Here is a 459,805-nt window from a genome sequence, read left to right on the forward strand (position 1 = left end):
GGGTGTAGTCGGCGTACTGGACCGGCAGCGGCTCCCAGTCGGGTGCGCCGCCCCGGCGGCGGGCCCGGTAGGCGGCGGCCAGGTCGCGGACCAGCGGGCCGAGCGACCAGCCGTCGGTGGCGATGTGGTGCATCACCAGCAGCAGCACGTGCTGCCGCTCGGAGAGCCGGAAGAGGAACGGCCGGATCGGCAGGTCGGTGGTCAGGTCGAAGGCGAGGTTGCAGGCCGCGGCGAGCTCGGCGTCGAGGTCCTGTTCGGTGCTCGGGGTGACCGTCCAGACCGGGGCGACGTCCTCGATCGGCAGCACCTGCTGGTACGGCCGGCCGTCGGCCTCGCCGTAGGTGGTGCGCAGCGCCTCGTGCCGGTCGAGCACGTCGGTCAGGGCGAGGCGCAGCGCCTCGGGGTCCAACTCGCCGGTCAGGCGCAGCGCGTAAGGGAGGTTGTAGGCCGAGCTGGTACCCGCGATCTGCTCGTAGAACCAGAGCCGGGTCTGGGCGTAGGAGAGCGGGATCACGAGGAGACCTCCTTGGTGCGGGCCCGCAGGGCCGGCCGGGCCCGGGTGGCGGTGGTCAGCCGGCCGGCCAGGTCGGCGATGGTGGGTGCCTCGAAGACGGCCTTGATGGTGAGTTCGGCGCTCATCACCGAACGGACCCGGCTGATCAGGCGGGTGACCAGCAGCGAGTGACCGCCGAGGTCGAAGAAGTTGTCGTCGATGCCGACGGTCTCCAGGCAGAGGATCTCGGCGTACAGGCCGCAGAGCTTCTCCTCCCGCTCGTCCCGGGGGCCCCGGCCGACCGGGCGGCCGGTGTGGTCGGGGGCGGGCAGGGCGCGCCGGTCGAGCTTGCCGGTCGGGGTCATCGGCAGCGCGTCCAGCAGGACGACGGCCGAGGGCACCATGTACTCGGGCAGCAGCTCGGCGACGAAGGCGCGGACGGCGACCGGGTCGACCGGACGGTCCGTCACCACGTACGCGACCAGCCGCTTGTCGCCGGGCTGGTCCTCGCGGACCACCACCGCCGACTGGCTGATGCCGGGGAACTTCCCGACCGCGGTGCGGACTTCGCCGGGTTCGACGCGGAAGCCGCGGATTTTGACCTGGTCGTCGGCGCGGCCGAGGAATTCGAGGGTGCCGTCGGGGAGCCAGCGGACGAGGTCGCCGGTGCGGTACATGCGTTCGCCGGGGGTGGCGTGGGGGTTGGCGACGAAGCGTTCGGCGGTGAGGGCGGGTTGGGCGGTGTAGCCGTGGGCGAGGCCGAGGCCGGACATGTAGAGCTCGCCGGTGACGCCGGGGGCGACCAGGCCGAGGTGGGCGTCCAGGACCCAGAGTTGTTTGCCGTTGAGGGCGCGGCCGACCGGGATGCTGGTGCGGGCGGCGTCCCGGGGGGTGACGTGGTGGGCGACGGTGAAGATCATCGACTCGGCGGGCGAGTAGCCGTTCACCAGGCGGATCTTCGGGAAGTCGGTGACCAGGCGCATGACGTGCGGGATGGAGGCGGCTTCGCCGCCGGTCATCACCTGCTGGAGTCCGGTGAAGACCTGCGGGTACTCGTCGAGCAGGAAGTTGAGCAGACTTGCCGAGACGTGCAGCGTGGTGACGGCGTGTTCGCGGACCAGGGCGGCGATCACGGTGGGCTCGGGGCGCTGGCCCGGCTGGAGCACGCAGACCCCACCCGAGAGCAGTGGGCTGAAGAGTTCGAGGGCGAAGGCGTCCCAGGAGATCGGGGAGCACTGGAGCCAGACCTGGCCGGGGTCGAGGGTGGCGAAGTCCTGGCCGAGCAGGGTGCCGACGATGGCCCGGTGCGGGGAGACCACGCCCTTGGGGGTGCCGGTGGAGCCGGAGGTGAACATCAGGCAGGCGGCGTCCAGCGGGCCGGCGATCGGAGGAAGCGGAGTGCTGGGGAGGTCGGGCAGACGGTCGGTCAGCACCTCGGGTGCGTCGAGCTGTCCGGCCAGGGGGGAGCGGGTGACGACCAGTCGGGCCCTGGTGTGGGCCAGCACCGCGTTGATGCGTTCGACGGGGAATTCGGGGTCGAGCATGGTGTAGGTGCCGCCGGCTTTGAGGACGGCGAGGACGGCGGTGACGAGGTGGGTGGAGCGTTCGAGGTGGATTCCGGCGACGTCGCCGCGTCGGAGTCCTTCGGCGATCAGGTGGTGGGCGAGCTGGGTGGAGCGTTCGTCCAACTCCCGGTAGGTGACCCGCTCGTCGCCGAAGACCAGCGCGGTGGCGTCCGGGGCCAGGGCGGCCTGCTCGGCGAACAGCTCGTGCACCGTCCGCTCCACCGGGACCCGGGCGGGAGCGCCCGCCCAGTCCAGCGCCAGCGTCCGCCGCTCCGCCGCCGACAGCACGTCCACCAGGCCGACCGGCAGCTCGGGAGCGGCCAGCGCACCCTCCAGCAGACGGACCAGCCGGGCCGCCAACTCCTCGACCGTGTCCCGGTCGTAGAGGTCGGAGGCGTAGTCCACGTTGATCCGCAGTCCGGCCGGCGCGCCCTCCTCGCGGCGCTCGGTGACGGCCACCGTCAGGTCGAACTTCACCGTGTCCACCCCGGCCGGGACGATTTCGGCGGCCAGGCCGGGGATCACCAGCTCGGCGGCGCTGTTGTTCTGCACCACCAGCATGATCTGGAACAGCGGGTGCCTGGCCAGCGTACGGACCGGGTTGAGCTCCTCCACCAGCCGCTCGAACGGCACGTCCTGGTGGGCGTACGCGTCCAGGTCGGACTCCCGGACCCGGGCCACCAGCTCGCGGAAGCCGGGGTCGCCGGAGAGGTCGGTGCGCAGCAGCAGGGTGTTGACGAAGAAGCCCACCAGGTCGTCGGCGGCCTCGTCCACCCGGCCCGCGACCGGGGTGCCGAGGGGGATGTCGGTGCCGCCGCCGAGCCGGGAGAGCAGGGCGGCCAGGCCCGCCTGCAGCACCATGAACAGGGTCGCCTGGTTCTCCCGGGCGAAGCTGAGCAGTCGGCCGTGCAGCTCGGCGCCGACGGTGACGTTGACCGCGTCGCCGAGGTTGGTCGGGGCGGCCGGACGCGGGCGGTCCAGCGGGATGGTCAGCTCCTCCGGCAGCTCGGCCAGCGCCGAGCGCCAGAAGGCGAGTTGCTGGGCGATCAGGCTGCCCGGGTCGTCGGCCGCACCGAGCAGCTCCTGCTGCCAGACGGTGTAGTCGGCGTACTGCACGGGCAGTGGCTGCCAGTCGGGTGCCTCGCCGGTGGTGCTCCGGGCGGCGTACGCGGCGCCGAGGTCGCGGACCAGCGGGCCCATCGACCAGCCGTCACTGGCGATGTGGTGCATCACCAGGAGCAGCACGTGCTGCTCCTGGTCGAGCTCGAACAGGTGCACCCGCAGTGGCGGTTGGGTCGACAGGTCGAAGCCCTGGTTGGCGGCCGAAGCGATCAGTGCGGCCAACCCCGCCTCGTCGGTGGTCAGTTCGCTCCACGGGATGCCGGCCTGCTCGGGGGTCAGCACCCGCTGGTACGGCTCGCCGGCCCACTCCTGGAAGACGGTCCGCAGCACCTCGTGCCGGGTCACCACGTCCGAGACGGCGTCCCGCAGTGCCCGGGTGTCCAGCGCGCCGCGCAGGCGGATGGTGAGCGGGACGTTGTACGCCGAGCCCTGCTCCTCCAACTGGCCGAGGAACCAAAGCCGTTGCTGGGCGAAGGAGAGCGGGAGTCGCTCCGGCCTGACCACCGCGCGGAGCGCCGGGCGGGCGTGCTGGGCGCGGTCCACCCGCTTGCCGAGCCGGGCCACGGTCGGGGCCTGGAAGAGGTCGCGGATGCCGATCTCGACGCCGAGCACCGAGCGGAGCCGGCTGACCAGGCGGGTGACCAGCAGCGAGTGGCCGCCGAGGTCGAAGAAGTCGTCGTCGATGCCGACCGACTCCAGGCCGAGGATCTCGGCGAACAGGCCGCAGAGCAACTCCTCCTGGGCGTTGCGGGGTTCGCGGCCCTGCGGCCGGTGGGTGTGGTCGGGGGCGGGCAGCGCGCGCCGGTCGAGCTTGCCGGTCGGGGTGATCGGCAGCGCGTCCAGGAAGACCACCGCCGAGGGCACCATGTACTCGGGCAGCAGGCCGGCCACGTGGGCCCGCAGGGCGGCGGCGTCCACCGCCAGGGCCTCGGGCGAGCCGTCGGTGACCACGTAGGCGACCAGCCGCTTGTCACCGGGCCGGTCCTCGCGCACCAGTACGGCGGCCTGGCCGACCCCGGGGAAACCGGCCAGGGTGGCCCGCACCTCGCCCGGCTCGACCCGGAAGCCGCGGATCTTCACCTGGTCGTCGGCCCGGCCGAGGAACTCCAGGATGCCGTCGCCGCGCCAGCGCACCAGGTCGCCGGTGCGGTACATCCGCTCGCCCGGGCCGCCGTACGGGCAGGCCACGAACCGCTCGGCGGTCAGCGCCGCCTGGCCCGCGTAGCCGTGTGCCAGACCGACGCCGGACATGTAGAGCTCGCCGGTCACGCCGGGGGCGACCAGGCCGAGGCCCTCGTCCAGCACGTACAGTCGCTTGTTGCCGAGCGGGCGGCCGACCGGGATGGACGGGCGGGTGCCGTCGGCCGGGGTGATCTCGTGCGAGACGGTGAAGATCATCGACTCGGCGGGGGAGTAGCCGTTGACCAGGCGGAGCTTGGGGAAGCTGTGGACCAGGCGCATGACGTGCGGGATGGAGGCGGCTTCGCCGCCGGTCATCACCTGCTGGAGTCCGGTGAAGGTCTGGGGGTACTCGTCGAGCAGGAAGTTGAGCAGGCTCGCCGAGACGTGCAGGGAGGTGACCTGGTGGCGGCTCACCAGCTCGGCGATGACGGCCGGTTCGGGGCGCTGGCCGGGCTGCAGGACACAGATCCCGCCGGACATCAGCGGGCCGAACAGCTCCAGCGCGAAGGCGTCCCAGGAGACCGGGGCGCACTGCAGCCAGACCTGGGCCCGGTCGAAGTCCACGAAGCCCTGGCCGACCAGGGTGCCGACGATCGCGCGGTGCGGGGAGACCACGCCCTTGGGCACACCGGTGGAGCCGGAGGTGAACATCACGCAGGCGGCGTCGCCCGGGTCGGCCAGCCCCTGGAGGCCGGTGACGGGGTGTTGGGCGATCAGCCCGGCCTCGGTGTCCAGGGCCAGTTCGCGGTGCGGGCCGGGCAGCCGGCCGGACAACTCCTCGACGGTGAGCAGCAGTCGGGCGTCGGTGTGGGCCAGTACGGTGCCGATCCGCTCGACCGGGAACTCCGGGTCCAGCATGGTGTAGGTGCCGGCCGCCTTGAGCACGGCGAGCACCGCGACCACCAGCTCGACGCCGCGCTCCAGGTAGACCCCGGCGACGTCGCCGCGCCGGAAGCCGTCGGCGATCAGGTGGTGCGCGAGCTGGGTGGAGCGTTCGTTCAACTCGCGGTAGCTGATCCGCTGTTCGCCGAAGATCAGCGCGGTGGCGGCGGGCTGCCTGGCGGCCTGCTGCTCGAACAGCTCGTGCACGGTGAGCTCGGCCGGGAACTCCACGGTGGTGTCGTTCCAGTCCACCAGCAGGGCCTGCCGCTCGTCGCCGGAGAGGATCTCCAACCGGCCCACCGGGACGTCCGGTTCGGCGAGCTGACCCTCCAGCAGGCGGACCAGCCGACCGAGGATCACCTCCACCGAGGCCCGGTCGAACAGGTCGGTGGCGTACTCCGCCATCGCCCGGATACCGGCCGGCTCGCGGTCCGGGCCGAAGGTCTCGGTGAAGCCGAGGGTCAGGTCGAACTTGGCGGTGTCGGTGGTGACCGGCGCGATCTCGGTGTCCAGACCGGGCAGCCGGAGCTTGGCCTCGGCGTTGTTCTGCACCACCAGCATCACCTGGAACAGCGGGTGCCGGGAGAGCGTGCGGACCGGGTTGAGCTCCTCCACCAGGCGCTCGAAGGGCACGTCCTGGTGGGCGTAGGCGTCCAGGTCGGTCTCCTTGACCCTGGCCACCAGCTGACGGAAGGTCGGGTCGCCGGAGAGGTCGGTGCGCAGCACCAGGGTGTTGACGAAGAAGCCGACCAGCTCCTCCAGCGCGTCGTCGGTGCGGCCGGCCGTCGGGGTGCCGAGGGGGATGTCGGTGCCCGCGCCGAGCCGGGTGAGCAGCCCGGCCAGCGCCGCCTGCATCACCATGAAGAGGGTGGCGTTGTTCTCCCGGGCGAAGGCCAGCAGCTTGCGGTGCAGCCCCTCGCCGAGCCGGGCGGTGGTGACCTGGCCCTGGTTGGTCGGCAGCGCGGGGCGGCTGCGGTCGGCCGGGAGCGCGATCTCCTCCGGCAGGTCGGCCAGCGCCTGGCGCCAGAAGGCGAGCTGCTGGGAGAGCAGGCTGTCCGGGTCGTCCGCCGAGCCGAGCAGGTCCTGCTGCCAGAGCGTGTAGTCGACGTACTGCACCGGCAGCGGCTCCCAGTACGGGGCGGTGCCCTCGCAGCGGGCGCCGTACGCGGTGGCGAGGTCGCGCATCACCGGGCCGAGGGACCAGCCGTCGCTGGCGATGTGGTGCATCACCAGCAGCAGCACGTGCTCCTCCGGGCCGACCGCGAAGATGTGGGCGCGGATGGGGAGTTCGACCATCAGGTCGAAGGAGTGCCGGGAGGCCATGTCGAGTTCGAGCGGCAGCTCGTCCGGGTCGGTGTCCAGCACCGTCACCATCGGCCGGGCCACGCCGGGCGCCACCACCCGCTGGTACGGTTCGCCGTCCACCTCCAGGAAGACGGTGCGCAGCGCCTCGTGCCGGCCGACCACGTCGGACACCGCGCTGTGCAGCGCGTCCACGTCGAGGCGGCCGCGCAGCCGGATGGTGTGGGCCACGTTGTACGTGCTGTTCGGCCCCTCCAGCTTGTTCAGGAACCAGAGCCTGCGCTGCGCGTAGGACAGCGGGATCTCTTCGGGACGCTCCATGACGTAGGACCCCTTTCGCGCCCGGTGGGCGCCACGGATTCGCTCGGCGAGGCGCGACACGGTGGGCGCCTCGAACAGGTCTCGGACGGTCAGCTCGACGCCTGCGGCGGAGCGGATACGGGCGATCAGGCGGGCGGCCAGCAGGGAGTGGCCGCCGAGTTCGAAGAAGTCGTCCTCGATCCCGGCCCGGTCGAAGCCCAGGATCTCGGCGAACAGGTCACAGAGCTGGGCCTCCTGCGGAGTCCGGGGCGGGCGGCCGGTCTCGCGCGGGGTGTGGTCGGGGGCGGGCAGGGCGCGGCGGTCGAGCTTGCCGGTCGGGGTGAGCGGTAGCGCTTCCAGCGTGACCACGGCGGACGGGACCAGGTGCTCGGGCAGCCGGGCGGCGACGAAGGCGCGCAGCGCGGTCGGGTCGACCGGGTGGTCGGTGACCACGTAGGCGACCAGCCGCTTGTCGCCCGGGGTGTCCTCGCGGACCACGGCGGCGGCCTGCCGGACGCCCTGGTGGGCGGTCAACGCCGCCTGCACCTCGCCGGGTTCGACGCGGAAGCCGCGGATTTTGACCTGGTCGTCGGCGCGGCCGAGGAATTCGAGGGTGCCGTCGGGGAGCCAGCGGACGAGGTCGCCGGTGCGGTACATGCGTTCGCCGGGGGTGGCGTGGGGGTTGGCGACGAAGCGTTCGGCGGTGAGGGCGGGTTGGGCGGTGTAGCCGTGGGCGAGGCCGAGGCCGGACATGTAGAGCTCGCCGGTGACGCCGGGGGCGACCAGGCCGAGGTGGGCGTCCAGGACCCAGAGTTGTTTGCCGTTGAGGGCGCGGCCGACCGGGATGCTGGTGCGGGCGGCGTCCCGGGGGGTGACGTGGTGGGCGACGGTGAAGATCATCGATTCGGCGGGGGAGTAGCCGTTGACCAGGCGGAGCTTGGGGAAGGTGTGGACCAGGCGCATGACGTGGGGGATGGAGGCGGCTTCGCCGCCGGTCATCACCTGCTGGAGTCCGGTGAAGGTCTGGGGGTATTCGTCGAGCAGGAAGTTGAGCAGGCTGGCGGAGACGTGCAGGGAGGTGACCTGGTGGCGGGTCACCAGCTCGGCGACGGCGGCCGGTTCGGGGCGCTGGCCGGGCTGGAGGACGCAGGTGCCGCCGGAGAGCAGTGGGCTGAAGAGTTCGAGGGCGAAGGCGTCCCAGGAGATCGGGGAGCACTGGAGCCAGGTCTGCTGTGGGCCGAGGGTGGCGAAGTCCTGGCCGAGCAGGGTGCCGACGATGGCCCGGTGCGGGGAGACCACGCCCTTGGGGGTGCCGGTGGAGCCGGAGGTGAACATCAGGCAGGCGGCGTCCAGCGGCCCGGCGATCGGAGGAAGCGGCGTGGTGGGGTGCAGGGCGGCGGGCTCGATCAGGATCTCGTCGGCGGTGGCCAGGCGGCCGGCCAGTGCGGCACGGGTGACCACCAGTCGGGTGGTGGGCAGGAGGGAGTTGATGCGTTCGACGGGGAATTCGGGGTCGAGCATGGTGTAGGTGGCGCCGGCTTTGAGGACGCCGAGGACGGCGGTGACGAGGTGGGTGGAGCGTTCGAGGTGGATTCCGGCGACGTCGCCGCGTCGGAGTCCTTCGGCGATCAGGTGGTGGGCGAGCTGGGTGGAGCGTTCGTCCAACTCCCGGTAGGTGACCCGCTTGTCGCCGAAGACCAGCGCGGTGGCGTCCGGGGCCAGGGCGGCCTGCTCGGCGAACAGCTCGTGCACCGTCCGCTCCACCGGGACCCGGGCGGGGGCGCCCGCCCAGTCCAGCGCCAGCGTCCGCCGCTCCGCCGCCGACAGCACGTCCAACTGACCCACCGGCAGGTCCGGTTCGGTGAGCGCCGCCTCGATCAGCCGGAGCAGCCGGTCGGTCAGCGTGACCACCGACTCCCGGTCGAGCAGATCGGTCGCGTACTTCATCAGCAGGCTGATGCCCTCGCCCGCCGGGCTCTCCGCCAGCTCCACGATCAGGTCGAACTTCGCCACGTCCAGGTCGATGACCTCGGTCTCGACCGTCAGGCCGGGGAAGTCGGCCGCCGCCCCGGGGCTGTTCTGGAGCACCAGCATCACCTGGAACAGCGGGTGCCTGGCCAGGCTGCGGGTCGGGTTGAGCTCCTCCACCAGCCGCTCGAACGGCAGGTCCTGGTGGGCGTACGCGTCCAGGTCGGACTCCCGGACCCGGGCCAGCAGCTCGCGGAAGCTGGGTGCCCCCGACAGGTCGGTGCGCAGCACCAGGGTGTTGACGAAGAACCCGACCAGGTCCTCCAGTTCACGATCCGTCCGCCCCGCCACCGGCGTGCCGAGCGGCACGTCGGTGCTCCCGGTCAGCCGGGACAGCAGGGCGGCCAGTGCGGCCTGCACCACCATGAACAGGGTGGCCTCGCCGCTCCGGGCGAACTCGTTGATCCGGGACTGAAGTTCGGGCCCGATCCGGGTGGCCAGCACCTCGCCGTGGTAGGACGGCGAGCCGGGCCTGGCGCGGTCGGCCGGTACGGTCAGCTCCTCCGGCAGCTCGGCCAGCGCCGAGCGCCAGTAGGCGAGTTGCTGGGTGAGCAGGCTCTCCGGGGCGTCGGCCGAGCCGAGCAGGTCCTGCTGCCAGAGCGTGTAGTCGGAGTACTGCACCGGCAGTGGCTCCCACTCCGGGGCCGCCCCGCCGTGGCAGCGCGCCCGGTAGGCGGTCGCCAGGTCCCGCAGCAGCGGGTCCAGCGACCAGCCGTCGGCCGCGATGTGGTGCAGCACCAGCAGCAGCGTGTGGTCGGTCGGACCGGACTCGAACAGGTGGGCCCGCAGCGGAAGTTCGGTGGCCAGGTCGAAGCCGTGCGCGGCGGCGGTGCGGACCGCCGCCGCGCTGTGCCCGGCGACCGACCAGACCACCGAGGGCTGCTCCAGCACCTGCTGCCAGGGGCTGCCGTCCCGCTCCACGTACACGGTGCGCAGCGCCTCGTGCCGGTCGGTCAGGTCGGTGACGGCGGCCCGCAGCGCCTCCCGGTCGAGCGGGCCGCGCAGTCGGACGGTGAGCGGGACGTTGTAGGTCGGGCTCGGCCCCTCCACCTGGTTGAGGAACCAGAGGCGGGCCTGGGCAAAGGACAGCGGAATCATCGGGCCTCCCGGAGCCAGGGCATTCGACCTCACGCGGTCCCGCCCTCTAGCGGATGAATGACGGTCAGGAACTCTTGGCGAACGGGCTGTCCGCGATCAGGCTGGCGGGCCGCAGGTCGGTCCAGTGCTCCTCGATGTACGTCAGGCAGGCGGACCGGGAGGTGGCGTCCTGCACGGTGTTCCAGCCGGCCGGGACCTCGATGGTCGCGGGCCACAGGGAGTGCTGGTTCTCGTGGTTGACCAGGACCAGGAACTGCCCGTCCTCGTTCTCGAAGGGGTTGCTCATCTCGTCCTCCTGGGACTTGTCGAATGCGCTTACGGGGGAAAAGCTAGGGGGGTTCTCGAGCCGTTCGAGGAAGTGCCGCAGGGCAGTTGACCGGCAGTTCTGCCGCCGCCGGCCGGTGCGCTCTCAGCGCAGCGCGGGGGTCCGCCGGACGGCGCACGCCTCGGCCAGCCGGAGCGCCACCGGCAGCAGCCGGTCCAGCGTCGGCGGGCCGAACACGGAGAGGCCGACCGGGAGTTCACGGAAGTGGCCGACCGGCAGCGAGATGTTCGGGTAGCCGGCCAGTGCGGCGGGGGTGGAGCTGCCGGGGGTGCCGGGGTCGCCGAGCTCGTAGTCGATGACGGGCGCGGGTTCGTTGCTGGCCGCCAGCACGGCCTGGACGCCGTACCGGCGCATGGTGCGGTCGAGCAGCCTGCGGGCCTGTTCGCGCGAGCTGTGCCGGGCCAGCCCGGCCTTCGCGCGCTCCGGCTCACCGATCAACTGGGCCTGCTCGAACAGGTCTTGGTCGAAGAGCGAGAGCTCCACCGGGTCGGCCCGGTTGCCCTCGATCAGCTCGGCCAGGGTCTGCGGCCCGCCGGGACGGCTGCGCAGGTACGCCTCCAGCCCCGGGCGGAACTCCGCGTACATCGCCAGCAGTCCGTCCTCGACGGTCTGCCGGTCCAGTGCCAGGTCGATCGGCACCACCGCGACCCCGGCCGAACGCAGCGCCTGCACCGCGGAGTCGAGCACCGCGTCGACCGCGCCGGGCATCCGGGGCACCCGCCAGAGGCCGACCCGGAGCATCGCCGGGTCGGGTTCGGCGGGCGGCCGGCCGGTGAGCGCCGCGATCGCCAGGGCGGCGTCGCCGAGCCGGGCGGCCAGCACCCCGACGGTGTCCTGGACCGGTGAGATCGGCACGATGCCGTCCAGCGGCAGCAGCCCGGTCTCGGGCTTCACCCCGACCACCCCGCACAGCCCGGCCGGGCCGACGATCGACCCGTCGGTCTCGGTGCCCAGCGCCAGCGGCGCCATCCCGGTGGCGACCGCCACCGCCGAGCCCGCCGAGGAGCCACCCGGGCTGCGGTCCAGCCGGTACGGGTTGCGGGTCTGCCCACCGGTGCCGGACCAGCCCTCGGTGGCCTGGGTGGAGCGGAAGTTGGACCACTCGGAGAGGTTGGTCTTGCCGAGCACCACCGCGCCCGCCGCCCGGAGCCGGCTGACGATCCCGGCGTCCCGGCGGGGCGGGTTCCCGGCCAGCAGCCGGGAACCCGCCGTGCCCGCCAGCCCGGCGGTGTCGATGTTGTCCTTGACCAGTACCGGGATGCCGTCCAGTGGGCCGCGTTCGGCCCCGGCGGCGTACCTGCGGTCGGCCTGGGCGGCCTGCTCCAGGGCGCTGTCGTCCACCGCGAGCACCGCGTGCACCAGTGGGTCGACCAGCTCGATCCGGTCCAGGCAGCGCCGGGTGAGTGACACGCTGGTCAGCCGGCCCTCGCGCAACTGCCGGTGCAGATCCGGGAGTTCCGGGAAGGCTGCGGTGCTCCGGTCCAGGTGTCCGGTGTCAGTCAAGGCGGACACCCCGCAGGCTCGGGGTGCCGACCACGATCAGCGCGGCGGCGACCGCGAAGGCGGCGAAGACGGTCATCGCGGTGCTGAAGCCGAGCAGGGTCACCATGGTGCCGACCGCCACGTTGGCCAGCGGGGCGCAGGCGAAGATGGCCAGCGAGAGCACCGACATCACCCGGCCGCGCATCGCGGGCTCGGTCCAGCGCTGCGCCATCGAGACCAGCACCAGGCCGAACTGACCGGTCACCAGGCCGAGGACGCCGTACAGCAGCATGCCCAGCAGCAGCGAGTCGATGAAGGCCATCGCGGTCAGGCAGACCGCCGAGGCGGCGACCCCCAGGGTCAGCACCAGCCCGCCGCGCCGGCCGGGCGGCCAGGCCATGGTGAGCACCGAGCTGGCCACCGCGCCGACGGTGTAGCCGGTGAGCAGCAGACCGGCGCCGGTGGCGCCCGCGTCGAGCCGGTTGGAGAGCAGCACCAGGCCGATGTTGACCGGCGGGGCGCAGGCCAGCTCGGTCAGCGCGATCACCAGGATCACCAGCCGGATCCGGCGCTCCTTGCGGAGGTAGCGCAGCCCGTCCAGCAGCATCTCCTTGAACGGCGGCTTCGCGGGCGCGGGCGCCGCCGGGTCCGCCGGGGCGGGCGGGGCGACCGGCTCCCGGGTGTAGCGCACCCGGGCGGAGGCGAAGGCGGAGAGCAGGAAGCTGACCGCGTTGGCGACGGCGACCAGTGGGACCCCGCCGAGGGCGATCAGCCAGGCGCCGATCGGGCCGCCGGCCGCCTGCCCGCCCCGGATGCCGAAGACGAACAGCGCGTTGCCCCGGACCAGGTCCTTGTCGGCCAGGATCAGCGGCTTCACCGACCCCGAGGCGGGGATGAAGAAGGCGCTGATGAAGGCGAGCAGCAGCGCGGCCCCGAACAGGATCGGCACCGACGGGGTGCTCAGGCCGACCACCAGCGCGGCGGCCAGCATCACGGCGCCGCGCAGCACGTCGGTGATCACCATCACCCGGCGCGGACCGCTGCGGTCGGCGATCACGCCGCCGCCGAGCAGACCGATCAGCCGGGGCAGGCTGGCCAGCATCAGCACGGTGCCGGTCATCGCCGGGCTGACGTCCCGGATCAGTGTCCAGGTCAGCGCCACGTACCAGGCGGAGTCGCCGAGTTGGGACAGGCTCATGGCCCCGGTGAAGGACAGGTAGTTCAGGCCGAGCGGCCCGTCGGCGCGCTTGGGCACCGGTTCGTTCTCGGTACGGGGCAGGGTGTCAGCCATGGTGGAGCACCTCCGGGATTCGGTGGGCCGGAGCCCCGGCCGAGGGCACGGGGGTCGGCCAGACGTCCTCGGGACCGAGGGCGGCGGGGGCGTACTTGCCGAGCGAGCTGATCAGCAGCCGCAGTTCGAGGGCCAGGCACTCCACCAGCCTGGTCAGGCCCGCCTCCGGGTCCTCGTCGGTGGCCAGCAGGGCGGCCCGGCCGAGACCGGCGGCGGTGGCGCCCAGGGCCAGGCTCTTCACCACCCGGCTGCCCTCCCAGAACCGGCCCGAGGCGAGCAGGCAGTCACTCCGGGGGCCGATCCGGGCCAGGCACTCGCCGAGCGGCAGCCCGGAGTGCGCGAGGGTGGCGACCGGCGCCCAGCCGGTGCCGCCCTCGGCGCCGTCCACGGTGACCGAGTCGGCGCCGGCGGTCCAGGCGATGTCGGCGGCCAGTGCCACGTCCCGGCCGGGGTGCAGCTTCACCCAGACCTTGACCCGGGGGTAGTTGTTGCGCATCAGCCGGATCTGCTGACGCAGGATCTCCTCGGTGAAGGTGCCCGGGCTGCTGCACCGCAGCACCCGGTCGGCGTCCGGGCCGAACACCTCGTCCAGCGCGAACTGTTCGTCCACCCGGGCGGCGGCCGCCCGGTCCAGCACGGTCATCCCGCCCAGGCCGGGCTTGGCGCCCTGACCGACCTTCAGCTCGAAGGCGAGCCGGCCGCTCTCCAGCAGCGGCCGGGCGGCCGGGTCGCTGTAGACCAGGTTCCACACCTCGGCGTCGGCGTCCTCGGTGCTCTGCTGCACCGCCACCCCGCCCAGCCCGTCCGGTAGTTCGTCCAGGTAGGCGGCGATCCGGCCGAGCGCGGTGCGCCGGGTCTGCTCGCCGCCCCGGCCGTAGCCGCTCATCGGCACGATGTTCTCGCCGATCACCATCGGGATGCCGAGCCGTCCGGCCTGCCGGCCGGCGGCCAGCACCTGGTCGGTGCCGGCCGCCCGGGTGGAGCCGAAGGCGGAGAGGTAGAGCGGCAGGGCGGAGCGCAGGCCGCCGATCACGGTGTCCAGCGCGACGTCGGTGTGCAGCGGCTCGCGGCCCAGCTCGATCAGCTTCTCCAGCCGCTGCGGCATGAACACCGGCGGGGTGATCCGCAGTCGGTCGATCGGGTCGGTGGAGGTGCCGCCCTCCGCGCCGAACAGGGTGTGGCCGTAGTGGGCGTCGGCCGGGAAGGCGGCGGCCGCCCCGAGCCTGGCCCGCTCCCGGACCGCCTGCTCCGGGAAGCCCCGGGTGCGCAGGCCGGTCACGGCGACACCACACCGGGCAGCTTGGGGAAGGCGTTGGCCTGCCAGGCGCCGTCCAGCCCGGCCAGGTAGCGGGTGAACCGCTCGACCCCGATGCCGAAGCCGGCGCTGGCCGGGATGCCCTCGCGGACCAGTTTGAGGTACCAGCCGTACTTGGCCGGGTTCTCGCCGGTCTCGCGCATCCGGGTGACGATCCGGGCGTAGTCGTACTCCCGCTCGCTCCCGCTGCACAGCTCGCCGTAGCCCTCGGGCGCGAGCAGGTCGAAGTTCCGCAGCACGCCCGGGTCCTGGGCGCTCTCCCGGTCGTAGAAGCCGCGTGAGCCCTTCGGGTAGTCGGTGACGAAGAACGGCTGGGCGGAGCGGGCGGAGAGCAGCGCCTCGCCCTCCCAGTCGATCTCGGCGTCCGGGTTCTGCGGATGGCCCAGACCGATCAGCTCGGCCACCGCCTCGGCGTGCGTGCGGCGGCCGAACGCCTGGTCCAGCAGCGCGCCGAAGACCGAGGTGTCCCGGCCGAGCGCGGCGAACTCGGCGGGCAGGTCGGTGACCACCCGGGCGACGATGTGCCGGACCAACTCCTCCAGCACGGCGGTGATCTGGTCCCGGGAGGCGCCGGCCATCTCCACGTCGATCTGGTGGAACTCGGCCAGGTGGCGGCTGGTGTTGGCGGTCTCCAGCGGCTCCAGCCGGACGTTCGGCGCGATGCAGAAGATCTTCGGGAAGGCCAGCAGTGACGCCTGCTTGTAGAGGATCGCACTGGTCATCAGCTTGTACTTGTGGCCGTAGAAGTCGACGTCCACCTGCTTGGAGCCGCGCCCGCCCGGGTCGGTGACCGGGCCGATGATCGGCGGCAGCATCTCGGCGAACCCGGCGCCGGTGAGGTACTCCCGGGCCGCCGCCAGCATGTGCTGCTGGAGCCGGAGCACCGTACGGGTGGTCGGCGAGGTCAGGTGCTGCCGGGGGTCGGTCGGCGGGAGCAGCAGCTCCCCGGTGGTCGGGGCGTCGGCGGTGGTGGTCATCGGGCGTACTCCTTCTGCGGGGCGGGGGTGGTGAGTTGGCGGTGGCCTGCGGTCTCGACCGCGAGCCGGTCGAACCGCTGCTGGACGTAGGAGAGCGAGCCGAGCAGCCCGGACGAGGTCATCCGGCCGACGCCGCGCCCGGTGCCGCGCACCGGCATCGCGCCGGTGTCGGACCAGTGCAGCCGCCCGGCCGTGTCGAGGTAGCTGCGGGCCCGGCCGGCGTTGTCGGGGTGCAGGCAGTACGGGACGTCGAGCACGCCGAGCGCGAACGCCTTGGTGAGCGCCCGGCCGAGGTCCGGGTCCAGGTCGAGCACCGCCTGCACCAGGCCCAGCGCCTCCTGGTGGATGCCGGTGTCCTGGACGCTGGCGGTCGGCCTGACCTGCTCGGAGGCGCGGGCGGCGGCCTCCAGGGCGGTGACGTTCTCGGCGATGGTGGGGATCCGGTGCGCCTCGGCGGAGGTCTTCACGATCAGCCGGGCCGCCCCGGTCCGCACCGCCAGCCGGGCCGCCTCCTCCAGCAGCAGCCGGGCGCCGCCGGGGGTGCGCGGGTAGACGCCCATGTAGGCGTAGATGACGATGTGCCAGTCCAGGTCGCCGAGCAGGGCACCGGCGATCCGGCCGAGCGCGGTGACCGCCTCCTCGTCCTGGCCCGGGTGGGTCTGCTGGGCGTAGCTCAGCGAGACGCTGCGCAGGCCGTGCTGGCGGAAGAACAGCGCCTCCAGCACGCTGATCGCCACCAGGATTCCGGGCGGGGCGAGTTGGCCCATCATGCAGCCGCCGAAGGTCTCCAGGTGCGGCTCGGCGCCGTGCTCGCGCAGCCGGGCCAGGATGGCGCAGCTGGCCTCCCAGTTGGTCACCGACTGTGCGATCGGGGTCCGGCTGTAGGGCAGGCAGTAGGAGATCGGCCCGCCCTCACTGGCCGTCAGACCGGCTGCCACCACCGCCTCCAGGATGTCCTGCGGCGCGGCCGAGCCGTGCCGGACCTGGACCGGGAAACCGGTCCCGGCGATGCCCTCGGTGACCGCCCTGGTGGTGGCGGTGCTGTACGCCACGATCGGGTAGCCGTTCAGCGGCACGCCCTCGGCCAGGGCGCGGCGGGCCGCCTCGTGGTCGCCGACCCGGGTGTAGCTGTCCAGCGTGATGGTGCCGACGGTGCTGGCGTCGGCCCGCCGGGTGGCCAGCAGGCCCTCGCGCATCAGGTACGGGTCGCTCATCCCCATCCGGGGCTGCACCACCAGGTGGCCGGACCGGCGGGCGGCCTGCACGAAGCCGCCGAACGAGCCGGCCGGCAGCACGGGCGGGGTCATCGGGCACCCCCGGTGGGCAGTGCCCGCCGCCCGGCCGGCAGCGCCCGGACGAAGTCGTGGAAGCCGACGATGCCCGCGCTGTCCTCGAACACCGCGTCGAACCCGGCGTCCACCAACTCCCCGACGTGCGAGCCCTGTCCGGTGCCGGAGATGCCGAGCTTGCCGCCGATCACGATCGGCGTGCTGCGCAGCTCGGCGCAGTCCCTGAGCCGGCCGATCACCCGGCGGCCGTCGTTCAGGCCGTGCCCGTTGACGGTGGAGAGCACGATCAGGTCCGGGCGGCGGGTCCGGCACTCGTCGACCATCAGCTGGTCCGGTACGCAGGACCCGAGGTTGGTCACCCGGTGGCCGAGCTCCTCCAGCAACAGCTGGAGATAGATCAGGTTCCAGGTGTGCGCGTCCGAGGCCACGCTGGTGACCACGACGTCCAGGCCGGGGGCGTCCGGCCCGAGGGCGGGTGGGCAGGGGTGATTGTCCAGCTCCATGATCGACTCTCACAGGGGTGGTGGTGGACTCGCCGGGACGCGGGGTGCGGTGCGCGGGGTACGGGGGCACCGACCCGGTCGGCGGAGGCGCTCCGGTGGTGGCGCCAGCAGCAGACGTTAGGCAGCACGGGGGTCCGGGCCAGGCAGTTGGGACCGGCAGCAGAGCGGCGGTTCGGACTCTGCCGCTCGCACCTGCCAGGGCGGTGCGGCCCGGTGGCTCGCAGCGCGGCCGTCGGCCGGCGCGCGCGGGATCAGACCGCGGCGAGCAACCGGACGCCCGGCAGCGGGAGTTCGGCGAGCGCGCGGCGGACCAGGCGCGGCACGGCGAAGCACTCGCCGCCGCCCCCGGGGGTACTGCGGACCAGACCGCGGAGCAGCAGCGCGTGCACGCCCCTGGCCACCTCGGCGGCGGGACTGCCGACGTAGCCGACGATCTCCTCGAAGGTGCGCGGACGACCGCTGCCCGCCAGCAGCCGGAGCAACTGGCCCGGGCCGGGGCCGAGTTCCTCGGTGGCAGTGCGGACCGCGGTGCGCAGGTCGGGGCCGGTGCCGTCGGCGACCGGCGAGCAGGCCACCGCGAGCGGGTCCTCCCGGGCCCAGGCGAGCAGCCGGTGCGGCGGGTGGATCAGGCACCAGTCGGCGGCGTGCTCGATCGCGGCGGGCAGTCCGTCCAGCCGCGCGCACAGCTCGGCCACCACGGCCACCTCGCCGGCGGCGAGTTGGTAGCCGGGCCGGACCCGGCGGACGTGCGAGAGGAAGAGCTGCACGGCGTCCTGCCGGAGCAGCGCGGCCGGGTCGGCGCCGGGTGCGGGCCGGGGAGCGGCCAGCGGGGCCAGCGGCATCACCCGTTCCCCCGGCAGCCGGAGCGGTTCGGTGGCGGTCGCCAGCACCCGCAGACCCGGGTGCCTGCGCAGGAGTTCGGCGATGCCGGGGTCGCTCGGCGGTGCGCCGTCGAGCACCAGCAGGGCGTCGCCGGGGGCGGGCCGGCCGTTCGCGGTCCAGCAGATCTGCCAGCCGCCGGCCCGCAGCCGCTCGGCGACCTCGGTGGCCAGCCGGCTCTTGCCGACACCGGGGAGCCCGGTGAGCGAGATCAGCCGCTGCCCGCCGGAGCGCAGCAGTTCCAGCAGTGCGCGGACCTCGTCGGCCCGGCCGAGCAGGGTGAACGGGTTGCGCTGGGGAGGGGGTTCGGCGGGCTCGGCGGCCGCGGCGTCCTCGAAGGCCGCTCGTCGGGCGCCCTCCAGGCGCAGGGTGCTGACCAGCAGCCGGACGGTCTCCCGGCGTGGCCGGTGCACCCGGCCGGACTCCAGGTCGCGGACCGCCCGCACGCTCAGCGCGGAGAGGTCGGCCAGTTCCTGCTGGGTCAGTCCGGAGTTCCTGCGGAATTCCCGGAGCAGCCCGGAGAATCGGACGGAAATCATCATTTCGTCCACGGTTTCCGTTCACCACGTCTCTCTGTCCGGAATGATGTGTCCTGCGGGTCCGGCGGTAATGGCGAGGCGCTGGTGGTGGCCCGCTGCCGCCGCTCGGGCGGGGTGTCCCGAGCCGTGCTCCGCCGCCGGGGCCGCCCGGGTGGGGTGGCCGTCCGACGTGGTCCGACTCCGGTGCGGGTCAGCCCCAGCCCAGGTCAGCGGAGGTCGGGCTGGGCGAGGGCAGCGCGGTGACGGCGGGGGTCTGGGTGCCGCCGTCGGCGGTCGTGTCGGCGGCGGCCGAGCCCACCGTCAGGGTCGCGGCAAGGGCGGTGACGGTGGCGGCGACGAATACGGCGGCGGTGGTGAGAATCTTGCGGTCCATGGTTTTCCCCTCCAGAATCCGGGTGCTCTCCGGGTTTTCCCGACACCTTGAGTCTGCCGCGACCGGGAATGGCGGGTAAGGCCCCCCAAGGGGTCGTGAGTACGCCATGACGCAGACACGAGGGGTCCATACCTGACATAGTCGGACAGAGAGTGTCGGATGTGGTTGCAATGTGAAGGAATCGAGGGTGCGGTCAGGTGCTGGCGTGCCCGCCGGGCGATACGATTGCGGACGCTTTCCTCGCATGTACATTCGACCGGGATGGGACTGTGGTCTTGGGCTCCGTAGCGCCTGGCATCTCCTCGTTACTGGACCAACTCGGCCAGGAGGAGCTGGAGTTGTTCCAGTACGTGGTCGAGCGGCAGCAGGTGGACGGCGACGAGCTACGGGCCGGTCCGGCCGGCCCGGGCCGGGTCGACCGGCTGCTGGACCTCGGGCTGCTGAAGCGCTCGGCCACCCGTCCGGGGATGGTGGTGGCGGGCCTGCCGAAGGCGGTGGCGAGCGAGCTGCTGGCGCCGGCCCTGCTGGAGATCGAGGAGCGCCACCGCGCGGTCGAGGCGACCAGGGAGCGGCTGACGGTCTTTCAGAACATCTACGAGCAGGCCAGGTTCACCCCGGGCGACGCGGGCGGTGTGCAGCGGCTGACCGACCTGGACGTGGTGCGGGCGACCATCACCGAGCTGGCCGACCGGGCCGAGCACGAGATCCTCACCTCGCAGCCGGGCGGTGCCCGCCGGGACGACGTGCTCAAGGAGTCGCTGGAGAAGACCGAACGGGTGCTGAGACGCGGCGTGCGGATGCGCACGCTCTACCAACACACCGCCCAGTTCAGCACCGTGACGGTGGAGTACGTCGACCACGTGTCCCGGATCGGTGCCGAGATCCGCACCCTGGGCGACGGCTTCATGCGGATGCTGGCGTTCGACCAGTCGGCGGCCGTGATCGCGATGCGGGACAGCGACTCGGGCTGCCTGCTGCTCAGCGACCCGAGCCTGGTGGACTTCGCCATCGGCGCGTTCGAGCGGGCCTGGACCAGTGCCACGCCCTTCCCGGAGAACTACAGCCAGGAGCGGGTGCTGGCGATCTCCGAGGACATGAAGGTGTCCATCGTCCGGTTGCTGGTCCAGGGCCTGGAGGACCGGGCGATCGCCCGCCGGATGGGCATGTCGCTGCGCACCTGCCAGCGGCACGTCTCCGACATCATGGACAAGCTCGGAGCCCGCAGCAGACTGCACGCGGGCTTCCTGATCAGCGAGTTGGGCGTCGACCTGAACCCCACCGGTACGCTCGGCGCCCCGGTCCGCTCCACCGAGTGACCCGGCGCCGGGAGCCGGCACGACGCAGCCCCGCGGGCCGGTGACCGGCCCGCGGGGCTGTTGGACTGCTCTGCCGGTACCGCCCGTCAGTAGCGGGTGGTGACCGTGGTGCCGGTGAAGCCCTGCTGGGCGTACAGGCTGAAGTAGACCCAGCCGGCCGGCGGGTTGCTGATGGTCAGCGTCTCGCCGTTGCCGCCGTTGGTGGACTTCTGCAGGTACGAACCGGTGGTGGCCCAGCTGCCGCCGTTGTAGTAGAGGTCGGCGTTGCCGGTGCCGCCGGCGGTGGTGATGGTCAGGCTCTGCACCCCGGCGGGCAGGTACAGGAAGCTGTAACGGTAGTTGCCGGTGCCGGCGTTGACGTCGTCGCGGCGGCAGTTCTTGTCGAACTGCCGGATGTCGGCGCCGGTGCACAGCGGGGCCTGGACCGGCGGCAGGGCGCCGCAGTTGCCGGCGCCGCAGGCGGTCAGCCAGGTGGCGAAGTCGGCGTCGTAGCGGGTGCCGATGGTGGAGGTGAGCAGGGTGCGGGCGGCCGCCCAGTTGCCGGCCCGGTAGTGGCCGAGCAGGGCGGTGACGTCCTGGGGGTGCGACTGGAGCAGGTAACGGACCGCCAGGTAGCCCCAGTTGTAGATCCGGGTGGAGTCCGCGTTGTCGTAGGTGGTGTCGAACAGCTCGCTCAGCTTGTAGGTGTGCAGGGCGGCCTGGGCGATCGCGTCGTCGTAGCGGACGTTGCGGTAGCTGTAGGAGACGTACTCGGCGACACCCTCGACCCACATGATGGTGGGGGTGGCGACGCCCGCGTCGAAGTCGCCGAGCATGTTGTAGCGGCCGTCGAGGTAGTGGGTGTACTCGTGGTTCAGGTTCCAGATCGAGAACGTCGGACGCAGCCAGCTGGCCTCGTGGGCGATGAACCGGGCCTGGTTGCCGGCCTTGGCCGGGTCGCCCTCCAGGTACATGCCGCCGTTGTCGACCTCGATGTCGTAGATCGACCAGGCGTAGAGGCTGTAGTCGTAGTAGGCGTCGAAGACCACCACCTCGAGGGCGGTGTTGACGTCACCGGCGACCGGACCGTTGTCCTTGACCAGACCGTGGAAGAAGGCGTCCTGGTTGGCCAGGCTGGTGCAGGTGTCGGCCAGCTCGGTGGCGGTCATCTGCTGGGCGCGGATCCGCAGGCTCGGGCTGCAGGTGTGGTTGACCGTCAGGACCAGCGGGATCAGCCGGGTGGGCAGGTCGCAGAGGCCGTAGTAGGAGCAGTTGCCGGTGTCGCGCTTCTCGGCGAACCAGGCCAGGTTCATGGTGAGCGGGCCGGTCGCGCCGACCAGCGGGTAGCGGTTGACCAGGTCCTTGACCAACGGCCGGGCCTGCGCCTTGAGCTCGGGGACGGCGAGCAGGCCACCGAGCTGGATGCCGAGGTCGGTGGCCAGGTCGCCACCGTTGATCATAGAGCTGTTCCGGGTGACGAAGCCCGACATCGCGCCGGCGAAGCTGCTGTCGGCCGCCAGCGCGGCGACGAAGGCGGGCAGCTCGGTGCCGCGCTCGATCACCGTCTTGGTGTTGGCCACCGCGTCGTACATGGCGCCGGTCCAGCTGCTGGTGTAGGTGTTCAGCAGGCCCTTGACCACGCCGGTGTAGCGGGCGTTCTCCCGGGCGCTGTCGATCAGGGTGACGGCCTCGGCCAGCGTCTCGCCGTTGGCCTGGGTGACGTCCTTGGAGCGCGGGGCGGCGAAGAACGCGTCCAGACCGCCGCGGATCGCGCTCTGCAGCGGGGAGTTGTAGGTCCCGACGACGTCCGGGTACTTCCACTGCACGTAGTAGCCCGCGCGCAGGAAGACCACCAGCTGGCCGGCCGAGCCGGAGTTGGTGCCGTTGTAGGAGGCGGCGCTGTCCCGGAGGGCGTTGGCGACGGTCACCATCTGGGCCTCGCGGAAGGTGCCCTGGGCGGTGGTGCCGGTGAGGTCGAACAGCGAGTTCACGCAGTCCAGGCTCGCGGCCTTGACCTGCTGGACCAGGACGCTGCCGGTGCTGGTGGTGAAGTTGCAGGCGGCGGCGACCGGGTCGGCGGCGGCCGGGGCGGAACGCAGCTGCTTGGACTGCTTCGTCGCCACGGTGGGCAGGGTGGCGGCGGCCTTCGGCGCGTCGGTGGCCTCGGTCGCGGCGCCCGGGGTCGGGCGGCCGTCCTTCGGCACCTCGGCGGACTTGGGCACGGGGACGGCCCGGGTCGAGGGCTGGCCGGTGGGCGCGGCCGGGCCGTTGCCGGTGGCGGGGGCGCCGCTCGCGGCCCGGCTCTGCGGGGCGAAGAAACCGAGGGTGAGCAGGAACGCGAACGCGAGGGTGAGCAGACGGCCCAACTGGGCCAGGGGTATCCGGGAGGGTCGCACGGTGGGGCCTCCGGGCCGGTTCGGTGGTCGCGGGCTTGGGGGCGCGATCACTTGATGTGTGACATGTAAAATGGCACACATCACACTGCTCACGAAAGAGTCCGGCAGATATCAACTGCGCATCGGCCGGGCCAAGGTCCGGTGACGGCCCGTCAGGGGCTGGTGCTACGGTGCCAGCACCGTCGGCAGGCAGGGGGAGCGCGGGTGGAGTGGGGGACCTTGGTCGCGACGCTGGGCGGCGCCGTGATCGCGATATCCGGCACGGTGCTGGCCGACCGGATGCGGAACCGGCACGAGGTGGACCGGGGGCTCGACGCCCGGCGGCGGGAGGTGTACACCGCCTTCATCGCCGCCGCGGGCACCGCGCACACCCAGCTGGTGAAGCTCGCCCAGGCGGCCGCCGCCGATCCCGGCCCGGCCGGCCCGGCTGGCCTGGCCGAGTCGGCCAGCCGGGCCGCGCTGGTCGACTCCGGGGTCTACGACGCCCGCGAGCGGCTGTACATCGACGCCAGCGAGGCCGTGGCCGGTGCCGGGCAGCGGATGTTCCAGCAACTGCGGGCGCTGCGCCGGGTGGTGGGCGGCGGCGCGCCCCAGTCCTCGACCGCCTTCCACGAGGCGTACCACCCCTACATCGAGGCGGTCTGGGCCTACCGGATCGCGGTCCGGGCGGAGCTGGAGGGCGACGCACTCACCCCGGCGGTCTTCGGCTGGTCGGCCTGGGACGGCCGGGAGCGCTGCCCGGTCTGCCGCACCGCGCCCGTCCCGGTGGTCTGAGACCGGCCGCCTGAGCCCCGGCCGATTACCGGATCGCACCGGCGGTCCGGGAGGATGGGAGCATGACCGAGATTCGCACGCCCCGCCTGCTGCTGCGCCGCTGGACCGAGTACGACCTCGCGCCGATGGCCGAGATCAACGCGGACCCCGAGGTCATGCAGTGGATCGGCGACGGCTCCGTGCTCGACCTGGAGCAGACGGCGGAGGCGATCGAGCACTGGGAGGACGGCTGGGACGACGAGGGCTTCGGCCTGTTCGCCGTCGAGCTGCTCAGCTCGGGCGAGCTGGCGGGCTTCGCCGGGCTCTCGGTGCCGTACTTCCTGCCCGAGGTGCTCCCCGCCGTGGAGATCGGCTGGCGCCTCGGCCGCCAGTTCTGGGGCCAGGGGTACGCCTCCGAGGCCGCCCACGCCGCGCTCGAGTTCGCCCTCGAGGACCGCGGCCTGGACCGCGTCATCAGCATCGCCAGGACGGGCAACGACGCCTCCGAGAACGTGATGCGCAAGCTCGGCATGGAGCTCGACCACGAGACCACCGACCCGGCCACCGGCAACCGGCTGAGCGTCCACTCGATCGACCTGACCCAGTACGTCTGACCCCCGGTCGCCGGGGCCGGGGGAGACGTACCCGGTCAGGTGGTCCGGGCGGCCAGGGCGGTGGGAAGGTCGGCGAGGCGGTCCAGGACGTGGTGGGCCTCGCCGAGGGCGGGGGCCCGGTGGGTGGTGGTGAGCGCGACGACGAACATGCCGGCCCGGCGGCCGGCGGCGACACCGGCCGGGGCGTCCTCGATCACCACGCAGTCGGCGGGATCTGCCCCGAGGGCGCGGGCGGCGGCCAGGTAGCCCTCCGGATCCGGCTTTCCCTCGGCGACGTGGTCCGCCGCGACCAGGACGGCGGGCACCGGGAGACCGGCGCTGCGCAGTCGGCCGGTCATCAGCCGACTGGGGCCGGAGGTGACGGCGGCCCAGCGGTCCGCCGGGAGCGCGGCGAGCAGTTCGGTGGCGCCGGGGACCGGGCTGAGCAGGTCGCCGCCGGCCGCCTCCAGCACCTGGATCCGGGCCATGACGGCGGGGACGTCCGCTGCGGCGAAGAACATCGGCACGACCTCGGCGTCCCGGCGGCCGTGGCAGACCGCGAGGATGGCGTCCGCGTCGGCACCGAACTCGGCCGCCACCTGCCGCCAGACGTCGGTGATCAGCCGGCTCGAGTCGACCAGGGTGCCGTCGATGTCGAACAGCAGGTACGGGCCGGTCCCGACGGGCGCGGGCCGGGCCGTCATCGGGTGCCCGCCGCAGCCGTGGCCAGCGAGCGGAGCGCGGCCGCCACGCCGGCCGGGTCCCGGAACAGGGCCGAGGCGACCACCAGCCGGTCGGCGCCCGCCGCCCGCAGCTCGGCGGCGCGCTCGGCCGTCACCCCGCCGTCGGCGGCGATCCGGATGTGGTCGAGGCCGCGGGCGTCCAGCTCGGTGCGCAGCCGCCGGATCTTGTCCACGGTGTAGGGCAGGAAGTCGCTGGTGCCGGGATTGACCGCCATCACGACGACCTGTTCGACGAGGTGGGCCACCTCCTCGACGGCCGAGAGCGGGGTGCCGGGGTTGAGCGCCAGGCCCGCCGCGACGCCGGAGCGCTCCAGCTCGCGCAGCACCCGGCCGATGTGCGGGGTGCCCTCGACGTGCACGGTCACCAGGTCGACACCGGCTCCGGCCAGGCCCTCGACGTACACCTCGGGGCGGGCCACCTGGAGGTGCGCGTCGAGCCGGCCGGCGAAGGACTTGCGGATCGAGGCGACCGCCTTGAGGCCGAAGCTGATGTCCGGGACGAAGACGCCGTCCATCACGTCGAGATGGAGCAGCTCGGCGCCGGCCGCGGCGACGTCGGCGACGGCCTGGCCGTACTCCAGCGGGTCGGCGCCGAACAGGCCGGGGACGATGGTGGTCGGAGCGCTCATGGGATGGCCTCTCGGTGCTGGGGAAGGGGCGGGGCGGTGGTCAGGACCGGCCGACGACGGACAGCAGGGTGTCGGCCACCAGGTCGACGTCGGCGGGCGTCATCTCCGGACGCAGCGGCAGGCAGAGCGCGTTCTCCGCGAGGAAGTCGGCGTTCGGGTAGTCGGCGGGGTCGAAGTCGTGGGCGGCGAACGCGGGCTGACGGGCGATCGGCACCGGGTAGCGCACGACCGCGTCGACCCCCGCCGCCCGCAGCGCGGCCAGCGTGGCGTCCCGGTCGGGGACGATGACCTGGTACATGTGGAAGACGTGCCCGGGGCCGGCGTCGGGCACCCGGACGGCGCTGCCGGCCAGGGCCCGGGTGTAGCGCCCGGCGAGTTCGCGGCGGGCCAGGTTCCACGCGTCGAGGCGGGGCAGTTTGTGCTCCAGCACCAGCGCCTGGACGGAGTCCATCCGGCTGCTGTAGCCGGCCTCCAGGTGGTGGTTCTGTTCGAGCTGGCCGAGCCCGCGCAGCGAGCGCAGCCGGTCGGCCAGCCCCGGCCGGCCGGTCACCGCGGCACCCGCGTCGCCGGCCGCGCCCAGGGTCTTGGACGGGTGGAAGCTGAAGCAGCCGACGTCACCGAAGGTGCCGACCTGACGGCCCTGCCACCGGGCGCCGACCGCCTGGGCGCAGTCCTCGGCCAGGGCCAGGCCGTGCCGCTCGGTCAGCGCGGTGATCCGGTCCAGGTCCATCATGTAGTCGGTGTCCGTGCAGTCGACCAGCACCGGGACGGCGCCGACCCGGACGATCGCCAGCACGGTGGAGTGGAAGGTGTTGGCGACGGTGACGACCTCGTCGCCCGGTCCGATGCCCAGCGCGTGCAGGGCGAGCACCAGGGCGTCGGTGCCGGAGTTGAGGCCGATCGCGGTGTCGGCCCCGACCTGGGCGGCGAAGGAGCGCTCGAACCGCTCGACCGGCTTGCCGAGGATGTAGTCGCCGGAGAGCAGCAGTTCGGAGATCCGACCGGTCAGTGCGGCGAGGTCGTCGAACTGGGCCGGGTAGCCGTAGCGCGGGACCAGCCGGGTGTCCGAACGCGTTACCCACGAGGAGCTGCTCGCCCTGGACGGCACCTACGCCCGGCTCTTCCACCTCCAGGCGGCCCGCTTCGGCTCCACGGGAGGCGGCGGTGCCGCTCCCGACGACACCGCTCCCGACGACACCGCGCAGCCGACCCTGGAGTCCGCCCGATGAGCCTGGTCCTGCTCGCCGCCCGCCGGTTGGGCGGGCTGGCCCTCCGGCGCGGCGGGCGCCGCCTGGCGGTCGCGGCCGGCCTGCTGCTGCTCGGCCACCTCGCCACCCCCGGCATCGCGCTGGCCCTGCGCCGACTGACCGACGAGGCGCTGGCCGGTCACGGCGGAGCCGCGACCGTGGCCGCCGCCGTCGCGGCCGCGCTGCTGCTGGCCGAGCTGATGCTCGGTCACTTCGCCCACCTCTCCTACTTCGAGGTCGGCGAGGAGGTGGAGAGCCGGCTCCACCGCGAGCTGGCCGAGGTCTCCAACGGCGTGCCCGGGCTGGCCCACGCCGACCGGCCGCGGTTCGCCGACACGGTGACCCTGGTCCGGAACGAACTGGGCCGGGTCCGGGCCGCGCTGGAGGCGTTGCTCCAGTTCCTCGGCCTGGCCGTGCAGGCCGTGCTCACCACCGTGCTGCTCGGCTCGGTCAGCCCCTGGCTGGCGCTGCTGCCGCTGGCCGCCGTCGCCCCGGTGTGGCTGGGCCGCCGTGCCCAGGAACTGTCCGAGGCCGCCCGCGAGGCGACGGCCGAGCGCACCCGGTTCGGTCACCACCTGCTGGGCCTGGCCACCACCGCCCGGTCGGTGACGGAGCTGCGCCTGCTCGGTGGCGGCCCCGAGCTGATCCGGCAGTACACCGCCACCTGGCAGGCGGCCTCCGGAGCGCTGACCCGGGCCGAGGCCAAGGCGGCCGGCCTGCGGGCGCTCGGCCAGCTCTGCTTCGCCGCGGCCTATGGCGGCGCCGTCCTGCTGGTGGTCGCCCGGGCGGCCACCGGTGCCTCCGGTGTCGGCGACGTGGTGCTGGTGATCGCCCTCGCCGTGCAGGTGGCCGTACAGGTCTCCAGCGCGGTCGGCCAGTTCGGCGTGGTGCAGGGCGCGGGGCGGACGGCGGAACGGCTGGAGCAACTCCGTCGGTGGTCCCGCGCGGAACACGGCGAGCCCGCCGCCGCAGCGGACCCGGTGCCCGGCCGGCAGGCAGGCGCGGCGCCCGCCCGGCTCCGGCAGGGCATCCGGTTGGAGAACGTCGGCTTCCGCTACCCCGGCAGCGACCGGCCGGCCCTGAGCGGCGTCGACCTGCTGATCCCGGCGGGTGCCACCGTCGCCCTGGTGGGGGAGAACGGCGCGGGGAAGAGCACCCTGGTCAAGCTGCTCTGCGGTCTCTACCGGCCGACCGAGGGCCGCATCCTGGTGGACGGCACCGATCTGCGCGACCTCACCCCGGCCGCCTGGAGCGCCAAGGTCGCGCCGCTGTTCCAGGACTTCGCCCGGCTGGAGCTGCTGCTCCGGGAGAGCGTCGGGGTCGGCGCGGTCGACACCGTCGACGAGGACGCGCCGGTGCGGGTCGCCCTCGCGGCGGCCGGTGCCGAGTCGGTGCTCGCCTCCGTCCCGGACGGCCTGGCCGGGCTGCTCGGCCGGGGCTACGGCGACGGAGCCGAACTCTCCGGCGGGCAGTGGCAGTTGCTCGGCCTGGCACGCTGCCTGATCCGCCGCGACCCGCTGCTGCTGGTGCTGGACGAACCCGCCGCCGCGCTCGACGCGGCGGCCGAGCACGCGCTCTTCAACCGCTTCGACCGTACGGCGGGGGCGGCCGCCCGGGAGCACGGCGCCGTGGTGCTCTTCACCTCGCACCGCTTCTCGACGGTCCGGCAGGCCGAACTGATCGTGGTGCTGGAGCACGGCTCCGTCCGCGAGTGCGGCGGCCACGCCGAACTGATGGCGCAGGACGGCCCGTACCGCGAGCTGTACGAACTCCAGGCCCGCGCCTACAGCTGACCGCACCCGCCGTTCGGGCGGCTTCGCGGACCGACCCAGTACCGGAGAACCCATGCACAGCCGACTCGTCCTGCACACCGTCGAGTCCCACACCGAGGGCATGCCCACCCGGGTGGTGACGGGTGGCGTCCCCCCGATCCCCGGCGCCACCATGGCCGAACGCCGCCGTCACTTCCTGGCGCACCTCGACCACCTGCGCACCCTGCTGATGTACGAGCCGCGCGGGCACTCCGCGATGAGCGGGGCGATCCTGCAACCGCCGACGCGGCCGGACGCGGACTGGGGCGTGCTCTTCATCGAGGTCTCCGGCTGTCTGCCGATGTGCGGCCACGGCACCATCGGAGTGGCGACGGTGCTGGTCGAGACCGGCATGGTCACGGTCACCGAGCCCCGGACGGTGATCCGCCTGGACACCCCGGCCGGCCTGGTGGAGGCGGACGTCGAGGTCGCGGACGGCCGGGCGCGCAGCGTGACCCTGCGCAACGTGCCGTCCTTCGTGGACCGGCTGGACGCGGTGGTCGAGGTGCCCGGCCACGGCCCGCTCCGACTGGACCTGGCCTACGGCGGCAACTTCTACGCGATCCTCCCGATCGACCGGGTGGGCCTGCCGTTCGAGCGGAGCGAGGGAGCCCGGATCCTGAGCGCGGGCGCGGCGATCATGGACGCGGTCAACGAGCAACTCCGCCCGGTGCACCCGGAGTTCCCCGAGATCGCGGGCTGCCACCACGTCCAGTTCCTGGCCCCCGGCTCCACCGCCCGGCACTCCCGGCACGCGATGGCGATCCACCCCGGCTGGTTCGACCGCTCGCCCTGCGGCACCGGCACCAGCGCCCGACTCGCCCAACTGCACGCCCGGGGCGAGCTGACGGTCGGCGACACCCTGGTGAACGAGTCCTTCATCGGGAGCCGCTTCACCGCCACCGTCCTGGAACGGACCACGGTGGCCGGCCGTCCCGCGATCGTGCCCGCCGTCACCGGCCGGGCCTGGCTGACCGGCACCGCCCAGTTCTTCCTGGACCCCGAGGACCCGTTCCCGGCCGGCTTCCTGCTCCAGTAGCCCGCCGTCGCCCAGCCACGGCGACGCCGCCACCCGGTCTCGGAAGTGACCCGAGGTCAGATGACGGAGAATCGATCGAGCGCGAGCCTCAAGGCATCGGGCTCCACATGGATCCCCCCGCCGAAAGGGTGGTTCATGGCTGACAACAGGGTCAGCACGCCGGCCAACAGCAGTGCCAGCCCGCCGATGCCGACGATCCCCGGCCAGGTCAGCTCATGGATCTGGAGCGCGGCGGTGGCCACCAGCAGCACCGCGGACAGGATCAGCCCGATCCAGAGGTAGTTCGGAACCTCCTGGGAGACGGCGAGCATCCGCGCGCGCCGGGCGTCGCCCACTTCCCTGAGCGCCAGCAGCGAGTCCCGCGCGAAGGTCTGCTCCTGCTTGGACTCACCCGCCGTGTCCTGCAGTTTCCGCCGCAGCTCGTCGTACAACTGCTGGGCCCGAGGGCTGGATCGGCCCTTCGCCATCACGGGCCACTCGTCGTCGATCACCGTGACGGTGTACTCACGCGCCAGCTCACGGACCTCCGTGCGTGGCGTCTCCGACAGCGGGCGCGTCGCCCAGTAGAGGTTCACCAGGCTCGAACCCTCGTTGCTGACCTCGTCGCCGGCCTTGCTCAGGCTCGCACCGGCGGAGACGATCGAGAGAGCCAGAATGAAGCTGAACAACGTCCTGTTGAGGGCCGAGAAGTGTTCGATGCTGTCCTTCAGCGCGGACCCTTCGCGCCAGCGCTCCGGGACGTACCGCACCATCAGGACCAGGGTGAGAATTGACACGATGACACATGAGATCGCCAAGGCGATTGCAGATAAGCTCACGTGCGGAGTCAACTCCACCGGGGCGCCCCAGGTATGGTCCACAATTGAACTTCCACTCCATTGAGTTCACAGGAGCGGTCGGCGTTTACCGGTGCACCGTACGCGATGCATACGACGGTCGCCTGTCCGGATCTACGCCACGACCTCGCCGGTGCCGCTGCCGGTGCCGCCCGGTCGGCGGTGCGGCGGCGCGGCCGGGCGGGGGATCAGGTCGGTGTCGAAGGTGCCGTCGGCGATCTGGCGTGCCAGCAGGCCGAGTTGGTAGTGGTGGGAGCGCGCGAAGGCGCGGAACGCGGCGAACGCCTCGTCGACGCTCAGCTGCCACCGTTCGGCGAGCAGGCCCTTGACCTGCTCCAGCAGGACACGGCTGTTCAGGGCGGACTGGAGCTGGCCCCGTTCCAGTTCGCTGTGGGCCAGGGTGCGTTGTTGCAGGATGGCGATGGTCGCCAGGTCCGCCAGGGCCTGGGCGAGCGTGACGTCATCGGCACTGAGCGGGGCGGGATCGGTCTGGAACAGGCCGAGCACCCCGATGACCCGCCCGCGCAGCCGCATCGGGATCGCGTTGGTGGAGACGAAGCCGGTCTCCCTGGCGATGGCGGCGAACCGCGGCCAGGCCGAAGTGGTCAGCGGGTCGTGCAGGTTGATGGCGGTGCGCGGGGTGCCGGAGCGATAGCAGTCCACGCACGGGCCCTGGTCGTGCTGCAGGGCGAACAGTTCCAGGACCCGGGTGTGCTCGTCGGAGGCGGCCAGCACCTGCAGGTGGCCGTGCTGGTCGGCGAGCAGGACGCCGACGGCGGCCACCTCCAGGAGTTCCATGCAGCGTTCGGAGAGCTGCTGGAGGAAGTCGATGAGGTCGAAGTCGTCGATCAGGGAGTCGGCGACCTTCACGAAGACCTCGGTGAGCTGCTGTTCGCGGGTCATGGCGATCAGTCCTTGTCCGGGAGGGGCGGTGTCGGGCCCTCCCTGTTGAGGTGGCGATCCAGGCGAAGGCGCCGCTCCACCACGTCCTTGGCGGTGGCGACGATGGAACGGCCGCTGCTCCAGGCGTGGGCGCGCAGCCGGAGCAGGGCATCGGCGAGGGGGAGCGAGAGTTGGACGCTGAGCATGCCGGTGGCCTGGTGGACCACGGCGTGTTGCAACTCGCACAGCGGGTCGGTCGGGTCGGTCGTGCCCGGTGTCGGTTCGTCCTGGTTCAGGCAGCGTGCGGTGAGCGCGGAGGCCAGTACGAGGGCGTCGTCGGTCTGGTCGGGGGTGAGCGGGCCGGGGGTGCATCGGACCGCGGACAGCACGCCGACCCTGATCGCGCCGATCGCCATCGGGAAGCAGAACACCGCACGGGCGCTCAGCCCGACGGCCTCCACGGCCAGAACCGGCCAGCGCTCGGCACTGATCCGGGAGAGGTCCGGTACCCAGACCATGGCACCGGTCCGTACCGCCTCCGGCCCCGGGCCCTCGCCGAGCGTGAGCTGCAGGTCCTCGAACTCCCTGGCGCTGTCGTCGGTGCACCACACGAGCTCGGTGACGGTCAGGGCAGTCCCGGTCGACAGGGACAGGGCCAGGCCGTCCACGCCGAGGGCCTCGGCGGCGACGACGGCGATGTCCCTGGTCGCCCCGGGGCCGGCCCGGGCCTGGAGCAGCCCCAGGACCACGACCATCCGATCACTGATCACCGGTGCACGTCGCCCTGCGGCTGCGCGGGGAAAGGGGGGACCGCCGTCGTGGGCCGGCCGCGGGCGCCCCCGCTCCTCAGGACGGTCACCAGGTGGCGGGTTCCGGTCAGGGTGAGCAGGCGTTCCACCACCCGGGGCGGGTTCTCCAGGCGCAGCCGCCCCCCGGCGGCGAAGGCGCACCAGCTCGCGTCGATGAATCCGGTCAGACCCCGGAGATCGCAGAAGACCAGGCCGGTCAGGTCCAGGTCGATGACCCGCACGCCCTCGTGGAGGCACTCCCGGACCGCCCGGTCGAGCTGCGGAACGGTCTCGATGTCGAGCTCACCGCTCAGGGTGAGCGTCGTGCGGAGGATGCGGTCGCGCCGGTCGATGCCGAGGCCGCGACCCGCGGACGGGGGCATCCACACCGCTGTCGGGGCGGGTCCGGCCTGATGCGTGGGGATCACATGGACTCCTTGGCCGTCTCGTACGGGACGCGGCCGGGGTCCGGGGCAGCTGGGACGGCACCGCCGAAGCGGCCGGTCCGGTCATCCGGTGCACCGCATGGCGACTGCTCCGAGGCCGAACCGGGGGTTCCTCCGTCCTGCTCACAGTAGCGCGGTGAACGCCCACCGTGGTACCGGTGGCCGGATTTACCGGCCCGGGTGCCACCCGCACTGACCTTGTCGGTGGCTCTGATCAACTGCCTTTCTGATCAGTGGAGTTGAAGGAGCAATCGCGACCTCGGCGATCTCCACGCCAGGGCCCGGGCCGAATCGTCCAATACGCTGCCGGGGTCGGCCGGGACGGAAGTCCATCGGCTCCCGGCGCCCTGCAAGGACTCCCGGCGGCCGCTGCACGGGCAGATAGGGCGCGACCGCGCAAGCTGAAGGCCGTGCCTGCGCTGGTGGTCGAGGGGCAGGAGCACCAGGAGCCGGAGCCCGTCCCCGCACTGGAGTGGCAGCGCGGCGAACTCCGCGACGTGCCAGGGCAGCTGCGGACGGGCAAGGCCCGCACAATGTCCAGGGGGGCGGGAAGAACTCGGTCGGTCCGAGGGAGCCGGTCCCTGCCGGGATCACGTGCACCGGAGAGGGCCGGTACGAGCTGTACCGCCTCGACAATGGGGCGGCACTCCGGGAGTGCGCGCTGTCCGCGAAGCTCTGGTGGATGTCCTGCGAGCCGGAGGCGCTGGCTGCGGTGAGGACACGGAGCCGAAGGCCGAGCATGCGATGGCAGTGTCTGATCGGCCGGTGGTACTGACCGTGATGCGGGATGAGTCCGGGCCGGTGCCGCCGAACTTCCTCCTGATGACGGAGGAGGCCGACACGGAGGAGGCTCGGGCGTGGTGAGCCCGGAAGGTTGATCAGTGGGGGAAGCCCGAGGACCAGGCGGCGTGACCATACCCGCGAGAATGCCCCGTTGGCCCGCGCTCGCCTGAGCGCGGGCCACGGGTCGTACACGGGCGCTTGACTCTTGTCGTTGGCGTGGATGTGGGCTAACAGCCAGGGGGGACGCTGCCGAACACGTAGATCAGGTTGGCCTCGGAGATCCAGCCGTACCTGCCAGTACTGTTGTTGATGCCGTAGTCCCACCAGTTGCCGTAGCTGTTCTTCTTACGGCACTCCGTCGTGAAGCGCTGGCCCGGCGTGAAGGTGCCGACGTTCGCACAAGCGGTCGCGGGATACTGCTTCAGGTTGAAGGTCGAATCCACCTTCGAGGTCCAGGTGGTCCCGTTGTAAGTGGTCCTCTGCGGAACACAGTTCGGGTCCGCCGCCGCGCTGGCGCCCGACATGCCAACCAGGCTGAACGCGGCGAACGCGGTTGCGCTGACAGCGAGTGCGGCAGCCCTCTTCGCGGTGCCGGGGGTGATCAAAGTCTTCGTCTTCACAACACTCCTCCGTGGACAGTCAAGTCTTCATGCTGCTGTCGGCAGATTGCATAAACCTTGCAGCACGGGCGCCGACTCTGCTGAGGCCGGGCTTGGTCAGGATGTTGGAGACGTGTGTCTTGACCGAATTCTCGGAGAGGCCCCGGACAGAGAACAGCGAAAGGCCCCCTCCCCGGTTGGGGAGGGGGCTGAACTCGACCTACTTCGTGCGGCGCCACCCGTACGGGCTGTCAGGCAGCCCGGCGGCGGAGCATCACGTCAGACAGCACGTCCCAATAGGCGTCCGGGCCCGTGACGATGACGGTGAGCGCCCCACGAGTGACCTCCGCGCTTGTACACCCACCGTGACTCACGGCAGGCACATCCTGCGGTTGACCATCCAATACGACAGTGGCCCGAGTGGTTGCGAAGGCCGAGCCATCGACGGCACCGTGTCGAAGGATGCCTGCGTTGGTGAGGAAGACGGACAGTTCGCCCTCGGGGGTCAAGAAGCTCCCGCTGGTGGCCGCTGGCGGGGCCGGCCGCGATGTCTGTACGACCCCGCGCAGCTCCCGACCTTCGGCGTAGGTGACGCCCACGTGGCACAGGAAACCGTCGGCGCCCTGGCGGCCGAACAGCCGCTTCCACTCGCCCGGTGACGACCTCACCAGCGCGATGGGTTCCTCGAACTCTGCGGCGACTTCCTCCTCGGTCGGCAGGCGACCATCAAACGGCTGATCGTTACGGATCATCAGAACCACCTCTCAAGCGCCCACACTCAACCCGGCCCGCTCCGAGACTAGAGAACGGTGTAGGAGACTGTCACCGGATACGCGTTGCAGGTCGAAGCGTCACCCAGCACCGCATACGACCAAGGGGACGCGATCTGTGCCCAGGCGGGGCCACGGGTGAGGCCCGTGACCGTGCGATTTCCCTGCCACTCGTTCTGGTCGTTGAGTCCTGATTGCGGCCAGTCCTTGTAACTGGCGCCGCCGTTGTCGAACAGGTTGACCCGCCAGCGGTAGGCCCACGCTTCCTCGCCAGAATTCAGTTCGAAACCGGTTTCCAGCTTCAGGGATGCGTTACCGAGTGGCGTCACCCGGAGCCAGGCATTACCGCAGCTCGGGTCATAGTAGTTGTTGTAAACCTTGTCGATGGACTTGTTGTCGACCGTCTTGCCCTGGCGGGCGGCGGCTTTCTCCTGTGCGTCGGTGTCCTCCTCGGTGGTTGCCCCCTGCTTCACCGAGTACTGCAAGCCGAAGCTGTTCTTCTTGATCGCCAGACCCAGTGCTGCGGCAGCCTCGCGGTCGTAGCCTCCGAAGTGGAGGCCGACTTGCTGCTTGTCCGGTTGTGCCGACTCGATGGCCTGGGCCTGGGCCTGGGGCGCCAGGGCCAGCAGAGCCACGGAAGCGGCCACAGTCAGGGTAGTTGACGTGATCTTGTGTATCACTCTTGATCCCTCCCGATGTGCGCCGGCTGAATCACCGGCACGCGCACATTCTTATCAACTAGTTCTCGATTGAGGTCGGTTGGCCTGATCCCGGCTACGTACGAACAGTTCGAGCCACCGACGTATCCGGAAAGCTACCTTGATTGGTGAACGACCCAGTCTGTCCCCTATGGATCTCTCTGAGTGGCGGCTCCTGAATGTCTGAATGAAGCGCCTATCTGCGGTAAATGTAAAAAGCCCCCTTCTGTGAAAGCGTGAGGGGGAATTTTTTGCGTTCAGGGGTCAGTCGGTCAGCTCGAACTCCTGCTTGGTCAGCTCGGCCTGACGGGACAAGGGCTTCGACGCCAACGCCTTCCTCGTAGCCGTGGCCGACACCGGCTCCCAGTTCCTGGGCCGGCTCCGCGCCAACCGCCGCACCCCGGTCCTGACCCGCCTGCCGGACGGCTCCTACCTGTCCGCGCTCGGCACCGTCTCGTCGAAGCCCGAATCGCCGTGACCTGCAAGGACGGCACCTCGTTCACCGGCTCCTACCGGCTCGCCACGACCTTGACCTGCGCCTGCCGCTACCCGGCCCGAGCCCTGGTCGCCCCTCTATCACCAGCGGTGGGAGCACGAATCCGCGTACTTCGCGCTGCGGCACACTCTCCGGCGGGGCCGGGTGCTGCGATCGGGCGACCTGATCGGCGTCGAGCAGGAGTTGTGGGGCCTGCTTGCGCTCTGCCAGGACCTGCGAACAGTCATGGTGGAGGCCGCCGAGTCCCAGCCCGGCATCGGCCCGGACCGTTGCGGCTTCACCATCGCCCTGCACACCGCCCGGGACCTGGTCGTCCAGGCCGCCGGCATCACCAGCAGCGACACGACCGGCGTCATCGGCCGACGGGTCCTGGCCGGACTCCTCCCACCGAGGCGGCCCCGCATCAGCACCCGCAAGGTGAAGTCGCCGATCTCCCGCTGCAACGACGGCTGACCGGACACCAGTCACACCGTCACCGGCCTCGACATCACCATCCTCGACCCCGAACCAAGCCTTCCCACCACCTCGCACGACGACCGCCACACCCCGCCCGACGACCGGCGAAGGCAGCACGTCCTGGGGCTCCTCCACGCGTACCCCGAACGCCACTGGCACCCGCGCGACCTCGCCCGCCGCCTCGGCGACGTCACCCTGTCCACCATGCGCCGCCAACTCGACCGATGGGCCCACAACGGACCCATCCACAAAGCCGGACCCGCCACCTACACCAGCCAGGGCAACCCATAAACCCCCTGCCACCAGCGCGAATGCCTTAACCTCGGGCTTTCATGAGGCCAGCTGTCCGACGGGTGGTCAGGAAAGCAGAAAGGGCCTCTGACCAGCGAGAATGAGGATTGTCTAGGTCCCTGTTCCCGCCCCGGTCGGAGGCACTTTCCAGGTGAGTAAGCGTACCGGGTCGTACCCGCGTGTCCGCGTCGAGGGCGGTGGCCGCGGGGTGGTCTCGCAGTCCGGCGCCGTGCTGCTGGTCGAGACCGCCCGCAAGACAGGGTTGGACGCGGCGATATCGACGGCACTGGCGCCGTGGCGCAAGGCTCGGGCCGTCCATGACCCGGGCAAGGTCCTGCTGGACGTCGCGCTCGCGGTGGCCCTTGGCGGGGACTGCCTGGCTGATGTCGCGATGCTGCGGGCCGAGCCCGCCGTGTTCGGCCCGGTGGCCTCCGACCCGACCGTCTCGCGCCTGGTCGACACCCTCGCCGCGGCCGGGCCCCGTGCACTGGGGGCGATCCGGCGGGCGCGGGCCGAAGTCCGCGAGCGGGTCTGGCGGTTGGCCGGCGAGGCGGCCCCGCACGTGGGCGGCGAGGTGGTCGTGGACATCGACGGAGTGCTGGTCCTCGCGCACTCCGAAAAGCAGGACGCGGCCAAGACCTGGAAGAAGACGTTCGGGCACCACCCGCTGTTCGCGTTCGTCGACCACGGCCCAGGCGGCTCCGGGGAACCGGTCGCCGGGCTGCTGCGGCCGGGGAACGCCGGCAGCAACACGGCCGCAGACCACATCGAAGCGGCCCGGACGGCACTGGCCCAGCTACCGAAGAAGTACCGGCGCGGACGCCGAACCCTGATCCGCACCGACTCCGCCGGCGGCACCCACGACTTCCTGAACTGGCTCACCACACGCGGCCGGTGGCTGTCCTACTCGGTGGGGATGACCATCACCGGCGGCATCCACCAGGCCGTGCTGAAGATCCCGGCCTCTGCCTGGACCCCCGCAGTCGAACCCGGCGGAGAGATCCGCGACGGCGCCTGGGTTGCCGAGCTCGCCGGCGATGTCCTCAAAGGCTGGCCGAAGGGGATGCGGCTCATCGTCCGCAAGGAACGGCCCCACCCCGGAGCCCAGTTGCGCTTCACCGACGCCGACGGCATGCGCCTGACCTGCTTCGCCACCAACTCCACCGGCACCCCGATAGCCCGGCTGGAGCTGCGGCACCGCCAGCGGGCCCGCGCTGAGGACCGCATCCGCGCCGCCCGCGACACCGGACTGCGCAACCTGCCCCTCCACCAGGCCACCCAGAACCAGATCTGGCTGGAGATCGTCCAGCTCGCACTCGACCTGCTCGCCTGGATGCCCATGCTCGCCCTGACCGGCACCGCCCGCCGATGGGAACCCAAACGCATGCGGCTGCGGCTGTTCTCCGCCGCCGCCCAGCTCGTCACCACCGGCCGCCGCCGCTACCTCCGCCTGGCCCGCCACTGGCCCTGGACCGACACGATCACCAGTGCCTTCGAGCGCCTGCACGCCCTGCCGGACCCCGACTGACCAGCAACAACGCCCCACCCCAACGAACACCAGACAACATCCGGAACCGTGGAACCCGGCGCCCAACCGACGCGCCAGTCGGGCCCTCGGTATTTCTATAGGCAGAAGACCCAGCCCGGACAAGCAGAAACGGCCCGCCAGCCGAGCTGACGAGCCGTCATGCAAGATCGAGGTTAACTGCCCGGCCGTGGATCAAGCCCACTTGATCCACGTGTCGATCTCACCGGCACGCCTCAGGCCGCAGTCGCGTACCTCAATGCGGTACCCCAGGGGTATCACCTCATTTCTGCCGGGTTGGGCAGGTTAGGGAGCGCCGAGCCTCGATGTCTCTGGTTTGGCAACTCGGCCTGGCGAGAAGGGATTTGGAGACGCCATGCTGTGGCTCGCAGCTGTTACGGGGGATGGGCATGCCAGAGGTTCGAAGGGTTTCACTGTGGATCACTCTTGTGATCGCGCCGATTGTCGTACTGGGGGCGCTCTGGGCGATCAGTCTCCTTCCGCAGAATGATCGGGGGCTTGGGCCCTCGCTGGTGGGGGAAGAGACCGTAGCTCCCACCGGGACGGAAGACCCGGGGTGTGTGGCGGCCGAGCACGCCTACAAGCCCCGCCTGTATCTGTTCGACCTGCCCGGCAATACGAGCATGGTGGCGCAGACCAGGACCATGGCCGACGAGCTGGACCAGGCACGCAAGCTGGCCCAACACTTCGATGTGAGCAACAACATCGAAAGGTTGGCGGGACAGGCGCGGAGATACGCGGACGATCTCTTGGCCAGGCCGGAAGCTGCGAAGAGCAATTTGGTGATCAGCGGAGTGACCGCCTTGCAGGTTGTCTGCGAGGGTAAGACGTGGCCGGAAAGGCAAACCGGTCGGTAGGAGTTGTAGCGGGGGCGGAACGTCAGCTGGACGGACGGTTTCCCACTGCCCGCGACGACATCGACGCGGACGGCTGAGTGCCCAGGGGCCGGCTGAACAGCTGCGGGTTCGACGCGAGGACGGGATAATAATTTGTTCCGCATCGTCCTTGGCGCTCTTGTGGCCCGGACGGGTGTCGATCGTGAGAGTTCGTCCGGCCTCGATGACCGGCGCCTCGGACGGTAGTGCTGCGATGCCGAATGACTGGATTGCCCCACCTTCGCTGGTGGGGACGGTGCCGATGCTGAAGGACTTCACCGGGCCGGCGATCTTCCAGACGGGCCACGCCTCGACGTCCCCGCCGTTGTCCACGGGTAGGTCGGTGACGGACTCGATGCCCTCGCTGAGGCTCAGCGGCAGGAACGGGGAGCGCAGGAACGGGAATCCCCTGCCGAAGCCCCAGCTATGGGAGCGGACTTCGTCCGGGTTGAACCACGGGTCGTAGGCGACGAGCTTGATGCCGTACTTCACCCAGCGGAACCCGGCCCTGTCGTCGGACTCGTTCCCTCCATGCCGTCCTTGTAGTAGCCGTGGAGGTAGCGGGACTGACCATTGGACTCGGTGAACCGCAGTAGTGCGTAACCCCGCTTGGGGTTGAGCGCGGCCACCAGGCGCCGCTTCGTCTCCTTCAGCGTGCGCCGGTCGGGGCCGTGGATGTAGACGGGTAGTAGGACCTCACGCGCCACAGCGCGGTACCTCGGTAGATCCCGCCGTCGAGGTTCGGGCCGTCGTCGGAGTGCAGCTCGAAGGGCGGTGCGTCCAGGCCCAGTGCCCCGGCCTGTATCAGGATCGAGGGCCGGTCGGGGCCGGCGAACCTGGTGGGGGCGGTCTCCGCGCCTTGGCCGTTTGAGCCGGTGATGGTTACGTACGTGTGGTGCCAGTCGACCGCTTCCGGCGGACCGGGCGGAGGAACTGATGTCTCCTCCGGCCGGACCAGTACAACGGGAATGGGCATTCAGCCTCCAAGGGGTTGATGACGGGGGACCGGTGGCTGTGGCAACATCCGCTTGCCCGCAGATGCTCAAGTTCAGGGGGAGAACATGATCGGCAAGGTCACGGCCGGATCAGCAACGATCTCGAAGCGGGAGAGAACCCAGTGGAGGTGTCGGCGAATGCCCGGCACCACTGGCCCGGCTGCACGATGACGAAGTGCGGGCATCGGAGCAAGGCTGGCGCAGTGAAGTTGGCTGCTGGGAGTGCGCGGCGCATGGGTCCAACTGCGCCGATCTAGGCCAAGACCATTCCTGTGGGTCACACGGTGGGTCACGCGACCGCTGCACGGAGCCCGTAAAACAAGAAAACCCCACGTTAAGTGGGGTCTTTCCTGGTGTCCGAGGGGGGACTTGAACCCCCACGCCCGATAAAGGGCACTAGCACCTCAAGCTAGCGCGTCTGCCATTCCGCCACCCGGACTGGGTGTCGTCTTCGCGGCCTGTTGCCCGCGTCGACATGTGTAACTGTAGCAAGGAACGGCACCAGGACCCAAAACCGTCCCTGGCAGGGGCCCTGCGGCTTGGATCCGGGGGAATGGCCTTGGGGTGGGGCGGGTCCTGGGGGAGGATGGCGGGACCGTGCCCGCAGGGCTCCGGCGTTGGGTGCCGGAGTGGCGTGGAGGTGCGCCGGGTGGGCGAGACGACGAGGAGTGACCGTGAGCGAGTCGAAGGTGACGGCTGAGTCGGAGGTCGCCGAGATCTGTCGCGACCTGATCCGGATCGACACCAGTAACTACGGTGACGGTTCGGGTCCGGGGGAGCGGAAGGCGGCGGAGTACGTCGCCGAGCAACTGGCCGAGTTCGGGCTCGAGCCGAAGATCTACGAGTCGGCCAAGGGCCGGGCCTCGACCGTGGTGCGGATCGAGGGCGAGGACCGTTCGCGGCCCGGGCTGCTGATCCACGGCCACACCGACGTGGTGCCGGCCAACGCCGCGGACTGGACGTACGACCCGTTCGCCGGCGAGATCGCGGACGGCTGCGTCTGGGGCCGTGGCGCGGTGGACATGAAGGACATGGACGCGATGACGCTGGCGGTCGTCCGCGACCGGCTGCGGACCGGGCGGAAGCCCCCGCGCGACCTGGTGCTGGCCTTCGTGGCGGACGAGGAGGCGGGCGGCACCTACGGCGCGCGCTACCTGGTGGACAAGCACCCGGAGCTGTTCGAGGGCGTCACCGAGGGGATCGGTGAGGTCGGCGGCTTCTCCTTCACCGTCAACGACCAGGTGCGGCTGTACCTGGTGGAGACGGCGCAGAAGGGCATGCACTGGATGCGGCTCACCGTCGAGGGCCGGGCCGGCCACGGCTCGATGGAGAACGACGACAACGCGATCACCGAGCTGTGCGAGGCGGTGGCCCGGCTGGGGAGGCACACCTTCCCGCTGCGGGTGACCAAGACCGTGCAGGCGTTCCTGAACGAGCTGTCGGACGCGATCGGGGTGAAGCTCGACCCGAACGACATGGACGAGACGCTCCGGGTGCTCGGCGGCATCGCCAAGATGATCGGCACCACGCTGCGCAACACCGCCCAGCCGACCATGCTCGGTGCCGGGTACAAGGTGAACGTGATCCCCGGCCAGGCCACCGCGCACGTGGACGGCCGCTTCCTGCCCGGCTACGAGGAGGAGTTCCTGGCCGAGCTGGACAGCGTGCTCGGGCCCCGGGTGAAGCGGGAGAGCCTGCACTACGACAAGGCACTGGAGACCGACTTCGACGGTGCGCTGGTGGAGGCGATGCAGTCGGCGCTGCAGGCCGAGGACCCGATCGCCCGGGCGGTGCCGTACTGCCTGTCCGGCGGCACGGACGCGAAGTCCTTCCAGGACCTGGGCATCCGCTGCTTCGGCTTCGCACCGCTGCAGCTCCCGCCGGAGCTGGACTTCGCCGGGATGTTCCACGGTGTGGACGAGCGGGTGCCGGTGGACGGCCTGAAGTTCGGCGTGCGGGTGCTGGACCGGTTCATCGACGCCTGCTGAACCGCGACCAGCGCGGACGGCCCGCCCCGGGGATGCCCTGGAGGCGGGCCGTCCGCTTGTCGGAGCTAATGACGAGCGGCACGGCGAAACGCCGTGTGCAGAAAGGATTCCTCCAGTAGTCAACTGGGCGACTGTGTGTGCGAGTTGTCACCGCTACGGGTGATTGGGTGATCCACTCCGTACCCCGTTCGGCCCAGCGTCGTTCATCCATGTGCAGGCCGGAACGACGGCCTGTGGGACACAGGAATCGACCAGGAGGAATACCCATGAAGGTCAAGAAGATCGTCGCAATCGCCGCCGCCACCGGTGGTCTGGTGCTCGCGGGTGCGGGTGCCGCCGCCGCTCACGGTGGCGCGGCCGCGAACGGTTTCGCGACCAACTCGCCGGGTGTGCTGTCCGGTAACAACGTCCAGGTTCCGGTGCACGTGCCGGTCAACCTCTGCGGCAACACCGTCAGCGTGATCGGCCTGCTGAACCCGGCGTTCGGCAACAACTGCGCCAACTTCTAGCCGTCACCGGCCGTCCCGGCCGGATCGACCGCTGAGCGAGTGAGGCCGACGGACCCCCGGCAGCAGCCGGGGGTCCGTCGGTCCGTGCGGGTCCGGTCCGGGGTGCGGGGGCGGCGTGCGGCCGCTCCCGCCTCGTCACTCGATGGGGTGAAAGCCCTCGTTCGGCTCAACCGGCGAACCCGTCAGCTCGTTGTTCGGTGTACCGGGGAAGACCGTGTCAGGAATTCCGACAATCACAACTCATCAGGGGAGTACATGCGTCAGGTCGCAAAGAGGGGCATCCTCACCGCAGTCGCCACCGGCAGCGTGCTGGCCTCGGCGTCGGGCTACGCCTACGCGAGCTCGGACGCGCAGGGTGTGGCCGCCAACTCGCCCGGCGTCGGGTCCGGCAACAACATCCAGGCGCCGGTGGACATCCCCGTCAACGCCTGCGGCAACACGGTGAGTGTGGTCGGCCTGCTCAACCCCGCGATGGGCAACGACTGTGCCAACGGCCCGGGCCCGGGGAAGGGCGCCGAGCACCGGGGTTCCGAGCACCGGGGGGCGGATGCGCACGGCAGCGCCACCAACTCGCCGGGCGTCCTCTCCGGCAACAACATCCAGGCCCCGGTCTCGGTGCCGATCAACGCCTGCGGCAACTCGGCCAATGTGGTCGGCATCGGCAACCCCGCCTTCGGGAACGACTGCGGCAACGTCGCCACCCCGCCGCCGCCCGCCCAGGACGAGGACTGCCACCCCGGCACGCACAACCCGCCGCCGCCCGCGAGCACCCAGCCGCCCGGCACCACCCCGCCGGTGACCGAGGGCACCGGCTCCGGCCACGGCGCGGGCCGTGGTGGCCTGCCCGGTGCGGACGAGATCGGCACCCCGGCGACCGGGGCCCGCCCCGTCTCGTACACCGAGACCCCGCCGCCGGCCCCGGCCCAGGCGGCACCCGCCGCGGCGAGCCGCGCGCAGCTGGCGCAGACCGGCTCGGAGGGCCTGCAGCTGATCACCGTGGCCGGTGCGGCCCTGCTGCTCGGCGGCGGCGTGCTCTACCGCCGCTCCCGGGTCGGCGTCTGAGCAGTCGAAGCACCCGGAGCGGCCTGAGCACGCGACCGTGAGGAGGGGGTGGGCCCGCCGGGCCCGCCCCCTCAGCTCACCAGCTGCGGACCTGCCGGATGATCCGGCGGCGCAGGCGGACCGTCCGACGGCCGTCCGGGAAGAGTTTCAGCCTGTCCAACTCCCAGTGCCCGTACTCGGCGTGCTCGGTGAGCAGCTGCCGGGCCGCGTTGCGGCTGGTGCCGCGCGGGATGCTCAGCGACTGGTACTCGTACTCCGGCTGCCGAACCAGCTTCGGTGGGGTCAAGACTTTCCTCCTGCGGGACGCTTGCAGGCAAGGGTACGACCTGCCTGCGACAACCAGGGCTTGCCGGGACCGTCGGGCCCGCTTGCCGCGTCTGCCGAGCCTGAGGTGGGCGCGGCTGACAGTCAATCAGTTTTCGTACCACTGACGAGATACCCCGGCTCGGTGGCCGCGACGCGCCCGGTCGGGGGCGCGGATGCACCGGTCCGGGCCCGGTACAGATCCGTCCGGACCGGACATCCAGGCGGAAGTTGCGGTGAATTCCCGGAAGTAGACGACAACCCCTGTGCATGTTGTGCCCGGGGGGAGATAGCGTCAGCACCATGTCTGATGCCGCGCAGCACTCCATCATCGACGTACGGGCCGCCGCCGAGGCGGTCAAGTCCGCCATCGACCGCCACCTGGCAGCGGTCTCCGGCCCGACCACCGCGGATGATCCCGCCGTGGCCGGCGCCTACGAGGAGCTCGCTGCGGCGGCCATCGCCTACGACCAGATCCTGTACGAGGTCTACGACGAGGTCACCCCGTTCGAGGTGCCCGGCGACGAGGGCGCGGGTGGGTACGCGGGTCCGGACCAGCCGGAGGCGATCAGCGTGCTGATCCGCCGCGACTATCTGGTGACCGACCCGAAGCGGCTGCGCGAGCAGGCCGAGCGGGTGGACGACACGCTGACCCCGGGCGGCGACCCGGCGGGCGGCGCGGTGAACGCCGCGATCGGCGTGCTGTTCGGGGAGTACGAGCCGGACGAGATCGCGGCCCGCTGCGAGGAGTTCGGCCTGGAGGAGGGCGACTCGACGCTCTGGGTGGCGGCCACCGAGCCGGCCGACCCGGGCGAGTGGCTGGCGGAGCCGTTCGACGGGGCCGACCCGCAGCTGTTGATCTGCCGGTTCGACGTCAGCGAGGTCTACGACGACGACCTGGACGGGCTCGACGAGGAGTAGCCGACCGGCGCGACGCGAGCGGGGGCGGGGCCACAGTGGCTCCGCCCCCGCTCGCTTGCGCGCGGCCGGCTCAGTACGTCGGCTCAGTACGCCTGCTCGGCCTGCTCCGCGAGGATGGCCCGGAGCCGGGTGGTGCGCGGCTGCGCGGTGCGCTCGGCGACCGCCTGCGGCAGGGCCTGGCCCGCCGCGTGCACCACGGACAGGTGGCGCTCGGCCCGGCCGAAGGCGGTGTAGACCCACTGCCTGGTCAGCCCGGCCGCCGCGTCCTCCGGCAGCACGGCGACCACACCGGGCCAGCGTCGGCCGACCGCCTGGTGGCCGGTCAGCGCCCAGCCGTGCCGCAGGCCGGCGGCCTGGGCGGGGGACAGGGTGAGCCGGGAGCCGTCGGTCAGCTCCAGGTGCAGCCCGGCGGCGTCGCCGTCCAGCACCCGGCCGAGCCGGGTCACCCCGGGGGCGGGGGAGTGCACCACCCGGTCGCCCGGGTCGAAGCCGCCGAACCGGCCGGGGCCGGGGTTCAGCCTGGCCTTGGCCGCCGCGTTCAGCGCCCGGGTGCCCGCGCCGCCGCCGTGACCGGGGGTCAGCAGCACCACCTGCTCGGACGGGATGCCGAGCGCGCGCGGGATGGAGTCGGTGAGCAGCTGCACCGCGCGGTGCACCGCCTCGGCGCCGTCCTTGGCGGTGAGGATCACCACCTCCTTGTCCGGCGACTCGACCGGCTGCAGCTCGCCGACGCCGATGCCGGAGACCAGCTCGCCGATCGGGCCGAAGTCGGGCGTCCGGGAGGCGACGGCGGGGCAGACCTTGGCGGCCAGCAGGTCGGCGAAGAACCGGCCGGCGCCGGCCGACCAGAGTTGCCCCGGGTCGCCGCTGAGCACCAGGCGGGTGCCGTCGGCCAGCGACTCCAGCAGGGTGGCGGCGAGCTCGACGTCGAGCAGCGGGGCGTCCAGCACGATCAGCAGGTCGAGTGCCAGCGTGCCGTCGGGGGCCCGGCCCGGGCCCGCCGGAGCGGTGGCACCGGCCAGCAGGTCGGCCAGGACGGCGACTTCGGACGCGTCGGCGGCGGCCCGGAGGCCGTCCCGGCCCTCGGCCGTCCAGGTCGCGGCCCAGGCGCGGAGCCCGAGGGCGCGGGCGGCGGTGAGCAGCGCGGCGGGCTCCGCCCGGGCGGCCTCGCCGCCGGTGTGCAGCACCACGGCGCTCTCGGCCACCGCCCGGATCAGCGCGGTGGCGGAGGAGGACGGCGTGGCGGCGGCGGCCGCCTCCCAGGCGGCCGGTCCTGGCTGGACCGGCGGGTGGTCGACCGGGTCGGTGCCGCCCTCGCTCCCGTCCTCGGCGGCGTCATCCTGCTCGGAGCTCTCCTCGGCGTCGTCCTGCTCGGAGGTCTCCTCGTCCGTGCCGGGCACGAAGGTGGACATCACCCGGACCAGGCCGTCCGCGAGGCTCTCCTCCGCCAGCGCCAGGCGTTCGAGCGCGAGCAGCGTCCGCATCGGGGGCTCGTCCTCGTCGTCCTCCGCGGGGCGGTGGCCGGGGAGCTCCTCCTGAAAGGCCATCACCCGGCCGTCCACCACGACCTCCTGGAGCGCGGCGGCCGCGTCCGGCAGCCCGAGCTTCTCCAGCCCGGTCGCGACCTCGCCGATCTCCTGGGCGGAGTGCCCGCGCAGCGCGGCCTGCTCCAGCAGCCACGGCACCAGTGCCTGCGCCCGTCGCGGGTCGCCGGGGCCGGCCTCGGCGCCGAGCAGGCCGCGGGCGAAGCCGTCCGCCTGGTCGGGCCGGACGCCGGGCAGGGCGAGCACGGCCCACGGGTCCTCGCGGAGCGCGGCGGCCGCACCGTCACCGAGCAGGGCCACCGCGGCGGTGGCGAACTCGGCGGGCGCACCACCGGCGGTGAGCACCCCGGCGGTGTCGCGCAGCGCCTGCTCGCGCTGCGCGTCCAGGGCCTCCGCGCTGGGCGCGGCGGTGCCGACGGTGCGGATCGCCTCGGCCAACGCGGCCACCGCGTCCGGCGGTTGGACCGGCTGATCGGCCGGGGCGGTCGCGTCCTGAGCCGGAGTCACGACCTCCGGAGCGCCCTCGGCCACGTTCTGTACTTCCTCCACGTCGCCCATCACTTCGCTCCTACAGCTCCGTCCAGCCTTGGTCCGGGTAGCGGTGCACCGGGGCCGAGACGTCGTCCAGCGCACCGCGGATCTCATCCGGAAGCGTAAGCGCCTCCACCGACAGCGCCGACCGCAGCTGACCCGCCGTCCGGGCCCCGATCAGCGCGCTCGCCACCCCGGGCCGGTCCCGGACCCAGGACAGCGCGACCGCGAGCGGGCTGCTGGCCAGCCCGTCGGCGGCGGTGGCGAGCGCGTCCACGATCCGCCGGGACCGGTCGCCGAGGTAGGGCTGCACGAAGCCGGAGAGGTACGGCGAGGCGCCGCGCGACTCGGGCGGTACGGCGTGCCGGTACTTGCCGGTGAGCACACCCCGGCCGAGCGGCGAGGAGGCGATCAGGCCGACCCCGGCGTCCAGCGCGGCCGGCACCACCTCGCGCTCGATGCCGCGCTGGAGCAGCGAGTACTCCATCTGGGTGCCGGCCAGCGGCACCCGGCCGGGGTGCGCGCGCTGCCAGGCGGCGGCCTTGGCGAGCTGCCAGCCCGAGTAGTTGGAGACGCCGACGTACCGCGCCTTGCCACTGGCCACCGCCAGGTCGAGCGCGTACAGGGTCTCCTCGTCCGGGGTGGCCGGGTCGAAGGCGTGCACCTGCCAGAGGTCCACGTAGTCGGTGCCGAGCCGGCGCAGCGAACCGTCCAGGGCCGAGAGCAGACTGCCGCGCGAGGTGTCGAACCGGCGGTCGGAGTCCGGGACGCTGCCCGCCTTGGTGGCGATGACCAGTTCGGAGCGCGGGATCAGACTGTCCGTCAGGCGGGAGATCAGGTACTCCGCGCCGCCGTCGGCGTAGACGTCGGCGGTGTCCAGCAGGGTGCCGCCCGCGTCGACGAAGGTCTTGAGCTGTTCGGCGGCGTCGTGCTCGTCGGTGTCCCGCCCCCAGGTCATGGTGCCGAGGCCGAGTCTGGAGACCCGGAGCCCGGTCCGTCCCAGGTGACGCTTCTCCATCGGGCAGAACCTCCGTCGGCCGGCAGACACGCAGGTGAGGGAGGTCCCTCCCCCTGTCGGCAGAGCGTAGCGGCCCGGGCCCGGAGCGCCACGCCGACCCGCAGAGCGGTCCGCAGGGGTGCCCCGGTGGTGTGACGCGGCCCACACCTACCGGCCGGTAGCATGGCCGCGCGGCCACCGATACGCTCCCGAACGAGCGGTGACCACGCGTGCGACGACCTCCGTGCGGGGATCACCCCCACGGTGACCACGATCCGGAAGGCTTCCACATGCGACTCGGCATCAACCTCGGCTACTGGGGACTCGGCATGGACGCCGACAACGTCGCCGTCGCGCAGGAGGCGGACCGGCTCGGCTACTCGGTCTGCTGGGCCGCCGAGGCGTACGGCTCCGACGCCGCCACCGTGCTCGCGTACGTCGCCGCCAAGACCGAGCGGATCGACGTCGGTTCGGCCATCTTCCAGATCCCGGCCCGCACCCCGGCGATGACCGCGATGACCGCCGCCACCCTGGACACCCTCTCCGGCGGCCGGTTCCGGCTCGGCCTGGGCGTCTCCGGGCCGCAGGTCTCCGAGGGCTGGTACGGCGTCAAGTTCGACAAGCCGCTGGCCCGCACCCGCGAGTACGTGGAGATCATCCGCAAGGCGATGTCCCGCGAGCGGCTGGTGCACGAGGGCGAGCACTGGACCCTGCCGCTGCCCGGCGGCCCGGGCAAGCCGATCAAGCTGACGGTGCATCCGGTCCGCGAGCACATCCCGCTCTACATCGCCGCGATCGGCCCGAAGAACCTGGAGCAGACCGGCGAGATCGCCGACGGCTGGCTCGGCATCTTCTTCGCGCCCGAGCACGCCGCGCTCTCCATCGACCCGCTCCGGGCCGGCCGGGCCAAGGCCGGGCAGACCCTGGACGGCTTCGACCTCTGCCCGACCGTCACCATCTCGGTCGGCGACGACGTCAAGGCCGCCGCCGACACCCAGCGGTCGTACGCCGCGCTCTACATCGGCGGGATGGGCAGCAAGGAGAAGAACTTCTACAACCAGCTGGCCCGCCGGATGGGATACGAGCAGGCCGCCGACGAGATCCAGGAGAAGTACCTGGCCAGGGACTACGCGGGCGCCGCCGCCGCCGTCCCGCACGACCTGATCGACTCCACCGCACTGCTCGGCACCACCGAGCGGATCGCCGACCGGATGCAGGCGTACGCCGACGCGGGCGTCACCACCCTGACCCTCGCCCCGGCCGGGTTCACCCTGGACGAGCGGATCACCGCACTGCGCACCGGCGTCGCAGCCCTGGAGCGGGCGGGACTCGCCTGACCGACGGCAGGCGCGGCGGCCGGCCGGTTCAGAGCCAGCCGCTGCGCTTGAAGACCCGGTGCAGGACCAGGCAGAGCGTCGCCATCAGGCCGACCGCCGCCGGGTAGCCCCAGGGCTGGCGGAGCTCCCACATGTGCTCGAAGTTCATCCCGTACACGCCCGCGATCATCGTCGGCACGGCGGCCAGCGCCGCCCAGGCCGAGATCTTCCGCATGTCGTTGTTCTGCTGCACGCTCACCTGGGCGAGGTTGGCGTTCAGGATGTCCGAGAGCAGCCGGTCCAGCGCGTCCACCTGCTCGTTCACCCGGGCCAGGTGGTCGGCCACGTCCCGCAGGTAGGGGACGAGCTTCTCCGGCAGGGTCGGGACGGTGCCGGAGGCCAGCCGGAACAGCGGCTCCTGGAGCGGCCCGGTGCACTTGCGGACCGCCGTCACCTGCCGCTTGAAGGCGTAGATCCGCTCGGCCAGCCCGCGGGCCGGGCCGCCGGGGGCGAACACCTCCGCCTCCAGGTCGTCCAGGTCGGTCTGCAGCGCGGCGGCCACCTCCAGGTACTGGTCCACCACCAGGTCGGCGACCGCGTAGAGCACCGCGGCGGGGCCCTGGGCGAGCAGCTCCGGCTGCTCCTCCATCGCGGCCCGCACCCCGGCCAGCGGGCTCTCGCTGCCGTGCCGGATCGTCATCGCGTAGCTGTCGCCGAGGAAGAGCATCAGCTCGCCGGTGCTGACCGAGTGCCCGTCGGAGCGGTAGGCGAGGGTCTTGAGCACGACGAACAGCGAGTCGGGGTAGCGATCGACCTTGGGGCGCTGATGCGCCGTCACGGCGTCCTCGATCGCCAGCGGGTGCAGCCCGAACTCCTCGCTGACCAGGTCGAGCTCGTCGGCGGTCGGTTCGAGCACGCCGACCCAGACGAAGGCGTCGCCCTCCCGCCGGGCCACCGCGAGCGCGTCCGAGTAGTCCTCGGGGCCCTCGCTGCGATGGCCGCCACGGTAGATGGCGCTGTCGACGATCATGGGATCCATTCTGCTGCCCGGTGACCTGAAAGGGCACCATACCCAGCGGCCGCGCCGGGCGGAGGTCGTACGCTGACCTCATGCCGACCTTGCTGCTCGTCCGCCACGGCCGTTCCACCGCCAACACGGCGGGGGTGCTCGCCGGTTGGACACCGGACGTCCACCTCGACGACACCGGCCGGGCCCAGGCGGCCGGGCTGGCCGAACGGCTGGCGGGCATTCCGCTGGTGCAGGCGGTGAGCAGCCCGCTGGAGCGCTGCGCCGAGACGCTGGCGCCGCTGCTGGCGGCCCGCCCCGAGCTCGGCCCGGCCGCGCGCGACGAGCGGCTCGGCGAGTGCCACTACGGGGAGTGGACCGGCAGGCCGCTGGCCGAGCTGGCCACGGAGCCGCTCTGGCGGACCGTGCAGGACCACGCGGCGGCCGCCGCCTTCCCCGGCGGCGAGTCGCTGCGGGAGCTGAGCCACCGGACGGTCACCGCCGTCCGGGAGTGGAACGAGAAGATCGCGGTCGAGCACGGTCCCGACGCGGTCTGGGTGGCCTGCTCGCACGGCGACGTGATCAAGGCGGTGGTGGCCGACGCGCTCGGCCTGCACCTGGACCACTTCCAGCGGATCTCGGTCGAGCCCTGCTCGGTCACCGCGATCCGCTACACCCTGCACCGGCCGTTCGTGCTGCGGGTCGGCGACACCGGCAGCCTGGCCTCGCTGGCGCCCCGCCCGTCCCCGGCGGCGGCCGAGGGCGACGCGGTGGTCGGCGGCGACACCGGCACCCGGTGATCCGGGACGGCCGGTCCGGGGCGGGGTTCCCGCAGCCGGTCCCGGCCGTCCGAGCAGCAGGACCGACGCCCCAACTGGGCCGCACAGGCCGTAGGGTGGCCGGTGAGACGACGATCGACCAGAACCCGGAGCGAGAGAGTGCCCCGTCAGGTCCACTTCTATGACCAGCCCGAGCGGTTCGTCGCCGGCACCGTCGGCCAGCCCGGTGCCCGGGCGTTCTACCTGCAGGCCAGCGCACGCGGCCGGATCACCTCGGTGCTGCTGGAGAAGGCCCAGGTGGCGGCCCTCGCCGAGCGGGTCGAACAGGTGCTGGACGAGGCGCTGCGGCGCAGCGACGGCGAGGCGGACATCCCCGCCGCCGCCCCGGCCGAGCTGATCGACACCGCGCCGCTGGACCTCCCGCTGGAGGAGGAGTTCCGGGTCGGCACGATGGCGCTGGCCTGGGACGGCACCGACGAGCGGCTGGTGGTCGAGGCACAGGCGGTGACCGAGGCCGAGGAGGAGGGCGAGGATTCCACCGCCGCCTTCGAGGACGAGGAGAACGGGCCCGACCTGCTCCGGGTCAGGCTCAGCGGTGCGATGGCCCGGGTCTTCGCCAAGCGGGCCCTCGACCTGGTCGCGGCCGGCCGCAAGCCCTGCCCGTTCTGCAACCTGCCGCTCGACCCCGAGGGCCACCTCTGCCCCCGCGCGAACGGGTACCGACGCTGAACGCGGAGACCGTCCCGGTCGCGGACCCGGTGGCGAGCGCCGCGCTGGCCGCCGATCCGGCGACCGCGCTGGCCCTGCTGCGCACCGGCGAGCTCGCCGTGCACGGCCGGATCACCACGGCCTCCAACGGGGTGCTCTACTGCACCGTCACGCTGGACGGCCGGACGGCGCCGTGCGTCTACAAGCCGGTGGCCGGGGAGCGCCCGCTCTGGGACTACCCCGACGGCACGCTGGCCGGGCGCGAGGTCGCGGCGTACCTGGTCTCGGCCGCCACCGGCTGGGCGCTGATCCCGCCCACCGTGCTGCGGGACGGCCCGCACGGCCCCGGCATGGTGCAGCTCTGGGTGGAGCCGGACGAGGCCGCCGAGGACCTGATCGACCTGCAGGACCCGGCCGGCCCCGAGCCGGGCTGGCTGCCGATCGTCCTGGCCGACGTCGGTGGCGGCCGTACCGCGCTGCTGGTGCACCGGGACGACCCGCGGCTGCGCCGACTGGCGGTACTCGACGCGGTGCTGAACAACTCGGACCGCAAGGGCGGCCACTGGATCGCCGCCGCGGACGGCCGGCTGTACGGCATCGACCACGGCGTGACCTTCGCGGAGCCCGCCAAACTCCGTACGCTGCTCTGGGGTTGGGCCGGTGAACCGCTGCCGCCGGAGACTCCGGAGGTGCTTGCCGCGCTGGCCGAGAACCTCGGGGGCGCGCTGGGGGAGAGCCTGCGCCCCCATCTCACCTCCACCGAGCTGGCGGCCGTCCGGGCCCGGGTCGCCGAGCTCCGGGACACCGGCAGGCACCCGCTGCCCGCCCCTGACTGGCCGTCGATTCCCTGGCCGCCCGTCTGAGTGCCGCCACTCGGCCGAGGCGATCAGGAGTGGTCGGAAACTCATTCCAGCCGATCTCGGCTACTGGTTAGCCTTTCAAATGATCGCAAGGTTAGAGTCGGAGCCATGCATTCCTGGCCCGCCTCCGAGGTACCCGCCCTGCCTGGTCAGGGGCTTCCCCTCCGAATCCACGACACCGCCACGGGCAGCGTCCGGGAGGTCGTCCCGCAGGGCCCGACCGCCCGCCTGTACGTCTGCGGGATCACCCCCTACGACGCCACCCACCTGGGTCACGCCGCCACCTACAACACCTTCGACCTGGTGCAGCGGGTCTGGAAGGACGCCGGTCACGACGTCCTGTACGTCCAGAACGTGACCGACGTGGACGACCCGCTGCTCGAGCGCGCGGTCGCCACCGGCCAGGACTGGACGGTGCTGGCCGAGCGCGAGACCGCGCTGTTCCGGGAGGACATGACCGCGCTGCGGATGCTCCCCCCGGCGCACTACATCGGTGCCGTCGAGTCGATCCCGTGGATCGTCCCGCTGGTGAAGAAGCTGCTGGCCACCGGTGCCGCCTACGAGCTGGACGGCGACATCTACTTCTCGGTCGAGTCCGACCCGCACTTCGGCGAGGTCTCCGGGCTGACCCGGGAGGAGATGCTGCCGGTCTTCGGCGAGCGCGGCGGCGACCCGGACCGGCCCGGCAAGAAGCACCCGCTGGACGCCCTGCTCTGGCTGGCCGCCCGGCCGAACGAGCCCGCCTGGGACACCGAACTCGGCCACGGCCGGCCCGGCTGGCACATCGAGTGCGTGGCGATCGCGCTGGAGTACCTGGGGATGTCGTTCGACATCCAGGGCGGCGGCAGCGACCTGTCCTTCCCGCACCACGAGATGGGCGCCGCGCACGCCCAGGTGGCCGTCGGCGGCCACCCCTACGCCCGGGCCTACGTGCACGCCGGGATGGTCGCGCTGGACGGGCAGAAGATGTCCAAGTCGCGCGGCAACCTGGTCTTCGTCTCGGCGCTGCGCCGGGACGGCGTGGACCCGGCCGCGATCCGGCTCGCCCTGCTCGCGCACCACTACCGCAGCGACTGGGAGTGGACCAAGGACGACCTGGCGCTCGCGCTGGAGCGGCTGGACCGCTGGCGCGCGGCCGTCTCGCGGCCCGACGGCCCGTCGGCGGACACCCTGCTGACCGAGGTCCGGGCGGCGCTGGCGAACGACCTGGACGCCCCCGCCGCGCTCGCCGCGGTGGACCGTTGGGCCGAGCGGCAGGCCACCGAGGGCGGCACCGAGCTCGGTGCGCCCGGCCTGGTCTCGCGCACGGTCGACGCCCTGCTGGGTGTCGCACTGTAGACAGGCACCGAACGGGTGAGGGGGCATCAGCGACCGCTGATGCCCCCTCACCCGTTCCGGGTCACCGTCGTGCCCGGTGGCTAGCTCTCCGGCTCGTCCGGCGGGTTGTCCGTCCGCGGCTCCGGGTCGGCGGGGCGCTCGGCGGTGGCGTGGCCGGAGACCGGCTTCTCACCGGTCGGCCCCAGGTTGTCCCGGCGGCGCAGGTAGCGCTCGAACTCGCGGGCGATCGCGTCGCCGGAGGCCTCCGGCAGCTCGGCGGTGTCCTGGGCCTCCTCCAGCTGCTGGACGTACTCGGCGACCTCGCTGTCCTCGGCGGCCAGCTGGTCGACCCCGATCTGCCAGGCCCGGGCGTCCTCGGTCAGCTCGCCCGGCGGGATGCGCAGGTCGAGCAGGTCCTCCAGTTTGTTGATCAGCGCCAGCGAGGCCTTCGGGTTCGGTGGCTGGGCCACGTAGTGCGGCACGGCCGCCCAGAGCGTGACGGCCGGCACCCCGGCGTGCGCGCACGCCTCCTGGAGCACCCCGACGATCCCGGTGGGGCCCTCGTACCGGCTCTCCTCCAGGTCGAGCGTCCTGGCCAGGTCGGCGTCCGAGGTGACCCCGCTGACCGGCACCGGCCTGCTGTGCGGGGCGTCACCCAGCAGGGCGCCCAGGATGACCACCAACTCGACGCCCAACTCGTGCGCGAAACCGAGTAGTTCGTTGCAGTACGAGCGCCAGCGCATGCTCGGCTCGATGCCCCGGACCAGCACCAGGTCGCGCGGCTTCGGCTCGGTCACCCGGACCACCGACAGTCGGGTGGTCGGCCAGGTGATCCGGCGCACCCCTCCGTCCAGCCAGACCGTGGGCCGGTTGACCTGGAAGTCGTAGTAGTCCTCGGCGTCGAGGGCGGCGAACACCTTGCCGCCCCAGGTCTCGTCCAGATGTCCCACGGCCGCCGAGGCGGCGTCTCCCGCGTCGTTCCAGCCCTCGAACGCGCAGACCATCACCGGGTCGATCAACTCGGGAACATCTTCCAGCTCGATCACCCAGCGTCTCCCTCCGGACCTGACTCCGCATGGAACGGTCCGTTCCATGGTCCCTACCTGCCCAGCCTACGAGCTTTGATGCCTCGGCCGGGGAGGGTCGGGAAGCGTCGAGCCTATCCCGGCGGGGTGACCGAAACACAGTCGATTGTCGCAGCCTACTGGACAGGTGTCCATCAATGATGGACAGTTGTCCAGGAAGAGTCGAGGGCCCGTGCGGGCCGGTGCGAAGGAGCGAGACCCATGCAGATCGTCGCGAACGTCCTGGTCGGCCTGGTGGCCGCGTTGCACGCCTGGATCCTGGTGCTGGAGATGTTCCTCTGGGAGGGTGCGCCGGGGCGCAAGCTCTCCGGCTTCGACGCCGCGACGGCCAGGCTGACCGCGCCGCTGGCGGCCAACCAGGGCCTCTACAACGGGTTCCTGGCGGCCGGCCTGGTCTGGGGCCTGATCGCGGGTGACCCGACCGGCCACCGGGTGCAGGTGTTCTTCCTGAGCTGCGTGGTGGTCGCCGGGCTGTACGGGGCCGCCACCGCCAACCGGCGGATCCTGTTCGCCCAGGCACTGCCCGGGGCGCTCGCGCTGGCCGCGGTGCTGGTGGCCGGGTGACCGGCGGGGCCGACGCGGGTGGGGCCGGTGGCGTGGGCGGGACCGGCGCGGGCGGGACGGGTGTGGGTGGGACCGGCGCCGACCCGCGCGCCGAGCGCACCAGGGCGCGGCTGCGCGCCGCCCTGCTGGCCGAGTGCGCCGAGCGGCCGCTGGCCGAGCTCGGGGTCGCGGCGCTGACCCGGCGGGCCGAGGTCGGCCGGGCCACCTTCTACGTGCACTACCCCGACCTGCAGGCGCTCGCGGTGGACGCCTGCGCGGAGGTGGTCCGGGACGGGGTGGCGGCGCTGCACGCCTGGCGCGGGGTGCCCGACCCGGCCGTGCCGCCGCCCGCGCTGGCCGGGTTCCTCGCCGTGCTCGGCCGGCACGCGGCGCTCTACCGGGCGCTGCTGACCTCCGAGGGCGGGGGGCCGCTGGGCGAGCTGATGCACCGTGAACTGCGCGAGTACAGCCGACGGGAGCGCGAACTGGCCGGTGCGCCGCACGCCGCCCTGGTCGCCACGGCGGTGGCCGCCACCTTCACCGGGCTGCTCGCGGACTGGCTGCACGGCGGGATCACCGGGACGCCGGAGGAGCTGGCCGCCCGGAGCTGGCGGCTGCTGATCGCGCTGCACCGGACCCCGCTCGACCCGGCCTGACCAGGACCGGGAGACCCTGACAGATGTCAGGTACCGAGCGGTTCCGCCCGGTGGTTCGCTGAGTCTCGGCGCGGGAGAGCCCGCGCCGGGACCAGTTGGACCAGTTAGGAGAGCCCTCATGTTCGGTGTACGCAGGCTGGCCATGGCCGGTGCCGCGATCGCGCTCGGTGTCGCCTCCCTCGGGGCCACCGCCGCCAGCGCGGATGCGGCGAGCGGTTGCTACGGGATCGGCGGCGGCAAGTACAACTGCCACGTCTGGAAGACCGCCCCGACCTTCTGGGAGCACAACGTCCGGGCCGGCACGCTGAATGCCGGCACCAACTACTTCTACTGCCAGGCGGTCGGCACCACCATGTCCGACGGTCCGTACTACAACAAGTGGTACGCCAAGACCGACGACGACAGCGGTAACAAGGGCGTCTGGGTCAACGTCATCTACCTCTCCGGCGGCGGCAACGACGAGCCCGTGCCGGGGCTGCCCACCTGCTGACGCCCCGTCATCCGCCGTACTGCGCCAGGTAGCGCAGCACCAGGTCGACATGGGGTCGGACGCGCTCGGGGACACCCCCGGCGTCGGCCACCGTCTTGTCGCTGGTCCGGTAGCCGGCGGCGACCAGTGCCCGCAGGTCGCCGCCGGTGCCCCGGCGCTTGAGCTGCTGGTCCAGCCAGCAGACGTAGTTGCCCATGGTGACGATGGCGTCCGGGGCCGACATGTAGTCCTTCCGGCCGTCCCCGTCGCCGTCCTGCGCCCAGGCCTTGAAGACCGAGGGCGTCCACATCGCGATGCCGTACTCCTCGGTCGCCGGGCGGGCGGCGGTGGGGTCGAAGCCGCTCTCCGCCTTGAGCATGGCGGCGATCAGGGCCGGGCTGATCTCCGGTTCGGGGCAGGCCCGGGCGGCCCGGAGGATCGGCTCGCGCAGGGCGGCGGGCACGTCGGCGTCGGCCGGCAGGGCACCGGCCACCGGGGGAGGTGGTGGCAGCGGCGTCCGCCCGGGCAGGCCGGCCCAGCCCGCCGGGGCCGCGGCCAGCAGTGCCAGCAGGATCAGCCGGGCGATCCGGCGCCTTCGTCGAGGGGGTGGCGTGTGCAGAGCTCGCAGTCTGGCCGTCAGTCGGCCCGCGTCAGGCCGTACCGCCTGGTCCACCGCCAGGCAGTCGGCGATCAACGCCCGCCACCCGGGCGGCAGCCGTTCGTCCAGCCGCAAGGGCGTAACGCCGCGCGCGTACGCCTGCGCGGCCAGCCCCCGAGCCCGTGCGGTCGCGCCGAGGAAGGGGTGCAGGCCACCGCTGAGCACCTGGTGGGCCAGCACCCCGAAGGCCCAGACGTCGGCCCCCGGCCGGAGTTGCACGCCCCGGGGCCCCGAGCGCTGCGACCACCACTCCGGTGGCACGTGGTCCAGCGAGCCGAGCGGCGGGATGTAGGCGTGGGTGCCCTCCAGTTCGGTGGTCAGCCCGAAGTCCGCCAACCGGACGCTGCCGTCGGCCATCAGCAGCACGTTGCCCGGCTTCAGGTCGCCGTGCACCCAGCCCTTGGCGTGCATGTGGGCCAGCCCGGTGCACAGTTCGGTCAGCAGCGGCCCGGCCCGGGGGAGCGGGCGGCCGGGCTCGGCGTCCTGGAGCAGCTGGTGCAGGCTCTGCTCTGCGCGTTCCATCACCAGCGCGACGGCGCCGTCCAGCGCCTGCCGCTCCGGATCCCGGACGGTGACCACCGCCAGGGTCCGGATCAGCTGCGGGTGGTCGGCCCGGCGGCTGAAACGGATCTCACGCCGGGTCAGTTCCGCCAGGGTCCGGCGCTGCCCGGGGGCGAGCCGTCCGGGCAGCAGGAACTTCACCGCCACCGGGCTCCCGTCGGCCTCGCTGCGCGCCGCGTACACCCGGCCCCAGGCGCCCGCTCCGATCGGGCCGGTGATCCGGTAACCGGCCACCAGATAGCCGGTCGGCACGTCGGTCGGCTCCATCGGCACCGGGGCTCAGCACCCGCGCGGAGCCGGGGCGGGCGACGGCCTCGGCGCGACGACCGGCGCGGGCAGCAGTGCGGGCAGCAGCGCGAGGTGCTCCTCGCGGACCAGGTCGAAGCGCAGGGCCAGCGAGACCAGCTCCTCCCGCTTGCGGCCGGTCCGCCCGCCGTCCTCGCACTCCCGCAGCCGGAGCTTGGTGTCGGCCAGGTAGTCGATGTGGTAGTTGACGGCGGATCGGGTCAGCGTCCGGCAGCCCGGGAGCCGGCGCAACCGCTCCAGCACGTCGTTCACCCCCGGCACGGCGGCGGCCGAGGGGTCGCGCAGCCGGGGTTCGCAGAGCGCCAGCAGGACCAGGAAGTACTTGGCCGTCGGATCCAGCGCGAACGGGCTCACCGTGAGGTCACCGCCCTTGTGGTCCGGCAGCCCGTCCAGGTAGGCGTGCTGCGGCGCGAAGACCTTGAAGTCGCTCGGCCCGTCGACCGACGGCAGCACCACCCGGGCGAACTCGAACGGCACCGGTGCGCCCAGCCGCCCGGGGGCCACCTTGACGTGCTCGCCGGCCCCCTCCAGGTTCTCCACCACGTAGGTCGCGCTGGAGCTGAAGTTGGACAGCCGCCAGTAGTCCTCGGCCGCCGTCACCTCGCCCGCCCGGCGGGAGACCCCCTGGTCGGCCAGCTCGATGGCGACCGGACAGTCCGGCGCGCCCCGGCCGAAGTCCGCCTGCTCACCGGGCCCCATCCGGAGCAGCCGGGGCCGCTCACCGGGTGCCTCGCCCCGGCGCGGCGGCAGTTGGACGATGACGGTGTCCATCGGGGCTCCTCCGGCCGGCGGCGGTCGTGCGCGAACCATGCTAGACGCTCCGTCGTCGGCCGGTCACCATCCGTACGAGTGGCCGCCGTTCGGCCGAGCCGGGCCGGATCACCGCCGGTCGAAGTCACCCCGCCGCCACCGCCGCCACCACCGATGGCCCGGCCGGCCCCGGCGTCAGCTCCAACCGGCCCGGTAGGCCGCCCAGTCCGCCGGGGTCGCGGTGAAGTCGACGTACAGCGCCAGGCCGAAGTTCGGCCGCCCCGGCGCCGTCCGGTCGAGCCCGAGCCGGGCACCCCGGACGGCGGCGGCCACCGTCTCGGCCGAGCCCCGGTGCCCGAAGGTGTCGTCCTGGTAGGCGGGCAGCCCCATCAGCAGGTCCACCTGAGGCGGTGTCACCTCCAGCGCCAGCGTGGTCTGCTGCGCCACGTACCCGCCGTACAGCGACCGCACGGGCATCCCCGTGTCGTACGACATCACCGCCACCTGCTCGACCCGCCGGGCCACCTCGGCGAAGTACGCCTGCGACCACCACTTGCCGTGGTCGAAGACCGTGGCGGAGAGCGCGTGCAGGCCCGGCAGCGGGTCGATCTGCGGGGTCGCCACCGAGAGCGGCACGCCCCGCGCGGCGGTCAGCGCGTGCGCCTGGTCGAGCAGGGCCAGGAAGCCGGCCGAGCCGGAGCGGATCGGCTCCAGGTCGTAGTGCACCCCGTCGAAGCCGAGATCCAGCACCTGTCCGCTCGCCGCGGTGATCCGGTCGCGGACGGTGCGGTCCGCCAGCTCCAGGCCGTCCTTCTCCGGCCGCACCACGTCGCCGAGCCAGGCCTGCACCCGCAGCCCGGGCAGTTCCCGGTGCACCTCGGCGAGGAACTGACGGGCCCTCGGGTAGCGGTCCGTGGGCAGCGAGCCGTCGTGCTCCAGCGGCCCGGTGTGCACGTACAGGTCGCGCACGCCCGTCCCGGCCAGCAGCCGCGTCAACGCGGCGACGTCCGCCTCCCCCTTCCGTCCGTCCACCCAGGCGTGCCCCAGCCAGAGCGCGTCCCGGCCCCTGGTCCTGGCCTGGTCGGAGGGGTCGCCGGAGTACTGCCGGCCCAGCGCGAGGGCGGCCCCGGCCACCGGGAGCAGCGCCAGCAGCAGGGCGAACAGGCCGCTCACCCCGGCCCGCCGCCACCGCGACCAGCCCCGCCAGATCCGGCCGATCCGCTTGATCATCTGTCCTCCCTGTGGGCGGAAGACGCTCAGGATGCGAAACGGGTTCCCGACCTGGGCGTTCGGCCCGTTACCCTGACCGCGTGCGTCCCGTACACGGACGGGACGCATAGCCGACAGCCGTCGCACCCAGGGAGTAGCCCCATGGCCACAGCCGTCCCCGCATCCGCACTCACCATCGCCGCCGCGCAGGACCGCGCGAACGCGCTGCGCGAAGCCCTCGCCACCCGGGTGGTGGTGGCCGACGGCGCGATGGGCACCATGCTCCAGGCGCAGGACCCGTCGATGGAGGACTTCGAGCAGCTCGAGGGCTGCAACGAGGTGCTGAACCTGACCCGCCCGGACATCGTGCGCGCCGTGCACGACGCCTACTTCGCGGTCGGTGTGGACTGCGTGGAGACCAACACCTTCGGCGCCAACCACGCGGCACTGGCCGAGTACGACATCCCGGAGCGGGTGCACGAGCTCTCCGAGGCCGGTGCCCGGGTGGCCCGCGAGGCCGCCGACACCTTCACCGCGCAGGACGGTCGGATCCGCTGGGTGCTCGGCTCGATCGGCCCCGGCACCAAGCTGCCGACGCTCGGCCACGCCCCGTACGAGCTGCTCCGGGACGGCTTCCAGAAGAACGCCGCCGGTCTGATCGCGGGCGGCGCCGACGCGCTGCTGGTGGAGACCAGCCAGGACCTGCTGCAGACCAAGGCCGCCATCCTCGGCTCCAAGCGCGCGCTGGCCGAGGCCGGTCTCGACCTGCCGGTGCTGGTCCAGGTGACGGTGGAGACCACCGGCACCATGCTGCTCGGCTCGGAGATCGGCGCCGCGCTCACCGCGCTGGAGCCGCTCGGCGTCGACTACATCGGCCTGAACTGCGCGACCGGCCCGGCCGAGATGAGCGAGCACCTGCGCTACCTGGCCAAGAACGCGAAGATCGGCCTGTCCTGCATGCCGAACGCGGGCCTCCCGGTGCTCGCCAAGGACGGCGCGCACTACCCGCTCAGCCCGGTCGAGCTGGCCGACGCGCACGACACCTTCACCCGCGAGTACGGCCTGTCGCTGGTCGGCGGCTGCTGCGGCACCACCCCCGAGCACCTGCGCGCGGTGGTCGAGCGGGTGCAGGGCCGTCCGGTGACCGCCCGCGACCCGCGTCCGGAGCCGGCCGCCGCCTCGCTCTACCAGCCGGTGACGTTCCGTCAGGACACCTCCTACCTGGCGATCGGCGAGCGCACCAACGCCAACGGCTCGAAGAAGTTCCGCGACTCGATGCTGGCCGGCGACTGGCAGGCCTGCGTGGAGATCGCCCGGGAGCAGATCCGGGACGGCTCCCACCTGCTCGACCTGTGCGTGGACTACGTCGGCCGCGACGGCGTCGCGGACATGAAGGAGATCGCGGGCCGGCTGGCCACCGCCTCCACCCTGCCGATCGTGCTGGACTCCACCGAGCCGGAGGTGCTGCGGGCCGGCCTGGAGGCACTCGGCGGCCGCGCGGTGCTCAACTCGGTCAACTACGAGGACGGCGACGGCCCGGACACCCGGTTCGGCCGGATCGCGAGCCTGGCCCGGGAGCACGGCGCCGGCCTGATCGCGCTGACCATCGACGAGGAGGGCCAGGCCCGCACCGCCGACGCCAAGGTCGCCATCGCCGAGCGCCTGATCACCCAGCTCACCACCGAGTACGGGGTGGACGAGGGCTCGATCCTGGTGGACTGCCTGGCCTTCACCCTGGGCACCGGTCAGGAGGAGTCCCGCCGGGACGGCATCGAGACCATCGAGGCGATCCGGGAGCTGAAGCGCCGTCACCCCGACGTGCAGACCACCCTGGGCCTGTCCAACATCTCCTTCGGCCTCAGCCCGGCCGCCCGACAGGTCATCAACTCGGTGTTCCTGAACGAGTGCGTCGAGGCCGGTCTCGACTCGGCGATCGTGCACGCCTCCAAGATCCTCCCGATGGCCCGGATCCCGGACGAGCAGCGCGCGGTCGCGCTCGACCTGGTCTACGACCGCCGCCGCCCGGCCACCGACACCGAGGAGAGCTACGACCCGCTGCAGAAGCTGCTCCAGCTCTTCGAGGGCGTCAGCATGGCCAGCTCCGCCGCCTCCAAGGCCGAGGAGCTGGCGGCGCTGCCGCTGGAGGAGCGACTGCAGCGGCGGATCATCGACGGCGAGCGCAAGGGTCTGGAAGCCGACCTGGACGAGGCGCTGGCGGAGCGTCCGGCGCTGGAGATCGTCAACTCCACCCTGCTGGCGGGGATGAAGGTGGTCGGCGAGCTGTTCGGCTCCGGCCAGATGCAGCTGCCGTTCGTGCTGCAGTCCGCCGAGGTGATGAAGACCGCGGTGGCGCACCTGGAGCCGCACATGGAGAAGTCCGACGACGAGGGCAAGGGCACCATCGTGCTGGCCACCGTCAAGGGCGACGTCCACGACATCGGCAAGAACCTGGTCGACATCATCCTGTCCAACAACGGCTACACGGTCGTCAACCTCGGCATCAAGCAGCCGGTCTCGGCGATCCTGGACGCCGCCCAGGAGCACCGGGCCGACGTGATCGGGATGTCCGGCCTGCTGGTGAAGTCCACCGTGATCATGAAGGAGAACCTCCAGGAGCTGAACCAGCGTCAGCTCGCCGCCGACTACCCGGTCATCCTCGGTGGTGCCGCCCTCACCCGGGCCTACGTCGAGCAGGACCTGCACGAGATCTACGAGGGCGAGGTCCGCTACGCCCGGGACGCGTTCGAGGGCCTGCGCCTGATGGACGCGCTGATCGCGGTCAAGCGCGGCGTCCCCGGCGCGGTGCTGCCGGAGCTCAAGCAGCGCCGGCACGCCCGGGTCGAGGTGGAGGAGGTCGAGGAGGTCAACCTCGGGCAGATCCGCTCCGACGTCTCGGTGGACAACCGGGTGCCCGCGCCGCCGTTCTGGGGCGACCGGATCGTCAAGGGCATCCCGTTCGCCGACTACTCCTCCTGGCTGGACGAGGACGCGCTGTTCAAGGGTCAGTGGGGCCTGAAGGCGGCGCGCACCGGCGGTCCGTCCTACGAGGAGCTGGTGGAGACCGAGGGGCGCCCCCGGCTGCGGATGTGGTTGGACCGCCTGCAGACCGAGGGCTGGCTGGAGGCCGCCGTGGTCTACGGCTACTACCCGGCCGCCTCCAAGGGCGACGACCTGCTGGTCTACAACCAGGACGGCTCCGAGCGGACCAGGTTCACCTTCCCCCGCCAGCGCCGTGGCCGCCGCCTCTGCCTGGCCGACTTCTTCCGTCCGGAGGAGAGCGGCCAGAAGGACGTGCTCGGCCTGCAGGTGGTCACCATGGGCAACCGGATCTCCGAGGCGGCCAACGAGCTGTTCGCCGCCGACGCCTACCGGGACTACCTGGAGCTGCACGGCCTGTCGGTCCAACTCGCCGAGGCGCTGGCCGAGTTCTGGCACGCCCGGGTCCGGTTCGAGCTGGGCTTCGGCGACGAGGACCCGCAGGACGTCAAGGACATGTTCGCGCTGAAGTACCGCGGCGCCCGCTTCTCGCTCGGCTACGGCGCCTGCCCGGAGCTGGAGGACCGGGCCAAGATCGCCGAGCTGCTGCAGCCGGAGCGGATCGGCGTGGTGCTCTCCGAGGAGTTCCAGCTGCACCCGGAGCAGTCCACCGACGCGATCGTGATCCACCACCCCGAGGCGAAGTACTTCAACGCGCGCTGACGGCGCCGGGCGGGCGCCGGGGCCGGCCGCCAGGGTGGGCGGCCACCCCCGCGCCCGCCCCGGCCCGCCCGCGCCTCTTCAACAGCGGGTAACCGAAAGGCCGCGCTCCGTTCGCTCCGAACCAGGGAGCGGGGCGTATCCTGGATCACCCTGAACGGGCCGGTCCGCTCACCAGCGGGTCGGCCTGTGTCATCCCCGGGGACGGCCGGACGGAAGGACGCCCACCATGACCACCATCTCCACCGCCACCACCCAGAGGCTCGACCAGGTGGACGGCGACGGCCTCCAGGCCGTGCTGCTGGACATGGACGGCACCCTGGTCGACACCGAGGACTTCTGGTGGCAGTCGGAGGTCTCGCTCTTCGCCGAGCTGGGATACCAGCTGAACGAGGCGGACCGCGCGCACGTGGTCGGCGGCCCGATGAGCCGGGTGCTGGACTACCTGATCGCGACCACGGGCGTCGGGCTCAGCCAGGCCGAGCTGACGGTGCTGATCAACCAGCGCTTCGTCGACCTGCTGGCCGGTGGCGTCCCGCTGATGCCCGGGGCCGAGCGCCTGCTCAACACGCTTGCCGCACACGGCATCCCGGCCGCGCTGGTGTCCGCCTCGCACCGGCACATCATCGACATCGTGCTGGACAGCCTGGGGCGGCACCACTTCGCCTTCTCGGTCGCGGGCGACGAGGTGGCCCGCACCAAGCCGCACCCCGACCCGTACCTGGCCGCGGTGGCCCGGTTCGGCGCCGAGCCCGGCCGCTGCGTGGTGGTCGAGGACGCCCCGACCGGGGTGCAGGCGGGCCTGGCGGCCGGCTGCCCGGTGATCGCGGTGCCCTCGGTGGCCCCGATCGAGCCCGGCCCCGGCCGCACCGTGCTGCGCTCGCTGGAGCAGCTCGACCTGGAGCTGCTGCGCGCGGTGGTGGCCGCCCGGGTCTAAGACCGTTCCACCTCGGTCCGCCCGCACCGGAAGGTCACGATTCGGTGTGACCTTGCTCTCGCGACCGCTGCCCGCCGTCACCGACCGGAGACGGCGGGCAGCGGTCGGTTCGGGAGAAAACGGGCATTGACTGACAACTCGTCACCTTCACGGCTGCTGACGCTCCGTCACCACGGCGTGGGGCGTTTCGACCGGTGATATCCGCGTGTGTTCGATATGGCACGCTACATCCGATCAGATCCGACCACAGACGTCCGCCACACCCGCGCGGGCGCCCGACGGCAGCCACCGGTTCCACAGCCGGTCAGCCCGCAGAAGGAACGTGTTTGCGCATGACTTCAGCCAACCGACTGGCCGTGCTGGCATGCGCCACCCTGGTCGCCACCACCGCCGCGGGCTGCGCCTCGGCCAAGAAGGTGGTCACCGGCGGTGACGACAAGGGCGCCATCACGATGGGGACGTCCAACGTCACCAAGGTGCTGGATCCGGCCGGCGCGTACGACGCCGGTTCCTGGCTGGTCCTCAACAACACCTTCCAGTCGCTGCTGAAGTTCCCCGCCGGGGCCACCAGCCCGCTGCCCGACGCCGCCGAGTCCTGTGCCTTCACCGGGGCCGACGCCACGGTCTACAAGTGCGTCATGCGCGGTGGCCTGAAGTTCTCCAACGGTCACCCGCTGACCGCCGAGGACGTGGTCTTCTCGATCCAGCGGATGCAGAAGATCAACGACGAGAACGGCCCCTCCAACCTGCTGTCGACCGTCAAGTCGGTCGAGGCCAAGGGCAGCGAGGTGACCATCCAGCTGAACACCCCGGACGCGGTGCTGCCGGCCAAGCTCGCCTCGGCGGCCGGCTCGATCGTCGACCACCAGGTCTTCCCGGCCGACGCGCTGCTCGCCAACGACAAGCTGGTCGGCTCAGGCCCGTACAAGATCGACTCGATCGAGGCCAAGGGCGACGGCGCTCCGAGCAAGATCTCGCTCACCGCCAACGGCGAGTACCACGGCGACGCCAAGCTACAGAACAACAAGTTCGTGCTGCGCTACTTCGACGAGCCCGCCCAGCTCAAGAGCGCGCTGGAGCAGGGCGACATCGACCTGGCCGACAACGGTCTGGACCCGGACACCGCCGCCAAGCTGAAGGACGACCAGCTGGCCGGCACCGGCAAGATCAAGGTGGCCGAGGGGGAGAGCGCCGAGGCCCGCTACCTGGTGTTCAACACCAAGGACGCGCTGACCGGCAACCCGGCCGTCCGCCAGGCGGTGGCGCAGCTGGTGGACCGCAAGGTGCTGGCCCGCGACGTGTACGCGCGCACCGTGCAGCCGCTCTACTCGATCGTCCCGGCCGGGATCAACGGGCACAACACCGCCTACTTCGACCACTACGGCGAGCCGGACGTGGCCAAGGCGAAGAAGCTGCTCACCGCCGGCAAGGTGGCCACCCCGGTCAAGCTCAGCCTGACCTGGTCCCGGGCCCGCGCCGGTGAGGCGGAGGCCAAGGAGCTGAAGAAGCAGCTGGACGCCAGCGGGCTGTTCCAGGTGACGGTCCAGCAGGAGCCGGACTGGACCGCCTACCAGCAGGGCTGGACCGACGGCAAGTACCAGGCGTACGTGGTCGGTTGGACCCCGGACTACGCGGACGCGGACAACTTCGTCACCCCGCTGGTGGTCGACGGCGGCGCCTTCCACAGCGGTTGGGACGACCCGCGGATCAGCCAGAAGCTGGTGCCGGAGAGCATCAAGCAGACCGACCGCACCGCCGGTGGCGCGTACGCGCAGATGCAGAACATGGTGGCCGAGGCCGCCCCGCTGGTGCCGCTGTTCCAGAACAAGGCGTTCTACGCCTCGGGCACCGACATCACCGGGGTGGACGGCACGGTGGACACCACCGGCGTGTTCCGGTTCTGGGAGATCGGCCGCGCCGCCAAGAAGTGACGTTCCGTCACCACGCGCGAAAGGGCCCATCCCCTCGGGGATGGGCCCTTTCGCGCTGGTGCGGCTACTGCGCGCCCGGTCGGACCAGCCCGCTCTCGTACGCGTAGACCGCGGCCTGCACCCGGTCCCGCAGCTGGAGCTTGGTCAGCACGTGCCCGACGTGGGTCTTCACGGTGGTCTCGCTGACGTACAGCTCGCTCGCGACCTCCGCGTTGGAGAGCCCGCGGGCGACCAGCTTGAGCACCTCCAGCTCACGCTCCGTCAGCGCGGTGAGCGCCTGCGGCGGCGTCTCGTCGCCGGAGGGCAGCTTGGTGGCGTACATGTCCAGCAGCCGGCGGGTGATGGACGGGGCCAGCATCGCCGCGCCGTCCGCGACCACCCGGATCGCCTGCACCAGCTCCTCGGCCGGCACGTCCTTGAGCAGGAAGCCGCTGGCCCCGGCCCGGAGCGCCTCGACCACGTACTCGTCCAGGTCGAAGGTGGTCAGCACCAGCACCTTGGCCGGGCCGTCCCGGCCGGGCCCGGCGATCCGCCGGGTGGCCTCCACCCCGTCCATCCGGGGCATCCGGATGTCCATCAGCACCACGTCCGGCTGGAGCGCCCGGACCTGCTCAAGCGCCTGCTGCCCGTCCCCGGCCTCGCCGACCACCACCAGGTCGGCCTCGGCCTCCAGGATCATCCGGAAACCGGTACGCAGCAGCGGCTGGTCGTCGACCAGCAGCACTCGGATCGTCACTCGGACTCCTTGCCCGTCTGTCCCGTCACGGGACCGTCGTCTGCGCGTTCGTCGCCGCGCCCGTCTTCGTTCGGCTCGGCCGCCCGTTGCACCGGCAGCGGGTACGGCGGGGGAGTGCCCCCGAACTCGGGGCAGCTGCTCTGATGGTCGCACCAGTCGCAGAGCCGGTTCCGGGTGGCCGGGAAGTCGCCGGTGGCGACCGCCTGGCCGATGGTCTCCCAGAGCGCCGTGAGCTTCCGCTCCACCGCCAGCAGGTCGGCCTCGTCCGGGTCGTAGCTGACCACGTCCCCGCCGCCGCCCAGGTAGACCAGCTGGAGGCGCTTGGGCAGCACGCCCTTCCACCGCCAGACCACCAGGGCGTAGAACTTCATCTGGAACATCGCCTTGCCCTCGAAGTCGCGCGAGGGCGCCCGGCCGGTCTTGTAGTCGACCAGCCTGACCTCACCGCTCGGCGCGACGTCGACCCGGTCGATGTAGCCGCGCAGCAGCAGGCCCGAACCGAGCACCGTCTCCACGTAGAGCTCGCGCTCCACCGGGTGCAGCCTGGTCGGGTCCTCCAGCCGGAACCAACGGTCGATCAGCTTCTCCGCGTCACCCAGCCAGCGGGCCAGCGCCGCGCCGTCCGGGTCCTCGGGGAACAGGCCGGAGAGCTCGGGCCGCTCACCGAGCAGCCGCTCCCACTGCGGCCGGAGCAGGCCGAGGGCCCGCTCCGGGGTGCGCTCGGCGGCCGGGCTGTCGAAGAGCCGCTCGAGCACCGCGTGCACCACGGTGCCACGGGTCGCGGCCGCGCTCGGCGGCTCCGGCAGCCGGTCGATCACCCGCAGCCGGTAGAGCAGCGGGCAGGTCATGAAGTCGCCCGCCCGGCTCGGTGACAGCCCGGTCGGCGGCCGGGGGGTTCGGGGAGCAGGGACTCCCGCAGGGGCCTGCCCCCCGGCCTCGGCGTCGGTCGGGACAGCCTCGGCGGGGGCGCTGTCGGTCTGGTGCATACCCCCGACCCTATTGCCCCGCGCGGTCATCCCGCCGTCAGCCCACTGTCACGCCCGACACAGCCCGGGTCTCGCCTCGGCAACGACGGCACTCGCCCGAGCGTTGGACGGGTAGGGAACCACGGACGGGGCGGTCGGCCGATCCACGGGGAGATCACGTAGCGTGGCGGCCAGGGTCGCGGGACCGACCGCGACAGCGGTCGGACACGGCAGCAACGGACAAAGGGGCCACGGTGAGTGAGACCAGCGGGCGGCAGGAACGGCCCGGCGGGATCCTGATGGGGCGTCCGTTCGGCGTGCCCGTCTACGTCACACCCTCCTGGTTCGTCATCGCGGCGCTGATCACCTGGATCTTCGGCGGCCAGCTCACCGAGGTGCTGCCCGAGCTCGGCGGCACCCGCTACCTGGTCTCGCTCTCCTTCGCGGTGGCGTTCTACGCCTCGGTGCTGGTGCACGAGCTGGCGCACACCGTGGTGGCGCTGCGGCTCAAGCTCAACCCGCGCCGGATCCAGCTGCACTTCTTCGGCGGCGTCTCCGAGATCGAGAAGGAGGCCGACACCCCGGCCCGGGAGTTCTGGCTGGCCTTCGTCGGCCCGCTGCTCTCACTGGTCCTCGGCGGCGCCTTCTACCTGGCCTTCCAGGGTGTCGAGTCGTCCAGCGTGCCCGGCGTGCTGCTGGCCGGACTCTTCGTCAGCAACCTGGTGGTGGCCGCCTTCAACCTGCTGCCCGGCCTGCCGCTGGACGGCGGCCGGATCCTGCGCGCGCTGGTCTGGGCGGTCACCGGCCGCCCGATGACGGGCACCGTGGCCGCCGCCTGGATCGGCCGGGGGCTGGCCCTGGTGGTGCTGGTCGGACTGCCGATGTGGACCGCCTCCCGGGCCGGCCTGGACCGCTCCACCACGGACAGCCTGATCGACAGCGTGCTGGCCGCCGTGCTGGCCGTGATCATCTGGAACGGGGCCGGCGGCGCCCTGCGCAACGCCCGGCTCAAGGAGGCGCTGCCCGCCCTCCGGCTGACCGAACTGGCCCGGCGCAGCGTCTCGGTGACCGCCGACACCCCGCTCGGCGAGGCGCTCCGGCAGGCCAGGGAGGCGCAGGCCGGGGCCGTCGTGGTGGTGGACGGCAACGGCGAGCCGATCGGCCTGGTGAAGGAGGCGGCGGTGAACGCCGTCCCCGAGCAACGCCGCCCCTGGGTCGCGGTCGGCGGCCTGGCCCGGGACCTCGAGCCCGGGCTCCGGCTCGGCCTGGAGCTGACCGGGGAGCAGCTGCTGACCGCGATGCGCGGCACCCCGGCCACCGAGTACCTGGTGCTCCGCCCGGACGGCACGGTGTACGGCGTGCTGACCCTGACCGACCTGGAGCGGCGGCTGAACGCGGCGGTCCGCGGGCGCTGAGCGGCCCCCGGGTGCCGGTCGGAAGATCACTTGGTCGGCGGAGCGTTCCGTTTCCCTTAGGATTGTCCGCATGTCCGAACCGACCGGTGCCACCCGCCGACGCGGGCCCTTCCAGGTCGGGGACCAGGTCCAGCTGACCGACCCCAAGGGCCGCCACTACACGTTCACGCTCCAGGCCGGGAACCAGTTCCACACCCACAAGGGTGCGTTCCCGCACGACGAGCTGATCGGCGCCCCCGAGGGCACTGTCGTGCGCACCACGGGGAACGTCCCGTATCTCGCGCTGCGCCCCCTGCTCCCCGACTACGTCCTCTCGATGCCCCGCGGGGCCGCCGTGATCTACCCCAAGGACGCGGGGCAGATCCTGGCGATGGCCGACATCTTCGCGGGCGCCCGCGTGGTCGAGGCGGGCGTCGGCTCCGGCGCGCTCTCCACGTACCTGCTGCGCGCCGTCGGTGACACCGGCCTGCTCGCCTCGTACGAGCGCCGGCAGGACTTCGCCGACATCGCCAAGGCCAACGTCGAGCGCTACTTCGGCAGCCCGCACCCGGCCTGGAAGCTGACGGTCGGTGACCTCCAGGACAACCTGGTGGAGACCGACGTGGACCGGATGATCCTCGACATGCTGGCCCCCTGGGAGTGCCTGGACGTCGCGTCCAAGGCGCTCGTCCCCGGCGGTCTGCTCTGCTGCTACGTGGCCACCACCACGCAGCTCTCGCGCACCGTCGAGGCGCTCCGCGAGCACGGCACCTTCACCGAGCCGCAGTCCTGGGAGACCATGGTCCGCACCTGGCACGTCGAGGGTCTCGCCGTCCGCCCGGACCACCGCATGATCGGCCACACCGGCTTCCTGCTGACCAGCCGTCGGCTGGCCGACGGGGTCGAGCCGCCGCTGCGTCGTCGCCGCCCCGCCAAGGGCTCCTACGGCGAGGACTACGAGAGCGGCCCCGGTGCGGCGGAGAAGTCGCTCGCCGAGCGCGCGGCCGAGCGGGCCGCCGCGGCCGCGCACACGGCGGCCAAGGAAGCCGGGTAACACCCCCGACGGTCAGCAGGGGCGCGGAGCCGGAAGGATCCGCGCCCCTGCTTGGTCTCCCGGGCGCGGGGCGTGAAATGATGCACGCTCATGCCACCCCCACCCTGGGAGGGGACTGCCTGGTGGAACTCGCGGTCGAGACGGTGCAGATGACAGAGCAGCAGACCGGGGCCCCGGTCACCGGGGCGAGGACGAGAGTGCGGCACTGGGTGCTGGTGGCGGTGGCGACCGCCGCGGTGATCGCCGGAGCACTGGCGGTCGACCCGGCCCAGGGCGTGGCGCGGCCGACCAGGCCGGCCGCACCGAGCGCGCTGCCGGCCGCCGCGGCCCCCGATCCCGCCCGGGCCCTGCTGCCGCTCGACTGCGGCCCGTTCCCCACCACGGTGGCGCTGAGCTTCGGGGCGGTGCTGAACGGCCGCCCGAGCACCGTGGTCGCGGCGCACTGCGCGGCCGAGAACGGCACCCCGCCGGACGGCGTCTACCTGCTGACCCCGGGTCAGGACGGCCGCCCGCAGATCGCCGCGACGCTGGTGCTGCCGGCCGAGGGCCTGACCGTCACCGAGCTCAAGCTGCGCAGCGACGGCACCGTCACCGCCCGGGCCAAGGGCTACTCCAGCGACGACGTCCCGCGCTACGCCCCGGACCTGACGGTGCTGCTGTCCTGGCACCAGCAGGCCGGCGACTGGCTCCGCAGCAGGGCCACGGAGCCGGCCGGCACGGCGTGACGCCGGGTCAGTCCGCGTCCGGGCCGTAGACCTCGACCCGGTCGGCCACCCGGCGGACGTGGATGCAGTCGCCGGGGCACTCCTTGGCCGAGTCCACCACGTCCTGAAGCAGCGTCAGCGGCACCGGGGCGGTGTCGCCGGGCTGCTGGCGCAGCTCGTCGTCGTCGCCCTTGACGTAGGCCAGGCCGTCGATGTCCAACTCGAAGACCTCGGGCGCGTACTGCACGCAGATGCCGTCCCCCGTGCACAGGTCCTGGTCGATCCAGACCTCCAGTGCGTCGCCCGCCGTGGCCTCACCGGTCACCGACATGTCCCCTGCCGTTTCCTGCCCGGTCCGGTCTATCCCGTCCTGGGGCATTCCTGCCATTCGTACACTGATCCGACCGGCTCCCCCGGTCACGATCGGATATTGACCTGCCCGACGATACATCTGGTCTGCTTTGACCGGTGCGCGGTGGGTATCTCCCTTGCAGAGGGGAAGCATCCGAGGGCGAAGATCGGACACGCCCGTTCCAACTTTCTGATCTAGGGGTTTACACCCCCCTGGTCCCAGGTAGGTTTGGGTCGTCCAGCTCCCCCAGGAGGAGGTGAGGACCGTGGCATCCCACGATGACGACTACAACCGCAGCGCCGGCCGGCCCGTACGGGGTTCCGACGAGGCTGCTCAGGTCTCGTACCTTGAGCAGGAGGTCGCCGCCCTGCGCCGCAAGCTCGCCGACTCACCGCGCAGTTCTCGGATTCTCGAGGACCGCATCGTCGAGCTCCAGACCAACCTGGCCGGTGTCACCGCCCAGAACGAACGGCTCGCCTCCACGCTCCGAGAGGCCCGCGACCAGATCGTGGCCCTCAAGGAGGAAGTCGACCGGCTCGCCCAGCCCCCGGCCGGATTCGGCACCTTCCTCAGCCAGAACGAGGACGGCACCGCCGACATCTTCACCGGTGGCCGCAAGCTGCGGGTGAACGTCAGCCCGAGCATCGACCTCGACGAACTCCGCCGTGGCCAGGAGGTGATGCTCAACGAGGCGCTCAACGTCGTGGAAGCGATGGCCTACGAGAGCATCGGTGACATCGTCACCCTCAAGGAGGTGCTGGAGGACGGCGAACGCGCGCTGGTCACCGGTCACACCGACGAGGAGCGGGTGGTCCGGCTCGCCGAACCGCTGCACGGCGTCACGCTCCGCTCCGGGGACGCCCTGCTGCTGGAGCCCCGTTCGGGCTACGTCTACGAGGTGGTCCCCAAGTCGGAGGTCGAGGATCTGGTCCTCGAGGAGGTGCCGGACATCGACTACCGGCAGATCGGCGGTCTGGGCAACCAGATCGAGCAGATCCGCGACGCGGTCGAACTCCCGTACCTGCACGCCGACCTGTTCAAGGAGTACGAGCTGCGCCCGCCCAAGGGCGTGCTGCTCTACGGCCCGCCCGGCTGCGGCAAGACGCTGATCGCCAAGGCGGTGGCCAACTCGCTCGCGAAGAAGGTCGCCGAGGTCACCGGCCGGCCGCAGGGGAAGAGCTACTTCCTGAACATCAAGGGCCCGGAGCTGCTCAACAAGTACGTCGGCGAGACCGAGCGGCAGATCCGCCTGGTCTTCCAGCGTGCCCGGGAGAAGGCCAGCGAGGGCACTCCGGTCATCGTCTTCTTCGACGAGATGGAGTCGCTGTTCCGCACCCGTGGGTCGGGCGTCAGCTCGGACGTGGAGAACACCATCGTCCCCCAGCTGCTCGCCGAGATCGACGGTGTGGAGGGCCTGGAGAACGTCATCGTGATCGGCGCCTCGAACCGCGAGGACATGATCGACCCGGCGATCCTGCGGCCCGGCCGCCTGGACGTCAAGATCAAGATCGAGCGCCCCGACGCCGAGGCCGCGAAGGACATCTTCTCCAAGTACCTCAAGGACTCGCTGCCGTTCCACCCGGACGACCTCAAGGAGCACGACGGCTCGGTCGCCGCGACCGTGCTCGGCATGATCCAGGCCGTGGTCGAGCGGATGTACACCGAGACCGAGGAGAACCGCTTCCTGGAGGTCACCTACGCCAACGGTGACAAGGAGGTCCTGTACTTCAAGGACTTCAACTCCGGCGCGATGATCCAGAACATCGTCGACCGGGCGAAGAAGATGGCCATCAAGGCCTTCCTCGACACCGGCCAGCACGGTCTGCGGGTGGCCCACCTGCTGGCCGCCTGCGTGGACGAGTTCAAGGAGAACGAGGACCTGCCGAACACCACCAACCCGGACGACTGGGCCCGGATCTCGGGCAAGAAGGGCGAGCGGATCGTCTTCATCCGGACCTTGGTCACCGGCAAGCAGGGCGCCGAGTCCGGCCGGTCGATCGACACGGTGGCCAACACGGGGCAGTACCTGTAGCACCGCTCCACCTGAAGGACCGCTCAACTCACCGTCCGGCTGCGGCGCCCACCCGCCCCGCAGCCGGACGGCGCGTCTCGGGATATTCCAGAGGAGGGCCGCATGACCGTACGGCGCGTGATGGGGATCGAGACCGAGTACGGGATCTCCGTGCCGGGCCACCCGAACGCCAACGCCATGCTCACCTCGTCCCAGATCGTCAACGCCTACGCGGCCGCGATGCACCGGGCGCGGCGGGCTCGCTGGGACTTCGAGGAGGAGAACCCGCTGCGGGACGCGCGCGGCTTCGACCTGGCGCGCGACGTGGCCGACTCCAGCCAGCTGACCGACGAGGACATCGGTCTGGCCAACATCATCCTCACCAACGGCGCCCGGTTCTACGTCGACCACGCGCACCCCGAGTACAGCTCACCGGAGATCACCAACCCGCGGGACGCGGTGCTCTGGGACAAGGCCGGCGAGCGGATCATGGCCGAGGCGGCCGCCCGTGCGCTGGAGCTGCCGAACGGTCAGCGGATCAACCTGTACAAGAACAACACGGACAACAAGGGCGCCTCCTACGGCACCCACGAGAACTACCTGATGCAGCGGGCCACCCCGTTCGCCGACATCGTCCGCCACCTCACCCCGTTCTTCGTCTCCCGGCAGGTGATCACCGGCGCGGGCCGGGTCGGTCTCGGCCAGGAGGGCAACGCGGACGGCTTCCAGATCAGCCAGCGGGCCGACTACTTCGAGGTCGAGGTCGGTCTGGAGACCACCCTCAAACGGCCCATCATCAACACCCGGGACGAACCGCACGCGGACGCCGAGAAGTACCGCCGGCTGCACGTGATCATCGGGGACGCCAACCTCTCGGAGATCTCCACCTACCTCAAGCTGGGCACCACCGCGCTGGTCCTGACGATGATCGAGGACGGCTTCATCACCGCCGACCTCGCCGTCGACCAGCCGGTCCGGACTCTGCACCGGGTCTCCCACGACCCCTCGCTGAAGTACCTGATCCAGCTCCGCGGCGGCCGCAAGCTGACCGCCGTCCAGCTCCAGCTGGAGTACTACGAGCTGGCCCGCAAGTACGTCGAGGACCGCTACGGCCAGGACGCCGATGAGCAGACCCTGGACGTGCTGGCCCGCTGGGAGGACGTGCTCGGCCGGCTGGAGAACGACCCGATGAGCCTGTCCAGGCAGCTGGACTGGATCGCCAAGAAGGAGATCCTGGAGGGCTACCGCCAGCGCGACGGCCTGGACTGGGACAGCCCCAGGCTCCAGCTGGTCGACCTCCAGTACAGCGACGTCCGCCCCGACAAGGGCCTCTACAACCGCCTGGTGGCCCGTGGCCGGTTCGAGCGGCTGCTCACCGAGGAGGACATCCTGCGGGCGGTCGGCAAGCCCCCGGAGGACACCAGGGCGTACTTCCGCGGCCGCTGTCTGGAGCAGTACGCCGACCACGTGGCGGCGGCCTCCTGGGACTCGGTGATCTTCGACCTGCCGGGCCGGGACTCGCTCCAGCGGGTCCCCACCTTGGAGCCGCTGCGCGGCACCAAGGAGCACGTCGAGGCGCTGCTGGACCGCTGTCGGACGGCCGAGGACCTGGTCCGGGTGCTGTCCGGCGGGTAACTTTTCGATCACCAAGGGTGAACATCCCGCGACGGGGAATCATCCTGACGAACGACGAACGTTGTACAGGAACCGGACGCGGATGTCGTAGCCGGTCGATAGGGTCGGACCAACCGAGCGAGCGGGGTGAGGGAAATGGCCAGCAAGGACACCGGCGGTGGTCAGCAGCGGGCGAACCGTTCCTCCGAGGAGGTCGAGGAGCAGGCCGTAGAGGCACAGGCTTCGGACGACCTCAAGGAGCGCCAGGAAAAGCTCAACGACGACGTGGACGCGGTCCTGGACGAAATCGACGACGTGCTCGAGTCGAATGCGGAGGATTTCGTCCGGCAGTTCGTCCAGAAGGGCGGCCAGTAGCCGCTCGCCAGTTCTTCCGTCGCGCGCGGCAATCCCGTCAGAAATGCACGGGGTTGCCGCGCGCAAACTTCGGACGACCTGTCAGGTGGATCACGGCCCGCAAACGGGTAGTGTCCGGGGCAAGCGTCTAGTTGATCTACCTGGAAGGAATCGTGTGGAAGCCAACACTGGTGGCACCGGGCGTCTACCGGCTGCCTTCCTGACTCCGGGGTCCTCGTCGTTCTACGACTTCCTCGGCCAGCACTCGCCGGAGCTGCTGCCCGGCGGCCGCAAGCTGCCCGAGGGCCTGACGATCGAGGCGCCGCACGGCACCACCATCGTCGCCGCGGTCTTCGACGGCGGTGTGGTGATCGCCGGTGACCGCCGCGCCACGATGGGGAACGTGATCGCCCAGCGGGACATCGAGAAGGTGTTCCCGGCGGACGAGTACAGCGCTGTCGGCATCGCCGGCACGGCCGGCCTGGCGGTCGAGATGGTCCGGCTGTTCCAGCTGGAGCTGGAGCACTACGAGAAGATCGAGGGCACCGTGCTCTCGCTGGAGGGCAAGGCCAACCGGCTGACCACGATGATCCGGGGCAACCTCGGGATGGCCATGCAGGGCCTCGCCGTGGTGCCGCTGTTCGCCGGGTACGACCTCCGGCTGGGCCGTGGCCGGATCTTCACCTACGACGTCACCGGCGGCCGGTCCGAGGAGCGCGGCTTCGCGGCCACCGGCTCCGGCTCGGTGTTCGCCCGGGGCTCGCTGAAGAAGCTCTACCGCGCCGACCTGACGGCCGATCAGGCCGCCACCGTGGTGGTGCAGGCGCTGTACGACGCCGCCGACGACGACTCCGCCACCGGTGGCCCCGACATGGCCAGGAAGATCTTCCCGATCGTCTCGCTGATCACCGAGGACGGCTTCCGCCGGCTCACCGACGACGAGGTCTCCACGATCGCGCACTCGATCACCGACGGCCGCCTCGAGCACCCCAACGGCCCGCAGGCCCCACTCCTCTAGCCCGCCGGCTCCCAACCAGGAAGGGGACGATCGCCGGTGTCCACACCGTTCTACGTCTCGCCCCAGCAGGCCATGGCGGACCGCGCGGAGTACGCCCGCAAGGGCATCGCGCGCGGCCGCAGCGTGGTCGTGCTCACCTACGACGACGGCATCCTCTTCGTCGCCGAGAACACCTCCCGGGCGCTGCACAAGGTGTCCGAGATCTACGACCAGATCGCCTTCGCCGCGGTCGGCCGCTACAACGAGTTCGAGAACCTGCGGATCGGCGGCGTGCGCTACGCCGACCTGCGCGGGTACTCCTACGACCGGGCCGATGTGACGGCCCGTGGGCTGGCCAACGTGTACGCCCAGACGCTCGGCACGATCTTCTCCTCGGTCGGCGAGAAGCCGTACGAGGTGGAGCTGATCGTGGCCGAGGTCGGCGCCACCACCGAGGACGACCAGATCTACCGGCTCACCCCCGACGGCTCGGTGGTGGACGAGAAGAACGCGGTCGTGGTCGGCGGCAACGCCGACTCGATCGGCACCTACCTGGGCCAGCAGCACCGGTCCGGGCTGACCCTGGCCGGGGCGCTCCGGCTGGCCGTGGACGGCCTCGCCAGGGACCCGAGCGGCGGCAGCCCGCGCACCCTGACGCCGGATCAGCTGGAGGTCGCGGTGCTCGACCGCACCCGCTTCCAGCAGCGGAAGTTCAAGCGCATCCTGGGCGGCCAGCTCGGCCGTCTGCTGAGCGGCGACGAGTCCGCCGCCGCGGAGGAGCCGGACGCCTCCGAGTAGCCGGTAGCAGCGGGAGCCCGGGCCGGGCTCCCGCTCCACCGCGGTGAACCGATGCCCCGCCGGGTTCACCAAGGGTTTCGCAAGGCCTCGCGCAGAGAAGAGGAGCCTTATGGACCGCCGAATTTTCGGGATCGAGAACGAGTACGGCGTCACCTGTACGTTCCGCGGGCAGCGTCGGCTGTCCCCGGACGAGGTGGCCAGGTACCTCTTCCGCCGGGTTGTCTCCTGGGGCCGCAGTAGCAACGTCTTCCTGCGCAACGGGGCCCGGCTCTACCTGGACGTGGGCTCGCACCCCGAGTACGCCACCCCCGAGTGCGACGACGTCACCGAGCTGGTGACGCACGACAAGGCGGGCGAGCGGATCCTCGAGGGCCTGCTGGTGGACGCCGAGCGGCGGCTGCACGAGGAGGGCATCGCGGGCGACGTCTACCTGTTCAAGAACAACACCGACTCGGCCGGCAACTCCTACGGTTGCCACGAGAACTACCTGGTGGCCCGGCACGGCGAGTTCTCCCGGCTGGCCGACGTGCTGATCCCGTTCCTGGTGACCCGTCAGCTGATCTGCGGCGCTGGCAAGGTGCTGCAGACCCCGCGCGGCGCGGTCTACTGCGTCAGTCAGCGGGCCGAGCACATCTGGGAGGGCGTCAGCTCGGCGACCACCCGGTCCCGGCCGATCATCAACACCAGGGACGAGCCGCACGCGGACGCCGAGCGCTACCGCCGGCTGCACGTGATCGTCGGCGACTCCAACATGTCGGAGACCACCACCCTGCTCAAGGTCGGCGCCACCGACCTGGTGCTCCGGCTGATCGAGGCCGGCGTGGTGCTGCGCGACCTGACGCTGGAGAACCCGATCCGGGCGATCCGCGAGGTCAGCCACGACCTCACCGGCACCCACCAGGTGCGGCTCGCCAACGGGCGGGAGGCCAGCGCGCTGGACATCCAGGAGGAGTACTACTCCAAGGCGCTGGAGTTCGCCGACCGCAAGGGCATCAACACCGGCACCATCGCCCGGGTGCTCGACCTCTGGGGCCGCACCCTGGAGGCCGTCCGCACCGAGAACTTCGGCTCGGTCGCCACCGAGATCGACTGGATCATGAAGCACCAGCTGATCGAGCGGTACCGCGAGAAGCACCAGATGAGCATGTCCAACCCCCGGGTGGCCCAGATCGACCTGGCCTACCACGACATCCACCGTCGGCGCGGGCTGTTCTACCTGCTGCAGAACAAGGGCCAGGCGGCGCGGGTGACCACCGACCTGAAGACCTTCGAGGCCAAGTCGGTGCCCCCGCAGACCACCCGGGCCCGGCTGCGCGGCGACTTCATCCGCAAGGCGCAGGAGCAGCGCCGGGACTTCACCGTCGACTGGGTGCACCTCAAGCTCAACGACCAGGCGCAGCGCACGGTGCTCTGCAAGGACCCGTTCCGTTCGGTGGACGAGCGGGTGGAGAAGCTGATCGCCGGTATGTAGCACCGGGTCGTGGTGCCTCCGGGGCAGGGAGCGGATCGGGCCATACGCTGTCGGGCGAGCTTGTAGTACCTCGTACTTGACCGACAGTTAGGAATACCGTGCGTCGTATCGCCGGTCTGCTCGCCGTCCTGCCGCTCGTCCTGCTCCCCGCGTGCAGCAGCGACGGGTCGCCCTCCTCGGGGGCCTCCGCGACCTCCTCGGCCTCCGCCGCGGCGGTGCCGACCCCGGTGGCGTCGGCCTCGCCGATGCCCACCGTGGCGGGGAACTTCGGCAGCAAGGCCACCATCACCATCCCGGCCGAGCAGCCGAGCGGCCAGTTCGTGGTGAACACGGTGAGCGAGGGGGACGGCGCCACGGTCGCCAAGAACGACTGGGTCACCGTCAACTACACCGCCAAGGACTGGACCACCGGCAAGGACGTCACCAGCTCCTACGACTCCGGCAGCAAGCCGCAGCTGTACCAGGCAGGCAGCGGGCAGCTGGTGCCCGCCTTCGACCAGAGCGTGCTGGGCAGGAAGGTGGGCAGCCGGCTGCTCGTGGTGGCCCCGCCGGCCGCCGCCTTCGGCACCGAGGGCAAGGCGGACCTCGGGGTGGGGGCGGGGGACACCGTGGTCTTCGTGCTGGACGTGATGGAGAGCCTGTCGCCGGAGTCCACCATCGGCGGCGCGCTCACCCAGCCGCCGGCCGACATGCCGCAGGTCAAGGACAACGGCAAGGCCGCGCCGACCATCACGATCCCGGCCGGGCCGCCCGCGCCGCCGACCGAGCTGAAGACCTTCGTGCTGGTGAAGGGCGACGGCAAGCCGGTGCAGTCGGGGCAGACCCTGGTGGTCCAGTACACCGGGGTGCTGTGGGCCAACGGCCAGCAGTTCGACTCCTCCTGGAGCCACGGCGGGGCGCAGGCGCTGCAGGTCGGCACCGGCAGTCTGATCAAGGGCTGGGACCAGGGCCTGGTCGGCCAGACCGTGGGCAGCCGGGTCGAGCTGGTGGTCCCGCCGACCCTCGGTTACGGGGACAAGGCGCAGTCCGCCGTTCCGGCGAACTCGACCCTGGTCTTCGTGATCGACATCCTCGAGGCCGTCTGAGCCGTTCGGGCGTCCCGCCTCTTACCGCGCCCTCATCTACACCTGACATACTGTCGCGCACTGTGGCAGGTGTCCGTCAGGACCCGGTGAGGGCGCGGCGCGGCGAGATGGATGGGGAGTCATGACTGACAAGAGTGCCGGTGGCGCGAACGACGGAGCGGTGACGGACCCGGCGGCCGCCAGGCCCGGTGGGCCGCTGCCCGGCGACGGCGAGTCGATCGTCGTCCCGCCCGCCATTCTGAAGCAGTCGGCCGGCTGGGGTCAGGCCGAGGCCAGGCGGGTGGAGAGCGGCGAGTCCAAGGACGAGACCCCGCAGGTCTTCGCCTCCAACGTGCGCAAGAAGGACCTCTCGGAGGCCGGGTACGACGAGAACCCCGGCTCGGTGGGTCGGCTCGGCGTGATCCTCGGCACGGTGCTCGCGGTGCTGCTGGTCGGCAGTGGGGTGACGCTGTACGTGGTGAACAAGCCGGACAGCAAGAAGCCGGCGGCGGACGCCGCCCCGAGCAGCCCGGCGGCCCCGTCGCAGGCCGCGGTGCCGCCGATCAAGACGGACTCCAAGGTGCTGCCGACGGTCACCGGCGAGCTGGGCAAGAAGGCCACCATCGAGCTGCCCAAGGAGGCGGCCGACGGCAACTTCGTGGTCAAGACGCTGATCGAGGGCACCGGTCCGAAGGTCGACAAGGGCCACTGGGTCACCGCCGACTTCACCAGCAAGGACTGGACCACCGGCAAGGACCTGGCCAGCTCCTTCGACCAGAACAAGCCGCAGCTCTTCCAGGCCGGCGGCGGCAAGCTGATCCCGGCCCTGGACGACGCGGTGACCGGTCACAAGGCCGGCAGCCGGGTGCTGGTGATCGCCCCGCCGGCCGCCGCCTTCGGCCCGGAGGGCAACCAGCAGATGGGTGTCGGGGCCGCCGACAACCTGGTCTTCGTGATCGACATCAAGCAGACCACCGCGCCGGACGCCACCGTCAGCGGTGACGTGGCCGAGCCCGCCGAGGGCATGCCCAAGGTGAAGGACAACGGCAAGAAGCCGGCCACCATCACCCCGGTGGCCGGGGCCGCGGCGCCGACCGAGCTGAAGACCTCGGTGCTGGTCGCGGGCAAGGGCCGCAAGATCGAGTCCGGCGAGAAGGTCGTCGTCCAGTACACCGGCGCGCTGTACGCCGACGGAAAGCAGTTCGACTCCTCGCTGGAGCGCGGCCAGGCGTTCAGCTTCGTCACCGGTGGCGGCGGCGTCATCGAGGGCTGGGACAAGGCGGTCACCGGCCAGACCATCGGCAGCCGGATCGAGGTCGTCATCCCGCCGGCCCTCGGCTACGGCGACAAGGCCTCGGAGAAGATCCCGGCCAACTCGACCCTGGTCTTCGTGATCGACATTCTGGACGCGGGTGTGGGTGCGGCCGACTAGTCCCGGTCCGGTCGCGTAGCGTGTCCCTGTTACATCACCGAACGAGAAGAGCTTGTTGTGAGCCTTACGAAGCCGGAGATCGACTTCCCGGGCGGCGAGCCGCCGGCCGAGCTGCAGATCCGCGACATCGTGGTGGGTGACGGTGCCGAGGCCAAGGCCGGCGCCAACGTCCAGGTCCACTACGTGGGCGTGACGTTCTCCACCGGCGAGGAGTTCGACGCCTCCTGGAACCGCGGTCAGACGTTCAGCTTCCCGCTGGGCGGCGGCCGGGTCATCAAGGGGTGGGACGAGGGTGTCCAGGGCATGAAGGTCGGCGGTCGTCGCGAGCTGATCATCCCGCCGAACAAGGCGTACGGCGCCCAGTCGCCGAGCCCGCTGATCCCGCCGAACTCGACCCTGATCTTCGTGGTCGACCTGCTCGGCGTCTGACAGCTCGTCACCCTGGGCCGTACCCCGCGACTGCGGGGTACGGCCCTCGGCTTTCCCCGGCCGGGTCGCTACCGGTACGGTCGTCGGCGGATCAAGATGCACCCCAGTTACCGGAAAGGTCCGCGATGGCGATCGCCAAGGCAGAGCGGCTGATGAACCTCGCCCTGTGCCTGATGAACACCAGACGTCCGCTCTCCAAGAAGGAGCTCCGGGAGTCCGTCGAGGCGTACCGCGAGGCCTGGCAGCAGGGCAGCGAAGAGGCCTTCAACCGGATGTTCGAGCGGGACAAGGACGACCTGCGCGAGCTCGGCCTGGTCATCGACGTCGACGAGAACGCGCTGGACGGCGAGGTCGGCTACCTGGCCCGCCGGGACCGCAACCGGCTGCCGGAGATCGCCCTGGACGCCGAGGAGGCGGCCGCCCTGACGCTGGCCGCCCGGGTGTGGCAGCAGGCCAAGATGTCCGGCGCGGCCAGCGGGGCGCTGCAGAAGCTGCGGGCCGGCGGGATGCCGATCGCCGAGGACGGCGCGAACAGCGCGCTGGAGCCCCGGATCCCGGCCCGCGAGGCGGCCTTCGAGCCGCTGCTCACCGCCGCCCGGGACCGCCGTCCGGTCACCTTCGAGTACCGCAAGGCCGGTGCCTCCGCCGCCGAGCAGCGCGCGGTGGAGCCATGGGCGCTGGAGTGCTGGCGCGGCCACTGGTACCTGGCCGGCTGGGACCGCGACCGGGAGGCCGCCCGGGTGTTCCGGCTCAGCCGGATCACCGGCAAGGTGCGCTCCCGGGCCGGGCAGTTCACCGGCGCCGTGCCCGGGCACGTGGACGTCCGCGCGGTGGTGGCCCGGTTCGCCGGCGAGGGCGCGACCGCCAGCGCCACCGTCCGGCTGCGCCAGGGGGCGGGCTTCCCGCTCCGCACCAAGGCGCTGAAGGTCCGTGAACTGGCGGGCGGCTGGGACGAGCTGGAGATCCCGTACGGCAACGGCCTGGCCGCCGACCTGGCCGAGTTCGGCCCGGACCTGGTGGTGCTGGGGCCCGAGGAGCTGCGGGCAGACGTCATCGACCGGCTGCGCGCGGTGGCCGGCCTCGCACCGGAGGGGCAGCAGTGAGCAACGCGATCGACCAGACCCGGCGGATGCTCTCGCTGGTCACCTACCTGCGGGAGCGCCCCGGTGCCGAGGTGGCCGAGGTGGCCCGGGCGTTCGGGATCACCGAGCGGGAGCTGATCAACGACCTGAACGTGCTGCCGATGTGCGGCACCAGCTTCCGCGGCGGCGACCTGCTGGACATCGACACCGACGGCGAGCGGATCTGGTGGCACAACGTCGACGACGTGGCCCAGCCGCTGCGGCTGGCCGCCGACGAGGCGACCGCGCTGCTGGTGGCCGCCCGCGCGGTGGCCGGGCTGCCCGGACTGCGCGAGCGGGACCGGCAGGCGCTCACCCGGGCGGTCGCCAAGATCGAGGACGCGGCCGGTGACAGCGCCGAATCCAGCGCCCGGGTCGGGGTGACCTTCGAGGCCGAGGGCCAGGTCTTCGCCGACATCGACCGCGCGCTCAGCGAGGGCCGGCTGATCTGGCTGCGCTACTGGTCGCACGGGCGCGGCGGTATGACGGAGCGTCTGGTGGACCCGATCCGGCTGGTCACCGAGGGCCACACCTACCTGGAGGGCTGGTGCCGGACCTCCGAGGACCGGCGGGTCTTCCGGCTGGACCGGGTGGCCGAGATCAAGGTGCTGGACGAGCCCGCCGCGCCGCCCCGGCTGGAGCCGCGCGACCTGTCCGCCGGGCTGGTCTCGCCGGCCGCCGACGACCCCGAGGTGGTGGTCGAGGTCGGCGCCGGCGGTCGCTGGGTGGCCGAGTACTACACCCACGACGCGGCCGAGGAGCTCCCGGACGGCGGCCTGCGGATCACCCTGCGCAGCGCCGACCCGGCCGGGCTGCGCCCGCTGGCGCTGCGGCTGGGCCGGGACGGCCGGATCGTCTCGCCGGCCGAGCTGGCCGAGTCGGCCCGGGCCACCGCCCTGGCCGCGCTCGAGGGGTACCGGGACTGATCCGTGGCCGAGGGCACCAGATTCAAGGTCTACTGCTCGGACTGCCGGGCGAAGGTGGAGCTGGCGGCGGACGCCTTCCGGCTGGCGCTCGGCGCCACCCGGGAGCGGACCTTCTACAGCTTCAGCTGCCCGGCGTGCGGCGCCTCGGTGCGCAAGCCCGCGGGTGAGAACATCGTGGCGGCGCTGACCAGGGCCGGGGTCAGCACCATGCGCCTGCTGCCGGTCGAGGGATAAGGGAACAGGGGAGCCGACACCGTGCCGTGGACCATGACCGCCGCCGTCCTGCTGGCCACCGCCGGGCTGCTGGTGCTCGGCGCGCTGGCCTGCCGCCTCTGGCTGGACGTCAGATCGCTGGCCCGCGAGGTGGACGGCGCCGCCCGCGCGCTGGCCGAGGCGGCCGGCGAGTTGAAGCCTTCCTAGGACCTCGTTCCCGCTCGGTCACCCGCAGGGGCTACCATCGCCCGGAGTAGGGGAGTGCTGCCCCTGGGAGAAAGGCGGTCGCACATGCGGATCGGCACGATTCTGATCATCGTCGTCCTCGCCCTGCTGCTGTTCGGTGCGAAGCGACTGCCCGATCTGGCCCGCTCGCTCGGGAAGTCGGCGCGCATCCTCAAGGCCGAGACCAAGGCCCTGAAGGACGAGACGGTGGCCGCCGCCAAGGAGGGGGCCGCCGATCCGATCGAGGCCCCGCGGGTCATCAAGGCCGCCCCCGGCCAGACCGCACGAGTTGAGGACCGAGGTTGAGCAAGTCCGAGAAGGCCGTGAAGCCGGCCAAGGACCCCGAAGGCCGGATGGCGCTCGCCGACCACCTGCGGGAGCTCCGCAACCGGCTGGTGAAGTCGTTGGTGGGGATCATCGTGATCACCATCGTCGCGGTGATCTACCACCGGCAGATCACCGACTTCCTGATCGCGCCGCTGCCGACCTGTGGTCCGGACGGCAAGCCGATGCCGGGCGACGCCAACTGCGCGCTGGTCTCCAACATCGGTCTGATGAGCGCCTTCACGGTGGTGCTCAAGGTCGGTCTGACGACCGGTGTGGTGGTGTCGACCCCGGTCTGGCTCTACCAGCTGTGGAAGTTCGTCGCGCCCGGGCTGCACCGGAACGAGCGCCGCTACACGCTCTCCTTCCTCGGCCTCGGCACCCCGCTGTTCCTGGCGGGCGCCGCGCTGGCGTACCTGATCATGCCGATGACGGCGCAGATGCTGATCTCGCTGAGCGCCAGCGGGGTCACCTCGATCCTGCCGGTGGAGAACTACCTCGACATCATCACCAGGATGGTGCTGGTCTTCGGTCTCGGCTTCGAGTTCCCGCTGCTGCTGGTGATGCTCAACCTGGTCGGGGTGGTCTCCGGCAAGCGGCTGCTCGGCTGGTGGCGCGGGATGATCATGGCGATCACCGTCTTCGCCGCGTTCGCCACCCCGAGCGCGGACCCGCTCTCGATGCTGGGGCTGGCCGCGCCGATCATCGCGCTGTACTTCGTGGCGGTCGGGGTGTCCCTGCTGAACGACCGCCGTCGGGCCCGGCGCAACCCGGACACCGGGCTGGACGAGGACGAGGCGTCGCACCTGGACCTCTCGGTGGACCGGGTCGACTCGGTCGAGGGGATCGAGGCGTCGGCCGCCCCGGAGCTGCCGTCGGTCGTGCCGGCGGCGCGCCGCGAGCAGCTGGACGACATCACCTGACATTGTCGTCGTCGGCTTCCAGGGCCCCGGCCTGCTGGTCTTTCCAGTGGGCCGGGGCTTCTCTGTCGTGTCCACGGCCTTGGCAGCGCCACAACCATGTGACATATTACTGACGTGTCCAAGAGATCCCCCCACGATGTCCTGGTGATCGGCGCCGGTGTGGTCGGTGCCGCCTGCGCCTACTACGCCGCCCGGTCCGGCCTGACCGTCACAGTGGTCGACCGCGGCCCGGTGGCCGGCGGCACCACCGGTGCGGGCGAGGGGAACCTGCTGGTCTCCGACAAGGAGCCGGGCCCCGAGCTCGACCTCGCGCTGCTCTCCACCGGCCTCTGGCGGACCATCGCCGAGGAGCTGGGCGAGCGGCTCGAGTACGAGGCCAAGGGCGGCCTGGTGGTCGCCTCGGCCGAGGCCGGGATGACCGCGCTGCGGGCCTTCGCGGCCGAGCAGGCCAAGGCCGGGGTGGTCTCCGCCGAGATCCCCGGCGACCGGCTGGCCGAGCTGGAGCCGCACCTGGCCCCCGGCCTGGCCGGTGGCTTCCACTACGTCCAGGACGCCCAGGTCCAGCCCGCACTGGCAGCCGCTCACCTGCTGCGGGCTTCCGGGGCGTCGATCCGGCTCGGTGAGACCGTCACCGCGATCCGCACCGGTCCGTCCGGTGAGGTGCTCGGTGTCACCACCGACCGGGGCCGGATCGACGCCCCCGCCGTGATCAACGCGGCCGGCACCTGGGGCGGTGAACTCGCCGGGCTGGCCGGGGTGGCCCTGCCGGTGCTGCCCCGCCGGGGCTTCGTGCTGGTCACCGAACCGCTGCCGAGGATCGTCCGGCACAAGGTCTACGCCGCCGACTACGTGGCCGACGTGGCCAGCGGCTCGGCCGCCCTGCAGACCTCCGCCGTGGTGGAGGGCACCCCCGCCGGGCCGGTGCTGATCGGCGCCAGTCGGGAGCGGGTCGGCTTCGACCGGACGCTCTCGGTGGAGGTGCTCCACCGGTTGGCGGCCAACGCCGCCGCCCTCTTCCCGGTGCTGCGCACCGTCGCGGTGCAGCGCGCCTACCGGGGCTTCCGCCCCTATCTGCCGGACCACCTGCCCGCGATCGGCGCCGACCCCCGGGTGCCCGGCCTCTACCATGCCTGCGGCCACGAGGGCGCGGGCATCGGCCTGGCCCCCGCGACCGGCCTGCTGATCGCCCGTCAGCTCACCGGCGAGCGCCCCGAGCTCGACCTCACCCCGTTCCGCGCCGACCGCTTCGACGGAACCGCCGCGTGATCGTCAGGGGCCTGTCCGACGATTCCCGTCGGGTCCGGCCCGCCCGGCACGCACGCTCGCCGCACGGCCGAAACACCCAAGTAGCTCCGCTACGAGGGCGTCCCGGCCACACGCCGATCGCACGCACCGAACGACCCGGCCTGATCCGACGCGAATCGTCGGACAGGCCCCGACCCAGCAGAGGAAGCAGCATGCGCCGAACCCCCGCCGAACTGGTCGGCGCACGGCCCGAGCCCGGCCACACCATCGAGTTCGACGGCCGCCCGATCCCGGCGCTGCCCGGCCAGAGCATCGCCGCCGCGCTGTGGGCGGAGGGCATCCTGGCCTGGCGCACCACCCGGGTGAACAGCCGCCCGCGCGGCGCCTTCTGCGGGATCGGCGCCTGCTACGACTGCCTGGCCACCGTCGACGGCCGGGCCAACCAGCGCACCTGCCTGCTGCCCGCCGAGCCCGGCACCACCGTCACCACCCAGGAGGGCCACGGCCGTGCCGACCTCGCCGTCTGACGCCCCGACCCCGTACGACCTCGCGGTGATCGGGGCCGGCCCGGCCGGGCTGGCCGCCGCCGTCACCGCCGCCGAACTCGGCCTGCGCTGCGTCCTGCTGGACGCGGGCCCGCGCCCGGGCGGCCAGTACTACCGCCACCCCGCCCCCGGTCTGGGCGCCGCCCACCCGGAGCGGCTGCACCACGGCTGGTCCGCCTTCACCGGGCTGACCGCCCGGCTGGCCGCCGGTTCGGTCACCCATCTGACGGAGCACCACGTCTGGACCGCCGAACGGGGCGAGACCTGGCGGCTGCACGCCACCGTCGGCGCCGGGGCGACCGGCAGCGCGGTGGTCGAGGCGACGGCCGTGCTGCTGGCCACCGGTGCGTACGAGCGCCAACTGCCCTTCCCCGGCTGGACGCTGCCCGGGGTGGTGACCGCCGGCGGTGCGCAGGCGATGTTGAAGGCGGGCCTGGTGCTGCCCGGCCGCCGGATCGTGGTCGCGGGCAGCGGTCCGCTGCTGCTGGCCGCCGCCTCCTCGCTGGTCGCCGCCGGGGCGAGCGTCCCGGCGGTGGTCGAGGCTGGCAACTACCTCGGCTACGCCCGGGGGCTCGGTACGCTCGCCGCCAACCCCGGCAAGCTGGTCGAGGGGGCCGGGCACGGCGCGAACCTGCTGCGTGGCAAGGTGCGGTTGCGGCGCTCCAGCGCGGTGGTCGAGGCGCACGGCACCGACCGGGTGACCGGGGTGACGGTGGCCAGGCTGGACGCCGACTGGCGCCCGGTGCCCGGCACCGAGCGACGGATCGACTGCGACGCGGTGGCGGTCGGCCACGGCCTGCTGCCGCAGATCGAACTGGCCACCGAGCTGGGGGCGGAGACCGTGCTGACAGCCGACCGGACGGTCGCGCTGAAGGTCGACGCGGGGCTGCGCACCACACTGCCCGGGCTCTGGGCGGCGGGCGAGACCTGCGGCGTCGGCGGGGCCGACCTGGCCATCGCCGAGGGCGAGTTGGCGGCCCGGGTGATCGCCGGGGCACCGGTGCCGACCGCGCTGCGCCGCCGCCGGGACCGCCGTCGGGCGTTCGCCGGACTGATGGCCGCCGCGCACCGCCCCGGTCCGGGCTGGACGGACTGGCTCCGTCCGGACACCGACGTCTGCCGCTGCGAGGAAGTCCCGGTCTCCGCCGTCCGGGAGGCGGTCGAGGAGCTCGGCGCCGCCGACCCACGGACCGTCAAACTCCTCACCCGGGCCGGGATGGGCTGGTGTCAGGGCCGGATGTGCGGGCCCGCGGTCGCCTGCCTGTCCGGCAGCACCGAGCTGCGCCCGGACTCCCGGCCGCTCTCCTGCCCCGTCCCGCTGGCCCAGCTGGCCGACGGCTCCTAGTGCCACCCTGTCGGGGGAAGTCCTGACCCCGGGGGCGCGGCCCGTCCGCTGCGCCCCCTTGTGTCCGCTCTTCCCATCTAATAAAATGTCACACCTCACATCCCAAGGAGTAGTCCACGTGTCCGCAACGCACGAGCCCACCCGTCCCTGGCGCGGCATCATGGTCGCCACCACGCTCCCGCTGCGCGCCGACCTCTCCGTCGACTACGACGCGTACGGCGAGCACGTCCAGTGGCTGATCGCCAACGGCTGCGACGGCGTCGTCCCCAACGGCTCGCTCGGCGAGTACCAGACCCTCACCGCCGAGGAGCGGGCGCGGGTCGTCACCACCGCGGTCGAGGCCGCCGGTGACGGCTCCCGGGTGATGCCCGGCGTCGCGGCCTACGGCAGCGCCGAGTCCCGCCGCTGGACCGAGCAGGCCGCCGAGGCCGGCGCCGGCTCCGTCCTGCTGCTGCCGCCGAACGCCTACCGCGCCGACCACGCCGCCGTCCGCGCGCACTACGCCGACGTGGCCCAGGTCGGCCTGCCGATCGTCGCCTACAACAACCCGATCGACACCAAGGTCGACCTGGTCCCCGAGCTGCTCGCCCAGCTGCACGCCGACGGCTCGATCGTGGCCGTCAAGGAGTTCAGCGGCGACGTCCGCCGGGCGTACGAGATCGCCGAGCTGGCCCCCGGTCTCGACCTGCTGATCGGCGCCGACGACGTGCTGCTGGAGCTGGCCCTGGCCGGCGCGGTGGGCTGGATCGCCGGGTACCCGAACGCGCTCCCCGAGTCCAGCGCCAAGCTCTTCCACGCCGCCGTCTCCGGCGACCTGGAGACCGCGGTGCCGCTGTACCGGTCGCTGCACTCGCTGCTGCGCTGGGACTCCAAGACCGAGTTCGTCCAGGCCATCAAGCTCTCGATGGACATCGCCGGCCGCCCGGGCGGCCCGGTCCGCCCGCCGCGCTTCCCGCTCTCCCCGGAGATCGAGTCGGCCGTCCGGTCCGCGACCGAGAAGGCCATCGCCGACGGTCTGATCTGACCGCGCGTCACACCTGACACGCCAGTGGCCGGCTGCGGGGGCAGCCGGCCCTCCCACCGAGGGGACCGAATCCATGCGCAGCCGTCACGTCTTCCACGCCGTCGACTCGCACACCGAGGGCATGCCGACCCGGGTGATCACCGGCGGGTTCGGCGTCATTCCGGGCGCCACCATGGCCGAGCGCCGGGTGCACTTCCAGGAGCACCTGGACCACTTCCGCACCCTGCTGATGTACGAGCCGCGCGGCCACGCGGCGATGAGCGGCGCGATCCTCCAGCCGCCGACCCGGCCAGACGCCGACTTCGGCGTGCTCTACATCGAGGTCTCGGGACTGCTGCCGATGTGCGGCCACGGCACCATCGGGGTCGCCACCGTCCTGGTGGAGACCGGCATGGTCGACGTGGTGGAGCCGGTCACCACGGTCCGGCTGGACACCCCCGCCGGCCTGGTGATCGCCGACGTGCACGTCCAGGACGGCGCGGCCAAGGCCGTGACGATCCGCAACGTGCCCTCCTACTCGGTGGCGCTGGACCAGAAGATCGAGGTCCCCGGCTACGGCGCGGTGAGCTACGACCTGGCGTACGGCGGCAACTTCTACGCGATCCTGCCGCTGGCCGAGTTCGGGATCCCGTTCGAGCGGGAGCGCAAGCAGGAGATCCTGGACGCCGGGCTGGCCCTGATGGACGCCATCAACACGGCCGACCGACCGGTCCACCCGGAGGACCCGTCCATCCACAGCTGCCACCACGTGCAGCTGCTCGCCCCCGGCTCGACCGCCGCCCACTCCCGGCACGCGATGGCCATCCACCCCGGCTGGTTCGACCGCTCGCCGTGCGGCACCGGCACCTCGGCCCGGATGGCCCAGCTGCATGCCCGGGGCGAACTCCCGCTCCACCAGGACTTCCTGAACGAGTCCTTCATCGGCACCTCGTTCACCGGCCGCCTGGTCGAGGAGACCACCGTGGCCGGCCGTCCGGCGGTCGTCCCGACCGTCACCGGTCGCGCCTGGGTCACCGGCACGGCGCAGTACTTCCTCGACCCGTCCGACCCGTTCCCCGCAGGCTTCCTGCTTTAGGCGCATGCTGCGCCACCAGGGGCCCGGGGCTCTGCCGATGTGCGGCTCCGCCGCGTGGGCGGCGCCGACCTCAGGAGCGTCGCACCTGTGTGGGCGGGCAGGCACTTTCGCGGTGACCCCGCGCCAGATCTCCTCGCAGTTCCCCGAGCCCCTGGGTAGTGCAAGTACATGAAAGGTTTCCCAGTGAGCGTCAGCTCGTACAACCCCGCCGATCCCAGCGACCTCGTGATCGAGGTCGAAGCCGCCGGAGGGGCCGGGACCACGGCCGCCGTCGAGCGGGCCCGCGCCGCCCAGGCCGGGTGGCTGGCCCTCGGGGCCGGCGGCCGCTCCGCCGCGCTGGGCCGCGCCGCCGACGCAGTCGAGTCGCATGCCGACGAACTCGCCACCCTGATCGTCCGCGAGGTCGGCAAGCCGCACGCCGAGGCCCGCGGCGAGGTGGCCCGTACGGTGGCGATCTGGCGCTACTACGCGCAGGCGCCCTACGCCGCGTCAGGTGCCGTGCACGAGCCCGCCGCCGGGCCGGGCCTGCTGCTGACCCGCCGTCGCCCGTACGGGGTGGCCGGGCTGATCACGCCGTGGAACTTCCCGCTCGCCATCCCGACCTGGAAGGCCGCCCCGGCCCTCGCGGTCGGCAACACCGTGGTGCTCAAGCCGGCCCCCGAGGGCACCGCCTGCGCGCTCCGGCTGGCCGAGCTCGCGGGCCTGCCCGAGGGCGTGCTGACCGTGCTGCCGGGCGGCGGCGAGGAGGGGGCGGCGCTGGTCGCGGCCGCCGACGTGGTGTCGTTCACCGGCTCCACCGCCGTCGGCCGGGCCGTGGTCGCCGCGACCACCGAGCGCGGCATCCCGGTGCAGGCCGAGATGGGCGGTCTGAACGCCGCCATCGTGCTGCCGGACGCCGACATCGCCCAGGCCGCCGCCCACCTGGCCGCCGCGATCGCCGGCTACGCGGGGCAGAAGTGCACCGCCACCAGCCGGGTGATCGCCGTCGGCGACGCGTACGAGCCGCTGGCCGCCGCGCTCGCCAAGGCGCTGGCCGCGATCGCCGAGCCGACCGCGCTGACCGAGGTCTGCGGCCCGGTGATCAACGAGCCCGCGCTGGACCGCCTGACCGAGGCCGTGGACACCGCCGTCGCCGCCGGCGCCACCGCGCTCGCGGGCGGCAGCCGGATCGAGCGGGACGGCTGGTTCCTCGAACCGACCCTGCTGGAGGAGGTCCCGGCCGGACACCCGCTGCGCACCGAGGAGTTCTTCGGCCCGGTGGCCGTGCTGCTGCGCGCCGCCGACCTGGACGAGGCGATCGCGGTGGCCAACGACACCCGGCACAGCCTCTCCACCTCGGTGCACACCCGGGACCTGGACACCGCGCTGGCGGTGGCCGACCGGCTCGACGCGGGCATGGTCCGGGTGAACGCGCCGTCCAGCGGCGTGGACTTCCACGTCCCGTTCAGCGGTGCCAAGGGCGCCGGCTACGGGCCGCGCGAGCAGGGGCAGGCCGTGCTCGACTTCTACACCGCCGAGCGGACCGTCACCCTGCTGCCGGCCGGATCACCGCGATGAGTGCGCTGACGCCGGTCCACACGGTCGACTACCACACGGCCGGCGAGCCGTTCCGGATCGTCACCGCCGGGCTGCCGCCGATCCCCGGCGACACCGTCGCCGAGCGCCGCGCCATCGCGCTGGGCGCGGGCGGCACCGCGACCGCCCCGCGCCCCAGCGCGCTGGACGACATCCGCCGCCTGCTCACCCGCGAGCCGCGCGGGCACGCCGGGATGTACGGCGGCTTCGTGGTCCCGGCCGACGACAGCGAGGCGCACCTCGGGGTGCTGTTCTGGCACAAGGACGGCTACTCCACCGCCTGCGGTCACGGCACCATCGCGCTCGGCGCCTGGGCGGTCGACTCCGGCCTGGTGGCCGCCCCGGCGGACGGCACCGTACGGGTCCGGATCGACGTACCGTCAGGCCGGGTGAGCGCCGCCGTGCACCGCACCGGCGGCCGGACCACCGCGGTCACCTTCCGGAACGTGCCCACCGCCGTCACCGCCCGCAAGCTCGCGGTGGCCACCTCGCGCGGGACGGTCGCGGTCGACCTGGCGCACTCCGGCGCCTGCTACGCCTCGGTCCGGGCGGCCGACCTCGGGCTGACCGTCGACACCGCCTCGCTGCCCGAACTCACCGCCGTGGGGCGGGAGATCAGGGCCGCGCTGGCCGACGAGCCGGCCACCCGGCACCCGTCCGACCCGCTGCTCTCCGGCGTCTACGGGGTGATCCTCCACGAGGAGCTGCCGGACACCCCGGCGGGCCCGAACCAGCGCAACGTCACCGTCTTCGCGGACGGTCAGATCGACCGCTCGCCGTGCGGCTCCGGCAGCTCGGCCCGGCTGGCCCTGCTGGCCGACGAGGGCCGTCTGACGCCGGGTGAGGAACTGCGGCACGAGTCGGTCATCGGTAGCGTGTTCACCGGGCGGCTCGCCGCGGAGCACCGCGACGGATGGATCACCGAGGTCACCGGCACCGCCCACCGCACCGGCGAGCACCGCTTCCTGCTCGACCCGGCCGACTCTCTCGGGACGGGGTTCCTGCTCTGATGACCATCGCCCAGCTGCCGCTCACCCTCACCCCCGGTCAGGCCGTCGACGCGCTGGCCGCCGTGCTGCTCAAGGGTCTCGACCCGGAGGAGTGCCCGGCCCGCAGCAACATCCCCGTCCCGGCGGGCGAGCTGCTGCTGATGCCGGCCGCCGACACCGCGTACGCGGGGGTGAAGATCGCGGGGGTGGTCCCGGCCAACGCGGCCCGGGGCCTGCCCCGGATCACCGGCAGCTACCTGCTGCTGGACGGGCCGACCCTGCAGCCGCTCGCGCTGCTGGACGGCATCGCGCTCACCTCGCTGCGCACCCCGGCGGTCACCGCGCTGGCCCTGCGCCTGCTGGCGGTGCCGGACGCCGCGCACCTGGTGCTGTTCGGCTCGGGACCGCAGGCGTACGCGCACCTGGACGCGCTGCTGGCGATCCGTCCGCTGACCCGGGTCACCGTGGTCGGCCGGTCGCCCGAGCCGGTCGCCGCGCTGGTGGCGTACGCCCGGGGGCTCGGGCTCGACGCGGCGGCGGGTGGTGCCGGCGCGGTGGCCGAGGCCGACCTGGTGGTCTGCTGCACCACGGCGCGGGAGCCGCTGTTCGACGGCGCGCTGGTGCCGGACCACGCGGCGGTGGCGGCGGTCGGCTCGCACGAGCCGACCGCCCGTGAGGTGGACACGGCGCTGGTGGACCGGGCGGCGCTGTACGTGGAGGCGCGTTCGGTCGCACTCCGGGAGGCGGGCGACCTGCTGATCCCTGGTGTGGCCGGATCCAGGCTTGCTAACCTGTCAGAACTGGTCAACGGCAAGGCAGTTGTTCCCACGGATCGCCCGCGCTTCTTCAAGAGCGTCGGGATGGCCTGGCAGGACCTCGCGGTGGCGGCGGCACAGTACGAGTCGGGCAATGCTGCCTGAATTGTTTTACAAATCAACGTAACGTGACATTGTACAATGGTGTCCTGCTAAGCCACCCGGAGGAACACCATGGCGGACCTCAAGCCCCGCGCCCTCATCTCCGTCCAGGAGCGCCTGCGCGACCAGGTCGCCCACGCCCTGCGGGCCGCCCTGATCTCCGGCGAGCTCCGCCCCGGGGTCGTCTACTCGGCGCCCGCGCTGGCCGCCGACTTCGGCGTCTCCGCCACTCCCGTCCGGGAGGCGATGCTCGACCTGGCCCGTGAGGGCCTGGTCGAGGCGGTCCGCAACAAGGGCTTCCGGGTCACCGAGCTGACCGAGCGCGACCTCGACGACTACACCGAGATCCGCGCCCTGATCGAGGTCCCCACCATCGGCCGGGTCACCCGCACCGCCGACCGGGAGCAGCTCGAGGCGCTCCGCCCCGAGGCGCACGCCATCGTCGCGGCCGCCCGGAAGCACGACCTGATCGCCTACCTGGAGGCGGACCGTCAGTTCCACCTCTCGCTGCTCGGCCTGGCCGGCAACGCCCGCCTGGTCGAGGTGGTCGGCGACCTGCGCAAGCGCTCCCGCCTGTACGGCCTGAACCGCCTGGACCAGCGCGGCGAGCTGGTCTCCTCGGCCGAGGAGCACCTCACCCTGCTCGACCTGATGATCGCCGGCAACGCCGAGGCCGCCGAGACCTGCATGGCCGAACACCTCGGCCACGTCCGCTCGCTCTGGGCAGCCGGGGTGGAGGCCGCGGCGGCCGAGCAGCAGCCGGCACTGCGCCTCGGGGCGCGCTGACGGCCCGTCGGGCGCAACCGCCCGCCCCCCTGCAGCGTCTGCGCAGGTGATCATCGGCCGGATTCCCGGCCGGGGCCTGCAGGGGGACAGATGAACGAGATACAGGACGGCAGAGCCGGGCACACCCTGGAGCCCTGCCCGAGCTGCGGCCTGACGGACGAGGTCAAGGGCGTCCCAGCCGTCTACCTGGCCGGGCGCGACCGCATCCTGGTCCCGTACCGGGACAGTGAGGGCACGTCGACCACGGTGACCCGGACGGTCACCACGGCCGTCTCGGATGCGCTGGCGCCCGCGCCGGAGACCCCGGAGCCGAAGGCCACCGGGCCCGGCTGCCTCGGTGCCCTGGCCCTGCTGGTGGCCGTCGGTACGTTCATCGGCGGAGCCGCCGGCGGGCACTGGTTCTCCGACGACCCCACCCCGGCCACCGGCTTCGGCTACACCGGCCGGTCGGCTCCGGCGTCCGACTCCGACCTGGCATTCCTCGGCTGGATCTCCGGTTTTGCCCTGCTCGCGGCGGTGCTGCTGCTGGCCCTGGCCTGGCGCCAGAAGGCGGCCTTCCGCAACCGCCTGGCCGGCCGCCCCGTCGCCGAGGAGCTCTGGACCCGGGCCTGGTACTGCGCCCGCTGCGGCACGGCCCACTTCCCTGCCACCCCGGACGAACCCGCGCAAGCCCTCACCCTCCAGGAGTTCCGCCGCCGCATCTGGCAGACCGGCGGCTACGGCGAACTCGCCGCCGGCCACCCGGTGTCCTGACGCGTTTCCCGTTCGGGTGAATCGCCCGGCGCGAGGTCGCGTCGGGCGGCGGCGTTCTACGATGTTGCTCTCGACACCGGCCAGCCGGAGGAAACCGTGTCCGCAGCAGCAGCGGAGCAGCACCCGACGTTGCTCGAGGTCGCCGACAGGATGTCCGACGAGCTGATCGGTTACCGGGTCGAGATCATCGGGGGCCAGATCACCGCGACACCACCCGCTGACGGCCCGCACGGCGTCTCCCTGACGGATCTCGTACTCGCCCTCGGAGCCGCAGGGTTGCACGGGGAAGCGAGCAAGGTCATTCAGGCTGTCGGACTGTGGCTGCCGGACGGGCCCTCGGACTACGCCATTCCCGATCTGGCCGTTGTGGATGCCGACTACCTCGACCACGGAGTGGCGTTCCACTGCTACGACCCCGCGATCTTCCGGATGGTGCTCGAGGTGACCTCCAGCAACCTCAGCGACGACCTGAAGAGGAAGCCCGCCGCCTACGCCGGAGCGGGCATCCCGGTCTACGTCATGGTGGACCGCAAGAACGAGAAGGTCATGGTGCTCACCGACCCGTCCGACGGCGAGTACCGCGTGCACGCCGTCCACCACCGGGGCCAGAGCTTCACACTCCCCGAGTCGATCGGGGCGACGGTGACGCTCTCGGTGGACGGCGTGCTCGGGGAGAAGGGCTAGACCAGCCGTCCGTCGTGCATCTCCACCACCCGGTCGACCCGGGTCAGCAGGTCGCGGTCGTGGGTGACCATGACGGTGGCGGTGCCGTGGTCGCGGGTGATGGTGGCGAGCAGGTCGACGATCTGGGCGCCGCGTTCGTGGTCGAGGGCCGAGGTGGGCTCGTCGACCAGCAGGACGGAGGGTTCGCCGAAGAGGGCGCGGGCGATGTTGACCCGCTGGCGTTCGCCGCCGGAGAGCTGGTGCGGGCGGCGGCGCTGCTTCGAGGCGTCCAGGCCGACCGAGGCGAGCAGGGCCTCGGCCCGCTCGCGGGCGGCCCGGGGCCTGCCGCCGCGGACGGACTCCAGGACCAGCAGCTGTTCCACCGCGGTCAGCGAGGCGAGCAGGTTGGACTGCTGGAAGACGATGCCCAGCCGCTCCCGGCGCAGCGCCGAGCGGGCCTTCTCGCCCAGCGCGCCGACGTCCTGACCGTCGATCAGCACCGAGCCGCTGTCCGGCCGGAGCAGGGTGGCGGCCACCGCGAGCAGCGAGGACTTGCCGGATCCTGAGGGCCCGGCGACGGCGGTGAACTCGCCGGGGGCGACCGCGAGCGAGACCCGGTCGAGGGCGGTGAGGCGGGCTTCGCCGTCGGGGTAGGTGAGGGTCACGGTGTGCAGGGCGAGGCCGGTGCGGGTGGCACGGACGGTGGTGGTCATCGGTTGGCTCCCAGCGCGGCCAGCGGGTCGACGGAGGTGATGCGGCGGACGGCGAGCCCGGCGCCGAGCAGACCGAGCAGGACCATCACCGCGACCGGGACGCCCACACTCGCCACGCTGACGTCGAACGGGACGGCGGCGGCCGCCAGCAGCCCGCCCACCCCGCCGATCGCGCCGCCCAGCAGCGCCCCGCCCAGCAGCACGGCGGCGGCCTGCGCCAGCGCGTCCCGGACCAGGTAGCCGCTGCTCGCACCGACCGCCTTGAGCACCGCGATGTCCGGCTTGCGCTGGACCGTCCAGACCGTGAAGAAGGCCCCGACCACCAGCGCGCTGACCGCGAACAGGAAGCCCTGGATCAGCTGCAGGCTGCCCTGCTCGGCGGAGTACCCGTTGATCCCGGCCAGCGAGTCGTCGAGCGACACCGTCTCGGTGCCCTGCGCCGCGTCCAGCGCGCCGAGGTCCGCGTCCGAGCCGGTCAGCGCGAGCGCGGTCGGCCGGTTCTGGCCGCTGACCTGCTCCCAGGTGGCGAGCGTGGTCCACACCGTGGGGGCGTGCCCGTACGAGCGCTCGGCGGTCAGGCCGGAGACGGTGACGGTGCGCGGGCCGACCTTGACCTGCTCACCCACCGTCAGGTGGTACTCGGCGGCGGTGTCGGCCCCGACCGCGATCTGACCGTCCGTCGGGGCGGTGCCGGACTCCAGCGGGGGCAGCAGCCCGGCCGGGGCCCCGACCACGCTGACCGAGGCGGCCGAGTCGCTGGCGGTCAGCCGGGTCATCGAGATGCCCAGCGGCTGCACCGACTCCACCCCGGGGGCGGCGGCGAACGCGTCGGCCTGGGCGGGCGAGACGGTGCTGCTGCTGAACGAGACCGTCGGTGCGGCCCCGGCCGGGGCGCCGAACACGATCCGGTCGGCGGGCAGCTCGGCGACGGTGGAGGAGGCGGCGGAGGCGAGCCCGCCGGTCAGCCCGTAGAGGAAGACCACCAGGGTGGTTATCAAGGTGACCACCGCCCCCATCAGGGCGAACCGCCCCTTGGCGAAGCGGATGTCACGGAGCGCGACGAACACGGTGGCCTTCCCGGTACGAGAGTTCTGACGACTCCTCCACCCTGTCGGCGCGGCCGCCCCGTGCCATCAGGGAGAGGAGGGGGACTCCACTCGTGCGGGCGATGCAGTCCGGAATCCATCGAACGGTTGATGCCGTGCCGGGCGGAGCCGGGCCCCGCACCCCGTACTCTCGGAAGGCGTGACCAGTACCGAACCACCCGGCCATGCCGGCAACACGCCCGCGCTGCGGCTGATGAACCTCGCCCTGCACGGCCTGTTCCTGGCGCTGCTGGTGGTGCTGGTGGCCCGGGGCGTGGCCGACGGCGGGCTGGGGCCCGGTGCGCTGCTGACCGCGATACTGCTCGCGGCGGTCTATCTGAGCGGCGGGGCGTTCGCGCCGGTGCGCACCACCCGGCTGTGGGCCGGGCTCTGGCTGGGCGCGGTGCTGCTGCTCTGGATCGGTCTGACGCTCGCGCACCCCGAGTTCTGCTACCTCGCCTTCCCGCTGTACTTCGTCTGCCTGCACCTGATGCCGGTGCGCTGGGCCGTCCTCGCGGTGGGTGCGCTGACCGTGGTGGTGGTGGCCGCGCAGGCCGGCACCGAGGGCGGGCTGACCCTGGCGAAGGTGCTCGGCCCGGTGGCGGGCGCGGTGGTCGCGCTGCTCACCGCGTACGGGTACGCCGCGCTGTACCGGGAGAGCCGGGAGCGGCAGCGGCTGATCGACGACCTGGTCCGGGCCAGGGACGAGCTGGCCGCCACCCAGCGCGAGGCCGGCCGGCTGGCGGAGCGTCAGCGGCTGGCCCGGGAGATCCACGACACCCTGGCCCAGGGCCTGTCCAGCATCGTGCTGCTGGCCCGCTCGGCCGAGTCCGCGCTGCCGGCCGACCCGGGCGCGGCCCGGGAGCGGATCGCCGAGGTCGGGCGGACGGCTTCGGCGAATCTGGCGGAGGCCCGCCGGTTCGTCCAGGCGCTCACCCCGCCCGCGCTGGACGGGGTGACGCTGACCGTGGCGCTGCGGCGGCTGGCCGACGGGCAGGGCGCGGTGTTCCACCTGGACGGTGAGCCGTACCCGCTGCCGGTGGAGGCGGAGGTCGCGCTGCTCCGGCTGACCCAGGAGGCGCTGGCCAACGCGGCCCGGCACGCCCGGGCCGAGGCGGTGGCGGTGACGCTGACCTACCTGGACGACGAGGTGACGCTGGACGTCTTCGACGACGGGGTGGGCTTCGACCCGCAGGCGCTGCCCTCGGGCGAGGGGCGGCGGTTCGGCCTGCACGGGATGCGGGAGCGGATCGCGGCGCTGGGCGGCCGGCTGACGGTGGAGTCGGCGCCGGGCGAGGGCACGGTGGTGGCGGTCTCGCTGCCGCTGCGGACGATCGAGACGGCCGAGGCCGTGCTGACGGAGGCGGGTGCGCAGTGATCCGGGTGCTGTTGGTGGACGACCACCCGGTGGTGCGGCGCGGGCTGCGCGCGATGGTGGACGACCTGCCGGAGCTGACGGCGGTCGGCGAGGCGGCGGACGGCGCGGAGGCGCTGCGGGTGCTGGAGGGTCTCGAGCAGCGCCCGGACGTGGTGCTGATGGACCTTCAGATGGGTGCCGGGATGCACGGGGTGGAGGCCACCCGCCGGATCACCGCGCTGCCGGACCCGCCGGCGGTGCTGATCCTGACCACCTACAGCACCGACGCCGACATCCTGGCGGCGGTCGAGGCGGGCGCGACGGGCTACCTGCTCAAGGACGCCCCGCCGGAGGAGGTGGCGGCGGCGGTGCGGGCCGCCGCCCGGGGCGAGACGGTGCTGGCGCCGCCGGTGGCGGCCCGGCTGCTCGGGCGGGTGCGGGCCGGGCGGCCGACGCTGTCGCCGCGCGAGGCGGAGATCCTCCAGCTGCTGGCGCTCGGGCTGGCCAACAAGCAGATCTCCAAGCGGCTGTTCATCAGTGAGGCGACGGTCAAGACCCACCTGGTGCACATCTACGACAAGCTCGGTGTGGACAGCCGGACGGCCGCGATCGCCTCGGGCCTGACGAGCGGTCTGATCCGCCCGGCCTGACGCCCGGTCTGATGCGCCCGCTCCGGTGCGCCCGGCCCGTCGCCCGGGAAGGCCGTTCGTCCAGGGACGGACGGGGCGCCGGAGCGCTGTGCGATGATCATCGGGTGTCAGGTACCGCGTTCCCGAGGCCCCGGGTGGGGCGGCCGCGCGCCGCCGGGCCGTCGAACAGCGAACTGTCCGGCCGGGAACAGGTGTTGGCGGCAGCCGCCGCGCTGTTCACCCGGAACGGGTACGCCGCGACCACCACCAGGGCGGTGGCCGAGCTGGCGGGGCTGCGGCAGGCGTCGATGTACCACTACTTCGCCCACAAGGAGGACCTGCTCGCCACCCTGCTGGAGGGCACCGTCGAACCTTCGCTGGCGTTCGGCCGGAACCTGCTCGCCGCCGAGCCCGGGCCCGACCCGGCGGCCGCGCTCTGGGCGCTGGTCAGGTACGACTCCGAGCTGCTGTTCGGCGGCCTGTACAACCTGGTCGCGCTCTACCGGCTGCCCGAGGTGCGGGGCGACCGGTTCCTGGACTTCCGCCGGGCCAGGACGGAGCTGCGGGCGGTCTACGGCGTGCTGCTGACCCGGCTGGAGCAGCCGTCGGCGCCGGTGGCGGAGCTGGAGCTGCGCACCGACCTGCTGCTCGGCCTGGTCGAGGGCGGGGTGGCGGCCGCCCGGGAGCACCCGGACCGCACCGCCGCCGAGGTGGCCCCCGCGGTCGCCGACGCGGCCCTCCGGCTGGCGGGCTGCACCGCCGGACGGATCGCGCTGGCCCGTACCGCCGACCTGACCGGAGCACCACGATGAACCGGAGCACCCCGATGCAGCTGCCGCTGGTCGCCGCCGCGCCGATGGCCGGCGGCGGTACCACCCCCGCCCTGGTGGCGGCCGTGAACGAGGGCGGCGGGCTCGGCCTGCTGCCCGCGGGATACCTGAGTGCCGCCGGGCTGGCCGCCGCGATCGGCGTGACCGGGCGGCTGACGGACTGTCCGTTCGGGGTGAACCTGTTCGTCCCGGACGCGCCGGCCGATCCGGCGGCGGTGGCCGCCTACCGGGAGCGGCTGCGGCCGGAGGCCGCCTCGCACGGGGTCGAACTCCCCGAGTCGACCGGTCCGGACCGGGACGACTGGGAGGCCAAGCTGGAGCTGCTGCTGGCCGACCCGGTGCCGGTGGTCTCGTACACCTTCGGCCTGCCCTCGGCCGCCGAGGCCGCCGCGTTCCGGGCGGCGGGCAGCTACCAGATCGGCACCGTGACCACCCCGGCGGAGGCCAGGGCCGCCACCCTGCTGGGGATGGACGCGCTCTGCGTGCAGGGCCCGGAGGCGGGCGGCCACCGGGGCACCCACCGCCAGGCGGCGGTGCCGGACGCCCGGTCGCTGGCCGAACTGCTCGCCGCGGTACGGGAGGTGACCCCGCTGCCGCTGATCGCGGCCGGCGGGCTGATGGACGGCGCCGGGATCGCCGCCGCCCTGCGCGCGGGCGCGAGCGCCGCCCAGCTCGGCACGGCGTACCTGCGCACCGACGAGTCCGGGGCCGACCCCAACCACCGGGCGGCGCTGGTCGGCCACCGCGGCGGCACCACGGTGACCAGGGCCTTCACCGGGCGCCCGGCCAGGGGGCTGCGGAACGCCTTCATCGACCGGTACGAGCCCTACGCCCCGGTCGGCTACCCCGAGGTGCACCACCTGACCCGCCCGCTGCGCGCGGCCGCCACCCGTCGGGGCGACCTGACGGCGATGCACCTCTGGGCGGGTACCGGCCACCGGCGGGCCAGGACCGGTCCGGCCGCGGACCTGACCGCCGAACTGCTCGCTCAGGCCAACGCCGCGCGGTAGTAGGCGATCTTGTCCCGGATCACCTGCTGCCGCCGGCGCAGCGTGGCGATCTGCTCCTCCACCTGGTCGTCGTGCGCGGCCAGCAGCGTCAGCCGGTCGGCGAAGGTGCCGTCCCCGGACCGCACCAGCTGCGCGAAGTGCAGCATCTCCGAGATCGGCATGCCGGTGTCCCGCAGGCACCGCAGCACACCCAGCCAGGCCAGGTCCTCGGCGCTGAACCGCCGGTGCCCGCTGGCCGACCGCTGCACGTCGCCGAGCAGCCCGATCCTCTCGTAGTACCGCAGGGTGTCCAGGCTGAACCCGGACTCCTCGACCGCCTGAGCGGGCGTCAGATACGCAGCTGTGGTCATGCCGCCATCATCACCCGGGGCGGAACGGGCCGGACAGCCCCGTTCCGCCTGACGGACGGTCAGCCGAGGATGGTGCCCATCCACTCCTCGATGCCCGCGACGGTGCGGGGGAGCGCGCCGGACATCAGCCGGGCGCCGTCGGCGGTGATCACCAGGTCGTCCTCCACCCGGGCGCCGATGCCGCGGAGTTCGGCGGGGAGGGTCTCGTCGTCGGGCTGCAGGTAGAGGCCGGGCTCGACGGTGAGCACCTGGCCCTCCTCCAGGACGCCGTCGAGGTAGGTCTCGGCGCGGGCCTTGGCGCAGTCGTGCACGTCCAGGCCGAGCATGTGGCCGCTGGAGCAGAGGGTGTAGCGGCGGAACAGGCCGCTGTCCTCCTGGAGCGCCTCCTCGGCGGAGATCTTGAGGACGCCCCAGTCGGCCAGGCCCTCGGCGATCACCCGCATGCCGGCCCGGTGGAAGTCCCGGAAGCTGGCGCCGGGGCGCAGGGTGGCGATGCCCGCCTCCTGGGCGGCCAGGACGAGTTCGTAGACCTGCCGCTGGACGGGGGAGAAGGTGCCGCTGAGCGGGATGGTGCGGGTGATGTCCGCGGTGTAGAGCGAGTCGACCTCCACGCCCGCGTCCAGCAGCAGCAGCTTCGAGGGGTCCAGCGCGCCGTCGTTGCGGATCCAGTGCAGCACACAGGCGTGCGCGCCGGAGGCGACGATGGTCTCGTAGCCGGTGCCGTTGCCCTCGGCGCGGGCCCGCAGGTTGAAGGTGCCCTCCAGCCAGCGCTCGCCCCGGCCGTGCCGGAAGGCGGCGGGCAGCGCGCGGACCACGTCCTCGAAGCCGGCGGTGGTGGCGTCGACCGAGAGCTGGAGCTGCTCGACCTCCCAGGCGTCCTTGACCAGCCGCAGCTCGGAGAGGGTGGAGGCGAGCGCGGTGTCGACGGCGGTCGGCAACAGCGCCTCCAGCACCGGGTCGGCCCCGCCGAGCAGCCGGGTGACCGGCTGACTGCCGGTCAGCAGCTTCTCCAGGTCGTCCAGGTGGGCGGTCCGGATGCCGGTGAGCTGCTCGGCCTCGTCCAGGTCGGGGCGGCGGCCGACCCAGAACTCGCCGTAGCGGCGGTCCCGGAAGAACTCGGAGCCGTACGGGCTGCCGCCGCCGCGCGGCGAGCGCGGGCGCAGGTAGAGCACCGGCTCGCCGTTCGGCTCGACCACCAGCACGTGGCCGACCTGGTCCTCGCCGGTCAGGCCGGTGAGCCAGGCGTACGCGCTGTGCGGGCGGAACCGGTAGTCGCAGTCGTAGCTGCGCACCTTCAACTGCCCGGCCGGGACGATCAGCCGCTCGCCGGGGAAGGCGGCGGCGAGCCGGGCCCGGCGGCCGGGCATCACGGCGTAGCCGGGCACCCGGTCGCCGGCGGGCAGCGGGGTGGTGGCCCAGCCGGTCCCCATGAAGGCTTCCAGGGCGGCGGAGACGGGCAGGTCGTGGCTGCCGGTGTTCAGCGGGCGGGGGGCGGTGGTCACGTCTGCGACTCCTTCGGCGGGGTGGTCTGTCCGGATTCAGTGGTGTTGATGTCGTTGCGTGGGGCGGGAGTTGGAGCGGTTACCGGACACAGCTCGGTAACGAGCCGCCCGATCCCTTGCCAGTGCAATTTCACATTACTATGTTACGGGTCACACCTTGGAGCGGCTAGACCCCAGCGGTCGCCCTCTCGGTGGCCCCGGATCAGCCCCGGGGCGAACCAAGGCCGCAACTGTGGCCTCCCACTGCGGAGTTGCACTATGACCAGGCGTACCCATGCCGCCCTTGCAGCGGCGATCGCGGCAGCACTCACCCTCGGCCTCGGGGCGTGTACCAGCACCGGCGGAAGCAGCGACGACGGCAACCAGGGTGGTGTCACCACCGAGGGCAACGGCATCATCGGCGGGACGCCCGTCAAGGGCGGCACCCTGAACCTGCTGTCGAACGTCGACTTCGACCAGCTGGACCCGACCCGTAACTGGACCATGCCGGTGATGGACTTCGGCGTCCGCACCCTCTACCGCACCCTGACCACCTTCAAGGCGGCCCCGGGCGCCGAGGGTCTGAAGATCGAGCCCGACCTGGCCACCGACCTCGGCCAGTCGAGCGACGGCGGCAAGACCTGGACCTTCAAGCTGAAGGACGGCCTGAAGTACGAGGACGGCACGCCGATCGTCGCCGACGACATCAAGTACAACGTCGAGCGGTCCTACTCGCCCGAGCTGCCCGGTGGCCCGGACTACGCCCGGACCTACCTGGTCGCCCCGGCCGACTACAAGGGCCCGCTGGCCGGCCAGCGCCTGGGCAAGGAGTCGATGGAGGTCCCGGACGACAAGACCATCGTCTTCCACCTCCAGCGCCCGGTCGCGGAGTTCGGCTACACCGTCACGCTGCCGACCTTCTCGCCGGTGCCGAAGGCGAAGGAGGCCGGTGCCAACTACAGCAACCACCCGGTCTCCTCCGGCCCGTACAAGATCGAGTCGTACGACCGCGGCAAGCGCATGGTGCTGGTCCGCAACACCAACTGGGACCCGAAGAGCGACACGGTCCGCAAGGCGTACCCGGACAAGATCGTGGTGGACCAGACCCTCAAGGGCACCGGTGTGGCCGAGCGGCTGATCGCCGACCAGGGCGACGACCAGAGCGCGATCTCCTACGTCGACCTGGTGCCCTCCAAGATCAGCGAGGTGCTCACCAACCCGGAGATCAAGAAGCGGCTGATCTCGGAGAACGCGGGCTGCACCACGAAGCTCGACATGAACAACACCAAGGCGCCGTTCGACAACGCCAAGGTCCGCCTCGCGATGCAGTACGCGGTGGACAAGGAGGCCTTCGCGGCCGCGCAGGGCGGCCCGGCGTTCACCGACGTGGCCACCACCTACCTGCCGCCGGTGCTCACCCAGGGCGCGCCGGTCGACCACTTCCTGATCAAGCCGGGCGGCGACCCGGCGAAGGCCAAGGCGCTGCTGGCCGAGGCCGGTTTCGCGAACGGCTTCGCCACCGAGCTGGTCACCTCCACCGGTGGCAAGCAGCAGGCGGAGGCCATCCAGGCCGCGCTGAAGAAGGTCGGCGTCGAGATCACCATCACCACGGTCGACCCGACCGCGGTCAGCTCGATCACCGGTGACAAGACCAAGCAGCCCGGTCTCTCGATCGGCGGCTGGTGCCCCGACTACCCGTCGGCCGCCACCTTCCTGCCGATGATCTTCGACGGCCGCACCATCAAGGACAAGGGCAACCAGGGCAACGTCACCCGGTTCAACGACCCGGAGACCATCGCCGACCTGGACCGGATCGCCGCGATGAGCGACGTCCAGCAGGCCAACAAGGCGTGGCTGGAGCTGGACGCCAAGATCATGGACAAGTCGCCGGCCGTGCCGCTGGTCTGGGCCAAGAAGCCGCTGCTGGTCGGTTCCAACATCGCCGGCGCCTTCGCCCACCCGGTGTGGGCCGGTCAGCTCGACTTCGCCGTCATCGGCCTGAAGACCGCGAAGTAGTCGGGAGTTCCCCATGACCGCCCCGCTCTCTCCGGCCGCGGCCGAGGGAGCGGGGGCGGCGGCCAGTCCCGCTGCCCCCGTCTCCACCGCCGACCGTCATCAACAGCCCGCCTCTCCCTGGCGGTTGGCCTGGCACCGGCTGCGTCGCCAGAAGGCCGCACTCACCGGCCTCGGCATCATCGTCTTCTTCATCCTGGCCGCGTTGCTGGCCCCGGTGCTCACCGCGATCAGCGGCACGGGCCCGGCGGACACCGACAAGCGGGCCATCAACTCCTACCTCGGCGGCCTGCCCAAGGGCAGCTTCGGCGGGATGAGCCCCGAACACTGGCTCGGCGTCGAGCCGATGCTCGGCCGGGACATCTTCGCCCGGCTGCTCTACGGCGCCCAGATCAGTCTGCTGGTCGCCTTCGCCTCGGCGATCATGATCACCCTGATCGGGGTGACCCTGGGCATCCTGGCCGGCTACTTCGGCGGCCGGATCGACACCGCGATCTCCCGGTTCATGGACGTCATGATGTCCTTCCCCAGCCTGATCTTCATGATCGCGCTGCTCTCGGTGGCCCGGAACGTCAACCGGGTCATGCTGCTGATCATCGTGATGGGCGTCTTCAGCTGGCCGTACATCGCCCGGGTTATCCGGGCCCAGACCCTCTCGCTGAAGCACCGCGAGTACGTCGAGGCGGCCCGCGCCAGCGGCACCAGGAGCAGTCGCATCCTGCTCACCGAGATCCTGCCCAACCTGTCCGGCACGATCATCGTCTACATCACGCTGGCCATCCCGGGCCTGATCGGCACCGAGGCCGCGCTGACCTTCCTGGGCGTGGGCGTCCGTCCCCCGACGCCGTCCTGGGGGCAGATGATCGCCGACTCGGTGCTCTACTACAAGGTCGATCCGATGTTCTTCATCCTGCCGAGCGCCTGCCTGTTCCTGGTGGTGCTGGGGTTCACCCTGCTCGGTGACGCGCTGCGCGACGCCCTGGACCCGAAGGGCGGCAAGTCGTGATCGGATTCCTGATCCGCCGGCTGCTCGGCATCGCGGCCACCCTGGTGGTGATCTGCGCGCTGACCTTCGCGGTGTTCTACCTGTTCCCCGCCGACCCGGCGGCCCAGTTCTGCGGCAAGGACTGCTCGACCGACCGGATCGAGATGGTCCGTCAGCAGATGGGCCTGGACGACTCGTTGCCGGTCCAGTTCGGCCGCTACCTGATCGGCATCTTCGCCGGCCAGACGCTCGGCAGCGGCCAGTACGCGGTCCAGTGCAACTTCCCCTGCTTCGGCTACTCCTTCCAGAGTGCCCAGCCGGTCTGGGACCTGATGATGGACCGGTTCCCGGTCAGCGCCTCGCTCGCCCTCGGTGCGGCGGTCTGCTGGCTGGTGCTCGGCCTCTCGGCCGGCGTGGTCTCCGCGCTGAAGCGGAACACCTGGGTGGACCGCACCGTGATGATCGGCACCATCGGGATCGCCGCGCTGCCGGTCTACTTCACCGCGATGATCCTGCTCTACCTGGTGGTCACGGTGCTGGGCCTGATGCCGCTGCCCCGGTACATCGCCTTCGGCGAGGACCCGGTCGGCTGGGTGCGCAACCTGATCCTGCCGTGGATCACCCTGTCGCTGCTGTTCGCCGCGCTGTACGCCCGGATGACCCGCAACTCGGTGATCGAGACCATGGAGGAGCCGTTCGTCCGGACCGCCAGGGCCAAGGGTCTGCGCGAGCGCCGGGTGGTCACCAAGCACGGGCTGCGACCCGCGCTGACCCCGATCGCCACCATGCTCGGGATGGACCTCGGCGGCCTGCTCGCCGGAGCGCTGATCACCGAGTCGCTGTTCAGCCTGCCGGGCGTCGGCAAGCTGTTCGCGGACTCGCTGAACAAGTCCGACCAACCGGTGATCATGGGCGTCACGCTGCTGGCCTCCTTCTTCATCGTGACCTCCAACCTGGTGGTGGACCTGGTCTACGCCTGGATCGACCCGAGGGCGAGGCTGTCGTGACAACCCCCAGCAAGAGCGCACCACTGCTCGAAGTCACCGATCTCGAAGTCGAGTTCAACACCGCCGAAGGCGTGGTCAAGGCCGTCAAGGGCGTCGACTTCACGGTCGAGCGCGGGCGGACCCTGGGCATCGTCGGCGAGTCGGGCTCCGGCAAGTCCGTCACCTCGCTGGCCGTGATGGGCCTGCACCGGAGTGCCAAGGTGACCGGGTCGGTCAAGTTCGACGGCACCGAACTGCTCGGCGCCCCGGACGAGACCGTCCGCAAGCTGCGCGGCCGCCGGATGGCGATGGTCTTCCAGGACGCGCTGACCGCGCTGCATCCGTACTTCACCATCGGCGACCAGATCGCCGAGGCGTACCGGGAGCACCACGGCGGCACCCGCAAGGCCGCGCTGGCCCGGGCGGTCGAGGTGCTCGGCGACGTCGGCATCCCCGAGCCGGCCCGCCGGGCGGGCGAGCACCCGCACCAGTTCTCCGGCGGCATGCGCCAGCGGGCGATGATCGCCCTCGCGCTGTCCTGCGAGCCGGACCTGATCATCGCGGACGAGCCCACCACCGCACTGGACGTCACCGTCCAGGCCCAGGTGCTTGAGCTGCTGATGAAGCTCCAGCAGGACCGCGGCCTCGGCATCGTGATGATCACCCACGACCTCGGGGTGATCGCCCGGGTGGCCGACGAGGTGCTGGTGATGTACGGCGGCGCCGCCGCCGAACAGGCCTCCGCCGACGCGCTGTTCGCCACCCCCAGGCACCCGTACACCCGGGGGCTGCTGGACTCGCTGCCCCGGGTGGACGCGGTCGAGGGGGAGAGCCTGCGCTCGATCCCCGGCAGCCCGCCCTCGCTGCTCGCCCCGCCGGCCGGCTGCGCGTTCCACCCGCGCTGCCCGGTCTACGCCGCGAAGCCCAGTGAACTCTGCACCGCGGAGCGCCCGTTGCTCCGCCTGGTGGCGGAGGGGCACCGCAACGCCTGCCGATTCGACGGAGTGACGTCATGACCACCGAACCGCTGCTCACCGTCGAGGGCCTGGGGATGACCTTCCCCGGTCCGCGCTCCGGCCTCGGCCGCCGGGCCGGGATCAAGGCGGTCGACGACGTCAGCTTCGAGGTCCGCCCCGGCGAGACGCTCGGGCTGGTCGGCGAGTCCGGCTGCGGGAAGTCCACCACCGGGCGGATGCTGGTCCGGCTGCTCGACCCGACGGCCGGTCAGGTCGCCTTCCAGGGCAAGGACATCACCCGGACCACGCAGCGCGAACTGCGGCCGCTCCGCCGCAAGTTCCAGATGATCTTCCAGGACCCGTTCGCCTCGCTGAACCCGCGGCAGACCGTCCAGCAGATCATCGCCGCCCCGCTGCGCGCCCAGGACACCCCGGCCGCCGAGATCAACCGTGAGGTCCGCGACCTGGTCCAGCTGGTCGGCCTCGCCCCGGAGCACCTGGACCGCTACCCGCACCAGTTCTCCGGCGGCCAGGCCCAGCGGATCGGCATCGCCCGAGCGCTGGCCACCCGCCCCGAACTGGTGGTCGCGGACGAGCCGGTCTCCGCCCTGGACGTCTCCATCCAGGCCCAGATCGTCGGCCTGATGGAGCGGCTGCAACGCGAACTCGGCGTGGCCTACGTCTTCATCGCCCACGACCTGGCCGTGGTGAAGCACATCAGCCACCGGGTCGCGGTGATGTACCTGGGCCGGATCGTCGAGATCGGCGACCAGCGCGAGGTGTACGCCAACCCGGCGCACCCCTACACCAAGGCGCTGCTCTCGGCCGTCCCGCTGCCCGACCCGGCCGCCGAACGCTCCCGGGAACGGATCGTGCTGCTCGGCGACCCGCCGAGCCCGGCCAACCCGCCGAGCGGCTGCACCTTCCACCCGCGCTGCCCGAAGGCGCAGCAGATCTGCCGCACCGAGCGGCCGTTGCTCCAGATCACCCCGGCGGGTGGCAGCCGACAGGCCGCCTGCCACTTCCCCGAGGCCTGACGCTCCCCCGTCGGTCCTCCTCCGCGCCGCCGCCGCACACCCTCGTCCCACGCGGCGGCGGCGCGAGCTCCACGCACCGCCCCACTCGGTGCGCCCCCACCTCTCCACCCCACTCGGAGAAGAACCATGGCAACTTCCTTCACCACGCGCCGGGTCCTGCTCGCCGCCGTGCTGACCGCCACCCTGACGCTGCCCGCGATCCAGACCGGCCAGGCGCTCGCCCAGTCCCCGGTGGCCGCCCCGGCGGCCGCGACCGCGCCGGCACCCGTGGCACCGACCGGGTACGACGAGGTGGACCGGCTCGGCGACGCCACCGCCCGGACCGGCACCGCCGCGCCCGCCCCCGGTGGCGGTTCGCTCGGCAGCGGACCGGTCCCCGGGATGCTGCCCGACCGGGTCGGCGCCCCCGCCCCGACCGCCGCCGAACTCGTCGCGAGCGGCACCGCCGCGACCACCGCGGCCGGCGTGCCGTGCACCGTGGACGGGATGACCGGCCTGGGCCCGAACGCCCTGGCCGACTTCCTCACCGACCCGGCCGTCACGGTGGACGGCTGCCTGAAGAACTTCCTCTGGACCTGGGACGCCAGGTACACCACCACCATGGACGACGCCCACGTCCAGGCCGTCGCGCAGCGGATCGGCAAGCTCGCCGGCTCCGACGACGGCACCGGCGCGGCCCACCTCTACGAGCTGTGGACCTTCCTGCACGCCACGGTCTACTTCGACTTCAACCAGAACGGCATCGACGTCACCGACGCCGCCACGCTGGCCGCGGTCCAGCAGGCCGTCACGGCGTACGGGAACAGCCCGCACGCCTTCGACGACACCGAGCTGGCCGGTGCGACCATCCGTGAGATGACCACCACCGCAGGCTCGGTGGGGGTGCGTCAGAACAACCTCGGCCTGGCGAAGAAGGTGCTGGCCAAGTTCGCCCCCGGCACCAAGGTCGCCGACAGCTGGGCCTGGGGCACCGCCGGTCTGGCCGCGCTCAACCTCAGCTGGCTCGGCGTCTCCAACCAGGACCCGGCGTTCCTGCCGGTGGTCGCCGCCGACCCCTCCTTCCGGGCCGCCTTCCGGGCCTTCGCCGGGTACGGCCACCTCAAGGGCACCCAGAACGAGTGGCTGGCCCGGGACGCGGTCGGCGAGTACGGCCGGTTCGGCCAGATCGCCGCCCTGCGGGCCGGCACCACCGCCGAGATCGGCAGCCTGCTGGACCTCACCAAGGCCACCTTCGGCCAGTGGTCGGCGCCCTGGGTCAAGGTGGCGGGCTGGGCCAACTACTACGGGAACTGCGCCCAGTTCGGGGTCTGTACCAGCGACGTCGAGGCGAAGCTGTTCCCCTACACCTACAAGTACGACAACGGTGCCGTCTCGGTCCGCACCGCACTGGACCGGGCCACCGTGGACCAGATGTACTACGCCAGCAAGCAGGTGAAGACCCAGTTCTTCCGGGTGCTCGGCACCGACGTCCCGCTGGCCGGCGACCCGAACGCCACCCTCAACATCCAGCTGTACGCGACGCGTTCGGACTACGAGGTGTACCACCCGCTGCTGACCGGGATGGCCACCAACAACGGCGGCATCTACATCGAGCGCGGCGCCACCTTCTACACCTACCAGCGGACCACCGCGGAGTCGTACCTGACGCTGGAGGAGCTGTTCCGGCACGAGTACACCCACTACCTGAACGGCCGTTGGGCGGTGCCGGGTTACTTCGGTGACGCGCGCTGGTACGCCAAGGACCTGACCACCGCGATGGACGAGGGCACCGCCGAGTTCTTCGACGGCTCGACCCGGGACCAGGGCGTCAAGGTCCGCAAGTCGCTGGTGGCCAAGCTGGCCTCGGACGAGGCGGCCGGCATCCCGCGGCTCACCGTCGCCCAGGTGCTGCACGCGAGCTACGACGACACCCCGGCCTTCCACTTCTACAACTACGCCGGAACCTTCTACGAGTTCCTCTGGGCGAAGCACCCGGCCAAGCTCCGCGAGATGTACGGCTACCTGCGCGCCGACGACCCGGCCGGGTTCGACGCCTGGCGCACCAGGACCGGCGCCGACCGGGGCCTGCAGGCCGAGTACGACGCCTTCCTGGACGCCCAGATCGCGATCGCCCCGAGCCTGTACGTGCCGAACACCTCGTTCAGCGCCAACAGCGCGCTGAAGTACGCCTATGCCGCCGAGGTGCAGGCCGCGATCGCCGCCGCCACCCAGAACACCCCGTCCTGCAAGGACAACGGGGACTGGGCGAACAAGCCGATGCGGTTCGTCTGCACCGGTGCGATCACCGCCAACCTGGCCGACGCGAACAACCCCGACCGGGTCTTCAACGACATGTCCTACACGGTCGACTACTTCCTGCTGAGCCGGACCAAGGGCGTCGCCAACAACCTGGACGACATGAACTGCTACTTCGGTGCGGTCAACGTCTGGCCCGGCGGCAAGGCCGGCACCGCCGACTACACCTGCGAGGGCCCGCTCCGCAGGTGACCCGAACCCCTGGTCGGACGCGGCGGGGAACCGTAACGGCGGGCCGCGTCCGACCAGGCTCCACAACTCCCGTGCGGGGCAGCCGTTCGACCGCTTCCGCGGTTGCCCCGCACGGGTACCGGCACGCGGCTGTCCTCCCCGCAGCCACCCGCTCCCCATCAGGGCCCAGGCCCCGGTGGGGCTCTTTCACGTGAAAGGCCACACCTCGTGACCACCCAGACACCTCCCCCGCTCAGCTGGGACGGCAGCGCCCACCCCTCCGGCCGGACCGAGACCGCCTGCCCGGTGGAGACCGGCCTCGACCTCCCGGGCCTGCGGGTCAGAGCCACCGCCGTCGGTGCCGGGGAGCTCGCGGTGCGGGTCACCCCGCAGGACGTCCCCGGCGTGCTGCTGATCGACGTCACCCCGGGGCGGTCGACCGACGGTTCGCCGGTCCGGGCCCGGGTGGAGTGGCGGCTGCCGTGCACCCGCGCCACCGGTTACTGGACGCCCGGCACCGGCACCCGCTGGCTGCCGCCGTCCTGGGCGCTGCCCCGGGTCGCCGCGCTGCCCAAGGGGGCACCGGTCGGCAGCCTGGTCGGCACGGCGGACGCCGCGATCTGCACCTTCGCGGTCGGCGAGACGGTGCTGCCGGTCTCGATCGGCGAGGGCGCGGTGGAGGAGACCGGCGACTTCAGCTGGTGGGTCGAGCACGAGGGCCCGCTGCGGCTGCTGCTGGACCTGAGCGGACGTCACTTCGCCGACACCGTCCGGGGCGCGGCCGCCTGGTGGGGCACCGCGCTGCCGGCCCCGGTGGTGCCGGACGCCGCCTTCGAGCCGGTGTTCTGCACCTGGTACGCCCTGCACCTGGCGATGACCTCGGCCGACGTGGAGAAGCTGGCCGCGCTGGCCGCACCGCTCGGCTTCGGCTCGCTGATCGTCGACGACGGCTGGCAGACCGACGAGAACGGCCGCTCCTACGCCACCACCGGCGACTGGCAGCCCGCCCCGGGCGGCTTCCCCGACTTCGCCGGGCACGTCGCGCGGGTCCGCGCCCTGGGCCTCAACTACCTGCTCTGGTACGCCCTGCCGTTCGCCGGCGACCGCAGCGCCGCGATCGGCACGCTCGCCGGGCACACGCTGGCCCACCTGCCGACCCTGGAGACGTACGTCCTCGACCCGCGCAGCCCGCTGGTCCGGGCGCACCAGGTGGACCGGCTGGCGGCGGCGGTGGAGCGGTACGGGGTCGACGGTCTGAAGATCGACTTCGTCGACACCTTCCTGCGCGAGGCCACCTCCGCCTCCCCGGACCCGGACTGCACCGAGGTGGCCGAGGGCGTCCGCCGCCTGCTGGCCGAACTCGACGTCCGACTGCGGGCGGTCCGGCCGGAGGTGCTGGTCGAGTACCGGCAGCAGTACATGGGCCCCGGCCTGTGGCCGTACTCGACCATGGTCCGGGCCATCGACTGCCCGCACAACGCCACCGAGAACCGCGCCCGCACCGCCGACCTGCGGCTCACCGCAGGACCGTTGGCGGTGCACGCCGACCCGCTGACCTGGCACCCGGAGGAGGCGCCCGAGCAGATCGCGGTGCTGCTGCTCGCGGTGCTGTTCGCCACCCCGCAGGTCTCGGTGGACCTGGCGGTGCAGGGGCCCGGCCAGCTGGCCGCGCTGCGGTTCTGGCTCGCCGTCATGGCCGAGCACCGGGACCTGCTGCAGCGCTCCGAGTTCCGCCCGCACCGGCCCGAGCTCGGCTACCCGCTGATCGAGTCCCGGCGGGACGGCGCCCGGGCGTTCGGCCGGTACGCGCCGGTGCCGGTCGCGGTGCCGGGGGAGTGGGACCTGCTGCTGCTCGGCAACGCCGACCCCGACACGCTGGTCCGGCTGGTCTTCGACCGGGCCCCGGGCACGCTGGCGGTGCTGGTCCAGGACGCGATGGGGGGCACCGTCGCCGAGGTGACCGTGACGGTGGAGAGCCTCGAACTCGGCCTGCACGTGCCGCTGGGCGGCCTGCTGACGCTCCGTCGCTGACCCACCCGGCCCGCCCACCCGGCGGGGGCCCTGCGCCTCCGCCGGGTGGGCGTTTCCACGCCCGCTCGCCGGCGGGCCCGGACGGGCCGGAGCCCCGGTCCGCAAGGGTGTGCGGGCCGGGGCTCCGGGCTGTGCGGGTGGATCAGGAGGCGGGGCCGACCTTGATGGTGGTCAGCTTGCCGCCCTGGGTCTCCCGAACGACCTCGATCTTGGTGTTGGTGTTCGGGACGGCGACGCCCAGCTGCGGGATCGCCGGGTCGGAGTAGACCCCGGTCCGGTCGTTGAAGACCGGGATGCCGGGCTTCGCCGGGTACTTGGTGGCCACGCCCGCGCTGTGCAGGGTGAAGGCCGTGGTGGGGTTGCGCGAGAAGGTCGCGTCGTGGCTCTGCGCCCGGCCGTTGACCAGCACGCCGCCCTTGAACTTCATCGCCTGCGGCCGCGCGTCGATCGGCAGGATCAGGCCGCCGCCCAGGTGGTCCTTGGTGTTGTTGTCGAGGTAGCTGGTGTCCCAGAGCCAGATCAACACACCTTCCTGGTACGGGTAGTTGTCGATCACGCCGGCCTTGCCCTCGACACCGCTGTAGCCGAAGTTGTACGGCCCGGTCTGCAGGTAGGCGCCGTAGCCGACGTAGCGGCGGTTCTCCACCAGGTACGCCCGCGGGTGCTCGCTGACCGAGTCCTTGCCCTTGAGCGGGTTGAAGCCGTTCAGCACCCAGCCCTGGTTGCCGTTCTCCGCGCCGTCGTCGAGCAGGGTGGCACCGTCGGCGGTGATCTTCACGGCGTCGATCAGCACGCCCTTGCCGTGGGTGTTGTTGTCCGAGGTGACGTGGAAGCGCAGCTGCACGGTCTTGCCGAGGTAGGCGTCCAGCGGGATGTTCAGCTGCCGCCAGGCGTTCGAAGTGCCGCTCAGGCCAGGGGTGTTGGCGGTGGTGTTGCCGATCGGCGCACCGTCCACCGTGCCGCCCAGCGACTTCCAGGTCTTGCCGTTGTCGGCGCTGGCCTCGACCGAGAGGAAGTCGTAGTCCTGCTCGATGTCGTACCAGGTGGCCGCCGAGATCGCCGCCGAGCCGGTGCGACCGGTCAGGTCCACCGTCCGGGACAGCGAGTTGTCGATGGAGTCACCGGTGCCGCTGTACCACTGCGAGGCACCCTGGAACGGGTCGGCCAGCGTGGTGGTCTTGGTGGTCGGCGGCAGGTGCACCAGCACGGCCTGGGCCTGGTCGGTGTTGTAGCCGCTGACGCCGAGCGCGTGGCTGGACCGGGTCGCGGCCTGCGCCTCGTCGTAGTTGAGCCAGCCGAACTGCAGCTTGCTCCAGGCGTCCAGGTCACCGGGGTACTCGCCGGTGGTGTTCTTGCCGCGGCCCAGGTACGAGGCCGAGGACATCAGCGACCAGAAGCTGACGCTGTTGTCGCCGCCCGTGGTCGGGTAGAGGTCCGGCAGGCCAAGGTTGTGGCCGAACTCGTGGGCGAACAGGCCGACGCCGCTGTTCTCGCCGCCCTGCACGTAGTCGTAGGCGAAGATGCCGGTGTCGCCGACCGGCGCACCGCCGATCTTGTTGCCCTCCGGGCCGACCTGTCCCGTCGGGTCCGGCAGGGCCCAACTCCGGTGCGCCCACAGCGCGTCGGCGCCCTGGGCGCCACCGCCCCAGGTCTCGTCGACGCCCGCGTGCACCACGACCAGGTTGTCGATGTAGCCGTCCGGCTCGTCGAAGTTCCCGTCCTTGTCGAAGTCGTAGCGGTCGTGCACGTCGTACTGCTTGAGCTCGGCCTTGACGTCGGCGGCGGTCCGGCCCTTGGCCAGCTCGCCGTCGTACCAGGCCTTGGTGGCGTCCCGGATGAACTCCTGCGCCTGGGTCCAGGCGCCGTTGCCCTGCGGGCCCTTGTTGCTGCCGTAGCGCGCCTCGTTGTACGGCAGGGTCACCCAGTCGGTGACGGTGCCCTCGAGGTCGTACCGGCCGGAGGACTGGGTGCGGTAGAAGTTCCGCATCGAGTTGGCGCCGGCCTTGTCGTCGAAGAACATCTGCTGGTAGTAGGCACGACTGAAGTCGTTCTTCCAGAAGGTGTGGGTGTCGCTCTTGTCGGGCTGCGGTATCACGTTGTGGGCCGGCCCGGGAGTGCCCGCGTAGCGCGGAACGCCGTTGTACAGCGTCGAGTTGTCGACCTGGTCGCCGAACTGGGCAAGGATCACGAAGACCTTGTCCTTGCGCTCCTGGGCGAGCTGGACGTAATCGTTGCCGATCTTGACCTTCTTGGGCGCGGTGCCCGCCGAGGTCTTCGCCAGTGAACCCTTGTTGAGCTGCTCCAGCGCCTTGGTGCGGAGCGCCTGCCGGGTCTTCTCCTGCGGCGCCAGCGGCCCCTCGGGAGCCTCCTTGCCCTCCGGGCCCACCTGGGCCTCGGCCGGCGCGTCCTGGGACTGCAGGGTGGGGGAGGGCTTCGGGGCGGCGTAGGCGTTGCCACTCAACAGGGTGGCGGCTATCGCACTGGTGGTCAGCGCAGCCGTGACGGCTGCGGACAGTCTGCGCAACTGACCGGTCCTTTCCGGACGGGGGTGGTCGGGTGGGCGAGGGTAATATTTCACATGTCATCCATCACATGGAAGACCTGTGTGCCGGTGGATCTCGCCGTCGGACCTGCCGGCCGGTACCGCGACCGGCGGGCCCCATGTCGGGTGTCCGCCGGAGGAGTTGGCGGAGCGCCCGGACGGCCGGGGCGGGACGGGGCAGGAACGGGCCACGGCCCGGCGCCGGGGGCGGGCACCGGACCGTGGGGTGCTGGGGAGATCAGCCCAGCGAGCTGCGCAGGAAGGCGAGTTCGGCCTCGCTGATCTGCTCGTTGACGCCGTTCGGGGTCATGTGGCTGACCGCGGGGAGCGGGAGCACCGAGTGCGGCCGGCCCGCCCTGGTGAGGGCCTGCGAGAGCAGCAGGGTGTGCGAGGGGTGGACGTTGTCGTCGGCCAGGCCGTGGATCAGCAGCAGCGGCCGGGTGAGTGACGGGGCGTCCGGGATCAGGCAGTCCGCGGCGTAGCCCTCCGGGTTGTCCTGCGGGAGACCGAGGTAGCGCTCGGTGTAGGCGGTGTCGTAGAGCCGGAAGTCGGTGGGCGGGGCGCCCGCGCAGGCGGCGTGGAAGACGTCCGGGCGGCGGAGCACCGCGAGCGCGGCGAAGTACCCGCCGTACGACCAGCCCCGGACGCCGACCCGGGTCAGGTCGAGGTCGGGGTGGGTGCCGGCCAGCGCCTGCAGGGCGGCGATCTGGTCGTCCAGCGCGACGGCGGAGAACCGGCGGAAGATCGCCCGGCTGAACGAGGGCGAGACGAACGGGGTGCCCCGGTTGTCGGTGGTGACCACGGCGAAGCCCTGGTCGGCCCACCACTGGCGGGCCTGCCAGCGACGCGGTTCGCTGGCCACCGCCTGGTGACCCGGTCCGCCGTACACGTCCAGCAGGACCGGCAGCCGACGGCCGGTCGGGTGGTTGCGCGGGTAGACCACGGCGGTGGGCAGGCCGAGTTCGGTGACCCGGGCCAGCCGCGGGGTGACCACGTGCGGGAACGGCGTGGCGCGGTCCAGCAGGGCGATCTCCTCGCCCCGGAAGTGCAGTCGGCGCTCGATGCCGGTGGGCCGGGCCGAGGTGAGCAGCAGGGTCTCGCCGGCCGCCACCGCGGAGTGCACGCCCGGGCCCTCGCTGAGCCGGGTGAGCGCGCCGGTGTCCGGGGCGAGCAGGAAGACGTGCTGGTCGACCGGGTCGTCCTGGCCGGCCTCGACCAGGAGTTGGCCGCGCAGCCGGCCGACCACCCGGCGGACCTGGGTCCGCTCGTCGGTGAGGATCTTCCCGTCCAGGGCGACGCCCCGGGCGTCGCCGCTCGGGGTGTCGGCGGCGGTGAGCAGCCGGCCGTCGGCCAGCCGGGCCGGTGTGCCGGGCAGGTCGTCCACCCAGAACTCGTCCACGGTGCGGGAGAGTTCGCGGGTCCGGCCGGTGGCCGGATCGGCGCTGAGCAGCAGCACGGTCTGCTGGAGCCGGTCGGCGACGGTGAGCAGCAGCTCGCCGTCCCCCTCCCAGTCGGCCGCGCAGACGTACGGGAAGGCGGCGGTGTCCCAGTCCAGCCGGACCCGGCCGCCGTCCAGGCCGAGCACCCAGAGCTGGAGGTCCACGTTGGGGCCGCCGGCCTGCGGGTAGGCGAAGCTCTCGGCGGCCAGTTCGGGCCGGGCCGGGTCGGCGAACCAGCGCAGCGGCAGGGCGGACTCGTCGATCCGGGCGGCCAGCAGCGCACGGCCGTCCGGGGACCACCAGTGGCCCCGGGTGCGACCGAGCTCCTCGGCGGCGGCGAACTCGGCGACGCCCCAGGCCCCTCCGTCGGCCGGGCTGAGCGGCTCGGCCCGGTCGGTCAGGTGCAGCGCGCCGCCGGTGACGTACGCCACCAGGCTGCCGTCGGCGTTCGGCCGGGGGTCGAAGGCCGGTCCGGCGACCGGGAGTTCGGTGCTGGAGCCGGCGTCCACCGTGGTCCGGAACAGTCGGCCGTCGAGGGCGAAGACGGCCACCGCGAGGTCGGCGGTGGCGGCGAAGGAGCCGATGCCGGGGGCCCAGAGCCGGAGCCGCTCGCGCAGCCGGCGCTCCAGGGCGGGCAGGTCGGCCGGGTCGCCGGTGCGGTGCGGCGCCAGCACGGTGGGGTCGGCGACCAGGTGCTCCTGCCGGGTGGTCGGGTCGAACAGCCAGAGCCGCTCGACCGGGTCCTCGGGGCCGGTGGAGCGCAGGAAGAGCAGCCGGGAACCGTCGGCGGCGAGCGTCACGGCGCGCGGGGCGCCGTAGCTGAAGCGGCCGGTCCGGGCGCTCAGGGCGAGGAAGGGGTCGGTGTGGGTCACGGGCCGATGGTTGCCGTGAGCAGGGGATTTCGGCTAGAAGTATGCAGTGTGAAATGTCACACACCATTATGACTGCCGGGGAGCGGGAGACCAGGATGAGTATCGAACCACCACGCCAACTGTCGGGTGCGGGAGCCCTGTTCACGCTGGATCCGACGGTGGCCCACCTCAACCACGGCAGCTACGGCGCGGTGCCGCTGCCGGTGCAGCGGGTCCAGGCCAGGCTGCGGGCCGAGCAGGAGCAGGACCCGGACGGCTTCTTCCTGGAGCTCCCGGACCGGGTGGCCCGGGCCCGGGCCCGGGTCGCCACCGCGCTCGGCGCCCGCCCCGACCGGATCGCCCTGGTCACCAACGTCACCGAGGGGATCGCGGTGGTGCTGGACTCGCTGCCGCTCGGGGAGGGCGAGGAGATCCTGGTCACCGACCACGGCTACGGCGTGGTGACCAGGGCGGCCGAGCGGCGGGCGGCGGAGAGCGGGGCCCGGGTGCGGACCGTCCGGCTCTCGGTGCACACACCCGACCAGGAGGCGGTCCGGGCCCGGATCCTGGCGGCGGTGGACGAGCGGACCAAGGTCGCCGTGCTCGACCTGGTCAGCTCGCCGACCGCCCGGCAGATCGCCGACCCGGTGCTGCTGGCCGCGCTGGCCGAGCGCGGGGTGACCACGGTGGTGGACGCCGCGCACGCCCCCGGGATGCTGCCGGTGGACCTCGGCGAGCAGGCCGGCGGCGCCGACTTCTGGATCGGCAACCTGCACAAGTGGGCGTTCGCGCCGAGGGCCTCGGCGGTGCTCGCGGTGCACGCCGCCTGGCGCTCGCGGATCCGGCCGCTGATGTTCTCCTGGGAGCACGACCGGGGCTTCCCCGGCCGGGTGGAGTGGCGCGGTACCTGCGACTACACCCCCTGGCTGGCGGCCCCGGCCGGGTTCGGCCTGCTGGACCAGCTCGGCGCCGAGCGGGTCAGGGCGCACAACGAGGCGCTGGCGGTGTACGGGCAGCAGCAGCTGGTGGAGCGGGCCGGGCTGCGGGCGCTGCCCGCGATGCCGGGGCTGGCGATGCGGGCGGTCCGGCTGCCGCCGGGGTGCGGGGAGAGCGAGCACACCGCGAAGGCGCTGATGGTGGGAATCCGACGACGGCTGGCCACCCGGGTGGCGATCCGGCCGTGGTCCGGCGGCGGGGTGCTGCGGATCAGCGCGCAGGTCTACAACCGGCCGGAGGAGTACCGCGCGCTGGCCGCCGGGATCGGCGAGCTGCTGGACGGTCGCTGACCGCCCGTCAGCCGTACCGCCCGTCAGTTGCACCGCCCGTCGGGTGGACCGCCCGTCGGGTGCACCGCCCGTCCGCCGCGCCGGTCGGCGGTCAGTCGGCGGCGCGGAGCTCGGCCAGCAGCTCGCCCCGGTCGGCGATCAGCTCGGTGAGGATCCGCCGGGCGGCCCGCATCAGGTCGGCCACGTCGCCGCCGGCCAGCGCGTAGACCACGGTCGAGCCCTCGCGGGAGGCGGTGACCAGACCGGCCCGGCGGAGCTGGGCGAGCTGCTGGGACAGGCTGGACGGCTCGATGTCCAGCGCCACCACCAGGTCACGGACCGGCGTGGGCCCGGCCTGCAGCAGCTCCAGCACCCGGATCCGCACCGGGTGCCCGAGCATCCGGAACAGTTCGGCCTTCGCCTGGTACAGCTGGGGCACCGCAGCTCACCCCTCTCCCGGAGGCCCGTCCTCGGTCGGCGGCCGACCGCCGCTCAGAGCTCAAGGGTGGCCTCCAGCCGGCGGAGCTGGTGGCGGGCCATCGCCATGTTGGCCCGGGCCCGGTTGAGCGCGAGGTAGAGGAAGAGCCCGCGCCCGTTCGGCATGGTGAGCGGGCGGATCAGGTGGTACTGGGTGGTGAGGGTGATCAGCATGTCCTCGATCTCGTTGTCGTGCAGGTTGAGCATCTGCATGGTGCGCATCTTGGCCCGGACCAGGTCCGTGTTGCCCGCCGCCGCCACGTTGAGGTCGAGCTCGGTGTTGTCGCCGAGGGTGCCGAGCGCCATCCCGCTGTCGTAGTCGACCAGGGCGACGCCGATCGCGCCGTCGATGGTCATGGCTTCCTTGAGTGCGCTCTCCAGATTGGCCATCGGGATCCTCCAGTCGGCGAGGCCCGCATCGGAGGGCGGGCTCGGTGGGACGACTGTAGGAAGCGCGGCGGGTCCGCAGGCGATCTGCCCGGAGTTGGCCGAAGCGGAGCGGGAAGTGATCGTCTGTCAGCGAATTGAAGACTTCTGCAACTGAGAAGCTGACCCGATTCGCTACTCCGCGTGCACGGACGGCTGCGCCGGGTGGCCCGCCCGGCGGTGCGGCCCCGGTCGACGGAGCGCCAAAACGACAGGTCGACATCGGGCGACCCGCCCGGCCCGCAACCCGGGTGAAAACGGTGCTGTTGATGTCCGTCCAGACGGGTAATGTCTGGCTGAGATGCTCGATCACCACACCAACCACAGCCGCTGCGCCCCCTGGTCGGCCACCGCCGCCCGGGCCCCGCAGCCGCAGGCGTCGCCGTCTGCGCCCCCGTCCCGCCCGGCCGGTCCCCGGCCCGGCAGCCAGCAGTCCCACGGGAAGAAGAGGTGACGCCGATGAACAGCGCCATGCCCGAACACCCGGAGACCCCCGGCACCGAGGAGCTCGGCCCGGCCGAGGCCTACGCGGCCTTCCGCCGCCGGGCCAAGGAGCAGGCCACCATCCTCTACGGCTTCCAGCAGCTGTACGACTTCGAGCTGGACGAGTTCCAGCTCGAGGCGTGCCGCGCCCTGGAGGCCGGCGAGGGTGTGCTGGTCGCGGCCCCGACCGGCTCCGGCAAGACCATCGTCGGCGAGTTCGCCGTGCACCTGGCCCTGCAGTCCGGCCGGAAGTGCTTCTACACCACGCCGATCAAGGCGCTCTCGAACCAGAAGTTCGGCGACCTGGTGAAGCGCTACGGCGCCGACAAGGTCGGCCTGCTCACCGGTGACAACAGCGTCAACGGCGACGCCCCGGTGGTCGTGATGACCACCGAGGTGCTGCGCAACATGCTCTACGCGGGCTCCTCCGCGCTGAACGGCCTCGGCTACGTGGTGATGGACGAGGTGCACTACCTGGCCGACCGGTTCCGCGGCGCGGTCTGGGAAGAGGTGATCATCCACCTGCCCGAGTCGGTGGTGCTGGCCTCGCTGTCCGCCACCGTCTCCAACGCCGAGGAGTTCGGCGACTGGCTGGACACCGTGCGCGGCGGCACCAAGGTGATCGTCTCCGAGCACCGCCCGGTGCCGCTCTGGCAGCACGTGATGGCGGGCAACCGGATGTACGACCTGTTCGCCAACCCGGACGTGGACGGTCGCCCCAAGAACGCCCCGCGCAACCCGGCGAAGGCGGTCAACCCCGAGCTGGTCCGGCTGGCCCGCTCCGAGGGCGACCGCGGCTCGCGCAACGACAAGTTCGCCCGCGGCCGGGGCCGTTCGATGCCCACCGGCCGCCCGAACCGGGTCTGGACGCCCGGCCGGGTCGACGTGATCGAGCGCCTCGACGCCGAGGGCCTGCTGCCCGCGATCACCTTTATCTTCAGCCGGGCCGGCTGCGAGGCGGCCGTCCAGCAGTGCCTGACCTCCGGCCTGCGGCTGAACCGGGACAGCGACCGGGCCACCGTCCGGGCGATCGTCGAGGAGCGCTGCGCCGACATCCCCGACGAGGACCTGCACGTGCTCGGCTACTTCGAGTGGCTGGACGGGCTGGAGCGCGGCATCGCCGCCCACCACGCCGGGATGCTGCCCCGGTTCAAGGAGGTGGTCGAGGAGCTCTTCGTGAAGGGGCTGGTCAAGGCCGTCTTCGCGACCGAGACGCTGGCGCTGGGCATCAACATGCCCGCCCGCTCGGTGGTGATGGAGAAGCTGGTCAAGTGGAACGGCGAGACCCACGCCGACATCACCCCCGGCGAGTACACCCAGCTCACCGGCCGGGCCGGGCGACGCGGCATCGACATCGAGGGCCACGCCGTGGTGCTCTGGCAGCGCGGCATCGACCCGGAGGCGCTGGCCGGCCTGGCCGGCACCCGGACGTACCCGCTGCGCTCCTCGTTCCGCCCCTCGTACAACATGGCGGTCAACCTGGTCGGCCAGTTCGGGCGGCACCGCTCGCGCGAGCTGCTGGAGACCTCGTTCGCCCAGTTCCAGGCGGACCGCGCGGTGGTCGGCATCGCCCGCCAGGTGCAGAAGAACGAGGACGGGCTGGAGGGCTACCGCGAGTCGATGACCTGTCACCTCGGTGACTTCGACGAGTACATGAACCTCCGTCGGACGCTCAAGGAGCGGGAGAACGAGCTCGCCCGCGAGGGCACCGGCCAGCGCCGGGCCGCCGCGATCGAGGCGATCGAGGCGCTCAAGCCGGGCGACGTGATCCACGTGCCGACCGGCAAGTTCGCCGGGCTCGCGCTGGTGCTCGACCCCGGCCTGCCGCCGGTCAGCCGCTCGCCCCGGACGGTCCGTCACCCGGACTACCAGGACGGCCCGCGCCCGGTGGTGCTCACCGCCGAGCGGCAGGTCAAGCGGCTCGCGATGATCGACTTCCCGTACCCGGTGACGGCGGTCGACCGGGTGAAGATCCCCAAGTCCTTCAACCCGCGCAGCCCGCAGTCCCGGCGCGACCTGGCCTCGGCCCTGCGCACCAAGGCGGGCCACCTGGAGCCCGAGCGGTTCCGCAAGGGCCGGGCGGCCGCCGCCGACGACCCGGAGATCGCCCGGCTGCGCGCCGAGCTGCGACAGCACCCCTGCCACGGCTGCGACGAGCGCGAGGACCACGCCCGCTGGTCCGAGCGCTACCACCGCCTGCACCGGGACACCGAGCTGCTGGAGCGCCGGATGCGCTCCCGCACCCACACCATCGCCCGCACCTTCGACCGGGTCTGCGGCCTGCTCACCGACCTCGGCTACCTCAGCGGGGACACCGTCACCGAGGACGGCAAGCGCCTCGGTCGGCTCTACGGCGAGCTCGACCTGCTGGCCTCGGAGTGCATCCGCGAGGGCGTCTGGGCCGAGCTCAGCCCGCCCGAACTCGCGGCCTGCGCCTCGGCGTTGGTCTACGAGTCGCGGCAGTCCGACGACGCGGCGGCACCTCGGGTGCCGGAGGGCGCGAGCAAGGAGGCGCTCGGCCGGATGATCCGGATCTGGGGTCACCTGGACGCCCTGGAGGAGCAGCACAAGATCAACACGGCCGAGGGCGTCGGCCAGCGCGAACCCGACCTCGGCTTCGCCTGGGTCGCCTACCGCTGGGCGCTCGGCCACAACCTCGACCAGGTGCTCCGGGACGCCGACCTCCCGGCCGGCGACTTCGTCCGCTGGACCAAGCAGCTGATCGACGTGCTCGGCCAGATCCAGGACGCGGCGGGGGAGGACGCCAAGCTCCGCTCCACCGCCCGGAAGGCGGTGGACTCGCTCCGGCGCGGCATCATCGCCTACTCCTCGGTCGGCTGAGGCACACGGCACACCACCAGGGGCTCGGGGAACTGCGAGGAGGTCCGGCGTGCGGGTCACACCGCACGGTCGGCGTCGCAGTTCCCCGAGCCCCTGCGGGTCGCCGGGCGAAAGTGGTGAGCAGGTAAGAGGTCCGTTCATGCATGATGACCGGATGAACCGCAGTGACCAGCGCTTCCACGTCATCGTGCTGTCGAACTTCGCGAGGGGCTTCGACAAGTACGCCTTCGCCTATGGCAAGGCAGGGATTCCGGAGAGTACCCATCCCGACCGGTTCCACCTGCTGACCCGCGCGGAGTTGGGGATCGGCGTCGGCAAGGCCGGACGCCTGCTGGACCGGCTGGCCATTCCGGGCGACCGACTGCTGGTGCTGGAAACCACGGTGGACCCCGACGCCCTGCTCCCGAACACGTCGACCGGCCTCGGCGCGGAACTGCACGAGGCGAGCATCCGACTGTCGGCCGTGCACGAACTCGACCAAGCGGGCGACGAGTTCACGCTGCGCCCGACGACCGTCGAGGACGCGATGGCGGCCTCCCTGCAGCTGCACGGGTCGGCGCAGCGTCGCTACGCGGACCTGCGACCGCGCACCGTCTCGGTGCTGCCGGTCGCCTCCGCCTGCCAGGCCCGGTGCTCGTTCTGTTTCTCCGCGGCCTCGATCTCCAGCGACCAGGCGCCGGCCCGGGTCCCGTGGGACACGGTCGCCCACTGGCTGGAGCGCGCCCGCGAGGCGGGTGCCGAGCGGGCGGTGATCACCGGTGGCGGGGAGCCCACGCTCATACCGTTCGACCAGCAGCTGCGGCTGGTGTCCGCCTGCTCGGCGGCCTTTCCGAAGGTCGTCCTGATCACCAACGGGCACACCCTGGCGAAGGGCGGGCACGCCGACCGGGCCGACCGGTTGGCGGCCCTGGGCGCCGCCGGTCTGAGCGTGCTGGCGGTCTCCCGGCACCACCAGGACGAGGCGGTCAGCGAACGGCTGATGATGCTGCGCACACCGGTGGGCTCGCTGGTCGACAGCTGGCGGGAGGAACGTGACCGCTGGCCGGGGCTGCGGATGCGGCTGATCTGCGTACTCCAGCACGGCGGCGTGGCCGACGAGGCCGGGGTCGCCGACTACCTCTCGTGGGCCGCCGGTCTCGGCATCGAGGAGGTCTGCTTCAAGGAGCTCTACGTCTCCACCAGCACCGAGTCGCTCTACTTCGACCGCGCCGCCAACACCTGGAGCCGGGAGCGCCAGGTCTCGCTGTCCGTGGTCACCCGGTTCGCCGAGCAGCACGGCTTCGAACTGGCGAGCCGCCTGCCCTGGGGTGCCCCGGTCTACCACGGCAGTTGGGACGGCCGGCCGCTTCGGATCGCCGCCTACACCGAGCCCAGCCTGCTCTGGGAGCGGACCAACGGGATCGCCCGCAGCTGGAACGTGCTGGCCGACGGACGCTGCTACGCCTCCCTGGAGGACCGGGCCGGCGAGATCGTTCGGGAAGGGGCAGCGGTATGAGGTTCGACGAGTTCCAGGAGTTCCGGCAGCGGCAACTCGGCTCCGTCCCTTCCCTGTTGGACGTCGCCGAGACCAATGTGTACCGGGCGCTCGCTCCGCTGCGACCGGAGCCGCCGGCCGACCCGAGGACGGTGCACCGGTGCGATCTGGCCCGCGCCTGGCTGCGGCGGTTCGAGCTGCCGGAGGACTGGTCCCGCCGCACCATGGTCTGCCGAGGGGTCCGGCACGGGCTCGACGTGGTGTTCCACTGGCTGCGCGCCGGGCAGGCGCGGCTGTGGTTGCCCAGCGACGTCTACCCGGTCTACTTCGAGCTGGCCCGGGCCGCGGGCCTGGCGCCCGGGTCCTACCCGACGCTGCCGGCGCCGGTCCTCCCGACGTCTCCGGCGGACGGCCGGCCCGAGTACCTGCTGCTCGCCAACCCCAGCAAGCCGCTCGGCCGGTACCTCTCCGACGCCGAATGCGACGCGGCCGTCTCGTGGTTGGCGGAATCACCGCACCGTCACCTGCTGATCGACAGCGTCTACGACCTGGGCACCCCGTTCGCCGCCGGCACCCGGCGACTGCTGGGCACCGGCCGTGCGGTCCTGCTCCACTCGGTCACCAAGGGGTGGCTGTGGCCGCGCACCTTCGGCGTGGTCCTGCTGGGTCCGGCGCAGGCCGAACTGGCCGAGGCGTTCCGGGCGGATCCGCCGACGCAGGCCCAACTGAGGCTCGCCGACCTGCTGTTGACCGAGCACGCCGACCTGCCCCGGCAGGTCGCCGACGAACTGGCCGCCCGGGCCGAGCGGCTGTTCGGACGACTGCCGAGCGAGGTGCTCGGGGCGATTCCGGCGGCGAGCCGGACCTGCCCCGGCAACTACTTCTTCCCGGTGGACATCCCGGCGGAGACGCTCCAACGCGAGTACGGCGTCCTCGCCCTACCGGCCGGCGTGTTCGGGGAGGGCGACTGGCCCGGCTCCGTCCTGACCAGCCTCGCCGACGTCTTCGGCCCTACCTCGGGCCCGGCGCGCTGAGCGTGCTCGGCCCGGGTGCGGGCCGAGCACGTGGTGCTCAGCGGGTGGCCGCGAGGGCGTCGAGGAGGCGGGTGAGGGAGGTACCGAGGCCCCAGCGTTCCGACAGCGCTTCGAGGGTCATGGGGTCGAGCGGTTCGCGGGGGAGCGTCAGGTCGAGGTCGGGGACCGGGACGTCGGTGGCCACCCGGACGACGGTGGGGGCGACGTCGAGGTAGGCGGCGCCTTCGAGCAGGTTCCTGCGGCGGGCCGGGGTGAGCTTGGAGAGCGGGTCGGCGGCTGCGGCGCGGATGCCGGCCAGGTCGCCGTACTCGTGGATGAGCTGGGCGGCGGTCTTCTCGCCGATGCCCTTGACCCCGGGCAGCCCGTCGCTCGGGTCACCGCGCAGGGCGGCCATGTCGGCGTACTGGGAGCCGGTCACGCCGTACTTCTCGCGCAGCGCGGCCTCGTCGATCAGCTGGGCGTTGCCGACGCCCTTGACCGGGTAGAGCACGGTCACCCGCCGGGCGTCGTCGACCAGTTGGAACAGGTCCCGGTCACCGGTGACGATCTGCACCGGACCGCCCGCCCGGGTGGCCAGGGTGCCGATCACGTCGTCCGCCTCGTAGCCGGGTGAGCCGATCCGGGCCAGGCCGAGCGCGTCCAGCACCTGTTCGATCACCGGCACCTGGGGGGCCAGGGTGTCCGGGATCTCCTCCTCGCCCTCGACCGAGGGCTCCGCCGCCAGCCGGTGCGTCTTGTAGGTGGGGATCAGGTCCACCCGCCACTGCGGGCGCCAGTCGGCGTCCATGCAGGCGACCAGCTGGTCGGGGTGGTGGTCCTGGACCAGCCGGGTGATGAAGTCCAGCAGGCCGCGCACGGCGTTCACCGGCTGCCCGTCGGGGGACTTCAGGGAATCCGGTACGCCGAAGTAGGCCCGGAAGTAGAGACTCGCCGAGTCGAGCAGCATCAGCCTGGGTGCGGTCATGGCCTCGATCATGCCGCACCCGGCTGACGGAACCTCAGCGGCACGGCCCGGTCAGTGCCGGTGCGGGCCGCTCCGGTGCACCGGGCCGTGCGAGTCGCCGCAGTGGTCGTCCCCCGGGCCGGCGCCGCCCGCCTCCACCGCCGAACGCCCTATGGCCAGCAGTTCCTGGCCCAGCTCCTCGCCGACGTGGTCGACCTGGAGGGTGGCGTGGGTGATCCGGTACTCGTCCCGCAGGGTGCGCTGCAGATCGCGGCGGACGGCGTGGCAGTCACCGCCGGGGGCCACCAGGATGTGCGCGGAGAGCGCGGGCTGGCCGGAGGTGATCTCCCAGATGTGCAGGTCGTGGATCTCCTCCACCTGGGAGGAGTCGATCAGCCGGTCGGCCACCGTGTCCGGGTCGATCCCGGCGGGCGCGGCCTCCAGGAAGATCCGCCCGGAGTCCCGGACCAGCCCGATGCCCGCCTTCAGCATCAGTGCCACCACGATCAGCGAGGCGATCGAGTCCGCCCGGGTGAAGCCGGTGGTCACGATGAGCAGACCGGCCACGGCGGTGGCGATGAACGCGTACAGGTCGGTCAGTACGTGCTGGAAGGCGCCCTCGACGTTCAGCGAGCTGCGGTTGGCCTTCGACATGCACCAGGCCGCCCCGATGTTCACCACGACCCCGACCAGCGCGGTCACCAGCACCAGCGAACCGGTCACCTCCGGCGGGTCGAACAGCCGGCTGGCCGCCTCGTAGCCGAGCCAGGCGGCGAGCAGCAGCAGGGTGATCCCGTTCGCCTGCGCGGACAGGATCTCGGCGCGCTTCAGCCCGTACGTGTACCCGCCGCGCGCCGGGCGCTGGGAGAGCCGCATCGCGATCAGCGCCAGCACGATCGAGGCCGCGTCGGTCAGCATGTGCGCCGCGTCCGAGATCAGCGCGAGCGACCGGGCGGCGAAACCGACCACCACCTCGCCGGCCATGAAGACCACGATCAGGGTCAGCGCACTGAGCAGCCACTTGCGGTCCGCGTCGGCGGAGATGCCGTGCGAGTGGCCCGCGTGGCCGCCCGGTCCTCCGTGGTCGTGGTCGTGCTCGTGGTTCGCCATCGAGATCCTTCCCCGAACGCACTGGAGCCAGGGCGGAGCCGCCCCGCACCGGAAGTGAACCGCAGATCGGACGAAGATCCAAAGGCTGCACTGGTGACCGTTGTCGTTCCCGTCGGGCACCCTCCGCTACGCCTCCCCGGCCGTTCATCAACCGGTCGGCCGCCTCCGCTAGGGTCTGCCCGCCACTGGGCGAACAGGGGAGCGGACGTGTCGGAGCATCAGGAGCGGATCTCGCTGCCCACCATCGCCCGGGAGTGGGGCCGGATCGGCTGCACCGGCTTCGGCGGTCCGCCCGCGCACATCCTGCTGCTCCGCCGGCTCTGTGTGGAGCGGCACGGCTGGCTGAGCCCGGACGAGTTCGAGGACGGCATCGCGGCCACCAACCTGCTGCCCGGGCCGGCCTCCACCCAGCTGGCGATCTTCACGGCCTGGCGGCTGCGCGGCCCGGCCGGCGCCCTGGTCGGCGGCGCCTGCTTCATCCTCCCTGGCCTGGCCCTGATCCTGGCGCTGGCCGCACTCTTCCTGGCGGGCGACCCGCCGTCCTGGGTGCTCGGCGCCGCCGCCGGAGCGGGCGCGGCGGTACCGGCCGTGGCGGTGCAGGCCGCCGTCGCCCTGGCGCCCGGCAGCCTGGCCCGGGCCGGTACGACCCGGGCGGGCCGGGCCCGCTGGATCGGGTACGCGCTCAGCGGCGCTGCCGCCGCACTGCTCGCCGGCCCCTGGCTGGTGCTCGTCCTGCTGGCCGCGGGGCTGGCCGAAGTCACCTTCCGGGGACAGCGGCCGGCGCTGCCCCTGCTGCTCGGCGCCCTGCCCGCGACCGGCGGCCTCGGCGCCCTGGCCTGGGTCGCGCTCAAGGTGGGGGCGCTCTCGTACGGCGGGGGCTTCGTGATCATCCCGCTGATGCGGTACGACGCGGTCGAGCGCTACCACTGGATGACGGACGGTCAGTTCCTGAACGCCGTCGCCCTCGGCCAGGTCACCCCGGGCCCGGTCGTCCAGACCATCGCGGTGGTCGGCTACGCGGCGGCCGGGCCGGCGGGCGGCCTGCTGGCGGCCCTGGTGGCCTTCGCCCCGTCGTTCCTGTTCGTCCTGCTCGGCGCCGCCCACTTCGACCGCCTCCGCGCCGACCACCGGGTCCAGGACTTCCTCACCGGCGCGGGCCCCGCCGTCACCGGGGCCATCGCCGGCTCGGCCGTGCCGCTCGCCCTCGGTCTGCAACTCCCTTGGCAGTACGTGCTCCTGGGGCTCGCCCTGCTCTGGCTGCTGGCGGCCCGCCGCTCCGTCGTCCCCTGCCTGCTGCTGGCCGGCCTGGCCGGGGCGCTCCTCAGCTGAACCTCGCGGCTGCGCTGTAGGCAGGCGCCCAGCCGTCTATTACCCAGGGGCTCGGGGCTCTGCGAGGAGATCTGGCGTTCGGGTCACTGCGAAAGTGCCTGACCGCCCACGCGACGATCACCTTTTACGAGGCCGGCGTCGCAGTTCCCCGAGCCCCTGACCGTAGATCCGGAGCACCTGCCAAAAGGGTCGGCTGCGCTGCCTAGACCACCGCAGGTACCCGCGCCGCCTCCACCAGGGCCTGCATCACCCGGAGGTCGTCCCCCTGCTCCGGGTGCCACTGGACGCCGAGGACGAAGCCGGGGCCCTCGATCCCCTCGATGGTGCCGTCCTCGGCCAGGGCGTTGACCAGCAGCCCCTCGCCGAGCCGGTCGACCGCCTGGTGGTGCGAGGTCGGGACCTCGACCGCCGGCTCGGGGAGCAGCTCCGCGAGCCGGGTGCCGGCCAGCGGCCGGACCGGGTGGGAGCCGTAGCGGTTGGCGTCGGGGAGGTGGCGCTCGCCGCCCTCCAGGTGCTGCACCAAGGTGCCCCCGCAGACCACGTTGAGCAGCTGCATGCCCCGGCAGATACCGAGCAGCGGCAGGCCGGCGGCCAGGGCGGCCCGCAGCAGGGCGGCCTCCCAGAGGTCCCGCTCGGGTGCGGTGGCCCGGGTCCTCGGGTGCGGGCGGGCGCCGTAGAGGGCGGGGTTGACGTCGGGGCCGCCGGAGATGACCAGGCCGTCCAGCCGGGCCAGCAGGCCGGGTGCGGTCTCGGGGGAGTCGGGCGGCAACAGGACGGCGGTGCCACCGGCGCGCTGCACCAGCTGCGGGTACCGCTCGGGAAGCAGCACCGCCCGCTGGGCGTCCCAGGGGCCCCACGTCGCGTCGTTGACGTAGGTGCTGACTCCGATCAGGGGTCTGTTGGTCATGGCCCGGATTCTGCACCGTCGGGGTGGGTCGCGGTGGCCGATTCGCCGTCAGGTCGCCCGGTCGCCGGAGGTTCCGTCAGGTCGGCCGAGCGGGGCCGACAGCTTTCTTACCGGAATCTCATCGGAAAACGGCCGGAACAGGGGTCGAGTTGATACCGCGTTTATCTTCGGGCGCCTAGATTCGGTGCCGTGAGCGAGCAGATTCCCGCCGGGTGGTACCCGGACCCGCAGGACACCACGAGCGACCCCCGGCCGGAGCGCTGGTGGGACGGCCAGGGCTGGACGGCCGGCACCCGGCCCGCCCCGGCGGACAGCCCCGAGGGGCCGACGGTGCTGGAGGGCGAGGTGCTGGTGAGCGGGCCGACGGTCCGCTACCCGGAGCCGCCCCCGCTCGCGCCGGTCGACGGCGTGCCGTCGGCCCGACGGAAGCCGGCCAAGCCGGTGCTGGTGGCGGTCGCGGTGGCCGCGCTGGCGGGGCTGCTGGTCGGTTCCGGCGTCACGTACCTGGCGATGGACGGCCGGTCCGACCGGCAGGCGTCGCACAAGGTCCGCGAGGACGTCCGCCCCGGCGGCGGTGGCGGTGACAGCGCCGAGGGCGGCAACGGCACTCCGAAGGCGCCGGACAACCCCGGCGGCAGCGGCAAGGGCCGGAACTCCGGTCTGGCGGTGGACGCGGTCAACCGGATCAGCCTGTCGATCCCGAGCGGCTGGACCGGCGGCACCACCAAGGCCGGGTACGCGGGCCTGAGCATCGGCTCGTACACCTGCGCCTCCGGCACCGGCGAGTGCTCGCTGGGCGGGGTGTCGACCGGTCAGCTCAAGGGCACCGACGCCAAGCAGGCCGCCGAGCAGGACATCACCGCGGCGGCCGAGGACTCGTACGGCAAGATCAAGTCGCACGAGCAGCTGAAGTCCGAGCCGATCGCGGTCGACGGCCGGGACGGCTGGCTGGTCCGCTGGAAGGTGGACGCGCCCGAGGGCAACGACGGCTACGTGCAGACGGTGGTCTTCCCGACCGCCGACGGCAAGGCGCTCGCCTCGGTGCACCTGGGCTTCGACATCGACGACAAGGCTCCCCAACTGACCCAGATGGACAAGATCGTGGAGAGCATCAAGGCGTTCACCGGTCAGCTCGACGGCGGCGGTGGCACCAAGGCCTGACCGGCCGACAGTCCGGGCCCCCACCCCTCGGGGTGGGGGCCCGGGTGCGTCAGGGTGACGTGGGGCAGCCCGACCGGGACCGGGTCAGAGGAAGGTCCGTCCCTCGCCCCGGTACGTCGGCACGGTGTCCACCACCCGGTCGCCCTGGATCAGCTGCAACTCCGCGAAGCGCTCGCAGAGTTCGCCCGCCTTGGCGTGCCGGAACCAGACTCGGTCGCCGATCCGCAGGTCGTCCGCCGCCGAGCCGAGCAGCGGGGTCTGCACCTCGCCCGCGCCCTCCTGGGGGTCGTACTTCAGGCCCGGCGGCAGGTAGGGCACCGGCGAGCGGTCGGGACCGGCCGCGCCGGAGGCGGGGTAGCCGCCGCCGAGCACCGTGACCACGCCGAGCCCGGGCCGGCGGACCACCGGCTGGGCGAAGAGGGCGGCCGGACGCCCTTGGAACGAACGGTAGTTGTCGAAGAGCCGGGGCACGTACAGGCCGGACCCGGCGGCCACCTCGGTCACCGCGCGCTCGGCCACCGTGCTCTCCACGCTGCCCGTGCCACCGCCGTTCACGAACTCCAACTCGGCCACCTGGCGCAGCCGTCGCACCACGGCGGCCCGTCGCACGGCCAGCTCGCGCCGGGCCTTGGCCTGCATCGCCTGGATCACCCGGGAGCGCACCGGCCGGCCCGCGATCAGGTCGCCGACACCCGCGATGTGCCCCTCGTACGCCATCAGGCCGACCACCCGGAACCCCGGGCGCTGCTGCACCAGTTCGGCGAACGCGCCGAGCGCCTCGGGCGTCCGCAGCGGTGCCCGGCGGGCCCCCACCCGGAGCTTGCCGCCGAGCAGTTGGAGCGAGGTGTCCAGTTCCAGGCAGACCCGGACCTCCTCGCTGCCGGTCCGGGCGGCGTCGATCAGGTCCAGCTGCGCGGGGTCGTCCAGCAGCACCGTGACGGCGGCCGCCAGCTTGGGGTCGCCGGTCAGCTCGGCGAAGCCGGACCGGTCGGCCGACGGGTAGGCGAGCAGGATGTCCTCGAAACCCTCCCGGGCCAGCCAGATCGACTCGGCCAGGGTGAAGCTCATCACCCCGGCGAAGCCGTCCATCGCCAGCACCCGCTCCAGCAGCGCCCGGCAGCGCACCGACTTGCTGGCCACCCGGATCGGCTTGCCGTTCGCCCGGCGGACCAGATCGGCGGCGTTGGCGTCGAAGGCGTCCAGGTCCACGACCGCCAGCGGCGCGTCGAGGTGCGCGGTGGCCCGGTCGTAGCGGGCTCGGTCGGCGGCGAGGCCGGGAACGGCGTGGTTGACCATGCGCGCAGACTGCCACACGTCCGTACTGATGGGTAGGGGTGTCAGCCCGTCAGCTCGGTGGTCAGCGCGCCGGTGGCAGCCCCGGCCAGCGACTCCACGGTGTCGATCCCGCTCTGCTGGTCCGCCGAACCCTCGCTGAGCACCGCCACCAACAGTTCCCGCCCGTCGTGGGTGACCCGCCCGATGCTGTTCACCACCCAGAGCCCGGTGGCGGTGCGCGGCAGCCAACCGTTCTTCAGGGTGTAAGCGCCGTCCTGGTCGGCGGCCGAGACGCCCCAGTCCTGATCGGTGGCGACCTGGCCCATCAGGCCCTGGAGGTATGTCTGCCGGTCGGTGCTCAGCGGCGAGCCGGTGCCGAACACCACCTGGAGCAGCCGGAGTTGGTCGGTGGCGGTGGTCTCGGTCAGCCCCCAGTGGCCGTCCGGGCCGGCCGTGGTGGCGGTCAGCCCGAAGACCTGGTTCGCGGCGTCCAGCCCGGTCGCCTCGCCCACCGCCGTATAGAGGGTGTCGGCGGCGTCGTTGTCGCTCTGCTCGATCATCAGCGCCGCGGTCGCCTGCTCGGCGGCCGTCAACTCCCTTCCCGCCTGCTGCCGTTGCCAGAGCAGCGCGGCCAGGATGTCCGCCTTGACGATGCTCGCGGTGACGAACGACCCGGTCCCGTACGAGGCGCTCACCCCGCTCGCGGTGTCCAGCACCGCGACGGACACCGCGCCCTGCGCGGCCACCGCCGCTGCGGCGGCCCGGACGGCGGGGGCGGGGTCGGGGTCGGCGGGAGTGGGGGAGGCCGAGGCGACGGTGGACCGGACGTCCGCCACCGGGGTCGACCGGCTCGGCGGGGGCTGGAGGAGGTGGAGCGCCAGTGCGGCCAGGGCGAGCACCAGGGCAGCCGCCAGGGTGCGGAGGGTGCGTCGCTTCGGGGTCCGGTGAGTGCCTGCCATGCCGTCGAGGCTCGGCGCCGCCGATGGGGCCCGGCTGAGCCGGGGGTGAGCGGCGGCTGAGAATCCGCCGGCCCGGTTGGCATACGCTCAGCGGGTGGACCAGAAGAACATCCCGAACCCCGGATTCGCCGACGACGACGGCACCGCCGACCCGCGCCTGAGCGCCGCCCTGGCCGCCTGGGCGGCCGACCGGACCGGACCGGCCGCCGAGTCCGAGCTGCTGGCCGCCCTGACGGCCGGTCGGCTGATGGTCCCGATCGTGGCCCTGCTCGGCGAGGTGGAGACCGACGCCAACGGGCTCAAGCACGAGAAGACCAGTGACATGGCCGTCCCGCTGATCGAGGCCGCCGACGGACGCCGGGCGCTGCCCGCCTTCACCTCGCTGGAGACGCTGGCCCGCTGGCGCGCCGACGCCCGGCCGGCGCCGGTGGCCGGGCCGCAGGCCGCGATGGTCGCCTACTCCGAGCGGGCCGACACCCTGCTGATCGACCCGGCCGGGCCGGTGTCGTACCCCGTCGACGGGGCCCGGCTGCGGGCGCTGGCCGAGAACCGGCGCTACCTGCCGCCGGTCGAGGACCCGGAGGTGCAGGCCGCGGTCGCGGCGCTGGTCGCGGCCGAACCGGCCGTCCTGCGGTCGGAACTGCGTCCCGGCACCGAGACGGACGCGGTGCTCGCCCTCGCCCTCGCCGACGGCACCCCGGTCCAGGAGCTTGCCCAGCGCCTCGCCACCGCCCTCGCGGCCGACCCGGTCCTCCGGGTCCGTCTCAACCGGGGGCTGGACCTGGCGCTGCTGCGCTGAACCTCTTGCAGGCGCTCCGGGCTGCACTGTAGGCACGTGCTCGGCCATCTACGGTCAGGGGCTCGGGGCTCTGCCGATCTGCGGCTCCGCCGCGTGGGCGAGGAGATCTGGCGCCGGGGTCACTGCGAAAGTGCCTGACCGCCCCTGAACGGATCACCTTGCACGAGGCCGGCGTCGCAGTTCCCCGAGCTCCTGGTGGTTGCCCCTGGAGCGCCTGCCCAGCTCTTCCGAAGCGTGTGCCTCAGCTGTAGACCGGCCCGGTGAACTTCTCGCCCGGGCCGGAGCCGGGGGCGTCCGGGACGAGGGAGGCCTCGCGGAAGGCGAGCTGCAGGGAGCGCAGGCCGTCGCGGAGGGGGCCGGCGTGGAAGTTGCTGATCTCGGGGGCGCCGGCGGTGACCAGGCCGGCCAGGGCGGTGATCAGTTTGCGGGCCTCGTCGAGGTCCTTGTCCTTCTCGCCGCCCTCGGCGAGCCCGCACTTGACGGCGGCCGCGCTCATCAGGTGCACCGCCACGGTGGTGATCACCTCGACCGCGGGGACCTCGGCGATGTCGCGGGTGAGGTCGTCGAAGCCGATCTCGTCGTTGGGGGTGCTGTCGCTCACGGGGGCTCACTTCTCAGTGGAAACGGTTACACCTGGGAGCGTACAGAGGAGCGGCCCGCCCTCCGGCCACCGGCCCGGAGGCCCGGAATACCACCCTCGGCGGAAACGCTGTATGCTTCGAGACTGACCGGCCAGGACACCGCAAGGTGGCCCGGCCAGCAAGTGGAGGCTCCACTCACAGGAGGCCCGAGAGGGCAACCGCGAAAGTCTCCCACCCGATCGTCCTCGCGGTCGACGGGTCCGGTCCGCGACACCTGAGCCGCAAGGTTCCAGCGAGTCGCCGAGCAGCGCCCTTCGAAAGAAGGTGCCGCCCCCGGTTGTGTGGAGCCCCGCTTGTGTACCGAGCGGGGCTTTTTTCGTGTCGCGGTGCGTACGCCAGTGGGCAGCGCAGCACGAATGAAGCCCCGCCCAGTGGTCGAGTCCACTACCTGCGACCGCCGTCCGACGGCCGCAGCGCAGAAGGCGCAACCAAGGAGGCCCCATCAGCACCGAGCCCCGCATCAACGACCGGATTCGCGTCCCCGAGGTGCGACTCGTCGGTCCCAGCGGCGAGCAGGTCGGCATCGTGCCGCTTGCCAAGGCGCTGGAGCTCGCGCAGGAGTACGACCTCGACCTGGTCGAGGTCGCGGCGACCGCCCGGCCGCCGGTGTGCAAGCTCATGGACTACGGCAAGTTCAAGTACGAGTCGGCCATGAAGGCCCGTGAGGCGCGCAAGAACCAGGCGCACACGGTCATCAAGGAGATGAAGCTCCGGCCGAAGATTGACCCGCACGACTATGACACCAAGAAGGGTCACGTCGTTCGGTTCCTCAAGCAGGGTGACAAGGTCAAGATCACGATCATGTTCCGTGGTCGCGAGCAGTCCCGCCCCGAGCTGGGCTTCCGACTGCTGCAGCGACTGGCGAACGACGTCCAGGACCTGGGCTTCGTGGAGTCGTCGGCCAAGCAGGACGGCCGAAACATGATCATGGTTCTTGGCCCGCACAAGAAGAAGACCGAGGCGATGGCCGAGGCCCGTGCGATCGCGGACGCCCGCAAGGCGGAGCGTCAGGGTCGCACCGGTCTCCCGGACGACGCCCTGGACGACGCCGACGACGCCGCTCTCGAAGCCGAGAACGCGGCGCTCGAGGCGGAGGCGGACGAGGACGACGACACCGATGAGGTGGACGTCGACGAGACCGCCGAGGTCGAGGCCGAGGCCAGCGAGGTCGAGAAGCCGGCCGAGACCACTCAGGACGCCTGAGCGGTTCGGTCAACGAGGTAGTGGGGCGGCCCGCCCCACCCACCAGATCCATCCAGTCCCCGCCCGGGCGGTAACGCGCGGGCGGGGGCGGACCGACGAGGAGATACGGCGACATGCCGAAGCAAAAGACCCACAGCGGCGCCAGCAAGCGCTTCAAGATCAGCGGCTCCGGCAAGGTGCTGCGCGAGCGTGCCGGCCGTCGCCACCTGCTCGAGCACAAGCCGTCGACGCTGACCCGCAAGCTGGCCGGCACCGTCGTGGTTTCCCCCGCCGACGTGAAGAAGATCAAGAAGCTTCTCGGCAAGTGATCGCCTCCTGCGGCCGGTGGCCGCAGGACCCCGGCTGATCCTTTCCGACCCATTCGTTTACGGACCGCGTGAAGTAGTCCGTGGTCCAACCCAAGGAGTAATGAAGTGGCACGCGTCAAGCGGGCAGTAAACGCCCACAAGAAGCGCCGGGTCATCCTCGAGCGAGCGAAGGGTTACCGCGGCCAGCGGTCGCGCCTGTACCGCAAGGCCAAGGAGCAGGTCACCCACTCGCTCGTTTACAACTACAACGACCGCAAGAAGCGCAAGGGTGACTTCCGCCAGCTCTGGATCCAGCGCATCAACGCTGCGGCCCGTGCCAACGGCATCACGTACAACCGCTTCGTGCAGGGTCTGAAGATCGCGAACGTCGAGATCGACCGCAAGATGCTGGCCGAGCTGGCCGTCAACGACCCGGGCGCGTTCGCCACGCTCGTCGAGGTCGCCCAGAAGGCGCTGCCCGAGGACGTCAACGCCCCGCGCGTCGCCGCCTGACTCGATCCGGTTCCGGATCGGCAGCACAGCTGACACACCCAGACCCGCAGGTTCGCCTGCGGGTCTGCGTGTTTCCGGCCCCCTGACACACCGTCACCCCAGAGACGAGACCATGCAGAGCACCGAACCCCCCCTGCTCACCTCCCTGCGTTCGCCCCGCGTGATCGCCGCCCGCAAGCTGGCCAAGCGCAACCAGCGGAGCAAGGAGCGGCGCTTCCTGGCCGAGGGCCCGCAGGCGGTGCGGGAGGCGGTCGCGTACGGGCGGTTGGACTCGGGGGAGCACGCGGTGGTGGAGATCTACCTCACCCTGGAGGCGGCCGAGCGGCACGCCGAGATCGTGGACGCGGCGCTGGCCGAGGGCCTGCCGGTGCTCACCGCGACCGACGAGGTGATCGGTGAGATCTGTGACACCGTCACCCCGCAGGGCATCGTGGCGCTCTGCCGGTTCCTGGACACCCCGTTCGAGCAGGTGCTCGCGATGGAGCCGCAGCTGGTCGCCGTGCTGGCGCACGTGCGCGACCCCGGGAACGCGGGCACCGTGCTGCGGACCGCCGACGCGGCGGGGGCGGACGCGGTGATCCTCACCGACGCCTCGGTGGACCCGTACAACCCGAAGGCGGTCCGGGCCTCGGTGGGCAGCCTGTTCCACCTGCCGTTCGCGGTCGGGGTGCCGGTCGAGCAGGCGGTCGCCCGGCTGCGTGAGGCCGGTGTCCGGGTGCTGGCCGCCGACGGCGCGGGGGACCGCGACCTCGACCAGGAGCTGGACGAGGGCACCCTCGGCGCGCCCGGGGCCTGGGTCTTCGGCAACGAGGCCTGGGGCCTGCCCGAGGAGACCCGCGCACTCGCGGACGAGGTGGTGCGCGTGCCCATCCACGGACACGCCGAGAGCCTCAATCTCGCCACGGCCGCCGCCGTGTGCCTGTACGCCTCCGCGCGCGCCCAGCGGTCTCCCGGAGGGTGTCGCGCCAAGGGGTAGGGGCGCTAGGGTCGGACAGTGGGGGCACGTACACAGTGGGTAAGCGGGGAGGCAACCCATGGTCGGCACCGAACTGGACTTGGACGACCTGCCGGACGGGCTGGTGGTCGCCGACGCGTCCGGTGCGGTGGTCCGTTTCAACCGGGCCGCCGCCCGGCTGACCGGCGTCCGGCCCGAGGCGGTGCTCGGCGTGCCGTTGGAGCAGGCACTGCCGCTGGAGGACCTGGACGGCCGCCGCTGGTGGCCGCTGACCGACCCGTACGGCGGGCTGCCGATCCGGACCGGGCAGCCGGAGCGGAACCTGCTGCTGCCCGGCAGCCGGGAGGTGCTGGTCTCCGCCCGGTACGTCCGGGAGTCGCCGCGCGGGCCGGTCCGGCAGGTGGTGGTGGCGCTGCGCGGCACCGAGGCGCGCCGGCGGACGGAGCGCAGTCACGCCGAGCTGATCGCCACCGTGGCGCACGAGCTGCGCTCCCCGCTGACGAGCGTGAAGGGCTTCACCAAGACGCTGCTGGCGAAGTGGGAGCGCTTCACCGACGGCCAGAAGCGGGTGATGCTGGAGACCGTGGACGCGGACGCGGACCGGGTCACCCGGCTGATCGCCGAGCTGCTGGACATCTCCCGGATCGACGCCGGGCGGCTGGAGCTGCACAAGCAGGTGGTGGACCTGCCGGCCGCGGTCCGGCGGCACGTGGACGGCAAACTGGCGGCTGGCATCGCCGCCGACCGCTTCGACATCCGGATCGAGCAGCCGCTCACCCAGCTCTGGGCGGACCCGGACAAACTCGACCAGGTGCTGGCCAACCTGCTGGAAAATGCCGTGCGCCACGGTGAGGGGACTGTCACGATCGAGGTGGCGCCCGCCAAGGAAGTGGTGGAGAGCGCCGGTCGGGAACGAGTCCTGGAAGGGACGGCGGTGACGGTGAGCGACGAGGGCAGCGGGATTCCGGAGGAGTCCATGCCGCGCGTCTTCACCCGCTTCTGGCGCGGCTCCAAGCGCGGCGGCACCGGCCTCGGCCTCTACATCGTCAAGGGCATCGTGGAGGCCCACGGCGGCACCATCCGGATCAGCCGGGCGCCCTCCGGCGGCGCCTGCTTCCGATTTATCCTGCCCGCCGGAGTGCCCGACTTCATGCTCTGAGGAAGTCCGGCCCGGCGGGCGGTTCGCAGGCTGCGACTACACTCGACCTTTGCGTTGTGTGACGCCCTGCGCGGCTGTGCCGCGGACACCCCTCCTGATCGTCTCGGGACCGGCTGCCCGTGCCCCGGCCACGCAGTGCGTAGCGCAAGGGCGAGGCACCCCTTCACGAGCAGGAGCACGGGAAAGATAGAGATGTCGGCACCCAATAGTTCGTACGACCCGGTAGAGGTCGAGGCACTCAAGCCCGAAGAGGTCGAGCGCGCCCGGGACGAGGCCCTCGCGGCCTTCGCCGCGGCCGGCACCCTCGAGGAGCTCAAGCAGGCCAAGGTCGCGCACACCGGTGACCGCTCGGCCCTGTCGCTCGCCAACCGCGAGATCGGCGCGCTGCCCCCGCAGGCCAAGGCGGCGGCCGGCAAGCTGATCGGCCAGGCCCGCGGCGCGGTCAACCAGGCGCTGGCGAAGCGTCAGGTCGAGCTGGAGGCGGAGCGGGACGCCCGCGTGCTGGTCGAGGAGGCGGTGGACGTCACGCTGCCGTACGACCGCACCCCGCGCGGCGCCCGGCACCCGCTCACCACGCTGGCCGAGCGGATCGAGGACACCTTCGTGGCGATGGGCTACGAGGTGGCCTCGGGCCCCGAGGTCGAGGCCGAGTGGCTCAACTTCGACGCGCTCAACCTGCACGAGGACCACCCGGCCCGGTCGATGCAGGACACCTTCTTCGTGCAGGCCCCGGACGGTTCCGCCGACTCCGGCGTGGTGCTGCGTACCCAGACCTCGCCGGTGCAGATCCGCACCATGCTCGACCGCGAGCCGCCGCTGTACGCGGTGAGCCCCGGCCGGGTGTACCGGACGGACGAGCTGGACGCCACCCACACCCCGGTGTTCCGCCAGGTCGAGGCCATCGCGGTGGACGAGGGCATCACCTTCGCCGACCTCAAGGGCACCATCGAGCTGCTGGTCGAGAAGCTGATCGGCGGCGGCCTGGAGCTGCGCTGGCGGCCCTCGTACTTCCCGTTCACCGAGCCGAGCGCCGAGATCGACCTGCAGTGCTTCGTCTGCCGGGGCGAGAGCGTCGGCAACCCGGACCGCCCCTGCCGGACCTGCTCCTCCGAGGGCTGGATCGAGCTGGGCGGCTGCGGCGTGGTCAACCCGCGCGTGCTGGTCGCCTGCGGGGTGGACCCGCAGCGCTACAGCGGCTTCGCGTTCGGCCTGGGCCTGGAGCGCATTCTGATGAACCGCCACAACGTCGCCGACATGCGCGACATGGTCGAGGGTGACGTCCGTTTCACCCTCCCGTTCGGGATGGAGATCTGATGCGCGTCCCGCTTTCCTGGCTGCGCGAGTACGTCGACCTTCCGGCGGGTGAGTCCGGTCGTGACGTCGCGGCCCGCCTGGTCCGGGCCGGCCTGGAGGTCGAGACGGTCGAGCAGCTCGGCGCCGACCTCAAGGGTCCGCTGGTGGTCGGTCAGGTGCTCTCGATCGAGGAGCTGGCCGGCTTCAAGAAGCCGATCCGGCACTGCTTCGTGAACGTCGGCGACGCCAACGGCACCGGCGAGCCGCAGGAGATCGTCTGCGGCGCGACCAACTTCGCCGTCGGCGACAAGGTGGTCGTGGTGCTCCCGGGCGCCGTGCTGCCCGGCCCGTTCCCGATCGCCGCCCGGCAGACCTACGGCCACACCTCGGCCGGCATGATCTGCTCGGCCCGCGAGCTGGGCATGGGCGACGACCACAACGGCATCATCGTGCTCCCGCCGGAGTACGAGCCCGGCACCGACGCGATCGAGCTGCTCCAGCTGGTCGACGAGGTGCTGGACATCGCGGTCACCCCCGACCGCGGCTACTGCCTCTCGATGCGCGGCGTGGCCCGGGAGGCCGCCGCCGCGTACGGGCTGCCGCTGGCCGACCCGGCGCTGCTCGACGTGCCGCCGGCCAACTCCTACGGCTACCTGGTCAAGGTGGCCGACCCGGTCGGCTGCGACCGCTTCGTGGCCCGCACCGTCACCGGGGTGGACCCGGCCGCGCAGTCGCCGATCTGGCTCCAGCGCCGGCTGCAGAAGTCGGGCATCCGCCCGATCTCGCTGACCGTCGACATCACCAACTACGTGATGCTGGAGGTCGGTCAGCCGCTGCACGCCTACGACCGCAGCCGGGTGGACGGGCCGATCCAGGTCCGTCGCGCGGCCGAGGGCGAGACCCTCACCACGCTGGACGGCACCACCAGGAAGCTGTCCGCCGAGGACCTGCTGATCTGTGACAACTCGGGCCCGATCGGGCTCGCGGGTGTGATGGGCGGCGCCTCGACCGAGATCGTCGACCCGGTGACGGACCCGGAGACCGGTGTCACCACCGGTTCGACCGAGATCATCATCGAGGCGGCGCACTTCGAGCCGGTCACCATCGCCCGTTCGGCGAAGCGGCACAAGCTGCCCTCCGAGGCGTCCAAGCGCTTCGAGCGCGGCGTCGACCCGGAGGCCGCCCGGGCCGCCGCGCAGCGCGCGGTGGACCTGCTGGTGCTGATCGCCGGCGGCACCGCCGAGGCGGGCGTCACCGACATCGCGGCGTCCTTCCCGGTGCGCACCATCGCGATCGACGCGGACCTGCCGGACCGGGTCGCGGGCACCCAGTACGGCCGCGAGACCGTCACCCGGCGGCTGCAGGAGATCGGTGCCACCGTCGCGGGCGCCGACATCCTGGAGGTCACCCCGCCGAGCTGGCGGCCCGACCTGACCGACCCGTACGACCTGGCGGAGGAGGTCATCCGGCTCGAGGGGTACGACAACGTCCCCGCCCGGATGCCGATGGTGCCGCCGGGCCGCGGGCTGACCGAGGCCCAGCGCTTCCACCGCCGGACCGGCGTGGCGCTGGCCGCGGCCGGCTTCGTCGAGGTGAACAACTACCCGTTCATCGGCGAGGCCGCGCTGGACGCGCTCGGCCTGGACGCCGCCGACGCCCGTCGACGGACCGTCAAGCTGGTCAACCCGCTGAACGACGAGGAGCCCTCGCTCCGCACCTCGCTGCTGCCGGGCCTGCTCGGCGCGCTGCGGCGGAACGTCGGCCGGGGCAACACCGATCTGGCGATCTTCGAGCAGGGCACGGTCTTCCTGCCCAAGCCGGAGCTCAAGGTGGCGCCGCGACTGCCCGTCGACCGCCGTCCGACCACCGGGCAGCTGGCCGAGCTGGACGCGGCGCTGCCGCACCAGCCGCGCCGGGTCGCCGTCGCGCTGGCCGGTGAGCGGCTGCCGTCCGGCTGGTGGGGCAAGGGCGCCGGGGCCTCCTGGGCGGACGCCGTCGAGGCGGCCCGTACGGTGGCCCGCGCCGCCGGGGTCGAACTGACGGTCCGCCAGGCGCAGTACGCGCCCTGGCACCCGGGCCGGTGCGCCGAGCTCTCGGTGGCCGGCACCGTGGTCGGCCACGCCGGTGAGCTGCACCCGCGGGTCATCAAGGCGCTGCACCTGCCGGAGCGCACCTGCGCGATGGAGGTCGACCTGGACCTGCTGGGCGCCGACCTGTCCGGCCGGGTCTCCGGCCCGCCGGTCTCCGGCTACCCGGTGGCCACCCAGGACGTGGCGCTGATCGTCGACACCGCCGTCCCCGCCGCCGAGGTGGAGACCGCGCTGCGCGACGGGGCGGGCGAACTGCTGGAGTCCCTCCGGCTGTTCGACGTCTTCACCGGCGAGCAGGCGGGCGCGGGCAAGAAGTCGCTGGCGTACACGCTGCGGTTCCGCGCCCTCGACCGGACGCTGACGGCCGAGGAGGCCACGGCCGCCCGCGAGTCGGCGGTGGCGGCCGCCGCGGCCCGTACGGGCGCGGTGCTGCGCGGCGCCTGACGTTCAACCGCAGGTCAGCAGGGCTCCATCCCCGGTCTTCCGGAGGGTGGGGCCCTGTTTCGTTGCGCGCTCAACTGCCGGATTTTTGGTGCAAGTTGCCGCCGGACTCTTGCGGTCCGGGTGCCGGACGCGCTTCAATCCTCACCAGTTAGGAAAGTTTCCTAATCCCCCGGCTTACGGAGCGCCCCCATGTACGCGCTGAACCGTCGTACCGCCATCACCGGCCTGCTGGCCGCCACCGTCTCGCTGACCCTGCTCGGCGGCACCTCGCAGGCCGCCGGTGTCGGCCTGGACGACCCCGCGAAGAAGGAGATCGCGATGAAGCTGGTCTCCAGCGCGGAGAACTCCTCGCTGGACTGGAAGTCCCAGTACAAGTACATCGAGGACATCGGTGACGGCCGAGGTTACACCGCCGGCATCATCGGCTTCTGTTCCGGTACCGGAGACATGCTCGACCTGGTCGAGTACTACACCCAGGTCAAGCCCGGCAACATCCTGGCCAAGTACCTGCCCGCCCTGCGCAAGGTGGACGGCACCGAGTCGCACGCCGGCCTCGGTTCGGCCTTCGAGAAGGACTGGGCGACCGCCGCCAAGGACAGCACCTTCCAGCAGGCCCAGAACCACGAGCGCGACCGGGTCTACTTCAACCCGGCGGTCAGCCAGGGCAAGGCCGACGGCCTGCGCGCGCTGGGCCAGTTCGCGTACTACGACGCCATCGTGATGCACGGCAACGGCGGCGACTCCACCAGCTTCGGCAACATCCGCAAGCGGGCCCTGGCCAAGGCCAAGACCCCGGCCCAGGGCGGCGACGAGACCACCTACCTGAACGCCTTCCTGGACGCCCGGAAGTGGGCCATGCAGCAGGAGGAGGCGCACTCCGACACCAGCAGGGTGGACACCGCCCAGCGGGTCTTCCTGAAGGCGAAGAACTTCGACCTCAACCCGCCGCTCAAGTGGAAGGTCTACGGCGACAGCTTCAGCATCAACAGCTGACGGACAACGTTTGGAAATCCGGTCGGGAGCTGTGATCCGATGTCCGCTGCGATCCCGCCACCCGGTGGGCACCACAGACTGGACACCTCCGATCATGCACTCCGACGGCACCACCACCGCGCAGCCGCCCCAGCGGCAGGGCCCGCCAACCGCCCTGACGGCGTATCGGTCGCCGCGCGGCCTCGCGGTGGCGGCCTCGATCCTGGTCGGGGTGGTGGCGCTCACCGACCTGCTGGACGCCGCGATGGCCTTCGTGGTCCGCGGTGACTACCAGCGGCTCGTCGACGAGCCGGGGTTGTCCGAGGACGTCGCGGTCAACAACGCGGTGGTGTGGGCGGGAACGTCCATGCTGGAGGTCGTGGCGCTGGTGGCCGCCGGCGTGGTCTTCGCCTGCTGGTTCTTCCGGATCCGGAAGAACGCCGAGCTGCTGGCCCCGCAGGCCCCGCACCGTCGGGGTGCGGGCTGGGTGGTCTGGGGCTGGATCGTCCCGGTGGTCTCGTTCTGGTTCCCGTTCCAGATCGCCCGGGACTGCTGGCGGGCGAGCGCACCGAAGGGTGATCCGTGGGGCTCGGAGCTGGTGCTGCGCCTCTGGTGGGGGGCGTGGCTGCTGTCGCTGGCCGTCGGCCAGGCCGCGCAGCGGCTCATCGGCGCTGCGGAGACGCCGGAGGCGTACGTCACCGGCTTCGGGGTGACCGTGGTGGCCGACCTGGTGGACGTGGTCGCGGCGGTGCCGGCGATCCTGGTGCTGCGCCGGCTGACGGCGCTGCAGGACGCCACGGCGGTCCGGGCCGCGGCGGAGCACCGACCGGCGGCCTCCTGGCAGTGGCAGGCCTGACGGGCGGTCGATCGGGGGCGTGGGCTTGTGGGAGCCCGCGCCCCCGATCCCCTTCTCCTCAGCAGCCGTTGAGCACCGAGGTCAGGGCGGACTTCTCCGCGCTGTCCACGGTGAGGTGGTAGTAGTACTTCACCTGCACCCAGGCACGCACGTAGGTGCAGCGGTACGCGGTGCGCGGCGGCAGCCAGGTGGACGGGTCCTGGTCGCTCTTGCTCTGGTTGCTGTTGTCGGTGACCGCGATCAGCTGGGGCCGGGTCAGGTCGTTGGCGAAGGCCTGCCGCTGCGCGGTGGTCCAGGCCCAGGCGCCGGAGCGCCACGCCTCGGCGAGCGGGACCATGTGGTCGATGTCGATGTCGCTGGAGGCGGTCTCGGTGATGCCGTCGTACTGGCTGTACCAGGAGCCCGAGGTGGCGGCGCAGGTGGAGCTGGTGACCACGTTGACGCCGTCCCGCTTGAGCACGGTCTCGCGGGTGTCGCAGGAGCCGGAGACGGTGCTCCAGTGCGGGAAGAGCGCGCGGTCGTAGGTCGAGGCGTGCGAGTCGGCGGCGACGGTCAGCCCGGCCAGGTAGGTCCGGGCGGTGGCGGCCGACACCGGCGTCGGCAGGGCGGCCTGAGCAGGGGCGGCGATGCCGAACAGGGCGGCCGAGGCCAGGACGGCGGCACCGGCCGCAGCGGCGGCGCGACGAACTCGGGACATGGCGAACTCCATTACTCGACGGGGGAGTTGGACCACCCGACGGGTCGGGTGGTGGCGCCCCGCCATCATGGAGGGCCTCTGGTTTACGCGGGTAGACCCAGGAGGTAAATTTCTGACGGTGACCCTTCACCGAAGCTGCCTGCGGATGCGGCCGGCCGGGGCAGCGGTGATCCTTGGAGGGTCCGATCGCTGCACAGGAAGGACCGAGCCGTGTTCGAGAAGCTGAAGAGCATGATCAAGGGCCACGAGGACACCGTGCGGACGGGTGTCGACAAGGCGGGCGACGCCGTCGACGACAAGACCGGCGGCAAGTACAGCGGCCAGGTCGACACCGCCCAGCAGAAGCTCAACGAACAGCTCGGCACCCAGGAGCCGCCCGCACCGCAGTAGCCCGCACGCGCCGGGGCCCCGTACCGCGATCGGTACGGGGCCCCGGCGCGTGCGGGTGGGGTCAGGCGTTCACGGTGTAGTCGTAGAAGCCGCGGCCGGACTTGCGGCCGAGCAGGCGGGCGTCGACCATCCGGGAGAGCAGCGGGGGAGCGGCGTAGAGCTGCTCCTTGTACTCGTCGTACATGCTGTCGGCGATCGACAGGATGGTGTCCAGGCCGATCAGGTCGCAGAGCCGGAGCGGGCCCATCGGGTGGGCGCAGCCGGCCTCCATGCCCTTGTCGATGTCGGCGGCGGTGGCGACGCCCGACTCGAACATCCGGACGGCCGACAGCAGGTACGGCACCAGCAGGGCGTTGACCACGAAGCCGGCCCGGTCGCGGGCCCGGATCGGCTCCTTGCCGAGCACCTGGACGGCGAAGTTCTCGGTCCTGGCGGTGGTCTCGGCGGAGGTGGTGAGGGTCGGGATGACCTCGACCAGACGCTGGACCGGGGCGGGGTTGAAGAAGTGCAGGCCGATCACCTGCTCCGGGCGGGAGGTGGCGGCGGCCAGCTTCACGATCGGGATCGAGGAGGTGTTGGAGGCCAGGATGGCGTCCCGGCGCTCGACCACCTGGTCCAGGGTCTGGAAGATCTTGTTCTTGATCTCCTCCTGCTCCGCCACCGCCTCGACCACCAGGTCGCGGTCGGCGAAGTCGCCCAGGTCGGTGGTGAAGGCGATCCGGGAGAGGGTCTCGGCGCGCTGCTCCTCCGTCAGCTTCCCGCGCTGGACGGCGGTCTGGAGCGAGTTGGTGAGCCTGGTCCGGCCGAGCTCCAGGGCCTCCCCGGTGGCCTCCGAGACCAGCACGTCCAGGCCCGAGCGGGCGAAGACCTCAGCGATGCCCGACCCCATGAGGCCGCAGCCGACTACTCCGACGCGCGCGATGTCACTCACTCAGTTGCCCTCTTCACGGTGGAGCTGGGGGTGCCCAGCATGCGGTACGGCGGAGGCGCGCCGGTGTCGTGGCCGTACACGCCGCCCGGACGACGGTACTACCCGGCTACCGGTGAGTTCATCTCCGGTCCGGGATCTGGCGTCGGTCGGATGGTACGGGTACGAATGCTGAGCCGATCGGCTGACAAGTGGCCCGGTCGGCCCCGGTGGTCCGGTCCGGGCGGCCGGAAGGCCCGAAGAATACGGAGCAGTCGAGGAGGGAGCACGTCAGCATGCCTACGGGATCACTCGCAGGGCAGGTCGCGCTGGTCACCGGGGCGGGCCGCGGGATCGGGCGGGAGATCGCCATCGGACTGGCCGCCGAGGGAATGGCGGTGGGGCTGGTCGGCCGCAACCACGGGGTGCTGGTGGAGACCCTCAAGCAGTGCGTCCGGCACGGCGCACGCGGGGTCGCGGTGACGGCGGACGTGACCAGGCCGGGCGCCGTCCGGGAGGCGGTCCGGGCGGTCGAGCGCGACCTCGGGCCGGTCGACCTGCTGGTCAACAACGCCGGTCAGGTGGACCGGGACGAGGTGCCGCTCTGGGAGACCGACCCGGTCCAGTGGTGGCAGGTGGTGGAGACCAACCTGCGCGGTCCGTACAACCTGCTGCGCAGCGTGCTGCCGGGGATGGTCGAGCGGGGCCGGGGGCGGGTGGTGAACCTCAACTCCGGGTTCGCGCTGCGGCCGGACGGCCACTACACCGCGTACGCCACCTCGAAGGGCGCCCTGCTGCAGCTCTCCGACAACATCGCCGACTCGCTGGCCGCGCACCGGGTGGTGGTGCTGGACATCAGTCCGGGGGCGGTGGAGACCGAGATGACCGCCGGGATGCCGATGTTCAAGGACATGAAGGCGTGGGGGAGCATCCCGTACATGGTGGCGGTCACCGTGGACGCGGCCCGGGGGCGGTTCGACGCGCTGCACGGCCGGTTCATCCACGCGGGCCGGGACAACCTGGAGCTGCTGGTGGGCCGGGCCGAGGAGATCCGGGAAGCGGACGCCAGGACGCTGCGGCTGCGGGCCTACGGCGAGGAGGACCCGCTCGGCTGAGAAGTCGTTTTCGTCCTCTTGACGATAAGGGGGTCGGCGCCTTATCGTCATGGGGACGATTAAAGCTGTCCAGAGGGGGACCCCATGGCCGACATCACCAGGCGCTTCGGCTTCCGGCACCTGCGGGCCGCGCCGACCTCGCACGTCCGGCACCTGAGTGGCGGGAAGCTCGCCCACGACGGCACCGGGCTGGCGTTCTGGTTCCGGCCGCGTACCGCCGCGATCTCCGAAGTGCCCGCCGACGACCGTGAGCTGGCGATGCTGTTCCACGCCAGCACGGCCGACTTCCAGGACCTCACGGTGCAGGCCGCCGTGACCTACCGGATCGTGGACGCCGCGGTGGCCGCGACCCGGGTGGACTTCGGCATCGACCCCGACACCGGCCGCTGGCGGGCCGAGCCGCTCGACCAGCTCGGCACCCTGCTGACCGACATCGCCCAGCAGTACGCGCTGGAGCTGATCGCCCGCACCTCGCTCGCCGAGGCGCTGGCCGACGGCATCACCGCGCTGCGGCACCGGATCGCCGAGGGTCTGGCCGACGAGCAGCGGCTGTCCGAGACCGGCCTCTCGGTGGTCGCGGTGCGGATCACCGCGCTGCGGCCGGAGGCCGAGATGGAGCGCGCGCTGCGCACCCCGACCCGCGAGCAGGTCCAGCAGGACGCCGACCGGGCCACCTACGAGCGGCGCGCGGTGGCGGTCGAGCGGGAGCGCGCGATCGCCGAGAACGAGCTCGCCAGCCAGATCGAACTCGCCCGGCGGGAAGAGCAGTTGGTCGAGCAGCAGGGCGCCAACGCGCGCCGGCTGGCCGAGCAGAACGCGGCCGCCGACGGCATCAGGGCCGAGGCCGAGGCGGTCCGCCGCACCCGGCTCGCCGCCGCCGAGGCGGAGGCGGCCCGGATCCTGGCCAGTGCGCAGGCCGACTCCGACCGCGACCTCGGCGCCGCGGAGGCCGAGGCGGAGGCCGCCTGGCTGACGGCGCACCAGCAGGCCGGCCCCGAGGTGCTGCGCGCGCTCGCGCTGATCAGGCTGGCCGAGCACCTGCCGAACATCGACAGCATCACGCTCACCCCCGACGTGCTGACCGGTCTGCTGACCAGGCTCGGCACCGACCGGTGAGCCTGGCACCCCGGGTGGTGCTGGTGCACCGCCGCACCGAGTACGAGGAGTTGCTCGCCCGGCACGGCTCGCGCGGGCAGGCGTCGTTCTTCACCGGCTCGCGCGGCCGCTCGCTGGCCGAGGTGGAGGAGCGCCACCACCGCTCGCTGGCCGCGCTCGCCGAGGTGGCGGGCGCGGTGCCGCTTGACTGGCGGCGCAGCCGGGTCGAGCGGGCCGACCTGGACCGCTTCCTGTTCGGGCCCGAGGACCTGGTGGTCGTGGTCGGCCAGGACGGGCTGGTGGCCAACGCCGCCAAGTACCTCAGCGGCCAGCCGGTGATCGGCGTCGACACCGAGCCCGGACGCAACCCCGGCGTGCTGGTCCGGCACCGGCCCGACCAGGCCGGGCGGCTGCTCCGGGCCGCCGCCGGCCCGGGCGCGGAGCGGCAGTTGGAGGAGCGCACGATGGTGGAGGCGGTCGCCGACGACACCCAGCGGCTGCTCGCGCTGAACGAGGTCTACCTCGGCCAGAGCGGCCACCAGACCTCGCGCTACCGGCTCGCCGTCGGGGGCGGTCCCGAGGAGGCGCAGGCGTCCTCCGGGGTGCTGGTCGGCACCGGGACGGGGGCGACCGGCTGGTGCCGCTCGGCCGCACTGGAGCGGGCCGGCGCGCTGCCACCGCCCGGGCCGACCGCGCCCGCGCTGGCCTGGTTCGTCCGGGAGGCCTGGCCCTCGCCCACCACCGGCACCGCGCAGGTGCAGGGCCTGCTCGCCCCGGGCCAGGCACTGACCCTGACGGTCGAGTCGGACCGGCTGATCGCCTTCGGGGACGGTGTCGAGTCGGACGCGCTCCAGCTGAGCTGGGGTCAGACCGTCCGGGTGGGGGTGGCGGCGCAGCGGCTGCGGCTGTTCGTCTGACAGGCTGTCAGGGACCCGGTCCGGGGGCGGGGTTCAGCGCGGGCGCAGCCCGTCGAAGAGCACCTCGAAGATCCGCTCCCGGGCCGCCGGGTCCGCCCCGAGCTGCTCCATGGTCGCGCCGGTGCCGACCAGCAGGGCGATCAGCTCCGGCAGGCCCAGCTCCGGGCGGACCGCCCCGGCCCGCTGCGCCCCGGCCAGCAGCTCGGCCAGCCGGGCCTGGATCTCCGCACCCGACTCCCGCAGTGACGCGTGCGCGTCCACCCCGGCCGCGGCGAGCGCCCGGGCGAACTCGTTCTTGCCCGCGGACTGGTCGATCACCAGGCGGAAGCAGGCGAAGAACGCCTCGGCCGGCCCGGCCTCGGCGGCCAGCTGCGCCGTCCGGGCCGCGATCGACTCCAGCCTGCGCACCAGCACCGCCTCCAGCAGCGCCTCCTTGGTCGGGAAGTGCCGGAACAGTGTGCCGACCCCGACCCCGGCGGCCCGGGCGATCTCCTCGGTCGGCACACCGACGCCCCGGGTGGTGAACACCTCGGTGGCGACGTCCAGCAGCCTGGCCCGGTTGCGGGCCGCGTCCGCGCGCAGCGGGCGTTCCTGAGCGCCAGTCATCCCTCACTCCTCCGTGACCTCACGACCCGTGCCGACAGCGGCGCCCGTACTGGACAACCGGAGTGGCCAGTCCGTATCGTCGAACCGGAGTCTCCAGTCCGATTCTATCGACGGATACCGATGGGGGTTGATCATGTCCGAAACGCTGTCGCCACGCGAGGTCTTCCGGAAGCTGTCCGAGGGCATCACGGCCGGGCGGTACACGGAGCTGGCCGAGCTCTACGCCGAGGGCGCGGTGGTGGAGACGGTCTTCGCGCCGGTCGGTCCGCGCCGGTTCGAGGGGCGTGCGGTGCTCGCGGAGCGGTTCGCGCAGGTCGCCGCGGACTCGCCGGTGCGGTTGACCGCGACCAACGTGGTGGTCCGGGAGACCGAGGACCCGGAGGTGATCGTCGCCGAGTTCGACTACCTGGTGCACCACCGGGTGACCGGGCGGGACTTCTCGGCCGGCAACATCCAGGTGCTGCGGGTCCGCGACGGACTCATCGTCAGCAGCCGGGACTACCACGACCATCTGGCCCTCGCCGTGGCCGGCGGTGAGCTGTCGCAGCTGGTGGCGGCACTGGAAGGCAGGCCCTAGCCGGTGGCCTCCCCCGGGCCGCTCCGGGGGAAGGCCGGGGGCTGGGCGGGGCCGGGGCCCAGGGTGGTGGTGCCGGGGGCGGCGCGGTGGCCGAGGCCGGTGCGGTAGACGTCCAGGGCGAGGCCGGTCCGGCCGGTGCGGCGGTACAGGTCGCCGAGCAGACGGCAGAGGTCGGCCAGATCGCCCGCCGCGCCGGTCTGTTCGAGCAGCGAGAGGGCGCGGACGTAGTGCTCCTCGGCCTCCGGGGCGCCCTGCTCCTCGGCGATCAGGCCGAGCAGGCGGTGCGCCCCGGCGGCGTGCACGGCGCCCCGGTGCGGGCCGAGCCGGTCGAGCAGGGCGTGCAGCAGCAGGCCGGCCTCCTGGAGGCGGCCCCGGCGGCGGAGCACGTCGGCGAGCTCCACGTCCACCTGGTGGGTGAAGAGTTCGGCCTGCTGGACGGTCAACATCTCGCGGGCGGTCCGGAGTTCGTGCTCGGCCTGCGCCAACTGGCCCGCCTGGGCGTGCACGTAGCCGCGCATCCAGTGGCACTTGGCCAGGTCGGAGCTGAGCCGCAGCCGCTGGTAGAGCTGCTGGGCGCGGGCCAGCGAGGCGTCCGCCTCGGTGATCCGGCCTGCCGCGATCAGGGTCCGGGCGACGCTCCGGTGCAGCCCGGCGACCAGCGCCGGGTCGGTGGCGGTGGGGGCCAGTGCGAGGGCCAGTTCGGCGGCCTGGGCGGCCCGGGTGTGCGCGCCCATGTCCATGTACGGGCCGATCACCGCCGCGTAGAGCAGCAGCAGGGCGTCCGGATCGGGCAGCCCGGCGGCGTTCAGCTGGTCGATCGCGGTCTCCAGCAGGTAGCAGGAGTACCGGAGTTCACCGGAGAGCAGGTACGCCACCGCACGGCCCCGGACGGCGGCGGCGCGCTGCGGCAGCGGCTGGTCGGCGAGCAACTGCTCGGCCGCCTCGAAGTGTTCCCTGGCCTGCTCCAGCCGCCCGCTCTCCAGCGCGCACTCGCCGAGCCCGAGCAGGGCGGCGGGGCGGACGGCGGTGATCTCTTCACGCTCGGCCCGCTCCAGCACGGCGGCGAAGCCCTCGCCGGCCGGCCCCGGCCGCCCGGCCGCGAGCAGCGCCTGGGCCTCGGTCAGGGCGAGCCGCAGCTCGGTGGCCAGCTGGGCGGGTCGGCCGGTGGCCAGCTCGTCCTGGGTGACGCCGAGCCGCTCGGCCAGGTAGCGCAGGGCCGCCTCCGAGGGGCGGACCCGGCCGGCCTCCAGGGTGGAGACGTAGGCGGCGGTGTAGCCGTCGCCGGCCAGCGCCCGCTGGGTCAGTCCGCGTTCCCGGCGCAGCTGTTGCAGCCGCTGCCCGATCGCGGCGGCGTCGGTCCGCACCGTCATGCCCACGTCCTCCCAGGTCGGCCGCCATGGTGGCGACCCGTGCTGTCCGCCCCATTGTCGGGGTCCCGGCGGGTGGCCTACATTAACTCACCACTTAAGTCTGATTAACCATCAACTTATCTCCCTGGGGGACCCTCGTGCACCGCAGCAGAATCAGCACCCTCACGCTGGCCGGCGCGCTCGCCCTGGCCGCGCTCGGCAGCACCCCCGCCTCGGCGGCCCCGGCCCCGGTGGCCCGCCCCGGCCACCAGGTCGAGAGCTTCGCCGAGGACGGCACCATCTCCCGCGCCGTGGCCCCGGCCGGCTCCCCGGCCGCCGCCGCGCGCGGCCTGGCGGCGACCGCGGCGGCCGGGGTGACGCCGATCGTGCAGAACGGCAGCACCGCGACCCGGCTCGACATCGTGATGGTGGGCGACGGCTACACCGCCGACCAGCAGGCCAAGTTCCGGGCCGACGCCACCGCCAAGTGGCAGGAGATCTCGGCGGTCGAGCCCTACCGGACCTACCGGGGCCTGTTCAACGTCTGGGCCGTGGAGGCCGTCTCGGCCGAGTCCGGGGTGAGCGGCGACCCGGACAAGGCCACCGTGCGGCAGACCGCGCTCGGCTCGTACTTCTGGTGCGACGACGTCGAGCGGCTGCTCTGCGTCGACACCGACGCGGTGGAGCGGTACGCCGCCAAGGCCCCGCAGGCCGACCTGGTGGTCGTGGTGGCCAACAGCGCCAAGTACGGCGGCGCGGGCTACAACGACGTGGTCTCCTCGCTCGGTTACTCCGGCATCGCCACCGTGGCGGGCGGCAACGCGCTGTCCGGGCAGATAGCCGTGCACGAGACCGGGCACTCGCTCGGCCTGCTCGCCGACGAGTACTTCTACGAGGGCCAGGGCAGCTACCCGGGCAAGGAGCCGACCGAGGCCAACATCTCCCAGCAGACGGCGGCCCAGCTGCGCCGCAACCACACCAAGTGGTACCGCTGGCTCGGCCAGACCTCCCCGGACGGCGGCACCGTCGGCGCGTACCTGGGCGGTGGCTACTACCCGCAGGGGCTGTACCGGCCGACCGACAACTCGATCATGCGGTCGCTGGGCCGGGAGTTCAACCTCCCCGGCCGGGAGGCGATGATCGCCGGGTTCTACCGCTACGCCAGCACGCTGGGCAGCAGCACGCCGACCTCGGCCAAGCTCACCACCGCCGACCGGCTGAGCGTCGAACTGCCCGCGCCCGGCACCCGGTTGCGCTGGTACCTGGACGGCCGTGAGCTGACCGGACTGCGCGACCGCACCGCGCTCGCCCTCACCGAGCTCAGGCTGACCGGTCCCAAGAGCCGCCCGCACCAGCTCACCGCGGTGGCCACCGACCCGACCACGGCCGTCCGCGACCCCGAGCTGCGGGCCGGCCTGACCGACTCGCTCAGCTGGCAGGTCACCCGCTGACCGGCCCCGCCGCGACCGCCTGCTCGGCCGCCCGGATCAGGTGGGCGGCGTGCACCTTGCGCCACAGGCGGTCGCGGTCGGCCCGGGTGAGGTCGGCCAGGGTGAGGCCGAAGACGTCCGCGAGGGCGGCGAACCAGTCGGCGGGCTCCAGGAGTTCGCGCTCGCTGCGTCCGTCGGCGTCGGTGCGGACCAGCACCAGGCCACGCAGCCCGTCCGACCCGCCCGCGTCCCGGCGCAGCGCGCAGGCCACCCGGGCGAACGGGGAGTCCGGCGCGGTGGAGAGCCAGGTGTGCCGTTCCCGGAAGTCGGCCTGCCCGGCGGGTTCCGGCCGGAAGTCCATGCCGGGGAACACGCCCAGCGGGTCGTGCTCGAAGCGCCAGCCGCCCGGCTCGGCCACCGAGGGCACCAGGCCGAAGGTGAACGGACCCTGACGGTACGTCCCCTCGGCCAGCGGCAGCGGCTCGTGCAGCGCCTCGCCGAGCCCGGCGTCCGCGAACCAGAGCCGCTGCTCGCACTCCACCGTCAGCGCCAGGTGGTTGGCGTTCGCCCCGGCCGGGACGGTCGGATCGGTCTGCACCCCACCGACGTGCCAGGTCACCCGGTAGCCCAGCGCGGTCAGCAACGCCGCGAACGCCCCGTTCAGATGGAAGCAGTACCCGCCCCGCCCGGCCAGGATCCGCCGCACCGACTCGACCGGCTCGATCGTGGTCGGCCGGCCCAACTGGATCTCCAGCGTCTCGTACGGCACCCGCTCGACCTGGGCCCGGTGCAGGGCGAACAACCCCTCCACCGTGGGCCGTCCCGGCCGCGCCACCCCGAGCCGGCGCAGGTACCCGTCGACCATCTCGTCAGTCAGCATGCGGGCACACTAATCGGTATGACCATCAGCCGATCGACACTCCGAGAAGTCCCGCCCGGCCTCGAGGACCTGTACGTCGAACTGGCCGCCCCGCCCCGCCTGGTGGCGCACCTGCGGCTGGTGCACGACGTGGCGGTCCAGCTGCTGACCGGCTTCGCCGAGCGCTGGCCGGAGCTCGCCGTGGACGCCGAGGCGGTCCGGTTCGGCGCGGCCACCCACGACCTGGGCAAGGTCCGCCACCCGGAGGAGCTCAGCACGCCCGGCTCGCTGCACGAACCCGCCGGGGAGCGGCTCCTGGTGGAGCTCGGGTACCCGCCGTCGGCCGCCCGGTTCGCCGGATCGCACGGCTCCTGGACGCGCCCCGGCATCAGCACCGAGGAACTCCTGGTCAGCCTCGCCGACAAGGTCTGGAAGAACAGCCGGATCACCGGACTGGAGGACCTGGTCGGAGCCCGGATCACCGCCGCCACCGGGCAGCAGCCGTGGGAGGTCTTCCTGCACCTGGACGACCTGCTCGGCGCGACCGGGGCGGGCGCCGACCGGCGGCTCGCCCACCAGGCGGCGCACCCGTTGGCGGGGTGAGGGCCGGTCAGGTCAGTTCGTCGGCCAGCAGGTCCATCAGCAGTCCGTCGTGCCAGACCCCGTCCGAGCCGCGCTCGTAGGCCCGCAGCACGCCGACCGGGCGGAAGCCGACCTTGGCGTAGCAGCGGATCGCGGCGGCGTTGTCGGCGGCCGGGTCGATCACCAGGCGGTGGTAGTCGAGGGTGGTGGTGAGGTGGCGGGCCAGCACCCGGACGGCGTCGGTGCCCAGGCCCTGACCGTGCACGGCGGGGTCGAGGAAGATGTCGATGCCCGCGTGCCGGTAGTCCGGCTCGTTCTCCGCGTACCACTGGACGGCGCCGACCACCCGGCCCGCGTGCTCGATCGCGAACACCTCGGTCCCCGGGTCGGCCAGGTCCTCGGCCACCTCGGCGGGCAGGTCGCCCGTCCCCCGCCAGCGGGCGAACACCTCCGGGGTGGCCCGGATCGCGGCCAGCGGGACGACGTCCTCGGCGATGGCGGGGCGCAGCGTGACGGCGACGCCGTACAACGTGGTCGACATGGACCGGACGCTACCCGCCCGGGCCGGAACCGGCGCGCCCGTTTCTGACCTCCTGTCAGCCGTGGACACGGGGATCTGGCGGCGGGGGCGGTGGGTGGCGGGGACCGCCGTCCTGGCGACGGCGCTGCTGGCGCGGCCCGCCCGTACCGCGCGGTCGAGGGAACCGTCGGCCTCTGGTCCAGGTACCCGCTCACCGACGTCCGGCCGGTCGACCTCAAGCCCCGTGCCCTGACCGCCGACTGGCGCCGGGTGCTCCGGGCCACCCTGCACACCGGGGAGGGCGAGACGGCGGTGTACGTGGTCCATCTGCCCTCGGTCCGGCTCGGCCCCGGCGGCTACGGCGCCGACCGCCGGGACGAGAGCGCCCGACTGCCGGCCGCCGTGCTCGCGGCCGAACCGCTGGCCCGGGTGATCCTGCTCGGCGACCTCAACGGCACCCTGGACGACCGTGGCCTGGCCCCGGTCACCCGGCTGCTCGGGGAGAACGGCCGCCGGGAGTTCAGCCGGCCCCGGGGCTTCCCGCCGGCGCGGATCGACCACGTGCTGACCCGGGGCGCGACCGTGTACGGCAGCTGGACCCTGCCGCCCACCCCCAGCGACCATCTGCCGGTGGCGGCGCGGATCGATCTGGGGCCGCCCCGTCCGGGCCGCGCCGGGCCGGTGGCGGAGCCGAACGAGTCACAGCCGGGCTGATCCGGAAGGGGACGGCCCCGGCTCGGATAGCCTGGGCGGACGATGGAAAGTTTCACGACGTCATGGGGCGAGTTCGAGCTGAGCCGCTTCCCCGAGGACCAGCGCGACCGCCTCCGGGCCTGGGACGCCGCCGACGAGTACCTGCTCCGGCAGCTGCACGGCATCGACGGCGCACCGCCGGTGGACCTGAGCGGGCGGGTGGTGCTGCTCGGCGACCGCTGGGGCGCGCTGGCCACCGCGCTCGCCGCGCACCGGCCGACCCAGATCTCCGACTCCTGGCTCGGCCGCCGGGCCACCGCCGAGAACCTGGCCCGCAACGGCGCCGAGCCGGGCGCGGTCGAGCTGCTGACCACCCAGGACCCGCCGCCGGAGCAGATCGACGTGCTGCTGGTCCGGGTGCCGAAGAGCCTGGCGCTGCTGGAGGACCAGCTGCACCGGCTGGCGCCCGCCGTCCACCCCGGCACGGTGGTGCTCGGGGCCGGCATGGTGACCGAGATCCACACCTCCACGCTGCACCTGTTCGAGCGGATCCTCGGCCCGACCAGGACCTCACTGGCCGTCAGGAAGGCCCGGCTGATCCACTGCACGCCCGACCCGGCGCTGCCCAGGACCGCCAGCCCCTGGCCGATCAGCTACGCCCTCCCCGACGGCATCGGCCCGGTCTCCGGACGGACCGTCACCAACCACGCGGGCATCTTCTGCGCCGAGCGCCTCGACATCGGCACCCGCTTCCTGCTCGCCCACCTCCCGGCCACCACCGGGCCGAAGCGGATCGCCGACCTCGGCTGCGGCAACGGCGTGGTCGGCACCGCCGCCGCGCTGGCCAACCCCGAGGCCGAGCTGCTCTTCGTGGACGAGTCGTACCAGGCCGTCGCCTCCGCCGAGACGACCTTCCGGGCCGCGCTCGGCCCGGCGGCGAAGGCCGGGTTCACGGTCGGCGACGCGCTGGCCGACGCCGAGCCGGACTCGTTCGACCTGGTGCTCAACAACCCGCCGTTCCACACCCACCAGGCCACCACCGACGCCACCTCCTGGCGGATGTTCACCACCGCCAAGCGGGCGCTGCGCCCCGGCGGCGAGCTCTGGGTGATCGGCAACCGGCACCTGGGCTACCACGTCAAGCTGCGCCGGCTGTTCGGCAACTCCGAGGTGGTCAGCAGCGACCCGAAGTTCGTGCTGCTCCGGGCGGTCAAGGACTAGCGGCCGGGCTCGCCCGGAAGCCGGTCTCGGCTAGAGACCGGGCTCGACGCCGAAGTCGGCCGGGGCCGGGGCCTGTTCGGCCAGGGCCTCGCCGACGGCCAGCCGGGCCCGGAGCCGGAGCACCGAGCCGGTCGGCACCCCTACCAGCAGCTCCTGCCGGACGGCCAGGTCGAGGGACTCGCCGACCCGCTGCGAGAGCAGGTCGGCCCGCCCCTCGACCGGGGCGGCGGAGAGCACCTGCACGCTCGCCGCCTCCCACCCCGCCAGCCGGGGGTGCGGGGCGACCGCGAGCAGGCGGACCCGCAGGGCGGTGAGGTTCTCCACCGGGGCGACCATCGTTCATACCTCCAGGGCGGCCGGGGCTCCGGCCAACAGGTCGACGATCGCCGCGGCGATCGGCAGACCGGTGTGCGATTCGTAGTAGCTGTACGCGGGCATCGGGTTCACCTCGAAGCAGACCCAGTCTCCGTCCGGCCGCTCCCGCAGGTCGATCCCGGCCAGCGGCAGCCCGAGCTCCGCGGCCAGCGCGACCGCGCGCTTCTCGATCCCGGCGGGCAGCTCGTACGCGGTGAGCTCGGCGCGCAGCCCGTCCCGCTCGGCGTAGCGGTAGTCGACCGCCGGGCAGTCCACGGCCGCGGCGAAGGCCCGCTCGCCGACCACGTGCACCCGGACGTCCCGGCCGGGCACGTACGCCTGGAACTGGGTCGGCAGCCCGCGCACCAGGTGCAGCCGTGACTCGTCGTCGGCGGTGAACTCCCGGACGATCGAGCGGATGCCGCTGGTCGACTTGTAGACCAACCGACCGTGCTCGGCGTGGAACGCCCGCACCTCCGCCGGGTCGTCGGTGACCAGGGTCTCCGGCACCGGGAAGCCGGCCCGGGCGATCAGCTGTGCCTGGTACGGCTTGGACCCGTTGGACTCCATCGCCCGGGGACGGTTCACCACGAACGCCCGGGCCACGTCCAGCCAGTCGGTGAACCACCGGTGGAAGGCCGCCGTCCTGGCCCGGGCGGCGGCGTCGCCCCCGGGGGCCGGGGGTTCCAGCGGGCGGGCGTAGACGGCGGTGATCTCGTCCAGCGCGAGCCGGTGGCCCTCGGCCAGCAGGTACCCGGCCAGCCCGGCGCCGCCGACGAAGTCGTAACCTGCCAGCCGGGTCTGATCGACCACCAGGTGGCGCAGGCCCGCCGCCCGGGCGGCGTCGGCGGCCAGGGTGAGCGGCGGGTCGTCGGGGCAGCCGTAGAAGACGATCATGCACGGTTCCCGGACGGAGGGTGCGGACCGTGGGGCGGGGTCAACTGCCGCTCCGGGCCAGCGCGACCAGTTCGTCGGTGACGGCGGCCCGCTGCTCGGCGGTGGCCAGGACCGGGCAGGGGTCGACGTCGGTGACCGAGCCGCCCGGCCCGAGGCGCAGCTCGAACAGCCGGGTGCCGAGCAGCCCGGCCAGCCGGTGCAGCCGCGGTCCGTACCGGTCGGCGAGCCGGCCGACCGGGCGGGAGCCGCAGTACAGCAGCCGGTCGAGACCCGGCTCGGGCCGGATCTCGACCGGGACGGGCGCGTTCGCCCCGCCGGGCCAGGCCGGCCGGGGCAGCTCGAGCTCCCCGGCGGTGGCGGTGAGCAGCCCGCCCCTGGTCGCCCCGCCGCTGCGGGCGACCGGCAGACCGCAGCGCTCGGCGTGCACCAGGGCGGTGGTGGGGGAGAGCGGACCGTGCGCCGTGCCGTACGCGCTGACCAGGCCGAGCACCCGGGAGCCGAGGCCGAGCAGCCAGCCGGCGACCAGTGCGTGCAGCTCGGCCCGGGCGTAGTCGAGGTCCTTCGGGCTCGCCCGGCCGAGACCGAGCACCGGCAGTGCGGACAGGCGGTGCAGCACCGCCGTCGTACCGGCGTCGGTGAGCACCCGGCCGTCCGGAAAGGTCAGCCTGGTGGTGGCGACCCCGGCCGCGCTGACCCGGTGGCTCCACCGCGCCCGGGCCAGCTCGGCGGAGGAGAGCGGCAGCACGCGGTAGCCGCCCAGCCGGCCGGCCAGCGCGCGGGCCACCGCGGCCGCACCGAGGTCGGCCCGGTCGGCCAGCACCAGGACCACCGGGGTCACTGCGGCGGGAGGGTGTCGAACGCCCGCTTGGCCTGCGCGTCGCCGTCGGCCATCGCCTGCCGGAGCGTGTCGGCCCCGGTGCCGTAGACCGGGCCGCCCTGCAGGTCGGGCCGGAGCGCGGAGCCGATGAACGGCTCGGTCGCCGTACCCTGATCGCCGGTGCCGAGGGCCTGCTCGACCGCCGCCAGCCTGCTCTGCAGGTCGAGCACGGCGGCCAGCACCGGGTCGTCCTGACCGGCACCGAACGGATCGCCGGGCCGCTCGAACCGGCCCTTCTCCAGGCGGTCCTTGCCGTCCTTGCGCTCCTTGAACGGCTCCTTGGCCTCCTTGCGGCCGTCCTTGCGGTCCTTGAGCGGTTCCTTGAGGTCCTTCAGCCCGTCCTTGAGCTCCTTGCGGCCGTCCTTCAGCTCCTTGCCGCCGTCCTTGAGCTCCTTGGTCAGCGGCTTGCCGCAGGAGACCGAGACGGTGGCGGTCATGGTGACGGCGGCGGCCGGGATCGCGCTGACGGAGACGCAGCTGTCGGCACCGGCATAGGACTTGGTGCTCGGCGAGGTGGCGCCGCTGAGGGTGTTGTTGCCGCTGCTGCCCGGGTACGGGTCGCCGGCGTCACCGCGGTTGCGGGCGAGCTCGAGGTCGCGCCGGCCGTCGGCCTGGAGCAGGCCGACCTTGTAGTGGTTCTCGTCGGTGTTGCCGGGCTTGCTCTCGTCGATGTGCCAGACCAGCAGGCCCTCGCCGGGCAGCGAGACGTCGTAGCCGCTCTGCTGGCGGTTCTCCACCAGGAAGTACTCGCTGCCGCCCGCGCCGTCCTTCCAGAGCCGGTGCACGGTGTGGCTGGACTTCACGTCCTCGAACGCGACCAGGCCGCCGGTGGTGACCACGGTGGCGCTCGCCCAGCCCTGGTTGACCTTGCACCAGGCGGACGGGTGCACCGGGACGTCACCGCCGCCGCCCCAGGAACCGCCGCCCATCAGGCACCAGTTGCCGACCCCCTCGGAGCTGCCGTCGGTGTCGTACAGGTCGGGGAAGCCGAACAGCAGGTGGCCGAGCTCGTGCGCGCAGACCCCGATCCTGGCGTCCTCGGGGATGGTCAGGTAGGCGAAGATCTTGGTGCCGTCGGCGTTCTGCGCGGCGGGCAGCGTCCACTTGTGCGACCAGATGTCGCCCGGGCGGCCGGTGGCCTCGCCGCCGGAGCCGGCATGCACCACGATGAAGGCGTCCACGAAGCCGTTGCCGTCGTTGTCGTACGGGGCGAAGTCGAGCAACGGGTCGGCGGCCAGCGCCGTGTCACGGGCCATCAGGTGGGCGCGCGGCTCGCCGCCGGGGCGGCCGATGCCGAAGTTGCCGTTGGCGTACCAGGCCAGCGTCTGCGGCAGCCGGATCGGGCCGACCACCTCACCGACGATGTCGATCAGACCGTGCGTCACCTCGCGGTAGTACTCCCGCACGCTGCCGTGCGGGAGCTCGCCGAGCGAGAAGAACAGCTGCTCGAAGTGGGCCTTGGTGGCCGTCATCGCCTGATCGGAGAAGTCGGCCAGCACCACCGCGACCCGGACCGGGCCGCGCAGCGGGGCACGGTCGGCGGCGGCCGACTGGATGGTGTCGTACGGCGTGCCGAGCGGGAACTCGTCGGGCGGGAAGATCGCGCCGTCGTCGAAACCGAGCCGCTTGGGGGTGCGCCCGACGGCCAGCTGGCCGGTGAGTTCGTCGGGGCCGGAACGGACCCGGGCCAGCTCCTCCTGGAGGCGTTCGCGCAGCTCCGGACTGGGGGCGACGGCGCAGAAGTCGGACCAGACGGCGCGGGAACGGGGCATGGCGACTCCCTCGGCAGCGGACTGCGATCTCGTGGCTACTCATGGTAGTCAGCGGAGCGCGCGTTGGATACCGCCGCGCGAGGGAGTGGCCTTGCGGGGTCAGCCCTGTTCGATGACGAAGCTTTCGGTGGCCGCCTTGCCGGCGCCGAGCCGGCCGAGCAGGCCGTCGGCCCCCTCCAGCTCCAGCAGGGCGAGCAGGATGTGCTCGGTGCCCACGTGGTTGTGGCCGAGCCGGAGCGCCTCACGGAACGTCAGCTCCAGCGCCTTCTTGCCGCCGGCGTCGTACGGGATCAGCCCCGGCACGTCCGCCACCGGCGCGGGCAGTACGGCGCCGACGGCCGCGCGGAGCGCCTCGGGCGTGACGCCCTGGGCGGTCAGCGCCCGGGTGCCGGTCGCCTCGGGGGTGGCGAGCAGGCCGAGGGCCAGGTGCTCGGCCCGGATCTCCTGGTTCCCGGCGGCGCGGGCCTCCTCCTGGGAGGCCATCACCGCCTGGCGGGCCCGGTCGGTGAAGCGGCCGAAGCCCTGGCTCGGGTCGAGGTCACCGGGCTCGCCCGGGTCCTTGGCCACGAAGCGCTTCTGGGCGGCCTGCCGGGTCACGCCCATGCTCTTGCCGATGTCGGACCAGGAGGCGCCCGAGCGGCGGGCCTGGTCCACGAAGTGGCCGATCAGGTGATCGGCCAGGTCGCCGAGGTGGTCGGCGGCGATGACGGCACCGGAGAGCTGGTCCAGGGCGTCGGGGTGCACCTTCTTGATGGCGTCGATCAGGTCGTCGAGGCGTACGGGAATCGTCATGCGTCAACGGTAGGTTGACATCAGCCTCGACGTCAACCCGCAGTTGACACCTGGAGGGCGGTCGGGATGCGCGAGTGGGTCCGGGGCGGGGTGCGACCTGATGGAGAGGTGCGCGGTCCCGGGTGTCGGGTGGCAGGCTGTGGCACGCTGCCGACCGGATTGGGCGCCCAGGGTGGGCCGCGGGGACTTCTTGCATGAATGTTCCGTGATGCGTATATTCATGCCGAGTCCTAGGAGGGATCATCATGGCATTGCGAGTCGCCGTCGCCGGCGCCAGTGGGTATGCGGGCGGGGAGGTGCTGCGTCTGTTGCTCGGGCATCCGGAGATCGAGATCGGGGCGCTGACCGGCGGGTCGAATGCCGGGACCAGATTCGGGGAGCTCCAGCCGCACCTGCTGCCGCTGGCCGACCGGGTGCTGGAGCCCACCACGCCGGAGGTGCTGGCCGGGCACGACATCGTCTTCCTCGGGCTGCCGCACGGCCAGTCGGCCGCCGTGGCCGAGGCGCTCGGCGACGAGGTGCTGGTGGTGGACTGCGGGGCGGACTTCCGGCTCAAGGACGCGGCGGTCTGGGAGAAGTTCTACGGCTCCCCGCACGCCGGCACCTGGCCGTACGGCCTGCCCGAGCTGCCCGGCCACCGGGCCGCGCTCAAGGGGACCAAGCGGATCGCCGTCCCCGGCTGCTACCCGACCGCCGTCTCGCTCGCGCTGTTCCCGGCGTACGCCGCGAAGCTGGCCGAGCCGGAGGCCGTGATCGTGGCCGCGTCCGGCACCTCCGGCGCGGGCAAGGCGGCCAAGGCGCACCTGCTCGGCAGCGAGGTGATGGGCTCGATGAGCCCGTACGGCGTCGGAGGCGGGCACCGCCACACGCCCGAGATGGCGCAGAACCTCGGCCCGGTCGCGGGCGAGCAGATCACCGTCTCGTTCACCCCCACGCTGGCGCCGATGCCGCGCGGCATCCTGGCCACCTGCAGCGCCAAGGCCAAGCCCGGCGTGACCGCCGAGAGCCTGCGCGCCGCGTACGAGCGCGCCTTCGCGGGCGAGCCGTTCGTCCGGCTGCTGCCGGCCGGCCAGTGGCCGCAGACCAGCTCGGTCTACGGCTCGAACGCCGCGCTGGTCCAGGTCGCCCTGGACGAGCACGCGGGCCGGATCATCGCGATCAGCGCGATCGACAACCTGGTGAAGGGCACCGCCGGTGGCGCGGTGCAGAGCATGAACATCGCCCTCGGCCTGCCGGAAGAGCTGGGCCTCCCGCTGAACGGAGTCGCACCGTGACGAACCCCCAGAGCATTGGCGTGACGGCGGCCAAGGGCTTCCGCGCCGCCGGCGTCACCGCCGGCATCAAGGCCAGCGGCACCCCCGACCTGGCCCTGGTGGTCAACGAGGGCCCGTCCAACGCCGCCGCCGGCGTCTTCACCTCCAACCGGGTCAAGGCCGCCCCCGTGCGCTGGTCGGAGCAGGTGGTCAAGGGCGGGCGGATCTCCGCCGTGGTGCTCAACTCCGGTGGCGCCAACGCCTGTACCGGTCCGCTGGGCTTCCAGGACACCCACGCCACCGCCGAGAAGGTGGCCGCCGAGCTGGAGCTGAACGCGGGCGAGGTGGCGGTCGCCTCCACCGGCCTGATCGGGCTCCGGCTGCCGATGGACCTGCTGCTGCCCGGCGTCGAGCAGGCCGCCAAGGCGCTCTCCGCCGACGGCGGCGAGGCCGCCGCGATCGCCATCAAGACCACCGACACCGTGCACAAGACCGCACAGGTGACGAAGAACGGCTGGACGGTCGGCGGGATGGCCAAGGGCGCGGGCATGCTCGCCCCCGGCCTGGCCACCATGCTGGTGGTGCTGACCACCGATGCCGACGTCACCGCCGAGGGTCTGGACGTCGCGCTGCGCAGCGCGACGAACACCACCTTCGACCGGATCGACTCGGACGGCTGCATGTCCACCAACGACACGGTGCTGCTGCTCGCCTCGGGCGCCTCCGAACTCGTCCCGGAGCAGGACGAGTTCGCCGCCGCGGTGGCCACCGTCTGCGCCGACCTGGCCCGCCAGCTGATCGGCGACGCCGAGGGCGCCAGCAAGGACATCCGGATCGACGTGACCGGCGCCGCCACCGAGCAGGAGGCCGTCCAGGTGGCCCGGGTGATCTCCCGGAACAACCTGCTCAAGTGCGCCCTGCACGGCGAGGACCCGAACTGGGGCCGGGTGCTGGCCGCGATCGGCACCACCGACGCGGCCTTCGACCCCGACCTGTTGAACGTGGCGATCAACGGCGTCTGGGTCTGCAAGGACGGCAGCGTCGGCGAGGACCGGGACCTGGTCGACATGACCGGCCGCGAGGTGGTCATCACCGCCGACCTGCGGGCCGGCGACGCGGCGGCCACGGTCTGGACCAACGACCTCACCGCCGACTACGTGCACGAGAACAGCGCCTACTCCACCTGAGCCGGGGGACCCCGTGAAGATCGCACCCAAGGGCGAACAGGCCCGTAACAACACCGCGTTGCCCAAGGCACTGACCCTGATCGAGGCGCTGCCCTGGCTGGAGCGCTTCCACGGCAAGACCGTGGTGATCAAGTTCGGTGGCAACGCCATGGTCGACGAGTCGCTGAAGGCGGCCTTCGCCCAGGACGTGGTCTTCCTGCGCTACGCCGGTCTGCACCCGGTGGTGGTGCACGGCGGCGGTCCGCAGATCAGCGCCCAGCTCGGCAAGCTCGGCCTGGAGTCCTCCTTCACCAACGGCCTGCGGGTCACCACCCCCGAGACCATGGACGTGGTGCGGATGGTGCTGGCGGGTCAGGTCCAGCGCGAGCTGGTCGGGCTGCTGAACGAGCACGGCCCGTTCGCGGTCGGGATGACCGGTGAGGACGCGCACACCATGACCGCCGTGAAGCGGTACGCCGTGGTGGACGGCGAGCAGGTCGACATCGGCCTGGTCGGAGACATCGTCAACATCGAGGCGGGCGCCGTGAAGGCGCTGATCGGGGACGGCCGGATCCCGGTCATCTCCTCGATCGCGCGCGGCACCGACGGCCACGTGTACAACATCAACGCGGACACCGCCGCATCCGCCCTGGCGGTCGCGCTGGGCGCCGAGATGCTGGTGGTGCTCACCGACGTCGAGGGCCTGTACGCGGACTGGCCGAACTCCGACGACGTGATCAGCCAGCTCGGCACCACCGAGCTGGAGGAGCTGCTGCCGACCCTGGCTAGCGGCATGCTGCCGAAGATGGAGGGCTGCCTGAACGCGGTCCGCTCCGGCGTCGGCACCGCCCGTGTGCTGGACGGCAGGGTGCAGCACAGCCTGCTGCTGGAGATCTTCACCGACGAGGGCATCGGCACCATGGTGGTGCCGGACGACGAGACGACGGTCCTGGGGGGCCTGGCATGACGAACGACCAGCTCACCCAGCGGTGGCAGCACACGCTGATGGACAACTACGGCACCCCCCGGATCCCGCTGGTGCGGGGCGCCGGTTCGACCTTCTGGGACGCCGACGGCAAGGAGTACCTGGACCTGGTCGGCGGGATCGCGGTGAACGCGCTCGGCACCGCCCACCCGGCCGTGATCGAGGCGGTGACCGCGCAGATCGGACAGCTCGGCCACGTCTCCAACCTGTTCATCGCCGAGCCGACCGTCCGGCTGGCCGAGCGGCTGCTGGACCTGTTCGACCGCGAGGGCGGCCGGGTGTTCTTCTGCAACTCCGGCGCCGAGGCCAACGAGGCCGCCCTCAAGATCAGCCGGCTGACCGGCCGGACCCACCTGGTCTCGCTCCAGGGCAGCTTCCACGGCCGGACCATGGGCGCCCTGGCGCTCACCGCCCAGCCCGCCAAGCAGACCCCGTTCGTCCCGCTGCCTGGGGACGTCACGTACGTGCCGTTCGGCGACATCGAGGCGCTCCGGGCGGCCGTCACCACCGAGACCGCCGCCGTCTTCCTGGAGCCGATCCAGGGCGAGAACGGCGCGATCCCGCTGCCCGAGGGCTATCTGACGGCGGCTCGGGAGATCACCCGGGCCACCGGCACCCTGCTGGTGCTGGACGAGGTGCAGACCGGCATCGGCCGGACCGGCCACTGGTTCGCCCACCAGGCGTACGAGGGCGTCGAGCCGGACGTCGTCACGCTGGCCAAGGGCCTCGGCGGGGGTCTGCCGATCGGCGCCGCAGTGGCCTTCGGGGAGGCCGCCGAGCTGTTCCACGCCGGGCACCACGGCACCACCTTCGGCGGCAACCCGGTGGTGGCGGCGGCGGGTCTGGCGGTGCTGGACACGATCGTCGCCGACGGGCTGCTGGCGCACGTGCAGAAGGTCGGCGAGCAGCTGCGCACCGGCATCGAGGCGATCGGCTCCCCGCTGGTCGACCACGTCCGGGGCGCGGGCCTGCTGCTGGGCATCGTGCTCACCGCGCCGGTGGCCGGCCAGGTCCAGGCGGCCGCCCAGCAGGCCGGGTTCCTGGTCAACGCCGCCGTGTCGGACGCCGTCCGGCTGGCTCCCCCGCTGGTGCTCACCGAGCAGGAGGCGGACCGCTTCCTGGCCGCGCTTCCGGAGATCCTGAACAGCGTCGCCCCCGACGCGAACGTCTGAGCGAACTCCGGGAGAATCCTCGACATGACCGCACCCAACCCCGACCAGCCCGCCGCCGGGCCGACGTCGCAGGTCCCGCAGACCCGCACCGCACGGCACCGGCGGATCGTGGACCTGTTGACCCGTCAGCCCGTCCGCTCGCAGAGCCAGCTGGCCAAGCTGCTCGCCGACGACGGACTGGTGGTCACCCAGGCCACCCTCTCCCGGGACCTGGACGAGCTGGGCGCGGTGAAGATCCGGAACCGGGACGGCGCGCTCATCTACGCCGTCCCGGCCGAGGGCGGGGACCGCACCCCGCGCGCCCCGATGGGGGAGTCCGCCACCGAGGGCCGGATGGCCCGGCTCGCGGGCGAGCTGATGGTGTCCGCCACCGCCTCCGGCAACCTGGTGGTGCTCCGGACCCCGCCGGGTGCCGCCCAGTTCCTCGCCTCGGCGATCGACCAGGCCGAGGTCTTCGAGATCATCGGCACCATCGCCGGCGACGACACCGTCCTGCTGATCAGCCGTGACCCGTTCGGCGGCCAGGCCCTGGCCGACCACCTGATGCAACTGGCCCAGGCCAAGGCCCAGTAGGCACCCCGCCGCAGGCGGCTCCGGCCCCGGCCCCCGCCCAGACCAGCCCGCCGCAGGCGGCTCCACCGTCGAATCCCCTGAAAAGCCCGCCGCAGACGGCTCTCGCCCCGAAGCCCGCCGTGCGCGACCCTTCCGAAGGCTCGCCGCAGGCGGCCTGCCGCCCTCGAAGCCCGCCGCAGGCGGCTCCACCCTCGAATCCCCTGATAAGCCCGCCGCAGGCGGCTCTCGCCCCGAAGCCCGCCGTGCGCGACCCTTCCGAAGGCTCGCCGCAGGCGGCCTGCCGCCCTCGAAGCCCGCCGCAGGCGACCCCCGTGTTTTGAGTTTCATACGGCGTAGTGCATACTTATGCCTGTCGTCGTAACCCTGTTCGCACTGTTGTGAAGGAGAAAGCCGTGACCGAGCGCGTCGTACTCGCCTACTCGGGCGGTCTGGACACGTCCGTCTGCATCGGCTGGATCGCCGAGGAGACCGGCGCCGAGGTCATCGCCGTCGCCGTCGACGTCGGCCAGGGCGGCGAGGACCTCGAGGCGATCCGCCAGCGCGCGCTGGACTGCGGCGCCGTCGCGGCCGAGGTCGCCGACGCCCGCGACGAGTTCGCGGACGAGTACTGCCTCCCGGCCCTCAAGGCCAACGCCCTCTACCAGGGCCAGTACCCGCTGGTCTCGGCGCTGTCCCGGCCGGCCATCGTCAAGCACCTGGTCGCCGCCGCCAAGAAGCACGGCGCCACCACGGTCGCCCACGGCTGCACCGGCAAGGGCAACGACCAGGTCCGGTTCGAGGTCGGCATCCAGTCGCTGGCCCCCGAGCTGAAGTGCATCGCCCCGGTCCGCGACTACGCGATGACCCGGGACAAGGCGATCGCCTTCGCCGAGGCGAAGAACCTCCCGATCGTGACCACCAAGAAGAACCCGTACTCGATCGACCAGAACGTCTTCGGTCGCGCCGTCGAGACCGGCTTCCTGGAGGACATCTGGAACGCCCCGATCGAGGACGTCTACGAGTACACCCAGAACCCGGCCACCCCGCGTGAGGCGGACGAGGTCGTCATCACCTTCGAGGCCGGCGTGCCGGTGGCCGTCGACGGCCGCAAGGTCTCGGTGCTGCAGGCGATCGAGGAGCTCAACAAGCGGGCGGGCGCCCAGGGCGTCGGCCGGCTCGACATGGTCGAGGACCGCCTGGTCGGCATCAAGTCCCGGGAGATCTACGAGGCCCCCGGCGCGATCGCGCTGATCACCGCGCACCAGGCGCTGGAGAACGTCACCGTCGAGCGCGAGCTGGCCCGCTACAAGCGGCAGGTCGAGCAGCGCTGGGCCGAGCTGGTCTACGACGGCCTGTGGTTCTCCCCGCTCAAGCGCGCGCTGGACGGCTTCCTGAACGAGGCCAACCAGGTCGTCTCCGGCGAGATCCGGATGGTCCTGCACGGCGGCCGCGCCGTCGTGAACGGCCGGAAGTCGGACCGGTCGCTGTACGACTTCAACCTCGCCACCTACGACACCGGCGACACCTTCGACCAGTCCATGTCCAAGGGCTTCATCGAGATCTTCGGCCTGTCCTCGAAGATCGCCGCCCGCCGCGACCTGGCCTGATCCCCGCTGTACCCAGCCCCGGCCGCCCAGGGCGGCCGGGGCCTCGCACTATCCGAACCCGCAGAAGGAGCCCACGCGATGACCGCCGATCAGAACGCCGACGTCCGCCTCTGGGGCGCGCGCTTCGCCGACGGCCCCTCCGAGGCGCTGGCCAGGCTGTCCGCCTCCGTGCACTTCGACTGGCGGCTGGCCCCGTACGACATCGCGGGCTCGAAGGCGCACGCCCGGGTGCTGCACAAGGCCGGGCTGCTCAGCGAGGACGAGCTGACCGGCATGCTCGGCGGCCTGGACGCGCTGCTGGCCGACGTGGCGTCAGGTGCCTTCACCGGCACGGTCGCCGACGAGGACGTGCACACCGCGCTGGAGCGCGGCCTGCTGGAGCGGCTCGGCCCGGACCTCGGCGGCAAGCTCCGCGCGGGCCGGTCGCGGAACGACCAGATCGCCACCCTGTTCCGGATGTACCTGCGGGACCACGCGAAGATCATCGGCGGTCTGCTGCTCGACCTCCAGCACGCGCTGGTCGGCCTGGCCGAGGCGCACCCCGACACCGCGATGCCGGGCCGCACCCACCTCCAGCACGCCCAGCCGGTGCTGTTCGCCCACCACGTGCTCGCCCACGTCCAGGCCCTCGGCCGGGACGCCGAGCGGCTGCGCCAGTGGGACACCCGGACGGCCGTCTCGCCGTACGGCTCCGGTGCACTGGCCGGCTCCTCGCTCGGCCTGGACCCGGAGGCGGTCGCCGCCGAGCTGGGCTTCGAGCGCGGCTCGGTGGGCAACTCGATCGACGGCACCGCCTCGCGGGACTTCGTCGCCGAGTTCGCCTTCGTCACCTCGATGATCGGGATCAACCTGTCCCGGATCGCCGAGGAGGTGATCATCTGGAACACCAAGGAGTTCGGCTTCATCACGCTGCACGACGCCTTCTCCACCGGGTCATCGATCATGCCGCAGAAGAAGAACCCGGACATCGCCGAGCTGGCCCGGGGCAAGTCCGGCCGCCTGATCGGCAACCTGACCGGCCTGCTGGCCACCCTCAAGGCGCTCCCGCTGGCGTACAACCGGGACCTCCAGGAGGACAAGGAGCCGGTCTTCGACTCCTGCGACACCCTCGAGGTCCTGCTGCCCGCCTTCACCGGCATGATGGCCACCCTGACGGTCCACCGGGAGCGGCTGGAGGAGCTGGCCCCGGCCGGCTTCTCGCTGGCCACCGACATCGCCGAGTGGCTGGTCCGGCAGGGCGTCCCGTTCCGGGTCGCGCACGAGGTGGCCGGCGCCTGCGTCAAGTTCTGCGAGGCTCGGGGCATCGAGCTCTCCGACCTGACCGACCAGCAGTTCGCCGAGATCTCCGCGCACCTGACCCCCGAGGTCCGCTCGGTGCTCACCGTGCACGGTTCGATCGCCTCCCGGGACGGCCGGGGCGGCACCGCCCCGTCCGCCGTCGCGGTCCAGCTGGCCGAACTGAAGGCCGACCTGGCGGTCCAGCAGGAGTGGGCGCAGAACTGAGTTTCGCCTGATCGAGGGGACGCCCACGGGCGTCCCCTCGTCGTTCTCCGGGTGTGATCCGTTACGCCGAACTGCGCCCCGTCCTCACCCGAACGGAGTGGGTGGTCCCGTCCGCCGAGGAGCAGGTGCTGACCGCCGCCCGGGAACGCGCGGTGCGCCGCGCACTGGCCCGCCTGCCCGGCCGCTGCCCCGAACTGATGACCGCCCTCGCCGAGGCCCCCGAGCTGACCTACCGCCAACTCGCCGAGCGGCTCGGCCTGCCGCGCGGCAGTATCGGACCCACCCGCTCACGCTGCCTCGCCTGCCTGCGCGCCCTCCTGCACACCGAACGGCCGGAGTGACGCTCGCCACGTCCGGCGGCCGGAAGGTTGCCGGAGGCCGGACGGTGGGTAGAGCGCTGGCGAACGTGCCCTTGACGCTCCCTCAAGCGGCCGGATACTGGGCAGGCGCGCAGATCCGACCCCGAGGACAGTCGGGGCACGACTGCGCCACCCCCGGTCAGGGCAGATCCCCGGCCGGGAATCCTTCGCAGGGCAACCGGTGTGCCACCCTCACCCCGCGCACCGGGAACTAACGATGGGGAGGCCCCAGCACATGGGCATGAGCGTGAACATCTCGGTGGCGAACGAAGAGGACGCGGAGCAGATCCTCAAGCTCCAGTACCTCGGCTACCAGTCCGAGGCCGAACTGTACGGCGACTGGGCCATCGAGCCCCTGACCCAGACCCTGGAGCACCTGCGCGCGGAGCTGGCCGAGCGCCACGTCCTGGTGGCCCGGCTCGGCGAGGAGATCGTCGGCACCGTCCGCGGCTCCGTGGACGAGCACGGCACGGCGCACGTCCACCGCCTGGTGGTGCACCCCCGGATGCAGCGGCACGGCCTGGGCGGCCGGCTGCTGGACGCGGTCGAGCGGCAGCTCAGCGCCGAGGGCCCGGTCAGCTCCTTCGAGCTGTTCACCGGCCACCGCAGTCTGGGCAACCTGCGGCTGTACGCCCGGCACGGCTACCGGCAGACCGAGGTCCGCGAGGTCAGCCGGAGCCTGAGCATCGTCACGCTGGAGAAGCGGGCGGCGGTCGCGGCCGCGGCCTGAACGTGCGGAGAGCACCCGACCTGATGACCGGTCGGGTGCTCTTTGCGTTGGTACGCCTGTGTCGTGTCCGTATTTCGGACCGGTGTTCCTGATAATTGGGACCGTGTCCATATGTCTGATTTACTTTCACCCATGACCACGACGACGACCTGCACCCCCACCGGCGGCACGCCGGCCGGAGCGCGCTGCATGTGTTGTTGTCGAATGTGTCGCTTCTGAGGGCTCTCGCCCCTCTTCCCGCGCACCCCGTGCCGTGACTCGTAAGGGTCACGCCCACGCGCGCCCCCGCCGCCCAGCGGCCACGATCGAAGCATGGCCGGACCTGATCCTCCCTCAGAGGTGTGCCTCCGCATGCCGTCGTCCGCCCCCGACCAACGGAAGCAGCCGTGATCACCACCAAGGACCTGACCAAGGTCTACCGAACCCGAGGCCGCGAGGTCTCCGCCCTGGCCGGGGTGGACCTGCACGTGCGCGAGGGCGAGGTCTACGGAGTCGTCGGCACCAGCGGCGCCGGCAAGTCCACCCTGATCCGCTGCGTCAACATGCTGGAGCGCCCCAGCTCCGGCACGGTCACCGTGGACGGCGTCGACCTCACCGCGCTGCCCGGCACCGAGCAGCGCGCGGGCGCCGAACTCCGGGCCGCCCGCCGCCGGATCGGCATGGTCTTCCAGCACTTCAACCTGCTGGCCTCGCGCACCGTGCAGCAGAACGTCGAGCTCCCGCTGGAGATCATCGGCCTGGACCGCACCCAGCGCCGCCGCAAGGCCGGGGAGCTGCTCGAACTGGTCGGCCTGGGCGACAAGGCCCGCGCCTACCCCGGCCAGCTCTCCGGCGGCCAGAAGCAGCGGGTCGGCATCGCCCGGGCGCTGGCCGGCGACCCCAAGGTGCTGCTCTCGGACGAGGCCACCTCGGCGCTCGACCCGGAGACCACCCGCTCGATCCTCGCCCTGCTGCGCGACCTCAACCGGCAGCTCGGCCTGACCGTGCTGCTGATCACCCATGAGATGGACGTCATCAAGTCCGTCTGCGACTCCGCCGCGCTGATGCGCGGGGGCCGGGTGGTCGAGGCCGGGAAGCTGACCGACCTGCTGGCCACCGAGAACTCCGAGCTGGCCCGCGAGCTCTTCCCGCTCGGCGAGTTCGGCCACGGCCACCCCGGCAACACGGTGCTGGAGATCACCTTCCAGGGCGACACCTCGGCCCGGCCGTTCGTCTCCCAGCTGGCCCGCACCTACCAGATCGACATCAACATCCTGGGCGCCGCGGTGGAGACCATCGGCGGCCGGATGGTCGGCCGGATGCGGGTCGAACTGCCCGGCGGGCACCGCGACAACGTGGTGCCGATCGGCTTCCTGCGCGAGCAGGGCCTGCAGGTGGACGTGCTCGACGAGAAGGGCGGGGCAGCGGCATGACCTGGGATCAGATGCAGGACCTGATGTGGCCCGCCACCTGGGAGACCTTCCAGATGGTCGGCGTCGCCACCGTCGTCACCGTGCTGCTCGGGCTGCCGCTCGGCCTGCTGCTGGTGCTCACCGACAAGGGTGGCGCACTGCAGAACGCCCCGGTCAACCGGGTGGTCGGAGCCGTCGTCAACCTCGGCCGCTCGATGCCGTTCATCATCATCATGGTCGCCCTGCAGTCCTTCACCCGGGCCGTGGCGGGCACCACCATCGGCTGGGAGGCGGCCACCGTGCCGCTGACCGTCGGCGCCATCCCGTTCTTCGCCCGGCTGGTGGAGACCTCCGTCCGCGAGGTCGACGGTGGCCTGCTGGAGGCCGTGCACGCGATGGGCGGCGGGACCTGGACCTCCGTCCGCAAGGTGCTGCTCCCCGAGTCGCTGCCCTCGCTGGTCTCCTCCGTGGTCACCACGATCATCGCCCTGATCGGGTTCTCCGCGATGGCCGGCACGGTCGGCGGTGGCGGCCTCGGCTTCCTCGCCATCAACTACGGCTACCTGCGCTTCGAGACCGGCTTCATGTGGGTGATCGTCGCCGAACTGGCCGTCATCGTGACGGTCATCCAGCTGGCCGGTGACCTGATCGTCCGCCGGCTGACCAACCGCGGCGGGTCCGGGGGGACCACCCGCCTGCTGCGCTCGCGCGACACCCCCGCCGAGAAGGACGAGGAGCTCGTCCTTCCGCACTGACCACGCGGCCGGCCCGACCCGGGGCCGGCCGCGAGACCTGGCCGGCGGATCGCCAGAAGCGATCCGGCCGACCGTCCGTTCCATGGAGAAAGGCACTTTTCGTGCGTAACGTCCTGAAGTTCACCAGCGTCCTCGCCACCGCCGGGCTCGCCCTGTCGCTCACCGCCTGCAGCAGCGACAGCTCCTCGTCCGGCTCCAGCCCGGACGCCGCGCTCACGGTTGTCGCGAGCCCGACCCCGCACGCGCAGATCCTGGACTACGTCAAGAAGAACCTGGCCGACGCGGCCGGGCTCAAGCTCGAGGTCAAGGTGGTCACCGACTACGTGACCCCGAACACCGCCGTCCAGGACGGCTCGGCCGACGCCAACTACTTCCAGCACGTGCCGTACCTCGAGGACTTCAACAAGAAGCAGGGCACCGACATCGTCTCGGTCGAGACCGTGCACCTGGAGCCCCTCGGCCTGTACTCCAAGAAGGTGAAGTCGGTCACCGAGCTGGCCAACGGCGCCACGGTCGGCCTGCCCAACGACGTCACCAACGAGGGCCGGGCGCTCAAGCTGCTCGCCGACAACAACGTGATCAAGCTCAAGGACGGCGTGGGCACCGCCGCCACCCCGGCCGACGTGGTCAGCAACCCGAAGAACCTGAAGTGGAAGGAGCTGGAGGCCGCCCAGCTGCCCCGCTCGCTCCCCGACCTGGACGCCGCCGTGATCAACGGCAACTACGCGTTGGAGGCCAGCCTCAAGCCCGCCACCGACGCGATCCTGCTGGAGAAGGCCGCGGGCAACCCGTACGCCAACATCCTGGCCGTCAAGAAGGGCAAGGAGAACGACCCCCGGGTGAAGAAGCTCGCCGAGCTGCTGCACTCCGACAAGGTCAAGGAGTACATCAACACCACCTTCAACGGTTCGGTCATCCCGGCTTTCTGAGCGGGCAGCTGACGGTTCGTGATGGCACCCTCGCCGGCGGGCGGGGGTGCCATCACGTCGTTTGCGGGTACCGTGTCACGGCCCGCACAGGGCGGGGCGTACCGTGAAGTTCACGACCCGGCGAGGAGAGAGACGGATGGCAGCGAGCTTCCCCGAGACCGCGATCAGCACCGAGCGGCTGCTGCTGCGCCCCCTCGTGGAGACGGACGCGCCCAGCCTGGTGGCCATGATGGCCGACGAGCAGGTGCACGCCTGGACCGCCATCCCGCAGCCCTTCACGGACGGCCACGCCCTGGAGTGGATCCGGGAGTTGGCCCCCGCCCGCCGGGCGGACGGGCGCGGAATCGTTTTCGCGGTCACCGAGAACCTCACCCAGCGGGTCGTCGGCGTGGTCGAACTGCGCTGCACCGACTGGCGGTTGCGCTCCACCGAGGCGACCTACGTGACCGCGGCCTGGGCCCGTGGCGAAGGCTACGCCCCCGAAGCGGTGAACGGCGTCGCCCAGTGGCTGTTCGAGGACCGGGACTTCCTCCGGCTCGAACTGCGCACCGCCGCGGGCAACACCGCCGGGCAGCAGGTGGCCCAGAAGCTCGGCTGCATCAGCGAGGGCGTCCTGCGGAGCGCCTGGATAGTGCGGGACGGCGAGGAGAGCCGCACCGACCTGATCCTCTGGAGCCTCCTCCCGGAAGACCTCGAACCGGTGCACCCCCGCGAACCGCACTTCGCGGCCGGCCGCTGAACGCTCAGCCCGCTGGACCTTTGGCAGGCGCCCGAGCATCTACGGTCCAGGGGCTCGGGGCTGCACGGTAGGCAGGCGTTCTGGCATCTACGGTCAGAGCCCCGAGCCCCTGGACAGTGCAACCGAGCGCCCTGCCAAAAGCTGCGCCCCTGCGAAGGTGCAGCCCGTACGGCTGTGCGAGTTTGCCGTGTTCGGTGGGTGCCAGCCGGTAGCCTCGGGGCGGGGGCCGACCGGCCGTCAGGTGGACTGAGGGAGCAGCGGTAGATGGCGGACCGGATCACGGTCATCGGGTGGGACGGCACTCCACTGACCGAGGCAGCCGCCTCGGCCCTCGCGGGCGCGACCCTGGTGGCCGGGGCGCCCTTTCAGCTGGCCGCGCTGCCGGTCCCGGCCGGTGCCGAACGGCTGCCGCTGGGCAGTGTGCAGCAGGCCGCCCGCCGGATCGCCGAGCACCGGGGCGCCGCCGTGGTGGTGGCCGAGGGCGACCCGGGGTACTTCGGGGTGGTCCGGGAGCTGCGCCGTCCCGAGTACGGGCTCGAACTCGAAGTGCTGCCAGGGGTTTCCTCGGTGGCCGCGGCCTTCGCCCGAGCCGGGATGCCGTGGGAGGACGCCCAGGTGGTCAGTGCGCACGGCGGGCGGCTGCGCCGGGCGGCCAACATCTGCCGGGCGTACCCGAAGGTCGCGGTGCTCACCACCGCCGGGGCCGGGCCGAGCGAGCTCGCGCTGATGCTCCGTGGGGTGCACCGCACGTTCGTGGTGTGCGAGGCGCTCGGGACCGACGACGAGGACGTCACGGTGCTCACCTCGGACCGGGTGCCGGACCACGACTGGCGTGACCCGGCGGTGGTGCTGGTGATCGGCGGCGCGGGTCCGAACCACGCGCCGGCCGAGACCTCCGGCTGGCTGGCCGGCCGTCCGCTCGGTTTCCCCGGGCCGGACCGGGGCTGGGCACTGGACGCCGAGGCGTACGCGGGTGCGGAGCGCGGCGCGGCCCCGGCGGGTGCCGCCGGCACCGCGCTGCCCCCGCACGTCCGCGCGCTGGCGCTGGCCCGGCTGGGTCCGGTGCCCGGCGAGCTGCTCTGGGCGGTGGGCGCGGGCAGTGGCGCGCTGGCTGTGGAGATCGGACGTTTCGGTGCTGCGGTGGTGGCGGTGGAGGCGTCCCGTTCGGCCTGCGCGCAGATCACCGTGAACGCCCGCCGGTACGGGGTCGAGGTCGAGGTGGTGCACGGGGTGGGCCCCGAGGTGCTCGGCGGACTGCCCGAACCTGACGCTGTGGTGGTCGAGTCCGGCGGTGCCGAGGTGGTCCGGGCGGTGCTCGACCGCCGGCCGGAGCGGCTGGTCGCGGTCGCGCACTCGCTGGGCGAGGCGGAGGAGATCCGGGCCGCCATCGCGGGCGCGGGATACCGGGTGGACGGCGCACTCCTGCAGTCCGCGCCGCTCGGTCCGGCGCACGGCAGCGCACCCGGGCTGGGGCTCGGGCCGGGGGAGCAGAGCCTGGTCCTCTGGGGCGAACAGGGCTCCTGACGGCTGTTCGACAAGCCGCGCGAATCGGACACCGGTTCGGAAGTCGATCGGGGATGGCCGGTAGGGTAAGCCCTTCGAGTGCGCTTGCGATCGACGGTTCGTGTCCAGTTCGTCCTGTCTGCCACCTTTCTGACGTGGCGGAACCCACAGGCCGGAGCGGTCTCGGACATTCGACGTGAAGCAGGTCGGCCCGGAAGAATGCCATCGGGCCCCGGTGCGGTCGTGCCGGTTGTCCCGGGCTGTCGTTGTTTCTGATGGTGTGCCACCCCTCCCACGGGCAGCGCACCGGTCGGGAGCACGGCACGGCGGACGTCGGGCCGGAGGACGGACGGATGAACGGGCGGGAGCACGGCCCGCCCCGAGCGGAGAATTGGGCGCGGCGGTCGGCGATCACCGCGCCAAGGGTGCGGCAGCGCCCGGAAGGAGCTTTGAGATGACCGATGGCGGCCACGTCCTCAGCGAGGGCCTGCCCGAGCACCTGCTCGGCGGCGCCGACCCGCTCGGCCGCCCGGACGGCGTCCCGGCGCCGGGTGCCGATCCCCATCCCGCCTACACCTTCCTCGACCAGCCGGACGGGCTGGACGAGGACGAGGACGTGCTCCTGATGCCCGGTCCGCAGGTCTCCTGGGGCGATGCGGCGGTGCATGGGGCGGTCGAGACGGTCCTGATGAGCGACCCCGCCGTCACCGCTCCGCCGGCCGACACCATGACGCTCCGTGCGGTCGAGGAGCCGCTCGCGGCCCCGCTCGGCCAGCCGGTCGAGCCCTCCTGGCCGCCGCTCACCCCGCCGGCCGTCGGCGTGCCCCCCGTGGTTGCAGAACCGGTTGCTCAACCCGCCCCGGAGTCCCTGGGCCGACCGGCCGCCGCCCCGGCGCGCGAGCAGGTGACGGCCCCTCAGCCGCCGCGCCGCCCGCTGCACGCCGGTCCGCCGATCCCGGACCCCTCACTGATGACCGGCCACGTCCCGGTCCGCTCGCTCGCCGACCGGGGCCCCTCGGGGAGCACCCCGGCGTACGGCGTGCCGATCGTGCCCGCGCCGGTGGTGGTCCAGCCGGTTCCGGTGGCCGCGCCCGCTCCGGTGGAGCCTGCGCCGGTCGTGGCCGAGCCCGTCGTGGCCGTCGAGGTCCCGGTGGTGCCGGTCGAGGTTCCCGTCGTCGAGCCGATCGTGGTCGAGCCCGTGGCGGTCGAGCCCGTGATCGCCGAGCCGGTGGCGGTCGAGGCTCCGGCCGTCGAGCCGGTCGTGGTCGAGCCGGTGGCCGTCGAGGTGCCGGTCGAGGCTCCGGCCCCGGTCCTGGTCGAGCAGCCCGTCGAGGTCCCGGCCGCGCAGCCGGTCCCCGTGGTGGTCGAGCCGGTCGTGGCGGTCGAGGTTCCCGTCGTCGAGCCGGTCGTGGTCGAGCCGGTGGCGGTCGAGCCCGTTGCCGAGGTCCCGGTCGAGGCACCCGTGGAGGTGCCGGTGGCCGTCGAGCCCACGGTCGTCGAGGTCCCGGAGCCCGTGGTCGCCGAGCCGATCGCCGTCGAAGCCCCGGTCGAAGCAGTGTCCGAAGCGCCGGTCGAAGCCCCGGCCGAGCCCGTCGCGATCCCGGCCCAGGCCGCCGCTCCGGCCCGGCAGCCGGGCCGGATCTCCGCGTTCCTGGCCGCCCCGGCCCCGCACGGTCTGCCGACCGTCGAGGCAGAGCCCCGCCCGGAGCCCGTCCCGTCCGCCGAGACCGTCAGCGGCGAACTGACGCCCGCGTCCTTCCCGGCCCAGTTCCCGGCCCCGGAGCCGGCCCAGCCCGAGCCGGTGGCCGTTCAGCCCGAAGCCGTGGTCGAGCCCGAGCCCGAGGCCCGGCCCGAGCCGGAGGTCACCCCGGTGGCGGCGGCCGTGGAAGAGGCCGAGCCCGAGAGCGACCCCGAGCCCGAGGTGGACCGGGGCCCCGCCGCCCCCGCCTACGACGAGGCCGGCCGCGACGCCGTCCACCAGGTGATCCGCGAGCGCCGCGACATCCGGAACGGTTTCCGCCCCGACCCGATCCCGCACGAGGTGCTGATCCGGGTGCTGGAGGCCGCGCACACCGCGCCCAGCGTCGGCTACTCGCAGCCGTGGGACTTCGTGGTGATCCGTTCGGCCAAGACCCGCCGCCGGATGCACGAACTGGCGGAGCGTCAGCGGGTGGCGTACGCCGACTCGTTGCCCAAAGCGCGGGCCAAGCAGTTCAAGGAAATCAAGATCGAGGCCATCCTCGACACCCCGGTGAACATCGTGGTGACCGCCGACCGCACCCGGGGCGGCCGGCACACCCTGGGCCGCCACACCCAGCCGCAGATGGCGCCGTACTCGGCCGCCCTCGCGGTGGAGAACCTCTGGCTGGCCGCCCGCGCCGAGGGTCTGGGCGTCGGCTGGGTGAGCTTCTTCGACGAGGAGGAGATGGTCCGCGAGCTGGGCCTGCCCGACCACCTCGACGTGGTCGCGTACCTCTGCGTCGGCTACGTGGACTCGTTCCCCGAGGAACCCGAGCTCCAGCAGCAGGGCTGGGCCAAGAAGCGCCCGCTCTCCTGGGTGGTGCACGAGGAGCAGTACGGCAACCGCGCGCTGCCCGGCGAGGAGCCGTCCAGTCTGCTCGCCGACACCCTGCGCGGCATCCGTCCGCTGGACGCCAAGGCGCTCGGCGAGGCGTGGGACCGGCTGAAGCGGATGACCAAGCCGGCCGGTTCGCTCGGCATGCTGGAGATCATCGCCGCCCAGCTGAGCGGTCTGTCCCGGAAGTGCCCGCCGCCGATCCCGGAGCCCGGCTGCGTGGCCATCTTCGCGGGCGACCACGGCGTGCACGCCCAGGGCGTCACCCCGTGGCCGCAGGAGGTCACCGCCCAGATGGTGGCCAACTTCCTGGCCGGGGGAGCGGTGGTCAACGCCTTCGCCGCCCAGGTCGGGGCCGAGGTCTGCGTGGTGGACGTCGGCGTCGCCGCCGAGCTGCCCGACCCGATCCAGCAGGGCCGCACCACCGGCCTGCTGCCGCGCAAGGTCAAGCCCGGCACCGACGACATGACGCAGGGTCCGGCGATGAGCCGGGACGAGGCGCTGAAGGCGATCGAGGTCGGCATCGAGACCGCCCGCGACCTGGTCGCGGCCGGCAACAAGGTGCTGATCACCGGCGACATGGGCATCGCCAACACCACCGCCTCCTCCGCCCTGATCGCGGTCTTCGCCGGGGTGGACCCGGCCGAGGTGACCGGTCGCGGTACCGGCATCGACGACGAGACGCACGCCCGGAAGATCGACGTGATCCGCCGCGCCCTGACGCTGCACCAGCCGGACCCGTCCGACCCGATCGGCGTACTGGCGGCGGTCGGCGGTCTGGAGCACGCGGCGATCGCCGGCTTCCTGCTCGGCGCCGCCTCGCTGCGCACCCCGGTGATCCTGGACGGCGTGATCGCCGGTTCGGCCGCACTGGTCGCCAAGGCCATCGCCCCCGAGGTGTTGGCCGCCTGCATCGCCGGACACCGCTCGGCCGAGCCCGGCCACCAGGCCGCGCTGGCCAAGCTCGGCCTGCGCCCGCTGATCGAGCTGGACCTGCGGCTCGGCGAGGGCACCGGCGCCCTGCTGGCCCTCCCGCTGGTGCAGAGTGCGGCCCGGGCGATGCACGATGTAGCCACCTTCGACTCCGCCGGCGTCACCGAGAAGAACTGACGTACCCGCAGAAACCCCGTACCGGCCCGAGGGCGCGCCGGTGCGGGGTCGTGCCGCCGTACCCCCCGCAGAACCCTCTCCTCTCCGCCCCCAGGAGCACCACCGATGAGCACCGCGCCCAACCCCCACCCCAGCACCGAGGGCCGTACCCCGTACCCCGTGGGCCTGCTGCTCACCGGCCGCCGGGTCGTCGTGGTCGGCGGCGGCCAGGTGGCCCAGCGCCGGCTGCCCGCGCTGATCGCGGCCGGTGCGGACATCCAGCTGATCTCGCCCGCCACCACCCCCGCCGTGCAGGCGATGGCCGACGCGGGCGAGCTCACCTGGCACCGGCGGGGCTACGCCGAGGGCGACCTCGCGGACACCTGGTACGCGCTGGTCGCCACCGACGACCCGGCCGTCAACACCGCCGTCTCCGCCGAGGCCGAGCGCCTGCGGGTGTTCTGCGCCCGCAGCGACGACGCCTCCGCCGCCTCCGCCTGGACCCCGGCCTCCGGCCGGGACGGCGGCGCCACCGTCTCGGTGCTCACCGGCGACCCCCGGCACTCCGCCGCGCTGCGCAACTCCATCGTCGAGGGCCTGCGGGACGGTTCGCTGGCGGCCCGTCAGTTCCGCGCCCACGGCGCGGGCGTCGCGCTGGTCGGCGGCGGCCCGGGCGACCCCGACCTGATCACCGTGCGCGGCCGCCGGCTGCTGGCCGACGCGGACGTGGTGGTCGCCGACCGACTGGCCCCGCGCGAGCTGCTCGCCGAACTCCCGCCGCACGTCGAGGTGATCGACGCCTCCAAGATCCCGTACGGCCGCTACATGGCCCAGGAGGCGATCAACCGGACCCTGATCGAGCACGCCAAGGCGGGCAGGTTCGTGGTCCGGCTCAAGGGCGGCGACCCGTACGTCTTCGGCCGGGGCGGCGAGGAGCTGCTGGCCTGCGTCGAGGCGGGCATCCCGGTCACCGTGGTGCCCGGCATCTCCAGCTCGATCAGCGTCCCGGCGGCGGTCGGCATCCCGGTCACCCACCGGGGCATGACGCACGAGTTCACCGTGATCTCCGGCCACGTCGGCCCCGACGAGCGTTCGCTGACCAACTGGGACGCCGCCGCCCGGATGACCGGCACCCTGGTGCTGCTGATGGCCGTCGACAAGATCGGCGCGATCGCGGCCCGCCTGATCGAGGCCGGCCGCTCCGCCGACACCCCGGTCGCAGTGGTCCAGGAAGGCACCACCGCCGCCCAGCGCCGGGTGGACGCCACCCTCGCCACGGTCGCCGAGGTGGTCACCACCGAGGGCATCAAGCCCCCTGCCGTCATCGTCATCGGCGCCGTCGTCCACGTCCTCGGGCAACCCGGCTAGGCAACTACAGGGGCCCGGGGCTCTGCCTCTGGCAAGTGGCTCGGCATCTACGGTCCAGGGGCTCGGGGAACTGCGAGGCTGGCCCTTGCAAGGTGAGCGTCGCGTAGGTGGTCGGGAACTTTTGCAGTGACCCGCACGCCAGATCTCCTCGCAGTTCCCCGAGCCCCTGGATAGTGCAACTGGGCCGCCTGCCAAAGGCGCGGCCCCGAGCCGTGTCCTCCGTCCCGTGTGCCAAGATCGACGGCGTGGCTGAACCTGAAGCGATCACCGACCCCGCCGACCCCCGGCTCTCCGACTACACGGACCTGACGGACGTCGAGCTGCGGCGCCGCCGCGAACCCGCCGAGGGCCTGTTCATCGCCGAGGGGGAGAAGGTGATCCGCCGGGCGGTGGCGGCCGGGTTCCGGATGCGGTCGATGCTGCTCACCGCGAAGTGGCTCGACGTGATGGCCGACGTGATCGCCGACACCCCGGCGCCCGTGCACGTGGTCGAACCGGGCCTGGCCGAGGCCGTCACCGGCTACCACGTGCACCGGGGCGCGCTGGCCTCGATGGAGCGCAAGCCGCTGCCGACCGCCCCCGAACTGCTGGCCACCGCCCGCCGGGTGGCGATCCTGGAGGGGTTGGTCGACCACACCAACATCGGGGCGATCTTCCGGAGTGCCGCCGCCCTCGGGATGGACGCCGTCCTGCTCTCGCCGGACTGCGCCGACCCGCTGTACCGACGGGCCGTCAAGGTCTCGATGGGCGCGGTCTTCGCGGTCCCGTACGCCCGGCTGGACCCCTGGCCCGCCGCGCTGCAGACCGTCCGCGCGGCGGGCTTCGAGCTGCTCGCGCTCACCCCGGCCGGGGCGGACGACCTGCCCGCCGCCGCGCCGCACCTGATCCCGAAGGCCGCCGTCATGCTCGGTGCCGAGGGCGACGGCCTGACCGACCGGGCGCTCGCGGCCGCCGACCGCCGGGTCCGGATCCCGATGGCGCACGGGATCGACTCGCTGAACGTCGGCGCGGCCGCCGCCGTGACCTTCTACGCCGTGAACGCCGGGATCTGAGCCCGGGCCGGATCCGGCGGTCTTCGTCACTTCATCGGACGAACATGTTCGTCACGGCCTTGTTCGGAGCGAACATGTTCGTTACGGTGGAGGCATGACCCCGCCCACCGAACCGCGTAGCCGCCGTGAACGCCCGGCCAAGCCCGCCCTGAGCCGGGCCGGCATCCTGGCCGCCGCCCTGGAGATCATGCGGGCCGAGGGCCTGCCGAAGGTCACCATGCGCCGGCTGGCCCAGGAGCTCGACACCGGCCCGGCCTCGCTCTACGTCTACGTCGCCAACACCGCCGAGCTGCACGCGGCGATCCTGGACGAGCTGCTCGGCACCCTCGCCACCCCCACCGAGGGCAGCTGGCGCGAGCGCCTGGAGGGCCTGCTCACCGAGTACACCACCGTGCTGCTCGCGCACCCCGCGCTGGCGCGTTCGGCCCTGGTGGCCCGCCCGAGCGGCGGGCACTACCTGCGGCTGGTCGAGACCCTGCTGACCCTGCTGGAGCAGGGCGGGGTGCCGGACCGTCAGGCGGCCTGGGGCGTGGACGTGCTGCTCCAGTACGCCACCGCCACGGCCGCCGAGCACGCCACCCGGGGTGAGGCGGCCGACGCCCGGGAGGAGTGGGACACCCTGACCCGCGCCCTGCACGGCGCCGACCCGGACACCCACCCCCGGACCGCCGCGCTCGCCCCCGAGCTGGTCTCCGGCGCCCCGCGGCAGCGGCTCTCCTGGGGCATCCAGGTCCAGATCAACGGGGTGCTGCACACCCCGGCCCCGCACCCCACCGAAGGAGCAGCGTGATGACCACTCACCACCCGATCGCGATCGTCGGAGGCGGCCTCGGCGGCCTCACCCTGGCCCGGGTCCTGCACGTGCACGGCATCCCGGCGGCCGTGTACGACCTGGAGTCCTCCCCGGCGGCCCGGGGCCAGGGCGGCATGCTCGACATCCACGAGGAGTCCGGCCAGGTCGCACTGCGGGCCGCCGGTCTGTACGAGGAGTTCCGCGCACTGGTCCACCCCGGCGGCGAGGCGATGCGGGTGCTGGACCGTCAGGCCGTGGTCCACCACGCCGAGTCGGACGACGGCGCCGGCCGCCGCCCGGAGGTGGACCGGGGCCGGCTGCGCGACCTGCTGCTGGGTTCGCTGCCCGAGGGCACCGTGCGCTGGGGCGCCAAGGTCACCGAGGTCCGGTCCGGCGACGACGGCCCGTACGAGGTCGCCCTGGCCGACGGCGGCCGGTTCACCGCCGACCTGCTGGTCGGGGCGGACGGGGCCTGGTCCAGGGTGCGTCCGCTGCTCTCCGACGCCCAGCCCGCGTACACCGGCGTCACGATGGTCGAACTCGACCTGTTGGACGCGGACGCCCGGCACCCGGCCGAGGCCGCCGTGGTCGGGGGCGGCATGCTGTTCGCGCTGGGCGGCGGCCGGGGCTTCCTGGCGCACCGGGAGGGCGACGGCAGCCTGCACGTCTACGCCAGTCTCAAGGTGCCGCTCGACTGGGCGGACGGGGTCGACTTCACCGACACCGGGGCCGCCAAGGCCGCACTGCTGGCGGAGTTCGCCCACTGGCACGACAGCCTGCGCGCGCTGGTCACCGAGGCGGACGGCGCCCTGACGCCCCGGGCCATCCACGCGCTGCCGGTCGGCCACCGCTGGGCCCGGGTCCCCGGCGTGACCCTGCTCGGGGACGCGGCGCACGTGATGTCCCCGTTCGCCGGGGAGGGCGCCAACCTCGCGATGCTGGACGGCGCCGAACTCGCCCTCGCGCTGGCGGCCCACCCGGCCGACACCGAGGCGGCCCTCGCGGCGTACGAGCAGGCGATGTTCGCCCGCTCCGAGGTCGCGGCCGCCGCGTCGGCCGACAACCTGGTGCTCTGCTTCCAGGACGACGCCCCGCTCGGCCTCCTCAAGGTGTTCGCCGGCTGACCGAACCCCTCGACGGGGAGGCAGAGTTGGCGACCGGGCTCGACCGGCGGCGGACGGCGGCCTAGGATCGTCCGCAGACGACATCGCGTGCCGGTCACCGGCCGGGTGAGGCATGGAGGTGTCGTGAGTGCCTTCGGAGGCATTCCACTCATGGCAGTCCAGCTCAACCACACCATCGTCCACGCGCTGAACGCGCAGGAGTCCGGCCAGTTCCTGGCCGACGTCCTCGGGTTGGAGGTCGGCACCCCCTGGGGGCCGTTCGTCCCGGTGGCCACCGCCAACGGCGTCACCCTCGACTTCGCGGCCGTCCCGGTCGAGATCGTGATGCAGCACTACGCCTTCCTGGTCTCGGAGGAGGAGTTCACCGCCGCCTTCGAGCGCATCCGGCAGGCGGGGATCACCTACTGGGCCGACCCGCACTTCAAGCGGCCCGGTGAGATCAACCACAACGACGGCGGGCGCGGGGTCTACTTCCTCGACCCGGCGGGCCACGGCCTGGAGATCATCACCCGCCCGTACGGCGGCTGACGGACCCTCAGGGGCGGGCGGCGGCGCTCAGCTGCCGCCCGCCCCGCCGTTGCCACCGGTGCCGCCGGAGACCCCGGCGCCCGGCCAGGACTCCTCCAACTGCCCGTCCCCGCGCACGGTGTAACGGGTCGTCGAACCGGCCCCGGTGTGCGAGACCCGCTCCTCCCGGACCAGCGCGCCGCTCTCGATCCGCCAGGCCGCGGTGGCCTGCGGATCGGCCACCGAGGAGCGCGAGGCCAGCAGCACGGGGGTGTCGCCGCTGAAGCCGTACAGCTGCACCAGGTCGACCGGCGCCGAACCCTCGGCCCGGCGCAGCACCACCAGGGCCGCCGGGGCGCCGTGGTAACGCGCGGGCAGCACGGTGGTGAGGGCGACCTGCACGCCCTCCACCGCCGAACGCCCGTCCCGCAGCCGGATCGCCGGGCCGCCGGAGAGGTCGGCGTAGCTGCGGTCGGGCCAGTCCACCGTGGGCAGGGTGACCCCGACGGCGGGGCCGAGCCCGGCGTCGGCCGAGCCCTTGGCCACCGCCGCGAACGGAGCGGCGGACGGCTGGACGCCGTCGATCGAGACCGGGAGCGGCGGGCCCGAGGCGCCGGGCGCAGTCACCGCCGGTGCCGGGGGCAGCCCCTGGTTGCCGCGGTTCTCGCAGCCCTGGGCCGCCGCGATGGCCAGCGCGACCCCGACGGTGACGGTGACGAAGACCACCACCCGCTGCCGGAGCAGTCGGCGCCTGGCCTCGCCGGGCCGGCCGGGCAGGGTGTGCTGGCGGTCCCGCTGCGGGCCGCCCTGGCGCGGTGGCGGCGGTACGGGGCGGCCGTCCTGACGCTCCCTCGGCGACTCGGCGGCGTGCGCCTGCGGCATCGGGGCGGTGCTGGACTGGCGGCCGGGACCGGCCGGGCGGCGGACCGGCTGCGGCCGGGCGGCGACGCCCACCGGCGGCCCGGCCCGGCGGGCGGCGGGGGCCAGTACGGTGCCCCGGGAGGCGAGTTCGGTCAGCCGCTCGTGCAGCGCCGCGGCAGCCGGCCGCTCGGCGGGCTCCTTGGCCAGGCAGGCCCGGACCAGCGGCGCCAGCGAGGGCGGGACGGCCGAGAGGTCGGGCTCCTCGTGCACCACCCGGTAGAGCATCACCTCGGAGGAGGCGCCGGAGCCGAACGGCGAGTCCCCGGTGAGCGCGTACGCCAGGGTGGCGCCGAACGCGAACACGTCGGTGGCGGGCGTCACGGCCGCACCCCTGACCTGCTCGGGCGCCAGGAAGCCGGGGGAGCCGACGGCGGTGCCGACGTGGGTGAGCGTGCTGGCGCCGCGCGACCAGGCGATGCCGAAGTCGATGATCCGCGGACCCTTGGGCGAGAGCAGGATGTTGGAGGGCTTGAGGTCGCGGTGCACCACCCCGGCCTCGTGCACCTTGACCAGCCCGTCGGCCAGCGCGGCACCGATCCGGGCCGCCTCCGGCCAGGGCAGCGGCCCCTCCTCGCCGACCCGTTTGTACAGCGAGGGCCCGGGGACGTACGCGGTGGCCAGCCAGGGCCGCTCGGTCTCGATGTCCGAGGCGACCACCCGAGCGGTGCAGCCGCCCCGGATCTTCGAGGCGGCTGCGATCTCGCGGGCGAACCGGGTGCGGAATTCGGCGTCCTCGGCCAACTCGGCCCGGATCAGCTTGAGCGCGACCCGCTGGCCCTTGCGGTCCGACCCGAGGTAGACCACCCCCATGCCGCCGGCGCCGAGCCGACGGTGCAGCCGGTAGGGGCCGACGATGCGGGGGTCCTCACGCCTCAGCCGCATCATCGCCATAGTCAGTTCTTCCCGTCAGCCTGAAGGGTGAGACCCCGTCGGTTGGGCCACCGTCAGAATCCTGTTCCGGCACAGCTTACGGACTCCGTGCTGCGGTGTGCTGATACGCAACACCCGGCAGGCCGGTCGGATTGTCGGATCTGCCCGGACGGCCGCACTGACCAGCGCCGGAGCATCCCCTCGGGGTAGCTCTCAGGGTTGCCTCGGGGATCGCCGCCACCCGGTCTCCGCCTCCGGTAGTACGCCGGGTGACCCGGCGTCATCCTCGGGGATGCCCACCGACGGTACGCGGGCATGACGACCCCGTCGGTGGCTCCCCATACCTTTGTTCACAGCGGTGGGCGGCCCGGCTCGTCCCCCGAGGTGAACCGCCCACCGCGACGCTGACACCAGCTCAGGGACCACGACAGAGAAGGCAGGAGCACCGACCATGGCCACCCAGCTCACCGAAGCCGGCCGACGCCGCATCGGGATCCGCCAGGCGCCCGCCCGCTCCATCGAGCAGGGCACCCGGCACCCGGCGGTGGCCGTGGCCATGGTGCTCCCCTTCGCCGTCGCCCTGCTGCTGTTCTTCGGCGGCTGGGAGCACCTGGCGACACAGACCAGGGCCGTCGCCGATCTGATCGGGCGCTGACCTCTGGGGAGAGGTCGGCGTCGGCCGGGAGTGCACCGTCAGGGACAACGCGGACGGGCGGAGACGGTGCACCGCACTCCGGCAGCACGAGCAGGGGCCGGGCACGGGTCGTCGGTGAGGGCGACCCGTACCCGGCCCCTGCTGCCGTACCAACTGCCGGACGCAGGAAGGGCCGTGATCCGGTGTCGGATCACGGCCCTTCGAACTGCGGTGCGCGATACTGGGATTGAACCAGTGACCCCTTCCGTGTCAGGGAAGTGCTCTCCCGCTGAGCTAATCGCGCGGGTGGTGGTGCGGTACAGCAGTCGGACCCGAGGGGACCGAGTGCGCGATACTGGGATTGAACCAGTGACCCCTTCCGTGTCAGGGAAGTGCTCTCCCGCTGAGCTAATCGCGCGGGTGGTGGTGCGGTACAGCAGTCGGACCCGAGAGGTCCGAGTGCGCGATACTGGGATTGAACCAGTGACCCCTTCCGTGTCAGGGAAGTGCTCTCCCGCTGAGCTAATCGCGCGGGGAGGGGCCCTGGCGAACCAGGGACACCTCTTGGAGGTGGAGACGGGATTTGAACCCGTGTACACGGCTTTGCAGGCCGTTGCCTCGCCTCTCGGCCACTCCACCAGGCAACACACACAGAAGAACGACCCTACACTGTTCTTCGTCGAGCGGACGACGAGATTCGAACTCGCGACCCTCACCTTGGCAAGGTGATGCTCTACCAACTGAGCCACGTCCGCCTGTCTCCCGGTCACTTCACCGCTTGTTTGCGGCTCCGTTTCCCGGCGACGTGTTGAACTTTAGCGGATTCCTGGGCCAGCTCAAATTCCGTTCCCGCAGCGTGGCGCCCGGGTGCCTCCGAAGTGGCACCCCGTCAGCTCCCCGGCGGGTCCGCGGCCGACCCCGGAGAGCCCCTCCGACCTACACTTCAAGCCACCGCAGTCCCTCCCCGCTCCGGGTCCCGTACCGCCCGGAGCAGCACCGAAACCGCGCAGGAGAACCGTGTCCGGCCGCACCGCACCCCATGCCACCGCCGCCCCGATGGCCCGATTCGGCGGGCGGCTGGCGACCGGCCTGCGCGAGGTCAGCTCGGACCCGGCGGTGCTGGACGGCTCCGGGTTCTGGGCCGTCGCGTACGACTTCGAGGGCCGGCTCACCTGCGCCCGCTTCGACGAGGTCCGGCCGGACCCGGCCCCGCCGCGTACCGAAGGCTGGGCCGGCCCCGCGCCGGACAGCTGGCACAGCTCGCTCGACCGGGACGCCTACACGGCGGGCGTGCGCCGGATCCGCGAACACATCGCGGCGGGCGAGGTCTACCAGGCCAACCTCTGCCGGGTGCTCTCCGCACCGCTGCCCGATCCGGCCCGGACCGACATCGACGCGCTCACCGGGCTGCTCGCGCACGGCAACCCGGCCCCGTACGCGGGCACCATCCGGCTGCCCGGGCACGGCGTCGAGATCGCCACCGCCTCGCCCGAGCTGTACCTGCGCCGGGACGGCCGGGCGGTCTCCTCCGGGCCGATCAAGGGCACCGGCCGGACCGAGCACGACCTGTTGGAGAAGGACCACGCCGAGAACGTGATGATCGTCGACCTGGTCCGCAACGACCTGGGCCGGGTCTGCGAGACCGGCAGCGTCACGGTGCCGGACCTCTGCGTGGTCGAGAAGCACCCCGGCCTGGTCCACCTGGTCTCCACCGTCGCGGGCCGGCTGCACGGCGGCGCGGGCTGGGGCGCGCTGTTCGACGCCACCTTCCCGCCCGGCTCGGTCACCGGCGCCCCGAAGTCCAGCGCACTGCGGATCATCGACGCGCTGGAGACCGCCGCCCGCGGCCCCTACTGCGGCGCGATCGGCTGGGTGGACGCGGACCGGGGCGAAGCCGAACTCGCGGTCGGCATCCGGACGTTCTGGATCGACCGGGCGGATCCGGGCGCCCCGGTGCTGCGGTTCGGCACCGGCGCGGGGATCACCTGGGGCTCGGACCCGGAGCGGGAGTGGGACGAGACCGAACTCAAGGCCGCCCGGCTGGTCGCGATAGCGTCGGGCACGGCACCGCACCTTAGGAGCAGCAACTGATGATCTGGGTCAACGACTCCCTGGTCGACGACGGCGCCGCCGCCGTCTCGGTCCTCGACCACGGACTCACCGTCGGCGACGGTGTCTTCGAGACCGTGAAGGCGGTGGACGGGCAGCCGTTCGCCCTCACCCGGCACCTGGACCGGCTCCGCCGCTCCGCCCACGGCCTCGGCCTGACCGCCCCCGACCACGAGCTGGTCCGGGAGGGCGTGGCCCGGGTCCTGGCCGCCAACCCGATGCCGCTCGGCCGGCTCCGGATCACCTGCACCGGCGGCATCTCCCCGCTCGGCTCCGAGCGCGGTACCGACCCGACCACCCTGCTGATCGCGCTCGGCAGCGCCGCCCGGCGGCCCGACACCACCGCCGTGCACACCGTGCCCTGGCGCCGGAACGAGCACAGCGCGGTGGCCGGCCTGAAGACCACCTCTTACGCGGAGAACGTGGTCGCACTGGCCGCCGCCCACCGGGCCGGTGCCTCGGAGGCGATCTTCGCCAACACGGCGGGACAGCTCTGCGAGGGGACCGGCTCGAACATCTTCGTGGTGCTCGGTGGCCGGCTGCTGACCCCGACCCTCGCCTCCGGCTGCCTGGCCGGCATCACCCGGCAGCTGGTGATCGAGTGGACCGGCGCCGAGGAGACGGACCTCCCGTTCGAGGTGCTGGCCGAGGCGGATGAGGCGTTCCTCACCTCCACCCTGCGGGACGTCCAGGCGATCGGGCGGATCGACGACCGCGAGCTCCCCGCCCCGGGTCCGGTCACCCTCAAGGCGATGGCCCAGTTCGCGGAGCGCGCGGCGGACGACCTCGATCCCTGATCGTTCTGCGGCGTAGCAAGTTGCACAACCAGGGGAACGGCGACGGTTCGTGGCCGGCGGGTGTCACTGCGGAAGTGCCTGACCACCTACGCGACGATCACCTTGCACGGGCCGGCGTCGCAGTTCCCCGAGCCCGTGAGTGGTTGCTCGGGGTGCGGAGGGGAAGGGTCACCGCATGACCACCACGTTGCGTCCGGAGTCCCCCGAGGAGTTGCTGCCCAGCGGGGGGCGGAGCCGGCGGTGGCTGATCTGTGTGAACGGGCGGCCGGTGGGCGGCTTGCGGACCAGTGCGCGGCCGTACGGGGACCAGCTCTGGGGTGAGATCTCCCAGTTGGAGGTCACCGAGGGGCGGCGCCGCGGCCGGGCCACCGTCGGGGCGCTGGCTGCGGAGGAGGTCCTGCGGGCGTGGGACTGTCGCCGGGTGGACGTCAGCTTCTCCGCCGGGAACGACGCCGCGCGCGGACTGGCCGAGACCCTCGGCTACACCGAGCGGATGCTGAACATGGTCAAGGAGCTGTCCCAACCAGCCGACCTGCCAACGGAGTTGACGGTCCGTCCGATCGGCCCGGAGCGGTACGGGAGCTGGCTGGAGCAGGCCAAGGCGGGATACCTGCACGACCTGACCAGCTCCGGTCTCGGCGAGCAGGCCGCCCGGGCCAAGGTGGAGAACGACCATCAGCGGTTGTTGCGTGAAGGGCATGCCACCCCGGGCACGGCCCTGCGCGAACTCACGGACGCGCAGGGCGTGTTGCTGGGGTCGTTGTGGCTGACGCTCCGTCAGGAGGTGCAGCCGGACGGCGAAGCGCTGGCCTGGGTGATGAGCGTCGCGGTCGAACCGGAGCACCGGGGCCACGGGTACGGCCGGGCCCTGATGCTGCTCGCCGAACGCGAGTGCCTGGCGGCCGGGGTGCGCCGCCTCGGGCTGAACGTCTTCAGCGGCAACACCGTGGCGGTCCGGCTCTACGAGTCGCTCGGCTACCGGACCACCCGTCGGATCATGGGCAAGTCACTGGCCTGAGCCCGCCGACCCGAGCTCACTGCTCCGCGCCGGTCCGGGCCGCCTCGATGATCGCGACGATCCGCTCGCGCAGCCCGTCCTGGCTCTTGCCGCCGTCCAGCCGCTGCCCGGCGATCACGTACGTCGGGGTGCCGGTGATGCCGATCGCCTTGCCCTCGGCCTGGTCGGCGTCGACCACCAGCATGTGCCGCCCGTCGATCAGGGAGAGCTCGACCTCCTCGGCGTCCAGTCCGAGCTCGCCGGCCAGGGCGGTGAGCACCGGCTGCCCGGCCCTGGCGAGGTCCTCGCAGCGGGCCAGCAGGGCCTCCGCGTACGCCCAGCCCTGCCCCTGGGCGAAGGCCTCCTCGGTGGCCTCGGCGGCGGGGTAGGCGTGCTTGTTCTTCTCGAGCGGGAAGTGCCGCAGCTCGATGGCCAGGGCGTCGCCGTACTGCGCGCGCAGCGCCCGTACGTCGTCCAGGGCGGTGCGGCAGTCCGGGCACTGGAGGTCGCACCAGAACTCGAGGCGGGGGAGGGGGGCGTCGGTCATGCCCCCAGTCTTCCATCCGCCACGGGCTGCCGAGGTCGTCAGCCGGTGCTGACGGTCTCGGCCCGCTGGCGGGCCCGGTAGGCGGCCACGTGCAGGCGGTTGCCGCAGGTCCGGCTGTCGCAGTAGCGGCGGGAGCGGTTGCGGGAGAGGTCGACGAAGACCCGGGCGCAGTCCGGCGCCTCGCAGCGGCGCAGCCGCTCGCGTTCGCCGGCCATCACGATGAAGGCCAGCGCCATGCCCAGTTCGGCCGCCAGGTGGTCGCCCAGGGCGGCGTGCGGGGCGAAGTAGTGGATGTGCCAGTCGTGCTGGTCGTGGTTGGTCAGCCGGGGCGTGGTGCCGGCGGCCGCGACCACCGCGTTGACCAGCTCGGCCGCCTGCACGGTGGAGTCGGCCGAGAACACCTCGCGCAGCCGGGTCCGGAGCCGGTGGACGGCCGCCAGGTCGGCGGCGGTGAGCGAGTCGACCTCGCTGATCCGGTGCCGGGCGACGAAGGCGCCGAGGGCCGTCAGGTCCGGGAACTGCTCGCTGCCGCAGGCATCGGCCGAGGTGTTGAGCAGCTCGACCAGAATGCCCAGCGCGCATTCGGTGTCATGGGTGATCAGCACGTGGGGCTCCTCGCGCGGCGAGGGGCCGGCGGCCCCCGCGTCGGTCGTCACGGTGGACTCTACCGGGAGTGCCGGTGACGGCGCGGCGTCACCGGCCCGGCCGGGCCCGGCGGCGGAACGGGCGAAGGCCCCGGCTCGCACCTGGGATGGGCGAACCGGGGCCTGGCCCCGAGGCCGCTTGCTGGGCGGCTGTGAGTGCGACCGTGCCCCCGAGTAGGACGGACGCGGTGGCGGGAGTACCCGGACGTCGAGGCGGTCAGCTCTCGGCGAGGATGTGGGACAGTTCCCGGTCGAGGTCGAAGTGACGGTGTTCGGTGCCGGGTGGCACCGCGGCATCGGTGCGCTTGAGGAAAGACTCGAGCGCGCGAGCCGGGGCTTCCAGCAGGGCTTCTCCTTCCGGAGAACTCAGGGCGATGCAGACCACCCCCTGACCGTGGCTGCGCGAGGGCCACACCCGGACGTCGCCGGTACCGGTGGGTCGGTGCAGCCCCTCCGCGAGGAGGTCGCGGGCGAACACCCACTCGACGGTCTCGTCGGCACCCGTATGGAAGGTGGCGTGCACGGCATAGGGGTCGGCAGTGTCGTAGCGCAGGCCCGCGGGGACGGGCAGTGACGACTCGCTGGACACGATGAGGCGCAGGTGCAGCTCGCAGCTGACCGTGGTGTTCATAAGCGCCAGGGCCTTTCGCTCAGTGTGCGCTCGGGGAATCGCACGTCGGCGAACGGACCATCCCACCTGAAAGCCCGGTGTAAACCCGTCTGTCCCGATTCAGGTGCGAGTCGTACCCCTTCCGGCGCATTGCAGAATCGCTGCGGCAGCCGGAACGGCCGCGCCAGGACTGGGGACTCCGGTAGTTTTCGCCGTATGGCTGTACGAAACGACAATCCCGAGCCCGCGAGCTCGGCGCAGGCGCCGGCCGAGACCCCGGAGGGCGGTCTCGGTTCCAAGGCTCCGCACTTCATCCGACGGTCCAGGCCGCTGCACCTCAGCTGGCAGGTGGCGATCTTCCTGGTCGGCCTGGCGGTGGTCGCGCTCGGCGTGGTGATGCTGCCGCTGCCCGGTCCGGGCTGGGTGGTCATCTTCCTGGGCATGGGCATCTGGGCGACCGAGTTCGTCTGGGCCCAGCTGGTGCTGCGGTGGACCAAACGCAAGGTGACCGAGGCGGCACAGCGCGCGCTCGACCCCAAGGTGCGGCGGCGCAACATCATCATCACCGCCATCGGTGTGGTGATCATCGCGGGCCTCGGCGGCTGGTACCTGTGGAAGTACGGGCTCACCATGCCGTGGAAGCTGAGCTGACCGCCGGGGGTGTTCGGAGCACCCCGCGGCATGCGGTAATGTTTTCCCTGCACCCGGGCGATTAGCTCAGCGGGAGAGCACTTCGTTCACACCGAAGGGGTCACTGGTTCGATCCCAGTATCGCCCACCGGAATGCACGGAAGGCCCCGGCCAATTCAATTGGCCGGGGCCTTCTGCTCTTTCCGGGTTCTGTTCCGGGGCGGGCTGATTCCGGATCAGTCCCCGCGGCCGGTACGGGAGCTGGGGATCCGGTTTGCGGAGCCACCCCCAAGTGGTGCTAGTCTTCTTCTCGTTGCCCGGGCGATTAGCTCAGCGGGAGAGCACTTCGTTCACACCGAAGGGGTCACTGGTTCGATCCCAGTATCGCCCACCCGGAGTCAACACTCAGGCCCCGACCGGAAGTTCGGTCGGGGCCTGAGTCGTTCCCGGAAGCGTGCTCAGGCCGCCGCCTCGCAGCGGTGGTCGAGGGCGAGCCGACGGCCGCAGGCGCAGCGGGCCGGGCGCAGCGGCCAGGCGAAGTCCACCCGCTCCCGGGTGCCCTCGCGGTCGAACCAGTTCTGCAACCCCCGGGCCTGGGCGGCGTGCCAGACCGCCTGACGCAGGTGCAGCTCGGCCGGGGTCAGCCCGCCGAGCGGGGCCGCGTACCTGCGGCCCAGCGCGCGGACCAGCTGCAGGGTGGCGGTCGCGTCGGCGGTGGCGTCGTGCGCGCCGTCCAGCGTCACGCCGTAGTGCGCGCACAGGTCGGTCAGGGTGCGGCGGCCCTTGCGGTAGCGGTCGGCGTACTTGTCCATCACCCGGGGGTCCAGCACCAGCAGTTCGGTCCGGCCCAGGCTCTCGGCGAGCGAGAGACCGCGGTGCCGGCGCAGCTCGCGGTCCAGCAGGGTGAGGTCGAACGGGGCGTTCATCACCACCAACGGCACGTGCGCCAGGGCCTGTTCGGCCAGCGCGCGGGCGATCTCGGCGACCACCACCCGGGGCGGCCGACCGAAGTCCCTGGCCCGCTGGTCGGTGATCCCGTGCACGGCGCGGGCGGCGTCCGGGATCGGTACCCCCGGATCGGCCAGCCAGCTCACGGTACGGGCCGGAGCGGTGGGTGTGGCCTGCACCACCAGTGCGGCCGAGACGATCCGGTCGGTCTCGACGTCCACACCGGTGGTCTCGGTGTCGAAAGAGGCGAGTGGGCCCTGGTACCAGGGCGGAGTGTGTGGCACGGCTGCGGCCCCCGATCACCACCTGGCGGTGCCCGGCGCGCCACCGAGGACCAGTGGCGCGCCGGGCAGAGCGGCGTTCTGCCTTGGTGATACCGCAGTTGACGCCCCCTCAATCCCGCCGTTCGACGCGTCGTCGCCGCCAGGGGTATATGGGTGCGCGGTCGGGCCTCCGCTCTCGGTACCATCGGACTCGCGCAGCATGGTGCTGTGGCCCACAGATGTCAGGAGAGACCGGTGACCGACGTCCGGATCATCATCAACCGCGAACCCGATCGGGAAGAGCGCGTGGTGACCACGGGCACTACCGCCGCCGAGCTCTTCGCCGACGACCGCTCGATCATCGCGGCCCGGGTCGCGGGCGCGCTGAAGGACCTGGCGTACCAGGTCCAGGACGGCGACGAGGTCGAGCCCGTCGTGATCTCCAGCAAGGACGGCCTGGACATCCTGCGGCACTCCACCGCGCACGTGATGGCGCAGGCCGTGCAGCAGCTCTTCCCGGAGGCCAAGCTCGGCATCGGCCCGCCGGTCAAGGACGGCTTCTACTACGACTTCGACGTCGAGAAGCCGTTCCACCCCGATGACCTCAAGGCCATCGAGAAGAAGATGCAGGAGATCATCAAGCGCGGGCAGAAGTTCTCCCGCCGGGTGGTCACCGACGAGGCCGCCACCGCCGAGCTGGCCGCCGAGCCGTACAAGCTGGAGCTGATCGGCCTCAAGGGGTCGGCCGCCAGCGCGGGCGAGGGCGCGGACGTCGAGGTGGGCGGCGCCGAGCTGACCATCTACGACAACCTGGACGCCAAGTCCGGCGAGCACTGCTGGGGCGACCTCTGCCGCGGCCCGCACCTGCCGTCGACCCGGCACATCCCGGCGTTCAAGCTGATGCGCAACGCGGCCGCCTACTGGCGCGGCAGCGAGAAGAACCCGATGCTGCAGCGCATCTACGGCACCGCGTGGCCGACCAAGGACGAGCTCAAGGCGCACCTGGAGTTCCTGGAGGAGGCCGCCAAGCGCGACCACCGCAAGCTGGGCTCCGAGCTCGACCTGTTCTCCGTCCCGGAGGAGATCGGCTCCGGCCTGGCGGTGTTCCACCCCAAGGGCGGCATCATGCGCCGGGTGATGGAGGACTACTCCCGCAAGCGGCACGAGGAGGCGGACTACGAGTTCGTCTACACCCCGCACGCCACCAAGGGCAGCCTGTTCGAGCTCTCCGGCCACCTGGACTGGTACGCCGACGGGATGTACCCGCCCATGAAGCTCGACGGCGAGGTGGACTACTACCTCAAGCCGATGAACTGCCCGATGCACAACCTGATCTACCGCTCGCGCGGCCGCTCGTACCGCGAACTGCCGCTCCGGCTCTTCGAGTTCGGCACCGTGTACCGGTACGAGAAGTCCGGCGTGGTGCACGGCCTGACCCGGGCCCGCGGCTTCACCCAGGACGACGCGCACATCTACTGCACCCGTGAGCAGATGGCGGACGAGCTCGACTCGCTGCTCACCTTCGTGCTGGACCTGCTGCGCGACTACGGGCTGAACGACTTCTACCTGGAGCTCTCCACCAAGGACCCGGAGAAGTTCATCGGCTCGGACGAGGACTGGGAGGAGGCCACCGAGACCCTGCGGGCGGCCGCCGAGAAGCAGGGCCTCGAGCTGGTGCTCGACCCGGCCGGTGCGGCGTTCTACGGCCCGAAGATCTCGGTGCAGGCGCGGGACGCGATCGGCCGCACCTGGCAGATGTCGACCATCCAGGTCGACTTCCAGCTGCCGCAGCGCTTCGAGCTGGAGTTCCAGGGCTCGGACGGCAACCGGCAGCGGCCGGTCATGATCCACCGGGCGCTGTTCGGCTCGATCGAGCGGTTCTTCGCGGTGCTGCTGGAGCACTACGCCGGCGCCATGCCGCCGTGGCTCGCCCCGGTCACCGTGGTCGGCATCCCGATCACCGACGAGCACATCCCGTACCTGCGGGACGTCGCGGCCGAGCTGAAGAAGCAGGGCATCCGGGTCGAGGTCGACTCCTCGGACGACCGGATGCAGAAGAAGATCCGCAACGCCCAGCGCAGCAAGGTGCCGTTCATGCTGATCGCCGGCAACGACGACGTCGAGGCGGGCGCGGTCTCCTTCCGCTACCGCAACGGCGAGCAGAAGAACGGCGTGCCGCTGGCCGAGGCGGTCGCCGAGATCGTCGACGCCGTCCAGCGCCGGATCCAGGTCTGATCCAACGGTCGGTGCGGGGCAGGCTCTTCAACGAGTCTGCCCCGCACTGCTATGCACAGCCGATCCGGCGAATATGCTGATCAGCATGACGAGTGAGCCGGAACTGCAGCGGGGCGTGGGGGAGTCGGATGGCTTCAGGCGCCTGTGGACGCCTCATCGGATGGCGTACATCCAGGGCGAGAACAAGCCCACCGGGCCCGCACCGGACGACGGTTGCCCGTTCTGCTCGATCCCCGCGCTCAGCGACGAGGACGGGCTGATCGTCGCCCGGGGCGGTTCGGTCTTCGCGGTGCTCAACCTCTACCCGTACAACGGCGGCCACCTGATGGTGGTCCCGTACCGGCACGTGGCGGACTACACCGAGCTGGACGCGGCCGAGACCGCCGAGCTGGGCGACTACACCAAGCGGGCCATGACGGCGCTGCGTGCCGCCTCCGGTGCGCACGGGTTCAACATCGGGATGAACCAGGGCGCCGCCGCCGGGGCCGGGATCGCCGCGCACCTGCACCAGCACGTGGTGCCGCGCTGGGGCGGGGACACCAACTTCATGCCGGTGGTGGGCCACACCAAGGTGCTGCCCCAACTGCTGGCCGACACCCGGAAGATGCTCGCCGAGGCGTGGCCGCAGGGCTGACCGCACGGCAGGGCTGACGACACGACAGTGGGGCCGCACCGACCGGTGCGGCCCCACTTTTACGTCCGGCCGGGGTCAGCCCGCGTCGTAGTTGTCGGCCTTGAACGGGCGGACGCCCTGCATCTCGGACCTGAGGATCCCGATCCGGTTGCTGAACCGGTCGACGTTGACGTCGTGCTCGGCCAGGAACTCCACCGTGGCGGCCATCACGGCGTTCACCACCGGGGTGGCGCTGAAGAGCACGTCGTCCGACTTGAACCGGCTGGTCCAGGTCCGGTCGGCCCAGGAGCCGCGGAGCGAGAACGGCTCGGGCAGCGCGACCCCGCCGCCCAGCCAGCCGAGCAGCGTGGGGAACTTGTGGAACGGCGCGCGCAGGGCCTGCCGGACCACGTCGTCGTTGTTCACCAGCGGGAGGACGACGGTGCGCTCCTCCCAGAACTTGCCGGTCTTCGGGACCTTGATCTCCTTGGGCTTCGGCTTGGCACCGAACAGCCCGTGCAGCGGGCCGAGCGCGTGACCGGAGACCGAGACCCGCAGGATGTTGCCCATCACGGTCACGCCGATCAGCACGGTGGAGACCAACTGGCCCTTGTGGAGCACCAGTTGCACCGAGGTGCGGTGTCGGCTGTCGGTACCCAGGGTCTGCCGGTTGGCGATCGTCTGGAGCGCGAAGTCACGCATCCGGTAGCCGTCCATGTCCGCCCCGGACGGCCGGCCGATCTCGTCCGCACCCTCCGGGATGTCCACCACCAGCCACTGCTGGACCGCGACGTGCGGCATCCCGCCGCCCGACACCTCGCTCTGGCCGAGCGTGCCCAGCCGACCGCTGATGCTGCGGGCCAGGTCCCACGGGTGGAAGGCCCGGAAGTCCACCTGGCCCTCGGCCGGGCGGAGCTCCTCCACCACCTGCCAGTCGCCCCAGCGCAGCCCCGCACCGAGCAGGCCCTTCGAGCCCGCGTAGTGGTGGACGTTGGTCTCCTGCTCGACCGTCAGCCGCTCCAGCGAGGCGCGCAGCTCGGCCGCCTTCTTGTCCAGGTCGTCCTTGGGCACCGCCTTGGGCACGGTGGCCGCCAGCGCACTGCCCGCCACCAGCCCGCCCCAGCGCTCGCGCAGCTCGATGGTGAACCGCAGGCAGATCCGCTTGGCCACGAACCAGCCGATCACCGGCGCCAGGGTCATCACCCGGAAGTACAGCCCGAACACGCCGCTCACCGGCGGCCGGAGCGCGAGCAGCGCCGCCAGCCCGACCGCGAGCAGCACCAGCACGGCGTTGTAGAAGCCCTCCCGGCCGGGGGAGGTCTTCTTGAAGTAGGCGCGGCCGTAGAACACCGCGAGCCAGATCAGCGTGCCGGGCAGGAAGAGCACGCCGGTGAGCATGGTGACCACCATCAGCTCGCGGTCGCGGGCGTCCCGCAGCTCCTGGGCGGCCAGGCAGTGCTCGACCACCATCCGGGTGTCGGTGCCGAACGAGGGCACCAGCGGATTCCGCCCCTTGCCGATGGTGCGGTCGAGCACGGCGCGGCTGAACGCCTCGCCGGTGCTGGGCCGGAACAGCTTGAAGAACTTGCCCTCTTTGAGCTTCACGCCTTCGAGCGCGGCGAGCGCCTCGACCTCGGTGTCCCGGTAGGCCGCCGAGGAGAGCAGCTGCGTGACCGCGGTCTGCGGCCCGACGTCCGTACGGGGTATCTGCGCGCCCGGGGTCATGTCGAGCTTGGTCACGGTGGCCTCCCCTCCTCCCCTTGTGTTCAGCGGCAGGTTATCGTGCGACCGGTACGCCGCGCGGATGATCGTCTGAACAGCCGTCACTTCCGGTACACGGTGGTCGCGGAGGGATGGTGCCCAGTTTCGGACGCCTTCGATCCTGCGCGCGGGGTGGCACCGTCACCGGCGGGGCCGATGGTGCAGGATCGGGGTATGAGCGAGGGACGTACGATCGATCCGGTGCTGGTCTTCGACGGGGACTGCGCGTTCTGCAGCAGCTGCGTGCAGTTCGCCGAGCGCTACCTGCGCGCGAGCCTCTCCTCGGCGGACTGGACGGGGGTGCCGTTCCAGTTCGCCGACCTGGCGGAGCTGGACGCCCGTGCGGGCGGCACCGGGCTGATCTCCTGGGAGCGGGCCGAGCAGGAGGTGCTCTGGCTGACGCCCCGGGGGGACGTGTACGGCGGTGCGCAGGCGGTGGCGCGGCTGCTGATGCGGAGCGGCGGCGCCTGGGCCTACCTCGGCGCGCTGCTCACCCTCGCACCGGTCCGCCCGCTCGCCGCACTCGGCTACCGCTGGGTCGCCCGCAACCGCCACCGCCTCCCGGGCGGCACCCCGGCGTGCGCACTGCCGCGACGCTGACTTCTCGGCACACGGTGCACCCCCAGGGGCTCGGGGAACTGCGACGCCGGCCCTTGCAAGGTGATCCGTCCGTGAATGGTCAGGCACCTTCGCAGTGACCCGCACGCCAGATCTCCTCGCAGTTCCCCGAGCTCCTGGACCGTAGACCCGGAGCATCTGCAAAGGGCTACTGGTACTGCGCCGCAAGGGCAGCGGGCATGGGCGCGTGGCGTACGTAGCTGCGGGAGAAGGTGCCCGTGCCGTGGGAGAGCGAGCGGAGGTCCACGGGGTAGTGGGCCAGCTCCAGTTCGGGGACCTCGGCTCGGAGCAGGCTGAGGCCCGGGCCGCCGGGCTCGGTGCCGAGGACGTGGCCGCGGCGGGCCGAGAGGTCGTTGAGGACCGCGCCCTGGTACTCGTCGGGCAGGAGCACCCGGACCTCGTCGACCGGCTCCAGCAGCCGGACGGTGCCGTTGTCGGCCGCCTCCCGGAGGGCGAGTGCGGCGGCGGTCTGGAAGGCGGTGTCGGAGGAGTCGACCGAGTGCGCCTTGCCGTCGGTGAGGGTGACCCGGACGTCGACCACGGGGTAGCCGGCCAGCACGCCCTTGGCCAGCTGGGTGCGGACGCCCTTCTCGACCGAGGGGACGAAGTTCCGCGGCACCGCGCCGCCCACCACCTTGTCGACGAACTCGAAGCCGCCGCCCGGCAGCGGCTCCACCGTCAGGTCGCAGATCGCGAACTGGCCGTGCCCGCCGGACTGCTTGACGTGCCGCCCGTGCCCGGTCCCGGGGCCGGCGAAGGTCTCGCGCAGGGCGACCCGGTACGGGACGGTGTCGACGTGCACGCCGTAGCGGGTGCGCAGGCGGTCCAGCACCACCGCCTGGTGGGCCTCGCCGGTGCACCACAGGACCAGCTGGTGGGTGTCGGGGTTCTGTTCGACCCGCAGAGCCGGGTCCTGGGCGGTCAGCCGGGCCAGGCTCTGGGCGAGCCGGTCCTCGTCGGCCTTGCTGTGGGCCTCGACGGCGGTCGGCAGCAGGGGTTCGGGCTGGGGCCAGCGGTCGAGCTCGGTGCCGTCGGTGCCGAGGGTGTCACCGGTGCGGGTGTGGCCGAGTTTGGCCAGGCAGGCCAGGTCGCCGGGCAGGGCCTGCGGGACCGGGCGCTGGTGGTGGCCGAACGGGCTGGTGATCGCGGTGACCCGTTCGTCGCCGAGGACGGTGTCGGGCCGCAGGGTGCCGGTGAACACCCGGACCAGGCTGAGCCGCCCGACGTACTGGTCCTCGCCGGTGTGCACGACCTGGGCGACCACGGGGGAGTCCGGGTCGGGGGACGGCAGCCCGTCGGTGCGGTCCAGCGGGCTGGGGAAGGCGTCCACGATCAGGTCGAGGAGTTCGGCGGCGCCCAGCGGGGCGGCGGTGCAGACCAGCGGGTGGACGGTGTTCTGGCCGAGTTCGCGGCGCAGCGCGGCGGTCAGGGCGGCGGGGTCGAGCTGCTCGCCGGCCGCCCAGCGCTCCAGCAGGGCGTCGTCCTCGCCCGCGATGGCCTCCACCAGGGCTCCCCGGGCGGCCGGGTCGGGCGGCGGGGCGTCGGCGTAGGTGCGGCCGGTCAGCAGGTCCAGCGAGCCGGTGAGGCGGCCGTCCCGGAAGGCGGGCAGGCAGAGCGGCAGGACGGTGTCCGGGTGCCCCTCGCCGAACGCCTCCTGACAGGCCGTCACGGCCTCCGCCTGGTGCACGTGGGTGAGCGCGATCGCGGTGGGCAGCCCGGCGGCCCGGCACTCGCGCCAGAGGGCGAGCACGGTGGGCCCGACCGGTTCGGCGGCCGAGACGACCAGGACGGCGGCCTCGGCGGCCCGCATCCCGGCCCGGCGTTCGCCCGCGAAGTCGGCGTAGCCGGGGGTGTCCAGCAGGTTGATCTTGCAGTCCCGCCAGGCCAGCGGGAGCAGGGCGAGCTGGACGGAGCGCTGCTGCCGGTGCTCGACCGCCTCGTGGTCGGAGACGGTGGTCCCGTCCGGGACGTTCCCGGCTCGGCCGATCGCTCCGGACGTGTGGGCGAGGGCCTCGGCCAGGGTGGTCTTGCCGGACCCGGCGGTGCCGATCAGGACCACGTTGCGCAGGTGGCCGGGGTCGGCGACGGGTGGCGGCGGTGGGGCGGTCCGGTCCGGCATGGCGCACCTCCGTGACGCTGGGTGTCCCCTCAACTGCCCTGGGTGGCGTCCGGTCGGGCCGGGGACCGGCTCGCGGGCGTGGGGCGGCGGAGCGTGCGAGCGGCGTGGATACCATTGTCCAGCCGGGCGGGCCGATCCGCTCGGCCGCCCGCCACCCGCTGGGTGGGGGCGGGTTCCGTGAGATCGGGGCGGTCCGGAAGGCCATGCTCAACAAGTACGCACGTGCCTTCTTCACACGTGTCCTGACGCCGTTCGCCGCGCTCCTGCTCCGCTGGGGTGTGAGTCCGGACGCGGTGACGCTGATCGGGACAGCCGGGTCGGTCGCGGGTGCGCTGGTGTTCTTCCCTCGCGGGGAGTTCTTCTGGGGCACCATCACGATCACCCTCTTCATCTTCTCCGACCTGGTGGACGGCAACATGGCCCGCCAGGCCGGCACGTCCAGCCGCTGGGGCGCCTTCCTGGACTCCACGCTGGACCGGGTCGCCGACGCGGCGATCTTCGGTGGTCTGGCCCTCTGGTACGCCGGCCAGGGCGACAACGAACTGCTCTGCGCGGTGGCGATCTGCTGCCTGGCCAGTGGCCAGGTGGTCTCGTACACCAAGGCGCGGGGCGAGAGCCTGGGCTTCCCGGTGAACGTCTCCGGGGTGGTCGAGCGGGCCGAGCGGCTGGTGCTCACGCTGGTCGCGGCCGGGGTGGCCGGGCTGCACGGGTTCGGCGTGCCGTACGTCGAGTGGCTGCTGCCGGTGGCGCTCTGGCTGGTCGCGGTGGGCAGCCTGGTGACGGTCGGGCAGCGGATGCTGACGGTCCGTCGGGAGTCCAGGGAAGCCGAGGCGGCAGCGTGAAGGACCGTTTGATCGACGGGGCGTACGCGCTGGGCTGGGCGGCGCTCAGGCACCTGCCCGAGCCGGCGGCGCGCGGGTTGTTCAACCAGCTCGCGGACCACACCTGGCGCCGTCGGGGCAAGGGCGTGCTCCGGCTGGAGGCGAACCTGCGCCGGGTCCGCCCCGACCTGGACGAGGCGGGGCTGCGCGCGCTGTCCCGGGCCGGGATGCGGTCCTACCTGCGGTACTGGAAGGAGTCCTTCCGGCTGCAGACCCTGAGCACCGCCGAACTGGCCGAGCAGTGCCAGGTCAAGGGCGTGGAGCAGCTGGAGGAGGCGCTCGGCAGCGGCCGGGGCGCCGTCGTCGCGCTGCCGCACATGGGCAACTGGGACCTGGCCGGCGCCTGGGTGGCCAGTGCCGCCGGGCACCCGTTCACCACGGTCGCCGAGCGGCTGAAGCCGGAGTCACTGTTCGACCGGTTCGTGGCGTACCGGGAGAGCCTGGGCATGGAGGTGCTGCCGCTGACAGGTGGTCAGGTCTCGGTGATCGGGACGCTGGCCCGCCGGCTGCGGGCCGGGAAGCTGGTCTGCCTGGTGGGGGACCGGGACCTCTCGGAGGCCGGTCTGCCGGTGGACTTCTTCGGCGAGCGGACCAGGATGCCGGCCGGTCCGGCCGCGCTGGCGCTGCGCACCGGGGCGGCGCTGTTCCCGGTCACGCTCTGGTACGACGGTCCGGTGATGCGGGCGGTGATCCACCCCGAGGTGCGGCCCCCCGCCGAGGGCGACCAGCGGGAGCAGACCCTGGCGATGACCCAGGCGATGGCCGACATCTGGGCGGACGGCATCCGGGAGCACCCGGAGGACTGGCACATGCTGCAGCGGTTCTGGCTCGCCGACCTGGAGGGGACCCGATGAAGATCGGCATTGTCTGCCCGTACGACTGGGACGTGCCCGGTGGGGTGCAGTTCCACATCCGCGACCTGGCCGAGCACCTGATCGCGCTCGGGCACCAGGTGTCCGTGCTGGCCCCGGCCGAGGACGAGTCGGCGCTGCCGCCGTACGTGGTCTCGGCCGGCCGCGCGGTGGCCGTGCCGTACAACGGCTCGGTGGCCCGGCTGAGCTTCGGCATCCTGTCGGCGGCCCGGGTCAGGCGCTGGCTGAACGACGGTCAGTTCGACATCCTGCACGTGCACGAGCCGGCCTCGCCGAGCCTGTCGATGCTGGCCGCCTGGGCGGCGTCCGGCCCGATGGTCGGCACCTTCCACACCTCCAACCCGCGGTCCCGGGCGATGATCGCGGCCTCGCCGATCCTGCAGCCGGGCCTGGAGAAGATCAGCGCCCGGATCGCGGTCAGCGAGTACGCCCGCCGTACCCTGGTCGAGCACCTGGGTGGCGACGCGGTGGTGATCCCGAACGGGGTGGACGTCCGGTTCTTCGCGGACGCCGAACCGGACGAGCGCTGGCAGGGCGGGGCGGCCGACGGCGGTCCCGGCACGATCGGCTTCATCGGCCGGATCAACGAGCCGCGCAAGGGCCTGCCCACTCTGCTCGCCGCGCTGCCCGCGATCCTGGCCGCCCGGCCCGGCGTGCGGCTGCTGGTCGCGGGCAAGGGCGACGAGGAGGAGGCGATGGCCGGCCTCGCCCCCGAGGTGCGCGAGCGGATCGAGTTCCTCGGCATGGTGACCGACCAGGAGAAGGCCCGGCTGCTGCGCAGCGTCGACCTGTACGTGGCGCCGAACACCGGGGGCGAGAGCTTCGGCATCATCCTGGTCGAGGCGATGTCGGCGGGCGCACCGGTGCTGGCCAGCGACCTGGACGCGTTCAAGCAGGTGCTGGACGGCGGCGACGCGGGCGAGCTGTTCCCGGTCGAGGACGCCGGGGCGCTGGCCGAGGCGGCGGTCCGGCTGCTGGCGGACCCCAAGCGGCTGACCGAGCTGCGGGAGGCCGCGTCGCGGCACGTCCGCCGGTTCGACTGGTCCACCGTGGGGGCGGAGATCCTCTCGGTGTACGAGACGGTGACGGACGGCATGCCGCCGGTCGCCGAGGACGTCCGGGGCGGCTGGCGCGAACGCCTCGGCCTCGCCCGGGACTAGCTGTGCCGTTGGCAGGTGGCCGAGCGTCTACGGTCAGGGGCTCGGCGAACTGCGAGGAGGTCTGGCGTTCGGGTCACAGACGAAAGTGCCTGACCGGCTACGCAACGGTGACCTTGTACGAGGTCGGCGTCGCAGTTCCCCGAGCCCCGGACTCCGGAGCGGGCTGAGCACCTGCCAAAAGATCGGCGTCGCCCACGCGGCGGAGCCGCACAACAGTGGTGCACCACGTGCCTTGAGTGTTGAACCGTAGATGGAGGATGTCGTGCCGCAGATACTTGTCGACTATTCGGCTGAGCTCGAGTTCGACCGGGCGGGCTTCGCCGGGGAGTTGCACCCGATGATCGCCGGGGTGATCGACACCGAGGTGGCGGCGTGCAAGACGGTGTTCCGGCCGGCCGTGGAGTACCTGCTCGGTGACGGGGCGTCGGGTGAGGCGTTCGTGCTGGTGGAGATCAAGATCCTGGCGGGCCGGAGCGCCGAGCAGCGGGCCGAGCTGACCCGGCGGGCGCTGGGGCTGCTGGAGCGGTACGTGACGGTGCCGCTGGCGTACGGGGTCGAGGTCACCGAGCTGGACCGGGCGACGTACCGCTTCGGGCACCTCGCGGCGCGGTAGCGTACCGCTCCGTGACTACCTGGATCTGGGCCGCGGCCGCGGTCGTGCTGTTCGCCGTGTACCTCAGTTGGACGGCGGGGCGGCTCGACCGGCTGCACGCCCGGATCGACGCCGCGAAGGCGTCGCTGGACGCGCAGTTGGTGCGGCGGTCGGCGGTGACGCTGGAGCTGGCGACCTCCTCGCAGCTGGACCCGGCGACCTCGATCCTGCTCTACGAGGCGTCACATGCCGCCCGGCAGGCGGAGGACGACCACCGCGAGGTGGCCGAGAGCGAGCTGAGCCTGGCGCTGCGCGCCGTGTTCGCGGAGCCGGCCCAGCTGGCGGCGCTGGTCGCGGTGCCGGGGGGCGAGGAGATGGTGAAGGAGATGACCGCGGCCGTCCGGCGGGTGCCGATGGCGCGGCGGTTCCACAACGACGCGGTGCGGGCGGCCCGGGCGGTGCGGGAGCACCGGCTGGTGCGGTACTTCCGGCTGGCCGGGCGGGCGCCGTTCCCGCTGGCGTTCGAGATGGACGACGAGCCGCCGCTCGCGCTCACCCCGCACGGGGCGTCCGGCTGAGACCGGCCTGGACCCATTTCGAGTGAAATCGGTGGCTGTTCAGCCTCTTTGTCGTAACCCGTAGGACCTTCTGGCCCGGATGGTGCGTGGTTCGCGTCAGGTTCGGGCCTACGATAGGGCGATAGCACTGGTTCATCTTCGAGTGAGGTCTCACGTGTCCACCACCCCCATCACCGCTGACCAGCCGCAGATCGGCACCGCCCGCGTGAAGCGCGGAATGGCCGAGCAGCTCAAGGGCGGTGTGATCATGGACGTGGTCAACGCCGAGCAGGCGAAGATCGCCGAGGACGCCGGTGCGGTGGCCGTCATGGCCCTGGAGCGGGTGCCCGCCGACATCCGCAAGGACGGCGGCGTGGCCCGGATGTCCGACCCGAACATGATCGAGGAGATCATCGCCGCGGTCTCCATCCCGGTCATGGCCAAGTCCCGGATCGGCCACTTCGTCGAGGCTCAGGTCCTGCAGTCGCTCGGCGTCGACTACATCGACGAGTCCGAGGTGCTGACCCCGGCCGACGAGGTCAACCACTCGGACAAGTTCGCCTTCACCACCCCGTTCGTCTGCGGCGCCACCAACCTCGGTGAGGCGCTGCGCCGGATCGCCGAGGGTGCGGCCATGATCCGCTCCAAGGGCGAGGCCGGCACCGGCAACGTGGTCGAGGCGGTCCGCCACCTGCGCCAGATCAAGAACGAGATCGCCCGCCTGCGCGGCTACGACAACAACGAGCTGTACGCGGCCGCCAAGGAGCTGCGCGCTCCGTACGAGCTGGTCAAGGAGGTCGCCGAGCTCGGCAAGCTGCCGGTGGTGCTGTTCTCCGCCGGTGGCGTGGCCACCCCGGCCGACGCGGCGCTGATGCGCCAGCTGGGTGCCGAGGGCGTCTTCGTCGGCTCGGGCATCTTCAAGTCGGGCGACCCGGCCAAGCGTGCCGCCGCGATCGTGAAGGCCACCACCTTCTACGACGACCCGAAGATCATCGCGGACGCGTCGCGCAACCTGGGCGAGGCCATGGTCGGCATCAACTGCGACACCCTCCCCGAGAGCGAGCGGTACGCCAACCGCGGCTGGTAACAACTCCCGGTCGGCCCGCCGCGCAGCCTTGATCGCGCGGCGGGCCGCCGCACGTCCGACGCAACAACGTGAATGAGGTAGTGACCGTGAGTACCCCCGTCATCGGCGTGCTGGCCCTCCAGGGCGACGTCCGTGAGCACCTGATCGCGCTGGCCGCGGCCGACGCGATCGCCCGCGAGGTGCGGCGGCCCGAGGAGCTGGCCGACGTCGACGCGCTGGTGATCCCCGGCGGGGAGTCCACCACGATGTCGAAGCTGGCCCTGCTGTTCGGCCTGATGGAGCCCGTCCGCGAGCGGGTCCGGGCCGGGATGCCGGTCTACGGCACCTGCGCGGGCATGATCATGCTGGCCGACAAGATCCTGGACGGCCGGGACGACCAGGAGACGGTCGGCGGCATCGACATGACGGTCCGCCGGAACGCCTTCGGCCGGCAGAACGAGTCGTTCGAGTCCGGCATCGCCTTCGACGGCCTCGGCGAGCAGCCGGTGCACGGCGTCTTCATCCGCGCCCCCTGGGTCGAGGAGGTCGGCGCCGGGGTCCAGGTGCTGGCCGAGCTGCCCGCGGCCGACGGTCCGGACAGCCGGATCGTGGCGGTCCGTCAGGGCAACCTGCTGGCCACCTCGTTCCACCCCGAGCTGACCGGTGACCACCGGGTGCACGAGTACTTCGTACGCATGGTCGAGAGTGCCGGTCGCTGAAGCGGCGCGCGGCACCGGTAAGATCCCTTCTGTTCATTTCCCTTTGGCGACGAAAAGGAGCTGGTGATGTCCGGCCACTCTAAATGGGCTACCACCAAGCACAAGAAGGCCGCGATCGACGCCAAGCGCGGCAAGCTCTTCGCCAAGATGATCAAGAATATCGAGGTGGCGGCCCGCACCGGCGGCAGCGACCCGGCCGGTAACCCGACGCTCTACGACGCCATCCAGAAGGCGAAGAAGAGCTCGGTCCCGATCGACAACATCAACCGCGCCGTCAAGCGCGGCGACGGTGCCGAGGCCGGCGGGGCCGACTACTCGACCATCATGTACGAGGGCTACGGCCCGAACGGCGTGGCGGTCCTGATCGAGTGCCTCACCGACAACCGCAACCGCGCGGCCTCCGACGTCCGGGTCGCGATGACCCGCAACGGCGGGAACATGGCCGACCCGGGTTCGGTGTCGTACCTGTTCAACCGCAAGGGCGTCGTGATCGTCCCGAAGGCGGACGGGGTCGACGAGGACAAGGTCTTCGAGGTCGTCCTCGAGGTCGGTGCCGAGGAGGTCAACGACCTCGGTGACTCGTTCGAGGTGATCAGCGCGGCCACCGACATGGTCGCGGTGCGCACCGCGCTGGTGGACGCCGGGATCGACTACGACTCGGCCGACGCCAACTTCGTGGCGGACCTGCAGGTGCCGCTGGACGTCGACGGCGCCCGCAAGATCTTCAAGCTGATCGACGCGCTGGAGGACAGCGACGACGTGCAGAACGTCTTCGCGAACTTCTCCATCAGCGACGAGGTCGGTGCCGAGCTCGACGCCGAGTAACTCGGCCGCCCCTCCGGCCCGGTGGTCCCTCGCGGACCACCGGGCCGGTGTCGTTCGTCCGGTTGTCCGACCCGGGCGGTAGCCTTCGCAGGTCGGACGACAGAGATGGGTTCACAGGTGCGGGTGCTGGGAGTTGACCCTGGGCTGACCAGGTGCGGTGTCGGCGTGGTGGAGGGCACCCCGGGTCGGCCGCTCGCCATGCTCGGGGTCGGCGTGATCCGCACCCCCGCCGAGGCGGAGATCGGGCAGCGGCTGCTGCTGATCGAGCAGGGCCTGGAGCAGTGGTTCGACACCCACCGGCCCGAACTCGTCGCGGTGGAGCGGGTGTTCGCCCAGCACAACGTCAGCACCGTGATGGGCACCGCGCAGGCCAGCGCGGTCGCGATGCTCTGCGCCACCCGGCGCGGCATCCCGGTCACCCTGCACACCCCCAGCGAGGTCAAGGCCGCCGTCTCCGGCAACGGCCGGGCCGACAAGGCCCAGGTCACCGCGATGGTCACCAGGCTGCTGCGGCTGGCCGAGCCGCCCAAGCCCGCCGACGCCGCCGACGCGCTGGCGCTGGCGATCTGTCACATCTGGCGGGGTACGGCGCACAACCGGATCGCCGCCGCCGTCGCGGGCCAGGCCGCGAGCAAGCCAGCGAGCAACCCCAGGATCAGGGAGTACCGCCGATGATCGCCTTCGTCCAGGGCCCGGTCGCCGCCATCACCCCCGGCAGTGCCGTGGTCGAGGTCGGCGGGGTCGGCATGCTGGTGAAGTGCACCCCGCGCACGCTGGCCGCACTGCGGATCGGCGAGCCCACCCGGCTGACCACCGCACTGATCGTCAAGGAGGACTCGCTCACCCTGTACGGCTTCGCCGACGAGGACGAGCGGGCCACCTTCGACGTGCTGCTCACCGCCAGCGGGGTGGCCGCCACCATGGCGCTGGGCATGCTGGCCACCTTCACCCCGGACGAGCTGCGCCGGATCGTCGCCCAGGGCGACGCCAAGTCGCTCACCGCGGTGCCCAGGATCGGCCCCAAGCTGGCCCAGAAGCTGCTGCTCGAGTACAAGGACAAGCTCGGCGCCGCGCACGGCAGCGTCCCCGCCCAGAAGCCGATCGCCGCAGGTCCGGCCCCCTGGAGCGAGCAGTTGCACGCCGCCCTGGTCGGCCTCGGCTACGCTCCGCGCGAGGCCGACGAGGCGGTCACCGCCGTCACGCCGGAGGCCGAGGCGCAGAGCCGCACCGACGTCGGCGCCCTGCTCAAGGCCGCGCTGCGCACCCTCAACCGCACCCGCTGATGGACCTTCAGGAGCCCGCCCCGATGAGCCCGTACGACTCCGACCCCGCCGACCGCCTGGTGACGGCAGCCGCCGACGGTGAGGACCAGGCGGTCGAGGCGGCGCTCCGTCCCAAGGTGCTGGACGAGTTCATCGGGCAGGAGCGGGTCCGCGAGCAGCTCTCGCTGGTGCTGCAGGCGGCCCGCAAGCGCGGCACCACGCCGGACCACGTGCTGCTCAGCGGCCCGCCCGGCCTCGGCAAGACCACCCTGTCGATGATCATCGCGGCGGAGCTGGGCGCCCCGATCCGGATCACCTCCGGCCCGGCCATCCAGCACGCCGGCGACCTCGCGGCGATCCTCTCCTCGCTGACCGAGGGCGAGGTGCTGTTCCTGGACGAGATCCACCGGATGTCCCGCCCGGCCGAGGAGATGCTCTACCTGGCGATGGAGGACTTCCGGGTCGACGTGATCGTCGGCAAGGGGCCCGGCGCCACCGCGATCCCGCTCGAGCTGCCGCCGTTCACCCTGGTCGGCGCGACCACCAGGGCCGGGCTGCTGCCGCCCCCGCTGCGCGACCGGTTCGGCTTCACCGGGCACATGGAGTTCTACGCGCCGAGCGAGCTGGAGCGGGTGGTGCACCGCTCGGCCGCCCTGCTGGACGTACAGATCGACACCGCCGGCGCCGCCGAGATCGCCGGCCGCTCGCGCGGCACGCCCCGGATCGCCAACCGACTGCTGCGCCGGGTCCGGGACTTCGCGCAGGTCAGGCACGACGGCGTGGTGGACCGGGAGATCGCCGCCCAGGCGCTGGCGGTCTACGAGGTGGACGCCCGCGGTCTGGACCGGCTCGACCGGGCGGTGCTGGACGCGCTGCTCCGGCTGTTCGGCGGTGGCCCGGTCGGCCTGTCCACGCTCGCCGTCGCGGTGGGGGAGGAGGCCGAGACGGTGGAGGAGGTGGCCGAGCCGTTCCTGGTCCGGGAGGGCCTGCTGGCCCGGACCCCGCGTGGCCGGATCGCGACCGCCGCCGCCTGGCAGCACCTCGGGATGGTGCCGCCGCCGCAGTCGCCGCGCGGTGCGGTGCCCGGCCAGCCCGAGCTGTTCGGCGGCCCCGGCGCCTGACGGTCCCTCGGGGCCGGGTTCCGGCCAGGGGCCGTCGGCAAACAGTGCGGTCCGAAGGTCGCCACCAACGGCGGCAGGATGACATGCTTGGCGTTGTCCGATCAGGGCGGGTCGCTTAGACTCCGCCGGACCGCCCCTCTCGACCTGATGGGGCCGACCAATCACCACAGGCCGCCCGTTCGGGTGGCCCGTAAGGACTCTGGCTGCTGTGTCTAACCTCATCATCCTGCTCGTGCCGCTGCTCCTGCTCTTCATGCTGTTCCGCTCCAACAAGAAGCGCCAGGAGCAGGCCAAGGAGCTGCGCTCCGCGCTCGAGCCCGGCTCGGGCGTCCGCACCATCGGCGGCATGTACGCCCTGGTGAAGTCGGTGAACGAGGAGACCGTCGAGCTGGAGGTGGCCCCGGGCACCGTCGCGCACTACACCAAGGGTGCGATCGCCGCGGTGCTGGACCGCGAGGAGTACGACGCGATCATCAACGGCCGTCCCGCCGAGGACGAGCCGGCGGAGACCGTCGACGAGGCCGACGAGAAGCCGCTCAGCTTCGACAAGAAGGACGAGTCGGGCACCGACGGTACCGACGACGAGGCCCCGCAGAGCAAGTAGTACGGTCGGGCACACCCTCGACCGCGCGGCCGCCGGCCGCGCGTTCACAGGACCTCACGGGCCGTCAGGCCACCTTCCCCCTATCCGCCACCTACCGGACAGGGTCCGGTGACCGGCGCCATGGACAGGGAGAAACGAGCAAGGTGGCAACACCCAAGTCGCGCCCGCGCGACGGTTACCCGGGGCGGGCGCTGGCCTTCATCCTGGTGATCACCGTCGGTCTGGTCGCCCTCATGTTCGGGACGGGCCACACCACGCCACGTCTCGGGATCGACCTCGCGGGCGGCACCAGCATCACGCTGACCGCCAAGTCGGATGACCCCGCCGCGATCAACAAGACCAACATGGACACCGCGGTCAACATCCTGCAGAAGCGGGTGAACGCGTTCGGCGTCTCCGAGGCCGAGGTCCAGACGCAGGGGTCCAACACGATCATCGTCAACATCCCGAACAAGGATGGCGACAATGAGCAGGCGATCAAGGACATCGGTCAGACCGCGGTGCTCTACTTCCGCCCGGTGCTGGCGCTCGCGCCCACCGGCGCCCTGCCCAACGCACCGGTTGCCACGCCGAGCGCCGGGGCGAGCCCCTCGGCCAGTCCGAGCACCGGCGCCTCCGCCGCGCCGCCGGCTCCGAGCGCCTCGTCCACGGCCGGCCGTGCCGTCACCGACGGCCTGAAGGCTGACCCGACCGCCTCGGCCAGCCCGAGCACCGCGCCGTCCGCCGCGCCGTCGGCGCCGTCCGCCGCCGAGCTGTCGGCCGCGCTCACCCAGGGCACCGTCCCGCCGGACCTGCAGCAGCAGTACACCGCGCTGGACTGCTCGGTCCAGGGTCAGCGGCTCGACTACCAGACCGACCCGGCCAAGAACTCGGTCGCCTGCAGCTTCGACGCCGAGAAGGGTGTCTGGTACAAGTTCGCGCTCGGCCCGGTGGCCGTGCAGGGCAAGAACATCGACAAGGCGATGGCCTCCTTCGACACCCAGCAGGGTGCCGGCTGGCAGGTCCAGCTCCAGTTCGACGACACCGGCTCCAAGGCGTTCGCCGCCACCACCGGTCAGCTCGCCACCCAGCCCAGCCCGACCAACCAGTTCGCGATCGTGCTCGACGGCAAGGTGGTCTCCCACCCGTCCGTCAGCCAGTCGATCAGCGGCAGCGCGGTCATCACCGGCAGCTTCACCCAGACCGAGGCCAAGGCGCTCGCCAACGTGCTGAGCTTCGGCGCCCTGCCGCTCACCTTCGAGATGAGCGACGTCACCACGGTCTCCCCGCAGCTCGGTGGCGACCAGCTGAAGGCCGGTCTGGTGGCCGGCGGGATCGGCATGATCCTGGTGGTGCTCTACTCGCTGGTCTACTACCGCGGCCTCGGCCTGGTGTCGATCGCGGGTCTGCTGGTCTCCGCGGCGCTGACCTACGCGATCATGTCGCTGCTCGGCGCCGGTATCGGCTTCGCGCTCAACCTGCCGGCCGTCTGCGGTGCGATCGTCGCGATCGGCATCACCGCGGACTCCTTCATCGTGTACTTCGAGCGGATCCGCGACGAGGTCCGCGACGGCGCCCCGCTGCGCCCGGCCGTCCAGCGCGCCTGGCCCCGGGCCCGGCGCACCATCCTGGTCTCGGACTTCGTCTCGTTCCTCTGTGCCGCGGTGCTCTACCTGGTCTCGGTCGGCAAGGTGCAGGGCTTCGCCTTCACCCTCGGCCTGACCACCGCGCTCGACGTCGTGGTGATCTTCCTCTTCACCAAGCCGCTGATCACCCTGCTGGCGCGGACGAAGTTCTTCGCCGAGGGCAACAAGTGGTCCGGTCTGGACCCGAAGCGCCTCGGTGCCCGTCCTCCGGTGCGCGGTCGTCGCCGCACCTCCGCCACCGCCGCGAAGGAGGTCTGACGCGATGTCGCGGTTCAGCAACCTCGGTCACCGTCTCTACCAGGGTGAGGTCAGCTTCGACTTCGTCGGTCGGCGCAAGCTCTGGTACAGCCTCTCCGCCCTGATCGTGCTGATCGCCGGCGTCGGTCTGGCGTTCGGCCTCAAGCTCGGCATCGAGTTCGAGGGCGGCTCGGTCTACACCCTCACCAAGCCCGGTCTGACGGTCAGTCAGGCCAAGACGGCGGCGGACGACATCCTCAAGGACACCAGCGCGCTGGTGCAGTCCAACGACAAGGGTGCGATCAAGATCCAGGTCAGCGCCGAGGAGCAGCTGCCGGCCAGCACCTTCATCGCCGAGCTCTCCAAGGACCTGAGCATCCCGGCGAACGACATCAACGCCCAGGTGGTCGGCCCCAGCTGGGGCGAGGAGATCTCCAAGAAGGCGCTGCTCGGCCTGGTCATCTTCATGGTGCTGGTCACCGTCTACATGGCCATCGCGTTCGAGTGGCGGATGGCGATCGCCGCCCTGGTGGCGCTGATCCACGACCTCCTGATCACCATCGGCGTCTACGCCCTGGTCGGCATCGAGGTCACCCCAGGTACGGTGATCGGCTTCCTGACCATCCTCGGGTACTCGCTCTACGACACGGTGGTCGTCTTCGACACCGTGAAGGAGAACGCCAAGGGCATCACCCGGCAGAACAAGCGCACCTTCAGCGAGGCCGCGAACGCGGGCCTCAACCAGACCCTGGTGCGCTCGATCAACACCACCGTGGTGGCGCTCCTCCCGGTCGCCGCCCTGCTCTTCATCGGTGGCGGTCTGCTCGGCGCGGGCACCCTGAACGACATCTCGCTCGCCCTCTTCATCGGCCTCGCGGCCGGTGCCTACTCCTCGATCTGCGTGGCCACTCCGCTGTACGCGCAGCTCAAGGAGCTGCAGCCGGAGATGAAGACGCTGGCCAAGAAGGTCGCGGCCCGCCGGGCCTCGGACGCCAAGGCCGAGGCCGACCGGATCGCCGCCGGCGAGCCCGACCCGGCCGAGGAGGGCGAGGGCGACGAGGACGCTGCGGGTATCGTCGGTAGCCGCAACCAGCCGGTCAGCCGGTCCCGTACCAAGGGCCGCCCGTCCGGCAAGCACTGACCGGACTGACCGAAGGACCCCCGTGACCTCTCCCGACCCCGTCCTGGCCGCGCTGCTCAACAGCCGGATCAGGGACGTACCGGACTACCCCAAGCCCGGCGTGCTGTTCAAGGACATCGCGCCGCTGCTGGCCGACGCCGAGGCGTTCGCGGCCCTCACCCGGGCGCTGGCCGACCGGGCCAGGGCACTCGGTGCGACCAAGGTGGTCGGTCTGGAGGCACGGGGGTTCGTGCTGGCCGCCCCGGCGGCCTACGCGGCCGGGCTCGGCTTCGTGCCGATCCGCAAGCAGGGCAAGCTGCCCGGCGCGGTGCACGAGCAGTCCTACGACCTGGAGTACGGCTCGGCCACCCTGGAGGTGCAGTGCGACGCCTTCGTGCCGGGTGAGCGGGTGCTGGTGGTCGACGACGTGCTGGCCACCGGCGGCACCATCGGGGCCTCGCTGGACCTGGTCCGCCGGGCCGGTGCCGAGCTGGCCGGGGTGGTCGTGCTGATGGAGCTCGGCTTCCTGGACGGCCGGGAGCGGCTCACCCCGCACCTGGGCGACGCGCCGCTGGAGACCCTGGTCACCGTCTGAACCTGCGTGACGCACGAGGCACGGGCATCCTGAGGATGCCCGTGCCTCGGCGTTTACCCGGGCTCGGTACCATGAAGAATCATCCGTTCCCCTTCTCGTGCGAGGGGAAGGCACCGCGCCACGAGGAGTGTCCTTGCCCGACGAGGTTGTGCCCACGGCCAAGGCCGCCGCCCCCGACAGCCGGCCCACGCCCTCGGGGGCCACCCCGGTACGGCCGACACCGCCCCCCGCGGTGGTCAAGCCCTCCGCCACCGGCGGCATGCGGGCCCGGCTGGCCCGACTCGGCGGCCAGCGCAGCACCCTGCTCAACCCGGTGCTCGAACCGCTCTTCCGGACCATCAGGGCCCAGGACCCGAAGGCCGACCCGGCCCTGCTGCGCGACATCGAGCGCGCCTACGCGGTGGCCGAGAAGTGGCACCGCGGCCAGAAGCGCAAGAGCGGCGACCCGTACATCACCCACCCGCTCGCGGTGGCCACCATCCTGGCCGAACTCGGGATGGACGCCGCCACCCTGATGGCGGGTCTGCTGCACGACACCGTCGAGGACACCGACTACGGCCTGGAGACCCTGCGCAAGGACTTCGGCGACTCGGTGGCCCTGCTGGTCGACGGGGTGACCAAACTCGACCGGGTGAAGTTCGGCGAGGCCGCGCAGGCCGAGACGGTCCGCAAGATGGTGGTCGCGATGGCCAAGGACCCCCGGGTCCTGGTGATCAAGCTGGCCGACCGGCTGCACAACATGCGCACCATGCGGTACCTCAAGCGGGAGAAGCAGGAGAAGAAGGCCCGCGAGACGCTGGAGATCTACGCCCCGCTGGCGCACCGGCTGGGCATGAACACCATCAAGTGGGAGCTGGAGGACCTCGCCTTCGCGATCCTCTACCCCAAGATGTACGACGAGATCGTCCGGCTGGTGGCCGAGCGGGCGCCGAAGCGGGACGAGTACCTGGCGACCGTGATCGACCAGGTCCAGGGCGACCTGCGGGGGGCCAGGATCACCGCCCAGGTGACCGGCCGGCCGAAGCACTACTACTCGGTCTACCAGAAGATGATCGTGCGAGGTCGCGACTTCGCCGAGATCTACGACCTGGTCGGCATCCGGGTCCTGGTCGACACCGTCCGCGACTGCTACGCGGCGCTGGGCACCATCCACGCGCGGTGGAACCCGGTGCCGGGGCGGTTCAAGGACTACATCGCGATGCCCAAGTTCAACATGTACCAGTCGCTGCACACCACGGTGATCGGTCCCGGCGGCAAGCCGGTCGAGCTGCAGATCCGCACCTTCGACATGCACCGCCGCGCGGAGTACGGCATCGCCGCGCACTGGAAGTACAAGCAGCGCGCGGTGGCCGGCGCCTCCAAGGTCCGCACCGACACCCCGTCGCAGGTCCGCAAGGACGACAAGGCCGGCGCCGTCAACGAGATGGCCTGGCTGCGGCAGCTGCTGGACTGGCAGAAGGAGACCGAGGACCCGAGCGAGTTCCTGGAGTCGCTGCGCTTCGACCTCTCCAACAACGAGGTCTTCGTGTTCACCCCCAAGGGTGACGTGATAGCGCTGCCGGCCGGGGCCACCCCGGTGGACTTCGCCTTCGCGGTGCACACCGAGGTCGGGTACCGCTGCATAGGAGCACGGGTCAACGGCCGCCTGGTGCCGCTGGAGTCGACGCTGGAGAACGGCGACGCGGTGGAGGTGTTCACCTCCAAGGCGGAGAACGCCGGCCCTTCCCGGGACTGGCTGGGCTTCGTCAAGTCGCCCCGGGCCCGGAACAAGATCAAGGCGTGGTTCTCCAAGGAGCGCCGCGAGGAGGCGATCGAGCAGGGCAAGGAGGCGATCGCCCGGGCGATGCGCAAGCAGGGTCTGCCGATCCAGCGCATCCTCACCGGCGACTCGCTGGTCACGCTCGCGCACGAGATGCGCTACCCGGACATCTCGTCGCTGTACGCGGCGATCGGCGAGGGTCACGTCGCGGCGCAGAACATCGTCCAGAAGCTGGTCCAGGCGCTCGGCGGCGAGGACGGCGCGACCGACGACCTGGCCGAGACGGCGACCCCGACGACCCATCAGAACCGGGCCACCAGGCGCCGGGCGAAGGGCGACCCGGGCATCATCGTCAAGGGCGTGGACGACGTCTGGGTCAAGCTCTCGCGCTGCTGCACCCCGGTGCCGGGCGACCCGATCGTCGGCTTCGTGACCCGGGGCAACGGCGTCTCGGTGCACCGGGCGGACTGCGTCAACGTCGAGTCGCTGACCCAGCAGCCCGAGCGGATGATCGAGGTCGAGTGGGCGGCCACCCAGTCCTCGGTCTTCCTGGTGGCGATCCAGGTCGAGGCGCTGGACCGGTCCCGACTGCTCTCGGACGTCACCCGGGTGCTCTCCGACCAGCACGTCAACATCCTGTCGGCGGCGGTGCAGACCTCCAGGGACCGGGTGGCGATGAGCCGCTTCACCTTCGAGATGGGCGACCCGAAGCACCTCGGGCACGTGCTCAAGGCGGTCCGCGGCGTCGAGGGCGTGTACGACGTCTACCGGGTCACCTCGGCCCGCAAGTAGCCGGGAACCCGAAAGGGCCCCACCGCCGGAAGGCGGTGGGGCCCTTTGCGTCAGGGGCGGCGGCTCAGCCGCTGAACTCCTGCAGGCTCTTCAGGGCCTGGTCGAGCAGGACCTGACGGCCCGCCAGCTCGTTCTCCAGCTTGGCCACCTTGCTCGCGTTGCCGGCCGCACGGGCCTTGTCCAGCTCGCCCTGGAGCTTGTCCACGGCGGACTGCAGCAGGCTGGTCATGCCGGTGGCACGGGCCCGGGCCTCCGGGTTGGAGCGCTGCCACTCGGCCTCCTCGGCCTCGCGGATCGCCCGCTCGACCGCGTTCAGCCGGGCGTCCAGCTTCGGCTTGGCGTCGCGCGGGACGTGGCCGATGGCCTCCCAGCGCTCGCTGACCCCGCGCAGCGCGGCCTTGGCGGCCTTCAGCTCGGTGATCGGCAGGATCGCCTCGGCCTCGAGCAGCAGGGCCTCCTTGAGCTTCTGGTTCTCGCCCTGCTCGGCGTCCCGCTCGCTGAAGGTGGCCGACCGGGCCTGGAAGAAGACGTCCTGCGCGCCCCGGAACCGGGCCCACAGCTCCTCCTCCGCGTCCCGCTGGGCACGGCCCGCGGCCTTCCAACTGGTCATCAGATCCCGGTAGGCGGCGGCGGTGTCACCCCACTCGGTGGAGCTGGAGAGCGCCTCGGCCTGGGCGACCAGCTTCTCCTTGACCGCGCGGGCCTGCTCGCGCTCGGAGTCCAGGGTGGCGAAGTGCGCCTTGCGGTGCTTGGAGAAGACCGAGCGGGCGTGCGAGAAGCGGTGCCACAGCTCGTCGTCGCTCTTCCGGTCCAGCCGGGGCAGACCCTTCCAGATGTCCACCAGCGCGCGCAGCCGGTCCCCGGCCTCCCGCCACTGGGTGGACTCGGCGAGCTGCTCGGCCTCGGCGACCAGCTTGTCCTTGGCCTCGCGGGTCTCGTCCTGGGCCTTGGCCTTGGCGACCTTGCGCTCGTTCTGCCGGGTCTCGATCTCGCCGGTCAGGGTGTCCAGCCGCTTGGCGAGCGACTCCAGGTCACCGACCGCGTGCGCCTCGACGACCTGCGCGCGCAGGTGGTCGAGCGCCGTCTGGGCGTCCTTGGTGCCGAGGTCGGTCTTCCGGACCCGGTGCTCCAGCAGGGCGATCTCGGCCGCCAGCCCCTGGTACTTGCGCTCGAAGTAGGCGAGGGCCTCCTCGGGGGAGCCCGCCTGCCAGGAGCCGACGGCGCGCTCGCCGTCGGCGGTCCTGACGTAGACGGTCCCCTGCTCGTCGACACGGCCCCACGGTTCGCTGCTCACAGCGCGCCTCCTCCACATGACGTCACGGCCCGCACGGGGCGCGTACGTCGTCCACAGTTGATGTGCGGCGGACCGATGGAGTCCGCCGTCCGAGCCGTCGAGTCGTGCGCCGAGGGTGACGGCCGACGGTCAGGGCACCCTATACAACAAGCAAGATAGGCGACCAGCACCGGCGTTGTCCGTATCCGGGCCGGTCGGGTTCCGGCGTGGCCGGGCCCCGAGTGCTCGGGGCCCGGCCACCTGACCGGTCAACTCTTGGTGGCGGTCACCGAGTTGAGCACCACGTTGGCGTTCGGCGCACCGTCGCCGCCACCGCCCTGGACGCCGCCGCCGGCGATGTTGGTGAGCACGTCCAGCCCGCCGGTGATCTTCCCGAACGGGGTGTAGTTCGGGGGCAGCTGGGTGTCCTTGTAGACCAGGAAGAACTGGCTGCCGTTGGTGCCCGGGCCGGCGTTGGCCATCGCCACGGTGCCGGCCGGGTAGGTCGCGCCGGTCAGGTTCTCGTCGGCGAACTGGTAGCCGGGGCCGCCCGATCCGGTGCCGGTCGGGTCACCGCACTGGAGCACGTAGATGCCCTCGGTGGTGAGGCGGTGGCACTTCACGTGGTCGAAGTACTGCTCACTGGCCAGGTAGGCGAAGGAGTTGACGGTGTGCGGCGCCTTGGCGGCGTCCAGCGTGACGGTCACCTCGCCGCAGCTGGTGGCCAGCTTCGCGGTGTAGGCGGCCTTGGTGTCGATCGCCAGCGGGGGCTCGGTCTTCCACTGCTTGGCGTTCGGCGCACCGGCGGCCGGCGTCTCGCAGCCCTTGACCGGGGTGACCGCGGCGGGCGGCGTCGGCGCGGCCTGCGCGTTCTTGTCCTTGGCCTTGGAGTCGGAGTCGAAGACCCCGCCGGCAAAGGCGCCACCTGCGGCGATCACCACGACGGCGAGGGCGCCGCCGACGATCGCGTTGCGCCGCTTGGCCTTCTTCTGGGCCTCGACCCGACGCTCCATCTGCCGCTCGTACTTGTCGCGGGCGAGCTGACGTCGACGCTGTTCGCTGGTGACCACCGGCCGTGTCTCCTGAAAGATGGGGGAGTTCTTCGGGATGCTGATGCGGATCATCGCATCCGCAGGCGGCCAAGTGTAGGGACCTCGTCCGTAAGTACGAGATCAGCTGCGCTGGTCGGAGGTCACGATTGGGCCGGTCGGGGCAGAGTCGACTCGCTGGTAACCGGTTAGGAACCGGCGCCCCGCCGCCGGTAGGCTGGCCCGAAGCCATAGCGTTAAGCAACCGATCGATACCCGATTGAGAGGAATCACGTTGTTCGTCGCCGGATTTCCCGCCGGGGCCTGGGGCACCAACTGCTACCTGGTCGCGCCGGCAGCCGGCGAGGAGTGCGTGATCGTCGACCCCGGGCACGAGGCGACGCAGGGGGTCGAGGACCTGATCCGGGAGCACCGGCTCAAGCCGGTCGCCGTCCTGCTGACGCACGGGCACATCGACCACATCGCCTCGGTGGTGCCGGTCTGCGGTGCGCAGGGCGTCCCGGCCTGGATCCACCCCGACGACCGCTACATGATGAGCGATCCGGCCCGCGGCCTGGGCCGCGCGATCGGGCAGCAGATCATGGGCTCGATCACGGTCGGCGAGCCGGACGACGTGCGGGAGCTGACCGACGGCGCGGTGCTCGAACTGGCCGGTCTGCGGCTGACGGTCGATCACGCGCCCGGCCATACCAAGGGGTCGGTGACCTTCCGGACGCCTTCGCAGAGCGACATCCCACCGGTGTTGTTCTCGGGCGACCTGCTGTTCGCCGGCTCGGTAGGGCGTACCGACCTCCCGGGCGGAGACAGCGAGGCGATCATGCGCTCGCTGGCCCGGGTCTGCCTGCCCCTCGACGACGCCACCGTGGTCCTCTCCGGCCACGGCGGCCAGACCACCATCGGCCGTGAGCGCGCCACCAACCCCTACCTCCAGCAGGCGGCGGGAGCGCTCGGCGCCCCGGCCTTCCCGCGACGAGGAATGTGACGGATAGAGAAGTTGAGCACCTTCAGCGCCCCCAAGGGCACCTACGACCTGCTGCCGCCGAGCTCCGCCACCTACCTGGCGATCCGCGAGCGGTTGAGTGCCCCGCTGCGCCGCTCCGGCTACGGCTACATCGAGACCCCGGTCTTCGAGGACATCAAGCTCTTCTCCCGGGGCGTCGGTGAGTCCACCGACATCGTCTCCAAGGAGATGTACAGCCTGACCACCAAGGGCGGCGACGAGCTCGGGCTGCGCCCCGAGGGCACCGCCTCGGTGGTCCGCGCCGTCCTCCAGGCCAACCTGCACAAGCTCGGCAACCTGCCGGTCAAGCTCTGGTACTCGGGCTCCTTCTACCGCTACGAGCGGGCGCAGAAGGGCCGGTACCGCCAGTTCGCCCAGATCGGTGCCGAGGCGATCGGTGCCGAGGACCCGGCGCTGGACGCCGAGTTGATCATCCTGGCCGACGACGCGTTCCGCTCGCTCGGGCTGAGCGACTACCGGCTGCTGGTCAACAGCCTGGGCGACAAGGAGTGCCGCCCGGTCTACCGCACCGCGCTGGTGGACTTCCTGGCCGGGCTCGACCTGGACGAGGAGACCCGCCGCCGGGCCGAGATCAACCCGCTCCGGGTGCTCGACGACAAGCGCCAGTCGGTGCAGGACCAGCTGGTCGACGCACCGATGCTGCGGGACTACCTGTGCGAGGCGTGCAAGGCCTACGACGAGCAGGTCCGCGCGCTGCTGACCAGTGCCGGGGTGGCCTTCGTCGACGACCCGAAGCTGGTCCGCGGGCTCGACTACTACACCCGGACCACCTTCGAGTTCGTGCACGGGGGTCTCGGCGCCCAGTCCGCGATCGGCGGCGGCGGCCGCTACGACGGTCTCTCCGAGATGCTCGGCGGCCCGGCGCTGCCGTCCGTCGGCTGGGGCCTCGGCGTGGACCGCACCTTCCTCGCGATGGAGGCCGAGGGCATCGCCCTCGACCTGCCCGCCACCACCTCGGTGTACGCCGTGGCGCTCGGCGAGGAGGCCAAGAACGTGCTGTTCGGCAAGGTCACCGAGCTGCGCCGGGCCGGCATCGCCACCGACCTGGCCTTCGGTGTGAAGACCATCAAGAACGCCATGAAGTCCGCCGACCGTTCCGGCGCCCGCTTCGCCCTGGTCGCCGGGGACCGAGATCTCGCCGCCGGTGTGGTCCAGCTCAAGGACCTGACCACCGGCGAGCAGATCCCCGTCGAACTCGAAGCACTCGTCACCACCCTGAAGGAGAAGCAGCTGTGATCCGCACGCACGACGCGGGCACGCTCCGCGCGGAGCACGCCGGAACGACCGTCACCCTGGCCGGCTGGGTCGCCCGCCGCCGCGACCACGGCGGCGTGGCCTTCATCGACCTGCGCGACGCCTCCGGCACCGTGCAGATCGTCGCCCGCGACCTGGAGGCGATCGGGGACCTGCGCTCCGAGTACTGCGTCAAGGTCGTCGGCGAGGTCCGGGTCCGCCCGGAGGGCAACGAGAACCCGGAGATCCCGACCGGCAAGGTCGAGGTCGTGGTCGGCGCCCTGGAGGTGCTCTCCGAGTCCGCCGCGCTGCCGTTCCAGGTCGCCGAGTACGAGCCCGGCACGGTGAACGAGGAGGTCCGCCTCCGCTACCGCTACCTGGACCTGCGCCGCGAGGGCCCGGCCCGCGCGCTGCGCCTGCGCTCCAAGGTGAACCACGTCATCCGTACGGTGATGGAGGAGAACGACTTCCTCGACATCGAGACCCCGTACCTGACCCGGTCCACCCCCGAGGGCGCCCGCGACTTCCTGGTCCCGGTCCGGCTCCAGCCGGGCCACTGGTACGCCCTGCCGCAGTCGCCGCAGCTGTTCAAGCAGCTGCTGATGGTGGCCGGCATGGAGCGGTACTACCAGATCGCCCGCTGCTTCCGGGACGAGGACTTCCGCGCCGACCGGCAGCCGGAGTTCACCCAGCTCGACATCGAGGCCTCGTTCGTCGACCAGGAGGACATCCTGGCGCTCGGCGAGAAGGTCGTCTCCCGGATCTGGTCCGAGGTGCACGGCTACGAACTCCCGAGCCCGCTGCCCCGGATGACCTACGCGGACGCGATGAACCGCTACGGCTCCGACAAGCCGGACGTCCGGTTCGGCCAGGAACTCACCGACCTCACCGAGTACTTCAAGGGCACCGAGTTCCGGGTCTTCCAGGCCCCGTACGTCGGCGCCGTGGTGATGCCCGGTGGCGCCTCCCAGCCGCGCAAGCAGCTGGACGCCTGGCAGGACTGGGCCAAGGCGCGTGGCGCCCGTGGCCTGGCCTACGTGCTGGTGGACGCCGAGACCGGCGAGCTGCGCGGCCCGGTGGCCAAGAACCTCTCCGAGGAGCACCTGGCCGGACTGGCGGCCGCCGCCGGTGCCAAGCCGGGCGACGCGGTGTTCTTCGCGGCCGGCAAGAAGACCGCCTCGCAGGAGCTGCTCGGCGCGGCCCGGCTGGAGATCGGCCGTCGCTGCAACCTGATCGACGAGTCGCAGTGGGCCTTCCTCTGGGTGGTCGACTTCCCGATGTTCGAGCCGATCGAGGACGACAAGGGCGAGTTCCAGGGCTGGCACGCGGTGCACCACCCGTTCACCGCGCCGACCGCCGAGTCGCTGGCCTCCTTCGACACCGACCCGGGCAACGCGCTCTCCAACGCGTACGACCTGGTGCTCAACGGCTCGGAGCTGGGCGGCGGTTCGATCCGTATCCACCAGCGGGACGTGCAGAAGCGCGCGTTCGACGCGATCGGGCTCAGCGAGGAGGAGGCGCAGTCGCAGTTCGGCTTCCTGCTCGACGCCTTCAACTACGGCCCGCCGCCGCACGGTGGGGTCGCCTTCGGCCTGGACCGTATCGTCACCCTGCTCGGCGGGTACGACACCATCCGGGACGTCATCGCGTTCCCGAAGACCTCCACCGGTGGTGACCCGCTCACCGGCGCACCTACCCCGATCACCCCGGCCCAGCGCCGGGAGGCCGGTGTCGACGCCAAGCCCAAGCAGCGCGACGAGGCCAAGTCCGAGACGGTGAACGAGGCCTGACGCAGGATCTGTACGATCAGGGCCCCGGTTCGGTGCGAGGTTTGCACCGGCCGGGGCCCTCGTATCATCTCGTCCACAAAGGCGTGGAAGGATCAACCATGAACGTCAGCACCAGAGTTGAGCACCCCTCGGACGCACCCGCGACCCGTCGGGTGCACATGGCCGCCTTCCCCGGACCGGACGAGGCCGACCTGGTGGACGCCCTGCGGCGGGACGGCAGTTGGCTGCCTGCGCTGTCGCTGGTCGCCGTGGACGAACGCGAACTCATCGTCGGGCACGCGCTGTTGACCCGGCTGGAGGTCGGCGACGCGACGGCGCTGGCGCTGGCGCCGGTCGCGGTCGCGCCGGAGTGGCAGCGCAAGGGGGTGGGCGTCCTGCTGGTGCGGGCGGCCCTCGCTGCGGCGGTCGAGGCCGGCGAGAAGCTGGTGGTGGTGCTCGGTGACCCCGACTACTACGGCCGCTTCGGCTTCGTCCCGGCGGCACGGCACGGGCTCACGGGGCCGTTCGACGTGTCGGGGGAGTACTTCCAGGCCCTCGCGTTGCCCGCCTACGACGGCAGTCCTCGGGGGCTCTGTCGGTATGCGGAGCCGTTCAGCGCGGTCTGAACCTTTTGCAGGGCGCTCGGTTGCACTGTCCAGGGGCTCGGGGCTCTGCTGTTGTGCGGCTCCGCCGCGTGGGCGAGGAGATCTGGTGTTCGGGTCACTGCGAAAGTGCCTACCCAGCTATGCACGGATCACCTGTTCCGAGGTCGGCCTCGCAGTTCCCCGAGCCCCTGACCGTAGATGCCGAGCCGTCTGCAAAAGGTCGGCGTCGCCCGCGCGGCGGAGCCGCACATCAGCTGGGCCCCGAGCCCCTGGACCGTAGCTGGCTGAGCGCCGCGCAGAAACCTAGAGGTGGACGGTTTCGCGGCAGGCGTCGATGAAGGCGGTCATGGCCGGGGTGAGGGGACGTTCGCGGAGCCAGTGGAGGCCGACGTGGCTGGGGCTGAGGCCGGTGACGTTGCGGTAGGCGACGTCGGGGCGGGAGGCGAGGCGGCGCATGGCTTCGGGGGCGAAGCCGATGCCCTGGCCGCAGGCGACGGCGGCCAGCCATTCGTCGGCGTTGTGGGCGACGGCACCGATCCGGGCCGGGCGGCCGTCGCGTTCGGCGGCGCCCAGCCAGTAGTCGCGCCAGAAACCGGCCTCGGCGGGGATCGCGACGAAGGGTTCGGCCAGTACGTCCCGGATGTCCAGGACCTGGTGGGCGGCCAGCGGGTGTTCGGAGGAGAGCACGGCGATCCGGTCGACCACGGCCAGCCGGGCAGCGGCGTACTCGGGGCCGAGGTCGGCGGGGGCGTGCCAGAGGGCGAGGTCGATCTCGCCGGTGGCGAGGCCGGAGCTGACGTCGAACCAGTTGTTCTGCCGCATCCGGACCTGCCAGCCGGGCATCCGCCGGCCGAACTCGGCCATGGTGGCCAGGCCGACCAGGTTGATGGTGCTGCCCTCGAAGCCGACCCGGAGCAGGCCCTCGGCCTCGGTGGCGGCCTGCCGGGCGGCCCGGACCGCGCCGTCCCAGCCGGCCAGGACGGCCGCCGTGTGGGCGGCCAGGGCCTCGGCGGCCGGGGTGGGGGTGACGCCGACCCGGGTGCGTTCGAACAGCTGGACCCCGAGCTGGGCCTCCAGCTGCCGGATCTGCTTGGTCAGGGTCGGCTGGGAGACGGACAGCCGGGCCGCCGCCGCGGTGAGCTGGCCCTCCTCGCAGACCACGGCGAAGGAGCGCAGCAACCGGGTGTCGATGTCCATGCCCACAGGTTATGGAACGGGGAATTGGACCCGTGGGCCGGGGCTGCGGCAGGGTGGTCCACTCATCGGCGGGGTTTCGGCACCGGCAGTACAGGGGTCTCCCGGTGCCGGACCGCGCCGACCTGCGGGCGCGGTTGATCGGCCGTAGCGTGAGTGCTCATCAGCACCCGTGACTGGAGGGCCCGATGGCGGCGGACGGCAGGAAGCGACTCCCGAAGAAGCCGTACGAGAAGGAGCTGCTCCGTCTGCAGAGCGAGTTGGTGAAGCTCCAGGAGTGGGTCAGGGCGGAGGGGGTCCGCCTGGTGGTGCTCTTCGAGGGCCGGGACGCCGCCGGCAAGGGCGGCGCGATCAAGCGGGTGACCGAGTACCTCAACCCCCGGGTCGCCCGGATCGCCGCACTGCCCGTCCCGACGGAGCGTCAGCGCGGGCAGTGGTACTTCCAGCGCTACGTGGAGCAGCTGCCCGCCGCCGGCGAGATCGTGCTGTTCGACCGGAGCTGGTACAACCGCGCCGGGGTGGAGAAGGTGATGGGGTTCTGCACCCCGGAGGAGTACTGGCAGTTCCTGCACCAGGCCCCGACCTTCGAGCGGATGCTGATCGAGGCGGGCATCGAGCTGCGCAAGTACTGGTTCTCGGTCAGCGACACCGAGCAGGAGCGGCGGTTCCGGGACCGGCTGGAGGACCCGCTGCGGCGCTGGAAGCTCTCGCCGATGGACACCGAGTCGATCTCGCGTTGGGAGGACTACTCCCGGGCCAAGGACGAGATGTTCGTCTACACCGACATCCCGGAGTCGCCCTGGAACGTGGTGGAGAGCGACGACAAGCGGCGGGCCCGGATCAACATGATCGCCCACCTGCTCTCCACACTGCCGTACCACGAGGTCAGCCTGCCCGCCGTGGAGCTGCCGCCCCGGCCGTCCTCCCGGGGCTACCAGCGGCCGCCGCGCGACCTGCAGAAGTACGTGCCCGACCACGCGGAGCGGCTGCGGAAGTAGCGCTGTCGGCGCGCTGGCATACCCTTCAGGCGTGGAACCGGACCTCTTCACCGCAGCCGCCGAGGAACGCCAGAGCCAGGAGCCCGGGCGGGCCCCGCTGGCCGTACGGATGCGCCCGCGCACCCTGGACGAGGTGGCCGGGCAGCGGCAGCTGCTGAAGGACGGGTCGCCGCTGCGGCGGTTGGTGACCAGTACCCGAGGCCCGGCCGCGACCAGTTCGGTGATCCTCTGGGGGCCGCCCGGGACGGGCAAGACCACGCTGGCGCACGTGATCAGCCAGGCCGTCGAGGGCCGGTTCGTGGAGCTCTCCGCGATCACCGCCGGGGTCAAGGAGGTCCGGGCGGTGATCGAGGGCGCCCGGCGGGCGGTCGGGATGAGCGGCCGGGAGACGGTGCTGTTCCTGGACGAGATCCACCGCTTCTCCAAGGCCCAGCAGGACTCGCTGCTGCCCGCCGTGGAGAACCGCTGGGTCACCCTGATCGCGGCCACCACGGAGAATCCGTACTTCTCGGTGATCTCCCCGCTGCTGTCCCGCTCGCTGCTGCTCACGCTGGAGTCGCTGACCGACGAGGACATCCGGCTGCTGCTGCACCGCGCGGTGGTCGACGAGCGTGGTCTGGGCGGGCGGTTGACGCTCAGCCAGGAGGCGGAGGACCACCTGGTCCGGCTGGCCGGGGGAGACGCCCGCCGCTCGCTCACCACGCTGGAGGCGGCGGCCGGGGCGGCGCTGGAGAAGGGCGAGGAGACCATCTCGCTGGCCACCACCGAGACGGCGGTGAACCAGGCGGCGGTCCGCTACGACAAGGACGGCGACCAGCACTACGACGTGGCCAGCGCCCTGATCAAGTCGATCCGGGGCAGCGACGTTGACGCCACCCTGCACTACCTGGCCCGGATGATCGAGGCGGGCGAGGACCCGCGGTTCATCGCCCGGCGGCTGATGATCTCGGCCAGCGAGGACGTCGGGCTGGCCGATCCGACGGCCCTCCAGACGGCCGTCGCGGCGGCCCAGGCGGTGGCCCTGATCGGCTTCCCGGAAGCCCGGATCATCCTGTCCCAGGCCGCCATCGCGCTGGCGCTGGCCCCCAAGTCGAACGCGGCCTACCTGGCGATCGACGCGGCGCTGGAGGACGTCCGGCAGGGGCTGGCCGGCCCGGTGCCGCCGCATCTGCGGGACGGGCACTACAAGGGCGCGGCCAAGCTCGGCCACGCCCAGGGGTACCAGTACCCGCACGACCTGCCCGAGGGCATCGCCGGCCAGCAGTACGCGCCGGACGCGGTGCACGGCAAGGAGTACTACCGGCCGACCAGGCGCGGCGGCGAGGCCAGGTACGCGGACACCGTGGAGTGGACCAGGGCCCGACTCAAGGGCGATCGGTAAACCTGTATGCTGTCCCGAAGTGCCTTGTCCCGGGTACGGCGGTGAGCGTGAGCCCACCGACCGTCCGCACCAGCGGGGCAGTGGCCCGAGACTCCCTCTCGCAGGGGGGTCTCCTGGAGCGTTGCGCACCGTTTTCGGTGTCGCGGGCAGCCCATCACCTTCCCGGCGATGGGCCGCACGTGTGCAAGCACGGATGTGCCCGGCCAGGAGAGCGGCTGATCACCCTTCGGAGTGGTTTTTCTCCTGGTCGCGAGAAGCGACCTCCATCAACACCTGGTGCAGCCGTATTCATTCGCAAGGAAGGTTTGGTTCATGGCGAACCAGAAGCGCCCCAAGGTCAAGATTGCCCGTGCCCTGGGCATTCCGCTGACCCCGAAGTCCGTCAAGTACTTCGAGGCCCGTCCGTACCCGCCCGGCCAGCACGGCCGTGGCCGCAAGCAGAACTCTGACTACAAGGTCCGTCTGACCGAGAAGCAGCGTCTGCGCGCGCAGTACGACCTCAGCGAGAAGCAGATGGCCCGCGCGTTCGACCGCGCGAAGAAGGCCGAGGGCAAGACCGGTGACGCGCTGATCGCCGAGCTCGAGGTCCGCCTCGACTCGCTGGTGCTGCGTTCGGGCATCGCCCGCACCATCTACCAGGCCCGCCAGATGGTCGTTCACGGCCACATCGAGGTCAACGGTGGCAAGGTCAACAAGCCGTCGTTCCAGCTGAAGCCGGGCTACGTCGTCACCGTGCGTGAGCGTAGCAAGGAGAAGGTCCCGTTCCAGGTCGCCCGTGAGGGTGGCTACGCGGGTGAGGGTCAGACCCCGAAGTACCTCGAGGTCAACCTCCGCGCCCTGGCGTTCCGCCTGGACCGTGCCCCGCAGCGTCGTGAGGTCCCCGTGATCTGCGACGAGCAGCTGGTCGTCGAGTACTACTCGCGCTGACCCGCAGTCGGTACCGAGCCCCGTGGCCTTTCGGCCGCGGGGCTCGGCCCGTTCCTGGGGGTCTCCACCGACTCCCGGCCCAGCACCCGGGCGGCCGCCTGGTCCAGGTCGAGCGCGGCGCCCAGCGCGAACGCCTCGGCGAACTCCTGCTCGGTCAGCCCCTCCCCGGTCCGCTCCTCGCAGGTCCGGTACGGGCCGTTGAACGAGGTGGAGCCGAAGAACGGCTTCCCGACGGCCCGCCAGATCCGGTGCGCCGCGCCCTGCAGCACCCGGGCCTCGTACAGGTCGGGGGCAGGCCCCTCGGTCTCCAGCACCGCGAGCATGTCCAGTGCCAGCACCACCCCGAGCAGGTCCCGGAACAGGTGGTTGAGCCGCACGCACTCCCGGGCGTGCGCCCGGGCGGTGCGCAGCTCGCCGCCGGTCCAGCTGGAGAACGCCATCGCGTAGAGCCCGTAGGCGTACGCCCACTGTTCGCCGTGCTCCTCGCAGGTCTCCCTGACCCGCTCCAGCCAGCGCATGCCGCTCGCGGTCTCGCCCTGGAACAGGTAGGCGACGCCGAGCTCGAACATCGCCATCACCACGTTGCTGTTCAGCTCGCCGATCGCGTCGTAGTGCCACAGCGCGTCCTCGAACAGCCGAGTGGCCCGGCCGAGTTCGTCCCCGATCAGGGCGGCGCAGCCCTGCCGGTGCACGGCGTAGGCCAGCGCCCGGTCGTCGCCGGTCTCCAGGGCCTGCCGGTGACACTCCGCCAGCGCGGGCCTGGCCCGGGTCAGGTCGCCCTGCAGGGTGGCCATGTACCCGGTGACCCAGAGCGCCTTGGCCCGGGCCTCGGTCGGCTCGGGGGCCAGTGCGAGCGCCCGGTCCAGCCAGTGCCGGCCCTCGCCCAGGTGGCCGGAGCCGACCCAGTAGAACCAGAGCGTGCCCGCCAGCAGCAGCGCGAGCTGCTCCTCGCCGGGCTCGGCCAGGCAGAACTCCAGTGCGGTCCGCAGGTTGGGGTGGGCCAGCCGGGTCCGCTCGGCGGTCTCCTGCTGGCGCGGGCCGAACCACTCGATCTCGCCCCAGCTGGCCACCCCGAGGTACCAGTCGCGGTGCCGGCAGCGCAGCCGGTACTCCTCACCGGTGGCGCGCAGCCACTGGGCGCCGTACTCGCGCAGGGTGTCCAGCAGCCGGTACCGGACGCCGAGTTCGCCGTCCTCCCGGAGCAGGACCGACTTGCCGATCAACTCGCCGATCAGGTCCAGGAGTTCGTCGGCGGCCAGGCCCTCGCCGACGCAGACGTACTCGGCGGACTCCAGGTCGAAGCTGCCGGCGAAGACCGAGAGCCGGGCCCAGGTTAAACGTTCCTTCGGTGTGCAGAGCTCATGGCTCCAGCCGATCGTGGTGCGCAGCGTCTGGTGCCGTTCGGGGGTGGCCCGGTCGCCGCCGGTGAGCAGCCGGAACCGGTCGTTCAGGCGGAGCGCGATCTGCTCGACGGAGAGCGCCCGCAGCCGGCCGGCGGCCAGCTCCACGGCCAGCGGGATGCCGTCCAGCCGCCGGCAGAGCCGGGTGACCTCGGCCAGGTTGCGGTCGGTCAGCTCGAAGCCCGGCAGTACCGCGACGGCCCGGTCCGCGAACAGCCGGACCGCCTCGGCGGGGGTCCCGTCCGGGGCGGTGACCGGCAGCGGGGCGATCGGCATCCGGTGCTCGCCCGGCACCCGCAGGGTCTCCCGGCTGGTGGCCAGCACCCGCAGCCCGGGCGCGGCCCGCAACAGGGTCGCCACCAGCTCGGCGCAGGGCTCCACCAGGTGCTCGCAGCCGTCCAGCACGATCAGCAGCTCACGGTCGGCCAGCTGCTCGACCAGCACGTCGGTCGGCGGCCGGGCGGTCGAGTCGGTCAGCCGGAGCGCCTCCAGCACGGCGTGCCCGAGCAGCAGCGGGTCCTGGACCGCACCCACCTCGACCAGTCGGACGCCGTCCGCGAAGCGGCTCGCCGCCGCAGCGGCCGCGCGCAGCGCCAGCCGGGTCTTGCCGACCCCGCCCGGGCCGGTCACGGTGACCAGCCGACCGGCCGGCAACAGGCCCGCCAGACCCGCGAGTTCGGCCTCGCGGCCGACGAAGCTGGTCAGGTCCGCGGGCAGCCGGTCTGTCGCACTGAACACTTCCGTCGCCCCCGTGAGACCAGGGCTCGCGACCTACGAGCCATCCCGCCCAACGAGGTGACCGCCGGTAGGTTACTCAGGCCCGGCCTCCGGCAGGTGTTCAGCTTTTTGCAGGTGCTTCGGGAGAGTCAGGGGCTCGGGGAACTGCGACGCCGGCCCTTGCAAGGTGATCGTCGCGTGGGTGGTCAGGGACTTTCGCAGTGACCCGCACGCCAGATCTCCTCGCAGTTCCCCGAGCCCCTGGGTAGTAGACGGCTGAGCGCCTGCCTATGGTGCAGCCCCGAGCGCCTGCCAAAAGGGCAGCCCCCGAGCCGTTGGTGGGGCAACTTGCTGTGCTGGCCAGGGGTGCGAGTAACTCGTTGCGGAGCGCGATAGGGTTCGAGTCTGAGATACGTGGCAAGTAGGGAGCGCGCAAGGTGTCCGTGGGAGAGCTGGCCGGCCTGTTGGTGGCCGTGTTCTGGGCGGTCCTGGTCACCCTGCTCGCCGTGGTGCTGGTGCGGCTCTCGAAGGTGCTGCGGGAGGCGACCGTGCTGGTCGCCGCCGTGACCGAGCAGGCCGTGCCGCTGCTGACCGACGCGGGGGCCGCCGTCCGCAGTGCGAACGAGCAGTTGGAGCGGGTCGACGAGATCACCGCCAACGTGCAGGACGCCGCGGCCAACGCCAACGCGCTGTCGTCCACCGTCGCCGCCACCATCGGGGGACCGCTGGTGAAGGTGGCCGCGTTCAGCTACGGGGTCCGCAAGGCGGTCAGCCGCCAGCAGACCGGTCTGACGGTGCCCCAGCAGGCGGGCGAGCGCGAGGAACTGGCCCGGTTGATCCGGGCCGAGGTCCGGGCGGCCACCGCGCCGCGTGGTGGCGGACTGCTGGGCCGGGTCCGCCGAGCGGTGAGGGGCTGACCATGGTGCGACGCATCTTCTGGATGGCGGTCGGCGCCGGCGCCACCGTCTGGGCCATGAACAAGGCCAACGAGGCCGTGCACCGGCTCACTCCCGACAGCCTGTCCGGCACCGCCGCGCGCGGCGCCCTGCACCTGGGCGACGCGGCCAAGCAGTTCGCCGCCGACGTCCGGGCCGGGATGGCCGAGCGTGAGGAGCAGCTGCGCGGCGACCTCGGGCTGGACGGCACCGCCGTGGTCGAGCCGACCCGGCGACGGGCGCTCCGCGGCGAGCCGCAGTACCGAGCTATCTCGGCGGCACCCGGCTCCCCGGCTGCCGCCCTGCGCCCCAGCAAGCATCGCAAGACCCCCCAGGCCATTGATTCGACGCCGCGTCAGCTCGACGAGCTGCCCGGCGGAACCACCAACCGGAAGGACCAATGATGGAGTCGGCAGAGATCCGCCGCCGGTGGCTGCGCTTCTTCGAGGAGCGCGGCCACACCGTTGTTCCGTCGGCGTCCCTGGTCGCCGACGACCCCACCCTGCTGCTGGTCCCGGCCGGCATGGTGCCGTTCAAGCCGTACTTCCTCAGCGAGGTCAAGCCGCCCTTCAGCCGTGCGACCAGCGTGCAGAAGTGTGTCCGGACCCCGGACATCGAGGAGGTGGGGAAGACCACCCGGCACGGCACCTTCTTCCAGATGTGCGGCAACTTCTCCTTCGGCGACTACTTCAAGGAGGGGGCGATCAGCTATGCGTGGGAGCTGCTGACCTCCTCCGTCGCGGAGGGTGGTTACGGCCTGGAGCCGGAGAAGCTGTGGATCACCGTCTACCAGGACGACGACGAGGCCGAGGCGATCTGGCGGGACAAGATCGGTGTCCCGGCCGAGCGGATCCAGCGCCTGGGCAAGGCCGACAACTTCTGGTCGATGGGCGTCCCCGGCCCGTGCGGCCCCTGCTCGGAGATCAACTACGACCGCGGCCCCGCCTACGGCGAGGAGGGCGGCCCCGCCGTCAACGGCGAGCGCTACATGGAGATCTGGAACCTGGTCTTCATGCAGTACGAGCGCGGCGCCGGCTCCGGCAAGGACGACTTCCCCATCCTGGGCGACCTCCCCAACCAGAACATCGACACCGGCCTGGGCCTGGAACGCCTGGCCACCATCCTCCAAGGCGTCGACAACCTCTTCGAGATCGACACCAGCCGGATGATCCTGGACCGCGCCGCCCAGCTCACCGGCCACACCTACGGCGCCGACACCAAATCCGACATCTCACTGCGCGTGGTCGCCGACCACATCCGCACCTCCGTCATGCTCGTCTCCGACGGCGTCACCCCCGGCAACGAAGGCCGCGGCTACGTGCTGCGCCGGATCCTGCGCCGGGCGATCCGCAACATGCGCCTGCTGGGTGCCACCGAGCCGGTCGCCAAGGTGCTCTCGGACATCACCATCGACGCGATGGGCCCGCAGTACCCGGAGCTGTTCACCGAGAAGACCCGGATCGAGGCCGTCATCGTCGGGGAGGAGGCCTCCTTCCTGGAGACGCTGCGCAGCGGCACCCTGCTGCTCGACACGGCGGTCGCCGAGACCAAGTCCGCCGGTTCGGCCGTGATCGCCGGTGCCAAGGCGTTCCAGCTGCACGACACCTACGGCTTCCCGATCGACCTCACCCTGGAGATGGCCGCCGAGCAGGGCCTGTCGGTGGACGAGGACGGTTTCCGCCGTCTGATGAAGGAGCAGCGGGACCGGGCCAAGGCCGACGCCAGGGCGAAGAAGCACGGCCACGCCGACGTCTCCGCCTACCGCGAGGTGGCGGACCGCTCGGGTGCCACCGTCTTCACCGGCTACACCGAGTCGCACGGCGAGGCCACCGTGGTCGGTCTGCTGGTCGACGGTGTGTCGGCTCCGGCCGCGCACGAGGGTGACGACATCGAGCTGGTGCTCGACCGCACCCCGTTCTACGCCGAGGGCGGTGGCCAGCTGGCCGACCAGGGCCGGATCCGGCTGGACTCCGGCGCCGTGGTCGAGGTCCGCGACGTGCAGGCGCCGGTGCCCGGCGTGGTCGTGCACAAGGGCCGCGTGGTGGTCGGTGAGGTCGTGCTGGGCGCCCAGGCGTTCACCCAGATCGACCTGGACCGCCGCCGGGCGATCGCCCGCGCGCACTCGGCCACCCACCTGACCCACCAGGCGCTGCGGGACGCGCTCGGCCCGACCGCCGCGCAGGCCGGGTCGGAGAACGCCCCGGGCCGGTTCCGGTTCGACTTCGGCGCGCCCAGCGCTGTGCCTGGCTCGGTGCTGGTGGACGTCGAGCAGAAGATCAACGACGTGCTGACCCGTGAGCTGGAGGTCACCGCCGAGGTGATGACGATGGATCAGGCCCGCAAGTCGGGTGCCATCGCGATGTTCGGCGAGAAGTACGGCGACGCGGTCCGGGTGGTGACCATCGGTGACTTCTCCAAGGAGCTCTGCGGTGGCACGCACGTCGGCAACACCGCCCAGCTGGGTCTGGTGAAGCTGCTCGGTGAGGCGTCGATCGGTGCCGGGGTGCGCCGGGTGGAGGCGCTGGTGGGCGCCGACGCGTACAGGTTCCTGGCCAAGGAGCACACCGTGGTGGCCCAGCTGACCGAGCTGGTGAAGGGCCGTCCGGAGGAGTTGCCGGAGAAGATCTCGGGCATGCTCGCCAAGCTCAAGGACGCCGAGAAGGAGATCGAGCGCTTCCGCGCGGAGAAGGTGCTCGCGCTCGCCTCGGGTCTGGCCGGGAGCGCCGAGGACGTCAACGGCGTCTCGGTGGTGGCCGCCCGGGTCGCCGACGGCACCGGTGCCGACGACCTGCGCAAGCTGGTCCTCGACGTGCGGGCCCGGCTCGGCTCGCGCCCGGCCGTGGTCGCCGTCTTCACGGTGGCGGGCGGCCGGCCGGTGACCGTGATCGCCACCAACGAGGACGCCCGCGCCCGTGGCGTCAAGGCCGGTGAGCTGGTCAAGGTCGCCGCCAAGACCCTCGGTGGCGGCGGTGGCGGCAAGGACGACGTCGCCCAGGGCGGCGGCACCAACCCCGCCGCCGTCGACGAGGCGATCGCCGCCGTCCGCGGTCTGGTCGCCGAGCGCGCCGTCTGATGGAGGCTCAGGAGGAGAAGGTCTTCCGCCGGGGCCGCCGGATCGCCGTGGACGTCGGCGACGCCCGGATCGGGGTCGCGTCCTGCGACCCCGACGGGCTGATCGCCACCCCGGTGGAGACGGTCCCGGCGGGCGGCCGCTCGCAGGCCAGGATCAAGGCGATCGTCGAGGAGTACGACGCCGTCGAGGTGGTGGTCGGCCTGCCCCGCTCGCTGAGTGGCAAGGAGGGCCCGGCCGCCGCCAAGGTCCGCGAGTACGCGGGCCGGCTGGCCATGCTGGTCTACCCGGTGACGGTCCGTCTGGTGGACGAGCGGATGACCACGGTCACCGCCGCCCAGGCCATGCGGGCCTCCGGCCGGAACTCGAAGAAGGGCCGCTCGGTGATCGACCAGGCAGCCGCCGTGGTGATCCTGCAGAGCGCCCTTGAGACCGAACGGGTGAGTGGTCGCGCTCCCGGTGAGAGCGTCGAGCCGGTCAGCTGATCATTCTGGTCTAGCGTCCCGGACGGGGCACCTGCGGAACTCCGCGGGTGCCCCGTTCCGCATTCGGAGGGGACGAGGCCATGACCGATCCGTACACCGCACCCGGTCTGACCCCGGGACTGACGCCCGGTCACCTCGGTGCGCCGGTGGCCGAGCCCGAGGGGCTGCCGCCGGGACACGCGCCGGGGATCGAACCGCCCGATCCGCGTCGGCTGCGCAGCGGCCTGGCCTGCTGCCTCAGCGTGCTGGCCGTGGTCGGGGTGCTCGGCCTGGCGGCGCTGGCGGCCTTCCTGCTCTGGCCGTCCGGCCAGGAGAGGGCGGCGGACTTCGCCGGGGTGGGCACCGGCAGCGTGCAGGTCTCGGTGGTCCAGGGTGCGACGCTGACCCAGATCGGCCAGACCCTGCAGAAGGAGGGTGTGGTGGCCAGTGTCCGGGCCTTCACCGAGGCGGCGGCCAAGAGTCCGGCGGGCACCCGGATCCAGCCGGGCACGTACACGCTTCGGCTGCGGATGGCGGCCGTCTCCGCGCTGAACGTGCTGCTGGACCCGGCCAACGCCAACGCGCTGACCATCCCCGAGGGCCGCCGGGCCGAGCAGGTCTACGCCGCGATCGACCAGAAGCTCGGGCTCGTGGAGGGCACCACCAAGGGGGTGGCCGGGCAGCAGGCCGGGGCGCTGGGCCTGCCGGACGCGGCCCGGGGCAACCCGGAGGGCTACCTCTTCCCCGCCACCTACCCGGTCACCGGCGAGACCACCCCGCTGATGCTGCTCCAGCTGATGGTGGCTCAGGCGGCCAAGCGGCAGACCGCCGACGGGCTGGCGGAGGCGGCCGACGCGTACGGCCGCAGCCCGTACGAGATCCTCACCCTGGCCAGCCTGGTGCAGGGGGAGGCGGACAACCCCGAGGACATGGCCAAGGTGGCCAGGGTGGTCTACAACCGGCTGCAGAAGTCGATGCCGCTGCAGTTCGACTCGACCATCAACTACGCGCTGAACCGGTCGACCCTGACCACCACGGCGGGCGACACCAAGCTCGACTCGCCGTTCAACACCTACCTGCACCAGGGCCTGCCGCCGACCCCGATCGCCAACCCCGGGCGGGACGCGCTCCAGGCCGCCACGCACCCGGCCGAGGGGGACTGGCTGTACTTCGTGACCGTAGGGCCGGGCGACACCCGCTTCACCGACAGCTTCGACCAGCACCAGCGGAACGTCGCCGAGTTCAACGCCCGGCAGGCCGCGCGCTCCTCCTCACCCAGCGCGGACGGGCGCTGACCGTCCGTCGGGGCCCGCCGGAGTGAACCCTGCGGTACGGTAACGTCTCCCTCCAGGCGTTGCGCTAGCACGCCGGTTCGAGACGTCTTGCCGGATCGGCTTAAGGGGATCCATGACTGATCTGGGCGGGGGCTACCAGCCCCAGGGCACGCGGCCTTGGCAGCCGGGCGATCCCGGCCCGGGCGACCAGTGGCAGCAGCCGCAGTACGCCCAGGACCAGTACGGCGGTGGCCAGCAGGGGTTCCCGCAGCAGCAACCGCAGCAGCCCCAGTACGGCCAGCCGCAGCAACCGCAGCAACCGCAGTACGTGCAGCCCCAGCAGCCCGGTTACCCGCAGCAGGGTCAGTACGGCGGCTACGGCCAGCCGCAGCAGCCGGGTTACCCGCAGCAACCCCAGCAGCCGCAGTACGGCCAGCCGCAACAGCAGCAGCCGCCGCAGTACGTGCAGCAGCCGCCCCAGCAGCCGCAGCAGCCGCGCCGCACGATGCCGCAGCACGGCTACAACCAGCCCCCGCAGCCGGCCGCGCCGCAGCCCGCCGGTCCCGGCCCGGACGGTATCGACTGGGAGGCCGAGGCCGCCGCGCTGGACGCGCCGCAGGCCCGGCCCGCAGTCGTCGAGCCCGAGCCGGAGCCGTGGGCGGACGACGAGCCCGAGGCGAACCAGGAGCCGGAGCAGGATTCCTTCTTCGGCGGCCAGGACGACTCCCGCTCGGCCGAGCGCAACCGCAAGGAGAAGGGCAAGAAGTCCGGCCGCCGCAACCGCGGCGCCTGCCTGGTGGTCGCGCTGGTGCTGCTCGGCGGCGTGAGCGGGGCCGGCTGGTGGGGTTACGGCTTCTACCAGGACCACTTCGGGCCGCCGCCGGACTTCTCCGGCGCGGGTGCGGGCACGGTGCAGGTCGAGATCAAGCCGGGCCCCGGCGAGCAGATGGGCAGGACACTGGTGGCCGCCGGTGTGGTGAAGAGCGTCGAAGCCTTCACCTCGGCCTTCACCAGGAACCCCAAGGCGGGCACGATCCAGCCTGGCTTCTTCACCATGCACCACCAGATGTCCGGCGACGAGGCCGTGAAGCTGCTGGTCGACTCGGCAGGCGGGGACGCGCTGATCGTGCCCGAGGGCAAGACCGCCGCGGTCACCTACGGCATGATCGACGACAAGCTCAAGCTCGCCAAGGGCACCACCGCCGGCGTGGCGAGTGCCCAGGTCGCCGCCCTCGGGCTGCCGCCGTACGCGAACGGCAAGATCGAGGGCTTCCTGTTCCCGACCAAGTACTCGATCAGCCAGGGCATGAAGCCGGAGGACCTGCTCAAGCAGATGGTCGCCAACGCCATCCAGCACTACCAGGCGCTCAACCTGGACGCAGGGGCGCAGAAGGCCGGTCTGAAGAGCGGCTACGACGTGCTGATCGCGGCCAGCATCCTGCAGGCCGAGGGCAACAACTCGGCGGACTTCGGCAAGATGGCCCGGGTCATCAGCAACCGGCTGAACACCGACGTCACCCAGCACAAGCTGGGCATGGACACCACGCTGCAGTACTTCCTGGGACGCACCAAGCTGACCTCGAAGGAGATCGACGACGGGTCGACCAAGTTCAACACCTACGTGAACACGGGCCTGCCGCCCACCCCGATCTCCAACCCGGGGGAGGACGCGCTCAAGGCCGTGCTCAACCCGACCCCGGGCAACGTGGCGTTCTTCATCGCGATGTCGCCGACGGAGACCCGTTTCACGGACTCCTACGCGGAGCACCTGAAGAACGTCGAGGAGAACTGCACCGCGCACAACCAGGGCTTCGACAAGGGCCGCGGGCACTGCAAGTAGTCCGGGCCGACAGGAGAACGGCATGACTGTGACCAGTCGCCACCGGGCGGCCGTGCTCGGCTCGCCGATCGCGCACTCGCTCTCCCCGGTGCTGCACCGGGCCGGGTACGCGGCGCTCGGGCTGACGCACTGGCAGTACGGGCGGCACGAGGTGGACGAGGCCGGGCTGCCCGGCTTCGTCGCCGGTCTCGACCCGGCGGAGTGGGCCGGGCTGTCGCTGACCATGCCGCTGAAGCGGGCGATCCTCCCGCTGCTGGACGAGGTCAGCCCGACCGCGCTGAGCGTGGACGCGGTGAACACGGTGGTGTTCGGCGCGGACGGCCGGCGGCGTGGGGACAACACCGACGTGCCCGGGCTGGTGAACGCGCTGCGCGAGCGCGGGATCGACTCGGTCGAGGCGGCCTCGGTGCTCGGCGCGGGCGCCACTGCCTCCTCGGCGCTGGCCGCACTGGCCCAGGTCTGCACCGGCGAGGTCACCGTCTACGTGCGCAGCGTCGAGCGGGCCGCCGAGATGCGCGAGCTGGGCGAGCGGCTCGGTCTGAAGCTGCGGACCGCCGACTGGGCGGACGGCGCGCAGGCGCTGGCCGCGCCGCTGACCGTGTCGACCACCCCGGCCGGCGCCACCGACGCGTTCGCCCCGGCGATCCCCGGCGCGCCCGGCGCGCTGTTCGACGTGCTCTACCACCCGTGGCCGACCGCCCTGGTGGCGGCCGTCGAGGGGAAGGGTGCCACCGTGCTGGGCGGACTCGACCTGTTGGTGCATCAGGCGGTGCTCCAGTTCGAGTACTTCACCGGCGTGGCCGAGGGGCCGCTGGCCGCGATGCGGGCGGCGGGCGAGGCCGCGCTGGCCGACCCGAGCTGACACTGTTCGGACCGATCATGTCCGCAACGCGGACCGTGCGCCCGATGGCTCCCGGGACGTGAAAGGATCGTGGGGAACGAACGCCCGGCCTTCCGGCCGCTGACGAAGGAGCTCCCGTTGGGTACGTTGCGCTGGCTCACGGCGGGGGAGTCGCACGGCCCCGCACTGGTCGCGACGCTGGAGGGCCTGCCGGCCGGAGTGCCGGTGACCACCGAGCTGGTCGCCGACGCGCTGGCCCGACGGCGGCTCGGTTACGGCCGCGGCGCCCGGATGAAGTTCGAACAGGACGAGGTCACCTTCCTCGGCGGCGTCCGGCACGGCGAGACCATGGGTTCCCCGGTCGCCGTGATGGTCGGCAACACCGAGTGGCCGAAGTGGGAGCAGGTCATGTCGGCCGACCCGGTCGACCCGGAGATCCTCGCGGGCCTGGCCAGGAACGAGGCGCTGACCCGCCCGCGCCCCGGCCACGCCGACCTGGCCGGGATGCAGAAGTACTCGATCGACGAGGCCCGCCCGATCCTGGAGCGCGCCTCCGCCCGGGAGACCGCGGCCCGGGTCGCGCTCGGCGCGGTGGCCCGCTCCTACCTCAAGGCGACCTGCGGCATCGAGATCGTCTCGCACGTGGTCGAGCTGGCCGCCGCCAAGGCCCCGGCCGGCGTGCTGCCGCTGCCCTCGGACGAGGCCCGCCTCGACGAGGACCCGGTGCGCTGCCTGGACCCGGACGCGTCGAAGGCGATGATCGCCGAGATCGACCAGGCCCACAAGGACGGCGACACCCTGGGCGGCGTGGTCGAGGTGCTGGCGTACGGCGTGCCGGTGGGCCTCGGCTCGCACGTGCACTGGGACCGCCGGCTGGACTCCCGGCTGGCCGCCGCGCTGATGGGCATTCAGGCGATCAAGGGCGTCGAGGTCGGCGACGGCTTCGAGCTGGCCCGGGTGCCCGGCTCGCAGGCGCACGACGAGATCGTGCCGAGTGCCGAGGGCATCAAGCGGACCTCCGGCCGCTCCGGCGGCACCGAGGGCGGCCTGTCCACCGGTGAGCTGCTCCGGGTGCGGGCGGCGATGAAGCCGATCGCGACCGTGCCGCGCGCGCTGCAGACCGTGGACGTCCGCACCGGCGAGGTCGCCAAGGCGCACCACCAGCGCTCGGACGTCTGCGCCGTGCCGGCCGCGGGCATCGTCGCCGAGGCGATGGTGGCCCTGGTGCTGGCCGACGCGGTGGCGGAGAAGTTCGGTGGCGACAACGTCTCCGAGACCCGCCGCAACGTGCAGGGCTACCTCGACAACCTGATCGTCCGATGACCGCACCGCTCGTCGTGCTGGTCGGCCCGCCCGGGGCCGGCAAGAGCACGGTCGGCCGGCTGCTGGCCGAGCGGCTGGACGTCGCCTTCCGGGACACCGACCAGGACATCGAGCAGCTCGCGGGCAAGCCGATCCCGGAGATCTTCATCGACGAGGGCGAGCCGCACTTCCGGGCGCTGGAGGTGCGCGCCGTCGAGGCGGCCGCCACCGCGCACGAGGGCGTGCTCGCGCTCGGCGGCGGTGCCGTGCTGGCGGAGCCGACCCGGGAGCTGCTGCGCGGCCTCCCGGTGGTGTTCCTGGAGGTGGCGCTCGGCGACGCGGTCAAGCGGGTCGGCCTGGATGCCCCGCGCCCGCTGCTCGCGGTGAACCCCCGGGCGGCCTGGCGCGAGCTGATGGAGGCCCGCCGCCCGCTGTACCTGGAGGTGGCCGCCGCGGTGGTGGCCACCGAGGGCCGTTCGCCGGAGCAGGTCGCGGACGCCGTACTGGAAGCACTGGAGTTGAAGACAGCATGAGCGACACCGTCACCATTCACGTCGGCGGCAGTGCCGGGCACGACCCGTACGACGTGCTGATCGGCCGTCAGCTGCTCGGCGAGCTGGGCCGGTTGATCGGCACCCGGGCCAAGCGGGTGGCGATCGTCCACCCCGAGGCGCTGGAGGCCACCGGCGAGGCGATCCGGGAGGACCTGGCCGCCGAGGGCTACGACGCGATCCTGCTGCAGGTGCCGAACGCCGAGGAGGCGAAGAGCGCCGAGGTGGCCGCGTACTGCTGGTCGGTGCTCGGGCAGACCGGCTTCACCCGCAGCGACGTGATCGTCGGCCTGGGCGGCGGCGCCACCACCGACCTGGCCGGCTTCGTGGCGGCCACCTGGCTGCGCGGGGTGCGCTGGGTGGCGATGCCCACCACGCTGCTCGGCATGGTGGACGCGGCGGTCGGCGGCAAGACCGGCATCAACATCGCCGAGGGCAAGAACATGGTCGGCGCCTTCCACCCGCCGGTGGGCGTGCTGGCCGACCTGGCCACCCTGGAGACCGTGCCGAAGCACGACTACGTCTCCGGCCTGGCCGAGGTGATCAAGTGCGGCTTCATCGCCGACCCGGTGATCCTGGACCTGATCGAGGCGGACCCGGAGGGCGCGAAGACGCCGGCCGGGCCGCACACGGTGGAGCTGATCCGCCGGGCGATCCAGGTCAAGGCGGACGTGGTCTCCGGCGACCTCAAGGAGAACGGCCTCCGGGAGATCCTGAACTACGGCCACACCCTGGGCCACGCGATCGAGCGCAACGAGCGGTACAAGTGGCGGCACGGCGCGGCGATCTCCATCGGCATGGTGTTCGCCGCCGAACTCGGCCGGCTGGCCGGGCGGTTGGACGACGAGACGGCCGACCGGCACCGCGCGGTGCTCGGCTCGGTCGGTCTGCCGCTGACCTACCGGGCGGACGCCTGGCCGAAGCTGCTGGACGCCATGAAGATCGACAAGAAGTCGCGCGGCGACCTGCTGCGCTTCGTCGTACTGGACGGTCTGGCCAAGACCTCGGTGCTGGAGGGCCCCGACCCGACGGCCCTGGTGGCCGCCTACGCGGAGGTCTCCGCGTGAGCCGGGTCCTGGTGCTGAACGGCCCCAACCTGGGCCGGCTGGGCAGCCGGGAGCCGGACGTCTACGGCGCCACCTCGTACGCCGGGCTGGTCGAGCGCTGCACCGCGCTCGGCAAGGAGCTCGGCTTCGAGGTGGAGGTCAAGGAGACCAACTCCGAGCAGCAGATGATCGAGTGGCTGCACTGGGCCGCCGACGAGAAGACCCCCGTGGTGATCAACCCGGGAGCCTTCACGCACTACTCGTACGGGATGCGGGACGCCGCCGCGCAGCGGACCGCGCCGCTGATCGAGGTGCACATCTCCAACCCGTACGCCCGGGAGACCTTCCGGCACAACTCGGTGATCGCCTCGGTGGCCTCCGGGACCATTGCCGGATTCGGGATCGGCAGCTACGAGTTGGCGCTCCGGGCGCTCGCCGAGCAGCTCAGCGCGGGCTGACGACCGGTCAGCGGTACTGATCATTTGGCCGGTGGCGGGCTGTGCCCGCCACCGGGCCGACGTGTAGTGTCCCCGTCGGGAGGTGCTCAGTGACGCACGCAGGGGGAGGTCAGGTGCCGCCGGGTTATCCGGCCCGGCCGCCGTACCCGCCGCAGGCCGCCACCGGTCACTTCGCCCTGCCGACCGGCGCGCCGGTGCAGCTGCCGCCGCCGCAGGCCCCCGCCCTCACCGTCGCGGTGCTGTTGATCGGCCCCGCCGGGGCGGGCAAGACCACGGTGGCCAGGCACTGGGCCGAGCGCCGCCCGACCGCGACCGCGCACATCAGCCTGGACGACGTCCGGGAGTGGGTGCAGGCCGGCTTCGCCAACCCGCAGTCCGGCTGGAACAACGCCTCCGAGGCGCAGTACCGGCTGGCCCGCCGCACCTGCGGCTTCGCCTGCCGGAACTACCTGGCCAACGGCATCTCCTGCATCATCGACGACGCGGTCTTCCCCGACCTGCCGGCCGTCGGCCTGGGCGGCTGGAAGCGGCACATCGGCCCCGGCATGATCCCGGTGGTACTGCTGCCCGGCCTCGACTCGGTGCTGGCCAGGAACGCCCGCCGGAGCGGCACCCGTCGCCTGAGCGACGAGGAGGTGGCCCGGATCCACGGCCGGATGGCCGGCTGGTACAACTCCGGGCTGCCGATCATCGACAACTCGCACCTCGACGTCCCGAGCACCGCGGCGGCCCTGGACCAGGTGATAGCGGGCCGGCTGGCGGGCCGCTGAGCCGGCCGGACTGTCGGTCCGACCTGCGATGATGGTCGGGTAGCCGGATCTCCAAGGGGGAGCAGCCTTGCCCGAGGGCCACATCATCCACCGCCTCGCCGCCGAGAACGCGAAGGCGTTCGCGCACCGCCCGCTCCGGGTCTCCAGCCCGCAGGGCCGGTTCGCCGAGGGTGCCGCCCTGGTCGACGGTCAGGTGCTCGCCGAGGCCGAGGCGCACGGCAAGCACCTGTTCCTCGGCTTCGAGGCCGGTGCCTGGCTGCACATCCACCTCGGTCTCTACGGCGGCTTCAGCTTCGGCACGGGCCCGGCCCCCGCCCCGGTCGGGCTGATCCGGCTCCGGCTGGAGAGCGAGGAGTCGTACGCCGACCTGCGCGGCCCGAACACCTGCGAACTGCTCACCGGGGCAGAGAAGTCGGCGATCCACGCCCGGCTCGGGCCCGACCCGCTGCGCCCCGGCAGCGACCCGGGCCCGGCCTGGGAGCGGATCTCCCGGAGCCGGACCACGATCGCCGCCCTGCTGATGGACCAGAAGGTGCTGGCGGGCGTCGGCAACGTGTACCGGGCCGAGGTGCTGTTCCGGCTCGGCATCGACCCGCACCGCCCGGGCCGGGAGCTGACCCGGGCCGAGTGGGCGGCGATCTGGGCCGACCTGGTGACCCTGATGCACGAGGGCGCGGGCATCGGCCGGATCGACACCGTCCGCCCGGAGCACACCCCCGAGGCGATGGGGCGGCCGCCCCGGGTGGACGACCACGGCGGCGAGGTCTACGTCTACCGGCGGGCCGCGCTGCCCTGCCTGGTCTGCGGCACCGAGGTGCGGACGGAGAACCACGCCGCCCGCAACCTCTTCTGGTGCCCGCGCTGCCAGCAGCGCTGACCGGTCGTCAGGAGAGAGTCCGGAGGGCCTGGGCGGTGAAGGCGGTCAGCTCCCCGGTGCGGCCGTCGAGGATCTTCGCGGCCCACTCCGGGTCGGCGAGCAGCGCCCGACCCACCGCGATCAGGTCGAACTCGTCCCGCTCCATGCGGTCCAGCAGCCCGTCGATGTCGGCGAGGCCGCTGCCGTGGCCCTGGAACGCCTTGGTGAACTCGGTGTCCAGACCGACCGAGCCGACGCTGACGGCGGGGCGGCCGGTGAGCTTCTTCACCCAGCCCGCCAGGTTGAGGTCAGAGCCGTCGAACTCGGGCAGCCAGTACCGCCGGGTGGAGGCGTGGAAGGCGTCCACCCCGGCCTCGACCAGCGGGGCGAGCACCGCGGCGAGCTCCTCCGGCGTGCGGCCGAGCTTCGCGTCGAAGTCGCCGGACTTCCACTGGGACATCCGGAACAGGATCGGGAAGCCGGGCGCCACCACCGCGCGGCAGGCCGCCACCAGCTCGGCGGCGAACCGGGCCCGGGAGGCCGGGTCGCCGCCGTAGCCGTCGGTACGCCGGTTGGTGCGCTCCCAGAGGAACTGGTCGACCAGGTAGCCGTGGGCGCCGTGGATCTCGATGCCGTCGAAGCCGTGCGCCTGGGCGGCGGCGGCCCCGGCCGCGAAGGCCGCGATCACGTCGTCCAGGTCCTGACCGGTCATCGGGTGCCCGGCCTCGGTGCCCTCCAGCGGGATGCCGGAGGGGCCGATCCGCGGCGCCGCCGGGACGGGCGGCGCACCGGCCGCCCGGGCCATCCCGACGTGCCAGAGCTGCGGCACGATCTTCCCGCCCGCGCGGTGCACCGCGTCCGCCACCCCGGCCCAGCCGGCCAGCGCCCGCTCGCCGTGGAACCGCGGGACGTCGGCCCGGGTGCCCGCCGAGGGGTGGTCCACGTAGGTGCCCTCGGTGATGATCAGGCCGACCCCACCGGCCGCCCGGCGGGCGTAGTACGCGGCGACGTCCTCGCCGGGCACGCCGGCGGGGGAGAACCCCCGGGTCATCGGGGCCATCGCGATCCGGTTCCGCACCGTCAGACCGCCCAGGGTGAACGGGCGGGCGAGGATCTCGGTGGCGCGGGTGGTGGTGCTGGGCATGGCGGTTCCACTTTCGGTGCGTCAGGTGGCCGAGTACCGGCCGGGGCCGGGCAGTTGGCGACAACCCGGCGCCCGATCCGTTGATTCCCGGAGGCCAGTGGCGCTATTGACAGGTTCAGTTCAGTGTCGGGAGGATGCCGAGCACTGTCGGAACCCCCAGCCCCGGAGGCCGCGTTGTCCGCCCGTCCCGTACTGCGCCGAGCGGCCCGTGCCCTCGGCGCCGCCGTACTGGCCCTCGCGGCCGTCCTGGCCGGAGGCGGCCCCGCGCACGCCGACTTCGGTACCGACTACCAGGACCCGGTCTCCGCCGCGCAGCCGCTGACCAGGCCGGACACCCGGTCCTGCACGGTCGAGGTGATGCACGAGCGGGCCTTCAGGAACGGTTACGGCAGCCCGGCCGACACCCCGTACAACGGCTCGCTCACCCCGCCGGCCGACTGCGCCGGGCCCTGGTCCAAGGTGGTCCTCGACCTGCACGGCAGCGTCGCCGGGCGGCAGTTCGACCGGCTGTTCACCGTCCGGGTGGGCGGGGTCGAGATGCTGATGTCGTCCACGCCGGAGCCCTCCCAGGACGGCATCGAGTGGCGGGTGGAGCGCGACGTGACCCGGTACGCACCGGTGCTGACGGGTGCTCAGCCCTTCGAGTTCGACCTGGCCAACGTCACCGACGCCACCTACACCGGCGTCTTCGTGATCTCCGCGACCTTCACCTTCTACACCGCCTCGGAGCGCTGGCCGGCCGCCCGCACCGCCGACCGGGTGCTCACCGGCGGCGGCTTCACCCTCGACCAGGCGCACCCGGGCAGCGCCCGGGAGTTCACCTTCCCGCGCAACCTGGAGCGGCTGACCGCGGAGGTGTACGCACGCGGCGGCGGCGCCTGCGAGGAGTTCGCCTACGCCTCCGCGCCGGAGGAGTTCGTCCGGGCCAACCCGGGCCGGGGGTACTGCGGCCAGGGCCCGTTCCGGGAGCTGCGGCTGGCCGTGGACGGCCGGACGGCCGGGGCGGTCTGGCCGTACCCGGTGATCTACACCGGCGGCTGGGACCCACTGCTCTGGCGGCCCACCCCGGGCATCTTCGCCTTCGACCTGCCCGCCTACCAGGTCGACCTGACCCCGTACGTCGGCCTGCTGCTGGACGGCCGCCCGCACACCGTCTCACTGACCGTCAACGCGGCCGAGCGGCAGAGCAACGACGCCTGGACCGGCCAGCTCAACCTGTTCGCCACCGTCGACCACGGCAGCGCCAGGACCTCCGGCGCCCTGACCCGGCACCAGGTCGCCGCCGAGGCGACCGTGCGCACCGAGCTCACCGACCTCGGCGACGGCAGCGGCGACTGGACGGTCACCGCGGCCCGGCACGACCTGGCCGAGGGGTGGGTGCAGACCTCGCACGGCCGGGTCGGCAGCACGGTCAGCAGCGACCGGACCTTCCGCTCCGGCCAGCAACTGCGGGACGGCGGCGCCGACCTGACGCTGCACAACCGCACCGACCAGAGCACCGTCAGCACCCGCCGGGGCGGCGGCCGGCCGGTCACCGACTCGGTCCGGGAGAGCGCGCCGCTGGACGTCCGCTACCGGTACACGGCCGCCGCGGGCAGCTCCGACCAGCGCACCGAGATGGTGCTCGGCCTGCAGCGCACCGCGGTCGAGGACGGCCGCCGGAGCACGGTGGACCACAGCTACGCCCCGACCGCCCACCGGCACGACGGCGACGCGACCGTCCGCACCGGCGGCTCGGTCGAGACCTACCACAGCACCGGCCCGGACGGTCCGTACGCGCGCACCCTCACCACCCGCGACGGGTGGCTGGTGAAGTGAGCGACGTCAGCCGCCCAGAGCCTGCCGGATCGCCGTGGTGTCCTTGGTCCAGGCGAAGGACTCCGCCTCCGCCGCCTCCTCCGGCGCGCCGAGCGTGCCGGTCCAGTCCCGCACCTGCTGCGCCAGCGCCGTGTCGGTGCTGCGTACTGCGGCGAGCCAGCGGGCGGCCAGCTCGGTCCAGGCCGGGCCGGTGCCGGTGAAGTGCAGCTGGAAGCGCGGGTGGGCGAGCAGCCAGTTCTTCACCGTCGGCGCCTTGTGGGTGGCGTAGCTGTCGCAGATCAGGTGGACCTGGAGGCCGGCCGGGACGGCGGCGTCCAGGTCGTCCAGGAACTTGCGGAACTCCACCGCCCGGTGCCGGCGGTGCAGCGAGCCGACCACCTGACCGTCGGTCAGTTCGAGCACCTCGGCCAGGCCCCGGTCGGGGTTGCCCGCGTAGCCGGTGGCGCTGTGCCGGTTCTCGTCCACGCAGACCACCAGGGCCCGCTCCGGCGGGGCGAGGTAGAGGCCGACCAGGTCGTGGGCGCGGTCCAGCGCGAGCGGGTCGGTGGCCAGCGTGACCGCCTCGGTGCGCTGCGGGGCCAGGTCGAAGGCGCGCCAGACCTTGGTCACGGTCTGCTGCGAGACCCCGGCCCGCTCGGCCAGCTCACGGGCCGACCACTGGGTGCCGAGTCGGGGCTTGCGGCCCAGCGTCTCGGCGATCACCTTGGCGATCTGCTCGTCCGTCATGGTGCGCGGACCGCCGGACCTGAGTTCCTCGGAGAGCCCGGCCAGGCGCTCGGTCAGGAAGCGCTTGCGCCACTTGTTGATCGAGTCGCGGGAGGCGTTCAGCTCGGTCAGCACGGTGTCCACCGGGACCGGCTTCGCGGCCTTGCCCTGCCCGGCGGAGGCGAGCACGATCTTGGCCCGCATCCCCATCGCGGTGGGCCGCTGCGCCAGCCCTTCCAGAGCGGAGCGCTCGGCGGCGGTCAGGTCGAACGAGGTGGTCTTGGATACGGTGCGTACGGTGCGTGCCATCCCGCAACTATAGGGACACCGGGCAGGTCAGCCCGCCGCCCGCCCGCTGACCGGGCGTCAGCGGCTCAGGCGGCCGCGCCGCCCGGCAGCCCGGCCCGGCTCCGTCCGCGCGCGGGTGCGGCGGCCAGCAGGACGGCGGTGCCCGCGAGCAGGCCGAGCCCGGCGCAGAGCGGCCAGAGCAGCCCGGGCGCGGCCTGGTAGACGGCGCCGCCGAGCACCGGGGCGAGCACCGTGCCGCTGACCGAGGCCCCGGCGTACAGGCTCTGGAACCGGCCCTGCAAGTGACCGGGCGCGCAGTCCGCCACGTACGCGGTGGCCGGGGTCTTGTAGAGGATCTCGCCCGCGGTGAGCAGCACCATCATCGCCACCGCGGCCCAGCGGAAGGCGCCCGGCAGCAGGGCCGCGTACCCGAGGCCGACCAGCAGCAGGCCGCCGCCGACGATCCGCAGCGGGGCCCGGTGGCGCAAGGCCACGGCGGCGGGCAGCTCCAGGCAGAGGATCACGCCGCCGTTGATCGCCATCAGCGCGCCGTAGGTGCCGGTGCCGATGCCGTGGTCGGCCAGGAAGACCGGCAGGGTGGAGTACTGCTGCCGGTAGACGGTGTCGATCAGCACGATCGCGGGCAGCAGCACCAGCAGCGCGGGCCGGTCCCGCAGCGACCGCCACACGCCGGGGCCGCCGGCCGCCACGGCGGCCCGCTCGGCCGGGCTCGGGTCGGCCTTCAGCACCTTGGCGGCGTACGCGGCGAACAGCAGGGTGCCGACGCCGTCGGCGACGAACAGCCAGCCGTACGAGAACCGGGCGGCGACCAGCGCCCCGAGCGGTGGCCCGACGGTGAAGCCGGCGTTCCCGGCGAAGCGCATCACCGCGATGCCCTGGCGCCGCGCGCCGGGCGGGACGGCGGCCGCCACCAGGGTCGAGTTGGCGGCCCGGACGGCCCCGGCGGCGTACTGGCAGAGCGGCAGCACCACCAGCAGGGCGGGGGTGGGCAGCGCGGTCAGGGTGAGCAGCCCGAGGCCGGACACCACCGAGGCGGCCAGCAGGGTGCGGCGGTGGCCGACGTGGTCGCCGAACCAGCCGCCGGTGAAGTTCCCCGCGATCAGCCCGACCCCGCCGACCCCCGCGACCAGCCCGGCCGAGGCGACGCCCAGGCCGCGTTCGCCGGTCAGATAGACGAACAGGTAGACGAAGGTGAAGGAGACCACCATGTTCGCGAAGATCCCGGCCGACAGCAGCCAGACCGTCCTCGGCACCTGACGCACGCACGCCCCCTAGTGAGTTCCTTTGGGGAACTGACTATGTCAGCATGGGAGGCTGGAGGTCAACGCGAGAGCGGGAGGACGGATGCCAAGACGGGGTGGGCCGGGCGACGACAACTGCGCCATCGCCCAGTCGCTGGACGTGGTCGGCGACGCCTGGACGCTGCTGATCCTGCGGGACGTGGCCCGCGGGCTGCACCGCTTCGACCTGCTGCAGCACGAACTCGGGCTGTCCCGCAAGGTCCTGACGGAGCGTCTGCACCTGCTGGTGGACGCCGAGGTGCTGGCCCGCGAGCCCTACCAGGACCGGCCGCCCCGGTACGAGTACCGGCTCACGCCGCGCGGCCGGGCCCTGCTGCCGGTGCTGGTCGCGCTCCAGGACTGGGGCGACACCTGGCTGCTCGGCCCCGGCGAGACCACCGCCACCGCCGACCCGGGCTCGCAGGAGGCCGAGCGGGTGCACGCCCTGCTCGGCACCCGGGTGCCCGAGCTGCTGCTCGCCGACACCACCGGTCGGCTCCGCGACCCGGTGGCCGGCAGCACCGTCCTGTACTGCTTCCCCGGCGCCTTCGTCCGCCCGGAGTCCTACCCGCCGGGCTGGGGCAGCGTGCCCGGAGCGGCCGGCTGCACGCTCGAGTCCCGCAGCTACCAGGCCCGGCTGGCCGAGTTCGCCGCCGTCGGCGCCACCGTGCACGGCGTCTCCACCCAGCGCACCGACGAGCAGCGCGCCTTCGCGGCGGCGGAGGGCCTGGACTTCCCGCTGCTCTCCGACGCCGGCCTGGAGCTCACCGCCGCCCTGCGGCTGCCCACCGTCCGGGCCGGCGGCACCACCCGGCTCAAGCGCCTCACCCTGGTGATCGGCCCGGACCGGGTGATCCGGCAGGTGATGTACCCCGTGACCGACATCCTCGACAGCATCGACGCCGCCCTGCGCGCCGTCTCCGGCCCCATCGGGTGCGCTCAGGAGGCGGCTTCGCCTGCGGGTTCTTAGGCTCGGGGCATGGTTGAGGCATACGCGGCACGGCGCGAGCAGCTGAGGGCACACTGCAGTGCCTCCGGGGCCGACGCCGCGCTGATCACCCGCGCAGCGAACGTCCGCTACCTCACCGGCTGCGCTCCCTGCGGAGCCACCCTGCTGCTCACCCGGGAGCGCGCCGTGCTGGCGCTCCCCGACGACCTGCCGCCGGACGACACCGGCGAGCACCTGCTGCCCGACGACCCCGAGGTGGCCCGGCTGCCGGTGGCCGAGGGCGGTGACACCGCGCTGGCCGCCGCCGAGGCCGCGGGCCGGCTGGGGGTGCGGGACCTCGCGGTCGAGGAGCACGACCTGACGGTCAGTCGGCACCGGGGGGTCGCCGGGCAGGCCGAGGGCGTCCACCTGAGCGATCTGGCGCGGGCCGTCGAACAGCTGCGCGTGGTCAAGGACGAGCACGAGATCGCCGACCTGCGGATCGCGGCCGAGATCGCCGACCAGGCGCTGAGCGAGCTGCTGGAGTCGATCCTGGTCGGCCGGACCGAGCGCCATCTCGCGATGGAGCTGGAGCGCCGCATGATCGACCACGGCGCGGACCGGGCCGCCTTCCCGGTCTCGGTCGGCACCGGCAGCCACTCCGGCCAGGAGTTCCACCTGCCCACCGACCGCCGGGTCGAGGAGGGTGATTTCCTCACCGTGGTGCTCGGTGCCCAGTACCGGGGCTACGGCGTCTCCACCGCCCGGACCTTCGTGATCGGCGCCGCCCCGGCGCCCTGGCAGGTGGAGCTGCACCGCCTGGTGTTCCGGGCCCAGCGGGCCGCCAGGGAGGCGCTCGGCCCCGGCGTTCCGCAGCACGTACCCGACCAGGCGGCCCGCGAGATCCTCCAGTCCGGAGGGCACACCGAGAGCTCGGCGCACCCGCTCGGCCACGGCATCGGCCTGGAGATCCGGGAGGCGCCGCGTCTCGGGCCCGCGGACATGGGTAAACTGGACAATCGCGTGCCGGTCACCGTCGGCCCAGGGGTGCACATCCCGGGGAAGGGCGGGGTCCGGATCGAGGACACGCTCGTGGTCCGTCCCCTCGAAGAGGGTGGTCCCGAGCTGCTCACCATCACTACCAAGGAGCTCCTCGCGCTGTAGTCGCCCCCGGGCGGCCGCGGTCCGCGCAATCCCTTGGTTCCTTGACAGCTATATCCAGGAGTAAGTGCGCCCGTGGCTTCCACGAACGATCTCAAGAACGGCATGGTTCTCAAGCTGGACGGCGGCAAGCTGTGGTCCGTCGTCGAGTTCCAGCACGTCAAGCCCGGTAAGGGCCCGGCCTTCGTGCGCACGAAGCTCAAGGAGGTCCTGACCGGCAAGGTCGTCGACAAGACCTTCAACGCCGGCACCAAGGTCGAGACCGCCAATGTCGACAAGCGCGGCATGCAGTTCTCGTACAAGGACGGCGAGCAGTTCGTGTTCATGGACACGGACACCTACGACCAGATCATGGTCGGCCCCGAGGTCGTCGGCGACGCCGCCAAGTACCTGCTGGAGGGCTTCGAGGCCCTGGTCGCGATGTACGAGGGCGCTGCCATCTACATCGAGCTCCCGGCCTCGGTCGAGCTCGTCATCTCGCACACCGAGCCCGGTGTGCAGGGCGACCGCTCCACCGGCGGCTCCAAGCCGGCCACCCTGGAGACCGGCGCCGAGATCGGCGTCCCGCTCTTCATCGTCACCGGTGAGAAGATCAAGGTCGACACCCGCGACGGCAGCTACCTGGGCCGGGTCAAGTAACCGTGTCAGCTGCGCGCACCAAGGCCCGTACGCGGGCCTTCCAGATCCTCTTCGAGGCCGACCACCGTGGTGTCGACCCGCAGCGGGTGCTCGCCGACTGGATCGCGCGCTCGCGCGAGCCCAAGCCGGACGAGGGCATCCCGCAGGTGGCCGAGTACACCATGCAGTTGATCGAGGGGTACGTCCAGCACGCCCGGAAGATCGACGACCTGATCTCCACCTACGCGGTGGGCTGGACGCTGGACCGGATGCCGATCGCGGACCGCAACGTCCTGCGCCTCGGCACCTACGAGCTGATCTGGGAGGACGGCGTCCCGGACGCGGTCGTCCTGGACGAGGCCGTCGAGATCGCCAAGGAGTACTCCACGGACGACTCCCCGGCCTTCGTGAACGGTCTGCTCGCCCGCTTCCTGGAGCTCAAGCCGACCATCCGTCGCGACTGACGCCCCGTCGGAGATGCCGCCGCCCCCTGTGGGGTCGGCGGCATCTTCGTGTTCCGTCGGGCGGGGAGCTGACGTATGTTTGGCTACCGACGGGTAACTCTTTTTGGCGAGAGGGCGGCTCCACCCATGACCACCGCGACGCGCAGCGAGTTCGACCAGGGCATCGCCCTCAGTCCGGACGCTCCCGGCCGCTACCGGGGCGAGCTCGGCGAGGGCTGGCAGATCGGCGGCGGGGTCAACGGCGGCCTGCTGCTCGCGGTCGCGGGCCACGCGCTGTCGCTGGAGCACCCCGAGCACCCCGACCCGGTCTCGGTCAGCGGCTACTACCTCTCCGCCTCGCACCCGGGGCCGGTGGAGGTGCGGACCGAGTCGGTGCGGCGCGGGCGTTCGCTCTCGACCGCCACCGCCTCGCTGTTCCAGGACGGCGAGGAGCGGCTGCGGGTGCTCGCCACGTACGGCGACCTGGAGAGCCACCAGGGCGAGGTGCGGACCAGTGCACAGCCGCCGCAGCTGCCGCCGGTCGAGCAGTGCATCGGGGTCGAGCACGCGCCGCCGCAGCTGATCGAGCAGGCCGCCCTGCTGGAGCGGTTCGACCTCCGGCTGGACCCGGCCACCATCGGCTGGGCGCTCGGCCAGCCCTCCGGGAACGGCCGGATCCAGGGCTGGTTCAAGCTCGCGGACGGCCGCGAGCCCGACCCGCTCTCGCTCCTGCTGGTCGCCGACGCCCTCCCGCCGGTCACCTTCGACCTCGGCCTGCCCGGCTGGGCCCCCACCATCGAACTGACGGTCCATCTGCGGGCCCGCCCCGCGGCCGGCTGGCTCCGGGTCGTGCACGCCACCCGCAACCTGGCCGGCGGCTACTTCGAGGAGGACGCCGAGGTCTGGGACTCCACCGGGCGCCTGGTCGCCCAGTCGCGGCAGCTGGCCCGGGCGCCGCGCGGCTAGTTGCAGCGTCCGCTCCCGCTGTGGCACGCCGGTGCACCTGCCGGTGGAGCCGAAGGTTCGGGGGAGTGGGCGGGCGGCTCGACGTAGTACTTGGCGTCGAAGCTGAAGGCGGCGACGTAGCGGTGCGCCGTCGACCCGAGCAGGGCGGTCGAGTCGACGGGTCGCCAGGTGAGGTAGACGGCCCGGGCGGAGCTGTCGTTCTGGTGCGGCATGCCGCCCAGCGAGCGGGTGTCGGCCCAGCTGCCCCAACTGCCTGCGCCTGCCGGGACGGCCGGGACCTCCAGGACGTCGATGCTCAGGGTGAGAGGGCCGGTGTGCAGTCGGGTGTAGGACAGGTGGAGCCGGACCGGTACCTGTCGGGGGTGGGCCGACTCCGTGGCGGCCGGGTGGGCCGGGCTGTCCGGTGCCTGCAGGTGCCGGTCCGCGTCGGTCAGCCAGGTGCCGCCGTCGGGTAACCAGCCCAGGGCCGCCACCGTGTGGTCGAGTTCGTCCAGGCGCTGCCGGATCTCGCCGTCGAAGGCGAGGTAGGTGGTGCCGGTCCGTCGGCAGGTCACCGGGTCCCAGCGCTCGCCGCTGCCGAACGACCCCGACCAGGATCGGGAGAAGCACAGGTCGGCGGCGGAGGTGCCGAGCTGCTCGGCCCAGGGCGTCCGTGCGTGCAGCAGGCCGAGTTGGCTGTCCGTCAGCTCCGCGGCCGCCCGGTCGGCGGCGCGGGTCGCCGGTGCGTTCGCCATCGCCGTGACGTCCGGTGGCTCGGCGTCCCCGGGGAGGGACAGCAGCGCCCACCAGAACAGCCCGACGACCAGTGAACCCACCACCGCGACCCCCAGGGTCACCCGCCGGATCAAGGTCCGTAGTTCCATCCCGCCACCCCCGTGAGCCGTTGTCCTCATCGTGCGGGTGCGGTGCGGTTCCGGGACCGGTCGTCGGCGGATCGAGTCACAACGGTGATGGCGCCGTTGCCCGGATCTCACCGTCAGTTACAGTCCTGTGACACCTGGTGCGTGTGCGGATCCGGTGGACGGGGAGGTAGAGGGGCAAGCACCCCTCCACCCCCAGGAGCCCCCGATGAGCCGCAACGGCCGCACCCCCCGTTCCTCCCGCTGCACCGCTGCCGGCCGGTCGGCCCGGCAGGAGGGGCAGGCGTTCGTGACGGGCATCCTGACCAGCCGGGCGGACTTCGAGCGGGCGCGGGAGTGGCAGCTGGCCGAGGCGGCCGACTACGACGGCTACCTGCTGGACACCGCCGTGCTGCTGGACGAGGCGCGGCGGACCTTCGGGCTGGTGCAGGCCCGGATGTTCCACCCGGAGGACTTCGCGGACTTCTGCCTGCTGCACGGGCTGGACCCGGCGGAGCCGGTCGCGCGGGACCGGTACCTGGTCAACCCGGCGCTGCAGACCCAGCTGCTGCCGTACCAGGGGGAGGAGCTGACGGGTGACTTCATCCCCCGTCTGATCCGGGCCAGGGAGAGCGGTCTGACGCTGCGCCACGCGGATCTGCTGGTGGACGGCGGGCTGTTCGAGCCGGACGAGGAGACCGACCCGGCGGTGCGGCGGGCCTACCAGTCGGCGGCCGAGCTGTTCCGGCGGATGCTGGTGGGGGCCGGGGCGGGGACGTACCAGTTCCGGTGCGCGGTGGAGGGGCCCGGGGGACGGCTGACCGCCGAGGCCAAGATCCTGCACTGGGAGGACGGCGTGGTGCGGATCAACGACGAGGACATCGACCTGGTGGTCGCGGTGCTCTGCGCCGGGCTCTACCGGGAGCTGCCCGGTGCGGCGCTGCTGCACGGGACGCAGGGGTCGGCGGGGGCCTGCGGTGAGTACCGGCAGGTGGCCTGGGCCTGGCAGAGCGGTGGGGCCGGGTACCGGCCGGCCACCGCGCGGCTGGCGGGGATCGAGGCGGAGCCGGGGTTCAGCCTCGGCTCGGTCTGCTGATGGGGAACGGCCGACGGCGGGGTGGGTGACTGTGACCCGCCCCGCCGTGACGTTTCTGCATCTGGCGTCAGGTCAGTTGGCGTCCTCGTCCCGCACTGCGCGGCGCGCGTCCGGGTTCAGCACGCCCCAGCTGATCAGCTGCTCGGTGAGGATCGAGGGGGACTGGTCGTAGATCACGGCCAGCGTCCGCAGGTCGTCCTGGCGGATCGACAGCACCTTGCCGTTGTAGTCCCCGCGCTGGCTCTGGATGGTGGCCGCGTAGCGCTGGAGCGGGCCGGCCTTCTCGGACGGGACCTGGGTCAGTCTCTCCAGGTCGAGCACCAGGCGCGGCGGCGGCTCGGCCGCGCCACCGGGCGTACCGCCGGGCAGCAGCTCCTGCACCGGCACGCCGTAGAACTCGGCGAGCTCGGCGAGGCGCTGCACCGTGACCGCGCGGTCCCCACGCTCGTACGAGCCGACCACCACGGCCTTCCAGCGCCCCTGGGACTTCTCCTCGACGCCGTGCAGGGAGAGCCCCTGCTGAGTGCGGATCGCCCGGAGCTTGGCCCCGAGCTGCTTCGCGTAGTCGCTGGACATTGGTCTCCCCGGACGAGATTGCTTCGCGTTTCGCGTTGAGTGGTGGGTCACGAGCAGCGAGTGGTTCAGCCGCGGTTTCCGGCCGCGTTACCGATGGGTTCGGCGGCCGTCTCGTAACTCACTGTGAGGTTACGTAGAGTGAGGTAGTTGCGTCAAGCCGAATGGGGCAGTCGTGCGAACGACACCCGCAGGTCGGGGCGGCGGGCGGCGGTGGTCGCGCTGTTAGGATGACGACGGCTTCCGGCGCGACCGGGCGCCGTCCACAGACATCCTTTAAAGCCCGTCCAGTGAGGCGGGGAAGGAGGTCGGCTTCGGCATGACCGCACACCTCGAGACCGCGCGTCCACCGCACCAGGTGCTGGACGCCACCGACGTGGCCCGGGTGATCACCCGGATCGCCCACGAGATCGTCGAGCGCGCCAAGGGCGCGGAGGACGTCGTCCTGCTCGGCATCCACACCCGCGGGGTGCACCTCGCCCGCCGGTTGCACGCCAAGCTGGCGCAGATCACCGGCCGCGACATACCGCTCGGCACCCTGGACATCACGATGTACCGGGACGACCTCCAGCTGAAGCCGGCCCGCGCGGCCGAGCACACCGAGATCCCGCCCGGCGGGATCGAGGGCAAGCTGGTGGTCCTGGTCGACGACGTGCTGTTCTCCGGCCGCACCATCCGGGCCGCGCTGGACGCGCTCGGCGACATCGGCCGCCCGCGCGCCGTGCAGCTGGCCGTGCTGGTCGACCGCGGCCACCGCGAGCTGCCGATCCGGGCCGACTACGTGGGCAAGAACCTGCCGACCTCGCTGCGCGAGGCGGTCCAGGTGCAGCTCTCCGACGTGGACGGCCGGGACGCCGTCCTGGTCGGGGACCGCGACTACGCGGCCCGCTCCTCGCAGGCCCTCGCCCCCCAGCGCTCCGGGGAGTAGCGGCCGCCGGCGCCCCGAGCGCCCGTCCGTGATGCCCGCCACCCCCGCACCGACCTCCGGAGTACAGCTGTGACCAGCTACCTGATCCGTAACGCCCAGATCCTCGGCGGCGCCCCGCAGGACCTGTTCCTCGCCGACGGCGTCATCGCCGAGATCGGCACCGGCCTGACCGTCGAGGCCGACGTCGACATCGACGCCCGCGGCCTGATCGTGCTGCCCGGCCTGGTGGACCTGCACACCCACCTGCGCCAGCCCGGCAAGGAGGACGCCGAGACCGTCCTGACGGGCACTCAGGCCGCCGCCAAGGGCGGCTACACCGCCGTGCACGCGATGGCCAACACCACCCCGACCGCCGACAACCCCGCCGTGGTCGAGCAGGTCCACCGGCTCGGCCGTGAGTCCGGCTACTGCGACGTGCACCCGGTCGGTGCCGTCACGGTCGGCCTGGAGGGCAAGGAGCTCGCCGAGCTGGACGCCATGCACCGCTCGGCCGCCGCCGTCCGGGTCTTCTCCGACGACGGCAAGTGCGTGGACGACGCCGTGCTGATGCGGGCCGCACTGGAGTACGTGAGGACCGTCGACGGCGTGGTGGCCCAGCACGCGCAGGAGCCCCGGCTGACCGAGGGCGCCCAGATGAACGAGGGCACCGTCTCCGCCGAGCTCGGACTGCCCGGCTGGCCCGCCGTCGCGGAGGAGGCGATCATCGCCCGGGACGTGCTGCTCGCCTCGCACCTCGGGGCCCGGCTGCACGTCTGCCACCTGTCGACCAAGGGCTCGGTGGAGATCGTCCGCTGGGCCAAGGCCCAGGGCTGGGACGTCACCGCCGAGGTGACGCCGCACCACCTGCTGCTCACCGACGAGCGGGTCCGCACCGAGGACGCCGTGTTCAAGGTGAACCCGCCGCTGCGCACCCAGGAGGACGTGCTGGCGCTGCGCGCCGCGCTGGCCGACGGCACCATCGACGCGGTGGCCACCGACCACGCGCCGCACCCGGACGCCGACAAGGACTGCGCCTGGGCGGTCGCCGCGATGGGCATGGTCGGTCTGGAGACCGCGCTCTCGGTGGTGCAGGAGACCATGGTCGAGACCGGCCTGCTGAACTGGGAGGGCGTCGCGGACCGGATGTCGCACCGCCCGGCCCGGATCGGCCGGCTGACCGGCCAGGGGCGTCCCGTCTCGGTCGGCGAGCCTGCCAACCTGGTGCTCTTCGATCCCGGTTACCGTGGGACCGTGACTGCCGACACCTTCGCCACCCGTAGCCGTAACACCCCGTTCAAGGGCCTCGAACTGCCAGGACGGGTGCACGCCACCTTCCTGCGCGGCGAGGCCACCGTGCTGGCGGGCGAGCTCGCCGAGCTGGGCGGGGCGAAGTGATCGCGCAGGAGAAGGCGCGGATCACCGACTGGTCCGGCTACCTCGGCTGGATGGTCGGGCTGGCGATCCTGGTCGGGCTGGTCTACTGGCTGATGCGGCAGGGCTGGAACTGGCGCCGCACCCTGCAGTCCGAGCTGCCGCCGCTGCCGGAGCTGCCCGCCGACCCGGGCGCCGCACTGCTGGCGGACTCCGGCCGCTACCACGGCACCACCACCGCCGGGAACTGGCTGGACCGGGTCGTCGCGCACGGCCTGGGCACCCGCAGCCTGGCCGAACTGACCCTCACCGAGCGGGGCCTGCTGGTCCGTCGCCCCGGTGACGTGGACTTCTGGATCCCGGCCGAGAGCCTGACGGCGGCCCGCACCGACTCCGGGATCGCGGGCAAGGTCGTCCCCGGCGGACTGCTGGTGGTCACCTGGGAGAACCAGGGGACGGCGCTGGACTCCGGCTTCCGGGCCGACCGCTCGGCCGGGCACACCGCCTGGGTCGAGGCGGTCGAAGCCCTGGTGACACGACGTACGACGAAGACGAAGAAGACGGAAGAGGCCATCTCATGACCGCACCTGCCCCCACCACCGAGCGCCACAGGCGGGAGCGAGTGCCCGCCGTACTCGTCCTGGAGGACGGCCGCACCTTCCGCGGCCAGGCGTACGGCGCGGTCGGCGAGACCTTCGGCGAGGCGGTCTTCAACACCGGCATGTCCGGCTACCAGGAGACCCTGACCGACCCCTCGTACCACCGTCAGGTGGTCGTCATGACGGCGCCTCAGATCGGCAACACCGGCTGGAACGACGAGGACGACGAGTCGAAGCAGATCTGGGTGGCCGGTTACGTGGTCCGTGACCCCTCCCGGATCGCGTCCAACTGGCGCTCGAAGCGCTCGCTGGACGAGGAGCTGACCAACCAGGGTGTCGTCGGCATCAGCGGCATCGACACCCGGGCGCTCACCCGGCACCTGCGCGAGCGCGGGGCGATGCGGGTCGGCATCTTCTCCGGTCCCGCGCTGGCGGACGAGGCCGAGCTGCTGGCCCGGGTGAACCGGGCGCCCGAGATGAAGGGCGCCGACCTGTGCGCCGAGGTCGCCACCAAGGAGACCTACGTCGTCCCGGCGATCGGCACCAGGAAGTTCACGGTGGCCGCGCTGGACCTGGGCATCAAGGGCATGACCCCGCACCGGATGGCCGAGCGCGGCATCGAGGTGCACGTCTTCCCGGCCAACTCCACGGTCGAGGAGCTCTACGCGGTGAACCCGGACGGGGTGTTCTTCTCGAACGGCCCCGGTGACCCGGCCACCGCCGACCACCAGGTCGCGGTCGCCCGCGAGGTATTGGCGAAGAAGACGCCGTTCTTCGGCATCTGCTTCGGCAACCAGATCCTCGGCCGCGCCCTGGGCTTCGGCACCTACAAGCTCAAGTACGGCCACCGCGGCATCAACCAGCCGGTGCAGGACCGCACCACCGGCAAGGTCGAGGTCACCGCGCACAACCACGGCTTCGCCGTGGAGGCGCCGCTGGATCGGGTGAGCGACACCCCGTTCGGCCGCGCCGAGGTCTCCCACGTCTGCCTGAACGACGACGTGGTCGAGGGCCTCCAGTGCCTGGACACCCCCGCGTTCTCGGTCCAGTACCACCCCGAAGCAGCAGCAGGTCCGCACGACGCGGCCTACCTCTTCGACCGCTTTGTCGACCTGATGGCCGGCGCCCCGGCCCGCACCACCGCAGGGAGCTGACCGTGCCGAAGCGCACTGACATCAAGTCCGTCCTGGTGATCGGCTCCGGCCCGATCGTCATCGGGCAGGCCGCCGAGTTCGACTACTCCGGCACCCAGGCCTGCCGCGTGCTGCGGGCCGAGGGCCTGCGGGTGGTGCTGGTGAACTCCAACCCGGCCACCATCATGACCGACCCGGAGATCGCCGACGCGACCTACGTCGAGCCGATCACCCCGGAGTTCGTCGAGAAGATCATCGCCAAGGAGCGCCCCGACGTGCTCCTGCCGACCCTCGGCGGGCAGACCGCGCTGAACACCGCGATCTCGCTGCACGAGAACGGCGTGCTCGCCAAGTACGGCGTCGAGCTGATCGGCGCCAACGTGGAGGCGATTCACAAGGGCGAGGACCGGCAGCTGTTCAAGGGCGTGGTCGAGGCGGTCAACGCCAAGATCGGCCACGGCGAGTCGGCCCGTTCGGTGATCTGCCACTCGATGGACGACGTCATCAACGGCGTGGAGACGCTGGGCGGTTACCCGGTCGTGGTCCGCCCCTCGTTCACCATGGGCGGGGCCGGCTCCGGCTTCGCGCACGACGAGGGCGAGCTGCGCCGGATCGCCGGCCAGGGCCTGACCCTGTCGCCGACCACCGAGGTGCTCCTGGAGGAGTCCATCCTCGGCTGGAAGGAGTACGAGCTCGAGCTGATGCGCGACAAGAACGACAACGTCGTGGTGGTCTGCTCGATCGAGAACTTCGACCCGATGGGCGTGCACACCGGTGACTCGATCACCGTCGCCCCGGCGATGACCCTGACGGACCGTGAGTACCAGACGCTGCGCGACATCGGCATCGCGATCATCCGCGAGGTCGGCGTCGACACCGGCGGCTGCAACATCCAGTTCGCGATCAACCCGGACGACGGCCGGGTCATCGTGATCGAGATGAACCCCCGGGTCTCCCGCTCCTCCGCGCTGGCCTCCAAGGCCACCGGCTTCCCGATCGCCAAGATCGCGGCCAAGCTGGCGGTCGGCTACACGCTGGACGAGATCCCGAACGACATCACCGAGAAGACCCCGGCCTCGTTCGAGCCCTCGCTCGACTACGTCGTGGTCAAGGTGCCCCGGTTCGCGTTCGAGAAGTTCCCTTCGGCGGACGCCACCCTCACGACCACCATGAAGTCGGTCGGCGAGGCGATGGCGATGGGCCGCAACTTCCCCGAGGCGCTGAACAAGGCGCTGCGCTCGCTGGAGAAGAAGGGCTCGCAGTTCTCCTGGATCGGCGAACTCGCGGACAAGGACGAGCTGCTGACCAAGGCCCAGGTCCCGACCGACGGCCGGATCAACACCGTGATGGACGCGATCCGGGCCGGTGCCACCCAGCAGGAGGTCTTCGACGCCACGAAGATCGACCCGTGGTTCGTCGACCAGCTGTTCCTGATCGACGAGATCGCCACCGAGCTGGCCGAGGCCGAGCGGCTCGACCCGGAGCTGCTCCGGCACGCCAAGCGGCACGGCTTCTCCGACCAGCAGATCGGTGAGATCCGCGGCCTGAAGGGCGACGTGGTCCGCGAGGTGCGGCACGCGCTGGGCATCCGTCCGGTCTTCAAGACCGTGGACACCTGCGCCGCCGAGTTCGCCGCCAAGACCCCGTACTTCTACTCGTCCTACGACGAGGAGAGCGAGGTCGCGCCGCGCACCAAGCCCGCCGTGATCATCCTGGGCTCGGGCCCGAACCGGATCGGCCAGGGCATCGAGTTCGACTACTCCTGCGTGCACGCCTCCTTCGCGCTCAGCGAGGCCGGGTACGAGACCGTGATGGTCAACTGCAACCCGGAGACCGTCTCCACCGACTACGACACCTCCGACCGGCTGTACTTCGAGCCGCTCACCCTGGAGGACGTGCTGGAGATCGTGCACGCGGAGACGCTGGCCGGTCCGCTGGCCGGTGTGATCGTCCAGCTGGGCGGCCAGACCCCGCTCGGCCTGGCCCAGGCGCTCAAGGACAACGGCGTGCCGATCGTCGGCACCCAGCCCGAGGCGATCGACCTGGCCGAGGAGCGCGGTGCGTTCGGCCGGGTGCTGCGCGACGCGGGCCTGCCCGCGCCCAAGCACGGCACCGCCTTCTCCTTCGAGGACGCCAAGGCGATCGCGGACGAGATCGGCTACCCGGTGCTGGCCCGCCCGTCGTACGTGCTCGGCGGGCGCGGCATGGAGATCGTCTACGACGAGCCCTCGCTGGCCTCCTACCTGGAGCGGCACGCCGGTCTGATCTCCGAGCACCCGGTGCTGATCGACCGCTTCCTGGACGACGCGGTCGAGATCGACGTGGACGCGCTCTACGACGGCGAGGAGCTCTACCTCGGCGGCGTGATGGAGCACATCGAGGAGGCCGGCATCCACTCCGGCGACTCGGCCTGCGCGCTGCCCCCGATCACCCTCGGCGGCTACGACATCAAGCGGCTGCGGGTCTCCACCGAGGCGATCGCCAAGGGCGTCGGGGTGCGCGGCCTGATCAACATCCAGTTCGCGCTGGCCGGTGACATCCTCTACGTGCTGGAGGCCAACCCGCGCGCCTCCCGCACCGTGCCGTTCACCTCCAAGGCGACCGCCGTGCCGCTGGCCAAGGCCGCCGCCCGGATCTCGCTCGGCGCCACCATCGCCGAGCTGCGCAAGGAGGGCCTGCTCCCGGCCGAGGGCGACGGCGGCACGCTGCCGGCCGACTGCCCGATCTCGGTCAAGGAGGCCGTGATGCCGTGGAGCCGCTTCCGCGACATCCACGGCCGGGGCGTGGACACCGTGCTCGGCCCGGAGATGCGCTCCACCGGCGAGGTGATGGGCATCGACAAGGTGTTCGGCACCGCGTACGCCAAGGCGCAGGCCGGCGCGTACGGCGCGCTGCCGACCTCCGGCAAGGTCTTCGTCTCGGTCGCCAACCGCGACAAGCGCAACCTGGTCTTCCCGGCCCGGGCGCTGGTCGAGATGGGCTTCGAGGTGCTCGCCACCTCCGGCACCGCCGAGGTGCTGCAGCGCGGCGGCATCCCGTCCACCGTGGTGCGCAAGCACAGCGAGGGCCCGGGCCCGGACGGCGAGCGGACCATCGTGCAGCTGATCCACGACGGTGAGGTCGACCTCATCATCAACACCCCGTACGGCACCGGCGGGCGGCTGGACGGCTACGAGATCCGTACCGCCGCCGTCTCGCGCGGCGTCCCGTGCCTGACGACCGTTCAGGCGATGGGTGCGGCCGTCCAGGGCAGCGCGGCGCTGGTGCGGGGCGACATCGGGGTGATGTCGCTCCAGGAGCACGCGGCGCTGATCAACGCGGGCCGTAAGTAGTCAGATCCTCGTGGGGGGCACACCGCACAGTGGGGTGCCCCCCACACCCATGTCCAGGAAGGCTCAACCCGCCGTGTACAAGCTCCTGTTCGACCTGGTCTTCAAGAAGATGGACCCGGAGAAGGCGCACCACCTCGCCTTCTTCTGGATCCGGCTGGCCGCCTCGGTGCCCGGACTGCGCCAGCTGGTGAAGGCGGTGCTGGCCCCCCGGGACCCCGCGCTGCGCACCGCCGCGCTCGGGCTCGACCTGCCGGGCCCGTTCGGTCTCGGTGCGGGCTTCGACAAGAACGGGATCGGCATCGACGGCCTGTCGATGCTCGGCTTCGACTTCGTCGAGATCGGCACCGTCACCGGTGAGCCGCAGCCGGGCAACCCGGCGCCGCGGCTGTTCCGGCTGGTCGAGGACCGGGCGCTGATCAACCGGATGGGCTTCAACAACCAGGGCTCGGCCCGGGTCGCGGCCCGGCTCAAGGCCCGCCCGCACACCACCTCCACCCCGGTGATCGGCGTCAACATCGGCAAGACCAAGGTGGTCGAGGAGGCCGACGCGACCGCCGACTACGTGCAGAGCACCGAGCGGCTGGCCGAGTACGCCGACTACCTGGTGGTCAACGTCAGCTCGCCGAACACCCCCGGCCTGCGGAACCTGCAGACCGTCTCCACGCTCGGCCCGCTGCTGGTGGACGTCCGTCGGGCGGCCGACCGGGCCACCCCGCACCACGTGCCGCTGCTGGTGAAGATCGCCCCCGACCTGGCCGACGAGGACATCGACGAGATCGCCGACATGGCGCTCCAGATCGGTCTGGACGGCATCATCGCGACCAACACCACGATCGGGCGGGACGGCCTCCGGGAGTCCGCCGCGCGGGTCGAGGAGATCGGGATGGGCGGGCTGTCCGGCGCTCCGCTGAAGGCGCGTTCGCTGGAGGTGCTGCAGCGGCTGCGGGCCAGGACCGAGGGCCGGCTGGTGCTGATCGCGGTCGGCGGCATCGAGACCGCGGACGACGCGTGGGAGCGGATCACGCACGGGGCCGACCTGGTGCAGGGGTACAGCGCGTTCGTCTACGAGGGGCCGTTCTGGATGCGGCGGATGCACAAGGGCCTGTCGGCCCGGCTTCGGGCGAGTGGCTTCGCGTCGATCGCCGAGGCCGTGGGCAGCGCCAAGGTGTAGCGCCGGCCGGAGGTGCTTGGCTGCGGGACGGAGTCTTCCGATTCGCGCAGTTCCTCGCGCCCCTGGTGGGTCCGACCGCAGGAGTCGTACCGACAGGTCGGGCGGGTGTGCGGGGGAAGTGACAGGGGGTCGTCCGGTTTGGCAGAGTGCAGCGCGAGTCTGCCGGAAAGGTGAGTTCTGATGGCCCATCCAGTTCAGACCGAGGCCGAGGTGGTCGAGTCCACCGCGGCCGGGGCGTACCGGCGGCTGGTGCTGCGGGCGCCCGAGGCGGCTCCCCGGGTGCGGCCCGGGCACTTCGCCACCCTGGCGGTCGGTGGTGGGGCCTCGGCGCTGCTGCTGCGGCGGGCCTTCTCGATCCACCGGGCCGACGTCGCGGCGGGCACCATCGAGCTGGTGATCGCGGAACACGGCGCGGGCACACGGGAGTTGGTCCGGAGCCGGGTCGGTGACCGGCTCGGTCTGATCGCCCCGCTGGGCACTCCCTTCCCGCTGCCCGAGGGGCCGGTCAGCGCGCTGCTGGTGGCCGGCGGCTACGGCAGCGCACCCCTCTTCCCGCTCGCCGAGGAGATCAAGCGGCGCGGCGGCCAGGTCGGCTTCATCCTGGGCGCGGCCACCGAGGCGCGGCTGTTCGGGGTGGAGGCGGCCCGGGCGCTCACCCAGGACGTGCTGGTGGTCACCGAGGACGGCTCGGCCGGGCTGACCGGCCGGGTCACCGACCCGCTGGCACAGGCGATCAAGGCGATCGACGCCACCGTGGTGCACGCCTGCGGCCCGATGCCGATGCTGCGTGCGGTGACCGGGATCGCCGAGGAGCTGGGCACCCGGTGCTGGACCGCCGTGGAGGAGTCGATGGCCTGCGGCGTGGGCATCTGCATGACCTGCGTGCTGCCGGTGGTCGGCGAGGACGGGGTGAGCCGGTTCGTCCGCTCCTGTACCGACGGGCCGGTCTTCGACGGGGCCAAGGTGCGCTGGGCGGACCTCGGCACGGTGCCCGCCGACCTGGAAGGCGCGGCCGCGATGGGGGTGCGGGGCTGATGACGGCTCAGCAGGTCGATCTGACCGCCCCGTTCGGTGGCCGTACCCTGCCCAACCCGCTGACCACCGCCTCCGGCTGCGCCGGGTACGGGCGGGAGCTGGCCAAGTTCGTCCCGCTGGACGCGCTGGGCTCGGTCACCACCAAGACGATCATGCCGTACGCCCGGTCCGGCCGGGCCACCCCCAGGATGGCCGAGACGCCGTCCGGGATGCTCAACTCGATCGGCCTGCAGGGCGCCGGGATCGCCCACTTCGTCCGGAACGAGCTGCCCTGGCTGGCCGAGCGCGGTGCCCGGGTGCTGGTGTCGATCGCGGGGGAGCGGCTGGAGGAGTTCGCCGAGGTCGCCGAGCAGCTCAACGGGCAGCCCGGGGTGATCGGCCTGGAGGTCAACATCTCCTGTCCGAACGTCGCCGACCGGGGGCTGGTCTTCGCCTGCAACCCGGCCACCTCCTACGACGTGGTGCGGGCGGTGCGCAGGGTGGCCGACGCGGAGCTCCCGGTCTACGCCAAGCTCTCGCCCGACGTCACCTCGGTCACCGAGATCGCCGCCGCCTGCGTCCAGGCGGGCGCGGACGGTCTGTCGATGATCAACACCACCCTGGGCATGGCGATCGACCCGGTCACCATGCGCCCGGCGCTGGCCGGGATCACCGGCGGCCTGTCCGGGCCCGCGATCCGTCCGATCGCGGTCCGCTGCGTCCACCAGGTGCACGCGGAGATGCTGGCCGGACGCATCCCGCAGGTCCCGATCCTGGCGATGGGCGGCCTGCGCACCGGCCTGGACGCACTGGAGTTCACCCTCGCAGGGGCCTCCGGCGTCGCCGTCGGCACCACCCTGTTCAACGACCCCGCGGCCCCGCTGCGCATCCTCGACGAGCTGCGCAGCGAGCTGGCGGCCCGGGGTTTCGCCACGTACACCGACGCGGTGGGGTACGCCCACCGTCCTGCCACCAGCTGAAAGGCCGTCCATGACCCTCGCTCCCTTCGGTGCCCGACTGCACACCGCCCTGGAGACCCGCGGCCGGCTCTGCGTGGGCATCGACCCGCACGCCTCGCTGCTCACCGCCTGGGGCCTGAACGACGACCTCGCGGGTCTGGAGACCTTCAGCCGCACCGTGGTGGAGGCACTGGCCGGGGAGGTGGCGGTGCTCAAGCCGCAGGCCGCGTTCTTCGAGCGGTTCGGCTCCCGGGGCATCGCGGTGCTGGAGCGCTCGGTGGTCGAGGCCCGGGAGGCCGGGGCGCTGGTGCTGATGGACGCCAAGCGCGGCGACATCGGCTCCACCATGGCCGCCTACGCGGAGACCTTCCTCTCCCCGGACCGCGCGCTGTTCTCGGACGCCCTGACGGTCAGTCCGTACCTGGGCTTCGGCTCGCTGCAGCCGGCCGTCGACCTGGCCCGGGCGAACGGCTGCGGCCTGTTCGTGCTGGCGCTCACCTCCAACCCGGAGGGGCACGAGGTGCAGCGCGCGATCGGCGCCGACGGGGTCAGCGTGGCCCAGGCGGTGCTGACCCGGCTGGCGGCGGAGAACGAGGGGGTCGAGCCGCTCGGCTCGTTCGGCGCGGTGGTCGGGGCGACGCTGGCCGAGGCCGGGGCGGACCTCGCCGTGAACGGCCCGCTGCTGGCGCCCGGGGTCGGCGCCCAGGGCGCGACCGCAGCCGACCTGCCCCGGGTGTTCGGCGACTCGGTGGGCAACGTGGTGCCCAGCGTCAGCCGGGACATCCTCAAGCACGGACCCTCGGTGGCGGCCCTGCGGGCGGCCTCGCTGCGCTTCGTCGAGGAGATCGCGGCCGCGGTCAAGGAGTGAGGAGCGTCACAGTGATCGGCCGGACAGTGCGTCAGGCCGGTTGATTTGCCCGGAAAAGTCCTGGTCGACCTTGGCTGACCAGGACTTTTCGTGTTCTTCTCCTGACGTGCGGCCTCAAGTTGGGTAGTGTCCGGCGGGAGGTCACCGAAGGGCGGCGGGAATCGTCGCTTTTGCAGGTCAGAGCCCTTGGGTTCACCCTGCGATCGGTGTACTCCAGGCACCAACCAGTCATAGCTCATCCCTTCCTTCCACACCCTGAGGTGAACGGCGTGGCTCTTCCGCCCCTTACCCCTGAACAGCGCACCGCTGCGCTCGCCAAGGCTGCCGAAGCCCGTCGGAAGCGCGCCGATGTGAAGAACAAGCTGAAGCACGCCGGCGCTTCGCTGCACGACGTGATCAAGGCGGGCAAGGCCGATGACGAGGTCATCGGCAAGATGAAGGTCTCCGCACTGCTGGAGAGCATGCCGGGCGTGGGCAAGGTCCGCGCCAAGCAGATCATGGAGCGTCTGGGCATCTCCGAGAGCCGTCGGGTCCGCGGCCTCGGGACGAACCAGATCGCCTCGCTGGAGCGGGAGTTCGGCAGCACCGCTTCCTGAACCGCCTCCTCGCCGACACCGGGTGGCCACCCGGTGGTGCCCGGACCGTCCGCGATCCGGGATAATCGGTGCATGAGTGAACGTCCGCGGCTGACCGTGCTCTCCGGCCCCTCGGGGGTCGGCAAGAGCACGGTCGTCGCTCATCTGAGGAAGCAGCACCCCGAGCTCTGGCTCTCGGTGTCGGTGACCACCCGGCACCCGAGGCCCGGCGAGAAGAACGGGGTCCACTACTACTTCGTCGACAACGACGAGTTCGAGAAGCTGATCGCCAACGGCGAGCTGCTGGAGTGGGCCGTCTTCGCCGGGAACCGGTACGGCACCCCGCGTGCCGCGGTGCTGGAGAAGCTGGAGAACGGCGCCCCGGTGCTGCTGGAGATCGATCTCCAGGGTGCGCGGCAGGTCCGCGAGTCGATGCCCGAGGCGCGCCTGGTCTTCCTGGGCCCGCCGAGCTGGGACGAGCTGGTCCGCCGGCTCACCGGCCGGGGCACCGAGCCGCAGGACGTGATCGACCGCCGGCTGGAGGCCGCCAAGGTGGAGCTGGCCGCCGAGAGCGAGTTCGACACGACCCTTGTCAACAGGTCGGTCGAGCAGGTAGCGGCCGAACTGCTAACCTTGCTCGGTGTAGCCTGATCAGCTCATGTTGATCTGATCAGCATTCTGTCTTTCTCTTTCTTTCGGAAGGTTTTCGCGTGTCCTCTTCCATGACCGCGCCCGAGGGCATCATCAACCCGCCGATCGACGAGCTGCTCGAGGCCACGGACTCGAAGTACAGCCTGGTGATCTACGCCGCCAAGCGCGCCCGTCAGATCAACGCGTACTACTCCCAGCTGGGTGAGGGCCTCCTCGAGTACGTCGGCCCGCTGGTGGACACCCACGTGCACGAGAAGCCGCTGTCGATCGCGCTGCGCGAGATCAACGCGGGCATGCTCACGGCCGAGGCCATCGACGCCGCCTGAGTCACAGCACTGCAGCGGAAGGGCCCGTCGGAGTTCGCTCCGACGGGCCCTTCCGTGTGTCGAGGGCCATGGTGCGGTGCGGATCTGATGCGCCGTAGGGTTGGCCTGATCCCCTCCGACGGCAGAGAGAGCCCGCGATGAACGCCAGTCCGCCCCAGGTCGTCCTCGGCGTGAGCGGCGGCATCGCCGCGTACAAGGCCTGTGAGCTGCTGCGCCGGTTCACCGAGTCGGGGCACCAGGTGACCGTGGTGCCGACCGCCGCCTCGCTGCACTTCGTCGGCGAGGCCACCTGGGCGGCGCTGTCCGGCCGGCCGGCCGCCACCGAGACCTGGGAGCGGGTGCACGAGGTCCCGCACGTGCGGATCGGCCAGCAGGCCGACCTGGTGGTGGTGGCCCCGGCCACCGCCGACCTGATGGCGAAGGCCGCCCACGGTCTGGCCGACGACCTGCTCACCAACACCCTGCTGACCGCGCGCTGTCCGGTGGTGCTGGCCCCCGCCATGCACACCGAGATGTGGGAACACCCCGCCACCCGGGAGAACGTCGCGACCCTGCGCCGCCGGGGCGTGATCGTGCTGGAGCCGGCCGTCGGACGGCTCACAGGGAAGGACACCGGCAAGGGCCGGCTGCCCGAGCCCGGCGCGATCTTCGAGGCCTGTCGCCGGGTGCTGGAGCGCGGCGAGCTGACCGCCGACCTGACCGGTCGGCACGTGGTGGTCTCGGCCGGCGGCACCCGCGAGCCGCTCGACCCGGTCCGCTATCTGGGAAACCTGTCCTCCGGCAAGCAGGGCTACGCGCTCGCCGTGACGGCCGCCGCCCGGGGCGCCAGGGTCACCCTGCTCTCCGCCAACGCGACGCTGCCCGACCCGGCCGGAGTGGACGTGGTGCACGTCTCGACCGCGCTGGAGCTGCGGGAGGCGGCGCTGAAGGCGGTGGCCGACGCGGACGCGGTGGTGATGGCCGCTGCGGTGGCCGACTTCCGGCCCGCCGAGTACGCCTCCGGCAAGATCAAGAAGGTGGACGGCGTGGAGCCCGCGCCGGTCGCCCTGGTCCGCAACCCCGACATCCTGGCCGAGATCTCCGCGCACCGGGCCCGGCCCGGCCAGCTGGTGGTGGGATTCGCCGCCGAGACCGACGACGTGCTCGCCAACGGCCGGGCCAAGCTGGCCCGGAAGGGCTGCGACCTGCTGGTCGTCAACGAAGTGGGCGGGGGTAAGGCGTTCGGGCGGGATACCAACGCCGCGGTTCTGCTCAGCGCGGACGGCACCGAGACCGAGATCGCCGACGGGCCCAAGGAATCGCTGGCCGACACGGTCTGGGACGCCGTGGTGGCCCGGCTCGGCGGAGCAGTCTGATCCATCTCACTTTCTGAGGGGATTGCCGCAGGCCGTTTGCCGACCGTTACACTCCAGGAATCAAAGTCTTTCCGGATGCCCGGACCAGCTGGGCATTCAGTCAGCAGCCGCTGCAACCCCAGGGAGCGCTGTGTCTCGCCGCCTGTTCACCTCGGAGTCCGTGACCGAGGGACATCCTGACAAGATCGCTGACCAGATCAGCGACACCATCCTGGACGCGCTTCTGCGGGAGGACCCGAAGTCCCGGGTCGCCGTGGAGACGCTGATCACCACCGGCCAGGTCCACATCGCCGGTGAGGTCACCACCACCGCCTACGCGCCGATCGCCCAGCTGGTCCGGGACAAGATCCTGGAGATCGGCTACGACTCGTCGAAGAAGGGCTTCGACGGCGCCTCCTGCGGCGTGTCGGTGTCCATCGGTGCGCAGTCGCCCGACATCGCACAGGGTGTCGACACCTCGCACGAGGCCCGGGTCGAGGGCGACGAGGACGACCTCGACAAGCAGGGCGCCGGCGACCAGGGCCTGATGTTCGGCTACGCCAGCGACGAGACCCCCGAGCTGATGCCGCTGCCGATCACCCTGGCGCACCGGCTCGCCAAGCGGCTGTCCGAGGTGCGCAAGAACGGTCAGATCCCGTACCTGCGCCCCGACGGCAAGACCCAGGTCACCATCGAGTACGACGGCGACAAGGCCGTCCGCCTCGACACCGTGGTGGTCTCCTCGCAGCACGCCAGTGACATCGACCTGGAGTCGCTGCTCACCCCGGACATCCGCGAGTTCGTCGTGGAGCCGGAGCTGAAGCGCCTCGCGGACGACGGCATCAAGCTGGTCACCGAGGGCTACCGTCTGCTGGTGAACCCGACCGGCCGCTTCGAGATCGGTGGCCCGATGGGCGACGCCGGTCTGACCGGCCGCAAGATCATCATCGACACCTACGGCGGCATGGCCCGTCACGGTGGCGGCGCCTTCTCCGGCAAGGACCCGTCCAAGGTGGACCGCTCCGCCGCGTACGCGATGCGCTGGGTGGCGAAGAACATCGTCGCCGCCGGCCTCGCCTCGCGCGCCGAGGTCCAGGTCGCGTACGCGATCGGCAAGGCCGAGCCGGTGGGCCTGTTCGTGGAGACCTTCGGTACCGAGACGGTGCCGGTCCTGAAGATCCAGGCCGCCGTGTCGGAGGTCTTCGACCTGCGTCCGGCCGCGATCATCCGGGACCTGGACCTGCTGCGGCCGATCTACTCGAAGACCGCCGCGTACGGTCACTTCGGCCGGGACGACGCCGACTTCACCTGGGAGCGCACCGACCGGGTCGAGCAGCTGAAGAAGGCCGTCAACGCCTGATCCACCGTGAGGCGGCGGTCATCCCGGACGGGGTGGCCGCCGCCTTTCGCGTCCCTGTCGGCCGGGTCTGGTAGATGTTGGAGCGATGAGCACAGACGACGCCGGTGAGCAGCTGGCCTTCATCCGGGACACGGTCCGCCGGGCCAAGCCCCGGACGTGGCGCGGTGCGCTGCTGGCCGAGGAGCTGCCGGTGGCCCGGGTGGTGGTCGACAAGGGGCTGCTCAGCCTGGACAAGTTCTTCGACTACGCGGTGCCCGCGAACCTCGCCGACGAGGCCAGGCCCGGGGTCCGGGTGCGGGTCCGGTTCGGCGCCCGGGTCGGGGCGGGCGGGCGGCGCGAGGGCGGCGAGCTGTACGACGGCTTCGTGGTCGCCCGGCTGGCCGCCTCGGACTTCCCCGGCGTGCTGGCCCCGCTGGCCCAGGTGCTGTCCCCGGAGCCGGTGCTGACGCCGGCTCTGCTGACGCTCTGCCGGACGGTCGCCGACCGGTACGCCGGGTCGCTGGCCGACGTGCTGCAGCTGGCGGTGCCGCCCCGGCACGCCAAGGCGGAGGCCGAGCCCTCGCCCGAGCCGTTGCCGGCGCCCGCCCCGCCGGCGGTCGGGAGCTGGGACCGCTACACCGACGGAGCGGAGTACTTGGCGGCGCTCGGGGACGGTCGCGCGCCCCGGGCGGTCTGGACCGCGCTCCCCGGGCCGACCTGGCCGGAGGAGATCGCCCGCGCGGTGGCCGCCACCCTGGCCGGGGGCCGGGGCGCGTTGGTGGTGCTGCCCGAGGGCCGTTCGGTGGCCCGGCTGGACGCGGCGCTGACCGAGCTGCTCGGGGAGGGGCGGCACGTGGCACTGGCGGCCGACCTCGGGCCCAAGGAGCGGTACCGCCGCTGGCTGTCGGTGAGCCGGGGCTCGGTACGGGCCGCGATCGGCACCCGGGCCGCGATGTTCGCCCCGGTCCGGGACCTGGGCCTGGTGGTGGTCTGGAACGACGGCGACGGCAGCCACAGCGACCCGCGCGCACCGCACCCGCACGTCCGGGAGGTCGCGCTGCTGCGCGCCGCCGAGGAGGGCGCGGGGGTGCTGCTCGGCGGGCTGTCGGTGACGGTCGAGGGCGCCCAGCTGCTCCGTACCGGCTGGGCCCGGCCGCTGGCCGCCCCCCGGGACACGGTCCGGGCGGTGGCGCCCAGGGTGCGTACGGTGACCGACCTGGACCAGGGGCGGGACGCCGCCGCCCAGTACGCCCGGCTGCCGCGCCCGGCCTGGGAGGCGGCGCGCGAGGCGCTCACCCGGGGCCCGGTGCTGATCCAGGTGCCCCGGCGCGGGTACGCGCCCCGGCTGGCCTGTGCCCAGTGCCGGACTCCCGCGCGCTGTCGGCACTGTGAGGGTCCGTTGGCGGCCGGTTCGGCCGGGGCGGTGCTGGAGTGTGCCTGGTGCGGCAAGCCCGAGCCCGAGTGGCACTGCCTGGAGTGCGGGTCGTTCCGACTGCGGGCCCAGGTGGTCGGCGCCAAGCGGACGGCGGAGGAGCTGGGCAAGGCGTTCCCCCGGGTGCCGGTCCGGACCTCCGGGAGGGACTCCGTGCTGTCGGTGGTCTCCGGGGAGCCCGCGCTGGTGATCTCGACGCCCGGGGCCGAGCCGGTGGCCGAGGGCGGGTACGCGGCCGCCCTGCTGCTGGACGGCTGGGCGCTGCTGGGCCGGCCCGACCTGCGGGCCGGCGAGGAGGCGCTGCGGCTCTGGATGACGGCGGCGGGCCTGGTCCGGCCCGCCGGCGAGGGCGGCACGGTGGTGGTGGTCGCCGAGCCCACCGCACGGCCCGTGCAGGCGCTGGTGCGGTGGGATCCGGCGGGGCACGCCGCGGTCGAGCTGGAGGAGCGGGCTCAGCTGCACTTCCCGCCGGTGTCGCGGATGGCCTCGGTGACGGGCGCTCCGCAGGCGGTGCAGGATCTGCTGGCGCTGATCCGGCTGCCGGAGGGGGCCGACGTGCTCGGGCCGGTGCCCGCGCCCGGCGTACGGGGCCAGGAGTGGGAGCGGGCCCTGCTGCGGGTGGCGCCCGGTCAGGGGGCGGCCCTGGCCGCAGCCCTGAAGGCGGCTCAGATCGCCCGGGTCGCGCTGCGGTCGCCCGACCAGGTCCGCATCCGCATCGACCCCCCGGACATCGGCTGAGGGGCAGGTGCCCGAGTGGCTACGGTCCAGGGGCTCGGGGAACTGCGACGCCGGCCCCGGGGCGGGTGCAAGGTGCGGGTGTGGTCAACCGCGGGCGGGGCTGAGGTGAGCTTCACGTGCGGGTTCAGGCGAAAGTGCCTGACCCTGCACGCGGCGATCACGCACCGGGGGCCGGCGTCGCAGTTCCCCGAGCCCCTGGTGGTGCACCACGCGCCAAAAGGTCGGCGTCGCCTGCGTGGCCCCGGCTGCCGGACGGGTCAGGTGCGGAGGGGGAGGCCCGGGCGTTCGGGTTGGCGGGCCGGGGGGATGGCGCGGGTGAGGGGCGGGAGTTCGTCCTCGGGTTCCCGGCGGGGCTGGGACGGGAGGGTGGTGGAGAGGAGTTCGCCGGTGGGGCGGCGCATGCCGTAGCGGCGGTGGACGGCCTGCTTGGTGACCCCGAGGGCGGAGCCGACCGAGTCCCAGGAGAAGCCGAGCGCGCGGTCGAACTCGACGGCTGCGGCGACCAGGGTCTCGACGCTCTCCCGGAGTTCCTGGGCGAGCCGCACGGTGGGGGCGGGGGCCCGGCCGTAGACCACGAAGCCGGCCGAGGTGCTGGGCCGCCGTGGACGGTAGACGTTGCCCAGTTGGGCGGTGAGGGTGCGGAGGGCGTCGACCTGCCGCCGGACCCGTTCGATGTCCCGTACCAGCAGGTGCAGGCTGGCCCGCGCCCGGGCGTCGTGGTTGATCTGCTCGGCCATGGCCTCTGGTGCCACCTTTCCCTCGTCTTTCCGGACCGGGTCGTCGTACGGCCCGGTCAATCCCACTTGACCAACGCCCGAGGGAGCGGGGGGTCACGCGCAAGGAGCAGACGGGATATGCCAGAAGCCCGGCCGAACGGGCAGGTGGGATTGCATAGACTGGGCCCCGGCCGTTGTCGATCGACCCTCAGGAGACCCTCGGTATGGCGATCCAGCCGATCCGGATGTTCGGTGACCCGGTGCTGCGGGCCACCGCCCGGCCGGTGACCACCTTCGACAAGGAGCTGCGGCGCCTGGTGAAGGACCTCACCGAGACCATGCTGGACGCGCCCGGTGCGGGTCTGGCGGCGCCTCAACTTGGCGTCTCGCTCCGGGTGTTCACGTACCACGTGGACGGGGTGGTCGGGCATCTGATCAATCCGGACCTGTCGCTCAGCGAGGAGGAGCAGGACGGCCCCGAGGGCTGCCTCTCGCTGCCAGGGCTGCGGTACGACACCAGGCGGGCGTTCGGCGTGGTGGCCAAGGGCTTCGACATGTACGGGGAGCCGGTGACCGTCGAGGGCACCCAGTTGCTGGCCCGCTGCATCCAGCACGAGACCGACCACCTGGACGGCATCATCTTCATCGACCGGCTGGACCGCGAGCAGCGCAAGGCAGCGCTGAAGGCGATCCGGGAGGCGGAGTGGGGCGAGCCTCCGGTGGTGAAGGTCTCCCCGCACTCCACCTTCGGCTCGGCCCGCTGACGCCGTCCGTCGGCACCCCTTCAGACGCTGACACCCGTTCAGATCCACCGAAAGGCCCCGCCCCCATGCGCCTCGTCTTCGCCGGCACCCCCGAGGTCGCCGTTCCCGCCCTGGACGCCCTGCTGGCCTCGGACCGGCACGAGGTGGTCGCGGTGGTCACCCGCCCCGACGCGATCTCCGGCCGGGGCCGCAAGCTGGTGGCCAGCCCGGTCGCGCAGCGGGCCGAGGCGGCCGGGATCGAGGTGCTCAAGCCGGCCAAGCCGAGCGACCCGGAGTTCCTGGCCCGGCTGACCGAACTCGCCCCGGACTGCTGCCCGGTGGTGGCGTACGGCGCGCTGATCCGCCCGGGCGCGCTGGAGATCCCCAAGCACGGCTGGGTGAACCTGCACTTCTCGCTGCTGCCCGCCTGGCGCGGTGCGGCGCCGGTGCAGCACGCGGTGCTGGCCGGGGACGAGGTGACCGGCGCGTCGACGTTCCTGATCGAGCAGGGCCTGGACTCCGGGCCGGTGTTCGGCATCCTGACCGAGGAGATCCGCCCGACCGACACCAGCGGCGAGCTGCTCGGCCGGCTGGCGCAGGCGGGTTCGCGGCTGCTGGTGGCGACCATGGACGGGATCGCGGACGGCGCGCTGCAGGCCGTCCCGCAGCCGACCGAGGGCATCACGGTGGCGCCGAAGATCAACGTCGAGGACGCCCGGATCGAGTGGGCCCACCCGGCGCTCCGGGTCGACCGGCTGGTGCGCGGCTGCGCGCCCGCGCCGGGTGCCTGGACCACCTTCCGGGGCGAGCGGCTCAAGCTCTCCGGCCCGGTCAAGCTGCTCACCGACAGTGCCGAGCTGCCGCCGGGCGAGCTGGCCGTGGTCGGCAAGAACAGCGTCCGGGTCGGCACCGGCAGCCACGAGATCGAGCTCGGCGAGGTGCAGCCGCAGGGCAAGAAGCCGATGCGGGCGGCGGACTGGGCCCGTGGCGTCCGGATCGAGCCCGGCGAGCTGCTCGGGCTCTGAGGTCTCGGTGCCGGTGAGGTTTTCGGGGTCGGGCCGGTCCGGTCCTACACTGACGGTCTGACTCCGCAGCACATTCCGAGGCACCCGAGGCACCGCATGAGCACTCCCAGCAGCACCCCCAGCGCCAAGCGCCCCGCGCGTCCGCACCGCCGCCCGAAGAAGGACCCGGCCCGGATCGTCGCGTTCCGCGCCCTGCGGGCCGTCGACGAGCGGGACGCGTACGCCAACCTGATCCTGCCCTCGCTGCTCCGCGAGGCGGAGCAGAAGGGCATGGACCGCCGGGACGCGGCGCTGGCCACCGAGCTGGTGTACGGCACGCTGCGGCTCCAGGGCAGCTACGACGCGGTCATCGAGGCCTGCATCGACCGGCCGCTGCGCGAGGTGGACCCGCCGGTGCTGGACGTGCTCGCGCTCGGCGCGCACCAGCTGCTGACCACCCGGATCCCGAGCCACGCGGCGGTCTCCGCCACGGTCGAGCTGGCCCGGGTGGTGCTCGGCGACGGGCGGGCCAAGTTCGTCAACGCGGTGCTGCGCAAGATCAGTGCGCAGGACCTGGACGCCTGGCTGGCCCAGGTCGCCCCGCCGTACGAGCAGGACGCCGAGGACCACCTCGCGGTGGTGCACTCGCACCCGCGCTGGGTGGTCTCCGCGCTCTGGGACTCGCTCGGCCGCTGGCAGCCGGACGCCTCCGGCCGGGCCGCGGTGGAGGACCTGCTGCGGGCCGACAACGAGCGCCCCGAGGTGACCCTGGTGGCCCGGCCAGGACGGTCCACGGCGGCCGAACTGCTGGACGCCAGGCCGGAGTCGGAGCCCGGCCGGTGGTCCCCGTACGCGGTCCGGCTCGCCGAGGGCGGCGAGCCCGGCGGGATCGAGGCGGTCAAGGAGAACCGGGCGGGGGTGCAGGACGAGGGCAGTCAGCTGGTCGCGCTCGCGCTGGCCGCCGCGCCGGTCGAGGGCCGGGACCGGCTCTGGCTGGACGGCTGTGCCGGGCCCGGCGGCAAGGCCGCGCTGCTCGCGGCGCTGGCCGCCGAGCGGGGCGCCGCGCTGGTCGCCTCGGAGAAGCAGCCGCACCGGGCCCGCCTGGTGGCCCGCGCGCTGGACGGCAACCCCGGCCCGTACACGGTGATCGCCGCCGATGGCACCAAGCCCGCCTGGGCCGACGGCACCTTCGACCGGACCCTGGTGGACGTGCCCTGCTCCGGTCTCGGCGCGCTGCGCCGCCGCCCGGAGGCCCGCTGGCGCCGCCGCCCCGACGACCTGGCCGGTTTCGGCCCGCTCCAGCGCGACCTGCTGCGCGGGGCGGTCCGGGCCACCCGGATCGGCGGCGTGGTCGGCTACGCGACCTGCTCGCCGCACCTGGCCGAGACCCGCGCGGTGGTGGACGACGTGCTGCGCGAGACCCCGGGCCTGGAGTGGATCGACGCCCGCCCGCTGCTGCCCGGGCTGCCCGGTCTCGGCGAGGGCCCGGACGTGCAGCTCTGGCCGCACCTGCACGGCACCGACGCGATGTACCTGGCGCTGTTCCGCCGCACGGTCTGACGAATTGACGGTCCGTCGGGAAGGAATGCTGGACAGACCGGCGGCGGCCGGGTGAGGGTGGCGGACATGGAGTTCACCCACCTCGGCCGCACCGGCCTGTCCGTGTCCCGTCTCTGCCTGGGCACGATGAACTTCGGCCCGCACACCACGGAGCCGGACGCCCACGTCATCATGGACACCGCCCACGAACTGGGCATCAACTTCTTCGACACCGCCAACGTCTACGGTTGGGGTGAGAACAAGGGCCGTACCGAGGAGATCCTCGGCAGCTTCTTCGCCCGGGGCGGTGGCCGCCGTGAGAAGACCGTGCTGGCCACCAAGCTGTACGGCGACATGGGGGAGTGGCCCAACGAGGGCAAGCTCTCCGCGCTCAACATCCGCCGGGCGGTCGACGCCAGCCTCAAGCGGCTGAACACCGACTACATCGACCTGTACCAGATGCACCACGTCGACCGTGCGACGCCGTGGGAGGAGATCTGGCAGGCGATGGAGGTGCTGGTCGCCCAGGGCAAGATCATCTACGTCGGCTCCAGCAACTTCGCCGGCTGGCACCTGGCACAGGCCCAGGAGACCGCCAAGGCGCGGAACTTCCTCGGCCTGGTCAGCGAGCAGTCGATCTACAACCTGCTGGAGCGCACCGTCGAGCTGGAGGTCGTCCCGGCCGCCCAGCACTACGGTCTCGGCCTGATCCCGTGGTCCCCGCTGCACGGCGGCATCCTCGGCGGCGTGCTGCGGAAGGAGCGCGAGGGCCTGCGCCGGCTGGAGGGCCGGGCCGCCGAGGCGGTGTCCGCCAAGCGTGAGCAGATCCAGGCGTACGAGGACCTGGCGGCCGAACTCGGCCAGGAGCCGGGCGACATCGCGCTCGCCTGGCTGCTGTCCCGTCCGGCGGTGACCGCCCCGATCGTCGGCCCGCGCACCCTGGAGCAGCTGCACGCGGCGGCCCGGGCGCTGGAGGTGACGCTGGACCAGAAGACCCTGGACCGGCTGGACGAGATCTTCCCGGGCCACAAGACGGCGCCGGAGGACTACGCCTGGTAGGCGGCTGTTCCGGTCGGCCGGGCCCCCCGCCCGGCCGACCGGACGGAGCGTCGGCTCCGTCCGGCGGTGAAGGCGGTGACCAGCTCGGCGAACGCGTCCGGTGCGGTCACGTTCACGACGTGGTCGGCCCCGGCCACCGTCACCCGGCGAGTCCGCGCAGATCCCGGCCGGCCAGGCGCGCTGCCCGGGGTCCAGCCGGGCGGTCCAGACTGCCAGGTCCGCCGCCACCGCACCGGTCAGATCCGCAGGTCGGTGGCGCCTGCGTTGAGCAGCACCAGGTCGGGCCCCGTGCCCTGCCGGGCGTACCGCAGCCGGCCGCCGGGCACCTCCGCGTACCGTACGTCCCGTTCCGTCGTTCCCCGACCCTCCGTCAGCACCGTGTCCGTGTCCCGGGCAGCGGAGCACGGCGCGGTCGGCGTTCTCCACCGAACTGGGACTGCGTCGCCCTGGGGGCGGACCGGTTCCCGGTCGTCCGGCGGGCGGCGCCGGCGCCGGGAGTGGGTGAGGATGATCGGATGAAGCCGATCACGCATCAGGTCCCGTACCACGCGCAGTGGGAGTCGCCCGAGCTGGTGCCCGGGATCCTGGCCGGGACGGCGCTGGCGGTGGACGACCCGCTCTGGGCGCGGTCCGGTGCGGCGGACCAGGAGGAGTACGAGTACTGGTCCTGGCGGCTGTGCGGGGTGGCCTGCCTGCGGATGGCGCTGGACTACTGGTGGGGCATCAGCCCGCCCGCCGTCCGGCTGGCCGAGGAGTGCCTGGCGGCGGGCGCGTACGTGCGTCACCCGGACGGCCGCCTGGACGGGCTGATCCACGCGCCGTTCGCGGCCTACGTGACGCGTCGCTGGGGGCTGTCCGCCGAGGCGGTCGCCCCGTTGCCGATCGAGCGGATCAGGGCGGAACTGGCGGACGGGCGGTTGGTGATGCTGTCGGTCCACCCGTCCATCCGCACCCTGGACCCCGATCCGCCGCGCCCGGGCGGGCACCTGGTGCTCGCCGTCGGCGCGAGCGACGGCGAGCTGCTGATCCACAACCCCTCGGGCTTCCCGGACGGTTCGCAGAGCTTCGCGCCGGTGCCGTGGTCCGCGCTGCCGCGCTACTACGCCGACCGGGGCATCGTGCTCGGCGGGCCCGGCACGCCCGGCTGAGCAGGCGGGTCAGAGTGCGGCGGGCAGGCTGCGCAGGACCAGCCCCACCCCGACCGTCAGCACCAGCAGCGCGGTGAGCAGGCCGCTCCACGGTGCCAGCCGGCGGAGCCGGGCCGTCAGGGTGCCCTCCGCCGCGCCGGCGATCCGCTCGCCGACCCGGACGAAGAGCAGGCCCGCCGCCGTCAGGGTGGCGGCCATGCCCAGGCCGTAGGCCAGCACCAGCGCGACCCCGAACATGGTCCGCCCGAGTGCGACGGCGCCCAGCAGCACCACCAGCGCGGACGGGCTCGGCACCAGGCCGCCCGCGATGCCCAGGCCGATCAGACCGGTCCGGCCGAGCGGTTCGGCGTGGTGGTGAGATCCGAACAGGCCGTGCCGGTGGTGGTGGTCGTGGTGCTCGTGGTGCTCGTGTACGGGGGCCTCCAGTACCGCCAGGGTGCCGTGCTGCGCCGCGTCCTTCGGCGGGTGCGGGTGCGGGTGCGGGTGGTCGTGGTCGTGCGGGTGGTGGTGGTCATGACGGTGCGGCACTGCGGCGGCGGGCCGGGTCCGGCGGCGGACGTCGCGCAGCAGCAGCCCCCCGACCGCCGTCACCAGCAGGCCGCTGAGCACGCCGAGCCGCCCGAGCAGCACGTCGCCCGCCAGCGTGGAGAACCCGGTCAGCAGCAGTCCGAGCCCGAGCACGCCCGCCGTGTGGGTGAAGGTGACGGTGGCTCCGACCGTGACCGCGTCCCTGACCCGGCCGCGCCGGCCGGCCAGGTAGATGCCCATCGCCGCCTTGCCGTGCCCGGGGAGCAGCGCGTGGCCCGCGCCGAGGACGGTGGCCAGCAGGACGGCGAGCAGGCCGACCGGGACGGTGAGCCGGTTCACCGTGCCCAGGTCGGCCAGTCGGCGGTCGAGTGCGGCCAGCCACCCGGCCGGGCCGCCGGTGGGGGTGGCGGCGGACAGGCCGGCCACGGCCGAGCCGCTGCCGGGGGTCGCGGTGAACCGGGCTTCGAACACCCCGCTCGGGGCGTCGAGCAACTCCTTTGGGTAGTACCTGAGTTCGTGCGAGGGAGAGATCTCGGGAACGTCCGTCGGGTCGAGCCGGACGCCGTCGCCCCGGGCGGTGATCTCGTTCCACCCCACCCGGGCCGGGTCGGCGCCGCTGCGGACCCGGAGCACCGTACCGTCGGCCGCCACGGTGAGCGGGGCGTCCAGCGTGCAGTCCAGCCGGGCGGTGGGGAGCCCGGCGGCGCCGTCGGTGTACCCGTAAGTCGCCGAGCGGACCTGCCAGTTCAGCACCTGCTCGGCGGGGCCGGCCCGGACCTGGAGCCGGGCGGCGCCGGCCGCGCACTGCTCGGCGGCCCAGCTGCCGCGTTCGGCTTCGTCCACCGTGCCGTCGGCGTTCCGGTCCACCCGGCTCCGCTCCTGGAGGGTGGGGATCTCCGCCTGGTCGGTGACCGCCAGCACCTCGATCCGGTCCTGGTGCACGGTGAAGCCGAGGTGGTGGTTGACCGAGAAGTTGCCCAACGGGTGGGCGGCGGCGGTCGGCGCCGTCCCCGCCAGCAGCCAGAGCGCGGCGCCCAGGGCGCCACCGGCGCGGGCGAGCAATCGGGAAGGGGTCACGCACGGCCTCCGAGGGTGGGGGATGAGTGGGGTGACGGGCGGCCCGGGCAGCGGACTTGACGCTCCGTCGGCACCGGTACTCTGCCGCACCGATCCGGCCGGGCCGGTGCTCGGCAGACCGTCACCAGAGCCGGACGGGTGAGCCGGGTCGGCCGTGCGGGTGACCCGGCCGAGCCACCCCGTGCCGGGTCACGAAGGAGTGGTGCGGAGCGGGCAACAGTGCCCGCAGTGGAACCTCCGCTGATCTGTCCCGCGATCGAAAGTGAGTACCACAGCACCATGAAGTCCCAGTTCAGAACAGTCCGCGTGTCCTCCACGGCCCGAACGGCGGCCGTCCTGACGGTGCTCGGGCTGGCCCTGGCCGGCACCGCCGTGACCGGTCCCGGCGCCGGGGTCGGCAGCGCGTCCAGTCACCGGGAGGCACCGCTGATCGCCGGCGACCCGCAGACCGACAACACCGACGTGTACGCGTTCACCAGCCCGGACAAGCCCGACACGGTGACGCTGATCGCCAACTGGCTGCCGTTCCAGGAGCCCAACGGCGGGCCGAACTTCTACCCGTTCGCGGACGGTGCGCACTACGACATCAACATCGACTCCCGGGGCACCGGCCGGCCGGACCTCACCTACCGCTGGACCTTCCGGACCGAGGACCAGCGGGGCACCGACACCTTCCTCTACAACACCGGCGTGGTGAACAACCTCACCGACCCGACCCTGAAGGTGCGGCAGTACTACACCCTCCAGGAGCTGCGCCCGGACTGCGACCCGGTCACCCTGATCGAGCGCGGGGTGGTCGCGCCGTCCCGGACCGGCGCCGCCTCGATGCCCGACTACGGCCGGCTCCGCGACCAGGCCACCGTCCAACTGCCGGGCGGCGGGCAGACGGTGGCCACCCAGGCGGCCGACCCGTTCTTCCTCGACCTGCGGGTCTTCGACCTGCTCTACGGGGGCGACCTCAAGGAGACCGGGCAGAACACCCTGGCGGGCTACAACGTCAACTCGGTCGCCATCCAGCTGCCCAAGAGCCGGCTCGCGCTCGGCGGCGACGCCACCCGCAACCCCGTCATCGGAGTCTGGAGCAGCACCGAGAAGCAGAGCATGAAGCTCACCCCCGGTGGCCGGCAGCCCGAGGGGCCGTTCGTGCAGGTGTCGCGGCTGGGCAACCCGCTGGTCAACGAGGCCGTGGTGCCGGCCGGGCTGAAGGACGCGTTCAACGCGCTGCCGCCGTCCGAGGACCACAACCAACCGGCCGTGGTGGCCAAGGTGCTGGACCCGGAGGTGCCGAAGCTGGTCGAGGCGATCTACGGGATCAAGGCACCGGCCGCGCCGCGCACCGACCTCCAGGAGATCTTCCTGACCGGTATCGCCAAAGCCACCGGCGGTCCCTACCAGGTGGACCTCAACTCGCAGTTGCTGAACCAGGACATCGACCCGGGTGCCTTCGTCCCGGCCGAGGAACTGCGGCTGAACATGTCCACCCCGTCCACCCCCGTGCCGAACCGGCTCGGGGTGCTCAACGGCGACTTCCAGGGCTTCCCGAACGGCCGCCGGCTGAGCGACGACGTGATCGACATCGCGCTCCAGGTGCTGGAGGGCGCCACCCCCGGCAAGCTGATCGCCCCGCTCGCCGCCGGAGACGGCGTGAACGCGGCCGACCGTCCGTTCGGGACCAGCTTCCCGTACCTCGCGGTCCCGTACGCCAAGGCCGTCAACCAGGCCAACTGACCGCTGCGGGCGGGTGGTTCACGCCATCCGCCCGCCTCCCCCGCAGGCCGCGCCCCGAGGACACCGATGCGACGACTTCCCCTGCTGCTCACCACGGTCGCGCTCTGCGGCGGCCTGGCCCTCGCCGCGCTGGGAACGGAGGACGGCGGCGCACCGTCCGCCGCGCCCAGGGGGGCCTTGCCCGCGCCGGGAGCGGCCGGTGCGGACGGTTCGCCGGAGCGGGTGATCTCCGCCACCCAGCAGCGCCTGCGTCAGTTGCCCGGCGACTCGTCGGCCTGGGCCAGGCTCGGCGGTACGTACGTGGAACAGGCCAGGCTGACCTCGGACCCGTCCTACTACCCCAAGGCCGAGGAGGCGCTGCGGCGTTCGCTGACCCTGGCGCCCGAGGCCAACGCCGACGCGCTGACGGGCCTGGGCGCGCTGGCGAACGCCCGGCACCGGTTCGCCGAGGCCAAGGAGTTCGCCGACCGGGCGATCGCGGACTCCACGTACCACTGGCAGGCGTACGCCGTGCTGGCCGACGCCCAGACCCAGTTGGGCAACGACACCGAAGCCACCGCCGCGGTGCAGGCGCTGCTCGACCGGCGGCCGGGCACGGCCGCGTTCACCCGGGCCGCCTACGACCTGGAGCAGCACGGGCAGACCGATCGGGCCGGCCAGGCGCTCCGGCAGGCGCTGGCCGGAGCGGCCAACGACGCCGACCGCGCTTTCTGCCTCCACCAACTCGCCGAACTGGAGCAGGACTCGGGCCGCCCCGAGGCCGCACAGGCCGGCTATCAGCGGGCGCTGGACGCCGACCCGCAGTACACGCCCGCGCTGGCCGGGCGGGCCAGGGCGGAGGCGGCGCTCGGCGATACCGAGGCTGCGCTCCGGGACTACGGCGCCGCCGTCGGCCGGGTGCCGCTGCCGCAGTACCTGCTGGAACTCGGGGAGCTGTACGAGTCCCTGGGCCGTACCGAGCAGGCGGGGCAGCAGTACGGACTGCTCGCCGCCGAGCACCGGTTGGCCGCCGAGAACGGGGTGGTGGACGATCTGGCACTGGGCCAGTACCAGGCCGACCACGGGGACCCGGCGGAGGCCGTCCGGTTGCTGCGGGCCGAGTGGCAGCGCCGCCGGAGCGTGCTGGTCGCCGACGCGCTCGGCTGGGCGTTGCACCGGCAGGGAGCCGACCGGGAGGCGCTCGGCCTGGCCGAGCAGGCCCGCCGCACCGGGTGGCCGAACGCCCGGTTCCGCTACCACCAGGGCGAGATCGAACGGGCGCTCGGGCAGCGGGACGCCGCGCGGACCCACCTGGCGGAGGCGCTCCGGATCGACCCGCACTTCTCGCCGCTCCACGTGCCGCAGGCGCGGGCCGCGCTCGACTCGCTGGGCACGGCGGACGGTGGTTGACGGACGGTGGCCGACGGATGGTCAGAGGGCTGACGGTGGGCCAAGTCCCAGGTCAGGGCGGTACGGAGTACGCGTATTCACTCGTGCGGGTGAACCCGGCCGAGTGCACCAATCTGTGGTGCCGGTGGGGTCGAATGCTGCTCGCGTGGGCCCCTGAATCGTGCGGGCCCCAGAACCGGAGACGGGGAATGATGGGCGCACAGCACATCGACACCCGGCTGCTCGAAGAACTCACCGAGCAGTCACAGGACTTGAACAGCGATGCGGTGAAGATCACCCGCAGCGCACTGACCGACTTCGCCGCCGACGCCGAGCCCCGGCCGGCCGGTTGGTGGCGGCGCGGTGGCGCGGTGGCCGGACTGGCCGGCGCGTTCGCGCTGCTGGGCGGCACCCGGGCGTTCGCGGCGACCGCGACGGCGGACGACATCATGGCGCTGCAGACCGCGGCCTCGCTGGAGAACCTGGCGATCAGCGTGTACCAGACGGCGGCCACCCTGCCGTTCATCAAGGACGGCAACAAGACGGTGGCGGCCTTCATCGCCAAGACCACCGAGCAGCACCAGGCCCACGCCAAGGCGTTCAACGCCGCCGCGACGCAGGCCGGTGGCAAGGCGCAGAACAGCCCGGACCCGAAGTACAAGGCGGTGGTCGACCAGACCCTGCCGACCATCAAGACCCCGGCCGACGTGGTGAAGCTCGCCATCACGCTGGAGGACGTCGCCGCCCAGACGTACACCAAGAACGTCGGCCAGGTCAGCAACGGCGACCTGCGCAAGCTGTTCGCCTCGGTCGCCCCGGTGGAGGCCCAGCACCGGGCCACCCTGCTCGCGGTGCAGGCCCTGCTGGCGGGCAACGCCGCCGACCTGATCACCATCCCGGTCGACCCGGCCAAGCTGCCCGCCGCGGCCGGCAGCGTCGGCTTCCCGGACGCGTTCTACCCGACCAAGGACGCCTCGCCGATCAGTGAAGGGGCCGTGAAGTGACCGCGACCAAGGGAGGCTGGGACCTCCCCATCAGTGAGCGCGAACTGACCTCCCTGACCCGGGAGATGGAGCAGGCGCACCGCGAGACCCTGCCGCTGCTGGAGAGCAGTGCGGTCGACCTCGCGGCCGAGATCCGCGGCCGCCGGGCGGCCGGGCCCGAGGCGGTGAACCCGGACCGGCGCCGGTTCCTGTTCGGCACCGGCGGGGTGGCGGCGGCCCTGGTGCTGGCGGCCTGCTCCAGCGGGACGTCCGACTCGAAGAGCAGCTCCTCGCCCTCCGCGGGCGGCTCCTCCGCCGCGGCGAGCGGGCAGTACACCGGCGACCTGAAGGTGGTCGCGCTGGCCACCGCGCTGGAGAACCAGGCGGTCGGGGCCTACCAGGCCGCCCTGGACGCGGCCGGGGCGGGCAAGCTCGGCACCGTCCCGCCGGCGGTGGGGAACTTCATCACCACCGCGATGGCCCAGCACGCCGACCACGCGAAGGCCTGGAACGCGGTGCTCACCGGTGCGGGCAAGGCCGCCATCACCACCGTCCCGCTCTCCAACCAGGCCGAGGTGACGGCCGCGCTGGGCAAGGCGACCGACGTCGGGGCGGTGGCCAAGCTGGCGCTCCAGCTGGAGGACCAGGCGGCCCAGACCTACCTGTTCGCCACCTACAACGTGACCAGCCCGGCGGGGATCGCCACCGCGGCCACCATCGCGCCGGTCGAGGCGATGCACGCGGCGATCCTCAACTACGTGCTCGGCCAGTACCCCGTCCCGAACGACTTCCTCCCGGTCGACAAGGCCGCCAGCCCCAGTCTGCTGACGGTCTGACCTTCTCTCAGGTGTGTGCCCGGAGCGGCTCCCCACGGCGGCTCCGGGCACACACCTGCCACCTCTGGAAAGGAACCCTCATGCACACTCCCCGGCTCCGTCCCGTCCTCGGCGTGCTCCTGCTCGCCCTGACGGCTGCCGCCTGTTCCAGCGGTGCGGGGGGTGGGTCGGCCTCCGGTACGCCGACGCCGGCGGTGAGTTCGGCCGCCGCGAGTCCCAGCGCCGCGAGTCCCAGCGCCGCGAGCCCGTCCAGCGCTGCGGGGTCGTCCGGCGCGAGCGCGTCGGCGTCCACGTCCACGTCTGCGGCGAGTCCGTCCGCGAGCGGTTCGGCGCAGGCCGCGGTGCAGGTCACCATCAAGGAGTTCACCTTCGGCCCGGACAACTTCACGGTCAGCCCGGGGGCGAAGGTCACGGTCGTGAACCAGGACTCCACCGCGCACACGCTGACCGCCACCGGCCAGGGCGGCTTCGACAGCGGGACGATCGGCGCAGGCAAGACCGTGACCTTCACCGCCCCGACCAAGCCCGGGAGTTACCCCTTCATCTGCAGCCTGCACCAGTTCATGAAGGGCACCCTCACGGTCGCCTGAGCCGGCTGGTCAGCTGCCGAACGGGGCGGCGTAGCGCAGGGTGCCGCTGGGCAGCGGGCTGTTCGAGTCGAGGTCGAGGGCCATCAGGGCCTCGTCCGGGACGTCGGCGGTGGTTTTGATGCCGTGCCGGGAGGCACGGCTGAAGCCGAAGCGCGGGTAGTAGGACGGGTGGCCCAGCACCGTGACGGTGTGCTCGCCCCGGACCCGGGCGGCGGCCAGCGCGGCCCGGACCACGGCGGCGCCCACGCCGGTCCGCTGGTGCCCGGGCAGCACCGCGACCGGGGCCAGGCAGAGTGCCGGGGTGTCGTCGATGTGACACCGGGTCAGCAGGGCGTGGCCCACCACGGTGCCGTCCGGCGTCTCGGCGACCACCGAGAGGCCGGGGACCCAGCTGCCGTCGGCCCGCAGCGCCTCGACCAGGTCGGCCTCCGCCGCGGTCTCGAAGGCGGCCAGCACGACCGCGCGGATCGCCGGGTGGTCGGTGGCGGTCTCGGGACGGGTGGCCCAGCGGTGGACGGGCAACGGAGGCACCTCACGGTCGGGGTCCGGGTGTTCGGAGTGTTCAGGCACGAACGATCCCGACGCTAACACGGTGTCCCCGGGCCGGACCGGCGGCGGGAGCCGACCGGGCGGCCGAGCCCGGACCGGGCCCGCGCGCCGAGGCCGGGCCGGCCCCGGGCCGCCGCATGATGGGAGGGCCCCGTACGCCGTGGAAGGAGCCCGCCCGTGCTGCTCGAACGTCTGGCCCTGACCTCCCGCGCGGTGGCGGCCGAGCCGGCCAGGAACGCCAAGACCGCGCTGATCGCGGAGTGCCTCGCCGAGCTCGGCCCGGCCGAGATCCCGGCGGCGGTGGCGCTGCTGTCGGGCGAGGGACGGCGGGCCGGGGTCGGCTGGGCGGGAGTCCGGGAGCTGCCGGAGCCGGCCGGGACCGCGACCCTGGGGGTGGCGGAGACCGAGGACCTGCTGACCCGGCTGGGCGAGGTGCACGGCAAGGGGGCGCAGGCGGAGCGGAAACGGCTGCTCGGCGAGCTGTTCGGACGGGCCACGGCGGTCGAGCAGGAGTTCCTCCGGGCGGTGCTGGTGGGCGAGTTGCGGCAAGGTGCGCTGGACGCGCTGATGGGCGACGCGGTGGCGAAGGCGGCGGGCGTCCCCGCGACGGTGGTCCGGCGGGCGCTGATGCTGCGTGGCTCGGCCCGGGTGGTGGCGGAGGCGGCGCTGACCGGCGGGGCACCGGCGCTGCGCGCGTTCGGGCTGCGACTCGGCCGCCCTGTACGCCCGATGCTGGCCGCCTCGGCGCCGGAGCTGGCGGCCGCGCTGGAGAAGGTGAGCCCGGCCGCGCTGGAGTGGAAGCTCGACGGCATCCGGGTGCAGGTGCACCGGGACGGCGAGCAGGTCTCGGTCTTCACCCGCAGCCTGGACGAGATCACCGCCCGGGTCCCCGAGGTGGTCGCGGCGGCCCGGGCGCTGCCGGTCGAGCGGGCGGTGCTGGACGGTGAGGCGATCGCGCTGGGACCGGACGCCCGGCCACGCCCGTTCCAGGTCACGGCCGCGCGGACCGCCTCCCGGCAGGACCCGGAACGGCTGCGGGCCGAGACCCCGCTGAGCGTGTTCTTCTTCGACCTGCTGCACCGGGACGGCACCGACCTGATCGACCGTCCGGCCGCCGAGCGCTGGACCGCGCTGGCGGAGGTCGCACCGGAGCCGCTCCGGGTGCCCCGGCTGACCACGGATCAGCTGCCGGAGGCGGAGCGGTTCTTCGCGGACGCGCTCGCCCACGGCCACGAGGGCGTGGTGGTCAAGGACCCGGCCGCGCCGTACGCGGCCGGCCGCCGGGGCGCGGGCTGGATCAAGGTCAAACCCCGGCACACCCTCGACCTGGTGGTCACCGCCGCCGAGTGGGGCAGCGGCCGCCGCCGGGGTTACCTGAGCAACCTGCACCTGGCCGCCCGGAACCAGGGCGAGCCCGGCCTCGACCCCTGGGTGATGCTGGGCAAGACCTTCAAGGGCCTGACCGACCAGCTGCTCGGCTGGCAGACCGAACAGCTGCTGGCCCGGGAGACCCACCGGGACGCGTACACCGTGTACGTGCGGCCGGAGTTGGTGGTGGAGATCGCCTTCGACGGCCTCCAGCGCAGCCCGCGCTACCCGGCCGGGCTGGCGCTGCGGTTCGCCCGGGTGCTGCGCTACCGCGAGGACAAGCCGGCCGGGGAGGCGGACACGGTGGCCACCGTCCGGGCGCTGGCGGACCGGTAGCGGTCGGGGGTCGGTGGCCGGGGGGCCGGGGGGGGGTCAGCGGGGCGGGACGATGCCCGTCAGCCACTTGAAGGACGGGCCGACCAGCGGCTTCCAGGTCGAGGTCAGGTGCGCTCCGGTGGTCTCGACCGGGGTGACCGTGGTCGGGCTCTTCGCCGCCCGCTGGAGGGCGGTCGCGTCCTCCAGACCGTCGCCCTTCTTGCCGGACACCCAGAGCGCGACGTTCGGCGGGGTGGCGGCGTGGGTGAGCAGGTACAGCGGGTTGGCGGTCTCGCGCAGCTTGGGGTCCTTGGCGGTCAGTGAGGTGGACTCGCCGATCGGGTCGTTGTACCCGGACATGCTGATCGCGGCCCGGTAGCGGTCGGGGTGGGCGAGGGCGAGGCGGCTCGCGCAGTGCGCGCCCGCCGAGTAGCCGGCCAGCGCCCAGCGGTCCGCGGTCCGGTCGGCCCGGAAGTTGTCCAGGACCATCTGCGGCACGTCACGCGAGAGCCAGGTCTCGGCGTTCACCTTGCCCGGGATGTCGGCGCAGCCGGTGTCGGTGCCGCCGAGCAGGTTGACCCGGGGCGAGACCAGGATGAAGGGCGTGACCTGGCCGGACTTCATCAGCGGTTCGAGCTGGGCGACCACCTCCATGGTGCCGAACCAGGTGCTGGACGCGCCCGGGTAGCCCGCGAGCAGCTCGACCACCGGGAAGGTGCGGTCCTTGTGCGCGGGGTCGTCGTACTGCGGCGGCGTCCAGACCAGCACCTCGCCGTCGACGCCGGAGAGCCTGCCCTTGAGGTCGGTCTGCTGCACGCTCCGGGGCACCGCGTCCGAGTCCGGGGCGTGGAAGGACTGGATCACCTTGGCCGGCGGGGAGGCGGAGGCGGCGGCCTGGTCGCCGCCGAGGCCGCCGTCCTTGGGCGGCACGGGGACGGCCCGGACGTGGTTCGAGGTGCCCAGCAGGTCGCCCCAGCTGTCGTAGATCAGGTTCTCGTTGTTGACCACCACGAAGACCATGGCCACGGCGGTGGCCTGGCAGAGCAGGACGGTGCCGAGGTAGGACAGCGCCCGGAGCGGGCCGCGGCGCCGTTCGGCGGTTCTGATCCGGCCGAAGACGACTCCTCTGCCGCCCCACTGCGCCATCGCCAGCGCGAGGGAGGCCACGAACAGGACGATCGTGAGGACGAGGACGGGCGTGTCGGTCAGGTTCATCGCGTTCTGGTACCCAGCTCCTGTGCCATCCGGGGCGGTGCGCCCGGTGACATGAGTGACTGCCGTGAACGTCTGTTCGGTTGCCCGTTCCTGAGAGAAACCTGGGAGTCCGTTTGGGCGGGTGCGCCTCGGGGTGCGGTCAGGGTCCGTTCGGGGTGCGCCCCCGATGACGGCTGGTCAGGCGCACGCCAGGGTGGAGCCATGATCTTCTACAGGCGGGTCCTGGTCACCCTGGCATGCGTGACGATCGGGCTGGTGACCCTGGTCGGCGGCGGCTTCGTCCGACGGTGGCGCCCCCGGGGACACCACCGTCGGACGGTGGGTCAGCTGCTGACCGGCAGGCCGATCGGGTTGAGCTGGGGGAGTTCGGCCCGGCAGGCGGTGGCGATCGGGGTCAGGGCGGCGGCCAGCTCGTCCAGCTCGGCGCGCCGGAAGCCGGACCAGACCCGGGCGGCGGCCAGGTCGGTGACGGCCTCCAGCGCCTGGTGGCGGTGCCGGCCGTCGGTGGAGATGGTGCCGTCCTGGTTCAGCCAGCCCCGGGTGGTGAGGCGGGCGGCGGCGGCCTCCCACTCCTCGTCGGTCCAGCCCCGGAACGGCTGGAGCTGCTCGCGCCGGGTGTCCAGCGCGCAGCGCAGCACCAGCGCCTCGCAGCCGGTCAGGCCCTCCGCGACCAGTGCCGCGACGTGGCCGTCGCCCCGGTGTTCGCGCAGCACGGTGGTGGCGTGCCAGAGGCGGGCGAGCGCGCCCTCGGGGCGGGGGAGCGCGAGGTTGGCGGCGGCCAGTACCCGCCCACAACAGTCCAGCCCGTCCACCGCCCGCTCCAGCAGCGTCACCGAACGGTCGATCAGATCGGGCTTGACGGTCTCCAGTACGCGTTCCAGGGTGGCCACCGCCCCGGTCAGCCGAGCCTCCAGCGCGGCCTCCGGGGTGGCCCGGGACCAGACGTCCGGCAGTGCCCGCTCGACCATCTGCGGCGCGAAGTTGAAGAAGGCGGCGATCACCGGGGCGGCCTCCACCGGACCGAGCGGGGCCGACCGGCCGGCGAAGTACCCGCGCCAGCTCCCGCGCAGCCCGGCCGCCTCGTACGCGGCGCGGCCCTCGGGGGAGAAGTAGGTGAGCGCGTGCACCGGCTCGAAGAGCCACCACAACGCGCGGGCGGGATGCACCATCTCGGCCATCTGGAACCTTTCCGGTCACGGGCAACGGCGCTGGTGACCCTAGCGCGCAACGGCTGTGACGCGGGTCACGCGGTGGTCTCACCATCCACTTCCCGCCACCGGCAGGGGAGATGATGTACCCGGACGGCAGCTCCGGCCGCCCGCACCGAGTGTGAAGGTTCCCTCAAATGGCGCAGATCAACCCCAGCATCCTGTCGGCCGACTTCGCCCGCCTGGCCGAGGAGGCGGAGGCCGTCCGAGGCGCGGACTGGCTGCACGTGGACGTGATGGACAACCACTTCGTCCCCAACCTCACGCTCGGCATCCCGGTGGTCGAGTCGCTCGCCCGCGCCACCGACACGCCGCTGGACTGCCACCTGATGATCGAACAGCCGGACCGCTGGGCCCCGCAGTACGTCGAGGCGGGCGCCGGTTCGGTGACCTTCCACGCCGAGGCCGCCGCCGCGCCGGTGCGGCTCGCCCGGGAGATCCGGGCCAAGGGCGCGCGGGCCTCGATGGCCCTGCGTCCGGCCACCCCGATCGAGCAGTACGAGGACCTGCTGCCCGAGCTCGACATGATCCTGATCATGACGGTCGAGCCCGGCTTCGGCGGCCAGGCGTTCCTGGACATCATGCTGCCCAAGATCCGCCGCACCCGGGAGCTGATCTCCAAGCACGGCCTCGACCTCTGGCTCCAGGTGGACGGCGGCGTCTCGGCGGCCACCATCGAGCGCTGCGCCGAGGCGGGTGCGGACGTCTTCGTGGCGGGTTCGGCGGTGTACGGCGCGGCCGACCCGGCCGAGGCGGTCCGCTCGCTGCGGGCCCGGGCGGAGGCCGTCACCGCCACCGCGCCGTGGGCCTGCGCGCACTGACCGTCCGGTGGGGCGGGGCTCAGGCTCCGCCCTGCTTTGCCCCGGGCCCGAACTGACGCATGATCGGATCGTCAACGGTGTCGTCCGGACGGAGCGCGTCAGCCCATGAGCAACCTCGACCTCGAGCCCACCCCGACCAGTTGCGGCGGGGAGGCCGACACCGGCCCGGTCAAGGAGCTGCTGACCGGCCGTCAGGTCCGGCTCGGCGAATCCAACGAGGTCCGCCGGCTGCTGCCGAACCTGGGCCGCCGGATGGTCGGCGCCTGGTGCTTCGTCGACCACTACGGGCCCGACGACATCGCCGACGAGCCCGGCATGCAGGTGCCGCCGCACCCGCACATGGGCCTGCAGACGGTCAGTTGGCTGCACGAGGGCTCGGTGCTGCACCGCGACAGCCTCGGCAGCCTGCAGACCGTCCGTCCGCGCGAACTCGGCCTGATGACCTCAGGCCGGGCCATCTCGCACTCCGAGGAGTCCCCGCGCGAGCACGCCCGCCTGCTGCACGGCGCCCAGCTCTGGGTCGCCCTCCCCGACAGCCACCGGCACACCGCCCCGGCCTTCGAGCACCACGCCGACCTCCCGACGGTGGACGCGACCGGCCTGCACGCCACCGTCATCCTCGGTGCCCTGGACGGCGCCACCTCCCCGGGCACCACGTACACCCCGCTGGTCGGCGCCGACCTGACGCTCCGTGAGGGGGCTCACCACCGGCTCCCGGTGGAGCCCGGCTTCGAGTACGCGGTGCTGTCGATGACCGGCTCCGTGGACGTGGACGGCGTCCGGGTCGAGCCGGGGTCGCTGCTCTACCTGGGCTGCGGGCGCCGGGAACTCCCGCTGCTGGCCCGGACGGACAGCTCGGTGCTGCTGCTCGGCGGCCTGCCGTTCGAGGAGCACCTGGTGATGTGGTGGAACTTCATCGGCCGATCGGACGAGGATGTCAGGCAGGCGCGGGAGGAGTGGATGTCCGGCACCCGCTTCGGCGAGGTGCACGGCTACGACGGTCATCGGCTGCCCGCTCCTGAGCTTCCCCCACTGCCCCTGAAGCCACGGGGGCGAGTGCGCTGATCAGCGGCTGTGCGCTCAGGACGGGTGGCGGATCGCGATGGTCTGGGGTCGGCCGGGCGGTGGCGGGCGGGGGACGTGCGGACAGGCCGCTCGTGTCCGTCCCGAGCCGATGCAGCGGCTGCTGCGAAGCACCCGCTGGGACGTCGACGCGGTCCGCGACGACCTCCGCTCCTACCTGCTCGAACGACCTGGGCGCCGACCACGGCGTACTGATCGGGAACGAGAGTTCGACGGATTCTGCCCTTTCGGCGCCACCGCGGTGCCCCGTCGGCTCTACCGTCGAAGCCGTCACCCGGGCGAGCATCAGGGGTTCACAGCAGCGCGCCCGGCCTCGGCCACGCCTGCGGCCTTCCATTCCCCGAAAGGTGGCCATGCCCCACACCCCCGCCACGTCCGCTCGCCCGGCCCGGGCCGGGTTGAGGCGCCTGCGCCGGCTGACCCGGACGGCGACGGTGACCGCCGTCGCCACCCTTGTCCTGGTGGTGGCCCCGCTGGCCGCACCGCACGCCGCCCTGGCCGAGGGGAAGGACAACCGCGACGCCTTCCAGAACCTCGGTTCGGCCGACCAGCAGGACTGGATGGGCAAGGTGGGGGCGACCACACCGCTGACGGCGATGTCCATTCCCGGCACGCACGAGACGCTGGCCGTGCACGGGGGCTCCAGCGCCCAGACGCAGCAGGACTTCGGCGACAGTGCGGCGACGCTGTCCGCGCAGTTGGACCGTGGGATCCGCGCGGTCGACATCCGGGTCCGCATCATCAACGACAAGTTCGTGATCCACCACGGCACCTTCTACCAGAACGCCAACTTCGACGACGTCCTGACCAAGACGAGGGCCTTCCTCTCGGCCCACCGGGGCGAGACCGTCCTGATGCGGCTGCGGGCCGAGTGCGACGGCTCCCTCGGCAGTTGCACGGACGACCACCCGACGGCGAGTCACACGGCCCTCTTCGACGCCTACGCGAAGCAGTACGCGGGACTGTTCTACAACAGCGGCAAGCGCAGCGACCCGCCGACGCTGGGTCAGGCCCGCGGCAAGATCGTGCTGTCGGTCTTCAACGCCGACAACGGCGGCTCCTACGGCCTCAACGGCTTCGGTGACCACACCGAGGACACCTGGAACGCCACCGACGCACCGGCCAAGTGGAGCCTGGTCAGCAAGAACCTCAACGCGGCCGCCTCGGCCCCCGCCAACCAGACCTTCGTGACCTACACCTCCGCCTCCCGGGCACCGTTCAACCACGTCCCCTCCGAGTACGCGGGCGGCTACGGCGTCCTGCGGGGCAAGGACCTGGTCTGGGTCGACGGCGTCAACCTGCGGCTGATGAACTACCTCAACAGCGGCGGTGGCAACCGGCTGGGCATCGTCATGATGGACTACCCCGGCTGGGCGCTGGTGCATGACATCATCGCCCGCAACAGGTACTACGAGGCCAGGAGCAGCAGCCCGGCGATCTGGGTGGTCAAGTCCGACAAGACGTACGTGGACAGCAAGTACGGTCGGTGCATGACCCGCGGGCCCGAGTTCGACAGCTCCGGGCAGGGTGGTGTGGTGCAGCAGCGGGCCTGCCAGAGCAGCGCGCCCAGCAGCCACCAGTGGCAGGCCGCCATGCCGTCCACCTTCGACAGCATGGGCTACTTCTGGATCAAGGCCAACAACGGCCAGTGCCTGACCACTCCCTACAACAACGGGACTCCGCCGTCGGCCGGGACCCAGCTGTTCTGGTGGCCCTGCGAGACCCGCTGGATCTCCGACAACCAGATGTGGAACATCATGCCCACGAACCTTGCCGACCAGGCGGCCTACCGGTTCATCAACAAGTGGACGAACCTGTGCCTGACGGTGGACCCGGCGACCGCCTCGCAGGCGGGCGGCAAGGTCGTCCTGGGCAACTGCCCGGCCTGACCGGACCACCCCGCCACCTGACCCGACACGACACCGCGTCGGAGCGCGACGGTCACCCCCACCAAGGGCCGGGCGCTCGCGCCGTACGTCTACGACTGTCGGCAGCCGGTCAGTCATAGGTCAGGCCCCGGTCAGGCCGGGCGGGCAGAGTGGTGTCACGCCGAAGGGGCAAGCGCCGCCCCGGAGGTTTGGGAGAGGTGCCCGGAGTGGCTGATCGGGTGCCTGGCCGGTAACGGTCGAGCAGGACCTCTCGGGGTCCGCGCAGGTTCGAATCCTGCCCTCTCCGCCACTCACCGCCCTGGGCCGCAGCGCGAGTGGGCCCTGCAGGTGGACGGACCCTCGCCTGCGCCGAGGCGGACCAGGCGTAGTCCGGTACTGCCGCTCCCCGACGGCAACAGTCGGTGTACAAGCCGGTCATGACGCGACCGTGCCGCCTGCGGGTTCAGTGCTGTTGACCGCAGAGGTTCACCGGGTTGCCAGGCGGTGGCTGAAGGTGTCCGCCGTCCCTTCTGCCCTACGGTGAGGTCCATGGAGCTGACGGCGAAGATGATCACGATTGACTGCGCGGAGCCCCGGGAGCTCGCCGACTGGTGGGCGGTGGCCCTGGGGGTGGAAGTTGCCCAGGACTTCGGCGGGTTCGTCATCCTCGCGGCCCAACCCCTCGTCCTGGGGTTCCAGCGTGTGCCCGAGGAGAAGCTGGGCAAGAACCGTGTCCATGTTGACTTCTCCTCTGCGGACCGTGGGGGCGAGGTGGACCGGCTGGTGGGGATGGGGGCGCGGGTCGTCGGTGAGCACACTGCGCCGGGGGGCCTTGCGTGGACCACGCTGCAGGACCCTGCGGGCAACGAGTTCTGTGTCTCTGGCTGATCCTGGCCCGGGCGGTGTCGGTTCAGGCTGCGGAGTGCCAGCCGAGTGCGGGGGCGAGTCGGGTCGCGATGTCGGTGAGGATCTGGACGTAGTCCTGGTGGTCGAAGCTGAAGGGCAGTGCGAAGACGACCTCGTCGACTTCCCGGAACGCGGCGTGGGCGTACAGCCGCTCGGCGATCTCGGCGGATGTGCCCACCAGGTCCGGCGCGAACATCGTGCGGGCCGGTCCGTGCGGGGTGGTCGTGCGGGGGAGTCGGGTCCGGGCGTAGTCCAGGTACTTCGCGCGCTGCTCGGGTGAGGCGCTGTCGGTGGGGATGACCACCAGGCCCTGGGACACCCGGGCGCGCGGGCCGTCGGGGTGGTGGGTGCGGAAGGCCTCGATCTGCGAGCGCTGGATCTCGGCGAAGTCCTCCGACTCCTCCGCTCGCACCACGTTGCTGGTCAGCAGGTTGAGGCCCTGCTCGCCCGCCCAGCGGGCGGAGCGCAGGCTCCCGCCGCCGTACCAGATGCGGTTCGCCAGGCCGGGTGCGACGGGCTGGACCCGGTCGGAGTACACCTCGATGCCCTCGACGCCGCTGAAGTCGGTGGCGGGCTCGCCCTTGACGAAGCTCAGCAGCCGTTCGACCCGCTGGTAGCCGAACTCCTCGGCCTCGGCGGTGTCCGGGTAGAGCGCGGGGGCGACCTGGTCCCAGTGGCGGGGCTGTCCGACGCTGAGGCCGGGGTTGAGCCGGCCGCCGGACAGGAGGTCGACGGTCGCGAGGTCCTCGGCCAGGCGCAGCGGGTTCTCCCAGCCCAACGGGATGACCGCGGTGCCCAGTTCGATCCGGCGGGTGCGTTGCGAAGCCGCCGCGAGTACGGCGACGGGGGAGGAGATCCCGTACTGGAGGTGCCGGTGGCGCACCCAGGCGCCGTCGAACCCCAACTGCTCGCCGAGCTCGATGATCTGGAGTGTCGACTCGTGCCCGCGACCGGGATCGGCGGGGTCGAACAGACCGATGGTCAGGAAACCCAGCTTGCGAAGGGGCTGCGAAGGCGAGGGCACCGGGGTCCTCCGTTCTCCGCGACGGGCCGGACGAGGTACGGCGCGGTTCGACTGGCACGGCCCGGCCGATCACCGGGCGCCCGGCCACATTCACACGCGACGGGGAGACGATCAAGAGGCGGACCGGAAAGGCCATCGGGGGCAACACGCCCGTGACATCCCCGCAGCAGGCCGCCCGCGCTGCCCACCCCCTGACCGGAAGGAACCTGACGTGCCGGCGCACCGCCGGCGGGCCGTCAGAAGCCCGGCCGAGTGGCGGAGCGGTCCTGTGCAGGGGTGCGCTGTCGGGCCGCGGCGACCTCGTGCAGGTGGATGGCGAGGTCGTACGACTCCGCGAGCGCGAGCTGTGCCTGTGCCTCGGCGGGGTCGGAGTACGCGCTCCCGATGCTCCTGGTGGGGTGCGGAGTGGTGAGCCAACTGCGGCCGGCGGGACCGACGTTCCTGAGGTCGACGAGGTAGTCGCGGTAGCGCACCCGGTCCATCGTCGCCTCGGTGCTGCCGGGCCCGGCGGGGCCAAGAGTGAAGGGGCGCACGGTGCCGTCGTCCCCGGTCGCGTTGAACGAGCCCCGGTCGAAGGTCGTGCCGATGCTGACGTAGCGTCCGCCGAGTGCGTCGCGCAGGAAGCCCCCCTGTGACTTCGGGTGGGTGTCCGGGGTGTAACTCTTGAGCGTGACATGGCCGTTGTGGGCCGACAGCAGCACCTTGTCCCCTGTCTTCCGCTGCCACCAGAGCACGTTCTCGGCCATGACGGAGTCGCGGTAGCGCATGCCGGCCGCCACTCCCTGCGGGTCGTCGTAGTCGTAGGCGAACAACTTCGTCATCTGGTCGATCGCGGTCGCGTGCTGGACGGCCCAGGTGTACGCGTCGTCCCCGTCCGCGACCGGGCGGGCGGAGGGCTGCTGCTTGAGCAGACCGAGCGCCTCTGCGCTCCGCTCCGCGAGTGCCTTCCGTTCGGCGAGCGGGCGCGCCAGGTAGGCGGTGATGTAGGTGTCGGCGTCGGTGGTGGGGCGCAGCTCCCGATAGAGCTCGGCGATCCGGGGTGCCTGTGCCGGGCGGGTCGCGGCCGCGTACGCGTTCACCCGGTCGTACAGCTCCGGGCCGGCGAACGCGTTGTCGTCACCCATGAACTGCACCGGATCACCGGGGTGTTCGATGTTGTAGGCGCGCATCCACTGCAGCAGGTCCCGGTACTCGGCGTTGTTCCACACCGCGTAGGTGTTCTGGAACTCCTCGTCCATGATCTGCTGCAGGTTGCCCTGGCCGTGCAGCACGTAGTCGTCGAGGCGCAGTCCACCGCTCCAGCCGGTCTCCAGTGCGAAGGTGCGGAAGCCCTTCTCCTCCACCAGGTAACGGAAGACCCGGTGCTTGAGCGTGAAGAAGTCGTGCGAGCCGTGGGTCGCCTCCCCGAGCCCCACCACCTCGGCATCGCCGGCCATCCGCCCCAGCGGGCGCAGGTCGCCGAGACTTCCCTGCGGTTCGGCCGTCCGCAGCGGGTGTGCCGCCCGTTCGAGGGCGGCCGACACCGACTGGACGGCGGCGGACGAGGCTGCGGGCGCTGCGGCGGCAGGCGTGGCGGCGGGTACGACGGCGGCCGTCGCACCGATCGCGACGAGCAGGGCCAGGGCGGGGGCGGACTTGTGAAGACGCATGCCGTAAGCCTCTCCGGGACCCGGCGCTGGTGACCATCCGTCATACCCCCTGATCGAGTCGGGGGTTAACCCCACCACTCTCCCCGGACGAACCCACTGGTCACGGGCGTATGACCAACGCTCAGTGGATCTGCACCCTGCTCGTGCGCGGCGGTGCGGTCGGTGGGCCGGCGGGTGATCCACTCCGGAGCCGCCGCGATAGGGTCGACGCATTCCTCGAAAGCAGGTGCGAATGATCGTCTCCCTCGGCGCGGTCGCCGGAGTGGCCGCGATGGAGCTGGGCATGGCCCTCATCCCCGGCCCGAACATGATCTACCTGGCCTCCCGGTCGATCACCCAGGGCCGCCGGGCCGGGCTGATCTCGCTGGCCGGGGTGGCGGTCGGCTTCCTGGTCTACCTCGGGGTGGCCACCGCCGGTCTGGCCACGATCTTCGCCGTGGTGCCGGCCGTCTACACCGCTCTCAAGTTCGGTGGCGCCGGCTACCTGCTCTACCTCGCCTGGCAGGCGGTCCGGCCCGGTGGCGCCTCGGTGTTCGCACCCAAGGAACTGGCCGTCGACCGACCGCGTCGGCTGTTCACGATGGGGCTGGTCACCAATCTGCTCAACCCCAAGATCGCCATCCTGTACGTGTCGCTGCTCCCGCAGTTCATCGACCCGGCCCGGGGGCATGTGGCCGCGCAGAGCTTCCTGCTGGGCCTCGTGCAGGTCACGGTCGGGATCACCGTCAACTGCGCGGTCATGCTGGCGGCCGGCACGATCGCGGGCTTCCTCGGCCGGCGGCCCACCTGGCTGCGGGTTCAGCGGTACCTGATGGGCACCGTACTGGCGGGGCTGGCCGTACACATCGCCGCCGACCGGTCCAAGGCGCTCGTCCCGGCCTGACCGGGGCCGAGGCCGGGAGGCGTGGGGCACGCTGTCGTCCGGGGCTCTGACCGGAGCCCCGGACGACAGGTGGCTGTGCTGGTGGGTCAGTTGACGCTGACCGCGCTCCAGGCGGCGGCGACCGCCTTGTACTCGGTGCTGGTGGCGCCGTAGAGGTCCTTGGCGGCGTTCAGGGAGGCTGCGCGGGCGCCCTTGTAGTCCGTGGTGGACGTCATGTAGACGGTGAGCGCGCGGTACCAGATCTTGGCGGCCTTCTGGTTGCCGATGCCGGTCACGGTCGAGCCGTTGCAGGTCGGGCTGTTGTAGGTGACGCCGTTGACGGTCTTGCTGCCGCTGCCCTCGCTGGCCAGGTAGAACCAGTGGTTGCCCACGCCCGAGGAGTTGTGGACGTCGAGCTGGCCGACCTTCTTGGTCCAGCAGTCGGCGGACGAGCCGTCCAGCGACGGCTTGTCCATCCGGCGCAGCCACGGCGGGGTGGACTGGTCGCTGAACAGGTAGTCGGGGGTGTCGATGCCGTTGTTGGCGTACCACTCGACCATGGTGCCGAAGATGTCGCTGGTGGCCTCGTTGAGCCCACCGGACTCGCCGCTGTAGCGCAGGTTGGCGGTGGCGCTGGTGACGCCGTGGGTCATCTCGTGGCCCATGGTGTCGAGGTCGACCTGCTCGGGGTCGGTCACGCCGTCGCCGTCACCGGTCATCATGCAGAAGCAGCTGTCGGACCACTGGGCGTTGTCCCACTTGGTGCCGACGTGGACGAAGACGGTGGCGCCCTTGCCGTCGTTCTTGATGCCGTTCCGGCCGAAGGTGTTCTTGTAGTAGTCGTATGTCCAGGCGGTGTTGGCATGGGCGTCGACCGCGGCGGTGGCGCGTGCGCCGGTGAACTTCTTGCCGTCGCCCCAGACGTTGTCCGCGTCGGTGAACAGCGTGCCGGAGCTCGCCTTGATCGAGGACGAGGAGAGGTTGAGCGCGTCCTTGGTGATGTGGCCCCGGATGGGGTCGATCAGGGCGTAACCACCGTTCTGCGCAGTGGTGTTGATCGAGACGTCGCCGGTGTACTCCGAGTGGCCGGTGCCGACGGCCTGGTGCTCGGCGGCGTAGCTCTCGATCTGCTCGCCGGTCGAGGCGTCGGTGACGACGACCTGGCCGGCCGGCTGGCCGTGCTCGCCGACACCGGCGACGGTGGTGCGCCAGGCGAGACGGGGGGTTCCGGCGGCGGCCCAGATCACCAACTCCGGCGTGCTGGTGGCGGATTCGATGCCCGGAGCCTCACGCAGCGCACTGCTTGCGCTGGCCTGCGCGGGGACGGCCGGGACGGTCGACCTGACCTTGGGGTCGTGGGCGTTGCCCCGGGTGGAGTCCTTCATGCGGCCGTGTGAGTCCTGGTGTACCACCAGGTCACCGCCGACCACCGGCAGGCCCTGGTAGGTGCGGTCGAACCGGACGTGCTGGCTGCCGTCCGCGTCGATGACCACGTCCTTGACCTGGAGATCCTGGCCGGCGCCGAAGCCGAAGTCCCCGGCGTTGTGGCCGACGTTGGCCCGGGCGTTGGCGATCGCGGCGTCGCGGCCGGTGGCGGCGGTGGCCGAACCGGTCTGGACGCTGATGGCGACGAGGGCGGCGGTGACCGCTATGGCTCCGGCCGTGAGGTGACGGCGCTGGGATGAGGTGGGGCTCATGCTGACTCCAGTCGAGGGGAACTGCGAGTGAATTTGCCTCGACAGAGCTTGACGATGAGCTGACAAGAAAGCCATGCGTCGGATCAGATCTTGATGAATCTGTAGCCAAGTGCGATCCGATATGTCCAAGTCACCGACCAGTCGGGACGCTTGGTGATCAGTGAGACCGGGGAAGGGGGACTACCTCGCACCCGGGTTGGGCAGGACGACTCCGCTGCGGGCCGCCACCACAGCTGGACAGTCCCTGCCTGCTAGCCGGAGGAACACCGTGCGCGTACTGCTGATCGCCAGTGCTTTCAACAGCCTGACCCAGCGTGTCCATGTGGAGTTGCGGGAGCGTGGTCACACGCTGGGGGTCGAACTCGCGCTGGGGGACGAGGCGGTGCGGGCCGGGGTGGAGCGGTTCCGACCGGATCTGATTCTGGCGCCGATGCTGACCCGGGCGGTGCCGGAGGATGTCTGGCAGCGGTATCCGGTGTTGATCGTGCATCCGGGGCCGAAGGGGGACCGGGGGCCGTCGTCGCTGGACTGGGCGATCCAGCTGGGTGCGGCCGAGTGGGGTGTGACGGTGCTCCAGGCGGTGGCGGAGATGGATGCGGGGCCGGTCTGGGCGTCGGTGCCGTTCACGGTCCGGGCCGGCGGGAAGAGCGAGGTGTACCGCAACGAGGTGGCGGATGCGGCGGTCGAGGCGGTGCTGCTGGCGGTCGAGCGGTTCGCGGGCGGCTGGTACGGGCCCGAGCCGCTGGACTACTCCCAGTGGGACGTCACCGGGCAGCTCCGCCCCTACCACGCGCAGGAGTTCCGGCGGATCGACTGGTTGGCGGACGACACCGCGACGGTGCTGCGCAAGCTGCGGGCGGCGGACAGTCAGCCCGGGGTGCTGGACACCCTGCTGGGCCGGGAGTACTTCCTGCACGGCGGCTGCGCGGAGGACGAACTACGCGGCAGCCCCGGCGAGTTGATCGCCACCAGGGACGGCGCGGTCTGCCGGGCCACCGCCGACGGCGCGGTGTGGATACCGCAGCTGCGCCCGCGCCGGGAGGCCGGCGGACCACCCACCTTCAAACTGCCGGCTGTTGACGCACTGGGCGCCGAGGCACTCACGGCGGTTCCCGAGGTGCCGGTCACGCCGTCGGTGGCGGCGCGGCGGGACACCTGGTCGGAGATCCGCTACCGGGAGGAACAGGGCGTCGGTTACCTGGAGTTCACGTTCTCCGGTGGGGCGATGAGTACGGCGCAGTGCCGTCGGCTGTTGGCGGCGTACCGGGCGGCGGTGGTGCGGCCGACGTCGGTGCTGGTGTTGGGGGCGGCGCGGGACTTCTTCTCCAACGGTATCCACTTGAACGTGATCGAGGCGGCCGGCGACCCGGCGGCGGAGTCCTGGGCGAACATCAACGCGATGGACGACCTGGTCGAGGCGATTCTCACCAGTACCGACAAGTACGTGGTCGCGGCGCTGGCGGGGAACGCGGCGGCGGGCGGGCTGATGCTGTCGCTGGCCGCCGACGAGGTGTGGTGCCGGGCCTCCGCCGTCCTCAACCCGCACTACCGGCTGATGGGGCTGTACGGCTCCGAGTACTGGACCTACACCCTGCCCCGCCGGGTCGGCGCCGACCAGGCACAGCGCCTCACCGACGCCGCACTGCCCGTCGGGGCCGGGGAGGCACTGGCCCTCGGTCTGGTCGACCGCATCGGCGACGGCGACTCCACCACCTTCCGCACCTGGGTACAGCAGCAGGCCGAACTCATCGCCGGATCAGGCGAACTGGCGACGAAGATGGCGACCAAGAAGCAGCGCCGGGCCGACGACGAGGCGGTCAAGCCGCTGGCGGCGTACCGCGCCGAGGAGTTGGCCCGGATGCGGCACAACTTCCTCGACCCGGGAGAGAGCTACCACCAGCTGCGCCGGGCGTTCGTGCACAAGAGCTGCCCGCCCGAGACCCCCGCCCACCTGCGCGGCTGAACCCAGGACGGGCCCCCGCACCAGCCGCCGGGCAGCCGTCGACGAGGCGGCTGCCCCGGCGGCGGGCGGCGGTGTAGGTTGGCGGGCCGTGGCACGAGTGGCTCGGGCCGGAGGGCGGTGGCGGGATGGGTTCGCAGGCGGTGGTGGACTGCGCGCTGTACGAGGACGGGCACCGGCTGCCCGGCCGGGTGGAGCCGGCCAGGGCCCTGCAAAAGACGGCGGAGCGGCCGGGCCGGTTCGTCTGGCTCGGCCTGTACGAGCCGACGGCGGCTCAGTTCGCCGACATCGCGAACGCCTTCGAACTGCACCCGCTGGCGGCGGAGGACGCGGTCTGCGCCCATCAGCGCCCGAAGCTGGAGCACTACGGCGACACGCTCTTCCTGGTGCTGAAGACCATCGTGTACGTCGAGCACGACAAGCTGACGGCCACCAGTGAGATCGTCGACACCGGGGAGATCATGGTCTTCGCCGGACCGGGTTTCGCGATCGTGGTCCGGCACGGCAGCGCACCGCCGCTGACCGAGGTACGGAAGGACCTGGAGCGCTCGCCCGAACTGCTGGCGCTCGGTCCGACGGCCGTGCTGCACGCGGTGGCGGACCACGTGGTCGACCAGTACCTGGAGGTGGCCACCGAGTTCGAGCGGGACGTGGAGGAGCTGGAGACCGCGGTGTTCTCCCCGGAGCGTACGAACGACGCCGGGCGGATCTACCAGCTCAAGCGCGAACTGATGGAGTTCAAGCGCGCGGTGGTGCCGCTCGGTCTGCCGTTGCAGCAGCTCTCCGACAAGGCGCTGCCCCAGGTGCCGGCCAAGATCACGGCGTACCTGCGCGACGTCGCCGACCACCACACCCAGGCCGCCGAACGGATCCTGGCCTTCGACGAGTTGGTCACCAGCATGCTCGGCGCGAGCATGGCCCGGATGTCGCTCCAGCAGAACACCGACATGCGCAGGATCAGCGCCGGGGCCGCCCTGGTGGCGGTGCCCACCATGGTGGTCGGCGTCTACGGCATGAACTTCGACCACATGCCCGAACTGACCTGGACGTACGGCTACCCGGCGGTCCTGCTGGCCATCGCCGCCGCCTGCGCACTGGTCTTCCGGGCCTTCCGTCGCAACAAGTGGCTCTGACCGGTCGGCCCGAGCCGCGTAGGAGCCGAAGGGGCCGACCGCTCAGTGCGGGGCGCGGGCCAGCAGCCCGGTGAGGTGGACCTCGAGCATCTCGCGCAGGGTGGAGGTGAAGTCCATCCGCAGGGCGGCGAGTTCGGGGTCCTCCTGGTAGGCGGTGAGCATCGCGGGGGAGGGCTCGGCGTGCGTCCAGACCGCACCGGTGAGCATGACGGCGGCGGCCACGAACCGGAACGCCCCGGGCTCGTCCAGTTCGGGGAGCTGACGGCGGACGGAACCGACCAGGAGGCCGACGTTGGCCAGTGCGGCGCGCTTGTACTCGGCGGCGACCTGGGGGGAGACGTTGCGTTCCAGGACGGCGGCCTGAGCGCCGATCAGGTCGCACAGCACCGGTTGCCGGGCCAGTGAGGACGCGATCAGGGCGGCGAGGCGGTCGGCGCGGTCGGTGGCGGGCGCGGTGGGGTCCGCGGTGTCGGCGAGGGCGGTGTCGAATTCCGTCAGCCAGTTCCGCAGGGCGACGTCGAGGAGCTCCAGCAGGACAGCCTCGCGCGACTCGAAGTAGCGCAGCACGTTCGACTTGGCGAGCCCGACGCGGCGGCTGAGTTCGTTGAGGCTGACCTGGGCCACCGGCATCTCGGTCAGCATCGCCGCCGCGGCGTCCAGGATCGCCCGTCGGCGTATCTCCCGCTGCTCTTCGCTGCGTGCGCGCTGGAACGTCGTCATGTCGAGAATTCTACAGACCCCCGGTCTGTTGTTAGCAGACCGGGGGTCTGCTAACTTTGGGAGCGAGAACAGACCGGCAGTCTCTTAATCTCTCCCGAGGAGCTCTCATGTACGACGTTCCCGACCTGACCGGCACCTTCGCCGTCGTCACCGGCGCCAACAGCGGCACCGGCCGGGAGGCGGCCCGGCGCCTCGCCGCAGCCGGCGCCCACGTCGTGATGGCCGTGCGCACCGTCGCCAAGGGCGAGGCGGCGCGCGCCGAGATCCTGGCCGAGCACCCCGGCACGCACCTGGAAGTACGCCGGGTCGACCTGGCCGACCTGGCCTCGGTCCAGGAGTTCGCCGACGGGATCGTCGCCACCGGCACCCCGCTGGACCTGCTGGTCAACAACGCGGGTGTGATGGCGCCGCCCACCCGGATGACCACCGCCGACGGGTTCGAGCTGCAGTTCGGCAGCAACTTCCTGGGCCCGTTCGCGCTCACCGTCAGGCTGCTGCCCGCCCTGCTGGCCGCCGACGCCCCCCGGGTGGCGACCATGAGCAGCGGCACCGCGAACATGGGCCGGATCGACTTCGCGGACCTGCAGTCCGAGCGCCGCTACGGCCCGATGCGCGCGTACGCCCAGTCCAAGCTCGCCGACCTGATGCTGGCCCGGCAGCTCGCCGACCTCGCGGTCGAGCGCGGCTGGGCACTGACCAGCATCGCCGCGCACCCGGGCTACACGCGCACCAACCTGCAGACGGCGGGGGCGAGCCTGGGCCGCGACAAGCCGAAGCGCTCGCTGCTCACCTCGCTCGACTTCCTGCCGACCCAGGGCGTCGGGCAGGGCACCGAACCACTGCTGTTCGCGGCCGCCGACCCGCGCGCCGAGCAGGGCGCCTACTACGGCCCGAGCAAGCGCTTCGGCCTGGTCGGCCCGACCGCTCCCGCCCGGATCACCAAGCGGGCGCTGGACCCGGCGAGCAACGCCCGGCTGTGGGCCGAGGCCGAGCGCCTCACCGACGTCCGCCTGCCTGTCCACGTCGCCTGACCCCGCCCGTCGATCCGCCCCCACTCAGGAGTGACCCCGTGAACGTTCTGCTCTTCGGTGCGACCGGAATGATCGGCCAAGGCGTCCTGCGCGAATGTCTCCTGGACGACCGGGTCACCCAGGTGACCGCCGTCGTCCGGGCGCCGCTCGCCGTCGATCACCCCAAGCTGCGCACGCTGGTGCACGGGGACTTCACCGACTTCTCGGCGCTCGCCGCCGAGTTCAAGGCCGTCGACGCGTGCTTCTTCTGCCTGGGGGTCTCCTCGGCGGGCAAGCGTGAGGACGAGTACCGCACGATCACCCACGACTACACCTTGGCCGCCGCCCGGGCGCTGCCCGACCGTCCGGATCTGACCTTCGTCTACGTCTCCGGCGAGGGCACCGACAGCACCGAGAACGGCCGCTCGATGTGGGCCCGCGTCAAGGGCCGCACCGAGAACGAGCTGCTCGCCATGCCGTTCCACGCCTACATGTTCCGCCCCGGCTACATCCACGCGCAGCACGGCGAGCAGTCCCGCACCCCGCTCTACCGGCGGCTGTACCCGCTGCTCTCCTTGCTCCACCCGATCCTGCGACGCGTCGCACCCACCCACGTCACGACCACCGAGAACATCGGCCGCGCCATGCTCGCCGTCGCCGGAGCGAACGGAGCCGGCGAGCGCATCCTGCACAGCCCCGAGATCAACCGGGCCGCGCTGCAAGGGGGTTACTGACAGGGCTCGGTCCCGGCCCCGGCGGGCCGGGCGTGGCCCGGGGGCGCCCTCGGTGTACTGGGGGTATGCAGGAGTCATGGACGTTCGGCGGCCGCTCGCGGATCTCCGGTGGACTCGGCAGCAGAGCCGCGCGCTGGTGGTCATCCCGCTCGTGCTGATCGTCGTCATCTCGGTGGTGGACGTCCTGGCGCCGCCGGAGGTCCACCTCGGGCCGCTGCTGGTCGCCGCCCCCGCGATCACGGCCTCGTTCGCCGGGCCACGCACCACGGCCGGCGTCGGAGCGCTCGCCGTGCTGGCCCAGATCGTCGTCGCGGCGCTGCGGACCACGCTGCTGGACCTCAACCACTCGGTCCAGATCGCCTCGCTGACGGTGATCTCCGCGCTGGTGACCCTGTTCGCGTACTTCCGGGAGGAGCACGACCGGAAGATGAGCCAGCTGCGGTCGGTGGCCGAGGCCGCGCAGACGGTGGTGCTGCGGCCGCTGCCGCACCGGATGGGCCGGCTGCGGATCGCCTCGGTCTACCTCGCGGCGGAGGCCGAGGCGCAGATCGGCGGCGACCTGTACGCGGCCGTCCGGACCGGGCGGGGCACCCGGTTCCTGGTCGGGGACGTCCGGGGCAAGGGCCTGGCGGCGATCAGTGACGCCTCCCTGCTGCTCGGCGCCTTCCGGGCGGCGGCCTACCGGCAGCCCGACCTCCCCGCCCTGGTCGCCCACCTGGAGGGGGCGGTCTTCGGTGCCCGGGGAGTACCCGGGGGTCCGGCCGAGGAGGACGAGGACGGTCCGGTGGACGACTCGACGCAGGAGTCGTTCATCACCGCGGTGGTGCTCGACATCCCCGACGACGGGTCGACGATCCGGCTGGTCGACTGCGGACACCCGCCGCCGCTGGTGCTGCGCGGCGGCCGGGTCAGGTCCCTGGACGTCCGCCAGCCGGCCCCGCCGCTCGGGCTGACGGGCCTGCTCGACGCCGGTTTCGTGGTCGAGTCCTTCGCCTTCGAGCCGGGCGACATCGCGCTGCTCTACACGGACGGGGTGATCGAGGCCCGGGATCACGCGGGGGCGTTCTATCCGCTGGCCGAGCGGCTGGCCGGCCGCCCGCCGTCCGATCCGCAGACCCTGCTGCGGCGCCTGTCCGCCGACCTGATCGCCCACGCGGGCGGGCGGCTGGGCGACGACGCGGCGATGGTGGCGATCGAACGGCTCCCGGCGGAACCCGGGAGCCCGTGACGGCGCGGGTCGGCCGGGCGGTGCGGAAGCGCGGCACCAATCGGTGGGGGTGGTGCCGCCCCGGCCGACAGGCCGTCAGGCCGTGACCTGCTCCGGTTCGGTCAGGAACTCCTCGCGGATCTCCCGGGGGTATTGCGGTCGGCGCAGCCGTGGAGGACGAGTCCGCTGAAACGGATAGATCATCCGAATCTGCTAGGGTGGGGTCACCCGGATAGGTCATCCGGATGGGCGGAGGTCGGGCGATGCGACGGACAGCGGTGGTCACGGCGGGAACGGGCGGAATCGGACTGGAGACCGCCCTGGGTCTGGCCGCGGCGGGCCTCGCGGTCACCGTCGTCGGGCGGGACGCGGAGCGCGGCGCCCGTGCGGTCGAGCGGATCAATGCCACGGCCCCGGCGCACCCCGCCCGGTTCCTCGCCGCCGACCTCGCCTCGCTGGATGCGGTCCGCGCGCTCGCCGACCGGATCACCGCCGACGGTCCGCTCACGGTGCTGGTCAACAACGTCGGGGCGATGTTCCCGGACCGGCGGGACTCGGTGGACGGGATCGAGGCGACCTTCGCCGTCAACCACCTCTCGCCGTACCTGCTGACCGAACTGCTGCTGCCCGCCCTGCGCGCCGGTGCGCCGAGCCGGGTGGTGAACGTGACCTCCGGCGCGACCGCCCTCGCCAAGCGCGTCTTCGACGCGGTCGAACCGCCCGGCGGCTACTACGGCTTCCACTGGTACGGCCGCGCCAAGCTCGCCAACCTGGCCTACGCGCTGGACCTGGCCGCCCGGCTCGACGACACCGGCGTCTCGGTCTTCGCGGCGGACCCGGGCGGTGCCGCGACCGGGATGACGGACGGCACCATGCGGGATCCGAGCATCGTCTCGCCGGGCCTGCGACTGCTCTGGCCGCTGGTGCGGCGGAAGTTCGAACGCTCGACCTCGGGCCCGGCGTCGGTGGCGGCCCGGTCCTCGGTCTTCGCCGCGACCGACGACTCGCTGGCGGGCCGGACGGGCGTGGTGATCGGGCCGGGTGTGCGTCCGGTGGCCGCGTACCGTCCGGCGGCCGACCCCCGGGTCGCCGAGGCCGTCCGCCGTCTCAGTGAGCGCCTGGCGCCGGCGGTGGCCGGCTGAGGCGGCCCAGGGATACGGATGGGCCATCCAGTTAGACTGCGACCATGACGACCGCACCCCTGCGCAAGGACGCCGCCCGGAACTGGGAGCGGATCGTCGCGGTGGCCCGCGAACTGGTGGACGCCGGCGCGCCGTTGCAGCTCAACGACGTCGCCCGGCGCGCCGGGCTCGGCGTCGGCACCGTCTACCGGCACTTCGCCGGCCCCGAGGCGCTGTTGGAGACCATCGCCACCCCCTGCCTGGAGGAGCTCGCCGCGTTCGGGGAGCTCGCGCTGTCGGAGGAGGACCCCTGGCGTGCCCTGGCCGGGTTCCTGGCCCGGACCGTGGAGGCCCAGGTCACCGACGCCTCGCTGTCCACGGTCACCGCCGCGCCGACGGACGCGCTGCCGCGCACCACCGAACTGAAGCGGGCCCTGTGGTCGACCGGCGCCCAACTGCTCGAACGGGCCCGGGCCGCCGGGGTGGTGCGCGAGGACCTGACCGACGCGGACCTGGTCCCGCTGATGTGCGGCGTCGCCTACGCCGCGACCGTCCACAGCACCCCGGCCACCCGGGTGGAGACCGCCCGCCGCTATCTGACGGTGCTCCTGGAGGGGCTGGGTGCCGTGCACCCCGACGCGGGGACACCCGGCGGCCGCCACCACCGTCCGCTGGCCCCGACTTAGGCAATGTCCTTGACCAGCAAGGAAGTTAGCGCGGCAGCGGGCTGCGGTCAATGCGGCAACCGGGCCGAACCGGTGGGACACCGGTCACGGCAGCGCGGTCCGCTTCCGGGCTCCGGCCGGTGAGGTAGCTCCTCCGTCCGGCCCGCTGCCTGGGCCGGACGGGCCTGGGCCGGACGGGTCAGGGTGCGGGCCGGTCCGGGCGGGGCGTCGCGGGGTTCGGGGGTGTCCGCGGTTAGCGTGCTGCGGGGGCCGACCGACCGACCGACGTTGACGGAGTGCCATGACCTCGGACCAGCCCGCACCGCAGGTGACCGCCCGTCAGGTGCTGCGCAACCCGAAGGTGTGGATCTTTCCCACCGTGATCGTCGGATCGGTGGCGCTGCTGCTGTCGCTGCTCTACCTGGGCGGCATCATCAACCCCCGGGCCGACCTGCACCGGCTGCCGATCGGCCTGGTCAACTCCGACGCCGGCGGCGACCTCGGCGGCAGACCGGAGAACCTCGGGCGGCAGATCACCACCGGGATCGCCGCCGCGCCCGACCCCGCCGAGGAGGTCTCCTGGCGGGTGCTGAGCCGGGCCGACGCGATGGACCAGCTGTCCGCCGGCAAGCTGTACGGGGTGCTGGAGGCGCCGGCCGGGCTGACCACCGCGGTGGCCGCCCTCGGTGCGGCCGGCCAACCGGACCCGGTCAGGCCGACCCTGCTGGTGCTCACCAACCCCGGGGTGGGCAGTCTGGCCTCCTCGCTGGCCTCGTCGATCTCCCAGGCGGCGGCCCACCAGGCGTCCCAGCAGCTCGGCGGCACGCTCACCGCACTCCCGGCGGCCCAGGGCGGCGGCAACGCGGCCCGGCTGCTGCTGGCCGACCCGCTGGCGGTGACGGTCGAGGTCGGCCACCCGATCGGGGCGAACAGCGGGCTCGGGCTGACGGCCTTCTACTACTCGCTGCTGCTGGTGCTCTGCGGCTTCCTGGGCGCCAACATCATCAGCAACGGCGTCGACGTCTCGCTCGGCTACGCGGCCAGCGAGCTGGGGCCGCTGCGCACCCAGCTGCCGCTGGTGCCGATCACCCGGACCAGGACGCTGGCGATCACCAGCGTGATGTCGGTGGTGCTGGCGGTGCTGACGTCCAGTCTGGTGATGCTGGCCACCGTGGTGATCCTGGACATGGACGCCTCGCACCTCCCGCTGCTCTGGGTGTTCTCGGTCTGCGCCAGCGCGGCGGTCGGGCTCGGGGTGCAGGCGCTGGTCGCGGCGTTCGGCGGGATCGGCCAGCTGGTCAGCATGTTCGTCTTCATCGCGCTCTCGCTGCCGTCCTCGGGGGCGACCGTCCCGCTCCAGGCGCTGCCCGCGTTCTACCGGACGCTGGCGGTGTTCGAGCCGATGCGGCAGCTCGGCGACGGGGTCAGGTCGATCCTGTACTTCGACGCGCAGGCCGACGCCGGTCTGACCAGGGCCTGGGTGATGATCGTGATCGCCACCGTCGCCGCGCTGCTGTTCGGCTTCGGGATGACCACCTACTACGACCGGCGCGGCCTGCACCGGGTGCACCCCGAGGCCGGCTGAGGCGCCGGCACCACCCGGTCGGCCCTGGCGTGGTGGCCCCGGCGCGGTATCGGCAGTTGCATGGAGAGTGACCGAGTCCCCGTCGATCCGGGAGCCACCATGTACCAGATGTGGGCCGAACACGACCCGGCCGTCGAGCAGCCCTCGCTGCTGTGGCACGTCGTCACCAAGGACGACAGCGCGAAGTCGCTGTGCGGGCGGATGCTGGGGGCGCCGTCGGCCTCCGGCAACGACCAGGTGCTGGCGGAGAGCTTCTGCGGCCCCTGCATGACCTCCGTCCGGCAGGCGATGACGACGGCCCAGTCCGGGATGGCCGAACCCGCCGTCGGCTGACCGGGTGCGCTCAGCGCGCGAGTTCGGTCAACCGTCGGGTGGTCTCGGCCAGTTCGGGACGTCGGCCGGGCTGGGTGGCCAGCCGGTCGCGCAGCCCGCGCAGCTCGTGGGCGACCAGTGCGGGCAGCCCGGGGGTGGCGCTCTCCAGGGCTGGGCCGAGCAGTGAGATGGCGCTGTCCGGGTCGTGGGCGCAGACCAGGCAGTCGGCGATCCGGACGGTGAACAGCAGTCGGGAGGACGGCAGTTGGTGCGGCCCGAGCAGGCGCAGCGCGGTCCGGGCGGCGCTCACCGCGCGCAGCGCCAGCCGGGGGTCGTCGACGGCGGCCGCGACGTCGCGCAGGGCGGCGGCGGCGCCGGCCTCCACCCGTAGCTGCATCGAGGCGATCGAGAGCCAGGGCGCGTCGGACTCGTCCCGGACGCCGATGTGGTCCAGGTGCAGCCGGGCCCGGCCGACGTGCCGGACGGTCTGCCGGACGTCGCCGGTCAGCGCGTGCGCGCGGGCCTGGCTGACCTGGGACATCGCGGCGGCCCAGTGCCGCCCGGGGGCCACCCGGCTGATCTCCCGGGCGTAGCCGAGCGCGGAGCCGGGGTCGCCGTCCAGCCGGGCCAGGTTGCCCATGTCGCTGAGCGCGGCCACCTGGGTGGCGGGGTCGTCGGCCAGTTCGGACCAGCTGAGGGCGCGGTCGAAGCAGGTCATCGCGGTGGCGTTGCGGCCCTGCTGCATCCGCAGCACGCCCGCCGCGTGGGCGTACTCGGCGGCCAGCCGGACCAGCGGACGCCGTCGGCCGGCCGGGGTGCCGGGCAGCCGGGCCAGCACGGCCCGCAGGGTGCGCTCGACGGCGGTGGCGGTGTCGGGGTGGCCGTGTGCCTCACCGGCGCGCAGGTGGGCGGCGAGCAGGCCGGCCAGCGCGTGCGCGGTGTCGGCGTCCAACGGTGGTGCGGTCAGCGGGTCGGCGGTACAGAACGCCAGGTGCAGCGCGGCGAGATCGGGGGCTGAGGGCACCGCACAGCCGACCGCGCCGTGCAGCGGGCAGAGCATCCCGTAGTCGGGCAGCCGGGCCGGTGGGCGGCTGACCAGCAGGGGGAGCGGGAGCGGTGGCAGGTCGGCGGTGATGCCGGGCAGCGGCGGCCGGGTGAGCCCGGCCGGGACGGGCGGCCCGGCCTGTTCGCCCTGCTCGGCCCGGTGGCAGGTGGCACTCAGATCCCCTGCCGCGCCGAGGAGTTGGTCGAGCTGGTCGGCGACCCGGGGGGTGGGCCTGCGGGTGCCGTGCTCGAGCCGGCTGACCGCCGTGTGGTCGTAGCCGATCTCGGTGGCGAGCTGGGCCTGGGTGAGCCCGGCCCGCCGCCGCCAGTGCCGCAGCCGGGCGCCGAAGGTCCGCCAGGAGTCGGCCGCCGGGGCGTCCGTCGTGGTGTCCGCCGACAGGGTCGGCGGGGCGGTCGGCGGGGCGTCCTCGACCAGGGTGGCGCCGGTGTCGGTCCGGTGCACGGTCAGCCTCCCCGAGTCCTTCGCGAGTCCGTCGCGATCCCTCCGCGTACCTGGACGGTACTGGACGAGCACCCCCTCCGTACATGACGTGGTCTCAACCTCTTTGGGAAAGCCGCAGCTTGACAGAACTTGCCAACTGCACGGAGGGCCGGTGGGAGCCGTTGACGGTGCCATGACGGCGTGTGAGGGTTCCGGCACCCGAACGCTGACACCCGCTCATCCGCCCCCCGCTGCGGCCTGTGGAGCGTGCCGTCGGCATGCCGTCCGCGTTCGAGGACCCCCACGTCCGAGGAGCCTCGCAATGAGACGAAAAATCCTGACGGCAGGTACCACCCTGACCGTCCTGGCCGGCCTGCTCGCCGCCACCACGGCCGCGCAGGCCGCGCCGACCCCGGCCCCGACCGTCGCACCGCCGAGTGCGCTGGCCGTCGCCGTCTCCGCCGCCGACCAGGCGGCCGCGGCGGGTCTGGACGCCCTGGCCAAGGGCCCGGGCGAGAGCTTCGAGCGGCACGCGGTGACCCCGTGGCTCGGTGGCCTCTACTCCGTGGCGTACGAGCGCAGTTACCGCGGCCTGCCGGTGGTCGGCGGTGACGCGGTGGTGCTCGCCGACGGGCAGGGCCGGGTGCACAGCACGCAGTCGGCGTCCGCCGCCGCGGTCGGTGCGCTGTCGACCACGCCGAAGGTCACCGCCGCGACCGCCGAGCAGACCTCGCGGGCCCAACTCCCCACCGTGGACGGGGTGCAGTCCAGCCGCCTGGTGGTCCGGGTGAAGGACGGCCGCTCCACGCTGGCCTGGGAGACCGTGCTGACCGGCCGGACCGCCGCCGCGCCCAGCACCCTGCACGTGTTCGTGGACGCCCGCTCGGGCGCGGTGCTGGACAGCTACGACGACGTCCGGGCCGGCACCATCAACAGCAAGTGGAACGGCACCCAGACGATCAACACCACTGCCTCGGGCAGTACCTACTCGCTGCGCGACCCCGGCAGGCCCGGGCTGAGCTGTGCCGACTACTCCAGCGGCTCGGTGTTCTCCAAGTCCAGCGACAGCTGGGGCACCGGGAACGCGACCAGCAAGGAGACCGGCTGCGCCGACGTGATGTTCGCGGCGCAGAAGGAGTGGGACATGCTCCGCGACTGGCTCGGTCGCAACGGGCACAACGGCAACGGCGGCAGCTGGCCGGTCAAGGTCGGCCTGAACGACGTCAACGCCTACTGGGACGGCTCCTCGATATCCATCGGCCACAACAACGCCAACGAGTGGATCGCCGCGATCGACGTGGTGGGCCACGAGTTCGGCCACGGCATCGACCAGTACACCCCCGGCGGGGCCGCGAGCAACGAGTCCGGTCTCGGTGAGGCGACCGGCGACATCATGGGCGCGCTGACCGAGGCGTACGCCAACGAGAGCGCCCCGTACGACGCCCCCGACTACACCGTCGGCGAGATGATCAACCTGGTCGGCAACGGCCCGATCCGGGTGATGTACAACCCCTCGCAGGTCAGCGGCAACCCGAACTGCTACTCGGCCTCGATCCCGAACACCGAGGAGCACGCGGCGGCCGGCCCGCTGAACCACTGGTTCTACCTGCTGGCGGAGGGCTCCAACCCGGGCGGTGGCAAGCCCACCAGCCCGACCTGCAACAGCAGTTCGGTGACCGGGCTGGGCATCCAGAACGCCGGGAAGATCTTCTACGGCGGCATGCTGCTGAAGACCAGCGGGATGACCTACAAGAAGTACCGGACCGCGACCCTGACCGCGGCCAAGAGCCTCGACCCCAGCTGCGGCTACTTCACCAAGGCGAAGGCGGCCTGGGACGCGGTCAGCGTGCCGGCCCAGGCCGGTGACCCGACCTGCATCCCGTCCGGCAACCCCGACTTCGGGCTGACCCTCGGTCAGACCTCAGGTTCGGTCCAGCCCGGCGCCTCCACCAACGCGACGGTCAACACCTCGGTGGTCTCGGGCGGCGCGCAGACGGTCAACCTGACCGCCTCCGGTGCGCCGGCCGGTGTCACGGTGTCCTTCAACCCCTCGTCGGTGCAGGCCGGTTCGTCCTCGACGGCGACCTTCACGGCCGCCGCCACGGCGGTGGCCGGCAGCTACGTCATCACGGTGACCGGTACCAGTGCGGTCAGCCACACCGCGCAGTACACCCTGACGGTGGGCGGTGGCGGCAACCCCGGCGGCAACCCGCCGGACATCGACGTTGCCCTGGTGCAGGCCGACCTGGCCCAGCTGAACACCATCGCCTCGCAGAACGGCGGCAACCGCCGGGCCGGCAGCGCCGGGCACTCGCAGTCCGTCGCCTACCTCAAGGCCAAGCTCCAGGCGGCCGGTTACACCGTCTCCGAGCAGAGCTGCACCTCCTGCAGCTACGTCTCCAACAACCTGATCGCGGACTGGCCGGGCGGCCCCGCCGACCAGGTGACCATGTTCGGTGCCCACCTGGACAGCGTGGCGGCCGGCCCCGGTATCAACGACAACGGCTCGGGCTCGGCGGTGCTGCTGGAGAACGCGCTGGCGCTCGCCCAGGCCAACCCGACCCTGACCCGGCACGTCCGGTTCGCCTGGTGGACCGGTGAGGAGCAGGGCCTGCAGGGTTCCGCCCACTACGTCGGCCAGTTGAGCTCCGCGCAGCGCAGCGCGATCAAGGGCTACTACAACTTCGACATGGTCGGCTCGACCAACGCGGGCTACTTCATCAACAACCTCAACTCCGCGACCTCGGCGCCGATGAAGGCGTACTGGGACTCGCTGAGCCTCCAGCCCGAGGAGAACGTCGAGGGCCAGGGCCGGTCTGACGACTACTCGTTCCAGCAGGCCGGCGTCCCCACCTCCGGCTACGCGGCGGGCGCCAGCGCCGTCAAGTCCGCCAACCAGGCCGCCAAGTGGGGCGGCACGGCCAACCGGGCGTACGACTCCTGCTACCACCAGTCCTGCGACACCACGAGCAACATCAACGCCACCGTGCTGAACCGCAGCGCCGACGGTGTCGCCTACACGCTGTGGAAGACCTCGGTCGGTGGCACCACCACGCCGACCAACGACTTCTCCATCGCGGCGAACCCGACCACCGGTAACGCCACCCCGGGCAACTCGGTCAGCACGACGGTGTCCACCGCGGTCACCTCGGGCAGCGCGCAGACGGTCAACCTGACCGCCTCCGGTGTGCCGGCCGGTGTCACGGTCACCTTCAACCCGTCCTCGGTGCAGGCCGGTTCGTCCTCGACGGCGACCTTCCAGGTGGGGGCCTCCACCGCCGCCGGTACCTACAGCATCACGTTGACCGGCACCGGCTCGGCCACCCACGCCACCACCTACTCGCTGGTGGTCGGCAGCGGCCCCGGCACCGGGACCTGGGCGGCCGGCACCACGTACAAGGCGGGTGACGTCGTGACCTACAACGGCGTCAGCTACCGCTGCATCCAGGGTCACACGGCCCAGACCGGCTGGGAGCCGCCGATCGTCCCGGCCCTCTGGCAGCGCCTGTGATCCATTGATACGTGCCGCGGCTCGTCGAGGGGGACGAGCCGCGGCACCGTCATGCCGCGGGCCGGTCAGCGGGTGTCGCCGCCCCAGTCCCAGCGGCGCGGGTCGCCGGGGCGGGGGCGGTAGCGGGCCCGGCCGCCGGTGCCGTAGGCGCCGATCTCGGTCGGCAGTGCGGCGCCCACCGCGAGTTGCTCGGCGCTCCAGCCGGTGACGTCGAGCAGCAGGCCGTCCAGCGGCCCGGCCACCAGCTCCCGGTAGACCCGGCCGGGGCGGGGCCCGGCGTCCTCGTGGTCGCTGCCGTAGACCCGGCCCCGGAGCAGTTCGTCATCCATACCGACCAGTTTCCCGGCCGGCACTGACAGCCGGACCGGCGCCGGCCGGGCCGTGTGCCGGAGCCGGTGCACGGCACTAGCCTGGTCCGCATGGTGGATCTGGGTGGGGCAGTGCAGCGGACGGCGGACCAACTGGCCGAGGGCCGGGCCGGGGTGGTGGTGGCCGCACTGGCCGACGGTGCCGCGGAGCTCCGGGCGGCCGGGGTGGCGACGGTCGACACCGTCTTCGAACTCGGCTCGGTCAGCAAGGTGTTCACCTCGCTGGCACTGGCCGCGCTGGTCACCGAGGGCCTGGTCGAGCTGGACCAGCCGCTGGCCGAGCTGCTCCCGGAGGCTGCCGGGCTGCAGCGCAACGGCATACCGGTGACCCTGCGTCAGCTCGCCCAGCACACCTCGGGGCTGCCCCGGCTGCCGCACGGCATGCTGCTCCCGGCCCTGTTCAGCCCGGGCCGCCCCGATCCGTACGCCCGGCTCACCGAGCCGGTGCTGCTCGGCACCCTGCGGCGGACCAGGCCGGGCGCGGTGCCGGGCAGCCGGTTCCGCTACTCCAACCTCGGTGCGGGGCTGCTCGGCCTGGCGCTGGCCCGGCGGGCGGGCACCGACTACGAGGGGCTGATCGCCGGCCGGATCACCGGTCCGCTGGGCCTGGCCGACACCGCCGTCACCCCGGCCGACCCGAGCCGGCTGGCCCAGGGGCACAACGGCGGAGGCCGCCCGGTGCCGGGCTGGAACCTCGCCGCCCTCGCGGGCGCGGGCGGGCTGCGGGGCACGGCGGGCGACCTGGTCGACTTCCTCCGGGCCCAACTGGAGCCGGAGCAGAGCCCGTTGGCGGCGGCGATCGCGCTCAGCCGGACCCCGGAGCACCGGCTGAACCCGTTCTCCTGGATCCACCTGGGCTGGATGGGCCAGCGGCTGCACCCGCGGCAGGGCGGACACCTCCAGCTCTGGCACAACGGCGCCACCGGCGGCTTCGCGTCCTTCGTCGGCTTCGACCCGGAGCGCGGCACCGGGGTGGCGGTGCTCAGCAGCACCCAGCGTTCGGTGGACAGCGCGGGCGGGGCGCTGCTGACCGAGCTCTCGACGGCGGTCGGCTGAGCAGGCCGGGAGTCAGGACGTGCGGTAGCGCCAAGTGCCGGGCGGGGCCTGGTAGTCGGGCAGCCAGCTGGCCAGTACCTGGGCCGACGGGTAGAACATCGGCTCCGGCAGCGCGTCCACCGGCACCCGCTCCCAGCCCGCGCAGGCGTGCGGCTCGGTGACCAGCGCGGGCAGGTCGCACGGCGGGGCCAGCACGGCGGCGGTCAGCCGGGCGTGGCCGAGCCCGTGGTCCAGCAGGACGGCGAGCACCCGCATCCGCTCGGCCGGCAGCACGATGCCGGTCTCCTCGGCCAACTCCCGGGCGGCGGCCTGCTCGAAGGACTCGCCCGGGTGGTCCACCTTGCCGCCGGGCAGGCTCCAGGTGGGTGGCTCGCCGGGCGTGATCCGCCGGCCGATCAGCACCCGGCCGTCGGTGCTCGGCACGATCACGCCCGCTCCCAGCAGTGGCGCCACGGCGGTCAACTCCTACCAGGGGGAAGGGGCGTAGTCCTTGAGGAAGCAACCGTACAGGTCCTCGCCCAGCTCGCCGCGGACGATCGGGTCGTAGACCCGGGCGGCGCCGTCGACCAGGTCGAGCGGGGCGTGGAAGCCCTCCTCGGCCAGTCGCATCTTGTCCGGGTGCGGGCGCTCGTCGGTGATCCAGCCGGTGTCCACGGCGGTCATCAGGATGCCGTCGGTCTCCAGCATCTCCTTGGCGCTGGTCCGGGTGAGCATGTTGAGCGCGGCCTTGGCCATGTTGGTGTGCGGGTGGCCGGCGCCCTTGTAGCCGCGGCTGAACTGGCCCTCCATGGCGGAGACGTTCACCACGTACTTGCGCCGTGCCCGGGACGCCGCCATCGCCGGGCGGAGCTTGCTGACCAGGATGAACGGGGCGGTGGAGTTGCAGAGTTGGACCTCCAGCAGCTCGATCGGGTCGACCTCGCTGACGGTCTGCACCCAGCTGTTGGAGTCGTGCAGGTCGGGCACCAGGCCGCCGGCGTCGATCGCGGTGCCGGCGGCGATCCGCTCCACCGAGGCGGAGCCGCTGACCAGGGCCAGCGCGGTGACGTCCTCGGCGCTGATCAGCTCACGGTGGCCGCCCTGGCCGGGCAGTGCGGGGCGGTCCACGCTGCCGCTGCCGAAGCTGCCGATCACGGTGGCGCTGGGCAGCTCACCGGCGGGCAGCGGGGCGTTCTCGGCCAGCACCAGCTCGCGGTAGGCGGCGGGGGAGCGGCGCACGGTCTGCGCGGCGTTGTTGATCAGGATGTCCAGCGGCCCGTCGGCGGCCACCTCGTCGGCGAGCGCGACCACCTGGGCCGGGTCGCGCAGGTCGATGCCGACGATCTTCAGCCGGTGCAGCCAGTCGGCGCTGTCCGGCATCGCCTTGAAGCGGCGGATCGCGTCGTTGGGGAAGCGGGTGGTGATCGTGGTGTGCGCGCCGTCCCGCAGCAGCCGCAGCGCGATGTACATCCCGATCTTGGCCCGGCCGCCGGTGAGCAGCGCCCGACGGCCCGTCAGGTCGGCGTGGGCGTCCCGGCGGGCCCGGTTGTCCTTCGCGCAGGACGGGCAGAGCTGGTGGTAGAACGCGTCCACCTCGCTGTAGCGCTGCTTGCAGGTGTAGCAGGAGCGCGGGCGCTCCAGTATCCCGGCGATCTCGGTCGTGGTGACGGTGGTGAGGCCGAAGGCGCCGGCCGTCTCGTCGTCGATCCGGCCCGGCGCACCGGTCGCGGTGGCGGCCGTCACGGCGCGGTCGTGCGCGGTCTTCCGGGCCCGGGTCTCCTGGCGGCGGCGCTGCTTGAGGGTGCGGAACACCCCGCCGACGGCCTGCCGGACGGTGATCGCGTCCGGGTGGTCGACGTCCAGCCGGTCCAGTTCGGCGAGCACGCTGAGGCAGAGCTCCAGCCGCTCGGGGTCGATGCCCGGGCCGTACTCGATCTGCTCTTCGGTGCCTTGGGTCTCGCCCGCCATTACCGCACTGCTTCCTCTGCCGCCCTGCCTGGTCACCCAGGAACTCTACGGAGTGCGGAGCGGGCGGCCAAACCTCGGCCGAAAGTAATGCTCTCGACGTACTTGTGCCGGTTACCGACCGCTCCCTAAGCTGAGTAATAGACGGAAGGCCATTGAGAGCATTACCGAGGGAGTGGGCATGAACGAATGGAACGCCTGGCAGCGCAGCTGGGACCGCCAGCAGGAGTGGTACCTGGCCGACCGTGAGGAACGGTTCCGGGTGATGCTCGACCTGGTCGAGGCGGTGGCCGGGCCGGCGCCCCGGGTGCTGGACCTGGCCTGCGGTACGGGCAGCATCAGCGAGCGGCTGTTCGCCCGGATCCCCGGGGCGGTGAGCGTCGGGGTGGATCTCGACCCGGCGCTGCTCACCATCGCGCGCGGCCACTTCGCGGGGGAGCGGCGGCTCACCCTGGTCACCGCCGACCTGCGCGACCCGCAGTGGGCGGCCGCGCTCCCCGAAGGCCGGTACGACGCCGTGCTGACCGCCACCGCGCTGCACTGGCTGGGCACCGACGATCTGCTCCGGCTCTACGGCGACCTCGCCGGGCTGGTCCGCCCGGGCGGCCTGTTCCTGAACGCGGACCACACCCCCGAGCCGGACATCCCGCTGCTGCGCGCCGCCGACGAGGAGTTCCAGCAGGGCCGCCGTGAGCGCGAGTCGGCCGAGGGGGTGCTCGACTGGCAGGGGTGGTGGGCCGCCGCGGCCGCCGACCCGCTGCTCGCCGAGTCGGTGGCGGCCCGCTCCGCCGTCTACCGCGACCACAAGGACGGGGACGTGTACCCGGCCGCCTGGCATACCGCCCGGCTCCGGGAGGCGGGCTTCCGCGAGGCGGGGGTGGCCTGGCGCTCGGTGAGTGACTCGCTGGTGGCGGCGGTCCGCTGAGTCCGGCCGTTGCGCCGTCAGGGCGGCATCCGGGAGCGCCTCGCACGCGGTGATCATATCTGTACTTAGTGTGACGGACTGTCAGGGTCGGTCGAGGTACGGAGTGACTGTGGGCTCTCTCATCGGTGCGGGGCGCTACCGGATGCCGGGAGCGGTGGCCGTCACGGCGGTGCTGGCGCTGGCGGCCACCCTGCTCGGGGTTCCACCGGCGGTGGCGGCCGGCCCGGTGATGACGCTGAGCAAAGGGGTGGAAGGGGCGCCCGACCCGCTGGTGCCGGGGTCGGCCTTCTCGTACAAGCTCACCCTGTCCTGCTCCTCGCTCAGCGTCTCGTGCGTCAACGCCCACATCGAGGACGTGCTGCCGGCCGAGTTCGACCTGACCGCGCTGCCGCCCTCCACCCCGACCCAGCAGGTCAGCTACGACCCGGCCACCCGCAAGCTGCGGATCGACTTCCTCAGCCCGCTCGCCGCCCCGCCCAACCCGGCCGGCTCCGTCGGCCTGCCCGCCGGGACCACGGCGGACGTCTCGATCGGCATGCGGGTCCCGGCCACCGGGCCGCTGGAGGACGGCGACTCGGTCACCAACACCGCGACGGCCTCCGCCGACAACGCCAGCCAGGTGATCGGCAGTGTCACCCAGACCGTCACCGTCGCGAAGCTCCTGGACGCCAAGGCCGCCAAGTCCTGGCAGCCGGGCTCCGACGTGGCCCAGAGCGACGGCGTCTCCACCGTCACCCTCGGCGCCGCCAACACCTCGGCCAGCGTGGACGGGGTGAGCCGGCTGGACGTGCAGGACGACAGCGCCGCCGTGTACGAGAACTTCGACCTGGTCTCGCTCGGCCCGGTCACCCGGATGCCGACCGGGGCGGACCGGGTCACCGTCCTGGTGTGCACCAAGCCGCCCGGCAGCCGGTGCGCGGAGAGCGAGTGGGTGCGCGGCACCGCCACCCCGGGCCCCGACCTGACCCTGCCCGCCGGGGTGACGGCCGGTCAGGTCACCGGTGTGCGCTTCGAGTTCACCAACTCCACCGGCAGCACCCTGCCGTACGACGCCACCGGCGGCACCGTGCCGATGCAGGTGAAGCTGCGCCGTACCGAGCGCACCAGCGGCGCCCCGATCAACCCGGCCACCCGCAAGACGGTGGCCAACTGCGCCGACTCGGCCGTCAAGGACGCCGGCAGCCGGTTCACCATCATCGGCGTGCCCGCGTGCGCGGACCACGACATCCTGCCCAACGTCGCCACGGTGGACCTGAACAAGAGCTTCTTCCCCGACAACCGGGGCGACTTCACCCAGAACGGCACCGCCGTGCGCGGCGAGAACTCCGGCGTCACCGCCCAGTTGGCCGGCACCAACAGCTCCCCGTTCGCGGTCTCCACCCTGACCATCACCGAGCCCTCCGACTCCGCGGCCGCCGAGTTCGACAAGTTCGACGCGGACAAGCTGAAGGCCGAGTTCCCGGCCGGGGCCACCAGCGCCGTGCTGACCGTGGTCTGCCGGGACGGCAGCACCCCGGCCCCGGTCAACCTGGCCAACCCGCCCGCCAGTCAGGTGCTCGCCACCACGGGCTGCCCGGCGGGCAGCCCGCCGAAGCGGATCTCGGTCACCTACCGGGGCGAGCAGGGCGGAGCAGGAACCATCCGGCCGGGCGCCACCGGCAAGTTGAGCGTGCACGGCACCCTGAACGCCAAGGTCACCGCCGAGGACACCAAGGACGGCGTTCGGGACTGCGCCGACGGTGCCGCCACCAACCCCGCCAACGGCTCCGGCTCCGCCGCCGTGACCGCCTGCGCCGACCTCAAGGTGCAGGAGCGCGACCCGTCCGGGAACGGCTTCAAGTCCTCCTCCTGGACCGAGATCCCGCCTGGCCAGAACCTCGACTTCAGCCTCGGGTACACCAACTACGGCAACATCACCCAGCCCAACGTGCAGATCACCGACCCGGCCGACCCGACCGCCGCGGGCAACCCGTTCGACCAGTTGGAGATCGTCGCGGTCGGCAGCGACGCCAGCCCCAGCACCCTGCACCCGGAGCTCCAGCTCTACGACCCCACGGTGAAAGCCTGGGTGGCCTACGTCCCGCCGGACACCGCCCTGCTGGCCCGCTCCAAGGGCGTCCGGCTGACCGAACCGGACGGCGTCCCGCCGTCGGGCTTCATCCGGGCCACCGTCACCGTCCGGCTCCGCCCCGGCATCACCTCGGGCACGCTGAAGAACTGCGCCATCGTCACCCTCGACGGTGCCTCGGGCGGCAGCCCGAGCTGCTCGCCGGACGTCGCGGTCAAGCCCGCCAAGGCGGCCGCCTCGCTGCAGAAGACGCTCTCGCCGGCCACCGTGCTGCGCCCGACCACCGGGGTGGCCGCCCAGGACGTCACCGTCCGGCTGACCACCCTCAACACCGGGAACGTGGGCCTGAAGAGACTGCTCGTCACCGACGTGGACCAGGACTTCTTCGACGCCGTCACGGTGACCCGGATCGCCGGGGTGACCTTCCCGAACGGGGCGGACCGGGTCCAGGTCGACGTCTGCACCACCGGTTGCGCCAGTGCGCCACCGGTGTTCGTCGACGGCACGCCCACCGGCAGCACCACGCCCGGCTTCCCGGCCGGGGTGGACCCGGCCGCGATCCAGGGCCTGCGGGTCACCTTCACCTCCTCCACCGGCGGGTACGGCATCCTGCCCGCCACCGCGCCGCCGACCTGGGGCGACTGCCCCGGCAGCAGCGTCTGCCTGGTGGTCCAGCCGCGCAGCGGACTGCGCTCCGCCCCGGCCACCCCGATCCCCGACCTGTTGGAGAACACCGCGACCGCGGCGGGGGAGAGCACCCTCCAGTCACCGGGCGGCACTTTCCCGATCCCCGACAGCACCGCCTCGCTGAGCGTCAGCGAGGGCACCAACCTGATCCGGGTGGAGAAGGAACCGGCCTCCACCGTGCTCAGCCCCGGCTCGGTCGCGCCGTTCAACCTGCACGTCAGGAACACCGGCACCGCGCCGGTGCCCGACCTGGTGGTGGTCGACGAGATCCCGGCCGGGCTGCGCTTCGACGACACCTTCCAGGGTGACCAGGGCCGCCCGTACACCCTGCGCTACACGCTGCCGCCCGGCGGCTCCGAGCCGACCGGGGTCCGGTTCGAGCCGGTCCGGGACGCGGACGGACGGATCGTCAAACTGGTCTGGCGGTTCACGGGGTGGACGTTCTACCCGGGCAGTGAGGTCGTCGTCGGCTATCAGGTCAAGCTGAACGGCGGCGTCGCGGCGGGCACCACCATCACCAACGTGTTCGGCGCCGGTTCGGACACCGTGCCCAAGGTGAACTGCGATCCGGACTCGCCCCGGCTCGGCACCGCGGTCGACGACCCGCGCTACGGCACCGGGACCTTCTGCACCTCCTCCGCCCAGGTCACCTCGCGCTCCGGGGTCTCGTTCGACGCGGCGAAGTGGGTCACCGGAGATCCCTCGCTCGGCTACCAGGACGCCAACACCGGGACGCCGATCCCGGCCGGGGACCCGCGCTGCCCCGAACTGACCGTCAGCGGGACGGTTTTCACCCGCTACCCGTGCACCGCACTGACCCGGCCCGGGCAGAACTTCTCCTTCCTGATCCGGATCGAGAACGTCGGCACCGAGCCCGCCAAGTCGCTGCAACTGCTGGACGTCTTCCCGGCTCCCAAGGACACCGGCGTCCTGCTCGGTGACGAGCCCCGGGGCACCCAGTGGGACACCATCCCGACCCTGAGCGGCCCGGTCGGCTACACCGGAGCCGGCACCGCGAACATCACCTACACCACCACCGGCAACCCGTGCGGGCGCAAGGTGGCCACCCCCAACCGGGCGTGCGCGGCGGCCTCCTGGGGGAGCGGACGGGACCGGGCCACCGCGTTCGAGGGGGACGTCACCTTCCCCGACGGGATGGCACCCGGAGCCGCGGTCTTCTTCACCCTGCCGTTCCAGGCCCCGGCCGACCTGACCGTGCCCGGCTACGCCTCGGTGGCGTGGAACTCCTTCGCGCACACCGAGACCGTCACCGTCGGCGGCACCACCACGGTGCTGCCGGTGACCGAACCGCCCAAGGCGGGGATCGGCCTGGTCTTCGGCAACGTCCGGATTCTGAAGAAGGTGCTCGACCCGCCGGACGGCGTCAAGATCGGCCCGTTCCGGCTGGCCTACTCCTGCCTGCTCACCACGGCCGCCGGTGAGAACGTCGAAGTCCGGTCCGGCGGGGCCGCGTTCAGCGGGGACCGGCCGTTCGAGCTCGGCGGTGTCCCGGCCGGGGCGGTCTGCCGGTTCTGGGAGACCGAGTCGGCGGGCGCGCAGAGCGCCCAGCAGGGCGAGGCCAACGCGATCGTGGTCACGGTCAGGCCGGCCGCCGGCGCCACGGTGTGGCAGGAGGGGCAGATCGTCAACCAGTACCCGCGCCGGGACCTGGTGATCGCCAAGCGGGTGACCGGGGAGGGTGCCGCGAGCTTCGGCCAGGGGCCGTTCAAGGTCACCGTGAACTGCACCTTCAACGGGGCCGTGCTGCCGGGCTTCCCGCAGGAGCTGATCTTCACCGGTGACGGCTCGCAGGCCGTCACCGACCTGCCGCAGGGCAGCCGGTGCCGGGCCCGGGAGACCGACCAGGGCGGGGCCACCCGGGTCCGCTACGAACTCATCCGCTCCGACCGGGTCGACACCGAGCCCGCGCCGGACACCGACAGCGTGCCCGCCCCGGCGCCGGCGCCGAACGGAACCGCCGCCACCATCATCATCACCAACGAGTTCGCGGTCGGCTCACTGGTGGTGACCAAGAAGGTCACCGGCGCGGGCGGCGGGCTCGCCCCGGGGCCCTTCCGGTTCAAGATCGCCTGTAGCTTCGACGGCCGGGCCGACGTGGTGGTCCGGGAGCTCGAACTCACCGGCCCCGACCGGCTCTCCGGGCAACTGGACGGCCTGCCGGTGGGCGCGGTCTGCGAGGTGACCGAGACCGGGAACGGCGGCGCCGACACGCCTGCGGAGCCGGTCCGGAACGTCGTGATCAAGGAGGGGGCGACCGACCTGGCCACCGCCGAGCTGGTCAACGTCTTCCAGGCCGGGCGCCTGACCCTGGCCAAGGTCCTCACCGGCCCGCTCGCCCAGGCCGGTTACCTCAAGGAGGCCGTCTTCGAGCTGCACGTGATCTGCCGCCGCGACGGCCGCGACGTGCTCAACCGTACGGTGCCCGTACGGGCCTCCGCCCCGGTCGTGCTGCCCGAGCTGCTGCTCACCGGCACCCGCTGCTGGGCCGGTGAACTCGCGAGCGGGGCAAGTGCGGTGACCATCTCGCACCCGGACGAGCAGCACGCCGCCGAGGTCACCGCCGGGGCCGTCGACCTGACCGTGACGGCCACCAACGAGTACCGGCCGGCGGCGCTCGCCCTGCTCAAGCAGACCACCGGGCCCGGTGCGGGGGCCGTCGCGGACCGGGAGTTCGCGGTCGAGCTGAGCTGCCGGCTGGTCACCGCCCCCGGGGCCGACCCGATCCTGCTGGTGGACCGTCGGCGGTACCTGCTCCGGCCCGGACAGGCCCGACCGGTGGACGACCTGCCGGAGCCGCTGCCGCAGGGCGCCGAGTGCTGGCTGACCGAACCGGACAGCGGTGGCGCCGATTCGAGCACCGTCGACCACGGTGACCCGGCGCACGCCCTGCTGCTGGCCGGCTCCGCCGAGGGGCGGATCACCGCCACCAACCAGTTCGGCAGCACCCCGCCGCCCCGGCCGCCGCGTCCGCCCCGTCCGCTGCCGGACACCGGCAGTGACCAACGCCCTTGGGCGCTCGGCTCGGTGGGCCTGCTGCTGCTCGGCCTGGCGTCCCGCCTGGTGAGCCGCCGACGCTGACCCCGGAGTCGTGGCCGACGGACCGTCCCTGACGGTCCGTCGGCCTTCCGCTGTCCGAAGGTAGTGGGCCGGCCAAGGGTCGGTAAAGGCTTTGGTGACGAACTATTAGGACTCTTGACAGACAGGTGGTCTAGTCCAACGATAAGCGTTGTCCATCCGACCGGGATGCGCTGTGGGGGTGTGAATCCGGCCGGCGGGGCTTGCCCTGCCCAACTCCCGACCACCCCCGACCCGTACGGCGACCGTGCTCCCCGCACCGCCGTTCCCGCCCCGGTACCCCTGGCGCGGGCGTTTCGCCACGGCCTCGGCCGAGGCTGCACACGTGGTACCAACCACCAACGTCCACCCGTCTGTTGGAGAACCCATGCGCCTACGTAGACCTGCCCAGGCCGTTGTGGCCGCCTTTGCGACGCTGGCCGCGTCGGCCGGCCTGATGACGGTGGGCACCGCCACCGCCCAGGCCGCGACCCCGCTGCCGACCCGGATCTTCGCCCCGTACTTCGAGGCCTGGACCGGTGCCAGCCCGGCCGCGCTGGCCGCGCAGTCCGGTGCCAAGAACCTGACCCTGGCCTTCCTGCAGACCGCCTCGAAGGGCTCCTGCACGCCGCTGTGGAACGGCGACGCGTCGATGCCGGTCTCCTCGGCGACCTTCGGCGCCGACATCGCCACCATCCGCGCCAACGGCGGGGACGTCATCCCCTCGTTCGGCGGCTACACGGCGGACAACACCGGCACCGAACTCGCGGACAGCTGCACCGACGTGAACCAGATCGCGGCGGCCTTCGAGAAGGTCATCACGACCTACGAGATCAGCCGGATCGACCTGGACATCGAGGACAACTCGCTGACCAACAGCGGTGGCATCGACCGCCGGAACAAGGCGATCAAGCTGGTCCAGGACTGGGCGGCGGCCAACGGCCGGTCGATCCAGTTCTCGTACACGCTGCCGACCACCACCCAGGGCCTGGCCGACAACGGGCTGAACGTCCTGCGGAACGCGATCGCCAACAACGCGCGGATCGACGTCGTGAACCAGATGACGTTCGACTACTACGACAACGCCGCGCACAACATGGCGACCGACACCCAGACCGCCACCACCGGCCTGTACAACCAGCTGGCCCAGCTCTACCCGACCCGGACCCCGGCGCAGCTCTGGGGCTCGATCGGCATCATCGAGATGATCGGCATCGACGACTTCGGTCCGGCCGAGACCTTCACCGTGGCGAACGCCACCACGGTCTACAACTGGGCGCTCTCCAAGGGCGTCAACACGCTCTCGTTCTGGGCGCTCCAGCGTGACAACGGCGGCTGCGTCGGCACGGCGGGCTCCGACAGCTGCTCCGGCATCAGCCAGGGCACCTGGGACTTCAGCCGGATCTTCGCGCCGTACACCAGCGGGACCACCACCCCGGTGAACGACTTCTCGGTGACCGCCGCCCCGACGGCCGGTTCGGTGGTGGCGGGCTCCGCCACCACCGCCGCCATCTCGACCGCCGTGACCTCGGGTTCGGCGCAGAGTCTGGCGTTGACGGTGACGGGTGCTCCGGCGGGGGTCTCGGCCTCGGTCAACCCCGGTACGGTGAACGCCGGTTCGGGTGCGACGCTGTCGGTCTCCACGACGGCGGCCACCGTGCCCGGTAGCTACCCGCTGACGGTGAAGGCCACCGGTGCCTCGGGCAGCCACACCACCACCTTCACCCTGACCGTGACCGGCACCCAGCCGGGCAACGACTTCTCGCTCGCCGTCAGCCCGGCGGCCGGTTCGGTGGTGGCGGGTTCGGCCGCCACCGCGGCGCTCTCGACGGCGGTCACCTCGGGTTCGGCGCAGAGCTTGGCGTTGACCGTGACGGGTGCTCCGGCGGGGGTCACGGCTTCGGTCAACCCCGGTACGGTGAACGCCGGTTCGGGTGCGACGCTGTCGGTCTCGACCACGGCGGCCACCGTGCCCGGTAGCTACCCGCTGACGGTGAAGGCCACCGGTGCCTCGGGCAGCCACACCGCCACCTACACCCTGACCGTGACCGGCACCGGTAACCCGACCGGGCTGGTCAACGGCGGCCTGGAGACCGGCAGCCTGGCCCCGTGGACCTGCCAGACCGGCGGCGCGGTGGTGAGCACCCCGGCCCACGGCGGTACCCACGCCCTGCTGGCGGCCGCGACCGCCTCGCAGACCGGCCAGTGCGGCCAGACCGTCACGCTGGCCCCCAACACCAGCTACACGCTGTCCGGTTGGGTCCAGGGCAACTACTCCTACCTCGGCGTCAGCGGCGGCGCGACGGCCAGCACCTGGACCCCGGGTTCCAGCAGCTGGACCAAGCTCACCGTCCCGTTCACCACCGGCGCCTCGGGCACCGTCACGGTCTACCTGCACGGCTGGTACGGCCAGGGCAGCGTCTACGGTGACGACTTCTCGATCGCCTGATCCCCACCCGCACGAACGGAGGCCCGGCCGTCGGCACCTCGCCGACGGCCGGGCCTCCGGTGCGTCAACTCCGGTGCGGCGGACGGGGGAAGAAGCCACTGGTGCGGGCGGCGTACTCGGCCCAGCCCGGCTTGCCCGCGCTGCCGCGTTCGGCCATCGGCTTGCCGCTGCCGTACGCGAGCAACCAGTTCATCAGCAGCGGGCTCAGCACGGTCGCCCAGCCGAGCGGCCGGTCGGCCACCAGCAGGAAGAGGCCCCACCAGACGCAGGCGTCGCCGAAGTAGTTCGGGTGCCTGGTCCAGGACCACAGGCCCTCGGTCATCAACCGCCCCCGGTTGGCGGGGTCCGCCCTGAACACGGCCAACTGCCGGTCGCCGACGGTCTCGAAGACCAACCCGAGGGTCCAGAGTGCGACGGCCGCGACGGCGAGCGGGCCGAGCCGGTCCGGCAGGTACTGGGCGACCTGGACCGGCAGCGAGACGAACCACAGGAGGCCGGCCTGGAGCAGGTAGACCTTGCGCAGGGCGTACCAGGGGCCCGGCTTACGGGCCAGCATCCGGGCGTACCTCGGGTCCTCCGGGGCGCCCCGGGAGCGCCAGCCGATGTGACCGGACAGCCGCAGGCCCCAGGCCGTCACCAAGGCGGTCGCCAACAGCCGCCGCCCGTCGTCCCCGTGGCCGGCCGAGAGCCCGTACCCGGTGAGGGCGACCGCGACGAAGGCCAGGCCCCAGGCGACGTCCACACCCCGGTGCCGGCCCGTCCGGACCCCGATCGCGAAGGCGGCCAGCATCACCGCCAGCGCCGCGCCGGCGGTGGCGAGCAGGTTCGGCAGGAACGGGTTCACCGGCCGCCCTCCCGGGTCAGCAGCAGCTGGCGCACGTCCAGGTAGCCGGTACGGAACCCGGCCTCGGAGTAGGCGAGGTAGAGCTCCCACATCCGCTGGAAGACCGGATCGAAGCCGAGGGCCGTCACCTCCTCGGTGCGGGTGGTGAAACGTTCCCGCCAGAGCCGCAGGGTCTCGGCGTAGTGCCCGCCGTAGCCCCGGTCCGCCGTCAGCCGCAGGCCGGAGTGGCGGGCGGCGGCCTGGGCGAGGCCCTCGGTGGAGGGGATCTGGCCACCGGGGAAGATGTACTTGAGGATCCAGGTGTAGGTGTCGGTGGTGGCCAGCATCCGCCGGTGCGGCATGGTGATCGACTGCAACGCGACCCGGCCGCCGGGCGCGAGCACCCGGTCCAGGGTGGCGAAGTACGCGGGCCAGTACGCCCGGCCGACCGCCTCGATCATCTCGACGCTGACCACGGCGTCGTAACTGCCCTCCGCGGACCGGTAGTCGCAGAGCCTGACCTCGGCCCGGTCGGCCAGGCCCGCCTCGGCGATCCGGCGGCGGGCCAGGTCGAGCTGCTCGGCGGAGAGGGTGAGACTGACCACCCGGGCGCCCCGCCGGGCCGCCCGCAGGGCCAACTCGCCCCAGCCGGTGCCGATCTCCAGCACCGTCCGGCCGGGGCCGACCCGGGCCAGGTCGAGCAGCCGGTCGATCTTGCGGTGCTGGGCGCCGGGCAGTGCGGCCCAGTCGGCCAGCGGGGCGCCGCTCGCCAGATCGGTCGGGAACAGCGCGGACGAGTAGCTCATGGTCCGGTCGAGGAAGAGCGCGAACAGCTCGTTGGAGAGGTCGTAGTGGCGCTGGATGTTGCGCCGGGTGTGCTGGGCGCCGCCGCGCTCGGTGGCCGGCGGCCGCTGGACGTACAGCCTGCGCAGCCAGGCGGTGCCCGGCGGCACCCAGGCGGCCGGGTCGACGGCCAGCGCCGTCAGCAGCGCGACCAGGTCGGGGGAGTCCCAGTCGCCCGCCTGGTAGGACTCGCCGAAGCCGATCAGGCCGCCTGCGCCGATCCGCCGCAGGAAGTCCTGCGGCCGGTGCAGGCGCAGCACCGGAGCGTTGGCCGGAGCGGCCACCAACAGCTGCCCGCCCGGGAGTTCGACCCGGACGCCGAACCGGCGGGAGAGCCGGGCGAGCAGCTTGGCGGCGACGGCGGCCCGCAGGGGCGCGACCGGCACCCGGGCCACGTCCGGCCAGCGGGCGGGGTCGACGCCCCGGAAGGGTGCGGTGGTCGGGTCGGCCACGGAAGTCACGACGGCGGTACCTCTCTGCGGTGGACGGGCAGGCCGCGCAGCAGCAGCCGGATGCCCTGGTAGCGGATGTGCAGGCTGACGGCGAAGGTCATGAACGGGTGGCGCAGGACGGCCGAGAGCAGCGACCGCGCGGTCGCCGGGCGCCGTCGGCCGCGCACCGTGGCGGTGAACGCCCGGCCGCCGGGCCGGTCGAGATGGATGGTCAGGTCCAACCGGTCGGCCGGCTCGGGCAGCCGCATCCGGTAGTCCCCGTCGACCGGGAAGAACGGTGAGACGTAGAACTCCTTCGCCGTCCCGGCCTGACCCGGCCGCAGCAGGTAACGGTGCTGCCCGCCGTAGGTGTTGTGCACCTCGGCCACGGTGCAGAGCGGCCGGCCCTCGGCGTCCCGGCACCAGTAGACCGTGAGCGGGTTGAAGACGTGGCCCAGCGAACGGGCCTGGGTGAGCATCAGGACCCGGCCCGCGCCGAGCCGGACGCCCTCCCCGGCCAGGTACCGGTCGAGGTTCTGACGCAGGCTCAGCCCGGGAGCGCCGGGGTGGTCGGCGGCGCGGAACCGCGCCAGCGGGCGGAGCACGGCCGGCACCGGCGGCAGCCGGTCCAGGTCGACCAGCCAGAGGCAGGTCCGGTGGGCGAAGGCGTGCCGCAGCGGGGTGCGCCGGACATGGGTGATCCGGCTCTCGTACAGTGCCGCGCCCCAGGGGCCCGGCAGAGCGGTGGTCACACCGGCACCCCCAGCACGTTGCGGGCGGCCCGGACGCCGGAGCGGCAGCCGTCCTCGTGGAAGCCCCAGCCGTGGTACGCCCCGGCGAACGCCGTGCGGCCGACCGAGAGTTCGGGCAGCCGGCGCTGGGCGGCGACGGTGGCGGCGGTGTAGACGGGGTGCTCGTACACCGTCCGGGAGATCACGTGCTCGGCGGCCACCGGGCGGTACCGGTCGTCGTTGAGGGTGACCAGGTAGTCCTCGGCGGTGTCCAGGCCGAGCAGCCGGTTCAGGTGGTAGCTGACCTGGACCTGGTCGGCGGCGCCGTGGCAGTCGGCCATCAGGTAGTTCCAGGAGCCCCGGGCCCAGGCGGCCTGCGGCAGCCGGGAGGCGTCCCGGTGCAGCACGGTGGGGTTGCGGGAGTACCGGAAGGCGCCCAGCACCTCGGTCTCGGCGGGCGTCGGGTCGGCCAGCAGCCGCAGGGCCTGGTCGCCGTGGGTGGCCACCACCACCGCGTCGGCCGGGTGGCGGCGCCCGTCCTCGGTGGTGACGGTGACTCCGTCCGGGTGCCGGTGCACCGCGCGGACCGGTGCCGACCGGTGCACGGTGGGGAGCCGGTCCGCGATCCGGCGGACGTAGGTCTGCGAACCGCCGACCACCGTCCGCCAGGTGGGGGAGCCGGTGACGCCGAGCATGCCGTGGTTGTCCAGGAAGGCGAACAGATAGCGCGCGGGATAGTCGCCCGCCAGGTCCGGAGCGCAGGACCAGACGGCGGCCACCACCGGGGTCATGAAGTGGCTGACGAAGTACGCCGAGAAGTTCCCGTCGGCCAGGAACCGGCGCAGCGAGGGTTCGCCCGCGTCCGGGTCGGCGAGCAGCCGCCGGGCCCGCCGGTGGAAGCGCGGGACCTCGGCCAGCATCCGCAGGTAACGGCCGTGCAGGACGGAGTTCGGCCGGGCCAGCAGACCGGCGGGTCCGCGTGCCCCGGCGTACTCCAGGCCGCAGCCCTCGCAGCGGACGGACATGCTCATCTCGCTGTCCCCGGTCTGCACGCCGAGCTCGCGGAACAGCCGGGTCAGCTCCGGGTAGGTGCGTTCGTTGTGCACCAGGAAGCCGGTGTCCAGGGCGAGTTCGCGTCCGTCGCGGGCGGTGGCCCGCTGGGTGTGCGCGTGCCCGCCGAGCCGGGCGTCCGCCTCGAACAGCTCCACCTCGGCGCCGGCCCGGCGCAGCTCGTACGCCGCGGTCAGGCCGGCCACCCCGGCCCCGATCACCGCCACCCGGCGGCCGCCGGGGCCGGACCGGTGAGCGGTGTTGGTCGAGGTGGTTCCGGTGTCGGTCACTGGGGCCCTCCGAGGCTCCGAAGTACTGGTGTTCATCAGTACTTCGGAGCCCGGGGCGGAGCGGATTGCTCCGAACGGGGAGCGGCCGGACGGCTGTCAGGTGAACGGCAGCAGCAGCACGGGCGCCCCGCTCGGCCGGCTCGACCCGCCGGCCGGCTCGACCGTCACGCCGACCCCGCCGGCCCCGCCGATCGCGCCGTCCAGCAGCAGCGCACCGTCGGTGGTCGGCATCAGCCCGGCCGGCCGCATGGTGCCCGCGTCGTCGAACCAGAGCTCGTAGGTGCTCCCGGCCGGCAGCGCCGGCATCCCGGCGGCCAGGAAGGCGGCCTGCCCCCGGCTCTGCGACCAGACCACGGTGCCCACGCCGGAGCCGGCGGCAGCGGTGCTGGTACGGGCGTCCGGAGCGGTGAGCAGTGACTCGAAGCCGGCCTGCCGCTCCTGGAGCCGGGTCGCCTGGGTCCTGGCCTGCTCGGCCCGGTCGTGCTGCTGCACGGCGACCCCGCCGAGCAGGACGGCGGCGGCCAGCGAGGCGGCCAGGGCCAGTCGGGGCAGCACCCGCCCGAACCGGCCGGGGCGGCGTCCGGCGTCCGCTCCCGGGGCGGCGTGCGGCGGATGCTGACGGACCGTGGGGAGCTGGGCCAGCACCCGCTGCCTCAGCGCCGGCGGCGGCGCCACCGCTTCGGCCGCGCCCAGCCGGGCCAGCGTGGCGGCGAACTCGGCGACCTCCTGCGCGCAGGACGGGCAGGCCGCCAGATGCCGTTCGAACTCGGCGCGTTCGCGCTCGTCCAGTGCGTGCGCGGCGTACGCGCCGGTGAACGTGTGCAGATCGGGCGCGATGGTCATGTGCCCACCCCCAGGCAGTCACGCAGGCGGATGAGGCCGTCCCGCATCCGGGTCTTCACGGTACCCAGCGGCAGTGCGAGCAGCTCCGCCACCTCGGGGTAGCTGTACCCCCGGTAGTACGCCAGGGTGACCGACTCCCGCTGGAGTTCGGTCAGCGACCTGAGGCAGCGTCGGACCTGCTCGCGCTCCAGCCGGCCCTCGACCTGCTCGGCCACCTCGTCGAAGACCGGGGTGTGCGAGCGGGCGGCGACCTTCTGCTCCCGGTCGCTGGCGGCCTGTACGGAACGCACCCGGTCCACCGCCCGGCGGTGGGCCATCGTCAGCACCCAGGGCAGCACCTCGCCGCGCTCGGGCTGGTAGCGGGCGGCGTTCCGCCAGAGGTCGAGCATCACCTCCTGGGTCACCTCCTCGGACTGCGCCGGATCCCGCAGCACCCTTCGGACCAGTCCGAAGACCGGCCCGGCGACCGCGTCGTAGAGCCGGCCGAACGCGTCCTGGTCACCGAAGGCGGCCTTGGCGACCAGCTCCCGGAGATCGGGGCCGCGCCGCTGGGGACCGGAGAGCTGGACGACACTGCTCACCTGGCCACCTCCCGGCCGAGCTGCGGGCCGACGTGGGGCATGCGGTTACCTCCAGAGCTGCCGACGGGCCATCCCGTCGGTCGTGCGGGATCGACACCTGTGCTTCGGAGCCACCGTCCGATCGGATGGGTCCCCTTGCCGGGAAGTTCCGGACCGATCCGACGGGCGACCGGCTCCGAATCCCTCCGCCCAGGAACGCCACCCGAAGGACCACCACCGTGCCTGCCGACCAGCGCCCGCACCGCCTGCTCGACGTCCGCGAGATCCACGCCGAGCCCGAGGCGCTGGCCTCGCCGCGTGGCCGCCAGGTGGTGGAGCGCTTCCCCGCCGCCCGGATCGTCGAGGTGGCCTCGCACTGGGGCATCCCCGAGCTGCACGGCAACGAGGGCAACGTGGAGCGCTGGGCCAGGATCAAGAGCGAGGTGCTGGTGCTCGGCGTGAAGAAGTCGCTCGCCGCCCGCCCGAACGGCCGCTCCGCCGACTGGATCGCGCCGAGCTCCGCCAACGGCTGCGCCCTCGCCTGCGCGTACTGCTACGTGCCGCGCCGCAAGGGCTACGCCAACCCGATCACGGTCTTCACCAACATCGACCGGATCATCGGCTACCTTGGCCGCCACGTCGCCCGGCAGGGCCGCAAGCACCAGCCGAACCAGTGCGACCCGCGCGCCTGGGTCTACGACATCGGCGAGAACAACGACTGCTCGGTGGACGCCCTGGTCTGCGACAACACCGCCGACCTGATCCGGGCCTTCCGGAACTGGCCGAACGCCAAGGCCACCTTCGCCACCAAGTGGGTCAACCGCGACCTGCTCGACCTGGACCCGAGAGGGCGCACCAGGATCCGGTTCTCGCTGATGCCGCCGGCCGACGCCCGGCTGCTGGACGTCCGCGCGGCGTCCGTGCCGGACCGGCTGGCCGCCGCCGGGGACTTCCGGGCCGCCGGGTACGAAGTGCACTTCAACCTCTCGCCGGTGGTGATCAGACCGGGCTGGCAGGCGGACTGGGCCGAACTGCTGGAGCGGATGGACGCTCTGCTGCCGACCGCGGTGAAGCAGCAGGCCGCCGCCGAGATCATCATGCTGACGCACAACCAGGGGTTGCACGAGGTGAACCTCGGCTGGCACCCCAAGGCCGAGCAGGTGCTCTGGCAGCCCGGGCTCCAGGAGCCCAAGCGCTCGGAGAACGGCAGCTGGAACGTCCGATACCGGGCGGGCCGGAAGGCCGAGGCGTTGGGCGAACTCCGTTCCCTGATCGACCGGTTCGCCCCGTGGTTGCAGGTCAGGTACGCCTTCTGACGTGGCGTCGGAAGCGTCCCGGAAAAGAGTTGCCGATCCGACCCGTCCGGCGGTGACAGTGCGCCGAATGGGGAGTGTGAGCACACCGAAGCCCCGACGCAACCGCCTGGTCCTGATCGCCGCCGCCGCGATCGGCCTGGCGGCGGCCGTGGCCGCGGTCGGAGCCGGAGAGCTGGTGGCGGTCCTCACCGGACCGGACACCGCCCCCGTGATCGCGGTCGGCTCGGCCGCGATCGACCTGACGCCCACTCCGCTCAAGGAGTTCGCGGTCCGGACCTTCGGGACCGACGACAAGCCGGTCCTGCTGGGCGGCATCCAGCTCACCATGGCGGGACTCGCCGTGCTGGCCGGCCTGCTCGCGGTACGGCGGCGACTGTTCGGGGCGGCCGTCTTCGTGCTGTTCGGCGGGCTCGGCGTCTGGGCGGCGCTGTCGCGGCCGGTGGCCGGGCCGGCCGACGCGCTGCCCGCGCTGGCGGCGGGTGCGGTGGGCGCGGTGGTGGTGGCGTGGCTCGCCGCCTTGCTGCGCCCGGCGCGGTTCGGGCCCGCCACGGCGGGTGGGCGGCCGGCCGGGCCCCGGGCGGATCAGGGCACCGACCCGGACCCGGACCCGGCCGCGCCGAGCCGGCGCACCGTCCTGGCCGCCACCGGCGGCACGGTGCTGCTGGGCGGCCTCGCGGTGGTCGGCGGCCGCACCCTGAGCGACCGTCGCTACGACGTCTCCACCGCCCGGGAGGCCGTCCGCCTGCCGGCACCTTCCCGGTCCGCCCCACCACTCCCGCCCGGGGTCCGCCCCGACGCACCCGGGCTGCCCTCCTTCGTCACCCCCAACCAGGAGTTCTACCGTGTCGACACCGCCCTGACGCTCCCTCGGATCGACCCGCGCCGCTGGGCGCTGCGCATCCACGGTCTGGTCGACCGTCCGCTGCTGATCTCCTACGACGAACTGCTCCGGTACCCGCTGGAGGAGCTGGACCACACCCTGTCCTGCGTCTCCAACGAGATCGGCGGCCCCTACCTCGGCACCACCCGCTGGCTCGGGGTGTCGTTGCCCGCGCTGCTGCGCCGGGCCGGAGTCCGTTCCGGCGCCGACCAGTTGGTGGGCCGTTCGGAGGACGGGATGACCATCGGCACCCCGCTGGAGTCCGTGCTCGACGGCCGCCGCGCGCTGGTGGCGGTCGCCATGAACGGCGAGGTGCTGCCGGTGGCGCACGGCTTCCCCTGCCGCACCGTGGTGCCCGGCTTCTACGGCTACACCTCCGCCACCAAGTGGCTGGTCGACCTGGACGTGACCAGCTTCGCGGCGTACGACCCCTACTGGGTCGAGCGCGGCTGGGACCGGACCGGCGAGGTGCGGACCGCTTCCCGGATCGACGTCCCGGCGCCGTTCGCCCGGGTGGCGGCCGGTGACGTGGCGGTGGCCGGCACCGCCTGGGCCACCCACCGGGGCATCGCCGCAGTGGAGTTGAGGGTGGACGGCGGCCCCTGGGCCGAGGTCCGGCTCGCTGCGGACGCCGGCCCCGACGTCTGGCGGCAGTGGAGTCACACCTGGACCGGCGCCCGTCCGGGCACCCACCGACTGGAGGTCCGGGCCACCGACGGCACCGGCTCGGTGCAGACCGGGTCGCGCGCCACCCCTTTCCCCGCCGGAGCCACGGGCTGGCACAGCACCGTGGTGACGGTCTCCTGAACCGCCTTCCCAGCAGCACACCGACCGCCCGAAGGGTTCCGGTGGCGGTCCCGCCATGCCCGGAACCGGAATGTCCCACCCACTCAAGGAGCAGTTCCCATGTCCCTGCACACCTCCCGCCGCACGTCCCTGGCCGCACTGCTCGCCGCCGGAGCCCTGGTGCTCGGCCTGAGCGCCTGCAGCAGTGGCAGCAGCTCGGGCTCGGCCTCCTCCCCGGCCGCTTCGGCCGCCGCTTCCTCGGCCGGCACCTCGGCCGCCCCGATGGCGGCCGGCCAGCCGTTCGGTGCGGCCTGTTCGGCCGTCCCCAAGGACGGGGCGGGCAGCTTCTCCGGCATGGCGACGGACCCCGTCGCGACGGCTGCCTCCAACAACCCGCTGCTCTCCACCCTGGTCACCGCGGTGAAGCAGGCGGGCCTGGTCGACACCCTCAACTCGGCGGCCGACATCACCGTGTTCGCGCCGACCAACGACGCCTTCGCCAAGCTGCCGAAGGCCGATCTGGACGCGGTGCTGGCCGACAAGGACAAGCTCACCAAGATCCTCACCTACCACGTCACCCCGACCAGGCTGGCCCCGACCGCGCTGGCCGGCGGCCACAAGACCCTGCAGGGCGGCGACCTGGCGGTGAGCGGCTCCGGCCAGGACTTCACGGTCAACGCCAACGCCAAGGTGTTGTGCGGCAACGTGCAGACCGCCAACGCCACCGTCTACATCGTCGACACCGTGCTGATGCCGACCTCCTGACGCCGGGTCAGGCCCGGAGGCGGACCGGTGTCCATCCGGTCCGCCTCCGCGCGCTCACTGCTCGGCGCCGTCCCTGCGGTCCGCCCTGAGCTGTTCCAGCTCCTCGGTCATCCGCACCAGGAACCTGACCACCACGTCCAGTTCGGCCGTGCTGAACTCGCTCCGGACCAGCTCGGTCCGCTCGGCCACCGGTCCGAACCAGCGCCCGGCCATCCGGGTCGCGCCCGGGTTGTGCTGCACCCGGACCAGGCGGCGGTCGTTCGCGTCCCTGGTCCGGGTGACGTGTCCGGCCCGCTCCAACCGGTCCAGCACGGCGGTGACCGCGCCGGAGGTGAGCGCCAGCTGCTCCCGTAGCTTCCCGGGCGTGACACCTCCGCCGTCGGCGGCCCGCAGGACCGCGAGCAGCGCCTGGACGTCGGTGCTGTGCAGGCCTTGGGCGGACGCGAAGTCGTGGCCCAGCAGGTTCATCTCGGAGGCGAGCCCTTGCAACAGCAGGGCGAAGGCCCGACCGTCCGGTGAGGGGTGCTGCTCTGCCAAGGCGACCTTCCAGGAACGGGGGCCTTCAGCCTAGCCGCCCTTCGCCATCGGCCTTTCTCTCACTCATCAAGTCTCTCAATGATTGAGATACTATCCTCCGGTCGACCTGCCCGTCCGGCCGAAGGAGCTCCCCGTGCCCGCCCGACGACTACTTGTCCCCTTGGTCCTGCTGGCCCTCTGGCTCGGCCTCGGCGGCGCCTTCGGCTCGTACGCCGGCCGCTTGTCCGAGGTCTCCACCAACGACGGTGCCGCCTTCCTGCCGCGCAGCGCCGAGTCGACCGAAGTGGCCCGGCTCGCCGCCGAGTTCCAGTCCGGGGCCACGCTCCCGGTGGTGATCGTCTGGCAGGGCGCCGGCGGTCCGATCGACGAGACCGCCCGGCAGGGCGCCGGTCGGGTCCTGGCGGCTGCGGCCACCGTCGCCGGGGCCACCGGCCCGGCCTCGCCGCTGCTCACCTCCGCCGACGGCGCGGCCGTGCAGGGCGTGGTCCAACTCCGGGCGGACCTGGGCAAGGGGACCGCCGACAGCGTCCGGGCCATCCGTGACCTGGCCTCCGCCGTGCCCGGCACGGTCTCGGGTGTGGCCGGCCCCGCCGCCGTCCAGGCCGACCTGGCCGACGCGTTCGCGGGCATCGACGGACTGCTGCTCGGCGTCGCCCTCGGGGTGGTGCTGCTGATCCTGCTCGCGGTGTACCGGAGCCTGCTGCTGCCGCTGCTGGTGATCCTCGGTGCGGTGTTCGCGCTGGGGGTGGCCTGCGCCGTGGTCTACCTGCTGGCCGACCACGGCGTGGTGCGGGTCGACGGCCAGGTGCAGGGACTGCTGTCGATCCTGGTGATCGGCGCCGCCACCGACTACGCGCTGCTGCTCTCGGCCCGGTTCCGCGAGGAACTCGGCGTCCAGGAGGACCGGTTCGCTGCGATGCGGACGGCCTGGCGCCGGTCGGTCGAGCCGATCGGCGCCTCGGGTGCCACCGTCGCGCTCGGCCTGCTGGTGCTGCTGCTCTCCGATCTGACGAACAACCAGGCGCTCGGCCCGGTCGGCGCGATCGGCATCGTCTGCGCGGTGCTGTCCGCCCTCACCTTCCTGCCCGCCGCCCTGGTACTGCTGGGCCGGGCCGCGTACTGGCCCGCCCGACCGCCCGCCGAGGGGGCTGCGGCGCACGGCGTCTGGCAGCGGGTGGCCGCGCTGGTCGGCCGTCGTCCCCGGGCCACCTGGGCGGCCGCGCTGGTGGTCTTGCTGGCCTGTGCGGCGTTCGCCCCGCTGCTCGACTCGCGCGGGGTGCCGCAGAGCGAGCTGTTCGTGAAGGAGCAGCCCTCGGTCGCGGCGCAGCGGCTGCTCTCCGCCCACTTCCCCGGTGGCTCCGGCAACCCGGCCGTGGTGCTCGCCGAGGCGGGGCGGGCCGACCAGGTGGCATCCGCTGCTTCCGCCGTCCCCGGGGTGGCCGGTGTCCGTCCCTACAACGGTGGCGCGCCGGGCGGCCCGGCCAGGCAGGTCGGCGGCCTGGTCCGGCTGGACACCACGCTGGCCGACCCGGCCGACAGCGATGCCGCGGTCGCCACCGTCCGGCGCCTGCGCGCGGCGGTGCACGCGGTTCCCGGCGCGGACGCCCGGGTCGGCGGCTACACCGCGCAGCAGTACGACACCCGGGTGACCGCCCGGCACGACCGGTCGGTGATCGTACCGGCCGTCCTGCTCTGCATCCTGGCCGTCCTGGTCCTGCTGCTGCGCTCGCTGCTCGCCCCGCTGCTGCTGGCCGCCACCGTCGCCCTCTCCTACCTGGCCACGCTCGGGGTCGCCGCGCTGGTGTTCCCGCACATCTTCGGCTTCCGTGCGACCGACCCGTCGGTACCGCTCTACGGCTACGTCTTCCTGGTCGCACTGGGGGTCGACTACAACATCTTCCTGATGACCCGGGTGCGGGAGGAGTCGTTGCGCCACGGTACCCGCGAGGGGGTCCTGCGTGGCCTGACCGCGACCGGGGGAGTGATCACCTCGGCGGGCGTGGTGCTCGCGGCCACCTTCGCCGCGCTCGGGGTGATCCCGCTGGCCTTCCTGGCCCAGATCGCCTTCATCGTGGCCTTCGGTGTGCTGCTCGACACCCTGCTGGTCCGCTCACTGCTGGTGCCCGCGCTGGTGCACGACCTCGGCGACCGGGTGTGGTGGCCGACACGTCCGGGCCGCCGGTAAGGGGAAGAAAGGGGCCACAAGAGGACCTAGGGCACCAGAACTGTGGACCGTCGGCGGACGTGACCTTCTTCACCGTGCCGCCGCCGACCCGGCTGACGCATCGTCAACTCTGCTCCCTGGGGGCGGGGTTGATGTCAAGTGTGGTGTGCGTCATGCCGATCCGGCTGTTTGCCCGCCCCCGTTCCGTCCCGCAGTCTCGAAAGTGCGCCCCGGAGTGCGGCGCCCACTTTCCCCCTCACCCGGAGGTACTGCGGCATGCGTGCGTTCACCATCTCGAAGGCCCGAATACGCTACGACCGGCTGCCCAACCAGGTGCTCGGCATCGGTGTGGCCGGCGCGATCGCGGTCACCGCGATCCTCCCGGTCAGCCAGGCGATGGCCGATCCCGCCGCCGCGCAGCCGGTCGCCCCGGTGGCCGCCCCGGCCGCCGAGCCGGTGGCCCAGGCCGCCGCCGCTCCGGCTGCGGAGCCCGCCGCCGCCCCGGCCGCCGAGCCGGCTCCGGCCGCGCCCGCCGCCCCCGTCTACGCCGACAACCTGGACGGCTGGATCCAGGAGGCCCGCGACGTGCTCGGGGCAGCCGGGAAGCCCGTCCCGTCCGCCAAGGCGATGCGGGCGACCGCGATGTCCGAGTCCACCGGCAACCCGAACGCGGTGAACGGCTGGGACTCCAACGCCAAGGCCGGCACCCCCTCGATCGGGCTGACCCAGATGATCCAGCCGACCTTCCGGACGTACGCGCTGTCCGGTCACACCGACATCCGCAACCCCGTCGACAACCTGGTGGCCAGCTCGCGCTACTGCGACGCGGTGTACGGCGGCATGGACAAGATGGCCTCGGCCCGCGGTTACGGCTCGCACTGGAAGGGCTACTAGGCCCTCCGACTGTAGGTTCCTACAGCATCACGACTACGCCACCCGGGCGAGCTTGTGCGGATCATCAAGGATTCCGTGTGAACTGGCTTTCGACCGGGGTATCGGTGAACATTGACGGTTGGGTGCGGGGCGCCCGAGTGCGCCCGGCGGTCGGACCGCAACCGCACCCGAGGTCTACCTTCTCCCAGCCAGAGAGCCCTTTTCATGCGCTTCCTGAACGACATGTCGCCCGCTTACGACTTGACGTACGACGACGTCTTCATGGTCCCCAGCCGCTCCGCGGTGGGCTCCCGGCAGGGTGTCGACCTCTCCTCGAACGACGGCAGCGGCACCACCATCCCGCTCGTGGTGGCCAACATGACCGCCATCGCCGGCCGTCGGATGGCCGAGACCGTGGCCCGTCGCGGCGGCCTGGTGGCCATCCCGCAGGACATCCCCACCGAGGTCATCTCCGACGTCATCGGCTGGGTCAAGCAGCGCCACCTGGTGCACGACACCGCCGTCACGCTGGCCCCCGGCGACACCGTCGCGGATGCCCTGTCGCTGCTCCCCAAGCGCGCGCACAACGCGGTCGTGGTGGTCGAGGACGGCAAGCCGGTCGGCGTGGTCACCGAGTCCGACTGCCAGGGCGTGGACCGGTTCACCAGCCTCTCCGAGGTGATGTCCCGTGACCTGCTGCTGCTGGAGGAGGGCATCGACCCGCGTGCGGCGTTCGAGAAGCTGAACGAGGCGCACCGCAAGCTCGCCCCGGTGATCGACGCCGACGGCAGGCTGGTCGGTCTGCTGACCCGCAAGAACGCGCTGCGCGCCACCCTCTACACCCCGGCCACCGACGCGGCCGGCAAGCTCCGGATCGCCGCCACCGTCGGCATCAACGGCGACGTGGCCGGCAAGGCCAAGGCGCTGATCGAGGCCGGTGCGGACGTGCTCGTGGTGGACACCGCGCACGGCCACCAGGAGTCGATGATCAGCGCGCTGCGCGCGGTGCGCGGGCTCGACCCGCAGATCCCGATCGTGGCGGGCAACGTGGTCTCCGCCGTCGGTGTCCGCGACCTGGTCGAGGCCGGTGCGGACATCCTCAAGGTCGGTGTCGGCCCCGGCGCGATGTGCACCACCCGGATGATGACCGGGGTCGGCCGCCCGCAGTTCTCCGCCGTGCTGGAGTGTGCCGCCGAGGCGCGCCGGCTCGGCAAGCACGTCTGGGCCGACGGTGGCGTCCGTCACCCGCGCGACGTGGCGATGGCGCTGGCCGCCGGTGCCTCCAACGTGATGATCGGCTCCTGGTTCGCCGGCACCTACGAGTCGCCCGGCGACCTGCACACCGACGCGAACGGCCGCCAGTACAAGGAGAGCTTCGGGATGGCCTCGGCCCGCGCGGTGCGGAACCGGACCTCCGAGGAGTCGGCCTACGACCGGGCCCGCAAGGCGCTGTTCGAGGAGGGCATCTCCACCTCGCGGATGTTCATCGACCCGGCCCGCCCGGGCGTCGAGGACCTGATCGACTCGGTCATCGCGGGCGTCCGCAGCTCCTGCACCTACGCGGGTGCGCGCAGCCTGGAGGAGTTCCACGAGAAGGCGATCGTCGGCGTGCAGAGCGCCGCCGGGTACGCCGAGGGCAAGCCGCTGCACTCCAGCTGGGCCTGATCCCCGCCGGCTCTCCGGCCGTGGCCGGCTCACCGCTCAGGCGGTGAGCCGGCCACGGCCGTTCAGCGGGGTGAGCAGCGCCCGGCTGACCATGCCGACCGAGCCGTCCAGCGCGGCCGCGAACGCCGGGCCGACCAGCGGCAGTTCGCGCAGTTCCCAGAGGGCCAGCGCGCTGGCCCAGGCGGCGTCCCTGGCCCGGTCGACGCTCCAGACCCCGATCACGTGCAGCAGCGGGTCGGCCAGGTCCAACTGCTCAGGGCCCGGCAGCAGTTCGTCCCTGACCCGGTCCTCGACCTGGGCCAGCAGCGCGTTGATCCGCAGGTAGTCCGCCTCGACCTGGGCCGGTTCCCGGCCGAGCTCCCGGCACAGGTCGACCACCGAGAGCGGCAGGTCGTGTTCGATGTGCGCGTTCATCCCGGCCAAGGCGAACTGCAGCGGGTGGATGCCCGGGTGGCCGCGCAGCTCGAACAGCGGCCGCCAGCAGGCGGTCGGGCGGCGGCCCGCGGCGACCGCGTCCACCGCCGCCAGCCAGCGTCCGGCGAACACCGCGTCCAGCCGGGCCGTCGCCGCCGGAGCGTCGAAGTAGGTGGCCGCCAGTCGCTGTCGGACCAGCTCGGTGACGGTGAGGTACATCCCGTTGAAGACGCCCACGCCGTCGCCGGGCGGGAGGCCGTCCGCCAACCGCCGCATCCGCTCGATCACCTGATCGACGGTCAGTTGCTGATCGGTCGCCATCCGGCCCCATCCTCTCGGCGTTCTCCCGTTCCCGGCAGCGGGGACCTTCACCTTCGCAGCCGCCGCCTTCCGGTGGAAGCCGCCGCGCCACCGTTCCCGGTGGGAGCCGGGGCGGTGGCGCGGGCGGTCGGGGGTCCTGCGGCGAACTCGGTCAGGCAGCGGAACTCGGTCAAGCGGTGGAACCCGGTCAGGCGGTGGCCGAGGCGGTGGTGACGGCGGCCGGGCGGCGGGCCAGCAGGGCGTCCAGGGCGAAGGCGCCCGGGCCGGTGGCGGCGATCAGCAGGAAGGCCCAGCAGAACAACGCGGCCGCGTCGCCGCCGTTCTGGATCGGCCACAGCGCGTGCTCCTGGTGCACGCTGAAGTACGCGTACGCCATCGAGCCGGAGCAGATCAGCGCGGCGATCCGGGTGCCCAGGCCGAGCAGCACCAGCACGCCGCCGACCAGCTGGATCACGGCCGCGTACCAGCCGGGCCAGGCGAAGGCCGCCGGGGTGCCGCCCTTGGCGCCGCCCAGGACGTCGAACAGGGTGGCGGCGCCGTGGCAGGAGAAGAGCAGACCGATCGCGATCCGGGACAGGCCCACGACGTAGGGCCGGGCAGAGTCGACAGTGCTGTTGGGGATGACGGACATCGACGGACTCCATGGGGGACGGGGCCGTGGCGGCGGGAGCCGCGACGGGCGAAGGCAAGGCAAGGCTGGCCTTGTACAGGTCAAGTCGCAGCGGTTTCCATGGAGCCTTCACGAGTCCGTGACCGTTTGCTTATGGTTCCTTCGCGCACCGTAACGTGTGCGTCAACACCCGTTCACATCAGCACAGTTGACGTGACGTCGGCTCGCGGAGGGGTGGCCCGGTGAACGTGACGGGACCCGGGAGCGTATCCAGCCCCCGGGCCCCTGAGATGCCACCCAATTGCGCACACCGGCACGTTGAAGGGTGCGGATCATTCTGAGATCGACGTGTTCTCCCGTTGAACTACCGTGCCACGGTCAGAGGCACAGGCGGGACTTGAACCCGCATCCGTCGATGATCGTCCGCGCCCGGTCGATCCGGTGATCGGCGGCGAATACTGAGACTGGAGCGAGAATCTGAGATTCATGGGATGTGCCTCTGCCGGCTTGGGCCACCCCGGCCTGTGGTGCCGGGGGAGGGATTCGAACCCCCACTGTCATCCCGTGGTCAGCTTCAACATCAGTTTCAGCTTGCGCTCTTCAGCGCACCCCCGCTCGAACGGGGGCGATCGTGGGGCTACCCGAACAGGTAGCCGAACACCGCGTCGCCGACCCGACGGTCGCCGACCTCGGCGTTGTTGGCCTCCTCGCGGGCGAACTTGACGGCCTGCTGGAGCTTCTCCAGCCGCTCCGTCAGCTCGTTGACCCGCCGGGCCGGCAGCGCACCGGAGAACTTCACCGTCGTCCAGTACCCGACCGGGATGTCCTCGTAGTACACCTCGACCTGCGCCGGGTGCTTCTCGGTGGCCTCGGCCTTGACGTGGTTGCGCGGCACCTTCTTGGTGCGGATGGTGCGCACCGCGTCGGTCTTCCAGGAGTCCGTCGACGGGTCGAGGTTCCACGACTCGGCGGCGTCCAGCACCGGCAGCTTGCGGACGAAGGTGTACAGGTCGGTGAGCTGCTTCTCCAGGAAGAGCAGGTACGGCACCGGGACCTCGGCCAGCAGGACGGCACCGTCCACCACCACGTCCGCAGCGGCGGTCCGGTTCGCCCAGTCCTTGGTGGCGGTCACGTCGAACAGCCGGGTCAGCGTGGCGGCGGTGCTGCGCAGGATGTCCTCGGCCTTCACCTGCACCCGGGTCGACTCGGGCGGCAGCTGCTCGCCCTCCTCGTCCTTCGGCTGGTACGTCCGGGCGATACCGGCCAGCAGCGCGGGCTTCTGGAGGTCCTGGTGAGCCTGGGTCAGCTCCTGGAAGGACTTGGACTTGACGCCTTTTTCGACGGCGATGATCTGGTTCAGCTTCGGCACGTCACGGAAGCTATCAGCATTCGTACCGATGTACCGTCCATTATTCGATCAGGCCGGTGCGGGCGATCACCGCCCGCACCGGCCCGGCGGTGTTGGTGCGGACCGCGGCGGTCGGTCCGGGGTGACCGCCGCGGCGCTCGTCACTGGCCGACGCGGCCGTCGACGCACTCGCGGAGCAGGTCGGCGTGCCCGCAGTGGCGGGCGTACTCCTCGATCCGGTGGACCAGGAGCTCGCGTACAGCGATGTTCTCCCGCCCCACCCGCTTGCCGAGGTCCTGGTACCGGGCCAGGGTGGCGTCGATGGCGGCCTGCTCGCGCTCCAGGTCGGCGTACGCGGCGTCGACCACGGCCTGGTCGGCGACGGCTTCGTCGAAGTCGGCGTCGCGCTTGCCGTACAGCTTCGGCAGCGGGTCGCCCTCGGTGATCCAGTTGTGCCAGTCCCGCTCCACCTCGGCGAGGTGGCGGATCAGGCCGAGCAGCGACATCGTCGACGGCGGCACCGAACGGCGGGCCAGCTGCTCCGGGCTCAGGCCCTCGCACTTCATCCGCAGGGTGAGGCGGTAGTTCGTCAGGTAGTCCTGCAGCGTCGCCAACTCGCCCTCCGGACCGGGACCGTCGCTCTCGCGGGGGTCGTCGTCCGGATTCGCCCACATGTCGGGGTAGACGGTTGCCTGGGTCCATCGCTCGGGTTGATCGCTCATGCGCACCATAGTGTCCATGGCGGCCCAGGCTCGCTACCGAGTTCTCGCCCCGAGGTGGCGTGTCGCCTGGGTCGGCGGGTCAGTAGGTCGGGAACTCCGAGGTCTCGATGTCGTACGGGCCGAGCTGGACGGTCTCGCCGAAGCGGAACTCGCGGCGGGTGCTGTAGCGGCGGCCCTCGGGTGTGCTGTGCGGCGCCGAGAGGACGAGGCCGGTGCCGGTGCGGGGGTCGACGATCAGGTAGTGCGGGATACCCATGGTGGGGTAGTCGCGCATCCTGCCCTCGTAGTCGTTCTCCGGGGTGGACCTGGAGACGACCTCCACCACCCCCGTGACGTCACGGGGGTGGACGGCTTCGCCGGACTCCCGGGCGTTCTCGGGGAAGACCATCACGTCGGGGCGCCGCTTGATGCCCGACTCGGGATCCTCGACGTCGGCGCCGCCATGAGCGATCAACCCGGTGGCAGCGTGGTCCAGTTGGCGGTCGAGCTGGTTGGCCAGGCGGCGGGCGACGAGCTGGTGCGGGTTGATGCGGCCCGTCAGGACCAGGATCTCGCTGCCGCTGATCTCGGTGGCCCAGACGTCGTCCGGGGCCCGGGTGGCGATCGCGTCGGCGATCGTGCGCAGCCTGGGGTAGCTCATCCGGCGCCTCACGGTGTGTCGGTGTTCCGGTCCGGCGCCAGCCTGGTGAGAAGGATCCGGCGGCCGCCCGTTCGGCCGCCGGACGGGTGGTCAGGAGCTGATGACCTCGAGGAAGGGCTGCCGGGCCGGGGCCTCCCGGCTGTCGAGGTTGACGGCGAGGCCGGCGGTGCCGAGGGGTTGCCAAACGGTGAGGGTGGTGGTGGGCCCGGTGAGGGCGGGGGTGACGTCGAGGGCGACCCAGTCGGGGGTGGTGGAGAGGGGGCCGGTGCCGAGGGGGGTGCCCGGGGTCGGGGCGTTGTTCCAGGTGAGGGTGGGTTCGGTCCAGGGGGTGGCGGGGGTGGTGAAGGCCTGGACGGTGGTCCGGGTGCCGCCGGAGTCGGCGACGGCGCCGTGCAGCCAGAGGACGGCGCGGCGGACGGTGCCCGGGACGGCGGAGGTGTCGAAGGTCAGCAGGGCGCGCCGACTGAAGCCGCTGGCCGTGGAGTTGGTGTTCTTGACGGTCAGGACGGTGGCGGTGCCGGACGCGGTGTCCCCGTACGAGCCGTCCCGGACGTAGGCGTCCCGGACCGGCGCGAGGACGGTCGCGGTGGCGGCCGGGGCGGTGCCGGTCCGCCGGAGGGTGACGGTGCGGCTCGCGCCCTGGGTGCCGCCGGTCTCCGCCAGCAGGGTGACCGCGCCGTCCAGGGAGAGGACGTTGACGCCGGGAGAGGGGTCGGCCGAGGTCCAGCCGGCCCGGGCGAGGGTGACGGTCACGGTGGCGGCCAGCCGGGACGGGTCGGCGACGGTGACGGTGAGCACCCCGCCGGTCTCCCGGACCAGGACCGAGCAGGGCGCCGAGGCGGTGATCGGCCCGGCCGTCCCGGCGGCGAAGAAGTTGGCGGCGGTCAGACCGGAGACGGAGTCCGAAACGGCCTGCACCGAAGCCGAGTTGGCGAGCACGGTGGTGGTGGGTGCGGCGGCCCGGGCGGCGGCCGCAGCCGCACCGACCCCCGGCATCAGCAGGTACTCGTACCCGGCGCCGGACGGGTCGGTGCCGTGGTCGAACCAGAGGGTCAGATACCGCCGGGTCAGCTGCTCGGTGGTCCCGCCGGTGTTGATGTCGTGCCAACTGCCGCTCCGGGCCTCCCGCTTGACGTGCAGGGTGCTGCCCGCCGGGAGGACGTACCCGCCGAAGCCGGCGATCGCGGCCGACCGGGCGCCGGTGAACTGCTGCGACCAGCCGAGGGTGGCCGGCTGGACGGTGCCGTCCACGGTCAGGGCGTGCGTCCCGGTGGGGCCGAGGTTGCGGTTCTCCACCACGGTCTCCACCGGGACGCCGTCGGTGCAGCTGATCCCGGCGCCCAGGCAGAGCACCGAATCGTCCAGCAGGAACCACGACTTCCGGCCGCTCAGGGTGGCGGACAGCCCCCGCACGTCCTGGCCGACGGCCGCGTAGGTGCCGTCGGTGGCGCCGCCGGCCCAGACGTTGTCCGGACGGGCCGCGCCCCAGGCGCCGCCCGCCGCGTCGGCCAGCGGCTTGGTCGAGACGGTGGTGCCGGGCAGGCGGTACGGGTCGACGGTGGGCCAGAAGGCGTCGGAGTACTGGCCGTTGCCGTAGTCGGCGCCCCACCAGGAGAGCAGGCCACTGTTGGTGTGCCAGCCGCGCAGGTGCTCGCCGTTGCCGGTCTCGTAGAAGGTGGTGCGGGCCGAGCAGAGGCTCAGCGAGGCGGCCCAGCGGGCCCGGCGGACCACCGCGCGGTCCATCGCGAACACCCGGGCACCGGCCGGTTCGGCGGTGGTGGTCACCGAGGGGTCGGCCAGCAGGGCCTGGGCCCGGGCGAGTTCGGGGACGTCCAGATAGGCGTTGGAGAGGTAGGGGCGGTAGTGGTCGCGGGTGATCCAGCCCTTCACGGCGGCCCGCCACCCGGCCGACTGGGCGGCCGGGGCGGCACCGGAGTCGGCCAGCCGGAGCAGGTGGCCGAGGATGGTGTGACCCCGGGTGTGGTCGTCCTGCTGGAGCTGGAGCAGGTCGCCCGCCTGGCGGCCCCGGCTGACGGAGCGTCCGCCCACCGAGTCCATCACCAGGCCGTTGTAGAGGAACGGCGCCCAGGCGTTGCCGACGGCGTCGAAGACGTTCTGCCGCTGCGGGTCGGAGACCTGCCAGGCCGAACCGGCCAGCAGGGCGAACAGCTTGCTCAGGCCGCCGAGCAGCACCTCGCCGTACGAGCCGGTGTACGGCACCCAGGTGTGCTGGACGAACGAGCCGTCGGCGTACAGGCCGTCGCCGCTGAGCACGTACGGGAAGACCGGGGAGAGCGCGGTGGAGGCGGCGGCGAGCTTGGCGGAGCTGCGGCCGAGCACGCCGGACAGGGCGATCACCCGGCACAGGTCGACCCGGTTGGCGCCGGTGCTGGTGCCTGAGTAGGAGGTCAGCCGGGAGCCGGGGACGGCGTGGTCGACGGCGGTCAGGTAGCCGGTGAGCCGATCGGTGGTCAGGCGGTCGCGGACCAGGACGCAGACGTCCAGCAGGGCCTGCGGCGTACCGATCTGCCAGTCCCACCAGTTCCCGTAGGCGGTGGCGGTCGGGGTGTAGGCGTTCGCGTGCAGGTGGTCCAGGCCGGTGACGATCGCGGCGCCCAGGGCCGGGTCGGCGGTCAGGCCGGTGCCGGGCTGGGCCCAGGCCAGGGCCATGGTGCGCAGCCGTACGTAACTGCCGGTGATGTTGGCGGAGTTGGTGCCGAGTGGCAGGTCGGGCCAGAGCGATCCTGTGGTGGGGGCCATCGTGCCGTACTGCGCCCGGGCCCGGTCGCCGAGGGCGCGCAGGGTGGTCGCGTACGGCTCGGTGGCGGGGTCGAAGCCGGTGCCGGTGAGCAGGTCGCGCCAGCGCAGCCGGAGCGTGTCGTACGCGTCGGCGGCGGCCCCGGCCGGGCCGGCGGTGAGCAGGGCGGAGCCCAGCGCCACCGAGCCGATGGCGAGTTGGAGGACGCGGCGGCGGGAGAGCAGCGGGCTGGACGGCACGGCGTTCATGGGGCCTCCTGGCCGGACCGGGGTCCGGGCACGGCGAACTGGCCGCTGGGCGCCGTGGGGGTGGGCGCGGCGGCGCCCGGTCGGAGCCGCTCCGCTCCGGGCGGCACGACGGTAAGCGCTTTCCCGACGAGGAGTCAACGGTCCGGACAGCACTGGGCCGTCAGCGCCGGGGCGGGCCGGTGGTCCCGCGCAGGACCACCTCGACCGGCAGCTCGACGGTCCGCGGCTCGGCCGGCCCGAGCGCCAGCCGGACCGCCTCGGCGCCCAGCCGGGCCAGCGGCAGCCGGACGGTGCTCAGCGGTCGGCTCAGGTCCTCCGCCAGCGGGATGTCGTCGAACCCGGCCAACGAGACCTCCTCCGGCACCCGGATGTCCCGGGCCCGCAGCTCGGCCAGTGCGCCCACCGCGCAGACGTCCGAGAGGGCGAGTACCGCGGTCGGCCGGGCGTGCCCGGGAAGCGGACCGTCCAGCAGCGCCGCCATCGCCCGGCGGCCGCCCTCGCGGCTGAACTCCGCGTTCAGCACCGCCTGTTCGGGCAGTGCCACCCCCGCCTCGGCCAGCGCGTCGCGGACCCCGGCGAGCCGCTCACCGGGCACCAGGAGCCGGGCCGGTCCGCCGATCACGGCGAACTCCCGGTGTCCGAGCGCGAGCAGGGCCCGGGTCAGCGCGGCCGCGCCGGACCGGTTGGCCGGGCGGACGGTGTGGTACCCGGGGCCGTGGTCGGTGACGGCCGCCACCGCGCCGCCGGTGGCCCGGTACTCGGCCAGGGCCGCGTCCAGCCGGGCGGCGGCCGCCGGGTCGGTCCAGCCCGACCCGGCCAGGATGACGGCGCGGACCCGCTGGGCGTGCAGCAGCCGGACACCGCGCAGTTCGGTGGCCGGATCGCCGTCGGTGTTGACCACCAGCGGCAGCAGCCCGGCAGCCACCGCCGCATCGCAGGCGCCCCGGGCCAGGGCGGCGAAGTAGGGGTCCGCGATGTCGTGCAGCAGCACCCCGACGGTGGCGGTGGCGGAACGGGCCAGCGCCTGCGCGGGGGCGTTCGGCAGATAGCCGAGGTCGGCCGCGCAGGCCCGGACCCGCTCCGCCAGCTCCGGGCGGACCGTCCGGGCCGAACCGTTCAGCGCCCGCGAGGCGGTGGCCAGCGACACCCCCGCCGCCCGGGCCACGTCGCCCAGTGTCACGCCCACGTCCGACCCCGTTCAGCAGTGCAGCAGCAGCAGCAGCAGCAGCAGCCCGGACCGGGCGGTCCGGGCCGCCAGGCTACCCGTTCACCAGGTGGACGGCGCCGGAGGTGCGACCACCGGCGGGCGGTCGTCGCAGGTGATCGTGTTGGGCAGCTCCCAGGGCGCCAGCCAGGCGCCGGTGGTGCCGCCGCCGTCGTTGCCGCCCAGGTCGGCGAGGGCGAACTCGGAGCCCGCCGGGGTGAAGTGGAAGGTGCCGCAGTTGTTCACCCCGACCGCGCCGACGTTGCGGGCGTCCACGTTCTCGAAGGTCGCCGAGCCGGCCGCCCGGGCGCTCAGCACGGAGGTGCCGGTGCCGTCGATCCTGAGGTCCTTGAAGTGCAGGTTGGTGATCGAGTACCGGTCCTTCACCGGCCAGTCGGCGACCAGCATGAGCGCGTTGTAGGTGTTGTCGAGGAAGGTGTTGCCGGTCACCCGGGTGTCGGCGGCGATGTCCCGCTCCAGCGCGTAGAACCAGAGCGCGCCGAGGCCGATCTTCCAGTTCAGCTCGTAAGTGCCGGAGCGCACCGTGGTGTTGTCGGTGATCCAGAGGTGCCCGGTGAACGGCTCGGCGCCGAACCGGGAGCCGACCTGGATCGCGCTGCCCTCCCGGACCGGGTCGGCGACCAGGTTGTTCGAGACGGTGTTGTCGGTGCCGCCGTACAGTGCGATGCCGTTGGCCAGCACGGGGGACTGCACGGTGTTGTGGTCGAAGGTGTTGCGCGCGTTGCCGGTCCTCTCCGACCACATGGCCAGGCCGTCGTCGCCGGTGTTCCGGACGAAGTTGTCGGCGACCAGCGAATCGGTCACGCCGGTGTGGAAGTTGAGCCCGTCGGCGATCTGGTCGGCGATCACGTTCCCGGTGACCCTGAGGTTGGTCATCGGCCCGTCGAACCAGAGGCCGACCTTGGTGTGGTGCAGGTACAGGCCGGAGACCGTCGAGTCGCTCAGCGCGCCGCCGATCGCGTTCACCTGGTCGGTGTCGATCCGCTCGCGGACGTCGCCCTCGATCGCGAAGTCGGCCAGGTGGACGTTCCGGCTGCCGCCGGCCGAGGCGTCCTTGCCGTAGAAGCCGACGCCGGTGTGCACCGAGCCGTCGGGGGCCGGGGTGGCGAGGTCGGTCTGACGGCCCTTCACCACGGTGTACCAGCTGCCCGCACCGACGATCGTCACGTCGTCGACCAGGATGTGCCGGTTCACCTGGTAGCTGCCCGGCGGGAGGTAGACCTTGAGGCCGGTCCGGCGGGCGAAGGCGATCGCCCGGTCGATCGCGTCGGCGGAGTCCCGCCGGCCGGTCGGGTCGGCGCCGAACAACAGCACGTTGGCGGCGGCGAGTTCGACCTTGGGGGCGGCGACCAGCTGGGAGTCCAGCAGGTCGATCACCGTCCAGGCGGCGGCGCTCCCGGCCGGTACGGTCAGCCGGACCTTGTCGCCGGCCCGGTACTGCTTGCCGAGCAGCAGGCGCTGCTCGTCGTAGAAGTGGTTCGGGCGGAACGGCGTGGCGACGGTCGGGGCCGGCGTGGTCGCGGCGGGGACGCAGGAGCACTCGGTGATCCACCAGTCCGGGTGCAGCAGGCCGGCGTTGGGGTCGTTGGAAAACGGGTACTGGTTGTACAGCCAGGAGTACTGCGAGGTCAGCGTCATGGCCCGGCGGTCGCGGCCGTTCACCGTGACGTCCAGCGGGGCGGTGATGCCGCCGCCGTTCGGCGCGTCCGGGATGCTGTAGCGGACGGTGATCGCGTTCGCCGCGCTCGGCAGGGTGAACTCCACGTACTGACCGGGCGTCAGCCTGACCGCCTGTCGGCCGGAGGCCTCGGCCGGGAGGGTGTACGCGGTCCGGTCCGGGCCCAGCACGGTGCCGTCGGTGACGGCGTGCTCCGCCTCCTGCTCGGCGAAGTCCACCCGGGCGCCGCGCCCACTGACCAGGGCCGGATCGAGACCGGCCCTGGTCAGCACCGGTGCGGCGGCCGGACCAGGGGTGGCGAACGCCGTGCCGCCCAGCACGGGGCTCAGGCCGATGACGGCGGCGGTCAGCGAGGCGACTGTTCTGGTGATGTTCCGTGACATCAGGTGCCTGTCTCTGGTGGGAGGTTGCGCGCCGGGAGCGCTCCGGGCGGCGCGGACGCCAGGAGGGTGAGGCGACAGTAAAGCCCTCGCACCGTTCACCACAAGGTTCTTGCAAGTAAGTGATGAGAATATGCGTAGCCGAGTCAGAGATTTGCGGAGTCGGCTACTCCGCCGTGGCCACCGGCAGCTCGGAGGGCAGACCCCACTCGCTCCACGAGCCGTCGTACACCGCGAGGTCGCGGTAGCCCGCCAGCTCGGCCCCGAGGGTCAGCACGCAGGCCGTGACGCCGGAGCCGCAGCTGAACAGCAGCCGCTCCCGGTCGCCGACCAACTCGCCGTAGCGGGCGCGCAGTTCGGCGGGCGGCAGCATCCGCCCGGCCCGCTGGAGCTCGCCGAACGGCAGGTTGACCGCGCCGGGCATGTGCCCGCCGCGCAGCCCTTCCCGGGGCTCCGGGGCGGTGCCCGCGAACCGTTCGGCGGTCCGGGCGTCGAGCACCGCCGAGGTCCCGTCGGCGAGTGCGGCCAGCACGGTGGAGCTGTCCACGATCAGCCCGGGCCGGGGTGCGGCGGTGAAGTCGCCGGCCGTCACCGGGGCCGAGCCGGCGGCGGCCCGGGGCAGTCCGGCGGCCGTCCAGGCGGGCAGGCCGCCGTCCAGGACGGCGACCCGGTCGAAGCCCATCGCCCGGAACATCCACCAGGCCCGGGCGCTGGAGTAGACGCCCGCGCCGTCGTAGACCACCACGGTGCTGCGGTCGTCGACACCGAGCGCGCGGACTGCGGCGGTGAAGTGCGCGGCGTCCGGCATGGTGTGCGGGCGGGGGTCGGTGTGGTCGGAGAGCGCACCGTCCAGGTCGAAGACCCGGGCTCCGGCGATCGGCAGCGGCTCGCCCCGGTGGGCGCCCACTCCGGCGTCCAGCACCACCAGGTCCGGGTGGTCCAGTCGTTCGGCCAGCCAGTGGACGTCGACCAGGGGGCCGGGCAGGGCCAGCGAACTCATCACGTACTCCTTCGGGATCGACGCGGCGTCGGCCGGTGGACGCCGCACCTCCCGATTGTGGATCATCCCCCGGCGAGGCCCGCGCTCCGGACGCCGAGGTGGGTCCGGTGGTGGGCCGGCCGGTCGATCTCGTCCAGCACCGCCACCGCCAGGTCGGGGTAGGAGATCCGGTCCTCGGCAGCGGCCGGGGCGAAGACGTAGCCGCCGGTCCGAGCCCCCTGGTGGTCGAAGTCGCCGGAGGGGCTGACCACCAGCCAGTCCAGCGGGTCGGGCGCGGTGCGTAGCACCTCGGTGCCGGCGGCGTGCGCGAGGTAGAACTCGCGGTACTCCTGCGGGTAGCCGGGAGCGTCCATCAGCAGGACGCCCGAGGCGGTCGGGAGGACCGAGGCCAGACCGACCGAGAGCAGCCGGGGCACCCCGGCGGTGGTGAGCCCCTCGACCAGGGCGGCCGAAGCGGTGGCGAAGAAGTCGGGCACCGGGGCGTACGCCGCGACCACCGCCGCGTCGTGGCCGGCGGCCAGCCGGGCCACCGCGGCCGGGTCGGTCACGTCCCCGGCGGTCAGGGCGCCGTCGTCGGCCGCCGCCGGGTGGGCAGCGGGGTCGCGGACCACGGCGGTGACCCGGTGACCGCGCAGGCGCGCCTCGGCGGTGATCGCGCGCCCGGCCCGGCCGGCCGCGCCGAAGACGATGATGCTGCTCATGGGGGAGTCCTTCCGTCCCTGGCCGCCCGGTCGGCGACCCGTCAGGAACGCTAGCCCGGAGCCTGGTTACCTCCGGGGTACCAGGCGGTGGCAGGCCGTAGGCTCGGCCCGTGCGAGAGCCACTTGACCCAGAGATGTTCGACCCGGTCTGCCCGTCCGACCTGTCGCCGATCCGGTTCGGCGACAAATGGGGCGGCATGATCATCCGCTGCCTGGAGGACGGTCCGCGACGGTTCTCCGAGCTGCGGGTGCCGCTGCGCGGGATCACCGCCAAGGTGCTGACCAGTTCGCTGCGGGTGCTGGAGCGCGACGGGTTGCTCGTCCGGACCGAGCGGCCGGGCCAACTGCGCTGGGTGGAGTACGAGCTGACGCCGGTCGGGCGCAGCCTGCTGGGTCCGATGGACGTCGCCTGCGCGTGGACCCGGGCGCACTGGGACGAGCTGCTCGACGCCCGCGAGGCGGCCACCGGGGCGCTCTCCGAAGCGGGTTGAACCCGGTCGGGTCACGAACAACACGTTTGGAGTTCGTCAGCGGAGTGTTCGGTGCGCTGACCTCCGGAAACCTCCGGCCGAGCGCGCGTCGGGCCCGGCGGTGCGCAGTGGGAATCGGCCCGATCGGGCAGGCGGAACGAGGGTCGGGGTGCCCTTGCGGGCATTCTTCCGGGGTGCCAAATCGGTGCTCGCCAAGTGGGTTAGGCCAGGTCAGGGATGCATCTGACGGGCCGTCGGGGACGGTGATTCGTCCCGATGGGGCGGTCACGAAGTGTCCTCCCGGGCACTCCTCGCGGACTCCCGACAAATTCGCTCTCCGGCTGCTTACGGTTCGTTGCAGACGGGCCGTGACCGCGGCCCGACCGATACCGGAGGTCTCAGTAATGCGACGTACCATCACCAAGTTCGCCAGCATCGCGGCCGTTTCGATGTTCGCGCTGACGCTCGCGCAGCCCGCCCAGGCGGTGCAGAACACGGGTGCCGGCACCACGGCCGCCTCGGCGTACTTCGAGTTCACCGACGGCACGGACACCTTCGTCTTCAAGCTCACCGACTCCGCGAAGATCCAGCAGGCCCGGAACATCCTGAGCGGCGTGGAGACCGAGACCGTGGGCGTGATGGGGAAGGTCGTCAAGACCCCGGCTTTCTACAACACGCCGTGGAAGTACCAGCTCGCCCCGAACTCGGTGTCGTTCTTCGGCATGGCGGTGGAGGTCTGTGACGCCGGCATCTCGTACGTCAACAACCACCTGAGCGAGGTCGGCGGCGCGCTGCTGCCCGGCTCGACCTGGTGCCCGTGGCAGTCCAAGCTCACGCGTGAGATCACCGCGCCGTAAGGCCCGCGTCCGGCGGTGCGCGAGCGCTCCGCCGGGACGACCCGCTGGGGTCGGTGAGCGGCCCCCGGCCGCTCACCGACCCTACGGCTGTCGGTCGCCCGGGGCGACCAGGCCGGTCTCGTACGCGACCACCACGGCCTGGGCGCGGTCGCGGAGCGAGAGCTTGGCGAAGATCCGGGCCACATGGGTCTTCACGGTGGCCTCGCTCAGGATCAGCATCCTGGCCAGTTCGGCGTTGGAGAGGCCGCCGCCCATCAGGGTGAGCACCTCCAGCTCACGGGCCGTCAGCCGGGCCAGGTCACGGTGGACGGCGGGGGTGGCCGGAGCGGGGGTGGCACCCGCGAAGCGTTCCACCAGGCGGCGGGTGATGGAGGGGGCGAGCAGGGCGTCGCCGGTGCTGACCAGCCGGACCGAGTTGGCGAGGTGCTCGGAGGTGACGTCCTTGAGCAGGAAGCCGCTCGCCCCCAGGGCCAGCGCGGTGTAGACGTAGTGGTCCAGGTCGAAGGTGGTCAGCATGACGACCCGGCAGTCCGGCGCCTCGGCGAGGATCCGGCGGGCCGCCTCCAGACCGTCCAGCACCGGCATCCGGATGTCCAGCAGGGCCACGTCCGGCCGCAGTCGGCGCACCTCGGCCACCGCCTGGGCGCCGTCGGCGGCCTCGCCCACCACGTCGATGCCACGGGCGGTCAGGATCATCCGGAAGCCGGTGCGGACCAGTTCCTGGTCGTCCGCGATCACCACCCGGGGCGCCGGTACGGCCTGCGGCCCGGTCACGGCCGGTCCAGCGGTATCCGGGCGCGAACCCGGAAGCCGCCGCCGAGGCGGCGGCGGGCGTCCAGGTCACCGCCGTAGACGGCGGCCCGTTCGCGCAGGCCGAGCAGCCCGCGCCCGGCGCCGTCGGCCGGGGCGGCCGGCCGGGCACCGTCGCCGGTGAGCACGCTCGGCCCGCCGGTCAGCACCTCGACCCGCAGGGAGTGGTCGGCATAGCGCACCGTCACCTCGGCCCGTCTCCCGTCCCCGTGCTTCAGCGCGTTGGTCAGGGCCTCCTGGACGATCCGGTAGGCCGTCACGTCGATCCCGCCGGGCAACGGCCGGGGCTCGCCGGAGATCCTGACCTCCACCGGCAGACCGGCGAAGGCGATCCGGTCGACCAGCGGACCGAGCCGGGCCAGTCCCGGCTGCGGGGTGAGCGGGCCGTCCGCGACGGTGTCCGAACCGTCGGCGGTCGGGGCCAGCAGGCCCAGCAGGTGGCGCAGTTCGGTCATGGTGTCCCGTCCGGCGGCCTCGACGGCGGCCATCGCGGTGGCCGCCTGCTCCGGCAGGGTGGCCAGCACCTCGCGGGCGGCCCCGGCCTGAACCACCATCAGGCTCACGTTGTGGCTGACGATGTCGTGCAGCTCCCCGGCGATCCGGGCCCGCTCCGCGGCCACGGCGGCATCGGCCGCACCCACCCGCTCGCGCTCCAGCAGCCAGCCGCGCTGCTCCAGCGCCGTCCGGTACCGCCGCCGGGCCCGTGCCAGGGCAAGGCCGAGCCACCCGGCGACGCCCGCCGCCATCCCCAGCGCGGCCGTCAGCCACGCGATCCCCGATCCCCACACCCGACCATCCTCGCAGGTCGGGCCGGGCAGCGGCATCAACCCCCGGGTGCAGTCCCGTACATCTCCGGGATGACGGACCGTCGGGGTTACACCCGGGGAGGGACGCCGCCGCCCGGCCGGGTCTCCTAGGTTTCCGGTCATGACTACTGATCACGACAGCGACCGGCGGGTCGTCGTACAGCTGGACGGCGTGCACAAGGAGTACGGCGACCTGAAGGCCCTGGACGGTGTCTCGCTGGAGATCCGGGCGGGCGAGGCGGTCGCGGTGATGGGGCCCTCGGGCTGCGGCAAGTCCACCCTGCTCAACCTGGTGGCCGGGCTGGACCGGCCGAGTGCTGGCTCGGTCCGGGTGAACGGGCAGGACCTGGGCGGGCTGAACGAGAGCGGGCTGGCGCTGTTCCGGCGGCGGGGGATCGGCATGATCTTCCAGTTCTTCAACCTGCTGGACGACCTCCCGGCGCTGGACAACGTCGCGCTGGCCGCGCAGCTCACCGGCACGCCTGCCAGGCAGGCCAGGCACCGCGCGCTGGAGCTGCTCGACGAACTGGGCGTCGCCGACCGCCGGAACACCTACCCGGCCGCGCTCAGCGGCGGCGAGCGCCAGCGGGTCGCGGTGGCCCGGGCGCTGATGAACCGTCCGGCGCTGCTGCTGGCCGACGAGCCGACCGGTGCGCTGGACAGCCGCTCCGGCGAGCAGGTGATGGACCTGCTGATCGACCTCAACCAGATCGGCCAGACCCTGCTGATCGTCACCCACGACCCGAAGCTGGCCGAGCGCTGCGCCGGCCGGCTGGTGGAGTTCGGCGACGGCCGGGTGGTCCGCGAGAGCATGCTGGAGCGGCAGCTGTGAGCGCGGTCTGGCGCGCCTCGCGCGCGGCGGTGGGGCGGCGCAGGCTGCAGACGGTGGTGATCGGCCTGGTGGTGTTCTGCTCCACCACGACCGTGCTGCTCGCGCTGGGGCTGCTGGACGCGGTCTCCCACCCCTTCGACCGGGCCTTCGAGAAGCAGCACGGGGCCCACCAGGTGGTGCTCTTCGACGCCGACCGGGTGTCGGCCGACGAGCTCGCCGGGACGGCCGGCCGTCCCGGGGTCGAGGCGGCGGCGGGTCCGTTCGACCAGGTCACGGCCCGGCTGGCGAAGAGCCCGCCCGGGGTGGGCAGCGGCGCGTTCCGGGTGGTCGGCCGGGCCGATCCCGGCGGCCCGGTGGACCGGCCCGAGCTGCGGGACGGCCGCTGGGCCACCGCGCCCGGTGAGATCGTGCTGAACGGGGAGGGCGACCAGATCCGGCCCGAGCTGATGGGCTCGAAGGTCCGGCTGGTGGACGGCCCGGAGCTGACCGTGGTCGGGGTCTTCTCCTCCATGAGCAGCTCCGCCGACGCCTGGGTGACCCCCGAGCAGATGGCCGCGCTGCACCCGACGTCGCGTCAGATGCTCTACCGCTTCGCCGCGGCCGGGTCGGCGGACCAGCTGGAGCGCGGCCTGGCGACCGCCACCGCCGGGCTGCCCGCCGAGGCCAGGACGGCCGCCCGGTCCTCGGCCTCGCTGGAGGAGGCGTTCGCCGGTTCGGCCAAGGCGTACCTGCCGTTCATGACGCTGTTCGGCGTGCTCGGCCTGCTGGTCTCGGCGCTGATCGTGGCCAACGTGGTGGGCGGCGCGGTGGTCTCCGGCTTCCGGCACATCGGGGTGCTCAAGGCACTCGGCTTCACCCCGAACCAGGTGGTGGGGGTGTATCTGACGATGGTCTCGCTGCCCGCCGCGATCGGTGCGGTGCTGGGCACGCTGGCCGGTGCGGCACTGGCCGGGCCGGTGCTGCGGGTGGCGTTCCAGGGGGTGATGCGCGGGACGGCGGTGATCGAGATCAGCCCCTGGGTGTACCTGGTCTGCCTGCTCGGCCTGCCCGCGCTGGTGGCGGTGGCCGCGCTGCTCCCGGCGCTGCGGGCGCACCGGCTCCCGGCGGCGCGGGCGATCAGCGCGGGCAGCGCACCGCGCTCCGGCCGGGGGCTGCGGGTGCAGCGGGCGCTCGGCGGCACCCGGCTGCCGAGGGCGGTCAGTCTGGGTCTGGGCCAGCCGTTCGCCCGGCCCGCCAGGACCGCGTTGACCGTGGCGGCGGTCCTGCTCGGCGTCACCACGGTGACCCTGACCACCGGGCTGACCGCCACCATGGTGCAGTACGCGGAGTCCGGCCGGGACGACGGTGGGGTCCGGCTGGACGTCCGGGTCGGGCGGGCCGCGTTCGAGCAGACCGAACCGAAGCTGGCCGACCGTCAACTGGAAGAGCTGCTGCGCTCGTTGCCCGGCACCGAGCGGGTGAGTGCGGAGGCGATCAGCCAGGTCACGCTGGCCGGGTACCCGCAGTCCAGCGCCGGCTTCTTCCGGCGCGGCGACCAGGACCCCGGCGCGGTCCGGGGGATCGCCGAGGGCCGCCCGGCCACCGGGTCGGGGGAGGTGACGGCGTCACCGACCTTCCTGAGCCAGCACGGCCTCGCGGTCGGCGACCGGGTCACCCTGGGGCTGGACGGCCGGCAGACCGGCGCGACCGTGGTCGGGCGGACCGTCGACGGCGACGCCCGCTTCCTCTCCTCGACCTGGGCCACCCTGCTGGAGCTCGATCCGGCGGCGAGCGCGGCGTACTACGACGTCCGGCTGAAGCCGGGGACGGACGTCCAGGCGTACGTCGACGCGGTCCGGGCGGTCGAACCCGGGCTCTACCCCGGGGTGGTGGACGACGGGAACCTGGCCGCCGACACGGTGGTGGGATTCTCCTCGGTCTTCACCGTGCTGCTCACCGTGGTGGCCGCGCTGGGGGTGTTCAACACCGTGCTGCTGAACACCCGGGAGCGCCGCCGCGACCTGGGCATGCTCAAGTCGATCGGGATGACGCCGCGTCAGGTCACGGTGATGTTCGTGACCTCGATGGCGGTGCTCGGCCTGCTGGCCGGACTGGTCGGCATCCCGCTCGGGATGGTCGCGCACCGGGTGCTGGTGGACAACGTCGGGGCGGTGGACTTCCCGGCCGCGATGAAGGAGGTCTGGCACCTGCCGGAGCTCGCGCTGCTGGGCCTGGCGGGGGTGGTGATCGCGGTGCTCGGCGCGTACCTCCCGGCCCGGTCGGCGGGGCGGGTGACGATCGCGAAGGTGCTGCACACGGAGTAGCACCCGGCTCGGTGGAGCCCGGGCGGGGCGCGCGGTCGGTGACGCGCGCCCCGCCCGGACGGTCGGCGCCTGGACGGTCAGCGCCCGGACGGTCAGCGCCCGGGGGTCCGGCGGCGGGGGCGGCGGAGCACCAGCAGCAGCGAGCCGACCACCAGCACGGCGTCCAGGGCGAGCAGCGCCACGTTCAACGGGCCCTCGAAGCCGTGGTCGTGGCCCGGGGCGGACTCGCTCTGGGCGAGCGGGGCACTGTCGGGCGGCCCGACGCTGAAGGCGGTCACGCCGGACACCTCGCCGCCGCCGGTCAGGGTGAGGCGGTAGGTGGTCAGGTAGCTGCCGGGGCCGGTGATCCGGACCGGGGCCACCACCCGGCGGCCGTCCACCCGGGCCGGGCCCCGGTTGACCTCGGGGCCGCCCTCGGCGGCCACCCGGAGGAAGACCGACTCGATGCCCCGGTCGCCGCCGAAGGTCAGCGCGACCTCACCCGGCGCCACCTGGACCGCCGTGCCGTCGCCGGGGCTGGCGGCGGTGAGCCGGACCGGCTCCGCCGAGCTCACCCAGGCCAGCGTGAGCAGCACCAGGACCAGCGTTCCGAGGCCGGCCGCCATCCGGAACTGGAAGGCCCGCACCGGTCCGCCGGACCGGTGCGGGCCCCCCGGAACCACCGTCACGCGGCGACCGGCTCGTGCTCGGCGGGATGGCAGCTGCAGCCGGACTCGGCCAGCTCGGCGGCGTTCGGCCGCAGGTGCAGGTACATCGCGATCACCATCGGCAGGAACACCACGGTGTTGTAGAACAGGTGCAACTCGACTCGGGGGAAGACCAGTTGGAGCACGCTGGTGGCCACCGACTTCCCGAACAGGAAGTGCCCGCTCTGCGCCTGGACGAACAGCAGCAGGTGCTCGATGTGGTGCCAGAACTGGATCACCAGCGCGGCCGTCCACCACCCCTTGGCCCGGCCGACGAAGCCCCGGCGGAGGGTGAACAGGCCGATCAGCATGATCAGGGCGTAGCCGTAGTGCATCCACTCGGAGGTGACCAGCCAGGGGTAGGCCAGCCCGAGCATGCCCTTGGACTTGGGCACCGGCCAGTCGAGCACCCAGATCTGGTACGCCTGGGTGAGGTGTTCGGCCCAGTGGGCGATCACGATGAACAGGAAGACGTTGAGCGAGGCGCGGTGGTGCGGCCCGTTCAACCGGTCCAGAAGTCCTCCGGTGCGGGCGGGGACGGCGGGCCTGAGCAGCTCGGTCATGGGACCTCCGGTGGAGCGGTGCGAGGGATGCTCCCGCGTCGGGGCACCAGACTGCCCAGGTCGGTCCACCGGAAACTTCTTCCAGAGTGCGCAAAGGTCCGTCGGACCCGCCATTGACAGGCCGAAGGTCCGTACCCGGAGGGGTACGGACCTTCGCTGCCACCGCGACGGAGGGTCAGGAACCCTGGGCCAGCCGGTCCCGAAGGGCCGTCAACTCCTGGGCCTGCTCGGTCAGTCCGGCCCGCTCGCAGCGCTGGATGCCGTCGGCCAGCCGGGCCAGCGCGGCGTCCGTACGGCCGAGTGCGCGACCCTCGACCAGCGCGGCCAGCCGGACCGCCTCGGCTCCCGGTGCCTCGCCGTCGGCGCCGCCCGCCCGGTAGCCGGCGATCGCCAGCTCGGCCGCGGCCAGTGCCGGTTCGCCCTGGTCGGCCATCGCGTTCACCCGGGCCCGCTCGTAGTGCAGGGCGGCGTCCAGCTGCCAGTACGGCAGTTCCTCGCCGGCCGCACCGGCCTGCTCGCGGATCCGCTCGGCCTCGGCCAGCCGCGCCAGTGCGGCGGGCAGCCCGTCCAGGCCCTCGGCCGCCACCGTGAGCCGGGCGAACTCACGCAGCACGGCCAGCACCTGTTCGGTCCGCGGCGCCTTCCGGTGCGAGGCGAGGGTGCGCTCCAGCGCGGTGCCGGCCGCCTCCCAGAGGCCGCCCTCGGCCAGCGCGACGGTCGCCTCGGCGGCGACCATGGTGTGGGTGTCCTGGTCCTCCCAGCCGACCACCGCGTCGGCCAGGCCGAGGTACTCCTCGGCCGAGGCGCGGTACTCACCCAGCCCGAACAGCCCACGGGCCAGGTCGAGTCGCACCTGCGCCCGCAGCCGCTCGTCCAGCTCGGCCGCGTCCGGCGCGAGCAGCACCGACTCCAGCACGGCGACCGCGTCCGGCACCCGGCCGCTCTCCCGGAGCGCCTCGGCCAGCTGGAGCCGGACCTGGGCGGCCTCGGCGCCGTCCTCGGCCCGGTCGAACCTGGCGGCGGCCTCGGAGAGCGCCCGGACGGCGCCGCCGGTGTCCCCGAGGTGCTTGCAGGCGTGCCCGAGCAGCGCGTACGTCGGCCCGAACGGGAAGGAGGTCTCGCCCCAGCGGACCGCCTCGGCGAGCGCCCGGTGCAGCAGCGGGACGCCCTCGGCCGGCTCGCCGCGGAGGAAGTCCAACTGGGCCAGCTGGACCAGCATCCGCGGTGCCAGCCACGGGAGTTCGGCCTCCTCGATCAGCGCGAGGGCCTGCCGCAGCTCGGTCCCGGCGGCGTCGGTCAGCCCCTGCCGGGCCTGCGCGTCGCCGGCGTACTGGTGCGAGGTCGCCACCCGGCGGAGGTTGCCGTGCCCGGCGCTCTCCCGCCGGTAGCGGGCCACGGCGGTGTCGAACCGGCCGGTGAGCTCCGGGCCGGGCTCGGCCTGAGCGTTGGTCAACTCCCGGTGCGCGGCCAGCGCGTGGCACTGCAGGACGGTCAGGTGGTCCTCGGCCGGCGCGGTCGGGTCGGCGGCGCGCAGCGCCTCGCTGTCGGCGAGCACCGCGTCCAGCGCGGCCCAGTCGGCCGACCAGTCGTCCTCGCTCAGGCGCAGCACCAGCAGCCGGGCCCGGGTGGCCAGCACGGCGGCGGCCAGCCCGGCCGCCGCGAAGCCGGCCTGGGCGGTGGTGATCTCGGCCTCCGCCAGCGCCAGGTCGTCCACCTCGGAGGCGTCGAAGGCGCGCTGCATCGCCACCTCGGCCGCCAGCCGGTCCGGGCTGCCGACCTCGGGGTCCTCGACGTGCAGGTAGCCGTCGGCGGTGATCAGTTCACCCACCCGGCGCCACAGCAGGTCGCAGTCGGGGTGCCCGGTGCGGCGCAGCGCCCGGGCCCGCAGCACCAGGCCGCGGAGGTCCTCGGGGATCGGCTCGGCCGCCGGGCGCTCGGCCGGGACGGCCGGCTCCGCGGCCCGCACGGCGGCGGCCCGGACACCCAGGGCCAGCGGTTCGGCGAGCAGCGGGCGCCGGGCCAGCCGCTCCCGCCGCCGGGCGCCGACCGCGCCGGTGCCGTTGCGGGCGTCGAAGCGGTCGGCCAACTCCGTTGCCTCGGACCGGACCTGGGCCAGCAGGGCGGCCACCGTCCAGTTCGTCCCGGGCGGGCCGCTGACCGGGAGCTCCGGGTGGCCGCGCTCGGCCAGCCCGGCCGTCAGCAGCTCGACCCCGGTCAGGAACTCCAGCCGGGCCAGCGGGTTGCCGTGGCCGGCGAACAGGTCGCGGTTCTCCGCCAGGATCTCCAGGCCGCGCGCCTCGTTGCCGGAGAGCGCGCAGAACTCCAGGTGCAGGCCGATCTGTTCGGCGGTGCTGGACTTCCCCCGGGCGAACCGGTAGCCGACCAGGTGGGCGGAGACCGCCTCCTCGGTGCGGCCCCGGCGCAGCAGCGGCAGCAGCGCGTGCGCGTGACTGGTGTACGGCTCCTCGGCGCAGCTGCGGCGGCCGTCGAAGACCGGCTGCCAGACCTCCAGCGCCCGGGCGTCGTCCCCGCTGCGCACGTGGTGCCGCGCCTGGGCCCGGATCTCGCAGGCCGGGCAGTCGCTGAACGCGGTCCGGCCGCGCCCGGCCCACAGCTCGAAGTCCTCCGGGCGGTCCGCCCCGAGGTGCGCCGCGAGGTGGAACCGCTGGGCGTAGTACGGCTGGAGCTCGTGCCCGGCGGCCAGGTAGCGGTCGCGCAGCTCGGTGTGCCAGCGCCGGACGGCCGCCAACGGCACGTCGGGGACGCTCAGCAGGGCGGCGGCCACCCACTTGAAGCGCCAGAAGACCTGCCGGGTGGCCCACTCGTCGAAGGCCGCCGGGTTCTTGTCCCAGAGCTGCAGGATCCGGGCGAAGACCACCGGCGACTTGCGCTGCTCGCCGTCGTACTCGTACGCCTCCATCAGGTCGAGCAGCGCGGCGACCAGCAGCGGGGCGTCGTCGAACTGCTCGGCCGCCGCGACGAGTTCCTCGGCGGTGACGGTGCGGGGCCGCCCGTACGGCTGGGCGTCGTTGGCCCGCAGGGCCTCCAGCACGGCGTCCTGGGTGTCCGGCATTACGACTCCTTCTGCGGCTCGGCCGACTCGTGGCCGAGCATGGCGTGGTCGAGCAGGCTGATGAACGACCGGTTGAGCAGCGCGCTCTCGCTGGCGCGCAGCGGGCGGCGGGTGAGCAGCACGGCCTGCCCGTACAGCGCCTCGACGGAGGTCACCACCAGGTCCCGGTGGCCGATCGAGGCGGCCCGCCGGACCAGCGGGTTGAGGTGGTTCAGCACCAGTTGGGCGCGGGGCACCTCGGCCCGCAGCGAGCCGAGGATGTCCGCCCACAATCCGTCGGCGTCGTCGGCCAGTTGGGCCCGGGTGCGCTCGTGCCTGGCCTCCCGGTTGTCCAACAGCAGGGCCGGGGCGCTGGCCGGGTGGAAGCTGCGCAGCGCGACGTCGCAGTCGAACCGGCCGACCACCTCACGGGCGATCGCCAGGAAGGCGGCGGCGGCCAGTTCGGCCTCCGGGGCGACGGTGTCCAGGTGCGCGGTCACCGTGCCCGGGTCCAGGTCGGCCACCGAGCTGCCCGGCCGGATCTCCGGCAGCCGGTGCACCAGGTCACGGTCGTAGGTGTAGCCGCCGTTGACCACGCCGAGCCCGGCCGCCCCGGCGATCGGGGCGACCTGGCGGAACTCCTCGACGGTGCGGGCCACCAGGATCACCGGGTGGGAGCGGGCGAACTCGTCCAGCGTGACGTTGCCGTCGGTGGTCTCGAACGGGAGCCAGGGCAGCAGCATCCGGAGCAGCTCGTCGTCGTGCCTGGCCAGCGACTTGACGGCCAGGTGGTGGACGCTGATGAAGCGGTGCAGCAGCGCGGGGTCGCTGGCGGACAGGCCGGTCAGCCAGTCCCGGATCCGGGCGCCGAGCGCGTCCCGGACGGCGGCCAGCGTCTCGTCGGCGTACAGGCCCTCGCGGGAGGCGGTCGGCCGCAGGCTGTCGGCGTCCACCACGCAGCGGACGAAGAAGGCCCAGTCCGGCAGCAGTTCGTCCGCCTGGTCGGAGACCAGCATCCCCTTGAGGTGCACCCGGTGGCCGGCCCGGCGGGACGGCGGCACGGCGTCGGGCAGCACGTACGCCACGCCGCGCAGGCCGACCAGCGGCAGGTCCAGCTCGATGGTGTCCAGCGGGGTGAAGTCGAAGGTGGCGCGGCAGTACGCGGTCAGCGCGTCCCGGCGGGCCAGCGGGGAGCCGTGCCGGTCGGCCCACGGCGCGGCGACGTTGACCACGGTGGCGGTGCCCCGGCCGTCGACCACGGTGACCTGACGGCGCAGCAGGCTGCCGTAGTGGCGGGCGAGTTCGAGCACCTTGCCGGAGGTGGTCCACTCGGCGGCGTCCGCGCGCGGGACCAGGGTGACGGTGGTGCCCGGCTCCGGCTTGGCCGAGGCGGGCAGGGTGGTGATGGTGTACCGGCCGTCCGAGCTGCCGCGCCACTCGATCACCGGGGCGTCCGGGGTGGCGGCGGAGCGGGTCAGCACGGTGATCTCGTCGGCCACCACGAAGCAGGCCAGCAGGCCGATCCCGAACTGGCCGATGAAGTCGCCGCGGGCGGAGGCCAGCCCGGCCCCGTCCAGCCGCCCGTCGGCGTCCCGCTTGGAGCTGCGGCCGATGGTGGCCAGGAAGGTGTGCACGTCGGCCTCGGTCAGGCCGACCCCGGTGTCGGTGACCGAGAGACTGCCGTCGGCCACCACGGTGATGGTGGCGGGGGAGGCGGGGTCGAGCGCCTGGCGGGCGGAGATCGCGTCCACCGCGTTCTGCAGCAGCTCGCGCAGGTAGACCCGGGGGCTGGAGTAGAGGTGGTGCGAGAGCAGGTCCACCAGGCCGCGCAGGTCCACCTGGAAGGTGTGGGCGGCCGTGGGGCTTTCGGAAGGGGACACCGGTGCTGGCTCTTTCGGTCGGCTGGGCTGGTGTGCGGGGAGGTGGGGCCTACTTGGCGCAGCGCTCCCGGAGCGCGGTGAACGTCGTGGCGGGGTCGTCGCCGCTCAGGTAGTGCCAGGGCGACTCGGTGACCGTGGGGCCGATGGCCTCGAACAGCTGCCGGGCGGTCCACTTCTCGCCGACCAGGGCGAACACCATGGCGAAGGTGTTGTAGGCGGACTGCCAGCCGGCCGGCCGGACGTAGTCGGGGTGCAGGATCGAGCGGCCGAGTGCCTCGTGCAGCTCCGCCAGCACGTCGGGGCTGGTCAGGTAGGAGTGGTCGGCACCGGAGGGCAGGTCGAGCCAGCGCTCCAGGTGGCCGAGCACGACCAGCTCGCCGAGCGGGCTGCCGGGCGGCGCGGCCAGCATCGACTCCCGGGCGAACGCGTGCATCTGCTGGTGCGAGCCGCCCCACTTGGCGCAGAGCTGCTGGAGCCGCTGCTTGTGCGAGTCCAGGTGCCCGGGGCAGCGGCGGAGCGCCGCCTCGAAGCGGATCCGGCCGGCCTCCTTGTCCAGGGACGCGCCCCGGCCGCTGATCTGCAGGAAGTACCAGGGCGCCAGCCAGTCCGGCTCCCGCTCGGCCACCTCGAACAGCTGTTGTTCGGCGACCTCAAGACGCTCGCCGAACACCCGCCACTGCTCCTGGGAGACGTGCTGGGCCTGGGCGCGGGTCCTGGCCTCCCAGGCCCAGGAGATCTGCCGGGCGCCGGAGAGCAGCAGTGGCAGCGCCGAGTCGGGCCGGTCGGCGACCGCCTTGGCGAGCCCCTCCTCGGTACCGGCGACGTTCGACACCCCCGCCACCAGCCAGGTCAGCTCGGACGGGTCCCCGACGGCGGCGAGACCGGCGCACAGGGCGGGCCAGTCGCCGGCCTCGGCCTGGCGGAGCATCAGGGCCAGCGTCTCGTTGCCGCAGGCCGGATCGACCGCGGGCGGCACGCTCCGGTCGCGCGACCTCCGCCGGAAAAACGTCATGGTACGGCCCTCTCACCTGTGTTCGCGGACTCCACCGGGCAGCCCGGGGACGCTCTCGCAAGGAGTGCCTATCGCCCCGGGTGCTGTGTGTTCAACGGATTATCACTGGTCGGGCCGACGGCCGGTCCGGTGGGAGCCGGTCCCGGGCGGGGCGGCCGCGACGATTGGTGCCGGTACGTCCCGGGATCGGACGTACCGGCACCAATCGACCGGGGAGCGGGCTCAGCCGATCTTCGGCGAACTCCCGCGCAGCAGGCTCCGGGCCGGCAGCAGGACGGCCGCCGCACCCGCCAGCCCGACCGCTCCGACGATCCCCGCGCAGAGCAGCGGGCTGACCGCGAGGCCGGCCATTCCGGTCACCGCCCCGCCGAAGGTCAGCAGGGTGGCCGCCGCGACCAGCGTCCCGACCACGGTGCCGGTGCCGACCACCACGGCGGTCTCCATCCGCAGCATCCGGAGCAGTTGACGGCGGGTCGCCCCGATCAGCCGGAGCAGCGAGAGCTCGCGGCGCCGGGAGGCGGTGGAGACGGCCAGTGTGGTGACCACGCCGATCATGATGAACCCGGCGATCGCAGCCGAGGCGATCAGGCCGACCAGGCCGCCCTGCCTGGCCCGCTCGGTGAGTGCGTCACCGTAGGCCGGGGTCGAAGTGGTGCGCACCCCGGCGAAGGCGTCGGTGACCGGCCGGAGGTCGGCGTGGCCGCCGACCAGCAGGTAGTCGTCCAGCCCGGCGTCGGTGCTGTGCGCGGCGACCTCGGCGCGCGGCAGCAGCACGCTGCCGAAGCCCAGGCTGCTGCCGTAGACCGCGACGACCTCGGGGTGGATCTCGGTGCCGTCGCCGAGCCAGAGCGAGGTGGTTTCGCCGACCTCGGTGCCCCCGGCCACGTCGGCGCCGAGCGCGACGGTGTTCGGCCGGGCCAGCCCGGCCAGCGATCCCGACCGCACCTCGGGGTCGACGGTGGCCGTACTGCCTTCGAGGCCCTGGGCAGGCAGCGACTGGAGCTGACCCCCCACCACCTTGACCACGGTGGTCCGCTTCACCGCCGTCACCTGGTCCTGACCCGCCGTCTGCCGGGCGGTCCGGTACGCCCGATGCGGGATGCCGGGCCCGTCCGAGACCAGCACCTGGTCGGCGCGCAGCCCGGCGGTGGCCTGGATCCGGGTGGAGTTCACCACCGAGGTCTGGACGAACAGCTGGGTGGCGCCGAAGGAGACCGCCAGCGCGATCGGGGTGATCACCGCGGCCATCCGGACCGCCGCCGCCCTGGCCCCGTCCGAGGCCAGCCGGCCGGAGACCGGGGAGAGCCGCCGCAGCGGCAGGCTGAGCAGCCGGATCCCGCCCCGGGCGATCCACGGACCGAGCAGCGCGGTGGCCCAGATCAGCGACATCACCAGACCGCTCATCGCGGCCACCGCCGCCTGCCCGCCGATGGTGAACGCCGTCCCGGCCAGCACCAGACCCAGCACCAGGAACACCAGCCCGGTGACCATCCGCCAGCGCGGCAGGCGGGTCGGTTCGGTGGCGGCCTCGCCGAGCGCCTCGACCGGACGGATCCGGGAGACCCGTCGCGCCGCCAGCCAGGCCGCACCGACCGCGGCCAACACCGTCACCAGCAGCGCGCCGAGCACCGGGAGCGGTCCCGGCGTCAGGGCCAGCTCCGGCGGCAGTCCGCCCTGACTCGTCATCAGCCGGTGCAGCAGCGCGCCGCTGCCCAGCGAGAGCGCCCCGCCGACGGCGGCGGCGGGCAGCGCGACCTTCAGCGTGCCGCGGACGATCAGCCGGCGGACCTGACGGGGCGTCGCCCCGACGGCGCGCAGCACGGCGAGTTCCCGGACCCGGTCCCGGACCGACATCTCCAGCAGCGAGGTCACCACCAGCAGCATCACCATCAGGGCGGTGCCGCCGATGGCGGCGCAGATCCCGATCAGGTCGGCCCGGGCGGCGGGCACGGCGGGGTGCTCCACGTCGCCCCGGGCCGTCCCGGTGGCCACCACCCGGTCGGGGGCGGCCTGCCGCAGCGCCGCCACCGAGGTGTCGGGCCCGCCGAGCACCACCAGCGCGTCGGCGCCGGCGGGGTGGCCGCTGAGCGCGGCGGCGTACGGCTGGGCGAAGTAGACGTCCGTGCCGCCGGTCAGCAAGCCGGAGACGGTGAACGGCTGCGGGCCGCCGTCGGTCCGCAACGGGACGACGGCGCCGACGGTGGCTCCGCTGGAGGCGGGCAGGACCACCTGGCGGTCGCCCACCGGTGCGCGCCCCGCGCCCAGCGGGGTGCCGGTCAGCGCGGCGGACTCCCAGCCGTGGCCGGTCAGTTGGCGCCCCTGGCCGTCGACCACCGGCACCGAGACGTCCTTGACCACGGCGGTCACGCCGGGCACCGCCCGGAGCCTGGCCGCCTCGGCGGCGGCGTCGGGGATCCGGGCCCGCTCGGTCAGCGGGCGGCTCTCGGTCTGCTTCGACTCCCCGCTGCCGGTGGTGTGCGAGACGCTCTGCGACCGGGCCACCACGGCCACCGCCCCGGCGTACCGGTCGAGTTGGCCGTGCGCCCGGAGCCCGGACTCCAGCAGGACCCCGAACGAGCCGACCAGCATGGCCGCGAACATCAGCGCTGCCGCCACCCCGGCGGCGATCCCGCGCCTCACAGCGTGTCCCAGCGGTTCAGCACGGCCTCGGCGGTGGGGCCGACCATCTCGTCGACGATCCGGCCCCCGCCCAGGAAGACCACGCTGTCGGCCCAGGCCGCGGCGGCCGGGTCGTGGGTGACCAGCACGATGGTCTGTCCGGTCTGGTCGACCGCCTCGCGCAGCAGCCGCAGCACGTGCCCGGCCGACCGGGGGTCGAGCGCGGCGGTGGGCTCGTCCGCGAAGATGATCTCCGGTCGGGTGACCAGCGCCCGGGCCACGGCCACCCGCTGCTGCTGCCCGCCGGACAGCTCGGACGGCTTGTGGCGCAACCGGTCCGCCATGCCGACCCGGTGCACCACCTCCTCCAGCCAGCGCTCGTCGGCCTTCCGGCCGCCGAGGAAGAGCGGCAGGACGATGTTGCGCCGGACGTCCATCGACGGCACCAGGTTGTAGCCCTGGAAGACGAAGCCGATCCGCTCCCGGCGCACCCGGGTCAGCTCGGCCTCCTTCAGCCCCGCCAGGTCGATGTCACCCAGCCGGACGGTGCCCCTGGTCGGCCGGTCCAGGCCGGAGGCGCAGTGCAGGAAGGTGCTCTTCCCGGACCCGGACTGCCCCATGATCGCGGTGAAGCTGCCCCGGCGGAATCCCCAGCTCACCCCGTCCAGTGCGGAGACCTTGCCGTAGTCCTTGCCGACCTGGTCCATCGACACGGCGAACGGTGTCGCCTGGATCGTCGTCGTTTGCATTGCTGTCCAGCTCCTCGTAGTTCACCGCTCTTCGGCTCGCTACCGAACGTAGTCAGCGGCAGGGGGTCGGGGCAGCGGGACAGGCCCCCCGATCCGTGGTGTAGCGCGCTACACCACGGGGGTGGGGGACGACCCCCGTGACGTGCGGCTTTGTCCTGCCGTACGGTTACGGACCATGGAGCTGAAGGCAGCGGTACGGCGCACGCGGCAGGCGACGGTCTATCTGGCCGAGGGCCTGCTCACCGCGGTTCCCGCGCTGGGCGGCTACGTTCTGCTGCCGCTGGTGCTGCTCACCATGTTCGGCCTGCCGGTGCTGCCGGTCGCGGTCCGGCCGCTGCGGTGGCTGGCCGGCCGGGAGCGGCGGCGGGCCGGGCGGGTGCTCGGGCGGCCGGTACCAGGCGACTACCCGCCGCTCGACGGCGACCTGATGTACCGGTCCGGACGGCTGGTCCGGGAGGCCGGCACCTGGCGGGAGGTCGCCTGGATGCTGGTGCACGGCCTGACCGGGATTCTGGCCGGCGTGCTGGCCCTGGGGCTCTGCCTGAGCATCGTGGTCGCGGTCACCGTGCCGCTGTGGTGGTGGGCGGTCGCGCCCGGCTCCGTCGAGGTGCTCGGGGTCCGGGTCACCGACTGGCCGCGGGCGGTCGGGCTGACGGTGGCCCAGGTGCTGGTCTGCGGTGCGCTGCTGTACTGGCTGGCCCCGCTCGGCATGCGCCTGCAGGCCGGGCTGGCCGCCGCCCTGCTGTCCACCTCGAAGGCCGACGCCGGCCGCCGGATCGAGGAGCTGACCGTCTCCCGGGCCGAGGCACTGGAGGCGCACGGCGCCGAGCTGCGCCGGATCGAACGGGACCTGCACGACGGGACGCAGGCCCAACTCGTGGCGGTGGCCCTCCGGTTGGGCCTGGCCGACCGGGTGTTCGAGCAGGACCCGGCCGCGTCCAGGAAGCTGTTCCTGGACGCCCGCACCGGTGTCGAGGAGGCGCTCACCCAGCTCCGTACGGTGATCCGGGGCATCCACCCGCCGATCCTGTCAGACCGGGGGCTGAACGGTGCGATCCGGTCGCTCGCGGCGGGCCGCCCGATCCCGGTCGCGCTGGACCTGCCCGACCTGCCCCGGCGGCCGCCCGCCGCGGTGGAGGCGGCCGCCTACTTCGTGGTCGCCGAGGCGCTCACCAACATCTCCCGGCACAGCGGCGCGACCCGGGCGGAGGTGTCGCTCCGTCAGGTCGGGCGCAGCCTGCACCTCACGGTCCGGGACGACGGGCGTGGCGGGGCCGACCCCGCTGCCGGCAGCGGCCTGGCCGGGGTGCGGCGGCGGGTCGCCGCGCTGGACGGCACGACCAGGATCGAGAGCCCCGTCGGGGTCGGAACGACACTTGAGGTGGTACTGCCGTGCGGATCGTGATGGCCGAGGACAACGTCCTGCTCCGGGAGGGGCTGATCCTGCTGCTCGAGACGGTCGGCCACCAGGTGGTCGCGGTGGTCGGCAGCGGCCCCGAGGTGCTGCCCGCGCTGCTGGAGCACCGGCCCGACGTGGCGGTGCTGGACGTCCGGCTGCCGCCCGGATTCCGGGACGAGGGCCTGCGGGCGGCGATCGAGGCCCGCCGGGTGCTGCCCGGGCTGCCGGTGCTGGTGCTCTCCCAGTACGTCGAGGAGAGCTACGCCGCCGAGCTGCTGGCACAGGGCGTGGCGGGCGTCGGCTACCTGCTCAAGGACCGGGTGAGCCGGGTGGAGGAGTTCCGCGAGGCGCTGGAGCGGGTGGCGGCGGGCGGCACCGCGCTGGACCCCGAGGTGATCTCCCAGCTGATGAGCCGTCACGACCCGCTGGACACGCTGACCCAGCGCGAGCGCGAGGTGCTCGGCCTGATGGCGCAGGGCCTGGACAACCCGACCATCGCGGGCACGCTGTTCATCACCGAACGCTCGGTCAGCAAGCACATCGGCAACATCTTCCTCAAGCTCGACCTGCCGCAGAGCGACAGCGGGCACCGCCGGGTGCTGGCGGTGCTGGCCTACCTCAAGGCCTGACCCTCGGGGCGGTCAGGGCAGGGGTGCGGTCAGGGCAGGGTGGCGGCCCCGGCGCGCAGGAAGGCCATCGCGGTGTCGATGTTCGCCTCCTGCGGGTGGTGGCAGAGCTCGCTGACCATGGCCGCCGCCGCTGCGGCGGCCATCCGGGGGCCGAAGGCGTCGGGGGCGTCGCCCCGTTCCTCGGCGAGCATCCGGGCGCCCTCCTGGATGGTCTCGGCCAGCCGGAGGTTCCCGGTCGCGCCGAGCTGGGGGTTGGCGTCGAGCATCCGGTCGGTGAGCTCGTCGAGGTCGCTGCGGTCGGCCAGCTCGTGGCGCAGCCAGTGCTCCAGCGCGTCCAGGATGGTCCAGCCCTCGGGCCGCTCCCGCAGTGCGGCCGCCAGCCGGTCGGCGAAGGACTCGAACCGGGACAGCGCCAGCTCCAGCTTGGAGGGGAAGTACAGCGTGACCGTCCGGGGCGACACCTCGGCCGCCTCGGCGATGTCGGCGATCGTGGTCGCCTCGAACCCCCGGTCGGCGAACAGCTCGTACGCCGCCCGGACGATCGCCTCCCGGCGCCGGGCCTTGCTGCGCTCCCGCAGGCCGTCAGTGGTCATGGCCACACTTTACCAGCGACCGCTAAATTACATTGGACTGTAAATATGCCTTAGAGTGCAGTGAGTGCGGTGGTGGCCTGTGTGGGGCGCCCGCTGGGACGAGAGGGGCATCGACATGGCGTCACGCCTGTACGCATGGGCACGCTGGGTGATCCGGCGACGGGGTCGGGTGGTCGCCGTCTGGCTGCTGCTGCTCGCCGTGGTCGGTGGCCTGGGGGTCACCCTGCACGGCAAGCCGAGCACCGCGTTCTCGGTGCCCGGCATCGAGTCGCAGCAGGCCCAGGAGCTGTTGGAGGCTCAGTTCCCGGCAGCGGCGGGCGGAGTGGCCCGGGTGGTGTTCGCGGCCCCCGAGGGCGGCGGTCTCAACGGGCCCGCGACCGGGCCTGCGATCGCCACCGGACTGCGGACCGCCGGTCAACTGCCGGGCGTGGTGGCCGTGTCCGACCCGGCGCACGGCGGGGCGATATCGGCGGACGGGCGGATCGGCTACGCCGACGTCCGGTTCGGCATGGCGGCCGACGAGGTCCCGCAGACCGCCAAGGACGCCCTCGACCGGGCGATGGGCCCGGCCCGGGACGCCGGGCTCCAGGTCGAGTTCGGCGGATCGGCGATGCAGCCGAAGACCGAGGTCGGCGGTCCGGCCGAGGTGGTCGGCGTGGTGCTGGCCTTCGTCGTGCTGGCGCTCGCGCTCGGCTCGCTGGTGGCGGCCGGACTCCCACTGCTGACCGCCGCCGTCGGTGTGCTGATCGGCGTGCTGGGTGTCCAGTTCGTCTCGCGCTTCGTGGAGATGACCAACACCGCCACCGTGCTCGCCCTGATGATCGGGCTGGCGGTGGGCATCGACTACGCGCTGTTCATCATCTCCCGCCACCGGGAGCAACTCGCCGACCCCGAAGCCGACCTGGACGACTCGATCGCCCGGGCGGTGGCCACCGCGGGCAGCTCGGTGGTGTTCGCCGGCGCGACCGTGATCATCGCGCTGGCCGCGCTCGCGGTCACCGGCATCCCGTTCCTGACCGTGATGGGCCTGGCCGCCGCCGGCACCGTGCTGATCGCGGTGCTGATCGCCGTCAGCCTGGTGCCCGCCGCGCTGAGCCTGCTCGGCGAACGCCTGCGGCCCCGCCCCCGGACCCGCCGGCCCCGGACTCCCCGCGCCTGGACCCGCCGGTCGCGACCCGGCCGGGCGCCCGGCACCTGGAGTCTGGCCTGGGCCAGGACCGTCACCAAGCGGCCGCTGGTGGTCCTGCTGGTCGGCGTGGTCGGCCTGCTCGCGCTCGCGCTGCCCGCCCGCGACCTGCGGCTCGGGCTGCCGAGCTACGCCTCCCAGCCCGCCGACAGCACCCAGCACCGCAGCTACGACCTGCTGACCGACGGCTTCGGCCCGGGCTTCAACGCCACGCTGGCCGCCGTGGTCGACACCGGCGGCCTCACCGCCGACCAACGGACCGCCACACTCGGCGAGTTGGGCCGGACGCTGGCCGCCGACCCGGGGGTGGCCGCGGTCGCCCCGCCGGTCGCCAATCCGGCCGGCAACCTCGCCGTGATCGCGGTGGTGCCCAGGACCGGCCCCGACGCCCAGGCCACCACCGACCTGGTGCACCGCCTGCGGGAGAACGCGCCCGCCGTCGACCGGTCCGGCGGCACGCTCTACATCGCCGGTGCCACCGCCGCCGCCATCGACGTGTCCAACAAGCTCTCCGACGCACTGCCGCTGTTCGTCGCCATCATCGTGATCCTGGCGCTGATCCTGCTGACCGTCGCGTTCCGCTCGCTGCTGGTCCCGGTCAAGGCCGCGCTCGGCTTCCTGCTCTCGATCGCCGCCTCACTGGGCGTCACGGTCTGGGTGTTCCAGCAGGGCCACCTGAACGGCCTGCTCGACATCCCTTCGGCCGGACCGGTCACCGCCTTCCTGCCGGTGCTGCTGATCGGCGTGCTGTTCGGTCTGGCGATGGACTACGAGGTCTTCCTGGTCAGCCGAATGCGCGAGCACCACGAGCACACCGGCGACGCGGCGGCCGCCATCGTGCACGGTGTGGCCCGGAGCGGGCGGGTGGTCTCCGCCGCCGCCCTGATCATGGTCGCGGTCTTCGGCGGCTTCGTCTTCAACCACGACCCGATCATCAAGTCGATCGGCTTCGCGCTCGCCTTCGGCGTGCTGATCGACGCCTTCGTGGTCCGGATGGCCCTGGTGCCCGCCGCGATGGCACTGCTCGGCCGCCGCGCCTGGTGGCTGCCCCGCCGGCTCGACCGGTTGGTGCCGGACGTCGACATCGAGGGCGCGCAGCTCCCGGCCGCACCCACGGCCCCGGAGCAGTCGGGGGACCGCGTCCCGGTGAGCTGACCTGCGGGTTCCGGCTTCCGGCTCGGATATTCTGACCGGATGAGCGAGAACCTGCCCGCGTGCCCGAAGTGCTCCGGTGAGTACACCTACGCGATGGACGGCCTGATGGTCTGTCCGGAGTGCGGCCACGAGTGGACCCCGGACGGGGGCGCCGCCGAGGCGGCCGAGCGGGTGGTGAAGGACGCGGTCGGGAACGTCCTCGCCGACGGCGACACGGTGACCGTGGTCAAGGCGCTCAAGGTCAAGGGCAGCCCGTCGGGGATCAAGGCGGGCACCAAGGTCCGCAACATCCGCCTGGTCGACGGGGTGGACGGCCACGACATCGACTGCAAGGTGGACGGCTTCGGCGCGATGCAGCTGAAGTCGAGCGTGGTCAAGAAGATCTGACGGATCGTCAGTGGCGAGCACCGGCCGGCCCGCCCCACAGCGGGTCGGCCGGTGACGCCGGTCAGGTGGCCTCGGGGCCCACGTCGGCCGGGGTGAGCGGGCGGCGGAGCGGGGCGAGGGTGCTGTACTCGTCGGCCCCGACGTCGCGGCTGCCGCCGCGCGGGTGGCCGTCCAGGTCCTGGGTGACCGCCGGGGTGGTCAGGGTCGCCGCGTTGATCGCGGGGCTGCCGGCCGACAGGCGGTACACCCCGTCCGGGTCGGCCCGCAGCCGGGGGTCCACCCGGCGGTAGCCGGTGGCGGGGGCGTTGCCGTCGGCCGCCGCGCCCCACAGGATGTTGCCCTGCCACCGGAAGCCGGTGGTCTCCGCCATCGCGACCAGGGTGCCGGTGCCGGCCGAGAGGATGTTGTCGGCGACCACCACGCCCCGGGGCGGGTAGCTCCTGGTCTCGCCGGAGAGCGTCCGGGCGTTGCCGGCCAGGGTGTTGTACGCGATCACCGCGCGGTCGCAGGCGTCGTGGCCCCGCCGCTCCTCGGTGCTCTCGCCGTCGTGGTGGTCGCGGGTGGTGCCGCTGCCGATCACCAGGGCGCGGCCGGACAGACCGGCCAGCAGGTTGTTCAGCACCAGGTGGTCGTTGCCGTAGAGCCGCAGACCGTCGACGCCGCCGAGCAGGTGGTTGCCCTCCACCGTGGTGCCGTTGCCGTGCCGCAGCACGATCCCGCCCCGGCTGTCCCGGACGGTGTTGTAGCGCACGGTGTTGCCCGAGGACTTCACCGAGACCGCCTCGGGATCCCCGTCGCAGCGCTCGAACAGGTTGTACTCCACCAGCGCGTCGGCGTCGGAGAGCGCCCGGCTGCTGACGCCGAGTCGGATGGACTCACCACCGTTGGCGCCCGGGTAGCGGTGGTCGTGGAAGTGGTTCCGGATGATCTGGGTGCGCTGCGCGACGGCGGTCGAGCCGGGGCCGTCGACCACCAGGAAGATGCCCTCGGTGCTCCGGTCGTGGAACCGGTTCCGGTCGATCTTGACGTCGTCGCCCCGCACGATCACCCAGTCGAGCCCGCTGACGTCGGCCAGCCGGAAGTCGTTCCTGGTCAGCCGGACGCGCCGGCAGTCCGCCGGGATCTCCAGGGTGGTGCGCTGCCGGAAGGCGAAGCCGCTGACCGTGATGTCGGCGCAGTCACCGAACACGAAGCTGCGCTCGCCCTGCAGCACCACCCCGCCCCGGGACTGCGCGAGGATGGTGATCGGTGCGTCGGCGGTACCGTTCCGGCCGGTCACCCGGATGCCGCCCGACGGGACGGTGTACGTGCCGTCGGCCAGCACGATGCGGTCACCGGGGACCGCCCCGTCGATGGCCTTCTGGAGCGCGCTCAGCGAGCCGACCGGCGCCGGGTCCGCCGCCGAGGCGGTGAGCGGTACGGCGGTGGCCACCGCGCCGAGCAGCGTGCCGGTGATGAACGTACGTCGTCGCACAGCGCCTCCTGGGCGGATCCGGCCGGGACCGACGTCCGTCCGTCCAACGAGCATTCCAACAGAGCGGCCGACCACGCGGAAGGCGGTGCCGGGGCACCGTACGCTGCCCGATCGGGCAGCTGACCGGGTGTCAGGCCGTGCGGAGCCCGGATCACCTTGTCCGGGGCCCGGCTGATGCCCGGAAGGCGGGCAGGGGGGAGGGTCTAAGGTGAACTCTTGTGGCTGACCGTCGAACCTTGATCATGGAAGCGGCCGCGCGGGTGATCGCCCGGCGCGGTGTCCGAGGGCTGCGCGTGGAGGAGCTGGCCGCCGAGGCGAGTGTGTCCACCGCGTTGATCTACTACCACTTCAAGGACCGTGCGGGGATCCTCCGGTCGACCTTGGAGTTCATCAACGACCGCGCCGAGCGCTACACCACGGTCCGGGCGGCGGACTCGCCGCCGCTGGACGCCAGGGGCGAGCTGGAGCAGACGCTGCTGCTGGAGTTCCAGGACATTCCCGAGGTGCGGGAGAACAGCACCGCGTGGGGCGAACTGCGGGCGAGCGCGGTGTTCGACCCCGAGCTCCGGGAGGACGTGGCCCGGGCCACCCTGGTGTGGGTGCAGGAGGTGGCGGATCTGCTCGGCAAGGTCCGGCCGATGAACGGTGCGGCCGCCCTGGCCGCCTCCGCCGAGCGGCTGACCGCGCTGGTGGAGGGGCTGAGCGTCCGTTGGCTCAGTGGCAGTCTGCCGGTGGAGCACGCGCGCGAGCTGATGGCCGGCGCGATCGACGGCGAGCTGGAGCGGCTGCGCGGCTGACCGCCGCCGACCGTCGGAGCCCCGGACCGGACGGTCCGGGGCTTTCGTCTGTCCGGGTGCTGAATCTTGACTGAAATTTCAGTCAGTGCGAGAGTGAGGGTGCGGCCCGGCCGCAGGTGCAATTCTTGAACCTGGAGATCCGCATGAACGACGACCGCTCCTTCCTCAGCCGCCTCTTCGGCGCCGCGCCGGAGACGGACCGCCGGCGGCCGGACGGGGCGCGTCCGCAGCGGTGGGTGGAGCCCGACGACGTCCCGCACGCCCGGACCTGGATGTCCTGGCCGTCCCGCAAGTCCGTCTGGGGCCGCCAGCTGGGTGGCGTCCAGCAGGACATCGCCCTCATCGCCCGGACGATCGCCCGCTTCGAACCGGTGACGGTGTGCGCCCCGGACGACTACAGCGTCCGCGAGGCGCTCTCTCTCTGCGGGCCCGCCGTCACCGTGACCGCGGCCGTCCCCACGGACGACCTGTGGATGCGGGACACCGCACCGGTGTTCCGGCGGGACGCCGACGGCCGACAGGACGCGGTCGGCCTCAACTTCAACGGCTGGGGCGGGAAGCAGACCCACCGGGACGATGCGGAGGTGGCGGCGGGCGTCGCCGGGCTGCTCCGACTCCCGTTCTCGTACGCCGAGTTCGTCGGCGAGGGCGGGTCGATCGAGACCGACGGCGACGGCACCCTGCTGGCCACCGAGAGCAGCCTGGTCAACAAGAACCGCAACCGGGGCATGAGCCGGGACGAGATCGAGGCCGCCGTCCTGGACGTGTACGGCGCGGACCGGATGATCTGGGTACCCGGGGTCAAGGGCCGGGACATCACCGACAACCACATCGACGTCACCTCGCGGTTCGTCCGCCCAGGGACGGTGCTGGTGCAGCTGCCACCGGCGGACCGGCACGACGTCTGGGCGCGGGACGCCCGCGAGCAGTTCGACATCCTGTCCGGGGCCACCGATGCCAGGGGCCGCCGGCTCCGGGTGATCCGGGTGGACGGTCCGGACACCGTCCGCTCGCGGGACCCGCAGTTCGTCGACTCCTACCTCAACTTCCATCTGGTCAACGGGGCGGTGATCGCCGCCCGGTTCGGCGACCGGACCAAGGACGAGGCCGCCCGGCGCACCCTCGCGGAGTCCTTCCCCGGCCGCGAGGTGGTCCAGCTCGACGTCGACCGCCTTATGGCCGGGGGCGGCGGCATCCACTGCTCCACCATGCAGGAGCCGCTGGCGTAGCGACGCCCGCACGCCCTCCCCACCCCACCCTCAGCTCACCGGAGTGACTCCGTGTCGGACCCGACCCTGCCCTTCTCCACCTCCCGCCGGACGGTGCTGCGCGCCGCCGCCGGTGCCGGACTGCTCGCGCTCGGGGCGGCCGCCTGCGCCCCCTCGGAGGACGCCGACCAGCCGCCGCCGGGCCCGGCCGGGCCGACCGCGCCCGGCGGCGGGCAGCCCGGCCCGACGCCCGGCCGCCGGTTCGGCGCGGAGTGGGAGAGCCACGCCAGGACGTTCATGTCCTGGCCCGCCTCCACCGGCATCTGGGGCGACCAACTGCCGGACGTACGAGGGGACATCGCGCGGCTGGCCCGGGCGGTGGCGGGCTACGAGGCGGTGGTGATGTTCGCCCGCCCCGGGCAGCTGGACGCGGCGCAGAACGCCTGCGGCAACGGCGTCGAGGTGGTCCCGCTGCCGGTCGACGACCTGTGGGCCCGGGACACCGTGCCGGTCTTCGTGGAGGACTCCGGCACGCTCAAGGGCGTCGACCTCAACTTCAACGGCTGGGGCGAGAAGCAGAAGGAGCACGGTAACGACACGGCGCTCGCCACGGCCGTGCTCGGGAAGTACGGGATCGAGCGGGTCCGGACCTCGCTGGTGGCGGAGGGTGGCTCGTTCGAGACCGACGGCGAGGGGACGCTGCTGGTCACCGAGAGCTCGGTGGTCAACCAGCGCCGCAACCCCGGGAAGAGCCGGGAGGAGATCGAGGCCGAGCTCAAGAAGGTGCTGGGCGTCAGCAAGGTGATCTGGTTCGCCGGAGTGCGGGACCAGGACATCACCGACGCGCACGTGGACTGCCTGGTCCGGTTCGCCGGGCCGGGCGTGGTGCTGCTCGACCAGCCGTTCCCGGGTGCCCCCGCCGACGTCTGGTCCCGCTCGGCCGCCCAGGCGCGCGAGGTGCTGACCGGTGCGACCGACGCGCAGGGCAGGCCGTTGAAGGTGATCGACCTGCCGCAGCCCGACCCGGACCGGATCACCGGTCGCGGCGACGCGTTCGTCTCCTCGTACATCAACTTCTACGTCGCCAACAAGGCGCTGTTCCTACCGAAGTTCGGGGACGCCAAGGCCGACGACCGGGCCCGGGGGATCCTGCGCGACCACTTCCCCGGCCGGGACGTCGTGCCGGTGGTCGTCGACAACATCGCCTCCGGCGGTGGCGGTATCCACTGCTCCACCCACGACCAGCCCGGCAAGCCGGACGCCTAGGAGGCGCGCGATGCGACTGACACCGACCGAACGGGACCGGCTGCTGATCTTCACGGCCGCCGAACTGGCCCGGGCCCGCCGGGCCAGGGGCGTGAAACTGAACGTTCCCGAGGTGCACGCGCTGATCGCGGACACCGTCTGCGAGGCGGCCCGGGACGGCCGGCGGCTGGCCGAGGCGATCGAGGCCGGGCGCTCCGTGCTCACCGCCGAGGATGTCCTGCCCGGTGTGCCGGACGTGGTGACGACCCTTCAGGTGGAGGCGGTCTTCGACGACGGGACGCGGCTCTGCGTCATCGACGACCCGTTCCGGGCCCGGGGTTCGCTGGGGGACGACGCCCCCGGCGCAGCCCTGGCCGGGGACGGTGCGGGCTACCGGTCGGCCGAGGCGGAGCTGCGACTGCCGGTGCTCAACAGCTCGGCGGTGCCGATCTCGGTCACCTCGCACTTCCACTTCTTCGAGGTCAACCCCCGGCTGGCGTTCGACCGTTCCGCCGCGTACGGGCACCGGCTCGCCGCCCCGGCGGGTTCCTCGGTCCGGTTCGACCCCGGTGCAGTGGTGGAGGTGGGCTTGGTGCCGATCGGCGGTGACCGGGTGGTGATCGGCTTCGCCGGGCTGGTGGACGGCCCGCTGGACGCGCCCGGGGCGAAGGACTCCGCGCTGGCAAAGGCCCGCGCGACCGGCTATTTGACGCACTTTCAGGAGCAGGGATGAGCGGCAGCGTCTTCGACTCGGCAGGGTGTCACGGCCGTCCGGGCGGGGTGGCCGGGGGCGGCATCGACCCGGGGGACTACATCGCGGTGCACGGTCCTCGGGCCGGTGACCGGATCAGGCTCGGCGACTCCGGTCTGATCATCCGGGTGGAGTCCGACTCGCAAGCGCCGGGGGACGAGTTTCTGGCCGGGTTCGGCAAGACGGCGCGGGACGGCCTGCACCTCAAAGCCGCCGCCGTCCGGGACACCTGTGACGTGGTGATCAGCAACGTGCTGGTGATCGACGCGGTGCTCGGCATCCGGAAGACCTCGATCGGCCTGATCGACGGCCGGATCGCCTCGATCGGACGGGCCGGCAACCCCGACACCCTGCACGGCGTCGACGTGGTCGTCGGCACCGGCACCACCATCGTCTCCGGCGAGGGCCTGATCGCCACCGCCGGCGCCATCGACACCCACGTACACCTGCTCTCCCCCCGGATCATGGAAGCCTCCCTCGCCTCCGGTGTCACCACCATCATCGGGCAGGAGTTCGGCCCCGTCTGGGGCGTGGGCGTCAACTCCCCCTGGGCCCTGCGCCACGCCTTCAACGCCTTCGACGCCTGGCCGGTCAACATCGGCTTCCTCGGCCGGGGCTCCTCCTCCGACCCCGCCCCGCTGATCGAAGCCCTCGCCGAAGGCGGCGCCTGCGGCTTCAAGGTCCACGAGGACATGGGCGCCCACACCCGCGCCCTCGACACCGCCCTGCGCGTCGCCGAGGAGTACGACGTCCAGGTCGCCCTCCACACCGACGGCCTCAACGAATGCCTCTCCGTCGAAGACACCCTCCGCGTCCTCGAAGGCCGCACCATCCACGCCTTCCACATCGAAGGCTGCGGCGGCGGACACGTCCCCAACGTCCTCAAAATGGCCGGCGTCGAAAACGTCATCGGCTCCTCCACCAACCCCACCCTCCCCTTCGGCCGCGACGCCCTCGGCGAACACTTCGGCATGATCGTCTCCGCCCACGACCTCAAGGTCGACCTCCCCGGCGACGCCGCCATGGCCCGCGACCGCATCCGCGCAGGCACCATGGGCGCCGAAGACGTCCTCCACGACCTCGGCGTCATCGGCATCACCTCCTCCGACGCCCAAGGCATGGGCCGCGCCGGCGAAACCGTCCGCCGCACCTTCGCCATGGCCGGCAAGATGAAAGCCGAACTCGGCCCCCTCGACGGCGGCTACGGCACAGCGGAGTCCGGCGACGACAACGAACGCGTCCTGCGCTACATCGCCAAACTCACCATCAACCCCGCCATCGCCCACGGCCTCGCCCACGAAGTCGGCTCCCTCGAAATCGGCAAACTCGCCGACATCGTCCTGTGGCGCCCCGACCACTTCGGCGCCAAACCCCAACTCATCCTCAAAGCCGGCTTCCCCGCCTACGGCGTCACCGGCGACCCCAACGCCTCCACCGACCGCTGCGAACCCCTCGTCCTCGGCCCCCAGTTCGGCGCCCACGGCACCACCCCCGCCGACATCTCCGTCGCCTTCGTCGCCCAAGCAGCGGTGGACAACGGGGATCTGATGCCCACTCGGCGCCGCCGGGTCGCGGTGCGGGGCACCCGGGGGATCGGCCCCCGCAACATGGTCCGGAACGGGCGGGTCGGGCAGGTCGACGTCCAGGCCACCACCGGTTTGGTCTCGTTGGACGGCGAGCCGCTCCGCTCCGAACCGGCCGACTCGGTCTCGCTCAACCGCCTGTACTTCCTCTGACCGTCGGACCCCGGTCCTGACCAGGATTTCAGCCCGCGTGGGCCCGCCCGAGGTCCAGCAGCTCCGCCTCGATCGCCTCGCCGAGCAGTCGGCGGGCGTGGTCGAGGGGGAGCGACCCGCTGAGCCAGCGGACGCTGAGCCCTTCGAGCAGGGCGGTGAGGCGCTCGGCGGAGGCGGCGTGGGCCGGCGCGGTGCCGCTCGGGTGCGCGCGGCCGAGCAGGTAGGCGATCTCGTGCACCCAGGTGTGGGTGGCCCGGGCCAGGTCCTCCCTGAGGTCCGGGTCGAAAACCGCGCTGGCTCTCAACTCGCCCCAGGCGGTGCTGTTCTCGCGCACCTCGGCGGTGTCCTGGAGCTCCAGCAGGAGCATCTGGGTCAGCTCGGTGCGCGGGTCGTCCGCGCTGCCGGGGCTGCGTTCGGCGGTGTACCGGTCGGCCCGTTCGCCGATGAACTCCAGGGTCTCGCGGAGGATCCCGGCCCGGTCGGTGAAGTGGTAGTAGATCAAGGAGGCCGACACCCCGGCCTCGGCCGCCAGCTCGGCCACGCGCAGTCCGCGCACGCCGCGTCGGCTGATGACCCGCGTGGCGGCCCTGAGTATTTCTGTTCGACGGTCTGACACGGGCGTTCACTCTACCCGCACGTCTCGCATCCTGACGAGATGTTCAGCGGATGCCATGGCAAGGGGTCGCTGGTCGGTGCGGGTACGTCGCTGATCTTCGCGCTCCGCAGGCCCTGGAAAGATGGGCCGGATCGAGACCTTCGCACTTCTTGACTGAATTTTCAGTACGGAGCAGGATGTGGGTCACCCCACACCTCCCGACCCCACCCGGGCCGGCCGTACCGCCCGCCTACTGCGCCTCCGTCCCACCCACTTACGACACGAGAAGAGTTGTCATGACGTTCCGGATGCCTGCCGAGTGGACCGAGCACGAGGCGTGCCTGATGGCCTGGCCGACCCGGGCCGACCTCTGGGGGGAGACCTTCGAGGAGGCCAAGCGGGAGTACGCCGAGGTGGCCCGCGCGATCAGCGAGTTCGAGCCGGTGACGATGGTCGCCCGGCCGGGCCAGGGCGAGGAGGCGCGGGCCCTGTGCGGTGACGGCGTCGAGGTGGTCGAACTGCCGCTGGACGACTCCTGGTTCCGCGACTCCGGGCCGATCTTCGTGCTCGGCCCGGACGGCGAGCGCGCCGGGGTGGACTTCCGGTTCAACTCCTGGGGGCAGAAGCACCACCCCTGGGACACCGACGACAAGATCGCCGCCCGGCTGCTGGAGCGCCTGGAGGTCGAGCGGATCGACTCCCGGATGATCCTGGAGGGCGGCGCCATCACGGTCGACGGCGAGGGCACGCTGATCACCACCGAGCAGTGCCTGCTGCACCCGAACCGCAACCCGGGCATGAGCAAGGAGCAGATCGAGGCCGAGCTGTGCGCCAAGCTCGGCGTCAGCACGGTGATCTGGCTGCCGTACGGCGGGCTGCTGGACACCGAGACCGACGGCCACGTGGACGGGGTCTGCGCCTTCGTGGCCCCCGGCAAGGTGGTGGTCCAGCTCCCGGGCGACCCGGCGCACCCCGACTTCGAGCGGATGCGGGCCAACCGGGCGGTGCTGGAGGCCGCGGTGGACGCCCGGGGCCGACGGCTGGAGATCGTCGACCTGCCGCAGAGCGCCTTCATCGAGGTCGGCGGCAAGCACACCGAGGTCGGCTACCTCAACTTCTACATCGCCAACGGCGGCGTCGTGGTCCCGGTGGCCGGCCTCCCCGGGGACGAGGGCGCGCTCGCGGTGATCGCCTCGGCGCTGCCCGGCCGCAAGGTCGTCGGGGTGCGCTCCCGGGTGATCGCCTTCGGCGGCGGCGGTGTCCACTGCATCACCCAGCAGGTCCCGTCGGCGAGTTGACCCGTACACCGTCCCCAGGTCACGCACGGAAGAGAGCCCCCACATGACAGAACCTCAGAGAACCCCGCGCGGCCGGAAGGTCCTGCCGGTCGCGGCGCTGGCCGCGGCCGCCCTGCTCACCCTGACCACCGCCTGCTCGGGCCCGCCGAAGAGCGGTGGCGCCGACGGCGAGGCGTACCGGCTCTCCGCCGACACCCCCGCCGGGCAGGCCGGTCTGGACTCCTTCACCTGGGCGGTCTACGCCGAGCCGCCCACGCTGGACTACATCTCCGCCTTCGACTACCCGCAGAACACCGTGCTCTCCAACGTCTGCGAGAGCCTGATGCGGTGGACCCCGCAGCTGACCCTGGCGCCGGGGCTGGCGGAGAAGGCGACCAACCCGGACCCCACCACCTGGGTCTACGACCTGCGCCCGGACGTGCACTTCCACGACGGCGGCGTGCTGACCGCCGACGACGTGGTGTACAGCCTCGGCCGGCAGATGAACCCGGAGAACGCGGCCGCCTGGGCCCAGCAGTTCCAGAACGTCAGCAGCATCACCAAGACCGGCCCGCTCCAGGTCACCGTCAGACTCACCCGGCCCGACTCGCAGTTCAACCAGTACATGGCCACCGCCGCCGGGGTGGTCGCCTCGCAGGCCGGGATCGAGGCGGCGGGCCAGGACTACGGCACCAGCGGCAGCCTGGCCTGCACCGGACCGTATCGGCTCGGCAGCTGGACCAAGGGGCAGTCCGTCGAGCTCCAGCGCTTCGACGACTACTGGGGCGCCAAGGCCAAGTCAGGCAAGGTCGTCTTCCGCTTCCTCACCGACCCCTCGGCCCGGGTCAACGCGATGATCAGCGGCGAGGCGGACGGCGGCTACCTGATCCCGACCGAGAGCTACGAGCGGCTGCGGACCAGCGGCGTGGGCACGCTTTACTTCGGCGAGGGCCTCAGCACGGTCAACGTCAACGTCACCAACATGTCCGGGGTGCTCGGCGACCTGCGGGTGCGCAAGGCGCTCTCGCTCGCCCTGGACCGCTCCGGCTTCGTCCGCACCGGGCTCGGCGGCGCCGGCCGGGTGACCGGTTCGCTGACCAGCGGGGCCGCCTGGGCCGCCGCGCCCGAGCAGGTCCGCAAGGACGCCTTCGCCGGGCTCACCCCCACCGCGCCCGACCTGGAGCAGGCCAAGGCGCTGATCAAGGAGGCCGGGGCCACCGGCAAGAGCATCACGGTCGCCACCAGCCCGATCGGCCAGGACGTCTCGGTGCTGGCGACCGCCGTGCAGGCCGCCGGGGCGAAGATCGGACTGGACGTCAGACTCCGGACCATCGCGCCGAACGCCTTCACCGCGCTCTTCACCGACCCGAAGGCGCGCGAGGGCATCGACCTCTTCCCCGAGACGTACTACGACTCGATCACCGATCCGCTCGACCTGCTGGCCAACTTCAAGACCGGCGCGTACCAGAACTTCGCCTCGTTCAGCGATCCGGCCTACGACGAGCTGGTGCAGCAGGCGGTCACCGCGACCGACCCGGCCGAACGGTTCGCCGTCACCGCCAAGCTCCAGAAGACCGCCGCCGAGCAGCTGCTCTGGATCCCGGTCGCCGAGTGGCCCACCGCGGTCTTCCTGAACAAGCGGATCACCGGCGCCCCGACCACCATCTCCTACCTCTACTACCCGTGGGCGGCCGACGTGGGGGCGGCCCGGTGAGTTTCCTGAGATTCGCCGCCCGGCGGCTGGCCGAGATGGCCGCCACCCTGGCCGGCGCCTCGTTCGTGATCTTCGGCGCGATGTACCTCGCCCCCGGCAGTCCGGCCGGCTTCCTGCTGGCCGGGCGGTCCGCCTCGCCGGAGGCGCTGGCCGCGGTCAACGCCCACTACCACCTGGACGAACCGTTCCTGGTGCAGTACGTGCGCTGGGCCGGCCAGATCCTGCACGGCGACTTCGGACGGTCCATCACCTACCGCACCGACGTCTCCCGACTGCTCGCCGACCGGCTGCCCGCCACCCTGCTGCTGGTGGTGATGGCCCTGGTGCTGGTGGTCGCCTGCGGACTGCTGCTCGGCTGGATCGGGGCGGTCCGGGGCGGTCGCACCGACGCCAGCGTGCTGGTCGGCACCACGATGGCGGTCGGCACCCCGTCGTTCGTCGCCGCCGTGCTGCTCCAGGGCCTGTTCGCGGTCGACCTCGGCTGGTTCCCGACCGGTGGCACCGGGGACGGCCTCGGGTCGATGGTCTGGCACCTGGTGCTGCCCGCCGTGGCCCTCGCGCTCTACCTGACCGGCATGCTGGCCCGGGTCACCCGGGCCGCCATGCTCGAGGTGCTCGGCCAGGAGCACGTCACCGTCGCCCGCAGCCGGGGCGTGACGGAGCACCAGGTGATCCGCCGGCACGTCTTCCGCAACGCGCTCGGCACCGTGCTCACCACCGGCGGCCTGATCGTCTCCACGCTGCTGGTCTGCACCGTCCTGGTGGAGACCGCGTTCAGCGTCGGCGGGATCGGCCAGCTGCTCGAACTGTCCACCACCACCAAGGACTTCCCCACCGTGCAGGCGATCTCCCTGATCATGGTCGGGCTGTTCATGGCGGTGAACCTGATCGTCGACCTGCTCCACCCGCTGGTCGACCCGCGCGTCACGCTCGGCGCGAGAAAGGCCGCCGGATGACCGCCACCCTGCTGCACCGGCCCGGCCTCGCCCGGATCCGGACCACCCGTGCCCCGCTTCGGCTGCTCTGCCTGGGCTTCGTCGCCCTGGTGGTGCTCACCGCGCTGTTCGCCCCCTGGCTCGCCCCGCAGGACCCGAACGCCGTCGACCTGGGCAACGCCCTGGCCGGACCGTCCGCCGACCACCTGCTCGGGGTGGACGCCTCCGGCCGGGACACCTTCTCCCGCCTGGTCACCGGCGCCCGCACCTCGCTGCTCGGACCGCTCGGCGTGGTCGCCTTCTCCACCCTGGCCGGAGTGGCGATCGGCGTCGCCGCCGCCTGGCGCGGCGGCTGGCTGGACTCGGTGCTCTCCCGGAGCACCGAACTGGTCTTCGCCTTCCCCGGCATGCTGCTGGCGATCCTGATCGTCTCGGTCCACGGCGAGGGCCTGCTCGCACCGGTGATCGCCCTCGCCATCGCCTACCTGCCGTACGTCAGCCGGCTCACCCGCTCGCTGGTGCTGGCCGAACGCGCCCGCCCCTACGTCGAGGCGTACCAGGTGCAGGGCCACTCCGGCCTGCAGATCTGCCTGCGGCACGTCGTCCCGGGCATCGCCCCCGTGGTGCTCGCCCAGTCCACCATCAACTTCGGCTACGCCCTGATCGACCTGGCCGGCCTCTCCTTCCTCGGGCTCGGCGTCCCCGCGCTGACCCCCGACTGGGGCCGGATGGTCTTCGACGGCCAGTCCGCCGTCCAGCACGGCTACCCGCTGTCCGCGATCCTGCCCTGCGCCGCGATCGTGCTGACCGTGGTCGCCTTCAACGTGGTCGGCGAACGCTGGGCCGACCAGGTCGCCAGGAGGGACCGATGACCACCCTCGACATCCAGGCCTACCGCCTGCACCTGCCGGACACCGCCCGCCCCGTGCTCGCCGGGGTCGACCTCACCGTCGACGCCCGCGAGACGGTCGCCCTGGTCGGCGAGTCCGGCTCCGGCAAGAGCCTCACCTCGCGCAGCGCCCTCGGCCTGCTGCCCACCGGCGCCGCCACCGAGGGCACCGTCCGGGTCAACGGCGCGGACGTCCTCGCCATGACGCCGGATCAGCTCCGCTCGCTGCGCACCGGCACCGCCGCGATGATCTTCCAGGACCCCCGGGCGGCCATCAACCCGCTGCGCCGCCTCGGGGACTTCCTCACCGAGAGCGTCCGGCTGTCCGGCCGGCTGACGGCGGCCGCCGCCACCGATCGCGCCGTCGAGATGCTGGACGCGGTCGGCCTCCCGTCCTCGGTGCTCGCCCGCCACCCCGGCCGGCTCTCCGGCGGCATGCTGCAACGGGTGATGATCGCGGCCGCCCTGATGGGAGACCCCGCGCTGATCCTCGCCGACGAGCCCACCACCGCACTGGACGTCAGCTCGCAGGCCGAGGTGGTGGCCCTGCTGGACGACCTCCAGGAACGCTTCGGCACCGCCCTGCTGTTCGTCACCCACGACCTGGGCCTGGCCGCCGCGATCAGCGACCGGGTGTACGTGATGTACGCCGGGCGGATCGTCGAGACCGGTCCCGCCGAGGCCCTGTTCAGCCGGCCGCGCCACCCGTACACGGCCGCGCTGCTCGCCTCGACCCCGCGCCCGGACGCCCCGGGCGGCAGGCTCGCCACCATCGAGGGCCGGCCGCCGAGCCTGCGGGACGAGCTGACGGGCTGTCCGTTCGCGTCGCGCTGCCCGATCGCGACCTTCCTCTGCACCCAGCAGGAACCCCCGCTGCTGGCGGTCGAGACCGAGCCCGCCCGCCGGGCCGCCTGCCACCACAGCGACCGGACGGGGGCCGCCGATGCCTAGCCGGGCCTCGGACACCGCAGCCCGTTCGGCCGGATCGAAGGGAGTGCCGCCGATGCGGAAGACCGTTCTGGAGGCCGTCGGCCTGCACCGTGCCTACGGCGGGGTGCAGGCGGTGGACCAGGTCTCCTTCACCCTGGCCGAAGGCGGCTCGCTGGGCATCGTCGGCGAGTCCGGCTCCGGCAAGACCACCACCGCCCGGATCGTGGTCGGGCTGGAACGGGCGGACGCCGGCCGCGTCCTGGTGCACGGTCAGGACCGCACCGGGCACCGGCGCGGCCGGGCCCACCGGCTGGCCAGGGCCCGTCAGGTGCAGATGGTCTTCCAGGACCCGTACCTGTCGCTGGACCCGCGCACCAGTGTCGGCGCCGTGCTGCGCGAGAGCCTCCGGCTGCACTTCCCCGACACCGACCATCCGCGCCGGATCACCGAACTGCTCGACCAGGTCGGCCTCGGCCCGCGCGAGGCCGACGCCCTGCCCCGGCAACTCTCCGGCGGCCAGCGCCAGCGGGTCGCGATCGCCCGGGCGCTGGCGGTCGAGCCGGCCGTCCTGGTGCTGGACGAGGCGGTGGCCGCGCTGGACGTCTCGGTGCAGGCGCAGATCCTCAACCTGCTCGCGGACATCCGGGAGCAGACCGGGATCGGGTACCTCTTCATCACCCACGACCTCGGGGTGGTCCGCTGCGTGACCGAGGACGTGATCGTGATGCGACAGGGCCGGATCGTCGAGTCCGGCCGGACCGCCGAGGTGCTCGCCGATCCGCAACACCCGTACACCCGGCTGCTGTTGGACTCGGTGCCGCGACCGGGCTGGGACCCGAAGGCGATCGCCGCCGCCCGGCGGAGCGGGTGAGCCGGAGGCCGCGCGCCGCCGATTCGCCCGATCGGCGGCGCGCGGCCTCACGGGTGCGTCCGCCGGGCGGCCCTACTGTCGGACTCCGGATCCGTGCCCGCACACGAGGTGAGTCGTCATGCCAGAACCCGCCCTGTCCCGCCGGGCTCTGCTGCGATCGGGGTCGGTGCTGGCCGCGCTCGCGGCGCTGGAGGGCTGCGCGTCCTCGTCCTCGCCTTCTGCCGGACCCACCTCGCCCGAGCCGTCCGCAGCGGGCAGCAGCGCGGCCGGGAGCCCGTCGGCCGCGCCCACGTTCGCCATGCCGGCCGAGTCGCGGCCGCACACCAGGACCTTCATGGCCTGGCCGGCGTCGGAACAGGTGTGGGGCGACCAACTTCCCGCCGTACGAGGGGACATCGCGCAGGTGGCGCAGGCCGTCGCCCGGTTCGAGCCGGTGGTGCTGATGGCCCGTCCGGAGCAGAGCGCGCAGGCCCGGCACCTGTGCGGGTCGAGCGTGGAGGTGATCGACCTCGCGGTGGACGACCTGTGGGCCAGGGACACCGGGCCGACCTTCGTCACCGCCCCCGGTGCCCTGGCGGGGGTGGACCTCAACTTCAACGGTTGGGGGAACAAGCAGCCCCACGCCGACGACAGCCAGGTGGCCCGGGCGCTGCTGGAGCGGTACTCGATCCGTCGCGTCCAGGCGCCGATCACCGGCGAGGGCGGCGGGATCGAGGTCGACGGCGAGGGCACCCTGATGGCCACCGAGAGCTCCTGGGTGAATGCGAACCGGAACCCCGGCAGGTCGCGTGACCAGATCGAGGCCACGATGAAGGAGCTGTTCGGGGTCCGCAAGGTGATCTGGTTCGCGGGCGTCGCCGGGCAGGACATCACCGACTGCCACATCGACGCGCTGGCCCGGTTCGCCGAGCCGGGCGTGGTGGTGATCCACCGGCCGGGCCCGGACGCGCCGCCGGACATCTGGTCCCGGGCCTCCGACCAGGCCCTTGAGGTACTGCGGGACGCCACCGACGCGCAGGGCCGCAAGCTCCGGGTGGTCGAGCTGGTCGAGCCGGACCTCAGTCAACTCCCGGACCCTGGCAAGGACTTCCTGGCCACCTACCTCAACTACTACGTGGTCAACGGCGGGGTGATCATGCCGAGGTTCGGTGACCAGGCGTCGGACGACCGGGCGGCCAAGCTGCTGGGGGAGCTGCACCCCGGCCGCCAGGTGGTGCCGGTGGGCATCAACGCCATCGCCGCCGGCGGGGGCGGCATCCACTGCTCCACCCAGCAGCAGCCCGCGGTCCCCGCCGTCGCGCCGCCGGTCCGGTGAGCACGGCGAAGGCGTCCGGCGCGGAGCCCCGGGCCAGGGCGCGCGGGCGGCGGCGGATGCTGGTGGTCCTGCTGCTGCTGGGCGCACTGGTCGCGGGCGGCATCGCGCTCTACGTGAACGAAAGGGACAGTCGGCAGCACCCCCGGCAGCTCGGCGCCGAACTCACCGGCGAAGGCGTGGAGTTGGAGGTCACCGCGCAGGAAGTCGACCCGGCCGCCCAGGAGGTCACCCTGTTCACCGTGCTGGTGCCGCACGGCAGTCTGGCCGCCGCACCCGGCTCGCTGGCCTTCAGCCGGGCGGTGGAGGTGACGGTCAGTTCGCTGAACGACACCACCCTGAAGACCACGGCGGGGCAGGTGGCCACGCCGCAGCCGATCACGGTCGGCCTCTACGGCGGCACGCCGACGGACTACCCGTTCGACCGGTACCGGGTCGCGGCCGACTGGTCGGCGACCGACCGGGGCGCGCCGCTGCCGGTGGCGATCACCTTCACCGACGCCGACCCGTTCTTCACCGCCAAGGCCACCGACGCGGCCGAGGGGGAGGACGAGGCCCGGCTGGAGCTGGTGTTCGCCCGGTCGCGCAGCACGTTCATCCTGGCCTGGTTCATGATCGCGGCGATGTGGGCGCTGGCGCTGGCGGTGCTCGGCGGGGCGGAGGTGCTGATCCGGAAGCGCCGGCCGCTGGTCTGGCCGGCCCTGGGATGGATGGCCGCGACCCTGTTCGCCCTGGTCGGGCTGCGCAACGCCGCGCCCGGCTCGCCGCCGATCGGTTCGGTGATCGACTACGTCGCGTTCTTCTGGGCGGAGGGGATCATCGCGGCCGGCCTGGCGTGCACGGTCGCGTTCGGACTCCGGGTCGAGCACCGGACGGTGGACGACTGACCAGCCGTCACGGGGTGGGGACGCCGGCGGCCAGCCCGAGGATCAGGGCACGGACGACCGGGGCCGGATCGAGCCCCGGGTCCAGCGACTGGATCGCGGCCAGGCCGTCCGTACCGGCGGCCGCCGCCTCGCCGAGCGGCCGCGGGTCGAACCCGCCGCCGCGTTCGTCCGCCAGCACCCGGAACAGCGTCACGAAGCACTCCCGCCAGGCCAGGTACTCCGCCGCCAGGCCGTCCCGGACCCGCTCGTCGTTGAGGGCGAACCAGTGCAGGGCGGAGTGCAGCCGGGACAGGTCACCGGCCTCCGGCTGGGCCAGCAACCCGACCACCCGTTCGGCCCGTTCGGCGAAGCTCCCGGGCTGTCCGACGGCCTCCTCCAGCGGCGTGACCCACTCCGGCCGGATGGACTCCAGTACCGCCACGATCAGGTCGGTACGGGTCTGGAAGTGGTAGTGGCACATCCCGTGCGTCACCCCGCCCAGGGCGGCCACGTTGCGGGTGGTGAACGGCACCTGGCCGTCCCCCGCGAGCAGGGCGCGGGCGGCGGTGAGCAGCCGGGCACGGGTCTGCTCGCCCTTGGCCGAGGAGCGCGGCTTCCGGGCGCTCGGCAGCTCGGTGGGGTGGGTGTCTTCGTCACGCGTGGCCATCCGGGCACTCTAGCGAGCCAGGTGGGGAGGGCGAGGCATCGGAGGGGGGCTCAGGCCGAGAGGTCGCGGGCGAACTGCCGTCCCGGAGTATTGACCGAGCGCTTGGTCAGTTTTACGGTCAGGGCCAGGCCGTGGAGCGACCACGGTCCCCCAGCAGGAGGCACGAGATGAACGAGCACAGCGAACCGCAGGTCCCGTCCGGAAGAGCCCAAGCCTCGCTCGGCCGCCGGAAGTTCCTCGCCGTGGCCGGTCTCACGGCCGCCGGTGCGGCCATCGCCGGGGCGGTCCCCGCCGCCGCGAAGGTGGTCGCCCCGCCGGCCGCGGCCGACGCGGTGAGCGCCGCCGGCACCTTCACGGTGCCGGTCGACACCGTGCAGCACACCCGTACCTGGATGGCCTGGCCGGACGACCCCACCATCTGGACCGGCCGGGGCGGCGGCCGCCGGGGCGGCCCGTCGCTCAGTCAGATCCAGGCCAACATCGCGCTGGTGGCCAACACCATCGCCAAGTACGAGCCCGTGTACCTGTGCGCCAACCCGGCCGCCGCCGCGGCCGCCCGCCGGGCCTGCCCGGGCGCCAACGTCACGGTGCTCACCACCATCCCGGTCAACGACTGCTGGATGCGCGACAGCGGCCCGGTCTTCCGCACCGACGGCCAGGGCGGCCTGGACGCGATCGGCCTCAACTTCAACGGCTGGGGCGGCAACCAGACCTACACCAACGACGGCAAGGTGGCCTCCCGGGTTGCCGCCCTGCTCGGCATACCGTTCACGGCGGCCGGCCTGGTGGGCGAGGGCGGCGCCGTCGAGACCGACGGCGCGGGCACCCTGATGGCCACCAGGAGCAGCATCCTGGTCTCCAACCGCAACCCCGGGAAGAGCCAGGCCCAGGTCGAGACCGCGCTCAAGTCCGCGTACGGCGCGAGCAAGGTGATCTGGTTCACCGGGGTCGCGGGCCAGGACATCACCGGCGACCACGTCGACGCGACCTCGCGTTTCCTGGCCCCCGGCAAGGCCCTCGTCCAGCAGCCCAACGCCACTGACGACCCGTCGGACCCGTGGACCAAGGACGAGATCAACCAGTACAACGTGCTGGCCGCCGCCACCGACGCCCGCGGCGTCCGGATCCAGGCCACCAAACTGGGTGGCCCCGACTACTACACGATCCGGCAGAGCAACCCGGAGTTCGTCGGCTCCTACGCCAACTACTACGTCTGCAACGGCGCCGTGATCGCCTCCCAGTTCGGTGACTCGCGGGCCGACGCGGCGGCCAAGGCGAAGCTCCAGTCGCTCTTCCCGGGTCGGGTGGTGGTCCAGCTGAACGTCGACTACATCGGCCTCGGTGGCGGCGGCATCCACTGCGTCACCCAGCAGCAGCCGGTCGCCTGACGGCCCGGACCGTCGGAGCGCGGGGCATCGCCGTTCCGTGCGAATGGTCATCAATCGCGTTCAGCAGTCCAGGAGTTGAAACCGCCTGGCTGGTCGTCGGGCGGGATCAGGTCGGAGGGTTTCAACGTCCGCTCGATTCCCCCGCGCAGCAGCCGGACGTTCACAAGACCAGCTCGGTGGTCCATGACCTTCACGGCCTCACCGGTGCTCCGGAGGCACGCCGCCTGCCCCTCCCTCGGAGTCCAGGCGACAGCGTCTGCGGTGGGCCCGTCAACGGCCCCGCCGGCCCTCACTCGAACGCTGTGCGAGCGCCCGGCCATGGCGAACGTCAGCTCCAACCATCCGTCACGAGCCAGGAACTCCGACACCCGCTCCACGGCGTCGGGCCGGTTCAGGAAGTACTGGTAGGCGTTGAACTGCGTCCATCCCAGCGGAAGCACTCGCAAGGCTTCCCACAGGGCGGCCAAGGCAGTCTCGAGACTCTTGAAGGTGGCCGGCGCGGCCACGTCCTCGATCGAGACGATGAACGGGCCGGTTGCCGTCCGGCCTTCCGTGCCTGGAATTGTCATTAATGCTCCCATGGCCGTCGATCCCGATCGGTCGAGATTCAAGGCTAAGGAATCGTTCCGGTGGCCATCAATCATATTCGTGTAATCGAATAAAGATCATCGTCGATACATCATCGACCACTCCCCGAGCCGACCCCGTGCCTCGGCGTCGAACAGGGCACACTCCTCGAACGTTGAGAAAATCTCACGATACTGCAAGATGTCTCGGGGGTCCTGAAATACGATTCGACCGGTGAGCATCTCGGCGGTGACAAGGCGGTCGTCGTACACCGTGAACGTGTTCATGGGCCCGCGCGTCAACAGTGTGCCGTAAGGGATCACGCCGATTCGAACCGTTGGCAGATAAGTGAGCGATGCCAAGCGGTCGATCTGCACGGCCATGGCCTGCGGCGGAACCATTGCCCACTTGACCGACTGCTCCGTGAGCAGAAACGTAAAGGACTTCGATTCGTCATAGAGCGCCGCTTGGCGCTCGAGCTTTCGGGCGATGACGGCCGTCCGGTCTCCGGGTGAGTTGCTCAGGCTGGCGCGCACGTACTCAGGCGTTGCCAGTAGGCCCGTGATCATCGCGGGCAGGAAGTACTTCAGTTCTGTCGCGCTCGCCTCCAAGGAAGAGAGCTCGGCTTGCCGCTTCTCGATGCCGCGCCGCCAAGAGGTGGGCTTGTCCTGCCACTCGGTATTGGCGCTTCGAGCCAGTGAGGAGACCTCCTGGATGATGGCCGACGGGGCTCCGAGGGCCCGGAGAATGCGCTCCACGTCGACAAGGCTCGGAGTTGCCTTGCCGGTCTCCAGTTTGCTGATCTTGCTCTGAGAAATGCCACAACGCGCCGAAAGCCGGTCTCCGGTGAGGCCGGCTTCCAGGCGGAGCCTTCTGAGCGCTTCAGCAAGGTCCGACTTCGATCGGCCGAGCTGGTCGGGGTCGAGCGTCACCCATGGTCTCTCAGATAATCGGCGAAGGACACGGAGTGGGCCAGGGAGAGCTCCATCCACTCTCTGTGCCGCCGCACATCTCCTGTGATCAATTCGCGGTTGATCTGCGTCCCGTCGGGCCGGAAGTTCAAGTGGACCGCTGATGATCCGTCGAACAGCCACCAGTCTCGATCGGGGATCCCGAGGTCATTTTCCGTAACGTCAAGAATCCGAATGTTCTCGCCGGACTCGATGTTGCCAGGAATTCCCCAGGTGAATTGATAGCGCTGATAGTCCGTGAGCGGCCGACGCACTACGCGGACACGTCCGATGGTCCGACCGGACGACACGAATCCGCGCACCCGCGCGTGCCATGCCGAGTTGTGGTCGGCTGGTTTCGGTTCCCCACGCAGGAATCGTGCCAAGCTCTCAGCCTCTCGGGGCATGGTGTAGGTCGGCTGAGCTTCGAGCCGGAAAGCGTCACGCTGATAGCCGTCGAAATGGCGGCGCCACTGGTCACCATCCAGGAGCACGGACGGCCTCCTCCAGGACCTGCCGAGGAATCTCAACCGCAGACTCCCCTGCGGGGACCGTGAGAGCCGCGAAGTGGTCCCCCTGGACCACGAAGGTGTCGCGGTCGGTGGCATACACGTTCGGGCAGTCGTCATCGTCGCAGTCGTCCGTTGAACTTGCCTGTCAGGCGAGTCAGGTTCGGGTGCTCAGCCATGGGTGACCCCTCCTCAGCACGGGGACCTCCCGGCCTGCCGACGACGCTAGGGGCGTCTCCGCCGCTTGTCCACGCCGCATCGAGGATATTCCTGAGTCGGAATAAGCCGGCCCCGGGTGCTACCAGCGCGCTCGCTGCGGGGCTGTCGGCGGGACCCGGCGGATTCTGTTCAGCGGGGGTGTCCGGCGGCGTCGGTGTCGAGGGTCTGGGTGTTGAACTTGATCTGCCAGGCGACCACTTGGCCGTCGGGGCGTTCGCAGAGCACCGCGCCGTCCTGCCAGGTGCCGTTGCTGGGGTACCACTGGCTGTTCGGTGGGTCGCCCTGGTTGAGGTGGACGTCGTGGACGCCGAGGCCGGTGGTGAAGCTCTGCCCGAAGACGTAGATCCGGGAGGCGGCTTCGAGGTGCGGGAGCAGGACGTCCAGGGCGTTGTCACCGTCGCTGGCGATCCACGGGAAGAACCGCAGGTACGGCCGGGCCCAGTCGAGTCCTTGGTGGCTGCCGATGAGGCGGCGCAGCCGCTGCACCGACCCGGCCGCGCTGTCGGCCAGGTCGGGGCCGAACATCGGACTGCCGGGCGGGTGCGGGGCGATCACCCGGTGGGCCCGGCCGGTCACGGTGGCGAGCCACTCGAACCAGAGGCGGTTGCGCAGCAACGGGCTGCGGACGTAGTCGAGGGCGCCGGAGGTGGGCGAGGACAGCAGCGGATGGAAACCGTCCGGGTGGACCCGGAGAGCCGCGATGTCGGTACTGCGCAGGTCGTCCACCAGCCGGTAGGCGACCCCCACACTGCCGGGTGCGTCCACGTCGAGGGCGGCCTGGTAGACGCCGACGGGAGTCTGCAGGAACAGGTGGCCGTGGTACCACTGGCCGAAGTCGTGTATCGGGTCGCGGGTGAAGTCGTGCAAGGTTCCGATCGCGACCCCGTAGTTGGGGAGAGCCATACCTCCACTGTCCGCTCCGTCGGGCCCGCCCGCAGCCGAACGGGCGGCGTACTCCGATGTGGTGTCGGGGTGCGTCGTCTGTTGGGTTGTGGTGGGGCCGGGGGTCATTTGGGGTCGCGGTTGTAGATGGTGGTGGACCAGCGGTAGCCGAGGGTGGTGAGGGCGAGGGACCAGGTGATGGTGAGCCAGCCGTTGTTGCCGATGTGGGTGCCGAGGAGGAGGCCGCGGAGGGTTTCGGTGGCGGGGGTGAAGGGCTGGTACTGGGCGATGGGTTGGAACCAGCCGGGCATGGAGTGGATGGGGACGAAGGCGGAGGAGATGAGTGGGAGGAAGATGAGGGGGATGGCGTTGTTGCTGGCGGCTTCGGCGTTGGGGCTGACCAGGCCCATGCCGACGGCGATCCAGGTGAGGGCGAGGGCGAAGAGGGTGAGCAGTCCGAGGGCGGCGAGCCATTCGAGGGGGGTGGCGTTGGTGGAGCGGAAGCCGATGGCGGCGCCGACGGCTGCGACGAGGATGACGCTGGCGACGGATTGCAGGACGCTGCCGGTGACGTGTCCGATGAGGACGGAGCCGCGGTGGATGTTCATGGTGCGGAAGCGGGCGATGATGCCTTCGGTCATGTCGTTGGAGACGGAGACGGCGGTGCCGATGGTGGTGCTGCCGATGGTCATCAGGAGCAGGCCGGGGAGGAGGTAGGCGATGTAGTCGGTGCGGTTGGCGCCGCCGATGCCGGTGCTCATGACGTCGCCGAAGACGTAGACGAAGAGCAGGAGCAGCATGACGGGGGTGAGGAGGAGGTTGAGGGTGAGGGAGGGGTAGCGGCGGGCGTGCAGGAGGTTGCGGCGGAGCATGGTGGTGCAGTCGCGCAGGGTGTGGGTGCTCATCGGGTGTTCTCCTTGGCGTGGTCGGTGGTGAGGGCGAAGAAGACGTCGTCGAGGTCGGGGGTGTGGACGGTGAGTTCGTCGGCTTGGATGCCGGCGGCATCGAGGCGGTCGAGGATGGTGCGTAGGTGGTGTTGGGTGCCGTCGCTGGGGAGTTGGAGGGTGAGTGCCTGGTGGTCGGGGGTGGCGTCGGGTAGTGCGGTGGTGGCGTGGTGGTGGGTGGTGGGGTGGGTGAAGCGCAGGCGGATGTGGCCGCCGGGGATGAGGCGTTTGAGTTCGTCGGGGGTGCCTTCGGCGGTGATGGTGGCGTTGTGGAGGAGGGCGATGCGGTCGGCGAGTTGGTCGGCTTCTTCGAGGTATTGGGTGGTGAGCAGGACGGTGGCGCCGTTGGTGACGAGTTGGCGGATGATCTGCCACATGGTGTGGCGGGAGCGGGGGTCCAGGCCGGTGGTGGGTTCGTCGAGGAAGATGATGCTGGGGTTGCCGACGAGGGTCATGGCGATGTCGAGGCGTCGTTTCATGCCGCCGGAGTAGGTGGAGGCGGGTTTGTTCGCGGCGTCGGTGAGGTCGAAGCGCTCCAGTAGTTCGGTGGCGGTGCGGCGTCCTTCGGGGCGGGGGAGGTGGTGGAGGTCGGCCATCAGGAGCATGTTCTCGGTGCCGGTGATGAGGCCGTCGACGGCGGAGAACTGTCCGGTGACGCCGATGGCGGCGCGGATGGCGTGGGGTGCGGTGGCGAGGTCGTGGCCGGCGATCTGGGCCTGTCCGGCGTCGGGGGTGATGAGGGTGGAGAGGATCTTCACGGCGGTGGTCTTGCCCGCCCCGTTCGGCCCCAGCAACGCGAACACGGAACCGGCCGGGATGCGCAGGTCGATGCCGTCGAGCACGGTCTTGTCACCGTAGGACTTGCGCAGGCCGACGGCGGAGATGGCGGCCGGGGCGTCGCTTCGTGGCGTGGGCATGACAGATGAAGGCATGGAGCCCTCCCAATCGAAGACTGAAGTGGCAGGAGAAGTCGGTGAGTTGAGGAGGTTCCGCCGGTGTCAGGACTTGGCGCGGCGGATGTCGATGTTGCCGTAGCGGGTGCGGGCGCGGACCTTGACGGTGTCCTCGCTCTGCTCGGGCGCCTCGGTGCTGGTGAGCGTGTTGCGGACCTGGCCGGCGCCGGAGTTGACGTCGAGCCAGGCGGCGGTGCCCTCCCGGATGCCGACCTCGATGGCGCCGTAGGAGGTCTCCAACTGGACGGTGCCACGGGCGACTTCGTACACCCGGAGGGTGCCGTGGGCGGTGGTGGCGGTGACCGAGCCCTCGGCGCGGCGGATCTCGATGTCGCCGTTGGCGCCGCTCACCCGCAGCTCACCGGTCGCGGCGCCGACGGTGGTGGTGCCGTGCGAGTTCTTCAGGACGGCGGGGCCGTCGAGGAGCCCGGCCCGCACGCTGCCGGAGCTGGTGGTGATCTCGGCCGCGCCCTCCACCCGGTCCACGGTGATCGAGCCGTGTGAGGCGGTCAGGTGCAGCGGGCCGGTGGTGTCCAGGCGGACGTCGCCCGAGGAGGTCTTCACCCGGACCTCGCCCAGCCGGCCCTCGCCGAGCACCTGCACCCACGCGCCGGTGGTGTCCATGCGCGAGCCCGTGGGCAGTTCGACCGTCACGTCGACGGTGCCGGTGCGGCCGAGGCCGAGGCCGAGGCCGAGCAGGTTGGACTTGGGCGTCCTGACCGACAGGGTGCCGCTCGTGTAGGTGACCTGGGTCTGGTCGGCCGTCCGCACGTCCCGGTCCTTCTTGGGGTCGCGGGGGCGCACCTCGACGACCGTGTCGGGGCGGTCGCCTGCGGTGAACCGGATGGAACCGGCCTCCACGTACGCCGTGGCCGAGATCGGTTCGGGAGTGTCGAAAGAAGGCATGGCTGTCCCGTCCTCTTGGGTCTCTGGGGCGTCCCTGCTGGTGGGACGTGGTGTGGGTGGTGGAGCGGGCGGTGGAGCTCGCCGGTCAGCGAACCCAGCCCGTGATGCTCTGTCCGATGCTCTGGGTCTTCTCCGTCGTACGCGGCCGGCCGCTGCCGTCGACCGCGGCCGAGACGGCCCGGACCAGCCACGCGTTCACCGACAGCCCCTCGCGCGCCGCGGTCTCCTCGGCGCGGGCCTTGAGGTGGGCCGGCAGGCGGAGGTTGACCCGGGCGGTGCCGCCCTCGTCACCGTCGGCCGGGGCCTTGGGCAGCTCGGCGGGTGCGGCCGGCTCCGCGCGGATGCCGCCGTCGGCGGGCGGCAGCGTCACCACGAAGTCGGGGTCGAGCCCGCGCAGCCGTACGTCGACCGAGCCGGGGGCGAGCTCACGGGTGACCTCGTCCATCGCGGCGGAGAGCACGTTGAGCATGGTCAGCCGGGTCGCCGACTCCAAGGGAGCGGTGAGCCGGTCGGCCAGCTCGCGGGCCTCCTTGCCGCCGGCCTCGGCGGCCACCGCGAGTTCACGGCGGAGGTTGTCGACATACGGGGTGAGGTCCATGACGCCATAGTGGCACCACGATGGCGCCACTGGCAAGCCCTACTGGCGCCCGATCGGGGAGGGGGTTCGTGAAACCGTGCCTGAGCTGCGGAAATGTGAATCGGAGACGGTGGCTCCCGGTGGCGCCAGATGGCCCCGGGCGGCTCGGAGTGGCACCTGATGGCGCCACGTGGCGCCATCAGGTGCCATCTGGCATCGGGGGCGGCGGCGCCCCCTGCTCGGTCACAACGTCCGATTGACAGTCCGGAGTTGGTGGGCCCATCCGGTGGCGGAGCGTCGATCCCGGTAGCGTCGCCCGCTCGGGACCACCAGGGGAGGAACTGATGTACCAGGAACCGAAGATCGACAAAGTGGCCAAGAACCTCAGGGCCGTGCTCAACGGTCTGTCCGGAACGTACCTGAGCTACCTGCGGCGCCCGGTCGGCGGGCCGGTGCCCGTGCTCGACGACGCCCAGAGCCTCGAGGAGCTCAAGTTGCTGTCGGCGGTCGCCCAGCGATCCATCGTGGAGCTCCAGTTCGAGAAGCCGCTGAACGACGACAGCAGCGCCGACGACCTCAAGCAGAGCCTGGGCCTCCTGGTGAAGGAGATCCGCGACGTGACGACGGGCCACGGGCAGCTGCCGGGGCGTCAGGCCCACGCGGCCGTCCTCGTCTGGCTGGACACCGTCGGCACCGACGTCCGCGACGCGTACGAGGACCTGCGCTGGCGGCTGGCCGCCCAACTGGTGGAGGTGGACGCCGAGATCGAGGCCACGAAGCCGAAGCCGCCCGCGCCGAAGGTGCCGCGGACCAACCAGCAGGTCCTCACCGACCAGTTCCGCCTGGTGCTCGGCCGGGCCGCCCCCGGCGGTACCTTGCCGACGGTGCGGGCCTATCTGGTGATCGGCGGCGTCATGTACCGGGGCGACAACGACGGCACCACGCTCGCCGCCCCGACCCTGAAGCTGATCAAGGAACTGGTGAGCCGGCAGGAGGACTGGACCATCACCGGCTGCGCCGAGGTGCACGCCCTCGACGCCTACGTCCGGACCAGGAACTTCACCACCGCCGATCAGGTCAGGAACGCCTTCACCCGGCCGCCCGGCAACATCACCGACGCGGTGATCGGCGCGATGGACGCGGTGGGCCGCACGGGTCGCTACTGGGTCAAGCGGGTCCCGTGCGACAACTGTGTCCAGTGGCTGGCCCAACTGAGGATCACCGCCGACACGGCAGGGGCGCAGCACTGAGCTGACGTCTGCTCAGCAGGTACGCCCCCGGCGCTCGGGCGGAACGGCGCGCAGCCCCGGACGGGGGAGTCCGGGGCTGCGGCGGCAGTGCGGCGGCCTGACCCGGGGGAGAGCGCCGGCCGCCGTACGTCGTTACGTCTGACCCGTCCGGAGCGAGCCAAACCGGGCGGTTTCGGGAAGTTCCGAGCCGGCCGGGTTCAGCAGGCGCCGTTGTCGGCCCAGACGCCCCACTGGCCGCTGAGGGACGGGTCCTCGTTCAGGGTCCACCACTTGTTGGTCCAGTAGTGGCCCTTCCAGGAGACCTTGGTGCCCGAGGTGGCGTAGGTGGTGGTCGCGCTCCAGCTCGGCGCGGCCGAGCAGGTGCCGCCGGACGGGCTCGGGCTGGTGCTGTTGCTCGGGGAGGGGCTGGGAGTGGTGGTGGGCGGGGTCGCCCCGGCGAACTTCACCGTGTACTTGGTGAAGTCCCAGTCGTTCTGCACCACGCTGGAGCAGGCGCCGGACAGGCCCGGGTCCACGGTGCCCGCGCACTGGCGGTCGCGGTTGACGGACCAGTAGGTGTAGCGGGCCAGCTTGTGCGCGGTCGCGAAGTCCAGCACGGTCTGGAAGTCGGCCTGCCGGAAGTACTCGGCGGCGTCGGTGCGGCCGTTCATCAGCGAGACGCCCTCGTGGGCGTACGCGGTGGCCTCGTTCCAGCCGAAGGTGCTCTGCAGGATGCCGTTGAACTTCACCAGTGCGTCGGTCTGCGCCGCCGCGCCGTTGAAGCCGCCGTCGAACGGCATGATCGAGTAGTTGTCGGGGGTGAAGCCCTGGGACTTCGCCTCCAGCAGCATCTGGGTGCCGAACCAGCCGGTGCCGGCGTTGGTGCCCGCCGTGGTGATGGAGATGTAGATGCCCGGGTTGTTCTGCTGCAGGATCCGGGCCGCGCCGATCTCGTTGTGGATCGCGGCGGTGTTCTCGTACTCCGGCTCCTCGAGGTCGAAGTCGATCGCCTTGAGGCCGTACTTGGTCACGACCTTCTGGTACGCGGCGGCGGTCGCCTCCGGGCTGCCGCAGGTCTGGCCGAGCTTGGTGCCGCCGTAGCCGCCGACCGACACGGAGACGTCGCCGCCCTTGTTGCGGATGGTCTGGATCACGGACGGCATGGTGGTGTCGGAGTCGATCGAGGACGTCCCGCCCCAGGCCGGACTGCAACTGCTGCCCTGGGCCAGGATGAACGCCAGCTGGAACGCCTTCTGGCCGGTCGCGTCCATCACGGCGGCGGCGTTCGGCGGGCTGTTGTCCTCCGGCATCAGGTACGGCGCGGAGGCGTACCAGTTGGAGCCGATCCCGGCGGCGGCGTTCGCCGTACCGGTCGCGGTGACGGCGGCGATCCCGCCGGCCAGCAGGCCGAACACGGACAGCGCGACCGCGACGGCGCGACGCGGACGGCGGTGGAGCGCCGGGGCGCCGGCCGGTTCGGCGGCGGGGGTGTGTGGGGGAAGTGCGCGTTCCATCGGGAACCTCTCCAGGAGGCGGCGAGGACGGCGGCCCGGGCGCGCGGAACTGACGTGGGGGTGCGCGGCCGGGCCAACGGTCGGATACCAAGCCGAAGTTGACGTGACTGCCACTGGTATAGACCTGTGCCGGGCCGCCGTCAACCCTTGTCGCGCGATCACGGCCCCGAGCCCACCCGGTCGACAAAGCGCAGGTCAATCGATGGTCAAGGGGTGCTTGTGCAGCCTGGATTGACGGACCGTCGGCCGCACCCCGATGGCGCCGACCCGGGTGGGCGGGGCGGGGCTACGGCCGCGCGGCGCCGTCCGCGTTGAGGCGGCGGAGCAGGTCGAGCAGGGTGGCGCGGTCCGCCCCGGACAGTGGGGTGAAGCAGGAGGCGAGGACCTCGTCGGCGATCCGGTGCCCGGCCTTGAGGACCGACTCGCCGGCCGGGGTGAGGTGGTGCTCGATGCGCCGGCCGTGTCCCGGCCGGCGTTCGACCACGCCCTGGGCGGTCATCCGGCTGACGAGAGTCCCGAAGGACTGCTCGGTCTGGAACGTCTCGGCGGCCAACTCCCGTGCGGAGGAGCCGGGTGTGCGGCCGATGGCCCGCAGGGCGTCCCACTGGGCGAGCGTGGTGCCGGCGGCCGCGAGTGCGCTGTCGAGTGCCCGGTGCTGCCGGTACTGGGTTTGCTTCACGGCTCGGCCGAGTTCTTGCAACTCACCATTCATCGCTCCAGTCTACGGCACGACCAAGCTAGCTTATATAAAGATATTTAGTTACTCTGAGGGCATGACTTCAGACCTCGCGGCGGAAGCCGTGCATCCCGACCTGTCCTTCACCCTGTCCGAGGCCGGCACCGGCCGGCCGGTCCTGATCCTGCACGGAGGCGGCGGCCCGGCCACCGTGGCCGGCCTCGCCCGGAGCATCGCCCGCACCGCGCACGCCCTCACGCCCGTGCATCCCGGCTGGGACGGCACGCAGCGCCCCGAGTGGCTCACCTCCGTCGGTGACCTCGCCTCCGCCTACCTGGGCCTCCTCCGCGACCGGGGTCTGCACGACGTCCTGGTCGTCGGCTCCTCGCTCGGCGGCTGGATCGCCGCCGAGACGGCGGCGCGCGACACCGGGGGAGTGGTCACCGCTCTCGTCCTGGTCGACGCCGTCGGCGTGCACGTCGAGGCGGAGCCGATCACCGACTTCGCCGCCCTCGACGCACGCGAGGCGGCGGACCACTCCTGGCACGACCCCGACCGCCACTACGTCGACCCTGCCGGCCTCCCCGTCGAGGAACTCGCCCGGCGGAAGGCCAACATGGCCACCATGCACGCCCTGGCGGGCGACCCCTACATGCACGATCCCACGCTGCTGCACCGACTCGGCGGGGTCCGGGTGCCGGCCCTCCTGATCTGGGGCGAGAGCGACCGTATCGTCACCCCCGCGTACGGAGCGGCCTATGCCGCCGCCTTCGCCGACGGCACGTTCGAGGTCGTCCCGCAGGCGGGTCACCTCCCGCAGATCGAACAGCCGGAGGCCACCCTCGCCCTGATCGAGGCCCACCTGCGCCGGACGACCACCGCCCCGTGCGGCGAGTGGCGCGGGTGAGCCTGCGGCGGGGTGCCGAGGGCGGTCCGGGCGCTTCTATCTCCAACCTGCGTTGTTCCTAGAATGGCCGGGTGAGGGATATCGATGCGATCGCGGTGCTGCAGGATCCGGTGCGGCGACGCCTGTACGAGTACGTGGTGGCACAGGGGCGTGAGGTCGGCCGGAACGAGGCCGCCGAGGCGGTCGGGGTGGCGCGCACGCTGGCCGCGCACCACCTGGACCGGCTGACCGAGGCCGGACTGCTGGAGAGCGGCAGTCGCCGGCTGTCGGGCCGCTCGGGGCCCGGGGCCGGCCGGCCGGCCAAGGTGTACACGCGAGCCCCGGGTGAACGCTCGGTCTCGCTGCCCGCCCGTGACTACCGGACCGTCGCCGAACTGCTCGCCGAGGCCGCCGAGCACGCCGGGCTGGACGCCGGTCTGTATGCGGCCGCGCGCCGCCGGGGCGAGGCGTTGCGCGGGGTGGCGGAGTCCTGTGGCGGCCTCGAGGAGGCCATGGAGCTGCTGGCCGAGCGCGGCTACGAACCGCACCTGGAGGGTGCTCCGGGCACTGAGGGCGTCGGGGGTGCTGTCGGGTCGGTCGGGGGCGTGGTCCGCATGCGTAACTGTCCCTTCCACGCGGTCTCCGAGCGCTTTCCGCCCCTCGTCTGCGGCATGAATCTCGCGCTGCTGGAAGGGCTGATCGGGGTGGACGGTCCCGTCCGGGCCCGGATGGACGCCCGGCCGGGGGAGTGCTGCGTGGTGATCGAGCCTTCTAAAGACGATGAGCATTGACATAGAAAAGCAGGCCGTGCTGGGATGGGGCATGACCACATCCGTGCCTGCCTTCCACCTGGCCCAACTCAACGTCGCCACCCTCCGGCACCCCCTCGACGACCCCCGCATCGCGCCGTTCGTCGAGATGCTCGACCCGGTCAACACCGCCGCTGACGGTGCGTCCGGCTTCGTGTGGCGGCTCACGGAGGAGGGGGAGGGCGACGCCACCGGTCTGCGTCCTGCGGGCGAGGGCGTCATCGTCAACCTGTCGGTGTGGGAGAACCAGGAAGCCCTGTGGGACTTCGCGTACCGCAGTGGGCACCTGGAGGCGATGCGGCGGCGGCGCGATTGGTTCCACCGGAACGTCGAGGCACACCTGGTGCTCTGGTGGGTCCCCGCCGGCCACCGCCCCACCGTCGGCGAGGCCCTGGAGCGACTGGCCGAACTGCGGGAGCACGGTCCGTCCCCGCGCGCCTTCACCTTCGCCTCCTCCTACACCTCCGCCGAGGCGGCCCCGCTCGGTTTCACGTCGGACCACCGGAGCGTGGGTCTCTGACCGGTGGTCAGGAGGCCCACCTGTCCGGTGCGGCGGGTTGGTGCGGGGGTGGGGTGCGTGATCAGCTGAATCCTCGGGCTGCCCGGGTTCGGGCACGGGTGGCGGAGGAGAGCGGCGATGGCGGGCTTCGGGTGGACGGTGCATGGGGACGGTCGGAGTCCGCGGCCCGGGGCGGTGGTGCGGCCGGACGAGCGGCTGTCGTGGGGGCGGACGGTCGGGCTCGGGGCGCAGCACGTGGTGGCGATGTTCGGGGCGACCTTCGTCGCGCCGGTGTTGATGGGGTTGGATCCGAACCTCGCGGTGATGGTGTCGGGTGTGGCGACCGTCTTCTTCCTGTTGGTGACGGGGGGTCGGATTCCGTCGTACCTGGGGAGCAGTCTGTCGTTCGTCGGGGTGGCGGCGGTGATCAGGACGCAGGGCGGGGACGCGGCGACGCTGACGGGTGCGCTGTTGGTGGTCGGGGCGGTACTGGCGGCGTGCGGGGCGGTGGTGCAGGCGTTGGGGGCGCGGGTCATCCACGCGGTGCTGCCACCGGTGGTGACGGGTGCGGTGGTGATGCTGATCGGGTTCAACCTGGCGCCGGTGGCGGCGGGGACGTACTGGCCGCAGGACCAGTGGACGGCGTTGCTGGTGATGTTCTTCACCGGGTTCGCGCTGGTGGTGCTGCGGGGGTTCTGGTCGCGGATCGCGATCTTCCTGGGGCTGCTCTTCGGGTACGGGATCTCCTGGGTGCTGGACCGGGTCTTCGGGCGGATCCATTCGGCGAACGGTGCGGGTCAGGTGACCGATCACTGGCGGCTGGACCTGTCGGGTGTCGGGAAGGCGGACTGGATCGGTCTGCCCACGCTGCACGCGCCGGGCTTCTCGCTGTCGGCGGTGTTGGTGGCCCTGCCGGTGGTGGTGGCGTTGATCGCGGAGAACGCCGGGCACGTGAAGGCGGTGGGCGAGATGACGGGGGATCGGCTGGACGACCGGATGGGCGTGGCGATCATGGCGGACGGTGCGGCGACCGTGATGTCGACAGCGGTCGGTGGCCCGGCGACCACGACGTACGCGGAGAACATCGGGGTGATGGCCGCGACCCGGGTGTACTCGACGGCCGCCTACTGGTGTGCGGCCGGATTCGCGATCCTGTTCGGCCTCTGCCCCAAGTTCGGGGCGGTGGTGGCGGCGATCCCCGGTGGGGTGCTGGGCGGGATCACGGTGGTGCTGTACGGGATGATCGGCCTGCTCGGCGCCCAGATCTGGGTCCACAACCGCGTCGACCTCACCAACCCCCTGCACCTGGTGCCGGTGGCGGCCGGTGTCATCGTCGGCATCGGCAACGTCACCCTGAAGTTCACCGACACCTTCGAACTCAGCGGCATCGCGCTGGGCACCCTGATCGTTCTGACCGGCTACCACGCCCTGCGGCTGGCCGCCCCGGCCCACCTGAAGCTCCCTCAGGAGACCCCGCTGCTGGACGCGGGCACCGCCGACTACGACGACCGGCCCGCCGCGCACTGACCGTGGTCGGAATCGCACCGCCGGCCCCAACTCCTCGACTCCGGCGCCTCCTGCGGGTGAAGCCTCATGCCTGCCTCTGCGGTGGCCGACGGAGGCTCACTCGATACGGATCTGCTCGTCCCGGAGTGCTCCCGAGGTTGGTTGACCGCCCGCAGTCACTGCCCGGACCGGGCTGCGCAGCACTGTGTCCGACGAGCTTCAGAGCAGGCCGTGCCAGATCTGTTCGGTGACGACGGTCCACCAGGTGGTGTCCTTGCGGAAGGCGTCGGGGTCGATCTCGGCGAGGCCGGTCTGCAGGGCGGCCAGGGCGGTGCCGGCGTCCTTGGGGTCGAGGCCGCTGAGGGTGGGGCGGGTGGTGGCGAGCAGCGCGAGGCTGCGGATGTAGGCGGAAGCGGTGGTGTTGACGAAGCGTCCGCTGCCGGTGCGGGGGTGGACGGCCCAGACGGAGCCGGCTTGGTCGCCGGTGGTCTGGACGGCGATGAGGCACAGGCCGTCGGTGCCGATCCGGGTCCAGCCCGCGAGGATGTCGAGGGTCGAGGCCGCGATGAGGGTGCCGGCGGCGGTGAGGTGGGTGCGCAGGTCGGCGAAGAGGCCGCCGGGGGGCGGGGTGTCGTGCCGGTCGGCGGTGAGGAACAGTGGCAGGTCGGCGGGCAGGCCGGCCCAGGTGAGGGTGGAGCGGGTGCTCTCGGGCAGGGCGCTGGCGGTGAGGTCGTCGGCGTCGTAGCGGATCACCTCACCGAAGGCGGCGGGGAGTTGACGGCCCAGCGCGACGTCGCGGACCGGCTCGGCCGGGGTGACCGTCTCGGGTGCGGGTGCGGGGACCGGGTTGAAGGGGGCGCGGCCGGTGAGCGCGGCGATGCCCTCGGCGCGCTCGGCGGCGGTGATCCCGTACGGGTGGTCGAACGTGACAGCGGCGCCGGGGAAGTGCTGCTCCAGCAGGGCGGCGCCGTAGCCGCCGGGCAGGGTGGCCGGACGCAGCGCGGTGTGGATGGCGCGCACGGCGCCGGCGGGCACACCGCGGCGCGACAGCTCGGCCACCAGCTGGTGCTCCACCGGCGGCCGCCCGGGAGCGGAGGCGAGCTCGACGACGGTGTCCTCACTGGTGGTGGGATGCGCGTACGTCGCGGTCAGGGTGTTACCGGGACCGGTGGCGGGGCGGCTGCGCTCACGGTACGCCTCGATCACCTCATCCACGGGGATCGACGACCACACACTGAGTGCGCCACTCCGACGGTCCACCACCCCGCACGCGTCACCGAGATCGGCGGGAGGACGCCGCTGCCCGGTGACCGGGTCACGCTCCAACGGCGCCGGAGCCGCCCACACCACCCACCCCAGATCGAACTCCCGGAAACGCACCTCACGCTGCGCACCACCGCTGCCGTTCAGCCAGGCGTCAGCCGAGCTCAGCGCAAGCTCCTGCATAATCACAAATAACTCCTTGTCGATTTATGGACCTGCACTGAGCGGACCCTCCGGATGACCAACACGGCCCCGCGCACCATCGTCGTCCGGGCCACCATGGCGGCCCGCACCCTGGACGACATCTCGGAGTCAGTGGACGGAGCAGTCCACTCACCCGACGTCGCCGGTGCTGTGGGCGACATCGGGGCCGGCTTCCTGACCCTCCCGCAGTGCGGCCAGGATCGTCTCCTCCGTCGGAGGCGCGAATTCGGCGGAGGCGTTACCGGTGATCCAGACTGCGAGATGACGCGCGATCAGCTCCTCATTCCTCACGTCCGGGTCGACATAGCCGGTCATCTCAACCGCCAGCGACAGGATCTCCCCCCAGCTCGCCTCATCGACACGACCGTTCACGTCCAAGGTGGACGCATCCACGATGGTTTGACGCACACCGGACCATCCACCGTCACCGACCTGGATCGGGCCCTGCGCCAAGCCCGCGTTCCGCTGCCGCACGTGCAGTGCCTCCCGAGAGCTCCAGACTCCCGGCCGGTCCGTCACCTCACCGATCCGATCGGTGAACTGGGCGCCGTCCTGCGCGGGGTACCCGCCGATCCAGAAGCCACCCTCCTTGACCACCGGTGCCAGCGCCGCCGTGACCTCGGCGTCGTTATGGTTCTTCCAGGTGCGGAACCAGGAGTCCTTGTCCATCAGGAAGTCGAACTGGTCGTCAGGACGCCTCGCGTCCAAGAACTCGGAGTACGTCTCGGCGTGAACCGTTGCGACGAACACCTCCTGCCCCTGGGCGTCACGAACGATCAACCGGTTCGACCGGTTCTCGCGCACGGTCTCCTGCTCAACCGTGTGGGTGGCATCGGCCACCGCCGTCAACTTGGCCAGAAGTCCCGCAGTCGATGAGGTGAGCTCCTCCTGCCGGGCAGCTGCCACCTCCTCGGCGGTCTTCGAAGGGCCGATGCCATCCGGGTCGAGGGAGACGTAGGTCATCCGCGACGCACCCGTGCCGAACAAGGGGTGCTCCAGGTCGGCGGCGCCCCCCATGTACAGCAACGAGCCCCGGGTCGGAAAGCCGATGCCGGGCCCTCCTGCGTTCAACGCACGCATCGTGGGCGGTCGTTCACTCATCTGCGTCCCGAAGAGCCAGCGGCCGAGCGGCCTGGGGTTGGCCCACTCCGGAACCGTCCCCAGCTGCGCCGGTGCGGGCCGGGTCGGCACGCCCTCACCGAAGAGGTACCGCAACGTCCCCGGCTCAGCCCTGTTCTTCACCGCATAGGCGAGATCCGTCGTTCCCTGGGCATCGAGTGGGCCGAGGCCCAGGTAGGCACCGACCAGTCCGCCCAGCCCACCATCGGTGGGTAGTGCCACGTCCTGGAGCGGCTGGTAGTCGTGCCCCGCCAGCCAGTCCTTGACCTTCTCCGGATCCAGCGGAATGCCCAGCCCCATATCTGCGGGAGTCTCCGCAGCGCTACCGCTGTTGGCCGGCTCTGCAGGTGGCTGTGGCTGGGAGGTTCCGTCCGAATCATCCCGGGCGACCGGTTCCGTGGATATCAGGCCAGAGTTCGGCGTGACCCGGCCCCACCGTGGTGTGGGTGTCACCGAATCAGGCTGCACCGACCGGGCCGGTTCCTCCGCCGAGCGCGACCCTGCACCCCCCGATCGGTCGCCGACCGCAGCAGTGTGCACGGGCCGAGGGGAGAGCGGCGCACCAAGGTCCGGTGCCGACCGCGGGGACGACGGGGCACTCCCGCCATCCTGCGGAAGGCCAGGGGCGTAGCCGCCCATCGGCGGTGGCGGTGGCGGAGGCGGAGACTCGGATCCCACGGCCGGACCGTTCGAGGTGGGTGCCGCAGGATCCGACGGGACGGGCGGCTGGGTGGGCCTGTTCCGAAGGGACTCGACGGTCTGCTGAACGCGACCGCCGTGCTCCCGACGCAGGCCGTCGAGCTCCTGCTGCGTCTGGTGCCAGTCGTCCGAGCGGCTCTCGGGTTCTTCCGGATCACCCAAGAGCTGTCGAATGTCCTGGTACGCCCGATCCTGGGCCCGTGACGCGGTGACCGGGTTGGCGTCAGTCGGCCGCCGCCTGAAACGGTCCAGTCGCTTCAACGTCATCGACAGAGTCGACGGATCCGACGGATCCGGCGGAGCCGACAGAGCCGGCGGAGCCGACGGATCCGGCGGATCCGGCGGAGCCGACAGAGCCGGCGGATCCGGCGGAGCCGACAGAGCCGGCGGAGCCGATGGAGCCGGCGGAGCCGATGGAGCCGATGGAGCCGATGGAGCCGGCGGATCCTTCGGTATCAGGGCGAGCAGGTCTCCCACAGCGTCGTTGGACGACGGGCCGTCGAGCGCGCTGTCCCGCTGGTGCAGACGCTCCACGGTCGGCAGGTGCACCGGTGCGTTCGTCCTGACCCATGCGGTCAAGGCGTCCACCTCGGACTTCGACGGGTAGTCGCTGCCCGTGCCAGGTCCGTAGAGGGTACTGAGCATGGTTTGCAGGGCCGAACCGCTGTCAGCGACCCACCGGGCACCGTTGTTGCGCGGGAGACCCGTGTACGCGTCCTTGCCCCGATTGGTTCCGAGGTAGGCGTTGCTGAGCTGGGCGAAGAACTCGAGCTCGTTGGTGGAGGAATAGTTGCTGTCCACGGGCCGGCCGTACCGGTCCTCGAGTGGGCCGTCCGGCCAACCGGCTCCGTCGCCGGCCTTCAGTGCGTCGAAGGCTGCGGTGATCTGCTTCTTCTGGTCGTCCGAGAGCCCGTACTGGTGGATGGTGTGGGCGAACTCGTGCGTGGTGGTCGAGTATCCATCTTCATACGCACGGATCCCCAGTCGGCTCTCACCCAACAGATTCTCCTCGGCGACCGCACACTTCAAACCGCCTGAGCCACGCACACCGCGCCACGGCCTGCCGTCAGGGGTCGCACCGCCCTTCAAGTCGGCGTACTCGGGCAGCGCGGTCATCGCCAGGTTCTTCGGCACGATGACCATCTCGGCCCCGGCCGTCACCAGACGGGCCGTCACCTCGTTGTCCCTGAGCATCCGCTCCATCTGACGGATCGCCTCCGCACGCGCCGCGGCGGGGCTGCCGGCTCGCCGGTCGACGTGCACCATCAACCGCGCTGCCACCGAGGCGAATTCGGCAGGGGGTAGCGCGCTGAGACGAGCGACGAACACCGTGTCCTGGGCCAACTCCCGACGACGTTCCGGCGACAGCCTCTCCAGCACCTGGTTCCGCTCCTCCGGTGGCATGGCCAGCAGCAGTCGGTCGCCGACGGCGGTGGCACGCTGATCACCCGTAAGAGCCGCCAGCGCGGCCCGCACCCTGGGGCTGGGTCCGGGGTCGGATCGCAGCGCCGAGAACTCGGTGCTCTGCCGGTCCTCCGGCGACTGGTACCGGGCCGCCGGAGTCTGCTGAACGGCGGGCGCGGTGTTCACTGCGGGCGTTGCCGAGCCGGCGGAGGTCGTCGTCTGCGGGTTCGTCCCACTGCTTGCTCCCGGGCCCTCCCCGGCATTCGGACCGGGGGTCGGGAGAGGCATCGTCCCGGCCGCGGGTCCCGGCTGTTCCGTTGCGGGAGGGGCCGTGTCGGCCAGCACCGGGGCGGGATTCCCGGAACCCGTACCCGCCGGGCCACTGCCGGGCGGATCCGAATCGACAGGAGGGTGGGACACGAGCGGCGGGGCCTGGGCCGGCCGCCGGGCGGCGCTGCCGTCGGCGTCGTGATCGCCGCCCCGGTTCCGGTCGCCCGGAGGCAGGCCGGGGCTGCCCGGGGGCAGGTCCGTGCGGGTGCGGTACTGCTGGTGGCTCAGGTCCCGCAGGACCGGCCCCGACCGCAGGACGTCCTCGATCCGCTGCAGGTGCCGCGGCAGGACCGTGAAGGTGTCGGCGTGGGCGGCCGGGCCCATGACACCGTTCCCGCCCGGGTCGCGGTCCCGCTGCCGCAGGGCTGCGGTCCGCTCCGCGTACTCGTCGGGCAGGCCGACGTAGTGCATCAGCTCGTGCAGGAGCACGCCGGAGGAGTTGTCGGTGTACCAGTTCAGCTGGTCGGCCCGGTCGTCGCCGGGTCGGACGGTGACCGTCCGGTGGGCGTCCGCCGGGTCGGCGGTCTGTTCGAGGCGCAGGTGGACCTGGTCGCCGTTCGGCAGCCGGAAGCGGCCGTTGAACCGCTCGTCGACCGTGTCCCGGGCCCGGTCCCACACGTGGGCGAGCTCGTCGGCGGGCAGGGTGCTGCCGTCCGCCTCGGTGAGGTGCAGGCGCAGGGTGAACTCGGTGACCCAGTGGCCGGGTCGGGCCTCGAACCGCCGGGCGTCGTAGACGATCGCGGTCTCGCTGCCCTGCAGGCCGCCGAGTTCGGGCAGCCGGGCCGCGTACCGGTCGGGCAGCGTAGGCCCGGCGATCTGCCCGCGGCCCGCCTGGCCGTCGGTGTCGGGATCGAAGCGCTCGGTCTCCAGGTGTGCCACCGGGGCGAGCGTCCGGACGTCCGCCCAGTCGTCGGGGCCCAGCAGTGACGTGTCCCGCGGCGGCAGGGTGCTCGGGGGTGTCCGGGTGTCGGGGGCCGCGGTGTCGTGGTCGGTGGAGGCCGGCGGGCTGTTCGGGGGCTGCGAGTCGGCATGCGGCAGCTGCTCGGCGGGCGTGAGAGGCACCTTGGTCCCGCGGTAGTACACCGCGTGCCCGGCTGACATGGCCACGAACTCGTCCTCGCCGAGGAACAGGGTTCTGGTGTTTTCGCTGTCGCGGCCCTGCAGGTGCGTGCCGAACACGCGGTGGATCGGCAGCGTCTGGACGGTCGTCCAGAACGGCCCGAGACCGGGGTTCTCCCCGGCCGGGTCCTTGTAGGGCACCAGCAGGCTGAACGACTCGGCGGGGCCGCGCCGCAGCTCCACGGCGATGTCGTCCGGCAGCTCCTCGTTCGGCACGTCCTTCCACTCGGGCAGGTCGATGCGGGTGCGGTTCTCCAGCCGCATCAGCGTGACGGTGCCGTCCTCGCGGTTCACGTTCGGCAGCTCCGTGGTCCGCAGGAACTCGTAGGTGAACATGTGCTGGGCCACCATGCTGCGCAGGTACGTCGTGCTGTATTGGATGGGCCTGGTTTCCTGGCCGCCGATCTTGGCCTCGAAGCTGCCGAGATTCCGGATGTTCTCGTCCACGTGTCCGTGCCAGAAGTACTCCTGCGGCTGCCCGTCATCCTTGGAGGAGAAGCCGACCCCGGGACGGGCGGTGGAGAGCATCAGTTTCAGCTTCAGGGGGTCGGTCTTCCACGAGCTGTACGACTGGTCTATCGCCCAGTTTTCGATGTGTGCCGGTTCCCCACCCTGGTCCCTCAGCCAGCGGTAGAACGTGGCGGAGGCGCCCTGCTCGCCCCGCATACCGCCCCCCTCGTACGGGGGCGCGTCATCGCCCTCCCCGACCAGGTGGCGCCCTACGTCGAGCCTGCCGCCGCGCATCGACGGCTCCCGCTCGACCAGGCGCTGCGGGAAGGCCGCCGGGACGTCACTGGCCCGGAACGTGGTCTGCAGGTAGAGGAATTCGCTGATGTATCCAGGGGACCAGCCATCGGAGTTCAGCCGCTCGTAAGTTTCCAGCAGGGTCCGAGCGGTCTCCCCCTCGGGGTCTGTACTGTCCTTGAACTGGCGTGCCTGGTCGACGATCGCGTCCAGACGGTCCCTGATCACCTTTTCACGGGCGTCGAAGGCATCCATCATGTCCGCGTCGAGCACAGTCGTACCCTTGGGCACGACGAGCGTGATCTGGCCCTTGTACAGCACGAACTCCTGCAGCCGGTGCTGCGGACCCCACAGGCGTTCGGGACGCAGGCCGTCGGCCGGGGTCAGGGTCTCCGCGTACGCCGGCACGACATCGGGGGCCGGGTCCGCGGCGTTGACGTCGGTGTGGTCGACGGGCGGGGGCCCGTCCGCCGGCTGCTGGTCGTGAACCACTGGCGCGGGCAGGCTGCGGTGGGTGATCTGCGGGGACGCCGTGGGCGACCCGGTGCTCCAGTCGGAGTCGTCGTCGGCGTTCCTCGCCGGGGCCTGGGCGGGTCGGCGTTGGGCGACCGGGAACTCGGCGGGCGGGGTGTCGTCCGTGCGGGTGTCCTCGGCGGCGTCGCGGCGCTCAACGGGGGCGCCGCGCGTCTCCTCGGCAGCAGTCGGCTCGACCCGGCCCTCGTGGCCGAGGGGGCGTGCATCGGTGGCCGGCCGGTGCGGCTTCGACGGCGCAGCGGTGGTGCTGTCACCCTGCCGAGAGGCATCGGGCCGGGGTGCCCGGGAGTCCGCGGCTCGGCCCGCGTGGCGGTCGGGCCTGGGCGACTCGGGAGTGCCGTGCGAGCGGGGCGCGGTGCCGGAGCCGGTGTCCTGCGGATGCACCGCGCCCCGGTCCGCCGCCTGCTGCGGCCCACCCGGGCGGGGCGGCATCACCCCTGACGGTGCGTGAGCGACGGAGGGCGGGGTGGGCGCCGCGGCGTTGTTGTCCGGCGTGAGGGGTGGGGTCGGCCCGTCCTGCGGGGGGCCTGCGGCGGGCGGAGTACGCAGGCCGGACGGACCGGCGGCGATCCGGGTACCGCCGTCGGAGCGACTCTCCTGATCACCTGAGTCCTGAACGATCGTGTTCGAGGCAGCCGGGAGGAGAAACACCTCGTACCCGTAGGCCGCCTCAGAGTCGGAGTCCGAGTCGGAGTCCGACCCCGACTCACCTTCGATAGTCCCACTGTTCTCGATGATGTTCTGCAGGTCCCCGGGCCGCGCCAGTTTCACCACGCCGGAGGACTCGCTCTCGCAGACGGACAGGACCTGGGCGTCGCCCTCCCAGCGGACCTGGACACCCATGTGGTGATTGGGAGTCTGCAGATGCACGAAATAGCCCTGGTCGCGCTGGGGGAGGTCGTGGACGGCCTGGGCGAACTTCTCCGCGATCTTCTTCGCATCGGCCTCGTTCGTCGCCGACCCGTCCGGGAAGTTCTCCATCCGATAGGGCGTCAGCCCGTCCGAGTTCACCAACGCGGTTGTCCCACCGAGGTTTCTGAGGGGGGCCGGCGCCGGGGGATAGTTCTCCTCGCCCTCGTGACGCCCCATCATCTCGAAAGAAGCAGTGAGCACGCCCACCACGTCGTTGACCTGTAGCCCGCTGGGGGCCAACAATTCCCGCAGCCTGGCGAGGTCTGCGCGCCGCCCGTCGTTGATCTCGTCAAGGGTCCTGTATCTGGCAAGCAGTTCTGTCTGCTTATCTGGGTCTGCTTTCGCTCCCTCGGCGTGTCGCATCGGTGCATCCCATTGGGCGAGCGCCGCCCATACCTCCGCCAGCAGTTCCGGATGGTACTTCTGCATCTCCACCCAGCCACCGCACAGGCCGTTCACCTCGGCCTCCTTGTAGAATCCCCCGGCTTCCGGAATCAAAGTGTCCTGATGTACCTTTTCATCTTCATCAATTTCCTTCTGTGTGTTGAATTTCGTGAACGCATTATGATCAATGCTCGTGAATGGGTCATAGCCTACATCGTTGCCCTCGGTGAAATGGGCCAGCAGCTTGGCGGCATAGACCATCTTTATCTGAACAATATGCTGTCCGTTCACCTTTTTGCCCTGATCATCCATGACCGGACCATCGCCGGGCATATAAATGATGGCACCAGATCCCACTGTCCGATTGTTCGACAGATTCGGTTCAGGGGTCGTTTCATCGCCGTAATCACTGGCCATGCCGGGCCGTTCGGGGGCGCGGCGATCGTTGGCGGGGTTGTGGTCGGGGTCGGTGTGAGGTTCGGGGGTGGTGGGGTGGCGGTCGGGGTCGAGGGTGACGGCGAAGACGGCGTTGTCGCCGTTGTGGAGGGGTTTGTCGCTGGTCTTGCCGCTCTGGCCGTCGATATAGGTGATGGCGCCGTTGCGGTTCTGGGCGACCCAGGTATGGGAGCGGCCGTCAGCGTCAGCCGTCATGATGGCGGCCTTGGAGCCGTGGCCGGTTCTGGTCAGGGTCTTCTCGAGGCGCTGGAAGGCGTCGGTTCCGTTTCCGAGGTCGGAGAACTTGGCGCCGAGGTTCGCTTCAATGCGGTCGCGGCCGCCGCGCTCGCCGAGGTCGGAGTTCTTCCCGTCGCGGGCGGGAGTGCGGGCGGCGGCGGCGGTGGGGCGGCCGTAGAGGGTGTCGAGGAGGGCCAGGGTCGCGTCGACGCAGTTGGTGTTGCGCCCGGACGCGCTCGGGCCGTCGCCGTTGATGGCGGTGAGCCAGTTTCCCTCGTTGGGATCGGGGTGAAGCCGGGGTGTGCCGTCGTCGTTGCGCAGGGCAGCGTGCTCGATGCGCTCATGATCATGGGCGGTGGGCTCGACCAGGCCACCGTCTCCGCCCAGCGGGCGTCCGTCGGTCGCCGGCCGGAGCGGCTCCGGGCGGGCGTCGGGTGCGGGGACGGTGTCGTTCCCGTGACGAGTGACCTCCTGGTGAGGGGCATCGGTGTCCGCCGGGTTGTCCACGATGGCAGGGCGGAGTTGTTCGGCACGGTGGGGTGCGCTGTTGTCCGTGTCCAAAGGGGCGGTGGCGTTGTCGGTGGGGTCGGGGGTGGGGGATTGGTCGGTGGTGCGCTGGCTCCCGGCATCGCGGACAGTTCCTGTGCCTGTGCCGCTGTGCTCGGTACTTGTGCGGGCCGGGCCCAGTCGCAGGCTGCCGGCACCCGGGGTGGACGCGGGTGTGTTGGTGTCTGTGGGTTTGCCTGCGGGCGAACCCACAGGGGCAGCCGGTGCCTGGCGGGACTCGCCACCACGGTCGGCGGAGCGGACCGGGCCGGGGCTGAACGGGGCGCCGGACATCACCGGCGGGGCAGTCCCGGTGCCGCCGGCCGCCGGAGACGGACTGTCAGCTCCCCGGGCAGGTGCGACCGAGGGCCCGTCAGGGTTACCGGCGGTGGCCTCCGGGGAGGGCGCACGCGGGGGTGCGAGGTTGCCGGCCAGCCGGATGCCCTCCGGATGGGACCCACCGGCACCGGTTGGGATGCCGCCTCCCAGCGACGGCCCGGACGAAGCCGACGAGCCGGAGCTTTCGTGCGCGACCTGGCGGGCGTCCGGGATCGGTGCGGACTGGTGCGACGTGGGGGCCGGGGTCTCCGAGCGCGGTGTCGGGGCCTCGGCATGTGGGGTGGACGTCTCACTGTGTGACGTGTTGTCACGGCCGTGCTCCGGTGCGGGAGTCGGCTCGGGTGAGCGGGAGTTGGCGTTGTCGGCCCAGATCGGGGAGGAGACTGCATCCGGCGTTCGGGCGGCCGTCGGGGCCTCGTACGGGGCGAGGGTGCTGTGGGGAGCGGGGGAGTCGGGGTGGTTGCCGGTCGGGCCCTGGTACGCGCCGGCGTCGACGGTGGGGGTGACGTCGTGGCCGGCGGTCCGGCTGGTGGCGAAGGTGCGCTGGGAGTCGCTCTGGTCGGGGGCGCTGCGCGGGGCGGAGTGGTCGGACGAGTCCCCGGCGGGTGTGCGGACGCGGGTCTCGGGGTCGGCGTCGCCGCCCGAGAAGCGGGGCGGGGTGTCGGCCCCGTTCGAGTCCGGGGTGGGACGGCGGACACGGGTCTCGGGATCCGCGTCACCGCCGGACCCGGACCCGGACCCGGACCCGGACTGGGCGGAGCCGGACCCGGACCCGGACCCGGACTGGGCGGAGCCGGACCCGGAGTCCGAACTGTTGGAACCGGTGGTGGAGCCCGACGAGCCCGAACCGGTGGAACCACCCGAGCTGCCCGAGGAGCCGGAACCGGTGGAGCCCGAGGAGTTGGAGCTGCCCGAGCCCGGGGTGTCGGAGCCGCCGGTGTAGTCGGAGGCGTTGGGGATGTCGGAGGGGCTGAACTTGTCCTTGAGTGCGGAGGCGCCGCGCATCACGGCGGGACCGGCCCCGCCGCTGAGGGCCGAGCCGCCGAGACTGGAGCCGTCGACCTTTCCCGTGAGGGCGAGTTGGGTGATGGCGTCCGCGCTGACGTCGGTGAGGGCGCCCTCGATCATCTGGGCCGGCAGGGTGTCCATCTTCTTGCCGATCAGCTTGCCGCCGATCGCGCCGAGCTCCTTGCCGATCATGCCGCCCGCCGCGCCGCCGATGGCGCCGCCGGCGGCGCTCATGCCGAGTTCCTTGCCGTCCAGCGTCTTGCGGTTGCCGGCGGCGAGCTGGATGGACTGGGCGAGCAGGTTGATGGCGACCTCTTGGAAGGCCTCCTTCAACGCGTACTTGATGATGTCCTTGGCCAGCTGCTTGAGGATCTTCGTGACCGCCGCCCGGCCGGCGGCGATCGCGGCCGGGATCGCGGTCAGCGAGGCGCCGGCGGTGACCGGGGCGGCGGCCTCGGCGGTGGCGATCTCGTAGGCCAGGATGCCGAGTTGGGCGACGATCGAGATCTTGGCGGTCTCGGTGGAGTTGGCCATCGCCTCCAGGCTGTCGGCCATCGCGTTGCAGGACTTCACCATGCCCGGGAAGAACCCCGGCTTGCTGCCGTCAACGGGCAGGGCCAGCTTGTTCCACTTCTTCTCCAGCCCTTCGGCGGCGGAGCCCTGTTGGCCGTCGAGGGCACGGTGTACCACGGAGCCGGCGGCCTGGCCGGCCTCGTCCAGGGTTTCGGCAGCGGCCCGCCAGCGGCGGCCCATGTCCCGCATCAGCTCCTCGTCCCCCTCGGGCCAGCGGGAACCGGCGAGCAGGAGCAGGACCCACTGGAGGGGCTCGGGGAGTTCGACAGCCATGGTGGTTCAGTGCCTTCCGTTGAGCTTGCCGTTGCCGATGTCCCCGAGGACCACGTCGATCTGGCCGGTGCCGGGGGTCGGCAGTTCGGGCTTGCCGATCGTGCCGAGGCTGAAGTCCTCGGAGCTGTCGTAGCCGTCGCCCATACCCTTGAGGTTCTTGCCGATCTCCTCGACCAGTTTGGGGAGCAGCTTCAGACCGTCGAGGATGTCCTTCTCGTTGCCGAGGTAGCCCGGCTCACCGTCCTCGCCGTCGGCGAAGGTCTTGCCGTCGTCGTCGTTCCCCCAGGGCGCGTTGGCACCCATACCGTGCAGGTAGCCGCTCAGGCTGGTGTAGAGCTCCTTGAGCTGGTCGGCCACCCCCAGTACCGGTCCGGCGGCGGCCCGGTACTGCTCGGGGATGGCGACGAAGCCGGCGCCCGCACCGCCGCTCGGCGAACCGGCCGACAGGCCCTGCATGGAGGCGGGCCGACGCGCGCTTTCCACGAGCCCCGCCGTCGCCCCTTCCCCCGCAGATACACCGACCTGCATCGCGGGGGTCCCCTCCGGCGCCACGGCCCCGACCTGCAGGGCGGGGGTGGTTCCGTCCGGTGCGAAGCCCCCGACCCGGGTGGCGGGGAACGTCCCCTCGGGTGCTCCGGCCGCGCTCGACCGCGCCTCCGTCACCGTCCCGAACGGGTCCTGCGCCGCCATCGTGTGCATCTGCCGGGGCATCATCCGCTCGGCCGACTGCTCCACCGGGCTGAACAACGGCTCCGCCGCCTCCTGAACCGGCATCAACCGCTCCGAGGACCGCTCCACCGGCGTGAACAACGGCTCCGCCGCCCCCTGAACCGGCGCCAGCCGCTCGTACGACCGCTCAGCCGCGACCACGTCCTCCCCACCACCCCACAACGGCGCGGCCTGAGGCTCCATCACAGCCCGGCGCAGCGGTGTCCCGACCTGTTCAACCGGCCGGAACTTCGGCTCTTCTTCCATGACGGTCCCTCATCAGGTCTGTGTGGTATGGGTGCTGGGCGAAAAAGGAAGGGCGGCGGAGGGCTGGAGGTCCTCCGCCGCCCGGTCTCAGGGAAACCGGAACCAGGTCACGGCCTGGGCGGGCCACCACCCTCGGCACCGCCACCGGCGGCGATCCGGGTCAACGCCGCACGCAGGAACGGGCTCGGCACGTCGTACCCGCCCTCCTGCCGGATCGGCGCCGGCTCCACGACGGGCGCCGGGGCCTCGGCGACGGCGCCCTCCTCGTCGGGACGCCCCCGCCGCTCGGCCACCGAACGCGCCCGCTCCAGGTACTCCTCCTCCGCCGCGGGCACAGCCGGCGGTGCGGTGGCCGTCCCCTCCGGGGCAGGTGCCCCGACCGTCGTCGATGCGGCCGGGGTGTCGGCGGAGGTCACAGCTCCGCCCGCCTCCACCCCGGCCCCGGCCTCAGCCGGCTCGGCGCCCAGCAGCGCGCCGGCCAACTGGGCCATCAGATCGCCACTACCGCCCACCGCCGGCTGGGCCGCGGCAGCCGCCGCAGCCGCAGCGGCGGCCTCACCGGACGAGCCCCCACGAGCTTCATCCAGCCACTGACGCCGCATCCGTTCGAAATGCGGGTCACCGGCCTCATGGTCGACCTGCTCCCCGCCGACGACCCCACGGTCGCGGCGGCGCTTCTCCTTCTCCTTCTCCTCCTCCGAACCCAGCCGGGTCGGCCGCAGGAAACGATTACCACCGGCACCACCGGCACCCTTGCCGCCACCCGCGCCACCACCCATCGCACCCGCACCCGGCGCACCGGCCGTGCCACGACCCGCCCCGGCCCCCGCCGCCCCGCCCGCCATACCCGCACGGGCACCACCGGCCGCCCCGCCACGAGCACCCGCACCGGCCCCGCCGGCCCCGGCCAGCCCGCCACCGCGCCCGTAACTCCCCGCACCCGGCACACCACCGCCGAACGCGCCACCACCGCCCACGCCACCACCGGCACCACCACCCGCACCACCACCGGAACCCGCGTACGGCGTCAGCGTCGAACCCTCACCCAGACCCTTGTACCCGGGGTGACCGGCCAGGTTCAGACCCGGCGGCTGCACCGCCGGCTTGAACAGCGGCTTCCCGTCCGGACCCAGACCACTACCACCGGCGTACGGGTTCTTGACCGCCGGCGGCTTGTACGGCGCCACCTTCGGCGGCGTGTACGGCTTCGGCTTCGGACCACCACCACCGGCACCGCCGCCACCCGCACCGCCACCACCGGCACCCGAACCGGCGCCCCCACCACCGGCACCCGCCCCGCCACCACCGGCACCCGCACCGGGCGGCGGCGCCGAGTCGATACCCGTCGGCGGCGGCGTCGGCCCACCCGGCGGCGGCGTCTTCCCACCCGCCAGATTCGCGATCTGCGTCGCCGCATCCGTAGCAGCACCGTGATCGGCACCGGCCTTCAGCATCGTGTCGACACTGCCGGTGACATCCTTCACATACGCGTGATACGCCTCCACCGCCGACTTCACACCCGCCGACTTGGCGATGTCCTCCTTCTTGCCCGCCGGGTTCTGCTCGATGTACTTCTTCGCGTACTCCAACTGGTTGATCATCGTCGTCTTGGTGTCGGTGATCGCCGCCGCCGCACCCCGCAGATGCGCCTCGACCATCTTCCCCGCCGTCAGGATCGTCCCCGCGTGCGAACCCTCACCCACCCCGAACTTCTGCAGATAACGCTCGTAACTCTCCGCCGCCTCACCCGACATGTGCTCACACGCCCGCTGCGCGTGCGCCCAGATCGTCCGGATCCGGATGTCGGCGACGTCGTTGAACGTCTTCCACGCCGCCGCCAGGTCGTTGATCCGCTCCTCGTTGCCGTCGGGAAACTGCACATCCCCGCCGTCCGCGTTGCTGTGCAAAGTCTTGAGCACGTCCGCGAGCTCAGGAGGCAGCTCTTTCTTCACCGTTGGTCACTCGATTCCTGGTCGACGCTGTAGCACGGAGCAGTTGCACGGAACGGATCCCCGAAGGGATCACGGAAGGCCCGGACGGCCTCAGGTCAGCAGCGGCCCACGAGGACCCCGCGGCGGCGGCGCAGCCGACGGATCAGGCGTCTTGTGATGGTTGTAGTCCAGATTCGGACCCTTGGCCGGCGACACGTACCCCGGCCCCGTACCCGTCGACGGCGCGGGCGGCAACGGAATGTCAACCTCGAGGTTCTTCAACTTGTCCGCGTGATCGGAGTCGGTGTCCCGGTGACCACCACTCATCATCTTCAGATTCGCCGCCACCTTCGCGGTGTTGTCCAGGAACGCCTTGAAACCCTTCAGCGTGTTCTCCTGCTGCTCCGCCAGCCCGATCACCGACGCGGTCTTCCCACCCAGGGACTGACCCACCAGATCCGTCCCGTAGATCTCCTTGTTGATCGTCTTCACCAACGTGTCCAGCTTGATGAACGCCTCCTCAAGGTCGTCGTGCATCCGCTGGATCATCGTCGCGGAAGTCTCGACCTCCGCCAGGTCGATGCTGAACGAATCCGCTGCCATATATCCCAACCCCCAAGCGACTACACAGAGAACCAACCGAAACCAACCGAAAACCAACCACGACACTCACGACACTCACAGCGTCAACGCACCACCAGGACCCACCACGTACAGACCCGCCACACCGAACGCGATGACGTCCGTGCCCGTCGCGTCCCAGCTCAGGGCAGACCGCCGGCGCGGCCGGCCCGTCCTGCGGACCTGCCGTCCAGTGCGAAAACTGTCAACTGCCTTGCAGGCCAGTGCGATCGGGGTTCAGGCGCGGAAGTCGGAGATACGGGCTCCACACACGCGGCTCCCCGCTGACCGCGGCGCCGACGACCCAAGGCCGTGAGGGCGGCGGTGCGCCATGGGGGACCGGCACTGGAGTGCGGGTCCGCGCAGGCTGAGCCGGCGGGTGAAGGCGGGGACGGGCACGATCAGCCGGGCCCGTCCCGGGAAGGCCGAACTCGGCCGCGGTGTGAGACCCACGACAAGCGGCCCGAAGCGACACGGGCTGTCGAACAACGCCTTGCAGTGCGGTGGATGGCAGCGCCAGATCCTGCGGGAGGATCGGCGGTCGAGCCTGCCGACTCACGACGGCGGGTGAACCCGCCTCGTCGACGCGTCGTGCCCTGTCCCGGGTGTGGGTCCCCTCCACCCACCCGACAGCGGATGGATCCCGCCGCCCCCGCACCCGGGAGTGTTCCCGAGCGGGTCTACCGGGGTCGGTACGTGCCGCAGTCGTTGCCCCAAGCCGTCGTGGTCGGGCAGATGACGGTGGTCGCCTCCAAATGCGACGCATCGTCCCAGGCGGTCGTGCTGTTCGCCAGGGCACCCACTCCCGTACCCGCCACGGCGGCCAGCCCCAGTGCGATAGCGGCCATCCGCCGTGCGAACCTCTTCTTCACGGGATCTTCCTCTCCATCTGCCCGAGACCGGGCGGTATCCCGACTGCCGCGACCGCGGCGTTCCGACCTAAGAGAACAGTGGCAGTAGGAGCGGGCCGACGGGAGGGGCCGCCGGGCTCATCTACGCGCCATGCATGTTTAGGAGGCAATCAATGGTCGGCGAACCACCCCACCGGGTCCTGGACGAACACGTTCAGACCCTCTACCGGTGGGCCCTCGTCAACAGCCCCCTGACCGAGGCTGACGTGGCACGGGCCGCTGGTGAGACGAATCTGACCGAAGCCCGGTGCCGCGCGGCGATCGACACCCTCAACGCCACCCGCCTCCTCAAGCCGCTCGACCCTCCGCCCGCCACCGGCCCGGCCTGGCTGGCGCAGAGCCCGCAAGCCGCAGGCGCGCAACTCCTCACCGAACGCGAGAGCGCCCTCCGCCACCAGGAGGCCCGGCTGCGCCAGGAGCGGGAGCAGGTCCAGTCCCTGCGTGAGGAGTTCGCGACGCTGATGCCGGTCTACCTGCAGGGCCGTCAACTGGCCCATCCACACGGTGCGGTCGACCTGCTCACCGACAAGTTCGCGGTGCGGGCGATGCTCGGCGAGGCGGTCGGGGCCTGCCACAGCGAGCTGCTGGTCTCCAAACCGGGTGGCGCGTTCCCGCCGGGAGCGATGCGTGAGGCGCTGCCGCGTGACCTCGAACTGCTGGCCGGCGGCGTCCGGATGCGCAACCTGTACCAGCACGTCACGCGTTTCGACCAGGCCACCCGGACCAATGCCGAACAGCTCATCGCGGCCGGTGCCCAGATCCGCACCCTCACCGACGTGCTCCCTCAGATGATCGTCATCGACGCGGAGTTGGCCTTCCTGCCCGCCCGCGGCGGTGGCGCGCTGCTGGTCCGCGAACCCTCGCTGCTCGCCTTCCTGATCAGCACGTTCGAGCGCGACTGGGACAATGCGACCCCCTTCACCCTCGGCCCCCAAGCCGCCCAGGACATCTCCGAAGACCTCAAGCAGAACATCCAGCTGCTGCTCTCCAACGGGCTCAAGGACGAAGCGATCGCCCGTCGGCTCGGCATCTCACTGCGCACCTGCCGCCGCCACGTCTCCGAACTCCTGGAAACTCTCGGTGCCTCCAGCCGCTTCCAGGCCGGCGTCATCACCGAACGCCTGCGCGCTGCCGCGCCCCAGGCCGTCCCCCAACCCCCTGAGCCCACGACGCAGGCCGGCCAAGCAGGCCCGCCCGATGCCACTGCCCGCTGCACCCAGTGCGCCGCCGCGCTCCCCCCGGCCGGCCCCACCGGCCGACGCCGACTCCACTGCTCAGCACGCTGCCGCGCCCGCGCCCACCGCGCCCGCCGTCAGACGTCCGCCCCGGAATCCGCCGCAACGTAACCATCAGAACCCGAAACGAAACCCCGCCGCCGCCTGTATCGGCAAGAACGGGCGAAACCTGCTGAACGGTCAGGAAACGGACTCCACTGCGCAACGAAATCGAACGTAACGGCGGGATCGGCTGAACGCTTCGATGGCCACCGGTGCGATCCCCGTGGGGACCGGTGCTCGTGCACTAGGGCACGGATGTGCTGGTGCTGCCGGTGGTCTCCGCCGGGACGCTGCGTGCCCAGTGCCGCCGCGTACGTCTGCGCCCAACCTGTTGGGCGGCGGCGATCCGTGCCGACCGCAGCTGGATCGCCGGGTCTGCGGACGTGGATGTGTCATTCACCCCAGTGAGCGTGTCGCCGTACTCACCAACCCGATCATCCTGATCTGGCTGCTCGCCTCACCGCACGGTGCGCAGGCACCGAAGGCAGGCGAGGTCGCAGGCGAGTGCGAACCCGCTCGGGCGGATTTCTGACCAGGCATTCCCGCCGTACGGCCGCCGGCCCGCACACCAGCTGGCAGGGTGGGACGAGCGACCGGACGTCGCATCTGGCCGATGGAGGGAGTCGGGTGGCAGGGATCGAGCGGGAGCCGGCGGAGATTCGAATTCCACGCGCGGCTCTCGACGCCATGGCGGCGGCGCTCAGCGTACGCACGGTGGCGATGCGGACCTGGCCCGACGGAATCGAGTGGATGTACCCGGTGGGAACGTGGGACGAGCCGCACCTGGAGGTGGCGCTCATGCCCGGCGGCGACGAGGTGTGGCTACGAATGTCCACGGACCGCTCCAGCTTCGCCGTGTGGACCATCCAGCAGTGGTTGGACTTCGCCGGGGACCTGCCGGGGATGACGCCGTAGCCCCGTCCGCGATTCACGGGACAGTGCACCCCGGTCGGAGTGCAGCCGCGGTCCCAGATCGCGCTGGACCTCGAGCACCTCGGCCCTGCACATCGGGCACGTCTCCAGCGGGACGCTGCGCATTGTCGGCGGACAGGTCTCACACCGGACGTAGCCGAAGCGCCCTTGGCCGGCACGGGGGAGTCCGCGCCGCTGGCGGTTTGCGACGGACTCTCCGGGGCGGACCTCCGGGCCAGCGCTGTCTCGACGGCGAAAGTTCCGCGCCCGGGCGAGCGGGTGCAGGTCGACGCCGCCCGCCCGGAGGTCCTTGCGCGGTGGGTCAGTTGGCGTAGACCTGGCCGGCCCAGAGGCCGCTCTCGGAGATGCACCGGTAGTACTTCACGTTCGAGGCCGCCAGGTAGAACGAGGCGCGGGCGGTGCAGGCCGACTTGGCCGAGTAGTACTCGCCGGTGTACTGCCAGCTGTACGACGCCGGCGCGGCCGACGGCGCCGATCCGGGCGCGGCTTGGGCTGCGGCCGGGACGGCGACGGCCGCGCCGGCTCCCAGGAGGACGGATGCCACGGCCAGACCAATGGTGCGACGCATGTCGTTACCTCTCTCGCGGGCCCGGCCGGTCGGCTGACCGGCACCTCGGCGGCCCGGCACCAGAGTTGCCAACCTGACTGATCATCAACAATCCCCGCCGGTGGTCCCGGACGCCGCTCCGGATGTCCAGGCAGGCCGAAGCCCTGTCCCGGACACCAGCGGGACGGTTCAGGTGGGTCAGGTCGCGGCGGATCGTTGCCCGCTCCGCCGCAAGCGGTGCGACCGGGCCCGCGCCGGCGGCTGCTTCAGTCGGCGCGGTCGGGCCATTGGGCGAGGCTCCGCCGGGTGCGGGCGAGCAGGCCGTAGACGGACTGTTCCTGGGCGCGGTCGGTGCCCAGCAGGCGGTTGCAGTGCAGATGGGCGAAGGTGGCGAGAATGCTGGTGGGCCGCTCGGACGGGCGTGGTGTGCGCGCGGCATCGATCGCCGAGCGGCGGGAGGTGAGCGGCGCTTCGAGCGGTGCGGGTGGGCCCGGAGTGCCCAGCAGGCCGCGCAACAGAGCCTTTGAATCGCGGTAGGTGGCACCGGTGTCGTGATCGTCCTCGTCGGCCGTGGCCATGGCCGCGGCCAGCGCCGGCCGCTCCGCCGCGGGTAGGCCGAGGTCGGCGAGCAGCCGGTCCACCGAGAGGACGGCGAGCATCAGCCGGTCCGGGCCGGCCGCCTTCCGGGCGGACGCCTGGAGGAGGGCCAGCACGGCGGTGCTGTCCGCGCAGAACACGCGCTCGGCGAAGTCGGTCCCGGCCGGACCGCCGAAGCGCTCGATCTCCCGCTCGTAGGTGTCGAAGCAGAACCGGCTGATCACGCCCTCGGCCAGGTCGGACCGGAGGCCCTCGCAGAGCGTGGCGGCCGCCGCGTGCCAGTGCGTACGGTCGGTCAGTTCGAACCGGAGCCGCAGGTGCGGGTCGGGGTCGGCGTAGCGGAGGAAGTGCCACCCGAGGACGGATCCGGATCGCAGCAGTGCGCCGACCAGTTCGGTGACCGTGCCGGTGAGCAGGTCGTCGTGGGTGACGTTCGGCGCGTACAGCTTGAGGTAGATCCACCGTGAGCCGGGGCCGGCCTGACGGATCGTCCGGTCGACCACCGGACGGCAGGTCGGGGCGGCCTCGCGGGGCGACGCCGCCCGGGCCTGCCGGGTGGTCAGCGTGAGCGGGACGACGAGCTCGACGACCCGTCGGCCGTCCGGGCCGGGCAGCCAGGCGTGGTCCTGCGGCGGGCAGCGCTGCAGGACGACCGCGCCGGAGTGGTGCAGCGTCCGGCGGATCTCCTCGACGTCCTCCGCGCGGTCGAGGTCGACGGTCACGTGGTTGTCGTACTCGATCAGCCGGACCCGGCCCGGCATCCGCCAGGCGGCGCGGAACTCGCCGAGGGCGGTGGGGAATCCGGCCTGCCCGTCCGCCGGGAGGAGGGTCGGCCCGAGTCGCCATCTCGCCGGTGCGAGCACGACCGGTCCGCGGGTGAGGCGGGGCAGGAACGGCAGCCGGTGGGCGGCACCCCAGTCGAAGGACTGGAGCACCGGTGGTTGGCCGATCCGCAGCAGGAACCGGGCCAGTCTCGGTGCGCCGTCCCAATTGATCATGTGGGACACGTGCAGTCGCAGCCTTGGGCCGTGCGCTCCCCAGCGCGTCACCAGGCCGGCGTCCTCGAGGGTGAGGGTGATCTCGCTCAGCGGGACGGCCGGTGGATCCTGCGGGTGTTTCCCGGTACCGATCCTGACGATGTGGCCATGCCGGGTGGGGCAGATCGCCACGTTGGCCGCCCGGGCCCGCAACGGCTGGTAGACGAGGTCCGCATCGATCTGGTCCGAGGTGGATTCCGGTTCCGACGACGGCAGTTGGGGCGCCTGGTCACCGAACAGGAAGGCGAAGCGTCCGAGGACCCGCCCGGCCGCCGACGAACCGACCGCCGGGGAGACGACCAGCGCGAAGTCCCCGCGGTCGACGGCCGCGGCGTCCGGTGCCTCGACCGTCGCCAGCAGTTCGAGCGCCGACGGCAGGCCGTGCGGGTCCACCTCGCGCTCGATGCACGCCAGCGTGCGGTCGTCGAGCTCGACGGTCTCGGCACCCGAGGCGAGTGCCCGCGCGGCCAGCTGTACCAGCGCGTCGTCCCGCCCGGGCCGTCCGGGGCTCCAGGAGGAGGCCGGAGCGTGGTCCTCGGGGAAGCCGAGGCCGAGATGCGGATTGACCAACTCCAGCAGTGGCACCGGGCGTTGCCGACCGTAGCGGTCCTCGAAAGCACGGTGGTAGCGGGTCAGGTCGGCCGGGTGCGCGGGCAGCGTCGCGGTCCTGAGCAGCAGCTCGGCGGCCAGCGCGGCGGCCCTGGCCACCGAGTGGTGCAGCGTGCTGCCACCGAGTTCCACCGTGCTGTCGGTCTGGAGCACCGTGGCGACGTCCGGGACCAGCTCCCGGGCGGCAGGCAGGAGCGCACGGCGCAGTGCGAGCCCGTCGGCCGGGCCGAGCCGGTCGCAGCGGGCCGCCTCCTCGACCAGCAGCCGCAGCCGCCGCGGCCGGTCGGCGGCGTCCACCACATCCGTCAGCCGCCCGGCCAGGTCCCGGGCCGGGTCGGCCACCGTCAGTGCGGGCCGCAGGTCGCTCGCCAGGACGCCGGCGCGGCGCAGTTGCTCGATCAGCTGCTCGGCCCGCTCGACCGGAGCGTCCGGTACGGCGGTGAGGACCGCCTTCACCAACTGCTGGTACGGCACGGTGTTCTCGGCGGCCTCGACGAGTGCGAGGACCGGTGCGGTGGCCCGCAGCGACAGGCAGCCGGTCGGCGGGGCCGACGCCGCAGCCGGCGGGTCGAGGAGGTACAGCCGTCCGGCGGACACCAGCACGGCGCCGTGCCGGACGAAGCCGAGCTGACGCCGGATCGGCAGGTCGGACTCCAACTGCTCGACCAGCGCCAGCAGCCAGGCCATGTCGAGGCGGGTGCCGGTCCGCCCGGGCATCCGGCGGACGGCGAGGTCGGTCCGGGTGCCCCACGAGCCGAGTGCCACTCCGGCGAACAGGCCGTACGGGGTTGGCCGGTGGGACATCCGGTCCAGGTAGCGGCACGCCTTGAGCGCGCTGCGCGGGGCCCGTCCGGGGCGCTCCGGAGCCGGACCGTGCAGGGAGTCCCAGAGGTCCGGACTGCCGATCCAGAGCGCGAGGCCGGCCAACGGATCGGCCGTCGGCGGAGTGTCGGCCGGGAGCAACGGTGTCCGCACCGCGAACCAGTCCGCGGGCTGGAAGGACCAGGAACGGCCATGGGCGGTCATCGGACCAGGAACAGCCGGTCCCAGGCCGGGATCGGCCGGCCGGCGGCGGAGAGCAGGACGGCGGCGACCCCCGCGGCGCCGTCCAGCAGGCCGGGGGCGTCGGCCACGGACGGGTCGGCGCCCGGGCAGCGATAGCCGAAGCGGGTGTCCGGGTCGAAGCTCGCGACCAGGTCGGAGAGCAGTCTCCGGGCCTCGGCCGACAGGTCGGCCCGGCCGCTCTCCAGGCCGGTGCAGCGGAGCAGGTGGGCGAGCCCGGCGGTGCCGTGGCAGAACCCCGGCGAGACCAACCGGCGTACCGGGTCCGGCCGTTGTCGGACGGCCGTGATCGCCCGCAGGGCGTCCGCCCGGAGGACGGGGTCGCCCAGGGCGCGCCCGGCCAGCAGCAGGGACCGGGCCACGCCGGGCGCCCCGTAGCACCAGGCGGCGTGCGCCGGATCGGGGGAGGCGTCGTCCACGGGCCAGTTCGGCCCCCAGGCGTCGGTGAGCCGGTGCGCCCACATCCGGTCGGCGCCGGAGCGCAGGGCGGCCGCCGTGCCGGTCGTCGCGGCGCCGCTCAGGTGCGCCACGGCCAGTGCGGCCAGCACCCCCGGCAGCCCGTGGGCCAGCCCGCAGTCGGCGGCCCCGCCGGCCGGTCGCAGGGGGAACCGTCCCTCGGCCACACAGCGCGCCAGTTGCTCCCGGAGTTCGACGCCGAGCTCTGACAGGGCGTCGGTCTCCGGCCTGCTGACCAGGTACGAGGAGATGCCCGCCGCGCCGCTGATCACGTCGAGGTCGGCCGCCGGCAGGAGCGCCGTTCCGCGCCGCTCGGCGAGGAGGTCGGACAGCCGGTCCGCGAGGTACTGGTCGAGGGTGCGCCGCAGCCTGCGGTAGCGGCGGCCGTCGCGGTCCAGCAGCAGGGCGGTGAAGGCGAGCCCGGACGCGCCTTCGGCCGAGCCGAGCGGCAGCGCGCCGAGCTGCTGGGCCGAGTCGACGGCGGCCGTCAGATGACGGTGGGCGACCCGATCCCAGCCGGCGTCGGGCAGCGACCGGTCGAGGCAGCCGAAGAGCAGTGCCAGTCCGCTGAAACCCGCCGCCGTGCCGTGGGCCCGCCAGAACCACGGCGGCGCGCCGTCGGCCAGGTCCGCCCGGACGGCCTCGGCCACCCGCTCCGGGTCGCTGAGGCGGCCGGCGACCCGGACGGCCGCGTCCACGAGTTCGGTGGGCGAGGCGGTCGGGGCCCGGCGGGTGGCGGACGCGCTCCTCATGACGCGCTCCTCACGACAGGCCCCCTCATGACGGGCTACTCATAGAGGGTCATCGCCAAGGCCAGGTGGGCCGGCAGCGCGGCCGGGCTGTCCAGGCGGCCGGGTCCGATCACCGACAGCGGCCGGGCCTCGGCGCCACACCAGGAGGCGGTCGGGCCGCTGTACTGCTCGAACAACTCCCGGGCATGGTCCAGTCGTTCACGGAAGAACGGGTTCTCCTGGCGCCGGGCCGCCGCCTCGGCGACCAGGTGCCCGAGGAAGTCCTCGGGCCAGGCGGCGAGGAGCGAACGTAACCGGGCCAGCGCCGGGACCGGTTCGCTCAGCAGCCTGCGCATGTTCGGTGCGAACGACTCGGTGTCCGGTGTCCGGGCGAGATGGAACAGGGCGCGGGCGTACACGGTGGAGACGTAGACCGCCGCCGGCTCCTCCTCGGCTTCGCGGATCCGGAAGAAGGCGGTGAGGTACTCCTCGCTCTGACCCCGCTCGACGAAGGCGGCCACGGTGTGCAGGGCCTCGGCGACCGACCCGTACCGGCCCACCTCTCGCCGCACCGCGGGCAGTATCCGGCCGAAGAACCGGTCGGGCTCCGCTTCGTCGGCCGTGGGGGAGGCCGGCAGGTTGAGCGGTGCGAGGTAGCCGTGCACCGCCGGGTACAGCGGGGACGTGGTGAGGGAGTACCGGGTGACGAGCCGCCCGCGCTCCATCGGCCGTGTGGTCACGACGGTCATGGTCGGGCACTCAACACACGGTCGTGGAGGCGCAGTTGTGCGTCACCACCTGGGGTTCCACACAGTGCTCCGGGTTGGTGGGGCAGTCGCACGTCCCGCCGCAGGTCACCGCGCACGAGAACTGGCAGGTGCTGCCCGGCTGGCTGGTCTTGGGGCCGTCCTTGTTGCCGTCCTCCGGCGTGGGCAGCGGCACCGGCTCCAAGCGGATGTCCAGGTCGAATTCGTCCAGCTTCGCCAACATGGCTCGCTCCTGTGATCGCACGGGCTGCCGTCAGCGGGAGTCGGCCGGAACACGGCCGACGGACAGCGTCGTACGGCCCCGTTCACCGGCCCGGCGCCCCCACCACCTCCCAGCGTCGCACGGCCACCCGGGTGCCGCAGGGGCAGCGGGCGGCCGGGCGGGCCTCGGCGGCTCCGCCCCTCGGCACCGCACCACCGGCCACCACGACCGTCACTTCGGGTGAGGTCGCAGGCACTTTGGGTGGCGACCGCCGCTGATCCCCCCTAGCGTCGGCAGGGTCGTACCTTCGTCCCGGCTGCCGTGCTCCGACCGGTACCGGCGGACTCCTAAGGCAGGTCAGGTCTCATGCCCATCCGTCCCATCCATGCTCTGGCGGCTGCCTCCGCCGTCCTGCTGGCCGGCCTGGGGGCGGCACCGCCGGCCCTGGCCGCGAGTCCGGTGCACGTGGTCCGTCCCGGCGAGTCGATCCAGCAGGCGGTCGACGCCGCCCGGCCCGGGGACGTGGTCCAGCTCCTGGCGGGCACCTACCGGGAGAGCGTCGAGATCGGCGTCCCGGACCTGACGCTCCGTGGGATCGGCCCCGCCACGGTGATCGCGCCGACCACCGAGCCGGCCGGGTCCGGGTCACCGTGCGCCACGGCCGGGCACGGAGTCTGCGTGACCGGCACGGCGGACCGGATCGTCTCCGGTGTCCGGATCGAGTCGCTGACCGTGGAGGGCTTCCGGAAGAACGGCCTCTCCGCCTCCCGGACCGACCGGCTGTCGGTGCACCGCCTCACGGTGCGGGACAACGGCCAGCAGGGCATCGGCCTGGAGCGTTCCACCCGGTCCGTGATCACCGACAACGAGGCCAGGGACAACGGTCAGTCCGGGGTCTTCCTGGCCAACTCGGTCGACGAGGAGGGCGGTGCCCTCGACACCCGGGGCACCGTGGTCAGCGGCAACCGGCTGGCCGGCAACCGCACCGGCGTCGTGCTCCGCCGCACCAGGGAGCTGACGGTCGACCACAACAGCGTCACCGCCAACTGCGGCGGGGTGTTCGTGGTGGGCGACGAAGGCGTCCCCCGGGCCGGCTCGCTGACCGTCCGCCAGAACCACGTGTACGAGAACAACAAGTACTGCCCGCCCACCCCCCGGCTCGGGTACATCCAGGGCACCGGGATCCTGCTCACCGGCGCGGAGGACACCCTGGTGACGGGCAACCGGGTGGAGGACAACAACGGTGCGTCGGAGATGTCCGGCGGCATCGTGCTCTTCCCCAGCGTCGTGGGCGTCCCCAACGCGCGGATCACCGTCCGGGACAACCTCGCCCTGCGCAACGGCCCCGCCGACCTCGCCGACCGCGACCACGGGGCCGGTCACACCTTCGCCGGGAACACCTGCCGGGTCTCCGAGCCGGCCGGCCGCTGCTGACCGCTCCCTTCCCTTCCTCCCCCGAGAGGCCGTCATGACCACCGCACAGCACCAACCGCCCTCCCCGCAGTCCACCATGCGACTGCGCGAACTGGTCTTCGGCGCGGCCTGCGCCGCCGCCGTCCGGGCCGCCGCCTCGCTGCGGATCGCCGACGTCCTGGACGACCGGCCGATGACGGCCGAGGAGCTCGCCGCGGCCGTCCACGCTGAACCCAAGCCGCTGCGCCGTCTGCTGCGCGCGCTGTCCTGCTACGGGGTCTTCGCCGAGACGGACGACGACCGGTTCACCCACACCGACATGTCCCGGCAGCTGCGCGAGGACGCCCCGAACAGCCTGCGGTACATCGCCCTGTGGTGCACCGAGCCGTGGACCTGGGACGCCTGGCCGCGCCTGGACGACGCGGTCCGTACCGGCCGGAACATCTTCCCCGACCTGTACGGCAAGGAGTTCTTCGAGTACCTGCACGACGACGCCGACGCCTCGGCCCAGGTGTTCAACAAGGCGATGACCCACTCCAGCCGGCAGTCCGCGGTGGATCTGGCCGCCTTCCTCGACCTCGACGGCGTGTCGACCGTGGTGGACATCGGCGGCGGCCAGGGACACGTGCTGGCCGGTCTGCTGGAGAAGCACCCGGCCCTCCACGGGGCGCTCCTCGACCTGCCCCAGGTGGTGGCCCACGCCGACCCCCGGCTCCGCGAGGGCGGTCCGCTGGCCGACCGGGCGCAGCTGGTGCCGGGCGACTGCCGGGTGGTGATCCCGGTCCGGGCCGACCTCTACATCATCAAGAACATCCTGGAGTGGGACGACGAGAGCACCCGCCGGACGCTGCGCAACGTGGTGGCGGCCGCTCGGCCCGGGGCCCGGGTGGTGGTGGTCGAAAACCTCGTCGACGACAGCCCGTCGATGCGGTTCACCACCGGGATGGACCTGATGCTGCTGCTCAACGTCGGTGGTGCGAAGCACTCCAGGGCGAGTCTGCTCACGCTGCTGGGCGAGGCCGGCCTGCTGGTCCGGGACGTTCGGCCGGTGAACCCGTACCTGCACGCGTTCGACTGCGTGCTGCCGGACTGACGCCCCGGCACACGGCAACGATCCGGCCTCGCCCACCAGGGCGGGGCCGGATCGTCGTGCCGGGAGCTCAGACCGCGTCGCCGACACCCGGGCGGCGGCGGAGCGCGCGGGCGCCGGCGCCGAGCCCGCCGGCCAGCAGGACCGCGCCCGCGGCCAGCCCGCCGCCGGAGAGCGCCGTACCGCCGCCGCCGGTGTGCACGCCGCCCTTCGGCTGCTTGTGCTCCGCCGCAGGCTGTTCCGGGGTCGTGGTCGACGGGGCTGCGGTCGGGCTGCTGCCGGGCTTGCCGGTCGCCTGCTTCTCCTCCCAGGTCTTCTGCCCTTCGGAGGTGGCGGCCTTCGCCTGCTTCTGTTCCCAGGTCAGCTCGGTGGCGCCGTCCTCGGCGTACGCGGCCGGGGCGGCCAGCAGGACGGTGGCGGCGAGCGCGGCGCCGGTGAGCAGGGTACGTGCGGAACGCATGGGGATGGTCCTTCCGGCACTCCGTACGACCGCCGACACCGTGTCGGCGGAGGAATCGCACCAGCACCTCAATCACCGTCTGTCATCGCCGAGTTACCCGCCAGCGGGACGGGGCATCAGGGGGACCGCAGGACTGACGGACGGTCACATGCCGGTGCCGGGTGACCCGTTCGGGTCACCCGGCACCGTTGGTGCGGGCGTCAGGCTCCGACCGTCGCCTGCGGGCGGGCCTCCTCCGACATCGTGTCGACCAGCCCGGTGGTGTGCGTCCCCGCACGGAACTCCGGGCGGGCCAGCACCCGGCGCAGGAAGCCGGTGGTGGTCCGCAGACCGGTCCCGTCGATCCTGAACTCGCCCAGCGCACGGTCCATCCGGGCCAGCGCCTGCTCCCGGTCGGGCGCCCAGACGACGGCCTTGGCGAGCAGCGAATCGTAGTCGGGGCCGACGTACCAGCCGGGATAGGCGTGGGTGTCGACCCGGACGAACTGGCCGCCGGGCGGGACGAATTCGGTGAGCAGCCCGGGCGTGGGGGCGAAGCCCCGGTCCGGGTCCTCGGCGTTCACCCGGCACTCGACGGCCACGCCCCTGGGCCGGACGTCCTGCTGACGTATCGCCAACGGCAACCCGGCCGCCACGCCGAGCTGTTCGCGGACGATGTCGATCCCGGTGACCATCTCGGTCACCGGATGCTCCACCTGCAGACGGCAGTTGATCTCCATCAGGTAGAACTCGCGGGACGGCGCCAGGACGAACTCGAAGGTGGCCGCCCCGACGTAGTCGACCGCCAGCGCGCCCTGGACGGCGGCGGCGCAGATCGCCTCCCGCAGTTCGGGCGGGAGGTGGGGCCCCGGGGACTCCTCGATCAGCTTCTGGTGCCGGCGCTGGACCGAGCAGTCCCGCTCGCCGAGGTGGATCGCTGACCCGTACCGGTCGCAGATCACCTGCACCTCGACGTGCCGGGCGTCGTCCACGTAGCGTTCCAGGTACAGCCGTTCGTCGCCGAACACCGCCCGGGCGTGCGCCCGGGTCTCCCCGTACGCGCGCAGCAGGTCGGCGGCGTCGCGGACCACGGCCATGCCCCGGCCGCCGCCGCCCGCCACGGCCTTGAGGATCACCGGGTACCCGACGCGCTGCGCGGTCTCCGCCGCCTCGGCCGGCCCGCTCAGCGCGCCCTCGCTGCCGGGCAGGACCGGCAGCCCGGCCCGTGCCATCAGAGTGCGGGCCACCGCCTTGTCGCCGAGTTGCTGCATCAGCTCCGGCGGCGGGCCGACGAAGGTGATGCCGTTGGCCTCGCAGATCTCCGCGAAGTCCGGGTCCTCCGAGAGGAATCCGTAGCCGGGGTGGATCGCCTCCGCCCCGGTCTGCAGGGCGGCCTCGATGATCGAGGGGATGTGCAGGTAGCTGTTCCTGGACGGTGCCGGGCCGATCTGCACGGCCTGGTCCGCGAACCGGACCACCGCCGAGTCCCGGTCGGCGGTGGAGTGCACGGCCACGGTGCGGATGCCGAGTTCCCGGCAGGTCCGGGCGACCCGTAGCGCGATCTCGCCCCGGTTGGCGATGAGGACGGTCGAGAACATCTCAGGCGTCCTCACCGGTCGGCACCGGCTCCAGGGCGATCAGCCGCTGCTGGAACTCGACCGCCGTGGCGTCCGGCGTCAGGATCCCGACCACCCGCCCCGCCACGTCAGCCTCGACGGTGCTCATCATCTTCATGACCTCCAGGATGCCGACCGGCTGGCCGACCACGACCAGGTCGCCGACCGCGACCAGCGGCGGCGCGCCCGGCTCGCGCGCGTGGTAGAAGGTCCCGACCATCGGCGCGCACAGGTAACCGAGCGCACCGTCGTCCTCGGCCACCGGCGGTGGGGGAGCCGTCCCGGCGGCGGGGGCGGTCGCCGGCTGGTCCGGCCACTCCATCTCGACCGTGGTGCCGCCGTGCTGCAGGCGGATCCTGCTGGGCGGCTTCGGGGAGGAGCGGGCCAGCTCCGCCACACTGCGGCAGACCGCGTCCAGGTCCGCCGGACCGTCCGTGGCGGGCGGGCCGAAGGCGAGGCTCCGGGTCGGGCGGGCCCAACTGCCGCCGTTCTCCTGCAAGGTGTTCTTGGTGGTCACTCCGCACCTCTTCCAGCCGGGGGCTTGGCCGCGAGGCCGAAGTCGTGGAACCGGCTCTTGCGTTTCTGGAGCAGTCGCCCGGGCTCCCACGGGATCAGCTCGCCGAGCGCGGCGGTCAGCGCGGCGCCCAGCATGGTGGCCGCACCCGCGTGGTCCTGGTGAGCGCCTTCGGTGGGCTCGGGCACGATGCCGTCGACGATGCCGAGCCGGAGCAGGTCCCCGGCGTGCACCCGCAGGGCGGCGGCCGCGGCGGGCGCCGCCGTCCGGTCCTTCCAGAGGATGGCGGCACAGCCTTCGGGACTGATCACCGAGTAGACGCCGTTGGCGCTGATCAGCACCCGGTCGGCGACGGCCAGGGCGAGCGCGCCGCCGCTGCCGCCCTCGCCGATCAGCACGGCGACGATCGGGACCGGGAGCCTGGCCATCAGCCGGAGGTTCTCGGCGATCGCGTTCGCCTGGCCGCCCCGTTCGGCGTCCGGGCCCGGGTTGGCACCGGGGGTGTCGATCAGGGTGACCAGCGGGAGGCCGAGCTTGGCGGCCATCCGCATCAGCCGGGCCGCCTTGCGGTATCCGGCGGGGGCCGCCATCCCGAATCTGCGGCGCTGCCGTTCGGCCAGGTCGGGGCCGCCCTTGTGATGGCCGATCAGCATCACCGGCAGGCCGGCCAGCCGACCGGGGCCGCCGACGATGGCGGGGCAGTCCTCGGTGAGCCGGTCGCCGTGCAGCTCCTGGAAGTCGTCCAGCAGGTGCCCGACGTAGTCGAGGGTGGTCGGCCGGTCCGGGTGCCGGGCCAGCCGGACCGACTCCCAGGAGTCGCGCTCCAGCAGGTCGTCCAGCTGACTGCCGATCAGCTCGTCCGGCGGGGAGTCCGCGACGGGTGCCACCCGGTGCCGGGGTGAGCGCAGACCGAGCAGCCGGCCGAGCGTCGGGCGCAGCGCGGACCGTGGCACCACGTCGTCCACCATGCCGTGTTCGAGCAGGAACTCGGCGGTCTGGAAGCCCTCCGGCAGGCTCTCCCCGGTGGTCTGTTCGATCACCCGCGGTCCGGCGAAGCCCATCCGGGCCCCGGGCTCGGCGATGATCACGTCGGCCAGGGTGGCGAAGGAGGCCGCCACGCCCCCGTAGGTGGGGTCGGTGATCAGCGAGACCACCAGGACGCCCGCCTCGTCGAGTTCGGCCAGCGCCAGCGCGGTCTTGGCCATCTGCATCAGGGAGAGCACCCCCTCCTGCATCCGGGCCCCGCCCGAGGCCGTCACCAGCAGCAGCGGGACCCGCAGCCGCAGGCTGGTGTACGCGGCCTCGGTGATCAGCGCACCGACGCCGCAGCCGAGACTGCCGCCGAGGAAGCGGAAGTCCATCACGGCCACCACCACCGGCTGGTCCTCGATCCGGCCGGTCGCGCAGATCACGGCCTCGTGCAGGCCGGTGCTGGTCCGGGCGTCGAGCAGCCGGTGCGGGTAGGGCCGGCTGTCGACGAACTCCAACGGGTCGTGCAGCGGCTCCACGTGGTCGATCGGCACCGCCGAGCCCGGGTCGAGCAGTTGCTCCAGTCGCTGATGGGCCGTCAGCATGGCGTGCCGGCCGCACTCCGGGCAGACCCGCAGGGCCCGCAGGAAGCGCTTGCCGTAGACCAGGGCGGCGCAGTCCTCGCACCGCACCCAGTCGGGCAGTTCGTCGGTCTCGACCATGTGGGTCGTTCCTCTCCGGTTCCGGGAGCGGCATCACGCGGTGCCGGAGCGCTCCCAGCGGTAGAACTCGTGGGCCATGGCGTCCTTCGGTTCGCGCCAGGTCTCCGGGTCGTACGCCTGGACGTACGTGGTGAGCAGCCGGCTGACGTCCCGGAACTCCGGGTGCCCGGCCAGCTTGGCGACCTCGGGACCCGGAGGCCGTTCGGCCTCGATCAGGTGCAGGTAGAGGTCGCCGAACTGGAACAGGCTGCGGCCGGTGACGCCGATCAGGTGCGGCAGTTCGCCCCGGTCCGAGTGCCCGAAGACCTCGGCGATGCCGGCGGCCGAGTCGGGCTTCATCCGGGCGACGATGAGTGCGCGGTGCATGGTGCTCACGCCCTCCCGGTCCGCTTCTCGACCTTGGCCCTGATCAGCTCCAGCTGGGTCCGCGAGTTGCGGTTGATGTGGTTGGTCATGGCGGCGTCGTCGACCGGGGCGGTGGGCTTCATCGCGAAGTCCTGGATCCAGCGCATCCGGGTGCCGTCCGGCAGCTCGGTGTACTCCCACCGGATGTCCATGAACTCGAACGGGCCCGGCTCCACCCGCCTGGCCCGGACCGCGAGTCCGTGGCGGTCGGTCTCACGCTCGGAGACCCAGCTCCAGACCGTGCCGTTCTCGTCGGGGTGCATGGTCAGCCGGAAGGTGGTGAGCTCGCCCTCGCGCTCCAGCACCTCGACGGCGGCGTACTCGCTGAACAGCTGCGGCCAGTTCTCCAGGTCGTTGGTGATCTCCCAGACCAGGCCGACGGGCGCGGCGATGACGATCTCGTTGTCGGTGTGTCCGGGCATCTCAGGCTCCTGCCGTGATGGAGGTGTTGACCGCGTCGAGGAACTCGTCCGGGGACTTGGACATCTCGGCTCCGGCGGCGATCTTCCGGCCGTAGCGGTTCTCCAGTTCGCCCACGATGCCGAGCAGGCCCAGCGAGTCCACGCCGAACTCGTCGAAGGTGGCGCTGGGGTTGCGGAGCGCTTCGGGCTCGATGGTGATGCCGGCCCGGGTCTTGATCAGCTGGGCCAGTTCGCCGTGTGTCAGGTGCTGGTTCATCAGGTGGTTCTCCTTGACTGGATCGGAAAAGGGGTCAGGGCCGGCGCAGCACCAGGGCCGCGTTGGAGCCCATCAGGCCCCGGCTCAGGACCAGGGCGGTCCGCAGCTCGGCGGAGCGCGCGAAGCCGGTCACCAGGTCGAGGCCGTGGCGGACGTCGGTGACGTTCGGGGTGGGCGGCACCAGGCCCTGCTCCATGGCGAGCACCGCGGCGGCGGTGTCGAGCAGCGGGGCACCGCAGTAGGCGCGGCCGGTGCCGGCCTTGGGCGCGGTGACCGGGACGTGGGCGGCGTGCTCGCCGAGGGCGTCGGCGATCGCGAGCGCCTCGGCCCGGTCCGCCTCGGGCACCCCGAGCGCGTCGGCGAAGACCACGTCGATCTCGTCGGGGGCGCACCGCGCCTCCTCCAGCGCGCCGCGGATCGCCCGGGCCAGCCCGTGCCGGGACTCCGCCCAGCGCGAGGCCCCGGTGAAGGTGGCCGCGTGACCGGCCAGTTCGGCCCGGATCCGGGCGCCGCGGCGGCGGGCCGAGCTCTCCTCCTCCAGCACGAACATCGCACCGCCCTCGGCGGGGACGAATCCGCAGGCCCCGGCGTCGAACGGCAGGTAGGCCCGGTCCGGGTCCTCGCCCAGGCTGAGTTCGCCGTACCCGAGCTGACAGACCATCGAGTACGGAGCCAGCGGTGCCTCGGCGCCGCCCACCACCACGGTGTCGGTGCCGCGCCGGACGGTGCGGACGGCGTGGGCGAGCGCGTCGAGACCGCCGGCCTCGTCACTGGCCACCACCGCGCAGGGCCCCTTGAAGCCGCCGCGGATCGAGACCTGGCCGGTGCTGGCCGCGTAGAACCAGGCGATCGACTGGTACGGGCCGACGAAGTGCGGTCCCTGGGACCAGAGTTGCTGGAGCTCGCGCTGGCCGAACTCGCCGCCGCCGGAACCGGCGGCGGTCACCACGCCCACCCCGAAGGGCGGTCCGGCCCCGGCGTCGAAGCGGGCGTCCGCCAGCGCCAGGTCGGCCGCGGCCATCGCGTAGTGGGTGAACCGGTCGGTCTGGACCAGGTACCGCCCCTCGACGGCCTGCTCGGCGTCGAAGCCGCGGACCTCGCCCGCGATCCGCAGCGGCAGGTGGGCGCAGCCCTCGCGGGTGACCGGGCCGAGCACGGAGGTGCCCTCCCGGGTGGCCTTCCAGAAGTCGTCCGCGCCGATCCCGTTGGGTGCCACCACCCCGATTCCGGTGACCACCGTGCGGCGGTCGGGTCGGGTGACCGTCATACCGTGGCCCCCGCTCTGCGGAGCACCACGGCGGACTGGAAGCCGCCGAACCCGCTGCCCACCGAGAGGACGTTGCGCAGCGGGACCGAGCGGGCGGTCCTCGGCACGTAGTCGAGGTCGCACTCCGGGTCCGGGCTCTCGTAGTTCGCGGTCGGCGGCACCACGCCGTGGGCCAACGCCAGGGCACAGGCCACCAGTTCGATCGCACCGATGGCGCCGAGCGAGTGCCCGACCATCGACTTGATCGAGCTCATCGGGGTCCGGTACGCGTGCGCGCCCAGCGAGCGCTTCACGGCCGCCGTCTCGTGCCGGTCGTTCTGCTTGGTGCCGGAGCCGTGCGCGTTGACGTAGTCGATGTCGGAGCTGTCGACCCTGGCGTGGGCCAGCGCGCGGTCGATCGCCTCGGACATCTCCAGGCCCTCCTGGGTCAGACCGGTCATGTGGTACGCGTTGCCGAAGGTGGCGAAGCCGCCGATCTCGCAGTACACCCGGGCGCCGCGGCGCCGGGCGTGCTCCAACTCCTCCAGCACCAGGACGGCGCCGCCCTCGCCGAGCACGAACCCGTCCCGGCCGGCGTCGAACGGGCGGGAGGCGTGCGCCGGGTCGTCGTTGCGCTCGGAGGTCGCGTGGATGGCGTCGAAGCAGGCCACCGTGATCGGTGAGATCGGCGAGTCCGCGGCACCGGCGACGCAGACGTCGGCCCGGCCGTCCTCGATCGCCTGGAAGGCGTAGCCGACCGCGTCCAGCCCCGAGGTGCAGCCGGTCGAGACGGTCTGCACGGGGCCGTGGGCGCCGGTCTGCTCGGCCACCGCCGAGGCCAGGGTGCTGGGCGAGAACGCCCGGTGCAGCTGCGGTGCGGCCCGGCGGTGGTCGACGTCCCAGCGTTCGCCCGAGTCGCTCACCCGGACGTAGTCCTGCTCCAGCCGGGTGGTGCCACCGACCGCCGTGCCCAGTGAGACCCCGATCCGCCAGGGGTCCTCGGCCGCCACGTCCAGACCGGCGTCCCGGACCGCCTCGGCGGCGGCCACCAGTGCGAACTGGACATACCGGTCCGAGCGGGCGACCTGGTCGGCGTCCAGACCGGCGGCCGCCGGGTCGAAGTCGCACTCGGCGGCGATCCTGGACCGGAAGCCCGCCGGGTCGAACAGCGTGATGCCGCGGGTCGCCGTGCGGCCGGCGGTGAGCAGCTCCCAGAACGCCGGGACGCCGGTGCCGCCGGGGGCGACGATGCCGATACCGGTCACCGCCACCCGCCGGTTCATGAGACGACCTCGGCGTGTTCCGGCGGTGAACCCTCCGGGGTGTCCTCGGTGTCCACGTGTCCGAGGTCGGGCCGGGGGGCCAGCGGGCCGAGGTGGAACACCATCCGGGCCTCGGTGCTGCCGACGTTGCGGAACCGGTGGCGCATGCCGATCGGGATCATCAGGCCCTGGTCGGGGGCGAGGGCCTGCGGGACACCGTCGAGATCCACCTCCAGGCTCCCGCTGACCACGTAGACGAACTCCTCGGAGTACGGGTGGTAGTGCTCACCGATCCGCTCCCCCGGCTGCACGATCGCCAGCCCCATGAAACCGCTGGTGGCTCCCACCGCGGTCGGGGTGAGCATGGCGCGGAGGTCGCCGCCACGTCGCCGGTTGGGTTCGGCCTCGTCGACGTGCACGATGCGTGGGAACTGCGTGGTCATGATGACTTCCTCCAAATACCTGTGCAGGGACGGTCCCTGCCGGCCGGTCTGCGGTCAGGAGTCCGTGGCGCGACGGTCCGTGACGAGCGACATCCGGCACTCGTCGAGGAACCGGCCGAGCTCCGCGCCGACCCGCAGGTCGTGACCGCCGAGGTCGACCAGGCGGCTGAGCACGCCCGCGGCACGGGGGCCGACCACGCCGAGCGCCAGGCCGGGCACCGACTCCGGAGCGGCCGTCAGGTCCACCACCCGGACCACGGTGTCCTCGCGCTGGAAGACGGTGCTCGCCACCAGCGGGCTCGCCGGGTCCTCGGTGGCGAGCCGGTCCTGACGGGCCAGCAGGGCGGCGACCGCCGCACCGCAGCCGGGCCGGACCGGATAGCTCAGAGCGTGCCGGGCGACCCCGGCCGACGGCATCCCGGGCGCCGCCACATGGTGGACCGCGGGCAGCGCCGCCCGGATGAAGAACGACCGCGCGGACTCCGCGTCGGTGAGGTCCCGGGCCTCCTCGAGGTACGGGTTGATCGCCTCCTCGACCGCCCTGACCTCGGGCTGCCGCGCCACGTGGCGCAGGGCGGCGGCGAGGTCGCCGGCCACCTCGACGGACCGCACCACCCGGTTGCCGCGCATGAAGAGCGAGGTCCGGCAGAGCCGGGTGCGCTCGTCTACCCGGGCGGCGGGCGAGGCGTAGCCCGCCAGGATCCCGGCCACGGTGCGTTCGCTGCCGGGCTTCACCGTGAAGGTGAGGGCGTGCCGGACGGTGCCGTCGGTGACCGGTGCCGGTCCGTCGAAGGTCTCCGACCCGGCGGTCTCCCGCATGATGCTGAAGCGCAGCGAACGGGTGTCCCGCACGCACCCGTGCAGGGGGCGCACCATCTCGCGGTGCGCCTCGCTGTCCACCCACGCCAGGAAGGGCCGGGCGCTCTCCCACTCGCTGGTGATCAGCCACTGCGCCGGGTCCTCGATGGACTGGCACAGCTGGTCGCTGACATGGCCCGGGACCGAGGCCACCTGGTGGCGCAGCTGCTCGTACGCCTCCAGGAAGCGCTGTTGTGCGCCGTCCTGGATGTCGCACAGCAGCACCACCCGGAGCCGGGGGGTGCTCAGCGCCGGACGGCGCGACACGGGTTGGGTCAGAGTCGTCATGTTCCGCTTCTCCTTGAGGGGTGAACAGTCCCCGGCCGCGGCTGCCGTCTGCTCGCCGCTGACCCCTCGTCCGGCGCCACCGGGTCGGGCGACTGCCCGTGCTCGCTTCCGGCGGTCTCGCTCCTGGAGGCCCGAGGTCGATCGTGGTTCGCCTGTCCGCGCGGCGCGAGGGCTGGAAGCCATCTGAGCGAAAAACGCCGGGACATGTCATCCCTGACCGGGCATCAATCCGTTCCGCACCCGAGGCTGGAGGCGGGCCCACCGATCGCGGCGACGGCTCCGACGCGCCGCGCGCCCCGAACCGACAGGAGCGATTGATGAACTCGAAGGCCGAGGACCGGGTACCGGTCCTCATCGTGGGCGGTTCCCTGGTGGGGCTGTCCGCCTCGCTGTTCCTCGGCCGGCTGGGTGTCGGACACCTGCTGGTCGAGAAGCACGCGGACACCTCGCACCACCCGCGCGGACGCGGCAACAACGTCCGGACGATGGAGCTGTTCCGGGTGGCGGGGGTCGAACAGTCGATCCGCGAGGCCGCCTCGGTGCTGGCCGACAACCACGGCATCCTGCAGGCCGACACGCTCGCCGGGCTGGACCAGGAGTGGCTGTTCAAGGAGATCGACCCGGGCGGCGGGCTGGCCAGGTTCAGCCCGTCCGGCTGGTGCCTGTGCAGCCAGAACGACCTGGAGCCGGTCCTGCTGCGACAGGCCCGCCAACTCACCGGGGAGTTGCGGTTCGGCACCGAACTGGTCGACTTCGAGCAGGACGCCGACGGGGTGACGGCCGTGCTCCGGGACCGGGGGAGCGGCGAGCGGCGGACCGTTCGGGCCGACTACCTGGTCGCCGCCGACGGGCCGCGCAGCCCGGTCCGGGAACGGCTCGGCATCGGCCAGGCCGGGCCCGGCGACCTGTTCCACAACGTCAGCATCACCTTCCGGGCGAAGCGGATCGCCGACGTGGTCGGCGAACGACGGTTCATCGCCTGCTACCTGACCACGCCTCAAGGACCCGGCGCTCTGCTGCCGGTGGACAACCAGGAGCAGTGGGTCTTCCACGCCCCCTGGCACCCCGAGCAGGGCGAGACCCTGGAGGACTTCACCGACGAGCGCTGCGTCGCCCACATCAGGGCGGCCGTCGGGGTGCCCGACCTGGAGGTCGAGATCACCGGCAAGGCCCCCTGGCATGCCGCCGAGCGGGTCGCCGAACGCTACGGCGCCGGCCGGGTCTTCCTCGCCGGCGACTCCGCGCACGAGATGTCGCCGACCGGGGCGTTCGGCTCCAACACCGGTATCCAGGACGCCCACAACCTGGCCTGGAAGCTGGCCGCCGTGCTGGGCGGCTGGGCCGGGCCCGCGCTGCTGGACACCTACGGCGAGGAGCGGCAGCCGGTGGCGCGCGCCACCAGCGCCCGGGCCTCCGCGCGCTCCGCCGAGCACCGGCACCCCGGCTACGAGGCGGCGCCGGGCACCGGACGGCAGGCCAACGTGCTGGCCGTGGCGCTCGGTTACCGCTACCCGGTCGGTGCGGTGGTCGGGACCGACCCGACCGGCCCGGCCGTACCGGAGCGGTTCGAGGCGGTGGGCGAGCCCGGCAGCCGCGCCCCGCACGTCTGGGTGCACCGGGCGGGCGTCCGGCTCTCCACCCTGGACCTCTTCGAGACCTCGCCGACCCTGCTGACCGGGCCCGAGGGCGAGCCCTGGTACCTGGCGGCACAGCGGGCCGCCGAGCGGCTCGGGGTCCCGCTGGCGGCGTACCGGATCGGCACCGACCCGGCGCACGAGCTGGCGCCCGAACCCGGCGCCGACTGGGCGGCGGCGTACGGCGTGAACGCCGGGGGCGCGGTGCTGGTCCGGCCGGACGGATTCGTGGCCTGGCGGGCCGAGGGTCCGCTGCCGGACCCGGCCGCGGTGCTCGACCAGGTCCTCAAGTCGCTGCTCCGGCTGGGTTCCTGACGTTACGGTGGCGCTCGGTCCGAGCCGAGCGCCACCGCGGCGCCGCCCGGGGCGGCCTGGCCCGGACGGCGGAGCGCACTCTCGGCACCGGGAGCACGCGACGGCGCCTCAGCGCGGAGCCGTGAACCCGTAGCCGTCGTCGATCAGCACCGGCAGGTAGGCCCGCAGCGCCGCGATGGTCTGCGAGCGGTCGCCGCCGCCGTCGTGGTTGAGCACGATCGAGCCGGGCCGGACCGCCTTCAGCACCCGGTCGGTGATCAGCGAGGTGCCGGGCCTGGCCCAGTCGCGGGGGTCCACGGACCAGCCCATCGGGCGCATGCCCAGGTCCGAGCTGGTCCGCAGGGCGACGGGTGACCAGTCCCCGCCGGGGGCCCGGAACCAGGTCGGGGGCTTCCCGGCGGCGGCCTGGAGGACGTCGGAGGTGCGCGCCAGCTCGTCCCGGACCTGGGCCTCCGAGAGCCGGCGCAGGTCGGGGTGGGTCCAGGTGTGGTTCGCCAGGTGGTGCCCCTCGGCCGCGATCTCGCGGACCAGGCCGGGCTGGTCGGCGGCGTTCTCGCCGACCAGGAAGAAGGTGGCCCGGATCCCGTACTTGCGCAGCAGGGCCAGCACCGCGGGTGTGTGGGTGGGATCGGGGCCGTCGTCGAGCGTCAGCGCCACCAGCTTGTCGGTGGACGGGAGTTCGTACACCGGGTCGTCGACCGCCCGCGGCACCGGCTTGGCCGGGCTGAGGACGGGAGCCGGCTCCGGGGCGGCCGACGGCGAAGGTACGGCGGCGGGGGTGGAGGAGGCCGGGGAGGCGGGGCCCGCGTCTCCGGAGCCGACGAGTGGTGCGCCGCAGGCTCCGACGGTCAGGAGGGTCACTCCGGCGACGGACAGAAGCTTTCTGCGGCTGATGATCTGACGGTGCGACAGCATGTTCCATCTGTCGCACGGAAGTCCTGGGACGGCGCGGCCGAGCGCTCCACCCGGGGGAGCGGCACCCGTCCCAACGGCGGAGCCCGGCACTCGAACGGTCCAGCCTCCCTCACCCGGATGACCCTCCCAGTGGCGTTCCGCGGATCGGCAACTGACGGTGAGTGAGGCGCACCATGGGCTCGTTCGTCGACGAAGTGTCGGCTGCTCTTGGGTAGGCGCCGGAAGGATCCAGTCCCCATGCGTTCTGAATGCGCTTTGCTCGCCGGAGCGGCCACCGCCGCCATTCTCGTCCTCGGCGCTCCCACCGCCCAGGCGGAGACCGTCCCCGGAACCCCCAACGGCCGGACCGCCCAGCAGCAGCCCCGTGCCGTCGACGACCAGAAGGTCTGGCAGGAGGCTCCGGCCGCTCCGGAGGGGAAGAAGGCGGCGACCGACCAGCCGCCCGCCCCCGAGAAGAAGCCCGAGCCGGAGTCGTCCTCGCAGCACGCCCAGAAGCCGCACGGCGGCGTGCACACCGGTGGCGGCGGGCTCGCCGTCTCCGGTGGCGGCCTGGCCTCGGGCGCCGTGCTGCTGGCCGGCGGTCTCGGCATCGGCGCCTACACCCTGCGGCGCCGCACCTCCGGGAGCGGCCCGGCCTGACCTGGCCCGCCCGCAGCCTCGTGTCGTGGCCGCCGCCCCGGGCAGCGGCCACGACGGGGCCCCGGGGAGCCCGGACCACCGCACGCCCCGAGAGAGGAGCCGGCCCGATGGGCCGTCAGACAGCGCCGAGCGGCGGACCCGCCACCGATCCTCCGGCCACCGCCGAGGGGAGCCTCAGGCCCTTCCGGTGGGCGATGGCCGCGGCCGCCCTCGGGCTCCTGGTGATGTACCAGTCCGTGGACACCAGCCCCGTGACGCCCCGTCAGGTGGCTGCCGCCGCCCCGGCCGCCACTCCCGGGGACCGACCGTCGTCCGCTGCGGTCCCGGCGGCTCCCACGCTGCCCCGCTCCCGTCCGGTCAAGCTGTGGATCCCCCAGCTCTTCGTGGAGGCGCCGTTCGTCGAACTGGGCCTGGACCACGCCGGCGCGCTGGAGGCCCCGGCCAAGGACAACCGCAACCTGGTCGGGTGGTACCGGGACGGCGCCGCCCCCGGCGAGCGCGGCAGCGCGGTGGTGGCCGGTCACGTGGACACCACCACCGGCCCGGCGGTCTTCCTGATGCTGCATCTGCTGACCCCGGGGAGCACGGTCGACATCACCCGCGAGGACGGCATCGTCGCCACCTTCGCGGTCGACTCCGTCCAGACCTTCCCCAAGGACCGCTTTCCGGACGAACAGGTGTACGCGGACACCGACGCGGCGCAGCTCCGCCTGATCACCTGCGGCGGCGCGTACGACCGGCAGCGCAAGGACTACACGGACAACGTGGTGGTCTTCGCACACCTCAAGTCCTCGCGGCAGACCTGACCGCACCCCGGTCGGGTGCCGAGCGTCAGGCCGGGTCGCCGAGGGCGCGGGAGAGGCCGTCCAGGAGACAGCCGAGGCCGAACTCGAACCGGGCCTCGGCGTCGGGGTGGCCCGCCTCCAGGATCCGGCGGTTGAAGTGCGGGTGCCGCCCCGAGTCGACGACCTGGCGGACGTAGGCGCCGACCGACGTGCGCCACTCCTTCTTGGTCAGGCCGGTGCTGCGCTGCGCCTGCAGCTCGGCGAGTTCGGTGCCGACGGCCCCCAGGACGTAGGTGTTGAGGGTGTCGACCACCATCGAGGCCCGGGTGGGGTCGTCGGTGGCCCGCCCGGCCACGCCCAGCGCGTGGTCGGCGCGCGCGATGACGTTGGGGCCGAGTGCCGGGCGTTGGCTGGCCTGCTGAGCGAGCCACGGGTGCCGGAGCAGCGAGGCGCGGAAGTCCCTTGCGATGGTGGCCAGTTGCTCGCGCCAGTCGGCTGCCTCGGCCGTCGGCTGCGGGAGCGGTTCGTCGTCGTACACGGCGTCGACCATCAGCTCGACCAGTTCGTCCCGGCCGGTGATGTGCCGGTAGAGCGACGTGGTCCCGGTGCCCACCTCGGTGGCGATCCGCCGCATGGTCAGGGCGTCGAGGCCCTCCGTGTCGGCGAGGTGGATCGCGGCGCGCACGATCTTCTCCTCGCTGAGGGCGGGGCGGCCGACGCGTGCGCGGTCGCGCATCCAGACCAGGGTCGCGGGCTGTTGGGGGGAAGGCATGGGAACAGTGTATTCGGTCGGCTACAGTGTTCCCAGAAGCGGGAACGATGTTCCCAAGAAGGGGGTTTCCATGTCTGCCGAAACACTCAGGACACCGGTCGTCATCGTGGGCGGCGGCACCGTCGGGCTCGCCACGGCGGTGTTCCTCGCCCACCACGCGGTGCCGTCCCTGGTGCTCGAACGCCGCGCCGCCCCGTCCGGCCACCCACGTGCCCTGGGCATCAGCACGCGCACCCTGGAGCTCTTCGCGGAGGTCGGACTGCGGGCGGAGCTGGACGCCGTCGCGGTGCGGTCGGCCGAGCTGCGGAAGGCGGACGCCCGCACCGTCGCCGAGATCGACCGCACCGGGGCGCCCCCGGCGGGGCCGCCGGCCGCCGCCTTCGCCCACTCCCCGGAGCGGCCGAGCGGGCACTACCCGCAGGACCGGCTGGACGCCTTCCTGCTGCCGGCCGCCCGGGCCCGGGGCGCGAGGGTCGAGTTCGGTGCCGAGGTGACCGGGATCGACCAGGACGGGCAGGGCGTCTCGGTGACGCTCGCCGACGGGCGCACGGTCCGCGCCGACTACCTGGTGGGTGCCGACGGGGTGAACAGCTCCGTGCGCACGGCGCTGGGTGTGGGCACCACCGGCCCGGGGGAGATCGGCCGGACCACCATGAACATCCTCTTCGAAGCCGACCTGGTCGGCCGTTTCGGCTCGATGCCGAGCATGACGGAGATTCAGCACCCCGAGGCCCCCGGCATGCTGCTGGCGGTGGGCGAACGGCGCTGGGTGCTGCACGTGGTCGTGCCGCCGGGCGAGGACGTGCTGTCGGACGAGCGCTGCGCGGCCGCGGTCCGGACGGCGATCGGGGTGGACGACGTGCCGGTCCGGGTGCTCGCCGCGCTGCCCTGGCGGGCGACCGTACGGCTGGCGGACCGGTTCCGGGTGGACCGCGCGTTCCTGGTGGGCGACGCGGCGCGGGCCATCTCCCCGCTCGGCGCCTTCGGCCTCAACACCGGGCTGGCGGACGCGCACAACCTCGCCTGGAAGCTGGCCATGGTGCTGGCCGGACAGGCCGGTGACCCGCTGCTGGACAGCTACCACGACGAACGCCGCGCGGTGTCCGAACTGGTCACCCGGCAGGCCCTGTTGCGTTGGGACACCCCGCGCCTGCACTGGGACCCGTCGGCGGTGCGGGAGCGGGCCGCCGCCGGTGCGTGGAACGCGCCGCTGGTGACCACCGCCTACCGCTACGCCTCCCGCGCGGTCGTCGACCCGGTCGCCGACCTGCCCTCCACCGAGGACGTCGGCGCCGCCCGCGACGCGGCGCCCGGCTCGCTGGTTCCGCACCGGCGGCTCGGCGACGGCCCCGACGACTCGACCCTGTACCTCAACGACTCCCGCTTCGCGCTGCTGACCGGCCCGGCCGGACGGGGCTGGGAGGATGCGGCCCGCGCGGCCGGCGGCGCCCGGGGCATCGACCTGCGTACCGTCCCGCTCGACGCGCAGACCTCCTCCTCGATGGGCCTCGGGCCCACCGACGCCCTGCTGGTGCGGCCGGACGGCTTCATCGCCTGGCGCGGTGGCGGCGCGGCCGATCCGGACCTGCTGGAGCGGGTCGTCGCCACCGTCACCGGACGGGGTGTTCCGGCCCGGGAGCGGTCGGGCGGCTGACGGTCGGTCATGCGGGTGTGGGGGAAAGGGCATTCTCAACTGCGGCTTAACCGGGCCGTAAGGGCTGTTCAAGCGGGGGACCCCCAACGGGGCGGACCGGCCTGGAAGGCGGGCAAAGCTTCGGTTATCAAGAAGCTTTCCTATTGACGGCCCCCAATGGTCTGGACCATCTTGTGGAGGCCGCGCGGTTGCTTCCCCCACACACCTCGGCGGCGCGGTCCGCCGCGCCGCCCCACAGCCGAGGAGAGCTCGCCCATGAGGCGCGTCGCCTTGCCCCTTGCCGCCGTCACGGCCGCAGCCCTGACCGCCGTTCCGCTCTCCGCCGGCGGGGCGTCCGCCGACACCGGCCTGACCGGGCTGATCGCCACCTACGCGGTCACCTCCAACTGGCAGACCGGTTTCGAGGCCGGATACACCGTCACCAACCGCACCAACGCCACCGTCAGCACCTGGTCGCTCTCCTTCGACCTGCCGACCGGCGAGACCGTCACCGGTGCCTGGAACGGCACCCTGACCTCCACCGCCGTCACCGGTGGCCGGCGCTACACGGTCACCCCGCCCAGCTGGGCCGGTCCGCTGGCGCCCGGCGCCACGGCTGCCGTGGTCGGGTTCGACGTGTCCAACGGCAGCACGGCCCAGACCGCGCCCGCCAACTGCACGGTCAACAACAAGCCGTGCGAGGGCCTGCCCGCCGACACCGCCGCCCCGACCGTCCCCACCGGTCTGAAGGTCAGCGGCACCGGCCCCGGCACCGTCGCGCTCTCCTGGAACGCCGCCACCGACAACCAGGCCGTGGCCGGCTACCACCTGCGGGAGGGCGGCGCGGTGGTGGCCACCACCACGGGCACCACCGCGAACCTGACCGGACTGCTCCAGGGCAGCACCCACGTCCTCGGCGTCTCCGCCTTCGACGCCGCCGGCAACGAGTCGGCCGTCTCGGCCACGGTGTCGGCCACGGCCGGCAGCGGTACCACCCCGGGTGCCTCGGCCCCGTACGTCGACCTGGGCGCCTACCCGACGCCGAGCCTGACGGCGCTCGCCGCCGCGAGCGGCCTCAAGCAGTTCTCGCTCGCCTTCCTGATCAACGGCAGCCAGCCGTGCACCGCGAGCTGGTTCGGCGCCTTCGACCCGGCCACCGGCTGGTACAAGGAGGAGCTGGACGCCTTCCGCGCGGCGGGCGGCACCGTCCGGCCCTCCTTCGGCGGGGCCAACGGCACCGAGCTGGCGCAGTCCTGCACCACCGTCGCCGCGCTGGCGGCGCAGTACCAGAAGGTCGTCGACGTCTACGGCCTGGACCGGATCGACTTCGACATCGAGGGCACCGCGGTCGTGGAGCGGGCCTCGGTCGACCGGCGCTCGGCGGCCGTCGCGCAGGTCCAGGCCGCGCAGCGGGCCAAGGGCCGTGACCTCAAGGTCAGCCTGACCCTGCCGGTGCTGCCCAGCGGTCTGACCACCGACGGCGTCTACGTGCTCCAGTCCGCGAAGAACGCGGGTCTCGCGGTGGACGTGGTCAACGCGATGTCGATGGACTTCGGCGACTCGGCCGCGCCGAACCCGAGCGGGAAGATGGGCGCGTACGTGATCCAGTCCGCGCAGTCCACCCAGGCGCAGGTCCGGCAGGTCTGGCCGAACCTGACGGCCGCTCAGGCCTGGGCCACGGTCGGGGTGACGCCGATGCTGGGTCAGAACGACACCGCCTCGGAGGTGTTCGGCCTGGCCGACGCCCAGCAGCTGGTCACCTTCGCCCAGCAGAACCACCTGGGCGAGCTGGCCTTCTGGGAGATGACCCGGGACGCCAACGCCTGCACCGGCTCGCTGCCCAAGTGCACCAACGTGCCGCAGACGCCGTACCAGTTCTCCAAGCTGTTCGCCGGCTTCACCGGCTGACACCGCGTCGCACCGGGTCCGGCCCGCGCCGGGTGGACCGCCTCGTCGGCGGGTCCACCCGGCGCGGGCCGGACGGCTACCTTCCCGCAGTGCGCAGCCGGTCGAGGTAGCGGCCGGGGTCCGCTCCGTGGGCCCGGTCCTGGGCGCCGGGGCGGACGTGGGACAGGGCGCCGTCCGGGGCGATGCGCAGCATGGTGGTGGCGGCGTGCGGGGCGTCGAGGTCGCGCAGGCCGTCCCCGTCGGTGACCGGGACGTCGGGGCCGAACATCGCGGTGGCTTGGGCGGCGGTGGCCGCCGGGGCCTGCCCGGTCCGGTTGGCGCTGCTGACGTACAGACGGGGGAAGCGGGCCAGCAGCGGGGCCAGCGGCTGCCAGCGGGCGCCGAAGAGCAGCAGGTGGCCGTCGCGCAGGGCGGGTCGGGCCCAGGCAGGTGGCGGGGTGGCGGCGCCGACGGGGACCAGCAGGGTGACCAGTTCGACCCGGAGCAGGGCGGTCGCCGTGTCGAGCGCGGCGGGTGTCAGGTCGAGCGCCGGGGTGAGGTCGCGCCAGGTGGTGTCGTCGTGGACCCAGAGCGCGACCTCCTGGTCGGCGGGCCGGGCCTTGGCGGTGTTGACGGTCAGTGGGCCGGTGGCGGCCACCACGTAGGTCAGCGGGCTGGGGTTGGGCAGGACGACGGCTCGTCCGGCGGTCAGGGCGTCGGCGGCGGGGCCGGTGTCGAGCGGGGAGGCGGCCGGCATGGGGTGGTCCGTTCAGCGGGCGGATGAGGTGGTCCCGGCGGCCTGCGCGGTGAGGCCGTCGAGGTAGGCGGCGAAGTCCGCGTCGGCGACCACGGCCTGGCCGCGCCGGTAGGCGCGGTCCTTGACCCAGGTCAGGGCGGTCCGGGTCAGCTCCTGGTCCAGGGTGTACCCGAGGCGTTCGGCGACCGCGCGCAGCACGCGGTGGCTGGCGAGGTGCGTCAGCACCACGGTC

The 459,805-nt window shown here is 72.4% G+C and carries 403 protein-coding genes, 9 tRNA genes and 2 pseudogenes (2 of these 414 cut by a window edge); 251 read left to right on the top strand and 163 right to left on the bottom strand.

The annotated features are described in order from the left end of the window. The 11 genes from OHV05_RS28960 to OHV05_RS29010 form a co-directional block, all read right to left on the bottom strand. Positions 1–514: the 5' portion of an amino acid adenylation domain-containing protein gene (locus tag OHV05_RS28960; protein ID WP_405020294.1), read on the bottom strand. The gene continues 9,689 nt to the left of window position 1, outside the view; 514 of the gene's 10,203 nt are visible here — the first part of the coding sequence; the start codon lies at positions 512–514; its stop codon lies off the left edge, out of view. Then, the gene (locus tag OHV05_RS28965; protein WP_405020295.1) at positions 511–9,972 is read right to left on the bottom strand and encodes an amino acid adenylation domain-containing protein; all 9,462 of its coding nucleotides are present in this window, start codon (positions 9,970–9,972) and stop codon (positions 511–513) included. Before OHV05_RS28965 ends, OHV05_RS28960 begins: the two co-directional genes overlap by 4 nt. A 64-nt stretch (positions 9,973–10,036) precedes the next feature. Further along, a complete protein-coding gene (locus OHV05_RS28970; RefSeq protein WP_405020296.1) occupies positions 10,037–10,258 on the bottom strand; it encodes an MbtH family protein in 222 nt (73 codons plus the stop codon). Positions 10,259–10,381: 123 nt separating this feature from the next. Continuing rightward, positions 10,382–11,800, bottom strand: coding sequence for an amidase family protein (locus OHV05_RS28975; RefSeq protein WP_405020297.1), 1,419 nt, complete (start codon positions 11,798–11,800; stop codon positions 10,382–10,384). Next, positions 11,793–13,070: an MFS transporter gene (locus OHV05_RS28980; protein ID WP_405020298.1), complete on the bottom strand. Its 1,278-nt coding sequence runs from the start codon at positions 13,068–13,070 to the stop codon at positions 11,793–11,795. Before OHV05_RS28980 ends, OHV05_RS28975 begins: the two co-directional genes overlap by 8 nt. Further along, the gene (locus tag OHV05_RS28985; RefSeq protein ID WP_405020299.1) at positions 13,063–14,349 is read right to left on the bottom strand and encodes a glutamate synthase-related protein; all 1,287 of its coding nucleotides are present in this window, start codon (positions 14,347–14,349) and stop codon (positions 13,063–13,065) included. Before OHV05_RS28985 ends, OHV05_RS28980 begins: the two co-directional genes overlap by 8 nt. Next, entirely contained in the window at positions 14,346–15,362 is a 1,017-nt protein-coding gene (locus OHV05_RS28990) for an asparagine synthetase A (protein ID WP_405020300.1), read from the bottom strand. The genes OHV05_RS28985 and OHV05_RS28990 overlap by 4 nt, the downstream gene beginning before the upstream one ends. After that, on the bottom strand, positions 15,359–16,669 hold the full coding sequence (locus OHV05_RS28995; protein WP_405020301.1) for a methylaspartate mutase: 1,311 nt from the start codon (positions 16,667–16,669) through the stop codon (positions 15,359–15,361). Before OHV05_RS28995 ends, OHV05_RS28990 begins: the two co-directional genes overlap by 4 nt. After that, the gene (locus OHV05_RS29000) at positions 16,666–17,154 is read right to left on the bottom strand and encodes a cobalamin B12-binding domain-containing protein (protein WP_405020302.1); all 489 of its coding nucleotides are present in this window, start codon (positions 17,152–17,154) and stop codon (positions 16,666–16,668) included. The genes OHV05_RS28995 and OHV05_RS29000 overlap by 4 nt, the downstream gene beginning before the upstream one ends. A 251-nt stretch (positions 17,155–17,405) precedes the next feature. Then, positions 17,406–18,575, bottom strand: coding sequence for an AAA family ATPase (locus OHV05_RS29005; RefSeq protein ID WP_405020303.1), 1,170 nt, complete (start codon positions 18,573–18,575; stop codon positions 17,406–17,408). A 187-nt stretch (positions 18,576–18,762) separates the two neighbouring features. Beyond that, entirely contained in the window at positions 18,763–18,945 is a 183-nt protein-coding gene (locus OHV05_RS29010; RefSeq protein ID WP_405020304.1) for a hypothetical protein, read from the bottom strand. A gap of 275 nt (positions 18,946–19,220) precedes the next feature. Here OHV05_RS29010 and OHV05_RS29015 point away from each other — a divergent pair, with 275 nt between their 5' ends. Then, positions 19,221–20,261 (top strand): LuxR C-terminal-related transcriptional regulator, encoded by a 1,041-nt coding sequence (locus OHV05_RS29015; RefSeq protein ID WP_405020305.1) that lies wholly within the window; start codon positions 19,221–19,223, stop codon positions 20,259–20,261. An 86-nt stretch (positions 20,262–20,347) separates the two neighbouring features. Here OHV05_RS29015 and OHV05_RS29020 read toward each other — a convergent pair whose 3' ends face one another. Further along, entirely contained in the window at positions 20,348–22,636 is a 2,289-nt protein-coding gene (locus tag OHV05_RS29020) for a collagenase (protein ID WP_405020306.1), read from the bottom strand. 219 nt (positions 22,637–22,855) lie between these two features. On the opposite strand from OHV05_RS29020, the gene OHV05_RS29025 reads away from it, so the two are divergent. Both OHV05_RS29025 and OHV05_RS29030 read left to right on the top strand, forming a co-directional pair. After that, positions 22,856–23,410, top strand: a complete 555-nt coding sequence (locus OHV05_RS29025) for a CchlQ (protein ID WP_405020307.1) — start codon at positions 22,856–22,858, stop codon at positions 23,408–23,410. Positions 23,411–23,472: 62 nt separating this feature from the next. After that, positions 23,473–24,003, top strand: coding sequence for a GNAT family N-acetyltransferase (locus tag OHV05_RS29030; RefSeq protein WP_405020308.1), 531 nt, complete (start codon positions 23,473–23,475; stop codon positions 24,001–24,003). 35 nt (positions 24,004–24,038) lie between these two features. On the opposite strand, the gene OHV05_RS29035 is transcribed toward OHV05_RS29030, so the two are convergent. Genes OHV05_RS29035 through OHV05_RS29045 form a run of 3 tightly spaced genes read right to left on the bottom strand, consistent with a single transcriptional unit; the run spans position 24,039 to position 26,462 of the window. Continuing rightward, entirely contained in the window at positions 24,039–24,686 is a 648-nt protein-coding gene (locus OHV05_RS29035) for an HAD-IA family hydrolase (protein ID WP_405020309.1), read from the bottom strand. Next, on the bottom strand, positions 24,683–25,354 hold the full coding sequence (locus tag OHV05_RS29040; protein WP_405020310.1) for a ribulose-phosphate 3-epimerase: 672 nt from the start codon (positions 25,352–25,354) through the stop codon (positions 24,683–24,685). Before OHV05_RS29040 ends, OHV05_RS29035 begins: the two co-directional genes overlap by 4 nt. Before the next feature lie 40 nt (positions 25,355–25,394). Beyond that, positions 25,395–26,462 carry a DegT/DnrJ/EryC1/StrS family aminotransferase gene (locus tag OHV05_RS29045; RefSeq protein WP_405020311.1) on the bottom strand — a complete coding sequence of 356 codons (1,068 nt, stop codon included), beginning with the start codon at positions 26,460–26,462 and terminating at the stop codon, positions 25,395–25,397. Between OHV05_RS29045 and OHV05_RS29050 the strand changes: the two genes are divergently transcribed. Genes OHV05_RS29050 through OHV05_RS29060 form a run of 3 tightly spaced genes read left to right on the top strand, consistent with a single transcriptional unit; the run spans position 26,416 to position 29,451 of the window. Further along, entirely contained in the window at positions 26,416–26,583 is a 168-nt protein-coding gene (locus tag OHV05_RS29050) for a hypothetical protein (RefSeq protein WP_405020312.1), read from the top strand. The two genes, OHV05_RS29045 and OHV05_RS29050, sit on opposite strands and share 47 nt — an antisense overlap. Next, positions 26,580–28,394, top strand: a complete 1,815-nt coding sequence (locus OHV05_RS29055; protein WP_405020313.1) for an ATP-binding cassette domain-containing protein — start codon at positions 26,580–26,582, stop codon at positions 28,392–28,394. Before OHV05_RS29050 ends, OHV05_RS29055 begins: the two co-directional genes overlap by 4 nt. A gap of 52 nt (positions 28,395–28,446) precedes the next feature. Then, entirely contained in the window at positions 28,447–29,451 is a 1,005-nt protein-coding gene (locus tag OHV05_RS29060) for a proline racemase family protein (protein ID WP_405020314.1), read from the top strand. Positions 29,452–29,507: 56 nt separating this feature from the next. On the opposite strand, the gene OHV05_RS29065 is transcribed toward OHV05_RS29060, so the two are convergent. From OHV05_RS29065 to OHV05_RS29095, 7 genes are all read right to left on the bottom strand, one after another. Then, complete coding sequence (locus OHV05_RS29065) at positions 29,508–30,227, bottom strand: hypothetical protein (protein WP_405020315.1); 720 nt, start codon at positions 30,225–30,227, stop codon at positions 29,508–29,510. A gap of 174 nt (positions 30,228–30,401) precedes the next feature. Beyond that, positions 30,402–31,190: a GAF domain-containing protein gene (locus tag OHV05_RS29070; protein WP_405020316.1), complete on the bottom strand. Its 789-nt coding sequence runs from the start codon at positions 31,188–31,190 to the stop codon at positions 30,402–30,404. A 5-nt stretch (positions 31,191–31,195) separates the two neighbouring features. Continuing rightward, positions 31,196–31,924, bottom strand: a complete 729-nt coding sequence (locus OHV05_RS29075; protein WP_405020317.1) for a GAF and ANTAR domain-containing protein — start codon at positions 31,922–31,924, stop codon at positions 31,196–31,198. A gap of 11 nt (positions 31,925–31,935) precedes the next feature. Then, entirely contained in the window at positions 31,936–32,340 is a 405-nt protein-coding gene (locus OHV05_RS29080) for an STAS domain-containing protein (protein WP_405020318.1), read from the bottom strand. A 1,073-nt stretch (positions 32,341–33,413) separates the two neighbouring features. Beyond that, positions 33,414–33,806 (bottom strand): SH3 domain-containing protein, encoded by a 393-nt coding sequence (locus OHV05_RS29085; RefSeq protein ID WP_405020319.1) that lies wholly within the window; start codon positions 33,804–33,806, stop codon positions 33,414–33,416. Positions 33,807–34,036: 230 nt separating this feature from the next. After that, a complete protein-coding gene (locus OHV05_RS29090; RefSeq protein WP_405020320.1) occupies positions 34,037–34,537 on the bottom strand; it encodes a hypothetical protein in 501 nt (166 codons plus the stop codon). Positions 34,538–34,584: 47 nt separating this feature from the next. Then, a complete protein-coding gene (locus OHV05_RS29095) occupies positions 34,585–35,202 on the bottom strand; it encodes a hypothetical protein (protein ID WP_405020321.1) in 618 nt (205 codons plus the stop codon). Positions 35,203–35,599: 397 nt separating this feature from the next. Between OHV05_RS29095 and OHV05_RS29100 the strand changes: the two genes are divergently transcribed. The 3 genes from OHV05_RS29100 (at position 35,600) to OHV05_RS29110 (ending at position 38,024) form a co-directional block, all read left to right on the top strand. Continuing rightward, positions 35,600–35,731: a hypothetical protein gene (locus tag OHV05_RS29100; protein WP_405020322.1), complete on the top strand. Its 132-nt coding sequence runs from the start codon at positions 35,600–35,602 to the stop codon at positions 35,729–35,731. 162 nt (positions 35,732–35,893) lie between these two features. After that, the gene (locus OHV05_RS29105) at positions 35,894–36,202 is read left to right on the top strand and encodes a hypothetical protein (RefSeq protein ID WP_405020323.1); all 309 of its coding nucleotides are present in this window, start codon (positions 35,894–35,896) and stop codon (positions 36,200–36,202) included. Between the two features lie 445 nt (positions 36,203–36,647). Then, positions 36,648–38,024 (top strand): IS1380 family transposase, encoded by a 1,377-nt coding sequence (locus OHV05_RS29110; RefSeq protein WP_405020324.1) that lies wholly within the window; start codon positions 36,648–36,650, stop codon positions 38,022–38,024. 428 nt (positions 38,025–38,452) lie between these two features. Here the strand turns inward: OHV05_RS29110 and OHV05_RS29115 are convergent, their stop codons facing one another. The 3 genes from OHV05_RS29115 to OHV05_RS29125 form a co-directional block, all read right to left on the bottom strand. Continuing rightward, a complete protein-coding gene (locus tag OHV05_RS29115; RefSeq protein ID WP_405020325.1) occupies positions 38,453–39,409 on the bottom strand; it encodes a hypothetical protein in 957 nt (318 codons plus the stop codon). Then, positions 39,406–39,624, bottom strand: coding sequence for a hypothetical protein (locus OHV05_RS29120; RefSeq protein WP_405020326.1), 219 nt, complete (start codon positions 39,622–39,624; stop codon positions 39,406–39,408). Before OHV05_RS29120 ends, OHV05_RS29115 begins: the two co-directional genes overlap by 4 nt. Before the next feature lie 639 nt (positions 39,625–40,263). After that, positions 40,264–40,351: transfer RNA gene (locus tag OHV05_RS29125), tRNA-Leu, on the bottom strand. A 235-nt stretch (positions 40,352–40,586) separates the two neighbouring features. On the opposite strand from OHV05_RS29125, the gene OHV05_RS29130 reads away from it, so the two are divergent. The 3 genes from OHV05_RS29130 to OHV05_RS29140 all read left to right on the top strand — a co-directional run bounded on the left by OHV05_RS29130 (position 40,587) and on the right by OHV05_RS29140 (position 43,471). Continuing rightward, positions 40,587–41,900 (top strand): M20/M25/M40 family metallo-hydrolase, encoded by a 1,314-nt coding sequence (locus tag OHV05_RS29130; RefSeq protein WP_405020327.1) that lies wholly within the window; start codon positions 40,587–40,589, stop codon positions 41,898–41,900. A 266-nt stretch (positions 41,901–42,166) separates the two neighbouring features. Then, positions 42,167–42,409, top strand: a complete 243-nt coding sequence (locus tag OHV05_RS29135; protein WP_403031942.1) for a chaplin — start codon at positions 42,167–42,169, stop codon at positions 42,407–42,409. A 255-nt stretch (positions 42,410–42,664) separates the two neighbouring features. Continuing rightward, positions 42,665–43,471, top strand: coding sequence for a chaplin (locus tag OHV05_RS29140; RefSeq protein ID WP_405020328.1), 807 nt, complete (start codon positions 42,665–42,667; stop codon positions 43,469–43,471). Positions 43,472–43,547: 76 nt separating this feature from the next. Here the strand turns inward: OHV05_RS29140 and OHV05_RS29145 are convergent, their stop codons facing one another. Next, positions 43,548–43,757 carry a DUF5703 family protein gene (locus OHV05_RS29145; RefSeq protein ID WP_403031937.1) on the bottom strand — a complete coding sequence of 70 codons (210 nt, stop codon included), beginning with the start codon at positions 43,755–43,757 and terminating at the stop codon, positions 43,548–43,550. Between the two features lie 320 nt (positions 43,758–44,077). On the opposite strand from OHV05_RS29145, the gene OHV05_RS29150 reads away from it, so the two are divergent. After that, the gene (locus OHV05_RS29150; RefSeq protein WP_405020329.1) at positions 44,078–44,695 is read left to right on the top strand and encodes a hypothetical protein; all 618 of its coding nucleotides are present in this window, start codon (positions 44,078–44,080) and stop codon (positions 44,693–44,695) included. An 83-nt stretch (positions 44,696–44,778) separates the two neighbouring features. On the opposite strand, the gene OHV05_RS29155 is transcribed toward OHV05_RS29150, so the two are convergent. Together OHV05_RS29155 and OHV05_RS29160 are read right to left on the bottom strand one after the other, a co-directional pair. Beyond that, a complete protein-coding gene (locus tag OHV05_RS29155) occupies positions 44,779–46,797 on the bottom strand; it encodes an ATP-binding domain-containing protein (protein ID WP_405020330.1) in 2,019 nt (672 codons plus the stop codon). 10 nt (positions 46,798–46,807) lie between these two features. Then, the gene (locus OHV05_RS29160; RefSeq protein WP_403031928.1) at positions 46,808–47,788 is read right to left on the bottom strand and encodes an aldo/keto reductase; all 981 of its coding nucleotides are present in this window, start codon (positions 47,786–47,788) and stop codon (positions 46,808–46,810) included. 269 nt (positions 47,789–48,057) lie between these two features. Between OHV05_RS29160 and OHV05_RS29165 the strand changes: the two genes are divergently transcribed. Further along, positions 48,058–49,104 carry an LLM class F420-dependent oxidoreductase gene (locus tag OHV05_RS29165; protein WP_403031926.1) on the top strand — a complete coding sequence of 349 codons (1,047 nt, stop codon included), beginning with the start codon at positions 48,058–48,060 and terminating at the stop codon, positions 49,102–49,104. A gap of 28 nt (positions 49,105–49,132) precedes the next feature. On the opposite strand, the gene OHV05_RS29170 is transcribed toward OHV05_RS29165, so the two are convergent. Beyond that, positions 49,133–50,113: a magnesium and cobalt transport protein CorA gene (locus OHV05_RS29170; RefSeq protein ID WP_405020331.1), complete on the bottom strand. Its 981-nt coding sequence runs from the start codon at positions 50,111–50,113 to the stop codon at positions 49,133–49,135. Positions 50,114–50,193: 80 nt separating this feature from the next. Between OHV05_RS29170 and OHV05_RS29175 the strand changes: the two genes are divergently transcribed. From OHV05_RS29175 to mshC, 4 genes are all read left to right on the top strand, one after another. Beyond that, the gene (locus tag OHV05_RS29175) at positions 50,194–50,889 is read left to right on the top strand and encodes a histidine phosphatase family protein (RefSeq protein ID WP_405020332.1); all 696 of its coding nucleotides are present in this window, start codon (positions 50,194–50,196) and stop codon (positions 50,887–50,889) included. Positions 50,890–51,027: 138 nt separating this feature from the next. Continuing rightward, a complete protein-coding gene (locus OHV05_RS29180; protein WP_405020333.1) occupies positions 51,028–51,597 on the top strand; it encodes a DUF3090 domain-containing protein in 570 nt (189 codons plus the stop codon). Positions 51,598–51,626: 29 nt separating this feature from the next. Then, complete coding sequence (locus tag OHV05_RS29185) at positions 51,627–52,439, top strand: SCO1664 family protein (RefSeq protein WP_405020334.1); 813 nt, start codon at positions 51,627–51,629, stop codon at positions 52,437–52,439. Between the two features lie 105 nt (positions 52,440–52,544). Further along, entirely contained in the window at positions 52,545–53,774 is a 1,230-nt protein-coding gene (mshC, locus tag OHV05_RS29190; RefSeq protein WP_405020335.1) for a cysteine--1-D-myo-inosityl 2-amino-2-deoxy-alpha-D-glucopyranoside ligase, read from the top strand. Positions 53,775–53,854: 80 nt separating this feature from the next. On the opposite strand, the gene OHV05_RS29195 is transcribed toward mshC, so the two are convergent. Then, positions 53,855–54,799 (bottom strand): PAC2 family protein, encoded by a 945-nt coding sequence (locus OHV05_RS29195; protein ID WP_403031911.1) that lies wholly within the window; start codon positions 54,797–54,799, stop codon positions 53,855–53,857. 240 nt (positions 54,800–55,039) lie between these two features. Between OHV05_RS29195 and OHV05_RS29200 the strand changes: the two genes are divergently transcribed. The 3 genes from OHV05_RS29200 (at position 55,040) to OHV05_RS29210 (ending at position 56,527) form a co-directional block, all read left to right on the top strand. After that, a complete protein-coding gene (locus OHV05_RS29200; RefSeq protein ID WP_405020336.1) occupies positions 55,040–55,402 on the top strand; it encodes a DUF1304 domain-containing protein in 363 nt (120 codons plus the stop codon). A gap of 62 nt (positions 55,403–55,464) precedes the next feature. Then, positions 55,465–56,037 carry a TetR/AcrR family transcriptional regulator gene (locus OHV05_RS29205; RefSeq protein WP_405021571.1) on the top strand — a complete coding sequence of 191 codons (573 nt, stop codon included), beginning with the start codon at positions 55,465–55,467 and terminating at the stop codon, positions 56,035–56,037. 118 nt (positions 56,038–56,155) lie between these two features. After that, the gene (locus OHV05_RS29210; protein ID WP_405020337.1) at positions 56,156–56,527 is read left to right on the top strand and encodes a hypothetical protein; all 372 of its coding nucleotides are present in this window, start codon (positions 56,156–56,158) and stop codon (positions 56,525–56,527) included. Between the two features lie 7 nt (positions 56,528–56,534). Here the strand turns inward: OHV05_RS29210 and OHV05_RS29215 are convergent, their stop codons facing one another. The 3 genes from OHV05_RS29215 to OHV05_RS29225 all read right to left on the bottom strand — a co-directional run bounded on the left by OHV05_RS29215 (position 56,535) and on the right by OHV05_RS29225 (position 60,011). Then, positions 56,535–57,992 (bottom strand): serine/threonine-protein kinase, encoded by a 1,458-nt coding sequence (locus tag OHV05_RS29215; protein WP_405020338.1) that lies wholly within the window; start codon positions 57,990–57,992, stop codon positions 56,535–56,537. Between the two features lie 12 nt (positions 57,993–58,004). Continuing rightward, positions 58,005–58,802 (bottom strand): serine/threonine protein kinase, encoded by a 798-nt coding sequence (locus OHV05_RS29220; RefSeq protein WP_405020339.1) that lies wholly within the window; start codon positions 58,800–58,802, stop codon positions 58,005–58,007. Positions 58,803–58,976: 174 nt separating this feature from the next. After that, on the bottom strand, positions 58,977–60,011 hold the full coding sequence (locus OHV05_RS29225; protein ID WP_405020340.1) for a hypothetical protein: 1,035 nt from the start codon (positions 60,009–60,011) through the stop codon (positions 58,977–58,979). 141 nt (positions 60,012–60,152) lie between these two features. Here OHV05_RS29225 and metH point away from each other — a divergent pair, with 141 nt between their 5' ends. The 3 genes from metH to OHV05_RS29240 all read left to right on the top strand — a co-directional run bounded on the left by metH (position 60,153) and on the right by OHV05_RS29240 (position 66,554). Beyond that, complete coding sequence (gene metH / locus OHV05_RS29230; RefSeq protein WP_405020341.1) at positions 60,153–63,689, top strand: methionine synthase; 3,537 nt, start codon at positions 60,153–60,155, stop codon at positions 63,687–63,689. Between the two features lie 226 nt (positions 63,690–63,915). Beyond that, the gene (locus OHV05_RS29235) at positions 63,916–64,623 is read left to right on the top strand and encodes an HAD family hydrolase (protein ID WP_405020342.1); all 708 of its coding nucleotides are present in this window, start codon (positions 63,916–63,918) and stop codon (positions 64,621–64,623) included. A 332-nt stretch (positions 64,624–64,955) separates the two neighbouring features. Continuing rightward, the gene (locus OHV05_RS29240; protein WP_405020343.1) at positions 64,956–66,554 is read left to right on the top strand and encodes an ABC transporter substrate-binding protein; all 1,599 of its coding nucleotides are present in this window, start codon (positions 64,956–64,958) and stop codon (positions 66,552–66,554) included. A 64-nt stretch (positions 66,555–66,618) separates the two neighbouring features. On the opposite strand, the gene OHV05_RS29245 is transcribed toward OHV05_RS29240, so the two are convergent. Continuing rightward, positions 66,619–67,290: a response regulator gene (locus tag OHV05_RS29245; protein ID WP_405020344.1), complete on the bottom strand. Its 672-nt coding sequence runs from the start codon at positions 67,288–67,290 to the stop codon at positions 66,619–66,621. Beyond that, positions 67,287–68,276, bottom strand: coding sequence for a RecB family exonuclease (locus OHV05_RS29250; protein WP_405020345.1), 990 nt, complete (start codon positions 68,274–68,276; stop codon positions 67,287–67,289). Before OHV05_RS29250 ends, OHV05_RS29245 begins: the two co-directional genes overlap by 4 nt. Between OHV05_RS29250 and OHV05_RS29255 the strand changes: the two genes are divergently transcribed. The 3 genes from OHV05_RS29255 to OHV05_RS29265 all read left to right on the top strand — a co-directional run bounded on the left by OHV05_RS29255 (position 68,159) and on the right by OHV05_RS29265 (position 71,428). Then, entirely contained in the window at positions 68,159–69,670 is a 1,512-nt protein-coding gene (locus OHV05_RS29255) for a site-2 protease family protein (RefSeq protein ID WP_405020346.1), read from the top strand. The two genes, OHV05_RS29250 and OHV05_RS29255, sit on opposite strands and share 118 nt — an antisense overlap. A gap of 70 nt (positions 69,671–69,740) precedes the next feature. Further along, positions 69,741–70,703: a tRNA (adenine-N1)-methyltransferase gene (locus OHV05_RS29260; protein ID WP_405020347.1), complete on the top strand. Its 963-nt coding sequence runs from the start codon at positions 69,741–69,743 to the stop codon at positions 70,701–70,703. A 77-nt stretch (positions 70,704–70,780) separates the two neighbouring features. Beyond that, positions 70,781–71,428 carry a hypothetical protein gene (locus OHV05_RS29265; RefSeq protein ID WP_405020348.1) on the top strand — a complete coding sequence of 216 codons (648 nt, stop codon included), beginning with the start codon at positions 70,781–70,783 and terminating at the stop codon, positions 71,426–71,428. Positions 71,429–71,435: 7 nt separating this feature from the next. On the opposite strand, the gene OHV05_RS29270 is transcribed toward OHV05_RS29265, so the two are convergent. Further along, positions 71,436–71,738 (bottom strand): ferredoxin, encoded by a 303-nt coding sequence (locus tag OHV05_RS29270; protein ID WP_403031867.1) that lies wholly within the window; start codon positions 71,736–71,738, stop codon positions 71,436–71,438. Positions 71,739–72,024: 286 nt separating this feature from the next. Between OHV05_RS29270 and arc the strand changes: the two genes are divergently transcribed. The 26 genes from arc to OHV05_RS29400 all read left to right on the top strand — a co-directional run bounded on the left by arc (position 72,025) and on the right by OHV05_RS29400 (position 96,599). Next, positions 72,025–73,791 carry a proteasome ATPase gene (arc, locus tag OHV05_RS29275; RefSeq protein WP_403031865.1) on the top strand — a complete coding sequence of 589 codons (1,767 nt, stop codon included), beginning with the start codon at positions 72,025–72,027 and terminating at the stop codon, positions 73,789–73,791. A 102-nt stretch (positions 73,792–73,893) separates the two neighbouring features. After that, a complete protein-coding gene (gene dop / locus OHV05_RS29280; RefSeq protein WP_405020349.1) occupies positions 73,894–75,405 on the top strand; it encodes a depupylase/deamidase Dop in 1,512 nt (503 codons plus the stop codon). Between the two features lie 135 nt (positions 75,406–75,540). Beyond that, on the top strand, positions 75,541–75,759 hold the full coding sequence (locus OHV05_RS29285) for a ubiquitin-like protein Pup (protein ID WP_403031860.1): 219 nt from the start codon (positions 75,541–75,543) through the stop codon (positions 75,757–75,759). A gap of 154 nt (positions 75,760–75,913) precedes the next feature. After that, positions 75,914–76,756: a proteasome subunit beta gene (gene prcB, locus OHV05_RS29290; protein WP_405020350.1), complete on the top strand. Its 843-nt coding sequence runs from the start codon at positions 75,914–75,916 to the stop codon at positions 76,754–76,756. Positions 76,757–76,792: 36 nt separating this feature from the next. After that, positions 76,793–77,533 carry a proteasome subunit alpha gene (gene prcA / locus OHV05_RS29295; protein ID WP_405020351.1) on the top strand — a complete coding sequence of 247 codons (741 nt, stop codon included), beginning with the start codon at positions 76,793–76,795 and terminating at the stop codon, positions 77,531–77,533. Positions 77,534–77,642: 109 nt separating this feature from the next. Next, positions 77,643–79,004, top strand: coding sequence for a Pup--protein ligase (pafA, locus tag OHV05_RS29300; protein ID WP_403031852.1), 1,362 nt, complete (start codon positions 77,643–77,645; stop codon positions 79,002–79,004). 98 nt (positions 79,005–79,102) lie between these two features. Continuing rightward, positions 79,103–80,089 (top strand): FKBP-type peptidyl-prolyl cis-trans isomerase, encoded by a 987-nt coding sequence (locus tag OHV05_RS29305; RefSeq protein ID WP_405020352.1) that lies wholly within the window; start codon positions 79,103–79,105, stop codon positions 80,087–80,089. 121 nt (positions 80,090–80,210) lie between these two features. Further along, positions 80,211–81,500, top strand: coding sequence for an FKBP-type peptidyl-prolyl cis-trans isomerase (locus tag OHV05_RS29310; protein WP_403031846.1), 1,290 nt, complete (start codon positions 80,211–80,213; stop codon positions 81,498–81,500). 57 nt (positions 81,501–81,557) lie between these two features. Next, complete coding sequence (locus tag OHV05_RS29315; protein WP_403031843.1) at positions 81,558–81,929, top strand: FKBP-type peptidyl-prolyl cis-trans isomerase; 372 nt, start codon at positions 81,558–81,560, stop codon at positions 81,927–81,929. 125 nt (positions 81,930–82,054) lie between these two features. Then, complete coding sequence (locus tag OHV05_RS29320) at positions 82,055–83,032, top strand: helix-turn-helix transcriptional regulator (RefSeq protein ID WP_403031840.1); 978 nt, start codon at positions 82,055–82,057, stop codon at positions 83,030–83,032. A 26-nt stretch (positions 83,033–83,058) separates the two neighbouring features. After that, a complete protein-coding gene (locus OHV05_RS29325) occupies positions 83,059–83,976 on the top strand; it encodes a helix-turn-helix transcriptional regulator (RefSeq protein WP_403032727.1) in 918 nt (305 codons plus the stop codon). Between the two features lie 3 nt (positions 83,977–83,979). Continuing rightward, on the top strand, positions 83,980–84,210 hold the full coding sequence (locus OHV05_RS29330; RefSeq protein WP_403031837.1) for a hypothetical protein: 231 nt from the start codon (positions 83,980–83,982) through the stop codon (positions 84,208–84,210). A 21-nt stretch (positions 84,211–84,231) separates the two neighbouring features. Beyond that, positions 84,232–84,396 (top strand): hypothetical protein, encoded by a 165-nt coding sequence (locus tag OHV05_RS29335; protein WP_405020353.1) that lies wholly within the window; start codon positions 84,232–84,234, stop codon positions 84,394–84,396. An 84-nt stretch (positions 84,397–84,480) separates the two neighbouring features. Then, positions 84,481–84,720 carry a Sec-independent protein translocase subunit TatA gene (tatA, locus tag OHV05_RS29340; protein WP_405020354.1) on the top strand — a complete coding sequence of 80 codons (240 nt, stop codon included), beginning with the start codon at positions 84,481–84,483 and terminating at the stop codon, positions 84,718–84,720. Positions 84,721–84,767: 47 nt separating this feature from the next. Then, on the top strand, positions 84,768–85,661 hold the full coding sequence (tatC, locus tag OHV05_RS29345) for a twin-arginine translocase subunit TatC (protein WP_405021572.1): 894 nt from the start codon (positions 84,768–84,770) through the stop codon (positions 85,659–85,661). Between the two features lie 114 nt (positions 85,662–85,775). Further along, complete coding sequence (locus OHV05_RS29350) at positions 85,776–86,927, top strand: NAD(P)/FAD-dependent oxidoreductase (protein WP_405020355.1); 1,152 nt, start codon at positions 85,776–85,778, stop codon at positions 86,925–86,927. Between the two features lie 191 nt (positions 86,928–87,118). Beyond that, on the top strand, positions 87,119–87,433 hold the full coding sequence (locus tag OHV05_RS29355) for a (2Fe-2S)-binding protein (RefSeq protein WP_405020356.1): 315 nt from the start codon (positions 87,119–87,121) through the stop codon (positions 87,431–87,433). Then, positions 87,414–88,796: an FAD-dependent oxidoreductase gene (locus tag OHV05_RS29360; protein ID WP_405020357.1), complete on the top strand. Its 1,383-nt coding sequence runs from the start codon at positions 87,414–87,416 to the stop codon at positions 88,794–88,796. The genes OHV05_RS29355 and OHV05_RS29360 overlap by 20 nt, the downstream gene beginning before the upstream one ends. A 160-nt stretch (positions 88,797–88,956) precedes the next feature. Continuing rightward, entirely contained in the window at positions 88,957–89,820 is an 864-nt protein-coding gene (locus tag OHV05_RS29365; protein WP_403032721.1) for a dihydrodipicolinate synthase family protein, read from the top strand. A 73-nt stretch (positions 89,821–89,893) separates the two neighbouring features. Next, the gene (locus OHV05_RS29370; RefSeq protein WP_405020358.1) at positions 89,894–90,895 is read left to right on the top strand and encodes a proline racemase family protein; all 1,002 of its coding nucleotides are present in this window, start codon (positions 89,894–89,896) and stop codon (positions 90,893–90,895) included. A gap of 168 nt (positions 90,896–91,063) precedes the next feature. Continuing rightward, positions 91,064–92,452, top strand: coding sequence for an aldehyde dehydrogenase family protein (locus OHV05_RS29375; RefSeq protein ID WP_405020359.1), 1,389 nt, complete (start codon positions 91,064–91,066; stop codon positions 92,450–92,452). Continuing rightward, the gene (locus OHV05_RS29380; protein ID WP_405020360.1) at positions 92,449–93,480 is read left to right on the top strand and encodes a proline racemase family protein; all 1,032 of its coding nucleotides are present in this window, start codon (positions 92,449–92,451) and stop codon (positions 93,478–93,480) included. Before OHV05_RS29375 ends, OHV05_RS29380 begins: the two co-directional genes overlap by 4 nt. Then, entirely contained in the window at positions 93,480–94,379 is a 900-nt protein-coding gene (locus OHV05_RS29385) for an ornithine cyclodeaminase family protein (protein ID WP_403031816.1), read from the top strand. Before OHV05_RS29380 ends, OHV05_RS29385 begins: the two co-directional genes overlap by 1 nt. Before the next feature lie 69 nt (positions 94,380–94,448). Further along, positions 94,449–95,162, top strand: coding sequence for a GntR family transcriptional regulator (locus tag OHV05_RS29390; protein WP_405020361.1), 714 nt, complete (start codon positions 94,449–94,451; stop codon positions 95,160–95,162). A gap of 90 nt (positions 95,163–95,252) precedes the next feature. Continuing rightward, positions 95,253–95,915, top strand: coding sequence for a hypothetical protein (locus OHV05_RS29395; protein ID WP_405020362.1), 663 nt, complete (start codon positions 95,253–95,255; stop codon positions 95,913–95,915). Positions 95,916–96,011: 96 nt separating this feature from the next. Beyond that, positions 96,012–96,599: a Uma2 family endonuclease gene (locus OHV05_RS29400; RefSeq protein ID WP_405020363.1), complete on the top strand. Its 588-nt coding sequence runs from the start codon at positions 96,012–96,014 to the stop codon at positions 96,597–96,599. Here OHV05_RS29400 and OHV05_RS29405 read toward each other — a convergent pair. Then, a complete protein-coding gene (locus OHV05_RS29405; RefSeq protein ID WP_405020364.1) occupies positions 96,596–97,291 on the bottom strand; it encodes an ABC transporter ATP-binding protein in 696 nt (231 codons plus the stop codon). The two genes, OHV05_RS29400 and OHV05_RS29405, sit on opposite strands and share 4 nt — an antisense overlap. Then, positions 97,288–98,358 (bottom strand): FtsX-like permease family protein, encoded by a 1,071-nt coding sequence (locus tag OHV05_RS29410; protein WP_405020365.1) that lies wholly within the window; start codon positions 98,356–98,358, stop codon positions 97,288–97,290. Before OHV05_RS29410 ends, OHV05_RS29405 begins: the two co-directional genes overlap by 4 nt. A gap of 178 nt (positions 98,359–98,536) precedes the next feature. On the opposite strand from OHV05_RS29410, the gene OHV05_RS29415 reads away from it, so the two are divergent. The 4 genes from OHV05_RS29415 (at position 98,537) to OHV05_RS29430 (ending at position 102,202) form a co-directional block, all read left to right on the top strand. After that, positions 98,537–99,754, top strand: a complete 1,218-nt coding sequence (locus OHV05_RS29415; protein ID WP_405020366.1) for a sensor histidine kinase — start codon at positions 98,537–98,539, stop codon at positions 99,752–99,754. Then, positions 99,751–100,383: a response regulator gene (locus OHV05_RS29420; protein ID WP_403031805.1), complete on the top strand. Its 633-nt coding sequence runs from the start codon at positions 99,751–99,753 to the stop codon at positions 100,381–100,383. The genes OHV05_RS29415 and OHV05_RS29420 overlap by 4 nt, the downstream gene beginning before the upstream one ends. Before the next feature lie 104 nt (positions 100,384–100,487). Beyond that, entirely contained in the window at positions 100,488–101,174 is a 687-nt protein-coding gene (locus OHV05_RS29425; RefSeq protein WP_405020367.1) for a TetR/AcrR family transcriptional regulator, read from the top strand. Further along, positions 101,171–102,202, top strand: coding sequence for a nitronate monooxygenase (locus OHV05_RS29430; RefSeq protein WP_405020368.1), 1,032 nt, complete (start codon positions 101,171–101,173; stop codon positions 102,200–102,202). The genes OHV05_RS29425 and OHV05_RS29430 overlap by 4 nt, the downstream gene beginning before the upstream one ends. Here the strand turns inward: OHV05_RS29430 and OHV05_RS29435 are convergent. Beyond that, positions 102,181–102,552, bottom strand: coding sequence for a MerR family transcriptional regulator (locus OHV05_RS29435; RefSeq protein WP_403031796.1), 372 nt, complete (start codon positions 102,550–102,552; stop codon positions 102,181–102,183). The two genes, OHV05_RS29430 and OHV05_RS29435, sit on opposite strands and share 22 nt — an antisense overlap. 59 nt (positions 102,553–102,611) lie before the next feature. Beyond that, positions 102,612–104,054 carry an aminopeptidase P family protein gene (locus OHV05_RS29440; protein ID WP_405020369.1) on the bottom strand — a complete coding sequence of 481 codons (1,443 nt, stop codon included), beginning with the start codon at positions 104,052–104,054 and terminating at the stop codon, positions 102,612–102,614. Between the two features lie 258 nt (positions 104,055–104,312). On the opposite strand from OHV05_RS29440, the gene OHV05_RS29445 reads away from it, so the two are divergent. The 7 genes from OHV05_RS29445 (at position 104,313) to OHV05_RS29475 (ending at position 114,507) form a co-directional block, all read left to right on the top strand. Continuing rightward, the gene (locus OHV05_RS29445) at positions 104,313–106,049 is read left to right on the top strand and encodes an ABC transporter substrate-binding protein (RefSeq protein WP_403031790.1); all 1,737 of its coding nucleotides are present in this window, start codon (positions 104,313–104,315) and stop codon (positions 106,047–106,049) included. A 13-nt stretch (positions 106,050–106,062) separates the two neighbouring features. Then, entirely contained in the window at positions 106,063–107,052 is a 990-nt protein-coding gene (locus OHV05_RS29450; RefSeq protein WP_405020370.1) for an ABC transporter permease, read from the top strand. Then, positions 107,049–108,038, top strand: coding sequence for an ABC transporter permease (locus OHV05_RS29455; protein ID WP_405020371.1), 990 nt, complete (start codon positions 107,049–107,051; stop codon positions 108,036–108,038). The genes OHV05_RS29450 and OHV05_RS29455 overlap by 4 nt, the downstream gene beginning before the upstream one ends. Beyond that, the gene (locus tag OHV05_RS29460; RefSeq protein ID WP_405020372.1) at positions 108,035–109,033 is read left to right on the top strand and encodes an ABC transporter ATP-binding protein; all 999 of its coding nucleotides are present in this window, start codon (positions 108,035–108,037) and stop codon (positions 109,031–109,033) included. The genes OHV05_RS29455 and OHV05_RS29460 overlap by 4 nt, the downstream gene beginning before the upstream one ends. Beyond that, positions 109,030–110,010 (top strand): ABC transporter ATP-binding protein, encoded by a 981-nt coding sequence (locus OHV05_RS29465; protein WP_405020373.1) that lies wholly within the window; start codon positions 109,030–109,032, stop codon positions 110,008–110,010. Before OHV05_RS29460 ends, OHV05_RS29465 begins: the two co-directional genes overlap by 4 nt. 126 nt (positions 110,011–110,136) lie before the next feature. Continuing rightward, complete coding sequence (locus OHV05_RS29470) at positions 110,137–112,497, top strand: collagenase (protein WP_405020374.1); 2,361 nt, start codon at positions 110,137–110,139, stop codon at positions 112,495–112,497. A 207-nt stretch (positions 112,498–112,704) separates the two neighbouring features. Continuing rightward, on the top strand, positions 112,705–114,507 hold the full coding sequence (locus OHV05_RS29475) for a glycoside hydrolase family 36 protein (protein WP_405020375.1): 1,803 nt from the start codon (positions 112,705–112,707) through the stop codon (positions 114,505–114,507). Between the two features lie 142 nt (positions 114,508–114,649). Here the strand turns inward: OHV05_RS29475 and OHV05_RS29480 are convergent, their stop codons facing one another. Further along, a complete protein-coding gene (locus tag OHV05_RS29480; RefSeq protein ID WP_405020376.1) occupies positions 114,650–117,031 on the bottom strand; it encodes an immune inhibitor A domain-containing protein in 2,382 nt (793 codons plus the stop codon). 256 nt (positions 117,032–117,287) lie between these two features. After that, positions 117,288–119,360 carry a prolyl oligopeptidase family serine peptidase gene (locus tag OHV05_RS29485; protein ID WP_405020377.1) on the bottom strand — a complete coding sequence of 691 codons (2,073 nt, stop codon included), beginning with the start codon at positions 119,358–119,360 and terminating at the stop codon, positions 117,288–117,290. 95 nt (positions 119,361–119,455) lie between these two features. On the opposite strand from OHV05_RS29485, the gene OHV05_RS29490 reads away from it, so the two are divergent. Next, a complete protein-coding gene (locus OHV05_RS29490) occupies positions 119,456–120,625 on the top strand; it encodes an aminotransferase class V-fold PLP-dependent enzyme (protein ID WP_403031764.1) in 1,170 nt (389 codons plus the stop codon). A gap of 91 nt (positions 120,626–120,716) precedes the next feature. Here the strand turns inward: OHV05_RS29490 and OHV05_RS29495 are convergent, their stop codons facing one another. Beyond that, positions 120,717–121,043 carry a metalloregulator ArsR/SmtB family transcription factor gene (locus tag OHV05_RS29495; RefSeq protein WP_313068149.1) on the bottom strand — a complete coding sequence of 109 codons (327 nt, stop codon included), beginning with the start codon at positions 121,041–121,043 and terminating at the stop codon, positions 120,717–120,719. Between the two features lie 53 nt (positions 121,044–121,096). Then, a complete protein-coding gene (locus tag OHV05_RS29500) occupies positions 121,097–121,471 on the bottom strand; it encodes a hypothetical protein (protein ID WP_403031760.1) in 375 nt (124 codons plus the stop codon). A 495-nt stretch (positions 121,472–121,966) separates the two neighbouring features. Here OHV05_RS29500 and OHV05_RS29505 point away from each other — a divergent pair, with 495 nt between their 5' ends. The 3 genes from OHV05_RS29505 to OHV05_RS29515 all read left to right on the top strand — a co-directional run bounded on the left by OHV05_RS29505 (position 121,967) and on the right by OHV05_RS29515 (position 127,339). Beyond that, positions 121,967–124,831, top strand: a complete 2,865-nt coding sequence (locus OHV05_RS29505) for a DEAD/DEAH box helicase (RefSeq protein ID WP_405020378.1) — start codon at positions 121,967–121,969, stop codon at positions 124,829–124,831. A 154-nt stretch (positions 124,832–124,985) separates the two neighbouring features. Continuing rightward, a complete protein-coding gene (locus OHV05_RS29510) occupies positions 124,986–126,326 on the top strand; it encodes a radical SAM protein (RefSeq protein ID WP_405020379.1) in 1,341 nt (446 codons plus the stop codon). Beyond that, entirely contained in the window at positions 126,323–127,339 is a 1,017-nt protein-coding gene (locus OHV05_RS29515) for an aminotransferase class I/II-fold pyridoxal phosphate-dependent enzyme (protein WP_405020380.1), read from the top strand. Before OHV05_RS29510 ends, OHV05_RS29515 begins: the two co-directional genes overlap by 4 nt. A gap of 37 nt (positions 127,340–127,376) precedes the next feature. Here OHV05_RS29515 and OHV05_RS29520 read toward each other — a convergent pair whose 3' ends face one another. After that, a complete protein-coding gene (locus OHV05_RS29520) occupies positions 127,377–128,285 on the bottom strand; it encodes a 5'-3' exonuclease H3TH domain-containing protein (protein WP_405021573.1) in 909 nt (302 codons plus the stop codon). 69 nt (positions 128,286–128,354) lie between these two features. Continuing rightward, a complete protein-coding gene (locus OHV05_RS29525; RefSeq protein ID WP_405020381.1) occupies positions 128,355–129,392 on the bottom strand; it encodes a cation diffusion facilitator family transporter in 1,038 nt (345 codons plus the stop codon). Positions 129,393–129,599: 207 nt separating this feature from the next. On the opposite strand from OHV05_RS29525, the gene chrA reads away from it, so the two are divergent. Beyond that, complete coding sequence (gene chrA, locus OHV05_RS29530; RefSeq protein WP_405020382.1) at positions 129,600–130,721, top strand: chromate efflux transporter; 1,122 nt, start codon at positions 129,600–129,602, stop codon at positions 130,719–130,721. Positions 130,722–130,923: 202 nt separating this feature from the next. Here the strand turns inward: chrA and OHV05_RS29535 are convergent, their stop codons facing one another. Further along, positions 130,924–131,628, bottom strand: coding sequence for a gamma-glutamyl-gamma-aminobutyrate hydrolase family protein (locus OHV05_RS29535; protein ID WP_405020383.1), 705 nt, complete (start codon positions 131,626–131,628; stop codon positions 130,924–130,926). Positions 131,629–131,817: 189 nt separating this feature from the next. Here OHV05_RS29535 and OHV05_RS29540 point away from each other — a divergent pair, with 189 nt between their 5' ends. Then, positions 131,818–132,789, top strand: coding sequence for a DUF2510 domain-containing protein (locus tag OHV05_RS29540; RefSeq protein ID WP_405020384.1), 972 nt, complete (start codon positions 131,818–131,820; stop codon positions 132,787–132,789). An 84-nt stretch (positions 132,790–132,873) separates the two neighbouring features. Here the strand turns inward: OHV05_RS29540 and OHV05_RS29545 are convergent, their stop codons facing one another. Both OHV05_RS29545 and OHV05_RS29550 read right to left on the bottom strand, forming a co-directional pair. Beyond that, entirely contained in the window at positions 132,874–134,085 is a 1,212-nt protein-coding gene (locus OHV05_RS29545) for an amino acid deaminase/aldolase (RefSeq protein ID WP_405020385.1), read from the bottom strand. Between the two features lie 41 nt (positions 134,086–134,126). Beyond that, entirely contained in the window at positions 134,127–135,023 is an 897-nt protein-coding gene (locus OHV05_RS29550; RefSeq protein ID WP_405020386.1) for a serine hydrolase, read from the bottom strand. Between the two features lie 94 nt (positions 135,024–135,117). On the opposite strand from OHV05_RS29550, the gene OHV05_RS29555 reads away from it, so the two are divergent. Further along, on the top strand, positions 135,118–135,822 hold the full coding sequence (locus tag OHV05_RS29555; RefSeq protein WP_405020387.1) for an SseB family protein: 705 nt from the start codon (positions 135,118–135,120) through the stop codon (positions 135,820–135,822). Between the two features lie 241 nt (positions 135,823–136,063). Here OHV05_RS29555 and OHV05_RS29560 read toward each other — a convergent pair whose 3' ends face one another. Continuing rightward, positions 136,064–136,423 carry a DUF1844 domain-containing protein gene (locus tag OHV05_RS29560; RefSeq protein WP_403031727.1) on the bottom strand — a complete coding sequence of 120 codons (360 nt, stop codon included), beginning with the start codon at positions 136,421–136,423 and terminating at the stop codon, positions 136,064–136,066. 481 nt (positions 136,424–136,904) lie between these two features. Between OHV05_RS29560 and infC the strand changes: the two genes are divergently transcribed. The 9 genes from infC (at position 136,905) to OHV05_RS29605 (ending at position 146,235) form a co-directional block, all read left to right on the top strand. Beyond that, positions 136,905–137,666, top strand: coding sequence for a translation initiation factor IF-3 (gene infC / locus OHV05_RS29565; RefSeq protein WP_403032718.1), 762 nt, complete (start codon positions 136,905–136,907; stop codon positions 137,664–137,666). A gap of 113 nt (positions 137,667–137,779) precedes the next feature. Further along, positions 137,780–137,974, top strand: a complete 195-nt coding sequence (gene rpmI / locus OHV05_RS29570; protein ID WP_057228326.1) for a 50S ribosomal protein L35 — start codon at positions 137,780–137,782, stop codon at positions 137,972–137,974. Positions 137,975–138,079: 105 nt separating this feature from the next. After that, positions 138,080–138,466: a 50S ribosomal protein L20 gene (gene rplT, locus OHV05_RS29575; protein WP_057228324.1), complete on the top strand. Its 387-nt coding sequence runs from the start codon at positions 138,080–138,082 to the stop codon at positions 138,464–138,466. A 112-nt stretch (positions 138,467–138,578) separates the two neighbouring features. Continuing rightward, positions 138,579–139,442, top strand: coding sequence for a TrmH family RNA methyltransferase (locus OHV05_RS29580; RefSeq protein ID WP_405020388.1), 864 nt, complete (start codon positions 138,579–138,581; stop codon positions 139,440–139,442). A 58-nt stretch (positions 139,443–139,500) separates the two neighbouring features. Then, the gene (locus OHV05_RS29585) at positions 139,501–140,580 is read left to right on the top strand and encodes an ATP-binding protein (protein ID WP_405020389.1); all 1,080 of its coding nucleotides are present in this window, start codon (positions 139,501–139,503) and stop codon (positions 140,578–140,580) included. A gap of 192 nt (positions 140,581–140,772) precedes the next feature. Beyond that, complete coding sequence (pheS, locus tag OHV05_RS29590) at positions 140,773–141,894, top strand: phenylalanine--tRNA ligase subunit alpha (RefSeq protein WP_403031718.1); 1,122 nt, start codon at positions 140,773–140,775, stop codon at positions 141,892–141,894. Beyond that, a complete protein-coding gene (gene pheT / locus OHV05_RS29595) occupies positions 141,894–144,407 on the top strand; it encodes a phenylalanine--tRNA ligase subunit beta (RefSeq protein WP_405020390.1) in 2,514 nt (837 codons plus the stop codon). Before pheS ends, pheT begins: the two co-directional genes overlap by 1 nt. 189 nt (positions 144,408–144,596) lie before the next feature. Further along, the gene (locus OHV05_RS29600; RefSeq protein ID WP_405020391.1) at positions 144,597–145,400 is read left to right on the top strand and encodes a chitosanase; all 804 of its coding nucleotides are present in this window, start codon (positions 144,597–144,599) and stop codon (positions 145,398–145,400) included. A gap of 94 nt (positions 145,401–145,494) precedes the next feature. Beyond that, positions 145,495–146,235 carry a DUF4328 domain-containing protein gene (locus OHV05_RS29605; protein WP_405020392.1) on the top strand — a complete coding sequence of 247 codons (741 nt, stop codon included), beginning with the start codon at positions 145,495–145,497 and terminating at the stop codon, positions 146,233–146,235. A 58-nt stretch (positions 146,236–146,293) separates the two neighbouring features. Here OHV05_RS29605 and OHV05_RS29610 read toward each other — a convergent pair whose 3' ends face one another. Further along, entirely contained in the window at positions 146,294–146,932 is a 639-nt protein-coding gene (locus OHV05_RS29610; RefSeq protein ID WP_405020393.1) for an HNH endonuclease family protein, read from the bottom strand. Between the two features lie 210 nt (positions 146,933–147,142). Between OHV05_RS29610 and OHV05_RS29615 the strand changes: the two genes are divergently transcribed. Then, positions 147,143–147,322: an antitoxin gene (locus OHV05_RS29615; RefSeq protein WP_405020394.1), complete on the top strand. Its 180-nt coding sequence runs from the start codon at positions 147,143–147,145 to the stop codon at positions 147,320–147,322. 61 nt (positions 147,323–147,383) lie between these two features. Here the strand turns inward: OHV05_RS29615 and OHV05_RS29620 are convergent, their stop codons facing one another. Next, positions 147,384–148,253: a 3-hydroxybutyryl-CoA dehydrogenase gene (locus OHV05_RS29620; RefSeq protein WP_403031706.1), complete on the bottom strand. Its 870-nt coding sequence runs from the start codon at positions 148,251–148,253 to the stop codon at positions 147,384–147,386. Between the two features lie 272 nt (positions 148,254–148,525). Here OHV05_RS29620 and OHV05_RS29625 point away from each other — a divergent pair, with 272 nt between their 5' ends. The 3 genes from OHV05_RS29625 (at position 148,526) to OHV05_RS29635 (ending at position 151,356) form a co-directional block, all read left to right on the top strand. After that, the gene (locus tag OHV05_RS29625) at positions 148,526–149,344 is read left to right on the top strand and encodes an SDR family NAD(P)-dependent oxidoreductase (RefSeq protein WP_403031703.1); all 819 of its coding nucleotides are present in this window, start codon (positions 148,526–148,528) and stop codon (positions 149,342–149,344) included. Positions 149,345–149,428: 84 nt separating this feature from the next. Continuing rightward, entirely contained in the window at positions 149,429–150,460 is a 1,032-nt protein-coding gene (locus OHV05_RS29630) for an SPFH domain-containing protein (RefSeq protein WP_405020395.1), read from the top strand. Further along, positions 150,457–151,356: a hypothetical protein gene (locus tag OHV05_RS29635; protein ID WP_405020396.1), complete on the top strand. Its 900-nt coding sequence runs from the start codon at positions 150,457–150,459 to the stop codon at positions 151,354–151,356. Before OHV05_RS29630 ends, OHV05_RS29635 begins: the two co-directional genes overlap by 4 nt. A 33-nt stretch (positions 151,357–151,389) precedes the next feature. On the opposite strand, the gene OHV05_RS29640 is transcribed toward OHV05_RS29635, so the two are convergent. Continuing rightward, a complete protein-coding gene (locus OHV05_RS29640) occupies positions 151,390–151,962 on the bottom strand; it encodes a TetR/AcrR family transcriptional regulator (protein WP_405020397.1) in 573 nt (190 codons plus the stop codon). Between the two features lie 133 nt (positions 151,963–152,095). Between OHV05_RS29640 and OHV05_RS29645 the strand changes: the two genes are divergently transcribed. Then, positions 152,096–152,539: a nuclear transport factor 2 family protein gene (locus tag OHV05_RS29645; protein ID WP_405020398.1), complete on the top strand. Its 444-nt coding sequence runs from the start codon at positions 152,096–152,098 to the stop codon at positions 152,537–152,539. Here OHV05_RS29645 and OHV05_RS29650 read toward each other — a convergent pair. Next, the gene (locus OHV05_RS29650; protein ID WP_405020399.1) at positions 152,536–153,909 is read right to left on the bottom strand and encodes a helix-turn-helix domain-containing protein; all 1,374 of its coding nucleotides are present in this window, start codon (positions 153,907–153,909) and stop codon (positions 152,536–152,538) included. The genes OHV05_RS29645 and OHV05_RS29650 overlap by 4 nt on opposite strands. 137 nt (positions 153,910–154,046) lie before the next feature. On the opposite strand from OHV05_RS29650, the gene OHV05_RS29655 reads away from it, so the two are divergent. Further along, positions 154,047–155,339, top strand: coding sequence for a M64 family metallopeptidase (locus OHV05_RS29655; RefSeq protein WP_405020400.1), 1,293 nt, complete (start codon positions 154,047–154,049; stop codon positions 155,337–155,339). Here OHV05_RS29655 and OHV05_RS29660 read toward each other — a convergent pair. After that, complete coding sequence (locus OHV05_RS29660) at positions 155,329–156,198, bottom strand: arylamine N-acetyltransferase (RefSeq protein WP_405020401.1); 870 nt, start codon at positions 156,196–156,198, stop codon at positions 155,329–155,331. The two genes, OHV05_RS29655 and OHV05_RS29660, sit on opposite strands and share 11 nt — an antisense overlap. Before the next feature lie 18 nt (positions 156,199–156,216). Here OHV05_RS29660 and OHV05_RS29665 point away from each other — a divergent pair, with 18 nt between their 5' ends. Beyond that, positions 156,217–156,780 carry an HD domain-containing protein gene (locus tag OHV05_RS29665; protein WP_405020402.1) on the top strand — a complete coding sequence of 188 codons (564 nt, stop codon included), beginning with the start codon at positions 156,217–156,219 and terminating at the stop codon, positions 156,778–156,780. A gap of 7 nt (positions 156,781–156,787) precedes the next feature. On the opposite strand, the gene OHV05_RS29670 is transcribed toward OHV05_RS29665, so the two are convergent. After that, positions 156,788–157,300, bottom strand: a complete 513-nt coding sequence (locus tag OHV05_RS29670; RefSeq protein ID WP_405020403.1) for a GNAT family N-acetyltransferase — start codon at positions 157,298–157,300, stop codon at positions 156,788–156,790. A 90-nt stretch (positions 157,301–157,390) separates the two neighbouring features. Between OHV05_RS29670 and OHV05_RS29675 the strand changes: the two genes are divergently transcribed. Both OHV05_RS29675 and OHV05_RS29680 read left to right on the top strand, forming a co-directional pair. Beyond that, on the top strand, positions 157,391–157,993 hold the full coding sequence (locus OHV05_RS29675; protein WP_405020404.1) for an endonuclease/exonuclease/phosphatase family protein: 603 nt from the start codon (positions 157,391–157,393) through the stop codon (positions 157,991–157,993). A 42-nt stretch (positions 157,994–158,035) separates the two neighbouring features. Next, complete coding sequence (locus OHV05_RS29680; RefSeq protein WP_405020405.1) at positions 158,036–159,193, top strand: methyltransferase; 1,158 nt, start codon at positions 158,036–158,038, stop codon at positions 159,191–159,193. 30 nt (positions 159,194–159,223) lie between these two features. On the opposite strand, the gene OHV05_RS29685 is transcribed toward OHV05_RS29680, so the two are convergent. The 5 genes from OHV05_RS29685 to OHV05_RS29705 form a co-directional block, all read right to left on the bottom strand. Then, positions 159,224–159,529, bottom strand: a complete 306-nt coding sequence (locus OHV05_RS29685) for a hypothetical protein (RefSeq protein WP_405020406.1) — start codon at positions 159,527–159,529, stop codon at positions 159,224–159,226. Positions 159,530–159,532: 3 nt separating this feature from the next. Further along, entirely contained in the window at positions 159,533–160,444 is a 912-nt protein-coding gene (locus OHV05_RS29690; RefSeq protein ID WP_405020407.1) for a RimK family alpha-L-glutamate ligase, read from the bottom strand. Between the two features lie 40 nt (positions 160,445–160,484). Next, on the bottom strand, positions 160,485–161,282 hold the full coding sequence (locus OHV05_RS29695; protein WP_405020408.1) for a hypothetical protein: 798 nt from the start codon (positions 161,280–161,282) through the stop codon (positions 160,485–160,487). After that, the gene (locus OHV05_RS29700; RefSeq protein ID WP_405020409.1) at positions 161,279–163,093 is read right to left on the bottom strand and encodes a M6 family metalloprotease domain-containing protein; all 1,815 of its coding nucleotides are present in this window, start codon (positions 163,091–163,093) and stop codon (positions 161,279–161,281) included. Before OHV05_RS29700 ends, OHV05_RS29695 begins: the two co-directional genes overlap by 4 nt. Before the next feature lie 99 nt (positions 163,094–163,192). Next, the gene (locus OHV05_RS29705; RefSeq protein WP_405020410.1) at positions 163,193–163,885 is read right to left on the bottom strand and encodes a Clp protease N-terminal domain-containing protein; all 693 of its coding nucleotides are present in this window, start codon (positions 163,883–163,885) and stop codon (positions 163,193–163,195) included. A gap of 245 nt (positions 163,886–164,130) precedes the next feature. On the opposite strand from OHV05_RS29705, the gene argC reads away from it, so the two are divergent. The 20 genes from argC to OHV05_RS29805 all read left to right on the top strand — a co-directional run bounded on the left by argC (position 164,131) and on the right by OHV05_RS29805 (position 187,058). Further along, on the top strand, positions 164,131–165,159 hold the full coding sequence (gene argC / locus OHV05_RS29710) for an N-acetyl-gamma-glutamyl-phosphate reductase (RefSeq protein WP_405020411.1): 1,029 nt from the start codon (positions 164,131–164,133) through the stop codon (positions 165,157–165,159). 14 nt (positions 165,160–165,173) lie between these two features. Then, a complete protein-coding gene (argJ, locus tag OHV05_RS29715; protein WP_405021574.1) occupies positions 165,174–166,325 on the top strand; it encodes a bifunctional glutamate N-acetyltransferase/amino-acid acetyltransferase ArgJ in 1,152 nt (383 codons plus the stop codon). Positions 166,326–166,338: 13 nt separating this feature from the next. Further along, the gene (gene argB, locus OHV05_RS29720) at positions 166,339–167,271 is read left to right on the top strand and encodes an acetylglutamate kinase (RefSeq protein ID WP_403031659.1); all 933 of its coding nucleotides are present in this window, start codon (positions 166,339–166,341) and stop codon (positions 167,269–167,271) included. Then, positions 167,268–168,461 carry an acetylornithine transaminase gene (locus OHV05_RS29725; protein WP_405020412.1) on the top strand — a complete coding sequence of 398 codons (1,194 nt, stop codon included), beginning with the start codon at positions 167,268–167,270 and terminating at the stop codon, positions 168,459–168,461. Before argB ends, OHV05_RS29725 begins: the two co-directional genes overlap by 4 nt. A 24-nt stretch (positions 168,462–168,485) precedes the next feature. Further along, a complete protein-coding gene (locus OHV05_RS29730) occupies positions 168,486–169,034 on the top strand; it encodes an arginine repressor (RefSeq protein WP_057241209.1) in 549 nt (182 codons plus the stop codon). A 392-nt stretch (positions 169,035–169,426) separates the two neighbouring features. After that, positions 169,427–170,620: an argininosuccinate synthase gene (locus OHV05_RS29735; RefSeq protein ID WP_405020413.1), complete on the top strand. Its 1,194-nt coding sequence runs from the start codon at positions 169,427–169,429 to the stop codon at positions 170,618–170,620. A 78-nt stretch (positions 170,621–170,698) separates the two neighbouring features. Beyond that, positions 170,699–172,123 carry an argininosuccinate lyase gene (gene argH / locus OHV05_RS29740; protein ID WP_405020414.1) on the top strand — a complete coding sequence of 475 codons (1,425 nt, stop codon included), beginning with the start codon at positions 170,699–170,701 and terminating at the stop codon, positions 172,121–172,123. 53 nt (positions 172,124–172,176) lie between these two features. Further along, entirely contained in the window at positions 172,177–172,464 is a 288-nt protein-coding gene (locus tag OHV05_RS29745; RefSeq protein ID WP_403031646.1) for a hypothetical protein, read from the top strand. A 253-nt stretch (positions 172,465–172,717) separates the two neighbouring features. Further along, positions 172,718–173,212 (top strand): GNAT family N-acetyltransferase, encoded by a 495-nt coding sequence (locus OHV05_RS29750; protein WP_405020415.1) that lies wholly within the window; start codon positions 172,718–172,720, stop codon positions 173,210–173,212. Between the two features lie 386 nt (positions 173,213–173,598). After that, positions 173,599–174,624: a methionine ABC transporter ATP-binding protein gene (locus OHV05_RS29755; RefSeq protein ID WP_405020416.1), complete on the top strand. Its 1,026-nt coding sequence runs from the start codon at positions 173,599–173,601 to the stop codon at positions 174,622–174,624. Beyond that, a complete protein-coding gene (locus OHV05_RS29760; protein WP_405020417.1) occupies positions 174,621–175,358 on the top strand; it encodes a methionine ABC transporter permease in 738 nt (245 codons plus the stop codon). Before OHV05_RS29755 ends, OHV05_RS29760 begins: the two co-directional genes overlap by 4 nt. Positions 175,359–175,459: 101 nt before the next feature. Beyond that, complete coding sequence (locus OHV05_RS29765) at positions 175,460–176,287, top strand: MetQ/NlpA family ABC transporter substrate-binding protein (RefSeq protein ID WP_405020418.1); 828 nt, start codon at positions 175,460–175,462, stop codon at positions 176,285–176,287. 136 nt (positions 176,288–176,423) lie between these two features. Continuing rightward, complete coding sequence (locus tag OHV05_RS29770) at positions 176,424–177,026, top strand: GNAT family N-acetyltransferase (protein ID WP_405020419.1); 603 nt, start codon at positions 176,424–176,426, stop codon at positions 177,024–177,026. 264 nt (positions 177,027–177,290) lie between these two features. Next, entirely contained in the window at positions 177,291–178,550 is a 1,260-nt protein-coding gene (gene cbiE, locus OHV05_RS29775; protein ID WP_405020420.1) for a precorrin-6y C5,15-methyltransferase (decarboxylating) subunit CbiE, read from the top strand. 433 nt (positions 178,551–178,983) lie between these two features. After that, positions 178,984–182,214 (top strand): nicotinate-nucleotide--dimethylbenzimidazole phosphoribosyltransferase, encoded by a 3,231-nt coding sequence (cobT, locus tag OHV05_RS29780; RefSeq protein ID WP_405020421.1) that lies wholly within the window; start codon positions 178,984–178,986, stop codon positions 182,212–182,214. A 105-nt stretch (positions 182,215–182,319) separates the two neighbouring features. Beyond that, a complete protein-coding gene (gene cobA / locus OHV05_RS29785) occupies positions 182,320–183,561 on the top strand; it encodes a uroporphyrinogen-III C-methyltransferase (RefSeq protein ID WP_405020422.1) in 1,242 nt (413 codons plus the stop codon). A gap of 245 nt (positions 183,562–183,806) precedes the next feature. After that, a complete protein-coding gene (locus OHV05_RS29790; protein WP_405020423.1) occupies positions 183,807–184,613 on the top strand; it encodes a TrmH family RNA methyltransferase in 807 nt (268 codons plus the stop codon). Positions 184,614–184,707: 94 nt separating this feature from the next. Continuing rightward, a complete protein-coding gene (locus OHV05_RS29795; protein ID WP_405020424.1) occupies positions 184,708–185,403 on the top strand; it encodes a TetR/AcrR family transcriptional regulator in 696 nt (231 codons plus the stop codon). Beyond that, complete coding sequence (locus tag OHV05_RS29800; protein WP_405020425.1) at positions 185,403–186,530, top strand: FAD-dependent oxidoreductase; 1,128 nt, start codon at positions 185,403–185,405, stop codon at positions 186,528–186,530. Before OHV05_RS29795 ends, OHV05_RS29800 begins: the two co-directional genes overlap by 1 nt. A gap of 150 nt (positions 186,531–186,680) precedes the next feature. After that, positions 186,681–187,058, top strand: coding sequence for a VOC family protein (locus OHV05_RS29805; protein ID WP_405020426.1), 378 nt, complete (start codon positions 186,681–186,683; stop codon positions 187,056–187,058). Between the two features lie 564 nt (positions 187,059–187,622). On the opposite strand, the pseudogene OHV05_RS29810 reads toward OHV05_RS29805, so the two are convergent. After that, a pseudogene (locus OHV05_RS29810) lies at positions 187,623–188,849 on the bottom strand (serine/threonine-protein kinase); the annotation flags it as partial. A gap of 430 nt (positions 188,850–189,279) precedes the next feature. Between OHV05_RS29810 and OHV05_RS29815 the strand changes: the two are divergent. Next, on the top strand, positions 189,280–189,483 hold the full coding sequence (locus OHV05_RS29815; protein WP_405020427.1) for a hypothetical protein: 204 nt from the start codon (positions 189,280–189,282) through the stop codon (positions 189,481–189,483). A gap of 211 nt (positions 189,484–189,694) precedes the next feature. Here OHV05_RS29815 and OHV05_RS29820 read toward each other — a convergent pair. From OHV05_RS29820 to OHV05_RS29840, 5 genes are all read right to left on the bottom strand, one after another. Then, positions 189,695–189,766 (bottom strand) — tRNA-Val (locus OHV05_RS29820). A 42-nt stretch (positions 189,767–189,808) separates the two neighbouring features. After that, a tRNA-Val gene (locus OHV05_RS29825) sits at positions 189,809–189,880 on the bottom strand. 42 nt (positions 189,881–189,922) lie between these two features. Next, positions 189,923–189,994 (bottom strand) — tRNA-Val (locus OHV05_RS29830). Positions 189,995–190,027: 33 nt separating this feature from the next. Beyond that, a tRNA-Cys gene (locus OHV05_RS29835) sits at positions 190,028–190,101 on the bottom strand. Between the two features lie 43 nt (positions 190,102–190,144). Continuing rightward, positions 190,145–190,217: transfer RNA gene (locus OHV05_RS29840), tRNA-Gly, on the bottom strand. 301 nt (positions 190,218–190,518) lie between these two features. Here OHV05_RS29840 and OHV05_RS29845 point away from each other — a divergent pair. The 3 genes from OHV05_RS29845 to OHV05_RS29855 all read left to right on the top strand — a co-directional run bounded on the left by OHV05_RS29845 (position 190,519) and on the right by OHV05_RS29855 (position 193,386). Beyond that, a complete protein-coding gene (locus tag OHV05_RS29845) occupies positions 190,519–191,553 on the top strand; it encodes a chorismate-binding protein (RefSeq protein ID WP_405021575.1) in 1,035 nt (344 codons plus the stop codon). After that, complete coding sequence (locus tag OHV05_RS29850) at positions 191,553–192,368, top strand: aminotransferase class IV (protein ID WP_405020428.1); 816 nt, start codon at positions 191,553–191,555, stop codon at positions 192,366–192,368. The genes OHV05_RS29845 and OHV05_RS29850 overlap by 1 nt, the downstream gene beginning before the upstream one ends. Positions 192,369–192,543: 175 nt before the next feature. Then, on the top strand, positions 192,544–193,386 hold the full coding sequence (locus OHV05_RS29855; protein WP_405020429.1) for a GNAT family N-acetyltransferase: 843 nt from the start codon (positions 192,544–192,546) through the stop codon (positions 193,384–193,386). A 16-nt stretch (positions 193,387–193,402) separates the two neighbouring features. Here OHV05_RS29855 and OHV05_RS29860 read toward each other — a convergent pair whose 3' ends face one another. The 3 genes from OHV05_RS29860 to OHV05_RS29870 all read right to left on the bottom strand — a co-directional run bounded on the left by OHV05_RS29860 (position 193,403) and on the right by OHV05_RS29870 (position 195,187). Then, positions 193,403–193,912 carry a DsbA family protein gene (locus OHV05_RS29860; RefSeq protein ID WP_405020430.1) on the bottom strand — a complete coding sequence of 170 codons (510 nt, stop codon included), beginning with the start codon at positions 193,910–193,912 and terminating at the stop codon, positions 193,403–193,405. 38 nt (positions 193,913–193,950) lie between these two features. Continuing rightward, positions 193,951–194,517: a CGNR zinc finger domain-containing protein gene (locus tag OHV05_RS29865; protein ID WP_405021576.1), complete on the bottom strand. Its 567-nt coding sequence runs from the start codon at positions 194,515–194,517 to the stop codon at positions 193,951–193,953. A 256-nt stretch (positions 194,518–194,773) separates the two neighbouring features. Further along, positions 194,774–195,187, bottom strand: a complete 414-nt coding sequence (locus OHV05_RS29870) for an SsgA family sporulation/cell division regulator (RefSeq protein WP_030056266.1) — start codon at positions 195,185–195,187, stop codon at positions 194,774–194,776. Between the two features lie 195 nt (positions 195,188–195,382). Here OHV05_RS29870 and OHV05_RS29875 point away from each other — a divergent pair, with 195 nt between their 5' ends. From OHV05_RS29875 to OHV05_RS29885, 3 genes are all read left to right on the top strand, one after another. Continuing rightward, on the top strand, positions 195,383–195,817 hold the full coding sequence (locus OHV05_RS29875) for a TIGR02611 family protein (protein ID WP_405020431.1): 435 nt from the start codon (positions 195,383–195,385) through the stop codon (positions 195,815–195,817). Positions 195,818–195,872: 55 nt separating this feature from the next. Then, positions 195,873–195,944 (top strand) — tRNA-Val (locus OHV05_RS29880). 171 nt (positions 195,945–196,115) lie between these two features. Continuing rightward, a tRNA-Val gene (locus tag OHV05_RS29885) sits at positions 196,116–196,187 on the top strand. A 67-nt stretch (positions 196,188–196,254) separates the two neighbouring features. Here the strand turns inward: OHV05_RS29885 and OHV05_RS29890 are convergent. After that, positions 196,255–197,028, bottom strand: a complete 774-nt coding sequence (locus OHV05_RS29890; protein ID WP_405020432.1) for an exonuclease domain-containing protein — start codon at positions 197,026–197,028, stop codon at positions 196,255–196,257. Between the two features lie 234 nt (positions 197,029–197,262). Between OHV05_RS29890 and thrS the strand changes: the two genes are divergently transcribed. Continuing rightward, positions 197,263–199,242: a threonine--tRNA ligase gene (gene thrS / locus OHV05_RS29895; protein WP_405020433.1), complete on the top strand. Its 1,980-nt coding sequence runs from the start codon at positions 197,263–197,265 to the stop codon at positions 199,240–199,242. A gap of 73 nt (positions 199,243–199,315) precedes the next feature. Next, the gene (locus tag OHV05_RS29900; protein WP_405020434.1) at positions 199,316–199,876 is read left to right on the top strand and encodes an HIT family protein; all 561 of its coding nucleotides are present in this window, start codon (positions 199,316–199,318) and stop codon (positions 199,874–199,876) included. 75 nt (positions 199,877–199,951) lie between these two features. On the opposite strand, the gene OHV05_RS29905 is transcribed toward OHV05_RS29900, so the two are convergent. Beyond that, positions 199,952–201,595 carry a hypothetical protein gene (locus tag OHV05_RS29905; protein ID WP_405020435.1) on the bottom strand — a complete coding sequence of 548 codons (1,644 nt, stop codon included), beginning with the start codon at positions 201,593–201,595 and terminating at the stop codon, positions 199,952–199,954. A gap of 195 nt (positions 201,596–201,790) precedes the next feature. Between OHV05_RS29905 and OHV05_RS29910 the strand changes: the two genes are divergently transcribed. Next, the gene (locus tag OHV05_RS29910) at positions 201,791–202,216 is read left to right on the top strand and encodes a thiol-disulfide oxidoreductase DCC family protein (protein ID WP_405020436.1); all 426 of its coding nucleotides are present in this window, start codon (positions 201,791–201,793) and stop codon (positions 202,214–202,216) included. A gap of 166 nt (positions 202,217–202,382) precedes the next feature. On the opposite strand, the gene OHV05_RS29915 is transcribed toward OHV05_RS29910, so the two are convergent. After that, positions 202,383–204,353 (bottom strand): elongation factor G, encoded by a 1,971-nt coding sequence (locus OHV05_RS29915; RefSeq protein WP_405020437.1) that lies wholly within the window; start codon positions 204,351–204,353, stop codon positions 202,383–202,385. Between the two features lie 203 nt (positions 204,354–204,556). Between OHV05_RS29915 and pgsA the strand changes: the two genes are divergently transcribed. The 16 genes from pgsA to OHV05_RS29995 all read left to right on the top strand — a co-directional run bounded on the left by pgsA (position 204,557) and on the right by OHV05_RS29995 (position 220,140). Beyond that, on the top strand, positions 204,557–205,195 hold the full coding sequence (pgsA, locus tag OHV05_RS29920; RefSeq protein WP_405021577.1) for a phosphatidylinositol phosphate synthase: 639 nt from the start codon (positions 204,557–204,559) through the stop codon (positions 205,193–205,195). Further along, a complete protein-coding gene (locus tag OHV05_RS29925; protein ID WP_403031580.1) occupies positions 205,192–206,088 on the top strand; it encodes a phosphatidylinositol mannoside acyltransferase in 897 nt (298 codons plus the stop codon). The genes pgsA and OHV05_RS29925 overlap by 4 nt, the downstream gene beginning before the upstream one ends. Next, positions 206,085–207,266, top strand: coding sequence for a glycosyltransferase family 4 protein (locus tag OHV05_RS29930; protein WP_405020438.1), 1,182 nt, complete (start codon positions 206,085–206,087; stop codon positions 207,264–207,266). Before OHV05_RS29925 ends, OHV05_RS29930 begins: the two co-directional genes overlap by 4 nt. A 262-nt stretch (positions 207,267–207,528) precedes the next feature. Then, positions 207,529–207,879, top strand: a complete 351-nt coding sequence (locus tag OHV05_RS29935) for a 5-carboxymethyl-2-hydroxymuconate Delta-isomerase (RefSeq protein ID WP_405020439.1) — start codon at positions 207,529–207,531, stop codon at positions 207,877–207,879. Between the two features lie 11 nt (positions 207,880–207,890). Continuing rightward, positions 207,891–208,436 (top strand): hypothetical protein, encoded by a 546-nt coding sequence (locus OHV05_RS29940; RefSeq protein ID WP_405020440.1) that lies wholly within the window; start codon positions 207,891–207,893, stop codon positions 208,434–208,436. Between the two features lie 154 nt (positions 208,437–208,590). Next, positions 208,591–209,502: a pyridoxal 5'-phosphate synthase lyase subunit PdxS gene (pdxS, locus tag OHV05_RS29945; protein ID WP_184911749.1), complete on the top strand. Its 912-nt coding sequence runs from the start codon at positions 208,591–208,593 to the stop codon at positions 209,500–209,502. 86 nt (positions 209,503–209,588) lie between these two features. Continuing rightward, a complete protein-coding gene (gene pdxT, locus OHV05_RS29950; protein ID WP_405020441.1) occupies positions 209,589–210,200 on the top strand; it encodes a pyridoxal 5'-phosphate synthase glutaminase subunit PdxT in 612 nt (203 codons plus the stop codon). A 66-nt stretch (positions 210,201–210,266) separates the two neighbouring features. After that, positions 210,267–211,025, top strand: coding sequence for a YebC/PmpR family DNA-binding transcriptional regulator (locus OHV05_RS29955; protein WP_403031566.1), 759 nt, complete (start codon positions 210,267–210,269; stop codon positions 211,023–211,025). 117 nt (positions 211,026–211,142) lie between these two features. Continuing rightward, entirely contained in the window at positions 211,143–211,700 is a 558-nt protein-coding gene (gene ruvC, locus OHV05_RS29960; protein WP_405021578.1) for a crossover junction endodeoxyribonuclease RuvC, read from the top strand. Beyond that, complete coding sequence (gene ruvA / locus OHV05_RS29965; protein ID WP_405020442.1) at positions 211,697–212,308, top strand: Holliday junction branch migration protein RuvA; 612 nt, start codon at positions 211,697–211,699, stop codon at positions 212,306–212,308. Before ruvC ends, ruvA begins: the two co-directional genes overlap by 4 nt. Before the next feature lie 23 nt (positions 212,309–212,331). Then, a complete protein-coding gene (gene ruvB, locus OHV05_RS29970; RefSeq protein WP_403031560.1) occupies positions 212,332–213,408 on the top strand; it encodes a Holliday junction branch migration DNA helicase RuvB in 1,077 nt (358 codons plus the stop codon). Between the two features lie 208 nt (positions 213,409–213,616). Further along, entirely contained in the window at positions 213,617–214,012 is a 396-nt protein-coding gene (gene yajC, locus OHV05_RS29975; RefSeq protein ID WP_405020443.1) for a preprotein translocase subunit YajC, read from the top strand. 143 nt (positions 214,013–214,155) lie between these two features. Further along, positions 214,156–215,895 (top strand): protein translocase subunit SecD, encoded by a 1,740-nt coding sequence (gene secD, locus OHV05_RS29980; RefSeq protein ID WP_405020444.1) that lies wholly within the window; start codon positions 214,156–214,158, stop codon positions 215,893–215,895. Between the two features lie 4 nt (positions 215,896–215,899). Next, positions 215,900–217,015: a protein translocase subunit SecF gene (gene secF, locus OHV05_RS29985; RefSeq protein WP_405020445.1), complete on the top strand. Its 1,116-nt coding sequence runs from the start codon at positions 215,900–215,902 to the stop codon at positions 217,013–217,015. 22 nt (positions 217,016–217,037) lie between these two features. After that, positions 217,038–217,589 carry an adenine phosphoribosyltransferase gene (locus tag OHV05_RS29990; protein ID WP_405020446.1) on the top strand — a complete coding sequence of 184 codons (552 nt, stop codon included), beginning with the start codon at positions 217,038–217,040 and terminating at the stop codon, positions 217,587–217,589. Between the two features lie 133 nt (positions 217,590–217,722). Then, on the top strand, positions 217,723–220,140 hold the full coding sequence (locus tag OHV05_RS29995; protein WP_403031549.1) for a RelA/SpoT family protein: 2,418 nt from the start codon (positions 217,723–217,725) through the stop codon (positions 220,138–220,140). Positions 220,141–220,204: 64 nt separating this feature from the next. Here the strand turns inward: OHV05_RS29995 and OHV05_RS30000 are convergent, their stop codons facing one another. Then, on the bottom strand, positions 220,205–221,434 hold the full coding sequence (locus OHV05_RS30000) for a DUF349 domain-containing protein (protein ID WP_405020447.1): 1,230 nt from the start codon (positions 221,432–221,434) through the stop codon (positions 220,205–220,207). A 248-nt stretch (positions 221,435–221,682) separates the two neighbouring features. Beyond that, complete coding sequence (locus OHV05_RS30005) at positions 221,683–222,483, bottom strand: peptidylprolyl isomerase (RefSeq protein WP_405020448.1); 801 nt, start codon at positions 222,481–222,483, stop codon at positions 221,683–221,685. 253 nt (positions 222,484–222,736) lie between these two features. Between OHV05_RS30005 and OHV05_RS30010 the strand changes: the two genes are divergently transcribed. The 4 genes from OHV05_RS30010 (at position 222,737) to OHV05_RS30025 (ending at position 227,111) form a co-directional block, all read left to right on the top strand. Further along, the gene (locus OHV05_RS30010; RefSeq protein WP_405020449.1) at positions 222,737–223,444 is read left to right on the top strand and encodes an MBL fold metallo-hydrolase; all 708 of its coding nucleotides are present in this window, start codon (positions 222,737–222,739) and stop codon (positions 223,442–223,444) included. A 12-nt stretch (positions 223,445–223,456) separates the two neighbouring features. Then, on the top strand, positions 223,457–224,719 hold the full coding sequence (hisS, locus tag OHV05_RS30015) for a histidine--tRNA ligase (RefSeq protein WP_405020450.1): 1,263 nt from the start codon (positions 223,457–223,459) through the stop codon (positions 224,717–224,719). After that, positions 224,716–226,506 (top strand): aspartate--tRNA ligase, encoded by a 1,791-nt coding sequence (gene aspS / locus OHV05_RS30020; protein ID WP_405020451.1) that lies wholly within the window; start codon positions 224,716–224,718, stop codon positions 226,504–226,506. The genes hisS and aspS overlap by 4 nt, the downstream gene beginning before the upstream one ends. Before the next feature lie 98 nt (positions 226,507–226,604). After that, positions 226,605–227,111: a GNAT family N-acetyltransferase gene (locus OHV05_RS30025; protein ID WP_403031534.1), complete on the top strand. Its 507-nt coding sequence runs from the start codon at positions 226,605–226,607 to the stop codon at positions 227,109–227,111. Between the two features lie 282 nt (positions 227,112–227,393). On the opposite strand, the gene OHV05_RS30030 is transcribed toward OHV05_RS30025, so the two are convergent. Further along, positions 227,394–228,287: a LysR family transcriptional regulator gene (locus OHV05_RS30030; RefSeq protein ID WP_405020452.1), complete on the bottom strand. Its 894-nt coding sequence runs from the start codon at positions 228,285–228,287 to the stop codon at positions 227,394–227,396. Positions 228,288–228,472: 185 nt separating this feature from the next. Between OHV05_RS30030 and ppk2 the strand changes: the two genes are divergently transcribed. From ppk2 to rpsD, 3 genes are all read left to right on the top strand, one after another. Then, positions 228,473–229,282, top strand: a complete 810-nt coding sequence (gene ppk2 / locus OHV05_RS30035; protein ID WP_405020453.1) for a polyphosphate kinase 2 — start codon at positions 228,473–228,475, stop codon at positions 229,280–229,282. A 31-nt stretch (positions 229,283–229,313) separates the two neighbouring features. Further along, positions 229,314–230,663, top strand: a complete 1,350-nt coding sequence (locus OHV05_RS30040; RefSeq protein WP_405020454.1) for a replication-associated recombination protein A — start codon at positions 229,314–229,316, stop codon at positions 230,661–230,663. A gap of 312 nt (positions 230,664–230,975) precedes the next feature. Next, positions 230,976–231,590, top strand: a complete 615-nt coding sequence (gene rpsD / locus OHV05_RS30045; RefSeq protein WP_184911720.1) for a 30S ribosomal protein S4 — start codon at positions 230,976–230,978, stop codon at positions 231,588–231,590. On the opposite strand, the gene OHV05_RS30050 is transcribed toward rpsD, so the two are convergent. After that, on the bottom strand, positions 231,578–233,728 hold the full coding sequence (locus tag OHV05_RS30050; RefSeq protein ID WP_405020455.1) for an ATP-binding protein: 2,151 nt from the start codon (positions 233,726–233,728) through the stop codon (positions 231,578–231,580). The genes rpsD and OHV05_RS30050 overlap by 13 nt on opposite strands. 416 nt (positions 233,729–234,144) lie before the next feature. Here OHV05_RS30050 and OHV05_RS30055 point away from each other — a divergent pair, with 416 nt between their 5' ends. From OHV05_RS30055 to mltG (OHV05_RS30075), 5 genes are all read left to right on the top strand, one after another. After that, positions 234,145–234,624, top strand: coding sequence for a DUF948 domain-containing protein (locus OHV05_RS30055; RefSeq protein ID WP_405020456.1), 480 nt, complete (start codon positions 234,145–234,147; stop codon positions 234,622–234,624). Positions 234,625–234,626: 2 nt separating this feature from the next. Next, positions 234,627–235,046 (top strand): DUF6167 family protein, encoded by a 420-nt coding sequence (locus tag OHV05_RS30060; RefSeq protein ID WP_405020457.1) that lies wholly within the window; start codon positions 234,627–234,629, stop codon positions 235,044–235,046. Beyond that, positions 235,046–237,715, top strand: coding sequence for an alanine--tRNA ligase (gene alaS / locus OHV05_RS30065; RefSeq protein WP_405020458.1), 2,670 nt, complete (start codon positions 235,046–235,048; stop codon positions 237,713–237,715). Before OHV05_RS30060 ends, alaS begins: the two co-directional genes overlap by 1 nt. Then, on the top strand, positions 237,715–238,197 hold the full coding sequence (ruvX, locus tag OHV05_RS30070) for a Holliday junction resolvase RuvX (RefSeq protein ID WP_405020459.1): 483 nt from the start codon (positions 237,715–237,717) through the stop codon (positions 238,195–238,197). The genes alaS and ruvX overlap by 1 nt, the downstream gene beginning before the upstream one ends. A gap of 80 nt (positions 238,198–238,277) precedes the next feature. Then, complete coding sequence (gene mltG / locus OHV05_RS30075) at positions 238,278–239,471, top strand: endolytic transglycosylase MltG (RefSeq protein WP_405020460.1); 1,194 nt, start codon at positions 238,278–238,280, stop codon at positions 239,469–239,471. A gap of 100 nt (positions 239,472–239,571) precedes the next feature. Here mltG (OHV05_RS30075) and OHV05_RS30080 read toward each other — a convergent pair whose 3' ends face one another. Further along, positions 239,572–239,967, bottom strand: a complete 396-nt coding sequence (locus tag OHV05_RS30080; protein ID WP_405020461.1) for a hypothetical protein — start codon at positions 239,965–239,967, stop codon at positions 239,572–239,574. On the opposite strand from OHV05_RS30080, the gene mltG (OHV05_RS30085) reads away from it, so the two are divergent. From mltG (OHV05_RS30085) to OHV05_RS30120, 8 genes are all read left to right on the top strand, one after another. Further along, positions 239,956–241,290, top strand: coding sequence for an endolytic transglycosylase MltG (gene mltG / locus OHV05_RS30085; RefSeq protein ID WP_405020462.1), 1,335 nt, complete (start codon positions 239,956–239,958; stop codon positions 241,288–241,290). The genes OHV05_RS30080 and mltG (OHV05_RS30085) overlap by 12 nt on opposite strands. Before the next feature lie 22 nt (positions 241,291–241,312). Continuing rightward, entirely contained in the window at positions 241,313–242,152 is an 840-nt protein-coding gene (locus tag OHV05_RS30090) for a shikimate dehydrogenase (protein ID WP_405020463.1), read from the top strand. 117 nt (positions 242,153–242,269) lie between these two features. After that, positions 242,270–243,454, top strand: coding sequence for a chorismate synthase (gene aroC, locus OHV05_RS30095; RefSeq protein ID WP_405020464.1), 1,185 nt, complete (start codon positions 242,270–242,272; stop codon positions 243,452–243,454). Further along, positions 243,451–243,966, top strand: a complete 516-nt coding sequence (locus OHV05_RS30100) for a shikimate kinase (protein WP_403031496.1) — start codon at positions 243,451–243,453, stop codon at positions 243,964–243,966. The genes aroC and OHV05_RS30100 overlap by 4 nt, the downstream gene beginning before the upstream one ends. Next, positions 243,963–245,051, top strand: coding sequence for a 3-dehydroquinate synthase (gene aroB, locus OHV05_RS30105; RefSeq protein WP_405020465.1), 1,089 nt, complete (start codon positions 243,963–243,965; stop codon positions 245,049–245,051). The genes OHV05_RS30100 and aroB overlap by 4 nt, the downstream gene beginning before the upstream one ends. After that, on the top strand, positions 245,048–245,488 hold the full coding sequence (gene aroQ, locus OHV05_RS30110; RefSeq protein WP_405020466.1) for a type II 3-dehydroquinate dehydratase: 441 nt from the start codon (positions 245,048–245,050) through the stop codon (positions 245,486–245,488). The genes aroB and aroQ overlap by 4 nt, the downstream gene beginning before the upstream one ends. A gap of 41 nt (positions 245,489–245,529) precedes the next feature. Further along, positions 245,530–246,258: an AAA family ATPase gene (locus OHV05_RS30115; RefSeq protein ID WP_405020467.1), complete on the top strand. Its 729-nt coding sequence runs from the start codon at positions 245,530–245,532 to the stop codon at positions 246,256–246,258. Between the two features lie 67 nt (positions 246,259–246,325). Continuing rightward, positions 246,326–247,135 (top strand): Fpg/Nei family DNA glycosylase, encoded by an 810-nt coding sequence (locus OHV05_RS30120; protein ID WP_405020468.1) that lies wholly within the window; start codon positions 246,326–246,328, stop codon positions 247,133–247,135. Positions 247,136–247,142: 7 nt separating this feature from the next. Here the strand turns inward: OHV05_RS30120 and OHV05_RS30125 are convergent, their stop codons facing one another. After that, positions 247,143–248,258, bottom strand: a complete 1,116-nt coding sequence (locus tag OHV05_RS30125) for an NADH:flavin oxidoreductase (protein ID WP_405020469.1) — start codon at positions 248,256–248,258, stop codon at positions 247,143–247,145. A gap of 174 nt (positions 248,259–248,432) precedes the next feature. On the opposite strand from OHV05_RS30125, the gene OHV05_RS30130 reads away from it, so the two are divergent. Beyond that, the gene (locus OHV05_RS30130; protein WP_405020470.1) at positions 248,433–250,076 is read left to right on the top strand and encodes a peptide-N4-asparagine amidase; all 1,644 of its coding nucleotides are present in this window, start codon (positions 248,433–248,435) and stop codon (positions 250,074–250,076) included. A gap of 6 nt (positions 250,077–250,082) precedes the next feature. On the opposite strand, the gene OHV05_RS30135 is transcribed toward OHV05_RS30130, so the two are convergent. Both OHV05_RS30135 and OHV05_RS30140 read right to left on the bottom strand, forming a co-directional pair. Continuing rightward, on the bottom strand, positions 250,083–251,090 hold the full coding sequence (locus OHV05_RS30135; protein WP_405020471.1) for a helix-turn-helix domain-containing protein: 1,008 nt from the start codon (positions 251,088–251,090) through the stop codon (positions 250,083–250,085). A 65-nt stretch (positions 251,091–251,155) separates the two neighbouring features. Then, positions 251,156–252,352 carry an MFS transporter gene (locus OHV05_RS30140; RefSeq protein ID WP_405020472.1) on the bottom strand — a complete coding sequence of 399 codons (1,197 nt, stop codon included), beginning with the start codon at positions 252,350–252,352 and terminating at the stop codon, positions 251,156–251,158. Between the two features lie 82 nt (positions 252,353–252,434). On the opposite strand from OHV05_RS30140, the gene OHV05_RS30145 reads away from it, so the two are divergent. The 5 genes from OHV05_RS30145 to OHV05_RS30165 all read left to right on the top strand — a co-directional run bounded on the left by OHV05_RS30145 (position 252,435) and on the right by OHV05_RS30165 (position 256,486). Next, on the top strand, positions 252,435–253,340 hold the full coding sequence (locus OHV05_RS30145; RefSeq protein WP_405020473.1) for a winged helix-turn-helix transcriptional regulator: 906 nt from the start codon (positions 252,435–252,437) through the stop codon (positions 253,338–253,340). A 9-nt stretch (positions 253,341–253,349) separates the two neighbouring features. Next, positions 253,350–254,462 (top strand): M24 family metallopeptidase, encoded by a 1,113-nt coding sequence (locus tag OHV05_RS30150; RefSeq protein ID WP_405020474.1) that lies wholly within the window; start codon positions 253,350–253,352, stop codon positions 254,460–254,462. Positions 254,463–254,534: 72 nt separating this feature from the next. After that, positions 254,535–255,098, top strand: coding sequence for an elongation factor P (gene efp / locus OHV05_RS30155; protein WP_403031469.1), 564 nt, complete (start codon positions 254,535–254,537; stop codon positions 255,096–255,098). A gap of 2 nt (positions 255,099–255,100) precedes the next feature. Beyond that, complete coding sequence (gene nusB, locus OHV05_RS30160; RefSeq protein WP_057228136.1) at positions 255,101–255,541, top strand: transcription antitermination factor NusB; 441 nt, start codon at positions 255,101–255,103, stop codon at positions 255,539–255,541. 126 nt (positions 255,542–255,667) lie between these two features. Beyond that, positions 255,668–256,486 (top strand): thioesterase family protein, encoded by an 819-nt coding sequence (locus OHV05_RS30165; protein WP_405020475.1) that lies wholly within the window; start codon positions 255,668–255,670, stop codon positions 256,484–256,486. On the opposite strand, the gene OHV05_RS30170 is transcribed toward OHV05_RS30165, so the two are convergent. After that, positions 256,483–257,349 carry a hypothetical protein gene (locus tag OHV05_RS30170; RefSeq protein WP_405020476.1) on the bottom strand — a complete coding sequence of 289 codons (867 nt, stop codon included), beginning with the start codon at positions 257,347–257,349 and terminating at the stop codon, positions 256,483–256,485. The two genes, OHV05_RS30165 and OHV05_RS30170, sit on opposite strands and share 4 nt — an antisense overlap. Before the next feature lie 205 nt (positions 257,350–257,554). Between OHV05_RS30170 and OHV05_RS30175 the strand changes: the two genes are divergently transcribed. Beyond that, positions 257,555–258,421, top strand: a complete 867-nt coding sequence (locus OHV05_RS30175) for a hypothetical protein (RefSeq protein WP_405020477.1) — start codon at positions 257,555–257,557, stop codon at positions 258,419–258,421. A 72-nt stretch (positions 258,422–258,493) separates the two neighbouring features. Here OHV05_RS30175 and OHV05_RS30180 read toward each other — a convergent pair whose 3' ends face one another. Beyond that, positions 258,494–258,997 carry a transcriptional regulator gene (locus OHV05_RS30180; RefSeq protein ID WP_350646173.1) on the bottom strand — a complete coding sequence of 168 codons (504 nt, stop codon included), beginning with the start codon at positions 258,995–258,997 and terminating at the stop codon, positions 258,494–258,496. Between the two features lie 316 nt (positions 258,998–259,313). Here OHV05_RS30180 and pyrR point away from each other — a divergent pair, with 316 nt between their 5' ends. The 15 genes from pyrR to OHV05_RS30255 all read left to right on the top strand — a co-directional run bounded on the left by pyrR (position 259,314) and on the right by OHV05_RS30255 (position 276,743). Next, the gene (gene pyrR, locus OHV05_RS30185; RefSeq protein ID WP_403031457.1) at positions 259,314–259,922 is read left to right on the top strand and encodes a bifunctional pyr operon transcriptional regulator/uracil phosphoribosyltransferase PyrR; all 609 of its coding nucleotides are present in this window, start codon (positions 259,314–259,316) and stop codon (positions 259,920–259,922) included. A 69-nt stretch (positions 259,923–259,991) separates the two neighbouring features. Continuing rightward, a complete protein-coding gene (locus OHV05_RS30190) occupies positions 259,992–261,296 on the top strand; it encodes a dihydroorotase (RefSeq protein ID WP_405020478.1) in 1,305 nt (434 codons plus the stop codon). Between the two features lie 50 nt (positions 261,297–261,346). After that, a complete protein-coding gene (locus OHV05_RS30195) occupies positions 261,347–261,853 on the top strand; it encodes a hypothetical protein (RefSeq protein ID WP_405021579.1) in 507 nt (168 codons plus the stop codon). After that, positions 261,850–263,025 (top strand): glutamine-hydrolyzing carbamoyl-phosphate synthase small subunit, encoded by a 1,176-nt coding sequence (gene carA, locus OHV05_RS30200; RefSeq protein WP_405020479.1) that lies wholly within the window; start codon positions 261,850–261,852, stop codon positions 263,023–263,025. The genes OHV05_RS30195 and carA overlap by 4 nt, the downstream gene beginning before the upstream one ends. Positions 263,026–263,027: 2 nt before the next feature. Continuing rightward, positions 263,028–266,336 (top strand): carbamoyl-phosphate synthase large subunit, encoded by a 3,309-nt coding sequence (gene carB / locus OHV05_RS30205; protein WP_405020480.1) that lies wholly within the window; start codon positions 263,028–263,030, stop codon positions 266,334–266,336. A gap of 73 nt (positions 266,337–266,409) precedes the next feature. After that, complete coding sequence (locus OHV05_RS30210; protein ID WP_405020481.1) at positions 266,410–267,507, top strand: quinone-dependent dihydroorotate dehydrogenase; 1,098 nt, start codon at positions 266,410–266,412, stop codon at positions 267,505–267,507. Positions 267,508–267,687: 180 nt separating this feature from the next. Continuing rightward, positions 267,688–268,542, top strand: a complete 855-nt coding sequence (locus OHV05_RS30215; protein WP_405020482.1) for a dihydroorotate dehydrogenase electron transfer subunit — start codon at positions 267,688–267,690, stop codon at positions 268,540–268,542. Further along, positions 268,542–269,501, top strand: coding sequence for a dihydroorotate dehydrogenase (locus OHV05_RS30220; RefSeq protein ID WP_405020483.1), 960 nt, complete (start codon positions 268,542–268,544; stop codon positions 269,499–269,501). The genes OHV05_RS30215 and OHV05_RS30220 overlap by 1 nt, the downstream gene beginning before the upstream one ends. A 10-nt stretch (positions 269,502–269,511) precedes the next feature. Next, complete coding sequence (gene pyrF / locus OHV05_RS30225; RefSeq protein ID WP_405020484.1) at positions 269,512–270,348, top strand: orotidine-5'-phosphate decarboxylase; 837 nt, start codon at positions 269,512–269,514, stop codon at positions 270,346–270,348. A 269-nt stretch (positions 270,349–270,617) separates the two neighbouring features. Next, positions 270,618–270,944: an integration host factor, actinobacterial type gene (gene mihF, locus OHV05_RS30230; RefSeq protein ID WP_184911660.1), complete on the top strand. Its 327-nt coding sequence runs from the start codon at positions 270,618–270,620 to the stop codon at positions 270,942–270,944. Between the two features lie 72 nt (positions 270,945–271,016). Next, positions 271,017–271,574: a guanylate kinase gene (gmk, locus tag OHV05_RS30235; RefSeq protein WP_405020485.1), complete on the top strand. Its 558-nt coding sequence runs from the start codon at positions 271,017–271,019 to the stop codon at positions 271,572–271,574. Between the two features lie 59 nt (positions 271,575–271,633). Next, a complete protein-coding gene (rpoZ, locus tag OHV05_RS30240; protein ID WP_057228106.1) occupies positions 271,634–271,900 on the top strand; it encodes a DNA-directed RNA polymerase subunit omega in 267 nt (88 codons plus the stop codon). A 137-nt stretch (positions 271,901–272,037) separates the two neighbouring features. Continuing rightward, positions 272,038–273,255, top strand: a complete 1,218-nt coding sequence (gene coaBC / locus OHV05_RS30245) for a bifunctional phosphopantothenoylcysteine decarboxylase/phosphopantothenate--cysteine ligase CoaBC (RefSeq protein WP_405020486.1) — start codon at positions 272,038–272,040, stop codon at positions 273,253–273,255. Positions 273,256–273,385: 130 nt separating this feature from the next. Beyond that, on the top strand, positions 273,386–274,594 hold the full coding sequence (metK, locus tag OHV05_RS30250) for a methionine adenosyltransferase (RefSeq protein ID WP_403031430.1): 1,209 nt from the start codon (positions 273,386–273,388) through the stop codon (positions 274,592–274,594). A gap of 85 nt (positions 274,595–274,679) precedes the next feature. Then, positions 274,680–276,743 (top strand): primosomal protein N', encoded by a 2,064-nt coding sequence (locus OHV05_RS30255; protein ID WP_405020487.1) that lies wholly within the window; start codon positions 274,680–274,682, stop codon positions 276,741–276,743. Positions 276,744–277,000: 257 nt separating this feature from the next. On the opposite strand, the gene OHV05_RS30260 is transcribed toward OHV05_RS30255, so the two are convergent. Continuing rightward, entirely contained in the window at positions 277,001–277,480 is a 480-nt protein-coding gene (locus OHV05_RS30260; RefSeq protein WP_405020488.1) for a hypothetical protein, read from the bottom strand. Positions 277,481–277,683: 203 nt separating this feature from the next. Here OHV05_RS30260 and def point away from each other — a divergent pair, with 203 nt between their 5' ends. From def to OHV05_RS30280, 4 genes are all read left to right on the top strand, one after another. After that, entirely contained in the window at positions 277,684–278,223 is a 540-nt protein-coding gene (def, locus tag OHV05_RS30265; protein WP_403031421.1) for a peptide deformylase, read from the top strand. Positions 278,224–278,288: 65 nt separating this feature from the next. Continuing rightward, the gene (gene fmt, locus OHV05_RS30270) at positions 278,289–279,227 is read left to right on the top strand and encodes a methionyl-tRNA formyltransferase (RefSeq protein ID WP_405020489.1); all 939 of its coding nucleotides are present in this window, start codon (positions 278,289–278,291) and stop codon (positions 279,225–279,227) included. 96 nt (positions 279,228–279,323) lie between these two features. Then, positions 279,324–280,766: an RsmB/NOP family class I SAM-dependent RNA methyltransferase gene (locus tag OHV05_RS30275; RefSeq protein WP_405020490.1), complete on the top strand. Its 1,443-nt coding sequence runs from the start codon at positions 279,324–279,326 to the stop codon at positions 280,764–280,766. 66 nt (positions 280,767–280,832) lie between these two features. Beyond that, a complete protein-coding gene (locus OHV05_RS30280; protein WP_405020491.1) occupies positions 280,833–281,804 on the top strand; it encodes an aldo/keto reductase in 972 nt (323 codons plus the stop codon). Here OHV05_RS30280 and OHV05_RS30285 read toward each other — a convergent pair. After that, complete coding sequence (locus OHV05_RS30285; RefSeq protein WP_405020492.1) at positions 281,792–281,947, bottom strand: hypothetical protein; 156 nt, start codon at positions 281,945–281,947, stop codon at positions 281,792–281,794. The genes OHV05_RS30280 and OHV05_RS30285 overlap by 13 nt on opposite strands. 372 nt (positions 281,948–282,319) lie before the next feature. Between OHV05_RS30285 and OHV05_RS30290 the strand changes: the two genes are divergently transcribed. Further along, positions 282,320–282,952: a C39 family peptidase gene (locus tag OHV05_RS30290; protein WP_405020493.1), complete on the top strand. Its 633-nt coding sequence runs from the start codon at positions 282,320–282,322 to the stop codon at positions 282,950–282,952. A gap of 9 nt (positions 282,953–282,961) precedes the next feature. Here the strand turns inward: OHV05_RS30290 and OHV05_RS30295 are convergent, their stop codons facing one another. Then, positions 282,962–284,557 (bottom strand): high frequency lysogenization protein HflD, encoded by a 1,596-nt coding sequence (locus OHV05_RS30295; protein WP_405020494.1) that lies wholly within the window; start codon positions 284,555–284,557, stop codon positions 282,962–282,964. A 306-nt stretch (positions 284,558–284,863) separates the two neighbouring features. Between OHV05_RS30295 and OHV05_RS30300 the strand changes: the two genes are divergently transcribed. From OHV05_RS30300 to OHV05_RS30315, 4 genes are all read left to right on the top strand, one after another. Next, complete coding sequence (locus tag OHV05_RS30300; protein WP_405020495.1) at positions 284,864–286,285, top strand: DUF4331 domain-containing protein; 1,422 nt, start codon at positions 284,864–284,866, stop codon at positions 286,283–286,285. A gap of 66 nt (positions 286,286–286,351) precedes the next feature. Next, complete coding sequence (locus tag OHV05_RS30305; protein ID WP_405020496.1) at positions 286,352–287,674, top strand: tetratricopeptide repeat protein; 1,323 nt, start codon at positions 286,352–286,354, stop codon at positions 287,672–287,674. A 188-nt stretch (positions 287,675–287,862) separates the two neighbouring features. Beyond that, a complete protein-coding gene (locus OHV05_RS30310; RefSeq protein WP_405020497.1) occupies positions 287,863–288,657 on the top strand; it encodes a ferritin-like domain-containing protein in 795 nt (264 codons plus the stop codon). Next, a complete protein-coding gene (locus OHV05_RS30315) occupies positions 288,654–289,472 on the top strand; it encodes a ferritin-like domain-containing protein (protein ID WP_405020498.1) in 819 nt (272 codons plus the stop codon). Before OHV05_RS30310 ends, OHV05_RS30315 begins: the two co-directional genes overlap by 4 nt. A 7-nt stretch (positions 289,473–289,479) precedes the next feature. Here OHV05_RS30315 and OHV05_RS30320 read toward each other — a convergent pair whose 3' ends face one another. Further along, positions 289,480–289,827 (bottom strand): hypothetical protein, encoded by a 348-nt coding sequence (locus OHV05_RS30320; protein ID WP_405020499.1) that lies wholly within the window; start codon positions 289,825–289,827, stop codon positions 289,480–289,482. On the opposite strand from OHV05_RS30320, the gene OHV05_RS30325 reads away from it, so the two are divergent. Next, entirely contained in the window at positions 289,814–290,062 is a 249-nt protein-coding gene (locus OHV05_RS30325) for a cupredoxin domain-containing protein (protein ID WP_405020500.1), read from the top strand. The genes OHV05_RS30320 and OHV05_RS30325 overlap by 14 nt on opposite strands. 9 nt (positions 290,063–290,071) lie before the next feature. Here the strand turns inward: OHV05_RS30325 and OHV05_RS30330 are convergent, their stop codons facing one another. After that, positions 290,072–290,584: a GNAT family N-acetyltransferase gene (locus OHV05_RS30330; protein ID WP_405020501.1), complete on the bottom strand. Its 513-nt coding sequence runs from the start codon at positions 290,582–290,584 to the stop codon at positions 290,072–290,074. 204 nt (positions 290,585–290,788) lie between these two features. Between OHV05_RS30330 and OHV05_RS30335 the strand changes: the two genes are divergently transcribed. Continuing rightward, positions 290,789–292,315, top strand: a complete 1,527-nt coding sequence (locus tag OHV05_RS30335; protein WP_405020502.1) for an ATP-dependent DNA ligase — start codon at positions 290,789–290,791, stop codon at positions 292,313–292,315. A 36-nt stretch (positions 292,316–292,351) separates the two neighbouring features. Here the strand turns inward: OHV05_RS30335 and OHV05_RS30340 are convergent, their stop codons facing one another. Both OHV05_RS30340 and OHV05_RS30345 read right to left on the bottom strand, forming a co-directional pair. Then, positions 292,352–293,509: an alpha/beta hydrolase gene (locus OHV05_RS30340; protein ID WP_405020503.1), complete on the bottom strand. Its 1,158-nt coding sequence runs from the start codon at positions 293,507–293,509 to the stop codon at positions 292,352–292,354. Between the two features lie 323 nt (positions 293,510–293,832). Continuing rightward, complete coding sequence (locus OHV05_RS30345) at positions 293,833–294,687, bottom strand: SCO6745 family protein (protein WP_405020504.1); 855 nt, start codon at positions 294,685–294,687, stop codon at positions 293,833–293,835. A 167-nt stretch (positions 294,688–294,854) separates the two neighbouring features. Between OHV05_RS30345 and rpe the strand changes: the two genes are divergently transcribed. The 5 genes from rpe to OHV05_RS30370 all read left to right on the top strand — a co-directional run bounded on the left by rpe (position 294,855) and on the right by OHV05_RS30370 (position 299,377). Further along, a complete protein-coding gene (gene rpe / locus OHV05_RS30350) occupies positions 294,855–295,538 on the top strand; it encodes a ribulose-phosphate 3-epimerase (RefSeq protein WP_405020505.1) in 684 nt (227 codons plus the stop codon). 105 nt (positions 295,539–295,643) lie between these two features. Next, entirely contained in the window at positions 295,644–296,603 is a 960-nt protein-coding gene (locus OHV05_RS30355) for a pirin family protein (protein ID WP_405020506.1), read from the top strand. A 371-nt stretch (positions 296,604–296,974) separates the two neighbouring features. Continuing rightward, positions 296,975–298,510, top strand: coding sequence for a phosphatidylinositol-specific phospholipase C domain-containing protein (locus OHV05_RS30360; RefSeq protein ID WP_405020507.1), 1,536 nt, complete (start codon positions 296,975–296,977; stop codon positions 298,508–298,510). A gap of 191 nt (positions 298,511–298,701) precedes the next feature. After that, positions 298,702–298,799 (top strand) — tRNA-Tyr (locus OHV05_RS30365). A gap of 239 nt (positions 298,800–299,038) precedes the next feature. After that, positions 299,039–299,377 (top strand): VOC family protein, encoded by a 339-nt coding sequence (locus tag OHV05_RS30370; protein WP_405020508.1) that lies wholly within the window; start codon positions 299,039–299,041, stop codon positions 299,375–299,377. Positions 299,378–299,399: 22 nt separating this feature from the next. Here the strand turns inward: OHV05_RS30370 and OHV05_RS30375 are convergent, their stop codons facing one another. Both OHV05_RS30375 and OHV05_RS30380 read right to left on the bottom strand, forming a co-directional pair. Continuing rightward, positions 299,400–300,419, bottom strand: coding sequence for an LLM class flavin-dependent oxidoreductase (locus tag OHV05_RS30375; RefSeq protein WP_405020509.1), 1,020 nt, complete (start codon positions 300,417–300,419; stop codon positions 299,400–299,402). Positions 300,420–300,655: 236 nt separating this feature from the next. Continuing rightward, positions 300,656–302,068: an erythromycin esterase family protein gene (locus OHV05_RS30380; protein WP_405020510.1), complete on the bottom strand. Its 1,413-nt coding sequence runs from the start codon at positions 302,066–302,068 to the stop codon at positions 300,656–300,658. Between the two features lie 235 nt (positions 302,069–302,303). Between OHV05_RS30380 and OHV05_RS30385 the strand changes: the two genes are divergently transcribed. Further along, the gene (locus OHV05_RS30385) at positions 302,304–302,951 is read left to right on the top strand and encodes a LysE family translocator (RefSeq protein WP_405021580.1); all 648 of its coding nucleotides are present in this window, start codon (positions 302,304–302,306) and stop codon (positions 302,949–302,951) included. A gap of 86 nt (positions 302,952–303,037) precedes the next feature. Here OHV05_RS30385 and OHV05_RS30390 read toward each other — a convergent pair whose 3' ends face one another. Further along, a complete protein-coding gene (locus OHV05_RS30390; RefSeq protein WP_405020511.1) occupies positions 303,038–304,627 on the bottom strand; it encodes a M4 family metallopeptidase in 1,590 nt (529 codons plus the stop codon). Positions 304,628–304,895: 268 nt separating this feature from the next. Between OHV05_RS30390 and OHV05_RS30395 the strand changes: the two genes are divergently transcribed. Beyond that, positions 304,896–306,590 (top strand): hydrogenase maturation protein, encoded by a 1,695-nt coding sequence (locus tag OHV05_RS30395; RefSeq protein ID WP_405020512.1) that lies wholly within the window; start codon positions 304,896–304,898, stop codon positions 306,588–306,590. Positions 306,591–306,715: 125 nt separating this feature from the next. Continuing rightward, on the top strand, positions 306,716–307,720 hold the full coding sequence (locus OHV05_RS30400; protein WP_405020513.1) for a magnesium and cobalt transport protein CorA: 1,005 nt from the start codon (positions 306,716–306,718) through the stop codon (positions 307,718–307,720). A 42-nt stretch (positions 307,721–307,762) separates the two neighbouring features. Here OHV05_RS30400 and OHV05_RS30405 read toward each other — a convergent pair whose 3' ends face one another. After that, positions 307,763–308,440: a TetR family transcriptional regulator gene (locus tag OHV05_RS30405; RefSeq protein WP_405020514.1), complete on the bottom strand. Its 678-nt coding sequence runs from the start codon at positions 308,438–308,440 to the stop codon at positions 307,763–307,765. A gap of 107 nt (positions 308,441–308,547) precedes the next feature. Here OHV05_RS30405 and OHV05_RS30410 point away from each other — a divergent pair, with 107 nt between their 5' ends. The 7 genes from OHV05_RS30410 (at position 308,548) to OHV05_RS30440 (ending at position 315,095) form a co-directional block, all read left to right on the top strand. Further along, positions 308,548–309,471 (top strand): SDR family oxidoreductase, encoded by a 924-nt coding sequence (locus OHV05_RS30410; RefSeq protein ID WP_405020515.1) that lies wholly within the window; start codon positions 308,548–308,550, stop codon positions 309,469–309,471. Positions 309,472–309,509: 38 nt separating this feature from the next. After that, positions 309,510–310,184, top strand: a complete 675-nt coding sequence (locus tag OHV05_RS30415) for an NAD(P)H-binding protein (protein WP_405020516.1) — start codon at positions 309,510–309,512, stop codon at positions 310,182–310,184. A gap of 76 nt (positions 310,185–310,260) precedes the next feature. After that, complete coding sequence (locus OHV05_RS30420) at positions 310,261–311,412, top strand: PP2C family protein-serine/threonine phosphatase (RefSeq protein ID WP_405020517.1); 1,152 nt, start codon at positions 310,261–310,263, stop codon at positions 311,410–311,412. A gap of 242 nt (positions 311,413–311,654) precedes the next feature. Then, positions 311,655–312,533, top strand: a complete 879-nt coding sequence (locus tag OHV05_RS30425; RefSeq protein WP_405020518.1) for an SDR family NAD(P)-dependent oxidoreductase — start codon at positions 311,655–311,657, stop codon at positions 312,531–312,533. A gap of 44 nt (positions 312,534–312,577) precedes the next feature. Then, entirely contained in the window at positions 312,578–313,198 is a 621-nt protein-coding gene (locus OHV05_RS30430) for a TetR/AcrR family transcriptional regulator (protein ID WP_405020519.1), read from the top strand. Between the two features lie 280 nt (positions 313,199–313,478). After that, positions 313,479–314,762 (top strand): DUF3533 domain-containing protein, encoded by a 1,284-nt coding sequence (locus OHV05_RS30435; protein WP_405020520.1) that lies wholly within the window; start codon positions 313,479–313,481, stop codon positions 314,760–314,762. A 60-nt stretch (positions 314,763–314,822) separates the two neighbouring features. Then, positions 314,823–315,095 (top strand): hypothetical protein, encoded by a 273-nt coding sequence (locus OHV05_RS30440; RefSeq protein ID WP_405020521.1) that lies wholly within the window; start codon positions 314,823–314,825, stop codon positions 315,093–315,095. A 10-nt stretch (positions 315,096–315,105) separates the two neighbouring features. Here the strand turns inward: OHV05_RS30440 and OHV05_RS30445 are convergent, their stop codons facing one another. Next, positions 315,106–316,581: a helix-turn-helix domain-containing protein gene (locus tag OHV05_RS30445; RefSeq protein ID WP_405020522.1), complete on the bottom strand. Its 1,476-nt coding sequence runs from the start codon at positions 316,579–316,581 to the stop codon at positions 315,106–315,108. 301 nt (positions 316,582–316,882) lie between these two features. Between OHV05_RS30445 and OHV05_RS30450 the strand changes: the two genes are divergently transcribed. Continuing rightward, positions 316,883–320,071, top strand: a complete 3,189-nt coding sequence (locus OHV05_RS30450) for a M28 family peptidase (protein WP_405020523.1) — start codon at positions 316,883–316,885, stop codon at positions 320,069–320,071. A 65-nt stretch (positions 320,072–320,136) separates the two neighbouring features. Here OHV05_RS30450 and OHV05_RS30455 read toward each other — a convergent pair whose 3' ends face one another. Further along, on the bottom strand, positions 320,137–320,400 hold the full coding sequence (locus OHV05_RS30455) for a hypothetical protein (protein WP_405020524.1): 264 nt from the start codon (positions 320,398–320,400) through the stop codon (positions 320,137–320,139). A gap of 90 nt (positions 320,401–320,490) precedes the next feature. On the opposite strand from OHV05_RS30455, the gene OHV05_RS30460 reads away from it, so the two are divergent. Beyond that, positions 320,491–321,495 (top strand): serine hydrolase domain-containing protein, encoded by a 1,005-nt coding sequence (locus OHV05_RS30460; RefSeq protein WP_405020525.1) that lies wholly within the window; start codon positions 320,491–320,493, stop codon positions 321,493–321,495. Between the two features lie 12 nt (positions 321,496–321,507). Here the strand turns inward: OHV05_RS30460 and OHV05_RS30465 are convergent, their stop codons facing one another. Beyond that, a complete protein-coding gene (locus OHV05_RS30465) occupies positions 321,508–321,948 on the bottom strand; it encodes an NUDIX hydrolase (protein WP_403031309.1) in 441 nt (146 codons plus the stop codon). Between the two features lie 12 nt (positions 321,949–321,960). Then, positions 321,961–323,442 carry an SDR family NAD(P)-dependent oxidoreductase gene (locus OHV05_RS30470; RefSeq protein ID WP_405020526.1) on the bottom strand — a complete coding sequence of 494 codons (1,482 nt, stop codon included), beginning with the start codon at positions 323,440–323,442 and terminating at the stop codon, positions 321,961–321,963. Positions 323,443–323,620: 178 nt separating this feature from the next. Between OHV05_RS30470 and OHV05_RS30475 the strand changes: the two genes are divergently transcribed. The 4 genes and pseudogenes from OHV05_RS30475 (at position 323,621) to OHV05_RS30490 (ending at position 332,643) form a co-directional block, all read left to right on the top strand. Beyond that, positions 323,621–324,364 carry a class I SAM-dependent methyltransferase gene (locus tag OHV05_RS30475; RefSeq protein WP_405020527.1) on the top strand — a complete coding sequence of 248 codons (744 nt, stop codon included), beginning with the start codon at positions 323,621–323,623 and terminating at the stop codon, positions 324,362–324,364. Positions 324,365–324,473: 109 nt separating this feature from the next. Continuing rightward, positions 324,474–330,218 (top strand): DUF5979 domain-containing protein, encoded by a 5,745-nt coding sequence (locus tag OHV05_RS30480; protein ID WP_405020528.1) that lies wholly within the window; start codon positions 324,474–324,476, stop codon positions 330,216–330,218. 364 nt (positions 330,219–330,582) lie between these two features. Beyond that, a pseudogene (locus tag OHV05_RS30485) lies at positions 330,583–331,998 on the top strand (chitinase); the annotation flags it as partial. A gap of 240 nt (positions 331,999–332,238) precedes the next feature. Next, a complete protein-coding gene (locus OHV05_RS30490; protein ID WP_405021581.1) occupies positions 332,239–332,643 on the top strand; it encodes a carbohydrate binding domain-containing protein in 405 nt (134 codons plus the stop codon). Between the two features lie 64 nt (positions 332,644–332,707). Here OHV05_RS30490 and OHV05_RS30495 read toward each other — a convergent pair whose 3' ends face one another. The 6 genes from OHV05_RS30495 to OHV05_RS30520 all read right to left on the bottom strand — a co-directional run bounded on the left by OHV05_RS30495 (position 332,708) and on the right by OHV05_RS30520 (position 338,235). Then, positions 332,708–333,433, bottom strand: a complete 726-nt coding sequence (locus OHV05_RS30495; protein WP_405021582.1) for a DUF1295 domain-containing protein — start codon at positions 333,431–333,433, stop codon at positions 332,708–332,710. Positions 333,434–333,483: 50 nt separating this feature from the next. Continuing rightward, on the bottom strand, positions 333,484–334,770 hold the full coding sequence (locus OHV05_RS30500; protein ID WP_405020529.1) for a class I SAM-dependent methyltransferase: 1,287 nt from the start codon (positions 334,768–334,770) through the stop codon (positions 333,484–333,486). Continuing rightward, the gene (locus OHV05_RS30505; RefSeq protein ID WP_405020530.1) at positions 334,767–335,492 is read right to left on the bottom strand and encodes a DUF1365 domain-containing protein; all 726 of its coding nucleotides are present in this window, start codon (positions 335,490–335,492) and stop codon (positions 334,767–334,769) included. The genes OHV05_RS30500 and OHV05_RS30505 overlap by 4 nt, the downstream gene beginning before the upstream one ends. Continuing rightward, positions 335,489–336,811 carry an NAD(P)/FAD-dependent oxidoreductase gene (locus OHV05_RS30510; RefSeq protein ID WP_405020531.1) on the bottom strand — a complete coding sequence of 441 codons (1,323 nt, stop codon included), beginning with the start codon at positions 336,809–336,811 and terminating at the stop codon, positions 335,489–335,491. The genes OHV05_RS30505 and OHV05_RS30510 overlap by 4 nt, the downstream gene beginning before the upstream one ends. 96 nt (positions 336,812–336,907) lie before the next feature. After that, positions 336,908–337,654 carry an anti-sigma factor domain-containing protein gene (locus OHV05_RS30515; protein ID WP_405020532.1) on the bottom strand — a complete coding sequence of 249 codons (747 nt, stop codon included), beginning with the start codon at positions 337,652–337,654 and terminating at the stop codon, positions 336,908–336,910. Further along, the gene (locus OHV05_RS30520) at positions 337,651–338,235 is read right to left on the bottom strand and encodes a sigma-70 family RNA polymerase sigma factor (RefSeq protein WP_403031287.1); all 585 of its coding nucleotides are present in this window, start codon (positions 338,233–338,235) and stop codon (positions 337,651–337,653) included. The genes OHV05_RS30515 and OHV05_RS30520 overlap by 4 nt, the downstream gene beginning before the upstream one ends. A gap of 125 nt (positions 338,236–338,360) precedes the next feature. Here OHV05_RS30520 and OHV05_RS30525 point away from each other — a divergent pair, with 125 nt between their 5' ends. The 3 genes from OHV05_RS30525 (at position 338,361) to OHV05_RS30535 (ending at position 341,961) form a co-directional block, all read left to right on the top strand. After that, positions 338,361–339,530, top strand: a complete 1,170-nt coding sequence (locus tag OHV05_RS30525; RefSeq protein ID WP_405020533.1) for a spore photoproduct lyase family protein — start codon at positions 338,361–338,363, stop codon at positions 339,528–339,530. Between the two features lie 67 nt (positions 339,531–339,597). Further along, entirely contained in the window at positions 339,598–341,217 is a 1,620-nt protein-coding gene (locus OHV05_RS30530) for a molybdopterin-dependent oxidoreductase (protein WP_405020534.1), read from the top strand. A gap of 99 nt (positions 341,218–341,316) precedes the next feature. Next, positions 341,317–341,961, top strand: a complete 645-nt coding sequence (locus OHV05_RS30535; RefSeq protein ID WP_405020535.1) for a fasciclin domain-containing protein — start codon at positions 341,317–341,319, stop codon at positions 341,959–341,961. Between the two features lie 54 nt (positions 341,962–342,015). Here the strand turns inward: OHV05_RS30535 and OHV05_RS30540 are convergent, their stop codons facing one another. Further along, positions 342,016–342,498 (bottom strand): MarR family winged helix-turn-helix transcriptional regulator, encoded by a 483-nt coding sequence (locus OHV05_RS30540; RefSeq protein ID WP_405020536.1) that lies wholly within the window; start codon positions 342,496–342,498, stop codon positions 342,016–342,018. 133 nt (positions 342,499–342,631) lie between these two features. Here OHV05_RS30540 and OHV05_RS30545 point away from each other — a divergent pair, with 133 nt between their 5' ends. The 3 genes from OHV05_RS30545 to OHV05_RS30555 all read left to right on the top strand — a co-directional run bounded on the left by OHV05_RS30545 (position 342,632) and on the right by OHV05_RS30555 (position 347,200). Further along, a complete protein-coding gene (locus tag OHV05_RS30545; RefSeq protein ID WP_405020537.1) occupies positions 342,632–344,683 on the top strand; it encodes an MMPL family transporter in 2,052 nt (683 codons plus the stop codon). Between the two features lie 255 nt (positions 344,684–344,938). Then, a complete protein-coding gene (locus OHV05_RS30550; protein WP_405020538.1) occupies positions 344,939–345,556 on the top strand; it encodes a transglycosylase SLT domain-containing protein in 618 nt (205 codons plus the stop codon). Between the two features lie 204 nt (positions 345,557–345,760). Then, positions 345,761–347,200, top strand: coding sequence for a GuaB1 family IMP dehydrogenase-related protein (locus OHV05_RS30555; protein WP_405020539.1), 1,440 nt, complete (start codon positions 345,761–345,763; stop codon positions 347,198–347,200). Positions 347,201–347,236: 36 nt separating this feature from the next. Here OHV05_RS30555 and OHV05_RS30560 read toward each other — a convergent pair whose 3' ends face one another. The 10 genes from OHV05_RS30560 to OHV05_RS30605 all read right to left on the bottom strand — a co-directional run bounded on the left by OHV05_RS30560 (position 347,237) and on the right by OHV05_RS30605 (position 359,245). Further along, positions 347,237–347,935, bottom strand: a complete 699-nt coding sequence (locus OHV05_RS30560) for a DUF5995 family protein (RefSeq protein WP_405020540.1) — start codon at positions 347,933–347,935, stop codon at positions 347,237–347,239. A 187-nt stretch (positions 347,936–348,122) separates the two neighbouring features. Next, positions 348,123–348,566, bottom strand: a complete 444-nt coding sequence (locus tag OHV05_RS30565) for a DoxX family protein (protein ID WP_405020541.1) — start codon at positions 348,564–348,566, stop codon at positions 348,123–348,125. Positions 348,567–349,182: 616 nt separating this feature from the next. Further along, positions 349,183–349,914, bottom strand: a complete 732-nt coding sequence (locus OHV05_RS30570; protein WP_403031268.1) for a hypothetical protein — start codon at positions 349,912–349,914, stop codon at positions 349,183–349,185. 140 nt (positions 349,915–350,054) lie between these two features. After that, entirely contained in the window at positions 350,055–350,624 is a 570-nt protein-coding gene (locus OHV05_RS30575) for a DinB family protein (protein ID WP_405021583.1), read from the bottom strand. 70 nt (positions 350,625–350,694) lie between these two features. Continuing rightward, entirely contained in the window at positions 350,695–351,255 is a 561-nt protein-coding gene (locus OHV05_RS30580; protein WP_405020542.1) for a Uma2 family endonuclease, read from the bottom strand. A 90-nt stretch (positions 351,256–351,345) separates the two neighbouring features. Continuing rightward, positions 351,346–354,261, bottom strand: a complete 2,916-nt coding sequence (locus OHV05_RS30585; RefSeq protein ID WP_405020543.1) for a polysaccharide lyase family 8 super-sandwich domain-containing protein — start codon at positions 354,259–354,261, stop codon at positions 351,346–351,348. Positions 354,262–354,421: 160 nt separating this feature from the next. Beyond that, positions 354,422–355,447, bottom strand: a complete 1,026-nt coding sequence (locus OHV05_RS30590) for a LacI family DNA-binding transcriptional regulator (RefSeq protein WP_405020544.1) — start codon at positions 355,445–355,447, stop codon at positions 354,422–354,424. Positions 355,448–355,528: 81 nt separating this feature from the next. Then, complete coding sequence (locus tag OHV05_RS30595) at positions 355,529–357,547, bottom strand: glycosyl hydrolase family 28-related protein (RefSeq protein WP_405020545.1); 2,019 nt, start codon at positions 357,545–357,547, stop codon at positions 355,529–355,531. A gap of 163 nt (positions 357,548–357,710) precedes the next feature. Continuing rightward, positions 357,711–358,544, bottom strand: a complete 834-nt coding sequence (locus tag OHV05_RS30600) for a sulfurtransferase (protein ID WP_405021584.1) — start codon at positions 358,542–358,544, stop codon at positions 357,711–357,713. 62 nt (positions 358,545–358,606) lie between these two features. Then, the gene (locus tag OHV05_RS30605) at positions 358,607–359,245 is read right to left on the bottom strand and encodes an NAD(P)-dependent oxidoreductase (RefSeq protein WP_405020546.1); all 639 of its coding nucleotides are present in this window, start codon (positions 359,243–359,245) and stop codon (positions 358,607–358,609) included. Positions 359,246–359,355: 110 nt separating this feature from the next. Here OHV05_RS30605 and OHV05_RS30610 point away from each other — a divergent pair, with 110 nt between their 5' ends. Then, positions 359,356–359,736 (top strand): winged helix-turn-helix transcriptional regulator, encoded by a 381-nt coding sequence (locus tag OHV05_RS30610; RefSeq protein ID WP_405020547.1) that lies wholly within the window; start codon positions 359,356–359,358, stop codon positions 359,734–359,736. Positions 359,737–360,119: 383 nt separating this feature from the next. Next, entirely contained in the window at positions 360,120–360,572 is a 453-nt protein-coding gene (locus OHV05_RS30615) for a calmodulin-binding protein (RefSeq protein ID WP_405020548.1), read from the top strand. Positions 360,573–360,653: 81 nt separating this feature from the next. On the opposite strand, the gene OHV05_RS30620 is transcribed toward OHV05_RS30615, so the two are convergent. Together OHV05_RS30620 and OHV05_RS30625 are read right to left on the bottom strand one after the other, a co-directional pair. Beyond that, positions 360,654–361,346 carry a response regulator gene (locus OHV05_RS30620; RefSeq protein WP_405020549.1) on the bottom strand — a complete coding sequence of 231 codons (693 nt, stop codon included), beginning with the start codon at positions 361,344–361,346 and terminating at the stop codon, positions 360,654–360,656. Next, positions 361,343–362,170: a sensor histidine kinase gene (locus tag OHV05_RS30625; protein ID WP_405020550.1), complete on the bottom strand. Its 828-nt coding sequence runs from the start codon at positions 362,168–362,170 to the stop codon at positions 361,343–361,345. The genes OHV05_RS30620 and OHV05_RS30625 overlap by 4 nt, the downstream gene beginning before the upstream one ends. A 139-nt stretch (positions 362,171–362,309) precedes the next feature. Between OHV05_RS30625 and OHV05_RS30630 the strand changes: the two genes are divergently transcribed. Both OHV05_RS30630 and OHV05_RS30635 read left to right on the top strand, forming a co-directional pair. Next, complete coding sequence (locus tag OHV05_RS30630) at positions 362,310–363,020, top strand: ABC transporter ATP-binding protein (protein WP_405020551.1); 711 nt, start codon at positions 362,310–362,312, stop codon at positions 363,018–363,020. Then, positions 363,017–365,323, top strand: a complete 2,307-nt coding sequence (locus tag OHV05_RS30635) for an ABC transporter permease (protein ID WP_405020552.1) — start codon at positions 363,017–363,019, stop codon at positions 365,321–365,323. Before OHV05_RS30630 ends, OHV05_RS30635 begins: the two co-directional genes overlap by 4 nt. Before the next feature lie 92 nt (positions 365,324–365,415). Here the strand turns inward: OHV05_RS30635 and OHV05_RS30640 are convergent, their stop codons facing one another. From OHV05_RS30640 to OHV05_RS30670, 7 genes are all read right to left on the bottom strand, one after another. Beyond that, positions 365,416–365,991, bottom strand: coding sequence for a copper resistance protein CopC (locus OHV05_RS30640; RefSeq protein WP_405020553.1), 576 nt, complete (start codon positions 365,989–365,991; stop codon positions 365,416–365,418). Continuing rightward, positions 365,988–366,572: a hypothetical protein gene (locus OHV05_RS30645; RefSeq protein ID WP_405020554.1), complete on the bottom strand. Its 585-nt coding sequence runs from the start codon at positions 366,570–366,572 to the stop codon at positions 365,988–365,990. The genes OHV05_RS30640 and OHV05_RS30645 overlap by 4 nt, the downstream gene beginning before the upstream one ends. A gap of 175 nt (positions 366,573–366,747) precedes the next feature. Next, positions 366,748–369,645, bottom strand: a complete 2,898-nt coding sequence (locus OHV05_RS30650; protein ID WP_405020555.1) for a hypothetical protein — start codon at positions 369,643–369,645, stop codon at positions 366,748–366,750. After that, positions 369,645–371,504, bottom strand: coding sequence for an HSP90 family protein (locus OHV05_RS30655; protein WP_405020556.1), 1,860 nt, complete (start codon positions 371,502–371,504; stop codon positions 369,645–369,647). The genes OHV05_RS30650 and OHV05_RS30655 overlap by 1 nt, the downstream gene beginning before the upstream one ends. A gap of 49 nt (positions 371,505–371,553) precedes the next feature. Further along, entirely contained in the window at positions 371,554–372,516 is a 963-nt protein-coding gene (locus tag OHV05_RS30660; protein WP_405020557.1) for a hypothetical protein, read from the bottom strand. 222 nt (positions 372,517–372,738) lie between these two features. Further along, entirely contained in the window at positions 372,739–375,156 is a 2,418-nt protein-coding gene (locus OHV05_RS30665; RefSeq protein WP_405020558.1) for an ABC transporter permease, read from the bottom strand. Next, positions 375,153–375,884 carry an ABC transporter ATP-binding protein gene (locus OHV05_RS30670; RefSeq protein WP_405020559.1) on the bottom strand — a complete coding sequence of 244 codons (732 nt, stop codon included), beginning with the start codon at positions 375,882–375,884 and terminating at the stop codon, positions 375,153–375,155. Before OHV05_RS30670 ends, OHV05_RS30665 begins: the two co-directional genes overlap by 4 nt. Before the next feature lie 175 nt (positions 375,885–376,059). Between OHV05_RS30670 and OHV05_RS30675 the strand changes: the two genes are divergently transcribed. Together OHV05_RS30675 and OHV05_RS30680 are read left to right on the top strand one after the other, a co-directional pair. After that, a complete protein-coding gene (locus OHV05_RS30675; protein ID WP_405020560.1) occupies positions 376,060–377,289 on the top strand; it encodes a sensor histidine kinase in 1,230 nt (409 codons plus the stop codon). After that, positions 377,277–377,912, top strand: a complete 636-nt coding sequence (locus OHV05_RS30680; protein ID WP_405020561.1) for a LuxR C-terminal-related transcriptional regulator — start codon at positions 377,277–377,279, stop codon at positions 377,910–377,912. The genes OHV05_RS30675 and OHV05_RS30680 overlap by 13 nt, the downstream gene beginning before the upstream one ends. Positions 377,913–377,941: 29 nt before the next feature. Here the strand turns inward: OHV05_RS30680 and OHV05_RS30685 are convergent, their stop codons facing one another. After that, complete coding sequence (locus OHV05_RS30685; protein ID WP_405020562.1) at positions 377,942–378,505, bottom strand: TetR/AcrR family transcriptional regulator; 564 nt, start codon at positions 378,503–378,505, stop codon at positions 377,942–377,944. Positions 378,506–378,620: 115 nt separating this feature from the next. Between OHV05_RS30685 and OHV05_RS30690 the strand changes: the two genes are divergently transcribed. Both OHV05_RS30690 and OHV05_RS30695 read left to right on the top strand, forming a co-directional pair. Beyond that, a complete protein-coding gene (locus OHV05_RS30690) occupies positions 378,621–380,846 on the top strand; it encodes an MMPL family transporter (protein WP_405020563.1) in 2,226 nt (741 codons plus the stop codon). Between the two features lie 39 nt (positions 380,847–380,885). Further along, entirely contained in the window at positions 380,886–381,233 is a 348-nt protein-coding gene (locus OHV05_RS30695; protein ID WP_405020564.1) for a zinc ribbon domain-containing protein YjdM, read from the top strand. A gap of 61 nt (positions 381,234–381,294) precedes the next feature. Here OHV05_RS30695 and OHV05_RS30700 read toward each other — a convergent pair whose 3' ends face one another. Beyond that, positions 381,295–382,707 (bottom strand): chondroitinase-B domain-containing protein, encoded by a 1,413-nt coding sequence (locus OHV05_RS30700; protein WP_405020565.1) that lies wholly within the window; start codon positions 382,705–382,707, stop codon positions 381,295–381,297. A 242-nt stretch (positions 382,708–382,949) separates the two neighbouring features. Here OHV05_RS30700 and OHV05_RS30705 point away from each other — a divergent pair, with 242 nt between their 5' ends. The 5 genes from OHV05_RS30705 (at position 382,950) to OHV05_RS30725 (ending at position 388,444) form a co-directional block, all read left to right on the top strand. Continuing rightward, positions 382,950–383,504, top strand: a complete 555-nt coding sequence (locus OHV05_RS30705; protein WP_405021585.1) for a TetR/AcrR family transcriptional regulator — start codon at positions 382,950–382,952, stop codon at positions 383,502–383,504. A 143-nt stretch (positions 383,505–383,647) separates the two neighbouring features. Continuing rightward, positions 383,648–384,733 carry an agmatine/peptidylarginine deiminase gene (locus OHV05_RS30710; RefSeq protein WP_405020566.1) on the top strand — a complete coding sequence of 362 codons (1,086 nt, stop codon included), beginning with the start codon at positions 383,648–383,650 and terminating at the stop codon, positions 384,731–384,733. 51 nt (positions 384,734–384,784) lie between these two features. Then, positions 384,785–385,978: an agmatine/peptidylarginine deiminase gene (locus OHV05_RS30715; protein ID WP_405020567.1), complete on the top strand. Its 1,194-nt coding sequence runs from the start codon at positions 384,785–384,787 to the stop codon at positions 385,976–385,978. 10 nt (positions 385,979–385,988) lie between these two features. Then, positions 385,989–386,690 carry an urease subunit gamma gene (ureA, locus tag OHV05_RS30720; RefSeq protein WP_405020568.1) on the top strand — a complete coding sequence of 234 codons (702 nt, stop codon included), beginning with the start codon at positions 385,989–385,991 and terminating at the stop codon, positions 386,688–386,690. Beyond that, positions 386,687–388,444, top strand: coding sequence for an urease subunit alpha (locus OHV05_RS30725; protein WP_405020569.1), 1,758 nt, complete (start codon positions 386,687–386,689; stop codon positions 388,442–388,444). The genes ureA and OHV05_RS30725 overlap by 4 nt, the downstream gene beginning before the upstream one ends. A gap of 28 nt (positions 388,445–388,472) precedes the next feature. Here the strand turns inward: OHV05_RS30725 and OHV05_RS30730 are convergent, their stop codons facing one another. After that, on the bottom strand, positions 388,473–389,060 hold the full coding sequence (locus OHV05_RS30730) for a TetR/AcrR family transcriptional regulator (protein WP_405020570.1): 588 nt from the start codon (positions 389,058–389,060) through the stop codon (positions 388,473–388,475). 275 nt (positions 389,061–389,335) lie between these two features. On the opposite strand from OHV05_RS30730, the gene OHV05_RS30735 reads away from it, so the two are divergent. The 8 genes from OHV05_RS30735 to OHV05_RS30770 all read left to right on the top strand — a co-directional run bounded on the left by OHV05_RS30735 (position 389,336) and on the right by OHV05_RS30770 (position 397,854). After that, a complete protein-coding gene (locus OHV05_RS30735; protein WP_405020571.1) occupies positions 389,336–390,337 on the top strand; it encodes an agmatine/peptidylarginine deiminase in 1,002 nt (333 codons plus the stop codon). A 43-nt stretch (positions 390,338–390,380) separates the two neighbouring features. After that, positions 390,381–392,030, top strand: a complete 1,650-nt coding sequence (locus tag OHV05_RS30740) for an ABC transporter substrate-binding protein (RefSeq protein WP_405020572.1) — start codon at positions 390,381–390,383, stop codon at positions 392,028–392,030. Beyond that, a complete protein-coding gene (locus OHV05_RS30745) occupies positions 392,027–392,986 on the top strand; it encodes an ABC transporter permease (RefSeq protein WP_405020573.1) in 960 nt (319 codons plus the stop codon). The genes OHV05_RS30740 and OHV05_RS30745 overlap by 4 nt, the downstream gene beginning before the upstream one ends. Then, the gene (locus tag OHV05_RS30750) at positions 392,983–393,837 is read left to right on the top strand and encodes an ABC transporter permease (protein WP_405020574.1); all 855 of its coding nucleotides are present in this window, start codon (positions 392,983–392,985) and stop codon (positions 393,835–393,837) included. The genes OHV05_RS30745 and OHV05_RS30750 overlap by 4 nt, the downstream gene beginning before the upstream one ends. After that, positions 393,834–394,805 (top strand): ABC transporter ATP-binding protein, encoded by a 972-nt coding sequence (locus OHV05_RS30755; protein ID WP_405020575.1) that lies wholly within the window; start codon positions 393,834–393,836, stop codon positions 394,803–394,805. The genes OHV05_RS30750 and OHV05_RS30755 overlap by 4 nt, the downstream gene beginning before the upstream one ends. Before the next feature lie 52 nt (positions 394,806–394,857). Then, positions 394,858–395,655, top strand: a complete 798-nt coding sequence (locus OHV05_RS30760; protein WP_405020576.1) for an ABC transporter ATP-binding protein — start codon at positions 394,858–394,860, stop codon at positions 395,653–395,655. A 118-nt stretch (positions 395,656–395,773) separates the two neighbouring features. Continuing rightward, positions 395,774–396,970: an agmatine deiminase family protein gene (locus OHV05_RS30765; RefSeq protein ID WP_405020577.1), complete on the top strand. Its 1,197-nt coding sequence runs from the start codon at positions 395,774–395,776 to the stop codon at positions 396,968–396,970. Continuing rightward, positions 396,967–397,854: a DUF4436 family protein gene (locus OHV05_RS30770; RefSeq protein ID WP_405020578.1), complete on the top strand. Its 888-nt coding sequence runs from the start codon at positions 396,967–396,969 to the stop codon at positions 397,852–397,854. Before OHV05_RS30765 ends, OHV05_RS30770 begins: the two co-directional genes overlap by 4 nt. Before the next feature lie 7 nt (positions 397,855–397,861). On the opposite strand, the gene OHV05_RS30775 is transcribed toward OHV05_RS30770, so the two are convergent. Further along, positions 397,862–398,500: a TetR/AcrR family transcriptional regulator gene (locus tag OHV05_RS30775; protein ID WP_405020579.1), complete on the bottom strand. Its 639-nt coding sequence runs from the start codon at positions 398,498–398,500 to the stop codon at positions 397,862–397,864. Positions 398,501–398,667: 167 nt separating this feature from the next. Here OHV05_RS30775 and OHV05_RS30780 point away from each other — a divergent pair, with 167 nt between their 5' ends. Further along, positions 398,668–399,888, top strand: a complete 1,221-nt coding sequence (locus tag OHV05_RS30780) for an agmatine/peptidylarginine deiminase (protein ID WP_405020580.1) — start codon at positions 398,668–398,670, stop codon at positions 399,886–399,888. A 50-nt stretch (positions 399,889–399,938) separates the two neighbouring features. Here the strand turns inward: OHV05_RS30780 and OHV05_RS30785 are convergent, their stop codons facing one another. The 8 genes from OHV05_RS30785 to OHV05_RS30820 all read right to left on the bottom strand — a co-directional run bounded on the left by OHV05_RS30785 (position 399,939) and on the right by OHV05_RS30820 (position 406,416). Further along, positions 399,939–400,457: a hypothetical protein gene (locus OHV05_RS30785; RefSeq protein ID WP_405020581.1), complete on the bottom strand. Its 519-nt coding sequence runs from the start codon at positions 400,455–400,457 to the stop codon at positions 399,939–399,941. A gap of 96 nt (positions 400,458–400,553) precedes the next feature. After that, the gene (locus OHV05_RS30790) at positions 400,554–401,387 is read right to left on the bottom strand and encodes a helix-turn-helix domain-containing protein (RefSeq protein ID WP_405020582.1); all 834 of its coding nucleotides are present in this window, start codon (positions 401,385–401,387) and stop codon (positions 400,554–400,556) included. Beyond that, positions 401,384–401,899 carry a DUF6879 family protein gene (locus OHV05_RS30795; RefSeq protein ID WP_405020583.1) on the bottom strand — a complete coding sequence of 172 codons (516 nt, stop codon included), beginning with the start codon at positions 401,897–401,899 and terminating at the stop codon, positions 401,384–401,386. The genes OHV05_RS30790 and OHV05_RS30795 overlap by 4 nt, the downstream gene beginning before the upstream one ends. A 363-nt stretch (positions 401,900–402,262) precedes the next feature. Further along, a complete protein-coding gene (locus tag OHV05_RS30800; RefSeq protein WP_405020584.1) occupies positions 402,263–403,036 on the bottom strand; it encodes a DUF2278 family protein in 774 nt (257 codons plus the stop codon). A 104-nt stretch (positions 403,037–403,140) separates the two neighbouring features. Beyond that, positions 403,141–403,920 carry an ABC transporter permease gene (locus OHV05_RS30805; protein ID WP_405020585.1) on the bottom strand — a complete coding sequence of 260 codons (780 nt, stop codon included), beginning with the start codon at positions 403,918–403,920 and terminating at the stop codon, positions 403,141–403,143. Continuing rightward, a complete protein-coding gene (locus OHV05_RS30810) occupies positions 403,917–404,891 on the bottom strand; it encodes an ATP-binding cassette domain-containing protein (RefSeq protein WP_405020586.1) in 975 nt (324 codons plus the stop codon). Before OHV05_RS30810 ends, OHV05_RS30805 begins: the two co-directional genes overlap by 4 nt. 66 nt (positions 404,892–404,957) lie before the next feature. Then, the gene (locus OHV05_RS30815) at positions 404,958–405,818 is read right to left on the bottom strand and encodes a DUF4097 family beta strand repeat-containing protein (protein ID WP_405020587.1); all 861 of its coding nucleotides are present in this window, start codon (positions 405,816–405,818) and stop codon (positions 404,958–404,960) included. 85 nt (positions 405,819–405,903) lie between these two features. After that, complete coding sequence (locus tag OHV05_RS30820; protein WP_405020588.1) at positions 405,904–406,416, bottom strand: toxin-antitoxin system HicB family antitoxin; 513 nt, start codon at positions 406,414–406,416, stop codon at positions 405,904–405,906. Between the two features lie 323 nt (positions 406,417–406,739). On the opposite strand from OHV05_RS30820, the gene OHV05_RS30825 reads away from it, so the two are divergent. Then, positions 406,740–407,645, top strand: a complete 906-nt coding sequence (locus OHV05_RS30825; protein WP_405020589.1) for a hypothetical protein — start codon at positions 406,740–406,742, stop codon at positions 407,643–407,645. Positions 407,646–407,842: 197 nt separating this feature from the next. Here the strand turns inward: OHV05_RS30825 and OHV05_RS30830 are convergent, their stop codons facing one another. Both OHV05_RS30830 and OHV05_RS30835 read right to left on the bottom strand, forming a co-directional pair. Continuing rightward, on the bottom strand, positions 407,843–409,138 hold the full coding sequence (locus OHV05_RS30830; RefSeq protein WP_405020590.1) for a chitinase: 1,296 nt from the start codon (positions 409,136–409,138) through the stop codon (positions 407,843–407,845). 286 nt (positions 409,139–409,424) lie between these two features. Continuing rightward, the gene (locus OHV05_RS30835) at positions 409,425–409,850 is read right to left on the bottom strand and encodes a MarR family winged helix-turn-helix transcriptional regulator (RefSeq protein WP_405020591.1); all 426 of its coding nucleotides are present in this window, start codon (positions 409,848–409,850) and stop codon (positions 409,425–409,427) included. A gap of 61 nt (positions 409,851–409,911) precedes the next feature. Here OHV05_RS30835 and OHV05_RS30840 point away from each other — a divergent pair, with 61 nt between their 5' ends. From OHV05_RS30840 to OHV05_RS30855, 4 genes are all read left to right on the top strand, one after another. Then, complete coding sequence (locus OHV05_RS30840) at positions 409,912–410,721, top strand: alpha/beta fold hydrolase (RefSeq protein ID WP_405020592.1); 810 nt, start codon at positions 409,912–409,914, stop codon at positions 410,719–410,721. 71 nt (positions 410,722–410,792) lie between these two features. Next, on the top strand, positions 410,793–411,491 hold the full coding sequence (locus tag OHV05_RS30845; protein WP_405020593.1) for a helix-turn-helix transcriptional regulator: 699 nt from the start codon (positions 410,793–410,795) through the stop codon (positions 411,489–411,491). 31 nt (positions 411,492–411,522) lie between these two features. Further along, positions 411,523–412,029 carry a DUF3291 domain-containing protein gene (locus OHV05_RS30850; protein WP_405020594.1) on the top strand — a complete coding sequence of 169 codons (507 nt, stop codon included), beginning with the start codon at positions 411,523–411,525 and terminating at the stop codon, positions 412,027–412,029. A gap of 117 nt (positions 412,030–412,146) precedes the next feature. After that, positions 412,147–413,535 (top strand): uracil-xanthine permease family protein, encoded by a 1,389-nt coding sequence (locus tag OHV05_RS30855; protein WP_405020595.1) that lies wholly within the window; start codon positions 412,147–412,149, stop codon positions 413,533–413,535. A gap of 198 nt (positions 413,536–413,733) precedes the next feature. Here the strand turns inward: OHV05_RS30855 and OHV05_RS30860 are convergent, their stop codons facing one another. The 5 genes from OHV05_RS30860 to OHV05_RS30880 all read right to left on the bottom strand — a co-directional run bounded on the left by OHV05_RS30860 (position 413,734) and on the right by OHV05_RS30880 (position 429,146). Then, on the bottom strand, positions 413,734–414,960 hold the full coding sequence (locus OHV05_RS30860) for an SUKH-4 family immunity protein (protein ID WP_405020596.1): 1,227 nt from the start codon (positions 414,958–414,960) through the stop codon (positions 413,734–413,736). A gap of 150 nt (positions 414,961–415,110) precedes the next feature. Beyond that, entirely contained in the window at positions 415,111–425,637 is a 10,527-nt protein-coding gene (locus tag OHV05_RS30865; protein ID WP_405020597.1) for a toxin glutamine deamidase domain-containing protein, read from the bottom strand. 6 nt (positions 425,638–425,643) lie between these two features. Then, complete coding sequence (locus OHV05_RS30870) at positions 425,644–426,612, bottom strand: hypothetical protein (protein WP_405020598.1); 969 nt, start codon at positions 426,610–426,612, stop codon at positions 425,644–425,646. A 107-nt stretch (positions 426,613–426,719) separates the two neighbouring features. Further along, entirely contained in the window at positions 426,720–428,564 is a 1,845-nt protein-coding gene (locus tag OHV05_RS30875; protein ID WP_405016980.1) for a hypothetical protein, read from the bottom strand. A 90-nt stretch (positions 428,565–428,654) separates the two neighbouring features. Beyond that, entirely contained in the window at positions 428,655–429,146 is a 492-nt protein-coding gene (locus OHV05_RS30880) for a hypothetical protein (RefSeq protein ID WP_405016981.1), read from the bottom strand. 1,042 nt (positions 429,147–430,188) lie between these two features. Between OHV05_RS30880 and OHV05_RS30885 the strand changes: the two genes are divergently transcribed. Beyond that, entirely contained in the window at positions 430,189–431,421 is a 1,233-nt protein-coding gene (locus tag OHV05_RS30885; RefSeq protein ID WP_405020599.1) for a helix-turn-helix domain-containing protein, read from the top strand. Between the two features lie 558 nt (positions 431,422–431,979). Next, positions 431,980–432,267: a hypothetical protein gene (locus OHV05_RS30890; protein WP_405020600.1), complete on the top strand. Its 288-nt coding sequence runs from the start codon at positions 431,980–431,982 to the stop codon at positions 432,265–432,267. A gap of 319 nt (positions 432,268–432,586) precedes the next feature. Here OHV05_RS30890 and OHV05_RS30895 read toward each other — a convergent pair whose 3' ends face one another. From OHV05_RS30895 to OHV05_RS30915, 5 genes are all read right to left on the bottom strand, one after another. Beyond that, positions 432,587–432,853 (bottom strand): hypothetical protein, encoded by a 267-nt coding sequence (locus tag OHV05_RS30895; RefSeq protein WP_405020601.1) that lies wholly within the window; start codon positions 432,851–432,853, stop codon positions 432,587–432,589. Between the two features lie 245 nt (positions 432,854–433,098). Beyond that, positions 433,099–436,101 (bottom strand): lantibiotic dehydratase, encoded by a 3,003-nt coding sequence (locus OHV05_RS30900; protein ID WP_405020602.1) that lies wholly within the window; start codon positions 436,099–436,101, stop codon positions 433,099–433,101. Continuing rightward, complete coding sequence (locus tag OHV05_RS30905) at positions 436,098–437,345, bottom strand: lanthionine synthetase C family protein (protein ID WP_405020603.1); 1,248 nt, start codon at positions 437,343–437,345, stop codon at positions 436,098–436,100. Before OHV05_RS30905 ends, OHV05_RS30900 begins: the two co-directional genes overlap by 4 nt. A gap of 35 nt (positions 437,346–437,380) precedes the next feature. Next, positions 437,381–438,064: a hypothetical protein gene (locus tag OHV05_RS30910; protein ID WP_405020604.1), complete on the bottom strand. Its 684-nt coding sequence runs from the start codon at positions 438,062–438,064 to the stop codon at positions 437,381–437,383. A 19-nt stretch (positions 438,065–438,083) separates the two neighbouring features. After that, on the bottom strand, positions 438,084–438,314 hold the full coding sequence (locus OHV05_RS30915) for a hypothetical protein (RefSeq protein ID WP_405020605.1): 231 nt from the start codon (positions 438,312–438,314) through the stop codon (positions 438,084–438,086). A 345-nt stretch (positions 438,315–438,659) separates the two neighbouring features. Here OHV05_RS30915 and OHV05_RS30920 point away from each other — a divergent pair, with 345 nt between their 5' ends. Both OHV05_RS30920 and OHV05_RS30925 read left to right on the top strand, forming a co-directional pair. Beyond that, entirely contained in the window at positions 438,660–439,727 is a 1,068-nt protein-coding gene (locus tag OHV05_RS30920; protein WP_405020606.1) for a nitrous oxide reductase family maturation protein NosD, read from the top strand. A gap of 34 nt (positions 439,728–439,761) precedes the next feature. Then, the gene (locus OHV05_RS30925; RefSeq protein ID WP_405020607.1) at positions 439,762–440,799 is read left to right on the top strand and encodes a methyltransferase; all 1,038 of its coding nucleotides are present in this window, start codon (positions 439,762–439,764) and stop codon (positions 440,797–440,799) included. Positions 440,800–440,866: 67 nt separating this feature from the next. Here the strand turns inward: OHV05_RS30925 and OHV05_RS30930 are convergent, their stop codons facing one another. From OHV05_RS30930 to OHV05_RS30980, 11 genes are all read right to left on the bottom strand, one after another. Then, positions 440,867–441,256 (bottom strand): hypothetical protein, encoded by a 390-nt coding sequence (locus OHV05_RS30930; protein ID WP_405020608.1) that lies wholly within the window; start codon positions 441,254–441,256, stop codon positions 440,867–440,869. A gap of 200 nt (positions 441,257–441,456) precedes the next feature. Further along, positions 441,457–442,833, bottom strand: coding sequence for an acetyl/propionyl/methylcrotonyl-CoA carboxylase subunit alpha (locus tag OHV05_RS30935; RefSeq protein ID WP_405020609.1), 1,377 nt, complete (start codon positions 442,831–442,833; stop codon positions 441,457–441,459). Position 442,834: 1 nt separating this feature from the next. Continuing rightward, positions 442,835–443,368, bottom strand: coding sequence for an acetyl-CoA carboxylase biotin carboxyl carrier protein (locus OHV05_RS30940; protein WP_405020610.1), 534 nt, complete (start codon positions 443,366–443,368; stop codon positions 442,835–442,837). Further along, complete coding sequence (accA, locus tag OHV05_RS30945) at positions 443,365–445,056, bottom strand: acetyl-CoA carboxylase carboxyl transferase subunit alpha (RefSeq protein ID WP_405020611.1); 1,692 nt, start codon at positions 445,054–445,056, stop codon at positions 443,365–443,367. The genes OHV05_RS30940 and accA overlap by 4 nt, the downstream gene beginning before the upstream one ends. A gap of 33 nt (positions 445,057–445,089) precedes the next feature. After that, on the bottom strand, positions 445,090–445,422 hold the full coding sequence (locus tag OHV05_RS30950; protein ID WP_405021586.1) for a TcmI family type II polyketide cyclase: 333 nt from the start codon (positions 445,420–445,422) through the stop codon (positions 445,090–445,092). A 5-nt stretch (positions 445,423–445,427) separates the two neighbouring features. After that, positions 445,428–445,883, bottom strand: a complete 456-nt coding sequence (locus OHV05_RS30955) for an SRPBCC family protein (RefSeq protein WP_405020612.1) — start codon at positions 445,881–445,883, stop codon at positions 445,428–445,430. Between the two features lies 1 nt (position 445,884). Next, positions 445,885–446,139: an acyl carrier protein gene (locus OHV05_RS30960; RefSeq protein WP_405020613.1), complete on the bottom strand. Its 255-nt coding sequence runs from the start codon at positions 446,137–446,139 to the stop codon at positions 445,885–445,887. 34 nt (positions 446,140–446,173) lie between these two features. Further along, positions 446,174–447,406, bottom strand: a complete 1,233-nt coding sequence (locus OHV05_RS30965) for a ketosynthase chain-length factor (RefSeq protein ID WP_405020614.1) — start codon at positions 447,404–447,406, stop codon at positions 446,174–446,176. Further along, a complete protein-coding gene (locus OHV05_RS30970; protein ID WP_405020615.1) occupies positions 447,403–448,668 on the bottom strand; it encodes a beta-ketoacyl-[acyl-carrier-protein] synthase family protein in 1,266 nt (421 codons plus the stop codon). Before OHV05_RS30970 ends, OHV05_RS30965 begins: the two co-directional genes overlap by 4 nt. After that, positions 448,665–449,090: a cupin domain-containing protein gene (locus tag OHV05_RS30975; protein WP_403031106.1), complete on the bottom strand. Its 426-nt coding sequence runs from the start codon at positions 449,088–449,090 to the stop codon at positions 448,665–448,667. Before OHV05_RS30975 ends, OHV05_RS30970 begins: the two co-directional genes overlap by 4 nt. A gap of 54 nt (positions 449,091–449,144) precedes the next feature. Then, positions 449,145–450,236, bottom strand: a complete 1,092-nt coding sequence (locus OHV05_RS30980) for a SchA/CurD-like domain-containing protein (protein ID WP_405020616.1) — start codon at positions 450,234–450,236, stop codon at positions 449,145–449,147. A gap of 317 nt (positions 450,237–450,553) precedes the next feature. Between OHV05_RS30980 and OHV05_RS30985 the strand changes: the two genes are divergently transcribed. Then, complete coding sequence (locus OHV05_RS30985; protein WP_405020617.1) at positions 450,554–452,185, top strand: FAD-dependent oxidoreductase; 1,632 nt, start codon at positions 450,554–450,556, stop codon at positions 452,183–452,185. Between the two features lie 108 nt (positions 452,186–452,293). Here OHV05_RS30985 and OHV05_RS30990 read toward each other — a convergent pair whose 3' ends face one another. Then, positions 452,294–453,046 (bottom strand): polysaccharide deacetylase family protein, encoded by a 753-nt coding sequence (locus tag OHV05_RS30990; RefSeq protein ID WP_405020618.1) that lies wholly within the window; start codon positions 453,044–453,046, stop codon positions 452,294–452,296. Positions 453,047–453,337: 291 nt separating this feature from the next. Between OHV05_RS30990 and OHV05_RS30995 the strand changes: the two genes are divergently transcribed. Together OHV05_RS30995 and OHV05_RS31000 are read left to right on the top strand one after the other, a co-directional pair. Beyond that, on the top strand, positions 453,338–453,739 hold the full coding sequence (locus OHV05_RS30995) for a hypothetical protein (RefSeq protein ID WP_405020619.1): 402 nt from the start codon (positions 453,338–453,340) through the stop codon (positions 453,737–453,739). Positions 453,740–453,846: 107 nt separating this feature from the next. Continuing rightward, on the top strand, positions 453,847–454,545 hold the full coding sequence (locus OHV05_RS31000) for a class F sortase (protein ID WP_405020620.1): 699 nt from the start codon (positions 453,847–453,849) through the stop codon (positions 454,543–454,545). Positions 454,546–454,570: 25 nt separating this feature from the next. Here the strand turns inward: OHV05_RS31000 and OHV05_RS31005 are convergent, their stop codons facing one another. Then, a complete protein-coding gene (locus OHV05_RS31005) occupies positions 454,571–455,296 on the bottom strand; it encodes a TetR/AcrR family transcriptional regulator (protein WP_405020621.1) in 726 nt (241 codons plus the stop codon). Positions 455,297–455,366: 70 nt separating this feature from the next. Between OHV05_RS31005 and OHV05_RS31010 the strand changes: the two genes are divergently transcribed. Together OHV05_RS31010 and OHV05_RS31015 are read left to right on the top strand one after the other, a co-directional pair. Then, complete coding sequence (locus OHV05_RS31010) at positions 455,367–456,950, top strand: FAD-dependent monooxygenase (RefSeq protein WP_405020622.1); 1,584 nt, start codon at positions 455,367–455,369, stop codon at positions 456,948–456,950. Between the two features lie 255 nt (positions 456,951–457,205). Continuing rightward, positions 457,206–458,837 carry a cellulose binding domain-containing protein gene (locus tag OHV05_RS31015; protein ID WP_405020623.1) on the top strand — a complete coding sequence of 544 codons (1,632 nt, stop codon included), beginning with the start codon at positions 457,206–457,208 and terminating at the stop codon, positions 458,835–458,837. 76 nt (positions 458,838–458,913) lie between these two features. On the opposite strand, the gene OHV05_RS31020 is transcribed toward OHV05_RS31015, so the two are convergent. Next, positions 458,914–459,573, bottom strand: coding sequence for a hypothetical protein (locus tag OHV05_RS31020; protein ID WP_405020624.1), 660 nt, complete (start codon positions 459,571–459,573; stop codon positions 458,914–458,916). A 12-nt stretch (positions 459,574–459,585) separates the two neighbouring features. Beyond that, positions 459,586–459,805: the 3' portion of a 2-isopropylmalate synthase gene (locus tag OHV05_RS31025; RefSeq protein ID WP_405020625.1), read on the bottom strand. Its footprint extends 1,028 nt past the window's final position; 220 of the gene's 1,248 nt are visible here — the last part of the coding sequence; its start codon lies beyond the right edge, outside the window; its stop codon occupies positions 459,586–459,588.

Origin of the sequence: Kitasatospora sp. NBC_00070, from assembly GCF_045041205.1 — a bacterium.
Lineage (GTDB): Bacteria > Actinomycetota > Actinomycetes > Streptomycetales > Streptomycetaceae > Kitasatospora.

Coding starts and splice junctions, on each gene's coding strand:
- argH (WP_405020414.1), top strand. CDS start 170,699: ATGACCGCCGATCAGAACGCCGACGTCCGCCTCTGGGGCGCGCGCTTC.
- OHV05_RS29685 (WP_405020406.1), bottom strand. CDS start 159,529: ATGGTCGCCCCGGTGGAGAACCTCACCGCCCTGCGGGTCCGCCTGCTC.
- OHV05_RS29855 (WP_405020429.1), top strand. CDS start 192,544: ATGACCACCACGTTGCGTCCGGAGTCCCCCGAGGAGTTGCTGCCCAGC.
- OHV05_RS30630 (WP_405020551.1), top strand. CDS start 362,310: ATGACTACTGATCACGACAGCGACCGGCGGGTCGTCGTACAGCTGGAC.
- OHV05_RS30090 (WP_405020463.1), top strand. CDS start 241,313: ATGACTGTGACCAGTCGCCACCGGGCGGCCGTGCTCGGCTCGCCGATC.
- OHV05_RS29260 (WP_405020347.1), top strand. CDS start 69,741: ATGTCCGAACCGACCGGTGCCACCCGCCGACGCGGGCCCTTCCAGGTC.
- OHV05_RS30470 (WP_405020526.1), bottom strand. CDS start 323,442: ATGGCGGGCGAGACCCAAGGCACCGAAGAGCAGATCGAGTACGGCCCG.
- OHV05_RS29640 (WP_405020397.1), bottom strand. CDS start 151,962: ATGACTGGCGCTCAGGAACGCCCGCTGCGCGCGGACGCGGCCCGCAAC.
- OHV05_RS30450 (WP_405020523.1), top strand. CDS start 316,883: ATGAGACGAAAAATCCTGACGGCAGGTACCACCCTGACCGTCCTGGCC.
- OHV05_RS30410 (WP_405020515.1), top strand. CDS start 308,548: ATGTACGACGTTCCCGACCTGACCGGCACCTTCGCCGTCGTCACCGGC.
- OHV05_RS30455 (WP_405020524.1), bottom strand. CDS start 320,400: ATGGATGACGAACTGCTCCGGGGCCGGGTCTACGGCAGCGACCACGAG.
- OHV05_RS29175 (WP_405020332.1), top strand. CDS start 50,194: ATGCCGACCTTGCTGCTCGTCCGCCACGGCCGTTCCACCGCCAACACG.
- OHV05_RS29725 (WP_405020412.1), top strand. CDS start 167,268: ATGACGAACGACCAGCTCACCCAGCGGTGGCAGCACACGCTGATGGAC.
- OHV05_RS30675 (WP_405020560.1), top strand. CDS start 376,060: ATGGAGCTGAAGGCAGCGGTACGGCGCACGCGGCAGGCGACGGTCTAT.
- OHV05_RS29850 (WP_405020428.1), top strand. CDS start 191,553: ATGATCTGGGTCAACGACTCCCTGGTCGACGACGGCGCCGCCGCCGTC.
- OHV05_RS30685 (WP_405020562.1), bottom strand. CDS start 378,505: ATGACCACTGACGGCCTGCGGGAGCGCAGCAAGGCCCGGCGCCGGGAG.
- OHV05_RS30885 (WP_405020599.1), top strand. CDS start 430,189: ATGGTCGGCGAACCACCCCACCGGGTCCTGGACGAACACGTTCAGACC.
- OHV05_RS30580 (WP_405020542.1), bottom strand. CDS start 351,255: ATGAGCTACCCCAGGCTGCGCACGATCGCCGACGCGATCGCCACCCGG.
- OHV05_RS30980 (WP_405020616.1), bottom strand. CDS start 450,236: ATGACGACTCTGACCCAACCCGTGTCGCGCCGTCCGGCGCTGAGCACC.
- OHV05_RS30805 (WP_405020585.1), bottom strand. CDS start 403,920: ATGAGCACCCACACCCTGCGCGACTGCACCACCATGCTCCGCCGCAAC.
- OHV05_RS30930 (WP_405020608.1), bottom strand. CDS start 441,256: ATGCGTTCCGCACGTACCCTGCTCACCGGCGCCGCGCTCGCCGCCACC.
- OHV05_RS29585 (WP_405020389.1), top strand. CDS start 139,501: ATGGTCGGCACCGAACTGGACTTGGACGACCTGCCGGACGGGCTGGTG.
- OHV05_RS29605 (WP_405020392.1), top strand. CDS start 145,495: ATGCACTCCGACGGCACCACCACCGCGCAGCCGCCCCAGCGGCAGGGC.
- OHV05_RS29915 (WP_405020437.1), bottom strand. CDS start 204,353: ATGCCGGACCGGACCGCCCCACCGCCGCCACCCGTCGCCGACCCCGGC.
- aroB (WP_405020465.1), top strand. CDS start 243,963: ATGAGCGACACCGTCACCATTCACGTCGGCGGCAGTGCCGGGCACGAC.
- OHV05_RS30690 (WP_405020563.1), top strand. CDS start 378,621: ATGGCGTCACGCCTGTACGCATGGGCACGCTGGGTGATCCGGCGACGG.
- OHV05_RS29270 (WP_403031867.1), bottom strand. CDS start 71,738: ATGTCGGTGACCGGTGAGGCCACGGCGGGCGACGCACTGGAGGTCTGG.
- accA (WP_405020611.1), bottom strand. CDS start 445,056: ATGGTCGAGACCGACGAACTGCCCGACTGGGTGCGGTGCGAGGACTGC.
- OHV05_RS29240 (WP_405020343.1), top strand. CDS start 64,956: ATGACTTCAGCCAACCGACTGGCCGTGCTGGCATGCGCCACCCTGGTC.
- OHV05_RS30555 (WP_405020539.1), top strand. CDS start 345,761: ATGCGCTTCCTGAACGACATGTCGCCCGCTTACGACTTGACGTACGAC.
- cobA (WP_405020422.1), top strand. CDS start 182,320: ATGAGCACCGCGCCCAACCCCCACCCCAGCACCGAGGGCCGTACCCCG.
- OHV05_RS30860 (WP_405020596.1), bottom strand. CDS start 414,960: ATGCAGGAGCTTGCGCTGAGCTCGGCTGACGCCTGGCTGAACGGCAGC.
- OHV05_RS28970 (WP_405020296.1), bottom strand. CDS start 10,258: ATGAGCAACCCCTTCGAGAACGAGGACGGGCAGTTCCTGGTCCTGGTC.
- OHV05_RS29600 (WP_405020391.1), top strand. CDS start 144,597: ATGTACGCGCTGAACCGTCGTACCGCCATCACCGGCCTGCTGGCCGCC.
- OHV05_RS29160 (WP_403031928.1), bottom strand. CDS start 47,788: ATGGAGAAGCGTCACCTGGGACGGACCGGGCTCCGGGTCTCCAGACTC.
- OHV05_RS29630 (WP_405020395.1), top strand. CDS start 149,429: ATGGCCGACATCACCAGGCGCTTCGGCTTCCGGCACCTGCGGGCCGCG.
- OHV05_RS29700 (WP_405020409.1), bottom strand. CDS start 163,093: ATGCCCCGTTCCCGCGCCGTCTGGTCCGACTTCTGCGCCGTCGCCCCC.
- secF (WP_405020445.1), top strand. CDS start 215,900: ATGTCGCGGTTCAGCAACCTCGGTCACCGTCTCTACCAGGGTGAGGTC.
- OHV05_RS30100 (WP_403031496.1), top strand. CDS start 243,451: ATGACCGCACCGCTCGTCGTGCTGGTCGGCCCGCCCGGGGCCGGCAAG.
- OHV05_RS30920 (WP_405020606.1), top strand. CDS start 438,660: ATGCCCATCCGTCCCATCCATGCTCTGGCGGCTGCCTCCGCCGTCCTG.
- OHV05_RS30895 (WP_405020601.1), bottom strand. CDS start 432,853: ATGCGTCGCACCATTGGTCTGGCCGTGGCATCCGTCCTCCTGGGAGCC.
- OHV05_RS29705 (WP_405020410.1), bottom strand. CDS start 163,885: ATGACGATTCCCGTACGCCTCGACGACCTGATCGACGCCATCAAGAAG.
- OHV05_RS29490 (WP_403031764.1), top strand. CDS start 119,456: ATGAGTATCGAACCACCACGCCAACTGTCGGGTGCGGGAGCCCTGTTC.
- OHV05_RS29200 (WP_405020336.1), top strand. CDS start 55,040: ATGCAGATCGTCGCGAACGTCCTGGTCGGCCTGGTGGCCGCGTTGCAC.
- OHV05_RS30380 (WP_405020510.1), bottom strand. CDS start 302,068: ATGCGTCTTCACAAGTCCGCCCCCGCCCTGGCCCTGCTCGTCGCGATC.
- OHV05_RS29680 (WP_405020405.1), top strand. CDS start 158,036: ATGGAAAGTTTCACGACGTCATGGGGCGAGTTCGAGCTGAGCCGCTTC.
- OHV05_RS30575 (WP_405021583.1), bottom strand. CDS start 350,624: ATGGTGCGCATGAGCGATCAACCCGAGCGATGGACCCAGGCAACCGTC.
- OHV05_RS30975 (WP_403031106.1), bottom strand. CDS start 449,090: ATGACCACGCAGTTCCCACGCATCGTGCACGTCGACGAGGCCGAACCC.
- OHV05_RS30215 (WP_405020482.1), top strand. CDS start 267,688: ATGGCCCATCCAGTTCAGACCGAGGCCGAGGTGGTCGAGTCCACCGCG.
- OHV05_RS29955 (WP_403031566.1), top strand. CDS start 210,267: ATGTCCGGCCACTCTAAATGGGCTACCACCAAGCACAAGAAGGCCGCG.
- OHV05_RS30340 (WP_405020503.1), bottom strand. CDS start 293,509: ATGAACCTGACCGACACGCCCGTCCTCGTCCTCACGATCGTCCTGTTC.
- OHV05_RS29380 (WP_405020360.1), top strand. CDS start 92,449: ATGAGTGCGCTGACGCCGGTCCACACGGTCGACTACCACACGGCCGGC.
- OHV05_RS30525 (WP_405020533.1), top strand. CDS start 338,361: ATGGGTCCCCTTGCCGGGAAGTTCCGGACCGATCCGACGGGCGACCGG.
- mltG (WP_405020460.1), top strand. CDS start 238,278: ATGACCGATCCGTACACCGCACCCGGTCTGACCCCGGGACTGACGCCC.
- OHV05_RS30825 (WP_405020589.1), top strand. CDS start 406,740: ATGTACCAGGAACCGAAGATCGACAAAGTGGCCAAGAACCTCAGGGCC.
- OHV05_RS30960 (WP_405020613.1), bottom strand. CDS start 446,139: ATGAACCAGCACCTGACACACGGCGAACTGGCCCAGCTGATCAAGACC.
- OHV05_RS29000 (WP_405020302.1), bottom strand. CDS start 17,154: ATGGAGCTGGACAATCACCCCTGCCCACCCGCCCTCGGGCCGGACGCC.
- OHV05_RS29080 (WP_405020318.1), bottom strand. CDS start 32,340: ATGCCCCCGTCCGCGGGTCGCGGCCTCGGCATCGACCGGCGCGACCGC.
- OHV05_RS29690 (WP_405020407.1), bottom strand. CDS start 160,444: ATGATCGTCTTCTACGGCTGCCCCGACGACCCGCCGCTCACCCTGGCC.
- OHV05_RS28980 (WP_405020298.1), bottom strand. CDS start 13,070: ATGGCTGACACCCTGCCCCGTACCGAGAACGAACCGGTGCCCAAGCGC.
- OHV05_RS29005 (WP_405020303.1), bottom strand. CDS start 18,575: ATGATGATTTCCGTCCGATTCTCCGGGCTGCTCCGGGAATTCCGCAGG.
- OHV05_RS29930 (WP_405020438.1), top strand. CDS start 206,085: ATGAAGATCGGCATTGTCTGCCCGTACGACTGGGACGTGCCCGGTGGG.
- OHV05_RS29395 (WP_405020362.1), top strand. CDS start 95,253: ATGAACGAGATACAGGACGGCAGAGCCGGGCACACCCTGGAGCCCTGC.
- pgsA (WP_405021577.1), top strand. CDS start 204,557: ATGCTCAACAAGTACGCACGTGCCTTCTTCACACGTGTCCTGACGCCG.
- OHV05_RS30900 (WP_405020602.1), bottom strand. CDS start 436,101: ATGACCGCCCATGGCCGTTCCTGGTCCTTCCAGCCCGCGGACTGGTTC.
- OHV05_RS29730 (WP_057241209.1), top strand. CDS start 168,486: ATGACCGCACCCAACCCCGACCAGCCCGCCGCCGGGCCGACGTCGCAG.
- OHV05_RS30475 (WP_405020527.1), top strand. CDS start 323,621: ATGAACGAATGGAACGCCTGGCAGCGCAGCTGGGACCGCCAGCAGGAG.
- OHV05_RS29445 (WP_403031790.1), top strand. CDS start 104,313: ATGACCAGGCGTACCCATGCCGCCCTTGCAGCGGCGATCGCGGCAGCA.
- OHV05_RS30355 (WP_405020506.1), top strand. CDS start 295,644: ATGAGCAACCTCGACCTCGAGCCCACCCCGACCAGTTGCGGCGGGGAG.
- OHV05_RS30175 (WP_405020477.1), top strand. CDS start 257,555: ATGAGCCGCAACGGCCGCACCCCCCGTTCCTCCCGCTGCACCGCTGCC.
- OHV05_RS28995 (WP_405020301.1), bottom strand. CDS start 16,669: ATGACCCCGCCCGTGCTGCCGGCCGGCTCGTTCGGCGGCTTCGTGCAG.
- OHV05_RS29215 (WP_405020338.1), bottom strand. CDS start 57,992: ATGGAGCCGACCGACGTGCCGACCGGCTATCTGGTGGCCGGTTACCGG.
- OHV05_RS29170 (WP_405020331.1), bottom strand. CDS start 50,113: ATGATCGTCGACAGCGCCATCTACCGTGGCGGCCATCGCAGCGAGGGC.
- OHV05_RS30775 (WP_405020579.1), bottom strand. CDS start 398,500: ATGGCCACGCGTGACGAAGACACCCACCCCACCGAGCTGCCGAGCGCC.
- OHV05_RS30585 (WP_405020543.1), bottom strand. CDS start 354,261: ATGAACGCCGTGCCGTCCAGCCCGCTGCTCTCCCGCCGCCGCGTCCTC.
- OHV05_RS29900 (WP_405020434.1), top strand. CDS start 199,316: ATGCTGATCAGCATGACGAGTGAGCCGGAACTGCAGCGGGGCGTGGGG.
- OHV05_RS29250 (WP_405020345.1), bottom strand. CDS start 68,276: ATGCACCAGACCGACAGCGCCCCCGCCGAGGCTGTCCCGACCGACGCC.
- OHV05_RS30320 (WP_405020499.1), bottom strand. CDS start 289,827: ATGGTGACCTGCACCGCGGCCTGCGCCGAACCGCTCGCGGACGGACTC.
- OHV05_RS29910 (WP_405020436.1), top strand. CDS start 201,791: ATGAGCGAGGGACGTACGATCGATCCGGTGCTGGTCTTCGACGGGGAC.
- OHV05_RS30025 (WP_403031534.1), top strand. CDS start 226,605: ATGAACGTCAGCACCAGAGTTGAGCACCCCTCGGACGCACCCGCGACC.
- OHV05_RS30460 (WP_405020525.1), top strand. CDS start 320,491: ATGGTGGATCTGGGTGGGGCAGTGCAGCGGACGGCGGACCAACTGGCC.
- OHV05_RS29155 (WP_405020330.1), bottom strand. CDS start 46,797: ATGGGCGACGTGGAGGAAGTACAGAACGTGGCCGAGGGCGCTCCGGAG.
- OHV05_RS30995 (WP_405020619.1), top strand. CDS start 453,338: ATGCGTTCTGAATGCGCTTTGCTCGCCGGAGCGGCCACCGCCGCCATT.
- OHV05_RS30785 (WP_405020581.1), bottom strand. CDS start 400,457: ATGACAATTCCAGGCACGGAAGGCCGGACGGCAACCGGCCCGTTCATC.
- OHV05_RS30400 (WP_405020513.1), top strand. CDS start 306,716: ATGGGTTCGCAGGCGGTGGTGGACTGCGCGCTGTACGAGGACGGGCAC.
- OHV05_RS29320 (WP_403031840.1), top strand. CDS start 82,055: ATGGCGATCGCCAAGGCAGAGCGGCTGATGAACCTCGCCCTGTGCCTG.
- OHV05_RS29390 (WP_405020361.1), top strand. CDS start 94,449: ATGGCGGACCTCAAGCCCCGCGCCCTCATCTCCGTCCAGGAGCGCCTG.
- OHV05_RS30345 (WP_405020504.1), bottom strand. CDS start 294,687: ATGGCCGAGATGGTGCATCCCGCCCGCGCGTTGTGGTGGCTCTTCGAG.
- OHV05_RS29285 (WP_403031860.1), top strand. CDS start 75,541: ATGGCCAGCAAGGACACCGGCGGTGGTCAGCAGCGGGCGAACCGTTCC.
- OHV05_RS30615 (WP_405020548.1), top strand. CDS start 360,120: ATGCGACGTACCATCACCAAGTTCGCCAGCATCGCGGCCGTTTCGATG.
- OHV05_RS29525 (WP_405020381.1), bottom strand. CDS start 129,392: ATGGCGAACCACGAGCACGACCACGACCACGGAGGACCGGGCGGCCAC.
- OHV05_RS29645 (WP_405020398.1), top strand. CDS start 152,096: ATGTCCGAAACGCTGTCGCCACGCGAGGTCTTCCGGAAGCTGTCCGAG.
- OHV05_RS30925 (WP_405020607.1), top strand. CDS start 439,762: ATGACCACCGCACAGCACCAACCGCCCTCCCCGCAGTCCACCATGCGA.
- OHV05_RS30495 (WP_405021582.1), bottom strand. CDS start 333,433: ATGCTGGCCGCCTTCGCGATCGGGGTCCGGACGGGCCGGCACCGGGGT.
- OHV05_RS31020 (WP_405020624.1), bottom strand. CDS start 459,573: ATGCCGGCCGCCTCCCCGCTCGACACCGGCCCCGCCGCCGACGCCCTG.
- OHV05_RS29535 (WP_405020383.1), bottom strand. CDS start 131,628: ATGACCAACAGACCCCTGATCGGAGTCAGCACCTACGTCAACGACGCG.
- OHV05_RS30600 (WP_405021584.1), bottom strand. CDS start 358,544: ATGAGTTCGCTGGCCCTGCCCGGCCCCCTGGTCGACGTCCACTGGCTG.
- OHV05_RS29090 (WP_405020320.1), bottom strand. CDS start 34,537: ATGATCCGTAACGATCAGCCGTTTGATGGTCGCCTGCCGACCGAGGAG.
- rpmI (WP_057228326.1), top strand. CDS start 137,780: ATGCCGAAGCAAAAGACCCACAGCGGCGCCAGCAAGCGCTTCAAGATC.
- OHV05_RS29030 (WP_405020308.1), top strand. CDS start 23,473: ATGACCGAGATTCGCACGCCCCGCCTGCTGCTGCGCCGCTGGACCGAG.
- OHV05_RS30220 (WP_405020483.1), top strand. CDS start 268,542: ATGACGGCTCAGCAGGTCGATCTGACCGCCCCGTTCGGTGGCCGTACC.
- OHV05_RS29750 (WP_405020415.1), top strand. CDS start 172,718: ATGGGCATGAGCGTGAACATCTCGGTGGCGAACGAAGAGGACGCGGAG.
- OHV05_RS29650 (WP_405020399.1), bottom strand. CDS start 153,909: ATGACGGTGCGGACCGACGCCGCCGCGATCGGGCAGCGGCTGCAACAG.
- OHV05_RS30905 (WP_405020603.1), bottom strand. CDS start 437,345: ATGAGGAGCGCGTCCGCCACCCGCCGGGCCCCGACCGCCTCGCCCACC.
- OHV05_RS30605 (WP_405020546.1), bottom strand. CDS start 359,245: ATGAGCAGCATCATCGTCTTCGGCGCGGCCGGCCGGGCCGGGCGCGCG.
- OHV05_RS29225 (WP_405020340.1), bottom strand. CDS start 60,011: ATGATCAAGCGGATCGGCCGGATCTGGCGGGGCTGGTCGCGGTGGCGG.
- OHV05_RS30865 (WP_405020597.1), bottom strand. CDS start 425,637: ATGGCTGTCGAACTCCCCGAGCCCCTCCAGTGGGTCCTGCTCCTGCTC.
- OHV05_RS30935 (WP_405020609.1), bottom strand. CDS start 442,833: ATGTTCTCGACCGTCCTCATCGCCAACCGGGGCGAGATCGCGCTACGG.
- OHV05_RS28965 (WP_405020295.1), bottom strand. CDS start 9,972: ATGATTCCGCTGTCCTTTGCCCAGGCCCGCCTCTGGTTCCTCAACCAG.
- OHV05_RS29140 (WP_405020328.1), top strand. CDS start 42,665: ATGCGTCAGGTCGCAAAGAGGGGCATCCTCACCGCAGTCGCCACCGGC.
- OHV05_RS30740 (WP_405020572.1), top strand. CDS start 390,381: ATGACAGAACCTCAGAGAACCCCGCGCGGCCGGAAGGTCCTGCCGGTC.
- OHV05_RS30830 (WP_405020590.1), bottom strand. CDS start 409,138: ATGGAACGCGCACTTCCCCCACACACCCCCGCCGCCGAACCGGCCGGC.
- OHV05_RS30370 (WP_405020508.1), top strand. CDS start 299,039: ATGGAGCTGACGGCGAAGATGATCACGATTGACTGCGCGGAGCCCCGG.
- OHV05_RS30595 (WP_405020545.1), bottom strand. CDS start 357,547: ATGTCACGGAACATCACCAGAACAGTCGCCTCGCTGACCGCCGCCGTC.
- OHV05_RS30150 (WP_405020474.1), top strand. CDS start 253,350: ATGGTTGAGGCATACGCGGCACGGCGCGAGCAGCTGAGGGCACACTGC.
- OHV05_RS30145 (WP_405020473.1), top strand. CDS start 252,435: ATGCCAAGACGGGGTGGGCCGGGCGACGACAACTGCGCCATCGCCCAG.
- OHV05_RS30135 (WP_405020471.1), bottom strand. CDS start 251,090: ATGGCACGCACCGTACGCACCGTATCCAAGACCACCTCGTTCGACCTG.
- OHV05_RS30550 (WP_405020538.1), top strand. CDS start 344,939: ATGCGTGCGTTCACCATCTCGAAGGCCCGAATACGCTACGACCGGCTG.
- cbiE (WP_405020420.1), top strand. CDS start 177,291: ATGGCGGACCGGATCACGGTCATCGGGTGGGACGGCACTCCACTGACC.
- OHV05_RS29665 (WP_405020402.1), top strand. CDS start 156,217: ATGACCATCAGCCGATCGACACTCCGAGAAGTCCCGCCCGGCCTCGAG.
- OHV05_RS29500 (WP_403031760.1), bottom strand. CDS start 121,471: ATGGCCAATCTGGAGAGCGCACTCAAGGAAGCCATGACCATCGACGGC.
- OHV05_RS29760 (WP_405020417.1), top strand. CDS start 174,621: ATGACCTGGGATCAGATGCAGGACCTGATGTGGCCCGCCACCTGGGAG.
- OHV05_RS30985 (WP_405020617.1), top strand. CDS start 450,554: ATGAACTCGAAGGCCGAGGACCGGGTACCGGTCCTCATCGTGGGCGGT.
- OHV05_RS30780 (WP_405020580.1), top strand. CDS start 398,668: ATGAACGAGCACAGCGAACCGCAGGTCCCGTCCGGAAGAGCCCAAGCC.
- OHV05_RS29060 (WP_405020314.1), top strand. CDS start 28,447: ATGCACAGCCGACTCGTCCTGCACACCGTCGAGTCCCACACCGAGGGC.
- OHV05_RS30390 (WP_405020511.1), bottom strand. CDS start 304,627: ATGAGCCCCACCTCATCCCAGCGCCGTCACCTCACGGCCGGAGCCATA.
- OHV05_RS30560 (WP_405020540.1), bottom strand. CDS start 347,935: ATGGCGACCGATCAGCAACTGACCGTCGATCAGGTGATCGAGCGGATG.
- alaS (WP_405020458.1), top strand. CDS start 235,046: ATGGAGTCGGCAGAGATCCGCCGCCGGTGGCTGCGCTTCTTCGAGGAG.
- OHV05_RS30965 (WP_405020614.1), bottom strand. CDS start 447,406: ATGACGGTCACCCGACCCGACCGCCGCACGGTGGTCACCGGAATCGGG.
- OHV05_RS31010 (WP_405020622.1), top strand. CDS start 455,367: ATGTCTGCCGAAACACTCAGGACACCGGTCGTCATCGTGGGCGGCGGC.
- OHV05_RS30855 (WP_405020595.1), top strand. CDS start 412,147: ATGGCGGGCTTCGGGTGGACGGTGCATGGGGACGGTCGGAGTCCGCGG.
- OHV05_RS29670 (WP_405020403.1), bottom strand. CDS start 157,300: ATGTCGACCACGTTGTACGGCGTCGCCGTCACGCTGCGCCCCGCCATC.
- OHV05_RS29375 (WP_405020359.1), top strand. CDS start 91,064: ATGAAAGGTTTCCCAGTGAGCGTCAGCTCGTACAACCCCGCCGATCCC.
- OHV05_RS30725 (WP_405020569.1), top strand. CDS start 386,687: ATGAGCGGCAGCGTCTTCGACTCGGCAGGGTGTCACGGCCGTCCGGGC.
- ppk2 (WP_405020453.1), top strand. CDS start 228,473: ATGGCGGCGGACGGCAGGAAGCGACTCCCGAAGAAGCCGTACGAGAAG.
- OHV05_RS30800 (WP_405020584.1), bottom strand. CDS start 403,036: ATGGCTCTCCCCAACTACGGGGTCGCGATCGGAACCTTGCACGACTTC.
- carA (WP_405020479.1), top strand. CDS start 261,850: ATGACCGCACCTGCCCCCACCACCGAGCGCCACAGGCGGGAGCGAGTG.
- OHV05_RS31015 (WP_405020623.1), top strand. CDS start 457,206: ATGAGGCGCGTCGCCTTGCCCCTTGCCGCCGTCACGGCCGCAGCCCTG.
- OHV05_RS29070 (WP_405020316.1), bottom strand. CDS start 31,190: ATGACCCGCGAACAGCAGCTCACCGAGGTCTTCGTGAAGGTCGCCGAC.
- OHV05_RS30815 (WP_405020587.1), bottom strand. CDS start 405,818: ATGCCTTCTTTCGACACTCCCGAACCGATCTCGGCCACGGCGTACGTG.
- OHV05_RS29040 (WP_405020310.1), bottom strand. CDS start 25,354: ATGAGCGCTCCGACCACCATCGTCCCCGGCCTGTTCGGCGCCGACCCG.
- OHV05_RS30760 (WP_405020576.1), top strand. CDS start 394,858: ATGCGGAAGACCGTTCTGGAGGCCGTCGGCCTGCACCGTGCCTACGGC.
- OHV05_RS30835 (WP_405020591.1), bottom strand. CDS start 409,850: ATGAATGGTGAGTTGCAAGAACTCGGCCGAGCCGTGAAGCAAACCCAG.
- OHV05_RS29220 (WP_405020339.1), bottom strand. CDS start 58,802: ATGGACACCGTCATCGTCCAACTGCCGCCGCGCCGGGGCGAGGCACCC.
- OHV05_RS30310 (WP_405020497.1), top strand. CDS start 287,863: ATGATGGGCGCACAGCACATCGACACCCGGCTGCTCGAAGAACTCACC.
- OHV05_RS30425 (WP_405020518.1), top strand. CDS start 311,655: ATGCGACGGACAGCGGTGGTCACGGCGGGAACGGGCGGAATCGGACTG.
- OHV05_RS29800 (WP_405020425.1), top strand. CDS start 185,403: ATGACCACTCACCACCCGATCGCGATCGTCGGAGGCGGCCTCGGCGGC.
- OHV05_RS29770 (WP_405020419.1), top strand. CDS start 176,424: ATGGCAGCGAGCTTCCCCGAGACCGCGATCAGCACCGAGCGGCTGCTG.
- pyrF (WP_405020484.1), top strand. CDS start 269,512: ATGACCCTCGCTCCCTTCGGTGCCCGACTGCACACCGCCCTGGAGACC.
- OHV05_RS29875 (WP_405020431.1), top strand. CDS start 195,383: ATGGCTGTACGAAACGACAATCCCGAGCCCGCGAGCTCGGCGCAGGCG.
- OHV05_RS30755 (WP_405020575.1), top strand. CDS start 393,834: ATGACCACCCTCGACATCCAGGCCTACCGCCTGCACCTGCCGGACACC.
- OHV05_RS30290 (WP_405020493.1), top strand. CDS start 282,320: ATGAAGCCGATCACGCATCAGGTCCCGTACCACGCGCAGTGGGAGTCG.
- OHV05_RS30915 (WP_405020605.1), bottom strand. CDS start 438,314: ATGTTGGCGAAGCTGGACGAATTCGACCTGGACATCCGCTTGGAGCCG.
- OHV05_RS29165 (WP_403031926.1), top strand. CDS start 48,058: ATGCGACTCGGCATCAACCTCGGCTACTGGGGACTCGGCATGGACGCC.
- OHV05_RS30255 (WP_405020487.1), top strand. CDS start 274,680: ATGAGCACAGACGACGCCGGTGAGCAGCTGGCCTTCATCCGGGACACG.
- OHV05_RS30950 (WP_405021586.1), bottom strand. CDS start 445,422: ATGCACCGCGCACTCATCGTCGCCCGGATGAAGCCCGACTCGGCCGCC.
- pafA (WP_403031852.1), top strand. CDS start 77,643: ATGGACCGCCGAATTTTCGGGATCGAGAACGAGTACGGCGTCACCTGT.
- OHV05_RS30810 (WP_405020586.1), bottom strand. CDS start 404,891: ATGCCTTCATCTGTCATGCCCACGCCACGAAGCGACGCCCCGGCCGCC.
- OHV05_RS29795 (WP_405020424.1), top strand. CDS start 184,708: ATGACCCCGCCCACCGAACCGCGTAGCCGCCGTGAACGCCCGGCCAAG.
- tatA (WP_405020354.1), top strand. CDS start 84,481: ATGCGGATCGGCACGATTCTGATCATCGTCGTCCTCGCCCTGCTGCTG.
- OHV05_RS31000 (WP_405020620.1), top strand. CDS start 453,847: ATGGGCCGTCAGACAGCGCCGAGCGGCGGACCCGCCACCGATCCTCCG.
- OHV05_RS30305 (WP_405020496.1), top strand. CDS start 286,352: ATGCGACGACTTCCCCTGCTGCTCACCACGGTCGCGCTCTGCGGCGGC.
- OHV05_RS30645 (WP_405020554.1), bottom strand. CDS start 366,572: ATGACCGAGCTGCTCAGGCCCGCCGTCCCCGCCCGCACCGGAGGACTT.
- OHV05_RS30435 (WP_405020520.1), top strand. CDS start 313,479: ATGACCTCGGACCAGCCCGCACCGCAGGTGACCGCCCGTCAGGTGCTG.
- OHV05_RS29365 (WP_403032721.1), top strand. CDS start 88,957: ATGGTCGCCACCACGCTCCCGCTGCGCGCCGACCTCTCCGTCGACTAC.
- gmk (WP_405020485.1), top strand. CDS start 271,017: ATGAGTGAACGTCCGCGGCTGACCGTGCTCTCCGGCCCCTCGGGGGTC.
- OHV05_RS30735 (WP_405020571.1), top strand. CDS start 389,336: ATGACGTTCCGGATGCCTGCCGAGTGGACCGAGCACGAGGCGTGCCTG.
- rpsD (WP_184911720.1), top strand. CDS start 230,976: ATGGCGAACCAGAAGCGCCCCAAGGTCAAGATTGCCCGTGCCCTGGGC.
- ruvA (WP_405020442.1), top strand. CDS start 211,697: ATGATCGCCTTCGTCCAGGGCCCGGTCGCCGCCATCACCCCCGGCAGT.
- OHV05_RS29505 (WP_405020378.1), top strand. CDS start 121,967: ATGAACAGCGCCATGCCCGAACACCCGGAGACCCCCGGCACCGAGGAG.
- OHV05_RS30405 (WP_405020514.1), bottom strand. CDS start 308,440: ATGACGACGTTCCAGCGCGCACGCAGCGAAGAGCAGCGGGAGATACGC.
- OHV05_RS30275 (WP_405020490.1), top strand. CDS start 279,324: ATGAGCACTCCCAGCAGCACCCCCAGCGCCAAGCGCCCCGCGCGTCCG.
- OHV05_RS29470 (WP_405020374.1), top strand. CDS start 110,137: ATGGCAACTTCCTTCACCACGCGCCGGGTCCTGCTCGCCGCCGTGCTG.
- OHV05_RS29450 (WP_405020370.1), top strand. CDS start 106,063: ATGACCGCCCCGCTCTCTCCGGCCGCGGCCGAGGGAGCGGGGGCGGCG.
- rpe (WP_405020505.1), top strand. CDS start 294,855: ATGGCGCAGATCAACCCCAGCATCCTGTCGGCCGACTTCGCCCGCCTG.
- OHV05_RS30170 (WP_405020476.1), bottom strand. CDS start 257,349: ATGGAACTACGGACCTTGATCCGGCGGGTGACCCTGGGGGTCGCGGTG.
- cobT (WP_405020421.1), top strand. CDS start 178,984: ATGACCGATGGCGGCCACGTCCTCAGCGAGGGCCTGCCCGAGCACCTG.
- OHV05_RS29510 (WP_405020379.1), top strand. CDS start 124,986: ATGAACCGCAGTGACCAGCGCTTCCACGTCATCGTGCTGTCGAACTTC.
- OHV05_RS30420 (WP_405020517.1), top strand. CDS start 310,261: ATGGACGTTCGGCGGCCGCTCGCGGATCTCCGGTGGACTCGGCAGCAG.
- OHV05_RS30870 (WP_405020598.1), bottom strand. CDS start 426,612: ATGGAAGAAGAGCCGAAGTTCCGGCCGGTTGAACAGGTCGGGACACCG.
- OHV05_RS29845 (WP_405021575.1), top strand. CDS start 190,519: ATGGCCCGATTCGGCGGGCGGCTGGCGACCGGCCTGCGCGAGGTCAGC.
- OHV05_RS30535 (WP_405020535.1), top strand. CDS start 341,317: ATGTCCCTGCACACCTCCCGCCGCACGTCCCTGGCCGCACTGCTCGCC.
- OHV05_RS29405 (WP_405020364.1), bottom strand. CDS start 97,291: ATGACCACCACCGTCCGTGCCACCCGCACCGGCCTCGCCCTGCACACC.
- OHV05_RS29860 (WP_405020430.1), bottom strand. CDS start 193,912: ATGACCGACGCCCCCCTCCCCCGCCTCGAGTTCTGGTGCGACCTCCAG.
- OHV05_RS30030 (WP_405020452.1), bottom strand. CDS start 228,287: ATGGACATCGACACCCGGTTGCTGCGCTCCTTCGCCGTGGTCTGCGAG.
- OHV05_RS30060 (WP_405020457.1), top strand. CDS start 234,627: ATGGTGCGACGCATCTTCTGGATGGCGGTCGGCGCCGGCGCCACCGTC.
- def (WP_403031421.1), top strand. CDS start 277,684: ATGGCGATCCAGCCGATCCGGATGTTCGGTGACCCGGTGCTGCGGGCC.
- OHV05_RS30360 (WP_405020507.1), top strand. CDS start 296,975: ATGCCCCACACCCCCGCCACGTCCGCTCGCCCGGCCCGGGCCGGGTTG.
- OHV05_RS30710 (WP_405020566.1), top strand. CDS start 383,648: ATGAACGACGACCGCTCCTTCCTCAGCCGCCTCTTCGGCGCCGCGCCG.
- OHV05_RS29515 (WP_405020380.1), top strand. CDS start 126,323: ATGAGGTTCGACGAGTTCCAGGAGTTCCGGCAGCGGCAACTCGGCTCC.
- OHV05_RS30180 (WP_350646173.1), bottom strand. CDS start 258,997: ATGTCCAGCGACTACGCGAAGCAGCTCGGGGCCAAGCTCCGGGCGATC.
- OHV05_RS30705 (WP_405021585.1), top strand. CDS start 382,950: ATGGAAGCGGCCGCGCGGGTGATCGCCCGGCGCGGTGTCCGAGGGCTG.
- OHV05_RS30970 (WP_405020615.1), bottom strand. CDS start 448,668: ATGAACCGGCGGGTGGCGGTGACCGGTATCGGCATCGTCGCCCCCGGC.
- OHV05_RS29075 (WP_405020317.1), bottom strand. CDS start 31,924: ATGGTCGTGGTCCTGGGGCTGCTCCAGGCCCGGGCCGGCCCCGGGGCG.
- pheT (WP_405020390.1), top strand. CDS start 141,894: ATGCGCGTCCCGCTTTCCTGGCTGCGCGAGTACGTCGACCTTCCGGCG.
- OHV05_RS29210 (WP_405020337.1), top strand. CDS start 56,156: ATGTTCGGTGTACGCAGGCTGGCCATGGCCGGTGCCGCGATCGCGCTC.
- OHV05_RS29580 (WP_405020388.1), top strand. CDS start 138,579: ATGCAGAGCACCGAACCCCCCCTGCTCACCTCCCTGCGTTCGCCCCGC.
- OHV05_RS30260 (WP_405020488.1), bottom strand. CDS start 277,480: ATGGCCGAGCAGATCAACCACGACGCCCGGGCGCGGGCCAGCCTGCAC.
- OHV05_RS29010 (WP_405020304.1), bottom strand. CDS start 18,945: ATGGACCGCAAGATTCTCACCACCGCCGCCGTATTCGTCGCCGCCACC.
- OHV05_RS30280 (WP_405020491.1), top strand. CDS start 280,833: ATGGAGTTCACCCACCTCGGCCGCACCGGCCTGTCCGTGTCCCGTCTC.
- OHV05_RS28990 (WP_405020300.1), bottom strand. CDS start 15,362: ATGACCACCACCGCCGACGCCCCGACCACCGGGGAGCTGCTGCTCCCG.
- pheS (WP_403031718.1), top strand. CDS start 140,773: ATGTCGGCACCCAATAGTTCGTACGACCCGGTAGAGGTCGAGGCACTC.
- OHV05_RS30840 (WP_405020592.1), top strand. CDS start 409,912: ATGACTTCAGACCTCGCGGCGGAAGCCGTGCATCCCGACCTGTCCTTC.
- dop (WP_405020349.1), top strand. CDS start 73,894: ATGACCGTACGGCGCGTGATGGGGATCGAGACCGAGTACGGGATCTCC.
- OHV05_RS29870 (WP_030056266.1), bottom strand. CDS start 195,187: ATGAACACCACGGTCAGCTGCGAGCTGCACCTGCGCCTCATCGTGTCC.
- OHV05_RS29465 (WP_405020373.1), top strand. CDS start 109,030: ATGACCACCGAACCGCTGCTCACCGTCGAGGGCCTGGGGATGACCTTC.
- OHV05_RS30650 (WP_405020555.1), bottom strand. CDS start 369,645: ATGCCGGACACCCAGGACGCCGTGCTGGAGGCCCTGCGGGCCAACGAC.
- OHV05_RS30695 (WP_405020564.1), top strand. CDS start 380,886: ATGAGCGAGAACCTGCCCGCGTGCCCGAAGTGCTCCGGTGAGTACACC.
- fmt (WP_405020489.1), top strand. CDS start 278,289: ATGCGCCTCGTCTTCGCCGGCACCCCCGAGGTCGCCGTTCCCGCCCTG.
- tatC (WP_405021572.1), top strand. CDS start 84,768: ATGGCGCTCGCCGACCACCTGCGGGAGCTCCGCAACCGGCTGGTGAAG.
- ruvX (WP_405020459.1), top strand. CDS start 237,715: ATGGAGGCTCAGGAGGAGAAGGTCTTCCGCCGGGGCCGCCGGATCGCC.
- OHV05_RS30750 (WP_405020574.1), top strand. CDS start 392,983: ATGACCGCCACCCTGCTGCACCGGCCCGGCCTCGCCCGGATCCGGACC.
- OHV05_RS30850 (WP_405020594.1), top strand. CDS start 411,523: ATGACCACATCCGTGCCTGCCTTCCACCTGGCCCAACTCAACGTCGCC.
- OHV05_RS29430 (WP_405020368.1), top strand. CDS start 101,171: ATGAACCGGAGCACCCCGATGCAGCTGCCGCTGGTCGCCGCCGCGCCG.
- OHV05_RS29435 (WP_403031796.1), bottom strand. CDS start 102,552: ATGACCACAGCTGCGTATCTGACGCCCGCTCAGGCGGTCGAGGAGTCC.
- OHV05_RS29265 (WP_405020348.1), top strand. CDS start 70,781: ATGATGCACGCTCATGCCACCCCCACCCTGGGAGGGGACTGCCTGGTG.
- OHV05_RS30125 (WP_405020469.1), bottom strand. CDS start 248,258: ATGCCCAGCACCACCACCCGCGCCACCGAGATCCTCGCCCGCCCGTTC.
- OHV05_RS30880 (WP_405016981.1), bottom strand. CDS start 429,146: ATGGCAGCGGATTCGTTCAGCATCGACCTGGCGGAGGTCGAGACTTCC.
- OHV05_RS30955 (WP_405020612.1), bottom strand. CDS start 445,883: ATGCCCGGACACACCGACAACGAGATCGTCATCGCCGCGCCCGTCGGC.
- OHV05_RS30670 (WP_405020559.1), bottom strand. CDS start 375,884: ATGCAAACGACGACGATCCAGGCGACACCGTTCGCCGTGTCGATGGAC.
- OHV05_RS30820 (WP_405020588.1), bottom strand. CDS start 406,416: ATGGACCTCACCCCGTATGTCGACAACCTCCGCCGTGAACTCGCGGTG.
- ruvB (WP_403031560.1), top strand. CDS start 212,332: ATGAGCCCGTACGACTCCGACCCCGCCGACCGCCTGGTGACGGCAGCC.
- OHV05_RS30515 (WP_405020532.1), bottom strand. CDS start 337,654: ATGACCATCGCGCCCGATCTGCACACGTTCACCGGCGCGTACGCCGCG.
- OHV05_RS29610 (WP_405020393.1), bottom strand. CDS start 146,932: ATGTCCCGAGTTCGTCGCGCCGCCGCTGCGGCCGGTGCCGCCGTCCTG.
- OHV05_RS29520 (WP_405021573.1), bottom strand. CDS start 128,285: ATGCTGCTCGACTCGGCGAGTCTCTACTTCCGGGCCTACTTCGGCGTA.
- OHV05_RS30195 (WP_405021579.1), top strand. CDS start 261,347: ATGGTCGGGCTGGCGATCCTGGTCGGGCTGGTCTACTGGCTGATGCGG.
- OHV05_RS29310 (WP_403031846.1), top strand. CDS start 80,211: ATGACTGACAAGAGTGCCGGTGGCGCGAACGACGGAGCGGTGACGGAC.
- OHV05_RS30565 (WP_405020541.1), bottom strand. CDS start 348,566: ATGTCCGTCATCCCCAACAGCACTGTCGACTCTGCCCGGCCCTACGTC.
- OHV05_RS30765 (WP_405020577.1), top strand. CDS start 395,774: ATGCCAGAACCCGCCCTGTCCCGCCGGGCTCTGCTGCGATCGGGGTCG.
- OHV05_RS29035 (WP_405020309.1), bottom strand. CDS start 24,686: ATGACGGCCCGGCCCGCGCCCGTCGGGACCGGCCCGTACCTGCTGTTC.
- OHV05_RS30430 (WP_405020519.1), top strand. CDS start 312,578: ATGACGACCGCACCCCTGCGCAAGGACGCCGCCCGGAACTGGGAGCGG.
- OHV05_RS30165 (WP_405020475.1), top strand. CDS start 255,668: ATGACCACCGCGACGCGCAGCGAGTTCGACCAGGGCATCGCCCTCAGT.
- OHV05_RS29385 (WP_403031816.1), top strand. CDS start 93,480: ATGACCATCGCCCAGCTGCCGCTCACCCTCACCCCCGGTCAGGCCGTC.
- OHV05_RS30530 (WP_405020534.1), top strand. CDS start 339,598: ATGGGGAGTGTGAGCACACCGAAGCCCCGACGCAACCGCCTGGTCCTG.
- OHV05_RS30440 (WP_405020521.1), top strand. CDS start 314,823: ATGGAGAGTGACCGAGTCCCCGTCGATCCGGGAGCCACCATGTACCAG.
- mshC (WP_405020335.1), top strand. CDS start 52,545: ATGCATTCCTGGCCCGCCTCCGAGGTACCCGCCCTGCCTGGTCAGGGG.
- OHV05_RS29150 (WP_405020329.1), top strand. CDS start 44,078: ATGTCTGATGCCGCGCAGCACTCCATCATCGACGTACGGGCCGCCGCC.
- argC (WP_405020411.1), top strand. CDS start 164,131: ATGGCATTGCGAGTCGCCGTCGCCGGCGCCAGTGGGTATGCGGGCGGG.
- OHV05_RS29815 (WP_405020427.1), top strand. CDS start 189,280: ATGGCCACCCAGCTCACCGAAGCCGGCCGACGCCGCATCGGGATCCGC.
- mltG (WP_405020462.1), top strand. CDS start 239,956: ATGCCGCAGCACGGCTACAACCAGCCCCCGCAGCCGGCCGCGCCGCAG.
- metH (WP_405020341.1), top strand. CDS start 60,153: ATGGCCACAGCCGTCCCCGCATCCGCACTCACCATCGCCGCCGCGCAG.
- OHV05_RS29055 (WP_405020313.1), top strand. CDS start 26,580: ATGAGCCTGGTCCTGCTCGCCGCCCGCCGGTTGGGCGGGCTGGCCCTC.
- OHV05_RS29660 (WP_405020401.1), bottom strand. CDS start 156,198: ATGCTGACTGACGAGATGGTCGACGGGTACCTGCGCCGGCTCGGGGTG.
- coaBC (WP_405020486.1), top strand. CDS start 272,038: ATGAACGCCAGTCCGCCCCAGGTCGTCCTCGGCGTGAGCGGCGGCATC.
- OHV05_RS29235 (WP_405020342.1), top strand. CDS start 63,916: ATGACCACCATCTCCACCGCCACCACCCAGAGGCTCGACCAGGTGGAC.
- OHV05_RS31005 (WP_405020621.1), bottom strand. CDS start 455,296: ATGCCTTCCCCCCAACAGCCCGCGACCCTGGTCTGGATGCGCGACCGC.
- pyrR (WP_403031457.1), top strand. CDS start 259,314: ATGACCGCACACCTCGAGACCGCGCGTCCACCGCACCAGGTGCTGGAC.
- OHV05_RS29370 (WP_405020358.1), top strand. CDS start 89,894: ATGCGCAGCCGTCACGTCTTCCACGCCGTCGACTCGCACACCGAGGGC.
- OHV05_RS29355 (WP_405020356.1), top strand. CDS start 87,119: ATGCGCCGAACCCCCGCCGAACTGGTCGGCGCACGGCCCGAGCCCGGC.
- OHV05_RS29135 (WP_403031942.1), top strand. CDS start 42,167: ATGAAGGTCAAGAAGATCGTCGCAATCGCCGCCGCCACCGGTGGTCTG.
- OHV05_RS30660 (WP_405020557.1), bottom strand. CDS start 372,516: ATGACGTTTTTCCGGCGGAGGTCGCGCGACCGGAGCGTGCCGCCCGCG.
- OHV05_RS29550 (WP_405020386.1), bottom strand. CDS start 135,023: ATGGCAGGCACTCACCGGACCCCGAAGCGACGCACCCTCCGCACCCTG.
- OHV05_RS29545 (WP_405020385.1), bottom strand. CDS start 134,085: ATGGTCAACCACGCCGTTCCCGGCCTCGCCGCCGACCGAGCCCGCTAC.
- ureA (WP_405020568.1), top strand. CDS start 385,989: ATGCGACTGACACCGACCGAACGGGACCGGCTGCTGATCTTCACGGCC.
- OHV05_RS29325 (WP_403032727.1), top strand. CDS start 83,059: ATGCTCTCGCTGGTCACCTACCTGCGGGAGCGCCCCGGTGCCGAGGTG.
- OHV05_RS29625 (WP_403031703.1), top strand. CDS start 148,526: ATGCCTACGGGATCACTCGCAGGGCAGGTCGCGCTGGTCACCGGGGCG.
- OHV05_RS29805 (WP_405020426.1), top strand. CDS start 186,681: ATGGCAGTCCAGCTCAACCACACCATCGTCCACGCGCTGAACGCGCAG.